Annotated in this window: 417 protein-coding genes, 11 tRNA genes, 3 rRNA genes, 6 pseudogenes and 1 riboswitch (1 of these 438 cut by a window edge); of the genes and pseudogenes, 250 read left to right on the top strand and 187 right to left on the bottom strand. The window is 58.5% G+C overall.

The window, feature by feature from the left end; translation table 11 throughout:
- From pqqD to ACA070_RS28390, 8 genes are all read right to left on the bottom strand, one after another.
- Positions 1 to 26, bottom strand: partial view of a pyrroloquinoline quinone biosynthesis peptide chaperone PqqD gene (gene pqqD / locus ACA070_RS28425; RefSeq protein WP_131060972.1) — the start only. 250 nt of this gene lie to the left of the window's left edge; 26 of the gene's 276 nt are visible here — the first part of the coding sequence; it begins with the start codon at positions 24 to 26; its stop codon lies beyond the left edge, outside the window.
- Complete coding sequence (gene pqqC / locus ACA070_RS28420; protein WP_497449197.1) at positions 23 to 775, bottom strand: pyrroloquinoline-quinone synthase PqqC; 753 nt, start codon at positions 773 to 775, stop codon at positions 23 to 25. The genes pqqD and pqqC overlap by 4 nt, the downstream gene beginning before the upstream one ends.
- A 137-nt stretch (positions 776 to 912) precedes the next feature.
- Positions 913 to 1,824 carry a pyrroloquinoline quinone biosynthesis protein PqqB gene (gene pqqB, locus ACA070_RS28415; protein WP_497449196.1) on the bottom strand — a complete coding sequence of 304 codons (912 nt, stop codon included), beginning with the start codon at positions 1,822 to 1,824 and terminating at the stop codon, positions 913 to 915.
- A 79-nt stretch (positions 1,825 to 1,903) separates the two neighbouring features.
- Positions 1,904 to 1,978, bottom strand: coding sequence for a pyrroloquinoline quinone precursor peptide PqqA (gene pqqA, locus ACA070_RS28410; protein ID WP_009045898.1), 75 nt, complete (start codon positions 1,976 to 1,978; stop codon positions 1,904 to 1,906).
- Between the two features lie 155 nt (positions 1,979 to 2,133).
- Positions 2,134 to 4,560 carry a pyrroloquinoline quinone biosynthesis protein PqqF gene (pqqF, locus tag ACA070_RS28405; protein WP_497449195.1) on the bottom strand — a complete coding sequence of 809 codons (2,427 nt, stop codon included), beginning with the start codon at positions 4,558 to 4,560 and terminating at the stop codon, positions 2,134 to 2,136.
- Between the two features lie 48 nt (positions 4,561 to 4,608).
- A complete protein-coding gene (locus ACA070_RS28400; RefSeq protein WP_497449194.1) occupies positions 4,609 to 5,403 on the bottom strand; it encodes a carbon-nitrogen hydrolase family protein in 795 nt (264 codons plus the stop codon).
- 12 nt (positions 5,404 to 5,415) lie between these two features.
- The gene (locus tag ACA070_RS28395; protein WP_461955998.1) at positions 5,416 to 7,098 is read right to left on the bottom strand and encodes a flavin monoamine oxidase family protein; all 1,683 of its coding nucleotides are present in this window, start codon (positions 7,096 to 7,098) and stop codon (positions 5,416 to 5,418) included.
- A 221-nt stretch (positions 7,099 to 7,319) separates the two neighbouring features.
- Positions 7,320 to 7,781: an Lrp/AsnC family transcriptional regulator gene (locus tag ACA070_RS28390; protein WP_427636629.1), complete on the bottom strand. Its 462-nt coding sequence runs from the start codon at positions 7,779 to 7,781 to the stop codon at positions 7,320 to 7,322.
- Positions 7,782 to 7,947: 166 nt separating this feature from the next.
- Here ACA070_RS28390 and ACA070_RS28385 point away from each other — a divergent pair, with 166 nt between their 5' ends.
- Positions 7,948 to 8,625 carry a peptidase M41 gene (locus ACA070_RS28385; protein ID WP_497449193.1) on the top strand — a complete coding sequence of 226 codons (678 nt, stop codon included), beginning with the start codon at positions 7,948 to 7,950 and terminating at the stop codon, positions 8,623 to 8,625.
- A gap of 84 nt (positions 8,626 to 8,709) precedes the next feature.
- Here ACA070_RS28385 and ACA070_RS28380 read toward each other — a convergent pair whose 3' ends face one another.
- From ACA070_RS28380 to rpsU, 6 genes are all read right to left on the bottom strand, one after another.
- Positions 8,710 to 9,018 carry a DUF3077 domain-containing protein gene (locus ACA070_RS28380; RefSeq protein ID WP_461955996.1) on the bottom strand — a complete coding sequence of 103 codons (309 nt, stop codon included), beginning with the start codon at positions 9,016 to 9,018 and terminating at the stop codon, positions 8,710 to 8,712.
- Positions 9,019 to 9,708: 690 nt separating this feature from the next.
- Positions 9,709 to 9,785, bottom strand: a tRNA-Ile gene (locus tag ACA070_RS28375).
- Positions 9,786 to 9,800: 15 nt separating this feature from the next.
- Positions 9,801 to 13,547, bottom strand: a complete 3,747-nt coding sequence (locus ACA070_RS28370) for an EAL domain-containing protein (protein WP_497449192.1) — start codon at positions 13,545 to 13,547, stop codon at positions 9,801 to 9,803.
- A gap of 122 nt (positions 13,548 to 13,669) precedes the next feature.
- Positions 13,670 to 15,520, bottom strand: a complete 1,851-nt coding sequence (rpoD, locus tag ACA070_RS28365) for an RNA polymerase sigma factor RpoD (protein WP_461955992.1) — start codon at positions 15,518 to 15,520, stop codon at positions 13,670 to 13,672.
- 67 nt (positions 15,521 to 15,587) lie between these two features.
- On the bottom strand, positions 15,588 to 17,567 hold the full coding sequence (gene dnaG, locus ACA070_RS28360) for a DNA primase (RefSeq protein ID WP_497449191.1): 1,980 nt from the start codon (positions 17,565 to 17,567) through the stop codon (positions 15,588 to 15,590).
- A gap of 482 nt (positions 17,568 to 18,049) precedes the next feature.
- The gene (rpsU, locus tag ACA070_RS28355) at positions 18,050 to 18,265 is read right to left on the bottom strand and encodes a 30S ribosomal protein S21 (protein ID WP_002551877.1); all 216 of its coding nucleotides are present in this window, start codon (positions 18,263 to 18,265) and stop codon (positions 18,050 to 18,052) included.
- A 199-nt stretch (positions 18,266 to 18,464) separates the two neighbouring features.
- On the opposite strand from rpsU, the gene tsaD reads away from it, so the two are divergent.
- A complete protein-coding gene (tsaD, locus tag ACA070_RS28350) occupies positions 18,465 to 19,490 on the top strand; it encodes a tRNA (adenosine(37)-N6)-threonylcarbamoyltransferase complex transferase subunit TsaD (RefSeq protein ID WP_497449190.1) in 1,026 nt (341 codons plus the stop codon).
- A 23-nt stretch (positions 19,491 to 19,513) separates the two neighbouring features.
- On the opposite strand, the gene plsY is transcribed toward tsaD, so the two are convergent.
- Complete coding sequence (gene plsY / locus ACA070_RS28345) at positions 19,514 to 20,083, bottom strand: glycerol-3-phosphate 1-O-acyltransferase PlsY (RefSeq protein ID WP_461977249.1); 570 nt, start codon at positions 20,081 to 20,083, stop codon at positions 19,514 to 19,516.
- A gap of 74 nt (positions 20,084 to 20,157) precedes the next feature.
- On the opposite strand from plsY, the gene folB reads away from it, so the two are divergent.
- Positions 20,158 to 20,514, top strand: coding sequence for a dihydroneopterin aldolase (gene folB / locus ACA070_RS28340; protein ID WP_008051601.1), 357 nt, complete (start codon positions 20,158 to 20,160; stop codon positions 20,512 to 20,514).
- Positions 20,505 to 21,023, top strand: a complete 519-nt coding sequence (gene folK / locus ACA070_RS28335; RefSeq protein ID WP_497449189.1) for a 2-amino-4-hydroxy-6-hydroxymethyldihydropteridine diphosphokinase — start codon at positions 20,505 to 20,507, stop codon at positions 21,021 to 21,023. Before folB ends, folK (ACA070_RS28335) begins: the two co-directional genes overlap by 10 nt.
- Before the next feature lie 97 nt (positions 21,024 to 21,120).
- Here folK (ACA070_RS28335) and ACA070_RS28330 read toward each other — a convergent pair whose 3' ends face one another.
- The 11 genes from ACA070_RS28330 to ACA070_RS28280 all read right to left on the bottom strand — a co-directional run bounded on the left by ACA070_RS28330 (position 21,121) and on the right by ACA070_RS28280 (position 35,312).
- Entirely contained in the window at positions 21,121 to 22,350 is a 1,230-nt protein-coding gene (locus ACA070_RS28330) for a multifunctional CCA addition/repair protein (protein ID WP_497449188.1), read from the bottom strand.
- Between the two features lie 63 nt (positions 22,351 to 22,413).
- On the bottom strand, positions 22,414 to 23,976 hold the full coding sequence (locus ACA070_RS28325; RefSeq protein WP_497449187.1) for a SpoVR family protein: 1,563 nt from the start codon (positions 23,974 to 23,976) through the stop codon (positions 22,414 to 22,416).
- Entirely contained in the window at positions 23,973 to 25,244 is a 1,272-nt protein-coding gene (locus tag ACA070_RS28320) for a YeaH/YhbH family protein (protein ID WP_010467159.1), read from the bottom strand. The genes ACA070_RS28325 and ACA070_RS28320 overlap by 4 nt, the downstream gene beginning before the upstream one ends.
- A gap of 204 nt (positions 25,245 to 25,448) precedes the next feature.
- Positions 25,449 to 27,371, bottom strand: a complete 1,923-nt coding sequence (locus tag ACA070_RS28315; protein ID WP_140671623.1) for a PrkA family serine protein kinase — start codon at positions 27,369 to 27,371, stop codon at positions 25,449 to 25,451.
- A gap of 296 nt (positions 27,372 to 27,667) precedes the next feature.
- On the bottom strand, positions 27,668 to 27,997 hold the full coding sequence (glpE, locus tag ACA070_RS28310; RefSeq protein ID WP_010467161.1) for a thiosulfate sulfurtransferase GlpE: 330 nt from the start codon (positions 27,995 to 27,997) through the stop codon (positions 27,668 to 27,670).
- 33 nt (positions 27,998 to 28,030) lie between these two features.
- On the bottom strand, positions 28,031 to 28,912 hold the full coding sequence (locus ACA070_RS28305) for a symmetrical bis(5'-nucleosyl)-tetraphosphatase (protein WP_497449186.1): 882 nt from the start codon (positions 28,910 to 28,912) through the stop codon (positions 28,031 to 28,033).
- Entirely contained in the window at positions 28,912 to 29,292 is a 381-nt protein-coding gene (apaG, locus tag ACA070_RS28300; RefSeq protein WP_497449185.1) for a Co2+/Mg2+ efflux facilitator ApaG/CorD, read from the bottom strand. Before apaG ends, ACA070_RS28305 begins: the two co-directional genes overlap by 1 nt.
- 123 nt (positions 29,293 to 29,415) lie before the next feature.
- On the bottom strand, positions 29,416 to 30,234 hold the full coding sequence (gene rsmA / locus ACA070_RS28295; protein ID WP_497449184.1) for a 16S rRNA (adenine(1518)-N(6)/adenine(1519)-N(6))-dimethyltransferase RsmA: 819 nt from the start codon (positions 30,232 to 30,234) through the stop codon (positions 29,416 to 29,418).
- Positions 30,231 to 31,220 (bottom strand): 4-hydroxythreonine-4-phosphate dehydrogenase PdxA, encoded by a 990-nt coding sequence (gene pdxA / locus ACA070_RS28290; RefSeq protein ID WP_497449183.1) that lies wholly within the window; start codon positions 31,218 to 31,220, stop codon positions 30,231 to 30,233. The genes rsmA and pdxA overlap by 4 nt, the downstream gene beginning before the upstream one ends.
- Entirely contained in the window at positions 31,217 to 32,533 is a 1,317-nt protein-coding gene (surA, locus tag ACA070_RS28285; protein WP_497449182.1) for a peptidylprolyl isomerase SurA, read from the bottom strand. Before surA ends, pdxA begins: the two co-directional genes overlap by 4 nt.
- Positions 32,514 to 35,312, bottom strand: a complete 2,799-nt coding sequence (locus ACA070_RS28280; protein WP_497449181.1) for an LPS-assembly protein LptD — start codon at positions 35,310 to 35,312, stop codon at positions 32,514 to 32,516. Before ACA070_RS28280 ends, surA begins: the two co-directional genes overlap by 20 nt.
- A gap of 130 nt (positions 35,313 to 35,442) precedes the next feature.
- Here ACA070_RS28280 and ACA070_RS28275 point away from each other — a divergent pair, with 130 nt between their 5' ends.
- The 3 genes from ACA070_RS28275 to ACA070_RS28265 are packed head-to-tail and all read left to right on the top strand — an operon-like array spanning position 35,443 to position 37,899.
- Entirely contained in the window at positions 35,443 to 36,462 is a 1,020-nt protein-coding gene (locus ACA070_RS28275; protein WP_497449180.1) for an aminoglycoside phosphotransferase family protein, read from the top strand.
- A complete protein-coding gene (gene murU / locus ACA070_RS28270; RefSeq protein WP_497449179.1) occupies positions 36,459 to 37,130 on the top strand; it encodes an N-acetylmuramate alpha-1-phosphate uridylyltransferase MurU in 672 nt (223 codons plus the stop codon). Before ACA070_RS28275 ends, murU begins: the two co-directional genes overlap by 4 nt.
- 1 nt (position 37,131) lies before the next feature.
- Positions 37,132 to 37,899, top strand: a complete 768-nt coding sequence (locus tag ACA070_RS28265) for a TerB family tellurite resistance protein (RefSeq protein ID WP_497449178.1) — start codon at positions 37,132 to 37,134, stop codon at positions 37,897 to 37,899.
- 141 nt (positions 37,900 to 38,040) lie between these two features.
- Here the strand turns inward: ACA070_RS28265 and ACA070_RS28260 are convergent, their stop codons facing one another.
- Positions 38,041 to 39,033, bottom strand: a complete 993-nt coding sequence (locus ACA070_RS28260; protein WP_497449177.1) for an alpha/beta hydrolase family protein — start codon at positions 39,031 to 39,033, stop codon at positions 38,041 to 38,043.
- Positions 39,034 to 39,106: 73 nt separating this feature from the next.
- Here ACA070_RS28260 and ACA070_RS28255 point away from each other — a divergent pair, with 73 nt between their 5' ends.
- The 10 genes from ACA070_RS28255 (at position 39,107) to trpE (ending at position 51,645) form a co-directional block, all read left to right on the top strand.
- On the top strand, positions 39,107 to 41,503 hold the full coding sequence (locus ACA070_RS28255; RefSeq protein ID WP_497449176.1) for a PAS domain-containing sensor histidine kinase: 2,397 nt from the start codon (positions 39,107 to 39,109) through the stop codon (positions 41,501 to 41,503).
- 139 nt (positions 41,504 to 41,642) lie between these two features.
- Positions 41,643 to 42,272 (top strand): response regulator, encoded by a 630-nt coding sequence (locus ACA070_RS28250; RefSeq protein ID WP_003210977.1) that lies wholly within the window; start codon positions 41,643 to 41,645, stop codon positions 42,270 to 42,272.
- Between the two features lie 342 nt (positions 42,273 to 42,614).
- Complete coding sequence (locus ACA070_RS28245) at positions 42,615 to 43,739, top strand: ABC transporter ATP-binding protein (RefSeq protein WP_497449175.1); 1,125 nt, start codon at positions 42,615 to 42,617, stop codon at positions 43,737 to 43,739.
- Between the two features lie 48 nt (positions 43,740 to 43,787).
- Positions 43,788 to 44,831: an ABC transporter substrate-binding protein gene (locus ACA070_RS28240; protein ID WP_497449174.1), complete on the top strand. Its 1,044-nt coding sequence runs from the start codon at positions 43,788 to 43,790 to the stop codon at positions 44,829 to 44,831.
- A 196-nt stretch (positions 44,832 to 45,027) separates the two neighbouring features.
- Entirely contained in the window at positions 45,028 to 46,275 is a 1,248-nt protein-coding gene (locus ACA070_RS28235; RefSeq protein WP_497449173.1) for an ABC transporter permease, read from the top strand.
- A 12-nt stretch (positions 46,276 to 46,287) separates the two neighbouring features.
- Positions 46,288 to 47,112, top strand: coding sequence for an ABC transporter permease (locus ACA070_RS28230; protein WP_497449172.1), 825 nt, complete (start codon positions 46,288 to 46,290; stop codon positions 47,110 to 47,112).
- A 225-nt stretch (positions 47,113 to 47,337) separates the two neighbouring features.
- Positions 47,338 to 48,486: an iron-containing alcohol dehydrogenase gene (locus ACA070_RS28225; protein WP_497449171.1), complete on the top strand. Its 1,149-nt coding sequence runs from the start codon at positions 47,338 to 47,340 to the stop codon at positions 48,484 to 48,486.
- Positions 48,487 to 48,602: 116 nt separating this feature from the next.
- Positions 48,603 to 49,277, top strand: coding sequence for a ribulose-phosphate 3-epimerase (rpe, locus tag ACA070_RS28220; protein WP_008035979.1), 675 nt, complete (start codon positions 48,603 to 48,605; stop codon positions 49,275 to 49,277).
- Positions 49,274 to 50,092, top strand: coding sequence for a phosphoglycolate phosphatase (locus ACA070_RS28215; RefSeq protein ID WP_497449170.1), 819 nt, complete (start codon positions 49,274 to 49,276; stop codon positions 50,090 to 50,092). The genes rpe and ACA070_RS28215 overlap by 4 nt, the downstream gene beginning before the upstream one ends.
- A gap of 71 nt (positions 50,093 to 50,163) precedes the next feature.
- A complete protein-coding gene (gene trpE / locus ACA070_RS28210) occupies positions 50,164 to 51,645 on the top strand; it encodes an anthranilate synthase component I (protein WP_497449169.1) in 1,482 nt (493 codons plus the stop codon).
- A gap of 79 nt (positions 51,646 to 51,724) precedes the next feature.
- Here the strand turns inward: trpE and estP are convergent, their stop codons facing one another.
- Entirely contained in the window at positions 51,725 to 53,632 is a 1,908-nt protein-coding gene (gene estP / locus ACA070_RS28205) for an esterase EstP (RefSeq protein WP_497449168.1), read from the bottom strand.
- A 406-nt stretch (positions 53,633 to 54,038) separates the two neighbouring features.
- Here estP and ACA070_RS28200 point away from each other — a divergent pair, with 406 nt between their 5' ends.
- From ACA070_RS28200 to ACA070_RS28185, 4 genes are all read left to right on the top strand, one after another.
- Positions 54,039 to 54,632: an aminodeoxychorismate/anthranilate synthase component II gene (locus ACA070_RS28200; protein ID WP_109635289.1), complete on the top strand. Its 594-nt coding sequence runs from the start codon at positions 54,039 to 54,041 to the stop codon at positions 54,630 to 54,632.
- 9 nt (positions 54,633 to 54,641) lie between these two features.
- Entirely contained in the window at positions 54,642 to 55,691 is a 1,050-nt protein-coding gene (gene trpD, locus ACA070_RS28195) for an anthranilate phosphoribosyltransferase (protein WP_497449167.1), read from the top strand.
- Positions 55,688 to 56,524, top strand: a complete 837-nt coding sequence (gene trpC, locus ACA070_RS28190; RefSeq protein WP_497449166.1) for an indole-3-glycerol phosphate synthase TrpC — start codon at positions 55,688 to 55,690, stop codon at positions 56,522 to 56,524. The genes trpD and trpC overlap by 4 nt, the downstream gene beginning before the upstream one ends.
- A 145-nt stretch (positions 56,525 to 56,669) precedes the next feature.
- Entirely contained in the window at positions 56,670 to 57,371 is a 702-nt protein-coding gene (locus ACA070_RS28185; protein ID WP_497449165.1) for a lipoate--protein ligase family protein, read from the top strand.
- 10 nt (positions 57,372 to 57,381) lie between these two features.
- On the opposite strand, the gene crp is transcribed toward ACA070_RS28185, so the two are convergent.
- Positions 57,382 to 58,026, bottom strand: coding sequence for a cAMP-activated global transcriptional regulator CRP (gene crp / locus ACA070_RS28180; protein WP_497449164.1), 645 nt, complete (start codon positions 58,024 to 58,026; stop codon positions 57,382 to 57,384).
- 234 nt (positions 58,027 to 58,260) lie between these two features.
- Here crp and ACA070_RS28175 point away from each other — a divergent pair, with 234 nt between their 5' ends.
- On the top strand, positions 58,261 to 58,683 hold the full coding sequence (locus ACA070_RS28175) for an OsmC family protein (RefSeq protein ID WP_007941657.1): 423 nt from the start codon (positions 58,261 to 58,263) through the stop codon (positions 58,681 to 58,683).
- A 238-nt stretch (positions 58,684 to 58,921) separates the two neighbouring features.
- Positions 58,922 to 59,716, top strand: coding sequence for an adenosylmethionine decarboxylase (gene speD / locus ACA070_RS28170; protein WP_462029801.1), 795 nt, complete (start codon positions 58,922 to 58,924; stop codon positions 59,714 to 59,716).
- 132 nt (positions 59,717 to 59,848) lie between these two features.
- Here speD and coq7 read toward each other — a convergent pair whose 3' ends face one another.
- From coq7 to hemJ, 6 genes are all read right to left on the bottom strand, one after another.
- Positions 59,849 to 60,496 (bottom strand): 2-polyprenyl-3-methyl-6-methoxy-1,4-benzoquinone monooxygenase, encoded by a 648-nt coding sequence (gene coq7 / locus ACA070_RS28165; protein WP_497449163.1) that lies wholly within the window; start codon positions 60,494 to 60,496, stop codon positions 59,849 to 59,851.
- A gap of 181 nt (positions 60,497 to 60,677) precedes the next feature.
- A complete protein-coding gene (locus ACA070_RS28160; RefSeq protein ID WP_094470373.1) occupies positions 60,678 to 61,016 on the bottom strand; it encodes a histidine triad nucleotide-binding protein in 339 nt (112 codons plus the stop codon).
- A gap of 81 nt (positions 61,017 to 61,097) precedes the next feature.
- Positions 61,098 to 61,886 carry an SDR family NAD(P)-dependent oxidoreductase gene (locus ACA070_RS28155; RefSeq protein WP_497449162.1) on the bottom strand — a complete coding sequence of 263 codons (789 nt, stop codon included), beginning with the start codon at positions 61,884 to 61,886 and terminating at the stop codon, positions 61,098 to 61,100.
- A 95-nt stretch (positions 61,887 to 61,981) separates the two neighbouring features.
- Entirely contained in the window at positions 61,982 to 62,926 is a 945-nt protein-coding gene (locus ACA070_RS28150) for a DUF805 domain-containing protein (protein ID WP_497449161.1), read from the bottom strand.
- A 92-nt stretch (positions 62,927 to 63,018) separates the two neighbouring features.
- Positions 63,019 to 63,987: an NAD(P)H-dependent flavin oxidoreductase gene (locus ACA070_RS28145; protein ID WP_497449160.1), complete on the bottom strand. Its 969-nt coding sequence runs from the start codon at positions 63,985 to 63,987 to the stop codon at positions 63,019 to 63,021.
- A gap of 33 nt (positions 63,988 to 64,020) precedes the next feature.
- Positions 64,021 to 64,449 carry a protoporphyrinogen oxidase HemJ gene (hemJ, locus tag ACA070_RS28140; RefSeq protein WP_497449159.1) on the bottom strand — a complete coding sequence of 143 codons (429 nt, stop codon included), beginning with the start codon at positions 64,447 to 64,449 and terminating at the stop codon, positions 64,021 to 64,023.
- Between the two features lie 134 nt (positions 64,450 to 64,583).
- On the opposite strand from hemJ, the gene argC reads away from it, so the two are divergent.
- Both argC and erpA read left to right on the top strand, forming a co-directional pair.
- A complete protein-coding gene (argC, locus tag ACA070_RS28135; RefSeq protein WP_461955955.1) occupies positions 64,584 to 65,618 on the top strand; it encodes an N-acetyl-gamma-glutamyl-phosphate reductase in 1,035 nt (344 codons plus the stop codon).
- Between the two features lie 169 nt (positions 65,619 to 65,787).
- Complete coding sequence (gene erpA / locus ACA070_RS28130; protein ID WP_007947969.1) at positions 65,788 to 66,138, top strand: iron-sulfur cluster insertion protein ErpA; 351 nt, start codon at positions 65,788 to 65,790, stop codon at positions 66,136 to 66,138.
- A gap of 78 nt (positions 66,139 to 66,216) precedes the next feature.
- Here erpA and ACA070_RS28125 read toward each other — a convergent pair whose 3' ends face one another.
- Entirely contained in the window at positions 66,217 to 67,308 is a 1,092-nt protein-coding gene (locus ACA070_RS28125; protein ID WP_497449158.1) for an anhydro-N-acetylmuramic acid kinase, read from the bottom strand.
- Between the two features lie 3 nt (positions 67,309 to 67,311).
- Entirely contained in the window at positions 67,312 to 68,739 is a 1,428-nt protein-coding gene (locus tag ACA070_RS28120) for a peptidoglycan DD-metalloendopeptidase family protein (protein ID WP_497449157.1), read from the bottom strand.
- A 212-nt stretch (positions 68,740 to 68,951) separates the two neighbouring features.
- Between ACA070_RS28120 and tyrS the strand changes: the two genes are divergently transcribed.
- From tyrS to bfr, 56 genes are all read left to right on the top strand, one after another.
- The gene (gene tyrS, locus ACA070_RS28115) at positions 68,952 to 70,151 is read left to right on the top strand and encodes a tyrosine--tRNA ligase (RefSeq protein WP_497449156.1); all 1,200 of its coding nucleotides are present in this window, start codon (positions 68,952 to 68,954) and stop codon (positions 70,149 to 70,151) included.
- Positions 70,152 to 70,231: 80 nt separating this feature from the next.
- On the top strand, positions 70,232 to 70,411 hold the full coding sequence (locus tag ACA070_RS28110) for a hypothetical protein (protein WP_497449155.1): 180 nt from the start codon (positions 70,232 to 70,234) through the stop codon (positions 70,409 to 70,411).
- Between the two features lie 292 nt (positions 70,412 to 70,703).
- Positions 70,704 to 72,242 (top strand): 16S ribosomal RNA (locus ACA070_RS28105).
- Between the two features lie 82 nt (positions 72,243 to 72,324).
- Positions 72,325 to 72,401: transfer RNA gene (locus ACA070_RS28100), tRNA-Ile, on the top strand.
- Between the two features lie 27 nt (positions 72,402 to 72,428).
- Positions 72,429 to 72,504, top strand: a tRNA-Ala gene (locus ACA070_RS28095).
- A gap of 249 nt (positions 72,505 to 72,753) precedes the next feature.
- Positions 72,754 to 75,645, top strand: a 23S ribosomal RNA gene (locus tag ACA070_RS28090).
- A gap of 174 nt (positions 75,646 to 75,819) precedes the next feature.
- Positions 75,820 to 75,935, top strand: a 5S ribosomal RNA gene (rrf, locus tag ACA070_RS28085).
- Together the 16S, 23S and 5S rRNA genes with 2 tRNA genes alongside form the textbook arrangement of a ribosomal RNA operon.
- A gap of 135 nt (positions 75,936 to 76,070) precedes the next feature.
- Entirely contained in the window at positions 76,071 to 77,030 is a 960-nt protein-coding gene (birA, locus tag ACA070_RS28080) for a bifunctional biotin--[acetyl-CoA-carboxylase] ligase/biotin operon repressor BirA (RefSeq protein ID WP_497449154.1), read from the top strand.
- Positions 77,020 to 77,769: a pantothenate kinase gene (locus ACA070_RS28075; RefSeq protein WP_497449153.1), complete on the top strand. Its 750-nt coding sequence runs from the start codon at positions 77,020 to 77,022 to the stop codon at positions 77,767 to 77,769. The genes birA and ACA070_RS28075 overlap by 11 nt, the downstream gene beginning before the upstream one ends.
- Before the next feature lie 7 nt (positions 77,770 to 77,776).
- Positions 77,777 to 78,217: a hypothetical protein gene (locus tag ACA070_RS28070; protein ID WP_497449152.1), complete on the top strand. Its 441-nt coding sequence runs from the start codon at positions 77,777 to 77,779 to the stop codon at positions 78,215 to 78,217.
- A 142-nt stretch (positions 78,218 to 78,359) separates the two neighbouring features.
- A tRNA-Tyr gene (locus ACA070_RS28065) sits at positions 78,360 to 78,444 on the top strand.
- A gap of 24 nt (positions 78,445 to 78,468) precedes the next feature.
- Positions 78,469 to 78,542: transfer RNA gene (locus tag ACA070_RS28060), tRNA-Gly, on the top strand.
- Between the two features lie 26 nt (positions 78,543 to 78,568).
- Positions 78,569 to 78,644, top strand: a tRNA-Thr gene (locus ACA070_RS28055).
- Between the two features lie 174 nt (positions 78,645 to 78,818).
- Positions 78,819 to 78,894, top strand: a tRNA-Trp gene (locus ACA070_RS28050).
- A 45-nt stretch (positions 78,895 to 78,939) separates the two neighbouring features.
- Positions 78,940 to 79,308, top strand: coding sequence for a preprotein translocase subunit SecE (secE, locus tag ACA070_RS28045; protein WP_090179217.1), 369 nt, complete (start codon positions 78,940 to 78,942; stop codon positions 79,306 to 79,308).
- 9 nt (positions 79,309 to 79,317) lie between these two features.
- On the top strand, positions 79,318 to 79,851 hold the full coding sequence (gene nusG / locus ACA070_RS28040) for a transcription termination/antitermination protein NusG (RefSeq protein ID WP_007896622.1): 534 nt from the start codon (positions 79,318 to 79,320) through the stop codon (positions 79,849 to 79,851).
- Positions 79,852 to 79,968: 117 nt separating this feature from the next.
- A complete protein-coding gene (gene rplK / locus ACA070_RS28035) occupies positions 79,969 to 80,400 on the top strand; it encodes a 50S ribosomal protein L11 (protein ID WP_003210097.1) in 432 nt (143 codons plus the stop codon).
- On the top strand, positions 80,400 to 81,095 hold the full coding sequence (gene rplA / locus ACA070_RS28030) for a 50S ribosomal protein L1 (protein ID WP_007896626.1): 696 nt from the start codon (positions 80,400 to 80,402) through the stop codon (positions 81,093 to 81,095). The genes rplK and rplA overlap by 1 nt, the downstream gene beginning before the upstream one ends.
- 198 nt (positions 81,096 to 81,293) lie before the next feature.
- Positions 81,294 to 81,794, top strand: a complete 501-nt coding sequence (rplJ, locus tag ACA070_RS28025) for a 50S ribosomal protein L10 (RefSeq protein WP_010467255.1) — start codon at positions 81,294 to 81,296, stop codon at positions 81,792 to 81,794.
- A gap of 80 nt (positions 81,795 to 81,874) precedes the next feature.
- Entirely contained in the window at positions 81,875 to 82,240 is a 366-nt protein-coding gene (gene rplL / locus ACA070_RS28020) for a 50S ribosomal protein L7/L12 (RefSeq protein ID WP_497449151.1), read from the top strand.
- A gap of 220 nt (positions 82,241 to 82,460) precedes the next feature.
- Positions 82,461 to 86,534, top strand: a complete 4,074-nt coding sequence (gene rpoB / locus ACA070_RS28015; RefSeq protein WP_497449150.1) for a DNA-directed RNA polymerase subunit beta — start codon at positions 82,461 to 82,463, stop codon at positions 86,532 to 86,534.
- A gap of 64 nt (positions 86,535 to 86,598) precedes the next feature.
- Entirely contained in the window at positions 86,599 to 90,798 is a 4,200-nt protein-coding gene (rpoC, locus tag ACA070_RS28010; RefSeq protein WP_007896632.1) for a DNA-directed RNA polymerase subunit beta', read from the top strand.
- 216 nt (positions 90,799 to 91,014) lie between these two features.
- On the top strand, positions 91,015 to 91,386 hold the full coding sequence (gene rpsL / locus ACA070_RS28005; RefSeq protein WP_002555494.1) for a 30S ribosomal protein S12: 372 nt from the start codon (positions 91,015 to 91,017) through the stop codon (positions 91,384 to 91,386).
- Between the two features lie 117 nt (positions 91,387 to 91,503).
- Positions 91,504 to 91,974, top strand: a complete 471-nt coding sequence (gene rpsG / locus ACA070_RS28000; RefSeq protein WP_002555493.1) for a 30S ribosomal protein S7 — start codon at positions 91,504 to 91,506, stop codon at positions 91,972 to 91,974.
- A 30-nt stretch (positions 91,975 to 92,004) separates the two neighbouring features.
- Positions 92,005 to 94,110, top strand: coding sequence for an elongation factor G (gene fusA, locus ACA070_RS27995; RefSeq protein ID WP_438662389.1), 2,106 nt, complete (start codon positions 92,005 to 92,007; stop codon positions 94,108 to 94,110).
- A gap of 31 nt (positions 94,111 to 94,141) precedes the next feature.
- On the top strand, positions 94,142 to 95,335 hold the full coding sequence (gene tuf, locus ACA070_RS27990; RefSeq protein ID WP_497449149.1) for an elongation factor Tu: 1,194 nt from the start codon (positions 94,142 to 94,144) through the stop codon (positions 95,333 to 95,335).
- 156 nt (positions 95,336 to 95,491) lie between these two features.
- On the top strand, positions 95,492 to 95,803 hold the full coding sequence (rpsJ, locus tag ACA070_RS27985) for a 30S ribosomal protein S10 (protein ID WP_003186070.1): 312 nt from the start codon (positions 95,492 to 95,494) through the stop codon (positions 95,801 to 95,803).
- A gap of 80 nt (positions 95,804 to 95,883) precedes the next feature.
- Complete coding sequence (rplC, locus tag ACA070_RS27980; protein WP_003186059.1) at positions 95,884 to 96,519, top strand: 50S ribosomal protein L3; 636 nt, start codon at positions 95,884 to 95,886, stop codon at positions 96,517 to 96,519.
- 12 nt (positions 96,520 to 96,531) lie between these two features.
- The gene (rplD, locus tag ACA070_RS27975; protein ID WP_007896707.1) at positions 96,532 to 97,134 is read left to right on the top strand and encodes a 50S ribosomal protein L4; all 603 of its coding nucleotides are present in this window, start codon (positions 96,532 to 96,534) and stop codon (positions 97,132 to 97,134) included.
- The gene (gene rplW, locus ACA070_RS27970; protein WP_002555488.1) at positions 97,131 to 97,430 is read left to right on the top strand and encodes a 50S ribosomal protein L23; all 300 of its coding nucleotides are present in this window, start codon (positions 97,131 to 97,133) and stop codon (positions 97,428 to 97,430) included. Before rplD ends, rplW begins: the two co-directional genes overlap by 4 nt.
- Before the next feature lie 14 nt (positions 97,431 to 97,444).
- Positions 97,445 to 98,269 (top strand): 50S ribosomal protein L2, encoded by an 825-nt coding sequence (gene rplB / locus ACA070_RS27965; protein WP_003176423.1) that lies wholly within the window; start codon positions 97,445 to 97,447, stop codon positions 98,267 to 98,269.
- 16 nt (positions 98,270 to 98,285) lie between these two features.
- Positions 98,286 to 98,561, top strand: coding sequence for a 30S ribosomal protein S19 (gene rpsS / locus ACA070_RS27960; RefSeq protein ID WP_002555486.1), 276 nt, complete (start codon positions 98,286 to 98,288; stop codon positions 98,559 to 98,561).
- Between the two features lie 13 nt (positions 98,562 to 98,574).
- On the top strand, positions 98,575 to 98,907 hold the full coding sequence (gene rplV / locus ACA070_RS27955; protein ID WP_003103908.1) for a 50S ribosomal protein L22: 333 nt from the start codon (positions 98,575 to 98,577) through the stop codon (positions 98,905 to 98,907).
- A 13-nt stretch (positions 98,908 to 98,920) separates the two neighbouring features.
- Positions 98,921 to 99,607, top strand: coding sequence for a 30S ribosomal protein S3 (gene rpsC, locus ACA070_RS27950; RefSeq protein ID WP_003176422.1), 687 nt, complete (start codon positions 98,921 to 98,923; stop codon positions 99,605 to 99,607).
- A 12-nt stretch (positions 99,608 to 99,619) separates the two neighbouring features.
- Positions 99,620 to 100,033 carry a 50S ribosomal protein L16 gene (rplP, locus tag ACA070_RS27945; protein WP_008145497.1) on the top strand — a complete coding sequence of 138 codons (414 nt, stop codon included), beginning with the start codon at positions 99,620 to 99,622 and terminating at the stop codon, positions 100,031 to 100,033.
- Complete coding sequence (gene rpmC / locus ACA070_RS27940) at positions 100,033 to 100,224, top strand: 50S ribosomal protein L29 (protein WP_002555481.1); 192 nt, start codon at positions 100,033 to 100,035, stop codon at positions 100,222 to 100,224. Before rplP ends, rpmC begins: the two co-directional genes overlap by 1 nt.
- 2 nt (positions 100,225 to 100,226) lie before the next feature.
- Positions 100,227 to 100,493, top strand: a complete 267-nt coding sequence (gene rpsQ, locus ACA070_RS27935; protein WP_003176419.1) for a 30S ribosomal protein S17 — start codon at positions 100,227 to 100,229, stop codon at positions 100,491 to 100,493.
- Between the two features lie 23 nt (positions 100,494 to 100,516).
- A complete protein-coding gene (gene rplN, locus ACA070_RS27930; protein WP_002555479.1) occupies positions 100,517 to 100,885 on the top strand; it encodes a 50S ribosomal protein L14 in 369 nt (122 codons plus the stop codon).
- An 11-nt stretch (positions 100,886 to 100,896) separates the two neighbouring features.
- Positions 100,897 to 101,211: a 50S ribosomal protein L24 gene (gene rplX, locus ACA070_RS27925; protein ID WP_003176416.1), complete on the top strand. Its 315-nt coding sequence runs from the start codon at positions 100,897 to 100,899 to the stop codon at positions 101,209 to 101,211.
- A gap of 20 nt (positions 101,212 to 101,231) precedes the next feature.
- Positions 101,232 to 101,771, top strand: a complete 540-nt coding sequence (gene rplE / locus ACA070_RS27920) for a 50S ribosomal protein L5 (RefSeq protein WP_003176415.1) — start codon at positions 101,232 to 101,234, stop codon at positions 101,769 to 101,771.
- Between the two features lie 13 nt (positions 101,772 to 101,784).
- Complete coding sequence (rpsN, locus tag ACA070_RS27915; RefSeq protein WP_003176414.1) at positions 101,785 to 102,090, top strand: 30S ribosomal protein S14; 306 nt, start codon at positions 101,785 to 101,787, stop codon at positions 102,088 to 102,090.
- A 209-nt stretch (positions 102,091 to 102,299) separates the two neighbouring features.
- The gene (gene rpsH, locus ACA070_RS27910; RefSeq protein ID WP_003186040.1) at positions 102,300 to 102,692 is read left to right on the top strand and encodes a 30S ribosomal protein S8; all 393 of its coding nucleotides are present in this window, start codon (positions 102,300 to 102,302) and stop codon (positions 102,690 to 102,692) included.
- Positions 102,693 to 102,704: 12 nt separating this feature from the next.
- Positions 102,705 to 103,238, top strand: coding sequence for a 50S ribosomal protein L6 (gene rplF, locus ACA070_RS27905; RefSeq protein ID WP_003176412.1), 534 nt, complete (start codon positions 102,705 to 102,707; stop codon positions 103,236 to 103,238).
- 10 nt (positions 103,239 to 103,248) lie between these two features.
- The gene (gene rplR, locus ACA070_RS27900; protein ID WP_003186037.1) at positions 103,249 to 103,599 is read left to right on the top strand and encodes a 50S ribosomal protein L18; all 351 of its coding nucleotides are present in this window, start codon (positions 103,249 to 103,251) and stop codon (positions 103,597 to 103,599) included.
- Between the two features lie 3 nt (positions 103,600 to 103,602).
- Entirely contained in the window at positions 103,603 to 104,103 is a 501-nt protein-coding gene (gene rpsE / locus ACA070_RS27895; RefSeq protein WP_007943782.1) for a 30S ribosomal protein S5, read from the top strand.
- Between the two features lie 2 nt (positions 104,104 to 104,105).
- The gene (gene rpmD / locus ACA070_RS27890) at positions 104,106 to 104,282 is read left to right on the top strand and encodes a 50S ribosomal protein L30 (RefSeq protein ID WP_003186033.1); all 177 of its coding nucleotides are present in this window, start codon (positions 104,106 to 104,108) and stop codon (positions 104,280 to 104,282) included.
- 3 nt (positions 104,283 to 104,285) lie between these two features.
- Positions 104,286 to 104,723 (top strand): 50S ribosomal protein L15, encoded by a 438-nt coding sequence (gene rplO, locus ACA070_RS27885; protein WP_007896782.1) that lies wholly within the window; start codon positions 104,286 to 104,288, stop codon positions 104,721 to 104,723.
- Positions 104,724 to 106,052 (top strand): preprotein translocase subunit SecY, encoded by a 1,329-nt coding sequence (secY, locus tag ACA070_RS27880; protein ID WP_008073883.1) that lies wholly within the window; start codon positions 104,724 to 104,726, stop codon positions 106,050 to 106,052.
- A 27-nt stretch (positions 106,053 to 106,079) separates the two neighbouring features.
- Entirely contained in the window at positions 106,080 to 106,196 is a 117-nt protein-coding gene (gene rpmJ / locus ACA070_RS27875) for a 50S ribosomal protein L36 (RefSeq protein ID WP_002555468.1), read from the top strand.
- A 130-nt stretch (positions 106,197 to 106,326) separates the two neighbouring features.
- A complete protein-coding gene (gene rpsM / locus ACA070_RS27870; RefSeq protein ID WP_003186020.1) occupies positions 106,327 to 106,683 on the top strand; it encodes a 30S ribosomal protein S13 in 357 nt (118 codons plus the stop codon).
- A 30-nt stretch (positions 106,684 to 106,713) separates the two neighbouring features.
- Complete coding sequence (gene rpsK / locus ACA070_RS27865) at positions 106,714 to 107,103, top strand: 30S ribosomal protein S11 (protein WP_002555466.1); 390 nt, start codon at positions 106,714 to 106,716, stop codon at positions 107,101 to 107,103.
- Between the two features lie 18 nt (positions 107,104 to 107,121).
- Complete coding sequence (gene rpsD / locus ACA070_RS27860; protein WP_003210056.1) at positions 107,122 to 107,742, top strand: 30S ribosomal protein S4; 621 nt, start codon at positions 107,122 to 107,124, stop codon at positions 107,740 to 107,742.
- 22 nt (positions 107,743 to 107,764) lie between these two features.
- Positions 107,765 to 108,766, top strand: a complete 1,002-nt coding sequence (locus tag ACA070_RS27855; protein ID WP_003186012.1) for a DNA-directed RNA polymerase subunit alpha — start codon at positions 107,765 to 107,767, stop codon at positions 108,764 to 108,766.
- A gap of 42 nt (positions 108,767 to 108,808) precedes the next feature.
- Positions 108,809 to 109,195, top strand: coding sequence for a 50S ribosomal protein L17 (gene rplQ, locus ACA070_RS27850; RefSeq protein WP_008145500.1), 387 nt, complete (start codon positions 108,809 to 108,811; stop codon positions 109,193 to 109,195).
- A gap of 212 nt (positions 109,196 to 109,407) precedes the next feature.
- Complete coding sequence (locus tag ACA070_RS27845; protein WP_497449148.1) at positions 109,408 to 110,862, top strand: catalase; 1,455 nt, start codon at positions 109,408 to 109,410, stop codon at positions 110,860 to 110,862.
- A 149-nt stretch (positions 110,863 to 111,011) separates the two neighbouring features.
- Positions 111,012 to 111,476 carry a bacterioferritin gene (gene bfr, locus ACA070_RS27840; RefSeq protein WP_497449147.1) on the top strand — a complete coding sequence of 155 codons (465 nt, stop codon included), beginning with the start codon at positions 111,012 to 111,014 and terminating at the stop codon, positions 111,474 to 111,476.
- Positions 111,477 to 111,541: 65 nt separating this feature from the next.
- Here the strand turns inward: bfr and uvrA are convergent, their stop codons facing one another.
- The gene (gene uvrA, locus ACA070_RS27835; protein WP_461955946.1) at positions 111,542 to 114,376 is read right to left on the bottom strand and encodes an excinuclease ABC subunit UvrA; all 2,835 of its coding nucleotides are present in this window, start codon (positions 114,374 to 114,376) and stop codon (positions 111,542 to 111,544) included.
- Positions 114,377 to 114,567: 191 nt separating this feature from the next.
- Between uvrA and ACA070_RS27830 the strand changes: the two genes are divergently transcribed.
- The 6 genes from ACA070_RS27830 (at position 114,568) to ACA070_RS27805 (ending at position 121,979) form a co-directional block, all read left to right on the top strand.
- On the top strand, positions 114,568 to 115,965 hold the full coding sequence (locus ACA070_RS27830; protein WP_497449146.1) for an MFS transporter: 1,398 nt from the start codon (positions 114,568 to 114,570) through the stop codon (positions 115,963 to 115,965).
- 9 nt (positions 115,966 to 115,974) lie between these two features.
- The gene (locus ACA070_RS27825) at positions 115,975 to 116,502 is read left to right on the top strand and encodes a single-stranded DNA-binding protein (RefSeq protein WP_016969466.1); all 528 of its coding nucleotides are present in this window, start codon (positions 115,975 to 115,977) and stop codon (positions 116,500 to 116,502) included.
- A gap of 367 nt (positions 116,503 to 116,869) precedes the next feature.
- Complete coding sequence (locus tag ACA070_RS27820; RefSeq protein ID WP_497449145.1) at positions 116,870 to 117,940, top strand: site-specific integrase; 1,071 nt, start codon at positions 116,870 to 116,872, stop codon at positions 117,938 to 117,940.
- A 1-nt stretch (position 117,941) separates the two neighbouring features.
- Positions 117,942 to 119,516 (top strand): site-specific integrase, encoded by a 1,575-nt coding sequence (locus ACA070_RS27815; protein ID WP_497449144.1) that lies wholly within the window; start codon positions 117,942 to 117,944, stop codon positions 119,514 to 119,516.
- Positions 119,513 to 121,501 (top strand): integrase, encoded by a 1,989-nt coding sequence (locus tag ACA070_RS27810; RefSeq protein ID WP_497449143.1) that lies wholly within the window; start codon positions 119,513 to 119,515, stop codon positions 121,499 to 121,501. The genes ACA070_RS27815 and ACA070_RS27810 overlap by 4 nt, the downstream gene beginning before the upstream one ends.
- Positions 121,488 to 121,979 (top strand): protein kinase, encoded by a 492-nt coding sequence (locus tag ACA070_RS27805; RefSeq protein WP_497449142.1) that lies wholly within the window; start codon positions 121,488 to 121,490, stop codon positions 121,977 to 121,979. The genes ACA070_RS27810 and ACA070_RS27805 overlap by 14 nt, the downstream gene beginning before the upstream one ends.
- A 372-nt stretch (positions 121,980 to 122,351) precedes the next feature.
- Here ACA070_RS27805 and ACA070_RS27800 read toward each other — a convergent pair whose 3' ends face one another.
- The gene (locus ACA070_RS27800; RefSeq protein WP_205893483.1) at positions 122,352 to 123,017 is read right to left on the bottom strand and encodes a DUF2076 domain-containing protein; all 666 of its coding nucleotides are present in this window, start codon (positions 123,015 to 123,017) and stop codon (positions 122,352 to 122,354) included.
- Positions 123,018 to 123,709: 692 nt separating this feature from the next.
- On the opposite strand from ACA070_RS27800, the gene ACA070_RS27795 reads away from it, so the two are divergent.
- The 4 genes from ACA070_RS27795 to ACA070_RS27780 all read left to right on the top strand — a co-directional run bounded on the left by ACA070_RS27795 (position 123,710) and on the right by ACA070_RS27780 (position 130,181).
- Positions 123,710 to 125,086, top strand: coding sequence for a hemolysin family protein (locus tag ACA070_RS27795; RefSeq protein ID WP_497449141.1), 1,377 nt, complete (start codon positions 123,710 to 123,712; stop codon positions 125,084 to 125,086).
- The gene (locus ACA070_RS27790) at positions 125,083 to 126,099 is read left to right on the top strand and encodes a CNNM domain-containing protein (RefSeq protein ID WP_497449140.1); all 1,017 of its coding nucleotides are present in this window, start codon (positions 125,083 to 125,085) and stop codon (positions 126,097 to 126,099) included. Before ACA070_RS27795 ends, ACA070_RS27790 begins: the two co-directional genes overlap by 4 nt.
- A 507-nt stretch (positions 126,100 to 126,606) precedes the next feature.
- A complete protein-coding gene (locus ACA070_RS27785; RefSeq protein ID WP_497449139.1) occupies positions 126,607 to 128,427 on the top strand; it encodes an ATP-dependent nuclease in 1,821 nt (606 codons plus the stop codon).
- Positions 128,409 to 130,181 (top strand): UvrD-helicase domain-containing protein, encoded by a 1,773-nt coding sequence (locus tag ACA070_RS27780; RefSeq protein ID WP_497449138.1) that lies wholly within the window; start codon positions 128,409 to 128,411, stop codon positions 130,179 to 130,181. Before ACA070_RS27785 ends, ACA070_RS27780 begins: the two co-directional genes overlap by 19 nt.
- Positions 130,182 to 130,287: 106 nt before the next feature.
- On the opposite strand, the gene ACA070_RS27775 is transcribed toward ACA070_RS27780, so the two are convergent.
- Together ACA070_RS27775 and ACA070_RS27770 are read right to left on the bottom strand one after the other, a co-directional pair.
- Positions 130,288 to 131,970: a hypothetical protein gene (locus ACA070_RS27775; protein WP_497449137.1), complete on the bottom strand. Its 1,683-nt coding sequence runs from the start codon at positions 131,968 to 131,970 to the stop codon at positions 130,288 to 130,290.
- A gap of 465 nt (positions 131,971 to 132,435) precedes the next feature.
- Complete coding sequence (locus tag ACA070_RS27770) at positions 132,436 to 132,744, bottom strand: helix-turn-helix domain-containing protein (RefSeq protein ID WP_497449136.1); 309 nt, start codon at positions 132,742 to 132,744, stop codon at positions 132,436 to 132,438.
- 93 nt (positions 132,745 to 132,837) lie between these two features.
- On the opposite strand from ACA070_RS27770, the gene ACA070_RS27765 reads away from it, so the two are divergent.
- Genes ACA070_RS27765 through ACA070_RS27755 form a run of 3 tightly spaced genes read left to right on the top strand, consistent with a single transcriptional unit; the run spans position 132,838 to position 134,343 of the window.
- Complete coding sequence (locus ACA070_RS27765; RefSeq protein WP_497449135.1) at positions 132,838 to 133,251, top strand: hypothetical protein; 414 nt, start codon at positions 132,838 to 132,840, stop codon at positions 133,249 to 133,251.
- Positions 133,244 to 133,840 (top strand): antitoxin Xre/MbcA/ParS toxin-binding domain-containing protein, encoded by a 597-nt coding sequence (locus ACA070_RS27760; protein WP_497449134.1) that lies wholly within the window; start codon positions 133,244 to 133,246, stop codon positions 133,838 to 133,840. Before ACA070_RS27765 ends, ACA070_RS27760 begins: the two co-directional genes overlap by 8 nt.
- Positions 133,841 to 133,845: 5 nt before the next feature.
- Entirely contained in the window at positions 133,846 to 134,343 is a 498-nt protein-coding gene (locus ACA070_RS27755; RefSeq protein ID WP_497449133.1) for a hypothetical protein, read from the top strand.
- A 60-nt stretch (positions 134,344 to 134,403) separates the two neighbouring features.
- Here ACA070_RS27755 and ACA070_RS27750 read toward each other — a convergent pair whose 3' ends face one another.
- Entirely contained in the window at positions 134,404 to 134,598 is a 195-nt protein-coding gene (locus ACA070_RS27750; RefSeq protein ID WP_497449132.1) for a hypothetical protein, read from the bottom strand.
- A gap of 343 nt (positions 134,599 to 134,941) precedes the next feature.
- Positions 134,942 to 135,003, top strand: a riboswitch (Fluoride riboswitch).
- A 142-nt stretch (positions 135,004 to 135,145) separates the two neighbouring features.
- Here ACA070_RS27750 and crcB point away from each other — a divergent pair.
- From crcB to ppa (ACA070_RS27735), 3 genes are read left to right on the top strand one after another with little or no spacing between them, the layout of a single operon-like run.
- Complete coding sequence (gene crcB / locus ACA070_RS27745) at positions 135,146 to 135,529, top strand: fluoride efflux transporter CrcB (protein ID WP_010924788.1); 384 nt, start codon at positions 135,146 to 135,148, stop codon at positions 135,527 to 135,529.
- Positions 135,530 to 135,539: 10 nt separating this feature from the next.
- A complete protein-coding gene (locus ACA070_RS27740) occupies positions 135,540 to 135,893 on the top strand; it encodes a DUF190 domain-containing protein (protein ID WP_048730555.1) in 354 nt (117 codons plus the stop codon).
- Between the two features lie 2 nt (positions 135,894 to 135,895).
- Positions 135,896 to 136,441: an inorganic diphosphatase gene (ppa, locus tag ACA070_RS27735; protein WP_497449131.1), complete on the top strand. Its 546-nt coding sequence runs from the start codon at positions 135,896 to 135,898 to the stop codon at positions 136,439 to 136,441.
- 13 nt (positions 136,442 to 136,454) lie between these two features.
- Here the strand turns inward: ppa (ACA070_RS27735) and tnpC are convergent.
- The 4 genes and pseudogenes from tnpC to tnpA all read right to left on the bottom strand — a co-directional run.
- A pseudogene (tnpC, locus tag ACA070_RS27730) lies at positions 136,455 to 137,234 on the bottom strand (IS66 family transposase); the annotation flags it as partial.
- Positions 137,125 to 137,421 (bottom strand): hypothetical protein, encoded by a 297-nt coding sequence (locus ACA070_RS27725; RefSeq protein ID WP_497449130.1) that lies wholly within the window; start codon positions 137,419 to 137,421, stop codon positions 137,125 to 137,127. The pseudogene tnpC and the gene ACA070_RS27725, both read right to left, overlap by 110 nt.
- A gap of 83 nt (positions 137,422 to 137,504) precedes the next feature.
- The gene (gene tnpB, locus ACA070_RS27720; protein ID WP_158273383.1) at positions 137,505 to 137,840 is read right to left on the bottom strand and encodes an IS66 family insertion sequence element accessory protein TnpB; all 336 of its coding nucleotides are present in this window, start codon (positions 137,838 to 137,840) and stop codon (positions 137,505 to 137,507) included.
- Complete coding sequence (gene tnpA, locus ACA070_RS27715; protein ID WP_497449129.1) at positions 137,837 to 138,169, bottom strand: IS66-like element accessory protein TnpA; 333 nt, start codon at positions 138,167 to 138,169, stop codon at positions 137,837 to 137,839. Before tnpA ends, tnpB begins: the two co-directional genes overlap by 4 nt.
- Before the next feature lie 402 nt (positions 138,170 to 138,571).
- Between tnpA and ACA070_RS27710 the strand changes: the two genes are divergently transcribed.
- Complete coding sequence (locus ACA070_RS27710) at positions 138,572 to 139,075, top strand: arsinothricin resistance N-acetyltransferase ArsN1 family A (RefSeq protein WP_497449128.1); 504 nt, start codon at positions 138,572 to 138,574, stop codon at positions 139,073 to 139,075.
- Between the two features lie 319 nt (positions 139,076 to 139,394).
- Here the strand turns inward: ACA070_RS27710 and ACA070_RS27705 are convergent, their stop codons facing one another.
- Together ACA070_RS27705 and ACA070_RS27700 are read right to left on the bottom strand one after the other, a co-directional pair.
- Positions 139,395 to 140,054, bottom strand: a complete 660-nt coding sequence (locus tag ACA070_RS27705; RefSeq protein WP_497449127.1) for a transmembrane anchor protein — start codon at positions 140,052 to 140,054, stop codon at positions 139,395 to 139,397.
- 12 nt (positions 140,055 to 140,066) lie between these two features.
- A complete protein-coding gene (locus ACA070_RS27700; RefSeq protein ID WP_109631470.1) occupies positions 140,067 to 140,804 on the bottom strand; it encodes a HupE/UreJ family protein in 738 nt (245 codons plus the stop codon).
- Positions 140,805 to 141,319: 515 nt separating this feature from the next.
- On the opposite strand from ACA070_RS27700, the gene ACA070_RS27695 reads away from it, so the two are divergent.
- The 3 genes and pseudogenes from ACA070_RS27695 to ACA070_RS27685 form a co-directional block, all read left to right on the top strand.
- Positions 141,320 to 141,625, top strand: coding sequence for a metal-sensing transcriptional repressor (locus tag ACA070_RS27695; RefSeq protein ID WP_497449126.1), 306 nt, complete (start codon positions 141,320 to 141,322; stop codon positions 141,623 to 141,625).
- Positions 141,626 to 141,632: 7 nt separating this feature from the next.
- Positions 141,633 to 142,769, top strand: a complete 1,137-nt coding sequence (locus ACA070_RS27690) for a nickel/cobalt efflux protein RcnA (protein WP_497449125.1) — start codon at positions 141,633 to 141,635, stop codon at positions 142,767 to 142,769.
- A gap of 12 nt (positions 142,770 to 142,781) precedes the next feature.
- Positions 142,782 to 143,087: pseudogene (locus ACA070_RS27685) on the top strand (YqaA family protein); the annotation flags it as partial.
- A gap of 310 nt (positions 143,088 to 143,397) precedes the next feature.
- On the opposite strand, the gene ACA070_RS27680 reads toward ACA070_RS27685, so the two are convergent.
- Complete coding sequence (locus ACA070_RS27680) at positions 143,398 to 145,602, bottom strand: OsmC domain/YcaO domain-containing protein (protein ID WP_497449124.1); 2,205 nt, start codon at positions 145,600 to 145,602, stop codon at positions 143,398 to 143,400.
- Positions 145,603 to 145,884: 282 nt separating this feature from the next.
- On the opposite strand from ACA070_RS27680, the gene ACA070_RS27675 reads away from it, so the two are divergent.
- On the top strand, positions 145,885 to 146,730 hold the full coding sequence (locus ACA070_RS27675; RefSeq protein WP_497449123.1) for a helix-turn-helix transcriptional regulator: 846 nt from the start codon (positions 145,885 to 145,887) through the stop codon (positions 146,728 to 146,730).
- A gap of 101 nt (positions 146,731 to 146,831) precedes the next feature.
- Here the strand turns inward: ACA070_RS27675 and ACA070_RS27670 are convergent, their stop codons facing one another.
- The 10 genes from ACA070_RS27670 to ACA070_RS27625 all read right to left on the bottom strand — a co-directional run bounded on the left by ACA070_RS27670 (position 146,832) and on the right by ACA070_RS27625 (position 154,495).
- Positions 146,832 to 147,332, bottom strand: a complete 501-nt coding sequence (locus ACA070_RS27670; RefSeq protein WP_497449122.1) for a YkgB family protein — start codon at positions 147,330 to 147,332, stop codon at positions 146,832 to 146,834.
- Between the two features lie 182 nt (positions 147,333 to 147,514).
- Positions 147,515 to 148,672 carry a glutathionylspermidine synthase family protein gene (locus tag ACA070_RS27665; protein WP_497449121.1) on the bottom strand — a complete coding sequence of 386 codons (1,158 nt, stop codon included), beginning with the start codon at positions 148,670 to 148,672 and terminating at the stop codon, positions 147,515 to 147,517.
- 12 nt (positions 148,673 to 148,684) lie between these two features.
- Positions 148,685 to 149,404 (bottom strand): DUF1190 domain-containing protein, encoded by a 720-nt coding sequence (locus tag ACA070_RS27660; RefSeq protein WP_497449120.1) that lies wholly within the window; start codon positions 149,402 to 149,404, stop codon positions 148,685 to 148,687.
- Positions 149,405 to 149,422: 18 nt separating this feature from the next.
- A complete protein-coding gene (locus tag ACA070_RS27655; protein WP_131062034.1) occupies positions 149,423 to 149,851 on the bottom strand; it encodes a DUF350 domain-containing protein in 429 nt (142 codons plus the stop codon).
- Positions 149,852 to 149,865: 14 nt separating this feature from the next.
- Positions 149,866 to 150,543: a DUF2491 family protein gene (locus tag ACA070_RS27650; RefSeq protein WP_497449119.1), complete on the bottom strand. Its 678-nt coding sequence runs from the start codon at positions 150,541 to 150,543 to the stop codon at positions 149,866 to 149,868.
- Entirely contained in the window at positions 150,530 to 151,564 is a 1,035-nt protein-coding gene (locus ACA070_RS27645; RefSeq protein ID WP_497449118.1) for an ion channel, read from the bottom strand. The genes ACA070_RS27650 and ACA070_RS27645 overlap by 14 nt, the downstream gene beginning before the upstream one ends.
- Before the next feature lie 70 nt (positions 151,565 to 151,634).
- A complete protein-coding gene (locus ACA070_RS27640; protein WP_497449117.1) occupies positions 151,635 to 152,198 on the bottom strand; it encodes a rhomboid family intramembrane serine protease in 564 nt (187 codons plus the stop codon).
- Between the two features lie 155 nt (positions 152,199 to 152,353).
- Positions 152,354 to 153,052, bottom strand: coding sequence for a PspA/IM30 family protein (locus ACA070_RS27635; protein WP_109635239.1), 699 nt, complete (start codon positions 153,050 to 153,052; stop codon positions 152,354 to 152,356).
- A gap of 24 nt (positions 153,053 to 153,076) precedes the next feature.
- Entirely contained in the window at positions 153,077 to 153,658 is a 582-nt protein-coding gene (locus tag ACA070_RS27630) for a YjfI family protein (RefSeq protein ID WP_497449116.1), read from the bottom strand.
- A 282-nt stretch (positions 153,659 to 153,940) separates the two neighbouring features.
- Positions 153,941 to 154,495: a cysteine hydrolase family protein gene (locus tag ACA070_RS27625; RefSeq protein WP_497449115.1), complete on the bottom strand. Its 555-nt coding sequence runs from the start codon at positions 154,493 to 154,495 to the stop codon at positions 153,941 to 153,943.
- A 104-nt stretch (positions 154,496 to 154,599) separates the two neighbouring features.
- Here ACA070_RS27625 and ACA070_RS27620 point away from each other — a divergent pair, with 104 nt between their 5' ends.
- The 3 genes from ACA070_RS27620 to ACA070_RS27610 all read left to right on the top strand — a co-directional run bounded on the left by ACA070_RS27620 (position 154,600) and on the right by ACA070_RS27610 (position 157,754).
- Positions 154,600 to 155,592 carry a GlxA family transcriptional regulator gene (locus ACA070_RS27620; protein ID WP_497449114.1) on the top strand — a complete coding sequence of 331 codons (993 nt, stop codon included), beginning with the start codon at positions 154,600 to 154,602 and terminating at the stop codon, positions 155,590 to 155,592.
- A 304-nt stretch (positions 155,593 to 155,896) separates the two neighbouring features.
- A complete protein-coding gene (locus tag ACA070_RS27615; protein WP_497449113.1) occupies positions 155,897 to 157,006 on the top strand; it encodes a DUF3182 family protein in 1,110 nt (369 codons plus the stop codon).
- Positions 156,996 to 157,754, top strand: coding sequence for an alpha/beta hydrolase family protein (locus ACA070_RS27610; protein ID WP_497449112.1), 759 nt, complete (start codon positions 156,996 to 156,998; stop codon positions 157,752 to 157,754). Before ACA070_RS27615 ends, ACA070_RS27610 begins: the two co-directional genes overlap by 11 nt.
- Before the next feature lie 126 nt (positions 157,755 to 157,880).
- On the opposite strand, the gene ACA070_RS27605 is transcribed toward ACA070_RS27610, so the two are convergent.
- From ACA070_RS27605 to ACA070_RS27585, 5 genes are all read right to left on the bottom strand, one after another.
- Entirely contained in the window at positions 157,881 to 158,882 is a 1,002-nt protein-coding gene (locus ACA070_RS27605) for a lysylphosphatidylglycerol synthase domain-containing protein (RefSeq protein ID WP_497449111.1), read from the bottom strand.
- On the bottom strand, positions 158,869 to 160,161 hold the full coding sequence (gene clsB, locus ACA070_RS27600) for a cardiolipin synthase ClsB (protein ID WP_497449110.1): 1,293 nt from the start codon (positions 160,159 to 160,161) through the stop codon (positions 158,869 to 158,871). Before clsB ends, ACA070_RS27605 begins: the two co-directional genes overlap by 14 nt.
- On the bottom strand, positions 160,158 to 160,955 hold the full coding sequence (locus ACA070_RS27595) for an endonuclease/exonuclease/phosphatase family protein (protein WP_497449109.1): 798 nt from the start codon (positions 160,953 to 160,955) through the stop codon (positions 160,158 to 160,160). Before ACA070_RS27595 ends, clsB begins: the two co-directional genes overlap by 4 nt.
- Entirely contained in the window at positions 160,952 to 161,878 is a 927-nt protein-coding gene (locus ACA070_RS27590) for a DUF72 domain-containing protein (protein WP_497449108.1), read from the bottom strand. The genes ACA070_RS27595 and ACA070_RS27590 overlap by 4 nt, the downstream gene beginning before the upstream one ends.
- Positions 161,879 to 162,089: 211 nt before the next feature.
- On the bottom strand, positions 162,090 to 163,301 hold the full coding sequence (locus tag ACA070_RS27585) for an MFS transporter (protein WP_497449107.1): 1,212 nt from the start codon (positions 163,299 to 163,301) through the stop codon (positions 162,090 to 162,092).
- A 313-nt stretch (positions 163,302 to 163,614) separates the two neighbouring features.
- Between ACA070_RS27585 and ACA070_RS27580 the strand changes: the two genes are divergently transcribed.
- Positions 163,615 to 165,732: a mechanosensitive ion channel domain-containing protein gene (locus ACA070_RS27580; protein ID WP_497449106.1), complete on the top strand. Its 2,118-nt coding sequence runs from the start codon at positions 163,615 to 163,617 to the stop codon at positions 165,730 to 165,732.
- Positions 165,733 to 165,844: 112 nt separating this feature from the next.
- On the opposite strand, the gene ACA070_RS27575 is transcribed toward ACA070_RS27580, so the two are convergent.
- Positions 165,845 to 166,780 carry an IS110 family transposase gene (locus ACA070_RS27575; protein ID WP_497447458.1) on the bottom strand — a complete coding sequence of 312 codons (936 nt, stop codon included), beginning with the start codon at positions 166,778 to 166,780 and terminating at the stop codon, positions 165,845 to 165,847.
- A gap of 237 nt (positions 166,781 to 167,017) precedes the next feature.
- Positions 167,018 to 171,334: an Lhr family helicase gene (locus ACA070_RS27570; RefSeq protein ID WP_497449105.1), complete on the bottom strand. Its 4,317-nt coding sequence runs from the start codon at positions 171,332 to 171,334 to the stop codon at positions 167,018 to 167,020.
- A 346-nt stretch (positions 171,335 to 171,680) separates the two neighbouring features.
- On the opposite strand from ACA070_RS27570, the gene ACA070_RS27565 reads away from it, so the two are divergent.
- Both ACA070_RS27565 and pgnE read left to right on the top strand, forming a co-directional pair.
- A complete protein-coding gene (locus tag ACA070_RS27565; RefSeq protein ID WP_497449104.1) occupies positions 171,681 to 172,565 on the top strand; it encodes a sugar nucleotide-binding protein in 885 nt (294 codons plus the stop codon).
- A complete protein-coding gene (gene pgnE, locus ACA070_RS27560) occupies positions 172,558 to 173,487 on the top strand; it encodes a UDP-N-acetylglucosamine epimerase PgnE (RefSeq protein ID WP_497449103.1) in 930 nt (309 codons plus the stop codon). Before ACA070_RS27565 ends, pgnE begins: the two co-directional genes overlap by 8 nt.
- 194 nt (positions 173,488 to 173,681) lie before the next feature.
- On the opposite strand, the gene ACA070_RS27555 is transcribed toward pgnE, so the two are convergent.
- The 5 genes from ACA070_RS27555 to ACA070_RS27535 form a co-directional block, all read right to left on the bottom strand.
- Complete coding sequence (locus tag ACA070_RS27555; RefSeq protein WP_497449102.1) at positions 173,682 to 174,380, bottom strand: OmpW/AlkL family protein; 699 nt, start codon at positions 174,378 to 174,380, stop codon at positions 173,682 to 173,684.
- Between the two features lie 222 nt (positions 174,381 to 174,602).
- Positions 174,603 to 175,121 (bottom strand): DUF3299 domain-containing protein, encoded by a 519-nt coding sequence (locus tag ACA070_RS27550; protein WP_497452034.1) that lies wholly within the window; start codon positions 175,119 to 175,121, stop codon positions 174,603 to 174,605.
- Between the two features lie 11 nt (positions 175,122 to 175,132).
- Positions 175,133 to 176,398 carry an ABC transporter permease gene (locus ACA070_RS27545; RefSeq protein WP_497449101.1) on the bottom strand — a complete coding sequence of 422 codons (1,266 nt, stop codon included), beginning with the start codon at positions 176,396 to 176,398 and terminating at the stop codon, positions 175,133 to 175,135.
- Between the two features lies 1 nt (position 176,399).
- Positions 176,400 to 177,110 (bottom strand): ABC transporter ATP-binding protein, encoded by a 711-nt coding sequence (locus tag ACA070_RS27540; RefSeq protein ID WP_497449100.1) that lies wholly within the window; start codon positions 177,108 to 177,110, stop codon positions 176,400 to 176,402.
- Positions 177,111 to 177,240: 130 nt separating this feature from the next.
- Positions 177,241 to 177,831 (bottom strand): DUF2796 domain-containing protein, encoded by a 591-nt coding sequence (locus ACA070_RS27535; protein WP_497449099.1) that lies wholly within the window; start codon positions 177,829 to 177,831, stop codon positions 177,241 to 177,243.
- A 135-nt stretch (positions 177,832 to 177,966) separates the two neighbouring features.
- Here ACA070_RS27535 and ACA070_RS27530 point away from each other — a divergent pair, with 135 nt between their 5' ends.
- Complete coding sequence (locus tag ACA070_RS27530) at positions 177,967 to 178,326, top strand: hypothetical protein (protein ID WP_497449098.1); 360 nt, start codon at positions 177,967 to 177,969, stop codon at positions 178,324 to 178,326.
- Between the two features lie 82 nt (positions 178,327 to 178,408).
- On the opposite strand, the gene trxA is transcribed toward ACA070_RS27530, so the two are convergent.
- From trxA to ACA070_RS27515, 3 genes are all read right to left on the bottom strand, one after another.
- Positions 178,409 to 179,281 (bottom strand): thioredoxin, encoded by an 873-nt coding sequence (gene trxA / locus ACA070_RS27525; RefSeq protein WP_497449097.1) that lies wholly within the window; start codon positions 179,279 to 179,281, stop codon positions 178,409 to 178,411.
- A 171-nt stretch (positions 179,282 to 179,452) separates the two neighbouring features.
- Positions 179,453 to 180,109 carry a class I SAM-dependent methyltransferase gene (locus ACA070_RS27520; RefSeq protein ID WP_497449096.1) on the bottom strand — a complete coding sequence of 219 codons (657 nt, stop codon included), beginning with the start codon at positions 180,107 to 180,109 and terminating at the stop codon, positions 179,453 to 179,455.
- A complete protein-coding gene (locus ACA070_RS27515) occupies positions 180,106 to 180,570 on the bottom strand; it encodes a YbaY family lipoprotein (RefSeq protein WP_497449095.1) in 465 nt (154 codons plus the stop codon). The genes ACA070_RS27520 and ACA070_RS27515 overlap by 4 nt, the downstream gene beginning before the upstream one ends.
- Before the next feature lie 127 nt (positions 180,571 to 180,697).
- Here ACA070_RS27515 and nrdR point away from each other — a divergent pair, with 127 nt between their 5' ends.
- The 12 genes from nrdR (at position 180,698) to ACA070_RS27455 (ending at position 189,715) form a co-directional block, all read left to right on the top strand.
- Complete coding sequence (nrdR, locus tag ACA070_RS27510; RefSeq protein WP_003228656.1) at positions 180,698 to 181,162, top strand: transcriptional regulator NrdR; 465 nt, start codon at positions 180,698 to 180,700, stop codon at positions 181,160 to 181,162.
- Complete coding sequence (gene ribD / locus ACA070_RS27505) at positions 181,159 to 182,292, top strand: bifunctional diaminohydroxyphosphoribosylaminopyrimidine deaminase/5-amino-6-(5-phosphoribosylamino)uracil reductase RibD (protein ID WP_497449094.1); 1,134 nt, start codon at positions 181,159 to 181,161, stop codon at positions 182,290 to 182,292. Before nrdR ends, ribD begins: the two co-directional genes overlap by 4 nt.
- A 46-nt stretch (positions 182,293 to 182,338) precedes the next feature.
- Positions 182,339 to 183,016, top strand: a complete 678-nt coding sequence (locus ACA070_RS27500; protein ID WP_497449093.1) for a riboflavin synthase — start codon at positions 182,339 to 182,341, stop codon at positions 183,014 to 183,016.
- A gap of 16 nt (positions 183,017 to 183,032) precedes the next feature.
- The gene (gene ribBA, locus ACA070_RS27495) at positions 183,033 to 184,124 is read left to right on the top strand and encodes a bifunctional 3,4-dihydroxy-2-butanone-4-phosphate synthase/GTP cyclohydrolase II (RefSeq protein WP_090179339.1); all 1,092 of its coding nucleotides are present in this window, start codon (positions 183,033 to 183,035) and stop codon (positions 184,122 to 184,124) included.
- A 91-nt stretch (positions 184,125 to 184,215) separates the two neighbouring features.
- On the top strand, positions 184,216 to 184,692 hold the full coding sequence (gene ribH, locus ACA070_RS27490; protein ID WP_003185938.1) for a 6,7-dimethyl-8-ribityllumazine synthase: 477 nt from the start codon (positions 184,216 to 184,218) through the stop codon (positions 184,690 to 184,692).
- Entirely contained in the window at positions 184,689 to 185,189 is a 501-nt protein-coding gene (gene nusB / locus ACA070_RS27485) for a transcription antitermination factor NusB (protein WP_034153728.1), read from the top strand. The genes ribH and nusB overlap by 4 nt, the downstream gene beginning before the upstream one ends.
- 178 nt (positions 185,190 to 185,367) lie before the next feature.
- A complete protein-coding gene (gene thiL / locus ACA070_RS27480) occupies positions 185,368 to 186,333 on the top strand; it encodes a thiamine-phosphate kinase (RefSeq protein WP_497449092.1) in 966 nt (321 codons plus the stop codon).
- Positions 186,330 to 186,833: a phosphatidylglycerophosphatase A family protein gene (locus tag ACA070_RS27475; protein ID WP_131062001.1), complete on the top strand. Its 504-nt coding sequence runs from the start codon at positions 186,330 to 186,332 to the stop codon at positions 186,831 to 186,833. Before thiL ends, ACA070_RS27475 begins: the two co-directional genes overlap by 4 nt.
- A gap of 22 nt (positions 186,834 to 186,855) precedes the next feature.
- Positions 186,856 to 187,593: a substrate-binding periplasmic protein gene (locus tag ACA070_RS27470; protein ID WP_497449091.1), complete on the top strand. Its 738-nt coding sequence runs from the start codon at positions 186,856 to 186,858 to the stop codon at positions 187,591 to 187,593.
- A 288-nt stretch (positions 187,594 to 187,881) separates the two neighbouring features.
- A complete protein-coding gene (ribA, locus tag ACA070_RS27465) occupies positions 187,882 to 188,499 on the top strand; it encodes a GTP cyclohydrolase II (RefSeq protein WP_438661313.1) in 618 nt (205 codons plus the stop codon).
- Positions 188,496 to 188,915 carry an MFS transporter gene (locus ACA070_RS27460; RefSeq protein WP_497449090.1) on the top strand — a complete coding sequence of 140 codons (420 nt, stop codon included), beginning with the start codon at positions 188,496 to 188,498 and terminating at the stop codon, positions 188,913 to 188,915. The genes ribA and ACA070_RS27460 overlap by 4 nt, the downstream gene beginning before the upstream one ends.
- Positions 188,915 to 189,715, top strand: coding sequence for a cobalamin-binding protein (locus tag ACA070_RS27455; RefSeq protein ID WP_497449089.1), 801 nt, complete (start codon positions 188,915 to 188,917; stop codon positions 189,713 to 189,715). Before ACA070_RS27460 ends, ACA070_RS27455 begins: the two co-directional genes overlap by 1 nt.
- Before the next feature lie 126 nt (positions 189,716 to 189,841).
- Here ACA070_RS27455 and ACA070_RS27450 read toward each other — a convergent pair whose 3' ends face one another.
- The 5 genes from ACA070_RS27450 to ACA070_RS27430 form a co-directional block, all read right to left on the bottom strand.
- Positions 189,842 to 191,725: a TonB-dependent receptor domain-containing protein gene (locus ACA070_RS27450; RefSeq protein ID WP_497449088.1), complete on the bottom strand. Its 1,884-nt coding sequence runs from the start codon at positions 191,723 to 191,725 to the stop codon at positions 189,842 to 189,844.
- A 156-nt stretch (positions 191,726 to 191,881) separates the two neighbouring features.
- Positions 191,882 to 193,780 (bottom strand): 1-deoxy-D-xylulose-5-phosphate synthase, encoded by a 1,899-nt coding sequence (gene dxs, locus ACA070_RS27445; RefSeq protein ID WP_497449087.1) that lies wholly within the window; start codon positions 193,778 to 193,780, stop codon positions 191,882 to 191,884.
- A 91-nt stretch (positions 193,781 to 193,871) separates the two neighbouring features.
- On the bottom strand, positions 193,872 to 194,759 hold the full coding sequence (gene ispA / locus ACA070_RS27440) for a (2E,6E)-farnesyl diphosphate synthase (RefSeq protein WP_497449086.1): 888 nt from the start codon (positions 194,757 to 194,759) through the stop codon (positions 193,872 to 193,874).
- Positions 194,756 to 194,998 carry an exodeoxyribonuclease VII small subunit gene (locus tag ACA070_RS27435; protein WP_007894317.1) on the bottom strand — a complete coding sequence of 81 codons (243 nt, stop codon included), beginning with the start codon at positions 194,996 to 194,998 and terminating at the stop codon, positions 194,756 to 194,758. The genes ispA and ACA070_RS27435 overlap by 4 nt, the downstream gene beginning before the upstream one ends.
- 260 nt (positions 194,999 to 195,258) lie before the next feature.
- Entirely contained in the window at positions 195,259 to 196,404 is a 1,146-nt protein-coding gene (locus ACA070_RS27430) for a Fic family protein (RefSeq protein ID WP_497449085.1), read from the bottom strand.
- 276 nt (positions 196,405 to 196,680) lie between these two features.
- On the opposite strand from ACA070_RS27430, the gene ACA070_RS27425 reads away from it, so the two are divergent.
- The 12 genes from ACA070_RS27425 (at position 196,681) to ACA070_RS27370 (ending at position 211,606) form a co-directional block, all read left to right on the top strand.
- Positions 196,681 to 197,472 carry a YfaP family protein gene (locus ACA070_RS27425; protein WP_497449084.1) on the top strand — a complete coding sequence of 264 codons (792 nt, stop codon included), beginning with the start codon at positions 196,681 to 196,683 and terminating at the stop codon, positions 197,470 to 197,472.
- 51 nt (positions 197,473 to 197,523) lie between these two features.
- Positions 197,524 to 199,236: a DUF2138 domain-containing protein gene (locus ACA070_RS27420; protein WP_497449083.1), complete on the top strand. Its 1,713-nt coding sequence runs from the start codon at positions 197,524 to 197,526 to the stop codon at positions 199,234 to 199,236.
- The gene (locus ACA070_RS27415) at positions 199,221 to 199,871 is read left to right on the top strand and encodes a DUF1175 domain-containing protein (RefSeq protein ID WP_497449082.1); all 651 of its coding nucleotides are present in this window, start codon (positions 199,221 to 199,223) and stop codon (positions 199,869 to 199,871) included. Before ACA070_RS27420 ends, ACA070_RS27415 begins: the two co-directional genes overlap by 16 nt.
- Entirely contained in the window at positions 199,868 to 204,433 is a 4,566-nt protein-coding gene (locus ACA070_RS27410) for an alpha-2-macroglobulin family protein (protein ID WP_497452033.1), read from the top strand. Before ACA070_RS27415 ends, ACA070_RS27410 begins: the two co-directional genes overlap by 4 nt.
- A 1-nt stretch (position 204,434) precedes the next feature.
- Positions 204,435 to 206,054 (top strand): DUF2300 domain-containing protein, encoded by a 1,620-nt coding sequence (locus ACA070_RS27405; protein ID WP_497449081.1) that lies wholly within the window; start codon positions 204,435 to 204,437, stop codon positions 206,052 to 206,054.
- A gap of 3 nt (positions 206,055 to 206,057) precedes the next feature.
- Complete coding sequence (locus tag ACA070_RS27400) at positions 206,058 to 206,873, top strand: YfaP family protein (protein WP_497449080.1); 816 nt, start codon at positions 206,058 to 206,060, stop codon at positions 206,871 to 206,873.
- A gap of 241 nt (positions 206,874 to 207,114) precedes the next feature.
- Positions 207,115 to 208,377, top strand: coding sequence for a tyrosine-type recombinase/integrase (locus ACA070_RS27395; protein ID WP_497449079.1), 1,263 nt, complete (start codon positions 207,115 to 207,117; stop codon positions 208,375 to 208,377).
- Positions 208,378 to 208,932: a hypothetical protein gene (locus ACA070_RS27390; protein ID WP_497449078.1), complete on the top strand. Its 555-nt coding sequence runs from the start codon at positions 208,378 to 208,380 to the stop codon at positions 208,930 to 208,932.
- A 97-nt stretch (positions 208,933 to 209,029) separates the two neighbouring features.
- Positions 209,030 to 209,230 carry a helix-turn-helix transcriptional regulator gene (locus ACA070_RS27385; RefSeq protein ID WP_497449077.1) on the top strand — a complete coding sequence of 67 codons (201 nt, stop codon included), beginning with the start codon at positions 209,030 to 209,032 and terminating at the stop codon, positions 209,228 to 209,230.
- The gene (locus ACA070_RS27380) at positions 209,230 to 209,451 is read left to right on the top strand and encodes a hypothetical protein (RefSeq protein WP_497449076.1); all 222 of its coding nucleotides are present in this window, start codon (positions 209,230 to 209,232) and stop codon (positions 209,449 to 209,451) included. The genes ACA070_RS27385 and ACA070_RS27380 overlap by 1 nt, the downstream gene beginning before the upstream one ends.
- 155 nt (positions 209,452 to 209,606) lie before the next feature.
- Positions 209,607 to 211,175: an AAA family ATPase gene (locus tag ACA070_RS27375; RefSeq protein ID WP_497449075.1), complete on the top strand. Its 1,569-nt coding sequence runs from the start codon at positions 209,607 to 209,609 to the stop codon at positions 211,173 to 211,175.
- A gap of 203 nt (positions 211,176 to 211,378) precedes the next feature.
- Positions 211,379 to 211,606 carry a ribbon-helix-helix domain-containing protein gene (locus ACA070_RS27370; protein WP_497449074.1) on the top strand — a complete coding sequence of 76 codons (228 nt, stop codon included), beginning with the start codon at positions 211,379 to 211,381 and terminating at the stop codon, positions 211,604 to 211,606.
- 296 nt (positions 211,607 to 211,902) lie between these two features.
- Here ACA070_RS27370 and ACA070_RS27365 read toward each other — a convergent pair whose 3' ends face one another.
- The gene (locus ACA070_RS27365; protein WP_497449073.1) at positions 211,903 to 212,211 is read right to left on the bottom strand and encodes a restriction endonuclease; all 309 of its coding nucleotides are present in this window, start codon (positions 212,209 to 212,211) and stop codon (positions 211,903 to 211,905) included.
- Entirely contained in the window at positions 212,208 to 212,822 is a 615-nt protein-coding gene (locus tag ACA070_RS27360) for a winged helix-turn-helix domain-containing protein (RefSeq protein ID WP_497449072.1), read from the bottom strand. Before ACA070_RS27360 ends, ACA070_RS27365 begins: the two co-directional genes overlap by 4 nt.
- A 424-nt stretch (positions 212,823 to 213,246) precedes the next feature.
- Here ACA070_RS27360 and ACA070_RS27355 point away from each other — a divergent pair, with 424 nt between their 5' ends.
- The 4 genes from ACA070_RS27355 to ACA070_RS27340 are packed head-to-tail and all read left to right on the top strand — an operon-like array spanning position 213,247 to position 220,369.
- On the top strand, positions 213,247 to 214,929 hold the full coding sequence (locus ACA070_RS27355) for a type I restriction-modification system subunit M (protein ID WP_497449071.1): 1,683 nt from the start codon (positions 213,247 to 213,249) through the stop codon (positions 214,927 to 214,929).
- Between the two features lie 3 nt (positions 214,930 to 214,932).
- Positions 214,933 to 216,207: a restriction endonuclease subunit S gene (locus ACA070_RS27350; protein WP_497449070.1), complete on the top strand. Its 1,275-nt coding sequence runs from the start codon at positions 214,933 to 214,935 to the stop codon at positions 216,205 to 216,207.
- On the top strand, positions 216,204 to 217,274 hold the full coding sequence (locus ACA070_RS27345; RefSeq protein ID WP_497449069.1) for an SIR2 family NAD-dependent protein deacylase: 1,071 nt from the start codon (positions 216,204 to 216,206) through the stop codon (positions 217,272 to 217,274). The genes ACA070_RS27350 and ACA070_RS27345 overlap by 4 nt, the downstream gene beginning before the upstream one ends.
- Positions 217,271 to 220,369, top strand: coding sequence for a type I restriction endonuclease subunit R (locus tag ACA070_RS27340; RefSeq protein ID WP_497449068.1), 3,099 nt, complete (start codon positions 217,271 to 217,273; stop codon positions 220,367 to 220,369). The genes ACA070_RS27345 and ACA070_RS27340 overlap by 4 nt, the downstream gene beginning before the upstream one ends.
- Positions 220,370 to 220,615: 246 nt before the next feature.
- Here the strand turns inward: ACA070_RS27340 and ACA070_RS27335 are convergent, their stop codons facing one another.
- The 11 genes from ACA070_RS27335 to exaC form a co-directional block, all read right to left on the bottom strand.
- Positions 220,616 to 222,943: a S8 family peptidase gene (locus tag ACA070_RS27335; protein ID WP_497449067.1), complete on the bottom strand. Its 2,328-nt coding sequence runs from the start codon at positions 222,941 to 222,943 to the stop codon at positions 220,616 to 220,618.
- Positions 222,944 to 223,131: 188 nt separating this feature from the next.
- Positions 223,132 to 224,115, bottom strand: a complete 984-nt coding sequence (locus ACA070_RS27330) for an AAA family ATPase (RefSeq protein ID WP_497449066.1) — start codon at positions 224,113 to 224,115, stop codon at positions 223,132 to 223,134.
- Between the two features lie 809 nt (positions 224,116 to 224,924).
- A complete protein-coding gene (locus ACA070_RS27325; protein ID WP_497449065.1) occupies positions 224,925 to 225,671 on the bottom strand; it encodes a S24 family peptidase in 747 nt (248 codons plus the stop codon).
- Positions 225,672 to 225,902: 231 nt separating this feature from the next.
- Positions 225,903 to 226,430 carry an inorganic diphosphatase gene (ppa, locus tag ACA070_RS27320; RefSeq protein WP_028620880.1) on the bottom strand — a complete coding sequence of 176 codons (528 nt, stop codon included), beginning with the start codon at positions 226,428 to 226,430 and terminating at the stop codon, positions 225,903 to 225,905.
- Between the two features lie 113 nt (positions 226,431 to 226,543).
- Entirely contained in the window at positions 226,544 to 227,356 is an 813-nt protein-coding gene (locus ACA070_RS27315) for a M90 family metallopeptidase (protein WP_497449064.1), read from the bottom strand.
- A gap of 6 nt (positions 227,357 to 227,362) precedes the next feature.
- Positions 227,363 to 228,019, bottom strand: a complete 657-nt coding sequence (locus tag ACA070_RS27310) for a DedA family protein (protein WP_461988750.1) — start codon at positions 228,017 to 228,019, stop codon at positions 227,363 to 227,365.
- Between the two features lie 240 nt (positions 228,020 to 228,259).
- Positions 228,260 to 228,718 carry a GNAT family N-acetyltransferase gene (locus tag ACA070_RS27305; RefSeq protein WP_438661326.1) on the bottom strand — a complete coding sequence of 153 codons (459 nt, stop codon included), beginning with the start codon at positions 228,716 to 228,718 and terminating at the stop codon, positions 228,260 to 228,262.
- Between the two features lie 120 nt (positions 228,719 to 228,838).
- The gene (gene eutC, locus ACA070_RS27300; protein WP_497449063.1) at positions 228,839 to 229,663 is read right to left on the bottom strand and encodes an ethanolamine ammonia-lyase subunit EutC; all 825 of its coding nucleotides are present in this window, start codon (positions 229,661 to 229,663) and stop codon (positions 228,839 to 228,841) included.
- A gap of 8 nt (positions 229,664 to 229,671) precedes the next feature.
- Entirely contained in the window at positions 229,672 to 231,066 is a 1,395-nt protein-coding gene (locus tag ACA070_RS27295) for an ethanolamine ammonia-lyase subunit EutB (RefSeq protein ID WP_497449062.1), read from the bottom strand.
- A 51-nt stretch (positions 231,067 to 231,117) separates the two neighbouring features.
- Positions 231,118 to 232,566, bottom strand: coding sequence for an ethanolamine permease (gene eat / locus ACA070_RS27290; RefSeq protein ID WP_497449061.1), 1,449 nt, complete (start codon positions 232,564 to 232,566; stop codon positions 231,118 to 231,120).
- A 116-nt stretch (positions 232,567 to 232,682) separates the two neighbouring features.
- Entirely contained in the window at positions 232,683 to 234,203 is a 1,521-nt protein-coding gene (gene exaC, locus ACA070_RS27285; protein WP_497449060.1) for an acetaldehyde dehydrogenase ExaC, read from the bottom strand.
- Positions 234,204 to 234,651: 448 nt separating this feature from the next.
- On the opposite strand from exaC, the gene ACA070_RS27280 reads away from it, so the two are divergent.
- The 4 genes from ACA070_RS27280 to ACA070_RS27265 all read left to right on the top strand — a co-directional run bounded on the left by ACA070_RS27280 (position 234,652) and on the right by ACA070_RS27265 (position 239,040).
- Positions 234,652 to 236,565 carry a sigma-54-dependent Fis family transcriptional regulator gene (locus tag ACA070_RS27280; RefSeq protein ID WP_497449059.1) on the top strand — a complete coding sequence of 638 codons (1,914 nt, stop codon included), beginning with the start codon at positions 234,652 to 234,654 and terminating at the stop codon, positions 236,563 to 236,565.
- A gap of 219 nt (positions 236,566 to 236,784) precedes the next feature.
- Positions 236,785 to 238,134, top strand: a complete 1,350-nt coding sequence (mpl, locus tag ACA070_RS27275; RefSeq protein ID WP_497449058.1) for a UDP-N-acetylmuramate:L-alanyl-gamma-D-glutamyl-meso-diaminopimelate ligase — start codon at positions 236,785 to 236,787, stop codon at positions 238,132 to 238,134.
- Positions 238,131 to 238,763, top strand: a complete 633-nt coding sequence (gene ubiX / locus ACA070_RS27270; protein WP_010467349.1) for a flavin prenyltransferase UbiX — start codon at positions 238,131 to 238,133, stop codon at positions 238,761 to 238,763. Before mpl ends, ubiX begins: the two co-directional genes overlap by 4 nt.
- The gene (locus tag ACA070_RS27265) at positions 238,756 to 239,040 is read left to right on the top strand and encodes a YceK/YidQ family lipoprotein (protein WP_497444002.1); all 285 of its coding nucleotides are present in this window, start codon (positions 238,756 to 238,758) and stop codon (positions 239,038 to 239,040) included. Before ubiX ends, ACA070_RS27265 begins: the two co-directional genes overlap by 8 nt.
- 133 nt (positions 239,041 to 239,173) lie before the next feature.
- Here the strand turns inward: ACA070_RS27265 and ACA070_RS27260 are convergent, their stop codons facing one another.
- The 3 genes from ACA070_RS27260 to ACA070_RS27250 all read right to left on the bottom strand — a co-directional run bounded on the left by ACA070_RS27260 (position 239,174) and on the right by ACA070_RS27250 (position 242,132).
- A complete protein-coding gene (locus ACA070_RS27260) occupies positions 239,174 to 239,815 on the bottom strand; it encodes an oxidoreductase (RefSeq protein WP_109635151.1) in 642 nt (213 codons plus the stop codon).
- Between the two features lie 27 nt (positions 239,816 to 239,842).
- Entirely contained in the window at positions 239,843 to 241,561 is a 1,719-nt protein-coding gene (locus tag ACA070_RS27255) for a C13 family peptidase (RefSeq protein ID WP_497449057.1), read from the bottom strand.
- A 115-nt stretch (positions 241,562 to 241,676) separates the two neighbouring features.
- Positions 241,677 to 242,132 (bottom strand): MaoC family dehydratase, encoded by a 456-nt coding sequence (locus tag ACA070_RS27250; RefSeq protein WP_010467353.1) that lies wholly within the window; start codon positions 242,130 to 242,132, stop codon positions 241,677 to 241,679.
- A gap of 197 nt (positions 242,133 to 242,329) precedes the next feature.
- On the opposite strand from ACA070_RS27250, the gene ACA070_RS27245 reads away from it, so the two are divergent.
- From ACA070_RS27245 to ACA070_RS27235, 3 genes are read left to right on the top strand one after another with little or no spacing between them, the layout of a single operon-like run.
- Positions 242,330 to 242,692: a CidA/LrgA family protein gene (locus ACA070_RS27245; RefSeq protein ID WP_497449056.1), complete on the top strand. Its 363-nt coding sequence runs from the start codon at positions 242,330 to 242,332 to the stop codon at positions 242,690 to 242,692.
- Positions 242,689 to 243,405 carry an LrgB family protein gene (locus ACA070_RS27240; protein WP_461955866.1) on the top strand — a complete coding sequence of 239 codons (717 nt, stop codon included), beginning with the start codon at positions 242,689 to 242,691 and terminating at the stop codon, positions 243,403 to 243,405. Before ACA070_RS27245 ends, ACA070_RS27240 begins: the two co-directional genes overlap by 4 nt.
- Before the next feature lie 10 nt (positions 243,406 to 243,415).
- Positions 243,416 to 244,006 carry an LON peptidase substrate-binding domain-containing protein gene (locus tag ACA070_RS27235; RefSeq protein ID WP_497449055.1) on the top strand — a complete coding sequence of 197 codons (591 nt, stop codon included), beginning with the start codon at positions 243,416 to 243,418 and terminating at the stop codon, positions 244,004 to 244,006.
- A gap of 67 nt (positions 244,007 to 244,073) precedes the next feature.
- Here the strand turns inward: ACA070_RS27235 and ACA070_RS27230 are convergent, their stop codons facing one another.
- From ACA070_RS27230 to ACA070_RS27220, 3 genes are all read right to left on the bottom strand, one after another.
- Positions 244,074 to 247,628, bottom strand: a complete 3,555-nt coding sequence (locus ACA070_RS27230) for a phage tail tape measure protein (protein WP_497449054.1) — start codon at positions 247,626 to 247,628, stop codon at positions 244,074 to 244,076.
- 525 nt (positions 247,629 to 248,153) lie between these two features.
- Positions 248,154 to 249,470 carry a bifunctional DedA family/phosphatase PAP2 family protein gene (locus ACA070_RS27225; RefSeq protein ID WP_497449053.1) on the bottom strand — a complete coding sequence of 439 codons (1,317 nt, stop codon included), beginning with the start codon at positions 249,468 to 249,470 and terminating at the stop codon, positions 248,154 to 248,156.
- A gap of 80 nt (positions 249,471 to 249,550) precedes the next feature.
- Positions 249,551 to 250,249, bottom strand: coding sequence for a DNA-3-methyladenine glycosylase (locus ACA070_RS27220; RefSeq protein ID WP_497449052.1), 699 nt, complete (start codon positions 250,247 to 250,249; stop codon positions 249,551 to 249,553).
- Positions 250,250 to 250,438: 189 nt separating this feature from the next.
- On the opposite strand from ACA070_RS27220, the gene ACA070_RS27215 reads away from it, so the two are divergent.
- The 13 genes from ACA070_RS27215 (at position 250,439) to ACA070_RS27155 (ending at position 263,011) form a co-directional block, all read left to right on the top strand.
- Positions 250,439 to 251,710: a glutamate-5-semialdehyde dehydrogenase gene (locus ACA070_RS27215; RefSeq protein WP_497449051.1), complete on the top strand. Its 1,272-nt coding sequence runs from the start codon at positions 250,439 to 250,441 to the stop codon at positions 251,708 to 251,710.
- Position 251,711: 1 nt separating this feature from the next.
- On the top strand, positions 251,712 to 252,401 hold the full coding sequence (gene nadD, locus ACA070_RS27210) for a nicotinate-nucleotide adenylyltransferase (RefSeq protein ID WP_497449050.1): 690 nt from the start codon (positions 251,712 to 251,714) through the stop codon (positions 252,399 to 252,401).
- A gap of 72 nt (positions 252,402 to 252,473) precedes the next feature.
- Positions 252,474 to 252,968, top strand: a complete 495-nt coding sequence (rsfS, locus tag ACA070_RS27205; RefSeq protein WP_201116118.1) for a ribosome silencing factor — start codon at positions 252,474 to 252,476, stop codon at positions 252,966 to 252,968.
- A gap of 9 nt (positions 252,969 to 252,977) precedes the next feature.
- Positions 252,978 to 253,445 (top strand): 23S rRNA (pseudouridine(1915)-N(3))-methyltransferase RlmH, encoded by a 468-nt coding sequence (gene rlmH, locus ACA070_RS27200; protein ID WP_007937439.1) that lies wholly within the window; start codon positions 252,978 to 252,980, stop codon positions 253,443 to 253,445.
- Between the two features lie 10 nt (positions 253,446 to 253,455).
- On the top strand, positions 253,456 to 255,351 hold the full coding sequence (mrdA, locus tag ACA070_RS27195; RefSeq protein ID WP_497449049.1) for a penicillin-binding protein 2: 1,896 nt from the start codon (positions 253,456 to 253,458) through the stop codon (positions 255,349 to 255,351).
- A 31-nt stretch (positions 255,352 to 255,382) separates the two neighbouring features.
- A complete protein-coding gene (rodA, locus tag ACA070_RS27190; RefSeq protein ID WP_497452032.1) occupies positions 255,383 to 256,486 on the top strand; it encodes a rod shape-determining protein RodA in 1,104 nt (367 codons plus the stop codon).
- Positions 256,487 to 256,503: 17 nt separating this feature from the next.
- The gene (mltB, locus tag ACA070_RS27185) at positions 256,504 to 257,514 is read left to right on the top strand and encodes a lytic murein transglycosylase B (RefSeq protein WP_497449048.1); all 1,011 of its coding nucleotides are present in this window, start codon (positions 256,504 to 256,506) and stop codon (positions 257,512 to 257,514) included.
- A complete protein-coding gene (locus ACA070_RS27180; RefSeq protein WP_497449047.1) occupies positions 257,514 to 258,527 on the top strand; it encodes a septal ring lytic transglycosylase RlpA family protein in 1,014 nt (337 codons plus the stop codon). Before mltB ends, ACA070_RS27180 begins: the two co-directional genes overlap by 1 nt.
- 183 nt (positions 258,528 to 258,710) lie before the next feature.
- Entirely contained in the window at positions 258,711 to 259,868 is a 1,158-nt protein-coding gene (locus tag ACA070_RS27175; protein WP_497449046.1) for a D-alanyl-D-alanine carboxypeptidase family protein, read from the top strand.
- 80 nt (positions 259,869 to 259,948) lie between these two features.
- A complete protein-coding gene (locus ACA070_RS27170) occupies positions 259,949 to 260,224 on the top strand; it encodes a DUF493 domain-containing protein (protein ID WP_347902201.1) in 276 nt (91 codons plus the stop codon).
- Positions 260,224 to 260,871 (top strand): lipoyl(octanoyl) transferase LipB, encoded by a 648-nt coding sequence (gene lipB / locus ACA070_RS27165; RefSeq protein WP_497449045.1) that lies wholly within the window; start codon positions 260,224 to 260,226, stop codon positions 260,869 to 260,871. Before ACA070_RS27170 ends, lipB begins: the two co-directional genes overlap by 1 nt.
- A gap of 1 nt (position 260,872) precedes the next feature.
- Positions 260,873 to 261,898 carry a lipoyl synthase gene (gene lipA, locus ACA070_RS27160; RefSeq protein ID WP_497449044.1) on the top strand — a complete coding sequence of 342 codons (1,026 nt, stop codon included), beginning with the start codon at positions 260,873 to 260,875 and terminating at the stop codon, positions 261,896 to 261,898.
- A gap of 162 nt (positions 261,899 to 262,060) precedes the next feature.
- Positions 262,061 to 263,011 carry a S66 peptidase family protein gene (locus tag ACA070_RS27155; RefSeq protein ID WP_497449043.1) on the top strand — a complete coding sequence of 317 codons (951 nt, stop codon included), beginning with the start codon at positions 262,061 to 262,063 and terminating at the stop codon, positions 263,009 to 263,011.
- 134 nt (positions 263,012 to 263,145) lie between these two features.
- On the opposite strand, the gene ACA070_RS27150 is transcribed toward ACA070_RS27155, so the two are convergent.
- The 5 genes from ACA070_RS27150 to leuS form a co-directional block, all read right to left on the bottom strand.
- Complete coding sequence (locus ACA070_RS27150; RefSeq protein ID WP_497449042.1) at positions 263,146 to 264,468, bottom strand: lytic murein transglycosylase; 1,323 nt, start codon at positions 264,466 to 264,468, stop codon at positions 263,146 to 263,148.
- 62 nt (positions 264,469 to 264,530) lie between these two features.
- On the bottom strand, positions 264,531 to 264,695 hold the full coding sequence (gene arfA, locus ACA070_RS27145; protein ID WP_497449041.1) for an alternative ribosome rescue factor ArfA: 165 nt from the start codon (positions 264,693 to 264,695) through the stop codon (positions 264,531 to 264,533).
- Positions 264,696 to 264,905: 210 nt separating this feature from the next.
- Positions 264,906 to 265,943 (bottom strand): DNA polymerase III subunit delta, encoded by a 1,038-nt coding sequence (holA, locus tag ACA070_RS27140; RefSeq protein WP_497449040.1) that lies wholly within the window; start codon positions 265,941 to 265,943, stop codon positions 264,906 to 264,908.
- 39 nt (positions 265,944 to 265,982) lie between these two features.
- Positions 265,983 to 266,588 (bottom strand): LPS-assembly lipoprotein LptE, encoded by a 606-nt coding sequence (locus tag ACA070_RS27135; RefSeq protein WP_497449039.1) that lies wholly within the window; start codon positions 266,586 to 266,588, stop codon positions 265,983 to 265,985.
- Positions 266,589 to 266,677: 89 nt separating this feature from the next.
- Positions 266,678 to 269,284 carry a leucine--tRNA ligase gene (leuS, locus tag ACA070_RS27130; RefSeq protein WP_497449038.1) on the bottom strand — a complete coding sequence of 869 codons (2,607 nt, stop codon included), beginning with the start codon at positions 269,282 to 269,284 and terminating at the stop codon, positions 266,678 to 266,680.
- Positions 269,285 to 269,541: 257 nt separating this feature from the next.
- Here leuS and ACA070_RS27125 point away from each other — a divergent pair, with 257 nt between their 5' ends.
- Both ACA070_RS27125 and ACA070_RS27120 read left to right on the top strand, forming a co-directional pair.
- On the top strand, positions 269,542 to 269,862 hold the full coding sequence (locus tag ACA070_RS27125) for a hypothetical protein (RefSeq protein ID WP_497449037.1): 321 nt from the start codon (positions 269,542 to 269,544) through the stop codon (positions 269,860 to 269,862).
- A 106-nt stretch (positions 269,863 to 269,968) separates the two neighbouring features.
- Complete coding sequence (locus tag ACA070_RS27120; protein ID WP_497449036.1) at positions 269,969 to 270,730, top strand: YdcF family protein; 762 nt, start codon at positions 269,969 to 269,971, stop codon at positions 270,728 to 270,730.
- A gap of 124 nt (positions 270,731 to 270,854) precedes the next feature.
- On the opposite strand, the gene lnt is transcribed toward ACA070_RS27120, so the two are convergent.
- The 5 genes from lnt to miaB all read right to left on the bottom strand — a co-directional run bounded on the left by lnt (position 270,855) and on the right by miaB (position 276,256).
- The gene (gene lnt / locus ACA070_RS27115; protein ID WP_497449035.1) at positions 270,855 to 272,378 is read right to left on the bottom strand and encodes an apolipoprotein N-acyltransferase; all 1,524 of its coding nucleotides are present in this window, start codon (positions 272,376 to 272,378) and stop codon (positions 270,855 to 270,857) included.
- Positions 272,379 to 272,393: 15 nt separating this feature from the next.
- Positions 272,394 to 273,233, bottom strand: a complete 840-nt coding sequence (locus tag ACA070_RS27110) for a CorC family transporter (protein WP_109635113.1) — start codon at positions 273,231 to 273,233, stop codon at positions 272,394 to 272,396.
- A 5-nt stretch (positions 273,234 to 273,238) separates the two neighbouring features.
- Positions 273,239 to 273,733 (bottom strand): rRNA maturation RNase YbeY, encoded by a 495-nt coding sequence (ybeY, locus tag ACA070_RS27105; RefSeq protein ID WP_497449034.1) that lies wholly within the window; start codon positions 273,731 to 273,733, stop codon positions 273,239 to 273,241.
- Positions 273,726 to 274,730 carry a PhoH family protein gene (locus tag ACA070_RS27100; RefSeq protein WP_497449033.1) on the bottom strand — a complete coding sequence of 335 codons (1,005 nt, stop codon included), beginning with the start codon at positions 274,728 to 274,730 and terminating at the stop codon, positions 273,726 to 273,728. The genes ybeY and ACA070_RS27100 overlap by 8 nt, the downstream gene beginning before the upstream one ends.
- 194 nt (positions 274,731 to 274,924) lie before the next feature.
- Positions 274,925 to 276,256 (bottom strand): tRNA (N6-isopentenyl adenosine(37)-C2)-methylthiotransferase MiaB, encoded by a 1,332-nt coding sequence (gene miaB / locus ACA070_RS27095; protein WP_497449032.1) that lies wholly within the window; start codon positions 276,254 to 276,256, stop codon positions 274,925 to 274,927.
- Between the two features lie 134 nt (positions 276,257 to 276,390).
- Between miaB and ACA070_RS27090 the strand changes: the two genes are divergently transcribed.
- Positions 276,391 to 276,720 (top strand): DUF1820 family protein, encoded by a 330-nt coding sequence (locus ACA070_RS27090; protein ID WP_007894425.1) that lies wholly within the window; start codon positions 276,391 to 276,393, stop codon positions 276,718 to 276,720.
- A gap of 164 nt (positions 276,721 to 276,884) precedes the next feature.
- On the opposite strand, the gene ACA070_RS27085 is transcribed toward ACA070_RS27090, so the two are convergent.
- The 4 genes from ACA070_RS27085 to ACA070_RS27070 all read right to left on the bottom strand — a co-directional run bounded on the left by ACA070_RS27085 (position 276,885) and on the right by ACA070_RS27070 (position 280,417).
- Positions 276,885 to 277,439, bottom strand: a complete 555-nt coding sequence (locus tag ACA070_RS27085; protein ID WP_497449031.1) for a tetratricopeptide repeat protein — start codon at positions 277,437 to 277,439, stop codon at positions 276,885 to 276,887.
- Between the two features lie 225 nt (positions 277,440 to 277,664).
- Positions 277,665 to 278,948, bottom strand: coding sequence for a glutamate-1-semialdehyde 2,1-aminomutase (hemL, locus tag ACA070_RS27080; RefSeq protein ID WP_462025261.1), 1,284 nt, complete (start codon positions 278,946 to 278,948; stop codon positions 277,665 to 277,667).
- 15 nt (positions 278,949 to 278,963) lie between these two features.
- Positions 278,964 to 279,587 (bottom strand): thiamine phosphate synthase, encoded by a 624-nt coding sequence (thiE, locus tag ACA070_RS27075; protein ID WP_497449030.1) that lies wholly within the window; start codon positions 279,585 to 279,587, stop codon positions 278,964 to 278,966.
- Positions 279,588 to 279,619: 32 nt separating this feature from the next.
- A complete protein-coding gene (locus ACA070_RS27070; RefSeq protein ID WP_403102581.1) occupies positions 279,620 to 280,417 on the bottom strand; it encodes a hydroxymethylpyrimidine/phosphomethylpyrimidine kinase in 798 nt (265 codons plus the stop codon).
- A 453-nt stretch (positions 280,418 to 280,870) separates the two neighbouring features.
- Between ACA070_RS27070 and ACA070_RS27065 the strand changes: the two genes are divergently transcribed.
- The 4 genes from ACA070_RS27065 (at position 280,871) to ACA070_RS27050 (ending at position 287,368) form a co-directional block, all read left to right on the top strand.
- On the top strand, positions 280,871 to 283,255 hold the full coding sequence (locus ACA070_RS27065) for a hybrid sensor histidine kinase/response regulator (RefSeq protein WP_497449029.1): 2,385 nt from the start codon (positions 280,871 to 280,873) through the stop codon (positions 283,253 to 283,255).
- 73 nt (positions 283,256 to 283,328) lie between these two features.
- Positions 283,329 to 284,978: an acyl-CoA dehydrogenase family protein gene (locus tag ACA070_RS27060; protein WP_497449028.1), complete on the top strand. Its 1,650-nt coding sequence runs from the start codon at positions 283,329 to 283,331 to the stop codon at positions 284,976 to 284,978.
- Between the two features lie 186 nt (positions 284,979 to 285,164).
- Entirely contained in the window at positions 285,165 to 286,664 is a 1,500-nt protein-coding gene (gene amn, locus ACA070_RS27055; RefSeq protein WP_169858286.1) for an AMP nucleosidase, read from the top strand.
- A 68-nt stretch (positions 286,665 to 286,732) separates the two neighbouring features.
- On the top strand, positions 286,733 to 287,368 hold the full coding sequence (locus ACA070_RS27050) for a pseudouridine synthase (protein WP_497449027.1): 636 nt from the start codon (positions 286,733 to 286,735) through the stop codon (positions 287,366 to 287,368).
- On the opposite strand, the gene ACA070_RS27045 is transcribed toward ACA070_RS27050, so the two are convergent.
- Both ACA070_RS27045 and ACA070_RS27040 read right to left on the bottom strand, forming a co-directional pair.
- A complete protein-coding gene (locus ACA070_RS27045) occupies positions 287,363 to 287,572 on the bottom strand; it encodes a DUF2788 domain-containing protein (RefSeq protein ID WP_109635094.1) in 210 nt (69 codons plus the stop codon). The genes ACA070_RS27050 and ACA070_RS27045 overlap by 6 nt on opposite strands.
- 122 nt (positions 287,573 to 287,694) lie before the next feature.
- Positions 287,695 to 288,174 (bottom strand): Lrp/AsnC family transcriptional regulator, encoded by a 480-nt coding sequence (locus tag ACA070_RS27040; protein WP_007894448.1) that lies wholly within the window; start codon positions 288,172 to 288,174, stop codon positions 287,695 to 287,697.
- Positions 288,175 to 288,610: 436 nt separating this feature from the next.
- Between ACA070_RS27040 and ACA070_RS27035 the strand changes: the two genes are divergently transcribed.
- Positions 288,611 to 289,648, top strand: coding sequence for a DUF6515 family protein (locus ACA070_RS27035; RefSeq protein WP_497449026.1), 1,038 nt, complete (start codon positions 288,611 to 288,613; stop codon positions 289,646 to 289,648).
- Here the strand turns inward: ACA070_RS27035 and ACA070_RS27030 are convergent.
- Positions 289,633 to 290,538 carry a cation diffusion facilitator family transporter gene (locus ACA070_RS27030; RefSeq protein ID WP_497449025.1) on the bottom strand — a complete coding sequence of 302 codons (906 nt, stop codon included), beginning with the start codon at positions 290,536 to 290,538 and terminating at the stop codon, positions 289,633 to 289,635. The genes ACA070_RS27035 and ACA070_RS27030 overlap by 16 nt on opposite strands.
- 29 nt (positions 290,539 to 290,567) lie before the next feature.
- Positions 290,568 to 290,987, bottom strand: a complete 420-nt coding sequence (pmcY, locus tag ACA070_RS27025; RefSeq protein WP_259156072.1) for a periplasmic Zn2+ metallochaperone PmcY — start codon at positions 290,985 to 290,987, stop codon at positions 290,568 to 290,570.
- Between the two features lie 110 nt (positions 290,988 to 291,097).
- On the opposite strand from pmcY, the pseudogene ACA070_RS27020 reads away from it, so the two are divergent.
- From ACA070_RS27020 to hrpB, 3 genes and pseudogenes are all read left to right on the top strand, one after another.
- Positions 291,098 to 291,178: pseudogene (locus tag ACA070_RS27020) on the top strand (DEAD/DEAH box helicase); the annotation flags it as partial.
- An 82-nt stretch (positions 291,179 to 291,260) separates the two neighbouring features.
- Positions 291,261 to 292,268: a hypothetical protein gene (locus tag ACA070_RS27015; protein WP_497449024.1), complete on the top strand. Its 1,008-nt coding sequence runs from the start codon at positions 291,261 to 291,263 to the stop codon at positions 292,266 to 292,268.
- Between the two features lie 385 nt (positions 292,269 to 292,653).
- Entirely contained in the window at positions 292,654 to 295,170 is a 2,517-nt protein-coding gene (gene hrpB, locus ACA070_RS27010; RefSeq protein ID WP_497449023.1) for an ATP-dependent helicase HrpB, read from the top strand.
- Positions 295,171 to 295,225: 55 nt separating this feature from the next.
- Here the strand turns inward: hrpB and ACA070_RS27005 are convergent.
- Positions 295,226 to 295,678: pseudogene (locus tag ACA070_RS27005) on the bottom strand (aromatic amino acid transporter AroP); the annotation flags it as partial.
- A gap of 280 nt (positions 295,679 to 295,958) precedes the next feature.
- On the opposite strand from ACA070_RS27005, the gene ACA070_RS27000 reads away from it, so the two are divergent.
- The 5 genes from ACA070_RS27000 to ACA070_RS26980 all read left to right on the top strand — a co-directional run bounded on the left by ACA070_RS27000 (position 295,959) and on the right by ACA070_RS26980 (position 298,886).
- Positions 295,959 to 296,699 (top strand): alanyl-tRNA editing protein, encoded by a 741-nt coding sequence (locus tag ACA070_RS27000; RefSeq protein WP_497449022.1) that lies wholly within the window; start codon positions 295,959 to 295,961, stop codon positions 296,697 to 296,699.
- 25 nt (positions 296,700 to 296,724) lie between these two features.
- Positions 296,725 to 297,624: a hypothetical protein gene (locus tag ACA070_RS26995; protein WP_497449021.1), complete on the top strand. Its 900-nt coding sequence runs from the start codon at positions 296,725 to 296,727 to the stop codon at positions 297,622 to 297,624.
- A 423-nt stretch (positions 297,625 to 298,047) separates the two neighbouring features.
- Positions 298,048 to 298,305, top strand: coding sequence for a hypothetical protein (locus ACA070_RS26990; protein ID WP_462048349.1), 258 nt, complete (start codon positions 298,048 to 298,050; stop codon positions 298,303 to 298,305).
- A 3-nt stretch (positions 298,306 to 298,308) separates the two neighbouring features.
- Positions 298,309 to 298,470 (top strand): hypothetical protein, encoded by a 162-nt coding sequence (locus tag ACA070_RS26985; RefSeq protein WP_497449020.1) that lies wholly within the window; start codon positions 298,309 to 298,311, stop codon positions 298,468 to 298,470.
- Between the two features lie 182 nt (positions 298,471 to 298,652).
- On the top strand, positions 298,653 to 298,886 hold the full coding sequence (locus ACA070_RS26980; protein ID WP_497449019.1) for a hypothetical protein: 234 nt from the start codon (positions 298,653 to 298,655) through the stop codon (positions 298,884 to 298,886).
- A 15-nt stretch (positions 298,887 to 298,901) separates the two neighbouring features.
- On the opposite strand, the gene ACA070_RS26975 is transcribed toward ACA070_RS26980, so the two are convergent.
- Positions 298,902 to 299,816: a LysR substrate-binding domain-containing protein gene (locus ACA070_RS26975; protein ID WP_497452031.1), complete on the bottom strand. Its 915-nt coding sequence runs from the start codon at positions 299,814 to 299,816 to the stop codon at positions 298,902 to 298,904.
- A 226-nt stretch (positions 299,817 to 300,042) separates the two neighbouring features.
- Here ACA070_RS26975 and ACA070_RS26970 point away from each other — a divergent pair, with 226 nt between their 5' ends.
- The 5 genes from ACA070_RS26970 to ACA070_RS26950 all read left to right on the top strand — a co-directional run bounded on the left by ACA070_RS26970 (position 300,043) and on the right by ACA070_RS26950 (position 305,958).
- Positions 300,043 to 301,536: an aldehyde dehydrogenase gene (locus ACA070_RS26970; protein ID WP_497452030.1), complete on the top strand. Its 1,494-nt coding sequence runs from the start codon at positions 300,043 to 300,045 to the stop codon at positions 301,534 to 301,536.
- Positions 301,537 to 301,567: 31 nt separating this feature from the next.
- Positions 301,568 to 302,938: an aspartate aminotransferase family protein gene (locus tag ACA070_RS26965; protein ID WP_497449018.1), complete on the top strand. Its 1,371-nt coding sequence runs from the start codon at positions 301,568 to 301,570 to the stop codon at positions 302,936 to 302,938.
- 396 nt (positions 302,939 to 303,334) lie between these two features.
- Positions 303,335 to 304,321 carry an ABC transporter substrate-binding protein gene (locus tag ACA070_RS26960; protein WP_497449017.1) on the top strand — a complete coding sequence of 329 codons (987 nt, stop codon included), beginning with the start codon at positions 303,335 to 303,337 and terminating at the stop codon, positions 304,319 to 304,321.
- Positions 304,322 to 304,330: 9 nt separating this feature from the next.
- Positions 304,331 to 305,134: an ABC transporter permease gene (locus ACA070_RS26955; protein WP_497449016.1), complete on the top strand. Its 804-nt coding sequence runs from the start codon at positions 304,331 to 304,333 to the stop codon at positions 305,132 to 305,134.
- On the top strand, positions 305,122 to 305,958 hold the full coding sequence (locus ACA070_RS26950; RefSeq protein ID WP_497449015.1) for an ABC transporter ATP-binding protein: 837 nt from the start codon (positions 305,122 to 305,124) through the stop codon (positions 305,956 to 305,958). The genes ACA070_RS26955 and ACA070_RS26950 overlap by 13 nt, the downstream gene beginning before the upstream one ends.
- A gap of 114 nt (positions 305,959 to 306,072) precedes the next feature.
- On the opposite strand, the gene ACA070_RS26945 is transcribed toward ACA070_RS26950, so the two are convergent.
- Positions 306,073 to 307,149: an endonuclease/exonuclease/phosphatase family protein gene (locus ACA070_RS26945; RefSeq protein ID WP_497449014.1), complete on the bottom strand. Its 1,077-nt coding sequence runs from the start codon at positions 307,147 to 307,149 to the stop codon at positions 306,073 to 306,075.
- 78 nt (positions 307,150 to 307,227) lie between these two features.
- A complete protein-coding gene (locus tag ACA070_RS26940; RefSeq protein ID WP_497449013.1) occupies positions 307,228 to 307,902 on the bottom strand; it encodes a YciC family protein in 675 nt (224 codons plus the stop codon).
- A 177-nt stretch (positions 307,903 to 308,079) separates the two neighbouring features.
- Between ACA070_RS26940 and ACA070_RS26935 the strand changes: the two genes are divergently transcribed.
- From ACA070_RS26935 to ACA070_RS26920, 4 genes are all read left to right on the top strand, one after another.
- Positions 308,080 to 308,835: a DUF2076 domain-containing protein gene (locus ACA070_RS26935; protein ID WP_497449012.1), complete on the top strand. Its 756-nt coding sequence runs from the start codon at positions 308,080 to 308,082 to the stop codon at positions 308,833 to 308,835.
- A gap of 141 nt (positions 308,836 to 308,976) precedes the next feature.
- Positions 308,977 to 309,456, top strand: coding sequence for a LabA-like NYN domain-containing protein (locus ACA070_RS26930; RefSeq protein WP_010467410.1), 480 nt, complete (start codon positions 308,977 to 308,979; stop codon positions 309,454 to 309,456).
- A 22-nt stretch (positions 309,457 to 309,478) separates the two neighbouring features.
- Positions 309,479 to 310,090 (top strand): 3'-5' exonuclease, encoded by a 612-nt coding sequence (locus ACA070_RS26925; RefSeq protein ID WP_497449011.1) that lies wholly within the window; start codon positions 309,479 to 309,481, stop codon positions 310,088 to 310,090.
- Between the two features lie 304 nt (positions 310,091 to 310,394).
- Positions 310,395 to 311,330 (top strand): IS110 family transposase, encoded by a 936-nt coding sequence (locus tag ACA070_RS26920; RefSeq protein ID WP_497447458.1) that lies wholly within the window; start codon positions 310,395 to 310,397, stop codon positions 311,328 to 311,330.
- A 60-nt stretch (positions 311,331 to 311,390) separates the two neighbouring features.
- On the opposite strand, the gene ACA070_RS26915 is transcribed toward ACA070_RS26920, so the two are convergent.
- A complete protein-coding gene (locus ACA070_RS26915) occupies positions 311,391 to 312,395 on the bottom strand; it encodes a hypothetical protein (RefSeq protein ID WP_497449010.1) in 1,005 nt (334 codons plus the stop codon).
- Positions 312,396 to 312,863: 468 nt separating this feature from the next.
- Here ACA070_RS26915 and ACA070_RS26910 point away from each other — a divergent pair, with 468 nt between their 5' ends.
- Positions 312,864 to 313,379: a BRO-N domain-containing protein gene (locus tag ACA070_RS26910; RefSeq protein ID WP_497449009.1), complete on the top strand. Its 516-nt coding sequence runs from the start codon at positions 312,864 to 312,866 to the stop codon at positions 313,377 to 313,379.
- Positions 313,380 to 313,625: 246 nt separating this feature from the next.
- Here the strand turns inward: ACA070_RS26910 and ACA070_RS26905 are convergent, their stop codons facing one another.
- Complete coding sequence (locus ACA070_RS26905; protein ID WP_497449008.1) at positions 313,626 to 314,081, bottom strand: Lrp/AsnC family transcriptional regulator; 456 nt, start codon at positions 314,079 to 314,081, stop codon at positions 313,626 to 313,628.
- 163 nt (positions 314,082 to 314,244) lie between these two features.
- Between ACA070_RS26905 and yedA the strand changes: the two genes are divergently transcribed.
- Positions 314,245 to 315,171: a drug/metabolite exporter YedA gene (gene yedA / locus ACA070_RS26900; RefSeq protein ID WP_497449007.1), complete on the top strand. Its 927-nt coding sequence runs from the start codon at positions 314,245 to 314,247 to the stop codon at positions 315,169 to 315,171.
- Positions 315,172 to 315,249: 78 nt separating this feature from the next.
- Positions 315,250 to 316,584, top strand: a complete 1,335-nt coding sequence (gene rhlE1 / locus ACA070_RS26895) for an RNA helicase RhlE1 (protein WP_497449006.1) — start codon at positions 315,250 to 315,252, stop codon at positions 316,582 to 316,584.
- 121 nt (positions 316,585 to 316,705) lie between these two features.
- Here rhlE1 and ACA070_RS26890 read toward each other — a convergent pair whose 3' ends face one another.
- Together ACA070_RS26890 and ACA070_RS26885 are read right to left on the bottom strand one after the other, a co-directional pair.
- Positions 316,706 to 317,947, bottom strand: coding sequence for a TIGR03862 family flavoprotein (locus ACA070_RS26890; protein ID WP_497449005.1), 1,242 nt, complete (start codon positions 317,945 to 317,947; stop codon positions 316,706 to 316,708).
- Positions 317,948 to 318,234: 287 nt separating this feature from the next.
- Complete coding sequence (locus ACA070_RS26885; RefSeq protein ID WP_497449004.1) at positions 318,235 to 319,155, bottom strand: histone deacetylase family protein; 921 nt, start codon at positions 319,153 to 319,155, stop codon at positions 318,235 to 318,237.
- Positions 319,156 to 319,229: 74 nt separating this feature from the next.
- Between ACA070_RS26885 and ACA070_RS26880 the strand changes: the two genes are divergently transcribed.
- From ACA070_RS26880 to ACA070_RS26870, 3 genes are all read left to right on the top strand, one after another.
- Positions 319,230 to 319,799 (top strand): GNAT family N-acetyltransferase, encoded by a 570-nt coding sequence (locus ACA070_RS26880; RefSeq protein ID WP_462025280.1) that lies wholly within the window; start codon positions 319,230 to 319,232, stop codon positions 319,797 to 319,799.
- 103 nt (positions 319,800 to 319,902) lie between these two features.
- Entirely contained in the window at positions 319,903 to 320,772 is an 870-nt protein-coding gene (gene tesB / locus ACA070_RS26875) for an acyl-CoA thioesterase II (protein ID WP_010467428.1), read from the top strand.
- A complete protein-coding gene (locus ACA070_RS26870; protein ID WP_497449003.1) occupies positions 320,769 to 321,362 on the top strand; it encodes an HAD family hydrolase in 594 nt (197 codons plus the stop codon). The genes tesB and ACA070_RS26870 overlap by 4 nt, the downstream gene beginning before the upstream one ends.
- A gap of 111 nt (positions 321,363 to 321,473) precedes the next feature.
- Here ACA070_RS26870 and ACA070_RS26865 read toward each other — a convergent pair whose 3' ends face one another.
- Positions 321,474 to 322,433 (bottom strand): alpha/beta hydrolase, encoded by a 960-nt coding sequence (locus tag ACA070_RS26865; protein WP_497449002.1) that lies wholly within the window; start codon positions 322,431 to 322,433, stop codon positions 321,474 to 321,476.
- On the bottom strand, positions 322,434 to 323,321 hold the full coding sequence (gene ypfJ, locus ACA070_RS26860) for a KPN_02809 family neutral zinc metallopeptidase (protein ID WP_497449001.1): 888 nt from the start codon (positions 323,319 to 323,321) through the stop codon (positions 322,434 to 322,436).
- Positions 323,322 to 323,574: 253 nt separating this feature from the next.
- Here ypfJ and ACA070_RS26855 point away from each other — a divergent pair, with 253 nt between their 5' ends.
- Entirely contained in the window at positions 323,575 to 324,351 is a 777-nt protein-coding gene (locus ACA070_RS26855; protein ID WP_497449000.1) for an IclR family transcriptional regulator, read from the top strand.
- Positions 324,352 to 324,595: 244 nt separating this feature from the next.
- Complete coding sequence (locus tag ACA070_RS26850; protein WP_497448999.1) at positions 324,596 to 325,474, top strand: DMT family transporter; 879 nt, start codon at positions 324,596 to 324,598, stop codon at positions 325,472 to 325,474.
- Between the two features lie 123 nt (positions 325,475 to 325,597).
- On the opposite strand, the gene ACA070_RS26845 is transcribed toward ACA070_RS26850, so the two are convergent.
- Positions 325,598 to 326,854 carry an MFS transporter gene (locus ACA070_RS26845; protein ID WP_497452029.1) on the bottom strand — a complete coding sequence of 419 codons (1,257 nt, stop codon included), beginning with the start codon at positions 326,852 to 326,854 and terminating at the stop codon, positions 325,598 to 325,600.
- A 497-nt stretch (positions 326,855 to 327,351) separates the two neighbouring features.
- On the opposite strand from ACA070_RS26845, the gene quiC reads away from it, so the two are divergent.
- Together quiC and ACA070_RS26835 are read left to right on the top strand one after the other, a co-directional pair.
- The gene (quiC, locus tag ACA070_RS26840; protein WP_497448998.1) at positions 327,352 to 329,253 is read left to right on the top strand and encodes a 3-dehydroshikimate dehydratase QuiC; all 1,902 of its coding nucleotides are present in this window, start codon (positions 327,352 to 327,354) and stop codon (positions 329,251 to 329,253) included.
- Between the two features lie 102 nt (positions 329,254 to 329,355).
- On the top strand, positions 329,356 to 330,033 hold the full coding sequence (locus ACA070_RS26835) for a TetR/AcrR family transcriptional regulator (protein WP_497448997.1): 678 nt from the start codon (positions 329,356 to 329,358) through the stop codon (positions 330,031 to 330,033).
- 101 nt (positions 330,034 to 330,134) lie between these two features.
- Here ACA070_RS26835 and ACA070_RS26830 read toward each other — a convergent pair whose 3' ends face one another.
- The 3 genes from ACA070_RS26830 to ACA070_RS26820 all read right to left on the bottom strand — a co-directional run bounded on the left by ACA070_RS26830 (position 330,135) and on the right by ACA070_RS26820 (position 332,487).
- Entirely contained in the window at positions 330,135 to 330,989 is an 855-nt protein-coding gene (locus ACA070_RS26830) for a shikimate dehydrogenase (protein ID WP_497448996.1), read from the bottom strand.
- 5 nt (positions 330,990 to 330,994) lie between these two features.
- Positions 330,995 to 331,435, bottom strand: coding sequence for a type II 3-dehydroquinate dehydratase (gene aroQ, locus ACA070_RS26825; protein ID WP_497448995.1), 441 nt, complete (start codon positions 331,433 to 331,435; stop codon positions 330,995 to 330,997).
- Positions 331,436 to 331,575: 140 nt separating this feature from the next.
- Positions 331,576 to 332,487 carry a LysR family transcriptional regulator gene (locus ACA070_RS26820; RefSeq protein WP_497448994.1) on the bottom strand — a complete coding sequence of 304 codons (912 nt, stop codon included), beginning with the start codon at positions 332,485 to 332,487 and terminating at the stop codon, positions 331,576 to 331,578.
- Positions 332,488 to 332,593: 106 nt separating this feature from the next.
- Between ACA070_RS26820 and ACA070_RS26815 the strand changes: the two genes are divergently transcribed.
- Positions 332,594 to 332,797 carry a tautomerase family protein gene (locus tag ACA070_RS26815; RefSeq protein ID WP_438658142.1) on the top strand — a complete coding sequence of 68 codons (204 nt, stop codon included), beginning with the start codon at positions 332,594 to 332,596 and terminating at the stop codon, positions 332,795 to 332,797.
- Between the two features lie 59 nt (positions 332,798 to 332,856).
- Here the strand turns inward: ACA070_RS26815 and trmA are convergent, their stop codons facing one another.
- Both trmA and ACA070_RS26805 read right to left on the bottom strand, forming a co-directional pair.
- Positions 332,857 to 333,936 carry a tRNA (uridine(54)-C5)-methyltransferase TrmA gene (gene trmA, locus ACA070_RS26810; protein WP_497448993.1) on the bottom strand — a complete coding sequence of 360 codons (1,080 nt, stop codon included), beginning with the start codon at positions 333,934 to 333,936 and terminating at the stop codon, positions 332,857 to 332,859.
- Entirely contained in the window at positions 333,933 to 335,228 is a 1,296-nt protein-coding gene (locus ACA070_RS26805) for an NCS2 family permease (protein ID WP_497448992.1), read from the bottom strand. The genes trmA and ACA070_RS26805 overlap by 4 nt, the downstream gene beginning before the upstream one ends.
- 214 nt (positions 335,229 to 335,442) lie before the next feature.
- Here ACA070_RS26805 and ACA070_RS26800 point away from each other — a divergent pair, with 214 nt between their 5' ends.
- Both ACA070_RS26800 and ACA070_RS26795 read left to right on the top strand, forming a co-directional pair.
- Complete coding sequence (locus tag ACA070_RS26800) at positions 335,443 to 335,901, top strand: DUF4879 domain-containing protein (protein WP_497448991.1); 459 nt, start codon at positions 335,443 to 335,445, stop codon at positions 335,899 to 335,901.
- A 67-nt stretch (positions 335,902 to 335,968) separates the two neighbouring features.
- Positions 335,969 to 336,520, top strand: coding sequence for a DJ-1 family glyoxalase III (locus ACA070_RS26795; RefSeq protein WP_497448990.1), 552 nt, complete (start codon positions 335,969 to 335,971; stop codon positions 336,518 to 336,520).
- A gap of 6 nt (positions 336,521 to 336,526) precedes the next feature.
- On the opposite strand, the pseudogene ACA070_RS26790 reads toward ACA070_RS26795, so the two are convergent.
- Positions 336,527 to 336,619: pseudogene (locus ACA070_RS26790) on the bottom strand (HigA family addiction module antitoxin); the annotation flags it as partial.
- A 106-nt stretch (positions 336,620 to 336,725) separates the two neighbouring features.
- Here ACA070_RS26790 and ACA070_RS26785 point away from each other — a divergent pair.
- The 3 genes from ACA070_RS26785 to ACA070_RS26775 are packed head-to-tail and all read left to right on the top strand — an operon-like array spanning position 336,726 to position 340,443.
- Complete coding sequence (locus ACA070_RS26785) at positions 336,726 to 337,259, top strand: (2Fe-2S)-binding protein (RefSeq protein ID WP_497448989.1); 534 nt, start codon at positions 336,726 to 336,728, stop codon at positions 337,257 to 337,259.
- On the top strand, positions 337,256 to 338,242 hold the full coding sequence (locus ACA070_RS26780; RefSeq protein ID WP_497448988.1) for an FAD binding domain-containing protein: 987 nt from the start codon (positions 337,256 to 337,258) through the stop codon (positions 338,240 to 338,242). The genes ACA070_RS26785 and ACA070_RS26780 overlap by 4 nt, the downstream gene beginning before the upstream one ends.
- A complete protein-coding gene (locus ACA070_RS26775) occupies positions 338,242 to 340,443 on the top strand; it encodes a xanthine dehydrogenase family protein molybdopterin-binding subunit (RefSeq protein WP_497448987.1) in 2,202 nt (733 codons plus the stop codon). Before ACA070_RS26780 ends, ACA070_RS26775 begins: the two co-directional genes overlap by 1 nt.
- On the opposite strand, the gene ACA070_RS26770 is transcribed toward ACA070_RS26775, so the two are convergent.
- Positions 340,440 to 341,678 (bottom strand): MFS transporter, encoded by a 1,239-nt coding sequence (locus tag ACA070_RS26770; protein ID WP_497448986.1) that lies wholly within the window; start codon positions 341,676 to 341,678, stop codon positions 340,440 to 340,442. The two genes, ACA070_RS26775 and ACA070_RS26770, sit on opposite strands and share 4 nt — an antisense overlap.
- Positions 341,679 to 342,162: 484 nt before the next feature.
- On the opposite strand from ACA070_RS26770, the gene ACA070_RS26765 reads away from it, so the two are divergent.
- The 3 genes from ACA070_RS26765 to ACA070_RS26755 are packed head-to-tail and all read left to right on the top strand — an operon-like array spanning position 342,163 to position 344,838.
- On the top strand, positions 342,163 to 343,602 hold the full coding sequence (locus ACA070_RS26765) for a cytochrome ubiquinol oxidase subunit I (protein ID WP_497448985.1): 1,440 nt from the start codon (positions 342,163 to 342,165) through the stop codon (positions 343,600 to 343,602).
- 3 nt (positions 343,603 to 343,605) lie between these two features.
- Positions 343,606 to 344,613: a cytochrome d ubiquinol oxidase subunit II gene (cydB, locus tag ACA070_RS26760; RefSeq protein ID WP_497448984.1), complete on the top strand. Its 1,008-nt coding sequence runs from the start codon at positions 343,606 to 343,608 to the stop codon at positions 344,611 to 344,613.
- Between the two features lie 57 nt (positions 344,614 to 344,670).
- On the top strand, positions 344,671 to 344,838 hold the full coding sequence (locus tag ACA070_RS26755; protein ID WP_497452028.1) for a DUF2474 domain-containing protein: 168 nt from the start codon (positions 344,671 to 344,673) through the stop codon (positions 344,836 to 344,838).
- 77 nt (positions 344,839 to 344,915) lie between these two features.
- Here ACA070_RS26755 and ACA070_RS26750 read toward each other — a convergent pair whose 3' ends face one another.
- The gene (locus tag ACA070_RS26750; protein ID WP_497448983.1) at positions 344,916 to 346,040 is read right to left on the bottom strand and encodes a methyltransferase; all 1,125 of its coding nucleotides are present in this window, start codon (positions 346,038 to 346,040) and stop codon (positions 344,916 to 344,918) included.
- Positions 346,041 to 346,228: 188 nt separating this feature from the next.
- The gene (locus tag ACA070_RS26745) at positions 346,229 to 346,939 is read right to left on the bottom strand and encodes a helix-turn-helix transcriptional regulator (protein ID WP_497448982.1); all 711 of its coding nucleotides are present in this window, start codon (positions 346,937 to 346,939) and stop codon (positions 346,229 to 346,231) included.
- Positions 346,940 to 347,281: 342 nt separating this feature from the next.
- On the opposite strand from ACA070_RS26745, the gene ACA070_RS26740 reads away from it, so the two are divergent.
- On the top strand, positions 347,282 to 348,058 hold the full coding sequence (locus ACA070_RS26740; RefSeq protein WP_497448981.1) for a ferredoxin--NADP reductase: 777 nt from the start codon (positions 347,282 to 347,284) through the stop codon (positions 348,056 to 348,058).
- Positions 348,059 to 348,104: 46 nt separating this feature from the next.
- Here the strand turns inward: ACA070_RS26740 and mscL are convergent, their stop codons facing one another.
- Positions 348,105 to 348,518 (bottom strand): large-conductance mechanosensitive channel protein MscL, encoded by a 414-nt coding sequence (gene mscL / locus ACA070_RS26735; RefSeq protein WP_497448980.1) that lies wholly within the window; start codon positions 348,516 to 348,518, stop codon positions 348,105 to 348,107.
- A 286-nt stretch (positions 348,519 to 348,804) separates the two neighbouring features.
- Here mscL and katB point away from each other — a divergent pair, with 286 nt between their 5' ends.
- The 3 genes from katB to radA are packed head-to-tail and all read left to right on the top strand — an operon-like array spanning position 348,805 to position 352,361.
- Complete coding sequence (gene katB, locus ACA070_RS26730) at positions 348,805 to 350,346, top strand: catalase KatB (RefSeq protein WP_497448979.1); 1,542 nt, start codon at positions 348,805 to 348,807, stop codon at positions 350,344 to 350,346.
- 59 nt (positions 350,347 to 350,405) lie between these two features.
- Positions 350,406 to 350,948 (top strand): ankyrin repeat domain-containing protein, encoded by a 543-nt coding sequence (locus ACA070_RS26725; protein ID WP_497448978.1) that lies wholly within the window; start codon positions 350,406 to 350,408, stop codon positions 350,946 to 350,948.
- A 45-nt stretch (positions 350,949 to 350,993) separates the two neighbouring features.
- Entirely contained in the window at positions 350,994 to 352,361 is a 1,368-nt protein-coding gene (radA, locus tag ACA070_RS26720) for a DNA repair protein RadA (RefSeq protein WP_497448977.1), read from the top strand.
- A 132-nt stretch (positions 352,362 to 352,493) separates the two neighbouring features.
- Here radA and ACA070_RS26715 read toward each other — a convergent pair whose 3' ends face one another.
- Positions 352,494 to 352,862: a PilZ domain-containing protein gene (locus ACA070_RS26715; protein WP_497448976.1), complete on the bottom strand. Its 369-nt coding sequence runs from the start codon at positions 352,860 to 352,862 to the stop codon at positions 352,494 to 352,496.
- A 159-nt stretch (positions 352,863 to 353,021) separates the two neighbouring features.
- Here ACA070_RS26715 and ACA070_RS26710 point away from each other — a divergent pair, with 159 nt between their 5' ends.
- The 3 genes from ACA070_RS26710 (at position 353,022) to yjiA (ending at position 356,432) form a co-directional block, all read left to right on the top strand.
- Positions 353,022 to 355,088, top strand: a complete 2,067-nt coding sequence (locus ACA070_RS26710) for a carbon starvation CstA family protein (protein ID WP_497448975.1) — start codon at positions 353,022 to 353,024, stop codon at positions 355,086 to 355,088.
- A gap of 14 nt (positions 355,089 to 355,102) precedes the next feature.
- Positions 355,103 to 355,300 (top strand): YbdD/YjiX family protein, encoded by a 198-nt coding sequence (locus ACA070_RS26705; RefSeq protein WP_007895266.1) that lies wholly within the window; start codon positions 355,103 to 355,105, stop codon positions 355,298 to 355,300.
- Between the two features lie 163 nt (positions 355,301 to 355,463).
- Positions 355,464 to 356,432, top strand: a complete 969-nt coding sequence (gene yjiA / locus ACA070_RS26700; protein WP_497448974.1) for a GTPase — start codon at positions 355,464 to 355,466, stop codon at positions 356,430 to 356,432.
- 99 nt (positions 356,433 to 356,531) lie between these two features.
- On the opposite strand, the gene ACA070_RS26695 is transcribed toward yjiA, so the two are convergent.
- From ACA070_RS26695 to ACA070_RS26675, 5 genes are all read right to left on the bottom strand, one after another.
- Positions 356,532 to 357,221 (bottom strand): GntR family transcriptional regulator, encoded by a 690-nt coding sequence (locus ACA070_RS26695; protein WP_497448973.1) that lies wholly within the window; start codon positions 357,219 to 357,221, stop codon positions 356,532 to 356,534.
- 25 nt (positions 357,222 to 357,246) lie between these two features.
- On the bottom strand, positions 357,247 to 357,951 hold the full coding sequence (locus ACA070_RS26690) for a FadR/GntR family transcriptional regulator (RefSeq protein WP_497448972.1): 705 nt from the start codon (positions 357,949 to 357,951) through the stop codon (positions 357,247 to 357,249).
- Between the two features lie 67 nt (positions 357,952 to 358,018).
- Positions 358,019 to 359,332, bottom strand: coding sequence for a C4-dicarboxylate transporter DctA (locus tag ACA070_RS26685; protein WP_010467502.1), 1,314 nt, complete (start codon positions 359,330 to 359,332; stop codon positions 358,019 to 358,021).
- Positions 359,333 to 359,658: 326 nt separating this feature from the next.
- The gene (gene glyA / locus ACA070_RS26680; RefSeq protein ID WP_497448971.1) at positions 359,659 to 360,912 is read right to left on the bottom strand and encodes a serine hydroxymethyltransferase; all 1,254 of its coding nucleotides are present in this window, start codon (positions 360,910 to 360,912) and stop codon (positions 359,659 to 359,661) included.
- 239 nt (positions 360,913 to 361,151) lie between these two features.
- Positions 361,152 to 365,000 carry a bifunctional diguanylate cyclase/phosphodiesterase gene (locus ACA070_RS26675; RefSeq protein ID WP_497448970.1) on the bottom strand — a complete coding sequence of 1,283 codons (3,849 nt, stop codon included), beginning with the start codon at positions 364,998 to 365,000 and terminating at the stop codon, positions 361,152 to 361,154.
- Positions 365,001 to 365,284: 284 nt separating this feature from the next.
- On the opposite strand from ACA070_RS26675, the gene ettA reads away from it, so the two are divergent.
- Positions 365,285 to 366,949 (top strand): energy-dependent translational throttle protein EttA, encoded by a 1,665-nt coding sequence (ettA, locus tag ACA070_RS26670; protein ID WP_461955792.1) that lies wholly within the window; start codon positions 365,285 to 365,287, stop codon positions 366,947 to 366,949.
- A 165-nt stretch (positions 366,950 to 367,114) separates the two neighbouring features.
- Here ettA and ACA070_RS26665 read toward each other — a convergent pair whose 3' ends face one another.
- The 4 genes from ACA070_RS26665 to ACA070_RS26650 all read right to left on the bottom strand — a co-directional run bounded on the left by ACA070_RS26665 (position 367,115) and on the right by ACA070_RS26650 (position 370,707).
- The gene (locus tag ACA070_RS26665) at positions 367,115 to 367,609 is read right to left on the bottom strand and encodes a GreA/GreB family elongation factor (RefSeq protein ID WP_497448969.1); all 495 of its coding nucleotides are present in this window, start codon (positions 367,607 to 367,609) and stop codon (positions 367,115 to 367,117) included.
- A 70-nt stretch (positions 367,610 to 367,679) separates the two neighbouring features.
- Positions 367,680 to 368,036: a hypothetical protein gene (locus tag ACA070_RS26660; RefSeq protein WP_497448968.1), complete on the bottom strand. Its 357-nt coding sequence runs from the start codon at positions 368,034 to 368,036 to the stop codon at positions 367,680 to 367,682.
- Positions 368,037 to 368,253: 217 nt separating this feature from the next.
- Positions 368,254 to 370,107 (bottom strand): Lnb N-terminal periplasmic domain-containing protein, encoded by a 1,854-nt coding sequence (locus ACA070_RS26655; protein WP_497448967.1) that lies wholly within the window; start codon positions 370,105 to 370,107, stop codon positions 368,254 to 368,256.
- A 111-nt stretch (positions 370,108 to 370,218) separates the two neighbouring features.
- Positions 370,219 to 370,707 carry a DUF3015 domain-containing protein gene (locus ACA070_RS26650; protein WP_461955788.1) on the bottom strand — a complete coding sequence of 163 codons (489 nt, stop codon included), beginning with the start codon at positions 370,705 to 370,707 and terminating at the stop codon, positions 370,219 to 370,221.
- Between the two features lie 276 nt (positions 370,708 to 370,983).
- Here ACA070_RS26650 and ACA070_RS26645 point away from each other — a divergent pair, with 276 nt between their 5' ends.
- Positions 370,984 to 373,422: a Lon protease family protein gene (locus ACA070_RS26645; RefSeq protein ID WP_497448966.1), complete on the top strand. Its 2,439-nt coding sequence runs from the start codon at positions 370,984 to 370,986 to the stop codon at positions 373,420 to 373,422.
- 293 nt (positions 373,423 to 373,715) lie between these two features.
- A pseudogene (locus tag ACA070_RS26640) lies at positions 373,716 to 374,055 on the top strand (PA4575 family protein).
- A gap of 5 nt (positions 374,056 to 374,060) precedes the next feature.
- Here ACA070_RS26640 and ACA070_RS26635 read toward each other — a convergent pair.
- Positions 374,061 to 375,890, bottom strand: coding sequence for a hypothetical protein (locus ACA070_RS26635; protein ID WP_497448965.1), 1,830 nt, complete (start codon positions 375,888 to 375,890; stop codon positions 374,061 to 374,063).
- A gap of 159 nt (positions 375,891 to 376,049) precedes the next feature.
- On the opposite strand from ACA070_RS26635, the gene ACA070_RS26630 reads away from it, so the two are divergent.
- The 3 genes from ACA070_RS26630 (at position 376,050) to bamJ (ending at position 377,839) form a co-directional block, all read left to right on the top strand.
- Positions 376,050 to 376,538 carry a TIGR00645 family protein gene (locus tag ACA070_RS26630; protein ID WP_030129464.1) on the top strand — a complete coding sequence of 163 codons (489 nt, stop codon included), beginning with the start codon at positions 376,050 to 376,052 and terminating at the stop codon, positions 376,536 to 376,538.
- Positions 376,539 to 376,788: 250 nt separating this feature from the next.
- Complete coding sequence (locus tag ACA070_RS26625) at positions 376,789 to 377,100, top strand: DUF6482 family protein (RefSeq protein ID WP_497448964.1); 312 nt, start codon at positions 376,789 to 376,791, stop codon at positions 377,098 to 377,100.
- 121 nt (positions 377,101 to 377,221) lie between these two features.
- The gene (gene bamJ / locus ACA070_RS26620; RefSeq protein WP_497448963.1) at positions 377,222 to 377,839 is read left to right on the top strand and encodes a BamJ family beta-barrel-assembly machinery protein; all 618 of its coding nucleotides are present in this window, start codon (positions 377,222 to 377,224) and stop codon (positions 377,837 to 377,839) included.
- 113 nt (positions 377,840 to 377,952) lie between these two features.
- Here bamJ and ACA070_RS26615 read toward each other — a convergent pair whose 3' ends face one another.
- The 3 genes from ACA070_RS26615 to ACA070_RS26605 form a co-directional block, all read right to left on the bottom strand.
- Entirely contained in the window at positions 377,953 to 378,210 is a 258-nt protein-coding gene (locus tag ACA070_RS26615; RefSeq protein WP_407014232.1) for a PA4570 family protein, read from the bottom strand.
- A 206-nt stretch (positions 378,211 to 378,416) separates the two neighbouring features.
- Entirely contained in the window at positions 378,417 to 378,758 is a 342-nt protein-coding gene (locus tag ACA070_RS26610; RefSeq protein WP_007943980.1) for a zinc ribbon domain-containing protein YjdM, read from the bottom strand.
- Positions 378,759 to 378,928: 170 nt separating this feature from the next.
- Complete coding sequence (locus ACA070_RS26605; RefSeq protein WP_497448962.1) at positions 378,929 to 379,897, bottom strand: polyprenyl synthetase family protein; 969 nt, start codon at positions 379,895 to 379,897, stop codon at positions 378,929 to 378,931.
- Between the two features lie 240 nt (positions 379,898 to 380,137).
- Here ACA070_RS26605 and rplU point away from each other — a divergent pair, with 240 nt between their 5' ends.
- The 5 genes from rplU to ACA070_RS26580 all read left to right on the top strand — a co-directional run bounded on the left by rplU (position 380,138) and on the right by ACA070_RS26580 (position 383,976).
- A complete protein-coding gene (gene rplU, locus ACA070_RS26600; RefSeq protein WP_003176051.1) occupies positions 380,138 to 380,452 on the top strand; it encodes a 50S ribosomal protein L21 in 315 nt (104 codons plus the stop codon).
- Positions 380,453 to 380,486: 34 nt separating this feature from the next.
- Complete coding sequence (rpmA, locus tag ACA070_RS26595; RefSeq protein ID WP_003215862.1) at positions 380,487 to 380,762, top strand: 50S ribosomal protein L27; 276 nt, start codon at positions 380,487 to 380,489, stop codon at positions 380,760 to 380,762.
- A gap of 193 nt (positions 380,763 to 380,955) precedes the next feature.
- Positions 380,956 to 382,179, top strand: coding sequence for an Obg family GTPase CgtA (gene cgtA, locus ACA070_RS26590; protein WP_497448961.1), 1,224 nt, complete (start codon positions 380,956 to 380,958; stop codon positions 382,177 to 382,179).
- Positions 382,180 to 382,380: 201 nt separating this feature from the next.
- Entirely contained in the window at positions 382,381 to 383,499 is a 1,119-nt protein-coding gene (gene proB / locus ACA070_RS26585) for a glutamate 5-kinase (protein WP_497452027.1), read from the top strand.
- A 12-nt stretch (positions 383,500 to 383,511) separates the two neighbouring features.
- Positions 383,512 to 383,976 carry a CreA family protein gene (locus ACA070_RS26580; RefSeq protein WP_497448960.1) on the top strand — a complete coding sequence of 155 codons (465 nt, stop codon included), beginning with the start codon at positions 383,512 to 383,514 and terminating at the stop codon, positions 383,974 to 383,976.
- 181 nt (positions 383,977 to 384,157) lie between these two features.
- Here ACA070_RS26580 and rpsT read toward each other — a convergent pair whose 3' ends face one another.
- Entirely contained in the window at positions 384,158 to 384,436 is a 279-nt protein-coding gene (gene rpsT, locus ACA070_RS26575; protein WP_008154937.1) for a 30S ribosomal protein S20, read from the bottom strand.
- A gap of 252 nt (positions 384,437 to 384,688) precedes the next feature.
- On the opposite strand from rpsT, the gene murJ reads away from it, so the two are divergent.
- From murJ to ispH, 6 genes are all read left to right on the top strand, one after another.
- Entirely contained in the window at positions 384,689 to 386,227 is a 1,539-nt protein-coding gene (gene murJ, locus ACA070_RS26570) for a murein biosynthesis integral membrane protein MurJ (protein WP_497448959.1), read from the top strand.
- A 129-nt stretch (positions 386,228 to 386,356) separates the two neighbouring features.
- Positions 386,357 to 387,307: a bifunctional riboflavin kinase/FAD synthetase gene (gene ribF / locus ACA070_RS26565; protein ID WP_497448958.1), complete on the top strand. Its 951-nt coding sequence runs from the start codon at positions 386,357 to 386,359 to the stop codon at positions 387,305 to 387,307.
- Positions 387,308 to 390,139, top strand: a complete 2,832-nt coding sequence (ileS, locus tag ACA070_RS26560) for an isoleucine--tRNA ligase (RefSeq protein WP_497448957.1) — start codon at positions 387,308 to 387,310, stop codon at positions 390,137 to 390,139.
- Complete coding sequence (gene lspA, locus ACA070_RS26555) at positions 390,132 to 390,644, top strand: signal peptidase II (RefSeq protein WP_461955778.1); 513 nt, start codon at positions 390,132 to 390,134, stop codon at positions 390,642 to 390,644. The genes ileS and lspA overlap by 8 nt, the downstream gene beginning before the upstream one ends.
- Before the next feature lie 7 nt (positions 390,645 to 390,651).
- Complete coding sequence (gene fkpB / locus ACA070_RS26550) at positions 390,652 to 391,089, top strand: FKBP-type peptidyl-prolyl cis-trans isomerase (protein ID WP_178082362.1); 438 nt, start codon at positions 390,652 to 390,654, stop codon at positions 391,087 to 391,089.
- Positions 391,090 to 391,230: 141 nt separating this feature from the next.
- Positions 391,231 to 392,178 (top strand): 4-hydroxy-3-methylbut-2-enyl diphosphate reductase, encoded by a 948-nt coding sequence (gene ispH / locus ACA070_RS26545; protein WP_461955777.1) that lies wholly within the window; start codon positions 391,231 to 391,233, stop codon positions 392,176 to 392,178.
- On the opposite strand, the gene ACA070_RS26540 is transcribed toward ispH, so the two are convergent.
- On the bottom strand, positions 392,147 to 392,704 hold the full coding sequence (locus ACA070_RS26540) for a GspH/FimT family pseudopilin (protein ID WP_497448956.1): 558 nt from the start codon (positions 392,702 to 392,704) through the stop codon (positions 392,147 to 392,149). The two genes, ispH and ACA070_RS26540, sit on opposite strands and share 32 nt — an antisense overlap.
- A gap of 131 nt (positions 392,705 to 392,835) precedes the next feature.
- On the opposite strand from ACA070_RS26540, the gene ACA070_RS26535 reads away from it, so the two are divergent.
- From ACA070_RS26535 to thiO, 7 genes are read left to right on the top strand one after another with little or no spacing between them, the layout of a single operon-like run.
- Positions 392,836 to 393,309 (top strand): GspH/FimT family pseudopilin, encoded by a 474-nt coding sequence (locus tag ACA070_RS26535; protein ID WP_497448955.1) that lies wholly within the window; start codon positions 392,836 to 392,838, stop codon positions 393,307 to 393,309.
- Positions 393,306 to 393,755, top strand: coding sequence for a type IV pilus modification protein PilV (gene pilV / locus ACA070_RS26530; protein WP_497448954.1), 450 nt, complete (start codon positions 393,306 to 393,308; stop codon positions 393,753 to 393,755). Before ACA070_RS26535 ends, pilV begins: the two co-directional genes overlap by 4 nt.
- Positions 393,752 to 394,465 carry a PilW family protein gene (locus tag ACA070_RS26525; protein WP_497448953.1) on the top strand — a complete coding sequence of 238 codons (714 nt, stop codon included), beginning with the start codon at positions 393,752 to 393,754 and terminating at the stop codon, positions 394,463 to 394,465. Before pilV ends, ACA070_RS26525 begins: the two co-directional genes overlap by 4 nt.
- Positions 394,462 to 394,932 (top strand): pilus assembly PilX family protein, encoded by a 471-nt coding sequence (locus tag ACA070_RS26520; RefSeq protein WP_497448952.1) that lies wholly within the window; start codon positions 394,462 to 394,464, stop codon positions 394,930 to 394,932. Before ACA070_RS26525 ends, ACA070_RS26520 begins: the two co-directional genes overlap by 4 nt.
- Positions 394,919 to 398,026 carry a pilus assembly protein gene (locus ACA070_RS26515; protein ID WP_497448951.1) on the top strand — a complete coding sequence of 1,036 codons (3,108 nt, stop codon included), beginning with the start codon at positions 394,919 to 394,921 and terminating at the stop codon, positions 398,024 to 398,026. The genes ACA070_RS26520 and ACA070_RS26515 overlap by 14 nt, the downstream gene beginning before the upstream one ends.
- 14 nt (positions 398,027 to 398,040) lie before the next feature.
- Positions 398,041 to 398,442 carry a type IV pilin protein gene (locus ACA070_RS26510; protein ID WP_497448950.1) on the top strand — a complete coding sequence of 134 codons (402 nt, stop codon included), beginning with the start codon at positions 398,041 to 398,043 and terminating at the stop codon, positions 398,440 to 398,442.
- A gap of 57 nt (positions 398,443 to 398,499) precedes the next feature.
- On the top strand, positions 398,500 to 399,600 hold the full coding sequence (thiO, locus tag ACA070_RS26505; RefSeq protein ID WP_497448949.1) for a glycine oxidase ThiO: 1,101 nt from the start codon (positions 398,500 to 398,502) through the stop codon (positions 399,598 to 399,600).
- Positions 399,601 to 399,759: 159 nt separating this feature from the next.
- Here the strand turns inward: thiO and ACA070_RS26500 are convergent, their stop codons facing one another.
- From ACA070_RS26500 to ACA070_RS26485, 4 genes are all read right to left on the bottom strand, one after another.
- Positions 399,760 to 401,100, bottom strand: coding sequence for a sigma-54-dependent transcriptional regulator (locus ACA070_RS26500; protein ID WP_497448948.1), 1,341 nt, complete (start codon positions 401,098 to 401,100; stop codon positions 399,760 to 399,762).
- A gap of 2 nt (positions 401,101 to 401,102) precedes the next feature.
- The gene (locus ACA070_RS26495; protein WP_497452026.1) at positions 401,103 to 402,692 is read right to left on the bottom strand and encodes a sensor histidine kinase; all 1,590 of its coding nucleotides are present in this window, start codon (positions 402,690 to 402,692) and stop codon (positions 401,103 to 401,105) included.
- On the bottom strand, positions 402,682 to 402,915 hold the full coding sequence (locus ACA070_RS26490) for a PP0621 family protein (RefSeq protein ID WP_497448947.1): 234 nt from the start codon (positions 402,913 to 402,915) through the stop codon (positions 402,682 to 402,684). The genes ACA070_RS26495 and ACA070_RS26490 overlap by 11 nt, the downstream gene beginning before the upstream one ends.
- A gap of 113 nt (positions 402,916 to 403,028) precedes the next feature.
- Positions 403,029 to 404,051, bottom strand: coding sequence for an outer membrane protein assembly factor BamD (locus ACA070_RS26485; protein ID WP_497448946.1), 1,023 nt, complete (start codon positions 404,049 to 404,051; stop codon positions 403,029 to 403,031).
- Positions 404,052 to 404,202: 151 nt separating this feature from the next.
- Between ACA070_RS26485 and rluD the strand changes: the two genes are divergently transcribed.
- The 8 genes from rluD to ACA070_RS26445 all read left to right on the top strand — a co-directional run bounded on the left by rluD (position 404,203) and on the right by ACA070_RS26445 (position 411,087).
- The gene (gene rluD, locus ACA070_RS26480) at positions 404,203 to 405,165 is read left to right on the top strand and encodes a 23S rRNA pseudouridine(1911/1915/1917) synthase RluD (protein WP_007942311.1); all 963 of its coding nucleotides are present in this window, start codon (positions 404,203 to 404,205) and stop codon (positions 405,163 to 405,165) included.
- Positions 405,162 to 405,887: a peptidoglycan editing factor PgeF gene (gene pgeF, locus ACA070_RS26475; RefSeq protein ID WP_497448945.1), complete on the top strand. Its 726-nt coding sequence runs from the start codon at positions 405,162 to 405,164 to the stop codon at positions 405,885 to 405,887. The genes rluD and pgeF overlap by 4 nt, the downstream gene beginning before the upstream one ends.
- 130 nt (positions 405,888 to 406,017) lie before the next feature.
- Complete coding sequence (clpB, locus tag ACA070_RS26470) at positions 406,018 to 408,582, top strand: ATP-dependent chaperone ClpB (protein WP_497448944.1); 2,565 nt, start codon at positions 406,018 to 406,020, stop codon at positions 408,580 to 408,582.
- A 298-nt stretch (positions 408,583 to 408,880) separates the two neighbouring features.
- A tRNA-Asn gene (locus tag ACA070_RS26465) sits at positions 408,881 to 408,956 on the top strand.
- Positions 408,957 to 408,965: 9 nt separating this feature from the next.
- A tRNA-Pro gene (locus ACA070_RS26460) sits at positions 408,966 to 409,042 on the top strand.
- A gap of 5 nt (positions 409,043 to 409,047) precedes the next feature.
- Positions 409,048 to 409,123, top strand: a tRNA-Lys gene (locus ACA070_RS26455).
- 96 nt (positions 409,124 to 409,219) lie between these two features.
- A tRNA-Pro gene (locus ACA070_RS26450) sits at positions 409,220 to 409,296 on the top strand.
- Between the two features lie 165 nt (positions 409,297 to 409,461).
- Positions 409,462 to 411,087 carry a methyl-accepting chemotaxis protein gene (locus ACA070_RS26445; protein WP_497448943.1) on the top strand — a complete coding sequence of 542 codons (1,626 nt, stop codon included), beginning with the start codon at positions 409,462 to 409,464 and terminating at the stop codon, positions 411,085 to 411,087.
- A 61-nt stretch (positions 411,088 to 411,148) separates the two neighbouring features.
- On the opposite strand, the gene ACA070_RS26440 is transcribed toward ACA070_RS26445, so the two are convergent.
- The 5 genes from ACA070_RS26440 to ACA070_RS26420 form a co-directional block, all read right to left on the bottom strand.
- Positions 411,149 to 411,547: an HvfA family oxazolone/thioamide-modified RiPP metallophore gene (locus ACA070_RS26440; protein WP_134422320.1), complete on the bottom strand. Its 399-nt coding sequence runs from the start codon at positions 411,545 to 411,547 to the stop codon at positions 411,149 to 411,151.
- Between the two features lie 385 nt (positions 411,548 to 411,932).
- Positions 411,933 to 413,231: an NAD(P)/FAD-dependent oxidoreductase gene (locus ACA070_RS26435; protein WP_497448942.1), complete on the bottom strand. Its 1,299-nt coding sequence runs from the start codon at positions 413,229 to 413,231 to the stop codon at positions 411,933 to 411,935.
- Between the two features lie 60 nt (positions 413,232 to 413,291).
- Complete coding sequence (locus tag ACA070_RS26430) at positions 413,292 to 413,465, bottom strand: DUF3094 domain-containing protein (RefSeq protein WP_008028730.1); 174 nt, start codon at positions 413,463 to 413,465, stop codon at positions 413,292 to 413,294.
- Between the two features lie 52 nt (positions 413,466 to 413,517).
- Positions 413,518 to 414,045, bottom strand: a complete 528-nt coding sequence (locus ACA070_RS26425; protein ID WP_497448941.1) for an MOSC domain-containing protein — start codon at positions 414,043 to 414,045, stop codon at positions 413,518 to 413,520.
- Entirely contained in the window at positions 414,042 to 414,668 is a 627-nt protein-coding gene (locus ACA070_RS26420) for a DUF1780 domain-containing protein (protein WP_109634930.1), read from the bottom strand. The genes ACA070_RS26425 and ACA070_RS26420 overlap by 4 nt, the downstream gene beginning before the upstream one ends.
- Positions 414,669 to 414,919: 251 nt before the next feature.
- Here ACA070_RS26420 and ACA070_RS26415 point away from each other — a divergent pair, with 251 nt between their 5' ends.
- Genes ACA070_RS26415 through ACA070_RS26405 form a run of 3 tightly spaced genes read left to right on the top strand, consistent with a single transcriptional unit; the run spans position 414,920 to position 418,787 of the window.
- Complete coding sequence (locus ACA070_RS26415) at positions 414,920 to 416,284, top strand: aromatic acid/H+ symport family MFS transporter (RefSeq protein WP_497448940.1); 1,365 nt, start codon at positions 414,920 to 414,922, stop codon at positions 416,282 to 416,284.
- A complete protein-coding gene (locus ACA070_RS26410) occupies positions 416,281 to 417,501 on the top strand; it encodes a benzoate/H(+) symporter BenE family transporter (RefSeq protein WP_497448939.1) in 1,221 nt (406 codons plus the stop codon). Before ACA070_RS26415 ends, ACA070_RS26410 begins: the two co-directional genes overlap by 4 nt.
- A gap of 17 nt (positions 417,502 to 417,518) precedes the next feature.
- Entirely contained in the window at positions 417,519 to 418,787 is a 1,269-nt protein-coding gene (locus ACA070_RS26405; RefSeq protein ID WP_497448938.1) for an OprD family porin, read from the top strand.
- Between the two features lie 8 nt (positions 418,788 to 418,795).
- On the opposite strand, the gene ACA070_RS26400 is transcribed toward ACA070_RS26405, so the two are convergent.
- A complete protein-coding gene (locus ACA070_RS26400) occupies positions 418,796 to 419,038 on the bottom strand; it encodes a DUF2790 domain-containing protein (RefSeq protein WP_462025347.1) in 243 nt (80 codons plus the stop codon).
- Positions 419,039 to 419,159: 121 nt separating this feature from the next.
- Between ACA070_RS26400 and ACA070_RS26395 the strand changes: the two genes are divergently transcribed.
- Positions 419,160 to 420,092, top strand: coding sequence for a LysR family transcriptional regulator (locus tag ACA070_RS26395; protein ID WP_497448937.1), 933 nt, complete (start codon positions 419,160 to 419,162; stop codon positions 420,090 to 420,092).
- 23 nt (positions 420,093 to 420,115) lie between these two features.
- Here the strand turns inward: ACA070_RS26395 and dctM are convergent, their stop codons facing one another.
- From dctM to ACA070_RS26380, 3 genes are all read right to left on the bottom strand, one after another.
- The gene (gene dctM, locus ACA070_RS26390) at positions 420,116 to 421,399 is read right to left on the bottom strand and encodes a C4-dicarboxylate TRAP transporter large permease protein DctM (RefSeq protein ID WP_497448936.1); all 1,284 of its coding nucleotides are present in this window, start codon (positions 421,397 to 421,399) and stop codon (positions 420,116 to 420,118) included.
- Positions 421,396 to 422,028, bottom strand: a complete 633-nt coding sequence (locus tag ACA070_RS26385) for a TRAP transporter small permease (RefSeq protein WP_497448935.1) — start codon at positions 422,026 to 422,028, stop codon at positions 421,396 to 421,398. The genes dctM and ACA070_RS26385 overlap by 4 nt, the downstream gene beginning before the upstream one ends.
- An 82-nt stretch (positions 422,029 to 422,110) precedes the next feature.
- The gene (locus ACA070_RS26380; RefSeq protein ID WP_497448934.1) at positions 422,111 to 423,106 is read right to left on the bottom strand and encodes a TRAP transporter substrate-binding protein; all 996 of its coding nucleotides are present in this window, start codon (positions 423,104 to 423,106) and stop codon (positions 422,111 to 422,113) included.
- 245 nt (positions 423,107 to 423,351) lie between these two features.
- On the opposite strand from ACA070_RS26380, the gene ACA070_RS26375 reads away from it, so the two are divergent.
- Together ACA070_RS26375 and ACA070_RS26370 are read left to right on the top strand one after the other, a co-directional pair.
- Complete coding sequence (locus ACA070_RS26375) at positions 423,352 to 424,041, top strand: energy-coupling factor ABC transporter permease (protein WP_497448933.1); 690 nt, start codon at positions 423,352 to 423,354, stop codon at positions 424,039 to 424,041.
- A gap of 63 nt (positions 424,042 to 424,104) precedes the next feature.
- A complete protein-coding gene (locus tag ACA070_RS26370) occupies positions 424,105 to 424,320 on the top strand; it encodes a hypothetical protein (protein WP_497448932.1) in 216 nt (71 codons plus the stop codon).
- 3 nt (positions 424,321 to 424,323) lie between these two features.
- On the opposite strand, the gene yacG is transcribed toward ACA070_RS26370, so the two are convergent.
- From yacG to pilB, 5 genes are read right to left on the bottom strand one after another with little or no spacing between them, the layout of a single operon-like run.
- Positions 424,324 to 424,524: a DNA gyrase inhibitor YacG gene (gene yacG, locus ACA070_RS26365; protein WP_461976848.1), complete on the bottom strand. Its 201-nt coding sequence runs from the start codon at positions 424,522 to 424,524 to the stop codon at positions 424,324 to 424,326.
- Entirely contained in the window at positions 424,521 to 425,144 is a 624-nt protein-coding gene (gene coaE, locus ACA070_RS26360; protein ID WP_497448931.1) for a dephospho-CoA kinase, read from the bottom strand. Before coaE ends, yacG begins: the two co-directional genes overlap by 4 nt.
- Complete coding sequence (locus ACA070_RS26355) at positions 425,141 to 426,013, bottom strand: prepilin peptidase (protein ID WP_497448930.1); 873 nt, start codon at positions 426,011 to 426,013, stop codon at positions 425,141 to 425,143. Before ACA070_RS26355 ends, coaE begins: the two co-directional genes overlap by 4 nt.
- Before the next feature lies 1 nt (position 426,014).
- The gene (locus ACA070_RS26350) at positions 426,015 to 427,232 is read right to left on the bottom strand and encodes a type II secretion system F family protein (RefSeq protein WP_497448929.1); all 1,218 of its coding nucleotides are present in this window, start codon (positions 427,230 to 427,232) and stop codon (positions 426,015 to 426,017) included.
- A 2-nt stretch (positions 427,233 to 427,234) separates the two neighbouring features.
- The gene (pilB, locus tag ACA070_RS26345) at positions 427,235 to 428,935 is read right to left on the bottom strand and encodes a type IV-A pilus assembly ATPase PilB (RefSeq protein ID WP_497448928.1); all 1,701 of its coding nucleotides are present in this window, start codon (positions 428,933 to 428,935) and stop codon (positions 427,235 to 427,237) included.
- A gap of 225 nt (positions 428,936 to 429,160) precedes the next feature.
- Between pilB and ACA070_RS26340 the strand changes: the two genes are divergently transcribed.
- Positions 429,161 to 429,574, top strand: coding sequence for a pilin (locus ACA070_RS26340; RefSeq protein WP_462025353.1), 414 nt, complete (start codon positions 429,161 to 429,163; stop codon positions 429,572 to 429,574).
- Between the two features lie 314 nt (positions 429,575 to 429,888).
- A complete protein-coding gene (locus ACA070_RS26335; protein ID WP_438659568.1) occupies positions 429,889 to 430,242 on the top strand; it encodes a BON domain-containing protein in 354 nt (117 codons plus the stop codon).
- Positions 430,243 to 430,527: 285 nt separating this feature from the next.
- On the opposite strand, the gene ACA070_RS26330 is transcribed toward ACA070_RS26335, so the two are convergent.
- The 15 genes from ACA070_RS26330 to dksA all read right to left on the bottom strand — a co-directional run bounded on the left by ACA070_RS26330 (position 430,528) and on the right by dksA (position 450,574).
- Positions 430,528 to 430,824 (bottom strand): DUF2845 domain-containing protein, encoded by a 297-nt coding sequence (locus ACA070_RS26330; RefSeq protein WP_497448927.1) that lies wholly within the window; start codon positions 430,822 to 430,824, stop codon positions 430,528 to 430,530.
- On the bottom strand, positions 430,824 to 433,775 hold the full coding sequence (locus ACA070_RS26325) for a DUF748 domain-containing protein (protein ID WP_497448926.1): 2,952 nt from the start codon (positions 433,773 to 433,775) through the stop codon (positions 430,824 to 430,826). Before ACA070_RS26325 ends, ACA070_RS26330 begins: the two co-directional genes overlap by 1 nt.
- A gap of 104 nt (positions 433,776 to 433,879) precedes the next feature.
- Positions 433,880 to 434,896 (bottom strand): class I SAM-dependent rRNA methyltransferase, encoded by a 1,017-nt coding sequence (locus tag ACA070_RS26320; RefSeq protein ID WP_497448925.1) that lies wholly within the window; start codon positions 434,894 to 434,896, stop codon positions 433,880 to 433,882.
- A gap of 142 nt (positions 434,897 to 435,038) precedes the next feature.
- The gene (gene acs / locus ACA070_RS26315) at positions 435,039 to 436,976 is read right to left on the bottom strand and encodes an acetate--CoA ligase (protein WP_497448924.1); all 1,938 of its coding nucleotides are present in this window, start codon (positions 436,974 to 436,976) and stop codon (positions 435,039 to 435,041) included.
- 169 nt (positions 436,977 to 437,145) lie between these two features.
- Positions 437,146 to 438,810: a glucose-6-phosphate isomerase gene (gene pgi, locus ACA070_RS26310; protein ID WP_497448923.1), complete on the bottom strand. Its 1,665-nt coding sequence runs from the start codon at positions 438,808 to 438,810 to the stop codon at positions 437,146 to 437,148.
- Positions 438,811 to 439,035: 225 nt separating this feature from the next.
- A complete protein-coding gene (gene panD, locus ACA070_RS26305; RefSeq protein ID WP_003228271.1) occupies positions 439,036 to 439,416 on the bottom strand; it encodes an aspartate 1-decarboxylase in 381 nt (126 codons plus the stop codon).
- Between the two features lie 187 nt (positions 439,417 to 439,603).
- The gene (gene panC, locus ACA070_RS26300; RefSeq protein ID WP_497448922.1) at positions 439,604 to 440,464 is read right to left on the bottom strand and encodes a pantoate--beta-alanine ligase; all 861 of its coding nucleotides are present in this window, start codon (positions 440,462 to 440,464) and stop codon (positions 439,604 to 439,606) included.
- The gene (gene panB, locus ACA070_RS26295; protein WP_497448921.1) at positions 440,461 to 441,261 is read right to left on the bottom strand and encodes a 3-methyl-2-oxobutanoate hydroxymethyltransferase; all 801 of its coding nucleotides are present in this window, start codon (positions 441,259 to 441,261) and stop codon (positions 440,461 to 440,463) included. The genes panC and panB overlap by 4 nt, the downstream gene beginning before the upstream one ends.
- A 367-nt stretch (positions 441,262 to 441,628) precedes the next feature.
- A complete protein-coding gene (folK, locus tag ACA070_RS26290) occupies positions 441,629 to 442,114 on the bottom strand; it encodes a 2-amino-4-hydroxy-6-hydroxymethyldihydropteridine diphosphokinase (RefSeq protein WP_497448920.1) in 486 nt (161 codons plus the stop codon).
- Between the two features lie 3 nt (positions 442,115 to 442,117).
- Complete coding sequence (locus ACA070_RS26285; RefSeq protein WP_497448919.1) at positions 442,118 to 443,518, bottom strand: polynucleotide adenylyltransferase PcnB; 1,401 nt, start codon at positions 443,516 to 443,518, stop codon at positions 442,118 to 442,120.
- A gap of 865 nt (positions 443,519 to 444,383) precedes the next feature.
- On the bottom strand, positions 444,384 to 445,820 hold the full coding sequence (locus ACA070_RS26280) for a sigma-54-dependent transcriptional regulator (protein ID WP_462025363.1): 1,437 nt from the start codon (positions 445,818 to 445,820) through the stop codon (positions 444,384 to 444,386).
- Positions 445,821 to 445,842: 22 nt separating this feature from the next.
- Positions 445,843 to 448,797: a sensor histidine kinase gene (locus ACA070_RS26275; protein WP_162556248.1), complete on the bottom strand. Its 2,955-nt coding sequence runs from the start codon at positions 448,795 to 448,797 to the stop codon at positions 445,843 to 445,845.
- Positions 448,781 to 448,957: a hypothetical protein gene (locus ACA070_RS26270; protein WP_003176118.1), complete on the bottom strand. Its 177-nt coding sequence runs from the start codon at positions 448,955 to 448,957 to the stop codon at positions 448,781 to 448,783. Before ACA070_RS26270 ends, ACA070_RS26275 begins: the two co-directional genes overlap by 17 nt.
- Before the next feature lie 77 nt (positions 448,958 to 449,034).
- On the bottom strand, positions 449,035 to 449,931 hold the full coding sequence (gene gluQRS / locus ACA070_RS26265; RefSeq protein ID WP_497448918.1) for a tRNA glutamyl-Q(34) synthetase GluQRS: 897 nt from the start codon (positions 449,929 to 449,931) through the stop codon (positions 449,035 to 449,037).
- A 202-nt stretch (positions 449,932 to 450,133) separates the two neighbouring features.
- Complete coding sequence (gene dksA, locus ACA070_RS26260) at positions 450,134 to 450,574, bottom strand: RNA polymerase-binding protein DksA (protein ID WP_131061781.1); 441 nt, start codon at positions 450,572 to 450,574, stop codon at positions 450,134 to 450,136.
- 334 nt (positions 450,575 to 450,908) lie between these two features.
- Between dksA and ACA070_RS26255 the strand changes: the two genes are divergently transcribed.
- Positions 450,909 to 452,081, top strand: coding sequence for a pyridoxal phosphate-dependent aminotransferase (locus tag ACA070_RS26255; RefSeq protein ID WP_497448917.1), 1,173 nt, complete (start codon positions 450,909 to 450,911; stop codon positions 452,079 to 452,081).
- Positions 452,081 to 452,794 (top strand): DNA/RNA nuclease SfsA, encoded by a 714-nt coding sequence (gene sfsA / locus ACA070_RS26250; RefSeq protein ID WP_497448916.1) that lies wholly within the window; start codon positions 452,081 to 452,083, stop codon positions 452,792 to 452,794. The genes ACA070_RS26255 and sfsA overlap by 1 nt, the downstream gene beginning before the upstream one ends.
- On the opposite strand, the gene ACA070_RS26245 is transcribed toward sfsA, so the two are convergent.
- Entirely contained in the window at positions 452,791 to 453,108 is a 318-nt protein-coding gene (locus ACA070_RS26245; RefSeq protein ID WP_497448915.1) for a Rieske (2Fe-2S) protein, read from the bottom strand. The two genes, sfsA and ACA070_RS26245, sit on opposite strands and share 4 nt — an antisense overlap.
- Positions 453,109 to 453,247 lie beyond the last annotated feature (139 nt).

Raw genomic sequence — 453,247 nt, 5'->3', positions numbered from 1 at the left:
GGGGTCTTGCTGCGATCAAAACTCATAAGGTGATTCCTTTATGCCAGACCCGTTGCTCGGTCACGCTGTGATACGGCGGGCGGTTCAATTCGTAGGCCATGCTCATGGCATCGAGCATGCTCCAAAGGATGTCCAGTTTGAACTGGAGAATTTCCAGCATGCGCTCCTGGCCGACCCGCGTCGTGTAGTGCTGCAACGTGATCGCCAGGCCGTGCTCCACATCCCGGCGTGCCTGGCCGAGGCGCGTACGGAAATACTCATAACCGGTGGGGTCGATCCACGGGTAATGCTGCGGCCAGCTGTCCAGGCGCGATTGGTGGATCTGCGGCGCGAACAACTCGGTCAGCGAGCTGCTGGCGGCCTCCTGCCAACTGGCCCGGCGGGCGAAGTTGACGTAGGCGTCCACGGCGAAACGTACGCCGGGCAATACCAATTCCTGCGAGCGCAGCTGATCCGGGTCGAGGCCGACCGCTTGGCCCAGACGCAGCCAGGCTTCGATGCCGCCGTCTTCTCCGGGGGCGCCGTCGTGATCCAGCAGACGCTGAATCCACTCGCGACGGATCTCGCGGTCAGGGCAATTGGCGAGGATGGCGGCGTCTTTCAGGGGGATGTTCACTTGATAGTAGAAGCGGTTGGCGACCCAACCCTGGATCTGCTCGCGGGTCGCCCGTCCTTCATACATCGCCACGTGGTACGGGTGATAGATGTGGTAATAGGCGCCCTTGGCGCGCAGGGCCGCTTCGAATTCGGCGGGGGACATTGGGGTGTCAGTCATTGCTGTTCTCCGGGTACGACCGGTGGATTTTGTGGTGTCTGGACCGGCCTCATCGCCAGCAGGCTGGCTCCCACAGTTGATCGCATCCCCTGTGGGGCCAGCCTGCTGGCGATAGACCGCGCAGCGGTCTCGATGCCCTACAACACAATACTCATGCCGTCATAAGCCACTTCAACATTGCGCCGAACCAACTCGGCACGCTCCGGCGAATCCTCATCAAGAATCGGGTTGGTGTTGTTGATGTGGATAAGCACCTTGCGCTGCTTGGGCAGTTGCTCCAGCACTTCGAGCATGCCGCCGGGGCCGTTTTGCGCCAGATGGCCCATTTCCCGTCCGGTACGCGTGCCGACGCCACGGCGCTGCATTTCGTCGTCATCCCACATCGTGCCGTCCACCAGCAAACAATCGCTGCCGGCCATGATTTCCAGCAGCGGCGCATCGACTTTGCCCAGGCCCGGCGCATAGAACAGTTTGCCGCCGGTGTTCAGGTCTTCGACGATCAGGCCGATGTTGTCGCCCGGGTGCGGGTCGAAGCGGTGCGGCGAGTACGGTGGCGCGGCGCTGCGCAGGGGCAGCGGGGTGAAGCGCAGACTCGGGCAGGCCGGGATGGTGAAGCTGCGGTCGAGTTCGATGCGGTTCCAGCTCAGCCCGCCGTTCCAGTGGGTCAGCATTTTGAACAGCGGAAAACCGCTGCTCAGGTCTTCGTGGACCATGTCGGTGCACCAGACCTGATGCGGGCAACCTTCGCGCAGGCTGAGCAGGCCGGTGGTGTGATCGATCTGGCTGTCCATCAGGATGATCGCGCTGATGCCGGTGTCGCGCAGGGCGCGGCCCGGTTGCATCGGGGCGTAGCTCTGGAGTTGCGCACGAATGTCCGGCGACGCGTTGCACAGAATCCAGTTCACGCCGTCATCGGAAATTGCGATGGACGACTGGGTCCGCGCCTTGGCGTTCAGGCTGCCGTTGCGAAAACCTGCGCAGTTGACGCAGTTGCAGTTCCACTGAGGGAAACCGCCGCCGGCGGCGGAACCTAGAATCTGGACAAACATGGGCGCTCCATCATTTCAACGCTGAAAATAAAAACGCCCCGGTAAACCGAGGCGTTGCACATCATTACAACGTCAGACCTTAGCGGCTTGCGAAGTACATGGTGACTTCAAAGCCGATACGCAGGTCGGTGTAAGCGGGTTTGGACCAGGACATGGGAGCGCTCCTTCAGGTGATGAGACAGTTGAGATCTATACATATAGTCCACCTCCAGCCGGAGATGTTCAGATAGTTAGGTGGCTATGTTACTCAAAATTTCCGAGCGATTGGCCGCGAATCTTTGAGAAAGCTAATTGCAGCGTCGGTAATGATCATTTTGCCGCTTGCCAAGGCGCCTTTGCGCAAACACTGCTGGCCAGGCAGCGCCAGCCACCTTCGGCTTGATTCAGTTGTCGGGCAGCGGCTTTTAACGTTTCGCGATCAATCATCAGGATCGCTTCAGGCAGACGCTCCAGATAATCCGACGAGTGGCCGGCCAGTTTGCTTTGCCAAAGCAGTTCAGCGGCCTGCGCGTAGGGCAGTGCGGTGCTTTGGAATTGATCGGCCAGGGCCTGGCGCTGGGCGATGAAAGTCGCGTCATCGATACCTTCGATCATTCCGGGCATTTCGCACAAGAAGCGTTCTATGTGCTCCAGCAGATCCTGAGGGGCAACGCTCGGGGATTGAACGCCGCACAGCAGCCCGGTCTGCCCATGAATCTGCCGCAGGCCGCTGAACACGGCATAACCTAATTGCAGCTCAACCCGCAGGCGCTGATAAAACGGCGTCTGACCCAAGTGGGCGAGCAAGCGCCAGGCGGCTTCGTCAGCGATGTCTGGCGAGGCCGTCGGACAAAACAGCAACAGCGCGTGTTCGCTGGAGCCGGTGTCGATAGCGCTCCAGAGATGCAGCGAGTTTATCGAGACGGGCGGCGACGACTGATCGTCCGCGACACCGGGCACGCGGCTCAGTGCCAGGCCCATCGCCGCTTGAGTCTGCGCCGACAGGCCTGTTGCCAGACCTTGCCAGCGCGCGCTCGCCCACAACTGCTGGACGTCATCAGTCTCAGCGGTGCGCTCGAGGCACTGCTCGGGCAGCGTCTTCAGCAGCTGTCTGATCGGCATCAACGGCACGCTTATCGGTTCTTTCTGTGGGAAACCGGTGTCGGGTTTTGTCAGTTCTTTCAGCGCATGTTCGAGGACAGTCGGCATCGGCTCCTGCAGTCCTGTCATCTTCAGCAGCCATTCATTGCCTGATGCACTGAAGGAAAAGTCGACGCCCGCCTGACGGGCATCTTCGCGCAAGGGTTGCAGGCGATTTTCCAGGCTCGATTGAAGACTAGGGTGAGGTTTGCCCAGTAGCCGCCAGCGCAGATAAATTGCGCCTTCGTCGGTGTTATCCGGCAATACTTGACTGAACTGCATCGGCGAGTTTTCGCGACGGCTGCGCGAGCGGTCCTGGGCAAATGTCCGCAGGCCCCGGTGTTTGCTGGTTTGGCCGCGAATTAATCCGGCACTGGCCGCAGGTGCTTCAGCGCGTAAAAACGGATTCGGTGTCGGCAATTGCCAATCGCCGGTGAAGTTATCCACAGCGCCGATTTTCTTCAGAATGTCTTTGAGCGCTACGACGCCTTGTTCGGATAAAACGTATTCAAGCTGTTCACTGTCCAGTCGCGCCAGTTGCAGGGCGCCGCTGACTTGTTGCTGACGGTCGAGCAGGGCGGCGTACTCTTTGCGCAATTCGGTCCAGTTCTGGTGAGAGGCGAAAAAGCCCAGCCAATCCACCAGCCGCTCGCGGATCACGTGCGCCGGTTGGGCCGTGGTGAATTCAATGTGCAGCAAGGCTTGCCCGGCGAACTGATACAACGGCGCAGCTTTCAGGCTTTCCGCCAACCCGCGTGTGCGCAATTCAGCCAGCAGACCACCAGGTTTCGCGGCGTTCAGCCAATGGCACAGAAACGCTAATGCTTCGTGCGATGAGTCGGGCAACGCTTCGAAAGCGAACAAAAAATCGAGCCGACGCTCGCCAGCCTGTTGATAACTTTTGTCGGAAGAATGCATCAGCGGTACAGGCGTTTGTTGCGCGACCTTTTCGCCTACGGCAATAGCAGCGCCAAAGCGTTGAGCCATTGCTCTCAACTCATCGAGACTTTGTGGGCCGACCAGGCTCAATGTCATCTGCCCGGTCTGATAGAACTGCTGATGGAAATCCTTCAACGCTTGCTGAAACTCCGGCTGCGGCACCGGCAGGCTATACCGGTTGCCCGCATGAAACGCCCGCAGCGGGTGAGCGGCGGAAAGCCCATCGAACAACCTGAACTGCTGCTGGGCCGTGGCATCCCGGGACCATGCGACAAATTCGGCATGCAGCACTTCCCGTTCCCGCCGCTGATCGTCCGGATTCATACGTGGATGAGCGAGCATGTCTGACAGACGCTCCAGCCCACCGGTGAATGCTGGCGGCGGCAGTTCGAAAAAGAAGTCGGTCGTGCGTTCGCTGGTGCGCGCATTAACCTGGCCGCCATGACCTTGCACGTAGGCCATCAGCCCTTCCCCTGCGGGAAAACGCTCCGTACCCAGAAACAGCAAATGCTCAAGAAAATGCGCGAGGCCGGGCCATGCCAGCGGCACGTCATGACTCCCCGCGAAAACCCGCAGTGCAGCCGCACAACGCTTCAAATCGGGAGCGTGACGCAGCGTCACCCGCAGGCCGTTGGCCAGGGTTTCAGTGTGGGGGCGAGGGTGATTCAGCGCAGGCATGAGCACTTCCAGAACAGAGAAGCGCTAATGCTAGCGGATTACAGGGACTCAGCGCTTGTTAAGGTCGCCGTAAAGCTCGGGACGGCGATCGATCAAATAGCGATTGGCGGCGCGTGAGTCGACCATCAACTGACGATCCAGCTCGCCGACAATCAGTGCTTCGTCCAGGCCCGCCTGGGCGATGCGGCTACCATCCGGCGCAGCGATGCTGCTCTGGCCGCAGTAATTGATCTCGCCTTCCTGTCCGCAGTAGTTGGCGTAAGCCACGTAACACTGGTTTTCGAAGGCACGGGCGCGGACGGTGACGTCGGCAACGAAGTCGAAGGGAATCATGTTCGCCGTCGGCACCAGGATCAGCTCGGCGCCGGCCAGGGCCAAGCGTCGGGCGTTTTCCGGGAATTCCAGGTCGTAGCAGATCAGGAAACCAAGCTTCCAGCCATTCAGATCCACCAACGGAAAATCATCCGTACCGGCGCTGAACATCGAGTGATCGAGGTCGCCGAACAGGTGAGTCTTGCGGTAGTTACACAGGCGCTCGCCATTGGCGTCGATCAATTGCACGGCGTTGTAGATTTGCCCGTCCTCGGTACGCTCGGGGTAGCCATATAAAATGGCGATCCCGGCCGTCTTGGCAATGCGCGCGATCTGCTGCGCCGATTCACCGTTGTGCACTTCTGCCAGCACGCTAACGGCATCGAGGCCGATGTTGTAGCCGGTCAAAAACATCTCCGGCAGCACCAGCAAATCCGCGCCTTTGGCCTCCAGCGCCAGTTGATGCAGGCGTTGCAGGTTGCCTGCGACATCCAGGGGCAGCGGTGGGCATTGGTAAAGGGCTACGCGCATTTGGGATTCCTCTTACTCGGGCAGGGCGATCGGACCGATCTCGTTGAACACATCACCTGGACCCGGGTTTTCGGCGTGAGTTTCGCCGCCAAAGTGTTTCATGATGCCCCACACCGCGTTGAGCGAGGTCTGCACCGCGCCTTCAACCCACGCCGGTGTCCACGAAACGTCGTCGCCGGCGATGAAGATCCCGCGTTGCTCGGCGGGCATGTCGTCCTGCATGAAGTGCGCGTACATGCGCTGGTTATAGCGGTAGTGGCCGGGCAGGGCGCCTTTGAAAGCACCGAGGAAATGCGGGTCGGCTTCCCACGACACGGTGATCGGGTCGCCAATGATTCGCGCGGCGATGTCGACTTTCGGGTAGATCTTTTTCAACGCATTCAACGCCAGTTCTACGCGTTTTTCCACCGGGTGCGGGAGCATTTTCAACGCATCGCTCATCCACGAGTACGACAGGCAAATCACCCCCGGCTTGTCGTCGCCGTTGTCGAAGAGGTAGGTGCCGCGGGTCAGGCGATCGGTGAGGGTCATGCTCATCAGGTCGCGGCCGGTTTCCGGATCCTTGTCCTTCCAGAATGGCCGGTCGACCATCACGAAGGTTTTCGACGATTGCATGTAGCGGGTGCGGTCCAGGGCCATCCACATCTTTTGCGAGAACAGGGTTTCGTCGCATTCGATCTGGGTGGTCAGCAGCCAGCTCTGGCAGGTGGTCAGTACTGCGGCGTACTCGCGGGTGTCGCCATTGTTATCGGTGACCGCAAAACGGCCGTCCGGGGCGTGAGCGATTTTCTTGACCCCGGAGCGTGGCGCGCCTCTGTGAAGCGACTTGAGGCTGGTGCCTTCAGGCCAGTGCACGCAACGTTCCGGCACGTGGCGCCAGATGCCTTGCGGCACTTGTTCGACGCCGCCGACCACCAGGTGCTGGTGATCGTCGCAGTTGGTCATCACGACACGGAAGATTTCCAGCATCGAGTTCGGGAAGTCCGAGTCCCAGCCGCCGGTGCCGAAACCGACTTGGCCGAATACTTCGCGGTGATGGAACGAGAGCTTGGCGAAGGCTTCGGAGGTGGCGACAAAGTCATAGAAGGTGCGGTCGTCCCACAGCGGAACCAGAGTGTTCCAAAGCTCTTTGAGACGCGGCACGTCACGGTCGCGGATCGCTTGCTGGATATCGGAGAACTGCGAGCCTGCCTCCAGCGCATCCGCCCACGCGTCAGCCACTTCCTGGAACAGTGCAGGAAGATCCGCCAGTTTCTGTGCGTAATGGGTTTTGCCTTCCAGGTCGATCACGGTGCTGCCAGAGGCTGGCGTCAGCGGATTGGGAAAAGGTTTGGTCTCGAGACCGAGCTTGTCGACGTAGTGGTAAAACGCTGTGGACGACACCGGGAAGCGCATGCCGCCCAGTTCGGCGACGATGCCATCGGTCCCGTTGAATGCCTGGGAGCGCAGGCGGCCACCCATTTTCGAGGCTTCGTAGACGACAGGTTTGAGGCCCAGTTTCATCAACTCATAAGCCGCCACCAGACCGGCGATACCCGCGCCGACAATCGCCACTTCGGCACCATGATTGTGCGCAGGAATGCTGCCCAGGCCAGCCGGGTGTTCGATCCAGTCGTCAAAGCCGAAAGGAAAGTCCGGGCCAAAAATGGTGACTGGTTTTTTACCGTCTGCAGGATGGCGATTGTTCTTGTTCATGACTGACCTTACTGGCGACCCGACGCGGAATGCGCATCTGAGTATAGGAAAAGATGGCAGCCATTCTAGAGAGCGTAGAACACGTTAATAAGACGCAATGTGTCGTCGTTTTGCCAATTAACTGATCAATATGACGACGTGAAGCTACACACCGTCAGTGTAGGAGCAAGGCTTGCCCGCGAAGAGGCCCGCCCGGATACCGCATCACTTGCGGCCAAAACTCAAACCGGCTGCCCCCGATCAATCTTGCTGCTCAAGATGATCGAAGTCGTCGTCTTCTCCACCCCATCCACACTGCCAATCTGATCCAGCAACTGATCCAGCTGCTCCGGCGATTCCGTGCGCAACCACGCCACATAATCAAATTCGCCACTCACCGCACACAACTGCTGCACCTGGGCCATGGCACTGAGCCGACGCAACACCTCCTTGCCCGACCGTGGTTGCACCGTGATCCCGACGTACGCCTGCAATCCACCGTCCACCACCCGTTGACCCAGACGCACGCCGTAACCGGTGATGACTTTGGCCTTCTCCAGCCGCGCCAGACGTGAAGTCACCGTGGTCCGTGCGATCCCCAATTGGCGAGCAAGCATGGCCACGCTTTCGCGGGCATTGAGCTGCAAGGCCGCGATCAATTGGCGGTCGATTTCGTCAAGAACGGGTGGGCGGGTGTCAGGCAAGGGTCGTCTCCGGCAACACAAATCAGTGGCTTGGCATGTTACAGCACGGCTGGCACGACGGATGTCTGTTCTGTTTTCAGAACGTCAGACGGCGCGCGGAAGAGAGGATGGACACCAGCAGTCAGTCATAGTCGAATGAGAGATCAAGGGATGCGAGGTGATCAAAATGACGAAGAACATGCCTCCCGCTGTCCGGGATCACGCAGTGCAGATTGCCAATCACGAAATGGGCCACTACGTCGTTGCCCGGGCCCTGGGGTTTGAAACGGGTGATGTGAGCCTGAAAGTGACCATGGACCTGCGGCATCAAGCGGGCGCTTCCATTACCTTGGCGCATTCAATTACGACGATTGAGGCAATGAAGGAGCATCTGCAAGCCCGGATCATGGTCCTCTTTGCGGGCGCCATGGCGCAGTCATTGGCTTCAAAGCGTTCACCCGGCAAACGCGTCGATAAGCCGAAAGCCGCCGCCATCCTGAGGGGAGAGCTTGGGGCGGAACAGGACTACGCAAAAATCAGGGAGTTACGGCACTTGCTGCGCAACATCACTTACCCCGATACGGATCCGGCTTTGCCTGACCGCATATCGGCCGAGCTGAAAGAGATTACGGATCGTCTGTGGGGCCGGACTCAAACAATCGTGGAGGCATTGGCCGATACGATTACCGGGTTGGGCGAGGCGTTGGTAGATGCCATGGGTATCGTCGAGCAATGGGGCAGGGCGGCGGATACGTATGAGGGGGTGTTGACGGGGGCGGTGCTTGAGCGGATGGGGTTGGTGCAGGGGATTCCTGTGTTGAGTGTCTGGTCTGGTAGTGGTGATGCCGATCCGCACAGTAAATAACGACATGCCCGGCGCGCATTGCGCGCTCGATCACGATTTGGAAGCCCCGAATAATCGGGGCGTATTTCAGGGGGATTTGCCGAGCTATTCCTCTGATTCCGTCGCGGTCCGAACCGGTCTCGGTGTCAGCACTTTCACCACATCATCAATCACCGCCTTACCCATCGCCGTCAGATAGTGCGCGGCCCAGGCGTGTCGGTCGGTGTCTCTTGCGTAGGCTGCGTCCTCGGCAAATGATTTGGCGAGGAACAGCAGATCGGAGGCTTGTGACAACGCATCAACGATGGGGACGCCGGCACGGACGTTAAACAACGCCTGATCCGAGCAGTAGATGAGTGGGGTGAAACCGATGGTTTTCAGGTCAGACGGTGCGGACGGATTTGCTTTGCTCATTGTTTCGCTCCTTAAAACGAGGAGCTGCCGCATTCGTTACCACACGAATAGGTGGCAGCTGTACGCAGGGTGGTAAACCGGGAAAGCAAAGAAACCGGCAGACCCGAAGGTCTCCCACGCACAGCCGCCATAACACAGGATTACAGGCGTAAAAACGCATGAAATCGTAATGGGGAGCGCTGTTGCACTTTGCCTAGCCGAGTTACCACACCCGATCGCTACATTTGCAGCGACGTCCGGAGAGTATCCCGTCGAAGAGAGCGCCAACAAGGCGGCAAAGTGCCAAAACGCACCCATTACGCAATTCTCGGAGTTTGCCTACAAGGTCCGCGGGCGTCATCTGATATTGCGACATTCTCAGCAAATAAAGCCTGAGCGTCAGGTACGAACTGCCAAACCATGCAGCCGCCCAGGTTGCTGGGCAAGATGGGCGTTGTGCTGCTGTGCAGTAAGGTCTACATGCGGTAGCCGAGCGCTACCAAACGCTAGGAGCAGAAACGAAAAAAGACGCCATAGGCGTCTTCTTCGATTTGATAAAGCAGATCCGGACACCACTTACGAACCGCCTTGCGCGGTTACGGCTTTCGCCGCTGGGGAGCGCTCAATCTCATCCGGTCAGTCGCTTCGACAACACTGTGCACGTCAATCATTAAATCTGAGAAAGCCGCGCATTAGCGCGGCTTTGCTATTTGGTGGGCCCACACGGATTTGAACCGTGGACCAAAGGATTATGAGTCCTCTGCTCTAACCAACTGAGCTATAGGCCCTCAGTAGGCCGCGGATTATAGCGATGGTTTCTCGGCTGTGCTATCCGAAAAATCCGATACGGCTATACGAAGAAACGTCGCGGCAAATTCGTCGGGGGGAAGAGGCAGGCTGACGATGTAGCCCTGGATCTGTTCACAGCCTTCTTCGGCAAGGAATTGCTGCTGCGCCAGGGTCTCGACGCCCTCTGCAATAATGGTGAATTGCATGCTGCTCCCCAGCGCGATGATGGCGCGAACAATGGCCGCATCGTGGGGATCGTCAGGCAGGCCGCGGACGAAGGACTGGTCGATCTTGAGGATGTCCAGCGGCAGGCGCTTGAGGTAGCTCAGGGACGAGTAGCCCGTACCGAAGTCGTCGATCGCCAATTGCACACCGAGGTGTTTGAGTTGGTGCAGCACCGCCAAGGCTTCTTCGGCCTGGCTCATGATGAAGTTTTCGGTAATTTCCAGTTGCAGAAAACCGGGCGCCAGGCCGTTGTCCTTGAGCAGTTGCTCGATCCGACTGAGCAGGTTCGGCTGGCGCAGTTGAGCGCCCGCGAGGTTGACCGACAGGGGGCCGAGGCACTCGTAGACCTGATTCCACTCGTACATCTGTCGGCAGGCCGTCTCAAGCACCCAGTCGCCGATTTGCAGGATCATGCCGTTTTCTTCTGCCAGGGGAATGAAGTGTTCCGGCGGCACCGCACCGAAGGTCGGGTGATGCCAGCGAATGAGCGCTTCGGCGCCGACCAGTCGATGGTCGGCGAGGCTGATTTTCGGTTGGTAGTAGAGAAACAACTCATTGCGCTCGATGGCGCGCCGCAGTTCATGTTCCAGCGCTACGCGCTCGCTGGCCTGGGCGGTGAGGTCGCGGGTGTAGCTTTCTACCCGGTTACGGCCCTTGGCCTTGGAGCGATACATCGCGGCATCGGCGTTCTTGACCAGCGTGGCGACGTCGCAGCCGTCCTTGGGATAAAGGCTGGTGCCGATGCTGGCGCTGATGAAAAACTCGTGCTCGCCGGCCTGGAAGGGGGCGGCGAAGCAATTGAGCAGCTTGGTGGCAATGTTGTCGGCATCGCTGGACTGTTGCAGGCCCGGCAGCAGGATGATGAATTCGTCGCCACCCAGGCGCGCAACGGTATCGATGTCGCGCAACTGCTCTTTCAGGCGCACGGCGATGCCTTTGAGCAGCAGGTCGCCCACCGGGTGGCCAAGGCTGTCGTTGATGTGTTTGAAGCGGTCCAGGTCGAGGAACAGCACCGCGCCCTGGCCACCGTTTTCCTGTTGGGTGTTGAGGGCTGTCTGCAGTCGGCTCTCGAACAGCGTGCGGTTTGGCAGGCCGGTCAGCGGGTCGTGGTGCGCCTGGTAGTCAAGTTTGGCCTGAGCGTGTTTGAGGCTGGAAATGTCCGCGAACACCGCCACGAAGTGGGTGATGAATTTTTCCCGGTTGCGCACGGCGCTGATGGTCAGCCAGCTCGGGTAGAGCTCGCCATTCTTGCGTCGGTTGGAAATCTCGCCTTGCCAGTGACCTTCGTCCGTCAGTTGATGCCACATCGCCGCATAGAACGCGCTGTCGTGGAGGCCCGAGGCGAGCAGGCGAGGGGTGTGGCCCAATGCTTCGCTCTCGCTGTAGCCGGTGATCTCGGTGAACGCACGGTTGACCGCGCTGATGTGCTGCTGGGTGTCGGTGATCAACACCCCCTCGGCGGTGCTCTCGAACACCGTGGCGGCCTGTTGCAGTTTCTCCTGCATCAGATGCCGCTCGGTAATGTCCCGAGCAATGGTCAGCATGCAGTCCTCATCGCCGATGGGCAGCGGACGGCTTGAAACCTCGCAGAGACGGATCTGCCCGTCGCTGCGGCGGATGTGGCAGCTGAAGTCGCGAACGAACCCGTCCCGGTGCAGCAAATCGAGCATTTGCTTGCGTTCGTTGAGGTTGACCCATATCCCCAGTTCCAGGGCGGAACGATCCACGGACATCGCACTGTTGAAGCCCGTGATGCGGCTGAAACCCTCGTTGACTTCCATCAGCAACCCGTCGCTCTGCCGGGACAGCAGCAAGCCGTCCGGGGACGCGTGGAAGGCCTTGGCGAATTTTTCTTCGGAGGTTTGCAGTTGTTGCTGGGTTTCCTTGAGCTGACTGATATCGCGCACGACGACGACCAGGGCAGGGGTCGTATCGAGGTCGAAGGGCTCGGCGGAAATCAGGCCGGTAAACACTTGGCCATTGTTGCGGCGAAAGGGCATCTCCAGGTTGCGGATACTGCCGGCCTGCAGGCGCTGCAGCAAACCCGGACCAACACCGGGGATGCCCCAGATGTTCAGGTTGGTGGCGGTCTGGCCAATGACGTCTTCGGCCTTGAGTCCAATTTGTTCTTCGAATGCCTTGTTGACTTCCATCAGGCAGCCATCGGAAAGCCGCGCGATCACCAGGATGTCCGGGCATTGCTGAAACACGGAGGCGAATTTTTGCTCGGAGAGGCTCAGCGCCTCTTCCGTGCGCTTGGCATCGCTGATGTCGATCATCAATCCGCGCATCACCGGCTCATGACCATGCTCGATCAGGCTGACGATATCGCGTACCCACAAACAGCGGCCATCGGCGGTGATCACCCGGTAATCGATACTGTGATCGCGCCCGGCCAGTACTTCGTGGTCGCAGAATGTCTGGGCCCGGGTCAGGTCCGCAGGGTGGATGATGTTGCGCCAGAACCCCGGAATCAGCCAGTGGGACAGGGGATAGCCAAGGAGTTCTTCGGCATGCGGTGAGACATAGCTGTAGGTGAAATCGCTGATCCGCGCTTCCCAGGCAATCGCGGAAAGACTCTCCACCAGCCCGCGGTAATGGTATTCGCTGCTGCGTAGCTCTTGTTCCAGATCGACCCGCCGGGCAATTTCCGAACTCAAACGGCGGTTAATGCGGATGACCACTGCCAGCATGATCATCAGAAACAGCAGCCCGGGCAGACCGTAAACCAGCAAATCCGACCAGAAGGTTCGATGATCCAGGACATTGCCGACCCAGTGTTCCTGGATCGCGTTGATTTCACTTGTGGACATGTCCGCCAGGACTTTGTCCAGGATACCGACCAGCATCTTGTTGTTCGGGGGCACGGCCATCGCCAGTTGATAGCGATAAGGCGTTTCACCGCTGACATACAGGCCGTCGAGCTTGAGCTGACGCAGGCTCCAGACACTGGAGGCGAGATCGCCCACGACCGCGTCCACTTCATCGGTGGCCAGCGCCTGCAAGGCCGAGCTGACATTGGGCATCGCTACCAGGTTCAGATCAGGGTGGTGCGTGCGCAGCAGTTCGTGGGGCGCATAGTTTTCCACCACGGCGATCTTCAGCCCGTAGAGCTCTTCGAGTTTGTGCGGCTGTGGGCCTCCGACATGGGCGAGGATGACAATCGGAAAGTCCAGGTAGGGGCGAGTGAACGACAGGTACGACTGGCGCTCCGGGGTCGACATGATGCCCGGCAGGATGTCCAGTTTGCCCTGTTTGGCCTGTTCCAGTACGACCGTCCAACTGACCGGCTCGATAGGCGTCAGTTTGGTGCCCAGCCGTTGACGGATCACGTTGATGTAATCCGCTGCCAGCCCCTGATATCGGCCCTGTTCATCACGAAATTCAAACGGCGGCCAGGACGCGTCGACACCCAGGCGCAAGTCCGGGTGAGCCGCCAGCCAGCTACGTTCTTCGTCGGTCAGAGTCAGCGCGCCAGCCGTTGCGGTCCAGGTCATCAGCGACAGCAAAAAAAGCACGGTCGGCAGTCTGGGCATAACGGTCTCGTTATGGCTCGGGGGAATGTTTCGAGTGTAGACGGGCAATTCGGCGGGGGGGAAGTGCGGGGGATTTTATCTGTAGAAAGCAAAACCCCCGGCCTGGGCCGGGGGTTTTGTGATCACTCGTCGAGGAAGGAGCGCAAATGCTCGCTTCTCGTCGGGTGGCGCAGCTTACGCAGCGCCTTGGCTTCGATCTGACGAATCCGTTCACGGGTCACGTCGAACTGCTTACCAACCTCCTCGAGGGTATGGTCGGTATTCATGTCGATACCGAAGCGCATGCGCAGAACCTTGGCTTCACGGGCAGTGAGGCCGGACAGAACTTCGCGAGTCGCTTCTTTAAGGCTCTCAACAGTGGCGACATCGATTGGCGACTGCATGGTCGAGTCTTCGATGAAGTCACCCAGATGGGAGTCTTCGTCATCACCGATCGGGGTTTCCATGGAGATCGGCTCTTTAGCGATCTTCAATACCTTGCGGATCTTGTCCTCAGGCATTTCCATGCGTTCGCCCAGCTCTTCCGGGGTCGGTTCGCGACCCATTTCCTGCAACATCTGCCGGGAAATACGGTTGAGCTTGTTGATCGTCTCGATCATGTGCACCGGAATACGGATGGTGCGGGCCTGGTCGGCGATCGAGCGAGTGATCGCCTGACGGATCCACCAGGTGGCATAAGTCGAGAATTTGTAGCCGCGGCGGTATTCGAACTTGTCTACCGCTTTCATCAAACCGATGTTGCCTTCCTGGATCAGATCGAGGAATTGCAAGCCACGGTTGGTGTACTTCTTGGCGATGGAGATCACCAGGCGCAAGTTCGCTTCAACCATCTCTTTCTTCGCGCGGCGGGCCTTGGCCTCACCGATCGACATGCGACGGTTGATGTCCTTGATCTCGGCGATCGTCAAACCGGTTTCGGTTTGCAGCGCGGTCAGCTTTTGCTGGCAACGAACGATGTCCGGTTGCAGGCGACCAATGGCTTCAGCGTATTTGCTTTTGCCTTTGGCCAGTGCATCGGTCCAGCTTTCGTCAACTTCGTTGCCCGGGAACTGGCGCAGGAAGTCGGCACGCGGCATGCGGGCATCACGAACGCAAAGTTGCATGATCGCGCGCTCTTGCTGACGCAGACGATCCAGGGCACTGCGAACACGCTCGACCAGGCCTTCGAATTGCTTCGGAACCAGTTTGATCGGCATGAACAGCTCAGCCAGAAGCACCAGCTCGGCAATTGCCAGCTTGTTGCCACGACCGTGCTTTTTCAGCGCCTTGCGGGTGATTTCCATCTGATCGGAGACAGCGCCAAAGCGCTGAGCTGCGATGACCGGATCCGGACCGCTTTCGGCTTCTTCTTCGTCATCAGTCGTCGCTTCGGCGTCATCGTCGTCGGTATCGTCGTCCGCTTTCACGGCTTTCGGATCGACAGGCGGCGGCACTTCTGCAGCAGGCGGCGCAATGCCATCGTCCGGGTCGATATAACCGCTCAGGACGTCGGACAGGCGGCCACCTTCGGTGGTGACGCGAGTGTACTCGGAGAGAATGTGGTCAACCGTGCCAGGGAAGTGCGCAATTGCGCCCATCACTTCACGGATACCCTCTTCAATACGTTTGGCGATTTCGATTTCGCCTTCACGTGTGAGGAGCTCTACCGTACCCATTTCACGCATGTACATGCGCACTGGGTCGGTGGTGCGACCAATGTCGGTCTCGACCGCTGCCAACGCTGCTGCTGCCTCTTCGGCCGCGGCTTCGTCGGTATCGGCGTCGGCCAGCATAAGGGAATCCTTATCTGGCGCAACCTCGAATACGTTGATCCCCATGTCATTGATCATGCGGATGATGTCTTCCACCTGTTCCGGATCTGAAATATCCTCCGGCAGGTGGTCGTTGACCTCCGCGTAAGTCAGGTAACCCTGCTCACGACCAAGTGTGATCAACTCTTTGATACGAGACTGCTGTTGCGCTTTTCCGGACATAACACCCTATCCACTGAAGGTCTTGGCGGGCAAAAAACAAGCCGAGGATTATACCTGAGCTATGACCTCACGCGCCAGTTGAGGTCGGGGTTGATACAGCCATATTGCGTTTTAATAGGTCGCGCATCTGATTTGCTATCTGATTTGCTTCCTCCGCGGTCAATCCTGGCTGCCTTGCTTTCCTGATAAGTACTTCCAGGCTATCCGTGTGTTGGCTTGCCGATAACCTAGTAATGGTGTCTAAAAACTGTTGTTCAAGGTTGTCGCCATCAATCAGCCATTCCTTTTCCGCCAAAGCCCTGAGCAATCGGCCTTGTTCAGTCCCGTGCCATCGGGCCATTAACTGAATAGAGTTTAGCTTAGGATTTTTCTGCACCGCCCCGATGAGGGCTACCAGCAGTTGCGCGTACGTGTTGCTCTCATTCGCGAAGTGATCGGCGGTTTCTACCTTGCCCGCCAGTTCCGGGTGATGAATAAGAGTGCGCAGCGCTATCAGCGTTGGTGCTTCGACAGCGATCGGTGTGCGTGGTGCGCTATGTTGATCGCGATCACCACCGCGTTTGCTGTTCTTGTCCCACGGCTTCTTGTCCCATTTCTTGCCGCCGGCGCCGGGTTTCTTCGGCGTCCATTCCTGCTGCGGCGCATATATCTCTTGCGCCTGCGGCTGATGGTAGTCGCTGTAATCCGGCATGGCGTCGTAATCGATGCCCGGGTCGTAGGCGGGTGGCGCATCCTGAGGAGCGCTTTGCACCAACTGGCTCACAGCTTCGCCGCTAAGTCCGGTAATTTCGGTCAAGCGTTGACGCATCAAGATGCGCAGGTTCGCGCCCGGGACCTTGTCGATCAGCGGCGCGGCGAGGGTGGCCATGTGGGCCTTGCCTTCGAGCGAGCGCGGGTCCGATTCTTCGGTCAACTGCTGAAAAAAATAATCCGCCAATGGCTGGGCGTGCTGGTTGATTCGCGCACGGAACGCGTCAGTGCCTTCGGAACGGACCAGCGTATCCGGGTCTTCGCCTTCGGGCAGGAACAGAAAACGCGCACGTCGCCCGTCTTGCAGGCATGGCAGTGCCGCTTCCAGTGCGCGCCACGCCGCGTTGCGGCCGGCCTGGTCGCCGTCGAAGCAGAACAGCACGTTGGGCACGACGCGAAACAGCCGCTTCAAGTGTTCTTCGCTGGTGGCGGTGCCCAGGGTCGCGACGGCATTGCGCAAGCCTTGCTGGGCGAGGGCGATGACGTCCATGTAGCCTTCGACGACGATGATTTCGTCAAGATTGCGGTTGTTCTTGCGTGCTTCATAAAGGCCGTAGAGTTCCTGGCCTTTATGGAATACCGGGGTTTCCGGTGAGTTCAGGTACTTCGGCTTGTCGTCGCCCAATACCCGGCCGCCGAAAGCAATGATGCGCCCGCGGCTGTCACGGATCGGGAACATCACGCGATCGCGAAAGCGGTCATAGCGTTTGCCGGTTTCGGCGTTCTCGATCAGTAGGCCGGCATCGACCATGGCTTTCTGTTGCAGGGTGTCGCTGCTCAAGTGCTTGAACAGATTGTCCCAGCCAGGTGGGGCGAAACCGAGGCCGAAATCCCGGGCAATTTCGCCGGTCAGCCCGCGACCTTTCAAGTAATCCACAGCCGCTTTGCGCGATGGATGACTTTTAAGGGCTTGGCGGTAAAAGTCGGCGGCCGCAGTCAGTAGCGGGTAAAGCGGCGAATCGGTCGGCTGCCGCGGTTTGTGCGGCCGGCCGCTTTCTTCGCGGGGGATTTCCATGCCGGCGGCTTTGGCCAGTTCTTCGACAGCCTGGACGAAATCCAGGTTGTCGTGGTCCATCATGAAGCCGAGGGCGTTGCCGCCAGCGCCGCAGCCGAAGCAGTAATAGAACTGCTTGTCGGGACTGACGCTGAAGGATGGGGTTTTCTCTTTGTGAAAAGGGCAGCAGGCGGTGTAGTTCTTGCCAGCCTTTTTCATTTGCAGGCGCGAGCTGACCACATCGACGATGTCGGTGCGGTTCAGAAGGTCGTCAATGAAGCTCTGGGGGATTAGCCCGGCCATGGCGTTCTCGTCATCTGCGCTTAAATGGACCCAAAACGAAGAGCGGCCGTACGCGGGTCATTGTTTGAGGCGCGCAAAATGTGCGGCTCGACCGGTGTCGTCTGCGTAATCGCTGTCGGGAAGTGTATCTGCCGAAAATCCACTGACGTTAGTACCAATCAGTATTCGACTATATGAAAGTGTTTCGCTGAATCCGGCTGCGGCCAGTCGAGGGCCTCGGATAGCTCATAAGCGGGCACGCAAGAAGGTGCCTTGGGCTGATCGTCGTGAGAGGAATCAGTAGGTGTGCTCGTCAGTAGCCTTGGAAGGCTCGTCAGAAAAGACGTGCACCGCTGGCAAAAGAGCCAGGTCTGACGCTGTGAAGCAGGTTTGTCTTGGTCGCGTCTGCGGCTTTGACGGTGAAGCATCAAGCGTTTTCCGCAAATGCCATTAGCCCGGCTGAGGGCCGGGCTTGGCAGAAGCTTGCTACGAACGTCTGTGTATTAGTACAGACGAACGGCGCGGCGCTGTTCGCGCTGTACTTTCTTGGCGTGACGCTTAACAGCGGCTGCTGCTTTACGTTTACGCTCAGAAGTAGGCTTCTCGTAGAATTCGCGGCTACGAACTTCAGCCAGTACACCGGCTTTTTCGCAGGAGCGCTTGAAACGACGCAGAGCTACGTCGAAGGGTTCGTTCTCTTTTACTTTGACGGCTGGCATCCAGAGCTACCTTCATTCATTACCGGGGTCAACATCCTCGTGGCAAAAGAGCACTTGAAGACGTCGGTTTTTAAGGGTTGCGGATGTTAACTCCTCATCGACCGGAATGCAAAGCCTCTGATCGAAAACCGCTAGTCGGGGCATCCCATGGCGACTATTATGCGCGCCTTCGAATTCAGCCTAAACAAGGCGCAAACCCATGCTAGTACTGGGATTAGAAACCTCCTGCGACGAAACCGGTGTCGCATTATATGACAGCGAACGCGGCCTGCTGGCCGACGCGCTGTTCAGCCAGATAGACCTGCATCGCGCCTATGGCGGCGTGGTGCCGGAGCTGGCTTCGCGCGACCACGTCAAACGCATGCTGCCCTTGATCCGTCAGGTCTTGGCCGAAGCTGACTGTGTGCCGACCGAGATCGACGCGATCGCTTATACCGCGGGTCCTGGCCTGGTCGGTGCCTTGCTGGTGGGCGCCTCCTGCGCTCAGGCGCTGGCCTTCGCCTGGGGCATTCCGGCGCTGGGTGTGCACCACATGGAAGGTCACTTGCTGGCGCCCATGCTGGAGGCGCAACCACCGCAATTCCCGTTCGTCGCTTTGTTGGTGTCGGGCGGTCATACGCAGCTGGTTCAGGTCGACGGGATCGGTCACTACACGCTCTTGGGCGAGACCCTCGACGATGCCGCCGGTGAAGCGTTCGACAAAACCGCGAAGATGATGGGCCTCAATTATCCGGGCGGTCCGGAAATCGCAAAACTCGCCGAGCGGGGCGTTGCAGGACGTTTTACCTTTCCGCGTCCGATGTGCGACCGCCCGGGCCTGGCTTTCAGCTTCAGTGGCTTGAAAACCTTCGCCCTGAACACCTGGCAACAGAGCGTCAGCGCCGGGGACGACAGCGAGCAAGCCCGTTGCGACATCTCGCTGGCGTTCCAGCAGGCCGTGGTGGAGACTTTGACCATCAAGTGCAAGCGCGCCCTGAAACAGGCGGGCATGAAGCGTCTGGTGATCGCTGGAGGCGTCAGTGCCAACAAGGCGCTGCGCACTTCCCTGGAAAAAATGCTCGGCGACATGAAAGGCGATGTGTTTTATGCCCGTCCTGAGTTCTGCACGGACAACGGCGCGATGATTGCGTTTGCCGGTTGCCAGCGCTTGCAGGCCGGTCAGCACGAAAGCCTGGCGATCAGCGTGCAGGCGCGTTGGCCGATGGAGCAACTGTCGGCGCTGTAATGAGCGGTACTCATGTCCGGTATTTAAAAATGCCGTTCGCGCCCGGCAAACAGGTCGCGTAGATTGCCGCGATGACGCCAGACGATCAGCCCTGTGAGTGCGCTCATGGGCAGCAGTGCTGCCGGTTCCTGCCAGGCCAGCAGCGGCAGGGTCAGCGGCGTGGCGATCAGCGCGGCGAGTGAGCTGGTGCGGGTCAGGTAGAACGTCAGCAGCCAGGCGCAGACCGCCAGCAGTGCGGCGGGCGGGTACAGGCCCAGCAGCATTCCGGCAGCGGTGGCGACACCCTTGCCACCGCGAAAGCGGAAGTACAACGGGAACAGGTGACCGATGACGGCACAGACGCCGATCCAGGCCTGTTCCTGCAGCGAAAGCCCCGCAAGGCCTGCGATCAGTACCGGCAGCAGGCCTTTGCAGAGGTCGCCGATCAAGGTCAGGATGGCGAGCTTCTTGCCGGCCAGGCGCAACATGTTGGTGGCGCCGGCATTGCCCGAGCCACTCATTCGCGGATCGGGGTTACCGGTCAGGCGGCTGAGCAAAATGGCGAAGGACAGAGAGCCGAGCAGGTAGGCGAGGGTCGCCAGTAACCAAAACATGCTAACTATTCCGGGCGAGGACGCCCTGATTCTAACGGCGCATTGCGCCCTTGTCGTGCAGCGGAGAAAAGTGCTTGGACAGAGTGTTTATCGAGGGCCTGGAAGTCGACACCGTGATTGGTGCCTACGACTGGGAGCGAGGCATCCGACAGTGCCTGCGACTTGATCTGAGCTTCGCTTGGGACAATCGCCCGGCCGCTGCAGGGGATGACCTGACCCTGGCGCTCGACTACGCGAGCGTTTCGTCACGTATCCAGGCGTTTGCCGAGCAGGCGCAGTTCCAGCTAGTCGAGACTTTTGCCGAGCGTCTGGTCGAAGTGTTGATGAGCGAATTCAAGATCACCTGGATGCGTCTCAAGCTGACCAAGCCTGGCGCCGTCCCGGCGGCCACCGGTGGCGTGGGCGTGGAGATCGAGCGCGGATGTCGCTGACTCAGGTGTATCTCGGGCTCGGTAGCAATATCGAGCGCGAAACCCATTTGCAGGCTGGCCTCGACGCCCTGGCAGGGTTTTTGGTGGATATTCATTGCTCGGCGGTGTTCGAAAGCCAGCCAGTGGGGATCAAGAGCGGCCCGTTCTTCAATTTCGTGGTCTCGGCATACACCGATCTGCCGCTGATGGAGCTGGACCGTCGATTGAAATTCATTGAGGCGGACAATGGCCGTTATGCGCCCGACCGCAAAGGCTTGCCGCTGGATATCGACGTGCTGCTGTTTGGCGATCTGGTGGGCAATTTCGACGGATTGATCCTGCCGCGGGCAGAAATTCTGAAAAATGCCTTCGTGCTGTGGCCGCTGTCGCTGATTGCACCGGACAGAGTGCACCCAGGCGTAGGCAAAAGCTTTGCGACGTTGTGGGGCGAGGCGCAGATTGATCAGGTGTTGGCGCCGGTGGCGTTCGAGTGGCGCGGAGAGCAGCTGACACCTTCGAATTTGTTGTGAGGCGGATGACGCCTTCGTCGGAACGCCGCCCGGAGCAAGCCCGCTCCCACAGGTTTTGCAGCGATCCTGTAGGAGCGAGGCTTGCCCGCGAAGCTTTTCAGCCAGACTCCGCCTCTTTGTAAACCTTCAGCGCCTTGAGCCGCTCACGTTTGATCGCCTCACCCAGCTCCGGCCCCTTGAATCCCTTCTCCAGCAACGGCTGTACCGCCACACTCCGGGCCGCAGTTGCCGCCCCGCGCAAATAGTGCGCCTGTGGATAACTTCTCTGCTCTAGACCTTTCCGGCCCCGCGCATCCATCTCACACGCCGCAATGAACTCTTCAAATCGCTGAGGCCGACGGTAAACGTCAAAACTCTGCAACAACTCCAGCAAAGTCGAGGGTTTCAACTCCAGGGCGCGGTGGCCATGGGTGTGATATTGGCCCACCAGCAAGGCCAGTTCCTGACAATCCTTCGGCGCCTTGAAGCGTTCATTGACCGCTTTGATCAGCTTCAGGCCCATGTGTTCATGGGCGATGTGGCGTGGCCATTCCTCCTCGGGGGTCAATCCTTTGCCCAGATCATGCAGCAGGCACGCCCAGCGCACTGTCAGCGGTTGTTTGTGCAACGCCGCTTGCTCGAGCACGCTCAAGGTGTGCACGCCAGTGTCGATCTCCGGGTGATGGACTTCCGGTTGTGGCACGCCAAACAGGGCGTCGACTTCCGGCATCAACACCTTGAGCGCGCCACATTCACGAAGCACTTCGATGAACACCTGTGGCTGATCTTCCATCAGCGCACGGGAAATCTCTTTCCAGCTGCGTTCCGCAGTCAACGCCTCCAGTTCGCCTGACTCGCTGAGTTGACGCATGAGCTCCAGTGTTTCAGGCGCGACAGTGAAACCCAACCCGGCATAGCGGGCAGCGAAGCGTGCAACGCGCAAAACACGGAGCGGATCTTCGGCGAACGCGGGGGAAACGTGACGAAGTACGCGAGCTTCAAGATCGCGCTGGCCGTGGTACGGATCGGTCAGGTTCTGTTGATCGTCTTCGGCCATGGCGTTGATCGTCAGGTCGCGACGGATCAGGTCTTCTTCGAGGGTGACTTCGGGGCTGGCGTGAAAGGTGAAGCCGCCGTAACCGCGGCCACTTTTGCGTTCGGTGCGGGCGAGGGCGTATTCCTCACCGCTCTTGGGATGAAGAAATACCGGGAAGTCAGCACCCACGGGGCGATAGCCCTTGGCGAGCATTTCTTCGGTGGTGGCACCGACCACGACCCAGTCGATATCGGTGACTGGCTTGCCCAGCAGGCGATCGCGTACCGCACCGCCAACTTTATAAATCCGCATAAAAAACCTCCGTTAGCCCGACAGAATAACCTTTGCGTCGAACTTCCGGAGGCAGAAACAGGATCAAAGATGGATGACGGCCAGGTCCAACCGGCCGTAATCCCCTTCGGCATGTTCACTTCTGGGGGGGACGTGATGGACTTTCATCACCTGGTCGCCTTGCAGGGTTTCCAGGTGAATGTCGAAGCCCCAGAGGCGATGCAGGTGTTTGAGCACCTCCTCGGTGGACTCGCCCAGCGGTTTGCGGTCATGTTGCTGATGACGCAGGGTCAGAGAGCGGTCGCCGCGCCGATCGATGCTGTAGATCTGCACGTTGGGTTCGCGATTGCCGAGGTTGTACTGGGCCGCCAGGGTTTCACGGATGATCCGGTAGCCCGGCTCATCGTGAATCGCCGGCACCAGCAGATCGTCCTTCTGGTCGTCATCGAGAATGCTGAACAGTTTCAGGTCGCGGATCACTTGGGGTGACAGGTATTGGAGGATGAAACTCTCATCCTTGAAGCTGCTCATGGCGAATTTGATGCTCGACAGCCAGTCGGTGCCAGCAATCTCGGGGAACCAGCGGTAGTCCTCTTCGGTTGGGTGTTCACACATGCGCCGGATGTCCCGGTACATGGCAAAACCCAGGGTGTAGGGGTTGATGCCGTTGTAGTAGGGGCTATCGAAGCCGGGTTGATAGACCACGCTGGTGTGGGATGTCAGAAACTCCATCATGAAGCCGTCGGTGACCAGCCCTTCGTCATACAGGTCGTTCATCAGCGTGTAGTGCCAGAACGTGGCCCAGCCTTCGTTCATCACCTGGGTCTGGCGTTGCGGGTAGAAATACTGGGCGATCTTGCGCACGATCCGGACGATTTCCCGCTGCCACGGTTCCAGCAGCGGGGCATGTTTTTCGATGAAGTACAGGATATTTTCCTGAGGTTCGGCGGGGAAGCGGGCGTTGTCCTTGTCGCTGTACTTGTCCGCGCCTTTTGGAATGGTCCGCCACAGATCGTTGATCTGTTTCTGCAAATGCTCTTCCCGATCCTTCTGCCGACGGCGTTCTTCTTCAGCCGATATAGGGTACGGGCGTTTGTAGCGATCGACCCCGTAGTTCATCAATGCGTGGCAGGAATCCAGCAGGTCTTCCACCGCATCGATACCGTGGCGCTCTTCGCACTGCATGATGTACTGCTTGGCGAAGACCAGGTAATCGATGATCGAACTAGCATCAGTCCAGGTGCGGAACAGGTAGTTGCCTTTGAAAAAGCTGTTGTGCCCGTAGCAGGCATGGGCGACGACCAGCGCCTGCATGCAAATGGTGTTTTCTTCCATCAAATAGGCGATGCACGGGTCGGAGTTGATCACGATCTCGTAGGCCAGCCCCATCTGCCCACGGCTGTAAGACTTCTCGGTGCTGAGGAAGTGTTTGCCGTAGGACCAATGGTGATAACCCAGCGGCATGCCGACGGAGGCGTAGGCGTCCATCATCTGCTCGGCGGTGATCACTTCAATCTGGTTGGGATAGGTATCCAGGGCATAACGAGCCGCCAGACGACTGATTTCTTTGTCGTAAGCCTGGATCAGCTCGAACGTCCACTCGGAACCGGTGGAAATGGGGTGGCGCTTCTGCTCTTTGGCGGTCATGTCACTAACCTGCGCTGGAAGAGTTCACGGAAGACCGGATAGATATCCCCGGCCGAGACCAGTTGCTGCTGGGCAAAAGTGTCAGAGAAGGCTTCGGCAATGCGCTCGTACTCGAACCACAAAGCCTGATGTTCGCGCGGGGTAATCTCAACGTAAGTGTAGTACTGCACGAACGGCATGATCTGGTTGATCAGAATATCGCGGCAGATCGGCGAGTCGTCGTTCCAGTTGTCGCCGTCGGACGCCTGGGCCGCGTAGATGTTCCACTCATTGCTCGGATAACGCTCGGCCATGATCTCCTGCATCAGTTTCAAGGCGCTGGAGACGATGGTGCCGCCGGTTTCCCGGGAGTAAAAGAACTCTTCCTCATCCACTTCGCGGGCGCTGGTGTGGTGGCGGATGAACACGACGTCGATCTTGTCGTAGTTACGCTTGAGAAACAGGTACAGCAGGATGAAGAAGCGCTTGGCGATGTCCTTGGTCGCCTGGGTCATGGAGCCGGACACGTCCATCAGGCAGAACATCACCGCTTTGGAGCTTGGGTTCGGCTGCTTGATGAGCAGGTTGTACTTGAGGTCAAAGGTATCGAGAAAAGGTACGCGGTGGATACGCGCACTGAGTTTTTCGATTTCAGCTTCGATTTCCTGAATATCGCCGAAGTTATCCGGTTCATCCCGCTTTAGTCGCAGCAGTTCCTCTTTGGCTTCGCGCAATTTTGCCCGGCTGCTGCCGGACAGTGCGATTCGCCGGGCATGGGCTGAGCGCAGAGTTCGGATGATGTTGATTCGCGACGGGTTGCCTTCGTTGCTGATCCCCGCGCGCACGGTCTTGAAGGTGTCGGTCCCGGTCAGGTTGCGCTTGACCAGGTTCGGCAGCTCGAGGTCCTCGAACATGAATTCGAGAAATTCTTCCTGGGTGATCTGGAAGACGAATTCGTCCATCCCTTCGCCCGAGTTGCCGGCCTTGCCCGGACCTCTGCCGCCGCCACCTCCAGGTGGGCGTGCGATGTGCTCGCCGCTGGTGAATTCCTTGTTGCCGGGGTGCACGACCGTCTGCTTGCCACCGCGTCCGTGGTGAAGCACCGGCTCGTCGATGTCGCGGCCAGGGATGCTGATCTGTTCGCCGTGTTCCATATCGGTAATGGAACGCCGACTGACCGCCTCTTCGACGGCTTTCTTGATGTGATCACGATATCGCCGCAGAAACCGCTGACGGTTCACCGTGCTCTTGTTCTTGCCATTGAGACGTCGGTCGATCACATAGCTCATGACTGCTCCTTAGAAGCTGTCCTGAAAGGGGCGAGCGGTTATGCAGCATCGTGCCGAGTGCCAAGGGATGTTCACGCTCCCCCAAGCGCTTTGGATGCTGCCTGAACCTCGCTTCCAACTTTCGAACACCTTCCAGAGGCCTGTGTAACAGAAAAAGCGCACACAGGTCTCTGGCTGACGACAACCGGTCTGACCGGCAGCGGGTTACTGTGATTTTCTGACCCGCAGGTACCACTCGGACAGCAGTCGTACCTGTTTGTCGGTGTAGCCCCGCTCGACCATCCGTGTGACGAAGTCGTTGTGCTTCTGCTGGTCCTCTTTGCTGGCCTTGGCATTGAAGCTGATGACCGGCAGGAGATCCTCGGTGTTGGAGAACATTTTCTTCTCGATGACCACCCGCAGTTTTTCGTAGCTGAGCCAGGTCGGGTTCTTGCCATTGTTGTTAGCCCGGGCGCGCAAGACGAAGTTGACGATTTCGTTGCGGAAATCCTTCGGATTACTGATGCCGGCCGGTTTTTCAATTTTCTCAAGCTCTTCGTTCAGCGCGACGCGGTTGAGGATTTCGCCGGTCTCTGGATCGCGGTACTCCTGATCCTGAATCCAGAAGTCGGCGTACAGCACGTAGCGATCGAAGATGTTCTGGCCGTACTCGCTGTAAGACTCGAGGTAGGCAGTCTGGATCTCCTTGCCGATGAATTCGATATAACGCGGTGCCAGGTACTCCTTGAGGAAGCGCAGATACCGTTCGCGGGTCTCGGCCTGGAATTGTTCCTGTTCGATCTGTTGTTCCAGCACGTAGAGCAAGTGCACCGGGTTGGCGGCGATCTCGTGCGGATCAAAGTTGAAGACCTTCGACAGGATCTTGAACGCAAACCGGGTCGACAGACCGTTCATGCCTTCGTCTACACCGGCGTTGTCGCGGTATTCCTGGATCGACTTGGCTTTCGGGTCGGTGTCCTTGAGGTTCTCGCCGTCATACACACGCATCTTGGAGTAGATGTTGGAGTTTTCCGGCTCCTTGAGGCGTGAGAGCACGGTGAACTGGGCGAGCATTTTCAGGGTGTCGGGCGCGCAGTGAGCCTTGGCCAGGGAGCTGTTGAACAGAAGCTTGTCATAGATCTTCACTTCGTCGCTGACCCGGAGGCAGTACGGCACTTTGACGATGTAGATCCGGTCGATGAAGGCTTCGTTGTTCTTGTTGTTACGGAAGGTGTGCCATTCCGATTCGTTGGAGTGAGCCAGCAGGATCCCGGTAAACGGAATCGCCCCGAGGCCTTCGGTACTGTTGTAGTTACCTTCCTGGGTGGCGGTCAGCAATGGGTGCAGCACCTTGATCGGCGCCTTGAACATTTCGACGAATTCCATCAAGCCCTGGTTGGCCCGGCACAGCGCGCCCGAATAGCTGTAGGCATCGGCGTCGTTCTGTGGGTATTCCTCCAGTTTGCGGATATCGACCTTACCCACCAGCGCCGAGATGTCCTGGTTGTTCTCATCGCCCGGTTCGGTCTTGGCCACCGCGATCTGATTGAGGATCGACGGATAGAGTTTCACCACGCGGAACTGGCTGATGTCGCCGCCGAATTCGGCCAGGCGCTTGGTGGCCCATGGCGACATGATGGTATTGAGGTAGCGCCGCGGAATACCGAAGTCTTCTTCGAGGATCGCGCCATCTTCAGTGGCGTTGAACAGACCCAGCGGCGACTCGAATACCGGCGAACCCTTGATGGCGTAGAAGGGCACTTTCTCGATCAGCTGTTTCAGCTTCTCGGCCAGGGACGATTTACCGCCACCGACGGGGCCGAGCAGATAGAGGATTTGTTTCTTCTCTTCCAGGCCCTGAGCGGCATGGCGGAAATACGACACGATCTGGTCAATGCATTCTTCCATCCCGTGGAAGTCTTCAAAGGCCGGATAGCGGCGGATTACCTTGTTGGAGAAGATTCGCGACAGTCTCGAGTTGGCCGAGGTGTCGAGCAGCTCCGGTTCTCCGATGGCCAGCAATAAACGCTCGGCGGCGGAGGCGTAGGCGCTGCGGTCCTGTTTGCACAGCTCAAGATACTCTTGCAGCGAGAGTTCTTCCTGGCGTGTGGACTCGAAGCGTTGTTGGAAGTGGCTAAAGATACTCATGACGTCACCTCGCTCGATACGTGGAGCCGACGCCGGATCATTCAGTCGATGCTGGCAGCAACCGGATATGCAGTTGCTGTTTACCCCCCAGAACTCTTTCGGAGCTGACTACCCCGAAAGCTACTCCCGATGACCCGCGCGCCGGTGTACCGGCTCTCCCCTGTTTTGGATGGCCTGCGCTTAAGGATAGTTGGGAATTCGGGAGGTAAAGGCGAGATACGTAATTAGTTGTGGCAGACCGTTCGTCTGCCACCGCGCGAGCCCGCGGGGGCCGGGGCTTGCACGTTACAAAAAAATTATTCGGACGTGCCTTGCGCCGTTTCCGCAGGATAAGTCGTACGCCACAGCTCAAAACCGCCATCCATGCTGTACACGTCGGAGAAGCCCTGGCTGATCAGGTAAGCGGCGGCGCCCTGGCTGGAATTGCCGTGATAGCAGACCACCACGGTGGGTGCATCCAGATCGGCAGCCTGAATGAAGGCATGCAGAGAATGATTGTCCAGGTGCTTCGAGCCGCTGATGTGCAGCGCGGCATAGGTAGCAGGATCGCGGACATCGACCACCACTGCGCCTTGTTCACGCAGGGCTTGTGCCTGTTCTGGGGGGATGCGTTTGAATTCGCTCATGGCGGGCTCCTGTGGCTCGGCTGAAAGCGCAGTCTAGCGCTGGGCGCTGGCTGACGTTTGTTCGGGGATGGAGGGGGCGACTGGCGGTAAGGTGTGGCCATGTTCGTCGCATTTGCACAGCAGGCGTTCACCGGTATCGACGTTCATCAGGGTCATGGAGCCGCCCCAGACACACCCGGTGTCGAGCGCGAAGACGCCTGGCTCATCACACTGGCCTTCAAGGGCCGCCCAATGACCGAAGATGATCCTCAGGCCCTTGGTCTTGCGATCCTTGTGCTTGAACCATGGCGCATAACCCGGCAGGGCGGTATCGATGCCTTCCTTGCCCTTGAGGTCGAGTTTGCCCTCGCTGGTACAGAAACGCATGCGGGTGAAATAGTTGGTGATCACGCGCAGACGGGTCACGCCTTTGAGGTCGTTATCCCATTTCACCGGTTCGTTGCCGTACATGCCGTCAAGGTAGGCCGGGAAGCGGTTGTCATCGCGCAGGGCTTCTTCGACTTCTGCTGCGCATTTCAAGGCTTTGCGCAGCGACCACTGTGGCGGGATGCCGGCGTGGACCAGGGCGATGTTGCGCTGTTCGTCGTAGTGCATGAGCTTTTGCTGACGCATCCACTCCAGCAGTTCCGGGCAATCGGGTGCGTCAAGAATCTCGCGCAGGGTGTCGGCTTTCTTCAGGCGTTCGATGTTCTGCCCGGCCGCCAGCAAGTGCAGGTCATGGTTGCCGAGCACGCACACCAGCGATTCGCGAATGCTATAGAGGAAGCGCAAGGTTGCAAGCGACTGCGGGCCACGGTTGACCAGATCGCCCACCAGCCACAGACGATCCTTTGCTGGGTCGAAGGCGACTTGTTTGAGCAGGCATTGCAGCGGCTCAAGGCAGCCTTGAAGGTCGCCGACGGCGTACGTCGCCATCAGTGCAGGGCTCCGGGCACCGCCAGGCGGAAGGGAGCGATGACGGCGTCAAAATGTTTGCCGTCGTCGGCGACCATCGCATAAGTGCCTTGCATCGTGCCGACCTTGGTGGTCATGACGGTGCCGCTGCTGTAGGTGTGGTTTTCACCGGCCTGGATCAATGGCTGCAAGCCCACGACACCTGCACCCTTGACCTCCTCGACATGCCCGTCACCATCGGTGATCACCCAGTGCCGCGACAGCAGTTTGGCCGGCAGCTCGCCATTGTTGTGCACGGTAATGGTGTAGGCGAAGGCAAAGCGGTTGTGCTCGGGTTGCGATTGTTCTGCCAGATAGCGGGTGACGACGCTGACGTCGACCTGATAACGAGGATCGGACATGCAAGAGGCCTTAAAAACGAAGCGGGACGCGGGGCGTAGCTGATTGAGTTCAGTCTAGGCCAAGTATCGGGTAGTAAACCAGACATGGGCGCTGGTGTCCTACCCGATCACGCTCGTCGCCTGTCAGTCGACGGCGGGTGTGTGCGGGACTTGTTCGCTGAGCTTGTCGGCCAGGCGCACGAAAGCGGCGAGGTCGAGCTGCTCTGGACGAAGGCTGCCGTCGACACCGGCGGCGGTGATTTCGTCATTGCTCAGCAGCAATTTGAGGGTGTTGCGCAGGGTCTTGCGGCGCTGGTTGAAGGCTTCGCGCACGACGCGTTCCAGCAGCTTGTGATCCTTGGCCGGGTGCGGCAGCACCGCGTGTGGCACCAGGCGCACGATGGCCGAATCGACTTTCGGAGGCGGATTGAACGCGCCCGGGCCAACGTTGAACAGATGCTCAACCCGGCAGTGATACTGAACCATGATCGACAGGCGACCCCAGTCACCGCCGCCAGGACCTGCCGCCATGCGCTCGACGACTTCCTTTTGCAGCATGAAGTGCATGTCGCGTATCAGGCTGGCGTTATGCAGCAAGTGAAAGATCAGCGGCGTAGAGATGTTGTACGGCAGGTTGCCTACAACCCGAAGGCTGCCGGGTGCTGCGTTCAGGCTGTTGAAGTCGAACTTCAGCGCGTCACCCTGATGCAGGTTGAAGTTGCTCTTGCCGGCGAACTGCTGATTGAGGATCGGGATCAGGTCTTTGTCCAGCTCCACCACGTCCAGCTGCGCGCCGCTGCCCAGCAGGCCTTGGGTCAATGCACCCTGGCCCGGGCCGATTTCCAGCAGGCGGTCTTCGGGCTTGGCGTGGATGGAGCGCAGGATGCGGTCGATAACGCCCGCATCGTGCAGAAAGTTCTGGCCGAAGCGCTTGCGCGCCCGGTGTTGGTAATGCTCGGTCATAAACGGGTCTCGGCCATCTGGTAGGCGGTTTCCAGGGCGACTTGCAGGCTGCCGGTGTCGATTTTGCCGCTGCCGGCCAGATCCAGGGCAGTGCCATGGTCGACCGACGTGCGGATGATCGGCAAGCCCAGGGTCACGTTGACTGCCGCGCCGAAGCCTTTGTATTTCAGCACAGGCAGGCCCTGGTCGTGGTACATCGCCAGCACCGCGTCGCAGTGCTCCAGATATTTGGGGGTAAACAGAGTGTCGGCGGGCAGGGGGCCACGAAGGTCCATGCCCTCACCGCGCAGGCGCTCTAATGTAGGTTCGATGATGTCGATTTCTTCATGGCCCAGGTGTCCGCCTTCACCGGCATGCGGGTTGAGCCCGCAAACCAGAATCCGTGGCTGGGCGATGCCGAACTTTTGTTGCAGGTCTGCGTGCAGAATACGTGTGACCCGTTCCAGACGCTCCGGCGTGATCGCGTCGGCAATCTCCCGAAGGGGCAGGTGGGTGGTGACCAGCGCCACGCGCAAGCCGCGGGTGGCAAGCATCATCACCACTTGCGCGGTATGGGTCAGGTCAGCGAGAAATTCGGTGTGCCCGGAGAAGGCAATTCCGGATTCATTGATCACGCCCTTGTGCACGGGTGCGGTGATCATGCCGGCGAAATGCCCGTCGAGGCAGCCTTGGCCCGCACGGGTCAGGGTTTCCAGAACGAAAGCCGCATTGGCCTTGTCCAGTTGCCCGGCGGTGACCGGTGCATTCAGCGGGGTATCCCAGACATACAGACTGTTGGCGGGTGCTGGAACATCCGGCCAGCTGTCGGGTGCAACCGGGAGCAAATCGACGACCACGCCCAGCTGCGCGGCCCGCTCGAGGAGCAGGTCACGGCTGGTAATGGCAATCAGGGGGTGTGGCTGGGCTTGCGAGGCGAGCAGCAGGCACAGGTCAGGACCTATGCCGGCTGGTTCGCCGGGTGTCAGCGCGAAACGCTTGGGTTTCACTGCGCTGCCTGGTCTGCACCAGGGAGTTTGATCTCTACGTACGCTTCGTCACGGATCTGACGCAGCCAGGTTTGCAGCTCTTCGTCGTATTTGCGGTTACGCAGTACGGTCATTGCTTGCTGCTCACGGGCCTGGTTGGTGCTGTCGGTGGCGCGACGGCCAAGGACTTCCAGAACGTGCCAGCCGTATTGGGTCTGGAACGGCTTGGACAGCTGACCTTGCGGGGTCTTGGCCATCACTTCGCGGAATTCGGGCACCAATGCGTTCGGGTCGATCCAGTTCAGGTCGCCACCGTTGAGGGCGGAACCCGGATCTTCCGAGAAGCTTTTCGCCAGTTCGCTGAAATCTTCGCCCGCTTCGATTCGGGTGTAGAGGGATTCAGCCAGGGCTTTGGTTTTTGCTTCGTCACGGATCGGGCTAGGTTTGACCAGGATATGACGCACGTGCACTTCGTCACGGGTCTGGGTCTCACCGCCACGCTTGTCGAGGATCTTCAGGATAATGAAGCCGCCCGGCGTGCGCATTGGCTGGGTAATGTCGCCAACGGTCATGGTGCTCAGCATGCGATCGAACGGAGGTGGCAGTTGAGCGGCTTTACGCCAGCCCATGTCGCCACCTTCCAGTGCGGTTTCGCTGGCGGATTTGGCGATTGCCAACTGACCGAAGTCAGCGCCTTGCTTGAGTTGCTGGTAGACCGCGTCCGCTTGTTTGGCAGCATTCTGAATCGCATCGGAGTTGGCGCTTTCCGGCGTAGGAATCAGGATGTTGGCCAGACGGAATTCTTCAGACAGCTGCATCTTGCCGAGGTCGGAAGCGAGGAAGTTCTTCACTTCCTGCTCGGAAACCTGGATGCGCTCGGCCACACGACGCTGGCGCACACGGCTGATGATCATTTCGCGGCGGATCTGCTCCCGGGCGTCCTCGTAAGAGAGGCCGTCGCGGGTCAGCGCAGCACGGAATTGTTCAATCGACATGTTATTGCGCTGGGCAATGGTGCCGACAGCCTGGTTCAGTTCTTCATCGGTAATACGGATGCCGGAACGCTCGCCGATCTGCAGTTGCAGGTTTTCGACGATCAGGCGCTCAAGCACCTGCTGATCCAGCACGCCGGCCGGCGGCACTGCAGCGCCGCGTTTGGCGATGGTTTGCTGAACTTCATGAACACGCTGGTCCAGTTGGCTCTGCATGACCACGTCGTTGTCGACAATGGCCACCACTTTATCGATGGACTGTACCGCGGCGTTGGCCGCGGTACCCAGGAACAGCGCGCCCAGCACTAGCGGGCGCAAACAATCAGAAAGCTTGGTCTTCACGTTCACGATAACCTTGGATGCCTTTGTCGAGGAAGCTCTCTACTTTGGCGCCGGTGAGGCCGCCGAGACCCTTCAGAACGATTTGTAGGAAGATGCCATGGTCGCCTTTTTCGTTTTCCGGGGCGTTCTGACTGAATTCGTCATACGAAACCCAGTAACGGTTGATCAGGCGCAGTTTCCAGCAGCAGTTGTCGTACTCGAAACCACCGAAGGCTTCCAGGGTACGGTTGCGGTTGTAGTCGTACTGCCAGCGGCTGATAGCGTTCCATTGCGGCACGATCGGCCAGATTACCGAGAAGTCGTGCTGTTGGATTTTGTAGTAATCCTTCACATAGCCAGGCTGACCCGGGGTGCCGTAGTCACCACCGCCAACGGACCACTTGCCGGTGTTCTGGTCGTAACGAACCTGGTCATTGCGATAGCGATAGCCGGCGTTGATGACCTTGTTCGGGTTGTCTTCAGGCTGGTAGTGGAACATCGCGCTGCCCGAGCGAGGGCTGCGGCTGTCCGGATCCCAGTTGTAGTCGGCCGTGGTGCGCCAGTCGCGGTTCCAGCGATACTCGTATTCCAGCGCATACGGTGAAACGTTGGAATGCGCGTCGTCGCGGGTTTTTGCATCGATACCCGGCAACTGGACTTCGCGGTCCTTGAAGTACAAGGCCTGGCCGACGCTGATACGTTGACGCTCGAAACCGTTGTCTTCGATCCAGCGGTTGGTTATGCCCAGCGACAGTTTGTTCTCGTCGCCAACGCGGTCGGAGCCGGAGAAACGATTGTCACGGAACAGCGACGCGTAGTTGAAGGTGTTTTCGCCGGTGTCGAAAACAGGAATGTCTTCCTGATCCTTCTCTGGGACATAGAGGTAGTACAGGCGCGGCTCAAGGGTCTGGCGATAGTTCTTGCCGAACCATTGGGTGTTGCGATCGAAATACAGGCCGCTGTCGATGCTTGCGATCGGCACGCCACGGCTCTGGTTGGTGCCGAAGGTACCGTTGAGCTTGTCTTGTTCCGCATTCTGCGAAGCAATGTCGGCTTTACCCTTGCTGTCCAGATCCAGTTGGTACTGTGTGTACTGGTACTTCAAGGATGGCTTCAGGAAACCATAGCTGGCATTCATCGGATAGCTGACAACCGGGGCGACATTCAGGCGATCACCGTTTGCGCGGGCCAACCCGAAAACGTTTGTGTCCAAGCGTGGAGACACAGTGCCGTCTTCATCAGTGAAGGTGCCGTTTTTCAGGTCACGATCAAACCGCACGACTTCTGTTTCGTAGTCGAAATTCAACCCGCCTGGGTGAGTAGGCAGTTGGCCGTTGAAAGTAATCTGCGGCAAACGGTCATATGGCGTGATGTTGGAAACGGTCGCCAGCTGAAGAGCCTGAGCGTTCAGGCGAGCGGTATAGCTATCACCGCGGTACGTAACGGAACCCTGCTGGTTAACGTAGTCAGCGCTTTTCACGCCGATCTGGTCAGTCTGCAGATCCTGAAAGTAATACGGATCGCTGATCTTGGTGTAGTCGACTTGCGTCAGTACCCGCGAATCCAGACCACCCTTGTGCTGCCAGTTATACATGTAGCGGTTTTTCTGGTAGTCGGTCTGCCCGCTGCGTTCGGTGTCCTCGTCGTTGAGGTACGCAGCACCGAGCTGACCTTCGCTGGACTTGGTCAGGTAGCGGAATTCGCCTTCCATCAGCAAGCCATGCTTGCTCATGTAACGCGGATACAACGTGGCGTCGTAATTCGGCGCCAGGTTGAAGTAATACGGTGTGACCAGCATGAAGCCGGTATCGCTGCCGGTGCCGATAGTCGGCGGCAGGAAGCCGGACTGGCGACGGTCATCGATCGGGAAATAGATGTACGGCGTGTACAGGACAGGAATGTCCTTGACCCGCAGAGTCACGTTGGTTGCGGTACCGAAGCCGGTCGCCGGGTTCAAGGTGATGTTGTTGCCCTTGAGCTGCCAGGCGTTGCTGTTCGGTTCGCACGTGGTGTACGTACCATCCTTGAGGCGGATGATCGCGTTTTCGGCACGTTTGGCGTACAGCGCGTTACCGCGGATACGGGATTTGTGCATCACGTATTCGGCGTTATCGACCTTGGCTTCACCGGTATCGAGCTGCACGTCGGCGTGGTCGCCCACGATCAGCGCGCCGTTGTCGCGAATGCGCACGTTACCGCTCAGTTCACCACGGCTCTCGGCCTGGTAAAGATTCGCTTCGTCGGCTTCGACCTGCATGCTGCCCTGGCGCATGACCACGTCACCGGCCAGGGTCGCGACTTGCTCTTCCTGCTTATAGCGGGAGGCTTTCGCGCCGATAAAGGTCGGGGCGTCACTTTTATCCGTCTTGTCATTCATGCCAGGACGAATCGGTTCGATATAGGAACCAGAGCAGTAAGGACCGGTCTCGGCCAGTTGCGCCGCCGTGAGGTTCTCGCGCGGAACCCAGTCGAGGTGACTGTAGTCTGCACTACGCGACTTCAGGCCGCGGCCTTTGGACTCGGTAACCAGCACAGGCTTGGCGCCGGTGTCTTCGCTGGTGCCACTCTCGGTCGCAGGTTCGCCGGTGGCGGAAACTGCGCTGCCGTCATGGACGGGACGCGGTGGCAATGCCGCCGCTGGCGCTTTTGGCGCACAGTCCCAGGCACCCGAAGCAGAGACTGAGCAGTCATACTGTTCCGCGGCGACCACGAATGAAGTGGCTAGAGGTTGCAGGGCCAGCAGACTGCCGGTAACCAACAACGGAAATTTTTTACGAAACGCGGGGGATTTCAATGCCATCTTATTAGTCCGGGCTTCCTGCGTGCCATCTGCCCGCGGTGTGGGCCGCACGCCTCTCGATGGTCTGAAAAAGATGCTGGATAATAAAGCATGCCCCGCTTGACGGCTAGCGCCGTCGGAGACCCTTGCAATGCCTGACCAAGATGTACGTTTGCAACACCTGAAAGTTTGGCTCGATGAGCAGTTGGCAACCCTCTTTGCAGAACAAGGCTGGGGCGCCGTACCCCCGGCCACGTTGACTGCGGCCAGTAGTGACGCGAGTTTTCGGCGCTATTTCCGATGGGAAGGCGAGGGCCGTAGCTTCGTCGTGATGGACGCGCCACCGCCCCAGGAAAACTGCAAACCCTTCGTGGATATCGCTTTTTTGCTGGCGAAATCCGGAATAAATGTGCCGAAAATTTATGCCGAAGACCTCGAACGCGGTTTTCTTTTGCTCAATGACCTGGGCAACAAGACTTATCTGGACGTGATCGACAGCAAAAACGCCGACGATTTGTTCAAGGATGCCCTGCAAGCCTTGCTGGCTTTTCAGCAATTGCCGATGGTCGCGCCGTTGCCGAGTTATGACGTGGCATTGCTGCGTCGCGAGCTGGAACTGTTCCCTGAGTGGTACGTGAAACGCGAGCTGGGCATCGAGTTCGACTCGGCGCAGCAAATGCTCTGGCAGAACGTAACCGAGCTGCTGATCGACAGCGCCCTGGCCCAGCCAAAAGTGCTGGTGCATCGCGACTACATGCCACGCAACCTGATGCTCAGCGAGCCGAATCCAGGCGTGCTGGATTTCCAGGACGCGGTCTATGGCCCGGTGACCTATGACGTGACCTGTCTGTTCAAGGACGCCTTCCTCAGTTGGCCCGAGGAGCGTGTGCGCGCCTGGCTGGAAGATTACTGGCAGCAAGCGGGTGCGCTCGGTATTCCGGTACAACCTGATATTGAAGATTTTCTGCGGGCCAGCGACCTGATGGGCGTGCAGCGTCATCTGAAAGTGATCGGCATTTTCGCCCGTATCTGCCATCGCGACGGCAAACCGCGTTATCTGGCCGATGTGCCGCGTTTCTTCGCTTATATAGAAGCGGTGGTCGCCCGCCGTCCTGAACTGGCCGAGCTGGATGTGTTGCTGCTGAGTCTGCGTGCTGGAGCCAATGCATGAAGGCGATGATTCTGGCCGCGGGCAAAGGCGAGCGCATGCGCCCGCTGACCCTGACCACTCCAAAACCGCTGGTCCGTGCCGGCGGCGTGCCTCTGATCGAGTACCACTTGAAAGCCCTGGCGATCGCCGGGTTTACCGAGATCGTGATCAATCACGCCTGGCTCGGTCAGCAGATCGAAAGTTACCTGGGTGACGGTTCGCAATACGGCCTGCGTATTCAGTACTCACCAGAAGGTGAGCCACTGGAAACCGGTGGCGGGATCTTCCGTGCGTTGCCGTTGCTGGGCGATGAGGCTTTCCTGGTGGTCAATGGTGACATCTGGACTGACTACGACTTCAGCGTGCTGCATCAACCCATTGCCGGGTTGGCGCATCTGGTGCTGGCGGCCAACCCGGCCCATCACCCGACCGGCGATTTCACGCTTGTCGACGGGCAAGTGCGCGATGGTCAGCCGGACACCGACACCTTGACCTACAGCGGCATTGCCGTGCTGCATCCGCAATTGTTCGACGGTTGCTCCGCGGGTGCCTTCAAACTGGCACCGTTGCTGCGCAAAGCCATGACCGATGGACAGGTCACCGGCGAACGTCTGAACGGGCACTGGGTGGATGTCGGTACGCACGAACGCCTGGCTGAAGTTGAAACTCTGATAGAAGCGAGACGCTGACATGCTGTGGCCAGGGACTCTGATTGGAGCCGGAGCGGGCTTTGCCATAGCCAGCATTCCGGGGGCCATGCTCGGCGCCTTGTTGGGACAGGCGCTGGATCGGCGTTTGCACCTGCAAAGCTGGGGGCATTTGCGTGAAAAGCTCGGCGGTCGTCCGATGCTGCGCAACGATGAACTGTTGTTCGTGTTGCTGGGACGGCTGGCCAAGAGCGATGGGCGAGTGGGGGAGGGGCATATCCAGCAGGCGCGTCAGGAAATGCACGCGCTGGAAATGACCGAGCCGGCAAAGCGTCGGGCGATTGCTGCATTCAATCGCGGCAAGTCAGGCAACGACCGGCTGCGCGGCTATCTGCGACGCCTGAGCGCTCAGCCACATGCAGCGGAAGGCGTGCTGCGCGCCTGTTGGCGAATGGTCTGGGCCGATGGCCGCGCGGGCAATGCCGAGCGTGAACTGATCGCGCAATGGGGCAAGTGGCTGGGTTGGACGCGACATCAGCTACAGGCGCTGGCGGCGGACTATGAGCCGCATCTGCGGCCGCCAGTCAGCAGTGCTTTGACTTATCAGGAGGCCTTGCGGCTTTTGGGGGTGTCGGCGACCAGCGAACCGGCGCAGATCAAGCGTGCTTACCGGCGCCTGCTCAGTCGCCATCACCCGGACAAGATTGCCGGCAGCGGAGCGACGGCGTTGCAGGTGCGTGAGGCGACTGACAAGACTCGTGAACTGCATACGGCTTACACGTTGATTCGTGAGCGGCGGGATTTTCGGTAGCAGGCAGTCATGTGTTGTCTGTAAGGCCGCCATCGCGAGCAGGCTCGCTCCCACAGTTGATCTCGGTCGAACACAAATTTTGTGTTCACTGGAAATCTACTGTGGGAGCGAGCCTGCTCGCGATGGGGGCGACGCGGTCTGTCAGTCCGCCGCATTCTGCGGATTCAACCACCCGCGCACCCGACGCACCAACTGCTCTTGCTCAGCCTTGGCATCACCGGGCAACGCCTTGAGCGATACCTGGCTGAACGCCGAAGTCTTCAACCGCTTGCTGGCCTGCATCCGTTCCAACGCTGCGTTGCGATCCAGCGGCTTATCCATATAGTAAATATCGACGGTCGGCAGCTTCAACGTTGGCGTCAATTGCGCCAGCTCGGGTTTCGCCGCAGCGGGTGTCTGCACCGCCACCATCACAAAACTCTCCACTTGCGATGGCTGCTTTTCGCTCAGATAACGCGCCGCCCAGTAAGCGCCGGTGCCATGCCCCAGCACGACGATGCTGCGAGCGCTTTGCTGTTCGGCATAGGCGATGGCCGCATCGATGCGAGCAAAGATGCGTTCGGCGTCGGCCTTTGATTGCTCCTCGGTGGTTTCGGCGATGGCCTTGTCGGCAACTTCCGCTTCACCACCCGCTGCTTGCTCGATGGGTGCTGCTGTGGTCGAGTCCTTGCTGCCGGTTTCCGGCGCCTTGAGCGTTGCCGGCATTTCCATGACGCGGGGCGCAATGGCATCGCTTTGCAGGTCGGGCAAGGTGATACTCAGGCTGCTCCACTTCGCGTCGGGCAATTTGTTACGCAACGGGCCGATTGCTTGCGGCCAGTCAACGGTTTCACCGGCGCCCGGGATGATAATCACCGCGCCTTTGGGCTCGGCGGTATTGGCCGGTTTCCACAACGCAAGAAAGGTGTCGGCACCGGCTTGCAGTTGTTGCTGCTCCTGCGCCGGGATTTTTCGCTCAAGTGCTGTCGCTTCTTCCTGACTACGCTCAAGCAGCGGCTGGCGTTCGACCGGTTTTTCTTCTGCGGGCTTTTCCGCAGCGGTAGGTGCCGGGTCGGCCGCCTCGACGGAAAAGGCGCAAGGCAGGATCAGCGACAGGCACAATGCTGGCAGTGCCAGGCGGTAGACAGGGGGCATCGGATATTCCAGGCCAGAAGTTATTCCGGCAGCCTAATGGGTTGGTCAGTATTTGTCAGTGTGTGAGACTTCGATGATGCGTTTTCGCTGCCTGTGGGTTATCGGCTGTTTGTGGTTTCCCTTGATGAGTTGGGCGGCGTCCGCGCCACCGGCACACGTCGCACCCTTGTCGCCCAAGCAACAACAGTGGCTGGCAGCGCATGGTGAATTGCGCGTGGGGCTGGTATTGCAGGCGCCTTTCGCGCAATACGATCGCCGCTTGCAGCGCCTGTCGGGGGTCAACGTCGAGTTGATGAAATGGCTGGCCAAGGCCCTCAAGGTCGAGCTGAGCTGGCGTAATTTCCCTGACCTTGCGCAACTGGAAGCCGCCGCGCGCAAGGGTGAAATCGACATCGCCCCCGGGCTGACCCAAACCCCCGCCGGCCTGCGGCTCTGGCAATTCTCCGACCCCTACATGCGGGTGCCGCAACTGGTGGTCAGCGACCAGAAAAGCACCGGTGCCGTGGAGCTGGAAAAACTCGACAGCCAAACCCGCGTCGCTGTGCGCATGCCCAGTGCGACGGCCGATTATCTGCGCGGCAACTATCCCCATCTGAACCTGCAAGGCGTACCGATCGAGCGTCAGGCTTTGCAGCTGTTGCTGAGCCAGCAGGCCGGTTACGCCGTGGTCGATGAAGCGCAGTTGGGACGTTTATCCGTCGAGCCTGAGTTCGCCGGGCTGGTCGTGGTTGGCGACATCGGCCTGCCGCAATTGCTGCGAGTGGCCACACGGCGGGACCAGCCGGAACTGGCCGGCATCGTCGAAAGCGCGTTGCGGGCAATCCCGGCCAAGGATCTGGAACATCTACACAACCAATGGCTGCAACCCAAGTACCCGCGGCTGACCGAGTCCCCGGGCTTCTGGCAAAACCTCTGCCTGCTGATGGCGGTGTTGATGCTCAGCAGCATGGCGATCGTGTTTTGGCAACGCCGCCAGCAGCACAGTCTGGAGCAACGGTTATTGGCGGCGCGCGAGGACATTGCCCTGCGCGAGGCCAGTGAAGAGGCGCTGCGCCTGACGCAATTTTCCATCGATCAGAGCACCGTCGGCATCCTCTGGGTCAACTGGGACAGCCACGTGCGCTACGCCAACCGCGCGGCTGAAACCATGCTTGGTTATCCGGCCGGTGGAATCATGGATCGGCCGTTGATCGACTTCGAACCGGGCCTGCACATGGACCGCTGGCTGAACCTGTGGAAGCGTGCCCGGGCCAGCGAAGAAGGGCCGCAAAGTTTCGAAACCAACTGTGTACGAGCGGATGGCAGCATCCTGCCGACTGATGTTTCGTTGAGTTTTCTGCGCTTTCGCGATGGCGAATACCTGGTGGTCTACCTCAATGACGTTACCGAGCGTCGTCGCGCCCTGGCCGCGTTGCAGGAAAGCGAAGCGCGGTTGCAGGGGATTGCCGCCAATGTCCCGGGATTGGTCTTTCGCCTGGAGCGGGCACCGGTGACAGGGCAGATCGACTTTGCCTACATCAGTGAAGGCAGCGAGAGTCTGGTGGGCTACTCGCCGGCGACCCTGGCCCATCGCGACAAAGGCCTGCGCAGCCTGGTGCATCCGGACGACAAGGCCAGCTATCACCAGACTCAGGACCATGCGCTGGATACAGACAGTGACTGGTCGTGGCAGGGGCGGATTCTCACGCGTTCGGGTGAGCAACGCTGGGCCGAGATCAAGGCCATCACCCGGCGGCTCGAAGACGGCGCGTATGTCTGGGACGGGATTGTCTGGGACATCAGCGAGAGCAAGCGCATCGAACTGGAACTGGCCAGTTCCCGCGAGCAACTGCGAGAGTTGTCCGCTCACCTGGAGAGCGTGCGTGAAGAGGAAAAAGCGCGCATCGCCCGGGAAGTTCACGACGAGTTGGGCCAGATGTTGACCGTGCTCAAGCTGGAAACCTCCATGTGCGAATTGGCCTACGCCCAGCTCGACCCTGGTCTGAATGAACGCTTGAACAGCATGAAACGCCTGATTGCGCAGCTGTTTCAGTTGGTGCGCGATGTGGCAACCGCGTTGCGACCGCCGATTCTCGATGCCGGGATCGCGTCCGCCATCGAGTGGCAGGCCCGGCGCTTCGAGGCGCGCACGCAAATTCCGTGTCTGGTGCAGGTGCCGGAGAATCTGCCCGTGCTCAGTGATGCCAAGGCCATTGGGCTGTTCCGTATCCTTCAAGAAGCCCTGACCAATGTCATGCGGCATGCCCAGGCGCATACTGTCGAACTGACATTGGCGCTGGAAGGCGACGAGTTGTGTCTGACGGTCAGCGATGATGGCGTAGGATTTGTCCCCGCCACGGGTCGGCCGACGTCGTTTGGCGTGGTGGGCATGCGTGAGCGGGTGTTGATCATGGGCGGGCAGTTGTTGCTTGAGAGTGAGCCGGGGGAGGGCACGACGTTGAGTGTGCGGGTGCCGGTGAGTGAAGCCTGAAACATGTGTGTTGTCTGTACTGACGCCATCGCGAGCAGGCTCGCTCCCACAGGGAATTTGTGATCGCCACAGATCCAATGTGGGAGCGAGCCTGCTCGCGATTGATCTTGGCTTTGACATAAGAAGAATGGAGAAGAACGTGATCCGTGTACTGGTAGCTGAAGACCACACCATCGTCCGTGAAGGCATCAAGCAATTGATTGGCCTGGCCAAGGACTTGCTGGTGGTGGGGGAGGCGAGCAATGGCGAGCAGTTGCTCGAGACCCTGCGGCATGTGCCCTGCGAAGTGGTGTTGCTGGACATTTCCATGCCGGGCGTCAATGGCCTGGAAGCGATCCCGCGGATTCGCGCGCTGAACAATCCGCCGGCCATCCTGGTGTTGTCGATGCACGACGAAGCGCAAATGGCCGCCCGGGCGCTGAAGGTCGGTGCTGCAGGTTACGCGACCAAGGACAGTGATCCGGCGCTGCTGCTAACGGCGATCCGCAAGGTCGCGGCGGGCGGTCGTTACATTGACCCGGACCTGGCTGACCGCATGGTGTTCGAAGTCGGCCTGACCGATTCGCGGCCGTTGCACTCATTGCTTTCGGAGCGTGAATTCTCGGTGTTCGAGCGCCTGGCCCAGGGCGCCAACGTCAACGACATCGCCCAGCAACTCGCCTTGAGCAGCAAAACCATCAGCACCCACAAGGCGCGGCTGATGCAGAAACTCAACATCACCTCCCTGGCGGAACTGGTGAAGTACGCCATGGAACACAAGCTCCTCTAAGACTCACCGCGAAACCTGTAGGAGCGAGCGGTGCGGCGATCCGACTTGCCCGCGAAGCTTTTAGTGCCAGTGAGATCGCCTTCGCGGGCAAGCCTCGCTCCTACGGGAATCTCGTCGTCATATCCATTTGCGACATTTCTCCAACATCGCTTTTGCCCGGTTTCGCGGGTCGCAGCTTGAAACTCGCCACTGCCCCTATCCATCCCCGCCATCCTTGTAGGGCAATCCCTACCCCCAACCTTCCATCCCGCTGAGGCGATTCTCTCCTGCGCCCCGATTTGCGTGGTCAGCAGCGTCCACTAGGCTTAGTCCACAGCAGTCATCAACAAAAAAGGTGTGGGTATGAGCCAGGTCGATTCAAACGCAGGGGCCAGCGATATTCTGGTCAGCTTTCGTGGAGTGCAAAAAAGCTACGACGGCGAGAACCTGATCGTCAAAGACCTCAACCTGGAGATTCGCAAAGGCGAATTCCTCACCTTGCTCGGGCCGTCCGGCTCCGGCAAGACCACCAGCCTGATGATGCTCGCCGGTTTCGAAACGCCGACCGCCGGCGAAATCCAGCTGGCCGGGCGCTCTATCAACAACGTGCCGCCGCACAAGCGCGACATCGGCATGGTGTTTCAGAACTATGCGTTGTTCCCGCACATGACCGTCGCAGAGAACCTGGCGTTTCCGCTGACCGTGCGCGGTTTGAACAAGAGCGACGTCAGCGACAAGGTCAAAAAAGTCCTGAGCATGGTCCAGCTGGACGCCTTCGCCCAGCGCTATCCGGCGCAACTGTCCGGCGGTCAGCAACAGCGTGTGGCCCTGGCCCGTGCGCTGGTGTTCGAACCGCAGCTGGTGCTGATGGACGAACCCCTTGGTGCACTGGACAAACAACTGCGCGAACACATGCAGATGGAAATCAAACACCTGCACCAGCGCCTCGGCGTGACCGTGGTCTACGTGACCCACGACCAGGGTGAAGCCCTGACCATGTCCGACCGTGTGGCGGTGTTCCACCAGGGCGAGATCCAGCAGATCGCTGCGCCGCGCACCCTCTATGAAGAGCCGAAAAACACCTTCGTCGCCAATTTCATCGGCGAGAACAACCGCCTCAATGGCCGCTTGCACAGTCAGACCGGCGACCGTTGCATCGTCGAACTCGGCCGCGGTGAAAAGGTTGAAGCCCTGGCGGTCAATGTCGGCAAGACCGGCGAACCCGTCACGCTGTCGATTCGCCCGGAACGCGTGAGCCTCAATGGTTCAAGTGAGTCCTGCGTCAACCGCTTCTCAGGGCGGGTGGCGGAATTCATCTATCTGGGCGACCACGTCCGGGTTCGCCTGGAAGTCTGTGGCAAGACCGACTTCTTCGTGAAGCAACCGATTGCCGAGCTCGATCCCGGGCTCGCCGTCGGCGATGTGGTACCGCTTGGCTGGCAGGTCGAACACGTTCGCGCGCTCGACCCACTTCTAGAGGCGCATTGATCGCCCCGGCTTCAACAACACCAACCCTGCACGTGGAGAGAACAATAAATGTTGAGATCCCTGAAATTCAGCGCCCTGGTCATGGGCATGATCGGTGCGGCACACGCGATGGCGGCGGGCCCGGATTTGACCGTGGTGTCCTTTGGCGGGGCGAACAAGGCGGCGCAGGTCAAAGCCTTCTACGCACCGTGGGAAGCGGCAGGCAACGGCAAGATCGTGGCGGGCGAATACAACGGTGAGATGGCCAAGGTCAAGGCCATGGTCGACACCAAGAGCGTGTCCTGGGACCTGGTGGAAGTTGAATCCCCGGAACTGTCTCGCGGTTGCGATGAAGACATGTTCGAGCAACTCGATCCTGCGCTGTTCGGCAAATCCGAAGATTACGTCAAAGGCGCGATCCAGCCCTGCGGCGTAGGTTTCTTCGTGTGGTCGACCGTGTTGGCTTACAACGCCGACAAGCTGGCCTCCGCACCGACCAGTTGGGTGGATTTCTGGGACACCAAGAAATTCCCGGGCAAGCGCGGCCTGCGTAAAGGCGCCAAGTACACCCTGGAATTCGCACTGATGGCCGACGGCGTTGCGCCGAAAGACGTCTACAAAGTGCTGGCCGGCAAGGACGGTCAGGACCGTGCGTTCAAGAAGCTTGATGAGCTCAAACCAAGCATTCAGTGGTGGGAAGCCGGCGCCCAACCGCCGCAATACCTCGCTTCCGGTGACGTGGTCATGAGCTCGGCCTACAACGGCCGGATCGCCGCCGTGCAGAAAGAAAGCAACCTGAAAGTCGTGTGGAACGGCGGCATCTACGACTTCGACGCATGGGCTATTCCAAAAGGTCTGGACGCCAAGCGCGCCGAAGCGGCGAAGAAATTCATCGCGTTCTCGGTGGCTCCGCAGCAGCAGAAGACCTACTCGGAAAACATCGCTTACGGCCCGGCCAACATTCAGGCCGTACCGTTGCTGTCCAAGGATGTCCTGAAAGACATGCCGACCACCCCGGAAAACATCGCCAACCAGGTGCAGATCGACGTCAGCTTCTGGGCTGACAACGGCGAGCAACTGGAGCAGCGCTTCAATTCCTGGGCTGCGAAGTAACCAGAGGGCTCGCCCTCCCGTGAGGGCGAGCTTTTGTGGCGAGGGAGCTTGCTCCCGCTTGAGTGCGCAGCACTCACAAAATTGGACGTTGTTAACAGAATTTTGGGGCCGCTTCGCAGCCCAGCGCGAGCAAGCTCGCTCGCCACAAAAGTTCGCTCCCACTTTAATGATCGTTTAAAGATTTCCGGAGTACGCCATGGCCACCGCCATTCCCCTGAACGCGGGCACTGACCCCACCTTGAAGCAGCGGCTCAAGCACGCCGAGCGGATCAACCGCTGGAAGGCTCAGGCCTTGATCGCGCCCCTGGTGCTGTTTCTGTTGCTGGTGTTCCTGGTGCCGATCGTGGCGCTGCTCTACAAAAGCGTCGGTAACCCGGAAGTAGTCGGCGGCATGCCGCGCACCGTGGCGGCCATCGCCAGTTGGGACGGCCGAGGCCTACCCGCAGAACCGGTTTACAAGGCGGCCAGCGAAGACCTCGCTGAAGCCCGCAAGAATCAGACCCTGGGCGATCTGTCCAAGCGCTTGAACATGGAGTTGGCCGGCTACCGCAGCCTGCTGACCAAAACCGCCCGCGCCTTGCCGTTCGCCACTGAACCGGCCTCCTATAAAGCAGCGCTGGAAGGTCTCGACGAGCGCTGGGGCGACCCGGCCTACTGGCAAGCCGTGCGCCGCAACACCAGTAGCATCACGCCGTATTACTTGCTGGCGGCGGTCGATCACCGCATCGACGACCTCGGCGAAGTCGCTCCGGCCACGCCCGATCAGGCGATCTACCTCGACATCTTCGCCCGCACGTTCTGGATGGGCCTGATCATCACCGTGATCTGCCTGTTGCTGGCGTATCCGTTGGCTTACTTGCTGGCGAACCTGCCGTCACGCCAAAGCAACCTGCTGATGATTCTGGTGCTGCTGCCGTTCTGGACGTCGATCCTGGTGCGGGTTGCCGCGTGGATCGTGTTGCTGCAGTCGGGCGGGCTTATAAACAGTGGCCTCATGGCGATGGGCATCATCGATAAACCGCTGGAGCTGGTGTTCAACCGCACCGGGGTTTACATCTCCATGGTGCACATCCTGCTGCCGTTCATGATTCTGCCGATCTACAGCGTGATGAAAGGCATTTCGCCAACCTACATGCGCGCCGCGATTTCCCTCGGCTGTCACCCGTTCGCCAGTTTCTGGCGGGTGTACTTCCCGCAGACCTATGCCGGTGTCGGCGCCGGTTGCCTGTTGGTGTTCATCCTCGCCATCGGCTACTACATCACCCCGGCGTTGCTGGGCAGCCCGAACGATCAGATGGTCAGCTACTTCGTCGCCTTCTACACCAACACCAGCATCAACTGGGGCATGGCGACCGCGCTCGGTGGACTGCTGCTGTTGGCGACCGTGGTGCTTTATCTGATTTACAGCTGGCTGGTGGGCGCCAGTCGCCTGCGCCTGAGCTAAGGGGAGAATGAAATGCTGAGTCCTTATATGTCGCCCGTCGAACGGGTGTGGTTCTACAGCTTGCGGATTCTCTGCGGCCTGATTCTGTTGTTCCTGATTCTGCCGGTGCTGGTGATCATTCCGCTGTCGTTCAACTCGGGCAGTTTCCTGGTGTACCCGCTGCAGGGCTTCTCGTTGCAGTGGTACCACGACTTTTTCGCCTCGGCGGAATGGATGCGCGCGTTGAGGAACAGCGTCATTGTTGCTCCGGCGGCGACTGTTTTGGCGATGATCTTCGGTACGCTGGCGGCAATCGGCCTGACGCGGGGCGACTTCCCCGGCAAGGCTCTGGTGATGGCCCTGGTGATTTCGCCGATGGTGGTGCCAGTGGTGATCATCGGTGTGGCGAGTTATCTGTTCTTTGCGCCGCTGGGCCTGGGCAACAGCTTCTTCTCGCTGATCGTGGTGCATGCGGTGTTGGGCGTACCGTTTGTGATCATTACCGTATCGGCCACCTTGCAGGGGTTTAACCACAACCTGGTACGTGCCGCTGCCAGTCTGGGGGCTTCGCCGCTGACGGCGTTCCGTCGGGTGACGTTGCCGCTGATTGCGCCGGGTGTGATCTCGGGGGCGCTGTTTGCCTTCGCGACGTCGTTCGATGAAGTGGTGGTGACGCTGTTCCTTGCCGGTCCCGAGCAAGCGACCTTGCCACGGCAGATGTTCAGCGGTATCCGCGAAAACCTCAGCCCGACGATTGCTGCCGCTGCGACGCTGCTGATTGCTTTCTCGGTGATCCTGTTGCTGACCCTGGAATGGTTGCGTGGCCGCAGCGAAAAACTGCGTACCGCCCAAGTCTAAAGGTACACACCGTCAAACTGTGGGAGCGGGCTTGCTCGCGAAAGCGGTCTTTCAGTCACATAGATGTTGGATGTGCTGACGCTTTCGCGAGCAAGCCCGCTCCCACAGTTGATTTGTTTCGACTCCGTCATGGATATGAGGTCATTCATGACCTGAATAGCAGACAAACCCCAATCCCCAGCTACTATTGTGCCCAGCTCCCCTACTTATAAGAGGCTGCGCACGATGAGTCTTTCCTCTTTCAAAATCGCTCACAAACTGATCACCGGCGCAGGTGCCATCGAGCAACTGGCCGCCGAACTCACCCGCCTGGATGTCGACAACCCGCTGATCGTCACCGACGCTGCTCTGGTCAAGTCCGGTACGGTCGAGCTGGCGCTGGCGCAGTTGGGCGATCGGACCTACGAGATTTTCGACCGTGTGCTGCCAGACCCGGAAATCGCCATCGTTGAAGACTGCATGCGGGTTTACCGCGAGGGCGGGCACGACGGTCTGATTGGCCTCGGCGGCGGCAGTGCCATCGACATCGCCAAAAGCGTCGCGGCTTACGCCGGTTATCACGGTGCGCTGGAGGATTTGTTCGGCGTCGATCAGGTGCCACGCAAAGGCCCGCCGCTGATTGCCATCCCGACCACGGCCGGCACCGGTTCGGAGGTGACCAACGTCGCCATCCTCTCCGACAAGGTCGCGCAACTGAAGAAGGGCATTGTCAGCGACTATCTATTGCCGGACGTGGCGCTGGTCAGTCCGCAAATGACCCTGACCTGCCCGCGCAGTGTCACCGCGGCCAGTGGCGTCGACGCGCTGGTGCATGCCATCGAATCCTATCTGTCGCTGAACGCCTCGCCGATCACCGATGCCCTAGCCATCGGCGCCATCAAGCTGATCGCCAACGCACTGCCCAAGGCCTACGCCAATCCGTCCAACCTGCAAGCCCGGGAAGACATGGCAACCGCCAGCCTGATGGCCGGCATGGCCTTCGGTAATGCCGGGGTCGGCGCGGTGCATGCGCTGGCGTATCCGCTGGGCGGGCGTTTCAACATAGCGCACGGCGTCAGCAACGCCTTGTTGCTGCCGTATGTCATGACCTGGAACAAGATGGCCTGCGTGGAGCGCATGCAGGATATCGCCGAAGCCATGGGGGTCAAGACCGCGCACCTGAGCGCCAATGAAGCGGCGGACAAAGCCGTGGAGGCAATGACCGCATTGTGCGCGGCGGTAGAGATCCCGCCAGGTCTGCACAGTTTCGGTGTTCCGGAGGACGCCATCCCGGCGATGGCCGTGGAAGCCGCGGGGATCGAGCGCCTGATGCGCAACAATCCACGCAAATTGAGCGCCATCGATATCGAGAAGATCTACCGAGCGGCGTACTAGAGCCTGCGGCGACTTATTGATCGAAGGCAGGCCCAATCATCGCGGTCACAGTGCGCGCGTCAAAGCATGAGGTATACAATGCGCGCCATCGTGATTCTGCTCAAAAAAGGTGCGTCATGCAGCCCTTCGTCATTGCTCCGTCGATTCTCTCCGCCGACTTCGCCCGCCTGGGTGAAGAAGTGGACAACGTCCTGGCCGCCGGCGCCGACTTCGTGCACTTCGATGTCATGGACAACCACTACGTACCGAACCTGACCATCGGCCCGATGGTCTGCGCCGCGCTGCGCAAGTACGGCGTGACCGCGCCGATTGACGCGCACCTGATGGTCAGCCCGGTGGACCGCATCGTCGGTGACTTCATCGAGGCCGGCGCGACCTACATCACTTTCCACCCGGAAGCTACGCAGCACGTCGACCGTTCCCTGCAACTGATCCGCGAGGGCGGTTGCAAGTCGGGCCTGGTGTTCAACCCGGCGACGCCGCTGGACGTGCTCAAGTACGTGATGGACAAGGTCGACATGATCTTGCTGATGAGCGTCAACCCGGGCTTCGGCGGGCAGAAGTTCATCCCTGGCACTCTCGACAAGCTGCGTGAAGCGCGCGCGCTGATCGATGCCTCCGGCCGGGACATCCGCCTGGAAATCGACGGTGGCGTCAACGTGAACAACATTCGTGAAATCGCTGCAGCGGGTGCGGACACCTTCGTCGCCGGTTCGGCGATCTTCAATGCACCGAACTACCAAGAGGTGATTGAAAAGATGCGTTCCGAACTGGCGTTGGCTCGTCCATGAGTGGCTTTGAGCAGCTGTTCCCGGGGCGTCTGCCGCGGCTGGTGATGTTCGATCTGGATGGCACGCTGGTCGATTCGGTCCCCGACCTCGCTGTGGCTGTGGATAACATGCTGCTCAAACTGGGGCGTGACCCTGCCGGCATCGAATCGGTGCGTGAGTGGGTCGGCAATGGCGCGCCGGTGCTGGTTCGCCGCGCGCTGGCCGGTGGCATCGACCATTCGACGGTCGACGACGGTGAAGCCGAGGGCGCGCTGGAGATTTTCATGGAGGCTTACGCCGAGAGCCATGATCTGACCGTGGTCTATCCCGGCGTGCGCGATACCCTGAAATGGCTGCACAAGCAGGGTGTCGAGATGGCGCTGATCACCAACAAGCCGGAGCGCTTCGTCGCGCCGTTGCTGGATCAGATGAAAATCGGCCGTTACTTCAAGTGGATCATCGGCGGCGATACCTTGCCGCAGAAGAAGCCTGACCCGGCCGCGCTGTTTTTCGTGATGAAAATGGCCAACATTCCGGCCTCGCAATCGCTGTTTGTCGGCGATTCGCGCAGCGACGTACTGGCGGCGAAAGCGGCGGGGGTCAAGTGCGTGGCGCTCAGCTATGGCTACAACCACGGCCGGCCGATTTCGGAAGAGTCGCCGGCGCTGGTGATCGACGATCTGCGCAAGCTAATTCCCGGTTGCCTGGATCCGGCCGCTGAGATAACGTTGCCCGACGTTGCTCAATCCCCTTCTGGAAACGCCATCGTGGTGGTCACTCGCAAACTCTGGATGAAAGTCATCAAGGCCCTGGCCCGCTGGCGTTGGCGCGCCTGACTCGATTCTGGCCGGCTTTCCGGCGCGTTTGCATACCTGACTGTTAGCACCTCAAGCCACGAGGCTACCCCATGATCCGCGAAGAATTCCTGCGTTTGGCCGCTGCCGGCTATAACCGTATCCCGTTGGCCTGCGAAACCCTGGCCGACTTCGACACGCCGCTGTCGATCTACCTGAAACTGGCCGATGAGCCGAACTCCTACCTGCTGGAATCGGTGCAGGGCGGGGAGAAGTGGGGCCGTTATTCGATCATCGGCCTGCCGTGCCGCACCGTGCTGCGGGTTCACGACCATCACGTCAGCGTGACCCACGATGGCGTCGAGATCGAAAGCCATGAGGCTGAAGATCCGCTGGCCTTCGTCGAAGAATTCAAGGCCCGCTACAACGTGCCGACCATCCCCGGCCTGCCACGCTTCAATGGCGGTTTGGTGGGTTACTTCGGTTACGACTGCGTGCGCTATGTGGAGAAACGTCTGGGCAAGTGCCCGAACCCGGATCCGCTGGGCGTGCCGGACATTCTGCTGATGGTGTCCGATGCGGTAGTGGTGTTCGACAACCTCGCCGGCAAGATGCACGCCATCGTGCTGGCCGATCCATCGCAGGCAGATGCTTTCGAACAAGGTCAGGCACGCCTGGAAGAGCTGCTGGAAAAACTCCGTCAGCCTATCACCCCGCGTCGCGGCCTGGATTTCAGCAAGCAACAGTCGGCTGATCCGGTATTCCGTTCGAGCTTCACCCAAGACGACTACGAAAAAGCCGTCGACACCATCAAGGAATACATCCTGGCCGGTGACTGCATGCAGGTCGTGCCGTCACAGCGCATGTCGATCGACTTCAAGGCTGCGCCGATCGATCTGTACCGGGCGCTGCGCTGCTTCAATCCGACGCCTTATATGTACTTCTTCAACTTCGGTGACTTCCACGTCGTCGGCAGTTCGCCGGAAGTGCTGGTGCGGGTCGAAGACAACTTGATCACCGTGCGCCCGATTGCCGGCACCCGTCCTCGCGGCGCCAACGAAGAGGCTGACCTGGCGCTGGAAAAAGACCTGCTGTCCGACGACAAGGAAATTGCCGAGCACTTGATGCTGATCGACCTGGGTCGTAACGACACCGGTCGGGTTTCGGAAATTGGTTCGGTGAAACTCACCGAGAAGATGGTCATCGAGCGTTATTCCAACGTGATGCACATCGTTTCCAACGTCACCGGTCAACTGAAGGCCGGGTTGACGGCGATGGACGCACTGCGCGCGATTCTGCCGGCGGGCACCTTGTCTGGCGCACCGAAAATCCGCGCGATGGAAATCATCGACGAACTGGAACCGGTCAAGCGTGGCGTCTACGGCGGCGCGGTCGGCTACTTCGCCTGGAACGGCAACATGGACACTGCGATCGCGATCCGCACCGCTGTGATCAAGAACGGCGAATTGCACGTGCAGGCCGGTGGCGGCATCGTTGCCGACTCGGTGCCGGCGCTGGAATGGGAAGAAACCCTGAACAAGCGCCGCGCGATGTTCCGCGCCGTAGCCCTGGCTGAACAAACCCCGGAAAGCTGAGTTCCCACAAAGACCTCACCACCAAAAAACGCGGCACCTGTAAGGGCGCCGCGTTTTTTTGTGCCTGCTGTTTGCCGGGTCAGAAATCCAGCGCAACACCAACGTTGATGCCTTGCTGGGTAAAGTCATCGTCCTTGCGGAACGTGTAACCGCCACGCAGCGCCAGATCAGCCGTCAACTTGTGGCTGACCCCCAGGCTCACGCGATTCAAGTGGCTTTGCGGCGTATAGCCATCCAGCTTGAAGTCGAGGGACGGCAGGCTGTTGAGGGCGATATTCACCTTCTGCACGTCATCTTCATACTCGCGCTCGTAGGCATATTCGCCGAACACTTGAGTCTGTGCCGTGATTTGGTATTTGCCCTGCAGCCCGGCGCCGAGGCGTTTTGAATCGCGTTTCTGGTCATCAAAGGTCAGCGCCGTGGAACGATTGCTGTTTTCCGAGTAGCCGTCGACGTCCACTTTCGCGTAATCGGCGCTGACAAACGGCGACAGGTGCCACGCGCTGCCCGGTTGCGCAATGTCGTAGCCAACGCGCGTGCTGAATGCCCAGAGATGACCATCGGTATCACCCTTCTCCACGCCTTCGCTGGCGCCCAGGTCGAATTTGCGTTTGAGGTTGTCATAATCCAGCTGGCCGCCGGTCAACGCGACATCGGCCCACCAGCGATTCTGCTGGAATTGGGCGAAGGCAGTGGCCAGGTAGCTATTGAGTTTGTAGTCCGAATCGTTACTGCCTGCTTCCAGATTCTGACGATAGAAGCCCGCCGCCACACCGACGCGCCAGGCGTCATTGAGACGATAGCTGCCGCCGATGTTCAGGTTGTAACCGTCGCCGTCGGCGCTGGCGCTGCTGCTTTGGCTATCGACATCCAGATGCTGGCCGCCACCGGCGACAATCGCGCGCCATTGGCCCACCGCCTGCCAATTCTCCCAGTCCGATTGCCATTGGCTGCGCAACTCATCCTGGTGTGCACGCAAGGTGGCGTGGGCCATTTCCGGCATCAATGTCAGCTCCCACGGCGCAGCGAGTAACGAGTAGGCGTAGTCGGAAATCAGTTTTTGCCCGGCTTCGGTCGGATGAACCCCATCGTTGTAAATCAGCTTGCTGGGGTCCGGGGTGGCACTGTTGATGCCATACGTAGCGTTTTCGGTACAGCTGTTACCGCTGAAGCAGGTCGCCGTCAGGTTCTGGCCTGTAGCAAAACCGAATCGAGCCGGATCGGCGAAGGTTTCCTGCAGCAGCAACGGAATATTCAGTGGGATGATTTCGGCATCGATCCCAGCGAGACGGGTGACCAGTTGCCGGTTGAAGGCAGAGCTCAGTAGTGAGGTGGGTGTCTGCTGGGGTGTGCCATTGATGGCCGGCGTCAAACCCAGGTCGGGCAGCAGCCAGACCATAATGTAGCGGGCGCCGGCGGTTCGTAGAATTTGAACGCTGTTGGCCAGTCGATCGGCAGCGGCATTCGCCTGAGCGGCACTTTGAACACGTCCCTGAAGAAAATCGTTACCACCCCCGGAGAGGTAATACAGCGCGTTCGGGTCGGCGCGCAAATTGTTTGCCGGCAGATAGCCCAAACGGACGCGTTCACCGGTGGCGGAGGCCGTGGTGATCGAGTCGAGGATCTGGTCGGTGCGGTAGCCGCCAACCGCCCAGTTATTGCCGTCCGGCAGTCCCTGGTTGGCACGCGCCGCCGAGGTCGAAGCGGCCGTCTGGTCTGGAGAAAACCCAAGTCTTGCGCCCAGCAGTTGCGTCGAGTTGGCGGAAAAGACTTCGCCACTGCCATCCAGATAGATCGGACCGGTCCGGTTAGTGAAGCGCAGGGTGGCACCGGCGGGGCCGCCCGTGTCGGTAAACTGCCCGGCATCGTTGAGGCTGTCACCGAAGACGATGAAGTTCGAGTAAGGGTTGGGTGCCGCGATCGCCTGGGTGCAGGCCATAGCGAGCAAGCAGCCGGCAAGCGGTACAAACAACGTCTGTTTGATCATGAGCAAGTCCGTTTATTTATTGTTGTAGTGAACGAAACGACAGTACCAAAAAATTTCCGGCCTTTTGCTATCGGTCGCGAACCCTTCAATTGTTTCGCGGCCAGTCGCGCCGGCCATATTGCACGCTCTGCCCAGCTAAGTTACTGTGCCAAGACGTATGAATGAGACCTTCCCCGTGTTGATCATCAGCAAACTTCTGGATCAAGTCATCAAGGCACACGCCCGCTGGCGTTGGCGCGCCTGAATTCTTTTGCCGGCCCCGCCGGACCTGTATCACTTTGCCTTCTTCACCCGTATGACATACCGCTTTGCTGGCGCACCCGGCGACTGACAAAGCGCAGGACACTGCGGGTAATCATTCGAAGGCTGTCTTAAAAGTCAGTGAATTCAAGAGGTTCCAAACGCCATGTTGCTGATGATCGATAACTACGACTCTTTTACCTACAACGTTGTGCAGTACCTTGGTGAGCTTGGCTCCCAGGTCAAAGTCGTGCGCAACGATGAACTTACCGTTGCCGAAATCGAAGCGCTCAACCCTGAGCGAATCGTCGTGTCCCCCGGTCCTTGCACCCCGACCGAAGCCGGTGTCTCGATCGACGTGATCAAGCATTTCGCCGGCAAGCTGCCGATTCTTGGCGTCTGCCTCGGCCACCAGTCCATCGGCCAGGCCTTTGGCGGTGATGTGGTCCGCGCCAGGCAAGTCATGCACGGTAAGACTAGCCCGGTATTCCACGAGGACAAGGGTGTATTCGAAGGTCTGAATCGTCCGCTGACGGTGACGCGCTATCACTCGCTGATCGTCAAGCGCGAAACCCTGCCGGATTGCCTGGAGCTGACCGCATGGACCCAGCTCGAAGACGGTTCGGTCGACGAAATCATGGGCCTGCGCCACAAGACATTGAACATCGAGGGTGTGCAGTTCCACCCCGAGTCTATCCTCACCGAGCAGGGCCACGAGCTGTTCGCTAACTTCCTCAAACAAACCGGCGGCACGCGCTAAGGACTTTTCATGAATATCAAGACAGCCCTGAGCCGTATCGTCGACCACCTCGACCTCAGCACCGATGAGATGCGCGATGTGATGCGCGAAATCATGACCGGGCAATGCTCGGATGCGCAGATCGGCGCGTTCATGATGGCCATGCGCATGAAGAGCGAAAGCATCGACGAGATCGTTGGCGCGGTGTCGGTCATGCGCGAGTTGGCGGACAAGGTCGAACTCAAAACCCTCGACGGCGTAGTCGATGTGGTTGGCACCGGCGGCGATGGTGCGAATATTTTCAACGTCTCGACGGCTTCTTCTTTCGTGGTGGCGGCAGCCGGTTGCACCGTGGCCAAACACGGTAACCGTGCGGTGTCGGGCAAAAGCGGCAGCGCCGATCTGCTGGAGGCGGCGGGTATCTACCTGAATCTGACGCCGGTCCAGGTGGCGCGCTGCATCGACAACGTCGGCATCGGTTTCATGTTTGCCCAGACCCATCACAGCGCCATGAAGTACGCCGCCGGCCCGCGCAAGGATCTGGGCCTGCGTACCCTGTTCAACATGCTTGGCCCGCTTACGAATCCGGCCGGTGTGAAACATCAGGTGGTGGGCGTGTTCAGTCAGGCGTTGTGCCGGCCATTGGCCGAAGTCCTGCAGCGTCTGGGCAGCAAGCATGTGTTGGTGGTGCACTCGAAGGATGGCCTGGACGAATTCAGTCTCGCGGCGCCAACCTTTGTCGCAGAACTGAAGAACGACCAGATCACCGAATATTGGGTCGAGCCGGAAGACCTGGGCATGAAAAGTCAGAGTCTGCACGGCCTGGCAGTGGAAAGCCCGGCGGCGTCCCTTGAGCTGATTCGCGATGCCCTGGGCAAGCGCAAGACAGAGAGCGGTCAGAAAGCCGCCGAGATGATCGTGCTCAATGCCGGTGCCGCGCTGTACGCAGCCGACCTGGCGACCAGTTTGAAAGAAGGCGTTGCCCTGGCGCACGATGCGCTGCACACAGGCCTCGCTCGGGAAAAACTTGAGGAGTTGGGTGCATTTACCGCGGTATTCAAAGTGGAGAATGAGGGATGAGTGTACCGACGGTTCTGGAAAACATTCTGGCCCGCAAAGTCCATGAAGTTGCCGAGCGTAGCGCCCGTGTGAGTCTGGCGGAGCTGGAAAGTCTGGCCAAGGCGGCCGATGCACCCCGTGGTTTCGCCAAGGCATTGATTGCCCAGGCCAAGCTGAAAGAGCCGGCAGTCATTGCCGAAATCAAGAAGGCTTCGCCGAGCAAAGGGGTGATCCGCGAGCACTTCGTTCCCGCCGACATCGCTAAAAGCTACGAGAAGGGCGGCGCGACGTGCTTGTCGGTGCTGACCGATATCGATTACTTCCAGGGCGCCGACGCGTATCTGCAACAGGCGCGGGCGGCGTGCAACCTGCCGGTGATCCGCAAGGACTTCATGATCGATCCGTACCAGATCGTCGAAGCCCGAGCCCTGGGCGCTGACTGCGTGCTGCTGATCGTCTCCGCACTGGATGACGTGAAAATGGCCGAGCTGGCGGCCGTGGCCAAAAGCGTCGGTCTCGATGTGCTGGTGGAAGTCCACGACGGCAACGAGCTGGAGCGGGCTTTGAAAACCCTCGACACGCCGCTGGTCGGCGTGAACAACCGCAACCTGCACACCTTTGACGTCAGCCTGGAAACCACGCTTGATCTGTTGCCACGGATCCCGCGTGATCGCTTGGTCATTACCGAAAGCGGCATCCTCAACCGGGCCGATGTGGAACTGATGGAAATCAGCGACGTGTACGCGTTCCTGGTTGGCGAGGCGTTCATGCGCGCCGAGAGCCCGGGCACCGAGTTGCAGCGTCTGTTCTTTCCTGAGCGTGGCGGTCCGGTCGGCGGTTCTACGCTCGACTGAACACCGCTTCGCGAGCAGGCTCACTCCCACAAGGGACCTTCAGTGAACACAAAGTTTGTGCTCACCATAGTTCAAATGTAGGAGCGAGCCTGCTCGCGATGGCGGCATAAGAAGCACCACAGACTTCAAGTCCTACGGAACCCTTATGACCTCACCCACTTCAATGACCGTCGAAGCCGGCCTGCTCGCCGAACAGGATCTGCTGGCCCATGTGTGCACCGGCGATTCGGACCTTGGCTTGTTGTTCTGGCAGCCCAATGACCGGGCGCTGGTCATGCCACGCCGCTTGAATCGCTTGCCGGGTTTCGACGCTGCATGTGAAGTTTCGGCGGCGGCGGGTTGGCCAGTGCTGTTGCGTGAAACCGGTGGTGAGCCAGTGCCGCAATCGGCCTCCACCATCAACATCGCCCTTGTCTACGCACCCCCGCGTAGCGAAGGTGATCAGAACCGCATCGAAACCGCTTATCGCCGCCTCTGCGACCCGATCTGTCAGTTACTCGATGAACTGGGCGGCGTCTCGTCCTTGGGCGAAGTCGACGGCGCATTCTGCGATGGCCGGTTCAACGTCAACCTCGACGGCCGCAAGATGGTCGGCACCGCTCAACGCTGGCGCCAGAGCAAGGGTGGCCAGCGCCCGGTAGGATTGGTGCACGGAGCTTTGTTGCTGGATAACGAGCGTGAATCGATGGTCGCCGCAGTCAACCGCTTCAATGAAGCGTGCGGTCTTGAACATCGGGTGCGCGCCGAAAGCCACATTGCCCTGCACGAGAAGTTTGCCGCGCCCGATGCGTTGCAACGGCTCGACACGCTTTATCGCCAGTTGCTGGCAGACATGCTGGCGGCTTGAGTTTTCGAGCTTAGCGCGTGCCGAAGACCACCATGGTCTTGCCTTTGACGTCCACCAGGTTGCGTTCTTCCAGATCCTTGAGCACGCGACCGACCATCTCACGTGAACAGCCGACAATCCGGCCGATCTCCTGGCGGGTCACTTTGATCTGCATGCCGTCCGGGTGGGTCATGGCATCCGGCTGTTTGCACAATTCCAGCAGACAGCGGGCGACGCGACCGGTGACGTCGAAAAAGGCCAGGTCACCGACCTTGCGCGTGGTATTGCGCAGACGTTGTGCGATTTGTCCGCTGAGCACGTAAAGAATGTCTGGATCTTGCTGGGACAGCTCGCGGAATTTTGCGTAGCTGATTTCCGCCACCTCACACTCGATCTTCGCACGCACCCAGGCGCTGCGCTCCTGTTCCAGGCCAGCCTGTTCGAACAGACCCAACTCACCGAAAAAGTCCCCGGAGTTCAGGTAGGCAATGATCATTTCGCGACCGTCGTCATCCTCGATCAGGATCGTGACCGAGCCTTTGATGATGAAGAACAGCGTTTCCGAGCGATCACCGGCACAAATGATGTTGCTCTTGGCCGTATAACGACGGCGCTGGCAATGCATCAACAGCTTGTCGAGGTTCTTTATTTTGGGGGATGGGGCAATAGCAACCATGGTTGAATCCCGAAAAGACTTCACGGTGTGTCTGGTTTTTTTATGAGTCGCAGACGACGGCTGGGCAAAGGCCGGCCAAGCGCCAGCGAATTGGCGCCAGCTTAACAGACACTTCCTGCAATATTCGAGCATTTACCTACGGCTCGGAAGGTTATGCCCTACAAATGCCGGGCACTGCCAATCCGGGGCCCTGTGCTAAGCTGGCGACCCTTTTTTATGCAGTGGAGTCTGGCGATGAAGGCACGCATCCAATGGGCTGGCGAAGCCATGTTCCTCGGTGAATCCGGCAGCGGTCACGTCGTGGTCATGGACGGTCCGCCCGATGCAGGCGGTCGCAACCTGGGTGTCCGGCCGATGGAAATGCTCCTGCTGGGTGTCGGTGGTTGCAGCAATTTCGACGTGGTCAGCATCCTCAAGAAGTCCCGTCAGGCTGTCGAAAGCTGTGAAGCCTTCCTCGAAGCCGAGCGTGCGACGGAGGATCCGAAAGTCTTCACCAAAATCCACATGCACTTCGTGGTCAAGGGTCGCGGGCTGAAAGAAGCGCAGGTCAAACGCGCTATCGAGCTGTCCGCCGAGAAGTATTGCTCGGCGTCGATCATGCTGGGCGCGGCGGGCGTAGCCATTACCCACGACTACGAGATCATCGAACTCGGTTGAATCGACATTCAACTATCATAAAAGCAGTGCAGACTCTGGCGATCCCAAGCTGACGTCTGCATAATGCGCCACTTTTTTCAGGGTCGTGGTCCGTCATCGACAGGCTGCGAGCCCGAACAGACAACCAAAATCGCCATCGCGAAGAGGTGTTAACCGTCCTACGCAGGTGCGTTGTACGCATCTGACGGGCATGCTTGATCACGCGGCCCGGGCCGCAATACATAGAGAGTTTTTAACGGTGAAAAGCAAACTCAAGCTCCACGGGTTCAATAACCTGACAAAGACCTTGAGCTTCAACATCTATGACATCTGCTACGCGGAAACCCCGCAAGACCAACAGGCATACGTTGAGTACATCAATAAAGAGTACAACGCGAAACGCCTGACGCAGATCCTCACAGAAGTTGTCGATATCATTGGTGCCAACATCCTGAACATTGCCAGTCAGGATTATGAACCCCAGGGCGCCAGCGTCACGATTCTGATCTCTGAAGAGCCGGTAACCCCGACCGACAGCCAGATCGAAGAGTCGCCGGGTCCGTTGCCCGAGATTATCCTGGCCCACCTCGACAAGAGCCACATCACGGTGCACACCTACCCGGAAATCCATCCGGACGACGGCATTGCGACATTCCGTGTGGACATCGACGTGTCGACATGTGGCGTCATTTCACCGCTTAAGGCGCTCAACTTCCTGATCCACCAGTTTGATTCGGACATCGTGACCGTGGATTATCGCGTGCGCGGCTTCACCCGTGACGTCGAAGGCAACAAGCACTTCATCGATCACGAGATCAACTCGATCCAGAACTACCTCTCCGACGACACCCGCGACGCGTACCAGATGACCGACGTGAACGTGTACCAGGAAAACCTGTTCCACACCAAAATGTTGTTGAAGAACTTCGAACTGGATAACTACCTGTTCGGTGACGCAACCAACAACCTGTCCCCTGAGCAGCGTGCTCAAGTGACTGATCGTGTGAAACACGAAATGCTCGAAATCTTCTACGCGCGCAACATGCCGACCTAAGATTTTCGGGTACAAAAAAGGCGACTACCTCACGGCAGTCGCCTTTTTTATGCCTGGAATACAGAACCCTGTGGGAGCGGGCTTGCTCCGGGCGGCGTTCCGACGAAGAGGCCCTATCCGACAACACAACCATCAGATCCGATAAGTACTCTTGGTCATCACCTTGGCCATCAAGCTCATCCCGAACTTCACCGGCGCCGGAAAGCGAAACCCCCCTGCATCCAGCGCACTCTCGGCATGATGTTCTTCATCAATCCGCATCTGCTCAAGAATCGCCCGGGACTTTTCGTCTTCCGCCGGCAATTGCTCAAGGTGCTCGTTCAAGTGTTTGCACACCTGATGCTCGGTGGCGGCCACGAAACCCAGGCTGACCTTGTCGCTGATCAATCCGGCCACGGCGCCAATCCCGAACGACATGCCGTAGAACAGCGGATTGAGAATGCTGGTATGGCTGCCCAACTGTTTGAGGCGTTGCTCGCACCAGACCAGGTGATCAATTTCTTCTTCCGCAGCATGTTCCATGGCGGCGCGCACGTGCGGCAGCTTGGCAGTCAGGGCCTGACCCTGATACAGCGCCTGGGCGCAGACTTCGCCGGTATGGTTGATGCGCATCAGGCCGGCGACGTGGCGGGTGTCTTCGTCACTCATTTGCGCATCCGGCTGCACGATGGCGGGCGACGGACGGTACGGTTGGCCACTGAAGGGCAGCAACGTACGCATCGCGGCATCGGCTTGCAGCAGAAGACGGTCAATCGGCGAGTAGTGACGCTGGGTAGTCATGCTGACCTCCGGGAAGAATCTCGGCGGCCAGTTTAACCCAATCGGCCGGGGGAAGGTTTGCGCTGGGTCATTGCGACGCAGGCAGAATTGTAGGAGCCGGCTTGCTGGCGATGGCGTCCGAAAGATCACTTTGACATCGTGAATCGCCATCGCCAGCAAGCCGGCTCCTACGGGAGTTGGATCAGCCCGGCGGCCAGTGCATCTGGCGCTGACCCAGCACATGCATATGAATGTGATAGACCGTCTGTCCACCCAGTTCATTGCAGTTCATGACCACACGGAAACCTTCTTCGCAACCCAGTTCCAGGGCCAGGCGCTGGGCAGTGAACAGAATATGCCCGGCCAATGCCTTGTCGTCCTCGGTGAGGTCGTTCAGGGTACGCACCGCTTTTTTCGGAATGACCAGAAAATGCACCGGTGCCTGTGGGGCGATGTCGTGGAAGGCCAGTACCTGGTCGTCCTCGTAGATGATCTTCGCCGGGATTTCCCGGTTGATGATCTTGGTGAACAGAGTATCCACAGCTGTTTTCTCCGTTGTTTGTGCTGGCCTGAGTGTACTCATGGGTTATCCCCGAGCCCAGCCTTTTACCTTCATGTCTGATCAGCGCGGGCAATAGGCCTTGTTGACCATGCCAGCGATTGTCCGGATCAACCAGCGAGAGCCGAGCCGCGGCAGCATGGCACGCCAGCGGTTCCCGCGACCGGGAATAATGATTGCGCGATTTTTCTCCAGGGCTCGCACGGTATACAGCGCCACTTCCTCGGGGCTCATCAGCAGCTTGCTGTCGGCCAGTTTGCCGGTGTCCAACTGGGCGGTGCGGAAGAAGCCGGTGCGGGTCGGGCCGGGGCAAAGCACCGAAACCTTGACCGCACATTTCTTCAGTTCGACGCGCAACCCTTCGGAAAAATGCAGCACATAGGCTTTGCTGGCGTAATACGTGCTCATCCATGGGCCGGGATGGAATGCCGCCATTGAAGCGACATTCAGAATCTGCCCGCCCCCCTGCAAGGCCATGCTGTTTCCGATGGCATGGCACAAGCGGGTGAGTGCCAGGATGTTCACTTCAATCAGGTCCTGCTCGGTCATCCAGTCCTGGGCCAGAAATGGTCCGCAGGTGCCGATGCCGGCGCAGTTGATCAGCAAATCGATTTGCCGGTCACCTTCTTCCAGTTCCAGCAGGAACCCGGACAGCCGCAGCGGCTCGCCGAGGTCACAGGCGCGGAACAAGACTTCTACGCCAAACCGTTGGGTCAGTTCGATTGCAATACTTTCCAGCTGATCACGCTGTCGGGCCACCAGAATCAGGCTGCGGCCCCGGCGGGCCAGCGCTTCGGCCATCGCCAGGCCGATGCCGCTGGAGGCACCAGTGATCAGAGCGTAACGGGTCATGCAGTTCTCCATCGCAACAGCTCCGCGCCGGCGACGCGGGTGTCACGGGCGGGGAGCGCTGTTCATTCTTTCGCAGAGTCTACAGGGGACGGGGCTTATTCGGCTTCTTCGTCTGCGGAATCGGGTGCCTGCTCAGCCTCAGCGGCCGGCTCGACTTCCACATCGTCGGTGGTGATCGAGCTGCTGTCATAACTGGTTTCGGCAGCGGTTTCGTACTCTTCCTGAATCGCCGTAAGGCCTCCGGCCAGTGCGCCAATCAAAACCAGGGCGATTAACACCACCCACAATGAAGACAGCACCTTGACCGCTGTGGTGTTAGGCGGAGGCGGTGCGCCGTAGCGATTGGCGATGTTGGTGCCCGGGGCGATCATGATCACGAACGGGAAGAAGCTGCCTACGAACGGCACAAGGTTCAGCAACCAGAGCCAACCGGACCAGCCGATGTCGTGCAGACGCTGAACGCTGATCTGAATGCTGACGACCGCGGCTGCAATGCACAGGATGAACACTAACAGGCCTCCAAGAATAAGGCCTGCGGTCGAATCGGCACTGATGGTGGCGAAGGCGAAAATGGCCACAACGGAGCCGACCGCCAGCATGATCAGCGTCAGAACCATCGTCCACGCCAGATAACGCAAACGACCGATGCGGCCTTCAACACTGAATGGCTTGAGCGGGGCATACGCAGGCAGGCTTTCGCCGACAGTGGCCTGGGGAGGTGCATAAGGGGATGCGGGGTCGGCGAATACAGGTTGGCTGCCGACAGGCTTGTGTTCGTGAGCGTCGGCCAGGTTCAGCTCAATGGACGATTCACTTTCGATGCGAGCATCGATGCCTGTTTTCTTCAGCGCCTGAACGTAGGTTTGCGCGTCAACCTGCGACAGGTCTTGTTTGAGCGTAACTGTCTTGCCAGTGAACAGTCGTTCAACTGCAGCGACTTCGCTTTTGTATAGCTCGGCCAGCTTCTGTTTGGCGGTGGTGAGGTCAACGCCTGGCAGCAGAGCGCCGTCGAACACGATCTTGAAACGGGTGTCGCTCATTGCGAGGCTTCCTTGTCGCGAGTTTTTGAATGAGGAAATGTTACAGGCTTGGAGTGTAAGGCCAGCCGGGGCGGGCTGGCCAAACTTTCATCTCAGCGCGGCCAGCGTTTGGGTAGTTCGGTCGCCAGCTCCAGTGCCTTGCGGTATTCCGCGTCCAGCCGGGCGACCAATTGATCGACACTCGGCAAATCATCGATTTCCCCGACACCCTGGCCCGCAGACCAAACGGTTTTCCAGGCTTTTGCTTCATCGCTAATGGGCTTGAGTTTGGAGCCGAAGTCGACCTCGCCCTTGCCTTGCAGTGCCGCCATGTCGAAACCGGCAGCTTCGAGGCTTTGACGCATGAAACTCGCCGGTACGCCCGAGACCGCCGGAGTGTGGACGATGTCCGCGGCTCTGGACGTCAGCAACATCTCTTTGTAGGCGTCAGGCGCATGACTTTCAGTGGTGCCGATAAATCGCGTACCGAAGTAGGCCAGATCCGCGCCAAGCAATTGCGCAGCAAGAATCTCATGGCCGTGGTTCAGGCAGCCTGCCAGCAGCAGGGTTTTGTCGAAGAACTGGCGGATCTCGGCAATGAGCGAGAACGGGCTCCAGGTACCGGCGTGTCCACCGGCGCCTGCGGCCACGGCGATCAAACCATCCACACCGGCCTCGGCGGCTTTCTCGGCATGGCGACGCGTCGTCACGTCATGGAACACCAGGCCGCCATAGCTGTGGACCGCATCGACCAGTTCTTTCACGGCACCGAGGCTGGTGATCACGATCGGCACTTTATGCTCGACACAGATCGCAAGGTCCGCTTGCAGTCGCGGGTTGCTGTTGTGGACGATCAGGTTCACCGCGTAAGGCGCCGGGTTCTCCAGCGTCGCCAACCCTGCTTCGATCTCTTCCAGCCAGGCCTTGAAGCCGCTGCTCTCACGCTGGTTGAGCGCGGGAAAGCTGCCGACCACGCCGTTACGGCAGCAGGCGAGCACCAGTTGCGGATTGGAAATCAGAAACATCGGTGCTGCCACCACGGGCAGGCGCAAACGTTGTTCGAGCAAAGCGGGCAGCGACATTGGAAGTACCCCGGTGAGTTGTGCCTATTGGAGTTAGAACGGCCGAACGACGACCAGAATTACGATAGCCAGCAATATCAGAACCGGCACTTCATTGAACCAGCGATAAAAGACATGGCTACGGGTGTTTTCGCCACGGGCAAAACGCTTCACCTGTGCGCCGCACATGTGGTGGTAGCCGATCAGGATCACCACCAGGGTCAGTTTGGCGTGAATCCAGGCACCTTGACTGAAAATGCTTGGGTTAAGCCAGATCAACGCGATACCGAAAACCAGGGTGGCGATCATCGCCGGGCCCATGATGCCGCGGTACAGCTTGCGCTCCATGAGGCTGAAGCGTTCCTTGCTGACGGTGTCTTCGCTTTGGGCGTGATAAACGAACAGGCGCGGCAGGTAAAACAGGCCGGCAAACCAGCAGACCATGCTGATGATGTGAAGCGCTTTGAGCCACAGATAAAGCATTTTTAGTTATTCCCAGGTTCACGGTAGCCCGAATAGTAGAGGCTTGAGCCGCCGCACGTCACCTAAGCGGTTGTCGCAGGGCCGCGCGGCCCCTATTATCGACGGCTTTCCAGTGGTTCGTTGAGGGCAGGTTTATGGTCAAAGTCGGTATCGTCGGCGGCACGGGTTACACCGGTGTCGAACTGCTGCGTCTGTTGGCACAGCATCCGCAAGCTGAAGTGGTTGTGATCACTTCCCGATCCGAGGCCGGTCTGGCCGTGGCTGATATGTACCCGAACCTGCGAGGCCACTACGACGGTCTGGCCTTCAGCGTTCCGGATATCAAGACGCTGGGCGCCTGTGATGTGGTGTTCTTCGCCACGCCTCACGGTGTTGCCCATGCGCTGGCCGGCGAACTGCTGGCGGCCGGGACCAAGGTCATCGACCTGTCGGCAGACTTCCGTCTGCAAGATCCTGTCGAATGGGCCAAGTGGTACGGCCAGCCGCACGGTGCGCCGGAACTGCTGGAAGAAGCTGTCTACGGTTTGCCGGAAGTCAATCGCGAGCAGATCAAGGACGCTCGCCTGATCGCCGTGCCGGGTTGCTATCCAACGGCTACGCAATTGGGTTTCCTGCCGTTGCTCGAAGCCGGCCTGGCCGATACCACCCGTTTGATCGCTGACTGCAAATCCGGTGTCAGCGGTGCCGGCCGTGGCGCTTCTGTGGGTTCGCTGTACTCCGAGACGTCGGAAAGCATGAAAGCCTACTCCGTCAAAGGTCACCGTCACTTGCCGGAAATCCGCCAAGGCCTGCGTCGTGCGGCGGGCAAGGACGTCGGGCTGACCTTCGTTCCACACCTGACGCCTATGATTCGCGGCATTCACTCGACGCTGTACGCGACCGTCGTGGATCGCTCGGTGGATCTGCAGGCGCTGTTTGAAAAGCGTTATGCCAATGAACCGTTCGTCGACGTGATGCCGGCGGGCAGCCATCCGGAAACCCGTAGCGTGCGCGGTGCCAACGTCTGCCGTATCGCCGTGCATCGTCCGCAGGACGGTGATCTGGTGGTGGTGCTGTCGGTGATCGATAACCTGGTCAAAGGTGCGTCGGGTCAGGCGGTGCAGAACCTGAACATCCTGTTTGGTCTGGATGAACGTCTGGGCCTGTCCCACGCCGGCATGCTGCCGTAAGGTTTTATTCCGCTCAGCAAAAAGGCCCGTCTAACGGGCCTTTTTTGCGTTTCGAGCCGGCAATCGGGTTTATTGATATACCGTAACAATAGTTGACCAATTTTCTAGGAGAAGCGGATAATGCGCGTCATCACGCATTATGGCGGCGTAACGCCGGGAGATAGTCAGCATGAGCGTCGAATCCTTCACCCCCACCGCTTTGCAATTCACCCACGGTGCCGCGCACAAGGTGAAGAGCCTGGTCGATGAAGAGGGGAATGATCGCTTGAAGCTGCGCGTATTCGTTACGGGCGGCGGTTGTTCAGGTTTTCAGTACGGCTTCACCTTCGATGAAGAAGTGGCCGATGACGACACCATCGTCGAGCGCGAAGGTGTGAGTCTGGTCGTAGACCCGATGAGCTTCCAGTACCTGGCCGGTGCCGAGGTGGATTATCAGGAAGGTCTGGAAGGTTCGCGCTTCGTGATCAAGAACCCGAATGCCAGCACCACCTGTGGCTGCGGTTCTTCGTTCTCGATCTGATCGCGCTTCACCGCATTATCAAGCGCCGCATGGCTTCAGGGCTTTGCGGCGTTTTGTTGTGTGGGATTTGATGGATAGTCAGGCCGGGTAGATCGCGCCGAGTACGCGCAGGCCGCGGGCTCCGGTGACGCTCGGGCGATTGGCGGCGATGCCTTCCAGGCAGCAATGGGCCAGCCAGGCGAAGGCCATGGCTTCGACCCAGTCAGGGTCCACACCATAAGTGGCAGTGCTGCTGACTGTTGCGTTCGGCAACAGGCTGGCCAAGCGCTTCATCAGTGTGGCGTTGTGCGCGCCGCCACCGCAGACCAGCAATTCCTGAGTGTCCGACTGGGCGTGCTGCAGTGACTCGACGATGGTCAGTGCGGTCAGCTCAAGCAGGGTTGCTTGCACGTTTTCGGCAGCGAAGGTCGGCAGTTTCGATAGATGCTGAGTCAGCCATGGCAGGTTGAACACTTCGCGACCGGTGCTCTTTGGGCCTTTGGTGACGAAGAACGGATCACTCAGCAATTCATTCAGCAGCACCGGTTCAACCTTGCCGCTGGCAGCCCATTGGCCGTCACGATCAAAATTGTCGCCGTGTTGCTGATGAATCCAGGCATCCAGCAGGACGTTCCCCGGGCCGCAGTCGAAACCGGCGACAGGCTTGCCGGGTTCGATCAGGCTGAGGTTGCTGAATCCGCCAACATTCAATACCGCGCGATTGCCGGCACGTTCTTCAAACAAAGCTTCGTGAAAGGCTGGAACCAGAGGTGCACCTTGCCCGCCAGCGGCGACATCACGGCTGCGGAAGTCGCTGACTACGGTAATACCGGTCAACTCTGTGAGTAAGGCAGGGTTTCCGATTTGCACCGTGAAGCCGCGTGCCGGCTCATGGCGAATGGTCTGGCCGTGGCTGCCAATCGCGCGAATGTCTTCGGGCTTCAGGTTGTGTTGATGGAGGAGGGTGTTAATGCCCTGCGCTGCCAGCTTCACCCAGTTCTGCTGGGCGATGGCGGAACGGGCAATCTCGTCCAGGCCGCTGGCGCACAAACCAAGCAGCTCGGCGCGCAGGGAATCAGGCATTGGGGTGTAGTGCGTGGCGATCAGGTTGATCGCCGGGGTCAGTTCGATCAGCGCAATGTCCAGGCCATCGAGGCTGGTCCCGGACATCACACCTATATAGAGCGTCATGAATTAGCGCTTCGAAGCCAGCATGGTGGCTTTCTCTTGGTCCATGCGCGACATCAGCGGTTGGCTTTGCGCGAGGAAGCGTGCGCGTTCCGCTTTGGAGATTGGGTCGGCCATGGCAACCTTCTGGCCCAGTGGGTCCACGTGCACGCCATTGACCTGGAACTCGTAGTGCAAGTGCGGGCCGGTGGAGAGGCCGGTAGTACCGATGTAGCCAATTACCTGGCCTTGCTTGACGCTGCCGCCAGTCTTGACGCCTTTGGCAAAGCCTTGCATATGGCCGTACAGCGTACGGTAGGTGTTGCCGTGCTGGATGATCACGGTATTGCCGTACCCGCCGCGGCGACCGGCCAACAACACTTTGCCGTCACCGGCCGCTTTAATAGGCGTGCCGCGTGGTGCTGCGTAATCCACACCTTTGTGGGCGCGGATCTTGTTCAGGATCGGGTGTTTGCGGCCCATGGAGAACTTCGAGCTGATGCGGGCGAAGTCGACCGGAGTACGGATAAACGCTTTGCGCATGCTGTTGCCATCAGCGGTGTAGTAGCTGCTGTTGCCTTGCTTGTTGGTGTAGCGCACGGCGGTGTAGGTCTTGCCGCGGCTGGTGAAGCGTGCAGAAAGGATCGGACCGTTGCCGACAGCCTTGCCGTTGACAACTTTCTGCTCATAGATCACATCAAACTCGTCACCCTGGCGAATATCCTGGGCAAAGTCGACGTCATAGCCAAACACACTGGCCATGTCCATGGTCAGGCTGTGGGACAGGCCGGCACGCGCGGCAGACTGCGACAGCGAGCTGTTGATCACGCCATGTGCGTAGGCAGAACGCACAGTTGGCTTGGCGGTAATGCGGTTGAACGTATAACCCTTGTCATTCTTGGTCAGGCTGATGCTTTCGAGGTCGCTGACCTTGCTGTGCAAATTGGTCAGCTGGCCGTCGGGAGCCAGTTCGAATTCGAGTTTCTGGCCGTGTTTCAGTTGGCTGAACTGCTTGGCCTGCTTATCGCTGGCCAGTACTTCATGTACCGAAGTGGCTGGAAGGCCGACTTTCTCAAACAGCGTGGACAGCGTATCGCCTTTGGAAACGATCACTTCCCTGTGGCCTGGTGCCTTCTTTTCTTCGGCGACAGGCGCGGGCGCGGGCGCTGGTACGGCCAGGGCGGTTTCCTGAGGTTCTTCGGCGCTGTCTTCGATCTGCGCGAAAGGCGAGGCTGCCGGCTCATTTGTGGCTTGAACGGCTTCGGCGGCGTCTTGATCTTGTGTCAGTTGTTCAGCAGGGCTTTCCAGTTCAAGACTCAGTGTCGTCTTTTTGGCTTCAACATCACTGGAAGGGAATACCAGAAGCGCCAGGCTAAGAAGAGCGGCGATACCACTTGCTGCGAGCAGGTGGGTCTTCGGGTAAAGCGGTGGCGCTTTAGACGATTCTTTGGTCATAGGTAATTTTTGACTTTGAAAAAGATGAATTGGAAAAGATGAATGACATGATGAAGATGAAATAACTGTATAAAATATAACCAAATCATCTCTGAAGCAAGTCCGTGGCCACTCTGCCAGCGGATTGGCGTCATTGCGCCGGCCAAACTTTGTATTTGACGCGTGATCTTGTATGGTTGGTCCCCTTTGAATTCGAGCCTTGCGGGTCTGTTATGAAGTCGGTTGAAGAGCAGCTAGCGCTGATAAAACGTGGTGCGGAAGAACTGTTGGTCGAGTCCGAGCTGATCGAAAAGCTCAAGCGTGGCCAGCCGCTACGTATTAAGGCAGGCTTCGATCCGACTGCGCCGGATTTGCACCTGGGCCATACCGTGCTTATTAATAAGCTGCGCCAGTTCCAGGAGCTGGGTCATCAGGTGATCTTCCTTATAGGTGACTTCACCGGGATGATCGGTGATCCGAGTGGCAAGAGCGCGACACGTCCTCCGCTCACTCGTGAGCAGGTTCTCGAGAATGCCGAGACCTACAAGACTCAGGTCTTCAAGATTCTTGATCCTGCCAAGACCGAGGTGGCGTTCAACTCCACCTGGATGGATCAAATGGGGCCGGCGGACTTCATCCGTCTGACTTCGCAGTACACCGTGGCTCGCATGCTTGAGCGCGACGACTTCGACAAGCGCTACACGACCAACCAGCCAATCGCTATTCACGAGTTCCTTTATCCGTTGGTTCAAGGTTATGACTCGGTCGCGTTGCGCGCGGATGTCGAGTTGGGCGGTACCGATCAAAAATTCAACCTGCTGATGGGGCGTGAGCTGCAGCGCGGTTATGGTCAGGAGGCTCAATGCATTCTGACGATGCCGTTGCTCGAAGGTCTGGATGGCGTTAAGAAGATGTCCAAGTCGTTGGGCAACTACGTCGGTATCCAGGAGGCGCCGGGCGTCATGTACGGCAAGCTGGTCTCTATTCCAGATGCGTTGATGTGGCGCTACTTCGAATTGCTCAGTTTCCGTTCCATGGATGAGGTCAATGCATTCCGTGCAGATGTCGAGGCGGGTGCCAATCCGCGGGATATCAAGATCAAGCTGGCCGAAGAGATCGTGGCGCGTTTCCATGGTGAAGAAGCTGCGGCCAATGCTCACCGTGCGGCGGGCAACCGTATGAAGGAAGGCGAGTTGCCGGACGATCTGCCAGAGATCGAGTTGACCGCAACTGAAGATATGCCGATCGCTGCCGTCCTTAATAAGGCGGGTCTGGTAAAGAACTCGGCCGTCGCACGAGATCTGCTGGGCTCCGGTGGTGTGCGTGTAGATGGTGAGGTTGTCGATCGCACCTTTATATACGTACTGGGCGCGACCCATGTTTGCCAGGCAGGAAAGAAGGCATTTGCGCGTATTACGCTCAAATCCGAATAAAGCTGAAATTAGGGGTTGACGGCAGATTCTGGAAGTCTATAATTCGCCCCACTTCCGGCGCAGTCGAAACGGAAAACTCCTTGAAAAACAAAGAGTTACGCAGTTTTCGACAGCGAGTTGCTTCAGTTCATCGAAGCCCAGAAGGAGTTGATCAGGCAGGGTTGTTTGGCGTGATTGACGGTTCGATCTTCTCGGTCGAAAGCGGAGAAAAAGAGGTGTTGACAGCAGCGAGTAACGCTGTAGAATTCGCCTCCCGCTAACGAGAGATCGGAAGCGCAAGTGGTTGAAGTTGCAAAGGAAACTTTGAAAACTTCTGAAAATAACCGCTTGACAGCAACAGAGGCTGCTGTAGAATGCGCGCCTCGGTTGAGACGAAAGATCTTAACCAACCGCTCTTTAACAACTGAATCAAGCAATTCGTGTGGGTGCTTGTGGAGTCAGACTGATAGTCAACAAGATTATCAGCATCACAAGTTACTCCGCGAGAAATCAAAGATGTAACCAACGATTGCTGAGCCAAGTTTAGGGTTTCTTAAAAACCCAAAGATGTTTGAACTGAAGAGTTTGATCATGGCTCAGATTGAACGCTGGCGGCAGGCCTAACACATGCAAGTCGAGCGGCAGCACGGGTACTTGTACCTGGTGGCGAGCGGCGGACGGGTGAGTAATGCCTAGGAATCTGCCTGGTAGTGGGGGATAACGCTCGGAAACGGACGCTAATACCGCATACGTCCTACGGGAGAAAGCAGGGGACCTTCGGGCCTTGCGCTATCAGATGAGCCTAGGTCGGATTAGCTAGTTGGTGAGGTAATGGCTCACCAAGGCGACGATCCGTAACTGGTCTGAGAGGATGATCAGTCACACTGGAACTGAGACACGGTCCAGACTCCTACGGGAGGCAGCAGTGGGGAATATTGGACAATGGGCGAAAGCCTGATCCAGCCATGCCGCGTGTGTGAAGAAGGTCTTCGGATTGTAAAGCACTTTAAGTTGGGAGGAAGGGCATTAACCTAATACGTTAGTGTTTTGACGTTACCGACAGAATAAGCACCGGCTAACTCTGTGCCAGCAGCCGCGGTAATACAGAGGGTGCAAGCGTTAATCGGAATTACTGGGCGTAAAGCGCGCGTAGGTGGTTTGTTAAGTTGGATGTGAAATCCCCGGGCTCAACCTGGGAACTGCATTCAAAACTGACAAGCTAGAGTATGGTAGAGGGTGGTGGAATTTCCTGTGTAGCGGTGAAATGCGTAGATATAGGAAGGAACACCAGTGGCGAAGGCGACCACCTGGACTGATACTGACACTGAGGTGCGAAAGCGTGGGGAGCAAACAGGATTAGATACCCTGGTAGTCCACGCCGTAAACGATGTCAACTAGCCGTTGGGAGCCTTGAGCTCTTAGTGGCGCAGCTAACGCATTAAGTTGACCGCCTGGGGAGTACGGCCGCAAGGTTAAAACTCAAATGAATTGACGGGGGCCCGCACAAGCGGTGGAGCATGTGGTTTAATTCGAAGCAACGCGAAGAACCTTACCAGGCCTTGACATCCAATGAACTTTCCAGAGATGGATTGGTGCCTTCGGGAACATTGAGACAGGTGCTGCATGGCTGTCGTCAGCTCGTGTCGTGAGATGTTGGGTTAAGTCCCGTAACGAGCGCAACCCTTGTCCTTAGTTACCAGCACGTAATGGTGGGCACTCTAAGGAGACTGCCGGTGACAAACCGGAGGAAGGTGGGGATGACGTCAAGTCATCATGGCCCTTACGGCCTGGGCTACACACGTGCTACAATGGTCGGTACAGAGGGTTGCCAAGCCGCGAGGTGGAGCTAATCCCAGAAAACCGATCGTAGTCCGGATCGCAGTCTGCAACTCGACTGCGTGAAGTCGGAATCGCTAGTAATCGCGAATCAGAATGTCGCGGTGAATACGTTCCCGGGCCTTGTACACACCGCCCGTCACACCATGGGAGTGGGTTGCACCAGAAGTAGCTAGTCTAACCTTCGGGAGGACGGTTACCACGGTGTGATTCATGACTGGGGTGAAGTCGTAACAAGGTAGCCGTAGGGGAACCTGCGGCTGGATCACCTCCTTAATCGACGACATCAGCTGCTCCATAAGTTCCCACACGAATTGCTTGATTCATTGAAGAAGACGATAAGAAGCAGCCCGAAATTGGGTCTGTAGCTCAGTTGGTTAGAGCGCACCCCTGATAAGGGTGAGGTCGGCAGTTCGAATCTGCCCAGACCCACCAATTTTGTGTGGGAACCTGTAGAAATACGGGGCCATAGCTCAGCTGGGAGAGCGCCTGCCTTGCACGCAGGAGGTCAACGGTTCGATCCCGTTTGGCTCCACCACTACTGCTTCTGTTTGTTGAAAGCTTAGAAATGAGCATTCCACCAAGACGGTGATGAATGTTGATTTCTAGTCTTTGATTAGATCGTTCTTTAAAAATTTGGGTATGTGATAGAAAGATAGACTGAGCGTTACTTTCACTGGTAACGGATCAGGCTAAGGTAAAATTTGTGAGTTGCTCTTAATTGAGTATTATCGAATTTTCGGCGAATGTCGTCTTCACAGTATAACCAGATTGCTTGGGGTTATATGGTCAAGTGAAGAAGCGCATACGGTGGATGCCTTGGCAGTCAGAGGCGATGAAAGACGTGGTAGCCTGCGAAAAGCTTCGGGGAGTCGGCAAACAGACTTTGATCCGGAGATGTCTGAATGGGGGAACCCAGCCATCATAAGATGGTTATCTTAAGCTGAATACATAGGCTTAAGAGGCGAACCAGGGGAACTGAAACATCTAAGTACCCTGAGGAAAAGAAATCAACCGAGATTCCCTTAGTAGTGGCGAGCGAACGGGGACTAGCCCTTAAGTGGCTTTGAGATTAGCGGAACGCTCTGGAAAGTGCGGCCATAGTGGGTGATAGCCCTGTACGCGAAAATCTCTTAGTCATGAAATCGAGTAGGACGGAGCACGAGAAACTTTGTCTGAATATGGGGGGACCATCCTCCAAGGCTAAATACTACTGACTGACCGATAGTGAACTAGTACCGTGAGGGAAAGGCGAAAAGAACCCCGGAGAGGGGAGTGAAATAGATCCTGAAACCGTATGCGTACAAGCAGTGGGAGCCCACTTTGTTGGGTGACTGCGTACCTTTTGTATAATGGGTCAGCGACTTATTTTCAGTGGCGAGCTTAACCGAATAGGGGAGGCGTAGCGAAAGCGAGTCTTAATAGGGCGTCTAGTCGCTGGGAATAGACCCGAAACCGGGCGATCTATCCATGGGCAGGTTGAAGGTTGGGTAACACTAACTGGAGGACCGAACCGACTACCGTTGAAAAGTTAGCGGATGACCTGTGGATCGGAGTGAAAGGCTAATCAAGCTCGGAGATAGCTGGTTCTCCTCGAAAGCTATTTAGGTAGCGCCTCATGTATCACTGTAGGGGGTAGAGCACTGTTTCGGCTAGGGGGTCATCCCGACTTACCAAACCGATGCAAACTCCGAATACCTACAAGTGCCGAGCATGGGAGACACACGGCGGGTGCTAACGTCCGTCGTGAAAAGGGAAACAACCCAGACCGTCAGCTAAGGTCCCAAAGTTATGGTTAAGTGGGAAACGATGTGGGAAGGCTTAGACAGCTAGGAGGTTGGCTTAGAAGCAGCCACCCTTTAAAGAAAGCGTAATAGCTCACTAGTCGAGTCGGCCTGCGCGGAAGATGTAACGGGGCTCAAACCATACACCGAAGCTACGGGTATCACTTAGGTGATGCGGTAGAGGAGCGTTCTGTAAGCCTGTGAAGGTGAGTTGAGAAGCTTGCTGGAGGTATCAGAAGTGCGAATGCTGACATGAGTAACGACAATGGGTGTGAAAAACACCCACGCCGAAAGACCAAGGTTTCCTGCGCAACGTTAATCGACGCAGGGTTAGTCGGTCCCTAAGGCGAGGCTGAAAAGCGTAGTCGATGGAAAACAGGTTAATATTCCTGTACTTCTGGTTATTGCGATGGAGGGACGGAGAAGGCTAGGCCAGCTTGGCGTTGGTTGTCCAAGTTTAAGGTGGTAGGCTGGAATCTTAGGTAAATCCGGGATTCTAAGGCCGAGAGCTGATGACGAGTGTTCTTTTAGAACACGAAGTGGTTGATGCCATGCTTCCAAGAAAAGCTTCTAAGCTTCAGGTAACCAGGAACCGTACCCCAAACCGACACAGGTGGTTGGGTAGAGAATACCAAGGCGCTTGAGAGAACTCGGGTGAAGGAACTAGGCAAAATGGCACCGTAACTTCGGGAGAAGGTGCGCCGGTGAGGGTGAAGCATTTACTGCGTAAGCCCATGCCGGTCGAAGATACCAGGCCGCTGCGACTGTTTATTAAAAACACAGCACTCTGCAAACACGAAAGTGGACGTATAGGGTGTGACGCCTGCCCGGTGCCGGAAGGTTAATTGATGGGGTTAGCTAACGCGAAGCTCTTGATCGAAGCCCCGGTAAACGGCGGCCGTAACTATAACGGTCCTAAGGTAGCGAAATTCCTTGTCGGGTAAGTTCCGACCTGCACGAATGGCGTAACGATGGCGGCGCTGTCTCCACCCGAGACTCAGTGAAATTGAAATCGCTGTGAAGATGCAGTGTATCCGCGGCTAGACGGAAAGACCCCGTGAACCTTTACTATAGCTTTGCACTGGACTTTGAATTTGCTTGTGTAGGATAGGTGGGAGGCTTTGAAGCGTGGACGCCAGTTCGCGTGGAGCCAACCTTGAAATACCACCCTGGCAACTTTGAGGTTCTAACTCAGGTCCGTTATCCGGATCGAGGACAGTGTATGGTGGGTAGTTTGACTGGGGCGGTCTCCTCCTAAAGAGTAACGGAGGAGTACGAAGGTGCGCTCAGACCGGTCGGAAATCGGTCGTAGAGTATAAAGGCAAAAGCGCGCTTGACTGCGAGACAGACACGTCGAGCAGGTACGAAAGTAGGTCTTAGTGATCCGGTGGTTCTGTATGGAAGGGCCATCGCTCAACGGATAAAAGGTACTCCGGGGATAACAGGCTGATACCGCCCAAGAGTTCATATCGACGGCGGTGTTTGGCACCTCGATGTCGGCTCATCACATCCTGGGGCTGAAGCCGGTCCCAAGGGTATGGCTGTTCGCCATTTAAAGTGGTACGCGAGCTGGGTTTAGAACGTCGTGAGACAGTTCGGTCCCTATCTGCCGTGGACGTTTGAGATTTGAGAGGGGCTGCTCCTAGTACGAGAGGACCGGAGTGGACGAACCTCTGGTGTTCCGGTTGTCACGCCAGTGGCATTGCCGGGTAGCTATGTTCGGAATAGATAACCGCTGAAAGCATCTAAGCGGGAAACTAGCCTCAAGATGAGATCTCACTGGGACCTTGAGTCCCCTGAAGGGCCGTCGAAGACTACGACGTTGATAGGTTGGGTGTGTAAGCGCTGTGAGGCGTTGAGCTAACCAATACTAATTGCCCGTGAGGCTTGACCATATAACACCCAAGCAATTTGTTGGCCTGAAAGGGCACCAGATTGCGGTGTGTGAAGACGAAACGAACCGAAAGTTCGACTGTACTCACAAAAGCAGCACAAAACACCGAAAGCTGTCACATACCCATTCGCTGGAGCGTGAACCTGCAAAGGCCCACGACCTGGCTACCGAATTTCTTGACGACCATAGAGCATTGGAACCACCTGATCCCATCCCGAACTCAGCAGTGAAACGATGCATCGCCGATGGTAGTGTGGGGTTTCCCCATGTGAGAGTAGGTCATCGTCAAGATTAAATTCCGAAACCCCAATTGCGAAAGCAGTTGGGGTTTTGTTTTGTCCGCAGGAAAGTACTGGCTCTCGGGTTTTCTATGCAACGGCTCGGGGCATGGCTATCATGCGGGCCTCATTGTGAGGCGATACTTGCATGCTGACGTTGTTAAAGCTTCTTAAGGATGGCAAGTTCCATTCGGGTCAGGCCCTAGGCATCGCCTTGGGTATCAGTCGTAGCGCGGTATGGAAGCAGCTGCAGCATTTAGAGGCTGAGCTCGGCTTGTCCATCCACAAGGTGCGCGGTCGCGGCTATCAAATGGCTGCGCCATTGACGCTGCTTGATCCTGTCGACATAGAAGAGCAGGCGCCCTCGTGTGACTGGCCTATTCTGGTCTTCGATTCAATTGACTCCACTAACGCTGAAGCCTTGCGCGCAATCGAGCGTGGCCAGGCTGCGCCATTTTTGGTGCTCTCTGAGCGGCAGACTGCGGGGCGTGGCCGACGTGGCCGTAATTGGGCCAGTCCTTTCGCGGAAAACATCTATTACAGCCTCGTATTGCGCATCGAGGGCGGAATGCGTCAGCTCGAGGGCTTGAGCCTTGTGGTTGGGCTTGCCGTCATGCAGGCTTTGCGAGATCTCGGTATTCCAGGCGCGGGCTTAAAGTGGCCCAACGATGTTTTGGTTGGCCAGAAAAAGATTGCCGGAATATTGCTCGAGTTGGTGGGGGATCCTGCTGATGTGTGTCACGTGGTGTTGGGTGTTGGAATTAATGTGAACATGCAGTCGACCGACGAGATTGATCAGCAATGGACATCCATGCGGCTCGAGTCGGGAAGGGTGTTTGATCGCAATCACCTCGTTGCGCAATTAGGGTTAATGCTTCAGAAATATCTGGCTCGTCATCAGATCGATGGGTTTTCCGCCATCCAGGGGGAATGGGAGCAGAACCATCTTTGGCAGGGGCGGGCAGTCTCATTGATTGCTGGCGTTAACCAAATAGATGGTGAGGTGTTGGGTATCGACAGTCAGGGTGCCTTGCGCTTGAAGGTAAATGGTGTGGAAAAAGTCTTTAGTGGTGGTGAGCTCAGTTTGAGGTTGCGTGATGATTCTTGAGCTCGACTGCGGAAACAGTTTTATAAAATGGCGCGTTCTCCATGCAGATGCCAAGCGGGTGTTTGGTGAGGGCGTGGTGGATTCGGATCATGCATTGCTGGAAAGCCTGGATGAACTTGAAGGGCTGACCCTCAAGCGGTGCCGGTTGGTCAGTGTCAGAACGACCGAAGAGACCGGCGCGTTGACTTCTCTGCTGATGCAAGCATTCTCTGTGTCCGCTGTATGCGCTGCGCCGGCGCGAGAAATGGCGGGCGTTCGAAATGGGTACGAGGAGTTCGAGCGGTTAGGGCTTGATCGCTGGCTCGCGATGCTCGGTGGGTTTCATCTGGCCGCAGGAGCCTGCCTCGTACTCGATTTCGGAACTGCAGTGACTGCAGATTTTATTGCGGGGGATGGAGAGCATCTTGGCGGGTTTATCTGTCCAGGGATGCCTTTGATGCGCAACCAGTTACGAACCCATACCCGCAAGATTCGCTACGGCGATATTGCTGCCGAGCGCGCCCTGGAAAGCCTCGTGCCTGGCCGCACAACTGTCGAAGCGGTTGAGCGAGGATGTTCGCTTATGCTGAGGGGCTTCGTCCTGACCCAGCTTGAAATGGCGCATAGTTATTGGGGGGAGGATTTTGCTGTATTCCTCACGGGAGGTGATGCGGCGCTTGTCTCTGAAATCGTGCCTGATGCCAGGCTGATTCCCGACCTGGTATTTGTAGGTCTGGCGATGGCATGTCCTTTGTCTTGAGGTTTTTATGCGTTGGTTGTTCCTGCTGCTGCTTGTTCTCAATGTCTTCTATTACATTTGGCATCAACAAGAAGCTCCGCTGCGTGCCAAAGACGTCACGCCATTGAGTTTGTATCGAGGATCGCAGCAGGATATCCGCCTGCTGAGCGAGGCGACTGATACGGCTCGTGAGAAAGGAAAGCCTGCGTCGACGGACAGTGGGTGTCTCTATTTGGGTGGCTTCACTCGTCAGGAGATCGCACTGGCAGCTGAGCGACGATTGGGCGGGATGGATATCAAATTTCAGTCTTTGCCAAAAGACTCCTCTGCTTCTGCTGGTTACTGGGTCCGCATAGCGCCCGAAAGCCGGCGTTTGGTGGATGATCTTCAGCTGTTAAACCTTTCCAGAGAATTCAACGAGTTAAAACATAAAATAATGCCGTGCGAGGGGGTTGCGCCTGCGGAATAGTTTGCATAGAATGGCGCCCGCTTCGCAGTGAAGACCTTTAAAGGTCGACGGTGCAAAGCGGTGTCAACGCAGCTAACCTCAGGTTTTTAATGAGAAAATGCTTGACAGAAGGTCGGCATGATATAGAATGCCGGCTCGCTTAGGAGGGGTTCCCGAGCGGCCAAAGGGATCAGACTGTAAATCTGACGTCTACGACTTCGAAGGTTCGAATCCTTCCCCCTCCACCATTTTTAGCGAGAGCTGCAAGCTCCGCGGGTATAGTTTAGTGGTAGAACCTCAGCCTTCCAAGCTGATGATGCGGGTTCGATTCCCGCTACCCGCTCCAAGTTTGCAGGTCCTGCAAAGCGTTACGCTCTTGTAGCTCAGTTGGTAGAGCACACCCTTGGTAAGGGTGAGGTCAGCGGTTCAAATCCGCTCAAGAGCTCCATATAACAAGGCAGATATGAAAATATCTGCCTTTGTTTTAATGGTCGCGGTCGCATCTTGCTGTGTTTTTGCTGGGTGATCGTGCGGGTGGTTTTGATGATGAAATCAAGGCTGTCGAGTAAATTGTTGTAATGTCTTTTTCGGGTCGGCATAATGGTCGGCCTGATTTTGTTTTAGGTCAGTAGCTCAATTGGCAGAGCGACGGTCTCCAAAACCGTAGGTTGGGGGTTCGATTCCCTCCTGACCTGCCAGATTCACTTGGTGTGTCTGGCTTTCTTTTCACAGGATCTTCATAGATGACTCCTAAAGCTGAAGTTCAAGGCTCTCGCTTCGATCTGCTCAAGTGGCTTGTAGTAGTCGCCTTGGTGGTTGTTGGCGTTGTTGGCAATCAGTATTACTCAGCATCGCCGATCCTGTATCGCGTACTTGCATTGCTCGCCATTGCTGCTGTAGCTGCCTTTGTAGGCCTGCAGACAGTCAAGGGCAAGTCTTTCTTCGTACTGGTTAAGGAAGCTCGCACCGAAATTCGTAAAGTCGTATGGCCAACTCGCCAAGAAACCACGCAGACCACGCTGATTGTTGTGGCTGTTGTCCTGGTTATGGCGTTGCTGTTGTGGGGGCTAGATTCCCTGCTCGGCTGGCTTGTTTCCTTGATTGTCGGCTAAGGGTGTCCCGTGGCTAAGCGTTGGTACGTTGTGCATGCTTACTCCGGTTACGAGAAGCATGTCATGCGCTCGTTAGTAGAGCGCGTAAAGCTGGCTGGCATGGAAGATGGCTTTGGCGAAATTCTGGTTCCCACTGAAGAAGTGGTTGAAATGCGTAATGGCCAGAAACGCAAAAGCGAGCGCAAGTTCTTCCCAGGTTATGTGCTGGTTCAGATGGACATGAACGAGGGTACTTGGCACTTGGTCAAGGATACTCCTCGTGTGATGGGTTTCATTGGCGGTACCGCTGATAAGCCTGCACCGATCACAGATAAAGAGGCAGAAGCGATTCTGCGTCGCGTTGCTGATGGTAGCGACAAGCCGAAGCCGAAGACGTTGTTCGAGCCGGGTGAGTCGGTACGTGTCAATGACGGTCCGTTTGCCGATTTCACTGGCACGGTCGAAGAAGTTAACTACGAAAAGAGCCGGATCCAAGTGGCAGTGCTCATTTTCGGTCGCTCTACTCCGGTAGAGTTAGAGTTCAGTCAGGTCGAAAAGGTCTAGCTGAACAAGCATCCCAACCCCGCAGCCCTAGGCTGTGGGGTTTTGTCGTCACTGGGATAAACGCGCAAGTAACCGGGGAGCCTTTCGAGGCGTTCGAACCCGTAATTGGAGTGCCTCATGGCCAAGAAGATTACCGCTTACATCAAGCTGCAAGTGAAGGCCGCTCAGGCTAACCCAAGCCCACCTGTTGGTCCTGCTTTGGGTCAGCACGGCGTGAACATCATGGAATTCTGCAAGGCTTTCAACGCCCGTACTCAGGGTATTGAGCCAGGCCTGCCGACTCCAGTGATCATCACTGTCTACAGCGACCGTAGCTTCACTTTCGAAACCAAATCCACCCCTGCTTCGGTTCTGCTGAAGAAGGCTGCTGGTCTGACTAGCGGTTCCGCTCGTCCGAACACCGTTAAGGTTGGCACCGTGACCCGTGCTCAGCTGGAAGAAATCGCGAAAACCAAAAACGCGGATCTGACTGCAGCTGATATGGACGCAGCCGTGCGTACTATCGCCGGTTCTGCTCGTAGCATGGGCCTTAACGTGGAGGGTGTGTAATGGCTAAGTTGACCAAGCGTCAAAAGGCTATCGCCGGCAAAATCGAAGCAGGCAAGTCCTACAACTTTGTAGACGCTGCTGCTCTGCTGGCTGAGCTGTCGACTGTCAAGTTCAGCGAGTCGTTCGACGTTGCTGTAAACCTGGGTGTTGACCCGCGTAAATCTGACCAGGTTGTTCGTAGCGCTACTGTGCTGCCACACGGCACTGGCAAGACCGTTCGCGTAGCTGTGTTCACCCAGGGTCCAGCTGCTGAGGCCGCTTTGGCTGCCGGCGCTGACCGTGTAGGTATGGACGACCTGGCTGCCGAAATGAAAGGCGGCGACCTGAACTATGACGTAGTTATCGCATCCCCGGATGCCATGCGCGTTGTTGGTCAGTTGGGTCAGATCCTGGGCCCGCGCGGCCTGATGCCTAACCCTAAAGTCGGCACTGTAACTCCAGACGTAGCTACCGCGGTTAAAAACGCCAAGGCTGGTCAGGTTCGTTATCGCACCGACAAAAACGGCATCATTCACACCTCCGTTGGCAAAGTCGGCTTTGATGCCGTCAAGCTGAAGGAAAACGTTGAAGCCCTGATCGCTGATCTGAAGCGTATCAAGCCAGCTTCTTCGAAAGGTATTTACGTCAAGCGCGTTACCCTGAGCACCACCATGGGTCCAGGTCTGGTCATCGACCAAGGCTCGCTCGACGCGTAAGACAAAGATTGGCGCAAGCGATTGCGCCAATTAAAAGATTGGGGTCCCTGCCTGGCGGGGGCTATCCAAGACCGTAGGCGACGCAAGTCTTAAACCTCAAGCCTACGCAGATGGTGCTCCCGGTTCCTTACCGAATCAGACACCAAAACGACATCTGGCCTCGGTTGGATGAAACGGTAACAAGCAGGAGTTTTTCCCGTGGCAATTAAACTTGAAGACAAGAAAGCCATCGTCGCTGAAGTCAACAAGGCTGCCCAAGTTGCTCTGTCCGCTGTCGTGGCTGATGCCCGTGGCGTAACAGTAGGCGCTATGACCGGACTCCGTAAAGAGGCTCGTGAAGCTGGCGTTTACGTACGTGTTGTACGTAACACCCTGCTCAAGCGCGCCGTTGCTGGCACTCAATATGACGTGCTCAACGACGTGTTCACTGGCCCGACCTTGATTGCATTCTCCAAAGAACATCCGGGTGCTGCTGCCCGTATCTTCAAAGAGTTCGCAAAAGGTCAGGATAAGTTCGAGATCAAGGCAGCTGCGTTCGAGGGCAAGTTCCTCGCAGCTAATCAGATCGACGTACTGGCAAGCCTGCCGACCCGTGACGAAGCAATTTCTCAGCTGATGAGCGTGATTCAAGGCGCAACCAGCAAATTGGCTCGTACTCTGGCGGCTCTTCGCGACCAGAAAGAAGCTGCTGCAGCCTAAGGCTGAGCGACTCCTTTCAGCGTTTATTGTTTATTTCGATGGCCGCGTAGGCTGTCACCCCAATACAGGAATTTATAGTCATGTCTCTGACTAACGACCAAATCATCGAAGCAATCGGCGAAAAATCCGTTCTGGAAATCGTTGAGCTGATCAAGTCCATGGAAGAGAAGTTCGGCGTTTCCGCTGCCGCTGCTTCCGCTGGTCCAGCTGCTGTCGCTGCTGTTGTTGAAGAACAAACTGAATTCAACGTCATGCTGCTGGAAGCTGGCGAGAAGAAAGTTAACGTGATCAAGGCAGTACGTGAACTGACCGGTCTGGGCTTGAAAGAAGCCAAGGCTGTAGTTGACGGCGCTCCTGGCATGGTTCTGGAAGCTGTTTCGAAAGACGCAGCTGACAAAGCCAAAGCCACTCTGGAAGAAGCAGGCGCTAAAGTCGAGCTGAAGTAAGCATCGACTTTGCTCCTCCAGCCCGAGCGTTAAGCGAAAGGCTGATGGCTGGTGGCTCTTGCCACCGGCCTTTTTCCGTTATTGGCAGCCGACTGGGTCGGTGCTGGTAACGAGCTGTAACCACCCGATGCGGTGGCGCAAACCATGGGGTTTGCACGATTTTCTGGCTGCTCCCGTCGGGAGGGGCCAAACAAGCAGGTGACCAAGCTGGGGAACGCTGATGGCTTACTCATATACTGAGAAAAAACGTATCCGCAAGGACTTTAGCAAGTTGCCGGACGTCATGGATGTGCCTTACCTCCTGGCCATCCAGCTGGATTCGTATCGTGAATTCTTGCAAGCGGGAGCGACTAAAGATCAGTTCCGCGACGTGGGCCTGCATGCGGCCTTCAAATCCGTTTTCCCGATCATCAGCTACTCCGGCAATGCTGCGCTGGAGTACGTCGGTTATCGCCTGGGCGAACCGGCATTTGATGTCAAAGAATGCGTATTGCGCGGTGTAACTTACGCCGTACCTTTGCGGGTAAAAGTGCGCCTGATCATTTTCGACAAAGAATCGTCGAACAAAGCGATCAAGGACATTAAAGAGCAAGAAGTCTACATGGGTGAAATCCCCCTGATGACTGAGAACGGTACCTTCGTAATCAACGGTACCGAGCGTGTAATCGTTTCCCAGCTGCACCGTTCCCCGGGCGTGTTCTTCGACCACGACCGTGGCAAGACGCACAGCTCCGGTAAACTGCTGTACTCCGCGCGCATCATTCCTTACCGCGGTTCGTGGCTGGACTTCGAGTTCGACCCGAAAGACTGCGTGTTCGTGCGTATCGACCGTCGTCGCAAGCTGCCTGCATCGGTATTGCTGCGCGCGCTCGGCTATACCACTGAAGAAGTGCTCGACGCGTTCTACACCACCAACGTTTTCCATCTGAGCGGCGAAACCCTCAGTCTGGAACTGATTGCTTCGCGTCTGCGTGGTGAAATTGCTGTTCTGGATATTCAGGACGAGAAGGGCAAGGTCATCGTTGAGGCTGGTCGTCGTATTACTGCGCGCCACATCAACCAGATCGAAAAAGCTGGTCTCAAGACCCTGGAAGTGCCACTGGACTACGTCCTGGGTCGCACTACCGCCAAGGCCATCGTGCATCCGGCAACCGGTGAAATCCTGGCAGAGTGCAACACCGAGCTGAACACCGAGATCCTGGCCAAAATTGCCAAGGCTCAGGTTGTTCGCATCGAAACTCTGTACACCAACGATATTGACTGCGGTCCGTTCGTCTCCGACACACTGAAGATCGACTCCACCAGCAACCAATTGGAAGCGCTGGTCGAGATCTATCGCATGATGCGTCCAGGCGAGCCGCCAACCAAAGACGCTGCCGAGACTCTGTTCAACAACCTGTTCTTCAGCCCTGAGCGCTATGACCTGTCTGCGGTCGGCCGGATGAAGTTCAACCGTCGTATCGGTCGTACCGAGATCGAAGGTTCGGGCGTGTTGTGCAAAGAAGACATCGTCGCGGTACTGAAGACTCTGGTCGACATCCGTAACGGTAAAGGCATCGTCGATGACATCGACCACCTGGGTAACCGTCGTGTTCGCTGCGTAGGCGAAATGGCCGAGAACCAGTTCCGCGTTGGCCTGGTACGTGTAGAGCGTGCGGTCAAAGAGCGTCTGTCGATGGCTGAAAGCGAAGGCCTGATGCCGCAAGACCTGATCAACGCCAAGCCAGTAGCTGCGGCGGTGAAAGAGTTCTTCGGTTCCAGCCAGCTTTCCCAGTTCATGGACCAGAACAACCCGCTGTCCGAGATCACCCACAAGCGTCGTGTTTCTGCACTCGGCCCTGGCGGTTTGACTCGTGAGCGTGCTGGCTTCGAAGTTCGTGACGTACACCCGACTCACTACGGTCGTGTATGCCCGATTGAAACGCCGGAAGGTCCGAACATCGGTCTGATCAACTCCCTGGCTGCCTATGCGCGCACCAACCAGTACGGCTTCCTCGAAAGCCCGTACCGTGTGGTGAAAGACGCTCTGGTCACCGACGAGATCGTGTTCCTGTCCGCCATCGAAGAAGCTGATCACGTGATCGCTCAGGCTTCGGCCACGATGAACGACAAGAAAATGCTGATCGACGAGCTGGTAGCTGTTCGTCACTTGAACGAGTTCACCGTCAAGGCGCCGGAAGACGTCACCTTGATGGACGTTTCACCGAAGCAGGTAGTTTCGGTTGCAGCGTCGCTGATCCCGTTCCTCGAGCACGATGACGCCAACCGTGCGTTGATGGGTTCGAACATGCAGCGTCAAGCTGTACCAACCCTGCGCGCTGACAAGCCGCTGGTCGGTACTGGCATGGAGCGTAACGTAGCTCGTGACTCCGGCGTTTGCGTCGTGGCTCGTCGTGGCGGCGTAATCGACTCCGTTGACGCCAGCCGTATCGTGGTTCGTGTTGCTGATGATGAAGTTGAAACCGGCGAAGCTGGTGTCGACATCTACAACCTGACCAAATACACCCGCTCCAACCAGAACACCTGCATCAACCAGCGTCCGCTGGTGCGTAAAGGTGATCGGGTTCAGCGTAGCGACATCATGGCTGACGGCCCGTCCACCGACATGGGTGAACTGGCGCTGGGTCAGAACATGCGCATCGCGTTCATGGCCTGGAACGGTTACAACTTCGAAGACTCCATCTGCCTGTCGGAACGAGTTGTTCAAGAAGATCGATTCACCACGATCCACATTCAGGAACTGACCTGTGTGGCACGTGACACCAAGCTTGGGCCAGAGGAAATCACTGCAGACATCCCTAACGTGGGTGAAGCTGCACTGAACAAGCTGGACGAAGCCGGTATCGTTTACGTAGGTGCTGAAGTAGGCGCAGGCGACATTCTGGTAGGTAAGGTCACTCCGAAAGGCGAGACCCAACTGACCCCGGAAGAAAAACTGCTGCGTGCCATCTTCGGTGAGAAAGCCAGCGACGTTAAAGACACCTCTCTGCGTGTGCCTACCGGCACCAAGGGTACCGTCATCGACGTACAGGTCTTCACCCGCGACGGTGTTGAGCGTGACGCTCGTGCACTGTCGATCGAGAAGACTCAGCTCGACGAGATCCGCAAGGACCTGAACGAAGAGTTCCGTATCGTTGAAGGCGCCACTTTCGAACGTCTGCGTTCCGCTCTGGTCGGCCACAAAGCCGAAGGCGGCGCCGGTCTGAAGAAAGGTCAGGAAATCACCGACGAAGTTCTCGACGGTCTTGAGCATGGTCAGTGGTTCAAACTGCGCATGGCTGAAGATGCTCTGAACGAGCAACTCGAGAAGGCTCAGGCCTACATCGTTGATCGCCGCCGTCTGCTGGACGACAAGTTCGAAGACAAGAAGCGCAAACTGCAGCAGGGCGATGACCTGGCTCCAGGCGTGCTGAAAATCGTCAAGGTTTACCTGGCAATCCGTCGCCGCATCCAGCCGGGCGACAAGATGGCCGGTCGTCACGGTAACAAAGGTGTGGTCTCCGTGATCATGCCGGTTGAAGACATGCCGCACGATGCCAATGGCACCCCGGTCGACGTCGTCCTCAACCCGTTGGGCGTACCTTCGCGTATGAACGTTGGTCAGATCCTTGAAACCCACCTCGGCCTCGCGGCTAAAGGTCTGGGCGAGAAGATCAACCGGATGATCGAAGAGCAGCGCAAAGTCGCTGAGCTTCGTAAATTCCTCGACGAGATCTACAACCAGATCGGCGGTCGTAACGAAGATCTGGATAGCTTCTCCGACCAGGAAATCCTGGATCTGGCGAAGAACCTGCGTGGCGGCGTTCCAATGGCCACTCCAGTGTTCGACGGCGCCAAGGAAAGCGAAATCAAGGCCATGCTGAAACTGGCAGACCTGCCAGAAAGCGGCCAGATGCAGCTGACTGACGGCCGTACCGGCAACAAGTTCGAGCGCCCGGTTACTGTTGGCTACATGTACATGCTGAAGCTGAACCACTTGGTAGACGACAAGATGCACGCTCGTTCTACCGGTTCGTACAGCCTGGTTACCCAGCAGCCGCTGGGTGGTAAGGCGCAGTTCGGTGGTCAGCGTTTCGGGGAGATGGAGGTCTGGGCACTGGAAGCATACGGTGCTGCTTACACTCTGCAAGAAATGCTCACAGTGAAGTCGGACGATGTGAACGGCCGTACCAAGATGTACAAAAACATCGTGGATGGCGATCACCGTATGGAGCCGGGCATGCCCGAGTCCTTCAACGTGTTGATCAAGGAAATTCGTTCCCTCGGCATCGATATCGATCTGGAAACCGAATAACACGTGACGCGAATCGAGAGCGGGGCAGGATTGCCCGCTCTCTGCTCCGCCAGGAGGAAAGGCCTTGAAAGACCTACTGAATTTGCTGAAAAACCAGGGTCAAGTCGAAGAGTTCGACGCCATCCGTATTGGATTGGCATCGCCTGAGATGATCCGTTCGTGGTCGTTCGGTGAAGTTAAAAAGCCGGAAACCATCAACTACCGTACGTTCAAACCTGAGCGTGACGGCCTGTTCTGCGCCAAGATCTTTGGCCCGGTAAAGGATTACGAGTGCCTGTGCGGTAAGTACAAGCGCTTGAAGCACCGTGGTGTGATCTGCGAGAAGTGCGGCGTTGAAGTCGCGCTGGCTAAAGTTCGTCGTGAGCGCATGGCGCACATCGAACTGGCCTCGCCAGTTGCCCACATCTGGTTCCTGAAATCGCTGCCGTCGCGTATCGGCTTGCTGATGGACATGACCCTGCGTGATATCGAACGCGTTCTCTACTTCGAGAGCTATGTCGTTATCGATCCAGGCATGACCACCCTTGAAAAAGGTCAGCTGCTGAACGACGAGCAGTACTTCGAAGCGCTGGAAGAGTTCGGCGACGATTTCGATGCCCGCATGGGTGCCGAAGCTGTCCGTGAACTGCTGCACGCTATCGACCTGGAACACGAGATTGGCCGTCTGCGCGAAGAAATTCCGCAAACCAACTCCGAAACCAAGATCAAGAAGCTGTCCAAGCGTCTGAAGTTGATGGAAGCCTTCCAGGGTTCCGGCAACCTTCCAGAATGGATGGTGCTGACCGTTCTGCCGGTTCTGCCGCCAGATCTGCGTCCACTGGTCCCGCTGGATGGCGGTCGCTTCGCGACTTCCGACCTCAACGATCTGTATCGTCGAGTGATCAACCGTAACAACCGCTTGAAGCGCCTGCTTGATCTGTCCGCTCCGGACATCATCGTGCGCAACGAAAAGCGTATGTTGCAGGAAGCTGTCGATGCACTGCTCGACAACGGTCGTCGTGGTCGCGCTATCACCGGTTCGAACAAGCGTCCTCTGAAATCCCTGGCTGACATGATCAAGGGTAAGCAAGGTCGTTTCCGTCAGAACTTGCTCGGTAAGCGTGTTGACTACTCGGGTCGTTCGGTAATTACCGTAGGTCCGACCCTGCGTCTGCACCAGTGCGGTCTGCCGAAGAAAATGGCTCTCGAGCTGTTCAAACCGTTCATTTTCGGCAAGCTGGAAATGCGTGGTCTCGCGACCACCATCAAAGCTGCCAAGAAGATGGTCGAGCGTGAGCTGCCGGAAGTTTGGGACGTTCTCGCTGAAGTTATCCGCGAACACCCGGTTCTCCTCAACCGTGCACCGACCCTTCACCGTCTGGGTATCCAGGCGTTTGAACCGGTACTGATCGAAGGTAAGGCTATCCAGCTGCACCCTCTGGTCTGTGCTGCGTACAACGCCGACTTCGACGGCGACCAAATGGCCGTGCACGTACCGCTGACACTGGAAGCCCAGTTGGAAGCGCGTGCGTTGATGATGTCGACCAACAACATTCTGTCGCCAGCCAACGGTGAGCCAATCATCGTTCCGTCGCAGGACGTTGTATTGGGTCTGTACTACATGACTCGTGAAGCGATCAACGCCAAGGGCGAAGGTCGTGTGTTCGCGGATCTGCAGGAAGTTGACCGTGTGTTCCGTGCCGGCGAAGCCGCACTGCACGCTAAAGTCAAAGTGCGGATCAACGAAACCGTCAACGATCGTGATGGTGGCAGCGTCAAGAACACCCGTATTGTCGACACCACTGTCGGTCGTGCGCTGTTGTTCCAGGTTGTTCCACCTGGCCTGTCGTACGACGTCGTCAACCAGCCGATGAAGAAAAAGGCGATCTCCAAGCTGATCAACCAGTGCTACCGCGTGGTTGGTTTGAAAGAGACCGTGATCTTCGCTGACCAGTTGATGTACACCGGTTTTGCCTATTCGACCATTTCCGGCGTTTCCATCGGTGTTAACGACTTCGTTATCCCGGATGAAAAAGCCCGCATCATCGGTGCTGCTACCGACGAAGTGAAAGAGATCGAAAGTCAGTACGCCTCCGGCCTGGTAACCCAGGGCGAGAAGTACAACAAAGTGATCGACCTTTGGTCCAAGGCGAACGACGAAGTTTCCAAGGCGATGATGGCCAACCTCTCGAAAGAGAAAGTCATCGATCGTCATGGCGTCGAAGTCGACCAAGAGTCCTTCAACTCGATGTACATGATGGCCGACTCGGGCGCACGGGGTTCTGCTGCGCAGATCCGTCAGCTCGCCGGTATGCGTGGCCTGATGGCCAAGCCGGACGGTTCCATCATCGAAACGCCGATTACTGCGAACTTCCGTGAAGGTTTGAGCGTACTTCAGTACTTCATCTCTACTCACGGTGCTCGTAAAGGTTTGGCGGATACCGCGTTGAAAACTGCGAACTCCGGTTACCTGACTCGTCGTCTGGTAGACGTGGCGCAGGATCTGGTTGTGACCGAGATCGATTGCGGCACCGAACATGGCCTGGTAATGACTCCGCACATTGAAGGCGGTGACGTTGTTGAGCCGTTGGGTGAGCGCGTATTGGGTCGTGTCATTGCCCGTGACGTGTTCAAGCCGGGTACCGAAGAAATCATCGTTCCTGCCGGTACGCTGGTAGACGAGAAGTGGGTCGAGTTCATCGAGCTGAACAGCATCGACGAAGTGATCGTGCGTTCGCCGATCAGCTGCGAAACCCGCTATGGCATTTGCGCCAAGTGCTACGGCCGTGACTTGGCTCGTGGTCACCAGGTGAACATCGGTGAAGCGGTCGGCGTTATCGCTGCCCAGTCCATCGGTGAGCCGGGTACCCAGCTGACCATGCGTACGTTCCACATCGGTGGTGCGGCAAGCCGGACCTCCGCAGCTGATAGCGTTCAGGTGAAGAATGGCGGTACCGTCCGTCTGCATAACCTGAAGCACGTTGAGCGAGTGGATGGTTGCCTGGTTGCTGTGTCCCGTTCCGGTGAGCTGGCGATCGCTGATGACTTCGGTCGTGAGCGCGAGCGTTACAAGCTGCCGTACGGTGCTGTGATTTCGGTTAAAGAAGGTGACAAGGTCGACGCTGGCGCAATCGTGGCCAAGTGGGATCCGCACACTCACCCAATCGTTACCGAAATGAAAGGTACCGTGACCTACGTGGGCATGGAAGAAGGCATCACGATCAAGCGTCAGACTGACGAATTGACCGGTATGACCAACATCGAAGTACTCGACGCCAAAGACCGTCCAGCTGCCGGTAAAGATATCCGTCCTGCTGTGAAGATGGTTGATGACAACGGCAAGGATCTCTTGCTGCCGGGTACCGACGTAATTGCTCAGTACTTCCTGCCTGCCAACGCCCTGGTCGGTGTGGCGGACGGTGCGAAAATCGCGATCGGTGATGTTATCGCTCGTATTCCGCAAGAGACTTCGAAGACCCGTGACATCACCGGTGGTCTGCCGCGTGTTGCCGACTTGTTCGAAGCTCGTCGTCCGAAAGAAGCCTCGATTCTGGCTGAAGTCAGCGGCACCATCGCGTTCGGTAAAGAGACCAAAGGCAAGCGCCGTCTGGTTATCACCCCGAACGACGGTAGCGATCCGTACGAAGAGCTGATTCCGAAGTGGCGTCACCTGAACGTCTTCGAAGGCGAACAGGTAAACCGCGGCGAAGTTATCTCCGACGGCCCGAGCGATCCACACGACATCCTGCGTCTGTTGGGTGTGAGTGCGCTGGCCAAGTACATCGTGAACGAGATCCAGGACGTTTATCGCCTGCAAGGCGTGAAGATCAACGACAAGCACATCGAGACCATCCTGCGTCAGATGCTGCGTAAAGTTGAAATCGCTGAATCCGGCGATTCCAGTTTCATCAAGGGCGACCAGATGGAATTGACTCACGTTCTGGTAGAGAACGAGCGTCTGGCTGGCGACGAGAAATTCGTTTCCAAGTTCACTCGCGTGCTGTTGGGTATCACCAAGGCGTCGTTGTCCACCGAATCGTTCATCTCGGCGGCTTCCTTCCAGGAAACCACTCGCGTACTGACCGAGGCGGCGGTAACCGGCAAGCGCGATTACCTGCGCGGCCTGAAAGAAAACGTAGTCGTGGGTCGTCTGATCCCGGCAGGTACCGGTCTGGCTTATCACAGCGAGCGCAAGCGCCGCCGTGATGCTGACAAACCGTTGCGCGTAAGCGCCAGTGAAGTGGAAGCTGCACTGACCGAAGCGCTGAACTCGAGCGGTAACTGAGTTCTGCGATAAATGAGCGTAAGGCCCTGATCGTTCCGTTTATCGAATCAAGACAATTTGTCGAGGTTGGATGAGCGGGAAGGTCGGGGCCTTGCCTTGACTGGGGACAAGATCCTCTTTAGACTCTTGTACCCCTAAATTTGGCGGGAATTCGTTCCTGCCATTTTGCTTTTCTTGCAAGACAATAGCGTCGCAAGACAACAGTGGAGCTAGTAGATGGCAACTATCAACCAGCTGGTACGTCAGCCGCGTAAGCGTATCGTCGAGAAATCCGACGTACCTGCGCTGCAGAACTGCCCGCAACGTCGTGGCGTATGCACCCGTGTGTATACCACCACGCCGAAAAAACCTAACTCGGCACTGCGTAAAGTATGCCGTGTGCGTCTGACCAACGGTTTCGAGGTTTCCTCGTACATCGGCGGTGAAGGCCATAACCTGCAAGAGCACAGCGTCGTACTGATCCGTGGCGGCCGTGTAAAAGACTTGCCAGGTGTTCGTTACCACACCGTTCGCGGCTCTTTGGATACTTCCGGCGTTAAAGGTCGTAACCAAGGTCGTTCGAAGTACGGTACCAAGAAGCCTAAGTAGTAGTGGCTTTTTGTAAAACTGATTTTCTATTTTTCTGAGTCGATAAGAGTAAGGTCGGAGGCGTCCCGAAAGGGCACCGATTCCGAGCGAACCTGAAGACCGTTTGAGGGCTTATCCATGCCAAGAAGACGCGTAGCAGCCAAGCGCGAAGTGCTTGACGATCCAAAATACGGCAGCCAGATCCTGGCCAAGTTCATGAACCACGTGATGGAAAGCGGCAAGAAAGCCGTTGCCGAGCGTATCGTTTATGGCGCGCTGGAAAAGGTTAAAGAACGCAAGAACAGCGACCCCCTGGAAATCTTCGAGAAAGCTCTCGACGCCATCGCTCCGCTGGTCGAAGTAAAGTCGCGCCGTGTAGGCGGTGCTACTTACCAGGTTCCGGTCGAAGTTCGTCCGTCCCGTCGTAACGCTCTGGCAATGCGCTGGTTGGTAGACTTCGCCCGTAAGCGCGGCGAGAAGTCTATGGCTCTGCGTTTGGCTGGCGAACTGCTGGACGCCGCTGAAGGTAAAGGTGCTGCAGTTAAGAAGCGTGAAGACGTGCACCGTATGGCTGAAGCCAACAAGGCTTTCTCGCACTACCGCTTCTAATTTTAGCGTCACTAATTTTGCGAGGGCTTTATGGCTCGTACAACACCGATTAACCGCTACCGTAACATTGGTATCGTTGCTCACGTGGATGCTGGTAAAACCACCACCACCGAGCGCGTCCTTTTTTACACTGGCAAAAGTCACAAAATGGGCGAGGTGCATGACGGCGCCGCGACCACAGACTGGATGGTTCAGGAGCAGGAGCGTGGTATTACCATTACTTCTGCTGCCATTACCGCCTTCTGGCAGGGTTCCGAGAAGCAGCATAAGGACCAATACCGCTTCAACGTCATCGACACCCCGGGCCACGTTGACTTCACTATTGAAGTTGAGCGTTCCCTGCGTGTTCTCGACGGCGCGGTCGTTGTGTTCTGCGGCACCTCGGGTGTTGAGCCTCAGTCGGAAACCGTATGGCGTCAAGCCAACAAATACGGCGTTCCACGTCTTGTTTACGTAAACAAGATGGACCGTGCTGGTGCGAACTTCCTGCGCGTGATCGGTCAGATCAAGCAGCGCCTGGGTCACACCCCGGTTCCAATCCAGTTGGCTATCGGTTCCGAAGACAACTTCCAGGGTCAGATCGACCTGATGTCCATGGAAGCTGTTTACTGGAATGACGCTGACAAAGGTATGGTTCCAGTTCGCAAGCCTATCCCTGCTGAACTGCAGGAATTGGCTGACGAGTGGCGCGGCAACATGGTTGAGGCTGCGGCCGAAGCCAGCGAAGAGCTGATGAACAAGTACCTCGAAGGTGAAGAACTCACCAACGCGGAAATCAAGGCCGCTCTGCGTCAGCGTACTATCGCTGGCGAGATCGTTCTGGCTGTTTGCGGTTCTTCCTTCAAGAACAAGGGTGTTCCCCTGGTTCTCGACGCCGTTATCGATTACCTGCCTGCGCCTGTTGATATTCCTGCCATCAAGGGTACTGACCCGGATGACGAGACTATCGATCTGGAGCGTCATGCAGACGACAACGAACCGTTCTCCGCTCTGGCTTTCAAAATTGCCACCGACCCATTCGTGGGTACCTTGACCTTTGTTCGAGTTTACTCGGGCGTGTTGGCCTCCGGCGACGGCGTGATCAACTCGGTTAAAGGCAAGAAAGAGCGCGTGGGTCGTATGGTGCAAATGCACGCAAACGCCCGTGAAGAAATCAAGGAAGTACGCGCTGGTGACATCGCGGCCTTGATCGGCATGAAGGACGTCACCACGGGTGAAACTTTGTGCAACGCTGACAAGCCAATCATCCTGGTTCGCATGGACTTCCCGGAGCCGGTTATCTCGGTTGCCGTAGAGCCTAAGACCAAGGATGACCAGGAAAAAATGGGTATCGCTCTGGGCAAACTTGCTCAGGAAGACCCATCTTTCCGCGTCAAGACTGATGAAGAGACTGGTCAAACGATCATCTCCGGCATGGGCGAGTTGCACCTGGACATCCTGGTTGACCGGATGCGCCGCGAGTTCAACGTCGAAGCCAACATCGGTAAGCCTCAAGTTTCGTACCGTGAGCGCATCACGAAGAGTTGCGAAATCGAAGGCAAGTTCGTTCGTCAGTCCGGCGGTCGTGGCCAGTTCGGTCATTGCTGGATTCGTTTTGCTCCTGCTGACGAAGGTCAGGAAGGTCTGCAATTCCTGAACGAAGTAGTGGGTGGTGTGGTTCCTAAGGAATACATCCCGGCTATCCAGAAGGGTATCGAAGAGCAGATGAAGAACGGCGTTGTTGCCGGCTATCCGCTGATCGGCCTGAAGGCTACCGTGTTTGATGGTTCCTACCATGACGTCGACTCCAACGAGATGGCGTTTAAGGTGGCTGCTTCCATGGCGACCAAGCAACTGGCCCAGAAGGGCGGTGGTGAGTTGCTCGAGCCGATCATGGCGGTAGAGGTTGTTACACCTGAAGACTATATGGGTGACGTGATGGGCGACCTTAACCGTCGTCGCGGCATGATCCTGGGTATGGAAGACACGGTCTCCGGCAAAGTAATTCGTGCCGAAGTTCCGTTGGGCGAGATGTTCGGTTATGCAACTGACGTCCGTTCCATGTCCCAAGGTCGCGCAAGCTACTCTATGGAATTCAAAAAATACAATACGGCTCCGTCGCACATCGTCGAAACCGTTACCAAAAAACAAGGCTGATTCAGCCCCTTTAGGCTAGGAGTTAATTGTCGTGGCTAAAGAAAAATTTGTACGTGACCTCCCGCACGTTAACGTTGGCACCATCGGTCACGTTGACCATGGTAAAACCACGCTGACCGCTGCTCTGACTCGCGTCTGCTCCGAAGTTTTCGGTTCGGCCGTTGTTGCTTTCGACAAGATCGACAGCGCTCCGGAAGAAAAGGCTCGTGGTATCACCATCAACACCGCGCACGTTGAATACAACTCGCTGATCCGTCACTACGCTCACGTTGACTGCCCAGGTCACGCTGACTACGTGAAGAACATGATCACTGGTGCTGCTCAGATGGACGGCGCTATCCTGGTTTGCTCGGCCGCTGATGGTCCGATGCCACAAACCCGTGAGCACATCCTGCTGTCCCGTCAGGTTGGCGTTCCGTACATCGTTGTCTTCCTGAACAAGGCTGACATGGTAGACGACGCTGAGTTGCTGGAGCTGGTTGAGATGGAAGTGCGCGATCTGCTGAGCACTTACGACTTCCCGGGCGACGACACTCCGATCATCATCGGTTCGGCTCTGATGGCTCTGAACGGCCAAGACGACAACGAAATGGGCACCACTGCCGTTCGTAAACTGGTTGAGACTCTGGACAGCTACATTCCAGATCCAGTCCGTGTTATCGACAAGCCGTTCCTGATGCCAATCGAAGACGTATTCTCGATCTCCGGTCGCGGTACTGTTGTAACTGGCCGTATCGAGCGCGGTATCGTCAAGGTTCAGGATGCACTGGAAATCGTTGGTCTGCGTGACACTACCGTCACCACCTGCACCGGTGTTGAAATGTTCCGTAAGCTGCTCGACGAAGGTCGTGCTGGCGAGAACTGCGGCGTTCTGCTGCGTGGTACCAAGCGTGACGACGTTGAGCGTGGCCAGGTTCTGGTTAAGCCGGGTTCGGTTAAGCCGCACACCAAGTTCGAAGCTGAAGTCTACGTTCTGAGCAAGGAAGAAGGCGGTCGTCACACTCCGTTCTTCAAAGGCTACCGTCCACAGTTCTACTTCCGTACTACTGACGTGACTGGTAACTGCGAACTGCCGGAAGGCGTTGAAATGGTAATGCCAGGCGACAACATCAAAATGGTTGTCACCCTGATCAAGACCATCGCAATGGAAGACGGTCTGCGTTTCGCTATCCGTGAAGGCGGTCGTACCGTCGGCGCTGGCGTCGTAGCCAAAATCATCGAGTAAGCTCTTTTTGAGCAAGCTTTGATGAAATGAAAAAGCCCCCGCTTAGCGGGGGCTTTTTTATTGGGTTGACACCCATATGGGGCGTCTATAGAATTGCGCCTCCTTTTAACGGGCGTATTGCGCTCGGTGGGAATAGCAGCCGGAGTCTGAAATCCAATGCAAAATCAGCAAATCCGTATCAGGTTGAAGGCTTTTGACCATCGCCTGATCGACCAATCCACCCAGGAAATCGTGGAAACCGCGAAACGTACTGGTGCTCAAGTGCGTGGTCCAATTCCACTGCCTACCCGTAAAGAACGGTTCACCGTTCTGGTCTCCCCGCACGTCAACAAAGACGCGCGTGACCAGTACGAGATCCGTACTCATAAGCGCGTTCTGGACATCGTCCAGCCAACGGATAAAACCGTTGATGCTCTTATGAAGCTTGATCTTGCGGCCGGTGTGGAAGTACAGATCAGCCTCGGCTAAGACTCGGTCTTAGTCGTGTAACGCTCTGAAATGGGCGGCCATAGCGGGTGAAAGCCCCGTACACTCATGAGGTTTACAACATGACTATTGGTGTAGTCGGTCGTAAATGCGGTATGACCCGTATTTTCACCGAAGAAGGTGTCTCCATTCCGGTCACGGTCATTGAGATCGAGCCGAATCGCGTCACCCAGTTCAAAACTGAAGAGACCGATGGCTATCGTGCAGTGCAAGTCACTGTAGGCGAGCGTCGTGCTTCGCGTGTTACAGCTGCTCAAGCTGGCCACTTCGCTAAAGCGAACGTTGCCGCTGGTCGTACCGTAATGGAATTCCGCCTTGAAGAAGGCGAGTACCAGGCCGGCGATCTGATCAACGCTGAAATCTTCGCCGCTGGTCAACTGGTTGATGTAACCGGTCAGTCCAAGGGTAAAGGCTTCCAGGGTACGATCAAGCGTTGGAACTTCCGCGGGCAAGATAATACCCACGGTAACTCCGTGTCCCACCGCGTTCCAGGCTCTATCGGCCAGTGCCAGACTCCTGGTCGTGTATTCAAGGGCAAAAAAATGTCCGGTCATATGGGCGCTGAGCGCGTGACCGTGCAGTCCCTCGAAGTAGTGCGCGTGGACGCTGAACGCAATCTGTTGTTGGTCAAGGGCGCTGTTCCTGGCGCTACTGGCGGCAACTTGGTTGTACGTCCAGCAGCCAAGGCTCGCGGTTAAGGGGAAGCTGACATGCAATTAAATGTAAATGACGCTCAAGCGATCGAAGTTTCCGAACTGACATTTGGCGGCGAATTCAACGAGACGCTGGTTCACCAAGCAGTCGTGGCCTACATGGCCGGCGGCCGTCAAGGTAGCAAGCAGCAAAAGACCCGTTCCGACGTTCGTGGTGGCGGTAAGCGCCCATGGCGTCAGAAAGGTACTGGCCGTGCTCGTGCCGGTACTATCCGTAGCCCAATCTGGCGTGGCGGCGGTACCACTTTCGCAGCTCGTCCTCAGGATCACACCCAGAAGCTGAACAAGAAGATGTATCGCGCAGCAATGCGTTCCATCCTTGCTGAGCTGGTGCGTACTGATCGTCTGGTTGTGGTTCAGGACTTCGCTGTTGATGCACCGAAGACCAAAGATCTGCTGAACAAACTGACCGGCATGGGCCTGACTGACGTCTTGATCGTGTCTGAAGTAGTTGATCAGAACCTGTACCTGGCTGCTCGCAACCTGCCACACGTTGATGTACGTGACGTGCAAGGTTCCGATCCAGTTAGTCTGATCGCATACGACAAGGTGTTGATCACCGTGTCGGCCGTGAAGAAATTCGAGGAGCTGCTGGGATGAACCAGGAACGCGTATTTAAAGTTCTGCTTGGCCCGCACGTTTCCGAGAAGGCTACGGTTCTGGCTGACAAGAAAGGCCAGTTCGTTTTCAAGGTTGCAACTGACGCAACCAAGCTGGAAATCAAGAAGGCCGTCGAAAGCCTGTTCAGCGTGAAAGTAGAGCGTGTTACTACCCTGAATGTTCTGGGTAAGAGCAAGCGCACTGCTCGCGGTCTGGGCAAGCGTAATGACTGGAAGAAGGCAGTTATCTCCCTTCAGCCAGGCCAAGATCTCGATTTCAGCAGCAGTGCTGAGTAAGGAAGGGGTGCATCATGGCAATCGTTAAATGCAAACCGACTTCCCCTGGCCGCCGTTTTGTGGTCAAGGTGGTCAACCAGGAGCTGCATAAAGGCGCTCCTCACGCACCGCTGCTCGAGAAAAAATCGAAGACTGGTGGTCGTAACAACAATGGTCGCATTACCACTCGTCACATCGGTGGTGGCCATAAGCAGCATTATCGTCTGGTCGATTTCCGTCGCAACGACAAAGATGGCATCTCTGCCACTGTCGAGCGTATTGAATACGATCCAAACCGTACTGCTCACATCGCTCTGCTGCTGTACGCAGATGGCGAGCGTCGCTACATCATCGCCCCTAAAGGCGTGAGTGCTGGTGACCAGCTGATCGCAGGTGCCTTGGCGCCGATCAAGCCGGGCAACGCTCTGCAACTGCGTAACATTCCAGTTGGTAGCACCGTACACGGCATCGAATTGAAGCCAGGTAAAGGCGCGCAAATCGCTCGTTCCGCTGGTGCTTCGGCTCAGCTGATCGCTCGTGAAGGTGTCTACGTGACCCTGCGTCTGCGTTCTGGTGAGATGCGTAAAGTGCTGGCTGAATGCCGCGCGACCCTGGGTGAAGTCTCGAACTCCGAGCACAGCCTGCGTTCGCTGGGTAAAGCTGGTGCCAAACGCTGGCGTGGCGTTCGCCCAACCGTTCGTGGTGTTGCCATGAACCCGGTTGACCACCCACATGGTGGTGGTGAAGGTCGTACCTCTGGTGGTCGTCATCCGGTATCGCCATGGGGCTTCCCGACTAAGGGCGCGAAGACTCGTGGTAATAAGCGTACCGACAAAATGATCGTCCGTCGTCGCAAGTAAATAGAGGGATACGACAGTGCCACGTTCTCTGAAAAAAGGTCCTTTTATTGATCTTCACCTACTGAAGAAGATCGAAGTGGCGGCGGAAAAGAACGATCGCAAACCAGTGAAAACCTGGTCGCGTCGTTCGATGATCCTGCCACAAATGGTCGGTTTGACCATTGCTGTGCATAACGGTCGTCAACATGTCCCAGTTCTCGTGAACGAAGACATGGTCGGCCACAAACTAGGCGAGTTTGCCGGTACCCGCACATATCGTGGGCACGTGGCAGACAAGAAAGCCAAGCGTTAAGGGGTAAGGAACGATGGAAGTAGCCGCTAAGTTGTCGGGCGCTCGAATCTCCGCCCAGAAAGCCCGCTTGGTCGCCGACCAGATCCGCGGGAAGAAGGTGGGCGAAGCGCTCAACCTGTTGGCTTTCAGCAGTAAGAAAGCCGCCGAGATCATGAAGAAAGTGCTGGAGTCGGCCGTAGCCAACGCCGAGCATAACGAAGGCGCAGACGTTGATGACCTTAAAGTCAGCACCGTTTTCGTCAACGAAGGGCGTTCGCTGAAGCGAATCATGCCACGTGCCAAAGGCCGTGCTGATCGCATCGTCAAGCGGTCTTGCCATATCACTGTCAAGGTTGCTGACAAGTAACGGAGTCGAAGAGATGGGTCAGAAAGTACATCCCATTGGCATTCGCCTGGGAATCGTCAAGGAGCACACCTCCGTCTGGTACGCAGACGGTCGGACTTATGCGGACTATTTGTTCGCTGATCTGAAGGTGCGCGAGTATCTCCAAGACAAACTAAAAAGCGCGTCCGTAAGCCGTATCGATATCCATCGTCCGGCTCAAACTGCACGTATCACCATCCACACCGCTCGTCCAGGTATCGTTATCGGGAAGAAAGGTGAAGATGTTGAGAAACTGCGTCAGGACCTGACCAAGCAAATGGGTGTGCCTGTGCACATCAATATCGAAGAGATCCGCAAGCCGGAGCTTGACGGTATGCTGGTTGCGCAGAGCGTAGCTCAGCAGCTGGAGCGTCGCGTAATGTTCCGTCGCGCTATGAAGCGCGCTGTTCAGAACGCCATGCGCATTGGTGCCAAAGGCATCAAAATCCAAGTGAGCGGTCGTCTCGGCGGTGCTGAAATCGCACGTACTGAATGGTATCGCGAAGGTCGTGTGCCACTGCACACCCTGCGTGCCGACATCGACTATGCCAACTACGAAGCTCACACCACTTACGGTGTGATCGGTGTAAAGGTTTGGATCTTCAAAGGCGAAGTAATTGGTGGTCGCCAAGAAGAACTGAAACCACAAGCACCAGCGCCTCGTAAAAAAGCTGCTAAGTAAGGGGTACGCCAAATGTTGCAACCAAAGCGTACGAAGTTCCGCAAGCAGATGACAGGCCACAACCGTGGTCTGGCTCAGCGCGGTAGCAAAGTCAGCTTCGGCGAGTTCGCGCTGAAGTCTGTAGCTCGTGGTCGTCTCACCGCTCGTCAGATCGAGTCAGCGCGTCGTGCTCTGACCCGTCACGTTAAACGTGGCGGCAAGATCTGGATCCGTGTATTCCCGGACAAGCCTATTTCCAAAAAGCCACTCGAAGTTCGGATGGGTAAAGGTAAGGGTAGTGTGGAGTACTGGGTTGCCCAGATTCAGCCAGGCAAAGTCCTGTATGAAATCGAGGGTGTTACTGAAGAGCTGGCGCGTGAGGCTTTTGCCCTGGCTGCTGCAAAGCTGCCGCTCGCCACCGCCTTTGTTAAACGGACGGTGATGTGATGAAAGCGAATGAACTTCGTGAAAAATCCGCACAGCAGCTGAACGAGCAACTGCTCGGCTTGCTGCGCGACCAGTTCAATCTGCGTATGCAGAAAGCAACTGGCCAGTTGGGGCAGTCTCATCTGCTCTCGCAAGTTAAGCGTGACATCGCTCGCGTGAAGACTGTGCTCAACCAGCAGGCAGGTAAGTAATCATGGCTGAAGCCGAAAAAACTGTCCGTACGCTGACTGGCCGTGTTGTCAGCGACAAGATGGACAAAACCATCACCGTTCTGATCGAGCGTCGCGTTAAGCACCCGATCTACGGTAAATACGTTAAGCGTTCGACTAAGCTGCACGCGCACGACGAAACCAATCAGTGCCACATCGGCGACAAAGTCACTATTCGTGAAACTCGTCCTTTGGCCAAGACCAAGTCTTGGGCGCTGGTTGATGTTCTCGAACGCGCTGTGGAAGTCTAAGGACTAGGGGTCGGAGAAATTATATGATTCAGACTCAATCCATGCTCGATGTGGCCGATAACAGCGGCGCTCGCCGCGTTATGTGCATCAAGGTGCTGGGTGGCTCCCATCGTCGTTACGCTGGTATCGGTGACATCATCAAAGTTACCGTGAAGGAAGCAATTCCTCGCGGTAAAGTGAAAAAAGGCCAAGTGATGACTGCTGTTGTAGTCCGCACTCGTCACGGCGTACGTCGTGCTGATGGCTCCATTATCCGCTTTGATGGCAACGCTGCTGTTCTTCTGAACAACAAGCAAGAGCCGATCGGCACCCGTATCTTTGGGCCAGTGACCCGTGAACTTCGTACTGAGAAGTTCATGAAGATCGTCTCGCTCGCCCCAGAAGTGCTGTAAGGAGATCCGACATGCAAAAGATTCGTCGTGACGACGAGATCATCGTGATCGCCGGCAAAGACAAAGGTAAGCGCGGTAAGGTGCTTAAGGTTCTCGCTAATAACCGTCTGGTTATTGGTGGTCTGAACCTGGTTAAGCGTCATACCAAGCCTAACCCGATGTCGGGCGTACAAGGCGGTATCGTCGAAAAAGAAGCTCCACTGGACGCTTCTAACGTCGCCATTTTCAACGGCGAAACCAACAAGGCTGATCGCGTTGGTTTCAAAGTAGAAGACGGCAAGAAAATTCGTGTCTTCAAGTCGACCCAAAAAGCGGTTGATGCTTGAACACTGCTAGGTAGAAGACCATGGCACGACTAAAAGAGATTTACTGGAAGGAAATCGCACCGAAGCTTAAGGAAGAACTTAAGCTTTCGAACGTGATGGAAGTTCCACGCGTTACAAAAATCACCCTGAACATGGGTCTGGGCGAAGCGGTCGGTGACAAGAAAGTCATCGAGCACGCTGTTGCCGACCTGGAAAAGATCACCGGTCAGAAAGTCGTTGTGACTTACGCTCGGAAATCCATCGCTGGCTTTAAAGTCCGTGAAGGTTGGCCGATCGGCGTCAAAGTGACTCTGCGCCGTGAGCGTATGTACGAATTCCTGGATCGTCTGCTGTCGATCTCCCTGCCTCGGGTTCGCGACTTCCGCGGCCTGAATGCCAAGTCCTTCGATGGTCGTGGTAACTACAGCATGGGCGTTAAAGAGCAGATCATCTTCCCGGAAATCGACTACGACAAGATCGATGCTCTCCGCGGTCTGGACATTACCCTGACCACCACTGCCAAGAACGATGATGAAGGTCGCGCGCTGCTGCGTGCTTTCAAATTCCCGTTCCGCAACTGATTGGAGTAGGAAAATGGCCAAGATGAGCATGAAAAACCGCGAGCTGAAGCGTCAGCTCACGGTTGCCAAGTACGCCAAAAAGCGTGCAGCACTGAAAGCTATCATCGTTGATCTGAACGCAAGTCCAGAAGCGCGTTGGGAAGCTACAGTAGCTCTGCAGAAGCAGCCACGTGACGCAAGCGCTTCGCGCATGCGTAACCGCTGCCGCCTGACCGGTCGTCCACACGGCGTTTACCGCAAGTTCGGTCTCGGCCGTAACAAACTGCGTGAAGCTGCAATGCGTGGTGACGTACCTGGTCTGGTTAAAGCCAGCTGGTAAGCACTATCAAAGTCTCGGTGCTCGGGATCGCAAGATCCTGACCATCGGTGACCTTGAACTTGAATCAAGCCCCTTTTGGGGCTTGATTCATTTGTGGGGTGTGTCTAGAATACCCGGCTCGCCTGAGCCCGTGCTTTTTCCGCATGGATGTCCTCGGCGACAAGTAGTAGCCGCAAGGCTAATTTTTTTGTATTAGGAGCGTCTAGCCCATGAGTATGCAGGACCCGTTAGCGGACATGCTAACTCGAATCCGTAATGCCCAGATGGCTGAAAAGTCCGTCGTAAGCATGCCATCTTCTACTTTGAAGGTAGCTGTTGCCAAAGTCCTGAAGGACGAAGGTTACATTGCGGGTTATCAGATCAGCAGCGAAATCAAACCACTGCTGTCCATCGAGCTGAAGTACTTCGAAGGCCGTCCGGTCATCGAGGAAGTGAAGCGCGTTAGCCGTCCAGGCCTGCGTCAGTACAAGTCCGTCGATGATCTGCCAAAAGTTCGTGGCGGTCTCGGTGTGTCTATCGTCTCCACCAACAAAGGTGTGATGACGGATCGTGCTGCGCGCGCTGCCGGTGTCGGCGGCGAAGTTCTTTGCACTGTGTTCTAAGGGGGGATAAGCATGTCACGCGTCGCTAAGAACCCCGTTAAGCTGCCAGCCGGTGTCGAAGTAAAATTCGCAGGCCAACAGCTTTCGGTGAAGGGTGCCAAGGGCACTCTCGAACTGAACATCCATTCGTCCGTTGAGATCGTTGAAGAAGCTGGTGAGCTGCGTTTCGCTGCTCGCAATGGCGATCAACAAACTCGGGCAATGGCTGGTACCACTCGTGCGTTGGTAAACAACATGGTCCAAGGCGTAAGCCAAGGCTTCGAGCGCAAGCTCCAGCTGGTCGGTGTTGGTTACAAAGCGCAAGCAAAAGGCACAGTGCTGAACCTGGCTCTTGGCTTCTCGCACCCAGTGGATTATGAACTGCCGGAAGGCATCACCGCTGAGACTCCTAGCCAGACCGATATCCTGATCAAGGGCATCGATAAGCAGCTGGTAGGTCAAGTGGCCGCCGAGATCCGCGACTTCCGTCCACCAGAGCCGTACAAAGGCAAAGGTGTGCGCTACGCGGACGAAGTCGTCCGTCGTAAAGAAGCCAAGAAGAAGTAGGGCATAGCAAATGACCGACAAAAAAGTTACTCGACTGCGTCGCGCTCGCAAAGCACGCCTGAAAATGCACGAACTCGAAGTCGTGCGTCTCTGCGTGTTCCGCTCGTCGCAGCACATCTACGCCCAGGTCATTTCGGCCGACGGCAACAAAGTCCTGGCATCTGCCTCGACTTTGGATAAAGAACTGCGTGATGGCGCCACTGGCAACATCGACGCGGCCACTAAGGTTGGCCAGCTGGTCGCTACGCGTGCTAAAGCCGCTGGCGTCTCGCAGGTGGCTTTCGACCGCTCTGGCTTCAAGTACCATGGCCGCGTCAAGGCGCTGGCTGATGCTGCTCGTGAAGCTGGGCTGGAGTTCTAAGTTATGTCAAATAACGACCAAAAGCGCGACGAAGGCTACATTGAGAAGCTGGTTCAAGTTAACCGCGTAGCCAAAACCGTTAAAGGCGGCCGTATCTTCACTTTCACCGCGTTGACCGTGGTTGGTGATGGTAAAGGGCGTGTTGGCTTCGGCCGTGGCAAGTCACGTGAAGTGCCTGCTGCGATCCAGAAGGCAATGGAAGCTGCTCGTCGCAACATGATCCAAGTTGATCTGAACGGCACCACGCTGCAGTACGCAATGAAGTCCGGTCACGGCGCTTCGAAGGTGTACATGCAGCCTGCTTCTGAAGGTACCGGTATCATCGCTGGCGGCGCTATGCGTGCTGTCCTCGAGGTTGCTGGCGTTCAGAACGTTCTGGCCAAGTGCTACGGCTCGACTAACCCGGTAAACGTGGTTCACGCCACTTTCAAAGGTTTGAAAGCTATGCAATCTCCTGAATCCATTGCCGCCAAGCGTGGCAAAAGCGTCAAGGAGATCTTCTGATCATGGCTACCGTTAAAGTTACGCTGATCAAAAGCATGACCGGCCGCATCCCTAACCACAAGCTGTGCGTTAAGGGTCTGGGTCTGCGTCGCATCGGTCACACTGTAGAAGTACTTGATACTCCCGAGAATCGCGGGATGATCAACAAGGCTTACTACATGCTGCGTGTCGAGGGTTAATCGATGAAACTCAATGATCTGAGTCCAGCGCCGGGTTCCCGTCGCGAAAAGCATCGTCCGGGCCGTGGTATCGGTAGTGGTTTGGGCAAGACCGGTGGCCGTGGCCACAAAGGTCAGTCCTCCCGCTCCGGTGGCACCATTGCTCCAGGCTTTGAAGGCGGTCAACAGCCGCTGCATCGTCGCCTGCCGAAATTCGGTTTCGTTTCCCTGAAAGCCATGGACCGCGCAGAAGTGCGTTTGTCCGAGCTGGCTAAAGTGGAAGGCGACATCGTCACCGTGCAGTCCCTGAAAGATGCCAACGTGATCAACGTCAACGTACAGCGTGTGAAAATCATGCTGTCCGGCGAAGTTACTCGCGCTGTGACCATCGGAAAGGGAATCGGCGCCACCAAAGGTGCGCGTGCGGCTATCGAAGCAGCTGGCGGCAAGTTCGAGGAATAAATGGCTAAGCAAGGTGCTCTCTCTGCGCTCGGCAAAGGCGGTATGTCTGAACTCTGGGCTCGTCTGCGTTTTCTGTTCCTGGCGATTATCGTCTACCGAATAGGCGCACACATCCCGGTTCCAGGTATCAACCCGGACCGACTCGCGGACCTGTTTCGACAGAATGAGGGGACCATTCTTAGCTTGTTCAACATGTTTTCCGGCGGCGCGCTGGAACGGATGAGCATCTTTGCACTGGGGATCATGCCGTACATCTCGGCATCGATCATCATGCAGCTGATGACCGCCGTCAGCCCGCAGTTGGAGCAGTTGAAGAAGGAAGGTGAAGCTGGGCGTCGCAAGATTGCCCAGTACACCCGCTACGGCACTGTCGTCCTCGCTCTCGTTCAGGCAATTGGCATGTCCATTGGTCTGGCGGGGCAGGGCGTATCGTTCACTGGTGACTTTGGCTTCCATTTCGTCGCGGTATCCACTTTTGTGGCTGGTGCGATGTTCATGATGTGGCTGGGTGAGCAGATTACTGAGCGTGGTGTTGGCAACGGTATCTCGATGTTGATTTTCGCAGGTATCGTCGCCGGTCTTCCGAGAGCGATCGGGCAGTCTTTCGAGTCTGCGCGTCAGGGTGACATCAACATTTTCGCCCTGGTTGCGATCGGTTTGCTGGCAGTAGCGATTATCGGTTTTGTGGTGTTCATTGAGCGTGGTCAGCGTCGTATTGCTGTTCACTACGCCAAGCGTCAGCAGGGCCGCAAGGTCTTCGCTGCGCAGACTAGCCACTTGCCGCTGAAGGTGAACATGGCCGGTGTTATTCCGGCTATTTTCGCGAGCAGCATTTTGCTGTTCCCGGCTTCGTTGGGTACCTGGTTCGGCCAGTCTGAAGGTATGGGCTGGTTGCAGGACATCTCGCAGTCGATCGCTCCTGGTCAGCCGTTGAATATTCTGCTGTTTAGTGCAGGGATTATTTTCTTCTGCTTCTTCTATACGGCGTTGATGTTCAATCCGAAAGACGTAGCGGAAAACCTGAAGAAGTCCGGTGCCTTTATTCCGGGCATCCGTCCAGGCGAGCAGTCGGCGCGCTACATTGATGGCGTTCTGACCCGTTTGACCCTGTTCGGTGCTCTATATATGACGGCCGTGTGTCTGTTGCCCCAGTTCCTGGTGGTTGCGGCAAACGTACCGTTCTACCTTGGCGGGACCTCGTTGCTGATCGTCGTCGTGGTTGTGATGGACTTCATGTCCCAAGTACAATCGCACCTCGTTTCGCACCAGTACGAATCCCTGATGAAGAAAGCCAACCTGAAGGGTTACGGCAGCGGCATGTTGCGCTGAGTACCCATAAGGTTCGAGGAGTTGGTGATGAAAGTTCGTGCATCGGTGAAAAAGCTGTGCCGTAACTGCAAAATTATTCGCCGCGAAGGTGTTGTTCGAGTAATTTGCAGCGCGGAACCGCGTCACAAACAGCGCCAAGGCTGAGTGTGATTGTGCTTCAAGCCCGGTAGCTAGTGCGCTACCGGGTTGATTATTTGTTATTACAGCGATATTATCTCGCGCCCTATTTCTTGGCTTCCGGGGCGTAGGTAGCTGTCAATTGGAGTCCCACTGAATGGCCCGTATTGCAGGCGTTAACATTCCAGATAACAAGCATACTGTTATCTCGCTGACCTACATCTATGGTGTTGGTCGCACTACTGCGCAGAAGATCTGTGCAGTGACTGGGGTAAACCCAGCCGCAAAGATCAAGGATCTGAGCGACGAGCAGATTGAACAGCTGCGTGGCGAAGTGGCGAAGTTCACCACTGAAGGTGACCTGCGTCGCGAAATCAACATGAAAATCAAGCGTTTGATGGACCTCGGTTGCTATCGCGGTCTGCGTCATCGTCGTGGTCTTCCAGTACGCGGTCAGCGTACCAAGACTAACGCGCGTACCCGTAAAGGTCCGCGTAAGCCGATCCGCAAGTAATCGCCCCAGCGAATCGACAGGAAATTAATCATGGCTAAACCTGCTGCTCGTCCTCGTAAAAAAGTTAAAAAGACAGTGGTTGATGGCATTGCCCACATCCATGCTTCTTTTAACAACACAATCGTGACCATCACCGACCGTCAAGGCAACGCTCTTTCCTGGGCTACCTCCGGTGGTTCGGGTTTCCGCGGTTCCCGCAAGTCCACCCCGTTTGCTGCTCAAGTAGCTGCTGAACGTGCTGGTCAAGCTGCGCTGGAATACGGTCTGAAAAACCTCGACGTTAACGTCAAAGGTCCAGGCCCAGGTCGTGAATCTGCAGTCCGCGCTTTGAACGGCTGTGGCTACAAGATCGCCAGCATCACCGACGTGACGCCAATCCCGCACAACGGGTGCCGTCCGCCGAAGAAGCGCCGCGTGTAATCCAGGAGATTGTAAAGAATGGCTCGTTACATTGGTCCAAAATGCAAACTCGCTCGTCGCGAAGGCACCGATCTCTTTCTGAAGAGCGGCGTGCGCGCGATCGAATCGAAGTGCAACATCGAAGCAGCACCTGGTATCCACGGCCAACGCCGCGGTCGCCAGTCCGATTACGGCACCCAACTGCGTGAAAAGCAGAAGGTCCGTCGTATCTACGGCGTTCTCGAGCGTCAATTCAGCGGCTACTACAAAGAAGCTGCTGGCAAGAAAGGTGCAACCGGTGAAAACCTGCTGCAACTGCTCGAATGCCGTCTGGACAACGTTGTATACCGTATGGGTTTTGGCTCTACTCGTGCCGAATCCCGTCAGCTGGTATCGCACAAATCCGTCAGCGTTAACGGCCAGACCGTAAACGTACCGTCCTACCAGGTTCGTGCTGGTGACGTGGTCGCGATTCGCGAGAAAGCAAAGAACCAACTTCGCATTGTCCAAGCTCTCGATCTGTGTGCCCAACGTGGCCGCGTAGAATGGGTAGAAGTAGACACTGAGAAGAAGTCGGGCGTTTTCAAGAACGTTCCTGCTCGCAGTGATCTGTCCGCCGACATCAACGAAAGCCTGATTGTCGAGCTCTACTCCAAGTAAGGGCTAGAAAATAGGTGCATCCATGCAGATTTCGGTAAATGAGTTCCTGACACCCCGCCATATTGATGTGCAGGTTGTCAGTCCAACCCGCGCCAAGATCACTCTCGAGCCTCTCGAGCGTGGTTTCGGCCACACCCTGGGCAACGCGCTGCGACGCATCCTGTTGTCCTCAATGCCCGGCTGTGCAGTAGTCGAGGCCGAGATTGACGGTGTGCTCCATGAGTACAGCGCCATCGAAGGCGTACAGGAAGACGTAATTGAAATCCTGTTGAACCTTAAAGGTCTGGCTATCAAGCTGCACGGTCGTGACGAAGTTACGCTGACCTTGTCGAAGAAGGGTTCGGGGGTGGTTACCGCTGCCGATATTCAGCTGGATCATGATGTCGAGATCGTTAACCCCGATCACGTAATCGCTAACCTGGCGTCTAACGGCGCCCTGAACATGAAGCTCACCGTAGCTCGTGGTCGTGGTTATGAACCGGCAGACTCGCGTCAGAGCGATGAAGACGAAAGCCGCAGCATCGGTCGCTTGCAGCTTGACTCTTCGTTCAGCCCGGTTCGCCGTATCGCATACGTGGTGGAAAACGCCCGTGTCGAGCAGCGTACTAACCTGGACAAGCTGGTTATTGATCTGGAAACCAACGGTACCCTGGATCCTGAAGAGGCTATCCGCCGTGCTGCAACCATTCTGCAACAGCAGTTGGCTGCGTTCGTCGACCTCAAAGGTGACAGTGAGCCAGTGGTTGTTGAGCAGGAAGACGAGATCGATCCGATCCTGCTTCGCCCGGTTGACGATCTGGAACTGACTGTACGTTCGGCTAACTGCCTTAAGGCGGAAAACATCTACTACATCGGTGACCTGATTCAGCGCACCGAAGTAGAGCTGTTGAAGACTCCGAACCTTGGCAAGAAATCCTTGACTGAAATCAAGGACGTTCTGGCCTCCCGCGGTCTGTCCCTCGGCATGCGCCTCGACAACTGGCCGCCTGCAAGTCTTAAGAAGGACGACAAGGCGACTGCCTGATCGTCGTAATCACCGAACGTTGTGTTTGGTAAGGAATGAACCATGCGTCATCGTAAAAGTGGTCGTCACCTGAGCCGCACTAGCTCGCACCGCAAGGCCATGTTTCAAAACATGGCAGTGTCGCTGTTCGAGCACGAGCTGATCAAAACTACACTGCCGAAAGCTAAAGAACTGCGTCGCGTTGCTGAGCCGCTGATCACTTTGGCCAAGACAGACAGCCTGGCTAACCGCCGTCTGGCTTTCGACCGTACTCGTTCGAAAGCTATCGTTGGTAAGCTCTTCAACGACCTGGGCAAGCGTTACGCTACCCGTGAGGGTGGCTACCTGCGCATCCTCAAGTGCGGTTTCCGCACTGGCGACAACGCGCCTATGGCGTACGTCGAGTTGGTTGATCGTCCTGCCGGTGGTGAAGCTGTATCCGCTGAGTAAGACGTCAGTCTGAAACGAAGAACCGGGCCTAGTGCCCGGTTTTTTGTGCCTGAAATAAACCTATGTCTGATTTTCATTCGTGCGGGAGGGGTTGTTAGTAATTTTCTATTGATGATCGCGAGTTAATGAATTAGTCAGTGTAACGTTCGTGATCAATACTCCCTCTCAGCCGATTAGCCGGCAGTTAAAGACTGACAGAGGAAGTAGAACGCATGAGCCAAAATAAAACGCTTACCACCGCCAGTGGCGCTCCTGTCGCCGACAACCAGAATTCCCGTTCCGCCGGCCCTCGTGGCCCACTGCTGCTCGACGACTTCCACCTGATCGAGAAGCTTGCCCACTTCAATCGTGAGAACATCCCTGAGCGTCGTGTACATGCCAAAGGCTCGGGTGCTTACGGCACGTTTACCGTTACCCGCGATATCACCGAATACACCAGTGCCAAACTGTTTGAATCGGTCGGCAAGCAAACCCCGACTTTCCTGCGGTTTTCCACGGTCGGCGGCGAACGTGGTTCGGCCGATACCGAGCGCGATCCACGTGGCTTTGCCCTGAAGTTCTACACCGAAGAAGGTAACTGGGACATCGTCGGCAACAACACGCCAGTGTTCTTCATTCGTGATCCGCTGAAATTCCCGGACTTCATCCACACCCAAAAGCGTCTGCCGCAAAGCAATCTGAAAAGCGCGCAGATGATGTGGGATTTCTGGTCGCACTCGCCTGAGGCGCTACACCAGGTCACCATTCTGTTCTCCGACCGCGGCATTCCTGACGGCTATCGCCACATGCACGGCTTCGGCAGCCACACCTACAGCCTGATCAACGCCAATGGCGATCGGCACTGGGTGAAGTGGCACTACAAGACCCAGCAAGGGATCAAGAACCTGGCGCCTGCAGACGCGGCACGATTGGCCGGTACCGATCCGGATTACGCGCAGCGTGACCTGTTCGGGGCGATTGAGCGCGGTGACTTCCCGAAATGGCGTGTGTGCATCCAGATCATGACCGAGGCCCAAGCTGCGGCGCACTACGAGAACCCGTTCGATGTGACGAAAACCTGGTCGCAGAAAGAGTTTCCGCTGATCGAGGTGGGCGAACTCGAGCTCAACCGCAATCCGCAGAACTACTTCGCTGAAGTCGAACAAGCGGCATTCGGTCCGAGCAACATGGTCCCGGGTGTTGGTCTGTCGCCGGATCGCATGCTCCAGGGCCGCGTGTTTGCTTACGCCGACGCTCACCGCTACCGCATTGGCACCAACCATCAACAACTGCCGGTGAATGCGCCTCGCAGTCCGGTGAATAGCTATCAGCGCGATGGTTCGATGGCGTTCGGTAGCAATGGCGGTGCGGCACCTAACTATGAGCCGAACAGCTACGTCGAGTCGCCGAAACAAGCGCCTCGCTACGCTGAGCCACCTTTGGCATTGAGCGGCGCAGCTGATCGTTACGATCATCGTGAAGACACCGACTACTACAGCCACGCCGGGGCTCTGTTTCGCCTCATGAATGACGAGCAGAAAACCCTGTTGGTCAATAATATTGCCGGCGCGATGGCTGGTGTTTCCAGTGATGTGGTTGATCGCCAGTTGCAGCATTTCTTCAAGGCCGACCCGGCGTATGGAGAAGCAATCGCAAAGGCACTCAACGTACAGCTTAACGAAGTCTAAACGAGAAGCAGAACCGCCCTCACTTGGGCGGTTTTTGCGTTATTTAAACCACTTTTCTCAGAATATCTTTGCTTTTATCGCGCAAACGAAGTGACCAAACAGTCGCCTTGGTTCAAACTACAGACTTTCAAGCAGGGAGATGTAGGGCGATGCAAGGCCACCCAGACGTAATCGATTACCTCAACACGTTGCTGACCGGCGAACTGGCCGCGCGTGATCAATATTTCGTTCACTCGCGGATGTATGAGGACTGGGGATTCACCAAGCTCTACGAACGAATCAACCACGAGATGGAAGAGGAAGCCGGGCACGCTGATGCCCTGATGCGCCGTATCCTGATGCTGGAAGGCACGCCGCGTATGCGTCCAGACGATCTCGATGTCGGCACCACAGTGCCTGAAATGCTCGCCGCCGACCTGCGCCTGGAATACAAAGTCCGCGCCGCACTCTGCAGGGGTATCCAGCTCTGCGAACAGCACAAGGACTATGTCAGCCGCGAGATGCTGCGGGTTCAATTGCATGACACCGAAGAAGACCACACCTACTGGCTTGAAAAGCAGATGGGTCTGATCAAGTTGATCGGTCTTGAGAACTACCTGCAATCCCACGCCTGATTGCTCCCAATACAAAAAAGCCCCTGGCACTGATGAAGTGACAGGGGCTTTTTCATGGGCCTGAATCAGTCCCTGTCGCGAGCCAGTAGCGGCTTGAGGTAGAAGCCAGTGTGAGACTGCTTCATCTCGGAGACTTCTTCCGGCGTACCGACAGCAATGATCTGTCCGCCCTTGGAACCGCCCTCCGGCCCCAGGTCCACCAGCCAGTCGGCCGTCTTGATCACATCCAGGTTGTGCTCGATGACCACCACGGTGTTGCCGTGATCGCGCAGTCGATGCAGGACGTCGAGCAGTTGCTGAATATCCGCGAAGTGCAGGCCGGTTGTCGGCTCGTCGAGGATGTACAGCGTCTTGCCGGTATCGCGCTTGGACAACTCGCGAGACAGCTTCACCCGCTGAGCTTCGCCCCCCGACAGGGTCGTCGCCGATTGCCCCAGCTTGATGTAGGACAGACCCACATCCATCAACGTCTGAAGCTTGCGTGCCAGCGCTGGAACCGCATCGAAGAACACCCGCGCTTCCTCGATGGTCATCTCGAGGGTTTCGTGAATGCTCTTGCCCTTGTACTTGATCTCAAGGGTTTCGCGGTTGTAGCGCTTGCTCTTGCAGACGTCGCACGGGACATAGATGTCCGGCAGAAAGTGCATTTCCACCTTGATCAGGCCGTCGCCCTGGCACGCTTCGCAGCGTCCACCCTTCACGTTGAAGGAGAAGCGCCCCGGGCCGTAACCGCGTGAACGGGACTCCGGTACACCGGCGAACAATTCACGAATCGGCGTGAACAGCCCGGTGTAGGTTGCCGGGTTGGAGCGCGGCGTACGGCCGATCGGGCTTTGGTCGATATCGACGACCTTGTCCAGATGCTCCAGGCCCTTGATGCTGTCGTGAGCGGCCGCCTCAAGCGTCGTGGCACCGTTGAGTGCCGTAGCGCTCAAAGGAAACAGTGTGTTGTTGATCAGCGTCGATTTGCCCGAGCCAGATACACCGGTCACGCACGTCAACAGACCAATCGGAATGTCCAGGTCGACATTGCGCAAGTTGTTGCCGCGAGCGCCCTTGAGGGACAGCGACAGCTTTTTGTTACGCGGTGTGCGTTTGGCTGGGACGGCAATCTTCACCCGACCTGACAGGTATTTACCGGTCAACGAATCAGGGTGAGCCATGACCTCGGCCGGCGTACCTTCAGCGACAATATGCCCACCGTGGACGCCCGCGCCCGGCCCGATATCCACGACATAATCCGCCAGGCGAATCGCATCTTCGTCGTGCTCGACCACAATCACCGTGTTGCCGATGTCGCGCAGGTGCTTGAGCGTGCCGAGCAGCCGATCGTTATCACGTTGATGCAGACCAATCGACGGCTCGTCGAGGATGTACAGAACCCCCACCAGACCGGCGCCAATCTGACTGGCCAAGCGAATCCGCTGAGCTTCACCACCGGACAATGTGTCGGCACTGCGATCCAGCGAAAGATAGTCGAGCCCCACGTTGACCAGAAACTGCAGGCGCTCGCGAATTTCCTTGAGAATCTTGTCGGCAATTTCGCCGCGGCGCCCCGTGAGCTTCAGCACGCCGAAATACTCACAAGCATCGCCTATCGGCAGATTGGTCACCGCCGGCAGCGTCTTTTCACCTACCCAAACGTGCCGCGCCTCACGACGCAGACGAGTACCCCGGCAATCCGGGCAAGGCTGTGTACTGAGGAACTTGGCCAGCTCTTCACGCACCGAAGCCGACTCGGTTTCGCGGTAGCGGCGTTCCAGGTTCGGCACGATACCTTCGAACGGGTGCGAGCGTTTGACGATATCGCCACGGTCATTCAGGTATTTGAAGTCGACGTTCTGCGAACCGCTGCCGTGCAGGATGTATTTCTGCTGATCGGCCGGCAGGTCGTTGAACGGCACTTCGAGGCTGAACTTGTAGTGCGAAGCCAGCGAGCCAAGCATCTGGAAGTAATAGACATTGCGCCGGTCCCACCCGCGAATTGCACCCTCGGCCAACGTTAGCTCGCCGTTCACAAGACGCTTGATGTCGAAGAACTGCTTCACCCCCAGCCCATCACACGTCGGGCAAGCGCCGGCCGGATTGTTGAAGGAGAACAGCTTGGGTTCCAGTTCGCTGATGGCATGGCCGCAAATCGGGCAAGCGAAGCGCGCGGAGAAGATGATCTCTTCGCCGGGCTCGTCGTCCATCGGGGCGACCAGGGCAATGCCGTCCGCCAGCTTCAGCGCGGTCTCGAACGACTCGGCCAGGCGCTGTTGCAGATCGGCGCGGACCTTGAAGCGGTCGACCACCACATCGATCGAGTGCTTCTTCTGTTTATCCAGCTTCGGCAACTCGTCGAGTTCGCAGAGCCGGCCATTGACTCGGGCTCGCACAAATCCCTGGGCGCGCAGCTCTTCGAAGACCGACAGGTGTTCGCCTTTGCGCTCGCGAATCACCGGGGCCAGCAGCATAAGTTTGCTGCCCTCTGGCTGGGCGAGGACCAGGTCGACCATCTGGCTGACGGTCTGCGCTTCCAGCGGAATGTCGTGATCCGGGCAGCGTGGAATACCAACGCGTGCGTATAGCAGGCGCAGGTAGTCGTAGATTTCGGTGATGGTGCCGACTGTCGAGCGCGGGTTGTGCGAGGTCGACTTCTGTTCGATGGAAATGGCTGGCGACAAACCTTCGATGGTGTCGACGTCAGGTTTTTCCATCATCGACAAAAACTGCCGGGCATAAGCCGACAGTGATTCAACGTAGCGGCGCTGGCCTTCGGCGTACAGCGTGTCGAACGCCAGGGACGATTTGCCGGATCCGGACAGGCCGGTGATGACGATCAGTTTGTCCCGTGGCAGGGTCAGGTCGATGTTCTTCAGGTTGTGGGTTCGGGCCCCACGAATCAGGATCTTGTCCAAAGTGGCCTCGCTTGGCGGGCGTCGAAAACGTAGGAGTATACGGCCAAATACTGGATGGATGCACACTATCAAACGAGCGGATTTGTGTCTTACATGAAGAGTCTGTCAGCGGAGCGCGTCAAAGCGTCGCGATATACCCCGTCAATCGATGGGACTGGTAGAATCGCCGCCGGTTCACATGAGGTTTTTCCATGCACGATCCCCACAGCGAACGCATGAGTGGCAGTGAGACACGCGCAGCAAGCGGTCTGGCCCTGGTGTTCGCCTTCCGTATGCTTGGCATGTTCATGGTGTTGCCGGTACTGGCGACCTATGGGATGGATCTGGCAGGGGCGACCCCGGCCCTCATCGGGCTGGCGATCGGCGCTTACGGCCTGACCCAGGCGATCTTCCAGATTCCTTTCGGTTTCATTTCCGACCGCATCGGCCGCCGTCCGGTAATCTACCTCGGGCTGATCATCTTCGCCCTCGGCAGCGTGCTGGCAGCCAATGCCGATTCGATCTGGGGCGTTATCGCCGGACGCATCCTGCAAGGCGCCGGGGCAATTTCCGCGGCGGTGATGGCTCTGTTGTCAGATTTGACCCGGGAGCAGCATCGAACCAAAGCCATGGCCATGATCGGCATGACGATTGGTCTGTCGTTCGCTGTCGCCATGGTTGTAGGACCGTTGCTGACCCGCGCCTTCGGCCTTTCCGGGTTGTTCCTCGCCACGGGCGGCATGGCGCTGTTCGGCATCGTGATCGTGATGTTCATGGTGCCGCGTTCCACCGGTCCGTTGCAGCACCGTGAATCCGGCGTCGCGCGTTCGGCGCTGATCCCGACGCTCAAGCATCCGGACCTGCTGCGCCTGGACCTGGGCATTTTTGTGTTGCACGCGATGTTGATGTCGAGCTTCGTTGCATTGCCCCTGGCCCTGGTCGAAAAAGCCGGGCTGCCCAAAGAGCAGCACTGGTGGGTCTACCTCACAGCGCTGTTGATCTCCTTCTTCGCCATGATCCCGTTCATTATCTACGGCGAGAAAAAACGCAAAATGAAACGAGTTTTGTTGGGCGCGGTGCTAACGCTGATGCTCACTGAGCTATTCTTCTGGCAGTTCGGCGATAGCCTGCGGGCTCTGGTGATCGGGACGGTGGTGTTCTTTACCGCGTTCAATCTGCTGGAAGCTTCGTTGCCATCTCTGATCAGCAAGGTTTCACCGGCAGGCGGCAAAGGCACGGCGATGGGGGTTTATTCCACCAGCCAGTTCCTCGGTTCGGCGCTGGGCGGGATCCTCGGCGGCTGGATGTTCCAGCACGGCGGTTTGTCGGTTGTATTCCTCGGATGCGCCGGCCTGGCTGCCCTCTGGCTGGTCTTTGCTGTTACCATGCGCGAACCACCTTATGTCACGAGCCTGCGCTTGCCGTTGTCGCCCGAGGCGATCCGCGAAGCGGGTCTGGTTGAGCGCCTGAAGGCCGTCGTAGGGGTAACAGATGCGGTAGTCGTTGCTGATGAAGCGGCGATTTACATCAAATTGGACACAGAACTATTGGATCGCACCACCCTTGAGCGCCTGGTGAACAACCCGGCCGGGGAAGCGTGCGTAGCCTAGGAGAACGTTATGGCCCGTGGGGTTAACAAAGTCATATTGGTCGGCACTTGCGGCCAGGATCCCGAAGTTCGCTACTTGCCTAACGGTAACGCCGTGACCAACCTGAGTCTGGCGACCAGCGAACAGTGGACCGACAAGCAAACCGGTCAGAAGGTCGAGAAGACCGAATGGCACCGTGTGTCGATGTTCGGCAAGGTTGCCGAGATCGCCGGTGAATACCTGCGTAAAGGTTCGCAGGTCTACATCGAAGGCAAGCTGCAGACCCGCGAGTGGGAAAAAGACGGTATCAAGCGTTACACCACTGAAATCGTGGTCGACATGCAAGGCACCATGCAACTGCTCGGCGGCCGTCCACAGCAGGGCGACCAACAAGGCGGGGGCAATAACTACCAGCAGTCCGCCCCGGCTCCACGCCAGCAGGCGCCGCGTCCGCAGCAGTCGGCACCGCAACAGTCGCGTCAGGCTCCGGCTCCACAGCAGGCCGCTCCGCAGCCAGCACCGGATTTCGACAGCTTTGATGACGATATCCCGTTCTGAACCTCATAAGTTCGGAATGTAAAGATCTTTAGTAGAGATAAATGCTACAAAGCCCCGTAAATTAAAGACTTTATAATGAATAAGACGGCCCCGCCTCTGTAAAGAGAGCGGGGCTTTTTCTTTACATCAAAAAAGACATCAAAAAAGTAGACATAAAAGGAAAATGTAAAGTAAAAGGTTCTCATAAGGTGCAGTGTAAAGGTGGAGCATGAAGCTTGAGGTAATCCAACACCCTACGGGGGAGCGAATTCCAATTATTCTGGACGGTCAGGGGTTCCCAGTCCCGGCTCCGAATGAGTGGATTCTTTCGCGAAGGGCCCTAAGTGGAAATACCCTTACTCGTAATGGGAGGGAGTTGCTCCTATTGATGGAATGGCTGGATGACTCCGGAATCGATTTAGAGTCTCGCCTTCGGTCGGACCGGATGTTCACCGAGGCCGAGCTGAATGGCGGCCTGATAGAAAGGCTGCGTCACTCAGTCAAGAAGGCAGTTCCGGGCAAAGCTCCTGTAGCACAAAACCTGACACGCATTGGGTCAGGAACCGAAAAGACTCCAGTGGGTGAAGAAACGTTTAACCAGCGCCTTCTTACGGTGAGAAATTTTTTGGTTTGGGCGTTTGGGGTCGAGTTGGGGCGCTTGAGTAGTCGAGACCCAATGTACACTCGTATGACAATGCATCAACAGCATGTTGAACGTATCATAGACAAGGCTTTTATCGCATACGCTTCCCCAGTTTCATCATTAAGAAAGTCTTTTACACGTAAAGGACTTGAATTTTTCAATAGGGCAATACATTACAAGTATCCCGCAGCTATCGGAGTTAATGAGTCAGTAAAATTCAGAAACTATATCTGCGCGATGATTATGCTCATGTATGGTCTGAGGATGGGCGAGCTTCTAAGTTTGAGGGTTCAGGATATTGTCTTCGGTAGCATTTCTGAATTGCGAGTTGTACGTCGCCCTGTCGATCCAGACGATCATAGGCGGCCTCCACCCAGAGTTAAGCGTCTCGCTAGACAATTGCCTTTAGATAATGACGTGTTTGCGCGTGAGCTATCTGAATATATTGAAATACACCGTGAAGCGATGATGGATAACGGAGATGTCGATGACCATGAATATTTGATTGTGAGCGATGAGGGTGAGCCGTTACATTTGAATACTCTGGGCCAATATTTTCGACAGCTTCGTATTGCATTCTGCGACAGTCTGCCGCCAAACCTAACGTCAAAAATGCTACGTCACACATTCTCGATGTCTCTTGAAAGGCGGCTCCGGGAGGCGGGCTTTGATGAAGAGCACCGTCCTCAAACGTTGGCCGGGATACGCGGTGACAGCCGGCTTGAGTCGCAGGATACTTATATCCGTGCGGGAATAGTCGAATCTGCTAATGAAGTGTTAAAACAATATCACGCTGACCTGATACCGGAATTTTGATATGAGTGCCGCCCTTGCTGTTCAAGAACTTTTTGAGGTCCATCAGTGGGAGTCGATTCCCGCTGAAGTAACTACAGCTGAAGGTTACGTCCTTTCCACAGTCGGCCCAGATTGGTATTTTCCGTATACTTTATCTTCCGGTAGTACAGGGCATTTCTCCAAGATCGTAAGCTTTCACGCAAAATTGGCGTTGCAACTATACTGCGTAGATCGCGTGAGAACGGTTTCTACACATGCGGGAATGGTTATGTTTCAAGACGTTTGGCAGGTAGTTTTGAGCCGTCCTGAAGCAGTTAGCATTTCCAACGGGAATTTTAAAAATTCGCTAATCAGTGTATTTCAAAACGCCCTCAAGACTGCCCGCTCTGAGCAGCAGCTTTGGCGCATGTACCGTCCTATCCGCTGGTACATCTGGTGCTCTGAAAACTATGCCGAGCTAGGCTTCTGTGAGGCGTATGCTCTAGAGCTTGATAGCATAATCCTACCAGGGAACCCCAAAGGTGAGGCTGTAAGAAACGAGCATGTTGATAAAGGCCCTCTGAACAGGGGCTTGGAGTTGCAACAGTTGATCAATGCGATGGAACGACCCACTGATCGCTCTCTGAAGCAGTTGCAAGAGCGGGCAGCGCTTGCACTTTTCATCGCTCATGGGCGAAATCCAGGCAATCTTTCTCTTTTGTTGGAGGAGGACCTAGTGAATCTCACACCCGAATCCGAGATTCCAACGTGGGTTATAAATTATCCTAGGATCAAGAAAAGGCTAAAAAATCCTCGCGCAGATATGAAAGTTGTGCCGATTCCTACACAGTATGCTGAATACATTCTTGAACTCATTGCAGCGGGCCAGTCGATAGACTGCTCGGCGCAAGTCGACGGTAAAAGGGTATTTCTACCTCGTCCAATGTTCATAAATACCTCGCAAAACACATCTGCACTCAATGCGGGGCGCCTTGATCAGTTGTTTCATTATGCTACATATAGTGTTACCGATCTCCTTAGGTCTTTTGTCCGCCGCCACCAAATTATGTCTCCTTTGACTCGGCGGTTACTGATTATAAGTGCCAGAAGGTTGCGATACACACTTGCCACTAACCTCGTCTTGGATGGAGTAAGCAGGAGAGAACTTGCCGAGCTTTTGGACCATTCGGATCTTCAGCATGTTGAGGTTTACTTCGAGCTTGCTGAGGGAATTGTTGAGCATTTGGATAAAGCTCTTGTCGGTTTTTATGCGGAATTTTTAAAGTATTTTCAAGGGAGAGTTGTCCACCCTGGGGATGTAGTCAAAAACGTAGATGATCCCAGTAAGCTGATCCCGTGCATGGACGTCAATGAGGACATTGGTGTCTGCGGCAAAGACAGTTTGTGTGGTCTGTATCCACCTTATTCTTGCTACAAGTGCCCGAAATTCCAAGCTTACGCGGAGGCTGATCACCAAGCTGTCTACGAGTTTTTGTTCCAGAGAAGGACGCGAGTCTTGGAGGCAGGTAATTCGCGGATTGCAGTCCAGTTAGACGAAATTTTGTACGCGGTTAAACAGGTCGTATTGCTGTGTGAGTCGGAAACCGTAAAAGCATGAAGCGAATTTCTAAAGTTACGCCATTCGTCTCTTCGTTGGAGACTGATAGAAAGCAAAATTTAGCCATGCTAGTGGCGCGTGCAAAACGTCTCTCAATGCTTGGCTTCGAGACGATTGAGTGGGGGGCTGTCACATGGGTTATATCGGACGGTAAGCTTTCAGCCAGCCCGGGGAAAAGGAAGGGTGACGCTTCCATTAACTTTATGACCGCGCCGAAATTGGGAGGCGCCGCACTCGAAGGGTCGTGGGCTGAGGCGGCTAAGTCGCTCATGTGCCTGCGGTTTCACAGAAAATCTTCTTCAATGTCTAGTCAGCGTAACTTTGTAACTGCGCTCGGCTATGTTGCCCATATCGCTGGGTCTACTGAGGTTTGGGAGCTTAAGCGTGAGGTGTTAGATAGGGCTTGTGCCCTGATTGCTTCACACTATTCTGAAACTACGGCTTATAACCTTTATAAGGCATTGCACGAATTTACTGATTATTGCGATGCGAATTTTTTGTGCAACGTGAGCCTTCGATATCGCTATCACGCGTTCAGTCGACCAAGTGCTGTCAACTCACGGGAACAGACGCGGCTGGACGATGCGCAAAATGAGACCACCAAGGCCGAAAAAATGGTTAGCCCAGAGGTTCTCCAAGCCCTAGGTGTTTTGTTTCTCGATGTGCCCAAAGATCATAATCTTCGTATTTATGTTGTGATGCTCACATTTTTGGCTTTCATGGGGCGCCGTTTTAGTGAGCTTGCAATGATGCCATTTCAATTGGTTGGGTCGGTGACCAATGGCGAGCGCTACATTTACACGTTTCCCGGTAAAGCTAAAAGCGGGGATGATCCAAGTGTTAAAAGACGTGTGTTTATTCCTACCAAAGCAGAAGAAGTTATTGAACAATGTGTCCAGGAGTTTTCAGATTTAAGTCACAGTGCCAGGGAAACGGCTAAAGAAATGCGGAGATGTGAAGGTCCGGATGTGCGCTTTATTCCTAAAGTTTCTGAGGATTACAGATTTTACAGTCTTGAATTAAGCGAGCTTGGAATTCCTAATTTAGTTGGGGTAAATGGATGGGCAAGGAAGAATGGACTGGCATTTCCTGATTTCAATAAACTCACTCTACAGGGTATAAGGCCAGCGAATCCGTCTCACTATGTCACTCGCTCGGGGATCGTTGCGTATTGCCAGTCTCTTTACAGTCCTAGACAGATTGAGTGGCTGATCAAGGATTCGGAGGGTATTACTTACTTTCCTGAGAATCTTTTGCTTCTGCGTTTTATGGGGTTGTCATCAGGTATGTATTCTCGCTCCATTGCGCAACCCATAAGTCATGCAATGTTGCAAAGATTTATAAAGGTGGACATCCATACTCTGGTGGAGAAATTTGTTGCGTCTGATTTGCGGCTTAAGTTTACCAGTCATCAATTTAGGCACACGCTAAACACTTTGTTGGATGAAGGTGGGCTATCTGAGCTTATGCAAACTCGTTGGTTTAACCGTACCAATCCACGAGATACCAAGGCATATCAGCATTCCAGCCCAGCGAAGAAGGCGCTTATGTATCGTGAGATGATCAAACTTGGTGAGGTCGGAGGCCCAATTGCAGATACTTACCACCAACTCCCGGTCGCGCAGAAAGACGCATTCCTGATAGCTAAGGTTAGGGCTATCCATGATCTGGGGCCAGGATTTTGTACGCATTCCTTCGCGCAGAGCCCTTGTCCGAAAGGACTCGAATGCCAAGCGGAGTGCAACGAGTTTTCTTGGGTAAAGGCCAGTGAAGACGGTAGGGCTGAAACCATTCGGCTGTTTAAAACTCAAGTGGTGCAGGTTGAGGCTGCTGCTTCGAAATACTCATCAAAACGTAAGGGGGAAAGCGAACAGTGGCTAGCGCACGCGACTAAGAAGCTTGGCGTGATGGAAAGGCAGCTTCTTGATTATGGTGTGGATCCGCACCTTTTGAAACAGGAGGCATTGACCAGTGAACAAGAATAGTGAAAGTCGTTCTCGACGTATGACGGACACTGATATACGTCGAATTGTCAGAGACCTAGACCTCTGGGCATTGGGGGAAAAAAACGGGGAACTGTCTTGGGCCGCTGTTGAGGAAATGTCGGGATTTACGCGTCAGGCTCTCAATGCACGCCCTGAGATCAAGGCAGCCTTTGGCGTTGCTAAGGCAGCGTTACGGACCGGTGGGGCTGGCAAAGCAAAGCAAGAGGCGCTCGGTGATAATGCGTTGTTGCTCAACGAGAACGCACGCCTCAAGGCTGAGATCGAGTCGTACGCAGCGAGGGAAACAGCGTGGAAGGCGCGCTGGCAAAGAATCGCGTTCAACCTTAGGTTGAATAATCTTCAAGTCAGCCATATTGATCGGCCTGCACCCGATAGCGCGAAGTTGCCTTCTGAGCGCGAGACAGATTCAATTTTAAGACCATTTGACAAGGAGATACCCTCGTCCGGTCGAACGTAGTCGGGGCCACGTTTTGCCAGATTAGCGGGATCAGTGTCATATCCCTTAGCTTTCTGCGAACAAGATCCGAGCGACCAAATTGCTGAGTGGGTAATTGCACTCCACCTGACCACCCATTTGCATTGCACTTGCCCACTCATTTGCATTCGACTTGACCAGTCGTTCGCATCGGATTTGACCAGCACACTGAGTGGCCCTGACTGGCAGAAGTCGACCCAAAGCGGACCTTCAGATGGCAGTTCCAACCATGTACTCATGGGTCACATCTTTAACAGGCGTTCCCAGCTTCAATTTGACGAACCTTGGAAACGTTTGGACGAGTAAAAAACATGCCGGTCATTAAGACCGGCATCTTTAGCTCATTTTGCGAAATCAAACAAACTCGTCGTCCTCCCCGCCACCGAAGAAGCCCTCGTCAGCATAGTAGTCATCTGCTGCGGGTTCCTCCTGTGCCACTGGTGGCTCTTCTACAGGTGCTTGGCTAGCAAGTTGATCAGCACCATCGTCTTGGAACATACCCATCAACATGTTACCAAGCACCATCCCTCCAGCAACACCGGCGGCCGTTTGCAAGGCGCCCGAAAGGAAGCCGCCACCTTGCGCCGGCGCCCCGCGTTGGACGAACCCTGGCTGCTGTCCTGCACCTGGTTGTTGTCCGAAACGCCCACTGGCAAGTGAGCTTTGTGCACCGGTATTGCCAGCCTGGGAACTGGCCGGCCGGTTCTCAACTGGGTGAGCCTGGCTACGACCGCCAAACAGGCCTGCCAAGAAACCGCCACTGTTCTGCTGTGAAGCGTTCTGAGCACCCTTGAGAGCTTCAATCTCCGCTGCCTGTTCTTTAATGCGAGCGTCCAACTGCTCGATAGCATTTTCCTGCACGATGATGGCCTGCGCCATGAAATAGGGGGCTGCGGGCTGACGAGCAACGTGCTCCCTTATCAATGCGTCGGCCTGGGGCTCTCGCGGTGCGGATTGCCCCTCAACAGCATGCAGGCGGGCAAAAAGTCCATCAATCAGGTTCTTCTCTTCAGGTTGCATAGTGTCTACTCAATGCCTTATGGCAGGTGCACGCATCATCAGAAGCGGCTTCAGCGATGTCAAAAAACAGCTATTTCAAGAGGTTTCAACACGCGATCAAGCGTTGGATGGATATTTTCAGTGACATTATTTTTTCAGAACATGACGGCCTCAGAAGAGTGCAGGAGCACTTCTGACCACAGGGGAAATGACTTCCCAGCCAAGCTACCGCCGCCCTCAAGAGTCTATTGAAGGCGGCTGTAGCTCAAAGCAAGTTCGAAACCACGCGGAGTCAGCGACTCACTGCTGGATGGTTTCGTCACTTATGGCCGATTTCTGCCTGTCGCGACCGGCAGCTTCACGTCCTGAGGAAGTCAGTAAACCTAAATCGAGGTTCTTCAGGAGCGGTGAACCGCGCTTCCTCAAGGCATTCAAATAGGTGGGTTCATCGTAGAGGGTCACAGCTCAATTTCATGACGATGTTTGCGTGATATGAATGCGATTGTGCTGGTGGCAGCCAGCTGCGCTTTTCCAGTTTCTAGACCATAGGTCGATTGGAGTCGGCATTCACAAACGGAAAAGGTTCTCTAGCTAGACGACATGGAGCAAACGCCCGTATGCTCTCGATTCCTTATCTGCATGGAATCCTTCGTGGACCCCAGCCCCGCAACTCACATCCGCTGTCCAGATTCTGAATTTGGTCGTGCCACCAAATGATCGAAACTATCCCTACCCTCATTCTCGGCATCCTGGTCATCCTTGCGATCATCGCTGTAAACGGCTATTTCGTTGCGCAAGAATTTGCCTACATGGCGGTTGACCGTACCAGGCTCTCAGCATTGGCTGCTGCCGGTGATACATCGGCAAAGCGCGCATTAGCCGTCACGAACCGCACCAGCTTTATGCTGTCGGGTGCCCAGCTTGGCATTACCGTTACAGGCTTACTTGTTGGTTATGTCGCTGAGCCTTTGGTTGGTGAGCCATTAGGCTTTCTGCTCGCAGGAACCGGTATTCCGCCCGACGCCAGGGTGGCCGTTGGGACAGGTCTAGCCCTAGTTGCTGCTACGATTATCCAGATGATCGTGGGTGAGCTTTATCCGAAGAATCTTGCCATTGCCAACCCTGAGCCCCTGTCTCTCGGGCTTGCCCGCTCCACGCTCTTCTATATGTCGTCCTTCGGCTGGCTAATCAGTTTCTTCGACAAATCTGCCAATCTTCTTCTGAAGTTACTGCGTATTGAGCCGATTCATGACCTCGATGTGAGCGCCTCGGCTACGGATCTACCGCACATAATCGCGAACTCGCGTGACAGTGGCGACCTACCACGTGAGCTTTCACTCATGATGGATCGCATCCTCGACTTCCCACAACGCAACGTCGAGCACGCTATGGTGCCCAGATCACAAGTCGACTGGGTTGAGCCAGATACGACGCTCGAAGAGCTGCGAGGGCTAATGGCGCGTGCTCACACCCGATACCCGGTGATTGACGATGATGATTCCCCTGTAGGTGTTGTACATCTTGCCGACGTGCTTGCACGTCTTTCCACGGGAAACAGTGATGAGACCGTTGCGTCGCTGATGAGGCCTGCCATGGTGCTGCCGACGCTGATGCTGCTGCCAGATGCTCTTGATCAGTTGGTTCACACAACCGATCAGTTAGCTTGTGTTATCGACGAGTATGGTGGTTTCGCTGGAGTTCTTACGATTGAAGATCTCGCCATGGAAATTGTCGGTGAAATTACCGATGAGCATGACGCAGAAGTCGGGGATGCCATCGTGTCTGAAGGGGAAAACACTTGGACAATGGAGGGCGACGTTCACCTCGACGAGGTCAGGCGCATTATTGGTCACGACCTGCCGCGCGTTGATGTTGAGACAGTGGCAGGTATGCTGATCGCGGAGCTTGGCGCCCTGCCAAGAGAAGGCGACACAGTCACCATTGATCTACCTATCGATGCTGCCGAGCTGGTCTCCGAAGAGCCGTTGAGATATCGACTCGAAGTTGATGTGCTGCGTATTGAACGACATGTTCCGACTGACGTTCGCGTACGGCTGGTCAAAGTGTCTATGGCGGAGGAAGACCAATGAATGATCCGCTGATAGTCACGATAGCAACGGTCGCGCTCATCGCGCTGAGTGGCTTGTTTGTTGTAATCGAGTTCGCGTTGCTCGGCGCTCGCCGGCACCGCCTTGAAGAGCTGGCCGTCAACAGTCTGTCCGCTCGTGCTGCGCTGCGCGGCATGAATGATTTGACGTTGATGCTTGCCGGTGCTCAGTTGGGCATCACGCTGTGTACCTTTGCCCTAGGTGCGGTAACGAAACCTGCGGTCGACTTATGGCTCGGCCCAGTGTTCATCGCGTGGGGCTTGCCTGAGTGGGCTGCTGGTGGCGCAGCTTTCGGCTTCGCGCTTTTCCTGGTGACGTTCTTGCACCTGGTTGTCGGTGAGATGGCGCCCAAGTCCTGGGCCATTGCACACCCGGAAAGATCCGCTCTGGCAATTGGCATCGTCTCGCGCATCTATACCTGGCCGCTACGTCCGCTGTTGCGCTGGGTGAATCGAATCGCCAATCGTCTCGTAAAAGCCTCAGGTGTTGAGCCAGTTGAAAGCGCCGCAGTGGGTGGTCAGGATATTGAGACCATAAGGCAACTCGTTGAGCATTCGGCGAAGGTGGGCGCGCTACAGCCGCAGATGCAGCAGCAGATTTCTGGCCTGATCGACCTGGGCACCCTACCCGTCGAAGCTCTGCTAATCGAGGGGGAGGCGCTGGTTCACGTTACGCGGGATGCGACGGTGGCGGATGTCCGCACTGCGGCCATTCAGTCCGGGCACCTGCGCATCCTCGTGCTGGGAACCGAGGGCATACAACCCTCGGTGGTTCACGTACGCGACACCTTGCTTGAGCCAGAGACTCGGTTTGCGCATGAGCTTGCACGAGAAGCTTTTGTGCTTGATGCGAAAACCCCCGTCTATGAAGCACTTGCGCGCATGCGTAAATCGAGCATTCAGCTTGCTTTAGTCGTGAGCGCGGATCGCTTGCTGGGCGTTGTTACGTTGGCCGACATCCTCAAACGAGTGCTTCCTGCTGCCTCCAATACCTAACGGTCGCATGTATGTCATAAATGTTCGGGTGTGCCCGTAACCACTTGGCAGTTACATCTTGCTTGGTATAGACAGTTTTCAGCCTTAGCTTCGTTGCTGATCAAGCTCATGACCCTATGCGGCTGAGCACGTATTGAAGCTGCTCACTGGTTATCTTTGGTTTAGGGCTGAATGACTTGTACGGCTGCATCTGGCCGTTTTTTGCCGGTCAAGGCCACTCAGTATTCTGGTCAAATCCGATGCAAACGACTGGTCAAGTCGAATGCAAATGGGTGGTCAAGTCCACGCAACTACGCAGCTGAGACTTGTCTCCAAAGAATGTTGCGCTTCATCCAGTCCGCTCATCGGAAAAATCGTGTTCATCAATCCGAAGGATTCTGCTGCGATCTTTGGGATTTCCTGTAGCTGCGCCATGATTGAATGAGCTAGCCAAAATGAATGGGGTGACCATAGAATCATTTTGATGCCATGATCAAAAGATCATAGGGTTTGTGCTGAAGGAACAGTATGAAAGTCGTCAGACTCACCATTCAAAATTTTCGTGGCATCCGGCTCGCGAACCTAATTTTTGATGGCCATACCCTTATGGTCGGAACCAACAACGTTGGCAAGAGTACGATTTGCGAAGCTTTGGATCTTGTATTAGGCCCTGACAGATTAAATCGCTTTCCGCCCATAGATGAGTTCGACTTTTACAACGGTATTTATTTATTCCCTGCCATAGCGGAGGGGGCCGAGCCGCAACCGGTACAACTGCGCATTGAAGCGGTTGTGATTGAGCTTAACGGCGAGGTTGGCAACAAATGCGGCGGCAACATCGAGTTTTGGCACCTGGTTGAAAATCGAATTCTCGGTCCAGGAGAGATCGAGGCAGCGAATCCCCCCGAGGTAGTCCCGTGTTTGCGAATTGAAACGGTGGGTAAATACGACGCTGAAGAGGATGAGTTTGTCGCTAAAAGCTATTTTTCGCACAGCCCAGATGCCCCACTTGGAGAGCTGACATCAGTTCCCAAGGCGATCAAACGCCAGTTTGGATTTCTTTATCTCAGAACCCTCAGGACAGGTTCGCGAGCGCTCAGTCTTGAACGTGGATCGATGCTAGACATCATCTTGCGTACCAAAGGCGTAAGGACAAGCTTGTGGGAAAAGACCATCTCCCGTTTGAAAAATCTCGACATCGAAGCTGACGCCGCTGAAATTGCTCCAGTTCTTCGATCTGTAGAGAAGCGTCTTGCTCGATACATTGCGCTGGAGTCTAACGGCAATGCCACGAAGCTGCATGTGTCAGAACTGACCCGCGAGCATCTACGCAAAACCATGACCTTTTTCCTGGCGTTAGCGCCTGATCAGGGGCACGTGCCATTCGCTCACGCTGGCACCGGCACTATTAATACCCTGGTATTGGCACTGCTGTCGTTCATCGCAGACCTTAAGCCTGATACGGTTATCTTTGCTATGGAGGAACCTGAAATTGCAGTCCCGCCCCATACTCAGCGCCGCATCGCTGAGTATTTAACAACGAAGACGACGCAGGCTTTTGTTACCTCACACTCACCATTTGTAATTGAAAAGTTTGAGCCAAGCAAAACGCTTCTCCTTGCTCGCGATGGAGGTATTGTCACTGCGAGAAAGGTGTCCGACGCTACGGGCCTGAAAGACAACGATTACAAGCGTTTTTCCCGTTCCGGACTTTCAGAATGCATGCTTGGTAGGGCGGCGATAGTTGTCGAGGGGATCACTGAATTTCACGCATTGCCAATTGTTGCTCGCCGTATGGAGGAAAGCGACCCAACCCTCCAACCGCTTGATATCGCAGGGGTGGCTTTCTTCGATGCAGACGGCGAATCGAACATGCCGAAATTCGGTAAATTTTTTAAGACTTTGGGGCTTCGCACATTCGGATTTTATGACTTCGACTACAAGCACATACGTAAAGCCGAGCAGGCGAAAGCACTCGCTGATAATTATGAGATCAACGTAGAGCATGCCTACAAAGGATTCGAAGGCCTACTTTCTACAGAGGTGCCTGCGGATCGCTTGTGGTCATTTCTGACCACGTTGAAGGCCAACAACGAGAATGGTAATGCCGCGATTCCTGACCAGCGTCCCAGCGACGAGATGGTAAGAGGTTTAGCAAGAGACGTTTTGGGAAGTAACAAAGGAGCTGGTTGGTCCGCTCGCCTCCTTGATGAATGTGCGATTCACGAGCTGCCGGAAACGGTAACTAAATTTTTAACTTCGATTTATGCGCTCTTTCCTTTGCCACCCCCGATCAATGACGGTCCGGAGCAGGAGGTAGGGGACGATGCATGGCCGCCGAAGATATGAACGACGCCTGCGGACTGCGCGATAGCGTATTAGCATGTGAGGGCCACATTCTTGTAATGGGCGGCCCAGGTAGCGGCAAGACAACGGTGGCCCTTCGAAAAGCCGTACAACGCATTAAGCGTGGTATGCAGCCAGGACAGTCGGTGCTGTTTCTCAGCTTTTCCCGCGCAGCAGTTGCTCGGATACTCGACGCCGCCAAGCTTGAATCCTCCAGCGAGCAGCGAGAGCAACTGTCCATCCAGACATTTCATTCATTCTTCTGGAGCATCTTGAAAGCGCATGGCTATCTACTTGGTGTGCCATACAAGCTTTCAATCCTATTACCCCAGGATGAGAAAGCTATTTCTGGTGGAATCGATGAGCGAGATGAAGGTTGGGCTGACTGGCAGGCGGAGCGAGAACAACTCTTCCGAGTAGACGGTAGGGTTGCTTTCGATCTATTTGCGCAAAACGTTGTGAGGTTACTCAGTCTCAGTAAACATCTGCTGTCTTCCCTTGCAAGCCGGCACCCACTCATAATCGTGGATGAAGCCCAGGATACCGGGGATCAGGCTTGGCAGTGTATAGGGATGCTTGCTCCATATACGCAGATCTTATGCCTCGCAGATCTCGAACAGCAGATATTCGACTTCCTTCCGGGCGTTGGACCTGAACGCATCATCGCAATTCGGGACGTACTTCATCCCCATGAGGTTGATCTTGGGGCTCAAAATCACCGGAGTCCTGATTCTGAAATTCTAGCTTTTGGCAATGACATCCTAAGTGGCAAAGTGCGTGGTGCTTCCTACAAGGGTGTCTCGACGCTGTCTTACAGGCCTGAGAAGCCGCCTCCAAATTGGAACCATCTACTGCGTCGCGCTCTGTCGCAACTTTACGATGCTACTAAGGCTCAGACGGGCTCATTCCTAGAGTCGATTGCTATCTTGGTTTCTAACAATAGAAGTGCATTAAAAATGTCTAATGCGCTGAACGCTCTTGGCTCAAATGTGGGCAAGGTCATAAATCACAAGCTGCTTTTCGATGAAGCAGAATCGTTGTTGTCTGCACGGTTTGCTGCATTTCTATTGGAGCCGAAGAACCTGGAGCAAATGGAAGCTCACGTCGCTACCGGTATGGAGTTAATCGCTGCCGCCCGCAGTGCGACGGGCCAAGCAAGAAAAGATGTAGCAAAATTGAAAGAACAGGCTCTGAAGATCAGGAGTGGAAAAGCGTTAAATATTAATATCGCAAAATCATTGCGTATCCTGATCTCCGACTTAAACCTTAGATTCACGGGTGATCCAGCTGCGGATTGGTTGGAGGTGAAACGTAGTCTTCGATCTACCAACCAAGCTGAACTCGTTCGGGTTGCTTTACAGCTGGATTTTTTGGTGGCCTTCAGGCGCGGACATCGCATTGCTTCCGCATTTTCTTCAGAGTGGCTGCGCGATGGCGCTTACACAAATGCTCGTTTGGCACTTGATCAAGCGTTGGCGCAAGAACAGATATTGGATGGATCTGAGGATTCACCCTTCTTGCAAGTTATGAACATCCACAAGGCGAAGGGAAAGCAATTCGATGGCGTAATTTTGGTACGGGAGGCAAGACGGAGCGGGGCGGTTGTGGAGTCATCGTTCATTTGGCGCGACGATCTTCCACCTTACCCTAAAAGTCGCAAAGTGCTTCGGGTTGCGCTGACGCGGGCGCGAACCCATGTGGTTATCCTAGATCCCCAATGGCCACCTTGTCCTCTGCTTAAAGGCCATCGGTTATAAGCAAGCGTTCATGGATACTGTCCGGTCTGGCTCTGATCAGCGTAGCCGGTAGTCAGGTTGACGTTCGGCCTCCGAAGACTGCGATGGGCCTGCTTTTAATGCAACGCTAGTTCACTGAATCGCCCAAATAGCCTGTATAGGTCTCAGGTGTCGAAAGAGTTGGTAACGGTGGAGGCGTTGCTTCTGTTAGAGGAACTTCCTTCACTTTTGCTCGACTCGCCGCTCTCTCCGCCTTTCTTTTTGCTCGCTTTTGCGCTTCCTCAAACTCTTGCATGGGATTTTTGATGAAGTGCTGCTCGTACGTCCTCAAAAGCCCTGTGTCTTTGCTAGCGACCGCTTGTGCTAATACATATTCCGCATCACGAAGCTGAACTAGGAATTTATGGCTCTCAGTCTGCCTGGCGCTTACCAGAGATAAGGCTCGTTCAGAGAAGCGGCCACTGGTCCAAAGTTCAAACCTCAGATCCATTCCAGCCCACTCCGAATGTGTCTTAGCGAACGCCCTAAGCACAGGAATCCTTTTATCGAGCCATTTGTTTATTTCGTCATCATCAAGCGTGGTGAATGGATGAATTCCTTTGCATTCGATGAAGACGACTTCATGATTTCTTCGGACTGCCAATACGTCAATTTCGGCTTTATCGCCCAGCAAGTTTTTGACGATTCGGTTCATTTCCTGCTCATAACCAGGAAGGGTAAATTTAGCAATCTGGGCAACGGCGAACTCAAAAAGGCTACCTCTCAAGGTAGAGGCGGCACCTTCAATGCGAGAAAGGTCATCGAAAATTTTCTCCAATGCCTCGGGGTTTTGGGTCAGTTTTGCTGTATCCGTCAGTATCGCGCATAGGTTTTTTAAGGCTTTGGCTACGTCTCGGCCAAACAGGCTTTCAGTTGTAGCCGGAATAATCCCCTCTTTTTTGAGTAAAGCAAAAGCCTCTGCTTCGTACTCTTCCGCCACGAATATCTGAAGGCACTTACTCACTTTCGGCAGGCTTCTGAGTGTTATGCACTTGCGAACAAACGCGCCAATGTGTTCGAGAGAGACTCTGCCATTCAACGCTAAATCACAAACCAGAAAGCCAGGCTTTACACCGACAACTGCTTGTCCTCGCATTGGGAATAAATACGACGGCCCTGCCAAATCCCAGTTAAACGTTCCGACCTTAGGCAAGGTCGTGGTGTCTTCATCTTCTCGGGTCTCGACTGAGTCATAGCTGACCATGCCCAGATTCCGGGACCAGTCTTTAACTGCCAATAACGTGATTTTTTCCGCGATGAGTCGGCTCTTCATTTTTGCCCAGAGCGACGTTGCGTCCAGGATGTGTTCAACGTCGCATCGTACGATGCAGGTCTCTCCACCGGGAGCCTTGATTTCTTTCACAAGGGTCGCTTTGATCAGTCTCTCAAGCAGGCTCTCGGATGAGATGTGTTTTTTCTGGGCTACCGGTGCTCCGCAGGCAATCAGAAAGTGGCCGCGAGGCATGATGTTGTCGCGCAACTCCAATGCATTGAGAGCAGTGAAGTATGAGCTTCCAGTTTTTTTGAGTGCGACCATCAAGTTTTGAAAGAAAAAGGGGGAGCCGTAATTTTTCTCCAAATACAGGAATCGGGCTCGGTGCGGAAAAATGATATGGCTCAGCTTGCTCATTCCCTCGCAGCCTCGTTCAACCCGTTTCCGGGCAGCGGTCGCATTCAGACCGTGCCGTTGCTCAAGTAGCTTCGACAATTCGCTGCTTAACATTGGGCCATCGCGTTTGAGGATTTCTGCGATTGAGTTCGCTGCCATCATGATTCTCCTGGATGTCACACTGCGCTATTTATATCCCTTGTAAACAAGGTGCAGTAGCTGTTTCGCGGCATTGCTCATGTACAGAGGTAAAATAAGGCTTTCAAGCCTGGTCGATTCTGATTTTTGCCTGAAATGTCACAATGCGAAATCTCAGTCACCCTAGGCGATAAAACGGGGGCGACTTACATCGCGTAGACACCTGCTACTTTTTTCCCAATCAGAGCGTATTTCGATGTAGGCATCAAGAGCCTGGAGTAGAAGCCATGTGGGCTCATTCGGCGAAGTCGGTTTAATGAAAACAACGAAGATCAGGCCGGCTTGATACCCCATTCGCTGGGAGGAAGAGTTAACAACGCAGAAAGTGTACGGGGCGAAGCATACGTTTCCCGTCGAATGCTTCGTTTCAACTGCCAAAACCAGGGCTGCCCGTGAGAGTGCAGCAGTGAAAAGCATCAGGTGTATCTCTTAGTCCACATCCTCATCTTTGTCAGGGATCATTTCTACCCTTACATCGCGAACCGCTTTTGCAAGAAGGGCCTCGAAACTCGTGCTTGGATCCCGATGCAGATAGCACTGGAGCACAAGTGACAGCGGGGAGATACCCATGATTTCAGCTAGATCGTCTATCACCTTCAGGCTAGGGGAGCGAAGTCCACGCTCCAGTAGGCTGATGTACTCCCTGCTAACCCTCGGTGGGAAGTCGCTCTGGGCCAAATTGGCCTGATGCCGCATATCCCTCAGAGCCAGCGCAAATGCGTCGTTTAGCTCGCGCATGCGGCTACTCCTGAAAAAGGAGTATGTAGCCACATTGAGCTAGCGTTCGCAGCGTACTATAGTACGCCGATAGTGAACGCTTGGAGAGATAATATGTTCGAAACCCACGCGCAAGCGCGATTGCAGAATCCGCTTTTCGCTTTGGAGGAAGGAACGCATCGTTGGGCCTACATCTCACAGACAGCGAATCATGAGTGGTTTTTTTTGACCTACGAAACGTTCGACGGGGAGGTTTCCTCGCAGCAGCAATTCATGATCCCTGCCGTCCGCCACCTATTGGGTTTGGCCTATAGGGATACACCCGAGGAATTTATTCGGGAAATTCAGCTTGTGTCCCCGCCATGGTTGAACGAGAAATGCAGGTGGTTGATGGAGCCGATTCGAGCGATCCATTCGGTCGGTGAGCAGTACTGCTACGAGCTGATGGATGGACAGATTTACCCGTCCGCGCTACTTCGGCATCCCAGAGAAACGTTGTGGTCCAAGGTAGATAGGGTAAATGAATAATTTCATTGAAAGACGTCTCGCTACTAATCACCGAACCCTTCTTTTTCAGCGAGACGTCTCTGAGACGGAAATGTTCGGGTTTGAATGCCTCGACGGTTGGTCGGATCTGATCGAAGGCAGTCTGCTGCTAATCCAGCGATATGCAGAGTTGAGAGCGCTCGACGTGAATATTTCACAAGTGAAAGAAAAGTTCGGTCAGCTCCGGATTTATCAACGTGGGGGCGACGCTGGCGTCGGTATGGCTCTAGAAATCACCGAACTGGTTTCGGGTTGCGTATGCGAGCTGTGCAGCATGCCTGGAGAAGTGATGGCGCTTGAAGGTTGGCTTCTTGCTCGGTGTGAGAAACATCGCGGGACACAGGCTGTAGAACAAATAGAGCCTAGGATCGCTGACCAACATTACGTTGCCAGCTATGCACGAACCGTGGCGTTAATTTTGTCATTCTTGGGAGCGAGCGCCGTACATTGGGTGCAACAGCCAAGCATTGCTTTTGCCGGTCGGCGGCCTTACGAAATGCTCAATACGAACGAGGGGTGCGAGGCTGTCTACACGCTGCTGAAACGGCTCGAATATGGCGTTGGGGTGTAATCCTTATGAATGTTATCGCCAACTCAAGAATAGTGATGGCTGATCACCCAAATCTCAAAGAACACCTGCGTCGCGAACTGGCGTGGGAGTTTGGTCAAGGGCTAGTCGACTTGAAACACGTACGGAGTCTCGTATCGTCTCCCCTGCTGATGTCGTTTTGCGTAAGAGCCTTCACTCATCCAATGCTTGCAAGCGCCGGGGACACGTATTTGGATACGCGAACGATGCTCGCGGATTGGCCTCTGAAAACGCGTGCGATATCGTTATGCGAATTTACCCGGTTGGAGGGGATGTTGGCGTTTGTCGATGAATACAGCCTCAGCGATGCATCATTGATAAAGCTCCAAGTCTGGCCATATAACCCGCAAAGCCTTGATGGTTTCGCGATGGCCATCGCTGTGGCACTCAGCTACACGCCTTCCGAATTGATGCAGGAATCGAGAATTTCGCTGGCGATAGATGAGTTGGTCGGTGAATGGGGCTATTTCACTGACGGGTTCTGAAGGCATTCTGTCCAGCCACAAACTCTTGCATGCGGTTGGCTAATGGCGCGGCCCTACACGTCAGGATTCACGCCCAACCGGCGCCATTTTTTCCCATGCCTCATCTATATTGTTCTCCGGAGTTTCTGCCAACAGGGTTTCAAGCGAAAGCTTTGTGCCTTGTGACGGACAATCAGAAGAAACCTCTTGCGCGACGACCAGAGGTTGCTCTGCCAATGCATCTTCAATGGGGGTTAACTGCTCTTTTCGTGTCATTTTTTTCTCCAAGACTCGTAAGATTTTAGCGCCTGAGCGGAGGGGAGGGAGTCAGGGTGATGGGAGGCTGAATCCGCCTAAATCACCAGTAAGTGTTGCAGTCGACTTCCCGTGTTTAACACCGGGCCTAAGCACATCTCACATACTCTTTTTGAATCATCGGCGTAAGCGTCTGCCGAACCCGTCTTGAACAACTGGATTGGAATTCCGATGTACCTATTTTCGAACTTCCATTGAGGTCGCTGGGTAGGCTCAGGTCACTATGACAGTAGAGACAGCGTCCCTATAGGCCGCACTGATTTCGGGGCGTGGAGGTTGAAGTTATCGGTACTGTTGCTATAGGATCTGCTCAGGAGATGGCATTCCTCCTTGAAACCGCCTCGTGCTGATGATGCCTACGTAAACCCTGGACAGGGTGCGTAGGTGTGCCTCCCTGTCCTCTAATTTAGGACAGGATCTTGATTCCAAATCTCATATCAGCTCTCTTTCGTAATCTGCGATTATCAGCACCTCCTTGGCTCTACCAGCCCAGAGGAGAGTTGCAGCCATGCTGAAATCACTATTAGTTATCGCCATCGGTGCATCACTTGGTGCTTGGTTGCGCTGGCTTCTGGGCATGAAGCTCAACGCGCTGTTCCCGACAATTCCCCCAGGCACTGTGGTGGCGAACATGGTCGGGGGGTACATCATCGGCCTAGCCATCGCGTTCTTGGCCGCATCTCCCTCCTTAAGCCCCGAATGGCGCCTGCTAATCATCACGGGTTTTTGTGGGGGACTTACCACCTTTTCCACCTTTTCAGCCGAAACAGTTGCCCTAATCCAAGAAGGGAGATTGCTGTGGGCGCTCGGCTCAATTTCATTGCACGTCGTAGGTTCGTTAGCGATGACCGCTGCCGGACTACTGTCCTACCAAATGATTGGTACTCGCTGAGGAGATTAAAATGAAAGGTTATATGGTCGTTTTCTTCACCCAACAAAACCGTCGTTATCAAGGAAAGATGCTTGGCGAATGGATCGTCGACGTAGCTAAGGAAATGGGGCTGCGCGGTGCCACGCTATGTACTGGAATCGAAGGTTTTGGACACACTGGAAAACTACACTCATCGCACTTTTTTGAGCTGGCTGATCAACCCACGGAGATTCGCTTGGCAATCACGGAGGATGAGGCAGAGCGGTTATTCAAGCGACTGGACTGTGAGGAAATATCGGTGTTTTTCACCAAGACGCCTATCGAGATGGGCACACTTGGAAAAACGCCTTCCAGCGCAGCCCCTTCCAAAGCTTCGGAGCTATGAACATGAGCTATACGGACATTCCAGCTGGTAACGCGATCCCCGATGACTTTTTCACCGTTATCGAGATTCCTGCAAACCACTCTCCGATCAAATACGAAGTGGACAAGCCAAGTGGACAGCTCTTCGTCGACCGCTTCCTCAGCACACCGATGTTCTATCCGGCCAACTACGGGTTTATACCGAACACGCTAAGCGATGATGGCGATCCACTGGACGTACTGGTGGTCTGCCCCTATCCGGTCTCTCCTGGCGTTGTCATTCGCAGTCGTCCGGTTGGCGTGATGTACATGACAGACGAAGCAGGCGCCGATGCCAAAGTAATCGCTGTTCCTCATGACAAACTCAGCTCGATGTACAGCGATATCAAGGAGTGCGAAGACCTTCCCGCACTTCTGCTTGCGCAGATCCAGCATTTCTTTGAGAACTACAAGGCGTTGGAACCAGGTAAGTGGCTGAAGATGGGGCGCTGGGGTAGCGCAGATGAGGCTAGGGAAGAAATCCGCAGGTCAGTAGCAGCCTACGTTCCAAAAAGTCTGGTGTCTCACTAGAAAATCTGGACTGTTAAATGTGACCCCACTTATGCGGGAGTAGCTCAGTAATCTCACTCGCCCGCTGTGTCGGCAGGCGGGTGAGGACGTCCTTCAGGTACGCATATGGATCATGCCCATTGAGCCGTGCCGTCTGAATCAAACTCATGATTGCAGCCGCACGTTTACCGCTGCGTAACGAGCCCGCGAACAGCCAGTTCGAGCGCCCAAGAGCCCACGGTCGGATTTGATTCTCGCACCAGTTGTTATCGATGGGCACAGCACCGTCATTGAGATAGCGCGTCAGCGCTATCCACCGCTTTAGGCTGTAATCCAACGCCTTGGCGATGGCCGATCCCTCAGGCACAAGCTGCCTCTGGGCGATCATCCAGGTATGAAGTGCATCGATGATCGGCGTTGCTTTCTCTCGCCGTATTCGCTGCCGGTCACCTGATCCCAGTTCGCGAACCTCTCGCTCCACTTCGTACAAAGCTGCAATGTAGTGCAGCGCTTTTTCGGCAATCTGGCTTTTGTTGGTCGCGTGCAAGTCGAAGAACTTGCGGCGTGCATGGGCCATGCAGCCGATCTCCGTGACGCCCAGTTCAAAGCCTGCCTTGTAGCCAGCGAAGTCGTCGCAGACCAGCTTACCGCTCCAGTGGCCAAGGAAGGCTCGGGCATGTTCGCCAGCACGGCTCGGACTGAAGTCATAAACGACCGCCGCCAGATCGGAGAACTGGCTGGTGGCATAAGCCCAGACATAAGCGCGATGAGTTTTCTTCGCGCCAGGTGTCAGCATTTGTACCGGGGTCTCGTCTTATCTGCTCGCTGCGCTTGGCAAACTTGAAGCGTTTGAGCAGCGCGATTTCGTGGGCCAGCTTCTCGTTGACCGACTTGTGATGGGTGATTTGCTTGTCCATCGTCTCGACGCACTGGATCAACTGCGCCGCCAAGGCACGCAGTTCTTCAGGGTTTAATTGATCGAGATTAGGATGCGAAGTCATGCCGCCGATTTTGCCAGAGAGGGCAAGTAGCGGCGATAGACTAATGGGCCAATTGCGCTGGCAAGCGCGCCATAGCAGACGAGTTAGAGCACCGTGATGGCTCCTCCGGAACCGACGCGTTGCCAAGGTAAGCCGAGCACTAAGGCTTGAAGTTGCTCTGCATCCAACTCAACTTCAGAACCGTGCCGCACGCCTGGCCAAAAGAAACGACCTTGATTCAAGCGCCGGGCAGCCAACCAAATCCCCACACCGTCATGCACCAGCACTTTCATACGATTGGCGCGGCGGTTGGCGAAAAGATAAGCACAGTGCGGCTTCGCCGCACCGAAGACTGCCACGACTCGCGCCAGAGCGGTTTCAGTGCCGGCGCGCATGTCCATGGGCTCGATGGCGAGCCAGATGGTGTCGATGCGGATCATCGCAGCAGGTCTCGCAGGAAAGCGGAACATGTCGCTGCATTTTCTGCTGGCCAGCTCACCACGACTACGCCTTTTGAATGAGGCACTTCGATTCGAATCGTGGCCGGAAGAACTTGAGGGGCCGCTGTCGAAGACAATGTCTTGACCGGAATAAAAGCAGTTTGCAGTGCCAGGTTTTTCTGCCCATGCACCCGAATCCATTTATGGACGAGGTTGGCATTGAGGTTGTGGGTCAAGGCGACATTGGCAATCGAGGTGTCAGCCTTCGCACACTCGGCGATGACCTGGGCCTTAAAGGAGTTGGAATAGGAACGGCGTTCTGGTGGCATGGGCATCCGCTTAAAAAGTCTAAAAATGGTGTCCACTTAAATTTAGGTGGACACCATCGCCTTAAGCGACGGCATCAGGAAGGTGTGTTGCCCGGACGGTTACTCATCGGCAACCGCCAGGTAGCCATGAAGCAAAGCAACAGATGCCTGCACATCGCGCCAGGTCGTACCGAGGCTCTGAACCTTTCCAAAAAATAAGCTGAGCCGATGGGGCCGAACGCCTGGGCGTCAAGGACAGGCCTTGCGAGCAGTTCCATTGCTCAGGCAGATTACGCGGGCCACAGAGATTCGCTGCGGACTTGTAAGCGAGTGCTCTAAAGAGCAAGGATTGAAAGGGAAAACCTTTTTTAACAGTAATGCAGTTACTACCAACCGGATGGGGCTCCAACAATGCTAACGCTAATGCGAATTCGTTTAGCTGAACGCTTAGACGCTACCAGAATGGCAGCCATCTACAATCAAGGTATCGAAGATCGTAGCTCTACGTTTGCAACGTCTCCTATAGACACATCGGACATGTTTGATCGCATCAACGCAGTGGAACGCTATCCGGTCGTGGTAATGGTTGATGTGGCTAATCAAGTTGTTGGATGGGCTGGACTCAGTAGATATCGCGACGGAGCCTGTTACGAAGGCGTTGCAGATTTCTCCATTTATCTGGATCGCGGTGTTCGCGGCTACGGGTTCGGCAAGCAGTTGCTTAAGGTACTGCTGGAAGAAGCAGAAGCTCGCGGATTCTGGAAGATTCTTTCACGTATTTTTACCGTCAATCACGCCGGTCTTGCACTGTGTGAAGCCTGCGGATTTCGTCAGGTAGGGGTGTATGAAAAGCACGCCTGTCTGGAAGGCCGCTGGCTTGACTGTACGATTGTCGAGCGCCTGTTTCCGGTCAATCAGCCAGTCTAAAAAGTAATGGATCTGGACGATTAGGCGTGGCGGGCAGTGGAGGTGAAAACTAATAACAACAAGGCCGCAATCGCGGCCTTGTTGTTTTCCAGGGTGTTACTCGTGTGAATGTCCGTGCTCAGCGCTCTCGGAGGTTGCTCCTTTCTCACCGCCGCCGCATGCCGTCATTAGGCCAAGGAAACAGATCAGGAGCATCGAACGGATCAGTGTTGTTGAGGTTTTCATGGGAAGACTCTTCAAAAAAAAGGATGAAATAAATGGTCTGTGGTGAGGCTGAGCGCCGCATTTTCGGCAGCTGAGAAGCCATCGTCGCTTCGGATTACTGTTTTACGCTCAAGTAATCGCCGGTCGTTTTCAGTGCGATGGTCACGTCGTTGTTGCTGCGATTACGCCAAAACCAACCGTGGGTGCCGTCAAAAATGGCGGTGAATTCGCCTTTATCACTTTTGACCTGCTTGCCCTTGTTGTAGCTGTGGAAGTAACCCTTTTCACCGTTGTAGGGCTCGCCATGCGTGTCGTAGTTCACGGGCCCACCAACCGCCGTCCATTCATAGCTGACAGTCTTGTTTTTCAGCACTTCCAGTTTGATTTCTGTCCCTTCACCTGGCTTGAGCGTGACGCTCATTTGATTGGTCTTCAGGGCGGGGGTAGGTGTCGCCACTGGTTGAGCAACAGGTTCCGCAACAGGTTGGACTTGCTCAACCTGCGGAGCTGGAGCTGGAGCTGGAGCTGGAGCTGGAGCTGCTGGTTGAGGTGGCGCGGCATCCGCCAAAGCTTCCTGGGCAAGGATGATCTTCAGTTCGCCCATCTGGGTCAGCCCCAGTGCTCGGCCCACACCCGTAGGGTCAACGGCGTATTCCGAAGGCATGACAACGGTCACCAGCAGGCCGACCGCAGTCAGCAGGGCAATGACAGTCGACCGCACCAGTTTGCGAGTGCTAGGCAATTCATTAACAGTTGGAAGCGGAGTATTGAACATGGTCAGAATTCCTTACGCAGAGACAAACAGGCCGGTGATCTGGTAACCCATCAGCAGGAAACCGGCACTCATCATGGCGACGTTGGCGGTATAGGCGTGGCGCCAGAAACTGCCGGTGCGCCGCCAATACCCCATCAAAATGAGAATCGCGCTAAGGGCCAGCAATTGGCCGATCTCAACGCCAACGTTGAAGGCGATCAGGTTCGGAATCAGGCCATCAGGCGAGATCTCGTACTCCTGAATCTTTGTCGCCAGGCCGAAGCCGTGGAGCAGGCCGAAGATCAGCGTGGCCACTTTGGTGTTGGGTTGGAAACCGAACCAGCGCTGGAACGCACCCAGGTTATCGAGCGCCTTGTACACCACCGAGAAACCGATGATGGCGTCAATGATGTAGGAGCTGATGCTGACCTCTGTCAGCACGCCAAGCAGCAGTGTGACCGAGTGGCCTACAGCGAATAGCGTGACGTAGAGCCCCACGTCCTTCAGGCGATAGAGGAAGAAGATCACCCCGAACAGAAACAGGAGGTGGTCGTAGCCCGTCATCATGTGCTTGGCGCCCATGTAGATGAAGGGCAGCAACATGACGCCGGAACTTTCCTGGATGAAGCCCTTGTCACCTTCCGCGACGGCGTGAGCCATCGCCTCGGGCATCCCGAGGAACAGTGCGGCGACAAGTAAAAACAACAGCAGTAGCGGGCGGTGCGATGGCGCAGTGAATGCGACAACGCCGCTCATCGAGTGCGAATGCATAGATCAATCCTACGTTGCAGGGATCAAAGGCCGCAGTGCGGCCATGGTCAGGAAGCGAACGAAGGACGTGGTGGACGCTCGATCAAGAAAATCGGCGGACGAGGAACGGAATATCGGTGGGCATCGATTCGTATGGACAGCTTCGGCTGTGCAGCCAAACTCAACGCGGACGTGAGCTGGGGCGTTTCGTGCTGGTGGTCAGGGGTCAAAGACGAGTGGTAATGATCGGCGCAACTCGCGCACGACATCTCTGCCTGCTCCTCATGAGAGTGATAGGCGTCCTGTGCGATTTCCCAGGCAGGCGGTTTCGTCTTTACCGACAACGTATAGGCATGCCCAGCCCAGGCCACAAACATGGCGAGTACAAGTGCGAATACCACTGTCGTTGTCAGGGATCTGCTGAGCATAGTGTCCGGAGTTTCTAACTCGGTTGTTGTGGTCGCCATACGTTTGACCACATCCCCCTAGGGGGGATAGGATGCCAGCGTAATTCATTGAGGCCTGAGGCTCAAGTCATGAGTGAGCACGATCACGAACACAGCCATCCCCATACCCATACCCACCAAAGTCACGAGGCAATCATCAAGCGCCTCAAGCGGGCGGATGGCCATTTACGCGGCATCATCACCATGATTGAAGAAGGTCGTCAGTGTGTGGACATTGCTCAGCAACTGCATGCCGTTGAAAAAGCGGTGTGCCAAGCCAAGCGCACGCTCATCCAGGATCACATCGATCACTGTCTGGAGGACACCGTATCGGCACTCAACAACGGCGAACGTGCTCCGCTAGAAGCCTTCAAACAAATCACCAAGTACCTCTAGGTCTGAAATGCCCAACTTCGCAGAACTGCTGCAACAAGGCGGGGTTCACGCCTGGCTATATTTTCCGAGCGCTATCTTGCTCGGCGCCTTACATGGCCTAGAACCTGGCCATTCAAAAACCATGATGGCGGCCTTCATCGTGGCCATCCGTGGCTCCGTAAAACAGGCTGTACTGTTGGGCTTGGCCGCGACACTGTCGCACACCGCCGTGGTGTGGCTGGTCGCCATCGGCGGCATGTACCTGGGCAAAGGCCTCGATGCTCAAACCACTGAACCGTACTTCCAGCTCGCATCCTCTGCATTAATCATAGTGATTGCGCTTTGGATGCTATGGCGTACCTGGCGTGGCGAACAGATGTTCAAGTTCGAGCAAGGTAATGATCACCATCACGGCGAGCATGACCATGGCCATCATGATGAGACCCACCGAATCGATACTGGTCATGGCCGTGTTGAGCTGTCGATCTTCGAAGAAGGCGTGCCACCGCACTGGCGCCTGAAGACGTTGACCGGACACGACTGGACAGCCTCAGATGTTCGTCTGACGACTACCCGACCGGACGGTCGCACCCAGATATTTTCATTTGTCGAGCGCTTAGGCTTCCTGGAGTCGGCGGTTGATATCCCGGAACCGCACGAATTTAGTGCTCGCTTGAGTCTGGGGCATGCTGGTCACTCCCATGATTACGATCTCCAATATCGGGAGCACGATCACGAGCATGCGCATTCCGAATTGGAAGGTCTGGAGTTGTCGATTGATGGTTATCAGGATGCGCATGAACGTGCGCATGCCAACGATATCCGTAAACGCTTCACCAACCGCGAAGTCACCACGGGCCAGATCGTCATGTTCGGTTTGACGGGTGGTCTGATTCCTTGCCCAGCCGCGATTACCGTCCTGCTGTTGTGCCTTCAGGTTAAAGAAGTCGCACTGGGCGGTATGCTCGTCTTGTGCTTCAGCATCGGTTTGGCGATCACCTTGGTGGCTGTGGGTGCTGCTGCGGCTATTGGCGCTAAACAAGCCTCTAACCGTTGGCCTTGGTTGGGCACCGTGGCACGTCGTGCACCGTACCTGTCCAGTGTCTTGATCATCGGTGTTGGTCTGTACGTCGGCTTCCATGGCTGGATCGGCCTGAACGCATAAGGTGACGTCTGAGTGTTCGAACTCACCAGCTACCTAGGTCTTTTCCTGGCGGCATTCGGTGCCGCCACGTTATTGCCAATGCAGTCTGAAGCCGTGCTGGTCGGGATGTTGCTCTCCGACCGGTACGCCGTTTCTACGCTTTTGGCGGTTGCCACCTTCGGCAACGTTCTTGGCTCCGCACTGAACTGGCTTCTGGGCCGTTCTGTTGAGAAATTCCGCCACAAGCGCTGGTTCCCCGTGAGCGAGAGCAAGCTCGAAAAAGCCCAGCAGTCCTATCTGCGCTACGGGCGCTGGTCACTGTTGCTGAGCTGGGTGCCTAGGCATGGGCACCTTTCTTGAGAGCTATGAGCCATCCGAAATTGCTCAAGGTACGCGGTGTGTAAAGCACGATCTTTACACCAAGTCTCTGCATGCTTTCCGTCTCCAGATTTTTGCGGAGAAGATGTGCTGTTCTTTACATTTTTCCTCGTTATCGTTGTTTTTTTGCGGGTATGCCTAATAAAATAAGGCTATACAGAGATTGATAGATTCCTCTTATGTGAACTACCATTCTAGGATATAGCTGCTCGATAAGTGACAACAAAAAAAGCGAAGCCATTGATCCGGCTTCGCTTTTTTGTGGGCGTTGTTAACTGGATAACGTCGTCACGTTTGCCCGCGCCGTGTGCAGTTTCTTGTAGCTGTCGATCAAGCGCAGGTGTCTATCGAGCCCTTCCAGTTTCATGCTCGTAGGCGTCAAGCCAAAGAAGCGCACGCTGCCGTCCACTGAGCCGATCGCTGCATCCGTCCGCTCGCTGCCAAACATCCGGCGGAAATTGGCCTCGTAGTCTTCCAGTTCCAGGTCTTCGTCCAGCTTCATCTCCAGCACCACATTGACGGCCTGATAGAACAAGCCGCGCTCAGCCGTGTTGTCGTTGTACTGCAAGAACATTTCCACTGCCTCTTTCGCCTCTTCATATTGTTGCAAGGCGAGATAAATCAGCAGCTTCAACTCCAGGATCGTCAGCTGGCCCCAGGCCGTATTGTCGTCAAACTCGATGCCGATCAAGCTGGTGATGTCGGTGTAGTCGTCCAGCTCGCTTTCCACCAGACGTTCAACCAGCGCTTGCAGTTCCTCTTCGTCCAGGCGATGCAGGTTCAGGATATCGGCGCGGAAGAACAGCGCTTTGTTGGTGTTATCCCAGATCAGATCGTCTGCGGGATAGATTTCCGAATAGTCCGGAACCAGGATGCGGCAGGCCGTCGCGCCGATATGCTCGTAGACCGCCATGTACACTTCTTTGCCCATACCTTTGAGGATGCCGAACAAGGTCGCGGCTTCGTCGGTATTCGAGTTTTCACCCTGGCCGGAGAAGTCCCACTCCACGAATTCGTAATCCGACTTCGAGCTGAAAAAACGCCACGACACCACGCCGCTGGAGTCGATAAAGTGCTCGACGAAGTTATTCGGCTCGGTCACCGCATGACCTTCAAACGTCGGCTGGGGCAAGTCGTTGAGGCCTTCGAAGCTGCGGCCCTGGAGCAATTCGGTGAGGCTGCGTTCCAGCGCCACTTCCAGGCTCGGGTGCGCGCCGAACGAGGCGAACACACCGCCGGTACGCGGGTTCATCAACGTGACGCACATCACCGGGAATTCACCGCCCAGGGACGCATCCTTTACCAGCACGGGGAACCCTTGCTCTTCCAGCGCCTGAATACCGGCCAGTATTCCGGGGTACTTTGCCAGCACTTCGGCCGGTACATCCGGCAGGGCAAATTCACCTTCGATGATTTCGCGTTTGACCGCGCGCTCGAAGATCTCCGACAGGCACTGCACCTGGGCTTCGGCCAGCGTGTTACCGGCACTCATGCCGTTGCTCAGGAACAGGTTTTCAATCAGGTTGGACGGGAAGTACACCACCTCGCCGTCCGACTGGCGCACGTACGGCAGCGAACAGATGCCGCGCTCTTCATTGCCCGAATTGGTATCGATCAGATGGGAGCCGCGCAGCTCGCCGTCGCGGTTGTAAATCTTCAGGCAGTACGCGTCGAGAATTTCGGTCGGCAGTGCATCTTTACGGCCAGGCTTGAACCAGCGTTCGTCCGGGTAGTGCACAAACGCTGCGTTGGCGATGTCTTCGCCCCAGAACTGGTCGTTGTAGAAGAAGTTACAGTTCAGTCGCTCGATAAACTCGCCCAACGCCGACGCCAAAGCGCCTTCCTTGGTCGCACCCTTGCCGTTGGTGAAGCACATTGGCGAGTGCGCGTCGCGGATGTGCAGCGACCACACGTTGGGCACGATATTGCGCCACGAGGCGATTTCAATCTTCATGCCCAGGTCCGCCAGAATGGCCGACATATTGGCGATGGTTTGCTCCAGCGGCAGATCCTTGCCCGCTATATAAGTGCTCGCCTCTGAACTGGAAGCAGGCATCAACAATGCCTGGGCGTCGGCGTCGAGGTTTTCCACCTCTTCGATCACAAACTCAGGCCCGGCTTGCACCACTTTTTTCACGGTGCAACGGTCGATGGAACGCAGAATGCCCTGGCGGTCCTTGTCGGAGATGTCCGCCGGCAACTCGACCTGGATCTTGAAAATCTGGTTGTAGCGGTTTTCCGGGTCAACAATGTTGTTCTGCGACAGGCGGATGTTATCCGTGGGGATGTTGCGGGTGCTGCAGTACAACTTCACAAAATACGCCGCACACAATGCCGACGAAGCCAGGAAGTAGTCGAACGGACCCGGTGCCGAGCCATCGCCCTTGTAGCGGATTGGTTGATCGGCCACCACCGTGAAGTCATCGAACTTGGCTTCAAGCCGAAGGTTGTCGAGAAAGTTGACCTTGATTTCCATGGGGGATTACCAGAATAACGGGCTAGACGATTTGGCTGCCATTATCCGGCTTTTCAGCGGTAAGTCTTGTGCTTGTCTGGTCCTGGAGCAGGTTTACGCCTGTTTTCCCCCGAGGCCCGATACACGGCACCGGACCTTTTTATGAACGATGAATGGCTCGGCCGAGTATCAAATGCAGCAAAAACCGGCTCGGATCCCTGATGGCGAATACCTGCGTAAAGTTGGCGTCTGAACTGACGGTGATATTATGCGATTCGTTCAAATCTGCCTGCGGGTGACTCGATGGACCGGCTGTCTATGTTGCTGTCCCAGTTCGGCGTCCGTGCGAACTTGTTCTACAGTGGCAAGCTCTGTGGAATATCGTCCTACGATGGTGCGGACCTGCGCGGTCATGTTCACCTCCTGCAGGCAGGCACGGTCATCTTGAAAGGTCCCGGGGCGAGTGACAGGTTGCTGGACCGACCCAGTCTGATTTTTCTTCCGCGCCCCAGCCGGCATCAACTGATCGCAGATGAGGTGGACGGTGCGCAGCTATTGTGTGCGCAACTGGCGTTCGACGGTGGCGCCAGTAACCCGATCTCCGCTTCGCTCCCCGACCTTCTGGTGCTGCCGCTCGATGAGCTGCCGCTGTTGGCCGACACGCTGAAATGGTTGTTCAGTGAGGCAGCGGGGGGACATTGCGGCAGGGAAGCAGTGCTTGATCGCCTGTTCGAACTGCTGATCATCCTGCTGTTCCGGCACTTGCTCGACCACCATCAGTTGAGCACCGGGCTGATGGCCGGTCTGGCCGATGTGCGGCTGGCGCGCTCGCTGTTACAAATGCACGACGCTCCTCAACGTGCCTGGTCAGTGGCGGAGCTGGCCAGTCAATCAAACATGTCCCGCGCCGCTTATGCGGTGCATTTTCGATCTGTCCTGGGACAAACCCCCGCCGATTATCTACTGAGTTGGCGGATCAGTCTGGCGCAGAAACGGCTGCGAGAAGGTCGGCCGATTACACTGATTGCTGACGAGGTTGGGTATGAAAGTCCATCAGCGCTTGCCCGAGCGTTCCGTCGCAAGACGGGATTCAGCCCGCGGGACTGGATGAAATCCGTGATGGGAGAGGGCGCGGAACTGCCTCACTAAGCGTCGCAATCAGTTTGTTGATTCAACCCCAATGACACGAAACGAAAATGGCCTGAAAACAGTGGACTGTTTCAGGCCATTTTTGCTGTAAACGTGTCAGCTCAAGGCGTTTCCAGCTTGCTCAGGGAATGGCCCGCGATGAAGACAGAGGCGGCCAGCAGCCCGATATCTTTGAGAAGAAACTGGCCAGGCGCAACGGTGATGGCCGGGAAGCCGAGGCCGGGCTCAATCACTCCGGGCGTCGAGAACATAAAGCTCAACGTCGTGACGAACAATCCCGCAGACAACGCGCCGCCGATCAACGACAACTTGGGTGAAAGCAGGCGACCTGCGATCAGCGCGCCAATCGAGACTTCGAGCACACCCAGCAGGGCGGAAAACAGATCCACATTGAAAATCTCGTAGACCCAGCCCAGTAGCGGACTGTTGCTCACCAACGGTACCAATCCCTCTGCTTCATAGTGGGTGAATTTCATCCCGCCGAACCAGAAGTAGATAACGGCAAGTGCGAAGTAGATGCCGTAGGTTCCAAGCGCCATAGTGCTGGCGCCGAGCGATATTTTTTTCGACAGGCTGTTGGTGCTGGTATCGAGTGTGTTCATGGTCAGGCTTCCAGAGCGGTATTTCCCCCGCGGTTTGCGGTGGGAGTGGAAGCAGTGTCGTCTCTGGCTTGACTCTTCAGGGTTCTGGCGGTCTCGCGTTCAGTGCAGATCGTCCAGATTCACGGGCAGAAAAAAGCCCATGGCGTGTGAGGCCATGGGCTTTTTCATGGGCGACGGGTCGCTCAGTCGAGTATCAAATGCGGCAAAAACCGGCTCGAATCCTTGGTGATCAAGCTGTTGTCCTCACGCACGCCGATACCAGCTGCCTGATCGCCGATCACCCAGGAGCCAATCAGCGTGTAGCTGTCGCCAAAACGCGGCAGCGGCGCGAATTCCTGAAGGATAAACGGCGCATCGGTGTAGGGGCCGTCCTCTTTCACGATCAGACCGTCAGCCGTTTGCAGCTCGATGTTGGCGCCTTCCCGCGAGAAGAACGGCTTGCGCACCCAACCCTTGGGCACTGCTTTGCCCGGATTGGTATCCAGGTGGGCCGCGAGCAGGTTCGGGTGACCTTTGTTGAACTCCCACAACAGCGGCAGGATGCCTTTGTTGGAGATGATGGATTTCCAGGCCGGCTCGAAAAACTGCGTATCACTCTGGGCAATCGCTGCACCAAAGGGCTCGTGGAAGATGAACTCCCAGGCGTGCAGCTTGAACAGGTGCGGAATCCAGCGATCTTCGAGGTCGACGAAACGTCCGTCACTGGTCAGGCCGATGTCTTCGATATCGATGTGGCGTGATTCGATGCCGACCTTTTCCGCCACCAGCCGCAGGTAATCGGTGGTGCCCTTGTCTTCGACCGAGTCTTTCATCGACGCGAAGTAGAAGGGCTGTTTGAGTTGCAATTGAGCGAAGGCCTGATGCAGTTTGGTGTCGATGCTGTTGAACTGGTCGGCATGCTTGGGCAGCACGCCGCGTTCGATGCATTGCTCCAGCCAGCCCCACTGAAACGCCGCGGCCTCATACAGGCTGGTCGGCGTGTCGTAGTTGAGTTCCAGCAACTTGGCATGACCGGTGCCGTTGTAGGAGAAGTCCATGCGCCCGTACAGGTGCGGGTGACCTTCGAGCCATGAGGTGCGAACCATGTCGAAGAATGGCGCGGGGATGCTCAAGCGCTCAAGCAACTCCTCGCTCTGAACCACGCGGGCCACCAGGTCCATGCACATCTCATGAATTTCGGTGGTCGGGTCCTCGAGATCGTTCTCGATCTGCTTGAGCGAGAACTGGTAATACGCGCTCTCGTCCCAGTAGGGTTCGTCGTCGATGGTATGGAACAGAAAGCCGAGACCCTCGGCCGTCTGTTTCCAGTCAGGACGCTCTGCGCAATGGATTTTCTTCATGGTCCGGTCCCCTTAACTGCTCGACCCGCCGCCGCCGCCCCAGCCGCTGCGTGCGCTGGCCTTGCTGCCGAAGCCGCCACGAGAGGTGGACGAGGCAACGGAAACAGGTTTGCTTGCGGAAGAACGGACCGAGTCGGCGTAGTTGCTGCTGCCGTACCTCGCCTGATTGGACTTGTTAAACGTCGAGCCCTTCGACATCCGCTGGCTGAGCGTCGAGTTCGAATAGCTGCCGCGATCATCGCGATAGCGGTATACCGGCTCGGAGTAGTAGCTGTTGCGGTTGCTGCTCAGCATGTTGCCGATCAGCAGGCCGGTCAGCAGGCTGCCGGTGGAAAAGCCCGAGCCGCCAGTGTTCGCTTCCGAGGCGGGTAATTGCGCCTTGGCCGCGTCCACCTGGGATTGCGTCACCTGACCATCGGCGGTCAGTTCGAAACCGCCCAGCTTGGGGATGAATTTGCCGGCGGAATCCTGCTGGCACCAGTCGGCGACAAAGTCGGCATCGCAATCGGCCTGGTTGTCGTACACCGGCGCAATGCGGCGATGCTCGGCCATGGCGCTCATGTAGGCGTCCGAGCAGACGTCCACCGGAAGCTTTTCATCGGCACATTGCTGAACGGACTGGAAGTTGTATTTCTTCTGCACCGGGTAAGTTTTTTCCGTCGGCCCGCAACCTGATATCGCCATGGCGACCGAGGCTGCCAGCGACAGTTGAACGTACTTGCTTCGTTTCATCGGGAGCTCCGTGCGCAATCAGTTCGGGGTAGGGGTCATGCAGGCGGCGTTCAACATGCCAACGCTGATGGCCACGGCCGCGACATAGACACCCGCCGCGATTTCGCCTTTCTTGATCCGTTCAGAAGTGCCTTTCAACACCAGGCTGGTCACCAGGAACGCCAGCAGTTGCACGACTGCTGCGATCAGCGACCAGACGACGAAGTCGAGCAGGCTGATCGAGTAGGCAATCACATTGCTGGCCGGAATCGCGAAACCGATGAGGGCGCCGCCCAGAGCGATTGCGGCGGCGACGTTGCCCGAGCGGATCAGTTCGAATTCCTTGTGCGGGGTGATTCGGGTGTAGATGAACTGGAACAGCGCGAACAGCACAGCGGCGCCGAGGATGTACGCGACAAACCCGAACACGGCGGCTTTGTTCAGGGAGATGGAAAGTGCTTCTAGCATGGACTTCTTCCTTTTTAGAACGTATTCAGGTCGGTTGTGTACAGCGAGATGCCCAGCGACGTGCTCAAGCTGATGGTGCCTTCGGCGTCCTCTTCGACGGAAAACAGCAGGAACTCCCGGCGATCGGTCAGGCCTGTTTCGCGGGCGTACAGCATCGAACGGTGCTCGATGCCGTAGGACTCTTCCGGATTTTTCAGCTGCTCGCTCAGCGCCACCAATTCTGTCTGGCCATTCTCGGTGCCCCATTCGCGGGTGTATTCGACGCCGTTATGGGTGTAGGTCGGCAGCCCGATCAGGCTTTGCGGACCGGCCAGCCGACGCAGCTCCGCTTCACTGCTGATGGTGATGTAACTGAGGTAGTTGAACAAAATCACCGACTCGACCTGCCCGGCAATTTCGCCGGTAGTGTGCACTTGCAGCCAGTAGTCTTCGTCGTTCATGTAATAGCGCGACAGCCAGGTCGACTGCCCGAGATCGACAGTGCCGTTGCTCCAGATCTGCTGGGAACCCGGGATGGTCACCGTGGTGTTGCCGTCGAGCAACAATCTCAGGGAGGTGTCGAACATCACGCCTTTGCCCAATCCCAGGCCCAGTGGGCCGGTGGCCGGCGGCGGGGTTTCGTTGGCGGTCCATTTCGACTCGGTCGTCGTGTTCGGGGCCTCAAGCCCCATCAACTGTTTAAACCATCCCATTGGAGATTTCCTTGAGGCGAGTGGAGGCGATGTAGAAGAGTTCGCCGCCCTCAACGCGCGTGGCGCTGGGCGGGTTGATCGACGGTTGTTGGGCACCTTTGGCGCGATAGCCGATGAGCGTGGCGTTGTGGTGTTCTTTCATCCGTGTGTACAGATCGCCGAACGTGGCTTCGAAGGCCTCGGGCAGTTTCATCAGGTATTGGGTGGCGCCTTGACCCACGCACAGCAGTTCATTGATGACCACTGACGAACCCGGATCCTGAGAGGCGCGCACCAGCATCTCGATGGCCATGCTTGAGGTGCATTCCAGGCTAGGGGCGTAGGCGCTGGCGAGCGCCGCGACTTCACTGTCATTGAAATGGGCGACCACATGCCCGACAGGTTTCAGTTGATTGACCGCCAGCACGGTGGCCAGGGTCAGGTCGTCTGAATGGGTTCGCACCAGGACGCGTTCGGCACCAGGAACACCGGCGCGCAGCAACAGCGCCACGGAGGACAGGCTTTCACCTTTGATGAAGGTCGCTTTGCCCGGCATCGGGTTTTCTTCAAGGGTGCAGTCGCAAATGACGATCAGGTTGTCGTTCGAGGTTTCGTCCTGAAGCAACAATTCAATGACCCGTTCGCTGGACGCGCCTTCCCAGCCGATGAGAACCGTATGGCCGACCTTGCCGGTGAAATCGCCTTTGCCCTTCATGCCTTTTCTCCATGCATCGATGACGCTGCTGGTGGTTTTGCCGATAGCTGCCGTCAGCAGCGCAATGCCCCCGAGCATGACCCAGGTAGCCACGAAAATTCGCCCCGCCGGTGTCTGCGGCGCGAGATCGCCATAGCCAACGGTGAGTGTGGTGGTCAGATAGAAGTAAGTAAACGTGGCGGGGGCGGTGAGGTGTTGTTCGCCCAGAAGCACCAGGCCCAGATACGCCGTGATCAGGTGTACGCCCAAGGCAATGACCAGACCGGCCCAGCCGAAGCGGTGGAAGAGGGACGAGGCGTACATGCGCAACAAAAGGAAAATCGACATTTCGTCCCTGACTCCGTGGGTACTCGTTCCGGCGAAGTAATCGCCCCGACTTCTGAGCGCTTAAGTGCGGTTACCGGGCGGCATTAAACCTGCTGCGCGACGCGGAGAAAAGTACCTTGGCTGCAATAAATCCGGCGAGCGCACCAAACAGATGACCTTCGAAGGAAACACCCTGGCGAGGAAGGAAGCCAAATATCAGGCCGCCATAGAGCAGGGCCACGACGCCGGCCGTTATCAGGTTGCCCCAGCTCCTGTGAAACCAGGCGCGGGACAAGAGGTATGCCCATAGCCCGAATACCCAGCCGCTGGCGCCGATGTGTACGCCTGCAAAGCCGAACAGCCAGACCAGCGCGCCGCCCAGCAGAATAATAATCGCGCTGACGGCAATGAAGCGGTTGAGTCCTTCGATGATGACCAGGGTGCCCAGAATCAAAAAGGCAATCAGGTTCGCGCTCAGGTGCGCAAAGGAAGCGTGCAGAAAAGGCGAGGTGATGATGCCGAGCAGACCGTGCACGGTTCTCGGGATCAGGCCGAAGGCCATGAGGCTGTAGCCGGTTGCAACGTTGAGCAGTTGCAGCGCGACCATGAAGAGTGCCAGGCCTGCGATTGTCTTGAAACCCTTCAGGGCATCCATCCTTGACCTCGATTCACTGAAAACTGAAGCGCAACCCATTGTGGGAGCGAGCCTGCATGCGAAAAGGGAGTGTCAGTCGACATCAATGTTGTCTGACAAACCGCAATCGCTAGCAGGCTAGCTCCCACAGGTTATGCGTTCGACTCGAGAGTCGGTTATTCGGCCGATTTTTTCTTCAGGCGTTCCAGGATCGCATTGGCGCTGCCTTCGTTCGGCGTGATGCCGGCGTCGCGCAACTTGCGTTCAAGGTCAGTACCGGTCGATGCATCAGCCAGTTGGTCCTGAGCTTCCAGTTCAGCCGCGCGTTGCTGCTGCTTGGCTTGCAGGCGATTCAGCGTGCCGACGGCGGTTTCCAGCTTGCCGTTGGCGCCGCCACTGGCAATCGAAGCGCTGACTTGGGCTTTCTGTACGCTTTCGCGAGCCTTGGCCATGTCCACTTGCTGGCGCAGGCTTTTGATGCGGTTTTCGGCCTTGGTGATGTCTTTGCGCATGTTTTCAGCGTAACCGCCGAATTCAGTGGCCTGCTTTTGCTCGACGTCCAGTTCGTTGGTCAGGGTCGAAATGGCTTCGGCCACTTCCAGCGCCAGGTCTTCACGGTTGGCCTGAATCGCAGCCAGGGCCTTGGATTCCAGGTCTTTGATCTTGGCGTTGTACTCGCTGACGCGGTCAGCCGACAGTTTGTGCTTGGCCATGATGGTGACCAGCTCACGCTTGGCGTTGGCCAGGGCGCTGTCAGCATCGCGAATTTCCTGGTCGAGGATGCGCAGGGCCTGTTGGTCGACGATCGATTCGCCAACTTCAGTGGCACCGCCACGCAGCGCGGTGAACAATTTGCTCCAGATGGACTGAGTCATTGGATATTTCCTGTTACCGAATAATTAATTGAAGAAACGTTCGAAGGCTTCGCTGGCGCGCTGGACGTTGTCGACCAGGGTTTTAACCTCGGTCACGATATTCGTCAGGCTGGAGTCGGAGCTCAGGGCGCCGAACATGTTGTAGACAATCTGCCCGTTCGGCATGGACTCGATACCGATCGAGGACAGCGGGAACATCTCCCGGCTGCGCAACACGGCGTCATTGAAGGCCGGTACGTCGTTGATGGACTCGACGTCGACCAGAACGGTATCGACGATGATCTGATCGCCCACCACCGCGATGTAAATCGGCAAGCCACCGAAATCGTTCATTTCCAGCTTGATGCTGGACTCGGAGCCTTGAACGAGAGAAAGCGTGATGTCGTTCGAAACCACCTCATCCAGGGCCTGAAGGGCGCTGAAGAGGCGATCGATGTTCCAGTTTGTACCTGCGCTCATGTAATTCTCCGACATGAATGAGCCAGCCAGAATCGGTTGGCGAAGCTGTTTCTCCATCTGCTTGAGCAGGCTTCGGTTTTCGGGAAGCACCCAAGTCTCGTGTTTCACATAACCGGCGGCACCCAGGCCCGCGCGCATCTGCTTCATGTAAAAGCTCGATGGTTTTTTCGCGGACGGTTTCGAGCGCTCTCCCTTGCGGCTTGCTGGATCGGTATCGGGCCCGTCTGGGGAGCTCGATGGAGAGCTGCTTTTCATGGGGCTGACCTCGTTGTGAAAAACTCACGCGTGGGAAACACTACAGGCAATTTTTGCCACTCTCAATAGCTCACGCGTGAGATTTTTTGTATTACTTTTTCCGACCCACGAAAAAGGCCCGCAGCGCGTAAACGCGGCGGGCACTTTTCGGAATTTGATCAATACGTTAAGACGTTAGTGGCTGGCCGCCAGGAATTCGTCAGTGGAGATCACGCTCGCATAGGCAAAACCAAGGGCCGACATGAAGGCAGCGTGAACGTGTGCGGCGGGCACTGTGACGCCGTTGAATTCCAGGTCGCGTGAGGCGCAGGCATCGTGGATCACGGTGACGGTGTAGCCGAAATCGGCAGCGGCGCGGGTGATGCCATCGACGCACATGTGGCTCATGCTGCCGACAACCACCAGTTCCTTGATGCCTTGCTCGTCGAGGATCGATTTAAGATCGGTTTCACGGAACGAGTTGACGAAGTGCTTGAGCACCACCGGCTCATCGGCGCGGTTCAGGACTTTGGGGTGCAACTTCGCGCCTTCCGAACCCGGGGTGAAGAATGGGGCTTCTTCGGAGGTGAATTCGTGTCGGATGTGCACCACCGAATCACCGGCATCGCGAAAGGCTTTGAGCAGACGGACGGCGTTGTCAGCTGCAGCGTCGGCGCCGACCAGCGGCCACTTGCCTTGGGGGAAGTAGTCGTTTTGGATATCGACTACGATGAGTGCTTGCTTGGCCATGACTGTTTCCTCGAAATGTGTGCGTTGGGTGTGGAATGAAGTATTGGCCCTGGCAGGCCGACCGGGGATTGGCCGCCCCGACAATAGAAAGGGGAAAACTGACAATGGATGCACAAAGGGCAATCGCCGAACTCGGCGTGCTGATTTATCCCGGCGCGCAGATGGCGGCGGTGCACGGATTGACCGACCTCTTCGGCGTGGCCAACCGGATTGCCGACGAGCATCAGTCTGCGCAGTTGCCGCTGCTGCGGGTCAGCCATTGGCAAGTTGATGGAGAGCAGGCACCCGAGCGGGTTTACGACAGTCATCCGGGTCCCGACCGCCCATTGGTGGCGGTGTTGATTCCGCCGTCGATCGCAGGGTTTTCCGAAGGCCAGGCACCGCAGGCGTTGGTCCGCTGGCTGCGTCAGCAACATGCGCAGGGCGCGACCCTCGGCGGCGTCTGCGTGGGTTCGATTCTGCTGGCAGAAAGTGGCTTGCTCGATGGCCGTAGCGCCACCACCCACTGGACCTCGGCCAAAACCTTCGCCCAGCGTTATCCGGCGATCAAGCTCAAGGCCGATACGCCCATTGTCGACGACGGCGACCTGATCACCACCGCCGGGCTGATGGCCTGGTCCGAGTTGGGTTTGCGCCTCGTAGACCGCCTGCTCGGCCCGAGTATCGCCACCGGCACCGCGCGTTTCCTGGTGGTGGAACACAGCGACAGCGCGAGTGAATGCGGCAGCAATTTTTCACCGATTCTCAGCCACGGCGACGCGTCGATTCTCAAGGTTCAGCATTGGCTGCAAAGCACCGGGGCGACCGATGTGTCGTTGACGACAATGGCCGAGCGGGCGGGGCTGGAAGAGCGCACGTTCCTGCGCCGCTTCCGCGCGGCGACCGGGTTGAAACCCACCGAATACTGCCAGCACCTGCGGGTCGGCAAGGCGCGTGAAATGCTCGAGTTCACCAATGGCACCATCGATCACATCGCGTGGACCGTGGGGTATCAGGATCCGGGGGCGTTCCGGGCTACGTTCAAGAAAATCACCGGGCTGGCGCCGAGTGATTACCGGTCACGGTTTGGCGTGACGCCCTCAACCGTAGCTCGATAGCCAGAACACAGCAGATCCAAATGTGGGAGCGAGCCTGCTCGCGATGGGGCCATAACATCCAATATTGATGGTGCATAACAGGCCGCTATCGCGAGCAGGCTCGCTCCCACATGGGTTCTGTGGAAGGCCTTGATCGTGCAAAATGCCGGAGTCGCCACTGGGTGTCGTGCAGAATCGAGCAGGCGTCGTGCTATCACGATTCTTGCAACTGTCTGATTTGAAAACCGTTTCACTCCAACCTCCCTTGGCTTGATCTCTGCACCCCTTCAACTACATTCATCAAAAGCAGATTGAAGGGGGACGCATGACCCCAACAAATCGCAAGAAACTGGTGGTCGCCCACTCGGTCCGCCCCGAGGCACCCCAGCACGAAGTCGAGACAAATCGTGCGCTGGCCCGTTGGCTGGCGCAAATCCTCGGCCTCAAGTTCGGCGGAAGTTACGACCCCGAACTTCATAACGGCCGGGATCTCTATCTTTTGCCGACCCAAACCCTGGTCGGCGTCACTGCCGCCCGGGCATTGGGAGTCACGGGGCCGGAGGATATGTGGGGCGGCTACGTTGACCACGATTTCATCTGCACCAAAGCCATCAGCCACGGATTGCGCAACAAAAATGCGCACGCTCCGGAAGGCTGGTCTGCGCTGTTTTCCCAACGGGTGCGCAACGTCGTACTCGATGGCCTCAGCGTGTTCTCGTTCGACGATGCGCGGCCAGCGGCGGAGCATTTGCTCTACGCCGGCCCTATTCGCATCAAGCCGATTCATGCCTGCGCCGGACGTGGACAGGAAGTGATCAAAAGCCTCGACCAGTTCGACGCCGTTCTGGCTCGCCCCGATGCCAAGGCACTGTTCACCGAAGGCGTGGTGCTCGAACAGGATCTCGACAAAGTAATCACCCACAGCGTCGGCCAGAGCTTTATCGGCGGCAAGGTGCTGAGTTATTGCGGTGATCAATACTTGACCGAAGACGGTCGAGGCGAGCAGGTTTATGGAGGTTCCAATCTACTGGTGGTGCAGGGGTATTACGAAGATCTCCTGGAACTGGACCTGCCTGACGATGTGTGTCTGGCGATCCAGCAAGCGCAAGTGTTCGACAGCGCAGCGGACGAGGCCTATCCCGGTTTCTACGCCTCGCGCCGCAACTACGACATCGCCCAAGGCCTGGACAGCAACGGCCAACAGCGCAGCGGCGTGCTTGAACAGTCCTGGCGCATGGGCGGTGCCAGCAGTGCCGAAGTGGCCGCGTTGCAGAGCTTCGTCAACGACCCGCAGATGCGCGCGATTCGCGTGTCTTCGGTAGAAACCTACATCGATCAACCGCTGCCGGTGGACGCCATCGAGGTGTACCGCGGGCCGGCGGAAAACAGTGACTTTCTTCTCAAGTACGTAACGGTCAAATCCTATGACGGCTAGAAGCGAAACCATTCAGATCGACATCGACGATGAACAGATGAGCGGGACTTTTCTGAGCCCCAAATCGAAAGTCCCCGGCGTGTTGTTTGTGCACGGTTGGGGCGGCAGCCAGGAGCGGGACCTGGAACGGGCCAAAGGCATCGCCGGTCTGGGGTGCGTGTGCCTGACGTTCGACTTGCGCGGGCACACCGGCGGCACCGGCATCCCGCTCACTCGCGTTACGCGTGAAGACAACCTGCGTGACCTGCTGGCGGCGTATGACCGCTTGCTCGCCCACCCGGCGCTCGACACTTCCGCCATTGCGGTGGTCGGCACCAGTTACGGCGGCTATCTGGCCTCGATCCTGACTTCGTTGCGCCCTGTGCGCTGGCTGGCGCTGCGGGTGCCGGCGCTCTATCGCGACGATGAATGGCACACGCCCAAACGTGAACTGGACAAGGCTGATTTGCGCGATTACCGAAATACGCTGGTGCGCGCCGACAGCAATCGCGCGTTGCATGCCTGCTCGCAATTCACCGGGGATGTGCTGCTGGTGGAGTCCGAAACCGACGACTACGTGCCTCACGCAACGATCATGAGCTACCGCGCCGCGTGCCAGCAGACGCATTCGCTGACGCACCGGATTATCGATGGCGCCGATCACGCGTTGAGCGAACCGGTTTCGCAACAGGCGTACACCTCGATGCTGGTGGACTGGATTACCGAGATGGTCGTGGGTGAGCGGTTGAGCATTATTCAATCGAAGTGAGATACGTGGTGTTCTTGCGATCATCGCGAGCAGGTCGGATCGCCGCACCGTCGCTCCCACAGTTGATCGCGGTCCCCTGTGGGAGCGAGCCTGCTCGCGATAGCGGCGTCCGTATCACCACAAACCTCAGGAAGGTTTCTTGGCAATCCGCAGCGACTTGGCCTTCGCCTCCACCACCAAATACATCACCAACGTAATCAACAACGGCAAAATAAAATAGATCGCCCGATACGCCAGCAACCCCGCCACCAGACTCCCCCGCGACGCTTCATGCTGCAGCAGCGCCACAAACACCGCCTCCAAGACCCCAAGCCCCGCAGGAATATGGGTAATCACCCCGGCAATCGCACTGATCAGCAACACCCCGAGCACCAACGGATAATCCAGCTTGCTCGGCAGCAGCGTGAAGATCACCGCCGCCATCAGCGACCAGTTGAGCGCTCCGAGGGCCAGTTGCAGCACCGCCATGCGCAGGGATGGCAGGTTGATTTCCACCCCGCGAATCGACCATTCCCGACGTTTGGAAAACCGGCACGCCGCCAGATATCCCGCGCTCACCAGCAGCAACAACACGCCCACACCTTGCAATGCACCGCTGCTCAACTTCCAGCCCGGGGGCATTCTGACCAGTCCGCTGCTGAACACCGCGCCGGCAATCACCATGTAGCCGAACCAGTTTGTCGCCAGGCTCAACCCGAGGATTTTCGCGATGTTGCTTTTGCTCACCCCGAGCCGCGAATACAGGCGATAACGCATGGCAATGCCGCCGACCCAGGCACTCAGGTTGAGGTTAAAGGCGTAGCTGATGATCCCCACCGGCAGGATCTGTTTCCAGGTCAGGTCCTGGCGAATGTAGGTGCGACCGATCAGGTCGAAGCAGGCGTAGACCAGAAAACTCACCAGCGTCAGGCAGGACGCGATGATCAGCGTGCGCACCTTGAAATCGGCCAGGGTGTCGAAGACTTCGTTCCATTCAATGCGCTGGGCGAGCATGGTGAACAGCACGATCAGCGCCAGGAAAAACAGCATCGTCAGCGGTTTTTTCCAGCGGCTCCAACGTGTTTTTTTTACCGGGGCGGGTGTTGCGCTGTCGGCGTGAGGCGACGAGTGCGCTTCAACGTGGCTCATGGTGGTCGCTCCCGGCTGGATGGGTGAAGGGTTTCAGGCGGGGTTTATGCGCCGGCAGCCAACCGGCCCATGCCGGGAAGTGACGCAGGAAGTGAAACACCAGAAAGCCGACGGTCATGTGCCAGATTCGTCCGCGCGGTGACTTTTCCACTGACATGGCTTTGCAGTGGTTGTTGCTCAGTACCTCAAGCCGTTCGAACAGGTCGTGGTTGAAGGCGCGGTCGCGGATCAACACGTTGGCTTCCAGGTTCATGGACAGGCTCAAGGGATCGAGATTGCTCGACCCGACAGTGCTCCAGTCCTCATCCACCAGCGCGACTTTGCCGTGCAGCGGACGTTCGCAATATTCAAAGATCTGTACGCCGGACTTGAGCAGGTAGTCGTAGGTCATGCGCGCGGCCAATTTGGCCACCATCATGTCTGGTTGGCCTTGCAGGATCAGGCGTACGTCCACACCACGGCGAGCGGCGTTGCGGATCTCTCGCAGCAAGCGGTAGCCCGGAAAGAAGTAGGCATTAGCGATCACAACCCGGCGCTGGGCACTGCGCAGCACCTGCCGGTAAACCTCCTCGATATCCGTCTTATGGTCGCCGTTGTCGCGGTACACCAGGCGAACCTGGCCGTCGTGATCGCTGAATGCCAGTTCCGAACGTCGCTGCCGACGGCGTTGCCACCAGTATTTGGCGCGACCGGGGCGCCCACTTTGCAGCAGCGCGAAGTGGTGAATGTCGGCCACTGCGGGGCCTTGCACTTCAACCGAGTAATCCTGCTTGGCCTCGGGGCCGAAGTCGGCCAGATGGTCGGCGGAAAAGTTGATCCCGCCGATGAACGCAATCGTGCCGTCCACCACCACGATCTTGCGGTGCAGGCGGCGGAACCAGTTGGTGCGGATGCCCAAATGCTTGGGCGCCGGATCAAATATTTGCAGGCGCACGCCGGCCTGGCTCAACGCATTGAGATACCCGGTCGTCAACTCGCCACAGCCAAATCCATCGAGGCTGGCCGTGACCCGTACACCGCGTTGGGCGGCTTCGATCAGCACCTGCTGCAGCTCATTGCCAACCTTGTCCTCGAACACAATGAAGGTTTCCAGGAGGATTTCAGTCTTGGCCTGGCGCATGGCCTCGAATACCCGCGGGAAATAGTCTTCGCCGTTTTCCAGCATTTCCACGAGGTTGTTGCCCTGCCAGCCGTATTCAACGTCGACCACGCCGGGTTCACGCACCGGTGGAGTGGCGGGTATGTGATCAACGGTTTTTTCCATCGGTGCGCTGCTCATAGTTCGATCTCCACCGATAGCGGTGCGTGGTCGGAAAGGTGTGACCAGGGGCGCGCCGCCAGCACTTGCGGACGGCTGGCCTTGAGGTTGCGCACATAGATGCGGTCCAGGCGTAACGCCGGCAACCGCGCTGGAAAACTGCGCGCCGGTTTGCCGTGATGCTCGGCAAACACCTCGCGCAGACCACAGGGCTTGAGCAACGCATCGGCACGCTGGCGCCAATCGTTGAAGTCGCCGGCGACGATCACCGGCGCATCATCTGGAAGGTCTTCAAGGCGTCGCGCCAGCAACTTGAGTTGCTCCGTCCGGTGGGTTTCACGCAGCCCCAGATGCACGCAAATGGCGTGCACTTCCCGGTCGTCTCCAGGCAGGCGCAGCACGCAATGGAGGATGCCGCGGTTCTCATGGCCGCTGATCGAGACGTCGAGGTTGTCATGGCGAATGATCTGGAATTTCGACAGCAGCGCATTGCCGTGATCACCCGCCGGATACACGGCGTTGCGGCCGTAGGCAAACTGCGGCCACAGGCTGTCGGCGAGGAATTCGTACTGCGGCATCGTCGGCCAGTTGGTGTAGCGCTGCGGATGATGCTCGTGGGTGCCGTGGACTTCCTGCAAAAACACCACGTCGGCGGAGACGCTGCGCACCGCTTCGCGTAATTCCGGCAAGATGAAGCGCCGGTTGAGCGCGGTGAAACCCTTGTGGGTATTGACCGTCAGCACGGTGAAACTGCGTACGGCGGTGATGATGGATTGCTGCTCGTCGGTGGTGCCTACCGGCTCGGACATACTCATGACAGCACTCCTTCGGCGACCGGTTCACCTGGACGGGTGGCGAGGTCTTTGTCGAGATGGAAATGCTCAAGCAAGCGCCGTGCATCGAAGGGCGCGCGGACTTTGATGTCGTTGTCGAAATAGCAAAACACTTCGCGGGACTTGCGCGCTTTCGGTTTCTGCCGAGGTGCGATCAGGTGCGGATCCGTCGGTTGCTGCCCGTGATTCCACGCGTCGATCCGCTCGCCCCAGCGTTCCAGCGCCTCAGGGGTGTAACCGCTGGCGTAAAGCTCTTCGGCACCGTGCAGGCGCAGATAAACGAAATCACTGGTGACGTCTTCGCGGTACGGCCATTTGCCGGCGGTGTCAGCGATGACCAAGGCAACGTTGTAGCGTTTGAGCAGGCGCACGAACGACGGATCAACAAAGGTCTCGTTCCTGATTTCAACGGCGTGGCGCAGCGGCTTTTTCTTGTAAGCCTTCAGGCTGGCGGGGCCGTGCAGGTGCGAATCATGCTGGCGGGCGAGGGCGGCCGCCTGTTGGGTGTCGTGGGGCAATTGCTCGAGAAAGCTTTCGAACAGCTCGACGTCGAATTTGAAATTGGGCGGGAACTGCCAGAGGATCGGGCCGAGCTTTTCTTTGAGCTCCAGGATCCCGGAGGCAAAGAAATTCGCCAGCGGTTTATGAATGTCCCGCAGGCGTTTGATATGGGTGATGAAGCGTGGTGCTTTGACGCTGAACACGAAGTCCGCCGGGGTTTCGGCGTACCACTGGGCATAACGTTCAGGCCGTTGCAAGGCGTAAAACGATCCATTGATTTCGATGCTGTTGACCGCCCGTGACGCGAATTGCAATTCGCGCTTCTGGGTCAACCCCTTCGGGTAGAAGCCTCCCCGCCAAGGCGTGTAGCGCCAGCCTGAAATACCAATGTGAATCGCAGCCATGTCGCCTCCCGTCTAATGGTCCCCGGTTGCCCCTGTCTTTTGATGACCGTGGGGCAAGCGAGAAAGTTTCGACGGGAGTACGGACGGTGCACAGCTTGAATAGATGCACGGACCTGTAGGAGCCGGCTTGCTGGCGATAGCGATGGCACATTCAACATCTATGTGACTGACACACCGCTATCGCCAGCAAGGCGGCTCCTACAAGGGGGAGTTAGTGGCTGGCGACGATGCGGGCTGAACCCTCAACCGGCTCGGCGTAGGCCGGGCCAAGTCGATCAAGACGCCCACTCCAAGCCGTCAGCGCCAACGCAACCAACACCACCAGTCCGCCAATCCACGCCGTGTGGATCAAGCCCATTTGCGCAACAATCAAACCACCGCCCCACGCGCCACCGGCGATGCCAAGGTTGAAGGCCGCGATGTTCAGCCCCGACGCCACGTCCACCGCATGCGGCGTGTGATGCTCGGCCTGGCGCACTACATACACTTGCAGCCCCGGCACGTTACCGAACGCCACCGCGCCCCAGACCAGCACAGTGGCCAGCGCCAGCCATGGGTTACCGGCGGTAAAGGTCAGCACGAACAGCACGGCAGCGAGCAAGGCAAAGATGATCTTCAGCGCGCTGATCGGGCCGCGCTTGTCTGCCAGTTTGCCACCCCAGATGTTGCCGACCGCCACCGAGATGCCGTAGACCAGCAGCACCAGGCTGACGGTGCCGGCGCTGAAGCCGGAAATGTCCTGAAGAATCGGCGCCAGAAAGGTGAAGGCGATGAACGAGCCGCCGTAACCGACCGCAGTCATGGCGTACACCAGCAGCAGCCGCGGTTGCTTGAGCACCTGCAATTGCTGCAACAGCGAAGCGGGTTTGCTGTGGGCGATGTTTTTCGGTACGTAAAGCAGGCTGCCGGTAAAGGCGATCACACCCAATGCAGACACGGCGAGGAAGGTTTCACGCCAGCCGAAATGCTGACCGATGAACGTCCCCAGCGGTACGCCTGTGACTAGCGCCACGGTCAGGCCGGTGAACATGATCGCAATGGCACTGGCGGCTTTTTCCTTCGGCACCAGGCTGGTGGCGATGGTCGAGCCAATCGAGAAAAACACCCCGTGAGCCAGGCCGGTGACGATCCGCGCGAGGATCAACGATTCATAACTGGGTGCTTTCCACGCCAGCAGGTTGCCGAGGGTGAACAGCACCATCAGCGACAACAGCAGCAATTTACGCGGGACTTTGCCGGTGAGGGCGGTAAGCACCGGGGCGCCAATGGCAACGCCCAGGGCGTAAAGGCTGACCAACAGGCCGGCGGACGGCAGGCTGACGCCGAGGTCGGCGCCGATGGTGGGTAACAGGCCAACGATGACGAACTCGGTCGTCCCGATGGCGAAGGCGCTGAGGGTCAGCGCGAGCAAGGCAATGGGCATGACTGCAACTCCGGTGGGTTTGATTGATGGAGCGCAGTGTCGGGGTTTGGGTTGTGCGGAAAAATAGAGGGGTGGGCATTTGATATTTGCGCTGAGGTCAAATATCAACGGTGCGACACAGTTCAATGTGGGAGCGAGCCTGCTCGCGATAGCGGCGACACATTCAGCATTAATGTGTCTGAACCACCGCTATCGCGAGCAGGCTCGCTCCCACAGGGGAAACTGCGGCGTTGGTTATCTCACGGTGAAAACCGAACTTGCCCGCCATTTGCCGATCAGTTCCTTACAGACCCTTCCCAAGGAGCTTCCCGTTTTGCTCAAGTTCAAGACCGCGATACTACTGGGGGCGTTGCTGTTTCTGGGCAGCAACGAGCTGGAAGCCGCCACGCTGCCGGGGGTTCCGGCCGCTGCCGAGGAACCGGCAAAGCCTGAACCGCTGGTCCAGGGCGGTCTGCTCGGGGCGATCAGTTCCAGCATCGACGACGTTCAGGACAAGCTCGACCTCAACGAAGACCTGGTCGACGCCTGGCGCCTGCGGGCCGATCGGGCGGCGGATGAAGTGGACAAACTGGTCAATCGACCCTCGAGCCGTTCAGGCTGGAGCGTGATCGGCGACTTCCTGATGTTGTCCGGCGTCTGGCTCGGCAGCTTTGCCTTGCTCACCGTACTCGGCGGGATCCTCGCCAAACGCTTGAACCAGGGCCGCTGGCTGCGCACCCGCCAGCGCAGTCAGGACTTGCTCAATTATGTGCTGCCTTACACGCTGCCGGCCGTGATCTGTCTGCCGTTGACCCTCTACGTCAGCCATTTCCTGCCCGCGTCGGTGGGCCGCGCGTTGGCGTTGTGTTTCGCCTACGCCACCAGCAGCGGTATTTTCTCGACGTCGATGCTGCTCTGCGTGATCGTCATGTTCAACACCGGCCACAAGCGCACGGCGGTGCAGATCATCCGCGATTTCTGCCCACGACCGCTGTTCCTGATCGGCTTCCTCGCCGCGCTCAGCGACGCGCTGACCAGCCCGCAAATCGCCCGGCAACTGGGCGGCAACATCACCAGCAGCGCAGCAGTGCTCACCGGTTTTTTCGTCTCGATCATTTTCGGATTACTGGTGATTCGTTTGCGCCGCCCAGTGGCGCACCTGATCCGTAACCGGCCGCTGGCCCAGCGCCTAAAACAGCCGTCACTGCAAGAATCCCTGCGGATTTTTTCCGGGCTCTGGTATTGGCCGATCCTGCTGATGGTGATGGTCTCGGCGATCAACCTGCTCGGCGTTGGCGACGACAATCAGAAGGCCCTGCGCTGTGCGTTGTTCACCACCATCCTGCTGATCGCCACGGTATTTCTCAGCACGATTTTCCAGCACATGTTCAAGTCGCGTCAGGTCACAGCGATCCAGCACAGCAGCGCCTACAAGGAGCGTTTTCTCAGTCTGCTGCACGCGTTGCTGCGGATTGTCATGGCCGTTGCCTTCATCGAAATCCTCGGGCGTATCTGGGGCGTGTCGCTGTTCGAATTCGCCGAGCAAAACTCGGTAGGTCGGGCGATCAGTGAGTCGTTGAGCAGTATGGGCCTGATCTTTCTAGTGACCTGGTTGCTGTGGGTGGTGCTTGATACGGCGATCCAGGAAGCGCTGAAACCGCCGCTCAACAAACGCACGACGCAGCCCAGCACGCGGGTCAAAACCATCCTGCCCCTGCTGCGCAACGCGATCAAAATCATCCTGGTGGTGATTTGCGCGATTACCACCATGGCCAACCTCGGGATCAATGTCGCGCCGTTGTTGGCCGGTGCCGGGGTGGTCGGCCTGGCCATCGGTTTCGGCTCGCAGCAATTGGTGCAGGACGTGATCACCGGGTTGTTCATCATCATCGAAGACACCCTGTCGATCGGCGACTGGGTGGTGCTCGACTCCGGCCACGCCGGCACCGTCGAGGGCCTGACCATCCGCACCTTGCGCCTGCGTGACGGCAAGGGCTTTGTGCACTCGGTGCCGTTCGGTCAGATCAAGGCCGTGACCAACCAATCGCGGCAGTTCGCTTATGCGTTTTTCTCGGTGCAGTTCACCTACGACACCGATGTCGACAAGGCGATCGAGTTGATCCGTGAGGCGGGGGATTCGATCCGTGAGGACGCGTTTCTCAAGTACAACCTGCAAGGGCCGCTGGACGTGTTTGGCGTCGACAAAATGGACCTCAACGGCGTGGTACTGACGGCACAGTTCCGCACGGTGTCGGGTGGGCAATATGCGGTGAGCCGGGCGTTTAACCAGCGCTTGAAAAAGCTTGTGGATAACAGCCCGTGGGTGCATTTCGCGCAGACTTATCCACAGCAGGTTTTGATGCCGAAACATGCGATGGCCGGGCAGGAAGAGGAAGGCCCAGCGCCGGAAAATTCGCCGGTGTTGTTGCCGGATCAGCCTCGCACCCAATGATTCTGTGGTGTCGCTGATGGCCTCATCGCGAGCAGGCTCGCTCCTACAGGGGACCTGCGGTGTACGCAAATCCAATGTGGGAGATTCTATGTTGCCCGGCAACCCTGAATTCTCAGGCTGACAGGTATTCGCTCTGATTTTTCATCAGGGCAAATGCCACCCGACAGAGCTTTCGGGCCAAGGCGACCAAAGCCTGGGTTTTCGAGAAGCCTCTAGCCAGGTATGCCTCGTAAAACGGCTTCCATTTAGACGAGCGACACGCCGCCATTGCGGCGTTGTAAGCCAAACGACGAACCTCCGGATCTCCTTTTTTGGTCAGGTACCGCCGCCCATTCTTCTTGCCGGAATCGTCGACTGCCAAGTCCATTCCCAGGAATGCGATGAACGCATCGCTGTTCGCAAAATCGCCCCGCATAAAAGTCGTCGCTAACCCCGTTGCGGTCAGCTCCCCAACGCCTTCTATGGCTTTGCAGCGATCAATATTCGCCTCAATCCCTGCCTCTTTGCTGACCTTGCGCAGCAGTTTCTGAATAGCCTGATCCGCTTGCTTGAATGCCTTCTGCTGAGCGGCCTGCACTTTCTTCAACAAGGGTTCATTGGCCCAACTCAACATCAGCCCAGCATGGTTCTGGATCAGCGTTGCACGTCTATGGAGAAGGCTTTTCAGTGAGCTGTAGGCCTTGGGTGGCGGGCTCCAGACCCGCAGTTTGGTTTGTTCATTCTCCAAGTAACGCGCCAGCAAACGCGCATCGCAGGGATCATTCTTGGCTCGTTGTCCGACGCCACGGCGGTAATGACTTACCCGATAAGCGTCCACCACGTAGACCTGATGACCCATTTCATGAGCCAACTCAACCGTGTCCAGGTGGTAAATGTTGGTGGCTTCAACGGCGATAGCGCTTTGGGCGGGCAGGGTTTTAAGCCAACGTTTAAGGGTGGTTCGATCGTTCTTGATGTCTTGAATGATTTGCAGGTCGGTGCGATAGACAGCAATTTGGGCCTTGGCGATATCGATACCAACAACCGTCTGCGAAGTAAGGATTGTCATGACAAATCCTCGGAGCTAGGGTTTAAGTGCTTGTTGGGGTCTACCGTTGCGCTGGCTTGTCTCTATCGTCGGTTTACCGATGAATTCCTTATCGGCGCTTTGGGTAGAAGGGGCGGGACGAGAAGTCTCCCACGGTCTGTACTGGTCAGAGTCAGAATCGAGTCTGTAGTCCCGCCCACCCCTTCAAGTCTAAACATACAAGCGAGCCTGCTCGCGATGAGGACAGTCCAGACACCATCAATGCCGGATCAGTTTGTTGTGTAATTCAGCAGTCGATTGCTGATCCAGCTCCACCCAAAAAACCTGCTTGCCGGCAATCTCGGCCGCCACCGGCAACCCATCCCGATACACCAACCGATTACTCGCCAACGCCGGCACCTTCGCCCCGGGCAATAACGTCCCGGCAAGGTTCAACGGATCGACCCCGCACACCGCAATCAGACTCCCGTCATGCGGCCGGCGCCGCACTTCGCGCAGCAACGGTATCGCCTCAGGTAACGCAAACTGCTCCCCGGCCAATCCACTGACAAACCGGCCACCGCGAATCTCCCCACGCGCCTCCAGCCGATGGAACGTGCGCAGCAATTCTCGCCAGCTGGGCAACCAATCCGCTTCCCGTTCCAGCAAGCGCCAGAACACCACGCCGTAGCGCCGGAGCAAGGTCATGGCGATGTGTTCCAGGGTGTCGCCCGGCGTCGGGGCCGGTCGTTTGTTATCCACAACCGGCGCGGCAGGACCCCGTCGCAGCAAGGCCCAGCGCCCGGCATCGTCCATCCCGCCGACAAACGCCCCACGCCCACGTCGACTGCTGCGATTCTGGCGTTTGCTGGCCGGGGTGATCAGCGCTCGCAGGCCGGCAAAACTGTCGGCGTTCACCAGCCCGGCACCGACCAATTCCTGCAAGGCAATTTCCAGCTCCGCGCGCAGCAGATGCGCCTCGTGAATCAGCTCATCGAAAAACAGTGCGCCGTGTTGGCTGAGTGCTTCGTAAACCTTTTGCGTCTTGGGCGACAGTTCGCTGACCGGGGTCTGCTCGGTCAGGCTGCTCCACAACCCGACCTGACTGCGCGGCAGCAGCAGAATCGGCGTGCTGCGCAACGCCGTGCTGGCGCTCTTGTTGCGCGCAGTGAGACGAGTCCACACCAGTTTGCCGCTGCGACACAGGTCGTCCAGCCAACTCGCCGAATAGCCTTTGATCCGCATCGGCAGAATGTCGCTGTCCCAGGCTGAAGCGGCGGCGGGGTAGCCTTCGAACTGAGCGACGATGGCTGGCAGTACCGCATTGCCCTGGCCTTGAGTCGCGGCGGACAGATGCTGCCAGTCGAACAAAAACCGCATGAAATCCTGCAACGCCACCGGCTCGATTTCCCGCCGCAGACGCTTGACCGTGTAGCGGTGAATCCGCGCCAGCAGATGCCGTTCGCACCATTCATCCTCACCGGCGCCCGGGGTGAATTGGCCGCGCAGCACATAACCTTCGCGCTCCAGTCGCGCCAGCGCTTGGGTGATTGCAATGGCCGGCAACCCCAACGATTCGGCAATCGCTTGCAACGGCAGTGGACCAAACCCGCTGAGCCGCGCGCGAATCACTTCCAGCAGCGCTTCATCCAGCTCCCCGACTTCATCGAACCCTGGCAGCGCCTCCAGCGGTGGATGCAAAGTCGCCTGTGGATAAACCGCGCGCAGGCAGGTCAAGCGCTCCAGCGCCAGCCACAGCGATTGCTCGGCATTGATCTGCAAACGGCTGGCGCGGCCGCTATCAGCAAGGGCGTTCAGCCAGTCCAGCCAATGCGCATTGGCCTGCGCCTCGACTTCGGAGATGCACGCCAGGCTCATCAAGGCCTCGTGCATTTCATCGACGCTTGTGGGGGCTGGCCAAGCTTCGTCGCGCACCGCTTGAATCGCGTCGGCATCCAGCGCGCCGAGGTCGTCGGTGGACTGCGGGTCGGTCCAGCGCCGGTTGAGCACTGCTTGCGTGCGGCGTTCTTCCAGCGGCGCATCGTCGAGAAAGGTGTAGGGCCGGGCGCTGAGGATTTCCGCTGCCAGTGGCGAGGGCGCCGGCAAATCGCGGCTGATCAGCCGAACATCGCCGCTTTCCATGCGTCGCAACAATGCCAGCCAGCCTTCGCAATCCATGGCCTCGTGCAGGCAATCGTCGAGGGTTTGTTCCACCAGCGGATGCTCGGGCACTTCACGTTCGCCGGCAAGGTTTTCCACGCAGGCGATCTGATCGGGAAACACGCAGGCGATCAGGTCTTCGCTTTTCATGCGCTGGATTTGCGGAGCGACTTTGCGCCCGCCCGTGTAACGCGGCAACGCCAGCGCGACCCCGGCGTTCCAGCGCCAGCGCACGCCGAACAGCGGCGCATCGAGTATTGCCTGGATCAGCAAGTGTTCGGCGGTGTTGCTGTGTACATAGCGCCACACGTCTTCGAGTTCGAAACTGTGGCTGGTGGACAGCGACAGCACGATCCCGTCTTCGCTGGCGGCGGCCTGTAATTCGAAGTTGAAAGTGCGGCAGAAACGCTTGCGCAAGGCCAGGCCCCAGGCGCGGTTGATGCGGCTGCCGAACGGCGTGTGGATGATCAGTTGTGTGCCGCCGGACTCGTCGAAAAACCGCTCCATCAGCAGTGTGTCCTGGGACGGCAGCGCGCCGAGCGTCAGGCGCGCCCGGGCCAGGTAATCCACCAGTTGCTCGGCGCTGGCCAGGTTCAGGTTAAGGGTGTCGGTCAGCCAGTCGATGGCCGGCTGCAAGTTGCCCGGTGTGGCGCCGAGCAATTCGTCGAGCTGCGCTTGCAGGCGCGCCACGGCGAATGACAATTCTGCGCTGCGCCCAGGCGCTTCACCGAGCCAGAACGGAATGGTCGGCGGCTGGCCCTGAGCGTCTTCGACCCGGACCTTGCCGGTTTCGACGCGCAGGATTCGATACGACGTATTGCCCAACTGGAAGATATCCCCGGCGATGCTTTCCACCGCAAAGTCTTCGTTGACGCTGCCGATGTTCAGCCCTTGAGGTTCGAGCAGCACGCTGTAATCGGCGTTGTCCGGAATCGTTCCGCCGCTGGTCACGGCCGTCAGTTTGCTGCCCCGACGACCGCGCAATGTGCGGGTCACGGCGTCGCGGTGCAGGTATGCGCTACGGATACCCTGCCGACCGTTGTAACCCTCGGCGAGCATGTGCAGCAGCGCTTGGTAATGTTTTTCGTCGAGTTCGGCGTAGGGCGAGGCTTTGCGGAACATCTCCAGTAGCGCCTGCTCCTGCCATTCCTGGCAGCTGACTTCGGCGATGATCTGCTGAGCCAAAACATCCAGCGGCGCCTTGGGAATCTGCAAGGTGTCGAGTTCGCCACGGCGTACACAGTCGAGCAGGGCGGCGCACTCGATCAAGTCATCGCGGGTGGTGGCGAACAAGCGGCCCTTGGGCGTGCCGCCGACCTGGTGCCCGGAGCGGCCGACCCGTTGCAGAAAACCGGCAATCGAGCGCGGCGAGGCGATCTGGCACACCAGGTCGACGTCGCCGATGTCGATCCCCAGCTCCAGCGAGGCCGTGGCGATCAACACTTGCAGGTCGCCGCGCTTGAGCCGCTGTTCGGCGTCGAGGCGAAACTCCTTGGCGAGGCTGCCGTGGTGCGCGGCAACGGCCTCTTTGCCGAGGCGTTCGCTCAAATGCCGGCTCAGGCGCTCGGCCAGACGTCGGGTGTTGACGAAAACCAGCGTGGTGCGGTGTTCGCGGGCGAGGGCGGCGAGGCGGTCGTAGACCAGCTCCCAGACATCGTTGGCCATCACCGCCGACAACGGCACTGGCGGCACTTCGATGTCCAGATCCCGCGGGCGGGCGTGGCCGATGTCGATGATTTCGCACTCGCGATCACGGCCAACAAGGAAGCGCGAGACCGCTTCGATAGGTTTTTGCGTGGCGGACAGGCCGATGCGCATCAGCGGGGCGGCGCACAGCGCCTGCAATCGTTCGAGGCTCAGCGCCAAATGGCTGCCGCGTTTGCTGGCGGCGATGGCGTGGATTTCGTCGACGATCACCGTGCGCGTGGTGCCGAGCATCTGCCGGCCGGAGTCGGAGCCGAGCAGCACATAAAGGGATTCCGGGGTGGTCACCAGAATGTGCGGCGCATTTCGACGCATGGCCGAGCGCTCTTTTTGCGGCGTATCGCCGGTGCGCACGGCGGTGTTGATCTGCAATTCGGACAGGCCCATGACGCGCAATTGCTCGGTGATGCCGGCCAGCGGGGTTTGCAGGTTGATCTGGATGTCGTTGGACAGGGCTTTGAGCGGTGAGACGTAGACCACCAGGGTTTCGTCGGGCAACCCACCTTCATTTTCCAGTCCGCGGTGGACCAGGTCGTCGATGACTGCGAGAAATGCCGTGAGGGTTTTGCCGGATCCGGTGGGCGCGGCGATCAGGGTCGAGCGGTGCTGGCGGATCAACGGCCACGCCAGGGCCTGGGCGGCGGTGACCGTCGGGAACGTGTTGCTGAACCAGGCGCTGACGGCGGGGTGGAAGCCTGCCAGGGCCGCGTCCGTGGGGATGGGCAGATTCATGGGGTAATTTATGCGGGTGGGGGACTGAAGATGCAAGTACCGCTCGGTTTATCGCCGTCCCTGTGGCGAGGGAGCTTGCTCCCGCTGGGTTGCGCAGCAGCCCCTAATCCTGCGTCCCGGTTTCTTCAGATGTACTGCGATTCCAGGTTTTACGACTGCTGCGCAGCCGAACGGGAGCAAGCTCCCTCGCCACAGGGGACGCAGTGAACCAAGGTATCTACACTTTACGGATGACGGTTGCGCACTAAACCCGCAAAATGCAACGATTCCGGCAACTATCAACGACATCGCCCGTGGGCGTTGTCGATAAAGCCATCGTTCCAATCAGACTGGGCCTGCTGACTCTATGCGAATGCGCCTTATGTTACTGGGCGGCGGAAATGCCCTTGGGCAGGCGCTGATTCGCCTCGGTGCGGAGGAAGACATCGGCTTCCTCGCCCCCCGCCCACCGCAAGACGGCTGGGATGCCGCGAGCCTGACGCAACTGCTCGACGACACCCGCCCGGACGCGCTGATCAATCTCGCCTACTACTTCGACTGGTTCCAGGCGGAGACGGTCAGCGAGCAGCGTCTGGCCGGGCAGGAGCGGGCGATCGAGCGTCTGGCCGAACTGTGCCAGCATCACAACATCGTTCTTTTGCAACCGTCGAGCTATCGCGTGTTTGACGGCTCCCGGGCGACCGCTTACAGCGAAAAAGACGAACCGGTGCCGCTGGGCTTGCGCGGTCAGGCCTTGTGGCGGATCGAACAAAGCGTGCGCGCCACCTGCCCGCAACACGTGCTGCTGCGATTCGGCTGGCTGCTCGATGACAGCCCCGACGGCACCCTAGGGCGCTTCCTCGATCGCGCCGAACACCCTGAAGAGCTGCTGATGGCCGACGACCGCCGGGGCAACCCGACACCGGTCGACGACGCGGCGCGGGTAATCATTTCGGTGCTCAAGCAACTTGATTGCGCGGCGCCGCTGTGGGGCACCTATCATTACGCCGGACATGAGGCGACAACGCCGCTGGCGCTGGGTCAGGCGATCCTGACCGAAGCACGCAGCCTGCATCCGCTGGCCATCGAAGCGCCGACCGCCCAGGCTCACGCCGCGCGCCCGGACGCCGCCGAAGAGCCGCAACACGCGGTGCTGGCCTGCAAGAAAATTCTACACACGTTCGGGATCAAGCCCCGCGCTTGGCGTGCGGCACTCCCGGGCTTACTGGATAGGTTCTATCGCCATGGCTGACGGCCCTGTTTTAATCACCGGCGGCGCCGGTTTCATCGGTTCGCACCTGACCGATGCCTTGCTCGCCAAGGGGCATTCGGTGCGTATTCTCGATGACCTGTCTACCGGCAAACGCAGCAACTTGCCGCTGGATAACCCCAAGGTCGAACTCATCGTAGGCGACGTCGCCGACGCTGCGCTGGTGGCCCAGGCCATGCTCGGTTGCAGTGCCGTGGCGCACCTGGCGGCGGTGGCTTCGGTGCAGGCCTCGGTAGACGATCCGGTGAAAACTCACCGAAGCAATTTCATCGGCTCGCTGAATGTCTGCGAAGCCATGCGCCAGGCCGGCGTCAAGCGAGTGTTGTACGCCTCCAGCGCGGCGGTCTACGGCAACAATGGCGAAGGCGAGTCGATCGATGAAGACACGCCCAAGGCGCCGTTGACGCCGTACGCGTCGGACAAGTTGGCCAGCGAGTATTACTTCGATTTCTACCGTCGCCAGCATGACCTGGAACCGGTGATTTTCCGCTTTTTCAACATTTTCGGCCCGCGTCAGGACCCGTCCTCGCCGTATTCCGGTGTGATCAGTATTTTCAGCGAGCGCGCGCAGAAAGGCTTGCCGATCACCGTGTTTGGCGATGGCGAGCAGACGCGCGATTTCGTGTACGTCGAGGACCTGGTGGACTTGCTGGTGCAAGCCATCGAGAAACCGCAGGTAGAACTCGGCGCGGTCAACGTCGGCTGGAACCAGGCGACATCCCTCAAGCAGATGCTTGAAGCGTTGCAGGCGGTGGTCGGTCAATTGCCACCCGTGAGCTATGGCCCGGCGCGTTCTGGTGACATTCGTCACTCGCGCGCGAACAACCAGCGATTGCTGGAGCGTTTTACCTACCCGGAGCAGACACCGATGAGTGTCGGGCTGGCGCGGTTGTTGGGACGCTGAGGTTCACGCAGTCATGAAAAAGGCGCCTTCGACGGCGCCTTTTTTGTAGCAGAAATGTTTCTTTGGCCAATGCAATACCTGTGGCGAGGGAGCTTGCTCCCGTTCGACTGCGAAGCGGTCGCCATCCATCCAGGGTCTGCTTCGCAGCCCAGCGGGAGCAAGCTCCCTCGCCACAAAAGCCATTCAAATGCTTCTTAGAACTTGTAACCAAGCCCAACCATGTAGATGAACGGATCAACATCCACATTGACCTTGGCCCGAGTACCCGGCGCAACCGCGTTGTTCTCAACGGTCGCACGGGTATCGATGTCGATGTAGCGCACTTGGGCGTTGATCATCACGTTGTCGGTCAGCATGTAGTCGGCGCCTACCTGGAACGCCATGCCCCAGGAATTTTTTGCCTTGAAGTTGCTGAAGCCGTTGGCCTGCGCTTCGCTGCCGACGTGCTCGTCGTAGATCCAGGTGTAGTTGATGCCGGCGCCGACATACGGCTGGAACGCGGACTTCCCGTCCAGCGGGTAGTACACAACGCTCAAGGTCGGCGGCAGGTGCTTCAGGGTACCGAGTTTGCCGTTGGCTGCACCCAGAGCGGTGCCTTTGAGCTTCACGTCATGTTCGAACGGCGAGGCGGCGAGCAGCTCGATCCCCCAGTGGCTGTCGATCATGTAAGCGAAGTTCAGGCCCAACTGCGTGTCGCTGCTCATGGTGGCCTTTCCACCCAGATCGGCGCCGGCCAGCGGGCCTTGATCGACCTTGACGCTGGAGCTGTCGGCTTTCGGGTTGACGGTGATTGCACCGGCACGAACGATGATGTCGCCGGCATCGTGGGCATAGGCGAGCGGGGCTGCAAGCGCGAGGGCGAGCAGCGAAGCGCAGAGCGCGGACTTGTGCATGGGGGCTCCAAAGGACGTTAAAAATGTTCGATGTCCAATGGTACGGAGGCGTCTGATACGGTCTTTTGATGCAGCTCAATGAAACAGTGATGGCTCTGATTTTGTGGGTGTTTTTGCTGGCCCCATCGCTAGCAGGCTAGCTCCCACAGAGGTATGCATTCCAAATGTGGGAGCTAGCCTGCTAGCGATGACTATCGATCAAACACCACATGACTGCCGGATTCACTCAGGCAGTTCATACACATAAATCTTGTCCGCCTCCATCTGATACCCCGCATCCGCCAGCTCGCTGCTCGACGCTTTAACTTGAAGCGCCCCCTCGATCCAGTACGGCTGATACAGCTCATCGAGCTTCACGCCCACTTCGCTTTTCACATGCACGATCTGGTTCGACGGCGGTGGCGGCACGTGGATGCAAGCGCCGAAATACGGCACCAGCAAAAACTCCGTGGCGCGGCCTTCCTCGCTTACTTCCAGCGGCACGATGTAGCCCGGTAAACGAATGTTCTGCCCGTCGAGGCTGTTCACCACCGGCGCATTGGGCATGTCTTGCTTGGCGGCCGGCGCAGATTCCGCGGCCAACGCGTCGCTCATCTGCGACAGGTCGTGCAGCGGTGTCATGTTCGGCACTTCCGGTGCGGCGTCCGGCGGGATCATTTCCGACCAGGTCAGGTCTTTCGGCTCGGCCGCCCACAGCGGCAGGGCGACCAGCATCAACAGCGCAAGCAGAGCGCGTGGCATCATTAACGTCCTCATAGTCGGATCGACAGGCCATCGGCCAAAGATTGGCGATACGCACGCCAGGCCGGCACGCTGCCCATCAGCAACGCGGCAATCAGGATGCCACCGAGCAGCGTCCATTCATATTCACTGGGCCAGGCGAGTGGCAGATACAAGCCGTAATTGGACTGCACATACCCTTGGGCCAAGGCGATGCCCACGTACAAAAGTCCCAGCCCGGCAATCACGCCGGACAGCGCCAAGGCGAAGGCCTCCAGCACCAGCAACGTCGCGATGTGCCACGGCCGGGCACCCACCGAGCGCAGAATCGCCATCTCGCGGCGTCGTTCGTTGAGGCTGGTGAGGATCGCCGTGAGCATGCCGATCAAACCGGTCAGCACCACAAACAGCGAGACTACGAACAAGGCTTTTTCCGCCGTGCTCATCAAACTCCACAACTCTTGCAGCGCCACGCCGGGCAGGATCGCCAGCATCGGCTCGCCACGGAATTCGTTGATTTCACGCTGCACGGCGAAGGTTGAAATCTTGCTGTTGAGGCCGAGCATGAACGCGGTGATCGCTTGCGGCGTCAGGTCCATGTTGCGCGCCTGGTCGGCGCTGATCCGGCCTTTGCCCTGAGCCGGCACGCCGTTGTGCCAGTCGACGTGAATCGCTTCCATGCCACCGAGGCTGATGTGCAACGTGCGGTCCACCGGAGTGCCGGTGCGCTTGAGAATGCCGACCACGGTGAACGGTTTGTCGTCATGTTTGACCAGGCTGATCACCGCCACACCATGGGCCAGCACCAGTTTGTCGCCGAGTTTGTAGTGCAGCGCATCCGCCACTTCGGCGCCGAGCACCACTTCGAACGGATCGCTGGCAAAGGCGCGACCATCGGCCAGTTCCAAGTGTTGTTGATGACCGTACTGGTAGTGCTCGAAGTACGCTTCGGTGGTGCCCATCACCCGATAACCACGATGGGAATCGCCGAGCGACATCGGGATCGCCCACTTCACTTTCGGGTTGTTGGCGAAGTGTTCGAAACTGTCCCAGCGGATGTTGTTGGTGGCGTTGCCAATGCGGAACACCGAGTACAGCAACAGGTTCACCGAACCGGAACGGGCGCCGACGATCAGGTCAGTGCCGCTGATGGTGCTGGCGAAACTGGCCTTGGCTTCGGTGCGCACCCGTTCCACGGCCAACAGCAGGCAGACCGACAGGGCGATGGCGAACGCGGTGAGGATCGCGGTAAAGCGACGGTTAGCCAGGCTGGCCATGGCTAGACGAAACAAATACATCTCAGACCTCGGACGGGGTGGCGGCGCGATTGAGATCGGCCAGCGACAGGTGGCGATCGAACAGCGGCGCGAGGCTTTGGTCGTGGCTGACGAACAACAGGCTCGAGCCGGCTTCGCGGCATTCGGCGAACAACAGGCGGATGAAGTTTTCGCGAGCGTCGTAGTCCAGCGCTGAAGTCGGTTCGTCGGCGATCACCAGTTCCGGCTGACCGATCAACGCGCGCGCGGCGGCAACCCGTTGCTGTTGGCCGATGGACAGCGAATCGGCGCGGCGGCTGAGGATGCTTTCATCCTTCAGGCCCAGGTGGGCGAGCAGGGTGGCGGCGGCCTGGTCGACGCTGCCGTGACGCTGTTTCGCCCGTTCGGCCCGCAGTTTGGAGAAGTGGCAAGGCAACTCAACGTTCTCGCGCACCGAAAGAAACGGTAGCAAGTTGAACTGCTGGAAGATGTAGCCGGTGTGATCGACGCGAAAGCGGTCACGCGCGCCGGCGCCGAGTTCGGTCAGTTCCTGGCCCAGCAGGCGAATGCTGCCGCGATCGGGCTTCTGCACCCCGCCCAGCAGGCCGAGCAGCGTGGTCTTACCACTGCCGCTGGGGCCTTTGAGGAACAGGGTTTCACCGGGCATCAGGCGAAACGCCGGGATATCAAGCAGCGGCGGGTGACCGGGCCAGCTGAAGCCCAGGTCGGACAGTTCGATGAGTGCTTGGGTCATGGCGCCGGTTTCATGGGTGATGATTTCCTGTAGGAGCCGGCTTGCTGGCGATGAATGCGCCGCGGTCCATGAATGAAACCGCGTTATCGTTCATCGCCAGCAAGCCGGCTCCTACAGGATCATGGTGGATTTAGAATTTGAGGGCGGCAGCCTTGGCCGTTACTTCAACCCCTTGCTGCCCGCTCGGGCTGATCAGTTGTACCTGAATCTTCTGGGTGGCCGGGAAGGTGTTGAAGATGTTCGCCAGATCGAGGGTTTTCAGTGCTCCCGGGGCCGCGCAGGTGAATTGATAGTGGGCGTGGATTTCGCTGTGGTCGTGGTGATGTTCGTCTTTGGCCTCTTCATCATGATCGTCATCAGCGTTTGGCTTGTCACCGAATAACGGGCTTTCCAGTTCCTGGGTCGCCACCACGCAACCGGCGGCTTTCGGCAGGTTGAACAGCGCCAGCGGTTTTTCGAGCTGCGCACGGGCAGCGGCGACTTTGGCTTTGTCAGCATCGGAGGTGGCAACGTGTTCGAAGCCCACCAGGTTCATCGCCGGGCTTTCCAGCTCCAGCTCCAGGGTCTGACCGTCCAGCGCCGCGTTCAGGCGACCGACGCCATGTTCGTGGGCACCGAGGCTGCCGTGTTCATGGTCGTGGTCATGATCATGTTCATCAGCGGCGTGGGCGACGGCCAGCGGCAACAGGGCAAATGGCAGAGCGAGGAGCAGACGGCGCATGGCGGGTCTCCGAAAGTAAAATGAAGAGTTTGTTATGTAATCTTATAACGAAAGTGCGGGGAGTTTGACCGCCTGCTTGGCGTTGCGCAAGTCGCATGGGAGCATGCAAGTCAGAAATGTGCAGGAGCAGGACCTATGTTGCGAATTCGCGGAAGCATCGGCGACTGGCCGGTGGATTTGACGTTGGAGATGGATGACGGCGATTGGGCGCGGCTTGGCGCGCAGTTGCAAGTGGTCAAGCCTGAGGCCGGTGAGGCCAGTGCTGCCCCGGCCAAGCCGATGAATCAGGATGATGCGTTATGGCAGATCGCCAAAGACCTGCTGCGCAAGGCCGGGCAAATGAGCGGGCCGGATTTGCTGGATCAGCTGGAAGGACTGACCGGCAGCGCGTCGTCGGGCAAACGCCTGCTGGTGCGTTTACGCCATTGCGCTGATGTGAAGGTGACGAGCGGCGGGGATACGCCGCTCTACAGCTGGATCGCACCAAATCCGTAGGCGCTGAGTTTGCTCCGGCGGCGATCCGACGATGGCGATCTCCGGGACGCCTTCGCCGGCAAGCCGAGCTCCTACAGGGTGATCAATACAGCGCGGCAAATAGTTTGCGGCGATAGGTGGTCACCAACGGGTGATCATTGCCCAGCAGTTCGAACACCTGCAGCAAGGTCTTGTGCGGCAAGCCTTCGCTGTAGCTGCGATTGCGCACAAACAGTTTCAGCAACGCATCCAGCGCGGCGTCGTACTGTTGGCGGGCCAACTGCTGGATTGCCAGTTGATACACCGCTTCATCGTCCTGCGGGTTTTTCGCCAGGCGCGCTTTCAGGTCTGCGGCATCCGGCAAATCCTTGGCCTGGCCAAGGAACTGGATCTGCGCCTTGGCGCCGGCCAGCGCGGCTTTGTGCTCGTCGCTTTTCACCGCGTCGAGTACGGTTTGCGCTTCGCCCAGTTCGCCCCGTTCAGTCAGGCAACGGGCGTAGAGGATCAATGCGCCGGCGTTGGTGTTGTCTTCGCCCAGCAACACTTTGAGCGCGGCTTCGGCGTCGGCGAAACGACTGTCATCGAACAGGGCCTGGGCCTGTTCGAACGGATCAGCGGCCGCGGGTGGCGGCATTTGTACGTGAGGCTCAAGCATCGTCCGCACGGCGGATTCCGGCTGTGCACCGGCAAAACCGTCCACCGGCTGACCGTCCTTGAACAACACCACCGTCGGCAGGCTGCGAATGCCGAAACGGGCGACGATGTCCTGTTCTAGATCGCAGTTGACCTTGGCCAGCAGCAACTCGCCCTGATAGCTCTCGGCGATGGTCTGCAGCATCGGCATCAGCACTTTGCAGGGCGCACACCATTCGGCCCAGAAATCCACCAGCACCGGTTTGTGGAAAGAGTTCTCGATCACCGACTGGTCGAAATCGGCAGTCGTGGCGTCGAAGATGTACGGCGTTTCCTGACTCATGGGGGATCTCGTAAAAGCGTGAATGGGTCAACTATACGGCTTGGCAGGGTGTCGCTGAAAGTGTGGGCAGTCTGACAGGTCGCCTTCGCGGGCAAGCCTCGCTCCTACAGGTCCGCGCCGATTTGAAGACCGACGCCGGACCTGTAGGAGCGAAGCTTGCTCGCGAAGCTTTTAGCCGCGCCGAGCATGGTAAAGGCTCACATGCCGAAACTCTTCAGGCTCGGCCAGGTCCGGCAGCGTCATCGCTTCCAGCATTTCGATACGTTGATACAACGGATGCCTGAAATCCCTCACCCGCGAATCCGCCACCAACGCCTCCCGTCCCCGGCTCAAAAACTCATCAAGCAACGGCAAGTTCGCCCGGTCATACAGCACATCTGCAACGAGAATCAGATCAAACCGATCCGCCTCGGCGAAAAAGTCCGTCGAGTAACTAAGCTGTACATCATTGAGTTCCGCATTCGCCCGACACGCGGCAATCGCCAGCGGATCCAGGTCACAGGCCACCACCTCCAGCGCGCCGGCCTTGACTGCCGCGATCCCCGCCACCCCCGAACCGGCGCCAAAATCCAGCACCCGCTTGCCTTTGACCCATTCAGGGAAGTCGGCGAGATAACGGGCAACCGCCAGACCGCTGGCCCAGCAGAAACTCCAGTACGGCGGTTCATGCAGAATCCGCCGGGTTTCTTCCGGGCTGAACGCGCGGTCCATGTTGTCGCCGTCGATCAGCCAGAGTTTCAGCTCAGTATCGGGCAATGCGACAGGCACAAGCTGCGCATCACCGAGCAATTCACCCAACGCCTGTTGCAGGTCAAGCGGTGCAATCATGGCGCTTTGACGAATTGCAACTGACCCAAAGCCTGGGTTGTCGGCTGGGTAATGACCTGCGACGGCAGGTGCAAAATCAACTGGCCAGACTGGCTGGCACGGCCACGCAGTTCAACGCGAACGCCCGCCGGGAACGATTCCGGGTTGAAGCGCAGGTGAAACGGCAACACTTGATTGGTGCCGATCAGGCTGGAACTGGCGAGCAATTGTTGCGGGCGGTCCTTGTCGTCGATCACCAGCAACGCCAGTTCGACTTCGGCACCGGCCGGCACGCCTTGCAGGGTGCCGCTCAGTTCACGCTGATAGGCGGGCAGCGGGCCGAAGTTGGCCGACTCCTTGGCTTTTTTCTGCGCCGCCTGCGGGGCGGGCCCTGGCGTCGGCGGCTGGGGCTTGGGCGCATCGCTGCTGCAGGCCACCAGCAGGCTGAAAAGACTGAGCAAGACGAGCGGTCTTAGGGACATTTGCGGCTCCAGCAAGGTGAAATCCATGAATCAGGCATATAGCCCGTCTGTATACCGTAAACCCTATGGCTTGTCTTGCCACGGGGATGCGCTACCATGGCCCTCCCTTTTTTTGTTGCCTGCCACCATGCACTGTCCCTTCTGCGGTGCCAACGACACCAAGGTCATCGACTCGCGTCTGGTCGCCGAGGGCGAACAGGTGCGCCGCCGGCGTGAATGCCTGGCCTGCGGCGAGCGTTTCACGACGTTCGAGACTGCCGAACTGGTGTTGCCGCGCCTGATCAAAACCGACGGTAGCCGTCAGCCCTTCGACGAAGAAAAACTGCGCGCGGGTATGCAGCGTGCGCTGGAGAAGCGCCCGGTGAGTGTCGAGCGCCTCGAATCGTCGCTGGTGCACATCAAACACAAACTGCGCGCCACCGGCGAGCGCGAGGTCAAATCCCTCGTGGTCGGTGAATTGGTGATGGCCGAGCTGCAAAAGCTCGACGAAGTCGCCTACATTCGTTTCGCCTCCGTGTATCGGCGCTTCCAGGACCTCAACGAGTTCCGCGAAGAGATCGATCGCCTGGCCCGTGAGCCGGTGAAAGAATGACCACCTCCGCAGAACTTGCCATCCTCGACGCCCATTACATGGCCCGTGCCCTGGAACTGGCGCGCAAAGGTCATTACACGACGCACCCCAACCCGCGTGTTGGCTGTGTGATTGTGAAGGGTGGGCAGATTGTCGGCGAAGGCTGGCATGTGCGTACCGGCGAACCCCACGCCGAAGTCCACGCCCTGCGTGCCGCCGGCGACAAGGCCCGTGGCGCCACCGCTTACGTGACCCTCGAACCGTGCAGCCACCACGGCCGCACGCCGCCCTGCGCCGATGCGCTGGTGAATGCCGGCCTCGCACGCGTCGTCGCGGCGATGCAGGACCCGAATCCGGCAGTGGCCGGTCGCGGCATGCAGCGCCTGGCCCAGGCTGGCATCGCCACCGAAAGCGGCGTGCTGGAAGGCGAAGCGCGCAAGCTCAACGAAGGCTTCCTCAAACGCATGGAACACGGCTTGCCGTTTGTGCGGGTGAAGTTGGCCATGAGCCTGGACGGTCGCACGGCGATGGAAAGCGGCGAAAGCCAATGGATCACCGGTACAGCGGCGCGTTCGGCGGTACAACGCCTGCGCGCGCAGGCCAGCGTGGTGCTGACCGGCGCCGATACGGTGCTGGCGGACAACGCCCGGCTGACCGTGCGTGCCGATGAACTGGGCCTGGACGCCGAGCAAACGGCCCTGGCCATGAGCCGTCCGCCGCTGCGTGTGCTGATTGACGGCCGTTTGCGCGTGCCGCTTGATGCACCGTTCTTCAAGGCCGGTCCTGCGTTGGTCGCCACGTGCATGGCGGTCGAAGAGCAATACGCCAACGGTCCGGAATGCCTGATCGTGGCCGGTGACGATGGCTTGGTCGACCTGCGCAAACTGCTGGTCGAACTCGCCGCCCGTGGCGTCAACGAAGTGTTGGTCGAAGCGGGGCCGCGTCTTGCGGGGGCGTTTGCCCAGCAAGGTCTGGTGGACGAATTCCAGATTTTCATCGCTGGCAAGTTCCTTGGCTCCTCGGCACGGCCGTTGCTGGACTGGCCGCTCGCGCAAATGAAGGATGCGCCCGAGCTCAAAATCACCGAAATTCGCGCGGTTGGCGATGACTGGCGAGTCATCGCCATTCCTGCGCCAGCGGCGAGCGTATAATTCCCGGCCTGCGCCAAGCGACGGCTTCGTTCTCGAGGAGGACTCCATGTTTACCGGCATCATCGAATCCATCGGCAGTATTCGTGCATTGACCCCAAAAGGCGGAGATGTGCGAGTACACGTAGAAACCGGCAAGCTCGATCTGAGCGACGTCAAACTGGGCGACAGCATCGCGGTCAACGGCGTGTGTCTGACCGCCGTTGAATTGCCGGGCAATGGCTTTGCGGCGGACGTCAGTCGCGAAACCCTCGACTGCACCGCGATGAATGACTTGAAAAGCGGCAGCCCGGTGAACCTGGAAAAAGCCCTGACCCCGACCACTCGCCTCGGCGGGCATCTGGTCAGCGGGCACGTCGATGGCGTGGGCGAAGTGGTTGCCCGTACCGAAAATGCTCGTGCTGTTGAATTCCGTATCCGTGCACCGAAAGAACTGGCCAAGTACATCGCCCATAAAGGCTCGATCACCGTCGACGGCACCAGCCTGACCGTGAACGCGGTCGATGGCGCCGAGTTCCTGCTGACGATCATTCCGCACACCCTGAGCGAAACCATCATGGCGTCGTACCAGCCAGGTCGCCGGGTGAACCTCGAAGTCGACTTGCTGGCACGTTATCTGGAGCGCCTGCTGTTGGGCGACAAGGCCGCAGAGCCCAGCTCCAAAAATAGAGAGCCGGGGAACATTACCGAAGGCTTTCTCGCCGAAAACGGCTACCTCAAATCCTGACCCAAGGGGGTGCCTTGTGGCGCTCAATAGCATCGAAGAACTGGTTGAAGACATCCGCCAAGGCAAGATGGTCATCCTCATGGATGACGAAGACCGCGAGAACGAAGGCGACCTGATCATGGCCGCCGAGTGCTGCAAGGCCGAACACATCAACTTCATGGCCAAGCACGCCCGTGGCCTGATCTGCATGCCGATGAGCCGCGAGCGCTGCGAACTGCTCAAGCTGCCCCTGATGGCACCGCGCAACGGTTCCGGCTTCGGCACCAAGTTCACCGTGTCCATCGAAGCGGCCGAAGGTGTGACCACCGGCATCTCCGCTGCTGACCGCGCGCGCACCGTGCAAGCGGCCGCGGCGAAAGACGCCAAGGCTGAAGACATCGTCAGCCCCGGTCACATCTTCCCGCTGATGGCTCAGGCCGGCGGCACCCTGGCGCGCGCTGGCCACACCGAAGCGGCGTGCGACCTGGCGCGCATGGCGGGTTTCGAGCCGAGCGGTGTGATCTGCGAAGTGATGAACGACGACGGCACCATGTCCCGTCGCACCGAACTCGAAGCCTTCGCGGCCGAACACAACATCAAGATCGGCACCATCGCCGACCTGATTCACTATCGGATGATCCACGAACGTACCGTTCAGCGGATTGCCGAGCAGCCTTTGGACAGCGAACTGGGCCAGTTCAACCTGGTGACCTATCGTGATTCCGTGGAAGGCGACGTGCACATGGCCCTGACCCTGGGCACCGTGTGCGCCGACGAGCCGACCCTGGTTCGAGTGCATAACATGGACCCGCTGCGCGACCTGTTGATGGTCAAGCAACCGGGCCGCTGGAGCCTGCGCGCCGCCATGGCCGCGGTGGCCGAGGCCGGCAGCGGCGTGGTGCTGTTGCTCGGTCACCCGCTCGATGGCGACGTGTTGCTGGCGCACATCCGTGAAACCGCGGACCAGACCGCCGTGAAAAAACCGACCACCTACAGCATCGTCGGTGCCGGTTCGCAGATCCTTCGGGACTTGGGCGTACGCAAAATGCGCTTGATGTCGGCGCCAATGAAATTTAATGCGATATCCGGTTTCGATCTGGAAGTTGTAGAATACGTGCCCTCCGAATAATGACCGGTTGTTTCCAGTCCTTGATTCGCGGCTAACACATCACCGAGGGACGCGTAGAAAACGCGTCCCGGCTCTTTAAGAGATCTAACGAATGACCCTGAAGACCATCGAAGGTACCTTCATCGCCCCTAAAGGCCGCTACGCTTTGGTAGTGGGCCGTTTCAACAGCTTCGTCGTTGAAAGCCTGGTCAGCGGTGCAGTTGATGCCCTGGTTCGCCACGGCGTAAGCGAAAGCGACATCACCATCATCCGCGCGCCTGGCGCCTTCGAAATCCCGCTGGTTGCGCAGAAAGTCGCTCAGAAGGGCGAATACGCGGCAATCATCGCCCTGGGCGCGGTCATTCGTGGCGGTACTCCGCACTTCGAATACGTGGCGGGCGAATGCACCAAGGGCCTGGCCCAGGTGTCCATGGAGTTCGGCGTTCCGGTCGCTTTCGGCGTCCTGACCGTTGATTCCATCGAGCAAGCCATCGAACGTTCCGGCACCAAGGCCGGTAACAAAGGTGCCGAAGCTGCCCTGTCCGCTCTGGAAATGGTCAGCCTGCTGGCGCAGTTGGAGGCCAAGTGATTAGCGACGAAAGCGATCGTTTCAACCCGCGCGAACCGCGTCCAACGGACGCCGGCAAGCCTTCGAAAAGTGAAAAGCGCCGCGCTGCCCGTCAGTTGGCGACTCAAGCGTTGTATCAGCGCCACATGGCCAGTACTTCGCTGAACGAAATCGAAGCGCAGTTTCGCGTCGACAACGATTTCACCTTCGCCGATGCCAGCTACTTCCACGACATCCTGCACGGTGTCCCGGCCAGTCTGACCGAGATCGACACTGCGTTGGCACCGTGCCTGGACCTGACCATCGAAGAGCTGGATCCGGTTGAACTGTGCGTACTGCGCCTGTCCACCTGGGAACTGCTCAAGCGCGTCGACGTGCCGTACCGCGTTGTGATCAACGAAGGGATCGAACTGGCGAAAGTCTACGGTTCCACCGACGGCCACAAATTCGTCAACGGTGTACTCGACAAGCTGGCCCCGCGTCTGCGTGAAGCTGAAGTGAAGGCGTTCAAGCGCTAATCGGCGCTTGAAGCCAGTGTCCTGTCTCGCCGATGCGTTCCTTTTTTGGCGAGTGGCTGTTGTTGTCAGACAAGGCGCCGCGACGAGTCATAGCTGGCTATGGCGAGGAGCGGCAACGCAGTCTGGCGACAACAGACGCCGCTAAAAAAGGAACAGCATTGGTGAGACAGGATACCTGATGGGTGAGTTTGAGCTGATCCGCAACTTCTTCGCCGCCGCGCCTTGTGCGCAGGGCGGTGAAGGCGTTGCCCTCGGGATCGGCGATGACTGCGCCTTGCTCGCTGTTCCCGCAGGGGAGCAGCTGGCCATTTCCACCGACACGCTGGTTGCCGGCGTGCACTTCGCAAATCCTTGCGACCCGTTTCTGCTTGGTCAGCGTTCGCTGGCTGTAGCCATCAGCGATCTGGCTGCCATGGGCGCCACCCCCGTTGCCTTTACCCTTGCCCTGACCTTGCCGACGGTGACCGCCGATTGGCTGGATGCCTATGCCCGTGGTTTGAACCTCATGGCCCAGAGCTGTGGTGTGGCGCTGGTGGGCGGCGATACCACGCGGGGACCGCTGAGCCTGACAATGACTGTGTTCGGTCGAGTGCCGGCCGGCAAGGCGTTGACCCGCAGCGGTGCGCAACCCGGCGATTTGCTCTGCGTGGGCGGTGAGTTGGGCAATGCGGCGGGTGCCTTGCCGCTGGTATTGGGTCAGCGCACGGCTGAAGCCGCCATCGCCAATCCATTGCTGGCCCATTACTGGTCGCCGCAGCCGCAACTGGCGTTGGGTCAGGCACTGCGTGGCAAAGCCACCTCGGCGATGGATATCTCCGACGGCCTCCTCGCCGACTGCGGGCATATCGCCTTGGCGTCGAAGGTTGGCATTCAAGTTGAACGGGACCGACTGCCGCTGTCGAACGCTTTAGTGGCCTTCCTCGGTCAATCGGCCGCCGAAGAGGCAGCGCTGAGTGGCGGGGACGATTACGTGCTGGCCTTCACCCTACCGTCCGTCGAGTTGCCTGCATTGCTGGCCGACGGTTGGCCGATCCACGTGGTCGGCAGGGTAGAGGCCGGGCAGGGCGTGACGCTGCTGGATGCCGCAGGGCAAGACATCACCCCGCAAACCCGGGGCTATCAACATTTTCGGGAGACACCGTGACAGATCATCCCAAACAGGTCCCGGCGGAATTCGTACCGCCTTCAGTCTGGCGCAATCCCTGGCACTTCCTGGCGTTCGGCTTCGGCTCGGGCACCTTGCCAAAAGCACCGGGCACCTGGGGTTCGTTAGTTGCGCTACCCTTTATTCCGTTGTGGCAGATGTTGCCCGACTGGGGTTACTGGCTGATGCTCGGCATCACCATGCTGTTCGGCTTCTGGCTGTGCGGCAAGGTTGCCGACGATTTGCGGGTACACGACCACGAAGGCATCGTCTGGGACGAAATGGTCGGGATGTGGATCACCCTGTGGCTAGTGCCGGAAGGTTGGTACTGGTTGCTGGCGGGGTTTGTGGTATTCCGCTTCTTCGACATTCTCAAGCCTTGGCCGATCCACTGGATCGACCGGCATGTGCACGGCGGCGTCGGGATCATGCTCGATGACGTATTGGCAGGCGTGTTTGCGTGGTTGGCGATGCAAGGGCTGGTATGGATTTTCGCCTGACAGGCGAGACAGGGGACTAGGGATGGCTCGACGCTGGTTGGCTGCGATGGTTTTCGCCCTGTTTTGCCCGTTCACCCAAGCGGGCGATGCCGCGCCGATGCCGTCCGTGATTCATCTGGCCAGCGAAGACTGGGAAGACTACACCGCCGCTGACGGCCATGGCCTGGGGTGGGACGTGCTGCGGGAAGTGTTCGAGCCGGCCGGCGTCAAACTGGACATTCGCACCGAGCCTTACACGCGCTCCGTGGGGCTGGCCCAGCGTCGTGAAGTGGACGCCTGTGTCGGCTCCTACCATGACGAGAACAGCGATCTGCTTTATCCGCGCTGGAACTTCGATACCGATCACATCTATGCCCTGGGGCTGGCGAGCAACCCGGCACCGACTCCGCAGACGCTGGGCAACTATCGACTGGCCTGGGTCCACGGCTACGACTATCAGGATTACCTGCCCAATGTGCGGCGCTACAACGAAGTCATTCGGCGCACCGGCATTTTGTCGATGCTGACCCGCAACCGCGCCGACTATTACATCGACGCGTTGACCGAAGTCGACTATGTCCTGAAGTGGGCCAAGGATCCTTCGCAGTTTCGTCGCACTCATATTGCGGAATTGCCGCTGTACTTGTGCTTTGCCGATACGCCCAAAGCCCGCACGTTGATGGCGCTGTTCGACCAGCGCATGGAGGTGCTGGTGAAAAGCGGCCGGTTGAAACCGATCTTCGAACGCTGGAAGCAACCGTATCCGTTCAGCCCGAACTGAACACAGGTCCTGTAGCAGCTGGCGAAGCCTGCGTTCGGCGGCGAAGCCGTCGTAAATTCAGGCGCCAAGGTGTATCCGGCTGACCGAGTCGTCAGGTTTCACGACGGCTTCGCCGCCGAACGCAGGCTTCGCCAGCTGCTACAGAGTGCGCGCAGGCCGGGCCTCAGGCGCTTGAGATCTAACTTTTGGATCGTTATGCCCCATAATTCAGCCTAAGCGTCTGCAGGAACCTGCTGTTACAATGCCGCCTCTGCGAATCTCCAGTACTTATTGATCAGGAGCACACCGGTGCCTGTCGTTTTTGTCGCCGCTTCCAAGCTGCCAACGCCTTTTGCGCAATTCACCATGCACGGCTTTCTCGATGAAGAAAGCGGGCGCGAGCATGTGGTGCTGAGCCTGGGTGAGTTCGCCGACGGTGCCCCGGTACTCGGCCGGTTGCACTCCGAATGCCTGACGGGCGATGCCTTGTTTAGCCAGCGTTGCGACTGCGGCTCGCAACTTGAGGCCGCCTTGCAGGCCATCGCCCGTGAAGGCCGTGGCGTGTTGCTCTACTTGCGTCAGGAAGGCCGTGGTATTGGCCTGCTGAACAAGATCCGCGCCTATGAATTGCAGGATGGCGGCGCCGACACCGTTGAAGCCAACGAACGTCTGGGCTTTGCCGCCGACCAGCGTGACTACGCCATGTGCCTGCCGATGCTCGAACACCTGGGTGTGAAATCCCTGCGACTGATGACCAACAATCCGCGCAAGGTCAAAGCGTTGACCGACATGGGTATCGTGGTCGCTGAACGCGTGCCGCTGCACACCGGCCATAATCCGCACAACAAACTCTACCTCGCCACCAAGGCCAGCAAGCTCGACCACATGATGGGCAACGAGCATCAGGGCGAGGCAGACCGGGCGTGACGCGCGGTCAAGTACGGCGGCGATTGTCATTCAACTGGTGGCAATACCTGGCCCTGGCCTTGCTGCCGCTGTTCGTGATCAATGGCGTGTTCGGCCAGAGCGAGGCGATTTTGCCGGTGCTGGCGATGCCGTTGTTCATTGTCGGTGTCGCCTCGATGTTTGTCAGCCTGAAGTTTTTCGGCGGCTACAAGCACGCACTGATCGCCACCCAGAAAGCTCTCGACACCCCTGAAGAACCCGCCGCCTGGATCACCCTGGCCGCCAAGCGTCGCACGGCGTTGCTGGTCGCGAGCCTGCCGGCCTGGATCGGTGCGTTGGCGGTGTTCGTCGGCCTCGAAGCGGTGCCGTTGGTGCTGCTGGCGCTGTCGACCACGGTGCTGTTTTACCTTTACCGTATCCCGCGTCAGCTCGGCTGATGTTTCGCGTCTGGCTGGCGGTGTTGCTGCTGGCCATCAGCGGCTCGGCGGCTGCGGTCGAGCGCGTTGTCAGCCTCGCGCCGTCTCTGTCTGAAATCGTTGTCGAGTTGGGCTCCGCAGACCTGTTGGTCGGCGTGCTGGATGCCGGTGAGCGTCCTGCCGAACTTAAAGGTCTTCCATCGGTTGGCCGCTACGGCCAGTTGGACATGGAACGGTTGCTCAGCCTCAAACCCGATTTGCTGCTGCTCTGGCCTGGCAGCGTTGGCCCGGCCCAGCGTGAGCAGCTTAAGCGACTGAACATCCCCACGTATGTCGCCGAACCTCACTCCCTCGAACAACTGGCTGTGCAGATCGAAGCGATCGCCACGCAACTCGGTCGGCCCGAGCGTGGCGTTTCATTGGCTGCGCAATTACGCCTGCGACTGGACGCGCTGCGCCAGCGCTATCGCCGGGATGAACCGTTGCGGGTGTTTTATCAGGTGTGGGATCGACCGCTGTACACCGTGGGCGGCGGGCAGATCATCAGTGATGCGCTGGAAGTGTGTGGCGCGCGGAATGTGTTTGCCGACCTGACATTGCCGGCGCCGCAGGTCAGTGTCGAGGCGGTGTTGCAGCGTAATCCCGAGGCGATTCTGGCCGGTGATCAGGCGCAACTGGATGCGTGGAAAGCGTGGCCGCAGGTGGCGGCGGTGGCGCAGGGGCGGTTGTTGTTGGTGACGGATAAGGGGCTGGAGCGACCGAGTGGGCAGATGATCGAGGCGACGGCCAAACTTTGCCAAGTGATTGCGCCGGACCGGTGAGACCGAGGTGTGGCTTTCGCGGGCAAGTCGGGTCGCCGCATCGCTCGCTCCTACAGGTCCGGTGTGACCCTTGTAGGAGCGAGGCTTGCCCGCGAAGAGGCCCGCTCGAACACCAGATATTTCAGATCAAAGTTCCGGTGTCCAGGTCACCCCAAACATCCACGCCCGACCTTCCTCGCGATACCCATACTGACTGCCGTCATGGCTGTACAACGCCCGGCTGTACCCCTTGTCCAGCAAGTTATCGACCTTCAGCTCAAGCTTGATCTCGCGATTCAATTCCCAGCTGCTACGCAACCCCAGCAACGCATACCCGCCTAATGGCTGCTGATTGTTCTCATCGTCATAGCTGCTGCTCACCGCTTGCCAGCTGGCGCCGAGGCCGAGCCGATCGAACTGTCGATCAAGATCCAGGCTCAAGGTCCGCCGTGCCCGACGCGCCAGGGTGTGGCCGCTGTCGCGATCCCTTGGGTCGATGATCGCCACGCCGAGGTTGCTCTGCCAGCCAAACAGTTCCTGTTTCAATGCCGCTTCGAATCCGTTGATGCGTGCCGAGGCGACGTTCTGTGGCCGTGAGTTGCTGCCGAAAATAATCGCGTCTTCAAGGTCGGTGCGATACAGCGAAGTTTCGAGGCGACTGGTCTCGGTCAACTGGCTGCGCCATTGCAGCTCGTAGCTTTTCGAGGTTTCGGGCTTCAGGTCAGGATTGCTGAAATCCGGGTAATACAAGTCATTGAAGGTCGGTGCGCGGAAGCCTTCGCTGTAAGTCAGCAGCACGTCGTTGTCCGGGTTCAGCGGCAGCGTAAAAGTGCCGCTCCAGCTGTTCTGGCCACCGAACTGCTGGTTCTGGTCCCGGCGCAAACCCAGTTCCGTGGAGAAGCTGTCCGCCTGGTAGCGATGCTGGATAAACGCCGCGCGGTTCCAGCGGCTGTCCTCGTCGAACGGGGTGCTGCTGTTGATCCGGTCTTCGTACCAGTCGCCGCCGATAATCAGGCTGTTGCGCTCATTCAGCGTCAGGTCGTTTTGCCAGTTCACCGAATCACGGTACGTATTGAACACGCTGCGCTCATCGCTGAGCTTGTCCAGGGTCTTCTCGCGGTTTTCGCTGTGACCGAATTCGACGCGGGTTTTCCAGAGGTCATTGGCCCGTGCATCGACGTAACTGCTGATGCTGCTCACGGCAAAATCGCTGTAAGGCTGCTGCTGGAGCGATTCAAAGGTTGTCGTGTCAAAGCGGCCGAATGGGTTGTCGAACTCGCTTTTGCCGCGGTTATCCAGCACGTTGGCGCCGATTTCGATGTCGTCGGTGAGGGCATGGCTCAGGCTAAAACTCACTGACTTGTTACGGTACTCATCGTGATCGCCGTCGCTGGGATAGGACGTGTGAGTACGATTTATTCCGGCTGTTTCATCGAGGCTGGCGCCGAGGTTGAAGCGGGTTTTCTCATCGCCACCGGACAGTCCGAGGCTACGTTCCCAGGTCTGGTGGCTACCGAAGCCGACGTGTAGGCGGGGTTGCAGGCCTTGTTCGCCGCCACGCCGGGTGAAAATCTGAATCACCCCGCCAATTGCATCACTGCCGTAAATCACCGAACGGGAGCCGCGCAGCACTTCCACGCGCTCGACCTGTTCGATGTTGATGTGCTGCAGGTTGCTGTCGCCGGAGGTCGAGTTGCCGATGCGTTGACCATCCACCAGCACCAGACTCTGCGCCGACTTGGTCCCGCGAATGTAAATCCCCGGCAGGCTGCCACGCCCGCCGGTTTGCCCGACCTGCACGCCCGGCACCCGACTCAGCAAGTCCGTGACGCTGCTCGGTTGCAGGCGATCGATGTCTTCGCGGGTGAACACGGTGTTGGCAGCGCTGCTGTCGTTACGTGCTTCGACCTGGCGGTTGGCGCTGATCAACACTTCGGGGAGTTTCAGGGCTTGATCGCGCTCGAAGGTGTCAGCCAGGAGTTGACCGGCCGGCAGCAGGGTCAGCGTCAGGGCGAGGGGGGAGAGTTTCATCGGCAGTCCGTTGGGGCTTTAAAGCGAAGACAATTTTTGAAAGTCACAGAAACCACTGTGGGAGCGAGCCTGCTCGCGATGAGGGTGTGTCAGTCAAAGAATAGGTGACTGTCAGACCGATATCGCGAGCAGGCTCGCTCCCACAGGGTGATGCGTTTAAATATTTAGCAATTGCAGACGCTCGCGAATCGAAGCTTCGATCCCGGCCTCATCCAGCCCGCACTCGGCCAGCATTTGCGCAGGCTTCGCATGCTCGACGTAACTGTCCGGCAAGCCCAGGTGCAGAATCGACTTGAGGATGTTTTCCCGCGCAAGGAACTCGCTGACCGCGCCACCGGCGCCGCCCATGATCGCGTTTTCTTCAATGGTCACCAGCAACTCGTGGCTGCCAGCGATTTCGCGTACCAGTTCCTCATCCAGCGGTTTGACGAAACGCATGTCGACCACGGTCGCATCCAGCTTCTCGGCGACTTTCAGCGCCTCGGCCAGTTGCACGCCGAACACCAGCAGAGCGACTTTGCTGCCCTGGCGACGAACCACACCTTTGCCGATTTCGATCGGTTGCAGGTCTTTCTCGATCGTTGCGTTCGGGCCACTGCCGCGCGGGTAGCGCACCGCCGCCGGGCCGTTGAACAGGTGACCGGTGGTGAGCATTTTGCGCAACTCGTTTTCGTCGCTCGGGGTCATCACCAGCATGCCGGGGATGCAACGCAGGAACGACAGGTCAAAGCTGCCCGCATGCGTCGGGCCGTCTTCGCCCACCAGGCCTGCGCGGTCGATGGCGAACAGCACGTCGAGGTTTTGCACCGCGACGTCATGAATCAGTTGGTCGTAACCGCGTTGCAGGAATGTCGAATAAATCGCCACCACCGGTTTCGCGCCTTCGCAGGCCATGCCGGCGGCGAGGGTCACCGCATGTTGCTCGGCAATCGCCACGTCGAAGTAACGCAGCGGAAAACGCTCGCTGAACGCCACCAGGTCGGAGCCTTCTTTCATCGCCGGGGTGATGCCCACCAACCGCGGATCAGACGCGGCCATGTCGCACAGCCATTCTCCAAACACGCCGGAATACTTCGGGCCGCCGGATTTTTTCGGCGCAGCGGCCGGAGCATCAACGGGTTCAAGTTTGGTGATGGCGTGGTAACCGATCGGGTCGACTTCCGCCGGGGCGAAGCCTTTTCCTTTCTTGGTGACGACGTGCAGGAACTGCGGGCCTTTCAGATCGCGCATGTTGCGCAGGGTGGCGATCAGGGTCGGCAGGTCGTGGCCATCGATCGGGCCAATGTAGTTCCAGCCCAGCTCTTCGAACAGCGTGCCGGGAACCAGCATGCCTTTTGCGTATTCTTCGGTGCGACGGGCGATTTCCCAGGCGCCGGGCAGGCGAGACAGGACCTTTTTGCTGCCTTCACGCATGCTCGCGTAAGTGCGGCTGGAGAGGATTTTCGCCAGATAATTCGACAGCCCGCCGACGTTGCGCGAGATCGACATATCGTTGTCGTTGAGGATCACCAACATGTTGGCGTTGACTTCCGGCGCATGGTTCAGCGCCTCGAACGCCATGCCCGCGGTCAGTGCGCCGTCGCCGATCACGGCAATCGCCTTGCGATCACTGTTTTGCAGGCGGGCGGCAATCGCCATGCCCAGCGCTGCGCTGATCGAGGTGCTGGAGTGGCCGACGCCAAAGGTGTCGTACTCGCTCTCGGAACGACGCGGGAAAGCCGCGACGCCGTCCTTCTGGCGCAGGGTGCCCATGCGCTCGCGACGGCCGGTGAGGATTTTGTGCGGATAGGCCTGATGACCCACGTCCCACACCAGCCGGTCGTCCGGGGTGTCGAAGACGTAATGCAACGCGATGGTCAGCTCGATGACGCCCAGGCCGGCACCGAAATGCCCGCCGGTCTGTCCGACCGTGTAGAGCAATTCCAGGCGCAACTCATCGGCCAGGGTTTCCAGCTCTGCTTCGCCTAACCGGCGCAGGCCGTCCGGCGTGTTGGCACGGTCGAGCAGGGGCGTGGTCGGGCGCTTGCGGGGAATCTCATGAAACGTCGTGGGCATCAGGCGAATCGTTATAGGTATAAAAGATGCGGCAGTTTACCTGATGCATCGCCCCCTGCCCACGCGTTGCTCTTTTTTGGCGGATACGCTGTCAACTGCGCCGTTCGACGATATAACGGGCCAGATCGCGCAGTGGCTCGGCGGCCGCGTCAAACGGTCGCAGCGCATGCAGGGCCTGATCGCGCAGTTCCAGGGCGTAAGCCTTGGCCGCGTCGAGGCCGAGCAGGGCCGGGTAGGTCGGTTTGTCACGAGCGATGTCGGCGCCCTGGCGTTTGCCGAGGGTTTCGGTATCGCTTTCGACGTCGAGAATGTCGTCCTGCACCTGGAACGCGAGGCCAATGGCTTGTGCATAGGTCTGCAAGGACTTCAGTTCGTCCTTCTCGGCGCGGCCGCTGGCCAGGGCGCCGAGTTTGACGCTGACTTCGATCAATGCACCGGTTTTGTGTCGGTGCATGGTTTCGAGGGCTTTTTGATCGAGCTTCAGACCGACCGAACCGAGGTCGATGGCCTGACCGCCGACCATGCCTGCCGGGCCTGCCGCCAACGCCAAGGCGCTGACCATTTGTAGATGGGTCTCAGCGTCCGAGGTGCTCAGGCGCGGGTCGAGCAGGGCGCTGAACGCCAGGCTCTGCAAGCCGTCACCGGCCAGGATCGCGCAGGCTTCGTCGAATTTCTTGTGCGTAGTCGGCTGGCCACGACGCAGATCGTCGTCGTCCATGGCCGGCAAATCGTCGTGCACCAGGGAATAGGCGTGAATCAGCTCCACCGCGCAGGCTGCGCCGTTGGCTTGCTCAGCCTTGCCGCCCAGCGCTTCGCACGCCGCGTAGGCCAGCAGCGGACGCACCCGTTTGCCGCCATTCATCACGCTGTAACGCATGGCTTCGTACAACCGCGCAAGCTCAGGGCTCGGCGCGTTGAAGAGGGTTTCCAGCGCCGCGTTGACGCGGGCCTGGCTGGTCGCCGAATACGCTGCAATCATTCTGGCTGATCCGCGTCGAAGGGTTCCTCGGCCAGCTCGCCATCACGCTCGAGCAGCACTTGAACCTTCTGCTCGGCCTGGGCCAGTGCCGCCTGGCAATCGCGAGTCAGACCGATGCCCTGTTCGAAAGCCGTCAGCGAGTCTTCCAGCGACAATTCGCCGTTCTCCAGTCGCTCCACCAGCGTTTGCAGGTCAGCGAGGGATTGTTCGAAATCCAGTGCAGCTTTTTTGCGGGCCATGGCGGCTATTTCCGGTTGACGTTAAACCGGCGCGACACTAGCAGACATGGGGGTTATGGGCAAATGAGAGGGGTGTTTTGAGCTGCACTGTCGGGCTGAAAACAAACCCTGTGGCGAGGGAGCTTGCTCCCGCTGGGTCGCGCAGCGGCCCCAAAACCATTCGCCCAGGTTTTTTCAGGAATACCGCATTCAGCAATTTACGACTGCTGCGCAGCCGAGCGGGAGCAAGCTCCCTCGCCACAGGACAGAGTTGATCCTGATTAATCAGTGGAGGCATCGGGGTAGCTGATCTGGTATCGAGTATTGCGCCCGCCGCCTGGCAGACGCTTCAAATAGCCTTTCTCGAGCAGTTCGCTCAGATGACGAGTGGCAGTGGCCTTCGAAACCTTCGCCACTGCCTGATACTGCGCCGCACTGATGCCCTTTTCGAAACCGCGTTCCCCGCCATCCAGCAAACGATTCAGTACTTTGGTCTGTTCCGCCGTCAACGCCGACGCCTGATGTGCCTGCCAGAAACGCGCCTTGCCGAGCACTGATTCGATCCGCGCCATGGCCTGTTGCAGGCTGCGCAAAAGAGTCTTCAGGAACCATTCCAGCCAATCAGTAATATCCGTCGTCGCCTTCTGGCTGGTTTCCAGTACCCGGTAGTAGCCGGAGCGGTCCTCGAGAATGCTCGCTGACATCGCATAAAAACGAATGGCCTGTGCTTCGCCCTGAGCCAGCGCCAGATCGGTGAGGGTGCGTGTCAAACGACCATTGCCGTCGTCAAAGGGATGCAAGGTGACGAACCAGAAGTGCGCAATACCCGCCCGCAGCAATGGATCGAGCCCATCCTGACTCCGGCTGGCTTCAAACCAGGCAAGGAACGTATCGAGGTGTTGCTCAAGGCCTCGGCGGGGCGGTGCTTCGAAGTGGATGATCGGCCTGTCGAGGCGCCCTGAAACTACCTGCATTGGCTCATCACCACGCAATGCGCCGACATGGATCGATCTAGCAGCGAGGTCAGTGTCCTTATCCGGAAACAGCCATCTATGCCATTCCAGTAAGCGCTCCAATGTCAGCGGTTTCTCAAAGTGTTGAGTGGCATCGAGCATCAACTGCGCCAGCCCTTCGCTGCGCTGGCTGACGTGATCGCCATCGATCTGTTCCAAACCCAAACGCCTCGCCAGCGAAGAGCGGACCGAGCCAACATTCAGCTGTTCACCTTCGATAGCCGAAGACGTCACGATGTTCTGCGATAACGCATCCAGTTCGCTCTGCGCGCTGAGTGATCTACTCACGGAACTGGCCATGCCCATCAGCCGACCTTGCGCCTGTACGCACTCGCGCAGCAGCGGTGTCAGGCGCTCGGCTTGCCAGCTGAAATTCGGCCAGTCGGGCTGCTGCCAGATCCAGTGAGGTGCCATGAGTTCAGTGCTCTGAGGTCAATGAGCCGAATAATAGTCGTATTCGGCTCATTTTGTGAGCCGAATAACCTCGCTAATCGGCTCACGGACTCAAATGTGCGTGATTCCTACCGCAAATGTAGATGTATCCGATTGTTAAAAAACTGCCGAATGGCTAACCTTCGCGCCTTCTACGACCCAATAGTCACGGGTCTTTCTGACGAAACGCAGTTTTTGGATCTGTAACGCGCCGAGGATCGGGCGCAGGGTTTCGTTATGCATGGCAGGAGGCGTCACATGCGTTCATTACTTCTAGTGCTGATGGCGTTGGTCTGCGCGACCGCTGCCTGGGCCGAACCGACGGCTGAGTTGTCGGAACCGGTCGGCGGCTGGCGTTTCAACGGCCTGCTGGACCGCAGTGAATACCCTCAAGTTGCCTATCCGACACCGCCTATCGATCGGGGCGTGCAGCGCAATCGCACGATGATTCAGGGCCAGCTCAAGGCCATCGGCACGCAACGCGGGCCGCACACGCTGGCCGTCAACGGCAACCCCCTGAATCTGTACACCGACGACCAAGGGCGTTTCGCCCGGCCGTATGCGTTCGGCGCGGGCTCCAACAGCGTCGAAGTGCGCAGTGCCGAAGGCAAATCCCTCAAGCGCGTTCAATTCTTTGAGGCCAACAACCTGCGCACCCCGGCGCGGATTCGCGTGGTGCTGGGGTGGGACGATCCGAAAGCCGAACTCGATCTGCACATCATTACCCCCGACGGCCAGCATGCGTTCTGGGCTCGCCCGGCGATGAGCAACGGTGGCGGTCTGGACCCGGACGGCGTCGATGGCCCCGGCCCGGAAATGTTCACCATGACCGCGCCGATGCATGGCACCTATCTGGTTTACGTGAACTATTGGGGCAACTTCGGCAGCGGCGGCTATAACTTCGATGAGACCAGCAACCAGAACGAGGTCATCACCTCGCAAATCAACCTGGTGCTCAACGAAAACACCGTCGACGAAAAACGCGAGACCTTCATCGTGCCCCTGCGCGCGATCGGTGACCTGCTGCTGGTCAAGACTTTCAACTATTAAGCATCCCGCTCCACGGATGAATTGCCGAGCTTTGGGAACATGAGCGTGAACATGAGTGATAACACTGTTTCTCCGGCCGCTGACGCGCCTGCAGCAAAAGCTCCTCGCCGTTGGCCAGCCGTGCTGATCGGGCTGTGCCTGGTGGCGGGTGTCGCGGCCGGACTTGGCTGGTTCATGCACAAACCCAAGGCGCCAGCGGCAGAATTGGCCAGCGACAAACTGGGCATGAGCCGCCCGGATGGTCTGCTCGAAACCCATTCCCTGAGCCAGTTGCCCAAGGACTTGCTGGCGGTGCCGTTCCTCAAGGAAACCCTGACCGAAGATTTCGTCTTCTATTACGAAGCCCATGCTGATCGCCTTGGGTTGATTGGCAGCCTGCGGCGGATCATTTACGAGCACGACCTGAAGTTGCAGGACAGCCTGATCGAGCAGCTCTTCGATCAACCGGCGGATGTGGCGCTGTGGCGCGGGGCGGACGGTCGCCTGAAAGACTTTCTGTTGGTGATGGATCGCGGCGGCCTGGCCAAGGTGCTGGAGCCGTTGGCCAAGGTCGCGCTGGATGATACGCAGCTGACCCAGCTCGGTGACATCAAGGTCGCCGGCGATACGGTGCCCCTGTATCAGCTCGCCTACAACAACAGCAAAGCGCTGCTGTTTGCCTCTCATGGCGACAAGCTGGTGGTGCTGTCCAATCCTTCGAAACTGTACGACAACAGTAATGGCCCGATCGATGAGCCTGGAATGGTTTCGACTCAATCGCTGGAAGCGTTGCTCGGCGGTCAGAAACTCTTCCCTGAAGCCTTCGGCCTGCCGCCGCGCGCGCCCGAAGTGAAACAACGCCTCTCGGTCAATTCCAGCGTTCTGGCCATGGGGTATCAGCGTTTAATCCCGAACTTCGCCGGCCTGCGTTTCGACATGGACGACAAGGGCTGGCACAGCTTCCTCGCCATGGATGAACTGGAAAACCAGCCGGACTTCGATTTCAAACCGATCTGGCAAGCCATGCCGATGGGCGCCAGCGCCTGCGTCGCCTTGCCGCTGGCCGCCGAGCAACAAAAACCGTTGCTGGTGAAACTCGGCGCCGAAGAGTCGGTGGCCCAGGCCCTGACCGAACACATGGCCGGTGCCGCCGGCCTGTGCTGGTACGCCGATTCGCGGTTGTACACGCCGTTGCTGGTGGCCAGCCTGAATGATGATGACAGCGCAAAACTCGACGGTGATCTGGGCAATTTGTTCGGCTCGATGGTCGGCGCCTACGAAGGCAACGTCGAAGAACACGCGTTCCCGGTCGTGGAAAAACAGGAAGGCGAAACCCATCAGTGGCAGCGCCAGGTCAGCTCCAACTTCGGTCCTTACAAAGCCAAGGATGCCGAGAACCCGGACGCGATCACCGGCAAGGCGTTCATGAAGGTGAGCCTGGCGCGCCACGGTTCAACGCTGCTGTTCTCCCTCGATGACAAACTGGTCGACAAGGCCCTCGGCACCCTCGACAAGCGCTTCCCGCCAATGGCCGACGTGGTGCCGAAAGACCTGCTGATGCCGGTCTACTTCGGCCCGGATTCCATGGCGCAACTGATGCAACAGGAAACCCTCGACAGCTTGCCGCAGGACATGGAACCGGTGTTTTACAACGCCGCGCAAACCTACCTGATTCCCAAACTGCGCAAGCTCGGCGGTTACGGCAAATACGCCCTGACCTTGCCCGAAGGCAGCGAGCCTGACGGCCATTGGCAGTGGCTGCCGCTGGAATGGAAAGCCCTGTGACCGCACTCATCCGAGGCCTCGGCCTGCTGGCGATGTTGCTGGGCAGCCGCGCATTTGCCACCGAAGCCGCAGCGCTGGATCCGCAGCAATCCCAAGTGTTTCGCGCCTGGTTCGTGCGCATCGCCCAGGAACAACTGACCCAAGGCCCGAGCCCGCGCTGGTATCAGCAGGACTGCGCCGGGCTGGTGCGTTTCGCTGCCAACGAAGCGCTGAAAGTCCATGACGATAAATGGCTGCGCAGCAATGGCCTGTCCAACCGCTACCTGCCGCCCGAGTTGCAATTGAGCGAAGCCCAGCGCGGCCTCGCCCAGCAATGGCAGCAGGGCGGCGGCAAGGTCGGGCCGTACGTCAACGCGATCAAACTGATTCAGTTCAACAGCCATCTGGTCGGTCGGGATCTGGCGCAAGCCCGGCCTGGCGACCTGATGTTTTTCGATCAGGGCGACGACCAGCACCTGATGATCTGGATGGGTCGCTACATCGCCTATCACACCGGCACCACCACCCCCACTGACAACGGCATGCGTTCCGCGAGCCTGCAGCAACTCATGACATGGAAGGACACCCGATGGATACCCGACGCAGCCAACCCCAACTTCATCGGCGTCTATCGACTGAACTTCCTCTCCCAATGATCGGTGCCCGCATGTTGCGTTTTCTGCCTCTGCTGTTGGTCTTAGGGCTGCCTTTTTCGGCGGTCAACGCCGAAGACACCGTCGAGCCGAGCGGCTACACGCCGGTGGCCGGTGAAAGCTTTTTTCTGCTGGCTGACAGCAGTTTCGCCAGCGACGAACAGGCGATGGTGCGCCTCGAAGCGCCGGGCCGCGACTATCGCCGGTTCCGCATGGAGCCTTACGGCGGCGCCGACATTCGGGTGTATCGCATCGACAAGCCGCTGGATTTCCTCAAGCGCCAGAAGAACCTGCACCGCGTGGTCAGTGACGGCCAGTTCAAGGGCGAAGGCCTGTCGAACACCCTCGCGTACCTGTGGGACAACTGGTACCGCAAATCCCGTCGCGTGATGCAGCGGGCGTTTTCCTACGAGTCGCGTAAACAAGTCACCGAGGAAGTGCCTGAGCTGAAGATGGGCAGTGCGATTGCTGCGCCAACGCCTTACGACGCACAGCCGCAATTCGCACTGATTCCGGGCCTGCCGGTGGTCAGTCAGTTCCGTTATCCGCTGTGGCAAGCCAAACCGATCCAACCGCCTACGGGGGTGAATCTGGCCGGCTCTTCCAGCGAGTTCGTCAGCGTTGCACCGGGCAACGTGTACATCCCGTTGGGCAACTTGAAACCCGGCCTGTATCTGGTGGAAGCGCTGATCGGCAAGTACCGCGCGACCACCATGGTCTTCGTTTCCAACACCGTCGCCGTGAGCAAGATTGCAGGTGATGAACTGGTGGTCTGGGCTGCGCGCAAACACGAAGGCAGTTCGGTGCCAAAAGTGAATGTGCTGTGGACCGATGGCCTCGGCGTGATGAGCAGCGGCGCCACTGATGCCGATGGTTTGCTGCGCCTGAAACACGTCAGTCCGGAGCGTTCGTTCGTGATCGGCGAGGACGAAGAGGGCGGGGTGTTTGTCTCCGAGAACTTCTATTACGACAGCGAAATCTACGACACCAAACTCTATGCCTTCACCGACCGGCCTCTGTATCGGCCGGGGGATTGGGTGTCGCTGAAAATCGTCGGCCGCGAGTTCAAGAACGCGCGCGATTCGGTGTTGCCGACTGCGGCAGACGTCAACGTGACCGTGCTCGATGCCACTGGCACTGCGCTGCAATCGTTGGCGCTGAAACTCGATTCAAAAGCGGGCACCCAAGGCCGTTTCCAGTTGCCGGACAACGCCGTGGCGGGTGGTTATGAACTGCGTTTCAGCTACAAGGATCAGGCCTACAGCAGCGCTTTCCGCGTCGCCGAATACATCAAGCCGCACTTCGAAATCTCGCTGAACCTGGCCAAGCAGGATTACCGCACCGGCGAACCGGTCAAGGGCAATCTGGTGCTGCTGTACCCGGACGGCAAACCGGTGGCCGACGCCAAGTTGACCCTGAGCCTGCGCGCCCAGCAACTGTCGATGGTCGACAACGAACTGCAATACCTCGGGCAATTCCCGGTGGAATTGACCAGCGCCGAACTGACCACCGATTCGAAGGGCAACGCGACCCTTGACCTGCCGGCCGCCGAGAAACCGAGCCGCTACATGCTCACCGTGTTTGCCAGCGATGGCGCGGCGTATCGGGTCAAGACCACCAAGGAAATCCTCATCGACCGTGGTGCGGCGAGTTTCAGCCTGCGTGCGCCGCAGCGCTTTAGTGCGGTGGGCGACAAGGTTGCGTTCGGCTATTTGAATGAAGGTGGTAGCGAGCAAAGCAAAACCGTCACGCCGAGCAGCTACAGCTGGATGCGTCTGGAAGACCAGAGCACGGGCGAGGGCAAACTCGCCGCAACGGATAAAAGCTTCACCTTGGCCTTCGAGCGTCCGGGCACCTACAACCTGACGTTGAAGGATGACCATGGCCGAGTCGTCGGCGCCACCGGCCATTCGGTCACTGGCGATGGCGTCAAAGCGGTGCCCGGCACCGTAGAAATCGTCCTCGACAAACCCGAGTACAAAGCGGGCGATGAAGCCCTGGCGTTGATCACGTTCCCGGAACCGATCAGCGATGCCTTGCTGTCGCTGGAGCGCGACAAGGTCGAGGCCACGGCGTTGCTGTCCAAGGGCGGCGACTGGCTGAAGATGGAAAAACTCAGCGACACCCAATACCGCGCGCGGATCCCGGTGAAGGATAATTTCGCGCCGAACCTCACCTTCTCCGTGCTTTATACCAAGGGTGGTCAGTACAGCTTCCAGAACGCCGGCATCAAGGTAATTGCGCCGCAAATCGATGTGGCCATCGCCACCGATAAAGAGGCGTATCAGCCGGGCGATACCGTATCGGTTGACTTGACCACCCAGTTCGCTGGCAAGCCGATCCCGGCGCACCTGACGGTCAGCGTGGTGGACGAAATGGTCTACGCGCTGCAACCCGAAGTCGCACCGACCATCGACCAGTTCTTCTACCACCCGCGCCGCAACAACGTGCGCACCAGCGCCAGTCTGTCGTTCATCAGCTACGACGTTGCGTTGCCGGGCAGCCCTGGCGCTCCCGGCAAAGCCAACCGCAGCGAGCGGGGCGTGAAAGTGCTGGAGCGGCCACGTCGTGAAGACGTCGACACCGCCGCGTGGCAGCCGGAACTGGTGACCGACGCCAACGGTAAAACCCGCTTTACGTTCAAGATGCCGGACTCGCTGACCCGCTGGCGCATCACTGCGCGGGCCATCGCCGATGACGGTCAGGTCGGGCAGAAGAAGCAATTCGTGCGCTCGGAAAAACCGCTGTACCTGAAGTGGAGCGGCCCGACCCAATTCCGCAATGGCGACAGACCGGACCTCGGTGTGTTCGCGTTCAGCCAGGCCGAAAAACCGGTCAAGGCTGAGCTGGTGATTCATTACGGCGGCGCCGAACAGCGCGTGCCGGTGACGCTGAATAACGGCATCAATTACATCGCGCTGCCCGCGTTCGCACTGGCCTCTGGCGAGTGGACCGCCGAGCTTGTGCAGGACGGCAAAACCGCCGACGCCCTGGCCGTGCGCCTGACCGCGACCGGCGAAGGCTGGCAGGTCACGCAAAGCCAAAGCCTGGACGTGGCCAGTGGTGACACACCGCTGACCCTGCCAACGGACGCCAGCGATATTCGCCTGCGTCTGGATGACAGTCCGCAAGCGCTGTTCCGTTCGGCGCTCGATGATTTGCTGAGCTATCCGTACGGTGGCGTTGAACAAACCGCTAGCCGATTGCTGCCGCTGAGCATCGCGTATCCGGCCTTGTCGTCTAACCCGCAAATTCGCGATCGCTTGCGCCTGATCATGCAAAACAGCCGTCTGCGCCTGGTGCAAATGGCCGGGCCTTCCGCGAGTTTCACCTGGTGGGGCATGGACGGTGAGCCGGATGCGTTCCTTACGGCCTATGCCTATTACGCCGACTGGCACGCCAGCAAAGCGCTGGAACTGAGCCTGCCGCCGGAGCATTGGCAGCGGGTGCTGGAGGTCTATTCGAAGCAGGCGAAAAACACGCCGTTGTTGCAGCGAGCGCTGATTCTGTCGTTCGCCAAGCAGATGCAATTGCCGGTCAACACGCTGCTCAGTGGGTTGATGGATGATCTGGCGAAAGCAGGCGAGGGTAACGCGGCGAACCTGATGGAGGATGGCGAGGACAGCCTTGTCATGAGCGATCCGGATTCGGCGCTTGGCTTGGCGGCGGCGCGTGCGTTGACCGCTTCCCTTGCGCATCAGTCCAAGGTGGTTTTGCCCGATGCATTCAGTCGTCAACTGCCGGATGCGCAACAGCGTCTGGCCGTCAGTTCTCAGCCATTTGCCGAAGCCTTGAACCTGTCGCTGCAACCCTTCGATCAGGCTCACGCTCAAGCGTTGTTGCAACGTTTGCTGCCACAGCAATCGACCCTGGAACGCGCGTTGGCGCTGACCTGGTTGCAGCGCAGCATCGAGCAAGCGTCGCCGACGATTGCACTGGCACCGGGTGAAGGCTGGAAGAAAGAACACGGTGATACAGGTGAGATGTACTGGACGTGGCAGGGTGCTTCGCCCGTGCCGGCCGTGTTGTCGCTGACCGGGACGCAAGAACGTCCGTTGCGGGCTGCGTTGAGCTTCCAGACCAAGCAACCGCCGGTTGATCCGATGGCTGTGACCATCACTCGTCGCCTGTCTCGATTGGTGCCCGGTGACGAAGCGTTCCAATTCAAGCTCGAAGCGGTGGGCAACAAACCGTTGTCCAGTGACGCGCTGTATCTGGACGAAGTGATCATCACCAGCAAAGCTGCCACGCCGTTGCGCTACGGGATGATTGAAGTGCCGCTGCCGCCGGGTGCCGATGTCGAGCGCACGACCTGGGGCATCAAGCTCATGGGCAAGGCGGGCACCGAACCGACCGCGCTGGAGAAAGCGCGTTTCGAGCCGGGGCAAATGGCCTATGCGATTCCGGTGGATGCCTTGAGCGGCGAACTGCGCCTGCGTCACTTGGTGCGCTTCTCGCAGAAAGGCCAGTTCAACCTGCCGCCGGTGCGTTTCACTCAGGTCTACGCGCCACAACATCAGGCCCAGGAACAAAAACCGGTCCTCGGCCAGGTCACGGTCAACTGACATGACCCGACCGCTGGTCTGGTGGCTGCTGTGTTTGATTCCTGCGCTGGCAACAGCGCAGGACGAGCCGCTGCGACTGGGCTTCAAGGGTGAATTGATTTCGTTGAGCCCGACTCAGGTGATTTTCCGCGAGCCGTTGCCCGCTGATTTGCAGGCGCCGTTGGGCAGTCTCTGGAAATTGTTTGTGTACGGCTGGCTGGTGGATACCGGCGCTCGTGAGCCGGCGTATGAGTGTCGCGGGCAGTCGAAAGAAGAAGTTTATTGCTGCACCGCGGGCGGAAAAATTGAGCGCGATCAGGCGTTGGTGAAGTCGTGCGGTTTGTACTTTGAGCCTGCGCGATTGGGTATTTCTGATGCTGGCTGGAGGGAGTATTGGCAGGCGCGGCAGGCACCGGAGTGGTTGCTGAACTTGCCCTCGTTGCAGCCTTCTACGCGGGTGTCAGTGGCGGAATTGCTGAAGGTGCTTGCCGTGATGCCGGCGCAGGATCAGGCGCGACGGGTGTTGCTCGATGTGGTGCTCAATGCGGCTGACGGCAACGTCGTCGGCGAACTCGGCGGTCGATTGCGAGTGAAAACCTGGAGCTGGTTGGGCGATCAGGATCCTTCGTCGCGTCAGGGCGGGTTTGCCGGTTGGACGACGGATGGAACACCGATCTGGGCGGGTGGGCGCGGGACCAGTCAGATGGTGCTTCGTCATTACGGGGCTGCGTTGGCTTCGGTGTTGCCCGTGGATTGGCCCGTGGATGTGGGACGTTGCGTTGAAGTCGGTCTGTTTTCACGCTATCCGATCGGGCGCGTTCTTGCGGGGGATCGCGTTGTTTCTTCCGGGCCTCTGCAGGGCGACTATCGCGTTGAATTCGCCAATGGCAATCAGCTGGATATCCACAGCGATGGTGAACTGTTTCTGTTGAAGGACAAGCTCGTCGCCCGGCTGGACCGTGAAGAATACGTCGCCCGCGTCCTCCAGCGCGAAGCCAAACCCGAACCTGCTGAAGCCGCTAAAGCACTGGCCATTGCGATAAGAACCTACCTGCTGCAAAACGCCACCCGCAACGGCGATTGCCTGAGCATTGACGACAGCAGCAGCCGACAACGCGTCGCCCCCCGCCCGGCCACCCCCGAATCACGCAACATCGCCGCCTGGACCAGCGACCTGGTTCTCGCCGGCAGCACCGTCACCTACCACTCCGACCAAACCGGCCCGGACAAACTCTCATGGCAGCAAGCCGTCGAACAAGCCAACGCCGGCCAACGCTACGACGCCATCCTGCTGCACGCTTACCCGCGCGCGAGCCTCAGCCGCTGGGACAACCCCGTCGCTTCCTGCGAATCACTGCCCGCCGCGCAAGACTGGCTACAAAAGCAACGCCGCGGTTGGCGTCCACGGTTGGAAAGCGAGGTCGGCTACAACGACGTCAGCACCTTCGCCGTCTGCCGCCTGGCCTTCGGCCGCCCCTATGTCGACCGCGAACGCCAGCGCATCTACGTGCGCGGCGTGCTGTCGCTGCAGGATCGCCTCGACCTGACCCACGAATACCTGCACCTGGCCTTCGAAGCACACCCCAACGGCCAGGATGAAACCTACATCGAAGGGCTCGCCCGCCACCTCTTGCTGGAATAGGCCATGAAACTCCGTTATCCACAGGTCTTCCTGTTCCTTTGTACTTTTTGCGTATTGCCGACGGTGTTTGCGGCTGAGAGCGGCGTGAAACTTGATACGCCCGTTGGCGGCTGGCGCACCGGCGCGTCCGAAGGTGAAGGTGAAAGCTTTCGTCAGACCGTTAACTACCCGGCCTCATCGGTGAATACGCCGGTGGGCCAGGCCAATACGGCGCGTATCACGGGGCAGATCAAAGCCGCGCCCAAGTCCGGAGAACCGGGACGGTTGATCGTCAACGGCGTCAGCATGCCGCTGAAGATTGACCCGGCTGGACGCTTTGATCGACCGTTCTCGTTTCCCAATGGCAGTAATAGCGTTGAAGTCCGCAGCCCGGATGGGCAGCAACGGCATCGGACGCAGTTTCTCAATGCCAGTGGCGGCGCCACACCGGCTAAATTGCGGGTGCTGTTGGCCTGGGATAGCGATGGCACGGATCTGGACTTGCACCTCATCACGCCCGACGGTGCGCATATCTGGTACGGCGATCGGGTTGCGCCCAATGGCGCGGCGCTGGATGTCGACGTGACGACGGGGTATGGCCCGGAAATCTTTGCCATGCCGGCGCCGATCAAGGGGCAGTATCTGGTGTATGTGAATTACTTCGGGGGTGGGTATCGGAGTGATGAGGAAGGGCAGGAGGAGGCGGTTCAGCCGCTGACGACGGCGCAGGTGACGGTGATTACGGAGGAAGGGACGCCGAATGAGAAGATGGAGACGTTCCTGGTGCCGATGCGGGCGGTGGGGGAGTTGACGTTGGTTAAGGGGTTTAGTTATCCGTGACGCTGGCGACTGGCAATTTGTGCAGCAGCTTGCTGCACAATTCACTTTTCTGCAGGCATTAAAAAGCCGGCTTGTGGCCGGCATTTATAGCTTCTACGTACTTCTGCCGATTTCCAGTTTTGCATAGAAAACATGGGAGTTGCAGGCTATCATCGCTCCAGTGAGCTCCACTAATATCAGTCGATAGCCAGTGATATAAGTGTGGGTCAGGGTGTGGGTCGGTAGCGTGTAGGGAGGCGGAATGCCAAAGCTGACGGTAAAAACTATAGATAGCCTTGTGAAGGCGGCGGCGCCGGGACTGACTGGTGATGGCGAGGGGCTGTACTTCCAGATAAGTCGGACTGGAGGAACCAGTTGGGTATTCCGCTTCAAAATCGCTGGAAAGGCTCGCACGATGGGGTTAGGACGATATCCGGAGACTACCCTTGCGGATGCGCGCCAAAAGGCCGCAGACGCGCGAAAACTAAGCAAATCAGGCGTTGATCCGCTCGCGGTCCGTGACGAAGAACGCGCCCGTCAACAGGATGTCCTACGCCAACTGGAGGCTAAGAAGCGCACCTTTGAAATGGTCGCTGTCGAGTATAGAGACGCCCATGGTGCGGGCTGGTCGCCCAAGTGGCGGAAGGGTTGGCTACGTAAGCTTGAACTATACGCGTTCCCAGTGATTGGCGACCTCCCTGTCGGCGCAGTCGACCTGGAGCATGTACTCAAGGTGCTTCAACCCATCTGGGCATTAAAAACCCGTACCGCAGACGAAGTGCGAGGGCAAGTTGAGCAAGTGTTAGACGCCGCCAGGGCTCGGGGGTTGCGCGTCGGCGAGAATCCAGCACGTTGGCGTGGGCACCTGGATAACCTGCTGAGCAAGGCCGAAAAGAAAAAGGCGAGGAAACGTCAACACTTCTCGGCGATGAAATGGAAAGACGTGCCGGCTCTGATGTTCAAATTAAAACAGAGTGATGTCCGTGACGCGTTTGCGGCCCGTTTGCTGATCCTGACAGGCGCACGCTCGCAAATGATTCGCTTTGCTGCTTGGAACGAATTCGACCTAACGACCGGTGTGTGGTCGTTGCCTGCCGAGCGCATGAAAATGCGGCAAGCCTTCGATATTCCTTTGGCACCAGAAGTTGTCGAATTGCTCCAGACCTTGCCACGAGTTGAAGGCAGTCCGTATCTATTCGCAGGTCAGGGTAAGAGCGGCGTTATGCATGCAAACGCGATACGTACTCTCCTGCACGGTCTGGGGCATGACAACATTACCCGCCACGGTTTTCGCAGTTCCTTTCGGGATTGGTCAGGCGAATGCACTCAATATCCACGTGAAGTCTGTGAGTTGGCTCTTGCCCACGATGAGCGTGATCAGACAGAAAGCGCGTATTCGCGATCTGATTTCATCGAGAAGCGTCGGACGCTGATGGCCGATTGGGCGAAGTTCATTACAAATCCTGCTGCGCCCATCGTCACATCCGCTGATTTTCAAGCGCGCTTGAGCGCCAGGAGCTTTTAGATGACAAAGCACTCACACATGGAGAAAGCTCGGCCGACGCGTGAAAAAATGTCAGCTTTGCCGGATGTTCCGCCTTACCTTGAAAATGAATCCGACATGGCAATAAAAGCTTGTCGGTCATTTCTTGAGGAGTACAAAGTTCAGCCCCTGAAATGGGGGCTGACGTCGTTTGAAGAAGCTGCTCGTCCTTATTTAGCACGTATGAATCTAGCTGACTCAAGAATCCAAGATTACCTTCAATCGACACGACAGCATTTCACGTCAGGCTTGGTTTCTCTTGTTTTAGAGGAGTACAGGGACGTCATTTTGTCGGAACAGCAAAGCAGAATCGCTAAGCATGTCAAAGGTTCAAAACGACCAAGTGAAGATGGCTCCAATTGGGACAGCAAGCGTATAGCAGAAGCTGCTCGCACCGCAGGCTACAGCGAGAGCCCAGACAAAAAAAGCATAGTTTCCAGCATTGCCGCTCGATCTCAGAAAAGTGAAACCATAGTAAGGCGTGCTTTACGAGAGCATGGGTTATCCAAGGCATACAGCAAAAAGAAGCCACGCTGAAAATATCCCAAATTGTCGTAGCCGGTGACGACAATTTCGGCCTTTATCTTCCATAGCCATTCCACCAAGCGCTAGTGAGCGCAAAGGAGATTTGGCTATGTCTACCACCCCACAAAACCGCCGCATCATGCGGTTGCCAGAAGTTAAAGCTTCTACTGGTTTCGGCCGCGCATGGATTTACCAATTGATGAGCGAGGGGAAGTTCCCCAAGGCTCGCCGCATCGGTGCGCGTGCTGTGGGCTGGCCAAGCGACGAAATCGAGCAGTGGGTAAATGATCGTATGGAGGGCCGTTCGTAATGAAAAACGATCACTCCCTGATGTTTCTTGCTGATCTGCAAGCCGTCTTTGGCCCACTTGATTGCCTTCCAATTCTTGATGGCAAAATCCATCGCTTCCACGTCCCCGGTGATAAGCCTGGCAGCCTGGGCGGCTGGTATCTGCTGTATGCCGAACCCAGCGTTACGGGCTGCTTCGGTAGCCTGAAGGCTGGTGGCGTTTACATTGGCGAGGTGCTCTAAATGAAAAAGAGCCGCCCCCCATACCAGCAGAGCAGCCCGTCGCGTGGCCAGTTTATCACCCTCATCCGCGCCTTGTCGGTCCTTGAGTGCGCCCTCCGCCTGCCTGTGCTGCTGACGTTTGTAGCACTTCTGTATCGGCTGATCATGGAGGCAGCATGAACAAAACCGCCATCCACAACCACGGTGAACCACTCAGCGTGGTGGTTTCGCGTATGAAAGGTGTCAAGCAACACGGCGACAGCTTCATGGCTGTATGCCCCGCACATCAAGACAAGTCTCCATCCCTGAGCCTGTCGCGGGCCGGGGATGGCCGCGCACTGGTTCACTGCTTTGCCGGCTGCGATCCCCGTGACGTACTGGGCGCGGTTGGCTTGGAGATGCGAGACCTGTTCCCTGAGAACATGAGCCAAGACCAGCGCCGGGAGTTCCGGCGCATCAAGCTGGAACACGAACGCGATTCTGAGCGCTTGATTATCGAGATTGCAAAGGCAGAGGCTGAGGCCGGCGCCTTGAGTGAAGAGAGCACCGCACGGCTGGCACTGGCACGCGAGCGAGTCTACCAGTTGGATCATCAGCTCGTAGAGCTGGGGAGCGTCGCAACACCGCCACGCCTTGCGTTGCTGGAGGTGAAGTTGGACGACGTTATGAGCGCCAGCCCGGATGTTGTGCGCTATGCCGTGAAACCGTTGATGCCTCGCCGTCATGTGACTCTGTTCGGGGGGCATGGCGGTATCGGTAAGTCGAGCCTCGCATTGGCTATCAGCGCGCATGTTGCATGCGGTTTTCCCTTCGCAGGTCAGGAAGTCGAACAATCCCCCGTGCTGTTCGTAAGCTTGGAGGATGAAGCCAGCATCGTGCGTCTGCGCTTGCGCAGTATCATTGAGGCATACGGGCTGCCCGCAGAGCGCGTGCTTGCCTCCCTTCGCCTGTTGGACGGCACGCAAACCATCACCGCTCTTATGACAGAGGGCGATGGCTTCAGCGCGCAACCCGTTTTCACCCAGGCATATCGGGAGCTTGAAGCGGGGGCTTATGGTACGGGGTTGATCGTGATCGACAACGCTTCTGATGCGTTCGATGCGAACGAAAACAGCCGCCGTATGGTACGTGCTTTTGTGCGTGGCTTGGCTGACATTGCCCGCAAACACAATGCTGCTGTGGTTCTGCTGGCGCATATCGATAAGAGCGCTGCCAAGGATGGCGCACGCGGCAACAACTACAGCGGTTCGACTGCCTGGCACAACAGCGCTCGCTCGCGTTTGGCGCTGATGGAGCAGGATGGGCGCATTCTTCTCGTACATGAGAAGGCCAACCTTAGCGCGCGGGCTGAGCCTCTGTCCTTCATCTTCGTGGATGGGGTTCCCGTGCCTGAGGCTGGTTCTCAAGCAGAGGGTCTGACGACTGAGAACTTCGATCTCGCCGAAATCATTCGCGTCTTTATGGCAGCAAATGACGCAGGTATCAAAGTGCCGGCCATTCTGACCCCCGGCGCGCACTCGGCAATGAAGGCGCTGGAATCACTGCCAGAATACAACCGGGTCTTCCGGGGCAAACCAGGAGGTAAGCGCGCCGCACTTGCCATTACTTCGTTGATCCGCATCGGGCGTGTACGGCGCATCAAATACAAGACCCCTCACCGTAAAATTCGCGAGCTCTTTGAGCTGGTCGAACTGCCAGAGACGCCCGCAGTTCCGCTCGAAAATGTGCCAGTTTCGAGTGTTTAAAGTGCGCCGCGCCACCCCCTATAACCCCCTTAGCGCATCGGCGCAGCGCATGGGGATGCTTGCGGCAGTGCGCCAATCATCAACGGCGCAGCGCGGAACACCATCGGCGCAACGGCGCAAAGTAAAACCCACCCAAGATACCGCCTGATTTTCGGATTATGCGGCCGTGGGGGATGTGAAAAGTTAAGACCGAGGAATAAGCGATGAGCAAAAACCGCCTCTTCAAGAATCAGCCCAAAATCCGCCTGATTGTGTCCGTTGAGGGCGATACCGTGGAAATCATTGATGAGCTTATTGGTTATCCACTTGGCGGCGGGCATCCGGCTAAGGGCAACCGTTCGGAGTTCGTGCGTCTGGCTATCGAAGAGAAGCTGGAGCGTGACATGGTTCGGTTTCAGAACCGTGCTTCGGCTGTCCCTAAGCGTATTTGAGTCGGATGGATGATTTTCGTAGGCCATTGACTGTGTAAACTTTGATGATTTTTGTAGCAGTACGCGCGTACGCGCGCGTAGACCATCACCAAGCGACCTGTCTAGGGCATAGCCAATTGGGGGTGGGCGATCACCATCCAGTTGATTTGATGCTGACGCCGTTTCACCTGGATTGTCCGCTGCACGTCGAAGTAGCGACGGCAGCGATCAGCCATTAGCGGACGCTCACGGTGCGAGCACTTAACCCGCTACCGATGATGGACACACAGCTGAAGCCTAGGACCAATTCGGTAGCCTCATTCCTCATCGAAGTAGTCGCTATCCAGTTTCGGCAACTTGAGCAGCCGCAACGTTACTCCGACTTCGTGATCCATCATCAGGTTAACAAGCCGATTTCCATCAACCAGCACCATACCCTCCACCGAACGGGCAAATTCGATACCTTGGGCAGTGAATCCAGAGGTGGTAATAAATACTCCACGCTTGGCCTTTTGCCCGGCAAGTGCGCCATAGAAGGCTTGCAGATCGGGCCGGCCAACAGTGCCTTGCCAGCGTTTGGCTTGGACGTAGACCTTTTCCAGTCCGAGTTTGTCGAGCGAGATCACCCCATCGATCCGCCATCTCCGCTGCCGCCCACACGCTGCAAGTCGTTGCGGCTAGCGCCGTAGCCTAGGCTGTGCAATACATCCAGCACTATGACTTCGAAGCGGTTAGGGCTGACTTGCAAAAGGCTGTCCAGTAAGTTGACGGCAGTCGCCTCACGTAGCTCGCGCAGGGCCTGCTCCAGCCGGTCATCTGGGCTGACAGTGGCTGAGCTTGCTGTCTGATCAACCAGCTCTTGTCCGTCGAGCGGGATGGCGTCGGGGGCGCCTTTGAGCTTTACATCCATAAAGCCGATGGCGAGCTGTTCCACCTTATCTGCAGTAAGGGGATAGGGATGCTGCGCGGCATAGCTGATACCTGTATCAGTTAGCTTCCAATAACCGCGTTTAGCGCTGGTGGAAAGGCCGGCGCGTTTGAGGCGGTCATGGGCCCAGCCTGCACGGTTCTTATATGTTGCCTGGCCGCTCGCAATCAGCTCTTGCCGTTGTGCTTCCGACAGGTCTAACGCCCCAGCAGCAGCTTCATGGACGTCACGAGCTGTCGCTCCTTCAGGTGTAGCTGCAAGGTAGCGCAGTATTGGCTCAATGAACTGGTCGTATGTAGGGACGGACATTGCAACTCCAGGCACAAAGTTGATGGCGTGGGCGAAGGTTGAAGGTTGTGTATTGTTTTATATTTGGTGTGTCGACCCCGGTTCAGATACCAGAACTAGCATCACCTTGCCATTTTTAATGAAAACTGGCGCGTAGTGCCCTCATCTGACCAGCTAATCGCAGGGGAGCAAATCAAAACGGGTCGGGTTTGACTGATCGGACCAGCCAAAATGACAGGCAGCGCTCCGCAGGTTATGCTCGCCGCTAATTCAATTTCCATCGTTTGGCTGGGCAATCCATTGGCTTAAGTTGATCGCTTTGCTCACTCCAAGCGTCCACAAGCTGCGCTTTGGTCATCCCTTAGCTAAACATTAAATTTTCCGGCCAGCGCTCAAGAAAGTTGAGCGGACGCGGCACTATGAAAGAAACCAAAACGGAGCACTGATGGCGAGTACTGAAGCAAACACCAGCGACCTGAACTACGCAGATACGCTCTGGAAGGCTGCTGACTCCCTACGCGGACAGGTCGATGCAGCTGAATACAAGCACATCGTACTGGGCTTGCTGTTCCTCAAGTACATCTCGGATAGTTTCGAGAACCGTCGCGACGAACTACGATCAGAACTGACGAACGACGGTATCAAGGGCGAGCAGCTCGAACGCCTGCTTGAATCGCGCGATGAATACACTGCGGAGCGCGTGTTCTGGGTGCCGCCCGAAGCGCGCTGGTCGAACCTGCAGAGTCAGGCGACGCGACCCGATATCGCCACGCTGATCGACGATGCGATCCTCGCCGTTGAACGTGACAATCCAAATCTTAAAGGCAAGCTCCCCCGCGATTACGCCCGCCGGGGCATCGACCCAGTCAAGTTGAAGGGGCTTACCGATTTGATCGCCGGCGTCGGCTTCAAGGGTAGTCGCGGCCAGGCCCGCGACACGCTTGGCCGCGTCTACGAGTACTTTCTCGGCAAATTTGCTGCCGCAGAGGGTAAGCTGGGCGGCGAGTTCTATACGCCGCGCAGCGTGGTGCGTGTGCTGGTCGAGATGCTAGAGCCTTATGAGGGTCGCATCTATGACCCCGCTTGCGGCAGCGGTGGAATGTTCGTCCAGTCGGAAAAGTTCGTCGAGGCGCACGGCGGCCGACGCACCGACGTCTCGATCTTCGGGCAGGAGAGCAACCCCACCACGTGGCGCCTCGCGCACATGAACCTCGCCATTCACGGCATCGAGGCCAAGCTAGGCGACCAGCCCGCCGACACGTTCTTGCGCGACCAGCACCCTGACCTCAAGGCCGACTTCGTCCTCGCCAACCCGCCGTTCAACGTGAGTGACTGGTCTGGCCAACTGCTGCGCGGCGACAAGCGCTGGGCCTACGGCGACCCGCCCGTTGGCAATGCCAACTACGCCTGGATTCAGCACTTCATCCACCATCTCGCCTATCCCAACGGTAAGGGCGGCGGCATGGCCGGATTTGTGATGGCGAATGGCAGCTTGTCGAGTAATGCCGGTGGCGAGGGCGAGATCCGCCGCAAGATCGTCGAAGCAGACCTCGTCGACTGTATCGTTGCCCTGCCTGCGCAGCTTTTCTTCACCACCGGCATTCCTGTGTGCCTCTGGTTCCTTACGCGCGACAAGACCGGCCGGAACATCCGCCGCGGTACGCCAAACCGCCCTAATGGCCGCGCGGGCGAAACGCTTTTCATCGACGCACGCAAGTTCGGCACGATGCAGACCCGTGTGCTGAGAGTGTTAACAGGGGTCGAGGCCGCCGAGTGCATCGAGGGCACGGGCGACCCGCTGCCCGCGTCTGACGTCGGCCGGATCGTCTACGCTTATCGCCGTTGGCGTGGCGAGCCTGCCCCGGAATGGTGGAACGAGGCCGAGCATGGCCCTTGGGCGTTCGATCCGACCCCCGGTTTCGCCAGGCCCGCGACGCTCGACGAAATCGCCAAACATGGCCACGTCCTTACCCCTGGGCGCTACGTCGGCGCGGAGGATCAGGCCGACGATGCCGAACCGTTCGCCGAGAAGTACCCGCGGCTAGTGGCGGAGTTGGAGGAGCAATTGTCGGAAGGCGGGCGGTTGGCCGCTCTTGTGCGCGAATGTCTAGCGAGCGTGGAGGACTGAGGTATGACCACGCTACCACTCGAAGAGTGCATGTCGGCGATCATCGACTACCGGGGCAAGACGCCGCGGAAGACGAGTTCGGGCGTGCCGTTAATTACCGCGAAAGTCGTCAAGGGTGGCCGTCTTGAGACGCCAGACGAGTTCATTGATCCTGACGAGTATGACGAGTGGATGCGACGCGGCTTGCCTCAGGTCGGAGATGTCGTCATTACTACCGAAGCTCCGCTCGGGGAAGTCGCTCAGCTTTCTGACTCTCGGATTGCGCTGGCGCAGCGACTCATCCTTCTCCGTGGGAAGAAGGGACTACTCGACAACACATACTTGAAGTACCTTCTGATGTCCGACGAGATGCAGGGGCAGCTTGCATCTCGAGCGTCTGGCACTACTGTTGTCGGGATAAAGCAAAGCGAGCTGCGCAAGCTCACTCTTTCACTTCCCAAGATCGATGAACAAGAAGCCATCGCCGCCGTCCTCGGTGCATTGGATGACAAGATCGAGCAGAACCGACGGACAGGTCGGGCGTTGGAGGGGCTAGCACGGGCGACGTTTAAGGCGTGGTTCGTGGACTTCGAGCCGGTCAAAGCTAAGGCCGCCGGGCATGTGAGTTTCCCCGGCATGCCCGGTACTGCCTTCACCGCACTACCCAACCATCTGACGGACTCGCCACACGGGGCGGTACCGCAGGGATGGGAGGTACGAACACTCGCTGAAGTGTTCGACATTAACCCGCCGCGACGCTTATCAAAGGGACAAGACGCCCCGTACCTCGACATGAAGAATATGCCGACTGACGGTCACGCGCCTAACGCATGGGAGAGACGGCCACATGGCTCCGGAATGCGGTTCATCAACGGTGACACGCTCGTAGCCCGCATCACGCCTTGCTTGGAGAACGGAAAGACGGCTTACGTAGATTTCCTGGGTGACGGCGAGGTAGCTTGGGGCTCGACTGAATACATTGTGCTCCGCCCAAAGCCGCCGCTGCCGGGGGTCTATGCGTATTGTCTTGCCCGAACACCAGAGTTCCGCGACTTTGCCATTCAGAATATGACTGGCACGAGTGGCCGGCAGCGAGTTGCTGCATCATCCTTGAACCATTACCACGTCGCAGTTCCAGACGCGGTGACCGCTGCTGCTTTTGGTGACCTAGTTCTTCCGCTGTTCAATTGCATTCGAGTCGGTAAGGCCGAATCGTTGAAGCTCGCGGCGCTACGCGACTACCTCCTGCCGCGGCTGTTGTCCGGAGCTCTGCGCGTGACATCAAAGGCGGCGTCATGAAGGCGATTTATGCGCTCTTCGAGGATGAACTGACGGCCAGCATCAATGCGGATGGAAACATCGAATTTCCCTTTGGCGGGACGCCTCTGACGCCAGTTGCTGTTCTTGGAACTGACAACACGGCGTATCAGGCCGAGTTTCGCGCGTGGCTAAATGACGTTTGGCTAGACGACCACCGGAGACGGCTTGACCGACTTCTTAAGCTGCATGGTAACAGCGGCCGATTCCACGCACTTGTCGATGCCTTCCGAGCTGATCACGTCATTCCCGCAGTCGGATCTGGAATGTCAAAGGCATCTGGGTTCCCACTTTGGCGAGACTTTATTCATCAGCTTCGCAGCTTCACCGCGGTATCTGAGGCAGACATCAACATCATGCTCGACGCCGGTCAATATGAAGAGGCCGTGGATCGGATCGAGGCAGAAGCCGGGAGTCACTTATTTGATGAGCGGATCGAGCAATCGCTTCGAGTGATCGATCCGGGCAGCCTCGACGGGCCGGTCCGTCTATTACCAGCACTGTTTCCCAAACTCGCGCTCAGCACAAATCTCGACGACGTACTGGAACACGCATACGCGGCTGTTGACCAGCGCTTCGATGAGGTCCTCATCGGCCCTCGGATTGAGCAATATCGAAAGCTCACAACTTCCAACAAGCGATTGTTATTGAAAATCCACGGTGATTGTCGCGATGCAGAAGGCAGAGTGCTTGGTGTAGCGGAATACGACACGGCATATGCCCCAAACGCACCAACGCGGGAATCTCTTGCATTGATCTGCCGCTCTCATGTCCTTCTCTGGATGGGGTGCAGCCTTGGTGTTGATCGGACGGTCGCGTTGATGAAGGACGTTGTGGCAGGTGATGCTGCTGCGCCGAGGCACTACGCATTCCTTAGACTTCCGAATGACGACGCTTATCGAGTGAGTCGTGAGAAGTTGCTCGCCGAGCGTAAAGTCTTCCCCATTTGGTATGACGATTTGGAAGACGAGGATCTTTCGATCCTATCTTTACTCGTCGGTTTGCTAGACAAGAGCGGTAAGCTCGCGCAATTGGGAGGTGGCAATTGAGCAAAGGCGTACTTACGGAAGCAGCTGTGGAGCAGTTCGCTGTCGAAGCCCTCTTAAGAGATGGTTTTAAGGCGGGAGAAGCTAGCGAAGTCGCGGCCGATTGTTCATGGCAGGGATTTTTTAGCCCATTTATCGAACAGCGATTGCATTTCGCAATCGAGCGCCTGAACCAGTCGATGCAAGGGACAGTTGTCGCCGACGCGATTCGATCTGTGCGATCGCTCCCGTTCGTTTCATTAATTGAAAACAACCGTTATTTTCACGATTTGCTCACCAGCGGTGTGCCGGTCGAATACAAGGATGCCGCCACCGGCGAGACGCGGGGCGGACGGGCGCGGTTGATCGATTTTGACAACCCCACTAACAACGATTTCCTTGTCGTGCGGCAGCTCACTGTCGCTGGAGTAAACGGCAAAAACATCCGACCGGACTTGGTGCTGTACGTCAACGGCTTGCCGCTAGTCGTGATCGAGTTGAAGGACCCGTCCAACACGACGGCGACGCTGGATGTCGCGATCGATCAGCTCGGTCGCTATAAGACCATCGCACCCGATTTGTTCGTGCCAAACATGCTGTTGGTTACCAGTGACGGGCTGCTTACACGGGTAGGTAGCATCACCAGCGGCCGACAGCGCTTCACGCCGTGGCGACCTGCTCGTGGTGGCGAGCCGACGCTGGAAGCGTTGATCCGTGAGTTGCTGAACCCCGCCGCGCTGTTGGACTACTTACTTTCCTGCGTGGTGTTCGAGGAGGACGAGCGGGGGAACATCATCAAGAAGGTGGCGGGTTATCACCAGTTCCGGGCCGTACGCAAGGCGCGGGCGAGCGTAATTGGCGCGATTAAGGCGCCGGAGCGAAGTACCAATGAGGAGGCTGGAAAGGGCGGCGTGATCTGGCACACGCAGGGCAGCGGCAAGAGTCTGACGATGCTGATGCTGGCGGGCGCGCTGGTGCGTGCTGCAGAGATGGCCAACCCGACGGTGGTGATCGTGACAGACCGCAACGACCTGGACGACCAGCTCTTCGACACCTTCGCGATGGGGCGCGCATTGCTGCGGCAAGACCCTGTGCAGGCAGACAGCCGCGAGCACCTGCGGCTTTTGCTCGACCGAGCAAGCGGCGGTGTAGTGTTTACGACGATCCACAAGTTCACCGAGGCGCATGGCACGATCAGTGAGCGGGCGAACGTCGTCGTGATGGCGGACGAAGCGCACCGCAGCCAATACGGCTTTGTCGAAGGCGGGGCGCGGTGGATGCGTGAGGCGCTGCCGAATGCAACATTCGTCGGCTTCACCGGTACTCCCTTGACTGCGGGCGATCGCGTCACTCGGAATGTGTTCGGGGAGTACGCCGACGTGTATGACATCCGGCAGGCAGTAGCCGACGGCGCGACGGTGCCCATCTACTACGAGTCGCGCATCGTGAAGCTTTCGATCGACGAAGCAGGCGTTCAGCAGGCAGAGGAAAGTATTGCGCAGTACGCGACCCGCGACGAGAACGGGCAGGAGATGCCGGAGAACGTTCGCATTCCTCTGGAGGAGTTGTACGGCGCACCGGAGCGACTGGAGCGCGTGGCGAAGTTTGTGGTCGAGCATTGGGAAGCGCGCCGCGCGGCGATGGAGGGCAAGGCGATGCTCGTGACCATGAGTCGCGACATTGCTGCACGGCTGTACGAAGAGATTTGTAAGCTACGCCCAGCGTGGCACGACGTCGATGAAGCGAAGGGTATGGTAAAGGTCATCATGACCGGCGGCCCGGACGATCCCGAGCATATGGCGCGGCATGCGCGGAATAAGGCGCAACGCAAATCATTGGCGGACAGGTTCAAGGACCCGGCCGACGATTTCCGACTGGCGATCGTCGTGGACATGTGGCTCACGGGATTCGATGTGCCCAGCGCGCACACGATGTATCTGGACAAGCCGCTCGCCGGACACAGTCTGATGCAGGCTATTGCTCGGGTGAATCGTGTATACGGAGATAAGCCTGGTGGGTTGATTGTCGACCTGATCGGGTTGGCCGACCCGTTAGCCGACGCGCTGGTGACGTATGCAAGCGCGACCGGTGAAACAGACAAGCCGGTCAAAAAATTGCAGGATGAAGCGATTCCCGCCATGCAATCGGCGTTCGAGCAACTGGTCAGCTTCTTCCACGATTTCAACTATGCAGCGGCGTTAGAAATTGATCCATCGAAGGTGTTGCGTGTGTACTTGGGTGCGATCGACCACGTGCTGGACGTGAAACACACCATAGGCGACGAAACAGGATGGCAGCGCTTCGGCGGCATGGTGAAGCGGCTGGCAACGGCCTTCGCGCTGGCCGTGCCGCGGGAGGAGGCGCGGAACATCGCCCCGCATCTAGCGTTCTTCCAACGTGTGGCCGCAATGATTCGCAAGCGGCTCGCCGACGAGCAAGGACCGACAGGGGGTAGAAATAATGGTTCCGCCGACATCGACGCCGCAGTGCGGCAGGTAATCGGTGGTGCGGTGGATGCGGGCGAGGTGATTGACCTGTTCGCCGCCGCCGGGCTCGACGCTGCACGGTTGGACATTCTCAGCGACGACTTTCTGGAACGAGTGTCTGCACTGGAGCAGAAGAATCTTGCCCTGGAGACGCTGCGCAAGCTGCTTGCCGACCAGATCAAGTTCAGTGAGCGGTCTAATCTCGTGCAAGCGCAGAAGTTCCGCGATGCGCTGGAAAAGGCGATGCTCGATTACACGAACAAGCAGATCAACACGGCTCAGATGATCGCGCAATTGATTGAATTGGCGAAGTGGGTGCGCGAGGCGAAGCAACATGGGCAAGACCTCGGGCTGAGCGATGAGGAAACAGCGTTCTACGATGCCTTGACAGAGAACGGTTCGGCCAAGGAGGTCATGAAGTCCGACCAGCTTCGCTTAATGGCTCGCGAGCTGGCGGAAATGGTTAAGAAGATGCCAAGGCTAGACTGGTCCCAGCGGGAGAGCGTGCGGGCAGACCTGCGACGCAAGGTGCGTCGATTGCTGGTTATGTACGGCTACCCACCGGATCTATCCGAGGAAGCAACGCAGCTCGTCTTGCGCCAGGCCGAGTTGTCGACGGAGAACTCGGATTAGCAAAATGACTGGGTCGATGGCGAGAGTCCTAACCACAGCATGCAGCGGACGGAGATGGCGCCACCGCTGATGCTGAACGGTATTGTCTGTTTTAGGGCGATAGCAGTCCTTAGCGACCGGTTGCTTTCGGTCCAAAGTGAAGGTTGCGAAAGGTGAGGTCGAAACGCCCCCTTAAATGCATCCTATTGTGGCGTGGCCCAATTATGTCGGCTTGGCCGAACACGATTGGGCAGCGTCCGAGTTGATTTACACTGGGTTCACAATCGCTGTTTTAGCCACGATTACGTTCTGGATCGCTGCATAGAGATCGATGGCGGTTTGCTCTGTCTTGATTGAGACAACGAGGCTGTACCGGACACGATCATTGTAGCGCTCCTGCTTCAGCAGGGTCTTCCACCAGCCGAGGGCAGGGTAGATGCCAATCATGCTGCGGTCTGCCAGTTCGGCGGCTGTACCGCGCCAGATATCTGAGTGCAGGGAACCTCGGTGCCGCGTCTGGGTCCCCAGCAACCAGTTCGGATCTGCACCACCGCCCTGATAGATACCGTCTTCTTCGTCGCGTGCACGTTTGTTGATACGCTGCCGGAACTGAGCCTTTTCTTCCGTTGGGCGGCTGACATCGAACCTAAGGCCGTGAGATTCGTACCTGTAACGACCTTTGATGCCGCGTTCGACAACTCCAGGGTTGGGCTCAACAAAGTAGGAAAGCGTCACCCGCAACTCTACGTTGGTGTTGCCAAGATCGAGTAGTTCTTGTTTCGGCCATGGCAGATCATGAAGATGCATATCGCGAGCAGTGGGATTGCCCTTGATAGGCTTCATGAACGGTTGCAGCTCGTCCTCAACGATCAAGGTGAGTGAGTCGCCGGCGCTCCACAGTGCTCGCCCTAAGTCGGGCACCCCAAAGCCGCAGGTTTTCACTAGCCGCTCGTAATCGCCTTTCGACCCAGCGCCCAGGAAGTCGTCCCTCATGCGTTCGGTCCACTCAGCAGAGTGGACCATTAGCGCTCGAACAGTCTCTGGCCAGAAGTCCGGGTATCTGGACAAAATCTGTACAGCCATGCGAGCTGCCAACGCAGAGGCCGCGCTGGTGGCCCTAGTGAGGTCGAACAGCCGTACAGTAGGAGTGTGGCAGGTTGTCAGTAGGGAGACCGAGGGATAGTTGTAGGCGGCCAACTGATCCTTAACCAGATTGCCGCCCTCGAACATCACATCAGGCTTAAGTGGCCAGGCGGTGCGCTGCCAGGTCAACGACGTAGTGCTGTAAGGGCTCAGGCTTCCTGCAGGAGCCACTGGCTGCAGCGTGGTATTGGGCGGATCGATAGTGACTTTTTGTGTGTACGCCCCTACGCATAGAGCGTTCCAGGATTGGCCAGGGTCATGGATACCGTCGGTCGCATTGCTGTTGGGGTAGTCCAGCGCCTGATTCTGATCTGCGTTACCGGCCGAAACCACAATCAGTCGTGGATTCGCCCGCTCGCCGAGAGCATCGGAAGCCAATCCATCAACTGCTGCGGACCAAGCAGACGGGCGACCGCGGTCACGAGCATCGGTGCTAGTAATGGCCATGCTGAAGACCCGATCCACGTTCGGCTGGGCGATTTCCGGCAAGGCAACTGCCGACATGGTGAGAGCACCATAGGGTTCTTTTTGGTTACCTATAGCGGCTTGCAGAAGTTTCACTGACTCGACCCGGTGCTGGATTGTGATGGGGCTTTGTGACGACAGTGGGTCAACGAGATCGCCATAAATGGCGAGCCCGGCCAGACCAGTACCGTGGCCCACGTCGTCCTGGACACCCCACGCTGAATCGACGCTGTACAGGTCGTTAAGGCCAACATGCGAGGCTAGAAGCGGGTGTCCTGGGTTCACTCCGGTGTCGAGGAGGCAGAGGCGCACGCAGTCTTCGTGGCCAGCAGTGGTCCGCCCGAGTAACTCATCGACCCATGCGTGCTGCTCGGTTGCGGGCATAGCGTCGAAGAACTCTGCGGTTTCCTTTGCCCTTCGAATTTCCGCGACTTCATTGAGGAGCAGAATCGATCGGGTAATTGCCGCTTTCGATGCGAAGACGTTCAGCACCGTGCGTTCAGGGAAGTGGAGAGTCTTCTCTGAAGTGATGAAACCAGAGGCTTCTGCAATGGCTCGGAATCGATTGAGTACGGCCTCGCGATCTTGCCGGACCGGCAACCAGAATTCCCACCATATCGTGTCGGTATCGTTCGCAGGAAGTACCGAGGGATCATCGGTCCAGAGTGCATTGAACGCGGCAAACCGGATCTCCTGAATCGGGTTGAGCAGCGGTGCATTGCGTGGTTGCCCCTTGGACGTATTCGCCTCCAGGTACTGGCTAATGAGGCTCTCAAAAGCCTTAAGCTGGCCATCGGGAACGAAAACCGTTGCCATGTCGGTGTGGTTTTCTCGGTCTCGGCGCACGTTTAGTAACTCAATGCGCTGCGCTCCACGAGCAAGACCCTCGAAGGCCAATTCGAATCCGGGGAAGCTTTTGAATTCGATCTGCAGGCCAAACCCGCTATCTCGACCTGATTGGCGCTGAAGATTGATGGCCTCGGTCATCTGAGAGCCAACGGATCGCAATTGGCCAAGCAACGCCGCACCGTGTCTGGCTCGGTCCTGCGGCGGAAAACGCGGGTCCCTGGATGCGGATGCTGTGGAGCGAAACCTTTCTGGTTGCCCCGTTCCATGAAAGTAAAAATGTGGTCGCTGTCCTGCCTTTGGTTCCGTCATCTAGAGGCTCTACCAACTTACGAACGTTGTCTCCCATGGAAAGCCTTTCGTTCCTCAAGATGCTTTTCCACGTCCTTGATGTCGACCTGTGGGCGGTCATTAATGATCGCATCCTTGATCGCATCATCTGCTGCCTTTGCAAGCTCTGCGTAGCTGAGGCCCTCTGCCACCTTGCAGAGTTTTTCCCAGCTGCGAATCGACTTCGAGTAATTAACGAGCCGACTCTTCAGCGCAGCTTTTGTTTGTTCCTGATTAGGGAGCCCATATTCGATAACATCATCGAAGCGGCGGAACAAGGCGTAGTCAAGAATTTCCGGATGGTTCGTGGCCGCGATGATCAGGCTATTGGACTGATCCTGCTCAATCATCTGCAGGAAGCTGTTCAGGACGCGACGGATCTCGCCCACGTCGTTGGACAGGCCGCGTTGTGAGCCGATAGCGTCGAACTCGTCAAAAAAGTAGATGCCACGTGTATCGCGGATGGCATCAAAGATCTGGCGAAGCTTTGATGCAGTCTCGCCCATGAACTTGGTGATAAGGCTATCTAGGCGAACGGCGTATAAAGGAATGCCTAGTTCGCCAGCAAGTGCGGAGGCCGTCATTGTCTTGCCGGTGCCGGGTGGGCCAACAAGTAGGAGCTTGCGACGTGGTGATAGGCCGTGAGCGCGTATTTTCTCGAAGTTACGCTGCTCATTGATGATCCGGGCCAAGCGATTGTGCGTGGCCTCATCCAGGATCATTTCCGAAAATCGAGTGCGAGGTAGAACAGCAGAGACCAGATTACCCAGCTCGCCTCGTGGCTGACCGATCGGAACCGGAGAGGTCAATGGCATGCGGTTTTTCTTGGCCGAGTCAATGAGAGCTCGCAAATCTTCCGCGAGCTTGCCATGCCCCTGCTTTGCTTCATGTGCCGCCAGCTGCATAGCGACGGACAAGAAGTGGGCATCATCCCCCTTGATGTGTGAGCGCAGAAGCGCTTTCAGATGTTCGCTGCTAGCCATAGTGTTCAACCTTTCGAAGCCAGTAGTGTAACCGCTTAGAGGTGAATAGACCTTGATAGGATCAATATTCCTATTGCGTGGCAGCGGTCCGGTGCCGGAATGCCATTCGTAGAAGTCCGTTCTGAAAAAGCAGTTATCTAATAGTTGCCCAACGACTACTCCAGGCCGACTTTGCATATCGCCGCCGGCAGCTATGGGTCGAGCACCGGCCGCTACCTTGGTGCGTACAGCTCAAGCCGCGAGCAAGTAGGTGGTCAATATAAGTGAGCTTGGTGGTCACGCTGATATGACGACGGATCGAGTGTGTCAACGTAATAGAGTCAATGGTTCAGTGGCTAACCCAGCGCTTCGGTGTGGGTCAAAGTGTGGGTCAAAGATGGCGTTTCGTATCCGGCCCTTATTCTGCGCGGCTTTCAGGCATTAAAAAGCCGGCTTGTGGCCGGCTTCTCGGGGACTGGCTTGGTTCATTTTTGGTAAACCGCGCCAGCCTTCAAAACGTACACCCGGATCTTGCGTCCGGCTGTGGGACTCGGCGAGAAAATCATCTGCCTGGTCGGTGCGATCAGCGCCGCGGGGCGGGGTGATGCGCAAATGTGGGGCGCAGCATACTGATTTTTTTTGGGGATTCCCAGCGTGGTGTGCAGGATAGAGCGATTGCGGTGACCTGTAGCAGCTGGCGAAGCCTGCGTTCGGCTGCGAAGCAGTCGTAAATCCCGCATCCGCGGTGCACATGAAACACCGCGATGAATGGTTTTACGACTGCTGCGCAGCCGAACGCAGGCTTCGCCAGCTGCTACAGGGGGGCGTTCTCAGAGAAACGGCACCGCCGGCCTCCGTTTGTTCAGCGTCGACCACCAGAACACCCATCCCAACACCCTGATGTTCTGCTTCTCAATCTGCTCGGCATTGAAGATCTCATCCGGGTGCTCGGCTTTGTTGTAGCTGCGCAACCGCAGCGCATTGCCCGGCATCCTGTGCAGGTATTTGATGCGCAGCATCCCATCGTGCTCGATCGCGTAGATTTCCCCATCAATCACCTTGGTCAGTCCCCGGTCGATGGCGAGCGTGGACCCGTCTTCAATCCTCGCGCCCATGCCGTTGCCGAGCATGTGGACGCAGAACACATCCGCATGGTTGATTTCCAGGGAGTCGAGGTGGCTTTTGGGCAGGCGGATGAATTGGCCGGGGTCTTCGATGACGTGGGTTTTACAGGACCCCGGGGCAATGGGCATTTCTTTGTAGACGGGCAGCTCGACATCGGTGGGTTCGATCACCGTGTAGATCCCGCGGATAGCCTGGGCGTCGAAGGTGTTGCCTGACTCGTCGAGCAGGCGCAGGTGTTTTGAGCTTTGTGGACCTTCGCCGGTCTTGAGCCAGTCGCTGTTTACCGACAGTAGTCTGGAGACCTCTTCCATGCGGTAGGCGGGCACGCCGCGGGTGTACCAGTTATGGATATTTTGCGGCTCCGTGTCGAAGAAAGCGGCAAATCCTGTCGTCGTTATTTTCGCTTCTTCGAGGAGCGTCTTAAACCGTGGGCCGCTAGTGTTCTTTTTCATAAACACGAGTCTACGGGCGCTGGGCCGGGCTTTGAATAAACGAACCGTTCAAATTTCGAGGGAAATTTACGACCGGATGTAAGACGTATTTGGATCAAATTAAACAAGAAAAAACTGAAGCGACCGCTTGGTAAACGCGGTGTTTAAAAGTCGCTTTATGAGCGCCCATAAAAAACCCCGGATCAACCGGGGTTTTCTTCAAGTCGTCACAGGCGCGAGCCCCATGGCGTCTTAGCCTTTATAGGCAGCAACCGACTTCATGATCTCGGTGCGAGCGGCTTCTGCGTCGCCCCAACCTTCGATCTTCACCCATTTGCCTTTTTCGAGGTCTTTGTAGTTCTCGAAGAAGTGCTTGATCTGTTCCAGCAGCAGCGGAGGCAGATCGGTGTATTCCTTCACGTCGACGTACAGCTGGGACAGTTTGTCGTGCGGGACTGCGATGACTTTGGCATCGCCGCCGCCGTCGTCGGTCATGTGCAGAATGCCCACAGGACGAGCGCGGATGACCGAGCCTGGCGCAACCGGGTAAGGGGTTACGACCAGCACGTCGAGGGGGTCACCGTCGTCGGCCAGGGTGTTCGGGATGAAACCGTAGTTGGCCGGGTAGAACATCGGGGTGGCCATGAAACGGTCAACGAACAGGCAATCGCTGTCTTTGTCGATTTCGTATTTGATCGGCGCGTGGTTGGCCGGAATCTCGATCGCGACGTAGATGTCGTTCGGCAGGTCTTTGCCAGCCGGAATCTTGCTGTAGCTCATTGGGCGGTGCCCCCGTTAGTTGACCAAAAACACTTGGCCGGATTGACCAAAAAGTGGCGGCGATTATAGGCATATTCCTGCGCCGACGCCACGTACCAGAGGTCGTAGAGACCTTAGTCGTGTGCCTGATAGACCGGGTCTTCGGCCAGAAGTTGCCGCAACCGGGTCAGCGGGTCCTGGCGGTAAAACAGCTTCAACTGCTCATAGACCTGAGGATACGCCTCGTGCAGCAAATCCGGGGCACTGAAGAAGTATTCGCTGGTGACCGCGAAGAACTCGGCGGGGTTTTCCGCCGCGTACGGGTCGATGGCCGTTTCGGCGTCCGGATTGCGGTCAAGGTGTCGGTTAAGGTCATCGTAGGCGTGCTGCATGACCTTGGCCCAGTCGCTGACCCGCATGTCGGGGTGCAGCGGCGGCAGGCCGTTGGCGTCGCCATTGAGCATGTCGAGTTTGTGCGCAAGTTCGTGGATCACCAGGTTGTAGCCTTCCCAGCCGCCGCTGGCCATCACGCCGGGCCAGGCGAGGATGATCGGGCCTTGCTGCCAGGCTTCGCCGCTGTGTTCGCCGTCCCACTCGTGTTCGACGCCGCTGGCATCGCGATGCCGTTGGGGGCTGAGGAAATCGTCGGGGTAGAGGACGATTTCGTGGAAACCCTGATACCAGTTCAGATCGCCCAGGTTCAGCAGTGGCAATTGCGCTTGAGCGGCGAGCAGCAGGCGTTGCTCCTGATGGAGTTCCACGCCGGGCAGGGCGGTCAGGTGTTTATCTTCCAGGAACAGCACGCAGGCTTCGCGCAGCCATTGGTCTTCGGCGGCGCTCAGGCCATCGAGAAAACTCAAGTGCTGGCGCACTCGTTGCCACAAGTCGTCGGCAACGGGGTGTCTGGCCAGGATGCGCCGGCGACGCCAGGCGCTCAGGGACCACATCGCGAGTCAGCGCGATTGGGCTTTGGACGCGCTGTTGCCGAAGCGGCTGCGGACGACACCGATGATCATCGGCACCAGCGACAGCAGGATGATGCCCACCACCAGCAGCGAAAGATTGGACTTGATGAACGGTACGTTGCCGAAGAAGTAACCGAGGGTCACCAGGCCGCCGACCCACAAAATGGTGCCGAGGACACTGAAGGCAAAGAAACGCAGGTACGGCATCTTGGCCACGCCGGCGACGAACGGTGCAAACGTGCGGATGATTGGTAGGAAACGCGCCAGGGTCACGGTTTTGCCACCGTGCTTGTCATAGAAGTCGTGTGTCTGTTGCAGATAGTCGCGACGGAAGATTTTCGAGTTCGGGTTGCTGAACAAGCGTTCGCCCGCCGTTCGGCCGATGACGTAGTTGGTGCTGTCGCCGAGGATCGCCGCCAGCATCAGCAGGCCGCCCAGCAACACCGGGTCCATGCCGCCGCCGGCCGCTACGGCACCCGCGATGAACAGCAGGGAGTCGCCCGGCAGGAATGGCATCACCACCAGGCCGGTTTCGCAGAAGATCACCAGAAACAGGATGGCGTAGATCCATGGCCCGTAGTTGTTCACCAGCAAGTCGAGGTAAACATCGAGATGCAGGATAAGGTCGATCGGGTTGAAATCCATGGAGAGCACCTGTGGTGACGGCCGGACTCAGCAGGCCTGTGCGGATGACTTCGCGAAAGCCTACAGATGAGTGTAGTTTTTCTTACAAGCCGAAAAGGCCGGCATTATACGGGCTGAGTTGTGAAACGCGCGTCGAGATTGTAGCGGGGGATGTCTATGGCGCGATCGGAAGTCTGGTGACAATAAATAACCCTTCTGTGATGAGGGCGCATGATCCCTCATCACAGAAGCCGGCAAGCATCAGAGCTCGTCGCTGATCGGCAACACGTAGTTCTTGAACTCGGTGTCTTCCTTGAACCCGATGGACTCATAGGTCTTCTGCGCGATTTCGTTGTCGCTGCTGGTGGATACGCGCATGCGCACGGCATTGGTTTCCTTGGCCATTTTTTTCGCGGTGCGCATCAGGTTGTCCGCGACTAACTGACGGCGGGCATCTTCGGCGACGTAGATGTCGTTGAGGATCCACACGCGTTTGAGCGAAAGGGACGAAAAGCTCGGGTACAACTGACAGAAACCCATCAGTTTGTCGTCGGAGTCGGCCAGCGCCAGGTAAATCACCGATTCCTTGCGTCGCAGGCGTTTTTCAAGGAACGCCCGGGAGGAGTCTGGATAGGCCAGTGAGCCATAAAACTCGCGATATTTGACGAACAACGGGGTCAGCAGGTCCAGGTGTTCGAGGGTCGCTTGGATAATCCGCATGGATAGGTCTCGTCTTCAAGTGGCTGTCTTCACGTGCTCTGACGGCGAACGGTTCTTCACTCGGGCAGCCGTGCATCGATCCTGCCTGAAATCGGAACAGAAACGCAATGCGGAAACGGTTCAGGCATTCGGCGGGCTCAGTAGGAAATTACCTTTCATGTCCGCACCGGCGTCCGACTCCAGCGTCTGAACCTGGGCCTCGTCCTTCAAATTGACCCCAGACAACTGCCGACGACAGGCCTCGCGCATCAGGTACAACAAGCGGTGTGCCGCCATTCCGTAGCTCAGGCCCTCGAGCCGGACATTGGAGATGCAGTTGCGGTAGGCATCTGTCAGCCCGACCTTTGGATTGTAGGTGAAATATAAACCCAGACTGTCCGGGGAACTGAGGCCGGGGCGTTCACCGATCAGGATCACCACCATTTTCGCGCCGAGCAGTTCTCCAATCTCGTCGGCCACGGCGACCCGGCCTTGCTCCACCAGCACCACCGGCGACACGGACCAGCCCTCACCCTCAATCTGCTCTTGCATCCGCGCCAGAAACGGCAAGGTATGACGATGAACGGCCAGCGCCGACAAGCCATCGGCAACTACGATCACCAGGTCCACCCCGCCAGGTTTGGCCAGCGCGTATTCGCGCAGGGTCTGGGCCGATTCATCACTTAACTTTCGCCCCAGATCGGGGCGCTGCAAGTAACTGTCCCGGTTCGGGGCTGCACTGTGCAGCAGCAAACTCTCGCGCCCGGCTTCGGCCAATTGGGAGCTGAGCCCGGCATGGTCGAACGGCAAATGCACCGCGTCCCGGGCTTGTGCATGGGCGTACTGGAAATCCAGTTGTGCACTGGTCGGCATGCTGGTGCCGGCGCGGCCCAGGGCAATTCGCGCCGGGGTCAGGCGACGCAGTTCCAGCAACGGATTCGCTGGATCAGCAGGTGATTTATCCATTTCAACACTCATCCCAGTTGCGCCATCGCTTGGCGGAAGGCAGGCGGCAGGTTGTCGCCGAAGTGAATCTTGCCGTCTGCCTGAGTGAGAATGCCCATTTTTGCCAGCCATTGTTCGTACTCCGGCGCCGGTTTCAGGCCCAGCGTCTGACGGGCGTAAAGGGCGTCGTGGAACGATGTGGTCTGGTAGTTGAGCATGATGTCATCGGAGCCCGGGATGCCCATGATGAAGTTGATCCCGGCCACGCCCAGCAGGGTCAGCAGGGTGTCCATGTCGTCCTGATCGGCTTCGGCGTGGTTGGTGTAGCAGATGTCGCAGCCCATCGGCACGCCCAGCAGCTTGCCGCAGAAGTGGTCTTCGAGGCCGGCGCGAATGATCTGTTTGCCGTTGTAGAGGTACTCCGGGCCGATAAATCCTACAACGGTGTTGACCAGGAACGGTTTGAAATGGCGCGCCACGGCGTAGGCGCGAGTTTCGCAGGTCTGTTGATCGATGCCGTGGTGGGCGTTGGCTGACAGCGCGCTGCCCTGGCCTGTCTCGAAATACATCAGATTCTGGCCCAGAGTGCCGCGATTCAGGCTCAGGCCAGCGTCATAACCTTCCTGCAGGACATTCAGGTTGATGCCGAAACTGGCGTTGGCCGCTTCCGTGCCGGCGATCGACTGGAACACCAGGTCCAGCGGAACACCGCGATTGATCGCTTCGATGGACGTGGTGACGTGGGTTAAAACGCAAGCCTGTGTAGGAATCTCGTAGCGCTGGATGATCGCGTCGAGCATTTCCAGCATGGCGCAGATCGACGCGATGCTGTCGGTGGCCGGATTGATCCCGATCATCGCGTCGCCGTTGCCGTACAGCAGGCCGTCGAGAATGCTCGCCGCAATGCCGGCTGGCTCGTCGGTGGGGTGGTTGGGTTGCAGGCGTGTGGATAACCGCCCGCGCAACCCCATCGTGCCGCGGAATTTCGTGATCACGCGGATTTTTTGCGCCACGAGTACCAGATCCTGCACGCGCATGATCTTTGACACGGCGGCGACCATTTCCGGGGTCAGGCCGGGCGCCAGGGCACGCAGGCTTTGTTCGTCGGCCGCATCGCTCAGCAGCCAGTCACGAAAACCACCGACGGTGAGGTGGCTGACGACTGCGAAAGCCTGTTTGTCGTGCGTGTCGATGATCAGTCGGGTGACTTCATCGGCCTCGTAAGGAATCAGTACTTCCTGCAGGAAGTGAGTCAGCGGAATGTCAGCCAGGGCCATTTGCGCAGCCACGCGTTCGCCATCGTTGAGGGCAGCGACGCCGGCCAGAAAGTCTCCGGACCGCGCCGGGCTGGCCTTGGCCATGACGTCTTTGAGGCTGGCGAAGCGGTGGGTCTGGGCGCCGACCGTGTGAGCAAAACTTGCCATACAGATTCTCCGTGACGGCGCAGGCTGGGTCTGCGCCGTGATTTCTGGCCGTTAGAGCAGGGCTTTTTCAGCGTTCTGAATGGCCGCGAATTCTTCTTCGGGCGTGCCTGCTACCAAGTGATGCCGACTGTAGAAAGCAAAGTAAGCAATTAACACTCCATAGATGATCGCAGCGCCAATCACGACCCGTGGGTCTACCAGAAAACCCGCCACCACGGCGATGCACGCCAGCACCAACGCTACGCCTGAGGTGAAGATACCGCCCGGTGTGCGATATGGCCGATCCATTTTGGGACGTCGAATGCGCAGTGTGATGTGCGCCGCCATCATCAGGACGTAGGAAATGGTCGCGCCGAACACCGCTACCAGAATCAGCAAGTCGCCCTGACCGGTCAGCGACAAGCCGAATCCGATGATGCCGGGAATAATCAGTGCCAGTACGGGGGCCTTGCTCTTGTTGGTTTCTGACAGTTTGCGCGGCAGGTAGCCGGCGCGGGACAGCGCGAAGATCTGCCGCGAGTAGGCGTAGATGATCGAGAAGAAACTGGCAATCAACCCGGCCAAGCCAACCAAGTTGACGAAGTGGCCCATCCAGGTCGAGCCGCCATACGCCTTGCTCAATGCTTCGACCAGCGGATTCCCCGAGGTCAGCAATGCATTGGCGCCCGCACCGCCTGGGCCGATGACCAGAATCAGCAGGGCAAAGCTCACCAGCACCAGCATGGCGCCGATCAATCCGCGGGGCAGGTCGCGTTTCGGATTTTTGGTTTCTTCTGCTGCCAACGGCACGCCTTCGACAGCGAGGAAGAACCAGATCGCGTAGGGAATTGCCGCCCACACGCCGACATAGCCGAAGGGCAGGAAGCTGCTGGCGCCCTTGGCGTCAGTCACCGGGATATCGAGCAGATTGGCGACGTTGAAGTGCGGCACCATCGCCACCAGAAACACGCCCAGTGCCAGAGCGGCGACGGCGGTGATGACGAACATCAGTTTCAGGGCTTCGCCGACACCGAAAATGTGGATGGCGATAAAAATGATGTAGAACGCCAGGTAAATCATCCAGCCACCGATACCGAACAGTGACTCGCAATAGGCGCCGATAAACACCGCGATCGCCGCTGGGGCGATGGCGTATTCGATCAGGATCGCGGTTCCGGTCAGAAACCCGCCCCACGGCCCGAATGCGCTACGGGCAAAGCCGTAGCCACCACCCGCGGTAGGGATCATTGACGACAGTTCCGCCAAGGAAAAGCACATGCACAGGTACATGGTCGCCATCAGCAACGTGGCGAGAAACATGCCGCCCCAGCCACCCTGAGCCAGTCCGAAGTTCCATCCCGCATAATCGCCGGAGATGACGTAGGCCACGCCCAGACCCACCAGCAGGACCCAGCCTGCTGCACCTTTTTTCAGTTCCCGTTGCTGGAAATAGTCGGAGCCGATTTTTTCAAAGTCGACCGAGGAGGTAGCCGGCTGCACGCTGGCTTGATCGCTAGGCATAGGGGTTCACCTGTTCTTATTGTTTTTGACCGGCGTGATTGCCGGGTTGGCGCGAAGGCCCGATGTGCAGGCAAGCTCACTCCCACAAGGAGAGTGACTTGCCTGCGACAGACGGTTTAGAAGAAGCCCAACGGATTAATGTCGTAGCTCACCAGCAGGTTTTTGGTCTGCTGATAATGATCGAGCATCATTTTGTGAGTTTCACGCCCGACGCCGGACTTTTTGTAACCACCGAACGCGGCATGCGCCGGGTACAGGTGGTAGCAGTTGGTCCACACACGACCGGCCTTGATGGCGCGGCCCATGCGATAGGCGCGGTTGATGTCGCGGGTCCAGAGGCCGGCTCCGAGGCCGAACTCGGTGTCGTTGGCGATGGCCAGGGCTTCGGCTTCGTCCTTGAACGTGGTGATGCTCACCACCGGACCAAAGATTTCTTCCTGGAACACACGCATTTTATTGGTGCCCTTGAGCAGGGTCGGCTGGATGTAATACCCGGTCGCCAGGTTGCCCTCGAGTTTTTCAATCTTGCCGCCGGTCAGCAGCTCGGCGCCTTCGCCCTTGGCGATTTCCAGGTACGAAAGGATTTTGTCGAATTGCTGCTCGGACGCCTGGGCGCCGACCATGGTGTCGGTGTCCAGCGGGTCGCCACGTTTGATCGACAGGACTTTCTTCATCACCACTTTCATGAAGTCGTCGTAGATCGACTCTTGAACCAGTGCGCGAGACGGGCAGGTGCAGACTTCACCCTGGTTGAAGAACGCCAGCACCAGGCCTTCGGCGGCTTTTTCGATGAAGGTTTCTTCGGCTTGCATAATATCGGCGAAGAAGATGTTCGGCGACTTGCCACCCAGCTCCACGGTGGACGGAATGATGTTTTCAGCGGCGCATTTCATGATGTGCGAGCCGACCGGGGTCGAGCCAGTGAAGGCGATCTTGGCGATGCGTTTGCTGGTGGCCAGGGCTTCGCCGGCTTCTTTGCCGTAGCCTTGCACCACGTTCAGCACGCCTGGCGGCAGCAGGTCGCCGATCAGCTCCATGAGTACGGTAATGCCCAGCGGTGTTTGCTCGGCAGGCTTGAGCACCACGCAGTTACCGGCAGCGAGGGCCGGGGCGAGTTTCCAGGCGGCCATCAGGATCGGGAAGTTCCACGGGATGATCTGCCCGACCACGCCCAGTGGTTCATGGATGTGATACGCCACGGTGTTGCCATCGATTTCGGCAGCGCTGCCTTCCTGAGCGCGGATGCAACCGGCGAAATAGCGGAAATGGTCCGCAGCCAGCGGTATGTCGGCGTTGAGGGTTTCACGCACGGCTTTGCCGTTGTCCCAGGATTCGGTGATTGCCAAGACTTCCAGGTTCTGTTCGATGCGGTCGGCAATTTTCAGCAGCACCAGCGAGCGCGCCTGGACGGACGTGGCGCCCCAGGCATCGGCAGCGGCGTGGGCAGCGTCCAGGGCTTTGTCGATGTCTTCGGCCGTGGAGCGCGGGAATTCGGCAATCGGTTGGCCATTCACTGGCGAGGTATTGGTGAAGTACTGACCTTTGACAGGCGCGACGAACTCGCCGCCGATGTAGTTACCGTATTTGCTCTTGAACGAAACGATAGCGCCTTCAGTACCGGGGTGAGCGTAACGCATAGTGATTTCTCCTTGGCTTTTGTGCTTATAAGGGAGAGCGCATGTGCGCTTGTTATAAGCGTAGAGCAAAGGTCGGGCCACTGCCTTGCAGGTCAGGCAAATCAAGGCCTTGCGTGGTTTTTGTCGGACGGGCGGATGATGTCTGTGACGCTTTCGGTACAGACCTCGTGACAGTTTGTACCGCTTGTGGCACAGCCTGTGACTGCTCGGTCTTGCCAGCATTGCAATGCGCCGATGGCTAGAGGATGCTGAGCCACAATTGCTGGACCTGTATTTCTCTGTGGCGAGGGAGCTTGCTCCCGCTGGGTTGCGAAGCAGCCCCAAAATGTCTGCCGATTATGGTTTTTGGCGAGCGCTTCGCACTCGAACGGGAGCAAGCTCCCTCGCCACAAGATGTGTGTCAGTCCTTGATGGGGTTGAGCACAGCTCTCGGGGAGAATAATAAGAAATGCACGACAACCATTTGAGTCGCCATGCCCAGCAAGTCTTGACCGTCACCCAGGGCAAGTCCCACCTGCACGGTCCCGGCAGCGATCCGTCCATTGCCCGTTCCTGGCTGCGTTGTCTCGAGGATTATCACCTCGACCCGGCCCTGACCATGGCGCCCACGGTGCTGGAGCATGGCCGCGTACTGGAAAGCCGCGAGCGCTTGCAGCAAGTGCTGCACATCGCCGGCAGCGAAATGACCAGCCTTCATCAGCAACTCTCCGGCGCCGGTCATGCGGTCTTGTTGACCGACGCCCGCGGCGTGATCCTCAATTGCGTCACCGCACCGGCCGAACGGAAGATTTTCGAGCGCGCCGGCCTCTGGCTCGGCGCTGACTGGAGTGAAGCCTGTGAAGGCACCAACGGCATCGGCACCTGTCTGGTGGAGCGTCAGTCCCTGACCATCCACCAGGACGAGCACTTTCGCGGCCGTCACACCGGGCTGACCTGCTCGGCGAGCCCGGTGTTCGACCCCCACGGCGAACTGCTGGCGGTGCTCGACGTGTCCTCGGCGCGTCACGAAGTCTCGCGGCAGAGCCAGTTCCACACCATGGCCCTGGTCAATCTGTCGGCGAAGATGATCGAGAGCTGCTATTTCCTGCGCTACTTCGACAATCAATGGCTGCTGCGCTTTCATCTGCAGGCGGAGTCCGTCGGGCTGTTCAGCGAAGGATTGCTGGCGTTCGACGGGGAAGGGCGCATCAGCGCGGTTAATCAAAGCGCGCTGAATCTGCTGGGGCATATTCGCGGCGGGCTGCTGGGGAAACCGGTAGAGGCGTTTTTCGATTGCTCGCTGGATGAGTTGCTCGGTCGCGCAAGCGTCAATGCCAGCGCCAGTTGGCCGTTGCGTACACGCGACGGACGGAGTCTGTTTGCCGTGTTGCGGGGCCAGCCTCGCAGCATCCCGGTACCGGTGGTGCAAAGTCCGGTGATTGCCGAGCGGCCGCGCCTGTCCGGAATCTGTCTGGGCGACACGGGTTTGCAGGAAGATTTCCGCAAGTCCCTGCGGGTTTTCGAGCGAGACGTGCCGCTGCTGATCAACGGCGAAACCGGATCCGGCAAAGAGGCTTTCGCCAAAGCGGTGCACCAGGCCAGTCAACGCGCAGAAAAAGCCTTTGTTGCGCTGAACTGCGCGGCCATCCCTGAAAGCCTGATCGAGAGCGAACTCTTTGGCTATCGCGGCGGCAGCTTTACCGGCGCACGCAAGGAAGGCATGCGCGGCAAGTTGCAGCAGGCTGATGGCGGGACCTTGTTCCTCGATGAAATCGGCGACATGCCCCTGGCCTTGCAGACCCGGCTATTAAGGGTGCTGGAGGATCGCCAGGTGGTGCCGATTGGTGGTGAGCCGGAGTCGGTCAATGTGCGGATCATCAGCGCCACTCACCGTAATTTGCTGGACCGGGTGCAGAACGGCAGCTTCCGTGAGGATTTGTATTACCGGCTCAATGGGCTGGAGATTGCGTTGCCAGCGTTACGTGAACGCAGTGATAAATCGCAGTTGCTTGATTTTCTGCTGGCCGAAGAAGCGGGCGGGGAAAGCGTATTGATCGACGCCCCGGCACGCCAGGCGTTACTGGGTTTCGCGTGGCCGGGGAATGTGCGGCAGTTGCGCAATGTGCTGCGCACCTTGGCAGCGTTGTGTGACGGCGGGCGGATCGGGCTGGAGGATCTACCTGTGATGATTCGACAGGCTCGGCCGGTGCCGGTTGTTGCGGTTGAAGCGTCATCGGAGCATCCGCTGGATGATGCCGAGCGGCTGGCGTTGCTCAATGCGCTGGAGCAGACGCGTTGGCATATGACCCATACGGCCGAACAGCTCGGTGTCAGCCGTAACACCCTCTATCGAAAACTGCGCAAACACGGCATCGCCCGCTAGAGGCTTTTGTGGCGAGGGAGCTTGCTCCCGCTGGGCTGCGAAGCGGCCCCAAAACCTGCAACTACGGTGTATCAGGTATATCGCGAACTCAGGTTTTACGACTGCTGCGCAGCCGGACGGGAGCAAGCTCCCTCGCCACAGAGACCGGGTTCCATCACCTAAAGAGTGCGATTTTCCCCTCCCTACGCTAACCTGCGGCCATGTTTTACGAGGTCGACTATGCACATTCATATTCTTGGTATCTGCGGCACTTTCATGGGTTCGATGGCGGTTCTGGCCAAAGAGCTGGGCCATCACGTGACGGGCTCCGATGCCAACGTCTATCCGCCGATGAGCACTCAGCTTGAAGCGCAGGGCATTGAGTTGACCCAAGGCTACGATCCCGCCCAACTCGATCCGGCGCCGGATCTGGTGGTGGTCGGCAACGCCATGTCCCGCGGCAACCCGGCCGTCGAATACGTGCTGAACAAAGGCCTGCCTTACGTCTCCGGTCCGCAATGGCTGGCCGACCACGTGCTGCAAGGACGCTGGGTCCTGGCCGTCGCCGGCACCCATGGTAAAACCACCACCAGCAGCATGCTCGCCTGGGTCCTGGAGCACGCGGGCATGAGCCCGGGCTTCCTGATCGGTGGCGTGCCGCAAAACTTCTCGGTGTCGGCGCGTCTGGGCGGCACGCCGTTCTTCGTCATCGAAGCCGACGAGTACGACAGCGCGTTCTTCGACAAGCGCTCCAAGTTCGTTCACTACCGCCCGCGCACGGCGATCCTGAACAACCTGGAATACGATCACGCCGACATCTTCCCCGATCTGCCCGCCATCGAGCGCCAGTTCCACCATTTGGTGCGGACCATCCCGAGTGAAGGCCTGGTGATCCACCCGACCACCGAGCCGGCATTGCAGCGGGTTATCGAGATGGGCTGCTGGACCCCAGTGCAAACAACCGGTGCCGGCGGTCAATGGCAGGTCAAACTGCTCAGCGAAGACGGTTCGAAGTTCGAAGTGATGTTCGAAGGCGTCGCCCAAGGCGCCGTCGATTGGGACATGACCGGCCAGCACAACGTGGCTAACGCCTTGGCCACATTGGCGGCGGCTCGCCATGTTGGCGTGGTGCCTGCGATGGGCATCGCTGCGTTGAGCGCCTTTAAAAGTGTGAAACGCCGGATGGAGAAAGTCGCCGAAGTACGCGGCATCACCATCTATGACGACTTCGCTCACCACCCGACGGCGATTGCGACGACCCTCGACGGCCTGCGCAAACGCATCGGTGATGCGCCGTTGATCGCGATCATCGAGCCGCGTTCCAACTCCATGAAGCTCGGCGCTCACCGCGACGGCTTGCCGGAAAGCGTGGTCGATGCCGATCAAGTGATCTGGTACGCACCTGCCAACCTCGGTTGGGACCTGGGCGCGACCGCGGCGTTGTGCACGGTGCCATCGATTGTCAGCGATTCGCTGGAAGGCATCATCGAGCGCGTGAAGAGCCAGGCCCAGCCCGGCACTCACGTGGTGATCATGAGCAACGGCGGCTTCGGCGGCCTGCACGGCAAACTCGCCGAGGCGTTGCAATGAACAACGGCCCGGAACGCATCACCCTCGCGATGACCGGCGCTTCGGGCGCCCAGTACGGTTTACGCCTGCTCGATTGCCTGATCCGCGAAGACCGCGAGGTGCATTTTCTGATCTCCAAGGCTGCGCAACTGGTGATGGCCACCGAGACTGACGTCACGCTGCCGGCCAAGCCGCAGACGATGCAGGCCTTCCTCACTGAATACACCGGCGCGGCCGCCGGGCAAATCAAGGTGTACGGCAAGGAAGACTGGATGTCGCCGGTGGCCTCGGGCTCCGGTGCGCCTGCGGCGATGGTGGTGGTGCCTTGCTCCACCGGGACCTTGTCGGCGATTGCGACCGGTGCCTGCAACAACCTGATCGAGCGGGCTGCGGATGTGACGTTGAAAGAGCGTCGTCAGCTGATTCTGGTGCCGCGCGAGGCGCCGTATTCGAGCATTCATCTGGAGCACATGCTCAAGTTGTCGAACATGGGCGTGACGATTTTGCCGGCCTCGCCGGGCTTCTATCATCAGCCGCAGACGATCGATGACTTGATCGACTTTGTGGTGGCGCGGATTCTCAACCTGTTGAACATTCCGCAAGACATGCTGCCGCGCTGGGGCGAACACCATTTGAGCAGCGATGAATAAGCTGCTGATTATTCTGCTGGCGCTGCAACTGACGGGCTGCGCCACGGCGCGTACTCTGGACGCCGCCAAACCGGGGGCGCCAGTGGTGTATTCGGGGACGCGTCTGGATTTGTACGCCATGAACGGTGGGTGCTGCGCGATGGACCGGTTCGGCGCCGAAGCGCCGAGCTACCCCGGTGTCGACCTGCCGGCCAGCGCATTGCTCGACACGCTGTTATTGCCGTTGTCGTTGCTGACGGTGATTGGGGTCAGTTTTCAGGCGACTGGCGGGTTGTAGCGTTCGGCTTTGAATCGGTGTCGCGCCCTTCGCGAGCAAGCCCGCTCCCACATTTGACCGAGTGATACGAGCAAACACGGTCAAATGTGGGAGCGGGCTTGCTCGCGAAGGCGCCTCTTCAGACGCCACAGGTTTATTTGCCTAACTTACGCAATTCATCCGACTCAACAATCCGCACCCCATCCTGCTCTTCCAGCGCCAGCCTCCACATCGCGCGGGCCAGTTGGCAGGCTTCGATGCCGCGATATTTGCCGGGAATCAAGCGCGACAACGGCCCGACGAATTGCTCGGCCGTGCGCGGTTCGAGTCGCTCGCCCAGCAACACCGAAGGTCGGCAAATGGTCAGCTGCGGCCAGTCCTGCGCACGCAATGCGTATTCCATCTCGCCTTTGACCCGGTTGTAGAAAACCGAAGACCTGCGATCAGCGCCCAAGGCACTGATCACGATCAGGTGCCGTGCCCCCATCTCCCGCGCGCGTTTGGCGAACGCCACCACCATGTCCAGGTCGACCGCACGAAAGGCTTGTTCGGAACCGGCCTGCTTGATCGTGGTGCCGAGGCAGCAGTAAGCGATGTCGACGCGACCGTTCAGTTGCGGCAGGAACACCGCCGGATCACCAACCGGGTTTTCCAGATGGGGATGCTCGGCCAAAGGCCGGCGTGAGGGGGCTAAAACCCTTGAAATCGTTGGCTCATTGAGCAAACGATCAAGCAGATGTTCACCGGTTAACCCGGTAGCTCCGGCAAGCAATACATGCTGAGGCGTCAAGTACATAGTGTGTCCCCCTTGATACTCTTCAGCTTAGTTGCTCTTTGCATCCTTGTTGCTGATAGAGACACTTTGTAGTGCTTTTCGTGCCTGCTGCTTGCGTAACAGCTGCCAGTGCGAGAGAACGGTTTTCGGCGCCCAGATCTGCGGTTCAGAGGCTTCGAAGCCGTCGGCCAGTTCACGCTCCGCCACTGTGGCCTTGGCCAGCTTGAAGGCTTGCTCCAGATCGTCGGTCTGGTTCAGCGCCTGGGCGAACAGCGCGTCGCCGAAATAGGTGAAGTTGGCTTCTTCCGAGCAACCGAAGGACACGCGATCGGCGCGCGAGGCGGTCATGATCAGCGTGCGTTCATCCTTGAGCGCGGGGATGAAGCCGCCGGAATAGCAGGATGAAATCACAATGATCTTGTCGCGATTCTTCAGCGGTGCGAGGACCGCAGCGAGTTCATCGGCCGGCAGGTCGGCCAACTCCATGCGCGGCTGGTCGAGCACCAGTTCATGTTCGCTGCTGCCGTGGCTGGTCAGGTAGATGAAGATCAAGTCTTCCGGGCCACTGCGTTCGGCCAGGGTCATTGCGGCGCGACGCAGGTTTTCCCGGGTGGCCATAGGCCGGTCGACCAAGTGATCACGATGGTTAACGAGGCGGATCTGGCCGAAAGCGCCGAAGCGGCTGCTGAGCATATTGCTGACGTAATCGGACTCGCGCAGGAACACGCTCTGCTTGCCGTCACCGCCCAGGGTCAAGGTGTACAACTCGACCGCCGGGGTCGAGGCCGGCACGCTGGACAGGGCGTCATCGAGTAAGCGGCCCTGGGCCAGCAATCCGAGTTCCAGGGTGTCGGGCAGCAACTTGCCATCGGCATCGCGAACACGTTGGCCGTTGATCCATGTACCGCTTTGCACCGTGCCGTCGGTGAGCACCAGGGTGCCGCGCCCCGAGTAGCTGTCACCGTCGAACTGGCCGATGTAGAAGCTGCCGTCGGGCAGGTTCAATCGACCCTGGCCGCTAAAGCGCCAGTCACTGAACTGGCCGATGTAATGGCTGCCGTCAGCGCCGATCAACTCGCCCTTGCCGTTCAGCGAGCCTTCCTTGAATTGACCCAGCCAGACATCGCCGTCGGCGTTCTCGTAGCGGCCCTTGCCGTGCAGTTGATTGTTCTTGAAACCACCGACATAGATGTCGCCGTCGGCGCTGTTGAAGGTCCCGTTGCCTTCCAGCTGACCGTCTTTGAAGTGCCCGGTGAACTGATTGCCACTGCCATCACCGCGCTGGCCTTCGCCATTGGGTTTGCCGTGGGCGAACTGGCCCTGGTAGGAGCTGCCGTCGTCGAGTTCGAGACGACCGAGCCCTGAATATTGATCGGCCTTGAATTCACCGCGATAGGTCATCGCGTTTTCTTTGAGCGTGCCTTCACCGTCGCGGCGGCCGAGTTTGAACCCGCCGGTGTAGCTGCTGCCGGGGGTGGTCAGCGTGCCTTGGCCGTCGAACAAGCCTTGATTGAATTGTCCGCGATAGACCTCGCCGTTGCTGCCATGCCATTCGCCCTGGCCATGCCATTGCCCTTTGTCGAACTCGCCGGCGTACCAACTGCCGTTCGGATAGTCGATGCGGCCCTGGCCTTGCAGCAAGCCGTTGACCAGATCACCGCGATAGCGCCCGCCGTCCGGCAAGCGGGCATCGGGGGGCAGCAGCGATTCGCCATCGCCGCAAGCGGTGAGCAACAGGGTCAAGGCGAGGAGTGCAAGTGAGCGCATAGCGGGATCCGGGCAATTATGCGACGGAGTATGCCGCAGCTATGTGTCGCATTTATAGAGACACGGCAGAGACACAGCGCGAAACAGCGTGAGCTGTTTCGCAATCAGGCATGTGTCAGACGAAACAGAGGGACAGCGGCTCGGCGATATAGGCCGGTTTGTCCGACCCTTCGATTTCAAGCGTGGCGGTGGCTTTGAGCAGCCATTGGCCGGGTTTCTTCTCGATGACTTCGTTCATGTCGACCTTGAGCCGAACCCTGGAGTTGACCTTCACTGGCTGGATGAAACGCACGCTGTCCAGACCATAGTTGACCACCATCTTCGCCCCTTGAGGGAGGATCAGGATGTCTTCCATCAGTTTCGGGATCAGCGACAGCGACAGGAATCCGTGTGCAATGGTGCTGCCAAATGGCGTTTGCGCGGCTTTGACCGGGTCGACGTGAATGAACTGATAATCGCCTGTGGCTTCTGCGAACAGGTTGATGCGCTCCTGATCGATGGTGAGCCATTCGGAACGTCCGAGTTCCTTGCCGACATAATCTTTGAGCTCTGCAACGGGGACATAGGGCATTGAGACTCTCCTTGGGTTTCATCGGATTTATAGTTTTTCGAGTGGGGGGATTTGACCTCCCTGTGAACCACTTTAGATCAACATGGCAAATTGCTCCGGTCAACTGACCATGCTTTTGGCGAATGCCGATCCATAGCGTTGACGTGCTTATAATGCCCGGCCCCTTTTTGGTGGGGAGTGCGTGCGGGAGATGCTGGATGTTGTTACGTGGCCTGACCTGGCTGGTGCTGTTCCAATTGCTGGGCACAGCCATCAACCATTTGTTTTTGCCGGTGCTGCCGGGGCCGATTGTCGGCCTGCTGCTGTTGCTGGTGTACCTGATTTCACGCGGGCAAGTCGGCGAGCCTTTGTACCTGGCGGCCAGCAGTCTGCTGCGATACTTGCCCTTGCTTCTGGTGCCGCCGGCCGTGGGCGTGATGGTTTATGCCAAGGACATCGCTGCGGACTTCTGGGCCATCGTCGGTGCGCTGGTGTTGTCGCTGGTGCTGTCCATGGCGTTTGCCGGGGTGCTGATGCAACGCATGGTCAAGCGGCACGCCCATTGCGGAGATCGCCAATGATCCTCGACTGGCATGGCGCGCTGGATTCGGTGATCCATCACCCGTTGTTCGGCATCGGCATTACGCTGGGCGCTTATCAGCTTGTGCTGGCGGCCTTCGAGAAAACCCGCTGGATTTTTCTGCAACCGGTGCTGGTTTCCATGCTGTTGGTGATCGGCGTGCTGGTGGCTTGCGGGATCAACTTTGCCGAGTACCGCAAGAGCACCGAGATCCTCAGCATCTTGCTCGGGCCGGCGACCGTTGCACTGGCCGTGCCGCTGTACCTCAATCTGCGACGAATCCGGCAGTTGTTCTGGCCGATATTTACTACGCTGGTGATAGGCGGCGTGGTTGCCACGGGCATGGGCGTGTTGCTGGGCTGGTGGTTTGGCGCTGAACACATGATCCTGATGACCATGGCGCCGAAGTCGGTGACGTCGCCGATTGCCATGTTGGTGGCCGAACAGATCGGTGGTGTCGCGGCGCTTGCGGCGGTGTTCGTGTTGATCACCGGCGTGATCGGTGCGATCTTCGGGCCGAGTCTTCTGACCCGGTTGGGTGTGCACAGCCCTGAAGCCCGCGGTATGGCACTGGGCATGACCGCCCACGCGGTCGGCACCTCGGTGGCCTTGCAGGAAAGTGAAGAATGCGGCGCCTTCGCGGCGCTGGCGATGAGTCTGATGGGCGTGGCCACGGCGGTGTTCCTGCCGTTGGCGGTGTCGATGGTGGTGTAAGGAAATGTCTATGAGCTTGCCGCTTTTTCCGCTGAACACGGTGCTGTTTCCAGGCTGCATCCTCGACTTGCAGATCTTCGAGGCGCGCTACCTGGACATGATCAGCCGCTGCATGAAACAGGGCGGCGGTTTTGGCGTGGTGTGCATTCTCGACGGCGAAGAAGTGGGCATCGCGCCGGCGGGCTATGCACTGGTTGGCTGCGAAGCGTTGATCACCGATTTCAAGCAGCAGGACAACGGCCTGCTGGGCATTCGCGTGCAGGGCGGACGGCGTTTTCATGTACTGCGCACCGAGGTGCAGCGCGATCAATTGACCATCGCTGACGTCGAATGGCTGGAAGATGAGCCTGAGCAACCGCTGCAGGATGAGGACGCCGATCTGGTCGCACTGCTCAAGGCCTTGGCCGAACACCCGATGGTCGAAGCGTTGAACATGGGCACCGAAGCCACCGGGCAACAGTCCCTGGCCAATCAGCTGGCGTACCTGCTGCCGTTTGCCGAACTGGACAAGATCGACCTGCTGCAACTCGATGATCCCCAGCAGCGACTGGATGCGATTCAGGCGCTGCTGGATGAGTTGCAGGGTGAGTTGTTTGCTTGAGGGGCGTTACTCGTGAGACCGGAGCGGCAGGAAGACAGGCATCCCGCCGCACCCGAGCAGAGGCTATTTAAGGATCAATCGTTTTTATCGGTTCAATGACAAAATCTTCGGGTTCGATGCGAAGGGTGAGATCCCTGTCGACGCCCCAATAGTCATTCGTTGAGTTGTAATAAACCGTGCCATCAAAGAGGGGCCCGGAGGACATGTTCTTAACAAAAACATTGACGGCTAACTCGTCGCGTTCCTGATGGTTGCGGATATCAGTCAGCAGGGCGTCGACACTGGAGTAGTCTTGTGCGTCAATGACGTAAAGTTGTAATACTTCAAAAATCAGTTCTACTTTATAAATATTGCCCGACGAAGTTTCCACGCTGATTGCGTCAATCGGTCCATCATTATCCAGACTGGGTAGCTGGACAATCACACTGCCAATGCTCAGGTTTTCGCCGTCCAGGTATATCTCATTGCGCGTTACGGTTTCTGTCAGTTTTTTGCTGAAGATTGTCCAGGTCGATGCGTTGGAGATTTGTGCAATGGCGCCCGGTGTTGAAAGGCTAAACGTAGTGTTGCTGACAGGATACACATCATAGAAGGAAGCCTGGCCTTGTAATGCAAAGATGCCGAAGTGGGGAGCAGGCGGAAAGTTAACCTCCTGAGGGGTGGCTGCGAGCAAAACAGGTTTAATGTTTTCGGGTCGGATAAATCTGTAATTGCCATGTCGAGGGATCAGGCACTCGTTGGCAACGCGTTGTTTGTCGCCCGGATTGGCCGCATCCTCATGATAGGGAATATTAGGGGGCGACAATCGATAGGACTTACCATCTTGCATGATGAAAACGATGTCATGTGCGCAAACAATACTGGCTGTTTTAATATTTGGAAAATTTTTCGTTGAGGTTTTTTCCGCTTGGTTATCGCGGATGACACCGGTGATGTTGAGTATTTTGGATGGGAGTTCAACCCATACGTTGAAATTACTGTAACTCAGATACGTATAGCCCGAAACGCCGGTGCTTGCTTGCACTTCGTAATTGACTTTGATCGAAGAGATCTCTGCAAATTTGTAATCCAGGTGAATGATTTTTGTTGTTTCAGGTGTGTCGGCATTCGCGACAAGGTAGACATGGCGGGGTACGCGGGAAACAAATGTGTGCGTCGGCCCCTTCTCGGCAATCACCACGGTTCCACTGTTGACAATCTGCAGAGCTGGCGCGGGGTCACCGATGACGGTGACTAAACATTCAACGTCGTGATCCAGTGAGTCGGCCAGATGAACAGGCAAGATGGGCATCAGTTCATACCGGTCTCGTGTTTTAAATCGCAATTGATTGTTTTTTACCTGACGCTGACCATCGATATGTTCATAGACATTTTCGATGGTCAACACGTGTTCTGGAAGCTCGCCATCCTTGCCTCGCAACGAACGGACGACTAGCGAAGTGTCAACGATTTGCCATTGTTGAATTCTTGCCATTGGCCAGTCGAATTCGATGAGGCTCCATTGTTCGCCGTCTTCGACAATTGTCGCTCGAACAGAGGTGTCCGCGATGAGATAGCGATCCTGTCCGGGGCCGCCATCAATCCGTGTGACCGCTCCGCGGATGGAGACCGTGTCGTCACCTGATCCCGCTGTGATTTGGTCGTTACCGTTGGCCGAAATTCGATCGGCCTTTTCGCTCCCGGTAATCCGACTTTCACCGCGTCGCAAGGTCGAGACGTTTTCGATGGATTTGATCTGTGCGACTGTGATCTCGTCCAGCGCAGAGTCGCGGCTACGCAAGGCTACCTTGCCGCTTTGCAAGTTGACGTCGTAACCGATATGGACGGCGTCCACGGACTCGCGGATTTTGCGCAGATCCGGGGTCGGGCGGGAGCCCTCGAATACCAGCGTGTCGGAACCCTCTCCCCCGTCAATAATACTGGTCCGAGCGGGACTCACTGTCCGATTGAATTCCGCTTCGCTTGTTTCGAAATAAAACTCGTCATCCTTTTCGCCGCCGGTCAGTGTCTTGGCACCCTCCCGATAGCTGAAGAGATTGGACTTGTCCTTGACGCCATATACCTGGTCGTTGCCATCACCGAGTCGCCATAAGACACCTTTGTTTTCGCCCGGGCTGCCCTTGAAGTTGTTTTTGAGGTCCTGCGGCAACCCGTCCCGGGCATCAATGGTGTCATCGCTACTAACGATTACCGGTTCGTTATCCAGTTTGAATGGCTGTTCACCGCTCACCTCGTCCCATTGGTAATGCCAGATTTGCACGGGCTTCAACTCGACGTTGAAACTGCCATCGACAATGTATTCCACGTAATCTTTATACGGGCCTTGAAGCAATTCCTTGGCGGAAGTTTCGAGTTGTTTGCTGTGGTCACTGAAGGTCTTGGCAATCTTGTGGCGATCCTTGACGTCCTGATCCAGCTCCTGCCGGGTGAACGCGAACCAGCCGGAGCGCAAACGCTCATGTGCGGTAAGCTCGATGTAGTCATCGATGTCGTCCACGACCCGTGCGGCCCGGTAGATTTCCGCTCCGACGATAAGCACGGCCGCAGCCGCCAGGCCAATGGGGCCAGCGATACTTCCGAAACCGGCCAAGGCCGCCACACCCAACACCAGACTGACTGTTGCGCCGGCCACGCTCAGGCCCCCGCTGACATAATGGTCTTGCGCTTCCTTGCCCTCTGAGGCGGCGGCGGCGTTAAAGGAATTGACGGCGCTGATAATGTCGAACGGCAAAGTGATCGCGCTGGCAAATAACCCGGCACCCCGACTCATTACACTGCCTACCGACGTGGCGGAAAACCGGCTGAACACGACCGAGCCGTTCCTGATCATCGCTTCGCCCCCTTTGCTAAGGCCTCGCTCGATGATCAATGACCCGAACTCACTTGCAATCGGTCCGCCGTTTAATGCTGCTTCGCCCTTGTCACCCACTTTGAGGGCTTCCATGATTCCCATGAATCCGCTGTAGATTCCATAGGCCTGCATTCCTACGCCAGTGCCGCTCAGCAAGTAACTTTTGCTCTTGTTGACCCAAGCTGGATGGTTTTCAAAAGACTCGACTCGAAAAATGCCCAACTTTTGTGCCGCATTGCCAAGTTTGTTGAGGCGATCCATCGAGCTGCTGACCGTAAGCGGATCGGCCGCGACGAACATCGGCGGGGCACCAATTGAGCGCTTGCAGGCGATTTCATAGAGCAGGGTGGCCACGGTGCCACTGTCTGGAATTTCCACTGATTTCACCCGGGCCTCGACACTGGCGGGATCGAAACTCAGTCCGTCGATAAACGCCTGGTCGGGCGATTTGAGGTTCGAATTTTCTGCGCGTATGGAGCGACCATTCACCTTGGCGCCCATGGCCTTGAGTTCTACACGCGTGACGTCGAAGTTGCCGAAGCGCAAAGGTCCGAGGCGCTTGTCGAGGGATTTGAGTGAGCGGCGAGAGGGAAGGTCGGGGATTTCGGCATTCGGTTCTGGTGTTGACACAGGTGTCAGCGGTGGCGCGCTGGGGGTTATGTCAATCACGCCGGCGGACGGTGCGTGGCTATTGGTCGAGGAACTGATGTTCGTTACTTCTACGGCAAGATCATTGGAAGTTTGAGCGGCGGGTTCGATCAGTTGTGCCATTGTTCAGTCCTTTAAATAATGGGCGTTATAAGATGCCGATGTCCGTATCGGTAGGTGAACGCATGTTTTCGCGATGGGTAGCGAATATTTGGAGTGTTTTTGGTGTTGATGATTGTGGAACGTTTTTAGAGGTGTTGAATTATTTCAGGTTTATTCAATATGTTCTGTTTGCCTGCCATGCTTTTTGGTGTGTGAAAGTTGTAGGTGTTAATGTGTGAATTTTGTGAGCGGGTTCATGTTAATTGGCTTTTAGTGCGCGGTAAAGTTTTCTGCAAGTCACTCCTTGGTGAATGTCTGATGGGTAAAGTTTGTGTGGCAGTTGTCGTTTTAATGTAAATGATTTTTCAAGCAGGGCAAGGTACAGATATTCGAAGTTGTAGATATATATGTAGTTTCGAATTGTTGAAGGGAATCATGGCACTGGATAGGTCGAGCAGGCGCAAGTAAGCGCCACCCTCGCAGGAAAAATCCTTTAAGGGTGGAGGGAGTCTGATTGGTTCAGGTGATACGAGGCGAGCGGGTATTTCAGTAGGCGTAGCGCAACATCACATGGGGCAGATGGCGAAAGACGAAAAGACTGAACGTTGCCAACAATGTCGGCAGGATCAGCCACCACACCTTGAACGGCATGGCGTTGAGCGGCGCCTGGCGCTGGCTCAGCCACAAAATCGCCGCACACACGCAGGCAGCCAGCATGGCCCCGGCCAGTACATCGGTGGGCCAGTGCGCGCCCAGATAAACCCGGGACAAGGCGATCGACAGCGCTGGTAGGCAGGCCAGCAGCAGCCAGGTCAAACGCATCCGCGGCGGCTGCCCGCGCCCAGCGAGTACGGCCAAGGTCAGAAACAAGGCGAACGCCCCCGAGGCATGGCCGCTGGGCATGCTGTAGCTGGTCAACGGATCGGTCAGCACCTCCGGGCGTACTCGGGCGAAGAAGGTCTTGGTCGCTGTATTCGCCAAGGCCGTGCAGAGCAGGGTGCCGCCAGCGAAAATCGCCTGGCGCCACTGTCGCGTGAGCAGCAGCAAGGCGGTCAGCAGAGCGCTGAACATCAGCATGTTGCGAAACTCGCCGATCAGCGTGAAGGTGACGGCCACTTCATCGAGCATCGGGCTGCGGTGTTCCTGCACCAGGGTCATCACGCCTTGGTCGAGCGCGGTCAGGTGCGGGTAGCCGATGAACAGTCCCGCCAGAATCAACAGGCCGAGGCCGGCTATATAGGCGGTGGCATGGCGATGGCGGCGCAGGCTGCTGGTCACGCTCAAGCCGATCATTACCGCAATGCTGCCGGCGACGATCGCTGCTTCAGGCCAGAAACCGTCGGGTAATGGCAAGCGAATCGCCGCGCCCGTGGCCCAGCCGGGCAATAGGTACGCGACGCTCCAGCCCGCGGCGGCCAGCAAGCTGACTGCGGCGAAACGCGGGAACGGCATGTCGAACATCCCGGCGACCATTGGCAGCATCGGGCGCAGCGGGCCGATGAAGCGTCCGACCAGCAGGCTGGCGATGCCATAGCGCTGGAAATACGCCTCGGCGCTGGCAATCCATTCCGGATGATGGCGCAACCCCGGCAGGCGCCGGATATTCTGGTGGAAGTGTCGGCCAATGAAGTACGAAACGATGTCGCCCAGCACGCCGGCGACGAACCCCAGCAACAGCGTTTCGCTCAATGACAGCGCGCCGCTGCCGGCCAGTACCGCCACGGCGAACAGCAACACTGTGCCGGGCACGATCAACCCGGCAATCGCCAGGCACTCCACAAATGCCACTATGAACACCGCCGCGGCCAGCCATTGCGGGTTAGCCGCCAACCAACCGGTCACGCTATCGAGCCATGGGCCCATAAAAACAACTCCATCTGATGTTCATTGGTCCCTTGGGACACGCGCAATCTTCAAAACACTACAGGGGGGATTTTCATTATTCAGGACAGCAAAAAATAATCGCGACCTTCGACCTGCCCCCGTCGCAGCGGGTTCCGTGTGCAATACGGCGCGTAAGCCGCATCGACGAAGCGGTACATCAAATGCTCATCACGCCCATGGGGAATGCCCAAGCGCGTGGTTTGAATGATGTGAGCAGGCGCCGGGCCGACGTCTTCGACCAGCAGCACCTCATGGTCAAAACGCTTGGCATCCCAGACCGGCACCTTCAAACCCAGCGACTTGCAGAGCAACGTCTGCCCGGCGCAGAGTTTTTGCGAAGGGCGAGGGCGGCCTTGTGCGTCGGGATTGTTCAACAACATCTGCGCCAGGCTCGCGGGCCCGCTCAACTCATCGACCCATGGATAGGCGGATTTGATCAGCACTGCGTTGCCCGGCCCCTGGGCGCTGAAGTTCAGGGAATCACCGCCGCGGGCGTAATACATATAGATATGCCCGCCATCCAGAAACAAAGCCTTACGCTTTTCTGTATAGCCGAGGGACGCATGGCTGCCTTTTTCTTCGCAGTAATAGGCCTCGGTCTCAATAATCCGGGCGCTGAGCCACAGATCGCCGACCCGATGACGGATGACCTTGCCGAGTAAATCCCGGGCCAGGGTTTGGGCGTCTCGGTCGAAAAACGCGTCCGGGAGCCCCGTGGGCAGGCTTGCAGCGGACGCTCGAACAGTCAGGTTGGACATGATGAACGGTGTTAATCAAGGCTGATTGAGTCGTGATGATAACAATTTGCAGCTTAATCCCGGCTGAACGTCGGCAAATTGCCCTCCATTTCGACCATCCGCCCGTCACCGCTGTTAGTCCCGGGACGCGACAGCTATAATCTGCCGCTTTACTCTTTACCAAGACCTTAGCAAAGACCACCACAGACAATGACTGAGTCCGTTCTTGACTACATGACCCGCTTGGGTCGCGCCGCCCGCGAGGCTTCTCGCGTCATTCGCCGTGCCAGCACTGCGCAGAAAAACCGCGCGTTGCAGGCTGCTGCCAATGCGCTGGACGCTGCACGCGCCGAGCTGACGGCTGCCAATGAACTGGATTTGGCCGCGGGTCGCGCCAACGGTCTTGAGCCAGCATTGCTTGAGCGTCTGGCGCTGACCCCGGAACGCATCGACGGCATGATCGTCGGTTTGCGTCAGGTGGCGGCATTGCCGGACCCGGTCGGCGCGATCCGCGATATGAGCTTCCGGCCATCGGGTATTCAGGTCGGCAAGATGCGTGTGCCGTTGGGCGTGATCGGGATCATCTACGAATCCCGGCCGAACGTGACCATCGATGCCGCGAGCCTGTGCCTGAAGTCCGGCAACGCGACGATCCTGCGTGGCGGTTCCGAGGCAATTAATTCCAATCGCGCCATCGCCGCCTGCATTCAACGTGGTCTGGCCGAGGCAGAATTGCCCGCCGCCGTGGTGCAAGTGGTCGAAACCACCGATCGTGCGGCCGTTGGCGCGTTGATCACCATGCCGGAATACGTCGACGTCATCGTGCCTCGTGGTGGCCGTGGCCTGATCGAACGGGTCAGTCGCGATGCCCGCGTGCCGGTGATCAAGCACCTGGACGGCATTTGCCACGTCTACGTCAGCGCCCACGCTGATCTGCCGAAAGCCCAGCGCATCGCCTTCAATGCCAAGACTTACCGTTATGGCATCTGTGGCGCGATGGAAACGCTGTTGGTGGATCAAGCCGTGGCCAATGATTTCCTGCCGTCGATGGCTGCACAGTTCCGCGAAAAAGGCGTCGACCTGCGCGGTTGCGAACGCACCCGGTCGATCATCGAGGCTGTTGCGGCCACTGAAGAAGACTGGAACACCGAATACCTGGCGCCGATTCTCTCGATCCGCGTCGTCGACGGGCTGGACCAGGCCATCGAACACATCAATCAGTACGGCTCGCATCACACCGACTCGATTGTCAGCGAAAACCTCGCCGACACACGGCGTTTTGTGGCGGAAGTCGATTCGTCGTCGGTGATGATCAACACACCGACCTGCTTCGCCGATGGCTTCGAATACGGATTGGGTGCCGAGATTGGCATTTCTACTGATAAGCTGCACGCCCGCGGCCCGGTCGGCCTCGAAGGGCTGACCTGCGAGAAGTACATCGTGGTCGGTGATGGCCAGTTGCGCGGCCAGGCGTCGGTCTGACTTGGGCGACCTCAAAGCGTCAGCCCCGCACACCGCCAGCGAGCCTGCGCCTCGACGCATTGGCGTCCTGGGCGGGACGTTCGACCCGGTGCACATCGGCCATTTGCGCGGTGCACTGGAAGTCGCCGAATCGCTGACGCTTGATGAATTACGCCTGACACCCAGTGCCAGGCCGCCACATCGCGGTACGCCGCAGGTGTCGGCAAAGGACCGTCTGGCGATGGTCGAGTGCGCGGTGGCCGGTGTGGCGCCGTTGGTGGTGGACGCCCGCGAATTGCAGCGGGACAAACCGTCCTACACCATCGACACCCTGGAACTGATGCGCGCCGAACTGGCCGCCTCCGACCAGGTTTTTCTACTTTTGGGCTGGGACGCATTTTGCGGCCTGCCCACTTGGCACCGCTGGGAAGAGTTGCTCCAGCATTGCCACATCCTGGTGCTGCAACGCCCGGATGCCGACAGCGAACCGCCGGATGCCTTGCGCAATCTGTTGGCGGCACGCTCGGTGAGCGACCCGCTGGCCCTCAAAGGGCCGAGCGGACAGATTGCATTCGTCTGGCAGACGCCGCTCGCGGTATCCGCCACCCAGATCCGTCAACTGCTGGCCAGCGGTAAGTCGGTACGTTTCCTGGTGCCCGACGCGGTCCTGGCCTACATCGATGCGCACGGACTCTACCGTGCGTCGAACTGAAAAAGGGAGCGCTTCAAAACACGTGAACGCGTGTACCGAAGCGCCCGAACATACGAGCAAAACGAGTTTTATATGACGAACAAAGACGTAACTAAAGTAAAGCGCAAAGGCACGTTCAAGAGCGCTCCGCTGCCTGAGCCGGTTCTCAGCACCGAGCCCCTGAAGGGTGATGAGCTGGTCAAGGTTGCCGTAGCCGCCCTGGAAGACGTCAAGGGCCAGGATATCCAGGTCATCGACGTTCGTGAAAAGCAGAGCATCACTGACTACATGATCATCGCCACCGGTACTTCGAACCGTCAGATCGGCGCGATGCTGGACAAGGTTCGCGAGGCCGTCAAAGCCCTGGGCGTCAAGCCGTTGGGTGAAGAAGGCAAGGGCGACAGCGATTGGGTACTGCTGGACATGGATGACGTCATCGTTCACATGATGACTGCCTCGGCTCGTCAGTTTTACGACCTCGAGCGTCTGTGGTCCGGTGCGGAACAGAGCCGTGCTCTGAACGCGGCTCACCACAGCCCGGAAAACACCCATGAGCATTTCATCAAGCTCAACAAAGACCAGCAATAAGGGACCGCTGTGCGACTGCGACTGATCGCCGTCGGTTCACGCATGCCCAAGTGGGTGGAAGAAGGCTGGCATGAATATGCCAAGCGTCTTCCGTCCGAGCTGGCGCTGGAACTGGTGGAAATACCGCTCAACACCCGTGGCAAGAACGCCGACGTGGCGCGCTTCATCCGTCAGGAAGGCGAAGCCATGCTGGCGAAGGTCGGGCCGAATGAGCGTGTTGTGACCCTCGAAGTCCACGGCAAGCCCTGGAGCACCGAGCAGTTGGCGGTCGAGCTCGATCGCTGGCGGCTGGACTCGCGCACGGTGAATTTCATGGTCGGCGGCCCCGAAGGGCTGGCGCCGGAAGTGTGTGCGCGGGCCGATCAGCGCTGGTCGTTGTCGCCGTTGACGTTGCCGCACCCACTGGTGCGGATTCTGATCGGCGAACAGCTGTACCGTGCCTGGACAGTCTTGTCCGGCCACCCTTACCACAAGTAGTTCTGCCCTCATGCCCCAGCCGATCCGCATCAAGGACCACGAAAAAGACGCCCGTCTGGTGCGTGGCCGCGTCGTGTTCGGGGCAATTGCGGTGGTGCTGCTGATCTGTGTGCTGATCGCGCGGCTGTATTTCCTCCAGGTGATCCAGTACGAGTACCACTCGACCCTGTCGGAAAACAACCGCGTCCATGTGCAGCCGATTCCGCCAACGCGCGGGCTGATCTTCGACCGCAATGGCGTGGTGGTGGCGGATAATCGGCCCAGCTTCAGCCTGAGCATGACCCGCGAACGGTCTGGCGACTGGCAGCAAGTGCTCGACGTGATCGTCGAAGTGCTGGAGCTGACGCCCGAAGATCGGGTGATCTTCGAGAAGCGCATGCGTCAGGGGCGCCGGCCTTTCGAGCCGGTGCCGATCCTTTTCGAGCTGACTGAAGAGCAGATCGCCCGGATCGCGGTGAATCAGTTCCGTCTGCCGGGGGTGGAAGTGGTCGCGCAGTTGGTGCGTCACTACCCGCAGGGTCCGCACTTTGCGCACTCGGTGGGTTACATGGGGCGGATCAACGAGAAAGAGCTGAAGTCCCTCGATCCGGTCAATTACAGCGGCACCCACCACATCGGCAAAACCGGCATCGAGCGTTTCTACGAGCCCGAGCTGCACGGCCAGGTGGGTTACGAAGAAGTCGAGACCAACGCTCGGGGCCGCGTATTGCGCGTACTCAAGCGTACCGATCCGATTCCCGGCAAGGACATCGTCCTGAGCCTGGACATCAAACTGCAGGAAGCTGCCGAAGCGGCACTCGGCGGTCGTCGTGGTGCGGTGGTGGCGCTGGACCCGAAAACCGGCGAAGTGCTGGCGATGGTCAGTGCGCCGAGTTTCGACCCGAACCTGTTCGTCACCGGCATCGGCTTCAAGGCCTATGCCGAGCTGCGCGATTCCATCGACCGGCCACTGTTCAACCGCGTGCTGCGCGGCCTGTACCCGCCGGGCTCGACCATCAAACCGGCGGTGGCAATTGCTGGCCTGGATGCTGGCGTTGTGACCGCGTCGAGTCGGGTGTATGACCCAGGCTATTACCAGTTGCCCAACTACGATCACAAATACCGTAACTGGAACCGTACCGGTGACGGCTACGTCGATCTCGACACGGCGATCATGCGGTCCAACGACACCTACTTCTACGACCTGGCCCACAAGCTGGGAATCGATCGCTTGTCGGCGTACATGACCAAGTTCGGCATCGGCCAGAAGGTCTCGCTGGACATGTTCGAAGAGTCACCGGGGCTGATGCCGACACGGGAATGGAAGCGTGCAACCCGACGTCAGGCCTGGTACCCGGGAGAAACACTGATTCTGGGGATCGGTCAGGGCTACATGCAGTCCACGCCGCTGCAACTGGCCCAGGCCACGGCGCTGGTCGCGAACAAGGGAGTCTGGAACCGTCCGCACCTGGCCAAGACCGTCGAAGGCGAGCGGCCCAAGGATGAAAACCCGATTCCGGACATCGTCCTGCGCGACCCGTCCGACTGGACCAAGGTCAACCACGGCATGCAGCAGGTGATGCACGGTGCCCGGGGTACGGCGCGCAAAGCGGCGATCGGTTCGCAATACCGCATCGCGGGCAAAAGTGGTACGGCCCAGGTGGTCGCGATCAAGCAGGGCGAGAAGTACGACCGCTCCAAGGTTCAGGAACGCCACCGCGACCACGCCTTGTTCGTCGGCTTCGCACCCGCCGACAACCCGCAAATCGTGGTGTCGGTGATGGTCGAGAACGGCGAGTCCGGATCCGGCGTTGCCGCGCCGGTGGTGCGTCAAATCATGGACGCCTGGCTTCTGGACCAGGACGGTCGGTTGAAGGCCGAATACGCCAGCCCTATCAGTGCGGAGGCTACGGCCCGTGAAGAGTAATTTCGATCGCATCCTCTCCAGCGAGGATGTGATGCGTCGCCGCGCGACGCTGTTGCAACGCATGCACATCGACGGCCCGTTGCTGATCCTGCTGCTGACCCTCGCCGCCGGTAGCCTGTTCGTGCTGTATTCGGCCAGCGGCAAAAGCTGGGATCTGCTGGCCAAGCAAGCCACTTCGTTCGGCATCGGCCTGGTGTCGATGATCGTTATCGCCCAGTTCGAGCCACGCTTCATGGCGCGCTGGGTGCCGGTCGGTTATGTGATCGGCGTGCTGTTGCTGGTGGTGGTGGACGTCATGGGCCACAACGCCATGGGCGCCACGCGCTGGATCAACATTCCGGGCGTGATCCGCTTCCAGCCTTCGGAATTCATGAAAATCCTGATGCCGGCGACCATCGCCTGGTACTTGTCCAAGCGCACCTTGCCGCCGCAGCTCAAGCATGTGGGCGTCAGCCTGTTCCTGATTGGCTTGCCCTTCATTCTGATCGTGCGTCAACCTGACCTTGGTACTTCGTTGCTGATCCTCGCGGGCGGCGCATTTGTTTTGTTCATGGGTGGCCTGCGCTGGCGCTGGATTCTCACCGTGTTGGCCGCGGCAGTACCGGTGGCCGTGGCAATGTGGTTCTTCATCATGCACGACTACCAGAAGCAGCGAATCCTGACCTTCCTTGACCCGGAGAGCGATCCGCTCGGCACCGGCTGGAACATCATTCAATCGAAAGCTGCTATCGGTTCCGGCGGCGTATTCGGCAAAGGCTGGCTGCTTGGCACCCAGTCGCACCTGGACTTCCTGCCGGAAAGCCACACCGACTTCATTATTGCGGTGATGGGCGAAGAATTCGGCTTGGTCGGCATCTGTGCGCTGCTGCTGATTTACCTGTTGTTGATCGGCCGTGGGCTGGTGATTACCGCCCAGGCTCAGACATTGTTCGGCAAATTGCTCGCGGGCAGCCTGACCATGACGTTTTTTGTTTACGTTTTCGTCAACATCGGTATGGTCAGTGGCCTGTTACCGGTCGTGGGGGTGCCGTTGCCGTTCATTAGCTACGGAGGAACTTCGCTGGTAACGCTGCTGTCAGCGTTTGGGGTTTTGATGTCGATCCATACCCATCGTAAGTGGATCGCACAGGTTTGAATAAGGTGAAGATGTCAATGCAAGTAATGCGTGGCTGGGCGACTCGATACGCGCCATGGGTCGGCCTGGTAAGCATCCTTGGCACAGCGCAGGACGCGTTGGCCGGCGATTACGAAGGCTCACCCCAGGTGGCCGAATTCGTCGGTGAAATGACCCGCGACTACGGTTTTGCCGGTGAACAGCTGATGGGCGTGTTCCGCGAAGCCGAGCGCAAGCAGTCGATTCTGGACGCGATCTCGAAGCCTGCCGAACGGGTCAAGCAATGGAACGAATATCGCCCGATGTTCATCACCGACGCGCGTATCGCCCGTGGTGTGGACTTCTGGCGTCAGCACGAGGCAGTTCTGGCCCGTGCCGAGCAGGAATATGGCGTGCCGGCGCAGGTAATCGTTTCGATCATCGGCGTTGAGACCTTTTTCGGCCGCAATACCGGCAATTTCCGGGTGATCGACGCCTTGTCGACCCTGGGTTTCGACTATCCTCCCCGTGCCGAATTCTTCCGCAAGGAATTGCGTGAATTCTTGCTGCTGGCCCGTGAGGAACAGGTCGATCCGCTGACCCTCAAAGGCTCATACGCTGGCGCGATGGGCTTGCCGCAGTTCATGCCGAGCAGTTTTCGCGCCTACGCGGTGGACTTCGACGGTGACGGCCACATTAATATCTGGACCAACCCGGACGATGCCATTGGCAGCGTCGCCAGTTATTTCAAGCGTCACGGTTGGGTCGCCGGCGAGCCGGTGGTCAGCCGCGCCGATGTGCGTGGCGAGCAGGTGGACGAAGGTTTGACGACGGGCATCGAGCCGACTAAAACGGTCGGGGAGTTGCGAGCCTTGGGCTGGTCGAGTCATGATGCGCTGCGCGATGATATGCCGGTCACGGCTTTCCGCCTGGAAGGTGACAATGGCCCTGAATACTGGATGGGCCTGAAGAATTTTTACGCAATCACGCGTTATAACCGCAGCGTGATGTACGCCATGGCGGTACATCAACTGTCTGAACAGCTGGTCCAAGCACGGGGCGTCAAGTAATGCGGGCATTGCCTATGAATAAACCCCTGAAGCTGATGGCATTTGCCGCGTTGGCGATGCTGGTCGCCAGTTGTTCGACCAGCCGCGCGCCGGCTCAGAAATCTTCATCCACCGCCGTGCGCTCGACGCCGGGGCTGGACATCAACCGTGCGCACAAAGATGGCGCACCGTGGTGGGACGTCGACGTATCGCGCATCCCGGATGCCACGCCGACCCTGCACTCGGGCCCTTATAAAGCCAACCCGTACACCGTGCTGGGCAAGACCTACTTCCCGCTGCAAGAATCCAAGACCTATGTCGCTTCGGGCACGGCGTCCTGGTACGGCACCAAGTTCCACGGGCAGAACACCGCCAATGGCGAGGTTTATGACCTTTACGGCATGAGTGCCGCTCACAAGACATTGCCACTGCCAAGTTACGTTCGGGTGACCAACCTGGACAACAACAAGAGTGTGATCCTGCGGGTCAACGATCGCGGGCCGTTCTACTCGGACCGCATCATCGACTTGTCCTATGCCGCCGCGAAAAAGCTCGGTTATGCCGAAACCGGCACGGCGCGGGTCAAGGTTGAAGGCATCGATCCGCAGCAGTGGTGGGCACAAAAGGGCCGTCCGGCGCCTTTGATGCTCAACGAGCCGCAAGTAGCGCAAAATGCCGCGCCGACGATTACCGCTTCGGCCGGCACCGTCGAGCAATGGACGCCACCGCCGCAGCAACACGCGGCGGCCGTAGTGCCCGTGCAGATTGATGCAAAAAAAAACGCTTCTGTACCAGCCTCTGGCCAGTATCTGCAGGTGGGCGCGTTCGCCAACCCGGACGCTGCAGAACTCCTGAGATCGAAGCTCAGCGGGATGGTGAGCGCTCCGGTGTTCATCAGCTCGATCGTGCGCAATCAACAGACCCTGCACCGGGTGCGCTTGGGGCCGATCGGTTCGCCGGGTGAAATCCAGCAAGTGCAGAACAGCGTGCGCCTGGCCAATCTCGGTTCGCCGAGCCTGGTCACTGCCGAGTAATACGTAGTACTTGATTGACGGTTCGCTTGCGGTTTGGGGGGTGGACCTGGTTGTTGGCTCGTTGAAGAACAAAAGCCCGGCAAGGGTTCTGAGTGAACAACTGAACACGCGACAGCTCGTTAGAAAGCTGTCTGATTAGTTTTGCCCCTTAGGGCAGTTTCCATTAGCGATTTCGAGAGACGGATGAACATCACCACCTTTGCCAAACGCCTGTGTCTGCTAGTCCCGCTGCTCATCTCGCCTGCCGCGTTCGCGGTCGAGATGATGCCGTCGCCACCACAACTGGCCGCTAAATCCTACGTGCTCATGGACGCCAGCAGCGGCAACGTGCTGGTAGAGAACAACGGTGACCAGCGTCTGCCGCCGGCCAGCCTGACCAAGCTGATGACCGCGTACATCGCGACCCTGGAAATCCGTCGTGGCCAGATCGGCGAAAACGATCCGGTGACCGTCAGCGAAAACGCCTGGCGTACCGGCGGTTCGCGGATGTTCATCAAGGTCGGCTCGCAAGTCACTGTCAGCGACCTGCTGCACGGCATCATCATTCAGTCGGGTAACGACGCCAGTGTTGCGCTCTCCGAGCACATCGCCGGCAGCGAAGACGCATTCGCCGACATGATGAACAAAACCGTGGCCGACCTGGGCATGACCAACAGCCACTTCATGAACCCGACCGGTCTGCCGAACCCTGAGCACTACTCGTCGGCTCACGACATGGCCGTGCTGGCTCGCGCAATCATCCACGAAGACCCGGCTCACTATGCGATCTACTCGCAGAAAGAGTTCTTCTGGAACGGCATCAAGCAACCGAACCGCAACCTGCTGCTGTGGCGTGACAAGACCGTCGACGGTCTGAAAACCGGTCACACCGACGAAGCCGGCTACTGCATGGTGTCTTCGGCCGTACGTGATGGCATGCGCCTGATCGCCGTGGTGTTCGGCACCAACAGCGAAGTGGCACGTGCCTCTGAAACCCAGAAGCTGCTGACCTACGGTTTCCGCTTCTTCGAAACCCAGACCTTCTATCAGAAAGGCGCCGAGCTGGCTCAGTCTCCTGTCTGGAAAGGCAGCACCAATCAAGTCAAGGCCGGCCTGGCTGAAGACCTGACCATGACCCTGCCAAAAGGCCAGCTGAAAAAGCTCGCCGCCAGCATGACCATGAACCCGCAACTGGTTGCGCCAATCGCCAAGGGCGACGTGATCGGTAAAGTCGAAGTGAAACTGGACGACAAGGTTGTGCACAGCGCCGACCTGATCGCCCTGGACGCTGTCGAGGAGGGTGGTATCTTCCGCCGCATGTGGGATAGCATCCGTCTATTCTTCTACGGCTTGTTCAACTGAATTAGTGTGGACTTGCATGGCCCCGTTCCAATCCGGAGCGGGGCCATGTCCGTTGCCACGGCTTACGAGGCCGTTACGCCATGACAGATACCGAAGTAAAGGCGCCAAAGATCGAATTCCCCTGCGCGGATTACCCAATCAAGGTGATCGGCGATACCGGCGTGGGTTTCAAGGACACGATCATTGCGATCCTTGAGAAACACGCGACCGTTGACCACAAGACCCTGGCCGAGCGCCAGAGCACCAACGGCAAGTACACCACCATCCAGTTGCACATCATCGCCACCGGTCAAGAACAGCTGTACGACATCAACAGCGAGTTGCGGGCTACCGGTTTCGTGCACATGGTGCTGTGATGTCTGGCACGCTGGGCTTTCGCGAGCTCGGCCAGATGGCTTACGAGCCGGTCTGGCATGCCATGCAACGCTTCACCAACGAACGCGGCAGCGATGCCGCGGACGAGATCTGGCTGGTCGAACATCCGCCGGTGTTCACTCAAGGCCAGGCCGGCAAGGCCGAGCACTTGTTGCTTCCGGGGGATATCCCGGTGGTGCAGGTCGATCGCGGTGGTCAGGTGACTTACCACGGTCCCGGCCAATTGGTGGCCTATTTGCTGCTCGACGTGCGCAAGCTCGGATTCGGTGTGCGTGACCTGGTCACCCGCATGGAACACTGCCTGATCGAGCTGCTGGCCAGCTACGGCGTGACCGCGGCAGCCAAGCCTGATGCGCCAGGTGTCTACGTCAACGGGGCGAAAATCGCGTCTCTGGGTCTGCGGATCCGCCACGGCTGCTCCTTTCATGGCCTGGCCCTGAACGTGGACATGAACCTGGAACCGTTTCAACGGATTAATCCCTGCGGTTACGCCGGGCTGGCGATGACCCAGCTGAGCGATCACGCAGGATCGATTGAATTTGCCGAGGTAAGTGCCCGGCTGCGCGCGCAGCTCGTCAAACACCTCGACTATGCTGAGCAGACGACCCTAACGGGCGGAATCGACTGATATGACTACTGATGCAGTGCAAACCATGATCCCGACGCTCGATGTAACCGAGCGTCCGGCCCCGCGTGCCAAGGTTGAAGCCGGCGTCAAGCTGCGCGGCGCCGAGAAGGTTGCACGCATCCCGGTAAAGATCATTCCGACGACCGAACTGCCCAAGAAACCTGACTGGATCCGCGTGCGTATCCCGGTTTCGCCAGAAGTCGACCGCATCAAGGCCCTGCTGCGCAAACACAAGCTGCACAGCGTTTGCGAAGAAGCGTCCTGCCCGAACCTGGGTGAATGCTTCTCCGGCGGCACCGCGACCTTCATGATCATGGGCGACATCTGCACCCGTCGCTGCCCGTTCTGCGACGTGGGCCACGGTCGTCCGAAGCCACTGGACACCAACGAGCCGGAAAGCCTGGCCATCGCGATCGCCGACCTGAAACTCAAGTACGTGGTGATCACCTCGGTAGACCGCGACGACCTGCGTGACGGCGGTGCTCAGCACTTTGCCGACTGCATCCGCGAGATTCGCAAGCTGTCGCCGAACGTGCAGCTCGAAACCCTGGTCCCGGATTACCGTGGCCGCATGGACGTCGCGCTGGAAATCACCGCGGCCGAGCCGCCGGATGTGTTCAACCACAACCTGGAAACCGTGCCGCGCCTGTACAAGGCCGCGCGTCCGGGCTCGGACTACCAATGGTCGCTGACCCTGCTGCAACGCTTCAAGCAGATGATGCCGCACATTCCGACCAAGTCCGGCCTGATGCTGGGTCTGGGCGAGACCGACGAAGAAGTCATCGAAGTCATGAAGCGCATGCGCGAACACGACATCGACATGCTGACCCTGGGCCAGTACCTGCAACCGTCCCGCAGCCACTTGCCGGTGCAGCGTTTCGTGCACCCGGACACCTTCGCCTGGTTCGCCGAGGAAGGTTACAAGATGGGCTTCAAAAACGTCGCTTCCGGTCCGCTGGTACGTTCCTCGTACCACGCCGACGAACAGGCGAAGCTGGTTAAAGCTGAATTGATGTCGTCTCTGTAAAAAAGCGCCCGCAAGGTTTTTCAGCCTTGCGGGCGTTTTTGTTGGCCGTGCCTACGTTCGCTACCGTCTTTTCCTGCAACCTGCGGGGCGATTGATCCTCTTCTGTTTGTCCCCGTTCCTGACTACTGTGTGCTGAAGCTTTTCGCGCAGGGAGATTCATGGATGACCGTTCGACCGACTCACACGCTGTTTCCTCACTCACCCGTTCCGGCCTTGCCCTCGGAAGGGTTGATCGGCGTTATTGCGCCCGCCGGTCCTGCCGGGCTAGACACCGATAAAGCCGTAGCCTGGATGCGCGCTCGTGGTTATGCGTTGCGGATATTCCCCGGGGTGTACGAACAGGATGGCTACCTGGCCGGTAGCGACGATATGCGGCTCAATGACTTGCATGCGGCGTTCGCCGACACCGAAGTCGACGCGATCATTTGTCTGCGTGGCGGTTACGGTACCCCGCGGTTGCTCGATCGCATCGATTTCGAGTTGCTGCAAAACAACGCCAAGCCGTTCATCGGCTACAGCGACATCACGGCGCTGCACGTGGCGATCAGCCGTTACGCCGGTTTCGTGACCTTTCATGGTCCGCTGCTCAATGCCGATTTGCTGGGCGAGAAGCAAAAGCCGACCGAGTCTTCGTTTTTCAATATGCTCAGAGGGCATATGAAGGCGGGCAGCGTGATTTCGCACCCTGTGGCTTATCCGCTGACCACAATCGAGCCCGGTATAGCTCACGGGCGTTTGCTGGGGGGCAATCTGTCGATGATAGCCGCGACCATGGGCACGCCTTATGAGATGGATGCCGAGGGCGTGATTCTGCTGATCGAGGACATCAACGAGCCGTTGTATCGCATTGATCGGTTGCTGACCCATCTGCGTCTGGCCGGCACGCTGGGCAAGTTGCGTGGGGTGCTGGTGGGGGATGTGGCCGGGGTTGATGTGTCTGGGCTGGAGCGTTTGCTCAAGCAGACATTTGAGCCGTTTCGGATTCCGGTGCTGGCTGGGTGGCGCAGCGGGCATTGCGATCCGAACCTGACGTTGCCGATGGGCGCGTTGGTTCGATTGGATGCGGGGAAGAGGGAGCTGGTGTTGGAGCAGGATGTGGTGGTCAAGCGTTAGATCTTTAACGCCTGATAGTCAGTCTTCGTCGGAACGCCGCCCGGAGCAAGCTCGCTCCCACATTGGATTTGTGAACGACACAAAACCTGTGGGAGCGAGCCTGCTCGCGATGGCGGCAGTCGCCATTCAGCTAACTATCGGCTGCGCAGGCCTTCAAGCAGCTTGTGCGTCGGATACCCGTCCGCTGGCCACCCAAACGACTGCTGTGCACTGCGGATTGCTTTGCGGGTGTTGGCGCCGATAATCCCGTCAGCCGTGCCCGCATCGTAATTCTGCGCGCTCAACAGGCTTTGCAGTTCGATCCGCTCGGTGCGGCTCAACGGCAAATCATCTTTTGGCCACGTTCCGCTGATCAGGCCACCACCATTGAAACGCTCGGACAACAGGCTCACCGCCAATGCATAAGACGACGAGTTGTTGTACTTGAGGATCGCGCGGAAGTTGTCGAGGACCAGGAACGCCGGGCCACTATAACCGGCCGGAAGCAGCAGGGCGGCAGACAGATGTTCGGAACCTGCCGGAACCTGGGCGCCATTGGGCAGCGAGACACCTAACTGTTGCCATTCAGCGACGCTTTTGCGAATCGTGCCGTCGGCCAGAACGTAGTTGAAGCTACCCGGCAACTGCACTTCGAAGCCCCATGGCTGGCCTCTCTGCCAGCCGGAGCTTTGCAGGTAGTGCGCTGTCGACGCCAGAGCATCGGCGGGGCTGTTCCAGATGTCGCGGCGGCCGTCACCGTCGAAGTCCACGGCGTGGGTGTTGTAGGTGGTCGGGATGAACTGGGTCTGGCCCATGGCGCCGGCCCAGGAGCCGAGCATTTTCTCTGGCTCGATATCGCCTTGCTGCAGGATTTGCAGGGCAGCGATCAGTTGCGCATGAGCAAAGCCTGGTCGCCGGCCTTCGTAGGCCAGGGTCGCCAGGGAGTTGATCACGGACTTGCTGCCCTGGAACTGACCGAAGTTACTCTCCATGCCCCACACCGACACCAATGCCTGGCGATCGACGCCGTAGCGCTGTTCGATGCTTTGCAGAATGTCGGCGTATTGGCTGACCAGCGCCTGACCTTTGCGTACCCGCAGTGGCGAGAGTGCGCCATCAAGGTATTCCCATACCGGACGGGAGAATTCGGGCTGGCTGCGATCGGCGCGGATCACGCTGTTGTCCAGGCTGACATTGGCGAAGGCGCGGTCGAACAGATCGGCGCGGATGCCGGCGGCCAGCGCATCCTTGCGGAAACCCGCCTGCCATTCGGCGAAGGTCTGGGTGGGCTGGATGTCGAGGTTTTCACCGGTCGGCACCACGGGCGGAATGACCGCAGGGGCTGTCGCGACGGGAAGGGTCTGAAGCGGCTGGGCGTCGGCGGCGGTCGGTTTTTCCGCGCAGGCGACAAGCAAAATGAGGCTGGAGGCAGCGATCAGTTGGCGCAGGGGCCAACGATGGGAAAGACAAAGGGGCATGCACAGGTCCAGGGAGTACGAATCAGGTGCAGACCTTAACATGTTGAGCGGACGCTTGCCTTTCAGGCCGCCAGAAAGTAAGAAGCCTCCCAGCTATAAGACTGGAAGGCTTCGCGGCGGTAGCTGCCTTTGCCCTTGCCGGCTCGTTCCTGACGGCTGCGGAACAGTGGCTGGGCGATGATGGATTTGGCCTTGTTCGGGCCATGCTTGGATGGCTTTTTGCTCATGATCAGATCTCTCGATTGAGTGGGTTTTGCGGGGGAAATAATCTGCCGAAGTTGGGGTTCTGTCTAGACCCCACATGGCGTAGGACCTTTCGGACGCCTTCGCGGGCAAGCCTCGCTCCTACAGGTTGGAGTCGTACACATAATTGCGGGTCGACTCAGGCCTGTAGGAGCGAGGCTTGCCCGCGAATGGCCGTTATGCGGTCAAAAATATTACTCGGCGGGTAGCGACAATCTCTGGCCCGCCATCAACAACGACAACCGACTCAAACTCATCCACGGCGACCCGGCCGCCTGACCCTTGATCTGTGCGTCGATGCGCTGCGCTTCCAGCAACAACTGCGCCCAGCGTTGCGCCGGGTAGCGTTGCAGGGCTTTGCTCATCAGCGGTTTGCGCTTGTCCCAGACCGGCGGACGAGCCTGGCTGAAGGCTTTGTCCAGTGGCACACCCTGGCTGTACTGCAGCGAAAGGTTGGCCAGCAGACGCAGTTCCCGCGCCAGCGCCCAGAGAATCACGGGTGGTTCGACGCCTTCACCGCGCAGCCCTTCAAGGATGCGCAGGGCATGGGCGGCTTCACCGTTGAGAATCGCGTCGGTCAGGCCAAAGACATCGAAGCGCGCACTGTCGGCCACCGCCGCTTGCACGGTTTCGACGGTGATCTGGCCACCTTCGGCCATCAGCTTGAGCTTTTCGATTTCCTGGGCAGCGGCCAGCAGGTTGCCTTCGACCCGCGCGGCAATCAGTTCCACGGCGTCCTGGCTGGCAGAAAGCCCGGCCTGGGACAACCGTTGACGAATCCAGCTCGGCAACTGGTTGGCATCCACCGGCCAGATCTGCACGAACTGCGTCTGCTGCCCTTCGACCAGCGCCTTGCCCCACTTGGTTTTCTGTGCGCTGCCATCCAGCTTGGGCAGGCTGATCAGCAGCACCGTGTCTTCGGCCGGTCGCGAGCAGTACTCGATGAACGCGGCGGCACCTTTGTCACCGGGTTTGCCGGACGGCAGACGCAGTTCCAGCAGACGCTTTTCGGCGAACAGCGACATGCTCGCGCCGGCTTGCAGCAACGTACCCCAGTCGAAACTGGCGTCGGCGGCGAAGACCTGGCGTTCGTCGAATCCCTGTTGGCGAGCGGCGGTACGAATGGCGTCAGCGGCTTCCTGGCACAGCAACGGGTCATCGCCACTGATGACGTAGACCGGCGCGAGGGCACCCTGCAGGTGCTTGGCGAGTTGGGCGGGGGCGAGTTTCATAAGAGAGGGCGAACGGGGCGCCTGGGCGCCCCGTAAGTCTTATTGCTGCGGGATTTCGATGGGCGACTGACGCGGGGTTTCCGCTTCAGCCTTCTGCGCTGCTTCCAGTGCCTGGGCTTCGGCTTTTGCCTTGGCGTCGGCGGTCTGTTGCAGCTGGTCCAACTGAGTCGGAGTGAGCTGTGACAGGCGCAGCATCATGCGTTGAACCAGTTCGCGACGGGTTTCTACGCGAGCTGTACTGGCTTCCTGGTCGGAACCCACCAGGTTGTTGCCGTCGTGGATAAAGATCTTCTGCACTTCGAGCTTGTCGCTCAGCAGCGGCAGGTTTTGCGCTCCACGGATGTCGTAGCTCAGCACGGTGCTCACCTGATACTCGCCAGTGCGACCGGCACCGGCGTAGCTGAGGATGCGCTGGCTTTCTTGCTCATCAGCCAGATAAAGCTTGTAAGGTGCGCCGCTGTAGACTTTGACGCCGCTGCTTTCCAGTACCTGGCGCAATTGCGTCACGGTTTCGCCGTAAGCGTTGCGGGCGCTCAGGTCGAGTTCCTTGATCGCCATTTCATTGGTGCCGGTGCCGCGCAGCTGGAAACCGCAGGCGCTCAACAGGACTGCAAGGCCCATCACCAGCAGATTGCGTTTGATCATCTTGTTGCTCCCCTTGAAACCATGTGGGCCGACCGTACGGCCCGAAAGGTTTTACTCGGCGCCAGGCTCACCTGGCGCCTGATCCAATTTTAGCTGGCGACGATATTGACCAGTTTCCCGGGCACTACAATCACTTTACGAATAGTCAGGCCGTCGACGAAGCGCAGCACGTTCTCGTTGACACGGGCAGCGGCTTCGACTTCTTCGCGAGTCGCGGTGGCCGGCATTTCGATCTGGCCGCGTAGCTTGCCGTTGACCTGAATGACCAGCGTCAGGCTGTCCTGCACCAGCGCGGTTTCGTCCACCACCGGCCAGCCGGCGTCGATCACTGGGCCAGTGTGACCCAATTGATTCCACAGCTCGTGGCTGATGTGCGGGGTGATCGGAGCCAGCAGCAACGTCACGGCTTCCAGACCATCGTGAACCAGTGCACGATCCTGTTCGGTGCCTTGCGCGGCTTTTTCCAGCACGTTCATCAGCGTCATCACCTGAGCGATGGCGGTGTTGAATTTGTGGTTCTGGCCGACGTCGTGGCTGGCCTGCTTGATGGCCAGGTGGATCGAACGGCGAATGGCTTTTTGCTCGTCGTTCAGGCTGGCGACGTCCAGTTTGCCCGGCAGGCCCTGAGTGACGTGCGCTTGAGCGAGACGCCAGACGCGCTTGAGGAAGCGGTGCGACCCTTCGACTCCGGAGTCGGACCATTCCGCGCTCATGTCGGGTGGCGAGGCGAACATCATGAACAGGCGGCAGGTGTCTGCACCGAACTGGTCAATCATCGACTGAGGGTCGACGCCGTTGTTCTTCGACTTGGCCATCTTCTCGGTGCCGCCGATTTCCACCGGCAGGCCGTCTGCGATCAGCTTGGCGCTGATAACCTTGGCCTTGCTATCGCGTTCGAGTTCGACGTCCGCCGGGTTGAACCAGGTGTAGGCACCGTTGGCTTCGCGACGATAGTAGGTCTCGGCGATCACCATGCCCTGGGTCAGCAGGTTCTTGAATGGCTCGTTGGAGCTCACCAGGCCTTCGTCGCGCATCAGCTTGTGGAAGAAACGCGCGTAGAGCAGGTGAAGAATGGCGTGTTCGATACCGCCGATGTACTGATCCACCGGCAACCAATGGTCGGCCGCGGATTTTTCCACCAGACCGCCTTCATAGTGCGGCGAGGCGTAACGGGCGTAGTACCACGACGACTCGACGAAGGTGTCCATGGTGTCGGTTTCACGCTTGGCCGGTGCGCCGCATTTCGGGCAAGCGCACTCGTAGAACTCAGGCATGCGCGCCAGAGGCGAACCCGCGCCGTCCGGCACCACGTCTTCCGGCAGCACCACAGGCAATTGATCTTCCGGGACCGGCACATCACCGCAGGTGGTGCAGTGAATGATCGGGATCGGACAGCCCCAGTAGCGCTGACGGCTGATGCCCCAGTCGCGCAGGCGGAACTGGGTACGCGAGGCGCCGAGGCTCTTCTTGATCAGCGCAACTTCGATGGCGTCGAATGCGCCCGCGAAGTCCAGACCGTCGAATTCACCGGAGTTGATCAGCGTGCCGTGCTCGCCGTAGGCGTCTTGCCACGGGGCCGGGTTGGTGTCGCCGGAGCTGGTGCGCACTACGGATTTGATTGGCAGGTTGTACTTGGTGGCGAACTCGAAATCGCGTTCGTCGTGAGCCGGTACAGCCATGACCGCGCCGTCGCCGTAGTGCATCAGCACATAGTTGGCGACCCACACCGGGAGTTTCTCTCCGGTCAGCGGGTGCTCGACGAACAGCGAGGTCGGCAGGCCTTTCTTCTCTTGTGTGGCGACGTCGGCTTCGGCAACGCTGCCGCCCTTGCATTCGGCGATGAACGCTTGCAGCTCAGGGTTGTTCTGCGCGGCCAGGGTGGCCAAAGGGTGTTCGGCGGCCACGGCAACGTAAGTTGCGCCCATCAGGGTGTCCGGACGGGTGGTGAACACCTTCAGCGCGCCGGTTTCGCCGATGGAGTCGACGTTGTACGGGAACTGCACTTCCATGCCGCGGGATTTGCCGATCCAGTTGCGCTGCATGGTCTTGACCTGTTCAGGCCAGCCAGTCAGTTCGTCGAGGCTCTCCAGCAGCTCATCCGCGTAGGCGGTGATCTTGAAGTAGTACATCGGGATTTCGCGCTTTTCGATCAGCGCGCCGGAACGCCAGCCGCGACCGTCGATCACCTGTTCGTTGGCCAGAACGGTCTGGTCGACAGGGTCCCAGTTCACGGTGCCGCTTTTTTTGTAAATCACGCCTTTTTCGAACAGGCGAGTGAACAGCCATTGTTCCCAGCGGTAGTAATCAGGCTTGCAGGTGGTCACCTCGCGGGACCAGTCCACCGCCAGGCCCAAGCTGCGCAGCTGGGTTTTCATGTAGGCGATGTTTTCGTAGGTCCATTTGGCGGGCGCTACGTTGTTCTTCATCGCGGCGTTTTCCGCCGGCATGCCGAAGGCATCCCAACCCATGGGTTGCAGGACGTTCTTGCCTTGCATGCGCTGATAGCGGGAGATCACGTCGCCGATGGTGTAGTTGCGCACGTGCCCCATGTGTAGCTTGCCGCTGGGGTAAGGGAACATCGACAGGCAGTAGAAAGTCTCCTTGCCTGGCTGTTCACTGACTTCAAAGGACTTTTGCTCGTCCCAGAACGACTGGGCGGCGGCTTCGATTTCACGGGGCTGATATTGTTCGTGCATGGCTACTTTTGAACTGAATAGGGGTGGCCTAATCCTCTTCAATGCAACGCTGGACGGTGACGACGCCAAATTGGCGTTTCGGTGCCCAGACGAGCTGGAAGTGGAGTTACAGGAAGCGCCGTAGCATACATGACCGCGCTCTACCGAGGGAAACCCTGATTGCACCCCGAGGGCCGTTGGTCGCGGCACTCAGCCGGTTTGTTCATGGAAGCTAAGCTCTAAATGGGGAGCGATTCTTATCTTCAATGAGGTGAGGGATGGTTGAGTCACAGCAAAAAGTCACGAAACCGGTGCTGTACGAAAGACTGATCGATCGTCTGGGGATGGCCCTGGACGCTGCAAAAACCGCTGACCGGCTACGCGATGAGCGTCCCTTGGAGCTGGAACTGCGTGGGTTGAGCCCCGCAGAGTTTGCACTGGTCAAAGCCTATCTGGATCGCAGTGAACGTGAAACACACGGATGCTTGTCCGCAGCAGTGAAGCAACTCGACGCACCACGTTCGGCCAAGATCATCTGGCTCAAGGACAAGGCACGTGGCAGGGACTCGGAAAAGGTCCGGTCTCTGCAATTCAAGTAACGGCTGCAAGCCATGACCCATGGTTTATTCAAAGCATAATCCTTCCGCATTTGTTGTCGCATTGCGTCAACCCACTTAGGCTTCGGGCATCTTATGGAGATGCTCGATGCCTTTTCGCTATTTCGTGAAACAACTTCTGTTGCCCCCCGGCATTCTTTTGCTGTTGCTGGCTCTTGCGTGGTGGTTGCGCCGCTCAAGGCCGAGGCTTGCGGGCGTGTGCTTTGCCTTGGGTTTTGGCGGCTTCTTATTTATGAGTTTGCCGGTGGTGGTGCAGTGGGGCGCCAAGGCCCTGGAAAGTGAGCCGCCACTGGCACGCGAGGAGTGGGCCACTCTGGGTCAGCGCGCGGATGCGATTGTGCTGCTGGGTTCCGGGCGTGAGCGGGGCGATATTGCCTGGGGGGCTGATCAGCCGACGGGTATTGGTCTGGAGCGTGAACGATATGCGGCGCGCCTGGCCAAGGCTTCCGGGTTGCCCATTCTCACCAGCGGCGGCCTGCATTACGGCACGCCGCCCACTGAAGCAAAGTTGATGGCAGATTCGCTGCTCGATGATTTTGGCGTGACCGTACGTTGGCAGGAAGGACGCAGCCGCACGACCTGGGAGAACGCGCAGTTCAGCGCTGAGGTGTTGCTCCCACAGGGAATCAAGCGGGTGGTGGTGGTCACTCAAGCCTGGCACATGCCGCGATCGGTCTGGAGCTTTAAGCAAGCAGGATTTGAAGTGGTGCCGGCGCCGGTGGGGTTTTTAGGCGTGGACAATGCCCGACCGCTGGGTGGCTGGATGCCGGAATTCAAGTCGATCTGGCAGAGCGGGCAGTTGTTGAATGAGGCGGTGGGGCAGATCGGTTACTCGATGTTTTACCGATAGTTATATCGAGCGAAAACCTGTGGCGAGGGAGCTTGCTCCCGCTGGACTGCGCAGCAGTCCTATTTTTGGGGGCGCTGCGCGACCCAGCGGGAGCAAGCTCCCTCGCCACAAAAGCTCGCCAGTCTCAGACAGTCTTGGCCATCCGGTTCGCCACCAATGCCCAGCCAAACAACAACACGCAAACGATGATCAGCGGCCACGAACGCCATTCCAGATAAGGCGTGAGGTTGTGCATTGGCACGACTTCGCCGTACAGGATGCCGCGTTCGAACTGCGGAATCTGCACGGTGATCTGACCGAACGGGTTGATCAGGCCGGTCACGCCGTTGTTGGTGGCGCGGATCATCCAGCGGCCCGCCTCAAGCGCGCGCATCTGCGCCATCTGCAAATGTTGCAACGGGCCGATGGAGGTGCCAAACCAGGTGTCGTTGCTGATGGTCAGCAGCAAATCACTGCGAGCCGCCAGGCTGGCGGCGAACTCCGGGTAGACCACTTCGTAGCAGATGAACGGTGCGATCTGATAGCCCTTGGCTTGCAGCATGGCCTGGTCAGCCGGGCCGCGGGCAAAGTCGGACATCGGCAGGTCGAAAAACGCGATCAGCCCGCGCAACACATCCTGCAACGGAACGTATTCGCCAAACGGCACCAGCTTCTGCTTGAGATAGGTGCCATCGCCTTCACCAAGGACGGTAATGCCGTTGAAGAAGCGTTTCTCGTGTCGGACTTCCTGGCGGATCGGTACGCCGGTAATCAGCGCAGATTTACGCTCTGCGGCGAAATTTCCCATCATGTTCAGGTAGCCCTCGGCGGACTCCTTGAGCACCGGGACGGCCGTTTCCGGCCAGATCAGCAGGTCGACTGGTTTGGAGCTGAAGCTCATGTCGCGGTACAGCGCCAGCTGCGCGTTGAGCTGCGCCGGGTCCCACTTCATGCTTTGTTCGATATTGCCCTGAATGGCGGCGACGCTCAGCGCCGGGCCCGCCGGGCTGGTCCATGCGTGTTCTTTCAACGCCATGCCAGCCACCCAAGGGCCGGCCAGCAGCAACACGCCCGCGGCGATGAAACCTTTACGGCCCGTGCGTACCAGGCGTAAAGCGTTGTAGATCAACGCAGCCGTCAGTGCCAGCGTGAAGGAAATCAGCCACATTCCACCGACAGGCGCGAGCCCGGCCAACGGGCCGTCGAGCTGGCTGTAGCCGGAGTAGAGCCACGGGAAACCGGTGAGAAACCAGCCACGAAACGCTTCCTGGCCGACCCACAGCGCCGCGAACGCCAAGGCATCCGCCAACGGCGCTTCGTTACGACGCAGCCAGCGCGCCCAAATCCAGGCGGGCAGGGCGAAGAACCAGGCAATCGCCGCCGTGAAGATCAGCATCAGGAAACCGGCCAGCAGCACTGAAGCGCCGCCGAAGTGGTGGATGCTGTAATAGATCCAGCTGGTGCCGGCGCCAAACAGGCCGAAACCGAAACACCAGCCACGGCCCAGGGCCTGACGGGGACTCAGTTCACGCAAGCCGGCGTAGAAGAAGCCGACCGCCAGCAATGCCAACGGCCAGATATCGAACGGCGCCAGGGCCAGGGTGGTGAGTGCACCGGCCGCCACGGCCAGCAGGTTACCGGGCCAGCCGGGGCGGGTTATCCAGCGCATTTCTATCCTTAGTTTTTACCGAGCAATAGGCGTCAGGCGAAGCAAGTGAATCCGACGGCTGTCGGCGTTCAGGATGCGGAAGCGATAAGGGCCGATTTCAGTGATTTCGTTGCGTTTTGGCAAGTGGCCGAACGCGCTCATCACCAGACCGCCAACGGTGTCGAACTCGTCGTTGGAGAATTCGCTGTCGAAGAACTCGTTGAAGTTCTCGATCGGCGTCAGGGCCTTGATCAGGAAGTCACCGCTTGGGAGAGGCTTGATGTAGCTGTCTTCTTCGACGTCGTGCTCGTCTTCGATGTCGCCGACGATTTGTTCCAGTACGTCTTCGATGGTCACCAGGCCTGCCACGCCGCCGTATTCGTCAATGACGATGGCCATGTGGTTATGGTTGGCGCGGAATTCACGCAGCAGCACGTTCAGACGCTTGGACTCGGGCACGAAGGTGGCCGGACGCAGCAGATCCTTGATGTTGAAGCTGTCGCCATTCTCCTTGAGGATCAATGGCAGCAAGTCCTTGGCCAGCAACACGCCCATCACGTCATCGTGGCTTTCGCCGATGACCGGGTAGCGGGAGTGGGCCGAGTCGACCACGGCAGGCAGAAACTCGCGAGGTGTCTGGGTCGCCTTGATGCTGATCATCTGCGAGCGCGGGACCATGATGTCCCGTACTTGCAGGTCCGCAACCTGGATGGCGCCTTCGACGATGGCCAGCGCTTCGCTGTCCAGCAACTTGTTCTGATGTGCATCGCGCAGCAGCTCCAGCAGCTCCTGGCGGTTCTTCGGCTCGTGGGCAAAAGCCTGGGTGAGCTTACCCAGCCAAGACTTTTGCCCGTTGCTCGATCGATCTTCGCTCATAGCGATTACTCTGAATCCTTTGTTGTCACGGTAGGGGTTGTGTCTGTTTCGTCGTCCGCATACGGGTCGGGAAAGCCCAACTCAGCAAGCAACGTTCGTTCCAGTGCTTCCATCTCTTCGGCTTCGTCGTCATCTATATGGTCGTAACCCAGCAGATGCAAGCAGCCGTGAATCACCAGATGCGCCCAATGGGCCTTTAGTTCCTTGCCTTGTTCGGCAGCTTCGCGCTCGACCACGGCCACGCAGATCACCAGATCGCCCAGCAGCGGGATGTCGAGAAACTCGTCAGGCACATCGGCAGGAAACGACAGGACGTTAGTGGCGTAATCCTTCTGCCGCCAGGTGTGGTTCAGTTCGCGGGCCTCTTCTTCATCGACCAGGCGAATGGTCATTTCAGAGTCGGCGGTGCGCTGGCGCAGGGCCAGTTCGCACCATTGGCGGAACTCGGCTTCGCTGGGGGCAGGCGCTTGGGTAGCCAGTTGCAGATCAAGCTCAAGCATCGCGGCGACTGTCCTTTGGCGTTTCGTCTGCCACGCGATTCTCGAAGCGCTCGTAGGCTTCGACGATGCGTTGCACCAGTGGATGGCGCACAACGTCCTTGGACTCGAAATGGGTGAAGCTGATGCCCGGCACGTCCTTGAGCACTTCAATCACATGGTGCAGCCCGGATTTGGTGCCTTTCGGCAGGTCGACCTGGGTGATGTCACCGGTGATGACGGCCGTGGAGCCGAAGCCGATCCGGGTCAGGAACATCTTCATCTGTTCGACGGTGGTGTTCTGGCTTTCATCGAGGATGATGAAACTGTTGTTGAGCGTGCGACCGCGCATGTAGGCCAGTGGCGCCACTTCAATGACCTGGCGCTCGATCAGTTTGGCGACGTGTTCGAAGCCAAGCATCTCGTAGAGTGCGTCGTAGAGCGGGCGCAGGTACGGGTCGATCTTTTGCGACAGGTCGCCCGGCAGGAAGCCGAGCTTTTCGCCCGCTTCAACCGCCGGGCGGACCAGCAGAATGCGGCGAATCTGCTCGCGTTCCAGCGCGTCTACCGCGCAGGCAACGGCCAGATAGGTCTTGCCGGTACCGGCCGGGCCGATGCCGAAATTGATGTCGTTACCGAGGATTTCCTTCACATAGCGCAGTTGATTCAAGCCGCGAGGGCGAATCATGCCTTTTTTGGTGCGCAGGGCGACGGAGGGTTCGGACGGGGAGACGTTGTCCAGCTCTTCAACGGCCGATTCCTGCAGGAACAGGTGAACCATGTCCGGCGACAGCTCGGTACCCTTGGTTTCCCGGTACAGACGGCGCAGGAGGTTTTCCGCGGAGGTGGTGTGTTTTGGATCGCCGATCAGCTCGAACTGGTTTCCGCGGTTGCGGATCTCGATGGTCAGGCGCTGTTCGATCAAGCGCAGATGCTCGTCGAACTGCCCGCACAGATTGGCGAAGCGACGGGCCTCAAAGGGCTCGAGGATAAAACGATGTGGTTCTATGGGTGCGTTCAAGGTCGTATTTAGCCGCCCTGGGGCAATTAAGATGAAATCAAGGATAACGCCAGTGGGCTGGGTGCGAAAGCTCTTAAATAAATCGACCTGACACTCCCCGATTCTGTAGGAGCCGGCTTGCTGGCGATGCGCGCACCGCGGTGCATCAGGATGACCGAGTTATCGTTCATCGCCAGCAAGCCGGCTCCTACAAGTTACGCAGTGATCAGCGAGCCCCGCAGCGAGTGCGGCTGTGCGGCATCGATGTGCACATCGGCGAACTGGCCAATCAAGGTCGGATTGTCGCAGCGGAAGTTGACGATCCGGTTATTCTCGGTCCGGCCTTGCAGCTCGCCAGGGTCTTTTTTCGAGTAATCGGTCACCAGGATCCGCTGGATCGACCCGACCATTTGTCGGCTGATCTCGAAGCCTTGCTGGTTCAGGCGATGTTGCAGTGCATTCAGGCGTTCTTTTTTCAGTTCTTCCGGTGTCTCGTCGGCCAGGTCCGCCGCTGGAGTACCCGGGCGCTGGCTATAAACGAACGAGTAGGAGAAGTCGAAACCGACGTCTTCGATCAGCTTCATGGTTTGTTCGAAGTCTTTCTCGGTCTCGCCCGGGAAGCCGACGATAAAGTCCGAGCTGATGCAGATCCCCGGCACGGCGGCGCGCAGTTTGCGCAGTTTGGATTTGTATTCCAGCGCGGTGTGGTTGCGTTTCATCGCCGAGAGAATGCGGTCCGAACCCGATTGCACCGGCAAGTGCAGGTGTTTCACCAGTTCCGGCACATCGGCGTGGGCCTGGATCAGGCTGTCGGAGAATTCCAGGGGGTGCGAGGTGGTATAGCGAATCCGGTCGATGCCATCGACAGCGGCTACAACGCGAATCAGCTCGGCGAGATCCGCCAGGCGTCCGTCGTGAGTCTTCCCGCGATAGCCGTTAACGTTCTGGCCCAGCAGCGTCACTTCCCGCACGCCGTTTTCCGCCAGGTGAATGATCTCGGCGATCACGTCATCAAACGGCCGGCTGACCTCTTCGCCGCGGGTATAAGGCACCACGCAGAACGTGCAGTACTTGCTGCAACCTTCCATGACCGACACATAAGCGCTCGGGCCATCGATGCGAGGCTCGGGCAAATGGTCGAATTTTTCGATTTCCGGGAACGAGACGTCGACTTGCGGCAACTTGGTGGCGCGCGCGGCGTCGATCATTTCCGGCAGGCGGTGCAGGGTCTGCGGGCCGAAGACCACATCAACATAGGGTGCGCGATCGCGGATGGCCGCGCCTTCCTGGCTGGCCACGCAACCGCCGACGGCGATCACCATGTCCGGGTTGGCCAGTTTCAGTTCGCGCCAGCGGCCGAGCTGGGAATACACCCGGTCCTGGGCGCGTTCACGAATGGAGCAGGTGTTGAGCAGGATCACGTCGGCGTCTTCAGCGCGAGCGGTAACTTCCAGGGCCTGATGTTCACCCAGCAGATCGACCATGCGCGAGCTGTCGTACTCGTTCATCTGGCAACCGTGGGTTTCGATGTAAAGCTTCTTGGCCATGGATACAGTCATCACGTGATTCAAAGAACCGCGCATTATAGGGAACATGTCCCCAGGTTCCTACCGCTGTGCGTCCGGCGGCTATGCTATAGTTCGCGCCCTCATTTTTATCCCCGATGTGTTGCCCGCCCACCATGACCAAACGTGAAGCCCCAATCTACAAGGTGATTTTCCTCAACCAGGGCCAGGTGTACGAAATGTATGCCAAGCAGATCTATCAAAGTGATCTGTGGGGCTTCCTGGAAGTGGAAGAGTTCGTCTTTGGCGAGCGCACGCAAGTGGTCGTCGACCCGAGCGAAGAGAAGTTGAAAGCTCAGTTCGAGGGCGTGGTGCGCAGTTTCGTGCCGATGCATTCGATTGTGCGCATCGACGAAGTGGAACGACTGGGCACACCGAAAATCAGCGAAGCCCGCGGCGCGGTCGGCAATGTCATGCCGTTTCCGATGCCGATGCCTGAGAAGTAGGCCTCTGTGGCGAGGGAGCTTGCTCCCGCTCGGCTGCGAAGCAGTCGTAGAACCTAAGAATGCAGTGTGCCAGACAGTCTGTGATTGCAGGATTCAGGGCCGCTTCGCGCCCCAGCGGGAGCAAGCTCCCTCGCCACAAAAGCCCGCCAGCCTGTCAGCAGAATTCAGGGAAGTGGCGAGAAAGGCGTACGCCCATCGGCGCTCTGCAATTCCATCAGGTATTTGCGAAAGATTTGCCCGAGCACTTGAGTCGCCACCTCAAGATCTTCGCGCGGCATCTTCTCGGCCACTTCGTCGGCCGTATCCAGCGCATCTTCAGCGCCGTTGACTGCGGCCATTTTCAGCACGATATACGCCTGAACGTTATTGGCCGGCACGCCTTCGCCGTGAAAGAACATGGTGCCGAGTTTGAATTGCGCCTGGGCGTGGCCTTGCAGCGAGGCCTTTTCGAAATAGCCCAGGGCTATTTTGAGATCGCGCGGGGTGCTTTTACCGTCGTAGTAGAACTCACCCAACTCGTATTGCGCTTGCGCATCCCCTTCATCCGACGCTTTCTGGCAGGCGGCGAGCGCTTGCGTCAGGTCTTGCGGCTGAGTATTGAGGGTGCAGCGACCCATCGCTGGGATTAACAACGAGTTGCCGCCTGCTTGTGCGAGCGCGAGCAGGGGCTGAAGGAGCAACAGGCAGCCCAGTGCAAGGGCGCGGCCGGTGCGGTTCATGGGAATCGACTTACCTCTGAAGGGCGCGCGGACCCATCGAGGGGATCCAATAAGCGCGCATTATGAAATAAGCAGGGCCAACCTTACAAAGTCTTTACTCGTTTTTCTGCTGCGCGGGGAATATATCGCCCCATTTGCGGGAGATTATTAGCAGAAGCACAGGAATAAGAGTGCAAATCCAGGTGAAAGCTGACGCTGGCAATCGCCAACGTCAGCGGCACAACGTTATTTCAATGCAGCGAATGCACGCTCGGCGGCATCCAGCGTCAGTTTCAGCTCGGTGTCGCCATGGGCAATCGAGGTGAAACCGGCTTCGAAAGCACTCGGCGCCAGGTACACGCCGCCTTCGAGCATCAAGTGGAAGAAGCGACCGAACAGTGCTGCGTCGCTGGCCATCACGTCATCGAAGGTGACGATGTCGTCGGCACCGCTGAAGTACAGACCAAACATACCGCCGGCCTGAGTCGTCACGAACGGAATGCCCGCGGCATCGGCGCGCTGTTGCAGACCATCGAGCAGGCGGCTGGTGTAGTCGCTCAGTTCGTCGTGGAAGCCAGGACGGCTGATCAGACGCAACGTCGTCAGGCCCGCAGCCATCGCCAGCGGGTTACCGGACAAGGTGCCAGCCTGGTAGACCGGACCCAGTGGCGCGATGTGCGACATGATTTCGCGCTTGCCGCCGAAGCAACCGACCGGCATGCCCCCGCCGATAATCTTGCCGAAAGTGCTCAGGTCCGGCGTCACGCCGAAGTGCGCTTGGGCACCGCCGAGGGCGACACGGAAACCGGTCATCACTTCGTCGAAAATCAGCACCACGCCGTGCTTGTCGCACAGGGTCCGCAAGCCTTCGAGGAAACCTGGCGCCGGCGGTACGCAGTTCATGTTGCCAGCAACCGGCTCGACGATGATGCAGGCCACGTCCTGGCCGACGTCGGCGAGCATGGTTTCGACCGCGTCGATGTCGTTGAACGGCAAGGTCAGGGTGTGCTTGGCGAAATCCGCCGGCACACCGGCCGAGCTCGGCACGCCTTGGGTCAGAGCGCCGGAACCGGCCTTGACCAGCAGGCTGTCGGAGTGACCGTGGTAGCAACCTTCAAACTTGATGATGTTGTCGCGGCCGGTGAAACCACGGGCCAGACGGATGGCGCTCATGGTCGCTTCGGTGCCGGAGCTGACCATGCGCACCATTTCCATCGACGGCACGATCGAGCAGACCAGGTCCGCCATCTCTGTTTCCATCGCGGTCGGGGCGCCGTAGGACAGGCCGTGTTCCAGCTGTTTACGCACAGCGTCCAGTACGTCCGGGTGGCTGTGGCCGAGAATCATCGGGCCCCAGGAACCGACGTAGTCAACGTAGCGCTTGTCGTCTTCGTCGGTGACGTAGGCGCCTTCCGCGTGTTTGAAAAACAACGGCGTGCCGCCCACGCTTTTGAATGCGCGAACAGGCGAGTTCACGCCACCGGGGATGTGTTTCTGGGCATTGGCAAACAGGGTTTCGGAACGAGACATGATCGGGCTCTCAAATCAGATTTTCAGTAATTCATTAAAGGCGCGGGCACGGCGGGTCACTTCAGCCGTGCTGTCGGCGCCAAACAGACCATGAACCACCGCCAGCAAGTCGACCCCGTGGGCCACCAGCGGCGCGGCGTTGTCCAGGGTGATGCCGCCAATCGCGCAGATCGGCAGGTGCAGTTTGCTGCGGGCCTGGTCGAGCAGTTCAAGACTGCACGTCGGTGCGCCGGGTTTGGTATTTGAATTGAAGAAGCGACCGAAGGCGACATAGCTCGCGCCTTCCTTGGCCGCTTGTTCGGCGAGTTCGAGTTGCGCGTGGCAGGTTGAACCGATGATCGCCTTGGAGCCGAGCAGGGCGCGGGTCGGAGACAACGGGCCATCGGTCTGGCCCAGGTGTACGCCAACGTTCAAGCGAGCGGCCAGTTCGGCGTCGTCGTTGATGATCAGCTGAGTCTTGTAGCGGTCGCACAGATCGCGCAGGGCTTCGGCCTCTCGCAAACGCCGGGCCTCGTCGCTGCTCTTGTCGCGGTATTGCAGCAGGGTGACGCCGCCTTCCAGCGCCGCCTCCACGTACGAAAGAAATTTACCGGCCAGCAACTGGCTGTCGGTAATGGCGTACAGGCCACGTAGTTTCATCGGACAAGCCTCACCGCAGTGCGAATAGAAAGTTACGAACAGAAATCCAGCGGCAAGCGACGCGGCACGAACTGGCCTTTGCCCAGCTGCTCTGCATCACGCAGGGTACGCCAAGTGTAGTTAAGCGCGGTCTGCACGGCGCTGGCGAGGTTTTCACCCTGAGCCAGGCGGCCGGCGAGGGCGCTGGCCAAGGTGCAACCGGAACCGTGATAACTGCCGGGCAGGCGTTGGCAGGTAAAGGTTTCGCGGTGGCCGTCGCGGCTGTACAGGCGATTGTGGATTTCGTGTTCGTCGCCATGGCCGCCGGTGATCAGCAGGTGTTTGACGAACGGCAGGAGTTTTTCAGCGCACTCGTCCGCGGTGCCTTCTGGCAGTTCGGCGAGGATGCGAGCTTCGGGAAGGTTAGGTGTGGCGATGATGGACAGGGGCAGCAGGCGTTCGCGCATGGCGTAGCCGACTTCATCCTTGCCCAGTCGTCCGCCGCCACCGGCGCGCAGCACCGGGTCGCAGACCACCGGCAAATGCGGGTGCGCCGAAAGCAGTTCGACCACGGTGTCGACCATCTCCAGGGAACCGAGCATGCCCAGTTTCACGGCAGCGACTTCGGAGTCGTTGAGCACGGCATTGGCCTGGGCCAGCACCCACTCGCGGTCGAGCACGCGAAAGTCAGTGACGTTGACCGTGTCTTGCACGGTCAGGGCGGTGACGGCCGGGGCCGCATGACAACCCTGGGCGAGCAGGGCTTCGATATCTGCCTGCAAGCCGGCGCCACCACTTGGGTCGTGGCCGGAGAGACAGAGGACAACGGGGCGAGAGCTGTAGATATTCATGGTGCGCGAGCTTACCACCAGTCGACCAGCGAGTCATGAGAGGGACTTGTAGCAGCTGTCGAGCAGCGCGAGGCTGCGTTCGGCGGCGAAGCCGTCGTGAAATCAGGCGATGCGGTCTGTCAGATAGACCGCGTATTCAGGGTTTACGACTGCTTCGTCCGAACGCGGCCCGCACCGAACGCAGCCTCGCGCTGCTCGGCAGCTGCTACAGGATTCGCGTTGCCCGCCGATGCAGAGTCAGGGGACTGATCGAGGCAGCTTGTCTAGCGCAATTGGTGTCTCTGGAACGCCCGTACTAGAGCCTTTGCAGGAAATATTTCAATGGTGCTCAATGGCCATCAACGGCTATGCTAGAGTGGATCCAAACCAATAACAGGTAATACCGGTTTTACGTCTACTCAAAGGGAATGAGGGGCTTCCTGAGATAACCGGACAGGCCACGCTGGGGCTTAAATGCGCTATTTGCTGATATTGCTGTTGTGCTTGCCCCTCATGGCGAGCGCCGTCGAATTCGATGAATTCACCCAGAGCCTTCCCTTGGGCCGGGCCCTGCAGGTGTATGAAGACGCGGGCGGTCAAGCGACCATCGCCGATGTTCGTGCGCAGGCCGCGGCCGGAAACTTCAAGCCCCACGATAAAGCCACCCTCAACGCCGGTTATTCGCGTTCGGCGTTCTGGCTGAAAATCGATCTGCATTACCGTCCGAGCAACCCGGCGGCACAACGGACCTGGCTGCTGGAACTGGCCTATCCGCCTCTTGATCACCTCGATCTTTATTTGCCCGATGCTGGCGGTGACTTTCGTTTGGCCCGGCAAACAGGCGATGCGTTGCCGTTCGCCAGTCGCGAGCTGCGCCAGAACAACTACCTGTTCGATCTGAATTTCACGCCTGACCAGGCGCAAACGGTGTACCTGCGCCTGCAAAGCGAAGGGTCGGTCCAGGCGCCAGTCACCTTGTGGTCGAGCACCGCTTACCTCGAAGAACAGCCGGTCCGCCTTTATGTGCTGGGGCTGATCTATGGCGTGTTGTTGGGGATGCTGGTCTACAACCTGTTCATCTACCTCAGCGTGCGCGACACCAGCTACCTCTATTACATCTTCTACATCGCTTCATTCGGCCTCTATCAGCTGTCGGTAAACGGCGCAGCGGTGGAATATTTCTGGCCCGACAATCCATGGTGGGCCAACGCCGCGACGCCGTTTTTCATCGGTTGCGCAGGACTGTTCGGCAGCCAGTTTGCCCGCAGCTTCTTGCAGACGGCCAGCCACGGTCGCTGGCTCGACCGTTCACTGCTGGCGTTAATTGCATTTAGTGCGGTGGTGATCGGGTTGTCATTGATGGCCAGCTACGCCCTGGCCTTGCGTCTGGCGACAGCCTTGGCGCTGGTCTTCACCGTGGTGATTTTCATCGCCGGGCTGTGCGCCTGGTTGCGTGGCCTGCGGGTGGCGCGGTATTTCATCATCGCCTGGTCGGCGTTCCTGCTCGGCGGCGTCGTCAACACGATGATGGTGTTGGGTTACCTGCCGAACGTGTTCCTGACGATGTATTCCAGCCAGATCGGTTCGGCCATCGAAGTGGCGTTGCTCTCGCTGGCCCTCGCCGATCGCATCAACGCCATGCGCGAGCAGCAGGCGCAGACGCTGTTCGATGCCGGTCAAAAGCTCGAAGTGCTGAACCAGCAATTGGCCCACAGTAACAAGCTCAAGGACGAATTCCTCGCCACCCTGACCCACGAATTGCGCACGCCCATGAACGGTGTGATCGGTTCACTTGAATTGATGCAGACCGTCGAGATGGACCCGGAACTGGAGCAATACCAGCAAACCGCCGCCGGTTCCGCGCGGGACATGATGCGCATGGTCAACGGCATCCTGACCCTGACCGAATTGCAGGCCGGCAAGCTCAAGGTCAGTCCGGCAACCTTCAGTTTGCGTGGCGTGGTCGAAACCTTGCGCGCGCAGTTCGAGGGCAATGCTTCAAGCAAGTCGCTGGACTTCAAAGTCGAAGTGACGCCGGGCCTGCCGGATCGCTTGAACGGCGACAGCGCCAAGCTGGCGCAATGCCTGGAATGCTTGCTGGACAACGCCATCAAGTTCACCCGGGTCGGCGGGCTGGCACTGCGCGTGACGGGCAAACCGGTGGAAAACGGTCGCGTGTCGTTGTCGTTTGCGGTGATCGACACCGGTATCGGTTTCACCGATCTGGGGGAGGCGACGATGTATCAGCGCTTCTTCCAGCTCGACGGTTCCATGACCCGCGAATACGGGGGGCTAGGTGTTGGCCTGGCAATCTGCCGGCAACTGGTCGAATTGCTCGGCGGGCGCCTGACCCATCGCTCCGAACCCGGCAGCGGTAGCCGTTTCCAACTGGACGTCGAGTTCGAACTGCCCGTGGTCGAACGGCCGGCAGTGCCCTTGATGACCCGCGAGTTTGCGCGCCTTCGATTGCCCCAGGACTGCACGGTGCTGCTGGTGGATGACAACAGCATCAATCAATTGGTGATGCGTGGCATGTTGCTCAAGCTCGGCTTCCGGGTGCGCGCCACCGACAGCGGCGCTGCCGCGCTTGATCTCTTGCAGCGAGAAACCTTCGACGCGGTGCTGCTCGATTGTCAGTCGCCGACGCGGGACGGCACCTCACTTTGCTGCCAGATCCGCGCCTTGCCGGGCTGCGCCGAGTTGCCTGTGTTCGTGGTTGCCATGAGCGCCGATCGGGAGCGCTGCCCGACCGGCGCCTTGATCGATTACCTGAGCAAACCGGTGAAATTCGAGGATTTGCAAGCGGCGCTCTATCGGCGGGTACTGTGTTCGGGGCAAGGCGAATGCGCCGACATTTAGGCGGGTATGACACTTTGTTCGGTCAGGGGGCGGTGCTTAACTGAATGCCTTGGCTGATCAAAGGAGCCCCGTCATGAACCTGCATCAGTTCGCCGAAACCCACGAAGTCACTAACCAGCCACCGTCGCTGGACGGCACCAACCTCTATCGCATCGACCTGCCCTTGCAGGAGTGGTCGCGGCGTTTTGGTGCCGGTTGGGCCGAGTCGCGGATCGACGCGTATGGCGCATTGGCCGGCGGGCCGCTGATGGACGCAGGGTTCCTGGCCAATCAGAACAAACCGGTGTTCGTCAGCCATGACCGTTATGGTCATCGCATCGACCTGGTGGAATTTCACCCGGCCTATCACGAGTTAATGCGCACGGCGGTCGAACACGGTCTGACCTCGTTGCCCTGGGCGCATCCGCAACCCGGCGCCCATGTGGCTCGCGCGTCCATGACCTATCTGCACAGCCAGGCCGAAGCCGGCAGTGGCTGCCCGCTGACCATGACCTTCGCCAGCGTCCCGGCGATGCGCCTGCAACCGGATCTGGCCAGGCAGTGGCTGCCGAAAATCCTCTCGACCGAATACGACCCGCGCAATGTCAGCATGGCCCACAAGGCCGGCGTCACCATCGGCATGGCGATGACCGAGAAACAGGGCGGCACCGACGTGCGGGCCAACACCACCAAGGCGTATCCGGTTGGCGCCAGTGGCCCGGGCCAGGCCTATGAGTTGGTGGGTCACAAGTGGTTCTGTTCCGCGCCGATGTGCGATGCCTTTCTGACGTTGGCGCAGACCGACAAGGGTTTGACCTGCTTCCTGCTGCCACGCCATCGCCCGGACGACACCCGCAATCAGTTCTACATCCAGCGCCTGAAGAACAAGCTCGGCAATTGCTCCAATGCCTCCAGCGAGGTGGAGTTCCGCGGTGCGCTGGCGTGGATGGTCGGCGAAGAAGGGCGCGGCGTTCCGACCATCATTGAAATGGTCGCCATGACTCGCTTCGATTGCATGGTCGGTTCAAGCGCCTTGATGCGTCAGGCGCTGACCCAGGCCAGCCATCACTGCGCCCACCGGATGGTTGGCGGCAAATTGCTCAGCGAACAGCCGTTGATGCAGAACGTACTGGCCGATCTGGCGCTGGAAAGCGAAGCGGCCCTGGCCTTGAGCCTGCGCATGGGCAAGGCGCTGGATCATCTGGATGACAGCCATGAAGCGAAATTCGCCCGACTGGTGACGGCGGTGGGCAAGTACTGGATCTGCAAACGCGCGCCCGCAATGATCAACGAATCCGCCGAATGCATGGGCGGTGCCGGTTATGTCGAAGAAAGCATCTTGCCGCGTCTGTACCGTGAGGCGCCGGTCAACTCGACGTGGGAAGGCTCCGGCAACGTGCAATGCCTGGACGTGCTGCGAGCGCTGTCGAAAGAGCCGGGTGTGCTCGATGTGTTGTTCAGCGAATTGGGCGATGGCCACGGAGATAAACGTCTGGCCGCGCACATCAGCCAATTGCAGTCGGCGTTCAAGGACACCAGCGATATTCAGTACCGCGCGCGGCAGCTCACCGAAGACATTGCGTTGGGGCTGCAGGCCAAACTGTTGCTGGAGGCCGGCAACTCGGCTGTCAGCGATGCGTTCATCGCCAGCCGTCTCGGTTCGTCCGGCCGGGTGTATGGCGCGTTGCCGCGTGGACTTGAGGTGGAAGCGATCGTCGCCCGCTCGACCCCGCAAGGATTCTGACCGCGTTCGCATGAACGATACAGATCCACTGTAGGAGCGAGCCTGCTCGCGAATGCGGCGGGACATTCAACATTAATGTGTCTGAACCACCGCTATCGCGAGCAGGCTCGCTCCCACAATGGATCTGCGCTGGACTTGGTATTTGTGTAGTAACCGCTGTTCCCGTGAAGCGATGATGCAGGCAAGATGAAGCTCTGCAAGTCAGAACACAGGATGCTGATCGTGACCGAAGCTTTTATTGTCGTTCAAACCGCCGAGCAAGCCGTGGACCGGCTTGCGCTCTTGCACAACCGTGCAACCACCGCGCTGAACCAGGCGCTCAAGCGTTATCTCAAGGATCGAGTTGAACCGGACGCCGAACAGCGTGCGATGTTTCGTTATCCCGAACTGCGTCTGACCTATCACTGCCAGGGCGAAGTCCCGCAGACCACGCGCGCCTATGCCAAGGTTCAGTTGCCCGGAACCTACAGCGTCACCGTCACCCATCCGGCGGCCTTCCGCAAATACCTGCTGGAACAACTCGTGCCGTTGATGCACGACTTCACCGTGACCGTGGAAGTCGGCATCAGCCAGCAAAACATTCCTTATCCGTACGTGGTCGAGCAGGGCGATGAGCTGGCCGGTTCCGGCGTCACCGCTGCCGTGTTGGCGCGGGTGTTCCCGAGTACCGACCTGTCGGCCGCGACCGACGGTATCGCCGATGGTTTGTACGATTGGGAAAATACCGATCCGCTGCCACTGGCCCTGTTCGATGCCGCGCGGGTGGATTTCTCGCTGCGCCGTCTGGTGCATTACACCGGCAGCGACTGGCGTCATGTGCAACCGTGGATTCTGCTGACCAACTATCACCGTTACGTCGACCAGTTCATCGTCCATGGCCTGGAACAATTGCGCAGCGACCCGCGTTTCGTGCGCATGGTATTGCCGGGCAACGTGATCATCGAAAAGAGCATGGACCACGGCGAAGCCTCGGCGATTGCCGCCGGTGTGGTGTGGCACCGCTATCAGATGCCGGCCTATCACCTGATTGCCAGCGATGGCCATGGCGTGACCCTGGTGAATATCGGCGTCGGCCCGTCCAACGCCAAGAACATCACCGACCATTTGGCGGTGCTGCGTCCACATTGCTGGCTGATGATCGGCCACTGCGGCGGCTTGCGTCAGTCGCAGACCATTGGCGACTACGTTCTGGCTCACGCTTATATGCGCCGCGACGGGATTCTTGATCGCGTGGTGCCGCCGAACATTCCAATCCCGGCCTTGGCCGAAGTGCAGATGGCCTTGCAGCAAGCGGCGGCCAACATCACCGGCGAGAAGGGCGACGAACTGAAGAAACGCCTGCGCACCGGCACCGTACTGACTTACGACGACCGTAACTGGGAATTGCGCTGGGCTCAGGAACGTCCGCTGATCAACCTGTCCCGCGCCGTGGCGGTGGACATGGAAAGCGGCACAATCGCGGCCCAAGGCTATCGCTTGCGGGTGCCGTACGGCACGTTGCTCTGTGTGTCGGACAAGCCGCTGCACAGCGAAATCAAGCTGCCGGGCTCGGCCAACGCCTTCTATGAGCGAGCGGTCAGCCAGCACTTGAAGATCGGGATCGAGGCGGTGGACCTGTTGCGCACCGAACTCAACTCGCTGCACTCACGCAAATTGCGCAGCTTCGACGAACCGCCGTTCCGCTAACAATCATGGCCATTTAGCGGTCGGGGCACTAGCATTAGCAGCCCTGACCGTTAGATGTTCCTTTTCCCATGTCGCGTCCTCAACGTCCCGTTTCCCGCCGCCCTGGCGCGAACACTTCTCCATCAGCCCCACGCCGTGTCGCCAAAGCGCCACCGGCCGAGCCGAAACTGATTCTGTTCAACAAACCGTTCGATGTGCTGACGCAGTTCAGCGACGGTGAAGGGCGGGCGACGCTCAAGGATTACATCGAGATTCCGGGGATTTACCCTGCCGGAAGGCTGGACCGCGACAGCGAAGGTTTGCTGCTGCTGACCAACGATGGCCAGCTTCAAGCGCGAATCGCCGACCCGAAACACAAATTGGCGAAGACCTATTGGGTACAAGTGGAGGGCGAGCCGAGCGCTGAGCAGTTGCAGCGTTTGCGTGACGGTGTCGAGTTGAATGACGGCATGACCTTGCCGGCCGAGGCGCGGCAGCTTGAAGAGCCCGAGCTGTGGCCACGCAACCCGCCGGTGCGCTTTCGCAAAAGCGTGCCGACCCGTTGGCTGGAATTGGTGATTCGCGAGGGGCGCAACCGTCAGGTGCGGCGCATGACGGCGGCGGTCGGCTTGCCGACGTTGCGTCTGGTACGGGTCAGAATCGGCAACTGGACGATCGAAGGGCTCGATCAGGGCCAGTGGAAGGAAGTGCCGGCGCGCTTATAACGCGCCGGATTCGATCAGGCCGATCACCACGCTTTTGATTACGAACGCGGCCACGCCCAGACCCAGTACGGAGAACAGGATGACCGAGCCAAAGCGTCCGGCTTTGGATTTCTTCGCCAGATCCCAGACGATGAAACCCATGAAAATGATCAGGATGCTGACCAGTCCAGTCATCATCCACTCTTCGAATACGGCAGGATCCATTGAGTATCTCCAGCGCGGGCGGGGCTAAAAGGCGCTGGAGTATACGGCATGGAGGAGTGGTGGAGGATTGACCTGCGGCAGTGTGTCGCAGCTATTCATCGCCTGTGCCCGCGAAGGCGCCCTCAGCTACGCAGATGAGTCAGAGGCAACTCAGTGCTGTTGAGCACCTGATTCAACACAAAACTCGAACGAACGCTGGTCACCCCTTCAATCCGGGTCAAATGCCCCAGCAGCAATTTCTGATAGTGATCCATGTCCGGCACGACGACTTTCAGCTGATAGTCCGCATCCATCCCCGTCACCAAGCTGCATTCCAGCACCTGTGGCAACGTGCGAATCGCAGCTTCAAAGTTCTCGAAACGCTCCGGCGTATGTCGGTCCATGCCGATCAGCACGTAAGCCGTGAGGCTCAATCCGAGCATCTTGCGGTCCAGCAGCGCCACCTGGCGGGTGATGTAGCCGTCGTCTTCCAGTTGCTTGACCCGGCGCGAGCAAGGCGAAGGCGACAGGCCGATGCGTTCGGCCAGCTCCTGGTTGGAGATGCGCGCGTCACGCTGCAATTCCGCCAAAATGCTCAAGTCGTATCGGTCGAGTTTGCTCATCAATCAGGCCTTTGTCATAACTATTGCGGTAGATTATCTATCCAGGGTTAAAAATTGCGCAAGTGATGTTTAATTGAGCAATCTTCGCAATCCTCTGTCGGCGCCTGCGGCCTATTCTTATCACCAGAATCACTGCTCGGACAAACAGTCCACAGCCGCTCGCCGAATCAGGCCAGCGGCGGCCGCCACCCCCCACAGGGGATGTGCCGGCCCCCGAGCTACACACTGTTCAGAAGACGGCGTGAGGTGAGCCGACGTCATAAGCGTCGAGCACGGACGAAGTTCTCAAAGGGAGGCCGACGGGTCTCCCTTTTCTTTTGCCTGGAATTTGAGAGCTGCCCTCAATAAATAAGTTGCGCGACTGATAACCTGTTGCAGAACCGCCCTGTACTTTCCCAGTCTTACGTACAGGCCCTAACCCGCAGTGAGGAAAAGGATGAAGTCGCGCATCTGGCGTTTGGCCGGTGTTGGTTTGCTGTGTGTAAGTGTCACTGCGCAATCGCTGGCCGATGATCAGCAAAACCGTGGCCCCGAAGGCGGGCAACGTGGATCGGATGGCCATCAGGGCAACAATCAGGGGCATGGCGGCAATAATCAGCCGCGCCCGCAGAACAACGACATCATTCGTGGCGACAACAGCCGCCAGTTCGAGCACAACGGCCAGAATCAGAACAACCAGAATCAGAACAACGGCCAGTGGCAGAACCGTCAGCAGCCGAACTACAACAATCCTGTTCGCTCACCGCCGCCACCGCCGCAGCTACCGGCCAATGACCTGCCGATCCAGGGGCGGCCCGACACCGTGCGCCAGACCCAGGAGCCGCAGCGTGGTTATTATCAGGACGTTCCGCGACGCAACGATTACAACCAGCACTGGCAGAACAACGGTCCGCGTCCCGATGATCGCCGTTGGGCCGGTCGTCCGGACGGGCACGGTAACGGCTGGGGCCCCGGCCCGCAGTATCGCCCGGGTCATGTGATCGACCGCTTCCCGGACCGTGACTACCGCGTGCCTTATGGTGGTCGGGATTATTTCTATTCCGGCGGCTACTGGTATCGCCCGCAAGGCCCGCGTTATGTGGTGGTTCAACCGCCTCGCGGAATTCGGGTCAGCTACTTGCCTGACTACGCACGTGAAGTATGGATCGGTGGGTCGCTGCTGTTCCTGGCGGCGGGTTCGTATTACGCCTATCAGGAAAGCTCTCAGGATTACGTGGTGGTCGAGCCGCCGATGCAGTCGCAACCGCAGCCGCAACCGGTCAACAACAGTTACGACGTGGAGGCCTATCCCGCCAACGGCCAGTCCCCGGAACAGGTCAACCAGGATGGTTTCGAGTGTTATCAATACGCGGTGCAGCAGAGTGGCTTCAATCCGCGGACTGCCACCTATCAGCCAGACCCGGCGGTGGTACAAGCCTACCGTCAGGCTCAGGGTAACTGCCTGAGCAGTCGCGGTTATCAGGTTTCCTTCTGAGTCCTTGCCGCCAGTACTACTTCCTGCGGGTCGGCGTGCACCAGCACTTCGGCTCGCGGGTAAGCGGCGTGAATCGCATCGGCGGCTTGGTCGCTGATGCCGTGAGCGACTGACAACGTCAGGTCGCCCGGCAATTCCAAGTGCAACTGCACGAACCACTGGCTGCCGGAAATCCGCGTGCGCAGGTCATGCGCCCCCAAAACCCCCGGAACGCCGCAGGCGAGTTCGAGCATGTGCTGGCTCACGTCCGTCGGCAGCTCCTCATCCATCAGCACCGTAAAACTTTCCCGGGCGATCTGAATCGCGCTCCAGAAAATGTACGCTGCGATTGCCAGACCGAACCAGGGGTCGACCTGATGCCAACCAAACCCGGCCAACACCAGCGCCACCAGAATGCTGCCATTTAGCAGCATGTCCGAGCGGTAGTGCAGGGAGTCGGCGCGCACCGCATTCGAGCCGGTGGCCTTGACCACCCGATGTTGCAACATCAGCAACGCCAGGGTCAGCGCCAGGGAGAACACAATCACCCCGATGCTGATCCACGGCGCGCCCACCGGCTCCGGATGTTTCAGCCGCTCGATCGCCTGCAAGGCAATCAGCACCGCACTGCCGCCAATGAACAACGCTTGAGCCATGCCCGCCAGCGACTCGGCCTTGCCATGCCCGTAACGGTGATCGTCATCTGCCGGACGCAAGGCGTAATGCACCGCCAGCAAGTTGAGCAAGGAGGTGACGCCGTCGAGCGCCGAGTCGGTCAGCCCGGCGAGCATGCTCACCGAACCGCTCAACCACCAAGCGATGGCTTTGGCGACGATCAGCGTACACGCCACCGCCACTGAGGCACGGGTCGCAAGCCGCAGGAGGCGGGCGTGTTCGGAGCTGGAGATCATAGGTGCGGCTATTCCTTCAAGTGCACGGATTAAGCGGCGGGTTGCAGGCCGAACATGGCCAGTTGCTGAGCGCTGCCCTTGTGTTGAATCAGACGCGGGTCATCCAGTGGAAAGCTGCGGCCCAGCTCGGTTTCGAGAATGGTCTGCAACTTGTGGTTATCGACCTTGCCGTCGGCACCGATCGCTTCCTTGAGTTTTTCCGGAGCCACCTGGGCCGTGTGGCCAGGCTCGAAGTAAATCGCGCCAGTGGCGAAGTCGACCGCAAAAGCGATCAGGCCGGGGATGATGTAGAACAGCAGACCCACGGCATCCAGCGCCGCGATCGCCGGGTCGATCTTGCCGTCAATCTGCCCACGGCGATCGGGGTAGAAAATCGATCCGCAAGCGGTCACCTGGGTGAGCAGGGTGGCGACCAAAACACCGCCAATCAGGCGAAAGGGAACACGCATAGGAAATCTCCTGGGTCATCTGGTAAACGAAGGGGCGTCTATATGAATTAGGACCGCGACGAACGCCCGGCAGTTCGCCGTTATACTCGTGGCTCTGTTTTGGAGCCAGCATGATTTCTTTGCCGATTGATGAAGTTTTACCCGCCCAGCGTGAAGCCTTGGCGACACGCCACGAAGCCGTGCTCGAAGCACGCTGAATCTGAACGCTGGTAACGCAATTGTTGAACAGTAACATTGCGCCTGTTACTGTGCTGAAAACGTGTTATCAGGCGCATGAGTGTGAAGACCGGCAGGCAAGACATTCAAGACTACTTCGAATCGATTTTCGGGATTAAACCCGAGATCAAGCGCTGGGGGAAAACCAAAGGTTTACCTTTTTATCTCTTGGACGAATACGCCTTCGACATCGTGAGGCTCTACGACCGGCAATGCCTCGTATTGCTTGCTCACGAGCCTTTCGAAAACGTTGCGACGATCCGCAAGCACATCGAAGTTCTGCAAAAAATGGTGGATCACCCGATCCTCTATGCAACCGGCGCACTCAAATCATATGAAAGAAAACGCCTCATCGAGTCTGGGGTTCAGTTTGTAGTGCCTGGCAATCAACTCTTCGCTCCACAGCTTGGAATGGATCTGCGCGAGTTTTTTCGCAGCAGGCAAGTCGATAAACAAGTCATGGGCCCGGCGAGCCAGGTATTGCTTATCGCAGCCATCATCCGAGGGTGGGATCAGGGTTTTACCTTTCGAGGTGGAGACCTGGTGGGGAGCGAGGCGTACTCGAAAATGACAATGTCCAGGGCGATGAAAGAATTTCAATCGTTTGGACTGATAGAGCCGGCCACGAATGACAAACCACCTCGCTGGCGCTTTGTTGCGACGCCTGAAGTCATCTGGGAAAAAGCCCTTCCAGCGTTGCAAAACCCGGTGAAACGGGTGACGTACTCTGATTGGTCCCCTTTGGTGCAGAGAGCGGCTGGTCTGTCTGCGCTCAGCAAAGCGTCGATGCTCGGGGAGCCCCCGATACCGATCATCGCGTTTTCCAAAGAAGAGTGGGACCTGGAGGTCAGGGGGGCTGACCGCAAAGAAGTCGATCGATTTGATGATCCCGTTTTTGAGGTCGAAATATGGAGTTACTCTCCCGACCACATTCCTGGCAAAACCTGTGTTCCAGTGTCGAGCGAAAGTGTGGACCCCCTGTCTCTCTACCTCAGCTTAAAGGATGACGCAGACGACAGAGTCCAGATCAGTCTCGATGAAATGATGGAGAAGATAGAGTGGTAAAAGGACTGGATACCCTATATCGGTGTAGATCGACTGATCCCGCTTAAAGCACAGGCATGGACTAACCTCAGTCGCCCGGAATGCGCAGAGCCGAATGCGGGCCGAAAGAGCAGTAAACACCTGAAGGACATTGTTGTGCTGTCCCGCCTGCTTTCTGCGGATTCCGAGTTTGATTTGCCCGCAAGTATCGCAAAAGATTTGCGGCAGTTTCTGGACGTCATGCCTTCACTAAACGTAGACATGAAAGCCCTCGGGCTTCGCGGAGTTACGATTGCTGAAGTCGCGGAGCGCATCGGGACAGCATTCAAAATCTAGATTCTGAACGCCCGGTTGCAGTGGGCTGGGAGCTTCGCCGTTATACTTCCCGGCTTGTCTGGGAGCCAGCATGATTTCTTTGCCGATTGATGAAGTTTTACCCGCCCTGCGTGAAGCCTTGGCTACACGCCACGAAGCCGTGCTCGAAGCACCGCCCGGCGCCGGTAAAACTACCCGTGTTCCGCTGGCCTTGCTCAACGAGCCGTGGCTGGCCGGGCAGACCATTCTGATGCTTGAACCGCGCCGTCTGGCGGCGCGGGCGGCGGCGGAGCGGCTGGCCAGTGAGCTGGGGGAGAAGGTTGGTGAAACCGTCGGTTACCGCATTCGGCTGGACAGTAAAGTCGGCCCCAAGACCCGTATCGAAGTGGTCACCGAAGGTATTCTCACTCGCCGCTTGCAGGATGACCCTGCACTCGAAGGCGTTGGCCTGCTGATCTTCGACGAATTCCACGAGCGCAGCCTCGACGCGGATCTTGCGTTGGCCCTGAGCCTGAATGGCCGCGAGCTGTTTCGTGACGATCAGCCGCTGAAAATCCTTTTGATGTCCGCAACCCTGGAGGGTGAACGCCTTGCCGGGCTGCTCGACGACGCGCCGATCCTGCGCAGTGAAGGCCGCATGTACCCGGTGGCAATGCGCTGGGGTCGGCCGTTCCAGCCCGGTGAATTCATCGAGCCGCGTCTGGTGCAGACGATCCTCGAAGCCTTGAATGATGAGACCGGCAGCGTGCTGGTGTTCCTGCCGGGGCAGGCGGAAATCCGGCGTGTTCATCAGCAGTTGGCGGATGCGCTGGGCGAGAGCACACAGGTTTTGCTTTGCCCGTTGCACGGTGAATTGGACCTGTCGGCTCAACGCGCCGCCATCGATCCGGCCCCGGCGGGCATGCGCAAAGTAGTGTTGGCGACCAACATCGCCGAGACCAGCCTGACCATCAACGGCGTGCGCGTGGTGATCGATGCCGGACTGGCGCGGGTGCCGCGTTTTGATCCCGGCAGCGGCATGACCCGGCTCGACACCCAGCGAATTTCCAAAGCCAGTGCCACTCAACGCGCCGGCCGGGCCGGGCGTCTGGAACCGGGCGTGTGTTATCGCTTGTGGTCGCAGGATCAGCACGAGCAACTGGCGGCCTATGCCAGCGCGGAAATTCTCTCGGCGGACCTCGCCGGTCTGGCCTTGCAGCTCGGGCGCTGGGGCGTGACACCGACGCAATTGGTGTGGCTCGACGTGCCGCCCGCCGCCGCTTACGCACAGGCTCAGGACTTGCTTGATCGCTTGGGCGCATTGGACGGCGAAGCACTGACCCGTCACGGCCAGGCCATGGCCGAACTGCCGGCGCATCCGCGCATCGCGCACTTGTTGTTGCGCGGACAGGCACTCGGGTTGGCCGACATGGCCTGCAATGTCGCGGCATTGCTTGGCGAGCGGGATATTTCGCGTGGCGCCGGAGCGGATCTGCACAGCCGATTGGTGTTGTTGTCCGGCGAAGAACGCGCCGCTCGCGGTGCTCAGGGCGGCGTGCAACGTGCCCGACAACTGGCGCGGCAGTATCGCGGTTACCTGCGCGGCAAAGCCTCGGAGCCGGTCAGCGATCCCGATCATCCGCGCTGGCTCGGCGCTCTGTTGGCGTTGGCCTATCCCGACCGCGTCGCTCAGCAACGTCGGGCCGGTGGTGCGGAATATCGCTTGGCCAACGGCCGTGCGGCGTTGTTCGCTGAAGCGGACAGTTTGATGAAGCAGTCATGGTTGGTGATTGCAGATCTGGGCAGCCGTCAGGGCCAGCGTGAGGAACGGATTTATCTGGCGACGGATTTCGATCCGTCGTTGTTCGATTCGGTGTTGGCCGAGCAAGTGCGCGTGGTTGATCAACTGGACTGGGATGAACGCGAAGGCGTGTTGCGCGCCGAGCGTCAGCGCAAGGTCGGTGAATTGATCCTCAGCCGCGAACCGCTGACCGGACTTGATGAAACCGCTCGCAGCCAGGCGCTGGTCAATCTGGTACGCCGCAAGGGGCTGGAGCTGTTGCCGTGGACCCCGGAGCTGCGTCAGTGGCAGGCGCGGGTGGCGTTGTTGCGCCAGCTGGATCTTGCCAGCAAGGCCGAAAGCGAATGGCCGGATGTCAGCGACGCCGCGCTGCTCAAAAGCCTTGAACTTTGGCTGATGCCGTATCTGGGGAAAGTCTCGCGGCTCAGTCATTTCGCCAATCTGGACCTGTCGAGCATCGTCCACAACCTGCTGCCATGGCCGCTACCGCAACGTCTGGATGAGCTTGCGCCGCATCATCTGAGCGTGCCGTCGGGTTCTTCGATTCGTCTGGATTACAGCGAGCAGCCGCCGATTCTGGCGGTGCGGTTACAGGAGTTGTTCGGCTTGGCAGAAACCCCGCGGATTGCCGGGGGCCGGCAAGTGGTGAAGCTGCATCTGCTGTCCCCTGCGCGGCGGCCGGTGCAGGTGACTCAGGATTTGGCGAACTTCTGGCGCAGCACGTATGCCGAAGTGAAGAAGGATTTGAAGGGGCGGTATCCGAAGCATTACTGGCCGGATGATCCGTTGGTGGCCGAGGCGACTGCGCGGATCAAACCCCGCAAGTAAGGACGTCCGTGCCCGGCCTCAGCCGGGCGACGGGGCGTCCGCGATTTGCAATCGTTCAGGCCTCCCCGTAGAGCGCCTGCGAAACACTGCGTTTGTGCTTGATGCCATGGCAGATCCACATCAACGCAATCCATATCGGTATCGCATACACCGCCATCTGATAGATGGGATCCAGCAGCATGACGCCCAATATGAACACCACGAATGCCAGGCAAACATAGTTGCTGTAGGGGTACCACAGAGCCTTGAACCGCGATGTCTGTCGGGTGTTGTTCATGTGCTGGCGAAATTTGATGTGGGACACGCTGATCATCGCCCAATTGATCACCAGCGTCGCAACCACCAGAGACAGCAGCAATTCCAGGGCATGCTGCGGGATCATGTAGTTCATCAGCACCGCGATCAGGGTCACGGCCGTCGACGCTAGGATGGAACGCACGGGGACGCCGCGCCTGTCGATCCTTACCAGGCTTTGCGGGGCGTCACCTTGCTCGGCCAGGCCCAGCAATGGTGATTGCAGCTTTTCCATGGTCATACGGTCTTCGAAGACTTAACTTATTTTCACAATATATCAATCAGTTGGGTTGTCCTTCGGCTCGACATGCAGCGAGGTCGCGTGCGTAGCTTGGAAACATCTTGCGGAAGAAACATATTTCTATCTGTTGAGTTTATGGGTGTGGGTGGTATTCAATGCATCGCAGGCGGGAGATGCCAACGACTCCATGGAAGCCCTCGATGATTCGCGAGGGTTTCCAGCGCACCCCGGTGAGACTTTACTCGAGGTAAACATGAGCGAAACACAGCCTTTATTTCACGAAAAGCCGTATCTGAAGCAACTGGAATGTCGAGTCGACTCGCTTGACCGCGACGACGCGGGTCTTCCTTTTGCGCTCTTTGGCGAGACAGTTTTCTACCCGCAAGGAGGCGGACAGCTCGGAGATCGAGGCGTGTTGAAAATCCCGAGCCCAGGGAAGGATGAGGCACTGCGAGCATTGGAGATTGTGTCGACCAAGAAAAGGGATGATCAGATCAGGCATTACTTGAGCGTTGACGATGAGGTGTTCTCGCTGCTGAGCGCGCACGCGATTGGCCAGCAGGCTACGGCAACGCTTGATTGGCCATTGCGATATCATCAGATGCGTCTTCATTCGGCCATGCATTTGATGCACTGCATGCTGGAGCAGACGCTTGGTCGGGCCATTCCACACCCGATACGTTCTCCGTTGAGTGACGACGGAGGGGAGAATCAATACGAGTTTGTCGGAGAGTTCGACGAAGACAGTTTGAGGCGGGCGACGGATACCTTGAACGAGTTTTGCTCTGCAAAGCATGAGATTCGTACGGAAGCGGATACGAGCAAAGGACATGGATTTCGTTGGTGGCAATGCGAAGACTGGTCAATTCCCTGTGGGGGAGTTCATGTGCGTAATACGCAGGAAATAGGCGTGGTAACTTCCAGTATGAAAATCAAGAAAAACACGACCAGAGTGGTTGTCACTCTGTCGGCAGAGGCTGAAGAGCTTGGATAGTAAACGAGCGTTTGGTGCGTTTCTCATGCAGTTGCGGATCGAAAAAGGGCATCTGAAGGTTTCAACGTTTCTCGAAGAGGTCAATATTCCATTTTCGGCCAATTACTATCGTGACGTTGAGGCCGGAAGGAAACACCTGAGTATTGATGCCGCAGTGGAGTTGCATGACCATCTTGGTATCGACGCCTCAAGTAAAGTCAGTTTTGATTATTTTTGGCATTACTTCAGAGACTTGCTGCCCGCTAACGTCCACGAGATGCTGTTTGGCAAAGGTGTCGAAGTCACGGATCTTTCTTCCAGGCTTGAGCTGAGAGAGCATGATTCGAAAATTTTACGTCGGGCGCTGAGTTTAAGTCGGTATGAGCGTGAGTTCATCATCACCGAAGAGGTGATTGCAGCCTTCGAAGCGAACTTTGAACTGCTCCCATTGATGACTTATCTCTATATGGTGGACAGTGCCTCCGTTGCTGAGGTCCAGTGGGTGTGCCAGCAAATTGGCCTTGCCTACGATCAACATACAGAAGCGTTCTTGAACCTTGTCTCCAAAGAACGAACAGCACCTGAAGATCCCTTTGTTCGTCATGCACCAACGTTGAGGATGCCCAGAACAGTTGATGCGCTGAGGTTGAAGGATCAGTTTCTGCGCAATGAAGTGGAACGGTCGCTGCTAAAGCCTGAAAAAAGTGAATACTTTGATGTTGCAGGCACTTTCAAATACAGCTCGATGGTGACACTGAAAGACGCGGAAATAGAGCAGATTCAGGACCGTCTTGTGGATCTTTTCTCTCTCATTGAAGTGCATAACAAGTCAGGGCGTCAGCTTGAGGACTCAGGCGCCCAACCCTATTTCTTTGGATTAATTGTGTCTGGCCGTCAGGAGTATGATGGGCGAGCGGCTCGAAAGACCAAAAGTACCGAGGAATGAACAGGCAGGAGGCGGGTGTCATCGCCTTCTTTGTTCGTTGATTCGCGACCGTCGACCGCTCACAGGAGTGCGCGGTGATCTGGCAAGATAAAAAGAAACCTGGCAGTGATTAGTCAGAACAGGGATGAGACTAATGAATACTCTGGTTGTTGAAAAACTCCTTCAGCTGTTTAGCGAACGTTTAACAGTGCTCCGGATCTCGACTTGATGGCCTGGGTCGCGATGACAACTCCTCGCCCGCCGAAGAGCCCTGTATGTGCAGCCATACTTTAGTTAGCGCTGTGGTCGCATAAATATCGAATGAATTTTGAGCTATTGTCCTTGCGCGCGGGCTCAGCAGTCAAGAAATACTAGAAATATCAATTTCAATTAAAAGCTAGTTTTCGCATCGTCATAACCTAAACGTTTTTAAGGAGTTAATCCGTGAATCGCTATCAGCCTCTTAAAGCTAACGCATCCAACACCCCAACTTTCTACATAGACTCGCATGCCGCACCCAGCCTGTTGTTTGAAGATGCCTGTTTCAGAATACGCGCCGCCACCAGACTTTTAGAGGCGCTCACATCTGTAACCGTGAAACATACTGTTGATGCAGACTTCTTCCGACTGATACTTCCAGCCTATTTGTTGTTACAGGATGGTGTCGACGCGCTGGATCAAATAACGTTTAAAGGACAGTGAGTCATGACTGAGCCAGCAACCATTGAAATGATCAAAGCAGCAATGATGAAAGCAATTGAAACGGGGCTTGTTCCTCGTCACCCTCACCTTGATGGCTATATCAGAAGTTGGGAAAGCCTGGCGCTCGTCATCCAGGCTGCGCTTGAGGCAACACCCGAAAACTGATGAGTCTCGCACGCTCTTTTACGAAGGTCTGAAGTCTCCACCGATTTTGATGTCCTCACTTCTTGAGGCTCAAAAAAATAAGTCGAGGGTGTAATTAGTAGAAAATCCAATGATCGAGCGCAAAACCCAGGCGCACCACGCGAGTCAAGCCTGATCCTGAACTGGGTAAACGGGCCGACAGTATGCTGGCCCGTTACAAAAAGTCCGAAGATCTCTTCGGACGGCCATCGCGACAGAGCTGCGCCCTTGCAGCGGTGCTCGGACTGCTGGCTGTCGCGCAAGAGCTCAGCTTCATGTCTTTCCTGTTGGGATTTGCCGCCTGCGTGACCGCAGCCGTGGGGGCATCGGTATCGATTGCCTTGAAGCGGCCACTCATCGGCATCGAAATCGAGCACAGGTCACCTCAGGTTTCCTGAAGGGGGCCGGGGCATTCAAGCACCGGCCTTGGCCGTCAACTGCTCCCGACAATAATCAGCAAACAACTGCGCCGGCTTGGTCAGTTGCCCACGCTTGAGCCACGCCGCCACCAGCCCTGATCCGGTGACATCTTCAACAATGTCCACGCACACCACCTTCTTGCCGTCGTAAGTGCATTCCGAATGCGGCCGCGTCACCAGGATCGAGAAGCCGAACCCTTGTCCGACCATCCCTCGCACCATCTCGATCGACGGTGAGCTGAAGGCAATGTTCGGCGACAGGTTCAGTTCTTCGAACAGGCTGACGAAGTAGGTCCGGCTCGGTTGCACGTCCAGCAGAATCATCGGCTCCAGGCACAGGTCGCGCAGTGACACTTGCTTGAGCTGGGCGAAGCGATGGTCCGCCGGCAGCAACGCATAAGGTCGCTGCGCCGGCATCAGCGGTTCGGTTTCGATGGTGGCGTCGAGGTCGTGCTCATAGAGTATCGCCAGGTCGAAAGTGCCCGAGGTCAGGCCTTGCACCAGCTCTTGCTGCTCGCCGTCGCGGATGCGGATTTTCACCCCCGGGTACAGCGCCGAGAAGCCGGCAATCAATTGCGGCAGGTACAGCGGCGCGACCGTTTCGAAGCAGCCGATATCGATTTGCCCGGCCACCACGTCGTTGTCGGCCAGGGCGTTCTGTTCGAACTCCTTGGCCATGCGCAGCAGTTCCTGGGCCTTGCGATAGAAGCGCGCGCCGCTGGGGGTCAAGGACACGCCCTGGGCATGATGACGGATCAGCAGTTGCACGCCGAAGCTGTCCTCCAGGCCTTTGATCGCCGTGGAGATCGCCGGCTGGGCGATGTACAGCTTGCGCGACGCCTCGGCGACGCTGCCGCATTCGACGGTGGTGATGAAGTACTTCAATTGACGCAGGTTGTAGGCAGCCACGGCAAACCTCGGGGTGGATGGACTCGACATCCAGGCAATTTTTGCGCCGACTGCATCCGTTCTGACGACGGTGTTGTTGTGTTTGAACAATAACCACATCCAGCACAACCGGGGAGATTGGCTGCCCAGTTTTTTCATGGTCTGCGAAGACATTTTTACTATTTTTACTGGACTCGGGCCTGGGCCACCATCCAAAACACAAGAAAAGCCCATGGAGCATCTGAACGTGTTCGAGCTTGCATATTGGCAAAACAAAGCCGCCGCACTGCGGTTTCCCGATCTGGCCGTGATCGACGGCAAACACCGTCCGGCGCAGTCGGGCCAGACTTTCACAGCGATCAACCCGGCCACCGGCCAGTGCCTGGCGAAGGTGACTGCGTGCGGCGATGAAGAAGTGAACGCCGCGGTAAGCAATGCGCGGCAGGTGTTCGAGGCCGGTACCTGGTCGGCGCGATCGCCGGGTGAGCGCAAGCAAGTGCTGCTGCGCCTCGCCGACCTGATCATGACCCACCGCGAAGAACTGGCGCTGCTCGACTCGCTGAACATGGGCAAACCGGTGATGGACGCCTACAACATCGACGTGCCGGGCGCCGCCGGGGTATTTCGCTGGTACGCCGAAAGCCTCGACAAACTCTACGACCAGATCGCTCCCAGTGCGCAAAACGTGCTGGCGACCATTACCCGCGAAGCGCTGGGCGTGGTCGCGGCCGTGGTGCCGTGGAATTTCCCGTTGGACATGGCCGCGTGGAAACTCGCGCCAGCGTTGGCGGCGGGCAATTCGGTGATTCTCAAGCCCGCCGAGCAATCACCTTTCTCCGCGTTGCGTCTGGCCGAGCTGGCGCTGGAAGCCGGGCTGCCGCCAGGCGTGCTGAACGTGCTGCCGGGTCTCGGCGAGCAGACCGGCAAGGCACTCGGTTTGCACCCGGACGTCGACTGCCTGGTGTTCACTGGCTCCACCGAAGTCGGCAAATACTTCATGCAGTATTCCGCGCAATCGAACCTGAAACAGGTGTGGCTGGAGTGCGGCGGCAAGAGCGCCAATCTGGTGTTCGCCGATTGCCAGGACCTTGATCTGGCCGCCGAGAAAGCGGCGTTCGGCATCTTCTTCAATCAGGGCGAAGTCTGCTCGGCCAACTCACGGTTGCTGGTGCAGCGTTCGATTCATGACGAGTTCGTCGAGCGCCTCAACGTGCAGGCCGAGCGCTGGCAACCGGGGGATCCGCTGGACCCGGCAAGCAGCGCCGGGGCGATTGTCGACAGCCGTCAGACCGCGCGCATCATGAAGTTCATCCAGCAGGCCGAACGCCTCGGCGCGACCAAGGTGTGCGGCGGTCGGCAGTCGATTTTCAACGGCTCCGACAACTTCATTCAGCCGACGATTTTTACCGGCGTGAGCCCGGACATGCCGCTGTTTCGCGATGAAGTGTTCGGCCCGGTGCTGGCGGTCACGGCGTTCGACGACGAGGCCCACGCCTTGCAACTGGCCAACGACAGTGTCTACGGATTGGCGGCCTCGCTGTGGACCGACGACCTCAATCGCGCCCATCGCGTGGCGCGGCAATTGCGAGCGGGCACGGTGTCGGTCAACAGCGTCGATGCGCTAGACGTGACCGTGCCTTTCGGCGGCGGCAAACAGTCCGGTTTCGGCCGCGACCTGTCGCTGCACTCGTTCGATAAATACACCCAGTTGAAGACCACCTGGTTTCAGCTGCGCTCATAACAGCCGCTTATAACAAAACGGAGAACTGGCGATGACCACACCACGTGAAACCCGCGACTACCAGGCCGCCGACGCAGCGCACCACATCCACGCATTCGTCGATCAAAAGGCACTCAACGATGAAGGACCCCGGGTGATGGTCCGTGGTGAGCGCCTGCACCTGTGGGACAACGATGGCCGGCGTTACCTCGACGGCATGTCCGGGTTGTGGTGCACCAACCTCGGTTACGGGCGCAAGGATCTGGCCGCTGCGGCGACCCGGCAGCTCGAGCAGTTGCCGTACTACAACATGTTTTTCCACACCACCCACCCGCAGGTCATCGAGCTCTCGGAGCTGCTGTTCAGCCTGTTGCCGGGGCACTACAGCCACGCGATCTACACCAACTCTGGCTCCGAAGCCAATGAGGTGCTGATCCGTACCGTGCGGCGTTACTGGACGATCCTCGGCCAGCCCGAGAAGAAAATCATGATCGGTCGCTGGAACGGTTACCACGGCTCGACCCTGGCGGCGACGGCGCTCGGCGGCATGAAATTCATGCACGAAATGGGCGGCATGCTCCCCGACATCGAACACATCGACGAGCCGTACTTTTTCGCCCACGAGGGCAACCTGACCCCGGCCGAATTCGGCCTGCGGGCGGCGCAGCAACTGGAAGCGAAGATTCTCGAACTGGGTGCGGACAAGGTCGCCGGGTTTATCGCCGAACCGTTCCAGGGCGCGGGCGGGATGATCTTCCCTCCAGAAAGTTACTGGCTGGAAATTCAGCGGATCTGCCGCAAATACGACGTGCTGCTGTGCGCCGACGAAGTGATTGGCGGCTTCGGTCGCACCGGCGAATGGTTCGCCCACGAGCACTTCGGTTTTGAGCCGGATACGCTGTCGATCGCCAAGGGTTTGACCTCGGGCTACATCCCCATGGGCGGTCTGATTCTGTCGAAGAAAATGGCGCAGGTGCTGGTGGAGCAGGGCGGGGTGTTTGCTCACGGCCTGACCTACTCCGGGCACCCGGTGGCTGCGGCGGTGGCCATCGCCAACCTCACGGCGTTGCGCGATGAAGGGGTGGTGACGCGGGTAAAGGACGACATCGGCCCGTACATGCAACAGTGCTTGCGCGAGGTGTTCGGCAATCACCCGTTGGTGGGCGATATTCAGGGTGTCGGCATGGTGGCGGCGTTGCAATTGGCGGAGGACAAAAGCAGTCGCAAGCGCTTTGCCAATGAGAACGACATTGCCTGGCGTTGCCGCACGATTGGGTTTGAGGAAGGGGTGATCATTCGCTCGACGCTGGGGCGGATGATCATGGCGCCGGCGTTGATTGCGAGTCGTGAGGAGGTTGATGAACTTGTCGGGAAAACCCTGAAGGCGGTTGATCGTACGGCTCAGGAATACGGCCGACTTTAAAATTGCCGGAAGGTCCTTCGGACCTTATCGCGAGCAGGCTCACTCCCACAGGGGTTCTGTGTTGACCTCGGTAGAGAGGGCAACTCAGAACCCCTGTGGGAGTGAGCCTGCTCGCGATTGCTTTTGCCCATTCAACACATATCTCAGCTTTGCACCCACCCAGGGCACACCGCCCAACCCCGCCCTTTAGCAGTGCGCGCTACCCAGTTTTTTCATCACTCCCAACGACATATTTCCTGATTTTCCTATTCCCGCCCCTGGTCCAACATCGACCTCGCCAGTCAGCCGAATGCTGACCACCGAAAGGTTCAACAGAGACCACCGGTGGCAACTGCTCCTAGGCCACTGGCCGTACTGCCCATGACAAAACTAAATCAACAGCTTTGGGAGTGCTCCATGATCAAGTCCTTGCTTAACCGCGTCGCTCATCCACTGGCGGTCACCGCCATCGCCGCGACGGTCGCCACCAGCGCCCAGGCCGGCACCCTGTCCATCGGCCACACCACGTGGGTCGGATATGGCACGCTCTACCTGGCCCGGGATCTGGGCTACTTCAAGGAAAACGGTCTGACTGTCGAATTGCCTGTCGTCGAAGAAGCCTCGATGTACATGGCCGCCCAGGCCTCGGGCGAGTTGTCGGGCTCGGCGTCGACCATCGACGAAGTGCTCAAGTACCGTCCGCAATTCTGTTTCAAGGCGGTGGCCGCACTCGATGACAGCCATGGTGGCGACGGTGTTTTGGTCGGCAAGGACGTCAAGAGTCTGCAGGAGCTGAAGGGCAAAGCCGTGGCGGTGAACGAAGGTTCGACCTCGCAATTCTGGCTGTCGTACTTGCTGAAAAAACACGGCATGAAAATGAGCGACATCACCGTGCAGAACATGACCGCCGACGATGCCGCCACCGCGTTCATCGCCGGTCGTGTGCCGGCCGCCGTGACCTGGGAGCCGCACCTGTCGATGGTCCGCAACAAGCAACAAGGCAAAGTGTTGATCGACAGCAGCAGCACGCCGGGGGTGATTGTCGACGTGGTCGCGCTCAACTGCACGGTCATCGAGAAGCAGCCGGAGGACGTCAAGGCGTTGGTCGCCGGTCTCTACAAAGCGGTGCAGTACACCAAGGATCATCCTGAAGAAGCCTACAAAATCATGGCCAAAGGCGTCGGCGGTTACCTCGCCGATCCGAAGGAGCTGGCCGCCGCTGCGCAAGGCGTGCGCTTTTACGATCAGGCCATGAGCGAAAAACTCCTGGGCTCGCCGGGCAAGCCGGGCGACAGCGAACCGCTGATCAAACTGGCCAACGAAACCGCCAGCGAATTGCAGGGCAAACCCTACAACGTCAGCAATGACGACCTGATCGACAACCGCTTCGTCAGCCCGCTGTAGGAGGTCCGCATGTTCAAGCGCAATTCATGGCTGAGCCGCTGCATCACGCCCAAGACCGGTTTGCCGGTGCAAGTCATCTGGAGCGCGAGCGGCCTGGCCTGGGCGTTGTTGATCGGCCTGTGGGCCGGGTTGTCTTACGGCGGCGTGGTGCCGGGCATGTTCCTGCCGACACCGGGCGCGGTGGTTGAAGCCGCCGTGCGCCTGAGCCGCGACGGCACCCTCGGTTTGCACGTGTGGGCCAGTCTCGAAGTGGTGATGGTCGGTTTCATTATCTCGTCCCTGGTGGCGGTGCCGCTGGGGTTACTGATGGGCAGCTTCCGCATCGTCCAGGCGTTCCTTGAGCCGATGGTCAATTTCATCCGCTACCTGCCGGTGACCTCGTTCGTGCCGCTGTTCATTCTGTGGATCGGCATCGGTCTGGAGCAGCGGGTGTCGGTGATCATCTTCGGCGTGTTCTTCCAGCAACTGGTGATGATCGCGGACGTGTCCAAAGGCATCTCCAAGGACTTGATCAACGCGTCTTACACCTTGGGTTCAAACCGCCGCGATGCGGTGCTGCATGTGATCGCCCCGGCGTCGTTGCCGGGTGTGCTCGATACCTTGCGTGTGACCATGGGCTGGGCCTGGACTTACCTCGTAGTCGCCGAGCTGGTCGCCGCATCCAGTGGCCTGGGTTACTTGAGCCTTAAAGCCATGCGCGGCTTTCAAGTGGATGTGATTTTCCTGGCAATCGCGATCATCGGCCTGCTGGGTCTGGTCACCGATCAACTGTTCCGTTTTCTCCGTTTGAGGATTGCCGCATGGGCTCAGTAAGCGCCGTCAACCCGCGTTTCGTCACACCCACGGCCGCCCCGGTGCAGGCTGCGCCACGGCTGCAAGTGGACAAGGTCAGCCTGCACTATCAGAAACCGGACGGCGGCATGTTCACAGCGCTGGAGCAGGTGTCGTTCGAAGTGCCGGATCAACAATTCGCCGTGCTGGTGGGGCCGTCGGGCTGCGGCAAGTCGAGTTTGCTGTACCTCACGGCCGGTCTGAATGAACCCACGGAAGGCGAGATCTATGTCGGCGGCCAGCAAGTGCAAGGGCCGGGCGCGGATCGCGGCATGGTGTTCCAGAGCTATACGTTGTTCCCGTGGCTGACGGTGCGGCAGAACGTCGAGTTCGGCCTTAAGCGGCGCGGCATGGCGACCGCACAGCGCAAGGAGATCGTCGATTACTACGTCAATGAAGTGGGCCTCACCGGGTTCGCCGACAACTACGCCAAGCAGTTGTCCGGCGGCATGATGCAGCGTGTGGCGATTGCCCGGGCGCTGGCCAATGACCCGCAAATCCTGCTGATGGACGAACCCTTCGGCGCGCTCGACAGCCAGACACGCCTGCAAATGCAGCAGCTGTTGTTGCGGGTCTGGGGCAACAGCAAGAAGACCGTGCTGTTCGTGACCCACGATATCGACGAGGCGATTCTGTTGGGGGATCGGGTCTACGTGATGGGTGCGCGGCCGGGACGGATCAAGCAGATTCTGGACGTGCCAATCGAACGCCCACGGACCCTGGACATGGTCATGGAGCGCTCGTTTATCGACATGAAGCGCAGGATTTTCGGGCTGTTACATGACGACTTGGAGGAAGTGCATTGACCGCACGATCTCCTGTAGGAGCCGGCTTGCTGGCGATAGCGGTGTATCAGTCGACATCAATATTGAATGACGAACCGCAATCGCCAGCAAGCCGGCTCCTACAGGTTATGCGTGTCAGTTAGCAGGCAGGAGAAACCGCGCAATCACCGGTAAGTGATCGGAGATGCGCAAGGTATCGTCCTGCCTCACCATGGCCTCGACCCGTTTGATCCGCGGGCTGTAGAAGATGTAATCAACCGTACGGTCCGGGCCGTTCAAGCCTGGATCATTCGGGTAGTGGGTCAGCCACCGTGCTCGATCGACCCCGCTGGCTTCGTTGTTGGTCGGGATCATCGGGTATTTGTCCCACAGCACATGCAGTGCGCTGTCGACGGAGTAGGGCGTGCGTTGTTCGTCGGGCAGGCGTCGATACTGGCCCAGCGGCAACAGGTTGAAGTCGCCACCGATCAACCACGGGGTGCCACGGCTTTCAAGCTTGTCGAGCACTTTGGCCACTGCGGTCACTTGGGCTTGCAGAGTCTCGTCGGGCTGGATGACGCGGTCCAGATGGGTATTGAGCACGGCGATCTGCCCACCGTCACTCAACGGCAGGTACGTCACCAGCAAAGCGTTTTTCGGTTTGAACTGACGGCTGATGAGGTTGGCCGACGCGACCGGCAATTGCAGGCGTTCGGCGTGTTCGATCTGGAAACGGCTGAGGGTGGCCAGTTGCCGGCCGACGCTGCCGAAGATGTGCGGCAGCGGCACGAAATCGGCTTTCCAGTCGAAGGCGTGAGCGCTGCACGGATAAAGGTCGGCGACCCGCTCCTGGAGCAACTTGAACTGGTTCTGGTAATTGCTGGCCTTGGCGCCGTCATCCAGTTCCTGCAACAGCACAATGTCCGGCTGCTCGTCGCGAATCACCCGCGCCACTTCATCGAGGCTGAAGGCCATGTCTTCAGGGGTGGGGCTGTCGTCGTCACCTTCGGCCTGGTCATTCCAGAAAACGTAGCGTTTACCCGCAAGGTATTGAACGTTCCAGGTCATCACTTTCAGCGCCTGGCCGGGTACCAGCGTGGGTGCCTGGGTGCTGCAGCCAACCGGCAATGCTTCCTTGGCTTCGGGGCGCCAGGTCAGGTTGTAGATCAGCAAGGCAATCAGGCCTGCCGCGATCAGCAGGCCCAGCAGGGTGTAGCGCAGTAGACGGGTCATGGCTCGGCTTATAGCGTTACAAAAGATGAGCTCGAGCATAACCGAGCGCCGGGCTTAAGCCCAAGGGGATCGCGTTCTTCAAAGTGGTCGATCAATTTTCTCGGGCGCATCGGCAATCAGCATGAACAACCGGAATACCACCACGCTGGTGAACAGTTGCAAAAAGCTGTGCGCGCTGTCGATCAGCAGCGAAATCACCGGGTTCTGCGGCTCCGGGTAAATCGCGAGGGTCGCGCCCTTGAGTACCCACAACGGGCCCATCACACACAGGATGCACGCCAGGATGCGCAGGAAATGGCCGCGGGTCAGGCGCAGGCTTTCCTTCATCGCCGCCAGCGGTGCCAGGCCGCGTAGCACCAGCAGGTACTCGCCAAACGCCAGGGTCACCATCAGCCAGATGCCCGGCAGGAAATACAGCGACAGGCCGATCAGAATCAGCAAGGTATTGAGGGCGGTGAGCAGGGCGAAGCGCGGCCACAGGTAGGCCGACCGCGACAGCAGTTCGCGGTTGCTCGGCGATTCGCCTCGGCTGCGGGCATCGAGAAACAGGATCAGCGCGGCGGTGTACAGCGGATACACCAGCAAGCCGACCATCACGCTGATACCGGGAAAACTGTCAGGCTCGGTGGAGCGATCGACCACTTGTTGCAGCAGCGCTTCGAAGATCACCAGCGGCAGGCACAGCCGCACAATCTGGCCCAGATTGCGCTTGAAGAAATACAGAGAGTCACGCAGCACATCGAACGAATTCATCAGTCGGTATCGCAGGTTGAAAGCAGTGGCCCACTTTAACCGATGAAGCGCTTTGGGGCGCAAACGTAAACGTTCGGTAAAGGTCATTGAAACATCCTGTATCAGCCCCATTACTGGAGAGCACCTTATCCACAGTGGATGAGGGCGACGATATTCCCGGCAATCTACGAGGTCGCCATGAACAGCGAAGAACAAACCCTGATCGATGGACTGTTTTCCCGGCTGCAACAGGCCGAAACGGACTCAGCCCCACGCGACGCCCAGGCTGAGGCGCGGATCAAGGAGCATCTGACTCGCCAACCTGCGGCAGGCTATTTCATGACCCAGGCGATCCTGGTTCAAGAAGCCGCCATCAAAAGCCTCGACGCACAGAACAAGCAACTCGCTCAGCAAGTGCAGCAATTGCAGGCCGAACTGCAATCGGCCAAGACTCAGACGTCGGCGCCCGCCAGCGGTGGTTTCCTGTCGAGCATCTTCGGTGGCGGTTCCCGTGATCCGCAGCCAGCACCGACGCAAAGCGCACCGCCCTCCAATGGCGGATGGCGTGAGCCGGGGCGGCCGTCGTTCAATTCGCAGCCGCCACAGCAAAACTTCGGTGCTGCGCCGCCTCAGCAGAATTACGCACAACCACAACAGCCCGTTGGCAACGGCTTCCTCGGCGGTGCGCTGAAAACCGCGGCTGGCGTGGCCGGTGGCGTGATGCTGGCGCAAGGCATCAGCAGCCTGTTCCAGCACAATCAGCAGCCGGAAGTGGTGGAAGTCATCAAGGAAGAGCCGGCTCAGGTCAATGATCAGAGCGACAGCGGCAACGGCTGGGGCGACGATCAGCGCGTGGCGGACAACAACGCCAACGATCAGGGCGGCTTCACCGATGCCGACTACAGCGATGACAGTTCATCGTTCTTTGGCGGCGACGACGATTCCTTCGTCTGATTCACCGGTGGCGAGGGAGCAGGCTCCCTCGCCACATGGCCGATTATTCGCGGAACAATCCTTCAGGCTGGCATACTGGGCCACTTTTCGGGCCTGGTGCCTGACCCAGCCTGCGCGCGACTGCGCCAAAGAGGATTCACGGTGAAAAAAATCGCAGTGTTCGCCGATGTCCAGAACCTCTATTACACCGTGCGTCAGGCCTATGGTTGCCACTTCAACTACGCCGCACTGTGGGCTGATATCAGCAAGCAGGGCGAGATCGTCGAGGCCTATGCCTACGCGATCGATCGCGGCGACAGCAAGCAGCAGCAATTTCAGCAGATCCTGCGCAACCTCGGCTTCATCGTGAAGCTAAAACCCTACATCCAGCGCAGTGATGGCTCAGCCAAAGGCGACTGGGACGTGGGCATCACCCTCGACATCATGGACGCCGCCGATCATGTCGACGAAGTGGTATTGGCTTCCGGTGACGGTGATTTCGACATGCTGCTGGAGCGCATCATCACCAAGCACGGCGTGCAGGCAGTGGCCTACGGCGTGCCGGGCCTGACGGCCAACTCGCTGATCCGCGCCGCCAGCCGCTACGTGCCGATCGAAGGCGCGTTGCTGCTCAAGAATTGATTTTTACGGAGTTGAAACAGGTTTGGAACGCATAGCAGTCATCGACTTTGAAACCACCGGGATCTCCCCGAGCAGCAGCTGTCGGGCCACGGAAATTGCCGTGGTGATCCTTGAACAGGGACGCATCGTCGAGCGTTACCAGAGCCTGATGAACGCTGGCGTGCGCGTCCCGGCCTTCATCGAACAACTCACCGGCATCAGCAATGCCATGCTGCGCACCGCGCCATCGGCGGAGCAGGTGATGAACGAAGTCAACGAATTCGTCGGCATCACGCCGCTGCTGGCGCACAACGCCGCGTTCGACCAGAAGTTCTGGGACTTTGAGCTGGGGCGGATCAAACGCACACGCTTGCAGAACTTCGCCTGCTCGCTGCTACTCGCCCGCCGCCTGATGCCCGCCGCGCCGAACCACAAACTCGGCACCCTCACCACCTTCGCCAGCCTGCCCAACACCGGCAAGGCTCACCGGGCCATGGCCGATGCCGAGATGGCGGCCAACCTGACGGCGCATCTGGTTCAGGAACTGCATCAGAAGCACGGGCTGCGCGAGTTGTCCCATGATCTGCTGGTCAGCTTGCAGAAAGTGCCGGCGGCGAAGATCAACGAACACCTCAAGCGCCATCGCGGGTTCTGACCGACACACCGCAAATCCCCTGTAGGAGCGAGCCTGCTCGCGATAGCGGAGTGTCAGTCGGCATCAATGTTGACTGACACTCCGTCATCGCGAGCAGGCTCGCTTGTATGTTTAGACTTGAAGGGGTGGGCGGGACTACAGACTCGATTCTGACTCTGACCAGTACAGACCGTGGGAGACTTCTCGTCCCGCCCCTTCTACCCAAAGCGCCGATAAGGAATTCATCGGTAAACCGACGATAGAGACAAGCCAGCGCAACGGTAGACCCCAACAAGCACTTAAACCCTAGCTCCGAGGATTTGTCATGACAATCCTTACTTCGCAGACGGTTGTTGGTATCGATATCGCCAAGGCCCAAATTGCTGTCTATCGCACCGACCTGCAAATCATTCAAGACATCAAGAACGATCGAACCACCCTTAAACGTTGGCTTAAAACCCTGCCCGCCCAAAGCGCTATCGCCGTTGAAGCCACCAACATTTACCACCTGGACACGGTTGAGTTGGCTCATGAAATGGGTCATCAGGTCTACGTGGTGGACGCTTATCGGGTAAGTCATTACCGCCGTGGCGTCGGACAACGAGCCAAGAATGATCCCTGCGATGCGCGTTTGCTGGCGCGTTACTTGGAGAATGAACAAACCAAACTGCGGGTCTGGAGCCCGCCACCCAAGGCCTACAGCTCACTGAAAAGCCTTCTCCATAGACGTGCAACGCTGATCCAGAACCATGCTGGGCTGATGTTGAGTTGGGCCAATGAACCCTTGTTGAAGAAAGTGCAGGCCGCTCAGCAGAAGGCATTCAAGCAAGCGGATCAGGCTATTCAGAAACTGCTGCGCAAGGTCAGCAAAGAGGCAGGGATTGAGGCGAATATTGATCGCTGCAAAGCCATAGAAGGCGTTGGGGAGCTGACCGCAACGGGGTTAGCGACGACTTTTATGCGGGGCGATTTTGCGAACAGCGATGCGTTCATCGCATTCCTGGGAATGGACTTGGCAGTCGACGATTCCGGCAAGAAGAATGGGCGGCGGTACCTGACCAAAAAAGGAGATCCGGAGGTTCGTCGTTTGGCTTACAACGCCGCAATGGCGGCGTGTCGCTCGTCTAAATGGAAGCCGTTTTACGAGGCATACCTGGCTAGAGGCTTCTCGAAAACCCAGGCTTTGGTCGCCTTGGCCCGAAAGCTCTGTCGGGTGGCATTTGCCCTGATGAAAAATCAGAGCGAATACCTGTCAGCCTGAGAATTCAGGGTTGCCGGGCAACATAGAATCTCCCACATTGGTTCTGCGACGGTTCTTTGATTACGCAGGATTCGCGAAATCTCGGCTACTAACCCTGCTCACGGGCATGAAACCTGTTGTCTTCTTGAAATTCATCGTATGCACGAAGTTCTTCATTGAGTCTGATGGATCGATGCTCTGCATGTTCAGCCTGAATAGCGTCTCACGCGAGATTGCTACGCTCAGGATTGGCTGTTCTTCCAGATGGCCGGTCCCAGAGTTGAGCAAGGTATCGACGGCTGTAACGATAACTAAATCGTCCGGCAGAATGCTCAGCAACTCCTGCCCGACCCGCAAAACGCAGCTACACACGTAATCTTGCAGCAATTCATTGAATTTGCTGGTCGGCATTTTTTTAACGGAAAGTTTGCCGCTCTGTAGTAGTGCTTTTATTTCTTGAGGGATTACTTTTTCGCCGTGAACCGAGAGCGTGCATTCAAGAATGCCGTCGCCAGCGATAGAGACGACTATGGCGGTGCCGATATGCGAAATATCTGTGAAAGGGTCTATCCGCTTGATGGCTTCAATTTTGGACTGGCCGTTACCCTTCAGTATTCCTTGAGCAAGCTCGAACTCTTCTGTCCAGTCGTTATTTTTTGATTCCCACTCTGCTAACGCTTGGTCCAACTGCTGTTTGTCTTTGATTACTGCGGTTTGAACCGCATCTGCCAACTTGCGACGCTTTCTCGTCTCCAGCTTCAACGCGCGAGCGAAGAAGCCAGGCTTGTAGCTTGTTTCGTTCTTTCTGGCTTGGTTTTCTAAGCTGTTGAGCGCGACAGGTTTGAGTGGTGCAGGTCGTTGCACGAACTCGTTCCAATCGATTTCCTCTCCAGAATCCTTATGCATCGATAACAGCAGTTCGATGTGATTTTCATAGACTTCAACTTCGTAGGCTGCTTGCTCACGAGCTTCCATCTTTGCGTATTCTTTTTCCTGCACTTGAAGCTCGCGTTGACGACGCTTCGAGTTACGTTCAGCCCGTCGAGCTGACGCTTGCATCGAGCGCAAAGTTCCTTTCCATGTCATCTCAGAGATCCTCTCATTCAAATTGCTTTTTGTTTTCGGGGGAGGGCGCTTGGCCGTCACTCAAACGACAGTATCTGTTGCGTTTCCTGGCGTCCATCGTGTGATGGCGGTTTCGCGTTTGCACAGTGAGTTGATGTGTTTAACGACGCCTCCGGGTTGATGATCGGTCCTACCGAATTTTAGGGAATGTCTGTCTTGCCCCTCATCTGGGGCATCGATAACCTCTGGGATGTCGCTGCCAATTCAGCGACCGGGACTGCAAGCCCGCCGATAGTTTGGTAGACGCCTAACGGCACACCTATAATCGCGTCGCTTTATTTGCGACCATCGATTTATGGTAGCTGTGTGCGGGAGACCTTCGGGTCTGCCGGGGTTGTCTACTGACTCGGTCTTGCAGACCCGCACATAGCTGCCACCCATCATCTGCAAGTGATGCTGGCGGCTCCAACTTTCAGTAGGAAATTCGCCATGATTAAAGTTACCCCCAATCCCCCCGAAGACTCTGCGCAATCAGCTACGAGCGCAGCTCACTTCACCCCCAAAACATTCATCCGTCATCACATCCAGCTGCGCGCATTGTTGCTGCACGCAGAGCCCTGGTTCTGCGCCCACGATATAGGTCGATTGATGGGTGTGGACATAAATGGAAGGCAAGTGCTCAAGCTTGATGCGGATCAGAAGCAACTGATGTGTCTGTCCGGAAATGATGGTCTCCGAGAGACCTTGATGCTGAGTGAATCGGGCGTGTACGCGATGTTGGTCTACCACTACTGCCCGGAAAACCGCCATTTACGACGTTGGCTGACCCACGACGTGGTGCAGGTGTTGCGGGAGGAAGTCGGGTCCATTTCGAATCAAGCGCCGCATATGCGGGCGATGGAATGGGCGGGCGGAACGCTGCGGCTGCTGCATTGGCGCAAGGAACCTTGGGTGCGTCTACGGGATATGCCGGGTTTGTTGCCTGCAAGTTACAGCAGCGTCTGACAGATCGCTTCGCGGGCAAGTCGAATCGTCGCACCGCCGCTCCCACAGGAATGAGGTAACACCTGTGGGAACGGGTTGTTGGCCAGGCTCACCGGGTCATGGCCGATGCCATCGCGGATTCTGATAACGATGCAAATCCCCCTGTGGGAGTGAGCCTGCTCGCGATGGCGGTTTATCATTCAACGTTGATGTCGACTGATACTCCGCTTTCGCGAGCAGGCTCGCTCCTACAGGGACTGCGCCGTTTCAGATTCTGCCATTCCCTTCCAATTGCCCCAACGGCACGCGCTTTTCGATGGCGCTCGACAACACAATCGAGGTCTTGCTGAACCCGAACTTGGCAATCCGGTTGATCAACTCCTCCAACTCCGGCATCGATCCCACCGCCGCTTGCATGATCACGCACGGATCGCCCGTCACCCGATGGCACTCCGTCAGTTGTGGGATTTTGATCAGGTCGTCGTAGGCCTTCTGGTTGCCATGCTGGTTTAGGCGCAGTTCGATAACGCACTGGATCGGCAACCCGAGTTTGGCCATGTCGACTTTCGCCTGGTAACCGGTGATCACCCCGCAAGCCTCGAGTTTGGCCACGCGTTCGGCCACGGCCGGGGCGGACAGGTTCACCTTGCGCGCCAGGTCGGCGTAGGACGCACGACCGTTTTCCAGCAGGGCGCCGAGGAGCATGCGGTCGTATTTATCCATGGTCGTCTTCCTGAAAAATGATTGACTTACGAAAACACGGCATATAGCGCCGATCTCCGTGTTTTGAAAAGTGTACCGGCGCTATAAACAGGTTTTGTAACTTATTTTACGCCGCTGGCCTTTCTAGAATAGCGGTTCACATTGTCTTGTCATCGAGCTGCCCATGCCTGGCTTACGTCGTTTTCCCTTACCGTTGATCGCTGCCTTTTTCGCGTTGTACGTGATTTGGGGTTCGACCTACCTGGTCATTCGTATCGGCGTGCAGTATTGGCCGCCGTTGATGCTCGGCGGGATTCGCTTTGTGATTGCCGGGACGCTGATGTACGCGTTCCTGCGCTGGCGCGGGGCACCGGCACCGACCTGGGCGCAGTGGAAAGCCGCCGGGATCATCGGGATCTTGCTGCTGACGTGCGGTAACGGCGCGGTCAGCGTGGCTGAACACACGGGCGTCGCTTCGGGTGTGGCTGCGTTGGCGGTGGCGACGGTGCCGTTGTTTACCTTGCTCTGCGGCTATTTCTGGGGCGCGCGTAATACTCGTCTCGAATGGGCCGGGATTGTGCTCGGGCTGATCGGCATCGCCATGCTCAACCTCGGTTCCAACCTGCAATCGAGTCCGCTGGGCGCTGCATTGCTGATATTCGCGGCCGCTTCCTGGGCCTTCGGTTCGGTATGGAGCAAACACTTGCCGTTGCCCCAGGGCGCCATGGCCAGTGCCGTGGAAATGCTGGTGGGCGGCGTGGCGTTGTTGATCGGCAGCGCCGTGAGTGGCGAGCATCTGGAAAGCCTGCCGCCGATTGAAGGCTGGGCAGCCTTGGCTTACCTGACTGTCTTCGGTTCGATCATCGCTTTCAACGCCTACATGTACCTGTTGAAAAACGTGCGTCCGGCGGCGGCGACCAGTTATGCCTACGTCAACCCGGCGGTGGCGGTGTTGTTGGGGATCGTGTTCGTCGGCGAAACCATCGGCATCGAAGAAGCGCTGGCGATGCTGGTGATCATCAGCGCTGTGGTGCTGATCGGTTTGCCGCAGTGGCGACGTGCGCCGGTTCGACCGGCTGCCGTGGTGCAGACAGAATCGAGCGTGAATTAGGGTAAACTGCGCGCCATTGCATCTTGTTTTGCACACTTGTTTTGAAAAACCCGCGCTGAATTTTCCTACGGTAATCCCATGACTTTCGCCACCCTTGGCCTGATCGAACCCTTGCTGCGCTCTCTCGAGACGCTCGGCTACCAGACCCCGACGCCGGTTCAGGCGCAAGCCATTCCGGCGGTGCTGGCTGGTCGCGACCTGATGGCCGCGGCCCAGACCGGCACCGGCAAGACCGCCGGTTTCGCGCTGCCGCTGCTGCAGTTGCTGGCCATGGAAGGGCCGAAAGTGGCCTCCAACTCGGTGCGCGCCCTGATCCTGGTACCGACTCGCGAACTGGCCGAACAGGTGCACGAAGCCGTGCGTCAGTACGCCGAGAACCTGCCGTTGAGCACTTATGCGGTGTACGGCGGCGTCAGCATCAACCCGCAAATGATGAAGCTGCGCAAAGGTGTCGACGTGCTGGTGGCGACCCCGGGTCGTTTGCTCGACCTGTATCGCCAGAAGGCCCTCAAGTTCAATCAGCTGCAAACCCTGATTCTTGATGAAGCCGACCGCATGCTGGATCTGGGTTTTTCCGAGGAGCTGGGGAATATTTACCGCGTGCTGCCGAAGCAACGTCAGACGCTGTTGTTCTCCGCGACCTTCTCCGACGCCATCCGTTTGCTGGCCGGGCAAATGCTCAACGATCCGCTGAGCATCGAAGTCAGCCCGCGCAATGTCGCCGCCAGCACCGTCAAGCAATGGGTTGTGGTGGTGGACAAGAAGCGCAAGCCGGAGCTGTTCATCCATTTGCTGCGCAAGGGCAAGTGGAAGCAGGTGCTGGTGTTCGCCAAGACCCGCAATGGCGTGGACGCGTTGGTGGAAAAGCTTCAGGGCCTGGGCGTCAACGCCGACGGTATCCACGGCGACAAACCGCAGGCGACTCGTCAGCGTGCGCTGGACCGGTTCAAGGCCAGTGAAGTGCAGATTCTTGTCGCCACTGACGTTGCGGCCCGTGGTCTGGATATCGAAGATTTGCCATTGGTGGTCAACTTCGACCTGCCGATCGTGGCAGAGGACTACATCCATCGGATCGGTCGTACCGGCCGTGCGGGCGCAACCGGGCAGGCCATTTCTCTGGTCTGCGCCGATGAAGTGAATTTGCTGTCGGCCATCGAGACGTTGACCCGTCAGACGTTGCCTCGGCAGATGGAACATGACTTCGAGCCTGAGCATCGGGTGCCGGATACCGATGCCAGCGGTCAGGTGGTGAAGAAGCCGAAAAAACCGAAGAAACCGAAGACGTCCGGTGGCGGTAAGCGCAACCTGGGTAAGTGGGTTGAGAGCGGGGATAATTCGGCGCCTGAGCCTTCGATCAAGCCTGTGCGCAAGGTGCCGGTGTTTAATACCGGGCCCCGTAAGAAGAAGCCTTAAAATGTGCGGCGTTAGTTAAGCCGCTATCGCGAGCAGGCTCGCTCCCACATTGACCGCATTCTTTCTGAAAGACCCGGTCACCTGTGGGAGCGAGCTTGCTCGCGATGGGCGCGCTTCGGTTTCAGTCCTTGCGCTTCAACCACTCCACCATCCCCAACCCCGCCGCTCGCCCACTGGCAAAACACGCCGTCAGCAAATACCCTCCAGTCGGCGCTTCCCAATCCAGCATTTCCCCCGCGCAAAACACGCCAGGCAATTGCTTGAGCATCAGCCGTTCATCCATCGACTCAAACATCACCCCACCGGCGCTGCTGATGGCCTCGTCCAGTGGACGGGTTTTCACTAACGTCAGGGGCAACGCCTTGATCGCTTTGGCCAGCAACGCCGGATCAGCGAAGCATTCGGCCGGCGTGAGTTCGCGCAGCAACGCCGCTTTCACGCCGTCGATCCCAAGCTGGCTGTGCAAATGTTTGGACATGGAGCGCGACCCGCGCGGTTTGCTCAGCGCAGCCTGAACTTTATCCACAGGTCGGCCCGGCAGCAGGTCGAGGTGAATGGTCGCAGAGCCGTGCTGGTTGATGGCTTCGCGGATCGGTGCTGACAGCGCGTAGATCAGACTGCCTTCAATCCCGGTCGCGGTGATCACACATTCACCCAAGCGCGGCACGTCGTCATTGAGGCCGATGGCGATGTTTTTCAGCGGCGAACCGGCGAATTTGCTGACCATCAAGTCGCTCCAGGCCTGCACCTCGAAGCCGCAGTTACTCGGTTGCAGCGGCATCAGTCCTACGCCGCGCTGTTCCAGTGGCAGCATCCACGCGCCGTCCGAACCGAGGCGTGACCAGCTGCCACCGCCGAGGGCCAGCAAGGTGGCGTCGGGTTTGATGATCTTTTCGCCCTCGGGGCTGTCGATGCGCAACCCACCGTTGTCATCCCAGCCGAGCCAACGGTGGCGGGTGTGGATAACCACGCCGGCATCTCGCAGGCGTTTGAGCCAGGCACGCAACAGGGGCGCGGCTTTCATGTCGGTCGGAAACACCCGGCCGGAGCTGCCGACGAACGTTTCGATGCCCAGGTCATGAATCCATTGGCATAGCGCATCAGCACCGAATGAGCGCAGCAACGGCGCAATCTGCGGTGCGCGTTCGGCGTAGCGCGAGAGAAACGCCGGGTAGGCCTCGGAATGGGTGATGTTCATGCCGCCGACACCGGCCAACAGGAATTTTCGCCCCACTGATGGCATGCCGTCGTACAGGTCGACCTTGATCCCGGCCTGGCTCAACACTTCGGCCGCCATCAGACCGGCGGGGCCGCCGCCGATGATGGCGACTTGTGAAGGGGAGGATGTCGAGGGCTGAGTCATGGAATGCGCTGCGGTATGGCGGAATAAGCCGGGCATTCTATCAGCACTGATTCATGTGGGAGTGAGCCTGCTCGCGATGGCGCCGGGTCAGTCGACATCGATGTTGGATGTGAAGGCCCCATCGCCGGCAAGCCGGTCTCACTCCTACAGGGGATTTGTTGGTGTTTTTGAGAGGTGGTTAAAAAACAACCACCGACTTGCAGCCTATGTTCCGCATGGCCTGCAGACCCTTTCACTCAGGTTATCCACAGGCAGTTCCACAGGCATTGTGGGTAAAGGCTCACGCCTCAATGACAACCTGATGACTGCCAGACCCGCTGCGCGCTGTGATGCAGGATGCCGTGGCGGCGCGCCAGGGCCTTGCGATCCTTGCTGTAGCCGCCGCCAATCACCCCGACCACCGGAATATCCCGCCCCAGGCAATGACGCATCACGCTTTCATCGCGAGCGGCGACGCCTTCGTCTGTCAGCTTCAGGTAACCGAGTGCGTCGTCCTTATGCACATCGACGCCGGCGTCATACAACACCAGGTCCGGTTGGTAGAGCGGCAGCAAATAATTCAGCGCGTCGTCCACCACCTTCAGGTAATCGGCATCGCCCATGCCTTTGGGCAACGGGATGTCCCAGTCACTTTCGGCCTTGCGTGCAGGAAAATTCTTTTCGCAGTGCAGGGAAACGGTTATCGCGTCCGGGGTGTTGTGCAGTATTCGTGCAGTCCCGTCGCCCTGGTGCACGTCGCAATCGAAGATCAGCACCCGATTCACACGGCCGCTTTCCAGCAGAAAATGGCTGATCACCGCCAGGTCATTGAAGATGCAGAAACCCGCTGGATAGTCGTAATGCGCGTGATGGGTGCCACCGGCCAAATGACAGGCCAGCCCGTGTTCCAGCGCCTGTTCCGCCGCCAGTAACGACCCGCCGACCGCCCGCACCGTGCGCCGGGCCAGCGCTTCGCTCCAGGGCAGGCCGAGACGCCGCTGGTCTTCGCGGGACAACTCGCCACTCATGTAGCGTTCGATATAGGCAGCGTCATGCGCGAGGGCAAGAATCTCCGGGGGGCAGAGTTCCGGGCGCAGCAGGTCGGCGTGCCGGGTCAGGCCGCTGTCCACCAGGTGATCGCGCAGCAGGCGAAACTTGTCCATGGGGAAGCGGTGATCCGCCGGGAACTCGGGGCTGTAGTCTTCGTGGTAGATCAGCGGCAGTGGCATAACGAATTCAGGCAGGAATGAGTGAAGGATCCTACCAGCGTTGTAGACTTGCGGCATGGAAAGGGGAGGACACGATGGAGCCGATACTGGAACTCGAGAGCGCGCGACTGCTGTTGCGGCAGTGGCGCGATGAGGATTTGCCGGAGTTTGCGGCGATGTGCGCCGATCCACAGGTCATGCGATATTTTCCGGCACCCTTGAGTCGTCTCGAAAGTGCTTCGCTGATCGGACGGGTCCGCGGGCATTTTGCCGAGCATGGCTTCGGCCTCTGGGCGCTGGAGCGTAAGGACACCGGGGCATTCATCGGTTTTACCGGCCTGGGCGTGGTCGGTTTCGATGCACCGTTTACCCCGGCCACAGAAATCGGCTGGCGCCTGGCGCGCGAGCATTGGGGGCTGGGTTATGCCAGTGAAGCGGCGTGGACCGCTCTGCGCTGCGGGTTTGACCGGATGCCGCTGAAAGAAGTCGTGTCGTTCACCACAGAAACCAACATGCCATCGCAGAAAGTCATGCAGGCAATCGGCATGCACCATGATTCAGCCGATGATTTTGAACATCCCAAGCTCGCGGTCGATCATCCCCTGCGTCACCATGTGTTGTATCGCATCACCCGTGAACAATGGCTGCAAACCTTGCATGGATAAGCAGGCACGGACGTTTACAATGGCTCCCATGGGCCCTGGCCATAAACTGAATCGACCGTCGCAGCCAAGACTGCGCGGCATGCTTTGTGTGAGGAGAGTCTGAATGAGCCAAGTGTTGGATGATCTGGTCGACTTGCTGACCCTGGAACCGATCGAAGAAAACCTGTTCCGTGGCCGCAGTCAGGACTTGGGTTTTCGTCAGTTGTTCGGCGGTCAGGTGATCGGTCAGTCCTTGTCGGCGGCCAGTCAGACGGTCGAAGAAGCGCGCCATGTGCATTCGATGCACGGCTATTTCCTGCGTCCGGGCGATTCCGCGTTGCCCGTGGTGTATCAGGTTGACCGGGTGCGTGATGGCGGCAGTTTCAGCACCCGTCGAGTGACGGCGATCCAGAAGGGCAATCCGATCTTCACCTGCAGCGCCTCGTTCCAGTACGACGAAAAAGGCTTCGAGCACCAGGCCGAGATGCCGACCGTGGTCGGCCCGGAAAATCTGCCCTCGGAACTGGAACTCACCCAACAGCGTGCGCACCTGATTCCCGAGCACATGCGCGAAAAATTCCTGTGCCCCAAACCGATCGAATTCCGACCGATCACCGAGAAAGATCCCTACAACCCGCAACCGTCCGATCCGGTCAAGTACGTCTGGTTTCGCGCCGACGGTGCCTTGGCCGACTCTCCGGCGCTGCACAAATACCTGCTGGCCTACGCCTCGGACTTCGGCCTGCTGACCACTTCGATGCAGCCCCATGGCAAATCGGTCTGGCAGAAAGACATGCAGGTTGCCAGCCTCGATCACGCGCTGTGGTTCCATGCGGATCTGCGCGCCGATGACTGGTTGCTGTACGCGATGGACAGCCCATGGGCCGGCAATTCTCGCGGGTTCACCCGTGGCAGCGTGTTCAATCGTGCCGGGCAACTGGTGGCTTCGGTCACTCAGGAAGGCTTGATCCGTCACCGCAAGGATTGGGCATGAGCCTGGCTGAGGTGCGGCACTGGGTGTTCGACATGGACGGCACCCTGACGGTGGCCGTGCATGACTTCGCGGCGATTCGCGTGGCGTTGGCGATCCCGGCCGAAGACGACATCCTGACCCACCTCGCAGCGCTGCCGGCCGAAGAAGCGGCCGCCAAACATGCGTGGCTGCTGGAACACGAACGAGACCTGGCGCTGGGTTCGAAAGCGGCGCCGGGCGCGGTGGAGCTGGTGCGTGAGTTGGCCGGGCGCGGTTATCGCCTGGGCATTCTTACGCGCAATGCCCGGGAGCTGGCGCACGTCACACTGGAGGCGATCGGCCTGGCTGACTGCTTTGCCATGGAGGATGTGCTGGGGCGTGATGAAGCGCCGCCTAAACCGCATCCGGGTGGTTTGCTGAAGTTGGCCGAGGCGTGGAACGTGCCGGCGAGCGAGTTAGTCATGGTCGGGGATTACCGCTTTGATCTGGATTGCGGTCGAGCGGCGGGGGCGCGGACGGTGTTGGTGAATTTACCGGATAACCCTTGGCCTGAACTGACGGATTGGCATGCGGCGGATTGTGGGGTATTGCGGGAAATGCTCTCGGCTTGAAGGCCCCTTCGCGGGCAAGTCGGATCGCCGCACCGCTCGCTCCTTGGTTTGCGCACGTCCTTGTAGGAGCGAGGCTTGCCCGCGAAGACGTCAGATCAGACAATAAAAAACTCACTGACCAAACAAAACCTTCTGCCCCTCCGGCGACGTCAACATCTCATCCCCGTTATGCCCGACCCCCGGCACTTCGACCAGTCGCTGATTGACCCCTTTCGGGTTGCGACGCAGCAGGTAATCGAAATAATTGCGCCCGCGAACCAAACGATAAGCACCTTGCGCTTTGGCCTCACAACTTTTGTCGAGTGCCGGATGCTTCGGGTCGGTGTCTTGCTGCCCAAGCAGATAAGTCACATCCCGTTTGACGTAACTGCCTTCAATTTGCGGTGCCGTTTGCCCACTGGCATAAACGGGTAAATCCGTCAGCCCGTACTTCCAGCGATTGAAACCGGGACACGCCGCATGGTTGAACGCCACCGGCCGCTGCTCATTGAAGTACGCGTAGGACGAAGGGTTGGCGACGACGTAGCGAAGCTTCACGCCGGCGGCCTTCAGGGCGGGTTGCTCACGCGCCAGCAGCGCATAGCGCTGAACCACTTGAGCGCCACCGGAGTGCCCGGCGATGATGATTTGCTTCACGTCCGGAAACTGCCGACGGTCGCTGACTCTCTCGATGATTTGATCGAGGGCCGCGTAGGAGCTCAACGCAAAAGGAGCGGTGGATAAACCGCCTGCCATCCAGTCATTGCCCTGCCAGCGCAACACTGTGTCCGCCACCGGATGCAGCGCGATGTCGGTTTCGTTGAGGAACTGCGGGGCGATCACCAGGGTGCTTGCACTTTGCCCGGCCAGCTCCGCCGAGTGCTCGGCGCTCTGGCGATAGGTTTCAGCGTTGCGTAGACGACCATGGATGATGATCAGCACGCGTTCGATTTTTGCTGGCGCCGAGCCGAGGCTCACCGCCATCTCGCCTTCTTTCAACAACAATCGCCCGGGGCTGAGCTCCTTGACGCCATGCTCCGCAGCCTGGGTGCTTGCGCACGCGAACAACACAATCAACAACCAAATTTTCATTTACAGAGTTTTCGCCGCAAAGGTATCGCACTGGCCCACCTGGCCTTGCGCAAATCCGGTTTTGAACCAGCGCACCCTTTGCGCCGATGTGCCATGGGTAAACGAGTCCGGTACCACGCGGCCCTGACCTTTCTGTTGCAAACGGTCGTCGCCAATGGCGTTGGCCGCGTTCAGGGCTTCTTCGATGTCACCCGGCTCCAGCCAGTTCAGACGCTGCTGCGCATTGTTGGCCCAGACACCGGCCAGGCAATCGGCCTGCAACTCCTGGCGCACCAACAGTCCGCCATCACCTTCCATCTGCCGACCTTGCTGACGGGCTGCCTGAATTTTCGCGGAAACGCCGAGTAACGTCTGAACGTGGTGTCCGACTTCGTGAGCGATCACGTAGGCCTGCGCGAAGTCACCTGCGGCGGAAAAGCGTTGCGACATTTCCTGGAAAAAAGCCGTGTCCAGGTAGACCTTCTGGTCGGCCGGGCAATAGAACGGCCCGGTCGCCGATGTCGCCAGGCCGCACGCCGAGTTCACCTGGTTGCTGAACAGTACCAGCGTCGGGTTTTTATACTGTCGACCGGCCTGCTGGAAAATCTGGCCCCAGGTGTCTTCGGTATCGCCGAGGATCGAGCGCACGAATTCGGCGCCTTCATCGGTGGCCGGCGGTGCCTTGCGGCTCTGGTTGGTGGCCGGGGCCGATTGCTCGGTCATTTGCCCGGTCAGTTGTCCGAGGATTTGCATCGGGTCCTGGCCGGTGATCCAGCCGATCCCGACAATCAGGATGATCGCGGTCAGGCTCAGGCCTTTGCCGCCACCAAAGCGCATCCCGCCGCCACCGCCGCCATCACCACGGGCGTCGACCACGTTGTCGCTGCGTCGGCCTTTTTTCCATAGCATGTGGGAATCCTCTGATTGTCCGTGGTGATGAGTGTTGCTGGTGTGTGGGGGCGGCGCCAGTCCGGCTGTCCGGCTTTTTCGCGCTGGCCGGGAGCCTTGCTGACTGTAGGAACATGGATCACCCATCGAATTCCGTCAGAGGGTAGGTTTTTATCTAACAGACAAGCCACAGTGTGTATCGAACATCGGGTTCCAGATTTCGCATTACACGGTTCATCTTCTAGAATCAGGCAAATTGTATGTGGAACCTCCCATGGCCGGCAGTCAGATCAAACGTGTCTTCAGCGTGCTCGAAAGCCTCACCAGTGACCCTCGCGGTCTGCCGATGCAGATGCTCGCGGAGCAACTGGACATCCCTAAAAGCGCAACCCATCGTCTGCTCGCGGAGCTGATTCGCCTGGGCTATGTGCGGCAGAATCCGGAGAACCTGCGGTATCACTTATCCACCAAACTGGTGGCGATGGGGTTTCGTTACCTGTCGGGCAGTGGCGCCGATATCGTTCAGCCTGTGCTGGATCGTCTGGCCCAGGAAACCGGGGAGCTGGTGCGTCTTGGGGTGATTGAAGGCGAGCGGCAGGTCTGGATCGCCAAATCCCAGGGGGCCCGTTCCGGCCTGCGTTATGACCCGGAAATGGGCCGCGATGCGCCGTTGTTCTATACCGCGTCGGGCCATGCGTGGCTGGCGTGCATGAGCGATGCCGAGGCGTTGTCGCTGGTGGAGCGCCAGGGCGGCGAGCGGCCTAAAGACCTTGGGCCGAATGCACCGCGTTCCAACATCGAATTGCTGGAACGCCTGCGTCTGGCGCGGGAGCAGGGCTACGCCTGGGTCGAGGAAAGCTCGGCGGTGGGCACCTCGGCGATCGCGGCGGTGGTGCGGCACCCGAGCGAGGGGCGGGTGATCGGTGTGCTGAGTATCGCCGGGCCGAGTGCGCGGATGCCGGGCGCGCGGTTGCATGAGTTGGCGCCGGCGTTATTGAGGTATGCCGAGGAATTGTCGGCGGCGAGTCTGGCGTCGGAGTTGTTCAGTTAATTTATTCAGCACAGATCCATTGTAGGAGCGAGCCTGCTCGCGATGACGGACTGACATTCAACATCTGAGCTGTTTGAAAGTCCGCTATCGCGAGCAGGCTCGCTCCCACATTTGATTTTTGTCGACCATAAAACCGTGCGGTGTTCGAACACTTTCGGCCTATGCTTGTGTTGGAATCTGGAACCAGGTTCTAAATTATTGGAATTCGCCGCCAGCGACACGTTTCACTTCGCAAGGGATACCCATGACAGCAAGCACACCGCTCTCCGGCGTAAACCAACCCTTCAAAGGGATTTTGCTGATCGTCGTCGCCACCTTCCTGTTTTCCAGTCATGACGCCTTTTCGAAATACCTTTCGGGGTTCTATCCGATCGTGATGGTGGTCTGGGCCCGCTATGTGGTTCACACCTTGTTGATGGCCGGGATTTTTCTGCCGCAATCCGGGCTGCGCGTCCTACGGACCAAACGGCCGATGCTGCAGTTGGTGAGGGCGTTGTGCCTGTTGGGCACCAGTCTGTTTTTTACCACCGGCTTACAGTACATCCCGTTGGCCGAAGCCACGGCGGTCAACTTTCTTGCGCCGGTCCTGGTGACCGCGCTGTCGGTGCCGCTGCTGGGTGAGCGTGTCACCAGAGGCCAATGGATCGCAGTGATTTGCGGATTTATCGGCGTGTTGATCATCGTTCATCCCGGTGGCGATCTGTTCACGCCAGCGGTGTTGCTGCCGCTCTGTTCCGCGCTGTTTTTTTGCTTCTATCAGCTGCTCACTCGCAAGCTCAGCAACATCGACAGTCCGACCACCAGCAACTTTTTTGCCGGCCTGTGTAACACCCTGGTGATGAGCGCACTGGTGCCGTTCTTCTGGCAAGTGCCGAGCGTTGGGCATGGCTTCATGATGGTGGCGCTGGGCGCGTGCGGAATGACGGCACACTTGTTTCTGACCCAGGCATTCCGCTACGCCGCTCCTGCGCTGTTGGCGCCGTTCGGCTATTGCCAGATTGTCTTCGCCGGTTTGCTGGGCTGGCTGCTGTTTTCCCACACACCGACCTTGACCACGGTGGTCGGGATCGCGGTGATTTGCTGCAGCGGATTGGCGGCGGCGTGGCAACAGAGTCGTCGGTAAAATGGTGAACGAACTGTGGGAGCGAGCCTGCTCGCGAATGCGGATAGTCATTCAACATTGCATTGACTGATCTACCGCTTTCGCGAGCAGGCTCGCTCCCACAAGGGTTATTGCGTCAGAGCTTTACTCGGTAACGGTAGGAATCTTGCGCGGCGCCATGAAGTACATCCAGATCAGCGCGATGAAGTACATCGCCGGAATCATGGTGAAGAGCACGGTGTAGTTGTTGTTGGTGATGGTCAGGATGTGGCCGACCAACTGGGTCATGAACATCCCGCCGATCGCTGCGCACATGCCGCCAAAGCCGAACACCGTACTCATCATGTGTTTAGGCGTGTAGTCCATCACCAAGCTCCAGATGTTCGCGGTCCAGGCCTGGTGTGCACCGATGGCCAGGGAGATGGCGAACACCGCGACCCACAGACTGCTGGAACCCGCCGCCATGATCACTCCGACGATGCAGCAGGCGAACAGGAACATGGACAGCAGTCGCGCCTTGATCGGGTTCATGCCGCGGCCGATCATGAACGAAGAGAGGATCCCGCCGCCGACGCTGCCGAAGTCAGCGGTCAGGTAGATGATGATCAGCGGGATACCCATCTGGGTCACGTTGATCCCCAGGTTGTATTGCTGATTGAGGAACGGCGGCAGCCAGTACAGGTAAAACCAGAACACCGGCGCGGTCATGGAGTAGGCGAGGGCGAAGGCCCAGGTGCCACGCATGCGCAGGATTTTCGAGAACGGTACGCGGGCCTGTTCCGGTTCGACTTCCTTCTGGATGTAGTCCAGCTCCGATTGTTTGACGCTCGGATGCTCTTCCGGGTGGTAGTACTTCAAACCCCAGAACAGCAACCAGATCCCGCCCAGTGACGCCATGCACAGGAACGCGGCTTGCCAGCCCCACACGTGCAGGATCAGCGGCAGCAGCATTGGCGTGAACATCGCGCCGACGTTGGTGCCGGCGTTGAAGATGCCGGTAGCCACGGCGCGTTCGCCCGCCGGGAACCACAACCGCGTGGTTTTCACGCAGGCCGGGTAGTTGGCGGCTTCGGTCAGACCGAGGATGAATCGGCAGACCATGAAGCCGACCGCCGAAGTGGCCAGGCCGTGGGCGCCGGTCGCCAGGCTCCAGAGCAGCACCGCGCAGAAGAACACGCGCTTCACGCCGACCCGATCGATCAGCCGGCCTTGCAGCACAAAACCGATGGCGTAGCCGACCTGAAACCAGAAGTTGATGTTGGCGTAGTCCATCGCCGTCCAGCTCATTTCCTTGGCGAGGATGGGCTGCATGACACCCAGTGCGGCGCGGTCGATGTAGTTAAGCGTGGTGGCGAAAAACACCAGCGCCAGCATGCCCCAACGGGTTTTGCCGACCGCCATGGCGCCGCGGATCTTGTCGCCGATGCCGCCTGTGGCTGGAGTCAAGGAGGAACGCTCCACGGGAGAGCTTTGAGAAGGAGTCATGTGGGCCACCGATTATTTTTATGTGGTGTTCTGGGTCTTTGGTCACCGAGGCCGATGTGTGCGACCGGACTCAATGTGTCGTCGATGTTGGGCAGTGGACGAAAAATCGTCAATTCGCCAATCGGCATTGTGTTCGATAATCGCACGCAAAACTAACCGGATAGTACACTTTGAATTGCTGTGAGAGATCTTCCAGCCAATAATTTACTTCAAGAAAACGCGGTCCCTGTAGCAGCTGGCGAAGCCTGCGTTCGGCTGCGAAGCAGTCGTAAACCCAGCACACGCGGTTTTCCTGCAAGACCGCATCGCCTTATTTCACGACTGCTACGCAGCCGAACGCAGGCTTCGCCAGCTGCTACATAAAAGGGGGCGATGCCTCTAACAAGATTGTCCCCACCACCGGGAGTCGAAACATGCAGCGTTCCATTGCCACCGTTTCCTTGAGCGGTACCCTGCCGGAAAAACTCGAAGCCATTGCCGCCGCCGGTTTTGACGGGGTGGAGATTTTCGAAAACGACCTTCTCTACTACGACGGCAGCCCGCGGGAAATTAAGCAGATGTGCGCCGATCTCGGGATCGCGATCACGCTGTTTCAACCGTTCCGCGACTTCGAAGGCTGCCGCCGCGACCGGCTGTCGCGCAATCTGGAACGGGCCGAGCGCAAGTTCGACCTGATGCAGGAACTGGGCACCGACCTGGTGCTGGTGTGCAGTAACGCCTCGGCCGACTCCATCGGTGATGAACAGATTTTAGTCGATGACTTGCGGCTGCTGGCCGAACACGCCGGCGCACGCGGGCTGCGGATTGGCTACGAAGCACTGGCCTGGGGCCGGCACGTGAACACTTGGCAACAGGTGTGGAACATCGTCCGTCAGGCCGATCACCCAAGCCTTGGTGTGTTGCTGGACAGCTTTCACACGCTGTCGCTCAAGGGTGATCCGAGTGCGATCGCCGAAATTCCCGGTGACAAGATCTTCTTCGTACAAATGGCCGACGCGCCGATTCTGGCGATGGACGTGCTGGAGTGGAGTCGGCATTTTCGCTGCTTCCCGGGCCAGGGTGAATTCGATTTGCCGGGCTTCCTTGCCCCGATCATCAAGAGTGGTTACACCGGGCCGCTGTCGCTGGAAATCTTCAACGACGGTTTCCGCGCCGCGCCGCCTCGTGCCAACGCCGCCGACGGTTTGCGTTCGTTGCTGTACCTCGAGGAGAAAACCCGCCAGCGTCTGGCGCAGGAAGCGACACCGGCAGCCAGTCTCGACATTCTGTTCGAGACGCCCAAGGCCAGCGAATACAACGGCATCGAGTTTCTCGAGTTCGCAGTGGACGAAAGCCTTGGCGCCAAGCTCTCCCATTGGCTGGAGCGACTGGGTTTCGTCAAGGCCGGGCAACATCGCTCCAAGAGCGTCAGCCTGTTGCGTCAGGGCGATATCAACCTGATCCTCAATTCCGAGCCTTACTCGTTCGCCCACAGTTTTTTCGAAGCTCACGGTCCTTCACTGTGCGCCACCGCCGTGCGGGTCAAGGACAGTGCCAGTGCGCTGGCCCGGGCCGTGGCCTATAAAGGTCAGCCGTATCGCGGGCTGGTTGGCCCCAACGAGCTGGAACTCGCGGCAGTACGCGCGCCGGATGGCAGTCTGATCTACCTGGTGGATCAGGAAGCCGACGTCTACGGCACCGACTTCAATCTGCAACCGGCCGCTGCGGCCAGTGGCGGCCTCAAACGCATCGATCACATGGCGATGGCATTGCCCGCCGACAGCCTCGACAGTTGGGTGCTGTTCTATAAGAGCTTGCTGGATTTTGAAGCCGACGACGAAGTGGTGTTGCCCGATCCGTACGGCCTGGTGAAGAGCCGGGCGTTGCGCAGTCGTGACAGTTCGATTCGCTTGCCGCTGAACATTTCCGAGAACCGCAACACCGCAATCTCACACGCGCTGTCGAGTTATCGCGGCTCCGGCGTGCATCACATCGCGTTTGACTGCGATGACATCTTTGCCGAAGTCAGTCGTGCCAAGGAGGCGGGCGTGCCGCTGCTGGACATCCCGCTCAATTACTACGATGACCTCGCTGCCCGGTTCGATTTCGACGATGAATTCCTCAGCGAGCTGGCGTATTTCAACGTTCTTTATGACCGTGATGCCCAGGGTGGTGAGCTGTTTCATGTGTACACCGAACCGTTCGAAGGACGATTCTTCTTTGAAATCATCCAGCGTAAAAATGGCTACGTCGGTTACGGCGCGGCCAACGTGGCGGTGCGCCTGGCGGCCATGGCCAAATCCCGAAGCGGTGCCGTACGTCAGGCAAAGTTGTAGGAAAATCGTAAACACGGCGACAAACCGCTGCCCCGCGGCTTCCTTCACTGTGCGGCGCGGCCCATAATCGCCAGCCTGTGCAGTGATGGCCGTGAGCCCGCAATGACGATAACTTCAGAACTCTCCGCAGCGCCCGCCGAACCCAGCGCCGGGCCGCGCAAGAGTCGCAAGAACAACCCGGAAAAGACCCGCGAGAACATCCTTCAAGAGGCGATTGTCGAGTTCGTCCAGCAGGGGCTTTCCGGTGCTCGCGTCGATGCGATCGCCGAACGCATCCACACCTCCAAACGCATGATCTATTACTACTTCGGCAGTAAAGAACAGCTCTACGTCGAGGTGCTGGAGAAACTCTACGGTGACATCCGCAATACGGAAAACCATCTGCACCTGGCCGAACTGGCACCGGTGGAGGCGATTCGGCGGCTGGTGGAGTTCACCTTCGATCACCACGATCGCAACGTCGATTTCGTGCGCATCGTCAGCATCGAGAACATTCACAACGCTGAATACGTGAAGCGCTCCGACGCGATCAAGGCGATGAACAACACCATCCTCGATTCACTGGGCGTGATTTTGCGTCGCGGTGCCGAAGAAGGCGTGTTCCGCGCTGGGCTTGAGCCGCTGGATGTACATCTGCTGATCAGCTCGTTCTGCTTTTATCGCGTGTCGAACCGCCATACCTTCAGTGAGATCTTTCAGATCGACTTGCCGGACGAAAGCATCAAGCAGCGTCATCGGGAGATGATCTGCGAGTCGGTTTTGCGTTATTTGCAGGCTTGACGCCTTCGTCGGAATGCCGCCCAGACCAAGCCTCGCTCCTACAGGAATGTGGTGACCCGTAGGAGCGAGGCTTGGTCTGGGCGGCATTCCGACGAAGCTTTTCAGCCATTCATGCTCTGAAAATGTTCCAGCATCCGCTGCACATCCGGCACCACACCGCTAAACAACTCAAACGCTTTCACCGCCTGAAACACCGCCATGTTGCCGCCATCCAGCGTCCGGCAACCCAGGGCGCGGGCGTTGCGTAGCAGTTCGGTTTCCAGCGGAAAATAAACAATCTCCGCCACCCACAACTCAGCCCGAAGCAACTCCACCGGCACCGGCATGCCCGGCAGTTTTTTCATGCCCATCGGCGTGGTGTTCACCAATCCATCCGCCTGGCCCAACGTGCTCGGCAAATCATGCCCCGCCACGGCCCGGCCAGCGCCGAAGTGTTGATTGAGATTGTCCGCCAGCACCTGCGCGCGGCTGATCTCCACGTCGAAAATACTCAGCAGCTGTACGCCTTCACTCAGCAACGCGTGGGCCACCGCCGCACCTGCGCCGCCAGCGCCCATCTGGACCACACACTTGCGGGCAACGTCCTTCAATCCCCGACGAAAACCTTCGGAAAAACCCAGGCAGTCGGTGTTGTGGCCGATGCGCTTGCCGTCCTTCAGCACCACCGTGTTCACCGCCCCGATGCCGCGAGCTTCTGCCGACAATTCGTCGAGCAGCGGGATGATCGCCTGCTTGCACGGAAAGGTGATATTCAGGCCGGTGAAGTTCATGCGCTCGGCGGCCATCAACAGATCGGGGAGGGCGCTGCTGTCGAGTTTCAACTGATCAAGGTCGATCAAGCGATAGAGGTAGCGCAAACCCAGGGCATCACCTTCATGCTCATGCAGCGCCGGGGTGCGGGAAGCCTGGATGCCGGCGCCGATCAGCCCGGCCAATACCGCGTTGTTCTGAGTCACGGTGTTCACCCCTTCAAACGTTGGCTGAAATAATCCAGCGCCAGGCGATAACCGTGGCTGCCGAAACCGGCCATTACCGCAGTGGCGATGGCTGAAACGAAGGAGTGATGCCGGAAGGGCTCGCGGGCGTGAACGTTGGACAGGTGGACTTCGACCACCGGCAATTCGCTGGCGATCAAGGCATCGCGGATCGCGACTGAAGTGTGTGTCCAGGCCGCCGGGTTAATGACGATTCCGGCGCAACGGCCACGGGCCGCGTGAATCCAGTCGAGCAATTCGCCTTCGTGGTTGGTCTGGCGAAATTCCACCGCCAGGCCGAATTCTTCGGCAGCGCGTCCGCACAGCGCCGAGATGTCTGCCAAAGTTTCGTGACCGTAAGTCGCCGGTTCGCGAGTGCAGAGCAGGTTCAGATTCGGGCCGTTGAGCACCAGAACGATAGGGGACATCGAAGTCTCTCCACTTATTATTTTTGGAATGGGCTGGGGGGTTCAGCCTGTGGAGATAAATTGTACTAGCTGGTTAGTTCGGTCAATTGGAGAGCGCTTTCATTGAGGTTTTGTGTGCGGTGATCGGACAGTCTCAATGCTTATCGCGGCAGATGCTCGACCAGAAAATCGATAAATGCCCGCAGTCTCAGCGGCATATGGCGGCTTTGTGGATAGAGCAGGGTGAACGGCCGGGAGCGTCCGCCATAAGATTTGAGCACTTCCACCAACGAGCCATTGGCCAGTTCGTTTTCGACGATGAAGCGATAGGTTTGAAACAGTCCCGCCCCATGTTTGGCCAACGTTACGCCACCGAGCACATCGTCAGAACAACTGAAGCTGCCCTCGGCCAGAATCTCCCGCGGTGCGCCGTTGTCGTTGAACAGCCAGGCAATGCGTCGACCGCTGCTGGGCAGTTCGTACTGAATGCATTCGTGCTGTGCAAGGTCGTCGAGGTTTTGTGGGACACGCGCGCGCTTCAGGTAATCGGGGCTGGCAATCATCACCAGCGCGGCGTCCTCAAGGTGCCGGGCGATGAGGCCGGAATCCGGAATCGCCCGCACGCGTATCGCCATGTCATAACCTTCACCGACGAAATCGATGTTGCGATTGCTGATGTGCGACTCGACTTTCACGTCTGGAAAGCGCGCCCGAAACGCCGGCAGCAACGGCAAGATCCGATGATGCGCATAGGTCGTGGGAATACTGATGCGCAGTGTGCCGGACGGTTGCTGTTGCTGGCCCATGACCTCGCGCTGAGCCTCGACCAACTGAGCCAGTGCCTGACGACATTCCTCGTAATAGCGGCGGCCACTGTCGGTCAGCTTGACGCTGCGGGTAGTGCGCGCAAACAGCCGAACGCCCAGGCGTTCTTCCATGCGCGACACCGAACGACTCACGGCGGCCGGTGTTACGCCGGCCACCAGTGCGGCCGCGGTAAAGCTGCCGGCCTCGGCCGCGAGGCAAAACAGTTCGATGCTGCCCAACTGAAGGTCGTCGAATACTCGCTGCATGATTGATGACACCGGGGATCAAATGAGGGACTGCGTCACTGTAGATGAAATCATCGGAGCAGTGCTTTACTTGGCCGGCGTCTCATTTGATCACAGGAGCAGCATCATGCCTTTCGTCAGCGTACGAATCACCCGTGACGGCGTCACCCGGGAGCAGAAAGCCCAGGTCATCGCCGAAATCACCGACACCTTGAAACGCGTTCTCGGCAAGCCACCGGAACTGACCCACATCGTGATCGAGGAAGTCGATACCGATAACTGGGGTTATGCGGGCATCACCACCACTGAGTATCGGAAGCAGCCGAAGTGAATTTTCGGAGCTACAAAAAAGCCGTCGTATGACGGCTTTTTTATAGCTGCAACTGCCACTCAACGACGAGTCAACAACACCCCGGATTCCATGTGATGCGTCCACGGAAACTGGTCGAACATCGCGCACTGGGTGATGCGATGGGTGTCGTGCAACTGGGCGATGTTGGCCGCCAGGGTTTCCGGGTTGCAGGAAATGTAGAGGATGTTGTCGAAGCGCCGGGTCAGTTCGCAGGTGTCCGGGTCCATGCCGGCACGAGGCGGGTCGACGAAGACGCTACCGAACTCGTAGCTCTTCAGGTCGATGCCGTGCAAGCGACGGAACGGGCGGACTTCGTTCAAGGCTTCGGTCAGCTCTTCGGCGGACAAACGCACCAGGGTGACGTTATCCACAGCGTTTTCGCTGAGATTGCTCAGTGCGGCGTTCACCGAAGTCTTGCTGATTTCGGTGGCCAGCACTTTGCGCACGCGGGTCGCCAGCGGCAGGGTGAAGTTGCCGTTGCCGCAATACAGCTCCAGCAAATCGTACGGGCGATCGCCGAGGGCGTCGTAAGCCCAGTTGAGCATCTTCTGGTTCACGGTGCCGTTGGGCTGAGTGAATGCGCCTTCGGGCTGGCGGTAGCTGAATGTGCGGCCCCCGACGTCCAGTTTCTCGACCACGTAATCCTGGCCAATCACTTCGCGTTTGCCTTTCGAGCGACCGATAACGCTGACGTTCAGGTCGGCGGCCAGTTTCGATGCCGCCGTGTGCCAGTGTTCGTCCAGCGGGCGGTGATAGCACAGGGTGATCATCGCATCGCCGGCCAGGGTCGTCAGGAACTCCACCTGAAACAGCTTGTGGCTCAGCGCCGCACTGGCTTTCCATGCTGCCTTGAGCTGCGGCATCAGCTCATTGATGCGCAGGCTGGCAATCGGGAACTCTTCGATCAGGATCGGCGTGCGTTTGTCTTCCTGGGAAAACATCGCGTAATGACGATCGCCGCCTTCGCGCCACAGGCGGAATTCGGCACGCAGACGGAAATTTTTCAGCGGCGAGTCAAACACCGCAGGTTCCGGTGCATCGAACGGGGCCAGCAGGTCGCGCAGGCGCGTGACCTTTTCTTCGAGCTGAGCGGCGTAGGCCTGGGAATCAAAAGTCATGCGTTGAACCAACCCAACTTGATCACAAACAGAATCGACAGAATCACCAGCGCCGGGTTCAGCTCACGGCCGCGTCCGGACAGCAGTTTGATCGCGGTCCAGGAGATGAAACCGAAGGCGATGCCGTTGGCGATGGAATACGTGAACGGCATGGCCAGCGCGGTGATCACGACCGGTGCGGCAACGGTGATGTCATCCCAGTCTATTTCGGCCAGGCCGGATGTCATCAACACCGCGACGAACAGCAGCGCCGGTGCGGTAGCGAATGCCGGGACGCTGGCGGCCAATGGCGAGAAGAACAGCGCCAGTAGAAACAGAATCGCTACCACGACGGCGGTCAGGCCGGTGCGGCCACCGGCACTCACGCCGGCGGCGGATTCGATGTAGCTGGTGGTGGTCGAAGTGCCGAGCAGCGAACCGGCCATAGCCGCGGTGCTGTCGGCGATCAGGGCGCGCCCCATTTTCGGCATGTGGCCGTCCTTGCCCATCAGGCCGGCACGCTTGGCGACGCCGATCAGGGTGCCGGAGTTGTCGAACAGGTCGACGAACAGGAAGGCGAAAATCACGCTGACCAGACCGATGTCCAGCGCACCCTTGATGTCCAGTTGCAGGAAGGTCGGCGCCAGGGACGGCGGCATCGACATCACGCCGCCGAACGGGGTGAAGCCCAATGCGATGGACGCGATGGTCACCACCAGAATGCCGATCAGCACCGCGCCGCGTATGGCGAGCGCTTCGAGGGCGACGATCAGGGCGAAGCCAAGGGTGGCGAGGATCGGAGCGGGTTGTTTCAGGTCACCGAGGCCGACCATGGTCGCTGGGTTGCTGACCACGATGCCGGCGTTATGCAGGGCGATCAGCGCCAGGAACAGGCCGATACCGGCGGCAATCGCCGAGCGCAGTGGCAACGGGATGCTGTTGATGATCCATTCGCGGATGCGGAAGATCGACAGCAGAAAGAACAGCACCGCCGAGATAAACACCGCACCCAGCGCCACTTGCCAGGTATGGCCCATGTGCAGGACCACGGTGTAGGTGAAGAAGGCGTTCAGGCCCATGCCCGGCGCGAGCGCGATCGGGTAGTTGGCGATCAGGCCCATTACGGTGGAGCCGATGGCCGCTGCCAGACAGGTCGCGACAAACACCGCGCCCTTGTCCATGCCGGTCTCCCCGAGAATGCTCGGGTTGACGAACAGAATGTAGGCCATGGCCAAGAAGGTCGTGATGCCCGCCAGAATCTCGGTACGCACGTTGGTGTTGTGTGCCTTGAGTTGAAACAGCCTTTCCAGCATGTCTGCTCCCCGTGGCGCGCCCGGCGCCGTGAATGTATCGACCTCAACAGCAAAGCACAGGCCGTTGAAGGCGCCTGGTAATTTTCTGCAGGTCGGAAAAAGCCGCGCATCATACCAGCAGCGTGGGGCTGTGGCTGCTTATGGCTGCGATCGTCGCCGATGTTTTGCCGTAAAGCGAACTGAGCCATACTGCGCGCTGGTTTTGGGGGGCGTTATGGATTGCATTAAAAAGTGTGGGGCAGCGGTTATTGGCGTCGCGATGGCGTTGTTGCTGGGGGCGCAAACTGCCTCGGCGGCGATGGCTCCACGATTGAGTCAGTTGAAAGTGGTCAAGGTTGAATCGCCGGCCTGTGGTTTTGAAAACATTGCCGAAGGGCAGACCCAGACGAGTTGCGACCACAGAGGTCCGGGCATCAAGGTCTATGTGCTGGAAGTCGGCTACGGTAGTCCTAGTCCGCATGTCGCGCTGGATGGTTTTGAAGTGGACGGCACCCGGACGCCGGTGTGTGCCTTTCAAACCGGCAACCTGACCGAGTGCACGCCTGGGGCAAAAACCGTCGGTTATCTGTATATCTTCAATCTTGGGGGCAAGCAGGACGGGATTTTCACGTTCAGCAACACCTCGATCAATGCACCGAGCGATAAGCTGTCCACCCAGCTTTACATCAAGTAACGCCTGCGCTCGAACAAGGGTCGGGAAAGCTGACTACGCTTTGAAGATCATCCTGTGGACCGTGCCCATGACCTTTAGAGCTTTGATTACCCTCGCCGAGGGCATCGATGACCTGCAAACCGTCACCCTGATCGATGTGCTGCGCCGCGCCAAGGTTGAAGTGGTAGTGGCGAGCATCGAGGGCCGACGCATGATCACTTGTGCCCGTGGTTCCCGCTTGACCGCCGACGCGATGCTGGTGGATTTGCTGGCCCAGCCGTTCGACCTGATCGCTTTGCCCGGCGGTGAAGTGGGCTCACAACACCTCGCCGCCCATCAACCCCTGCAACAGTTGGTCAAGGACCAGGCCTCCGCCGGGCGTCTGTTCGCCGGCATCGGTGAATCCCCGGCGCTGGCGTTGCAAGCCTTTGGCGTATTACGTCAGCGGCGCATGACCTGCCTGCCTTCGGCCAGCCATCAATTGTCGGGCTGCAATTTTGTTGACCAGCCTGTGGTGGTCGACGGCAACTGCATCACCGCGCAGGGATCGGGTGCGGCACTGCAGTTTGCCCTGTCGCTGGTGGAGCAACTCTGTGGCAAAACCACGCGCACTGCAGTGGCGGGGGAATTGGTGGTTTGAAAAACCTCAGGCGTGAATGGCGATGGGCTCGATAAACGGTTGCTCACGATGCTCCGCTTGCCAGAGGTCGTAGTCGGCCTGAATTCCTGACCAGACTTTCTACGCCCATCAATTCCCTTGAACGCTCACCCCAAGGTGAAGTCGTACCCCTTATGACGGTGGTTGACCAAAACGCCGCGAATGTACGACCTACCGTGAGGTGTTTATGAGCGTGACCACTCCCGACGCTGCGCAGCCTTCCTATGCCCTTCATCCGCTCCACCTGACCCTCAATGGTCAGGAGCGGCAGCTTGAGGTCCTGCCCTGGACCACGCTGCTGGATCTTTTGCGAGAGCAACTGGACCTGATCGGCACTAAAAAAGGCTGCGACCACGGCCAATGCGGTGCTTGCACGGTATTGCTCAATGGCAAACGGGTGAATGCCTGCCTGACACTCGCGGTGATGTGCAACGACGCCGAGTTGACGACGATTGAAGGGTTGGCGAACGGCGACGAATTGCACCCGATGCAGCAGTCATTCATCAAGCACGATGCTTTTCAATGCGGCTATTGCACTCCGGGGCAGATCTGCTCGGCGGTGGGGCTGGTTAATGAAGGACGGGCGCAGACCACTGAACAGATTCAGGAACTGATGAGCGGCAACCTTTGCCGTTGCGGCGCCTACAGCAACATCCGCGATGCCATCGAAGAGGCACTACCCGCGTGCCGTCAGCGGAACGTTCAGGGAGATGGCCAATGAACCCTTTCCATTACAGCAAGCCGGATTCGGTGCAAGACGCCGTGCATCTCGCCGGTCCGGCATCGCGCTTCATTGCCGGCGGTACGAATCTGCTGGATTTGATGAAAGAGAACCTCACTCGCCCCGAACATTTGATCGACATCACCGGGTTGCCTTTGCGCGACGTGAGGGAAACGGCCAGCGGTGGTGTGATGATTGGCGCCCTGGTCAGCAATGCCGACCTTGCCTGGCACCCGCTGATTGAACAGCGCTACCCTTTATTGTCCCAAGCGATCCTGGCAGGTGCATCGCCGCAGTTGCGCAACATGGCCAGCACCGGCGGCAATCTTCTGCAACGCACTCGCTGCTATTACTTCTACGACGCCAGCGTGCCGTGCAATAAACGTGAACCCGGTAGCGGCTGCCCGGCGCGGGACGGTCTCAACCGTATCCACGCAATCCTGGGCGCCAGTGCGCAGTGCGTTGCGACTCATCCTTCGGACATGTGTGTGGCGTTGGCTGCGCTGGAAGCTGTGGTCCACGTACAAGGTCGCAACGGCACGAGAACCCTCGCGTTCGCCGATTTCCACCGGTTGCCGGGCGATACGCCGGAGCGCGATAACCAACTGGCCGACGACGAACTCATTACCGCGATCGAATTACCTGCCACCGGTTTTGCCGAGTACAGCCATTACCTGAAAATTCGTGATCGTGCGTCCTATGCCTTTGCCCTTGTTTCGGTGGCTGCAGCGCTGGACATACAAGGTTCAATCATCCGCGAGGCGCGACTGGTGCTCGGTGGTGTGGCCCATAAACCCTGGCGTGACACTGCCGTCGAACACTTTCTGGCAGGCAAAACCGCCAACCCTGAAACCTTCGCCGAAGCGGCGGACAGGCTGCTGCAAAACGCCGAACCGCTCGAACACAACGCCTTCAAAGTCAAACTCGCACACCGGGCAATCGTCCGCGCCCTGAGCGATGCCGCACGGGGAGGACAAGTCTGATGAACACATTCACTTTGCCCGTGGGCCAGCCACTGGATCGGGTCGACGGTCATCTCAAAGTCACCGGTCAGGCCCGCTATGCCGGGGAGTTCTCTGAAGACGGCTTGCTTCACGGCAGCGTCGTTTCCGCCACTATCGCTTGTGGACGGGTGCTCAGCATTGATGCGTCCGAGGCGCTGGCTTTGCCCGGTGTCGTCGCAGTGATTGATCACCTCCATCGCCCGGAAATCGCCAGCTACGACAAGTCTTATGAAGACGCCGACTCGGCTGACGGTTCGCCGTTTCGTCCGTTGTACAACGACCGGGTCCTGTACAGCGGCCAGCCGCTGGCATTGATTGTCGCGGATAACCTGGAGCTGGCGCGACATGCCGGTTCGTTGGTAAAGATCGAATACGGCACAGAGCCCCATCAAACCGATCTGCTAAACCTGCAAGGCGAAGCCAAACCTGCACCCGCCGAACTGCCCAAGCCTCGTGGGAATTTTCAGGCCGGGTTTGCCGGCGCGGCCATCAGCCTTGATCTGAACTACAGCACGCCGATCGAACACCACAACCCGATGGAACCCCATGCCAGCACGGTGCTGTATCAGGCCGATGGCAGTCTGCACATCCATGACAAGACACAAGGACCGCAGAACTGTCAGTCCTATGTGCAAAAGGTATTCGGGCTGGAGAAAGAGCAGGTCAGGATTTTCGCCGCTTATGTCGGCGGGGCGTTCGGTTCCGGCCTGCGTCCGCAATATCAGCTGCCGCTGGCGGTCATGGCGGCGCTGCATCTCAAGCGTTCGGTGCGCGTTACGTTGACGCGTCAGCAGATGTTCACCTTCGGCTATCGGCCGCGCACCTTGCAACGTTTGCAATTGGGTGCGGCGGCCAACGGTCGCCTGCTCGCGGTCGCCCACTGCGCTATCGGCCAGACCTCGCGTTTCGAAGATTTCACCGAGCACGTGGTGGAGTGGAGCGGCATGCTCTACCACTGCGACAACGTGCAGCTGACCTACAAACTGGTGCCGCTGGACGTGTTCACGCCGCTGGACATGCGTGCTCCGGGCGCCGCGCTAGGTTTGATTGGCCTCGAATGTGCGATGGACGAACTGGCCTGCGCATTGGCAATCGATCCGGTGCAGTTGCGCCTGATCAACTACGCCGAGCGCAATCAGAACGAAGACAAACCGTATTCAAGTAAAGAGCTGCGCGAGTGTTACGCCCAGGGCGCGCAACGTTTTGGCTGGGACAAGCGCAATGCCGAACCGCGCAATATGCGCCGGGGCCGGCAACTGGTGGGTTGGGGCATGGCTGGCGGTGTCTGGGAAGCGATGCAACAAAAGGCCAGCGCCAAGGCATCACTTGATCACCGCGGCAAACTGACGGTCAGCAGTGCGACCACGGATATCGGCACCGGCACTTATACGGTGATGACGCAAATCGCTGCTCAGGCGTCAGGCGTTTCCGTGAGGGATGTCACCTTTGTCCTCGGCGACTCTTCATTACCGACCGCACCGTTGCAGGGCGGATCGTTCACTGTGTCGTCGGTAGGTACCGCCGTTCAGCAGGCCTGCGAGGCGTTAAAGGAAAAATTGCTCGCGGTGGCGCGACAGACACATCCGGCGTTCAGCAGTGTGACCACGGAGCAAGCGGTTTTCGAAGAAGGGCAATTGTCCTTCGGTGAGGCACGTGTGAGTTTGGCCGATCTGGCGCGGGACAGTGGCGAAGACACCCTCGACGTCCAGGTCGACGCCGAGCCGGACAAGAAGCGCGATGCCTATGCTACCGCGACCCATTCGGCGGTGTTCGTCGAAGTGCTGGTCGATGAGGATTTGGGCACGGTGAGGGTCAACCGAGTGGTCAGCGCGATTGCTGCAGGTCGAGTGGTCAACCCGAAGATGGCCCGCAGCCAGATTCTCGGTGGTGTGGTGTGGGGCATCGGGATGGCATTGCACGAGGAGACGCAAACCGACCATGCATTGGGTCGTCACATGAATCATAGCCTGGCCGAGTACCACATCCCGGTAAACGCAGATATCGGCGACATTGATGTGCTGTTTGTCGAAGAGCATGACGAGATCGTCAACGCTCTCGGTTCCAAGGGCGTCGGCGAAATAGGGATCGTCGGGGTCGCGGCGGCGGTAGCCAATGCGATCTATCACGCCACCGGGAAGCGGGTGCGGGACTTTCCCATCACCCTCGACAAACTGCTTTAGACCCTGGCCTCCTCCACCGGCACATGCATGCGGTCGCGGTTGGCCAGGGTCGGGAACAGTTTGATCCACGCCCCAGTCACCACCAGCGTGCCAATCCCACCCATCACCACCGCCGGCACGGTGCCGAACCAATGGGCAGTGACGCCGGATTCGAATTCGCCCAGCTGGTTCGAAGCACCGATGAACAAACCATTCACGGCGCTGACCCGGCCGCGCATTTCGTCCGGGGTTTCCAGTTGCACGAAGGAGGCGCGGATCACCATGCTGATCATGTCCGCCGCGCCCAACACCACCAGCACGGCCAGGGAAAACCAGAACGAGGTCGAGAGGCCGAACGCGATGGTCGCGACGCCGAACACACCGACGGCCGTGAACATCACCCGCCCGACCTTGCGCTCCACGGCAAAACGCGCGAGGTACAGCGACATCAGCAACGCACCGACTGCCGGGGCCGAGCGCAACAGGCCCAGGCCCCATGGGCCGGTCAACAGGATGTCCTTGGCGAACACCGGCAGCAGCGCCGTCGCACCACCGAGCAGTACCGCAAACAGATCCAGGGAAATCGCCCCGAGAATGTCCGGGCGACTGCGAATGAAGCGGATACCCGCGAGCAATGAATCCAGGGTCGCCTTGCCCTTGTTCAGCGGCGTTTGCCGGGCCGGCAGGTTGAGCATCAACAGGCAGGCAATGATGTAGAGAATCACCGTCGGGCCGTACACCCAGACACTGCCGAAGGCATAAAGCAAACCGCCCAGGGCCGGGGCGACGATGGTGGCTGATTGTTGAGCCGACTGCGCGGCGGCGACGGCGCGGGGGAACAGCGCGCTGGGCACGATGCTCGGCAGCAAGGCCTGGGTGGTCGGCATCTCGAAGGAGCGCGCGGCGCCTAGCAGGAACGCGAGGATGAAGATCATCTCCCGGGTGACATGATCGGTCGCGCTGCCGATGGCCAGGGCCAATGCGATCAACGCTTGCAAGGACTGACAGATCGCCGCGACCTTGCGCCGGTCATAGCGGTCTGCGACATGCCCGGTGTGCAGCATGAACAGCACCCGCGGGGCAAACTCCACCAGCCCCACCAAACCCAGGTCGAGCACATTGCCGGTCAGTTGATACAGATTCCAGCCGATGGCCACGGTGAGCATCTGAAAACCGCTGGCGGTAAACACCCGAGCCAACCAGAACGCGATAAAAGGACGGTGATGACGTAACAGCAAGGGCGCTTGGCTGGGCATCTGGGGGAAAGTCTTGAGCGAGGGGAGGGGCGAGATTATCACCAACCTGTAACCAGAAGTTGCAGGCTGGAAAATTTAGTTAGCTAGACACCGATCCCTAAAAAACGCAGAAAACACCTGTGGGAGCGAGCCTGCTCGCGATGACGGCGTATCAGTCGATACTTCTGCCGCCTGACACACCGCTTCGCGAGCAGGCTCGCTCCCACAGGTAATGTGTTTCAGGTCATGAGCACAGCTATGAGGCAACCTGTCACGCGTCAAAAGACCACACCGTCCATCGTCAAAAATGGGACTACTCTTTTAACCATTGCTTGATCCAGATCAAGACCCTTGTGGAAATGATCCGGCGGCCAGATGGCCAGACTCCCTACGTTGTGATGTTTGTAAAAAAAGAACGAATTCAAATTCGCCACACTCCATATCCGTGGGGGCAGTGGGTGCAGGCCGCAAGCCTTCAGCCGATATTACTGACAGAGGAAGACTTATGTTCGGTTTGGAGGCGCTTGATCTCGCCCGAATTCAGTTTGCGTTCACCATCTCGTTCCACATCCTGTTCCCGGCCATCACCATTGGCCTGGCGAGTTACTTGGCGGTACTCGAAGGCCTGTGGCTGAAGACGAACAACGACACTTACCGCGATCTGTACCATTTCTGGTCGAAGATCTTTGCCGTCAACTTCGGCATGGGCGTGGTTTCCGGGTTGGTCATGGCCTATCAGTTCGGCACCAACTGGAGCCGCTTCTCGGACTTCGCCGGTTCCGTGACCGGGCCGTTGCTGACGTACGAAGTCCTGACAGCGTTCTTCCTTGAGGCCGGTTTCCTTGGCGTCATGCTGTTCGGCTGGAACAAGGTCGGGCGCAACCTGCACTTCTTCGCCACGGTCATGGTCGCCATCGGTACGCTGATCTCGACTTTCTGGATTCTCGCCTCCAACAGCTGGATGCAAACCCCGCAGGGGTTCGAAATCATCAATGGCCAGGTCATTCCAACCGACTGGTTTGCAGTGATTTTCAACCCGTCATTCCCCTACCGCCTGATGCACATGGCAACCGCCGCGTTCGTCGCGACTGCCTTCTTCGTCGGTTCTTCGGCGGCCTGGCACTTGCTGCGTGGCAAGGACAACCCGGCGATTCGCACCATGCTTTCGATGGCCATGTGGATGGCCTTGATCGTGGCGCCGATTCAGGCCGTCATCGGTGACTTTCACGGTCTCAACACACTCAAGCATCAACCGGCGAAAATCGCCGCGATCGAAGGGCACTGGGAAAATCACGGCGATGAGCCGACCCCGCTGATTCTGTTCGGCTGGCCGGACATGAAAGAAGAACGGACCAAATTTGCCGTGGAAATTCCGTACCTGGGCAGCCTGATCCTGACGCATTCCCTAGACAAACAGGTGCCGGCGCTCAAGGATTTCCCGCCTGAAGACCGGCCGAATTCGACCATCGTTTTCTGGTCGTTCCGGATCATGGTGGGCCTGGGCATGCTGATGATCTTCACCGGTCTGTGGAGCTTGTGGCTGCGCAAGAGTGACAAGCTGTACACCTCGCGACCGTTCCTCTACCTGGCGTTGTGGATGGGCCCGTCCGGCTTGATCGCGATCCTCGCCGGTTGGTTCACCACTGAAATCGGCCGTCAGCCGTGGGTGGTCTACGGCCTGATGCGCACGGCGGACGCGTCCTCCAATCACAGCTTCATGCAGATGAGCATCACGCTGATCCTGTTCGTGGTGGTGTATTTCGCACTGTTCGGTGCCGGTCTGGGCTACATGATGCGCCTGGTGCGCAAAGGGCCGAAGATCGACGAAGGCGCGGAAACGCCCGAGGGTGGTCCAGGCAAGAAACGCACGCCGGCCCGTCCGCTGTCCGCAGCCGACGATTCCGCCGACGACGACCACGATCCCAGCCTGACCAAGGAGATTTGAGTCATGGGTATTGATCTTCCGCTGATCTGGGCCGTGATCATCATCTTCGGCATCATGATGTACGTGGTCATGGACGGCTTCGACCTGGGGATCGGGATTCTCTTCCCGTTCATCCCGGGCAAGACCGACCGTGATGTGATGATGAACACCGTCGCCCCGGTCTGGGACGGCAACGAAACCTGGCTGGTACTGGGCGGCGCGGCGTTGTTCGGCGCGTTCCCGCTGGCCTATTCGGTAGTGCTCTCGGCGCTGTACCTGCCGCTGATTTTCATGCTGATCGGGCTGATTTTCCGTGGCGTGGCGTTCGAGTTCCGCTTCAAGGCCAAGGACGACAAGCGCCATCTATGGGACAAGGCATTCATCGGTGGTTCGATTGCCGCCACCTTCTTCCAGGGTGTGGCGCTGGGTGCATTCATCGATGGATTGCCGGTGGTCAACCGCCAGTTCGCCGGTGGTTCACTGGACTGGCTGACGCCGTTCACAATGTTCTGCGGTGCGGCGCTGGTGGTGGCCTATGCGCTGCTGGGCTGCACCTGGCTGATCATGAAAACCGAAGGCAAATTGCAGGAACAGATGCATGATCTGGCGCGGCCGTTGGCGTTTGTATTGTTGGCGGTGATCGGCATCGTCAGTATCTGGACCCCGCTGGCCCATGCCGAGATCGCGGCGCGCTGGTTCACGCTGCCGAATCTTTTCTGGTTCCTGCCGGTGCCGATTCTGGTGCTGGTGACCCTGTACGGTCTGATCCGCGCCGTGGCTCGCAATGCGAACTACACGCCGTTCCTGCTGACACTGGTGTTGATTTTCCTTGGCTACAGCGGTCTGGGCATCAGCCTGTGGCCCAACATCGTGCCGCCGTCGATCTCGATCTGGGACGCCGCTGCACCGCCGCAAAGCCAGGGTTTCATGCTGGTCGGTACGCTGTTCATCATCCCGTTCATCCTGGGTTACACCTTCTGGAGCTACTACGTATTCCGCGGCAAGGTGACCCACGAAGACGGTTATCACTAGTACACACGATAACGGCGCAGGGCCGAATCCTGCGCCGTTTCAGAGGAGGTCACGATGATGGCTGGCAAACATTCCCTTGAGGAAATCAAGGCAGCAGAGAAGAAACCGCTTTTGCAGCGGCTCGGTTGGTTGGCCTTGATCTGGGTCGGTAGCGTGGGCGCCCTGTTTATCGTGGCGAGCCTGATGCGCATGTTCATGAATGCCGCAGGTCTGTCCACGCACTGAAACACCCGCATTCCCATCCCGTTGCCTTGCGGCACGGATTCAAACCCTCCTGTCATGAGGGTTTTTTTTATCTGCGATTATTTGCGTGCTTTGAGAATGACGAATTTCGGCGTGGCCGCCACTTGCTCTACGCCACGGAACAGCCGCGCGAGCTTGCTGTGGTAACCCAGGTGGCGGTTGCCGACGATGTACAGCGCACCGCCTGTCACCAAGGCTTCACGCGCCTGCTGGAACATCCGCCAGGCGAGAAAATCGCCGACGACTTGTTGCTGGTGAAACGGTGGATTGCACAGCACCACGTCCAGCGATTGCGCCTCTTGCCCGGCCAGGCCATCGCCGGCGCGCACGATTACGTCGCGATCACCGAGCGCAGCGCGCCAGTTTTCGGCGGCCGATTGCACTGCCATGAACGACTCGTCCACCAGCGTGTAATGGGCATCTGGGTTTTGCAGAGCGCTGGCGATTGCCAATACGCCGTTACCGCAACCGAGGTCGGCGACGCGCGCTGTGCCGAGGTTCTGTGGCAAGTGTGGGAGAAATGCTCGTGTGCCGATGTCCAGCCCTTCGCGGCAGAACACATTGGCGTGGTTCAGCAGTTCGATCGCCGGTGTGTCGAGTTGATAGCGTGAAGGGTAGGGGGACACGGCTGGGGTTTTGGCTTCAGGCGTTGCGATCAGCAGCCGGGCTTTTTTGACCGCCAACGAGGCTTGCACCGGGCCGATGTAACGTTCCAGAAGATCACCCGCGGCGCGCGGCAGATGCTTGACCATCGCTGCCGCAATCACCTGAGCGCCCGGAGCCAGTTGGCTTTGCAGACGAATCAGTTGCTCTTCCAGCAAGGCCAGGGTTTTCGGCACCCGGATCAACACACGGTCAAACGGGCCGGTGAATGCTTCGTTCGCCGGAACAACCGGCACCGCATCAAATGCCTGGCCGTTGCGGATCAGATTCTTTTCCAGACCCTGGAAGGCCAGGAACGAGTCACCGCTGCTGGTCACCAGGACTTTTCCCGCAAGGCTCGCTGCCAATGCGCCGAAGCTATCGTTGAGCACCAGTACTCGGGTGTCCGCGCCCGGCTGCTGCTCGGCCAGATGATTGAGCAGGTATTCGTCTGCGGCATCGAAAGCTTGCAGCGGTTCGTTCTGCTGTTCTGGCTGACGGATCAGATCGAGTTGGGCAAAGGGTGTTTCGAGCAGGGGCATGAGGCGGGGCTCTGGGTAGTCAACGGGTGTGGTGTCCCGCTACCTGAGGCGTTGTAGCGGGCGGGGCCGTCCGAGCGGACTGCGACGTGATGTTTCACTCGTCATCACTCTGGAGGAACCGCAAATGGTACGTTTTTTTCTTTTGGAATACTCGCGGGTTTTTCGTCCTCGGTTTTCAGGCGTGCTGCTCAGATCATGTTGGCCCTGGCGGCTTTTATGACGGCGGCGAGCTTGTTGTTGACGCCCAATTTCTTCATCGCGGTGCCGACATGGAAACTTATAGTGCGCTCCGAGACGTTGAGGATTGTGGCGATTTCCCACGCCGTCTTGCCATCGGCCGACAGTTTCAGTACCTCGATCTCGCGTGCCGTTAAATGGGGTTCGCGGGGATCCTCCATGCGTGCAGGCAGCTTTTCAGCGATGAATTGATGCAGTTGGTGGATGATGAAGATCGTGTAACCTAATTTTTCATACAATTCACAGGGGGTGATGGGGCAGTTGCGTCTGGCCAGGCTGAGCATGCTGCGCAGCCCATTGTTGCCATGAATCGACTGCGACCAGCCATACTGCAAACCGACTTGTTTTTGTATTTGCCACAGCGTTTGTGCCTTCGAGTACTCCTTCTCTTCCCATACAATGGGCAATGTTGAACGATTGCAATGGGCCAGTATCGGATCTACATCGCTGAAGTGGTTTTCATCATATTTCTCGTTCAAGACGGTTGGGTAGTTGTTAAGATTCACTCTGTCGAAGTGCGGGCCTCGTGAGTGAGATGTTATTGAAAAGGCACAAAAATTAAAGCCAAGGTTCTTAACGAGGTTAAGTGACATCTCGAAGGCCGCCGAAATATCCCTCGCGTTAGATATCTTGTGAAATTGTGATTCCTTCCACATATCCATTGGTGTAACTCCATGTGGGCATCCTGGGGGTGCAAATTGGATCCGAAATCCAGCACGCCACGAGTGTAGGAGTATTCCTACACATGCGTTGCAATTTTTTCGCTCTTGAAACCACTGAAAAATAAATAACTAGTTCTTAGCCCGGAGGAGGCAGGTTTCATGACGTACACCATTCAATTATTTAAACTTGTTTTGTACCTTCTGGTTAATGTTTAGCGACGCCCAATATCAAACGCAGTAATGACCGTAAAAAGGCGCGCTGCGCAAAGCCACTACAAATCACCGGTGTTTACATTCCCCACTTTGCGGGACACTGGGGGCATCTGTTGAATGGAGCAGCCCATGACTGCCAGTGCCGAAAAATTCACTCGCCAGACCCTGACCGACGTTCATCCATTGACCCCCAACCTGTTCACGTTGCGGGCCACCAGAGATGTCGGCTTTCGTTTTCGCGCAGGGCAATTCGCCCGGCTTGGCGTGACCCGAAGCGATGGCAGCACAGTGTGGCGTGCCTACTCAATGGTGTCCTCGCCCCATGACGAATTTCTCGAGTTCTTTTCCATCGTCGTGCCTGGCGGGGAGTTCACCAGTGAACTGAGTCGGCTGGAGGTCGGCGATACGCTGCTGGTCGACCGTCAGGCCTTTGGTTACCTGACGCTGGATCGTTTCGTCGATGGCCGCGATCTCTGGTTGTTATCCACAGGCACGGGCGTGGCACCGTTTCTGTCGATCCTGCAGGACTTCGAAGTGTGGGAGAAGTTTGAGCGGATCATCCTCGTCTACAGCGTACGCGAGTCTCGCGAGCTGGCTTATCAGGAGCTGATAGCGGGGTTGGCACAGCGCGACTATCTGGCCGAGTACGCGCACAAGTTGCAGTTCATCGCCACCGTTACGCGCGAGCAGCACCCCGGCGCCTTGAACGGGCGAATCACTACGCTGATAGAAAATGGCGAACTGGAGCGGGTGGCAGGGGTGGCGCTGACGGCCGAGCACTCGCGAGTCATGCTTTGCGGCAACCCGCAGATGATCGATGACACGCGCAAGTTGCTCAAGCAACGCGACATGCACTTGAGCCTCAGCCGACGACCTGGCCAGGTAGCGGTGGAAAACTTCTGGTAAAAAAAAACGGCGCCCCGAAGGCGCCGTTTCTGCATGCAGCCAGCCTTCAGGGCTGATTGTTCTGGGCTTTGAGCAGATCACGGATCTCGCTCAACAGCTCTTCTTCCTTGGTTGGAACCGGCGGCAGGGTTGGCGCAACGGCCTCTTCGCGTTTCAGACGGTTGATGGCTTTGACGCCCATGAAGATTGCGAACGCAACGATGATGAAGTCGATCAGGCTCTGGATGAACTTACCGTAGGCCAGCATCACCGCCGGGACCTCCCCGTTGGCTGCCTTGAGCGTAACGGCCAGGTCACTGAAGTCCACCCCACCGATCAGCAGGCCGATTGGCGGCATCACCACGTCCCCGACAAACGATGAAACGATCTTGCCGAACGCGGCGCCGATGATGATACCGACGGCCATGTCGACCACATTACCTTTGACCGCGAAGGCCTTGAACTCACTTATCACGCCCATAGGTTATTTCCTTGTTACAGATGAGGTTGGTGGATCGCAGTGTAATTCAGCAGGACGGCTCTTGCTCGAAACACCGTCTTACAATGCTCGTGTTTATCGACACATTTGCCGCCAATTAGTTTTCAAAGTGCCACCATTCGCGCGGGAACTACGCGCTAACAAGCTGATTAGCCACACAATTTTCTGAATCATCGCATTACGTTCTTTCTATTTATGTTCTGCGGTCCGGGCCTCTAGCCTCTGGGCAGCGCACTTGGAGTGCGCCTTGAAAACAGAGGAACCTGATATGACTTCAACCATTGGCCTCGGGGCTTTTCCCCATCGGAGTACCCTTGGCGTGTTAACCGCCAGCCTGCTGTCCTTCTCCGTCCATGCTGCGCCACTGACCCGCGATAACGGTGCTGCCGTCGGCGACAACCAGAACTCGCAGACCGCCGGCGCCAACGGCCCGGTGCTGCTACAGGACGTGCAGTTGATCCAGAAGCTCCAACGCTTTGACCGTGAACGAATTCCCGAGCGCGTCGTGCATGCCCGCGGCACCGGTGCCCACGGCACCTTCACCGTGACGGAGGACCTGAGTGACCTGACCAAGGCCAAGGTGTTCGCTGGTGGGCAGAGCACGCCGGTATTTGTGCGTTTCTCGGCGGTGGTCCACGGCAACCATTCGCCAGAAACCCTGCGTGATCCCCGGGGCTTTGCTACCAAGTTCTACACGGCGGACGGCAACTGGGACCTGGTCGGCAACAATTTCCCGACCTTCTTCATTCGTGATGCCATCAAATTCCCGGACATGGTCCACGCCTTCAAGCCGGACCCGCGTACCAACCTGGACGATGATGCCCGCCGCTTCGATTTCTTCTCTCATGTACCAGAGGCTACCCGCACCCTGACGGAGTTATATTCCAATTCCGGCACACCGGCCAGTTATCGGGAAATGGACGGTAATGGTGTTCATGCTTACAAGTTGGTTAATGCCAAGGGTGAAGTGCACTATGTGAAGTTCCACTGGAAAAGTCTGCAGGGGATTAATAATCTCGATCCAAAAGCAGTCACCAAAGTTCAAGGTCAAGACTACAGTCATATGACCAATGACCTGGTGAGTCATATTAACAAGGGTAACTTTCCGAAATGGGACTTGTACGTCCAGGTGTTAAATCCTCAAGACTTGTACAAGTTTGATTTTGATCCATTGGACGCAACCAAAATATGGCCCGGAGTTCCTGAGCGAAAAGTTGGACAAATGGTGTTGAACCGTAATCCGGCAAATGTCTTCCAGGAAACGGAACAAGTTGCCATGGCACCGGCCAATCTTGTTCCAGGTATCGAGCCTTCAGAAGATCGCTTGTTGCAGGGCCGGGTGTTCTCTTATGCCGATACTCAACTGTATCGCCTGGGCGCCAATGCACTGCAATTGCCGATCAATGCACCCAAGGTCGCCGTGAACAACGGTAATCAGGATGGCGCGATGAACATCGGCCACAGCAGCAGCGGTGTTAATTATCAGCCGAGCCGTTTGCTGCCGCGTGACGAGCCGCAAGCCGCGCGGTACAGCCAGTTGGCCCTGTCGGGCAGCACGCAGCAGGCGAAGATCCAGCGTGAGCAGAACTTCAAGCAGGCCGGCGATCTGTATCGCTCGTTCAGCAAGAAAGAGCGCAAGGACTTGATCGAGAGCTTCGGCGGTTCACTGGCCACCACCGATGAAGAGAGCAAGCACATCATCCTGTCCTTCCTTTATAAGGCCGACCCGGAATACGGGAGCGGGGTGACCAAGGTGGCCAAGGGGGATCTGAGCCGGGTCAAGGCACTGGCGGCCAAGCTGGCTGATTGATCACGTTTGCCTGAAAAGCGGGGCCTCTAACGAGGTCCCGTCAGACCAAGGAGCTTGCCATGCGTTTTTGTCTATCGTTGTTAATGGCGTGCGTTTCGTTCAGCGTCTTCGGCGGGCCGGCCGAAGATCCAGCAGCGCTGAAGGTTCAACTGCAGGATTACTACTTCGACGCCGCCCGCCGTGGCGATGTGCCGATGCTCGATACCTTCATCGAGGCCGGTTACTCCCTCGATACCCGCGACGGCAAGGGATACACCGCGCTGATACTTGCCGCCTATCACGGCCAGGCAGCCACCGTGGACCGTTTGCTCGCGGCTGGGGCCGACGCTTGCGCGCAGGATCAACGCGGCAACACCGCCCTGATGGGCGCCATTTTCAAGGGCGAAATCCAGATTGCCAAAACCCTGTTGGCCGCTCATTGCAGCCCCGACCAACGTAACGGCGCCGGCCAGACTGCCGCGATGTATGCCGGATTGTTCAAACGGGTCGAATTGCTGGATGAGCTCAAGGCCAAGGGTGCCGACCTGAATGCCGAAGATCCGTTGGGCAACAGCGCCGCGCGTCTGGCCAAGGGTGAAATCCGCACAGCAGCGCCGCGCTGATCCGCTTCAGCTGAGCTATCATCGCGGTTTTTGCCGGGAGTTCAGATGGCCAAGGCCAAGCGCATGTACGGCTGCACCGAGTGCGGCTCAACCTTCCCCAAGTGGGCCGGCCAGTGCGGCGAGTGCGGGGCCTGGAACACGCTGACCGAAACCATGGTCGAGAGCGGCGGTGCCGCACCACCCAGCGGTCGCACCGGTTGGACCGGCCAACAGGCACAGATCAGGACCCTGGCCGAAGTCAGCGTCGAAGAGATTCCGCGTTTCTCCACCGCGTCCAGCGAGCTCGATCGGGTGTTGGGTGGCGGCCTGGTGGATGGTTCGGTGGTGTTGATCGGCGGTGATCCGGGCATCGGCAAGTCGACCATTCTCCTGCAAACCTTGTGCAACCTCGCCAAAGTCATGCCGGCGCTGTACGTCACCGGCGAAGAATCCCAGCAGCAAGTGGCCATGCGCGCCCGCCGTCTCGGCTTGCCTCAGGATCAGCTGCGGGTGATGACCGAAACCTGCATCGAAACAATCATTGCCACCGCCCGGGTTGAAAAGCCCAAGGTCATGGTGATCGACTCCATTCAGACGATCTTCACCGAACAATTGCAATCGGCACCGGGTGGCGTGTCGCAGGTTCGGGAAAGTGCGGCGTTGCTGGTGCGTTATGCCAAGCAGAGTGGCACCGCGATTTTCCTGGTCGGCCACGTGACGAAAGAAGGCGCATTGGCCGGGCCGCGCGTGCTGGAGCACATGGTCGATACGGTGCTGTATTTCGAAGGCGAATCCGATGGGCGCCTGCGATTGCTGCGTGCGGTGAAAAACCGTTTCGGTGCCGTCAATGAATTGGGCGTGTTCGGCATGACCGACAAGGGGCTGAAAGAAGTCTCCAACCCGTCGGCGATTTTTCTGACTCGTGCGCAGGAAGAAGTGCCGGGCAGCGTGGTCATGGCGACGTGGGAAGGGACGCGGCCGATGCTGGTGGAAGTTCAGGCGCTGGTGGATGACAGCCACTTGGCGAACCCGCGTCGGGTCACGCTGGGGCTGGATCAGAATCGCCTGGCGATGTTGCTGGCGGTGCTGCATCGTCACGGCGGGATTCCGACTCACGATCAGGACGTATTTCTCAACGTGGTCGGTGGGGTGAAGGTGTTGGAAACGGCCTCCGACCTGGCGTTGATGGCGGCCGTCATGTCCAGTTTGCGCAACCGGCCTTTGCCGCATGATTTGCTGGTGTTCGGTGAAGTCGGGCTGTCGGGAGAAGTGCGCCCGGTACCGAGTGGCCAGGAACGTTTGAAGGAAGCCGCCAAGCACGGCTTCAAACGCGCGATCGTGCCCAAGGGCAATGCGCCCAAGGAAGCGCCGCCGGGGTTGCAGATTATTGCCGTGACCCGTCTGGAACAGGCCCTCGACGCCTTGTTCGAATAACCTTCCAGATAGAACACAAACCCTGTGGGAGTGAGCCTGCTCGCGATAGCGGTATGCCAGTCGACATAAATGGTGAATGTCAGATCGCTATCGCGAGCAGGCTCGCTCCCACATTGGATTAGTGTCGGGCCGTCAGATTTCGATCAGGGCGCCCAATTCGCGCTCCAGTTCCTGGGGATCCCCCAGGTTGAATTCGATCAATCGCCGCAGGCGCTCGATGGATTCCAGGCTGATGTGTTTGCAGACAAAGCCGAGCTGGCCATGATCATCGTGGGTCAACATCACATCCATCTTGATCTCGACATCCTCGGTAAGGTGAATATCGACCAGGAAATGCCAATCTGGATTACCCAGCCACGGCTCGGGTTTCTCGATCAACAGCCCCTTGAGTGACAGGTCGATCAGCTTCACCGGCCAGATGAATTCCCCCTGGCTCAGCTCGGTTCGGGCATCGAACGCAATACGTTTGAAGCGGCGGCGTTCGGCAGGGTGCTCGCTCATGGCGCAATCCTCTGGTTGTCCGCTGACTATAGACCCGCATGGTTAAAGCCTGCCAGTCAGGACAGTTCTCTAGACCAATGTCGGGGTATGGCCTTTGTCGTCAGGCGAGCTAAACTCGGGGTGGCTGTCTTTCTTGTCCACCCTGGCTGGAATCATAAAATGAAAAATAATAATAGCCTGCTACGCCATCTACCCTGGCTGCTGCTGGCAATCGTGGGAGCGTGCGCCCTTGGTGTCGTGGCATTGCGCCGAGGTGAGGCGATCAACGCCTTGTGGATTGTGGTCGCTGCCGTGGCCATTTATCTGGTTGCCTACCGCTATTACAGTCTGTTCATCGCTAATAATGTGATGCAACTCGACCCGCGACGGGCCACCCCCGCCGTGATCAACAATGATGGCCTGGACTACGTCCCGACCAACAAACACATCCTCTTCGGTCACCACTTCGCGGCCATCGCTGGCGCGGGGCCGCTGGTCGGTCCGGTATTGGCGGCGCAGATGGGCTATCTGCCCGGCACGCTGTGGCTGATTGCCGGTGTGGTGCTGGCCGGTGCCGTTCAGGACTTCATGGTCCTGTTCATGTCCACCCGCCGCAACGGCCGCTCTCTGGGCGACATGGTCCGTGAAGAAATGGGCCGCATCCCCGGCACCATCGCGCTGTTTGGCTGCTTCCTGATCATGATCATCATCCTCGCGGTGCTGGCGCTGATCGTGGTCAAGGCGTTGGCTGAGAGCCCGTGGGGCATTTTCACGGTGATGGCGACCATCCCGATCGCGATGTTCATGGGCATTTACATGCGCTACATCCGCCCGGGCCGCATCGGTGAAATCTCCGTGGTCGGCGTGTTGCTGCTGCTCGGTTCGATCTGGCTGGGCGGGCAGATTGCCGCCGATCCGGTCTGGGCCAAGGCGTTCACCTTCACTGGCGTGCAGATTACGTGGATGCTGGTCGGTTACGGTTTCGTGGCCGCCTCGTTACCGGTCTGGCTGATACTGGCGCCGCGTGACTACCTGTCGACGTTCCTGAAAATCGGCACCATCGTGGCCTTGGCGATCGGTATTCTGGTCACCATGCCCGAGCTGAAAATGCCAGCATTGACCCAGTTCATCGACGGTACTGGCCCTGTGTGGAAGGGCGGTCTGTTCCCGTTCCTGTTCATCACCATCGCCTGTGGTGCGGTTTCCGGTTTCCACGCGCTGATCTCCTCCGGCACCACGCCGAAACTGCTGGATAACGAAGTCAACGCCCGTTACATCGGTTACGGCGGCATGTTGATGGAATCCTTCGTCGCCATCATGGCGATGGTCGCGGCTTCGGTGATCGAACCGGGCGTGTATTTCGCCATGAACAGCCCGGCGGCAGTCGTCGGCGGTGACGTGGTGACAGTGGCTCAAACGGTCACCAGCTGGGGTTTTGCAATCACCCCGGAAGCGCTGCAAGCGGTGGCCAAGGACATTGGTGAAACCACGATCCTGGCCCGTGCCGGCGGTGCGCCGACCCTGGCGGTCGGTATCGCGCAGATCCTGCACAGTGTCCTGCCGGGTGAAAACACCATGGCATTCTGGTACCACTTCGCGATCCTGTTCGAAGCGTTGTTCATCCTGACCGCAGTAGACGCCGGTACCCGTGCCGGACGGTTCATGTTGCAGGATTTGCTCGGCTCGTTCGTGCCGGCGCTGAAACGCACCGAATCCTGGACCGCCAACCTGATCGCAACCGCTGGCTGCGTGGCGATGTGGGGTTGGTTGCTGTACCAGGGCGTGATCGATCCACTGGGCGGCATCAACACCTTGTGGCCGTTGTTCGGTATCTCCAACCAGATGCTGGCCGGTATCGCGCTGATGCTCGGCACCGTTGTGCTGATCAAAATGAAACGCCAGCGCTACGTCTGGGTGACCATGCTGCCAGCGGTCTGGCTGCTGATCTGCACCACCACCGCAGGCTTCATCAAGCTGTTCGACGCCAACCCGGCGATCGGCTTCCTGTCGCTGGCGAAGAAATACAGCGATGCCCTGGCCAACGGTCAGATCCTCGCCCCGGCCAAGGACATCACTCAGATGCAGCACGTGATCTTCAACGCTTACACCAACGCTACGCTCACCGCGCTGTTCCTGTTCGTGGTCTTCAGTATCCTGTTCTATGCGCTCAAGGTCGGTATTTCCGCCTGGGGCAGCAAAGAGCGTACGGATAAAGAAGCACCGTTCCAGGCGCTGCCGGATGCGTAATCGAGGAATGCACGATGTTCAATGACCTGAGTCGCCTCGGTAAATACCTCGGTCAGGCCGCGCGCCTGATGGTCGGCATGCCCGACTACGACAACTACGTCGAGCATATGCAGACCAAACACCCGGACAAACCGGTGATGAGTTACGAGATGTTCTTCCGGGAACGCCAGGAAGCTCGTTACGGTGGCAAGGGTGGGCCGAAGTGTTGTTGACCCGGTTGTCGGGTTAACAGCAATTCCTGTGGGAGCTAGCCTGCTGGCGATGACGGCTGAACATTCAACATCACTGTTGATTGACAGTCCGCCATCGCTAGCAGGCTAGCTCCCACATTTATTTTGTGTTGATACTTTAATTTTGTGAAACAGGAGACTCCAGTTGTCCTCTCCCATCCCAGTCACGATCCTCAGCGGCTTTCTCGGCGCGGGCAAGACCACGCTGCTGCGCCACCTGCTTAAAGCCGAGCACGGCCTGAAAATCGCGGTGATCGAGAACGAATTCAGCGACGCCGGTATCGACACCCAGCTGTTGGGTGACGAACCCGTGCAAGTGATGACGCTGTCCAACGGCTGCGTCTGCTGCACCATCCACACCGACCTGACCAAGGCCTTGTACCTGCTGCTCGAACGCCTGGACAGCGGCGAAATCGCCTTCGACCGGCTGGTGATCGAATGCACCGGCCTGGCCGACCCGGCACCGGTGGCACAAACCTTTTTCATCGATGAAGAGCTGCGCGAGCGTTACATTCTCGACGGCATCATTACCCTGGTCGACGCGGCGCACGCCGACACTCACCTGACCCAGACCATCGCCCAGGCGCAAATCGGTTTTGCCGACCGCTTGCTGGTGAGCAAACGGGATCTGGTGGACGAATCGACGTTTACCGCGTTGAGCGAGCGCCTGACCCGCATCAACCGTCGCGCGCCGATTCGCGTGGTCGAACACGGCAAGATCGACCTGGCCGAGCTGCTCGACGTGCGCGGCTTCAACCTGAATGCCGACCTCGGCGGCGTCAGCCTGCGCCCGGTAGGCAAGGCGCCCTCCATCGACCGGATTTCCAGCCTGGTGCTGCGCACCGACAAGCCGCTGGATCTCGACAGGCTCAGTGAGTTCATGAACGAGCTGCTGGAAGACCATGGCAAGCAATTGCTGCGCTACAAAGGTGTGTTGAACATCGTTGGCGAGCCGCGGCGCATGGTGTTTCAGGGGGTGCTGAAGCTTTACGGATTCGACTGGGACACGGAGTGGGCGGACGACGAGGCGCGGGAAAGCGTGATCGTGTTTATTGCCGATGATTTGCCGGAAGAGAAAATCCGTGAGGGGTTTGCGCGGGTGGCGGCGGATTGAACCATTGTGTCCGTCAGTGATGACGCCTTCGCGGGCAAGCCTCGCTCCTACAAGGGCTATGAATTACCTGTAGGAGCGAGGCTTGCCCGCGAAGGCGATTTAACCGGCAGCACGATCTTGACTGGATCTCGATCCAGCGTTCAGCAATGTCTCTTCCAGATGATCAAGATGCCGATTCAGCGAAGCCACTGCCATTTCGGCATCCCCACGCTCAATCGCATCCAGAATCCCCGCATGCACCCGCCACCCGCAATATCCCTCCACCTGCGCATCAAACTGCGCAATCGCCAGCGACGTCAGCGGCACCAGACTGCCGAGAAAATGCGCCAACGGCGCATTCCCCGCCATTTCCGCCAACTGCAAATGAAACTCCCCCGACAACCGAATCGCCGGGCCCCGCGCGGTACAGCGGCGCTCGCTTTCGATCAGGGCACGCAGGCGATTCAAGTCTTGCGCACGAGGTTGCCGGCAGGCCAGTCGCACCAACGTGATCTCGGTCAGCCGCCGTGCATGCAGCGTCTGCCGGGTCTGTTCGGCATCGAGCGCGGCAACGCGGGGCCGATGATTCGCTCGAAGGACGATGATCTGCTGATGAGACAGGCGCGTCAGCACGCCACGAATGTCACTGCGTCGAACGCTGAACGTCTGCGCCAGGCTTTCTTCGGTAAAGCGGCTGGACGCAGTGAGGCGCTGTTCGAGAATGGCGTCGAAGATCCGCGAATAGAGATCATCCACCCGCGATGGAAAGGGCAGGGCAGTGAGTGTTTTCGGTGAAGCGAAGCTATTCATGGCCTGTCTCCAGTTCGAAGCAGTTTCAGCTGCCGAGGTTGTCGTCCGGGATATTCAACTCAATGCCCATCCGCTGGCCTTCCCGGAGGATGTGCCGACGCATCTCGGCGCTGGCCTGGGCGCTGTTTTTGCTGCGGATCGCGCGCACCACGGCTTCGTTCTCCTCAAGGCGTTCGGCCAGATGCTCTGGCGAATTGCGCAGCACTTCGGCGCTTTGCTTGAGGGCATTGCTGGTCTGCTGCACCACGCTCTGGAAGATCGGGTTCGAGGTCAGCGTGAACAGTTCTTCGTGGAAGGCGATGTAGGCGTTCGCTCCGGCTTCGCTGTCGTTGGCTTCCAGCGCTTCGCGCATGTCCATGAGGGTCAGGCGCAGTTGCCCGACTTCCTTGCTGCTGATCGATTGCGCGACCAGGCCGACGATAAAGGGCTCGAGGGTGTAGCGCAGTTGCAGCACGTCTTCCAGGCTGGCGCCGGCCACCGCGCTGTCGTGGCTTTGGCTGTCGCTGAGATGGGCGTCCAGCACCACCACGCCTTTGCCGGGCATCGAGCGCACCAGGCCAAGGGTTTCCAGCACGATCACCGCTTCACGCAGGCTCGGGCGGCTGATGCCCAGTTGTTCGGCCAACTCACGTTGCCCCGGCAGCATTTCGCCGGAGCGCCACTGACCACGGGCCAAAGCGGCCCGAAGTTTTTCTACGACTGAGTTCACAACGGTCGACGAGGTAATCACTGTTCGCTCCATGAGCATCCAAAACGGTTGATGACCGTGCCTGCCCGCAGGCAGGCACGGCGATTATTCAAAATTCCTGCTGATGTGCCGGGGCGACGGGTTTTCTTGGCTGGAAGGTATAACCCACCTGGCCGGAAAGCACTTTGTTCGCCCGTTGAATATCGATGTCCTTCTCCCAACGGGCGATGGCCACGGTAGCGACGCAGTTGCCGATCAGGTTGGTCAGCGCCCGGCCGATGCCCATGAACCAGTCCACCGCCAGCACCAGCACCAGGCCCACCACCGGAATCGCCGGGATCGCCGTGAGTGTTGCCGCCAGAATCACCAGCGCCGAACCGGGAATCCCGTGGGCACCTTTGGAGGTGATCAACGATACCAACAGAATCGTCAGCAGATCAGTCATGGCCAGCGGCGTGCCGGTGGCATTGGCAATGAAGACGATGGCGAGGGTCAGGTAGATCGAAAAACCGTCGAGGTTGAACGAATAACCCGTAGGAATCACCAATCCGACTGTCGAACTGCCGATGCCCAGATGCTCAAGCTTGCGCATGATTTGTGGCAGCACGGCGTCGGAAGAAGCGGTGCCCATGACGATCAGCAGTTCTTCGCGCAGGTACTTGAGCAGTGGCCACATCTTCAGGCCCGAAAGACGCATCACCAGGCCGAGAATCAAGGTCACAAACGCCACACAGGTCAGGTAAAACAGGCCGACCAGGCTGCCCAGGTGCTGCAGCGAATCCAGGCCATATTTGCTGGTGGTAAAAGCGATGGCGCCGAACACGCCGATCGGCGCCAGGCGCACGATCATGCCCATGATGCGGAAGATCACGTGGCTCAGCTCATTGATCAGCCGGGAAATCCCTGAAGCCGCTTCACCCACCAGGTTCAGCGCACTGCCGAACAGCACCGAAAACAGCAGCACTTGCAGAATGTTGTTCTCCGCGAAGGCGCCGATCACCGAGGTCGGGATCAGGTTCATCAGGAACTGGGAGGTGGTTTGCATGTGCTGGCCGCGCTGGGCAATGTCGCCCATGTCGGCAGCGGAAAGCTGATCCAGATGAATGTTCGCGCCGCTGCCGATCCCGGTGGTGAAAGCGAACACCAGACCAATCACCAGGGCGATGGTGGTCAGGATCTCAAAGTAGATCACCGACTTCAGGCCGATGCGGCCGACCTTCTTCAAGTCGCCGGCACCGCTGATACCGCTGACCACGACGCAGAACACGATCAGGCCGATGAGCATCTTGATCAGTTTGATGAAGCCGTCGCCGAGCGGTTTGAGCTGGGCAGAGTATTCAGGAAGGGTCAGCCCGCAGACGATGCCGAGCACCAGTCCGAGAACCACTTGGAGGAAGATTGAACGCGAGCACCATCTGAGCATGGGAGGAATCCTGGTCGGTGTCCTGGCTGCCGACGCTAGGCGCATCAGATTCAGGACTTAATTATTGTGGTCTTACCGGTATGTCCAGTGCAGGCGCAGTCTAGGCGTTGTTTTTGGGTGATCGCAAGTGGAAATTGTGTAATTGGCATGACCGGTCTGACCAGTGGTGCTGGTCCTGTAGGAGCCGGCTTGCTGGCGATGGCGGCCAAAAGATCATTGCAAGGTTCAAGGACGTATCGCCAGCAAGCCGGCTCCTACAAATCCAGGACGAAAAAAAACCGGCCATCACGTGGCCGGTTTTTCAGTGCTGCGGTTCAGCGGTGCAATTAAGCGCCGTACACCGGCAGCTTCTTGCAGATGGCCTTGACCTTCTCACGAACGGCATCGATCACCGCTTCGTTGTTCAGGTCCGCCAGGATGTCGCAGATCCAGCCGGCCAGCTCTTTGCACTCTGCTTCCTTGAAGCCGCGAGTGGTCACAGCCGGAGTACCGAAGCGCAGGCCGGAGGTGACGAACGGGGAGCGTGGATCGTTTGGCACGGAGTTCTTGTTCACGGTGATGAACGCTTTGCCCAGAGCAGCGTCGGCGTCTTTACCGGAGATTTCCTGCTTGATCAGCGACAGCAGGAACAGGTGGTTTTCAGTACCGCCCGATACCACGTCGAAACCGCGCTCGATGAACACGCCGGCCATGGCCTTGGCGTTCTTCACTACTTGTTGCTGGTAAGTCTTGAACTCAGGCTGCAGCGCTTCCTTGAAGCAGATCGCTTTGGCGGCGATAACGTGCTCCAGCGGGCCACCCTGGGCGCCCGGGAATACGGCGGAGTTCAGCTTCTTCTCGATGTCGGCGTTGGCGCGAGCCAGGATCAGGCCGCCACGTGGACCGCGCAGGGTCTTGTGCGTGGTGGTGGTCACGACGTCAGCGAATGGAACCGGGTTCGGGTAGACGCCAGCGGCGACCAGACCGGCCACGTGGGCCATGTCAACGAACAGGTAGGCGCCGACTTTGTCAGCTATTTCGCGGAAGCGCGGGAAGTCGAGGATCTGCGAGTAGGCAGAGAAACCGGCCACGATCATTTTCGGCTTGTGTTCAACGGCCAGGCGCTCGACTTCGTCGTAGTCGATCAGGCCATTGGTGTCGATGCCGTACTGAACGGCGTTGTACAGCTTGCCGGAGGAGGAAACGCTGGCGCCGTGGGTCAGGTGACCGCCATGGGCCAGGCTCATGCCCAGGATGGTGTCGCCCGCTTGCAGCAGAGCCAGGTAAACGGCGCTGTTGGCTTGGGAACCGGCGTGCGGCTGAACGTTGGCGTAATCGGCGCCGAACAGTTCCTTGGCGCGGTCGATGGCCAGCTGCTCAACCACGTCGACGAACTCGCAACCACCGTAGTAGCGCTTGCCCGGGTAGCCTTCGGCGTACTTGTTGGTCAGTACCGAGCCTTGAGCTTCCATCACCGCTGGGCTGGTGTAGTTTTCCGAAGCGATCAGCTCGATGTGTTCTTCCTGGCGCTGAGCTTCTTGCTCCATGGCGGCAAAAAGATCGGCGTCGTACTTGGCAATAGTCAAATCACGGCTGAACATGGCGGTCCTCAAGGATCGGGGGCAGAAAAGGGGGGCATTCTAACCCAATGGGTTTTAGATGGCATATGAAAGGACATCATGTCGCAGACAAGTGGCGTTCATGCTGGGATCAGCGGTGATTGTGCCGGCCCAATCGCCAGCAGGCTGGCTCCCACAGTAATCGCGATAGCTGCAAATTCCCTGACCGACATAAATTCTTGTGGGAGCCAGCCTGCTGGCGATGGCCTCTCCACAAAATTTCAGTCGAACATGAAGAGCGCATCATTGCTGAACTGCGCTTCAAACCGGCTCGCCGGCATCGGCCGCCCGAACAGATACCCCTGAACCTCATCGCACCCATGCTCACGCAGGAAGTCGAGTTGCTCATGGGTTTCCACTCCCTCGGCAATCACAGCCAGATTGAGGCTGTGGGCCATGGCGATGATCGCCCGGGCAATCTGCGCATCCTGTTCTCCCGACGGCAGGCCATCAACAAAGGTGCGGTCGATTTTCAGCACGTCGATGGGGAATTGCTTGAGGTAGTTGAGCGATGAATAACCGGTGCCGAAGTCATCGACCGCAATGCTCAGGCCGAGGTTTTTCAACCCGGCGAGGATCTGCATCGCTTCGCTGACTTCGCGCATCAGGATACTTTCGGTCAGTTCCAGCTCCAGGCACGCCGGCGGCAGGCCGGTTTCCTTGAGAATGGTGGCGATCCGCGTGCCGAGCTGGCCGTCGGAGAACTGCCGGGCCGAGATGTTCACCGACACCTTCGGTACGCGCACCTTGGCCTGGTGCCAGGTCTTGAGCTGACGGCAGGCTTCGCTGATCACCCAGTCGCCGACATCCACCACCAGCCCGAGCTCTTCGAGCACCGGAATGAAATCCCCCGGCGGCACCAGGCCGCGACGTGGATGACGCCAGCGCAGCAGTGCTTCGGCACCGGTCAGGCGTTTACCATCGCCGCTGAACTGCGGCTGGTAGTACAGAACGAATTCGTCTTGTTCCAGGGCATGCCGCAAGTCGCTTTCCAGTTCCAGGCGCTCCAGGGCGCTGGCGTTCATGTCCGCCTGATAGAACTGGAAGTTGTTCTTGCCGCGCTCCTTGGCGTGGTACATCGCGGTGTCGGCGTTCTTCATCAGCTGGCTGAGCTCGTTGCCATCCTGCGGGCTCAAAGCGATACCGATACTGGCGGTGACGAAGAATTCGCGGCCTTCCAGCACGAACGGTTTCACCAGGCTGGCGAGGATTTGCTCGGCCACATGAATCGCCCGGTTCAAGGCCACTTCACGGTTGACCCGCGGTTGCAGGAGCAAGGTGAATTCATCGCCACCCATGCGCGCCACGGTGTCGTCATCGTCGACGCAACCGAGCAGGCGCGTGGCCATTTCCTTGAGCATGCGGTCGCCGGCGGCGTGGCCGAGGGAATCGTTGATCGGCTTGAAACGGTCGAGGTCGAGAAACATCAGCACCACCCAGGACTTCTGCCGCTCGGCTGATTGCAGCGCGGTGTGCAGACGGTCCTGGAACAGCGTGCGGTTGGGCAGGTGGGTCAGGGCGTCGTAGTAGGCGAGGCGGTGAATCCGCTGCTCGCTGGCCTTGCGCTCGCTGATGTCGCTGAAGAAGCACACGTAACTGGCCAGATCACCTTCATCGTCGAGCACCGCCGTGATGCCGACCCAGGCCGGGTAATGCTCGCCGTTGCGCCGCTTGAGCCAGACTTCGCCTTCCCAGGTGCTGTTCTGATGCAGTTGCTTGAGCACATAACGCAGGTGGGCTTCCTGCTGCTCGTCGACGGTCAGCATGTTCGGCAGCTGGTCCAGCACCTGCTCCACGGCATAACCGCTGACGCGACTGAACGCTTCGTTGGCCTGGACGATGTAGCCGGCCGGGTCGGTGATCAGGATCGCCGAGGTCGAATGCTCGAATACCGTGGCGGCCATGCGCAGGTCTTTCTCGGCCCGGCGTTGCTGGCTTATGTCGCGACCGACGCCCAGCACGCCTTCGAAGGCGCCGTGTTCGTCCCAGACCAGCACCAACCGCAGTTCGATCGGGATCTTGCGCCCATCGGCCCGCAGGCAATCAAACAGGAACAGCTGGGTCTGCACCTGACTGCGCAACAGCGCCAGTTGCTCGGGTTTATCCAGCGCTTTGCTGACCCGGTCCATCAGGCCGTAAATGCCGGTCAGTTGTTGCGGGTTGGCGATGGTCGATTGCCAGCCGTTCTGGAAGATCCACTCGGCGTCGTAGCCCAGTACGGCATGCACCGACGGGCTGACGTAGTTGAGCTTCATTTTGCTGTCGGTGGAGAAAATCACGTCGCTGATGCTTTCGGCAAGCATCCGGTAGCGCTGCTCGCTGTCACGCAGGGATTCACTGGCTTCGATCTGATCGGTGATGTCCTTGGCCACGCCGATGATCCGCGTGACCTGATCGTGTTTGTCCCGCGCCAAAGCCTGTTCGCGAATCTCGAAACGCCGCCACTTGCCGTCGCGATGACGGAACCGCAGCTGGCATTGCAGCAACTGGGTGTAACCGGCGTGGCGCTGGGTCTGGCGCGAGCGGTGGTAGTAATCGGCATCTTCGGGGTGCAGGAGGATTTCCCAGAAGTACTCGCCCATCTGGTGCAGCTCGGTGCGGTTGTAACCGAGGGTCTGGCCCAAGTGGTGGTTGCTGAAAATCATCCGCTGGCTGATCACGTCTTGCACGTACAGGTGATCCGGCACAGTGCGCACCACATCGGACCAGAAGCCTTCACGTTCCAGCAGCGACAGCTCGATCAGCTTGCGGCTGGTGATGTCGGTGATGCTCAGGATCACCGCCTTATAGTCGGCGTGATCTTCCGGCAGTCGCAGCACCAGCCACAGGTGCTGGTCACGGCCATTGGCATCTTTAAGCTGGATTTCCAGCTCAAGCTGTTTCTGCTGGTTGAGCACGGTTTCGAGCACTTGGTGGCCAATGGCGGTGCCGTCCAGCGGGGAGCCTTCAATCAACAGTTTCCAGGCCTGATCGCATGAATTGACGTTAAGCAGTTGCAGGGCGACCAGGTTGACCTCGGTGATACGCAGTTCCGAAAGCAGCTGGCGGCGCTGCTCCGGTGTTTCGAGCCAGGCCTTGAGTTGCTCGCTGTTGTGCAGGTGGGCCTTGTCGAAGAAAGCCTTTAGCCCCGAGACGTCAAGGACGCAAAGGGCAACGCCGGTGCCTTCGAAAATATCGTGATAGCGCCGGCGGCCTTCATGCAGTTGGCGTTGACGGCGGCGAATATTCAGCAGCGCGATGAACGGCAGCAGGGAGAAGGCCAGGCCCAACAGGCATTTGCCGATGAACGCCGGCAACAGTTGTTCGAGCACTTGCTGGCGATCGAACAGCCCACGCAGCTGCCAATCACTGCTGCTCAGGGGCACCGTCAGCACGCTGTTGGCCATATCGTCCGGGGACAGCGCGCTCGGTTTGACCGAAGGCGACGCTTCATCGCGGCTGATGATCTGGTGATTGACCCGGTTTTCCACCAGCCACAGCGGACGAATGCCGGCTTCGTTTTGCTTGGTCAGTGACGAGAAAAAGGTCGGCGTCAGGCGCAAGGCCCAGTAACCACGGCTGCTGCCGCTGGCTTGATGCAAAAGCAGGTGCACCACTGAGCCGTCATCGGCATTGCTGAAATAGTGGACCTGGGCGCGGCTGCGCCGGACCAGATCGCTGAGGTAGTCGGCGTCCTGGCTGTCGGCGGCGCTGTCGCTGAGGACTTTGCCGGAAGGACTGAGCAACGCCAGGCTGCGCAGTTCAGGCAGCGACTGTTGCAACTTGCGCAGCAACGCCTGCTGTTCGTCGGCAGTTTGCGGTTGTTCGACGATTGGTAGCAGGTTGAGGGCGATCTGGGCGTTGAGCGCCATGTTCAGGCTGACTTGCGCGGCCAGGTCGGCGGTGTAGTCGATGGTGTATTGGCGCTGGTGTTTCTGGGTTTCGCGAAGCTGATCCAGCAACTGCCAGAACAGCAGCGCGAGCAGCAACAGCACGAGCATCGCCAACGCACCCTTCAAGGATCCGCGCAGGGGCGAGCCAGTCGCAGCATTGGGTGCGCTCACGGACGAAGGCGGAGAGACATTAGACAAACTGTAATCCTGCGGTTTGGCTGGACTGGCGCGACGTGCACTATAAGCCGGACGCCCGAAGGGCGGCTAGCATGCCTTGAGTTGTGGCGAAGTGCCAGCCCTTCGCGGCTGGACTGCCATCTGTCATTCAGGTAGCTTTGCCGGTTACGCGGGAGCGTTCCAGCTCCTAGACTCAGGCTTTTCTCACGCGCACGTATTGATAACGATCAATCGCTGGCAGCGTGCAAGGCCTGGCCGGGCACCGCCTGCGCTCCAAATCATCTGTCACTGACCCAAGGTTCTCCATGGCTCAATACGTATTCACCATGCATCGGCTGGGCAAAGTTGTTCCGCCGAAGCGGGAAATCCTGAAAAACATTTCTCTGTCGTTCTTCCCCGGCGCCAAGATCGGCGTGCTCGGCCTCAACGGTTCGGGTAAGTCCACGCTGCTGAAAATCATGGCGGGCGTCGACACCGAGTTCGAGGGCGAAGCCCGTCCGATGCCGGAGCTGAACATCGGCTACCTGCCACAGGAACCAATCCTGGACCCGACCAAGACCGTGCGTGAAGTGGTCGAGGAAGCGGTCAGCGTGATCAAAAACGCCCAGGCGCGCCTGGACGAGGTCTACGCGGCTTATGCTGAGGAAGATGCCGACTTCGACAAACTGGCCGCCGAACAGGCCAAGCTCGAAGCCATCCTGCAAGCCAGCGATGGTCACAACCTGGATCGCCAACTGGAAGTCGCCGCCGATGCGCTGCGTCTGCCGGCCTGGGATGCCAAGGTCGAATTCCTGTCCGGTGGTGAAAAGCGTCGTGTGGCCCTGTGCCGCCTGCTGCTGTCCGCCCCCGACATGCTGCTGCTCGACGAACCGACCAACCACCTGGACGCCGATTCCGTCGCCTGGCTGGAGCACTTTCTGCACGATTTCCCGGGTACCGTGGTAGCGATCACGCACGACCGTTACTTCCTGGACAACGTTGCCGGCTGGATCCTCGAGCTCGACCGCGGCGCCGGTATCCCGTACGAGGGCAACTATTCGGGTTGGCTTGAAGCCAAGTCCGATCGTCTGGCGGCTGAATCCAAGTCGCAGTCGGCTCACGAAAAAGCCATGAAGGAAGAACTGGAGTGGGTGCGCAAAGGCGCCAAGGCCCGCCAGTCCAAATCCAAGGCTCGTCTGCAACGCTTCGAAGAAATGCAATCGCAGGAATTCCAGAAGCGCAGCGAAACCAACGAGATCTACATCCCGGCCGGTCCGCGCCTGGGTGACAAGGTCATCGAGTTCAAGAACGTCTCCAAAGGCTATGGCGATCGCGTGTTGATCGACAACCTGTCGTTCTCCATGCCTAAAGGCGCCATCGTTGGCGTGATCGGCGGTAACGGCGCCGGTAAATCGACTCTGTTCCGCATGCTGATGGGCAAGGAAACACCGGATTCGGGCAGCATCGAAGTCGGCGAAACCGTGCAACTGGCCTGCGTCGACCAGAGCCGCGAAGACCTGGATGGCAGCAAGACTGTGTTCCAGCAAATCTCCGACGGTTCTGATCAGATCCGCATCGGCAACTACGAGATTCCGTCGCGTACGTACGTTGGTCGCTTCAACTTCAAGGGCGGCGATCAGCAGAAGTTCGTCAAGGACCTGTCCGGTGGTGAGCGCGGTCGCTTGCACCTGGCCCTGACCCTGAAAGAGGGCGGCAACGTCTTGCTGCTCGACGAACCGTCCAACGACCTCGACGTTGAAACCCTGCGTTCCCTGGAAGAAGCCCTGCTGGACTTCCCGGGCGCCGCCATTGTGATCTCTCACGATCGGTGGTTCCTTGACCGCGTCGCGACCCACATCCTGGCGTACGAAGACGACTCGCAAGCGGTGTTCTTCGAAGGCAACTACACCGAGTACGAAGCCGATCGCCGAAAGCGTCTCGGCGAAGCGGCTACCCAGCCGCATCGTGTACGGCACAAGAAACTGGCCTGATATCGGGTTGGGTGCATGAAAAACGGAGCCTTCGGGGCTCCGTTTTTTTATGGGCTTCCGTTACACCGTGGTGCGGCCATCGCTAGCAGGCTAGCTCCCACAGGCGTATGCGATCGACACAAATCCAGTGTGGGAGCTAGCCTGCTAGCGATGGCGGCCTAAAGATCACCCAATCTCTATATGCAGAACCTCAATCACCAAATCCCCCACCGGCCGTTTCCACACCACTTCATCCCCGACCTGCGCGCCCAGCAACGCCCGCCCCAGTGGCGAACCCCAGTTAATCAGCCCGCTCGCAGCCTCCGCCTGATCCTCGCCCACCAACTGCACGCGTTGTTCGTTGCCCTGTTCATCGGCAAAGGTCACCCAGGCGCCCATCTGCACTTTGTTGGTTGAGGAGGCCGGCACGACCAACTGAGCGCTTTGCAGGCGTTGATTGAAGTACCGCCAGTCACGCTCAAGGTCGGCCTGGCGCTGTTTGTCCGCCAGTTCACCCTTCGAACTCTGTTCATTGAGCAGGTTTTGCACCTCGGCGACTTTCGCCTGAAGCTGCGCGCGCCCGGCGGGCGTGACGTAATTGGGCTGCGCGCTGACCTGCCGTTCGACTGGCTGATCGGCTTGCGCGGCGGCGTTATCTTCATTGACGAAAGCGCGACTCATGGTTTTCTCCCGTTATAGGGTTTGGGCCATGGTTACAGGCTTTTAGTTTCGACGGATGTCTGTCAGCGACTCATTGCGAGCGATAGGCACGGGCGGCGTCCTGGTCCTTCTGTTGCTGCCAGGCTTTGTCCCGGTCGTCCCAATGGTGGCTGCGATAGTCTTCACGATCTTCATTTTCGCGCATGGCCTGGCACTGACGAAACCCGTCGCTCCAGCCCTCGGCGTACTGCTTGTCCTTGAGATAACGCGGGACGTTCTTGCGAAACTCCCCGGTAATTGCCCCGGCGGCTTGCCGGCCACTGCTGCAACCGTCATCGAAACCATCGGCGAACGCCGGTGGATAACCTTTGGCGATCAAATCTTCGTGGGTTGACTGGCAACCCGCGATCAACATCAACAACCCCAGCACACCTGCGCAACGCCACATTTCGTACTCCCGGCCGTTGAACGGCCTACGGGTGAAGTCTAGGAGTGGAATCGTGAGGGGGATGTGAAAGGCGTGTGATCAATCTGTTGGCCACCACAAATCCCCTGTGGGAGCGAGCCTGCTCGCGATGGCGGTATGTCAGTCAGCAATGATGTCTACTGACGCACCGCCATCGCGAGCAGGCTCGCTCCCACATTGGTTTTGCGGTGGATTCGGATCAGTAGTGATACCACTTCACCTCAAGCATCACTTCGTTCTCGGGCGAGGCGAGGTGGCTGAATTCGCGCTGGGCGCTCAGGCGCAGCCCCAGGTTGCGCGACACTTCCCATTGCTGGTTCAGGCTCACACTGCGGCGCACTTCGCCATTGGTGAAGAAATCGCCCTTGGTTTCCAGACTGAAGTTGCCCAGCGGATTTTTCCACAGCAGGCCACTGTTGAAACCTGCCGCCGGTGCGATAAAGCCCGCGAAGTCGTTGTTGTGCTCGACGCGCACGGTGCCCAGCGCAAAGCCGAGCATGTCTTCGCCCAGTTGCCAGGTGCCGCCACCACCACCGTTGACGTGGCTGACCAACGTTTCGTCGTCATGCTTGCCCGGCACGCGCTCCAGACCGCCCGTGACTTGCCACGAAAGCGGCTGCAACAGCTCATTGCGCGGCGTCAGGGAGCGGATAGTCGCCAGGTCCAGTTGCTGGAACTGCCAGTGATTGCCTTCGTACTGGCGCAGTTTCATCTGCAGGATTTCGATCTGCGCACCGAGCGGGAAGCTCTCGGCGTTATCGTTGAGATCGTGATAAGCCATGCGCAGGCCATATTCGCCGAACGCCTTGTCGCCGCGGGTGCCGATACCGGCCTGCCAAGTGCGGGATTCGTGACCGTCCTCTGGCAAGCCGGGTCGCGCAATGTCCAGCTCAGGCGGGGGGTTCTGGTTGATCGCCCGCAGCAGTTCGAAACTTCGTTGCGCCTGCTCCGGATCGCGTTCCTGGCCATTGGCCCGGTAACGCTCCAGTCGATAGGCCGCATCGATGATCAGCGCCTGGCGCTCGCGGGGCTGGGCCTTGAATGCAGGTGTCTGCAATTGCTTCTGGTCGGCGCTGACTTTCAGTACCCAGTCCTGCTCGTCGCGGGTCAACGGCTCGGCGCGGCTCAGCAGTTCACGTTCACGGGACGGGCGATACTGAATCGATTCCACCAGCCCGGCTTCTTTCACCGCTTTGACGGTGTCGGTGGGAATCGCGGTCAGCGGGAACTGTTCGGTCAGGCGCAGGCCAGGCCGCGCCACTTGCAGCAGCTCAAGCAAGCGATAGGAGCAGTTTTCGTCGAAAAAGAAATAGTCGAACTGGATCTGCTTCAACTCCCAGACGTGTTCGACCATGCGCTCGGTTTCTGCCTGCGTCAGGTTCAGCCGGTACTCCCACAGGTCCCGGTTCTCGAGGCTGCGGTATTCAGAGAGTTTTTCCTGGTACGGCACCAGCGCAAACAGACCCGGATAGCCACCCATCAAGCCTTTCCAGGCGTAGAGGATGCTGTTGTCCGAGCCTTCGATGTAGGCGCCGAAGTTGATCGCATAACTGAGCAGGGCGGTTTGATCGCTCTGCACATTGGCCTGGTCGATGCGCAGCAAGGTATGGCCGAACATCGATGACGGACTGTTCAGATAAGCCGCCGGGAAAATCATCACCGCGCTATGGGGCGAGACATCCTTGAACCATTGCTTGAACTCCGTGCAATCGAGCGTCGGCAAATCTGTCAGGTTGAGTTGCGCTCTCAGCCAGCGGGTACGGGCCGGATAGACGCATTGCGCATGCTTTTCGCCGGCACTGGCCGGGGCGTACAGCGCCTGCACGGTGGCCGCCAGTTCGCGGTCGGGGTGTTCGTTGCCATCGGGTGTGAGAAAGAACTTCCTGTCGCTGACATAGCTGCGCCAGCCGCCCAACTTGGCGGTTTCGTAGTGGCCCAGGGAAATCCAGAAGGGGTCGTTGGCCAGTTGCTGCAAACGTTGATTGTCGACATGTGGCGCGGCGGACAGCGGGGCGCAGACACAGAGCGCCAGCCAGGCAAGGCGTTTGAGCATAGTGGGCAACTTAAGTCGAAAAAAAACAAAGACCCAAAGAGGGCAGGTCAAAAAGGGCCAGGTCCAAAAAAACAAAACCCGCTCCCCCGAAAAGGAGCGGGCGGGTCGAGCTTAAGCTTGAGTAGCGTACTTGGCCAGACGCGGATCGCTCTTCAGAACGGCCAGGGTGTTGGTATGCACGTCGTCAGCGGTCACGTCAGCCTTGCTGAAGATCTGCTGGAAGTGCTCGTGAGTCACGGCAGCGAAGTGCGCACGGTCTTCCGGCGCCACGCCCAGTACCACAGCGTAGGTCGTCAGCGCTTCGCCGTTACCTTTGGCCATGTCTTCGGACAGCTCGTTCATCATGCCATTCATGGCAATCCAGGATTTGCCGCCATAGGTCAGCGACGCATTAGTCGAGCAACCGTTGGTACCGGAGGTCATACCGAAGGTCGCGTTGCCGGAAGTGCCGTTGGTGGTGGATGCCAGGAAGTGAGCCGGGGTGCCACGCTGACCTTCGAACAGCATGTTGCCCCAACCGCAATCCGGGCCGCCTGGCGCTTGCGCCATGGCGTTGATGGATACAGCGGTGAAGAGAGTACCGAGAAGAATCCGTTTCATAGCTATGTTCTCTTTATGTGCATACCAATGGACAAGGGGTCTGGCCCAATCCGGCGCCAGTGGGCCAGTTATTAATCCAGCCGCGCAGTTTGGAGTTTAGGCACGTTCCCGTGGTTCCGTGATTTTTTGCAAAACATTCGTTGAAATCATTGATTTGCCCCCGGCCTGCCTGGCGATGACGGTTTGTCTATGCTTTGGCTGGAGGCGCGCCTTGCAAGTGAGGTATGGGCAGCGCCAGAATGCCGCTATCTGCCCCGCCTGATGTAAGGAAGCCCGATGCCTGATCCTGTTGCTGCCAGCTTGCGTCTAGCGCCTGAAGCGCTGACCCGTCCGTTTTCCGCTGAACAGTTCAGCTTCTCTACCACCAATGATCTGGAGCCTTTCCGCGGTGTGCTTGGCCAGGAACGCGCGGTCGAAGCATTGCAGTTCGGCGTGGCCATGCCGCGCCCCGGTTACAACGTATTTGTCATGGGTGAGCCCGGCACCGGCCGGTTTTCGTTCGTTAAACGCTACCTGAAAGCCGAAGGCAAACGCCTGCAAACCCCGGCGGACTGGGTCTACGTCAATAATTACGATGAACCTCGCGAGCCTCGCGCACTGGAGTTGCCATCGGGCACCGCCGGCGCCTTCATCGCTGACATCAACGGTTTGATCGACAACCTGCTGGCGACCTTTCCGGCCGTCTTCGAACACCCGTCCTACCAGCAAAAGAAAAGCGCCATTGACCGCGCCTTCAACCAGCGCTACGACAAGGCGCTGGATGTGATCGAGCGCCTGGCGCTGGAGAAGGAAGTCGCGCTGTATCGCGACGCCAGCAACATTGCCTTCACGCCGATGAGCGAAGGCAAGGCCCTGGACGAAGCGGAATTCGCCCAGCTGCCGGAAGCCGATCGTGAGCGTTTCCACGACGATATTTCCGGTCTTGAGGAGCGACTGAACGAGGAGCTCGCCAGCCTGCCGCAATGGAAGCGCGAGTCGAGCAATCAACTGCGCCACCTCAACGAAGAAACCATCACCCTGGCCTTGCAGCCGTTGCTGTCGCCGTTGTCGGAGAAATACGCAGAGAACGCAGCCGTGTGCGGTTACCTGCAAGCCATGCAGGTCTATCTGCTCAAGACCGTGGTCGAGCAACTGGTGGACGACAGCAAGACAGACGCCATCGCCCGCAAGCTACTGGAAGAGCAATATGCCCCGAGTCTGGTGGTGGGGCATTCGTCCAGCGGCGGTGCGCCGGTGGTCTTCGAGCCGCACCCGACTTATGAAAACCTGTTTGGCCGCATTGAATACAGCACCGATCAGGGCGCGCTCTACACCACGTATCGGCAGCTGCGTCCCGGTGCCTTGCACCGCGCAAACGGCGGATTCCTGATCCTTGAAGCGGAAAAAATGCTCAGCGAGCCGTTCGTGTGGGATGCGCTCAAGCGCGCCCTGCAATCGCGCAAACTGAAAATGGAGTCGCCGCTGGGTGAACTGGGCCGTCTGGCCACGGTGACCCTGACGCCGCAACACATTCCGTTGCAGGTCAAAGTCGTCATCATTGGCGCGCGTCAGCTGTATTACACGCTGCAAGACCTCGATCCGGACTTCCAGGAGATGTTCCGCGTCCTGGTGGACTTCGACGAAGACATCCCGATGGTCGACGAAAGCCTGGAGCAGTTCGCCCAGTTGCTCAAAACCCGCACCTCGGAAGAAGGCATGGCTCCGTTGACGGCCGATGCCGTGGCGCGCCTGGCGACGTACAGCGCGCGCCTGGCCGAACACCAGGGGCGTTTGTCGGCGCGTATCGGTGATCTGTTCCAACTGGTCAGCGAGGCGGACTTCATCCGTCACCTGGCGGGCGACGAGATGACCGATGCCGGGCATATCGAACGGGCGCTCAAGGCCAAGGCCACCCGCACCGGGCGCGTCTCGGCGCGGATTCTCGATGACATGCTGGCCGGGATCATCCTGATCGATACGGACGGCGCCGCCGTCGGCAAGTGCAACGGGCTGACCGTGCTGGAAGTCGGCGACTCGGCGTTCGGTGTGCCGGCGCGGATTTCCGCCACGGTTTACCCGGGTGGTAGCGGCATCGTCGACATCGAGCGCGAGGTCAACCTCGGCCAGCCGATTCACTCCAAAGGCGTGATGATTCTCACCGGGTATCTGGGCAGCCGTTACGCCCAGGAATTCCCGCTGGCGATTTCCGCGAGTATCGCGCTGGAGCAATCCTACGGTTACGTCGATGGTGACAGTGCGTCGCTGGGCGAGGCGTGTACGCTGATCTCGGCGCTGTCGAAAACGCCACTCAAGCAGTGCTTTGCGATCACCGGCTCGATCAACCAGTTCGGTGAAGTGCAGGCGGTGGGCGGGGTCAACGAGAAGATCGAAGGCTTCTTCCGACTCTGCGAGGCCCGCGGGCTGACCGGCGAGCAGGGGGCGATCATCCCGCAGGCCAACGTGGCCACGCTGATGCTCGACGAGAAGGTGTTGTCGGCAGTGCGTGCGGGGCAGTTCCATGTCTACGCCGTGCGCCAGGCCGACGAGGCGTTGAGCCTGTTGGTCGGCGAGCCGGCCGGTGCGCCGGATGCCGATGGCCAGTTCCCTGAAGGCAGCGTCAATGCGCGGGTGGTGGAACGCTTGCGCGTGATCGCGGAAATGATCAGCGAGGAAGACCTCAAGGAAGCCGAGAAAGAAGCGGCGCTGGAAGCACTGGTCGAGGCCAAACCGGCCTGACTGTGATGATCGTTCCCACGCTCTGCGTGGGAATGCCTCCGGTGACGCTCTGCGTCACGCTTTCAGGGACGCGGAGCGTCCCGGCTGCATTCCCACGCAGAGCGTGGGGAACGATCAGTGTCATCAGTCTGGCGTCAATGTTCGCACAATGACCATTCGGCGCCTTCTGGTCTCACTTGACGTGCTAGTCAGACTTTTCTTCTATTCTCAGCTCAAGGATATCGACAGTAATCACTGGATCGAGACAGCCTTCCTGTGGGGGCTGAATACCGGATCTACTGAGGGTCGCCGCCATGTCGCGCAACCTCTGCCTCACCCGTCAATGTTTGGGCCTTGTGACCCGTATCGAGTGCGCCATCCGCCCATTGGCGGGGGATACGGGCATGTGGACCTTGCTTTTTGCCGCCGGAATGGCTGGCGAACAACCTTCCGCCATTAAGGCGCAAGGCCCGTTTCATGGCCCTTTCGTGGCTGAATCAATTCTCGACACGATTGTTGAAAGCCTGACCCTGCATGGCTACGAGCTGGCCGATGACCCACAAATCTGGTGCCTGCACCTGCAAGCCCAACTGCGGGAAATCAACGGCGGCCGTGGCCGCAACCTCGGTGGCTGAGTGTCGGCCCGAGCACTGAACCGGCTATTGCTCAAGGTGGGACAGATCAGCCTTGGCCAGTTTGACCTCGAAACCATACTGGACCGTGGTGAGGTCGGTTCGCTGATAACTTTCCAGACGCGTGGGCTGGCCATAGAAGTAATGCACGGCAAATAACGCCGGGCCTTCTGCGGTCGCGTCGTGAGTGACGGAAAGAATCTCTTTCAGATAGTTTCCAGAGTCGTCCTTGGCGAAAAATCGCCAGTCCTGGGCAGGAAACAGCTTCAAATCAACCACCAACGCGTTGCCTTTGAGTTCCAGGCCCTTGGGCAGCGCATGGGCGTCGAGCGATTGTTTGGCGATCGTCGCCAGGAACAGCGGCATGGAGCCCACTGCGTAGGCCGGCGTTTCCGGAAACAGGTTCAAGTCATAGGTGATGGCGCCGCGCAGCGGGTCGACCTCATAAGCCTCTGGTGGCAGCTCGATCGGCTCATCGCGTTTGCCGCTGCCATCCTCCGTAAAGAACGTGACCGGGCTATCGCCAGGGCTGAACGACGTGCCAAGTAGCTCATCATTGAAGCTTTTGGGGTGATCGAACTCAATGCGCGCGGCACTGGGGTCGTCCACCGATTGGCTGACGAGAATGCCCTTCTTCAGTTGTTCCTCGCTCAATGTCGCGCCCTTGAGCCAGATTTGGGCCCGATCGTCATACACCACCACTGGCAAGGTCAGTGGCTGGATGGCTTTTTCCGTGGTGTGCGAGTCGAAGCGGCGCACCGGCAGGTTCAGATCCTTGCGGGTGACCGTGGCGGCCGAGAAGTCCAGCACGCTGACCTCAACGATTTCGACCGGGCCGTTGAAATACACTTTGCTGTATTGATTTTTCTGTTGCGCCTCGAAGGCGCGCTGTTCTTCATCGATCTGTTTACCGAACGTCTCGCTCCAGACCTTCTGCTGCTGAATTTTCGCCAGTTGTTTTTGATAAAAGGCAATTTGCTCGGCGGTTTCATTGATCGAACCCGAGCGCGAGAGAAATTGCCCTGTGGTGTCCCTGGCCTGGACGATCAGTGGATTCAACGGTGTTTCGCTGACTTCCGGCGGCAGCGGCGCGCTGTTGTTGAATTCGATTTCGGCGTAGTTGTTGCCAAGTTTCAGCAGGGTGACGCTGAGGTTGTCGTTGGTGCGGGTCTGGCCAACGTCTTTTTTCGTCAGGTCGAAGGTGTAGAGCTTGCGCGGGGCAATGACCTCGACCTTGCCTTGCAGGCTTACCGGTTGGGGCTGGCTCTTGTTGTCCACGTCCAGGCCGTCGATGAACGGATAGGTCACCGTCAGATCGTCGGGATTGGTCAGGTTGGAACTCGAGGGGCTCAGTTGAATGCCGGGATCGGTTTCCGACCATTCCGGCTGGAACGCGATGACGCGCTTGTTGCTCAGAGTCACCGATTGCCATTCCAGGCCATGGGGAAAGAGAAATGCATCCGGAATGTTGAAATTGAAGGGGAACACCGGTTGCAGATCGGTCAGGTAGTCGGAGCTGGAGTCTTTGTGCAAGACGAACAAACCGTTGATGTAGGTATCGACCAGGGCCTGTGGCGTGGGGTAGTGCTTGAGCACGGCGAGAACGTCTTCGCCGTATTCGGTTTCCACGGGTTTGCTGTCGAGCTTGAGTTGCGCACGCTCGAGCAACAACAGCGAACCGCCAAGTTCGGCTACGGCATCCTTGAGTTTCGGGTCCTGAATCGCATCCAGAGACTTCTCGAATTGCGCAGTCTTTTCCTCGAGGCTGGTCTGGCGCTTCTCTTCACTGGGCGAGCAGCCGCTCAGCAGCAGAGCCAGGCAAATGCCGGCACTCGTTAGTGGCAATCGCACATCCATTTCCAGTCTTCCTGTCCGATGTCGCTGAGCTGTCAATAGTCTGGACACTAGCAGAAAAATTTTGTGACACACGCGCAGGTCGCGGATTTCCCGACGGTTTCTGCCTGTAACAGCTGACTGTTATACTCGCGGCCATTTTCAGCCCAGGTGTGAGATTCAATGGAACGCTTTATCGAAAATGCGATGTACGCCTCCCGCTGGCTGCTGGCGCCGATCTACTTCGGTCTGTCCCTTGGGCTACTGGCGCTGGCGCTGAAATTCTTCCAGGAAGTTTTCCACGTCATCCCTAACGTGTTCTCGATGGCCGAGTCCGACCTGATCCTGGTACTGCTGTCGCTGATCGACATGGCGCTGGTGGGCGGTTTGCTGGTGATGGTGATGATTTCCGGTTACGAGAACTTTGTTTCTCAACTGGATATCGACGACAGCAAGGAAAAGCTCAACTGGCTGGGCACCATGGATTCGTCTTCGCTGAAGATGAAAGTGGCGGCCTCCATCGTGGCGATCTCATCCATCCACCTGCTGCGGGTTTTCATGGACGCCAAGAACGTCGATCCCGAGCATTTGAAGTGGTACGTGATCATTCACATGACCTTTGTGGTGTCGGCGTTTGCCATGGGTTATCTGGATAAGCTGACCAAGCACTGATCCTGCCAGGAACGCTCCCTGTGGCGAGGGAGCTTGCTCCTGTTGGGCTGCGAATCGCCCCCGCTTTATCTCCAGTTGTTTCCCTTGCAGCATTGACGACTGCTGCGCAGCCGAGCTCGAGCTCGAGCAAGCTCGCTCGCCACAGGTTCTTCGTCAAACCAGACGGGCGGTGTCGCTCGTGGCTTGTACTTTGATGCATCAAGGCATATGCCTGTAAGTATCTTGGCTCGACACCGTATGAGGTGCCTTCATGAATGTTGAAGAGTTACGTGCTTACGCCATCGCCGGGAAAGTCGATGAGCTGAACCTGATTTCCATGGAGGGCGGGATCTATCTGCTGGAGGCACGCATGCATGGCGCTGCGTATCCGTTAAGTGATGCCCACGGTCAAATGTTTCATTTGCGCTCGGTCGAACATGCACGTGATGTGATCAAGTCCTTTCCTGTATTGCCATTCAACCTTGTGCACACCTCGGTGCATGATGAAATGTGCGGGCTGAGTGCGAGTGACGAGGAAAGCCTGAAGCTGCCGATGGCTTGCCGTTCGTTCTGGGCACACTGACACCGCTCATCAGCGCAACGACATCTGTGCTAGTCTGCTGGCCCTTTTGGTTCCGGGCGCTCCGGGACGCGCTGTGCACGCACGGCAAGTTCCAGGGCCGTCCGCACAGCGGAGCAGTGTCATGTCCGAAGTAAATCTGTCCACCGACGAAACCCGCGTCAGCTACGGTATCGGCCGTCAGCTGGGCGACCAACTGCGCGACAACCCGCCACCGGGCGTTAGCCTGGACGCGATCCTGGCTGGCTTGACCGACGCGTTCGCCGGTAAGCCTAGCCGTGTGGGTCAGGAAGAAATGTCCGCAAGCTTCAAGGTGATCCGCGAAATCATGCAAGCCGAAGCAGCTGCAAAAGCTGAAGCGGCCGCTGGCGAAGGCCTGGTTTTCCTGGCTGAAAACGCCAAGCGTGACGGCATCACCACCCTGGCTTCCGGCCTGCAATTCGAAGTACTGACTCAAGGCGAAGGCGCCAAGCCAACCCGTGAAGATCAAGTGCGCACTCACTACCACGGCACCCTGATCGACGGCACTGTGTTCGACAGCTCCTACGATCGTGGCCAGCCTGCAGAATTCCCGGTCGGCGGCGTGATCGCTGGCTGGACCGAAGCCCTGCAACTGATGAATGCCGGCAGCAAATGGCGTCTGTACGTGCCGAGCGAACTGGCTTACGGCGCTCAAGGCGTTGGCAGCATTCCGCCGCACAGCGTTCTGGTGTTCGACGTCGAGCTGCTCGACGTTCTGTAAGCCTGATTACCTTGTAGGAGCGGGCTTGCTGGCGATAGCATCACCGCGGTGTTCCTGAAACACCGCGGCGCCTGGATCGCCAGCAAGCCAGCTCCTACAAGGTTTTGTGTTCCTCATATTTCGATCTTGTGCTGCAATTCACTGGTCGGGCGCAACGCCCGGGCATAGCAGAACAGAAACAGATTACGCACCAGTTCCTTGAGCACCACCGGCTCGCTGGAACTCAAGCCGTTGACGTCCAGATCACCCTGATCCTGCAGCTCGTTCAAGGCTTCTTCTTCAAGCACTGCACACACTTCCCCGGTTTCCCGATGCAGGATCCTGAGGTACGGGTGTGGGCGGTCCAGCCAGGCATCGATCAAATAAGTCATGGGTCTCATCTCCATTGATGGGTTTCAATGAGAATAATTCTTATTCATCAAATAGCAAGGACCTATTGGCGGTTTGTGATTTTTTCCGGGTAAAGATTGCGTAAGGTCAAAACGACTGGCGTTTGGCTACTGCGAGGGATGCCTGGGCGAAGCGGGGGAGGGTGAAGCACCATCCCGCGCGGGGCGCGGGATGGAAGACAGCCGATTCAGACTTTTCTGACGAACTCGGATTTGAGCTTCATCGGGCCGATGCCGTCGATCTTGCAGTCGATGTCGTGATCGCCATCGCACAGGCGTATGTTCTTGACCTTGGTGCCGACCTTGACCACCAGCGACGTGCCTTTGACCTTCAGGTCCTTGATCACGGTGATGGTGTCGCCGTCCTGCAGGACGTTGCCGACCGAATCCTTTTTCACGGTGTCATCGGAAGCCGTTTCGGCTTCGCCACTGGCGGACCACTCGTGGGCGCACTCAGGGCAGATCAGCTGCGCGCCGTCTTCATAGGTGTATTCGGAATTGCATTTTGGGCAGGGTGGCAACGTGCTCACTAAAGCTCCTTGGATTCAGGACCGCTAAAAAGCGCACATTATATAGGGTTTTAGACAGGGGAGGGTGTACGACCTGTAGGAGCCGGCTTGCTGGCGATGTATACGCCTCGGTGTGTCAGGAGCACCGAGGTGATGCAATCGCCAGCAAGCCGGCTCCTACAAGGGGTCGATCAGTGCGTGCGGGCTACCGCGAACTCACTCAATTCAACCAATGCATCGCGGTATTCGCTGGCTGGCAGCGCATCGAGGCATTTGATCGCACGGGCCACGTAATCACGGGCCAGATTTGCGGTGTAATCCAGCGAACCGGACGCTTCCACGGCTTCGCGGATGCTTTCCAGGTCTTCGATGCCGCCTTTCTGGATCGCTCTGCGCACCAGTGCTGCCTGCTCCGGCGTGCCTTCGCGCATGGTGTAGATCAGCGGCAGGGTCGGTTTGCCTTCGGCCAGATCGTCACCGACGTTCTTGCCCAGGGTTTCCGCATCGCCACGGTAGTCCAGCAGGTCGTCGACCAGTTGGAACGCCACGCCCAGGTGATCACCGAAGGTTCGCAACGCTTCGCTCTGTTCCGGTGTGGCACCGGCCAGGGCCGCCGCACTGTGGGTCGAGGCTTCGAAGAGCATCGCGGTTTTGCCGCGGATGACTTCCATGTAGGTTTCTTCGGTGGTGCTGGCGTCCCGAACCTTGGACAGCTGCAACACTTCGCCTTCGGCGATGATGCGCGTGGCTTGCGAAAGGATTTTCATCACTGGCATGGAGCCCAGTTCGACCATCATTTCGAAAGAACGCGAATACAGGAAGTCGCCGACCAGCACGCTCGGAGCATTGCCCCACATGGCGTTGGCGGTCGAGCGGCCACGGCGCATGCCGGACATGTCAACCACGTCGTCGTGCAGCAGGGTGGCGGTGTGCAGGAACTCGATGGTCGCGGCCAGCAGGCGCAGGTCATCGCCTTCGCGACCCAAGGCCTTGCCACACAGCAACACTAATAGAGGACGCAGGCGTTTACCGCCAGCCGAGGTAATGTAATCGCCGATTTTCGATACCAGCGGCACTCGGGAAGTCAGCTGCTTCTTGATGATGCCGTCGACGGCGCTAAAATCGTCCGCCACCGCGCGGTAGAAAGCTTGGGGTTGCATCAGCGACAGTTGCTCCAGAAGGGTTGCGCGGCATGCTAGGACCCACGTCGGCGGGTGTCAAGGCACGATGGACGGCCTCTTGCATCGCCCCGGCAGCTTGCGTACAATCGCGCACCCTGAACTTCCTGGGCAGCACCTGCCTTACGCAATTGCAAACAGGCCTTCCAGCCTTATGCAGCCATGCCAGCCAATACCTCTTCTTATAAAGAGCTGGGTGAGCAGGATTATCGGAGAAATACCATGTCGTACGCAGTAATTGTTACTGGTGGCAAGCAATACAAGGTCGCCCCAGGTGAATACCTGAAGATCGAAAAACTGGAAATCGCTACCGGCGAATCCGTTACTTTTGATCGCGTTCTGTTGGTCGCCAATGGCGATGACGTGAACATCGGCGCTCCAGTTGTTGCCGGCGCTACCGTTGTGGCTGAAGTGATCTCCCAAGGTCGTCACGATAAAGTCCGCATCATCAAGTTCCGTCGTCGTAAGCACCACATGAAGCGTATGGGCCACCGCCAGTGGTACACCGAGATCAAAATCACCGGTATTCAGGCTTAATTTCAGCCTAATTCCTCACTAGGAGAATTGACTCATGGCACACAAAAAAGCTGGTGGTAGTACCCGTAACGGTCGCGACTCAGAAGCCAAACGCCTTGGCGTGAAGATGTATGGCGGCCAGGTTATCATTCCGGGCAACATCATCGTGCGTCAGCGCGGCACCCAATTCCACGCCGGTTACGGTGTTGGCATGGGCAAAGATCACACTCTGTTCGCTAAAATCGACGGCGTGATCAAGTTCGAAGTAAAAGGCGCTTTCAACCGCCGTTACGTGAGCATTGTCCCGAAGACTGAAGTCGTCGCGGCATAATTACGTAGTTGCTGGAAAAGCCCTGTCTCGCGACGGGGCTTTTTCGTTTGTGGGGTGAGTCTCTTGCAAAGCTGTTTGTGATGGGCTCCAGCGCTGTATTTGCGGTCGTTGATTGAGGTCGCTGCGCTCATTTTTGCAAGAGTCTTATGTCTGGATTTTTTCGGCTCGTCCGTATGACGAGAGGCGTTTTGTTATGAAGTTTGTTGATGAAGTATCGATTCGAGTAAAGGCCGGTGACGGCGGCAACGGTTGCATGAGCTTCCGTCGCGAGAAATTTATTGAAAACGGCGGCCCGAACGGCGGTGACGGTGGTGATGGCGGCTCGGTCTACATGATCGCCGACGAAAACCTCAACACCCTGGTGGACTACCGTTACACCCGGCATTTCGATGCCGAGCGTGGCTCCAACGGCGGCAGCACCGACTGCACCGGCAAGAAAGGTGAAGAGCTGGTGCTGCGTGTTCCGGTCGGCACCACCGTCATCGATTCCGCGACTCAGGAAGTAATCGGCGACCTGACCAAGGCTGGCCAGAAGCTGCTCGTAGCTCATGGCGGCTGGCACGGTCTGGGTAATACCCGTTTCAAATCCAGTACCAACCGTGCTCCGCGTCAAACCACTCCGGGTAAGCCGGGTGAGGCGCGTGATCTCAAGCTGGAAATGAAAGTGTTGGCTGACGTCGGCCTGCTGGGCTTGCCGAACGCCGGTAAAAGTACCTTCATTCGCTCGGTATCGGCCGCCAAGCCGAAAGTCGCCGACTACCCGTTCACCACGCTGGTGCCGAACCTGGGTGTGGTCAGTGTCGATCGCTGGAAGAGCTTCGTGGTCGCGGACATTCCGGGCCTGATCGAAGGCGCTTCCGATGGCGCGGGCCTGGGGATTCGCTTCCTCAAGCACTTGTCGCGTACCCGTTTGCTGCTGCACCTCGTCGACATGGCGCCGCTGGATGACGCCAGCGCCCCGGATGCTGCTGAAGTGATCGTCAGCGAGCTGACCAAGTTCAGCCCGTCCCTGGCTGAGCGTGATCGCTGGCTGGTGCTGAACAAGTGCGACCAGATCCTTGAAGAAGAGCATGACGCTCGCGTCAAGGAAATCGTTGAGCGCCTGGAATGGACTGGTCCGGTTTACGTGATCTCGGCCATTTCCAAGCTCGGTACCGAGCGTCTGTGCCACGACATCATGCGTTACATGGAAGATCGTGCAGACCGTCTGGCGAACGACCCGGTCTACAAAGAAGAATTGACCGAGCTCGATCAGCGCATCGAAGACGAAGCCCGTGCTCAGCTGCAAGCGCTGGATGATCAGCGTGCTCTGCGTCGCAGCGGCGTGAAGTCGGTCCATGACATCGGCGACGATGATTGGGACGAAGAAGATGTGGATGACGAAGACGGTCCGGAAATCATTTACGTGCGTGACTGATTCTGTAGGAGCGAGGCTTGCCCGCGAAGGCGGTCTATCTGTCTGATCTCGGTGTTATCATCGCTGGCAAGCCGGCACTTTAAGCGCCGCTCAATCGAGCGGCGTTTTAGTATCTGGAAATCGATAGTTGGTCACGAATAACCACGAATAACGTCACGGGCAGTGCCAGGTCGCGCTGTCCTCAAGCTAAGGTTGAAGATGATGCGGAGCAAGGTGACAGGTGCGCAGCGTTGGGTCGTGAAGATCGGCAGCGCTTTGCTGACGGCGGACGGCAAGGGCCTGGATCGCGCGGCAATGGGTGTCTGGGTCGAGCAGATGGTGGCTTTGCATGAGGCTGGCGTCGAACTGGTGCTGGTGTCCTCCGGGGCGGTAGCGGCGGGGATGAGCCGTTTAGGCTGGAGCGTACGACCCAGTGCGATGCACGAGCTGCAGGCTGCTGCCGCCATCGGTCAGATGGGCCTGGTGCAAGCCTGGGAGTCGAGCTTTGCCGAGCATGGCCGGCATACCGCGCAGATTCTCCTGACTCACGACGACTTGTCCGACCGCAAGCGCTACCTGAATGCCCGTAGCACCTTGCGTGCGCTGGTCGAGCTGAAAGTAATCCCGGTGATCAACGAAAACGACACCGTGGTTACCGACGAGATCCGTTTCGGTGACAACGACACCCTGGCGGCGCTGGTGGCCAACCTGGTCGAAGCGGACTTGCTGGTGATCCTCACTGATCGCGACGGCATGTTCGACGCCGATCCGCGCAACAACCCCAACGCAAACCTGATTTACGAAGCGCGCGCCGATGATCCGGCGCTGGACGCCGTCGCTGGCGGTACCGGTGGTGCATTGGGTCGTGGCGGTATGCAGACCAAATTGCGTGCTGCGCGACTGGCGGCGCGCTCCGGTGCGCACACCATCATCGTCGGCGGGCGCATTGAGCGCGTGCTGGATCGTCTGAAGGCCGGCGAGCGCATTGGCACCCTGTTGTCGCCTGAGCGCGGCATGCTGGCGGCGCGCAAGCAATGGCTGGCCGGTCACCTGCAAACCCGTGGCACGCTGGTGCTGGATGCGGGCGCAGTGACGGCGCTGTCTCAGGGCAATAAAAGTTTGTTGCCGGTCGGCGTCAAGCTGGTCCAGGGCAGTTTCCGTCGCGGCGAAATGGTGGTGTGCGTGGCGCCGGACGGTCGTGAGATCGCCCGTGGCCTGGCCAACTACAGCGCGCTGGAAGCACAAAAAATTATCGGTCAGTCGTCTGAGGCGATTGTCGGTCTGTTGGGTTACATGGCGGAGCCGGAACTGGTTCACCGCGATAACCTGATTCTGGTCTGAAGGAATATTTGAATGCGTGTGGCAAAAGGATTGTTGGGTCTGCTGTTGGCGATGCCGCTGCTGGTCTCGGCCGAGGAGATTGGTCAGGTGTCGACGGTGTTCAAGTTCGTCGGTCCGAACGACCGTATCGTCGTTGAGGCGTTTGATGATCCAAAGGTCGAGGGCGTGACCTGCTACCTGTCACGAGCCAAGACTGGCGGCGTGAAGGGTGGCTTGGGCTTGGCTGAGGATCGCGCTGAAGCGTCTATCGCGTGCCGTCAGGTCGGTCCGATCAGCTTCAAGGGTGAGTTGAAGGATGGCGACGAGGTGTTCAAGGAGCGCACGTCGCTGGTGTTCAAGACCATGCAGGTGGTGCGATTCCTCGACAAGAAGCGCAATACGCTGGTGTACCTGGTCTATAGCGATCGTGTGATCGAAGGCAGTCCGCAGAATGCGGTGACGGCCATCCCAATCCTGCCGTGGGCGAGCGCCCAGTAATCTGACGCAAATCGAAATGTGGGAGTGAGCCTGCTCGCGATAGCTGTTTAACATTCAACACCTATGTCGACTGTTATACCGCTATCGCGAGCAGGCTCACTCCCACTTTTTTTTGTGTGTCTGCCAAATCGCAGGTAATAAAAAACCGACCCTGGGGTCGGTTTTTTAACAAGCTTATCGCTTATGCGGCAACAGCAAGGTTCAGAGCCTTGACGTGACCGTTCAGGCGGCTCTTATGACGAGCTGCCTTGTTCTTGTGGATGATGCCTTTATCGGCCATACGGTCGATAACTGGCACAGCCAGAACGTAAGCTGCTTGAGCTTTTTCAGCGTCTTTTGCGTCGATGGCCTTAACTACATTCTTGATGTAGGTACGAACCATGGAACGCAGGCTGGCGTTGTGGCTGCGACGCTTCTCAGCCTGTTTTGCACGTTTTTTGGCGGAAGGTGTGTTGGCCACCGTCGAGCTCCTCGAAAGACTTTTTAGGAAATAGCAAACAAAATAGGCCGCGAATCATGCCGATGAGTTGATGTCTTGTCAAGGGCGGTTGAGACGTTCCGCTAAGTGGTAGGTAGAAAGAGGCGGGATATTTATTTCCGGCGCTTGACCTGTAAACTCGCGAGCTTTGGCTCTGTGCTGCTGCGGCGCGGAGTATCGCATAAGTAGGCGCTTTGTTCGCCTGCTGTTTATCGACAGGCACAAACTCTTTCAATGAATCTGCTCAAATCGTTGGCCGCCGTCAGCTCTATCACGATGCTTTCCCGGGTTCTGGGGTTCGTTCGTGACACCCTCATCGCGCGCACATTTGGCGCCGGGATGGCGACTGACGCCTTCTTCATCGCCTTCAAACTGCCCAATCTGTTGCGACGAATCTTCGCCGAAGGGGCTTTTTCCCAGGCATTCGTGCCGATTCTTGCGGAATATAAAAGCCAGAAGGGCGAGGAGGCGACGCGAACCTTCATTGCTTACGTTTCCGGCCTGCTGACGCTGGTGCTGGCTTTGGTCACCGCGCTCGGCATGCTCGCCGCGCCGTGGGTCATCTGGGCGACCGCGCCTGGTTTTACCAATACCCCGGAAAAATTCGAGCTGACCTCCAATCTGTTGCGGGTGACTTTTCCTTATATATTGCTGATCTCCCTGTCTTCATTGGCCGGTGCGATCCTCAATACGTACAACCGCTTTTCGGTGCCGGCCTTCGTGCCGACCTTGCTCAACGTCAGCATGATCGTCTTTTCGGTGTTCCTGACACCGTACTTCGATCCTCCGGTCATGGCCTTGGGCTGGGCGGTGCTGGTGGGTGGCCTGGCGCAGTTGCTCTATCAGCTGCCGCACCTGAAAAAGATCGGCATGCTGGTGCTGCCACGCCTTAACCTGCGTGACAGCGGCGTCTGGCGGGTCCTGAAGCAAATGTTGCCAGCGATTCTCGGCGTTTCCGTGAGTCAGATTTCGCTGATCATCAACACCATTTTCGCCTCGTTCCTGGTCGCGGGCTCCGTGTCGTGGATGTATTACGCCGACCGCCTGATGGAGTTGCCATCCGGGGTGCTGGGCGTGGCATTGGGCACAATTCTGCTGCCGACTCTGGCCAAGACCTACGCCAGCAAGGATCGCCAGGAGTACTCGCGCATCCTCGATTGGGGTCTGCGCCTGTGCTTCGTACTGGTGTTGCCATGTTCTCTGGCGCTGGGGATCCTGGCTGAGCCGCTGACGGTCTCGCTGTTCCAGTACGGCCAATTCAGTGCATTTGATGCCTCCATGACCCAGCGGGCGCTGATCGCCTATTCGGTCGGGTTGCTCGGAATTATCGTGATCAAAGTGCTGGCGCCGGGCTTTTATGCGCAACAAAACATCCGCACCCCGGTAAAAATCGCGATTTTCACCCTGATCGTTACCCAGTTGTTCAACCTGGTGCTGATCGGCCCGCTGGCTCACGCCGGTCTGGCCTTGGCCATCAGCGTCGGTGCCTGCATCAACGCCGGGCTATTGTTCTATCAACTGCGCAAGCAGCAGATGTATCAACCGCAACCGGGTTGGGCGAAGTTCGGCCTGAAGCTTGTGATTGCCGTGCTGGTGATGTCTGCTGTGCTGCTGGTCGGGATGCACTTCATGCCGGCCTGGGATCAGGGGCATATGCTGGAGCGATTCCTGCGTCTGGGCGCGTTGGTCGGTGCCGGCGTGGTCAGTTATTTCGGCATGCTGCTGTTGATGGGCTTTCGTTTGCGCGACTTCAATCGCAAGGCGCTGAGCTGAGGCTCTGGCCTCGATAAACATGGGCGAACCGGCGGTTTTGTCGGCTCGATTACTTTGGGATACGGTGTTGCCTGTCGTCGGCCGCCGGGTGTGGTTATAATCGACCACTTTATGAGCAAGAAGCGCGTTATGCAGCTGGTTCGAGGCCTCCAAAACCTGCGCCCCCAGCATCGGGGCTGTGTCGCCACTATTGGCAACTTTGACGGTGTACACCGCGGCCACCAGGCTATCCTGGCGAGGCTGCGTGAGCGTGCGCTCGAGTTGGGCGTGCCAAGCTGCGTGGTGATTTTCGAGCCACAGCCGCGAGAATTCTTCGCCCCGGACACGGCCCCGGCCCGTCTGGCCCGGCTGCGGGACAAACTGCAGCTGCTGGCCGACGAAGGTGTCGACCGGGTTCTGTGCCTGGCCTTCAACCATCGTCTGAGCAAGCTAAGCGCCAGTGAGTTCGTCGATACCATTTTGGTCGACGGCCTCGGCGTCCAGCACCTGGAGGTTGGTGACGACTTCCGGTTCGGCTGTGACCGGGTAGGGGATTTCGATTTCCTGCAACAGGCCGGCATCGTTCAGGGCTTTACCGTTGAAGCAGCGCAAACCGTTGAACTGGATGGCATTCGTGTCAGCAGCACCCAGGTCCGCAACGCCCTGGCCGCTGCCGATTTTGCCTTGGCCGAGCGGCTGCTCGGGCGTCCGTTCCAGATCACCGGACGGGTCCTGCATGGCCAGAAGCTGGCGCGCCAACTGGGTACGCCAACCGCCAACATTCAACTCAAGCGTCGTCGCGTGCCGCTGACCGGGGTTTACCTGGTCGACGTCGACATCGACGGCAAGACCTGGCCAGGCGTCGCCAACATTGGCGTGCGGCCCACGGTACAAGGTGATGGCAAAGCCCACCTCGAAGTACACCTTTTAGATTTTGCCGGCGATCTGTATGACCGGCGTTTGACGGTGGTTTTCCACCACAAGCTGCGTGAAGAGCAGCGTTTCGCCTCTCTGGAGGCGCTCAAGACGGCGATCAATGCGGATGTTGCCTCCGCCCGTGCCCTGTCGCACCTAGCGCCAATCGCTAATGAAGAGCCTTAAATGACCGACTATAAAGCCACGCTAAACCTTCCGGACACCGCCTTCCCAATGAAGGCCGGCCTGCCTCAGCGCGAACCGCAGATTCTGCAGCGCTGGGACAGCATTGGCCTGTACGGTAAGTTGCGCGAGATTGGCAAGGATCGTCCGAAGTTCGTGCTTCACGACGGTCCTCCGTACGCCAACGGCTCGATTCACATCGGTCATGCGCTAAACAAGATTCTCAAGGACATGATCATCCGCTCGAAAACCCTGTCGGGTTTCGACGCGCCTTATGTTCCGGGCTGGGACTGCCACGGTCTGCCGATCGAGCACAAAGTCGAAGTCACCCACGGCAAAAACCTGGGCGCGGACAAAACCCGCGAACTGTGCCGTGCCTACGCCACCGAGCAGATCGAAGGCCAGAAATCCGAATTCATCCGTCTGGGCGTGTTGGGCGACTTCGCCAACCCGTACAAGACCATGGACTTCAAGAACGAGGCCGGTGAAATCCGCGCCCTCGCCGAAATCGTCAAGGGCGGTTTCGTGTTCAAGGGCCTCAAGCCTGTGAACTGGTGCTTTGACTGCGGTTCGGCCCTGGCTGAAGCGGAAGTCGAGTACGAGAACAAAAAGTCCTCGACCATCGACGTTGCCTTCCCGATTGCCGACGAAGCCAAACTGGCTGCCGCTTTCGGCCTGCCGTCGCTGGGCAAACCTGCTTCGATCGTGATCTGGACCACCACCCCGTGGACCATCCCGGCCAACCAGGCGCTGAACGTTCACCCGGAATTCAACTACGCCCTGGTCGACGTCGGCGACAAATTGCTGGTGCTGGCTGAAGAGCTGGTCGAGTCGTGCCTGGCCCGTTACAGCCTGGAAGGTTCGGTCATCGCGACCACCACCGGTAAAGAACTGGAGCTGATCAACTTCCGTCACCCGTTCTACGATCGCCTGTCGCCGGTTTACCTGGCCGATTACGTAGAACTGGGCGCTGGCACCGGCGTGGTTCACTCCGCTCCGGCCTACGGCGTGGACGACTTCGTGACCTGCAAGAAATACGGCATGGTCAACGACGACATCCTCAATCCGGTGCAAAGCAACGGCGTTTACGTGACATCGCTGGAGTTCTTCGGCGGCCAGTTCATCTGGAAGGCCAACCCGGCCATCGTCGACAAGCTGACCGAAGTCGGTGCGCTGCTGCACACCACCATCATCGAACACAGCTACATGCACTGCTGGCGTCACAAGACACCGCTGATCTACCGCGCCACCGCGCAGTGGTTCATCGGCATGGACAAAGAGCCTGTCAGCGGCGACACCCTGCGCAAACGCGCGCTCAAAGCCATCGAAGAGACTCAGTTCGTCCCGGCCTGGGGCCAGGCGCGCCTGCACTCGATGATCGCCAACCGTCCGGACTGGTGCATTTCCCGTCAGCGTAACTGGGGCGTGCCGATCCCGTTCTTCCTGAACAAGGAAAGCGGCGAGCTGCACCCACGTACCGCCGAACTGATGGAAGAAGTCGCCAAGCGCGTTGAAGTCGAAGGCATCGAAGCCTGGTTCAAGATGGACGCCGCCGAGTTGCTCGGTGACGAAGCGCCGCTGTACGACAAGATCAGCGACACCCTGGACGTCTGGTTCGATTCGGGCACCACGCACTGGCACGTCCTGCGCGGTTCGCACCCGATGGGCCACGAGACCGGCCCACGCGCCGACTTGTACCTGGAAGGCTCGGACCAACACCGTGGCTGGTTCCACTCGTCCTTGTTGACCGGTTGCGCCATCGACAATCACGCGCCGTACCGCGAGCTGCTGACTCACGGCTTCACCGTCGACGAGTCCGGCCGCAAGATGTCCAAGTCCCTGGGCAACGTGATCGCCCCGCAAAAAGTCAACGACACCCTGGGCGCCGACATCATGCGTCTGTGGGTGGCTTCCACCGATTACTCCGGTGAAATGGCGGTTTCCGAGCAGATCCTGCAACGCAGTGCGGACGCCTACCGGCGTATCCGTAACACCGCGCGCTTCCTGCTCTCCAACCTGACCGGTTTCAACCCGGCCACCGACATCCTGCCGGCCGAAGAAATGCTCGCGCTGGACCGTTGGGCCGTGGACCGCACCCTGCTGCTGCAACGCGAGTTGCAAGAGCACTACGGTGAATACCGCTTCTGGAACGTCTACTCCAAGATCCACAACTTCTGCGTGCAGGAGCTGGGCGGTTTCTACCTCGACATCATCAAGGACCGTCAGTACACCACTGGCGCCAACAGCAAGGCCCGCCGTTCGGCGCAAACCGCGCTGTACCACATCTCCGAGGCGCTGGTGCGCTGGATCGCGCCGATCCTCGCCTTCACCGCCGACGAACTGTGGGAATACCTGCCGGGCGAGCGTAACGAATCGGTGATGCTCAACACCTGGTACGAAGGTCTGACCGAACTGCCGGAAAACGTCGAACTGGGCCGCGCCTACTGGGAGCGGATCATGGCGGTGAAGGTCGCGGTCAACAAGGAAATGGAAATCCAGCGCGCGGCCAAGGCCGTCGGTGGCAACCTGCAAGCCGAAGTGACGCTGTTCGCCGAAGACGCGCTGAGCGCCGACCTGGCCAAGCTGAGCAACGAACTGCGCTTTGTACTGATCACCTCGACCGCCAGCGTTGCTCCATTGGTGCAGGCTCCGGCCGATGCCGTGGTCACCGAAGTCAGCGGCCTGAAGCTGAAAATCGTCAAGTCGGCCTTCGCCAAGTGCGCCCGTTGCTGGCACTGCCGTGAAGACGTCGGCGTGAACCCGGAGCATCCGGAAATCTGCGGTCGTTGCGTCGACAACATCAGCGGCGCAGGCGAGGTTCGTCACTATGCCTAATGCTGCTGGCCGTTTCGGACGGTTGAGCTGGCTCTGGTTGAGCTTGCTGGTCCTGGTCATCGACCAGGCCAGCAAGTTTTACTTCGAAGACAAGCTCGAGATGTACCAGCAGATTGTGGTGATACCCGATCTGTTCAGCTGGACACTGGCCTACAACACCGGCGCGGCGTTCAGTTTCCTGGCCGACAGCTCTGGTTGGCAGCGCTGGTTGTTTGCCCTGATCGCTGTGGTGGTCAGTGCCGTGCTGGTGGTCTGGCTCAAGCGCCTGGGGCGCAATGAAACCTGGCTGGCCGTTGCGCTGGCCCTGGTGCTCGGCGGCGCGCTGGGCAATCTGTATGACCGCATTGCCTATGGCCATGTGATCGATTTCATTCTGGTGCATTGGCAGAACCGCTGGTATTTCCCGGCGTTCAACTTTGCTGACAGCGCAATTACTGTCGGTGCCGTGATGCTTGCACTGGACATGTTCAAAAGTAAGAAGACCGGAGAAGCCGTTCATGACTGAACAGGTATTGGCTGAGCAACGCATCCGCCAGAACACGGAAGTCACCTTGCACTTTGCATTGCGCCTGGAGAACGGCGACACCGTCGACAGCACCTTCGACAAAGCCCCGGCGACCTTCAAAGTCGGCGATGGCAACCTGTTGCCAGGTTTCGAAGCGGCTCTGTTCGGCTTCAAGGCGGGCGACAAGCGCACGCTGACGATTCAACCGGAAAACGCATTCGGCCAGCCGAACCCGCAAAACGTGCAGATCATCCCGCGCTCGCAGTTCAAGGACATGGACCTGTCGCCGGGCTTGCTGGTGATCTTTAACGATGCGGCCAATACTGAGTTGCCTGGCGTTGTGAAAGAATTCGATGACGAGCAAGTGACCATCGACTTCAACCACCCGCTGGCCGGCAAGACATTGACCTTTGACGTCGAGATCATCAGCGTTAAATCGTTGTAACTTGTGGGAGCGAGCCTGCTCGCGATGGCGTCATCACATTCAACATCAATGTTGACTGACGCACCGCTTTCGCGAGCAGGCTCGCTCCCACAGTAAGTTTTCGTTTTCGCTATTTCTTGCGCGCAAGACACGAGGCACAGCATGCAAATCAAACTCGCCAACCCCCGTGGCTTCTGCGCCGGTGTGGACCGGGCGATCGAAATCGTCAACCGCGCCCTGGAAGTCTTCGGGCCGCCGATCTATGTGCGCCACGAAGTGGTTCACAACAAATTCGTCGTCGAAGACCTGCGTGCTCGCGGGGCGATCTTCGTCGAGGAGCTGGATCAGGTGCCGGACGACGTCATCGTGATCTTCAGTGCCCACGGCGTTTCCCAGGCTGTGCGTACCGAAGCCGCTGGCCGTGGCCTGAAAGTGTTCGACGCAACCTGCCCGCTGGTGACCAAGGTGCACATCGAAGTCGCGCGTTACAGCCGCGACGGCCGTGAATGCATCCTCATTGGCCACGCCGGTCACCCGGAAGTCGAAGGCACTATGGGCCAGTACGATGGCAGCAATGGTGGTGCGATCTATCTGGTGGAAGACGAGAAAGACGTCGCCTCGTTGCAGGTGGTCAATCCCGAAAAACTGGCGTTCGTGACCCAGACCACCCTGTCCATGGACGACACCAGTCGCGTGATCGACGCTCTGCGTGCTCGTTTCCCTGCGATTGGTGGTCCGCGCAAGGACGACATCTGCTACGCCACGCAAAACCGTCAGGACGCCGTGAAGCAACTGGCCGACGAATGCGACGTGGTATTGGTGGTCGGAAGCCCGAACAGCTCCAACTCCAACCGCTTGCGTGAACTCGCCGAACGCATGGCCACCCCGGCTTACCTGATCGACGGCGCCGAAGACCTGCAAAAGAGCTGGTTCGACGGTGTCGAGCGTATCGGCATCACCGCTGGCGCCTCCGCTCCGGAAGTGCTGGTGCGTGGCGTGATCCAGCAGTTGCAGGCGTGGGGCGCCACCGGTGCCGATGAATTGGCCGGTCGCGAGGAGAACATCACGTTCTCCATGCCTAAAGAATTGCGCGTGCGCTCCCTGCTTTAACTGTTTTCCCTCCCGGACACAGCGCCTGCTCAGCCTTATCGCTGCGCAGGCTGACGCGACCGGTCGCGGCCAGCACCACCTGGAGCTGGCTGACCGGTTCGCGGGCTGCACAAATGTGCAGCGTCCCCGCTTGAAAGGCCCGCCCAGGCATCTGTGGTTCGCCGATACGGCTGAAACGCACGTATCGCTTGACTGGCCAATTACCGACAACGGGCACCCCAGCGCTACTCGCGTGTTCAACAAGCAGCGGATTGCTGCTGTCCTCCGGCCCTTTGCCGCTGATATCCAGAATGATTCGCCAGCCCTGACCCCAGTCGTCGTTGATGCCATGAATGACGGTGGTCTGATTGCGCGCGAGAGCTTCGCTTCTGGCGCTGCGAATACCGCTGGCAAGAGACTTCGCTGCCTCCTCGCGATGATTCGATTCTGTCAGTGATGCGAACGCCGGACTGACCAACAGCAGAACAATCCCGGCAATTGTCAGTCCCATGAGCAGTTCGATCAGGCTGAAACCTCGTTGATGCATGTCATCTCCCTCCGTGGAGTGCTGCAGCCCGCGCAATCCGTGCGCGAGTAATGGCAAATCAACCGTACACCGGTCGGTCGAATGTTCTAGCGTGTAGAAGCAGGTATAGCCGACGGCAACGGAGGGCAACGATGGATCATCGTACAAAAGGTTTCACGCTGATCGAGCTTCTGGTTTCGCTCGCGGTATTTTTGATCCTGATCACCCTGGCCGTGCCTGCGTTTACCCGGTCTGTGCAGGGCACCAAGGCCGACACCGAAATCGGCGACCTGCAACGCGGACTCAATTTCGCACGACTTGAGGCCATCAACCGGGGCGTCGCCACTCGGGTCCGTCCGACGGCAGGTGGCAGCGTCTGGACCGGTGAATTGACGGTCTATGACGGTACTGGCAATCCGGCCAATGTATTGCGGGTTGTTCCAGCGATGAGCAGCGGGGCGACTCTGACGCTAACCTCAGGAGTGACCTCCATCGATTTCAACAATCTCGGTGGTTTGTCGGCGCCGTCCACCCCCGTGGTGATCAGCTACGTGCTGGGGGCGCAAAGCAGGACGCTGAATGTGTGTTTGAACGGACGAATTCTATTGGGTGGAAGTTGCGGATGAGGGAACGGAGTCAACATGCACAGGAGGGCATGACGCTGATCGAGGTCCTGGTCGCGTTGGTGATTCTGACCGTGGGGCTGCTGGGCGCGGCGGCAATCCAGCTTAATGCGCTGAAATACACCGACAGCTCGCGGATGACCAGCCAGGCGAGTTTTATCGCCTACGACATGATGGACCGTATTCGCGCCAACTCCGGCGCCGATTACACCGTGACGCCACCGACGTCAGGCAACCTGAACGTCGCCCGCGACCAGGACCTCTACGACTTCACCACCAACATCGTCAATTTCGGCGGTGCGACAGCCACCGGCACCGTTGCGTTGAACCAGCGGGTGTACACCATCACCATCACCTGGGATGACTCGCGCGCCGCGAATACTGCCAACTCGCGCCGCAGTTTTGTCCTGGTCAGTCGTGCCACTGTCGACCCGGTGGCTACACCATGAGGCGCTACAGCAGAGGTTTCGGGCTGATCGAGTTGTTGATCGCCCTCGCGTTGAGCCTGGTTGTCGTGCTGGGCGTGGCGCAGATTTTCATCGCCGCCAAAAACACCTACATCAGCCAGAACACCGCCGCCGCCATGCAGGAAGACGCGCGATTCGTGCTGAGCAAGATGATTCAGGAAATCCGCATGGTCGGCATGTTTGGCTGCCTGGGGACGATCACCGACTCAAGTACTGCCGGCGATTTCAAAACCAGCCAGATAACGCCCATCAGTTGGGATAACGCCAACCTCAAGTTGACGCTGGTAACCGCCGATGTCGGAAGCAGTGGCGGGGTGCCGGCCTGGACGGTGATCTCCGACTGCCGAAACACGGCGACGGCCTTCACTGGCGCGCGAGTTCCGGCCTCGGGGTTTCTTGCGTTTCCGATCCGGCGGCTGATCTACAGCTTCAGCAATAACAAAATCATGATGGGCTCCGGTACCGGCACGCCGGCCCAGTTCGTGCTGGTCGATAACGTCAGTGCCTTCAGCGTGAGCTTTGGCCTCGCCAGCTCCGCCACCGATGTAGCGGCTACCAGTTACAGCCCTAATCCGTCCGATCCCGCACGCATTCGCAGCGTACGCCTGACCTTGACCCTTACCGACCCGAACAACCGGGTGCGCAATCAAACCTTCAACGTGGTTGCCGCCTTGCGCAACAGGTTGCCATGAGGAAGTCTTCCATGACTGTTCACACCCAGCGGGGCATGGCGCTGCTGGTCAGCCTGGTGTTTCTGCTGTTGCTGACCTTGATCGGCCTTTCATCGATGCAGAACGCAACCCTGCAGGAAAAAATGGCCGGCAGCGTAAGTTTGCGCAACCAGTCGTTCCAGGGCGCCGAAGCGGCGTTACGCGTGGGGGAAAGCGCGGTGCAACTGGACAGCTATTCATTGCCGGTCTGCAGCCAGTGTGCACCACCGTCCGACGCGTCGACGATCACCGCCGCCGGCGCCAGTTCCACCTCCGGGGTAACCTGGATTGCCTCCGGCAGGGGGTTTTACGGGGTGCAGAATATCGGCACCACGGTCAACGCCGTGAATGTGCCGAGCAACACCTCGGCGACGCTTTACCGGGTGACTGCCGTTGGCATCGCGGGTAACTCGCGCAGCGTCGTGGAGAGTATTTATGCGAAATACTGAAAGGCGCGGTGGCGTATGGCAGCTGATTTGCGGCGTGGTATTGGGGCTTTACCTGTCGGCTCCCGCATACGCTTTCACGCCCTCGGATTCTCCGCTGTTGAGCGCCGCGGCCGTCGCTCCGAACGTTATGTTGCTGATCGACGACTCGGGGAGCATGAACAACATCATCTGGGCGCCGGGTTTCGATCCGACTGTCAGTCGCGCGCAAATTGCGAACTGCAATTCTAACGGCTCATGTTTGAACGGACAGAACCTGGACATGGACGATACCAATATCGCCTTGTCGAGCCTTAACCGCGGCAACTGCTCCAACAACGGCAACTGGTACGGTTTTTATCGGGGTTTTTTAGGATTGTCATCGATATGCCTGAAGCTTCCCGACCCTGTGGGTAATGAAAATACGCGTTATACGGCTAACTATCTGTCTTATCTGGTGAGCCTGGCCAATGGTTCGAACAGGGATTTCACCACGGGCACCGATGCCATCCCCAACGATTACCGCATGAACGTAGCAAAGGATGTTTCTACGAATCTGGTCACCAGTAATCGCGACCTGCGTATCGGGCTTGCGACATTCAACCCGCCCACGGGCAATAATTCCGGCCCCGGCGGGTTTATCCCCCGCCCTGTCAGTGATCTATCTGCTGGCGGGAGCATCACCCAGGGGCAGGCGCAAACCAACTTCAACAACCTGATTTCATCGATCGATGGTTTGAGTGCAATCGCCAATACCCCGTTGGCAGAAACCTATTACGAGATCACGCGGTACATGCGCGGCATGGCGCCGTACTACAACTCGACGCCAACCACTTACACCAGCCCGATCCAGTATCGCTGTCAGAAAAACTATGGCGTCGTGATCACCGATGGCTTGCCGACCTATGACCGGACGTTTCCGACTACCGATCCCTTGGGTGGTACTCGCTTGCCCAACTGGGATGGCGTGAACAACGATGGTGACAACCTGAGCGGTGACGGAGAAGGCGACACGCTGTATCTGGACGATATCGCCAAGTTTTCCTTCGACATCGACATGCGCTCCACTGGCAACGATCTGGCAGGAAAAAGCTGGAACGCTGCGGATTTTCCCAAGCAGAACATGAACACTTACACCGTGGGTTTTACCGCAGCGAATCAGATGTTGTCGGATGCGGCCAGCTACGGACAGGGCAAGTACTATCAGGCGACCGACAGCGCAGGACTCAACAGCGCTTTGTCCTCAGCGCTGAGTGACATCACCTCGAAGGCCGGTTCCGGTGGTAGCGGCGTCACCAGCGGCACCACCCTGGCCAGCAATTCAAGTTACTTCCAGACCAGTTATGACCCGAAGGACTGGCGCGGCACGATCAAATCCTTTGGCTTCACCTCGGCGGGTATCGTGAACACCGCCGCAGCGCTGTGGACCACTGACACCACCATCGTCCCCGGTGCCACAGCGCCGACTTACCAGTCCTGGAACACCTTGACCAACGCCGCCGTCACCTTGGCGTATGCCAGTTTCTCCCCGGCGCAGCAGACCTCCCTCAGCCAAGGCCTGCCCACCGGCATCACCGGCAGCGATCTGGTGGAGTGGAGCAAAGGCACCAACAAAACCGGGCTCAAGGTGCGCAGCGTGCTGCTTGGCGACATCATCAACTCGCCCCTCGTACTGGCTTCGCCCACGGATAAAACCGCGTCCGACTTGGTGGGCGACACCACCTACAGCACTTACCTGACCACCAAATCCACCACCATGAGTTCCAGCCTGGTGGTTAATGCCAACGACGGGTTCGTGAATGTCATCAACTCGGCCAATGGCGTCCGGCGTTATGCCTATATGCCTTCCAGCGTGCTGCCATCGCTGCGCTACATCGCCGACCCGACCTACATCAACGGTGTGAGCCACAAGTTTCTGGTCGACGGTCAGGTCGGGGTGTTCGACGCCCAATTCAGCGGCGCCTGGAAAACCCTGGCCATTGGCGGAACCGGGGCCGGCGGCAGGACTTTTTATGCGTTGCAGTTGTTCGATGCGTCAGCGGGTAACGTGTTCAAGGCGCTGTGGGAAATCAGCGCGCCGGCTACCGCCAGTACCGCGAACGTTTTCAATGATCTGGGTTATGCCTATGCACGACCGGAAGTGGCACGCTTGGCCGACGGTCGATGGGCCGCGTTCATTTCCAACGGTTATGGCAGCAACTCCGGGGTGGCGGCGTTGTACGTGGTGGACATTCGTGACGGCTCGTTGATCAAGAAAATCGTGGTCGACAGCACCGACACCACCAATGGACTGTCGTCGGTGAAGCTCAGGGTCAACTCGCAGAATGTGGTGCAGGCCGCCTATGGTGGCGACTTGAAAGGACGGTTATGGAAGTTCGATTTGAGCGCTACCGCCCCTGATACCTGGGGCGTGGCATTTTCCGGCAAGCCGCTGTTTACCACCGCGGGCGGCGGCGCCCAGCCCATTACCGTGCAGCCATTGCTGGCGGACAATTCACTGGGTGGCAAGGAAGTGTTTTTCGGCACCGGAAAATTCAACGAGACTGCCGACAAGACCAACAAGGACTTGCAGGCGTTCTACGCCGTGTGGGATGCGGAAGGCGGAGCCGGTCAGATCACCGTGTCCAGTTTGCAGGCGCAAGCGGTGACCGGTGTGTTCTCGGGCAGCTCCGGGCAATTCATCACCACCAGTCAGAACGAAGTGACCTATCCGGCGGAGAAGGGCTGGTACTTGCCGCTGGTGTACAACAACGTGCTGACAGGGGAGCGGGTGATCAATCAGGCCAATCTGGTGCTTGGGCGGATCATCTTTACTACGGCGAGTGTGGACACCACCGACCCGTGTGCCAGCTTCGGCACCGGCAAACTGGTCGAACTGGATGCGTTCAGCGGTAAGATGCTCAACTACGCGGTGCTCGACACCAACAACGACGGGACGGTCGACAGCACGGACACAGTGTCCAGCGGAGTGATATTCACCGGCGGCATCCCGACCCTGAACGCCATCGTCAACGGCGCGACCCGCAAGATCGTGAACGATTCCAGTGGCGGCATCAGCACCCTGGTGGAAAAATCCGGCGGCGGCAGCCGTCGCATCATGTGGCGACAAATACAGTAAGTGAGAGTTGAGGAATGCACAGATCCAACCGAGGTTTCACCCTGATCGAAATCATGATCGTGATTGCGATCATCGGGATCGTCATGACCATTGCCGCCCCGAGCCTTACCGAGTACGTGAAAAAGGGCCGCCGCACCGAAGTGGCCGGGCTGCTTTCCGAGCAGGCGCAGATCCTTGAGCGGTTCTACTCGAAAAACAATGTCTATACCGCTGCCACCGGACTGAGCGCCGGCAATGACTTTTACACCATCACCCCGACCCTGACCGACCAGACCTTCCTGCTGACGGCCGCGCGCAAGACCGGCACTGCGATGGCCACCGACAAGTGTGGGGATTTCACCCTCACCAACACCGGCGTCAGAAGCATGGTCAATGCAACGTCGGGGCTTGCCACCAAAGATTGCTGGGGTCGCTGAGTTCCTTTTTCGGGCGCCTTATTGCGCCCCCTGTCTATTTATCGGTTGGATCAGAACATGAGCAGGCAACAGCAAGTGGTGATTGTCGGCGGCGGCGTGATTGGGCTGCTGACGGCATTCAATCTCGCGTCCGAAGTGCAAAGTGTTGTGTTGCTGGATCGTTCGAACGTCGGCAAGGAATCGTCATGGGCCGGTGGCGGGATTGTTTCGCCGCTCTATCCGTGGCGCTACAGCCCGGCAGTCACCGCGCTGGCGCATTGGTCCCAGGATTTTTATCCACAGCTCGGTGAGCGACTGTTTGCAGCGACCGGGGTTGATCCTGAAGTGCACACCACCGGCCTGTACTGGCTGGATCTGGATGACGAGGCCGAGGCGCTGGCCTGGGCCGATCGGGAAAACCGTCCGCTGCGGGCGGTGGATATCTCGGCGGCACACGACGCCGTTCCCGTGCTGGGTGGCGGGTTTTCCCGGGCGATCTACATGGCCGACGTGGCCAACGTGCGCAATCCGCGGCTGGTGAAATCCCTCAAGGCTGCGTTGCTGGCGCTGCCGAACGTGACGATCCGGGAGCAGTGCGAAGTCAGCGGGTTCATTCGTGAAGGCAATACGATTGTCGGCGTGCAGACCTCTGCGGGCCCTGTTCTCGCTGATCAGGTGGTCCTGACGGCGGGCGCCTGGAGTGGTGACTTGCTCAAGAGTCTGGACCTGGAGCTGCCGGTCGAGCCGGTCAAAGGGCAGATGATTCTGTACAAGTGCGAGGCGGACTTCCTGCCGAGCATGGTGCTGGCCAAGGGCCGATATGCGATTCCCCGACGCGACGGGCACATTCTGATTGGCAGTACGCTGGAGCATGAAGGCTACGACAAGACGCCGACCGACTCGGCGCTGGAGAGTCTGAAGGCATCGGCGGTGGAGTTGATTCCTGCGCTGGCGGATGCCGAAGTCGTGGGGCATTGGGCCGGATTGCGCCCGGGTTCGCCGGAGGGGATTCCCTATATTGGCCGAGTGCCGGGGTTCGACGGGCTTTGGCTCAATTGCGGGCATTACCGTAATGGGCTGGTGCTGGCGCCAGCGTCGTGTCAGTTGTTTGTGGATGTGATGCTGGGGAGGGCGCCGATTATTGATCCGGCGCCGTATGCGCCGACCGGGCGGATCTGACTGCACGATTTTTTATCGCCTGCCAGATCGCTTTCGCGGGCAAGTCGGATCGCCGCACCGCTCGCTCCTACAGATTTGAGTCGATCAATACATTTGCGAACGACACAACCCCTGTAGGAGCGAGCGGTGCGGCGATCCGACTTGCCCGCGAAGAGGCCCTCAATCCAGCCCCAACTTCTTGAGCCTGTAGCGCATCGATCTGAACGAAAGATTCAACCGCTGAGCCGCCGCCGTGCGGTTCCAGCGGGTTTCCTCCAACGCCTGGAGGATGAGTTTGCGTTCGACGTTTTCCAGATAGTCTTCCAGGTTGTCGATTTGCGTCAGGTCCGCCACGCCGTTCTCTGCCGTACAGTTCCCTTCGGCCAGCCGCAGGTCGCTGGCCTCAATCTGTTTGTTCTCGCACAGGGTGTAAGCCCGTTCCAGCACGTTCTCCAGTTCCCGCACGTTGCCCGGAAAACGGTAGCTTTTCAGCGCGTCGAGGGCGAGCGGGTGGAGTTTTGCGGCGGGTTGTCCGCTACCGGCTGCCAGACGCTTGAGTACATGGCTGGCCAGCGGTTCGATGTCGTCGCGGCGCTCGCGCAAAGGGGGAACGCGTAGCTCGATCACGTTCAACCGGTAGTACAAATCCTGGCGAAAGCGTTCGGCGGTGACTTCAGCGTCGAGGTCTTTGTGGGTGGCGCACAGGATGCGGACATCGACTACCATTTCTTGCTGCCCACCGACGCTGCGAACGGCTTTTTCCTGAATGGCCCGGAGCAGTTTGACCTGCATCGCCAATGGCAAATCAGCCACTTCGTCGAGAAACAGTGTGCCGCCGTGGGCCGCCTGAAACAGCCCGGGTTTGTCTTCGATGGCGCCGCTGAAACTGCCTTTGCGATGACCGAAGAATTCGCTTTCCATCAATTCCGAGGGAATTGCCCCGCAGTTGACCGGGATGAACGGCTGATTCGCTCGCGGACTCTGTTCGTGAATTAGCCGGGCGACCAATTCCTTGCCGCTGCCGGATTCGCCGCTGATGTACACCGGCGCCTGGCTGCGAGCGAGTTTGTCGATGTGTTTGCGCAGGTTGCGCATGGGCAGTGAATCGCCCAACAACCGGCGATCAATGGCGGTACTGGTGCCGCCCGGTGCCGGCAAGCGCAGGGCGCTGGTGACCAGTTCGCGCAGGCGTGTCAGGTCGACCGGTTTGGTCAGGAAGTCGAAGGCGCCTGCCTTGAGGGCGTTGATCGCCGTTTCGAGGCTGCCATAAGCGGTGATCATCGCCACCGGCACTTGGGGGTAACGCTGCTGGATGTACTGCACCAGCTCAAGGCCGGTGCCGTCGGGCAGGCGCATGTCGGTCAGGCACAAGTCGAATGTCTCCCGCGTTAACAAGGCCTGGGCTTCGCCAAGGTTGCGGGCACTGTAGGTATCGAGTTTCATCCGTCCCAGGGTGATTTCCAGGAGTTCGCGGATATCCGGTTCGTCGTCGACGATCAGGACTTTTGGCCGTGGGCTCATGTTCAACTTTGTTTCCGTCCGTGAGCAAAAGTGATGCGAAAGCAGCCGCCGCCTTGGCGTGGTTTGAAGTCTAGGCGGGCCTGGTTGCTTTCGCACAGCTCACGGGACAGATAAAGCCCCAGGCCTGTGCCCTGGCTACTGGTGGTGAAGAAGGGTTCGAATAAATGCGTCTGTTGGTCCAGCGCCACGCCGGGGCCGTTGTCCAGGACTTCGAGGGTCGCCAACTGGCTGTCGGGGTCGACAAACAACTCGAGCCAGACCTGTGCCAGGTCGTGATTCAGGGCGCTATGGCGCCAGGCATTGCGCAACAGATTGTCGAGAATCTGGGTCAGTTGATTGGGGTCCATCAGGGTTTTGAAGTCCCCCGAGCCGATGCGCAGGTGAATCTGCTGGCGCTCGGTCGCCCCTTCGCGGGTTTCTGCGACGAAGTGCTCCAGCCACGGCTTCAGATCGAGCCGTTGCGGCACGGTTTGCTGACGGCGGGACAGTTGCAGGACGTTTTCGATAACCCGATTCATTCGTTGAGAGTGGTCTTGGATAATCTGGGTCAGACGCCGATCCGCGCCGTTCAGTTCCTCGGATTCCTGCAATAGCTGCGCGGCATGACTAATGGCGCCCAGTGGATTACGGATTTCATGGGAGATACCGGCCGTCAGTCGACCGAGTGCGGCGAGTTTCAGTTGCTGCGCTTGTTGAGCGATCTGGGCCAGGTCCTCGAGAAACACCAGAGTCTGGTGATTCGGGCTTTGGTCCAGGGTAATGAAGCTGGGTTGCAGTTCCAGGCCACTGCTGGCGATTTTCAGGCTTTGCGGGCGCAGCGACGGATTGTTCAACCACAGTTGAAGGCGTTCGACCAATGTCGGCGAATAATCGTCGATCAACCGACCGTCGAGGTTTTTCTGCCCCAGCAAAATCAAGGCGCTGTGATTGGCCAGTTGCACCCGCCGCTGATCGTCCAACACCAGAATGCCCGTACGCATGCGATGCAGGATCAACGCGTTGAGCGCTTCCAGGCCAACCACTTCACTGGCCCGCTGTTGGGCGAGGCTTTCGCTGACTTCCAGGCGCCTGATCAGGCCTTGCACCAGTAACGCCGCGGCAAAACACAGCGCGCCGAGGGTGCCGACTTGCAGGTAATCGCTGGGACTGATCGGGTGACTAAAGCTCAGGAGGAAACTGAAGCCGACGATGCCAAGGGCGGCGACTGCCGCTATCAACAGGCCGATACGCCCGCGCAACAAGGTGTTGCTGATGGCCACGGACACGATCAGCAGGTTGCCGATGGCGCTGGCCACACCGCCAGCAGCGTAGAACAGGCCGCACAGCAGCAGGACGTCGATCAATGCGAGGCTGAAAAGCTGCGCCGGCCGTCGGGTGTTCTCCCAGAAGACCACCAGCAAGATATTCAGCACCAGGTACAACCAGCTGCCACTGCGCAGCAGGTCGTCCTTGGCGAAGGCCAGCAACTGGTTGTCCATGTTGCTGGAGATCAACAGCACCAGGGTGATGCCGACGCTTAAACGGTAGAGATGATAAAGGCGCAGCAGGCGCAGGGCCTGTTTACCGCCGGGACTGGACGTCTCAGCGATCACTTGAGCCTGGGCCTTGCTCAAGGTGAGCCTGGCTGCAATACCACTGTTGTTGAAGGCTCAGCGCGCGGTCGCGGGGCAGGTGAACGCCGCAATGAGCACAGCGGACCATGGGCGCCGCATCCAGTTCGGCGGAGGATTTTGGAACGGAAGTCGAAGCCTTGTACTTGCGCCAGAACCAAACCGCAGCGGCAATCAGGGCAATCCAGAACAATAAACGAAGCATGGTGAGCGGCTTTATTAGCTAATGATCAGGCAGTTTAGCCAAGGACCTGACCCGCGCACAGCGCAATAAAAAAGGGAGACTCAAGAGTCTCCCTTTTTGCACAACCCGATGTGTCAGTCGAACACGCCGAAGGTCATGTAGCTGAACCACGAACGGTCGCTGTTGTTGCCTTCCGCTTCGTGTTCCTCTTCTTCGATCACGTCGCCATCTGCATCTTTAGGCTTGAGATCGTTCGGAATCGCGTCCTTGGCATCCTGGAATTGCTTCTGCACGTCCTGGTTGGCGCGGGTTTCGCCTGGCGGCAGCGGCGGACGGGATTCGATCAGGCCCAAAGTAGCCTTGCTCAGCCACGAACGGTTGTCGGCTTCGTCGACCGAAGGCTTGAACTGACCGTCCACCAGGGTTGGGTGGTTCGGGTAGTTGAGCTTCAGGGTTTCGAGGCTGGTGGCTGCCAGGTCGTCCAGGTGCAGACGCTGGTAGGCTTCGGTCATCACCGCCAGGCCGTCACCGACCGAAGGGGTTTCCTGGAAGTTTTCCACCACGTAACGACCACGGTTCGCGGCGGCGACATAGGCCTGACGGGTCAGGTAGTAGTCGGCAACGTGAATCTCGTAGGCCGCCAGCAGGTTGCGCAGGTAGATCATGCGCTGCTTGGCGTCCGGCGAGTAGCGGCTGTTCGGGAAGCGGCTGGTCAGCTGGGCGAACTCGTTGTACGAGTCGCGGGCAGCACCCGGGTCACGCTTGGTCATGTCCAACGGCAGGAAGCGCGACAGCAGGCCGACGTCCTGGTCGAAGGAGGTCAGACCCTTGAGGTAATACGCGTAGTCCACGTTCGGATGCTGTGGGTGCAAACGAATGAAACGCTCGGCAGCAGACTTGGCAGCTTCAGGCTCGGTGTTCTTGTAGTTGGCGTAGATGAGCTCGAGTTGAGCCTGATCGGCGTAGCGACCGAACGGATAACGCGACTCCAGCGCCTTCAGCTTGGCTGTGGCGGCGGTGTAGCTATTGTTGTCCAGATCGTGCTGAGCCTGCTGGTACAGCTCGACTTCGCTCAGGTTTTCGTCTACGACTTCCTTCGATGAGCAAGCAGCGGTCAATGCGAGGATGGCGATCAGCAGCAGGTGTTTCACTTGCATGGCGGCTTGCGTCCCTATGACGGCCGCTGTCTTGGGCGGGGCCGTCCTGTTATGATGAGCGCCCCGTTGAATAGCCTCGGGGCAAAAGACGCCGTATTTAACCACAAGCGCGCAGCCGAAACCAAAGGCTGTGCCGACGCCTAGTCTGAGCATGTCCGATAAAATTGAACTTCGCGCAGAGGTGCCGTCCGAATTGGGCGGCCAACGCCTCGATCAAGTCGCCGCACAATTATTCGCTGAGCACTCGCGCTCGCGCCTTTCCGCCTGGATCAAAGACGGCCGCCTGACTGTGGATGGGGCGGTTATCCGCCCGCGAGACATCGTTCATGGTGGCGCCATTCTTGAGCTGACTGCCGAGCAGGAAGCTCAGGGCGAATGGATCGCTCAAGACATCGAGCTGGACATCGTCTATGAAGACGACGACATCCTGGTGATCAACAAACCTGCGGGCCTGGTGGTGCATCCTGCCGCCGGTCACGCGGATGGCACCTTGCTCAACGCCTTGCTGCACCACGTGCCGGACATTATCAATGTGCCCCGCGCCGGTATCGTGCATCGCCTGGACAAGGACACCACCGGTCTGATGGTGGTGGCCAAGACCATTCAGGCGCAGACACAGCTTGTCACGCAATTGCAGAGCCGCAGCGTAAGCCGGATCTACGAATGCATCGTGATCGGTGTGGTGACTGCCGGCGGCAAGATCAACGCGCCGATCGGTCGTCACGGCCAGCAACGCCAGCGCATGGCTGTGATGGAAGGTGGCAAGCAAGCCGTCAGCCATTACCGCGTGCTCGAGCGTTTCCGCTCCCACACTCACGTGCGGGTGAAGCTGGAAACCGGTCGTACGCACCAGATTCGTGTGCACATGGCTCACATCAACTACCCGCTGGTCGGAGATCCTGCCTACGGCGGTCGCTTCCGCATTCCGCCGGCAGCCAGTGTGACCATGGTCGAATCGTTGAAGGCGTTCCCGCGTCAGGCGCTGCATGCGCGGTTCCTGGAGCTGGATCATCCGACCACCGGTAAACGCATGAGCTGGGAATCGCCGCTGCCGGACGACTTCGTCTGGTTGCTGACCCTGCTCAAGCAAGACCGTGAGGCGTTCATCGGATGAGTGACTGGCTGATTCCCGACTGGCCTGCGCCTGCCGGGGTGAAAGCCTGTGTGACCACCCGTGCGGGCGGCGTCAGTCTGGCGCCGTTCGACAGCCTCAACCTCGGCGATCACGTCGACGACAGCCCCGAAGCTGTTGCCGAAAACCGCCGTCGCCTCACCGATCACTTCTCTATGCAACCAGCCTGGTTAAAGCAGGTTCACGGCATTGCCGTGGCTCATGCTGACCCAAGCCTGGTCGTCACCGCTGACGCCAGCTGGACGGCAACCCCCGGGATTGCCTGCGCGGCAATGACCGCCGATTGCCTGCCAGCCTTGTTTTGCGACCGTGCCGGTACTCGCGTTGCGGCGGCCCATGCCGGATGGCGTGGATTGGCGGCGGGTGTACTCGAAGCCACCCTCGACAGTCTCGATGTGCCGCCAGAAGAAGTGCTGGTGTGGCTCGGCCCGGCCATTGGCCCGCAAGCCTTTGAAGTCGGCCCCGAAGTGCGCGAGACCTTCGTCGAGCAACTGCCCGAAGCGGCCAAAGCCTTTGTGCCAAGTGCAAATGCCGGCAAGTTCATGGCTGATATCTACGAGCTGGCGCGTCTACGTCTGGCCGCTCGCGGTGTCACCGCTGTTTATGGTGGCGGTTTCTGCACCGTGACCGATCCTCGCTTCTTTTCTTACCGCCGCAGTCCTCGCACCGGTCGGTTTGCCTCCCTGATCTGGCTTGAAAGCTAGACTTCTCTGATCTGCATCAACTGATCGACGCTTGAAACTCCCAGAATCGACCGCATCTATAACGGTATCTGGCAGGTTTCTTCATTCAGGATGTTTTATAGGTCCGGCCTGCTCAAAAGGAAGGTGACCCATGCGTATAGATCGTTTAACCAGCAAATTGCAGTTAGCTCTATCCGACGCCCAATCGCTGGCCGTCGGCCTTGACCACCCCGGCATTGAGCCGGCGCACTTGATGCAGGCCATGCTTGAACAGCAGAGTGGTTCGATCAAACCCCTGTTGATGCAGGTCGGTTTCGACGTCAACAGCTTGCGTAAAGAGCTGACCAAAGAGCTCGACCAGCTACCGAAAATCCAGAACCCGACCGGCGACGTGAACATGTCGCAGGACTTGGCGCGCCTGCTCAACCAGGCCGATCGCCTGGCCCAGCAGAAGGGCGATCAGTTCATCTCCAGCGAATTGGTGCTGCTCGCCGCGATGGACGAGAACAGCAAGCTCGGTAAATTGCTGCTCGGCCAGGGTGTCAGCAAAAAAGCCCTGGAAAACGCCATCAACAACCTGCGCGGTGGTGAGGCCGTCAACGACGCCAACCACGAAGAGTCGCGCCAGGCGCTGGATAAATACACCGTCGACCTGACCAAGCGTGCCGAAGAAGGCAAGCTCGATCCGGTGATCGGCCGTGACGACGAAATTCGCCGAACCATTCAGGTCCTGCAACGCCGCACCAAGAATAACCCGGTGCTGATCGGTGAACCTGGCGTAGGTAAAACCGCCATTGCCGAAGGCTTGGCCCAGCGCATCATCAACGGTGAAGTGCCGGATGGTCTCAAGGGCAAGCGCCTGTTGTCCCTGGACATGGGGTCGCTGATTGCCGGTGCCAAGTACCGCGGTGAGTTCGAAGAGCGCTTGAAGTCGCTGCTCAATGAGCTGTCGAAGCAGGAAGGGCAGATCATTCTGTTCATCGACGAACTGCACACCATGGTCGGCGCTGGTAAAGGCGAAGGCTCGATGGATGCGGGCAACATGCTCAAACCTGCGTTGGCTCGCGGCGAGCTGCACTGCGTTGGCGCGACTACGCTCAACGAGTACCGCCAATATATAGAGAAGGATGCGGCCCTCGAACGTCGCTTCCAGAAAGTCCTGGTGGACGAGCCGAGCGAAGAAGACACCATCGCGATTCTGCGTGGCCTCAAAGAGCGTTATGAGGTTCACCACAAAGTGGCGATCACCGACGGCGCCATCATCGCCGCGGCCAAGCTCAGCCATCGCTACATCACAGACCGTCAATTGCCGGACAAGGCCATCGACCTGATCGACGAAGCGGCCAGCCGTATCCGCATGGAAATCGACTCCAAGCCGGAAGTGCTGGATCGTCTGGAGCGCCGTCTGATTCAGCTGAAGGTGGAATCCCAGGCGCTGAAGAAAGAAAGCGACGAAGCTGCGATCAAACGCCTGGAAAAACTCCAGGAAGAAATCGTTCGTCTTGAGCGTGAATACTCGGACCTCGAAGAAATCTGGAACTCGGAAAAAGCCGAAGTCCAGGGTTCTGCGCAGATCCAGCAGAAAATCGAACAGTCCCGTCAGGAACTGGAAGCCGCACGCCGTAAAGGCGACCTGAACCGCATGGCCGAGTTGCAATACGGGGTCATCCCGGATCTGGAACGCAGCCTGCAAATGGTCGATCAGCACGGCAAAAGCGAGAACCAGTTACTGCGCAGCAAGGTGACTGAGGAAGAAATCGCCGAAGTCGTCTCGAAGTGGACCGGCATTCCTGTGTCGAAAATGCTCGAAGGCGAGCGCGACAAGCTGATGAAGATGGAAAGCCTGTTACACCAACGCGTGATCGGCCAGGACGAAGCGGTGATCGCGGTTTCCAACGCGGTGCGGCGTTCCCGGGCCGGGTTGTCCGACCCGAATCGCCCGAGCGGTTCGTTCATGTTCCTCGGCCCGACCGGTGTCGGTAAAACCGAGCTGTGCAAGGCGCTGGCCGAATTCCTCTTTGATACCGAAGAGGCAATGGTACGGATCGACATGTCCGAGTTCATGGAGAAACATTCCGTGGCCCGACTGATCGGCGCGCCACCAGGCTACGTGGGCTATGAAGAGGGCGGTTACCTGACCGAGGCGGTGCGTCGCAAGCCTTACTCGGTGATCCTCCTGGACGAGGTCGAGAAGGCCCACCCGGATGTGTTCAACATCTTGCTGCAAGTGCTGGAAGATGGTCGCTTGACCGACAGCCATGGCCGTACGGTGGATTTCAAGAACACCGTGATCGTCATGACCTCCAACCTGGGCTCGGTGCAGATCCAGGAACTGGTCGGTGATCGCGAGGCGCAACGAGCGGCGGTGATGGATGCGATTTCCACGCACTTCCGGCCGGAGTTCATCAACCGGGTCGACGAAGTGGTGATCTTCGAGCCATTGGCGCGGGATCAGATCGCGGGCATTACCGAGATCCAGTTGGGTCGTCTGCGCAGTCGCCTGACTGAGCGCGAGCTGAAACTGGAGCTCAGCCCAGAGGCCATGGACAAGCTGATCGCGGTGGGTTACGACCCGGTGTACGGCGCACGGCCGCTCAAACGAGCGATTCAGCGCTGGATCGAGAACCCGCTGGCGCAGCTGATTCTGTCCGGTCGTTTCATGCCCGGCGACACGGCTGTCGGCACGGTGGAAAACGACGAAATCGTATTTGCCTGACCCGCAACTGCAGTGAAATAAACAAGGCCTCGCATCGCGAGGCCTTTTTTTCTTCAGGTTGTTGAACTGAAAGGAAAAGGCTTGTAAAGTGCGCCCCGCAGTAAGTCACCCGGAAGGGTTTCTGCTCCCCAAGCAGAAATCTGAAATAAGTTGCAAATCATTAACTTGAATGCAATTTAAGGGGTTGACAGAGGTGCTTAAGATTGTAGAATAGCGCGCCTCAGACACACGAACGCAGCGATGCGAACGGGTCGAAGAGGTGAAGCAAGCTTCACAGTTGTAAATTGAAATATGTAGTTCCGTGATAGCTCAGTCGGTAGAGCAAATGACTGTTAATCATTGGGTCCCAGGTTCGAGTCCTGGTCACGGAGCCAATTTCAAACCGGGGTATAGCGCAGTCCGGTAGCGCGCCTGCTTTGGGAGCAGGATGTCAGGAGTTCGAATCCCCTTACCCCGACCATTTTTGGGTCGTTAGCTCAGTTGGTAGAGCAGTTGGCTTTTAACCAATTGGTCGTAGGTTCGAATCCCACACGACCCACCATTTTTGAAACCAGTTAACGCTGGGATCAGATCTTAAGATCAGAGGCCAAAAGCACTGATCGAAGAAGGCGACTTGTGAAGGTCGCCTTTTTTTTACCGGGGTATAGCGCAGTCCGGTAGCGCGCCTGCTTTGGGAGCAGGATGTCAGGAGTTCGAATCCCCTTACCCCGACCATATTAAAAATCCTCGTATCGAAAGATACGGGGATTTTTTTGTCTTCGATTTTTTGTCTTCGAAAATAACACTTCAGTCATCGTACAACTTGCCGATAACGAGGCGACGGGGTACTGCCGAAACAACGCCCCTTTTCCAGGCCACTACAAGAATAGGGCGTTCGTTATGTTACTTCGTCAGTTGAATATTGCTCCTCGGGCCGCCTTGGGGTTTGCCCTGATTGCTGTGTTGGTCGCCTTGCTCGGGATTTTCGCTCTGGGGCAGATGTCGAGCATTCGCGACAGCGAGGTGGCCGTGGAGAAACAATGGCTGCCGAGTATCCGCGGCGGTGACGAGATCCGCGAGATCATGCTGCGCATCCGCACCATTTCCCTGCGCATGGCCCTCGACCAGGACCCGAAGAACATTCCTGTGTATCGCGGCCAGATGGACACCCGCGACAAAGAGCTGAGCGAAAAGATTGCAGCCTACGACCAGTTGGTCAACACCGTCGAAGGCAAGGCGTTGTATGACCAGTTCAAAACCACCTTCGCTGCGTATCGCGCCGGCATCTCCCAATCGTTCTCCCTGGCCGAACAGGGACGCCGTGACGAACTGACCAAGCTGCTGCTGATAGACATGAAAACCGTGGTCGATGGCTCCGGTAAACAGCTCAATGACCTGGCGGACCTGTTCGCCAAGCAGGTCGCCGCCGAAAGCCAGAAATCCGAAGCCCACTACGAAACATCGAGAATGATCGTCAGCCTGTTCATCGCATTGGCAGCGCTGGCCACCGTTGGCCTTGCTATGTTGCTCACGCGCAGCATCGTCAAACCCCTGGGCGAAGCCTTGCACGCCGCAGAAAACGTAGCCCGAGGCGATCTGACTCGCCCCATCGAAACCCATGGCAACGACGAAGTCAGCCGCTTGCTCAAGGCCCTCGCGACTATGCAGCAGAACCTGCGGGAAACCCTGCAAGGTATCAGCGGGTCGGCGGCGCAATTGGCCACGGCAGCGGATGAGCTGAACGCGGTCACGCTCGACAGCACGCAGAACCTGCAACAACAGAACAACGAAATCGAACAAGCCGCCACCGCCGTCACTGAAATGACCACCGCAGTGGAGGAGGTTGCGCGCAACGCGGTGTCGACCTCCGACGCCACGCGCCAGTCCAGTGAGTCCGCACACGTTGGCCAGGATCGCGTCAGCGAAACGGTCACCGCCATCGGCGCACTCGCCAGCGATGTGCAGATTACCGGCGGGTTGGTGCAATCCCTGGCCAACCAGTCGCAGGACATCGGCAAGGTGCTGGATGTGATTCGGGCGATTGCCGAGCAAACCAACCTGCTGGCGCTCAACGCGGCCATCGAAGCAGCGCGGGCCGGGGAAAGCGGTCGAGGTTTTGCGGTGGTGGCCGACGAAGTACGTGCGCTGGCGTATCGCACGCAGCAATCGACCCAGGAAATCGAGCAAATGGTGCAGGGCATGCGCAGTGGCTCAACCCAGGCGCTGGAGTCCATGCAGGCGAGCTCGACCCGCGCAGCCAGCACCTTGGCCCTGGCCGAGCGTGCGGGCGAGGCGTTGCAGACCATCACGGCGTCGGTCCACCAGATTCACGAACGAAACCTGGTGATCGCCAGCGCGGCTGAAGAACAGGCGCAAGTGGCGCGGGAAGTTGATCGCAACCTGGTGAACATCCGCGACCTGTCGGTGCGCTCCGCTGCCGGTGCTGATCAGACCAGCGCCTCCAGCCATGAACTTTCGCAGCTGGCCAATTCGTTGCGCACCATGGTGCAGCGCTTCCAGGTGTAAATCCGCCAGACGAAAAAAACCGCGCCTCCCGAAGGAAAAGCGCGGTTTTGTTCTTGAAGGCTTAGGCGCCGTCTTGGTCTTTCAGGTGCTCGAACAGGCCTTTTGGCATTTTTTTGCCGTTGGCTTCGAAGTTGGCTTTCACGTTGTCGTAAGCCTCTTGCTCATCGATGAAGCCGTCATGGTTGGTGTCGATCTTGTCGAAGTTGGACTTCGGCGCGACTTTCTGGAATTCGGCGCGGGAGACTTTGCCGTCGCCATCGGTATCGGTTTTCGCCATCGACGCATCGCCACACTTGCCTTCGCCACACTTGCCTTCAGGGGTTTTCACCACTTGTTCAGCCGAGGCCAGCAGGTAGCCCTGAGTCAATGGCTGCGAAGCGAATACGGAACCGGACAACATCATGCCACCCGCCAGAACAGCGCCGAGCAGACCAATAGTGTTTTTGGTAGTACGGGACATTTCAATACTCCTGGGTTGCACGACACAACCGTTCGATAAAGGACGCCACGTGAGTGCGGCGATAACCGTAGCGGGCGAGTTGCCTTGCTCGGATGTGGCCATTTAAAGGGCGGGGTGTATCGCTACTGTGTCGCGCAAGGGGGGAGTTTGTAAGCGAAGGGGAGAATTCGTGGCGGGAGATACAGTGAGACACAGAAGTGAAGACCGAGGCGCCTGCATCGCGGGCAAGCCACGCTCCCACAGGTTATGTGTCGGACTCGGATTTCATGGTCAACATATAACCTGTGGGAGCGAGGCTGCTCGCGATGGCGGTGTGTCAGGCGACATTAATGTCGACTGTACTGACGCTATCGCGAGCAGGCTCGCTCCCACAGGGGATGCGATTTTAGTGCAGCTTCAGCCGCGGCTCGGTACCCCGCCCGATCTTGCTGCCCAGCATCAGCATCGCCGTGCGAAACGCGCCATACAGCGCCATCTGGTGCATGCGATACAGCGACACGTAAAACATCCGCGCCAGCCAACCCTCCAGCATCACGCTGCCGGTCAGGTTGCCCATCAAGTTACCCACAGCCGAAAAACGCGACAGCGAGATCAGCGAGCCGTAGTCGGTGTATTTGTATTCCGGCAAGGCCTTGCCTTCGATCCGCAGTTTCAGCGATTTGGCCAGCAACGAAGCCTGCTGATGCGCTGCCTGCGCGCGCGGCGGCACGTTGCGATCGGTGCCCGGTTGCGGGCACGCCGCGCAGTCACCGAAGGCGAAGATGTTTTCGTCGCGGGTGGTTTGCAGGGTCGGCAGCACTTGCAGTTGGTTGATGCGGTTGGTTTCCAGGCCATCGATGTCCTTGAGGAAACCCGGCGCACGAATGCCGGCGGCCCAGACTTTCAGGCTCGCGTTGATCACTTTTCCGTCGGCGGTGATCAAACTGTCGGCGGTCACTTCGCTGACCGCCGAGTTGGTCATGACGTTGACCCCGAGTTTCTCCAGGGTTTTATGCACAGGCCCGCCGATGCGTTCCGGCAGGGCTGGCAGCACCCGGGGGCCGGCTTCGATCAGGGTGATGTGCATGTTTTCCGGTTTGATCCGGTCAAGACCATAGGCCGCCAGCTCATGCGCGGCGTTGTGCAGTTCAGCGGCCAGCTCAACCCCGGTGGCACCCGCGCCGACGATGGCGACGCTGATCTGCTCGACCTTGTCGGTCTGTCCGGCATGGGCGCGCAGGTAGTGATTGAGCAATTGCTGATGGAAACGCTCGGCCTGTTTGCGGGTGTCGAGGAACAGGCAATGCTGCGCCGCGCCCTGAGTGCCGAAATCGTTGGTGGTGCTGCCGACGGCAATCACCAGCGAGTCGTAAGCCACTTCACGCGCCGGGACCAGTTCCAGGCCGGCTTCGTCATAGGTGGCGGCCAGCTGGATTTTCTTCTGTGCGCGATCGAGCCCGCTCATGCGCCCCAGCTGGAACTCGAAGTGGTTCCATTTCGCTTGGGCAACATAGTTGAGTTCGTCTTCGGAAGAGTTCAGCGACCCGGCTGCCACTTCGTGCAACAACGGCTTCCAGATGTGGGTCAGGTTCGCGTCGACCAGCATCACACTGGCCGTGCCACGTTTGCCCAGAGTCTTACCCAGACGGGTAGCCAACTCCAGACCGCCGGCGCCGCCGCCAACGATGACAATACGATGAGTCATAGGGATATCTCGCAAGGCTAAAAGAAATCGGTGCAGTCAACCGAGCGAGCGCGAAGCAGCTCATAGCGTCAGGTAACTGATAAATCGGCTCAACAGGCCTAAACCAATGGTCACTGCCAACACCACCACCAGGAGCATCCACGGCCGGAAAGGCCGGCGCTCGACTCGGTGCTGGGACAGGTGCAGGTACTCTTCGACATGCTTCTGGTCGTCGGGGTTCAGGCGGCTGGTCATATTGGGCCTCGTCAGGTAGACGTTGCTGAATGTGTAGAAGCTACAGGCTGATTTAACGAACGTTGAACGGAGCATAGCCGCTGGCTGGAACAGGCTCGACGCTCACCGTATCGTCCAGGCGAATGATTCCACCTTGTAACACTCGGGCCGTGATTCCGCCATGTCCGCGAACGGCCTGAAACGTCCCGGGGCCGAGGTTGTTTTGCAGGCGTGCGCATGGCTGGCACCAGCCGGTAGTTTCGAAAATCGCCTGGCCGATGCGGAAGCGACGACCCTTGAGGCTGAACAGGTTGATACCGCTGATAACAAGGTTGCGCCGCAAATCATTAGGCAAGACCGGTTTATCGTCCGCGCGGCCCATCAGCGAACTGATCACCGCCAGATGCTCCCATTGAATCAACGTCACCTGCCGCGCATTACGCACACCGGGGCGGGCTCGATCGCCGGTCAGGCCGGCTTCAAGTCGCGCCTCCACGGCGTCCAGTTCGATCATCGGCACATGGGGTTCCGGGCGCACGCCGATCCAGCGCACGCGGCCCTTTTGCGGAACTTCGGCGATTAATTCCTGCAACGGGCTCACAGGCTGATCCCGACGTCGAAGACGATGCTGCGGCCCAGGTTGTTGCGCAGGAAGTCCGGAGCGTCCGGGTGGGCGAACAGCACCCGTGCGAACGTCGGGCCGACCAGCGACAACGAACGCCAGCCCTGACGCAAGTATTCGGTCGGTGGCGGAAAATGGCTGTTGAGGTCCAGCACCTCACGCTTGAGGCTGGCGAACGCGATGATGTCGAGTTCCCCCAGGTCCATGCCGCGTTCTTTGTAGTTGTGCGCTTTTTTACGCAAGGTCGGCGCCAGTCTCAGCAGAAACTCGTTGGCCGGAATGCGCCGGGGCTTGGCTTCACGACGCACGAGCTGGCTCAGGGAAAACGCGCTGCGCCGGCGTTGCAGCTCATCGCGCCATTCGTCGTTGAGGCGCCGGCCTTCGTCGAGGACGAAGAACACCTCGAAACTGGCGTCACGAAACAGCACGTCCGGCGGCTCCCCTGCGGGGGCGAACTCGTCGGCGCGATAGGGAATGTTCAGGCCTTGCAGCAGGCGTTGGCAGACCCAACGCTCACGCTCCCATTTGCGGGCATTGGACAAGAACGCGTTGGCTTGCTCGGCCGCGATGGTCAGCAGGCGTAAATAATCTGAGTCATCCATAGGCCCAAGCTTAGCGTTCAAATGCGATCGCAAAGAAGTCAGTTTATCGGAGAAGGTCAGATCTGCCGGATCTGCGGCGCGCCAAGCCCGCGCCAATTCTCATCCCGCGCCCGGTTCAGGGCAACGCACAAAACGGATAGCGATCTGCGCAAAGCGGATATTGCGCCGTGCCTGGCGCCTCTACCCTCGGCTGTACGGACGTTCGCCGCGTTACCGACGCTCTAAAAAAACAACAACAAGAGATAAATGCCATGCGCAAGATTGACGTACATGAGGTTATCGACAACGCACGATTCAACCGCTTTCACTGGATGGTGCTGTTCTGGTGTGCCCTGATCATCATCTTCGACGGTTACGATTTGGTGATCTACGGCGTGGTGCTGCCGATGCTGATGAAAGAGTGGGGGCTCAGTCCCCTGCAAGCGGGCGCACTGGGCAGTTACGCACTGTTCGGCATGATGTTTGGCGCGCTGTTTTTCGGTCCGCTGTCGGACAAGATCGGTCGCAAAAAAGCCATCACGATCTGCGTGATGCTGTTCAGCGGTTTCACCGTGCTCAATGGTTTTGCCCGTAACCCCACCGAGTTTGGCATTTGCCGGTTCATTGCTGGCCTGGGCATTGGTGGGGTGATGCCCAATGTCGTGGCGCTGATGAACGAGTACGCGCCGAAGAAAATCCGCAGCACGCTGGTGGCGATCATGTTCAGCGGCTACTCGGTGGGCGGCATGCTCTCGGCGGGGCTTGGCATCGTGCTGATCCCCAGTTTTGGCTGGCAGTCGGTGTTTTACGTAGCGGTGCTGCCGTTGCTGTTGTTGCCGCTGATCATGTACTTCCTGCCCGAGTCGGTGGGTTTCATGCTGCGTCAGGGGCGCAATGAAGAGGCGCGCCACATTCTGGAACGGATTGATCCGGCTTACGTCGCCCACGCGAGCGATCTGTTGCACATGAGCGAAGTGAAGGGCACCGGCACCCCGGTCCTGCAATTGTTCCGCGAGGGTCGTGCGCTGCGCACGCTGATGCTGTGGCTGGCGTTCTTCTGCTGCCTGCTGATGGTCTACGCCTTGAGTTCCTGGCTGCCAAAACTGATGGCCAACGCCGGTTACAGCCTGGGCTCGAGTTTGTCGTTCCTGCTGGTGCTGAACTTCGGTGCCATTTTCGGCGCAGTCGGCGGCGGTGTGCTGGGGGACAAACTCAACCTGCCGCGGGTGTTGGCGGTGTTCTTCGCCATGGCTGCTGTGTCGATCACGTTGCTGGGGTTCAACAGCCCGATGCCGCTGTTGTACCTGCTGATCGCCATTGCCGGCGCCACCACCATTGGCTCGCAGATTCTGTTGTACGCCTGCGCCGCGCAGTTTTACTCCATGACCATTCGCTCCACCGGTCTGGGCTGGGCCTCGGGCATCGGGCGCAACGGCGCCATCGTCGGACCGCTGCTGGGCGGTGCGTTACTCGGGATCAGCCTGCCGCTGCAACTGAACTTCATGGCCTTTGCCTTGCCCGGTGCGGTGGCCGCGATTGCCATGACGGTGTTCGCCATCAGCAGCCGGCGCAGTGCCCGGCAAACGTTACCGGGTTTGCACGAATCGCCTGACGGGGCTGTCGGCGAGGCTTCATGAAAAGGTTATTCCAGGACTTTTCCCTGTCAGCGGCCGTCGCCGGTTTCATCGCCACGGTGATTTCCTACGCCGGGCCGTTGGTGATCATCTTTCAGGCGGCCGAGGCGGCGCATCTCTCGCGGGAGGTGTTGTCGTCCTGGGTCTGGGCGATTTCGATCGGCAGCGCCGTGCTTGGCATCGGTCTGAGCCTGCGTTACCGCGTCCCGGTGATCATCGCGTGGTCGGCGCCGGGCTCGGCGTTGCTAGTGGCGCTGTTGCCGGGGATCTCCATGTCGGAGGCGGTGGGTGCTTATCTGGTCAGCAGCCTGATTATTTTCCTGGTCGGGGTGTCGGGTGCCTTTGACCGGATCATCGGCAAGCTGCCCGCAGCCATTGCGGCGGCGATGCTGGCGGGGGTTTTGTTCAGCTTCGGCACCGGGTTGTTTGTGTCGTTGCAGGGCAAACCGTTGCTGGTGCTGGCGATGTTTGCCACGTACCTGATCTGCAAACGGCTGATGCCGCGTTATGCGGTGGTGATGGTGCTGCTGGTGGGCTGCTCGATGGCTTTTCTTTCCGGTGATTTGCACAGCGAAGCGCTGGTGATCGGTTTGGCCACGCCGGTATGGATCACCCCCACGTTCAGCCTGAGCGCGACGCTGAATATCGCCTTGCCGCTGGTGATGGTGGCGCTGACCGGCCAGTTTGTCCCCGGCATGACGGTGCTGCGCGCCAGTGGTTACGCCACGCCGGCCGGCCCGATCATCGCCAGCAGTGCGTTGGGCACAGCGCTGCTGGCACCGTTCGGTTGTCACGGGCTGAATCTGGCGGCAATCACCGCAGCGATTTGTACCGGGCGCGAGGCCCATGAAGATCCCGGCAAACGCTATGTGGCCGGGGTTGTGGGCGGGCTGTGCTACCTGGTGCTGGGGATCTTCGGCGCCACCCTCGTTTCACTGTTTTCGGCATTCCCCGAAGAACTGATCGCGGCCCTGGCCGGGCTGGCGCTGTTCGCCGCGATTGCCGGGGCTTTGGCCGGCGCAATGGCCGTGCCGAGTGATCGCGAAGCCGCGTTGGTGACCTTTCTGACCACCGCATCGGGCATGTCGTTGTTGGGTTTGTCCGCCGCTTTTTGGGGGCTGATTTTCGGCATGGTCACGCACCTGTTGTTAAACGCCCGGCGTCCCGTTCCCCGCCGCGAATCCGCTGCGGCTGAAGCACTTCAACCTGTCGATCAATAAAAATAAGAGAAGAAACGATGAAACAGATTTTTCCAACAACCGGTTCAGCGTTGTCCATGGCTGTCGTCTCGAGTTTCTCTGGCGGTGCGATGGCGGCCGAGGGCGGCTTCATCGAAGACACCACGGCGACCTTGCAAGCGCGCAACTACTACTTCAGCCGGGACTTCTCCGACATCGTCGGGGCCAACCAGCAATCGAAGGCCGAAGAGTGGGCGCAGGGCTTCATCCTCAACGTCAAATCCGGTTATACCCAGGGCCCCGTCGGTTTTGGTGTGGATGTCATTGGCCTGCTCGGCCTCAAACTCGACAGCAGCCCGGACCGGGTCAATACCGGATTGCTGCCGGTGCAGGATAACGGTCGTGCCGCGAATGATTACAGCCGATTGGAGGGCGCGTTGAAGGTACGTTTCTCCAAAACCGAATTGAAGGTGGGTGAGCTGCAACCCAATCTGCCGGTACTGGCCTTCAGTGATATCCGCTTGCTGCCGCCCAGCTATCAGGGCGCGAGCATCAGCTCGAACGAGGTCAATGGCTTGACGGTGCAAGGGGGGCACTTGAATTCGACCAGCCTGCGCAACGAGGCTGGCGACGAAAAAATGCAAGCCATGCTCGGCCATGTGCCGCAACGACAGGTCAGCAGTGATGGCTTCAACTTTGCCGGCGCCGATTACGCTTTCAACGATAAACGCAGCTCGGTCAGTGCCTGGTTCGGGCAACTGGAAGATATCTACAACCAGCGCTTTCTCGGCCTCAAGCACAGCCAGCCGTTGGGTAACTGGACCCTGGGCGTCAACCTCGGCTATTACGATTCGCGCGAAGACGGCAAGAAGCTGCTGGGCAACATCGACAACCAGGCGTTCTTCTCCTTGCTGTCGGCCAAGCGCGGCGGGCACACGTTCTATGTCGGCTATCAGGGCATGTTCGGCGACAGCGCCTTCCCGCGCGTCTTTGCCAACATCTCACCGCTGGGCAATGAAGTGCCGACCTACGAGTTTGCCTACACCGACGAGCGCTCCTGGCAGGCGCGTTACGACTACGATTTCGCGGCCCTCGGCATTCCGGGGCTGACCAGCACCGTGCGCTACATCACTGGCAACAATGTCGATACCGGGCAAGGGTTCGAGGGCAAGGACCGCGAGCGTGATCTCGATCTTGGCTATGTGTTGCAGAGCGGCAGCCTCAAAGGCCTCGGGATTCGCGTGCGCAACGTGATGGCGCGCTCCAATTACCGCAGCGATATCGACGAGAACCGTCTGATCCTCAGCTATACGTGGACGCTGCTATGAGGCGCGAATCACAGGCTGCTGACGCAGTTACCCATCACTTGATACGTCACGCGATGAGTCTGGCCCTGGTGATCGATGTAGACCATGGTCGCTGGCACGACGTCGCAGGCGGTGGCGGTGTCTGTCACTGAAACCACTTCGGCGATGTCCAGCGGCTGTGCCGGGTTGTAACGGGTGGCCGCTGGTTCGTTGCCGGCGGCCATGGCCGAGGTGGCGACAACGGTCAGAAACAGGCTGATCAGGGTTTTCATTGTTTCGTGCTCCGTGTTGATTCCGATACCTGAATTCTAGTCGTTGCCCGCGACCGATAAAGGGGCCAGCGCCTGATGCAGCCTTACATGAAACGTAACAGTCACCGCCCCTGGAGGGCCTATGGATTTGCTCAATAACTTGCGGGTATTCGTCCGCGTGGTGGACTGCGCCAGTTTTACCGCCGCCGCCGATGCGCTGGACCTGTCGACCGCGCAAGTGTCGCGACTGGTGGCGGATCTGGAGCAGCATGTGCAAGCACGCTTGCTGCAACGCACCACCCGGCGATTGAGCCTGACCGAGGCCGGCGAACGCTTCCTGCTGCGCAGTCGGCAAATACTCGAATCAATGGAGGAGGCGACGGCAGAGGCACGCGGCGCCCATCTCAAGCCAAGTGGACGGCTGCGGGTGCACAGCATGAACGGGCTGGGCGTGCTGATCACGCCGTTGATCGCCCGTTACAGCGAGCTTTACCCTGATGTGGTGTTCGAGCTGACCCTGTCGCAGCGCAATCCCGATCCACTGGAAGACGGGCACGATGTGGTGATTTCGATTGCCCATGAACTGGCCGATTCGCAATTGGTCGCCCAGGTGATCGGGCAGATTTACAGCGTGCCCTGCGCCTCCCCGGAGTACCTGCAACGGCGGGGTGTGCCGCGCACACCGACGGCGCTGAACGATCATCAATGCCTGCGCATGCTCGACCCGTTGTACAGCGATGAATGGGTGTTCCAGGACGAAGAAGGCGAGCATGCCGTCAGCCCGGCCAAAACCTTTCAGTGCAACGTCGCCGAGTCGATGGTCAAGGCATCGGAGGCTGGCATGGGGATCAGCCTGATTCCGTTCTACACCGCAACGCGCCCCTTGATCGATGGCACCTTGTTGCGCTTGCTGCCGGCCTGGCGTCCCCGTGAACGCAATGTGTATGCGCTGTACCCGTCGCGGCGATTTCTCGATGCCAAGGTCCGGACCTGGGTGGACTTTCTCAAGGCCGAGTTACCCAAGCTCTTCGCGGAGCACGAGGCGGTGATGAACGATCCACGGCATTGGGCCTGACGGCCCGGAACGACTCATCCCGTTTACGTCATCCCCAGCCAGTTCGGCAGGACCAGAGAAATCCACGGTACGTAGGTAATCAATATCAGGAACAGCAACAGGATAATCAGCCAAGGCATGGCTGCACGGATGGTGGCAGTCAACGACATCCCGGTCACCGCCGAGGTGACGAACAGATTCAGCCCCACGGGCGGGGTAATCAGGCCAATCTCCAGGTTCACCACCATGATGATGCCCAGGTGGATCGGGTCGATCCCCAACTGCATGGCGATCGGGAACAGGATTGGCGCCAGGATCAGGATGATTGCCGAGGGTTCCATGAACGCCCCCGCCACCAACAACACGATGTTTACCACGAGCAGGAATGTCACCGGCGTCAGGCCCGCCCCGATGACCCAGGCGGTGATTTGTTGGGGTAATTGCTCGGTGGTCAATACATGGGCGAAGAGCATGGCATTGGCGATGATAAACATCAGCATGATGCTCAGCTTGGCGGATTCGAGCAGCACCTTGGGCGTTTCACGGAATGTCATGTCCTTGTAGACGAACAGCGCAACGAATGCCGAGTACACCGCCGCCACTGCCGCCGCCTCGGTCGGGGTGAACATCCCGGAGTAGATGCCGCCCAGGATGATCACCATGAGCAACAGGCCCCAGATGGCCTTGCGTGCTGCCGTCAACCATTCACGGACAGTCGCCCGCGGCATGGCGGGCAGGTTTTTCCTGACGGCGACGATGTAGATGGCAATCATCAAGAAAGTACCCAGCAACAGGCCCGGCACCACGCCGGCCATGAACAGCTTGCCGACCGAGGTTTCGGTTGCCGCGGCATACACCACCATCACGATGGACGGAGGGATGAGAATGCCCAACGTGCCGGCGTTGCACACAATACCGGCACCGAACGCCTGTGGATAACCGGAGCGGACCATGCCCGCGATGGCGATGGAGCCCACGGCGGCTACTGTGGCAGGGCTTGAGCCGGACAGCGCAGCGAACAGCATGCACGCCAATACCGCCGCGATGGCCAGGCCGCCGCGAATATGACCGACGCAAGCGTTGGCAAAATCGATCAAGCGCCGTGCCACACCGCCCGTGGTCATGAAGGCGCCGGCCAGCAAAAAGAACGGGATCGCCAACAACGTGTAGTGCTCGGACGTCTCGAACAACTTGATGGCCAGTGAACGCACGGAGTCAGGGCTGAAAAGGATGATCGTCAGCGAACCGGCCAAGCCAAGGGAAATGGCGATCGGTACGCCGATAAACATCAGCACGAACAGAGCAACAAAGAGGAAAAGAATGGTCATTTCTTGTCGTCCTCATGCTCGGTGAGTTTCAACACATCCGCGGCCTCATCGGCCAGGCCCAGGCCCGTTTGGCGGTTTTGCACGATGCGTACCAGGATTTCGGCAAAACGGATGAATACCAAGGCAAAGCCCACGGGCACTATCAGCCCGATGTGCCATTGCTTGACGCCGTAATGGCCGAGGTCTTCGGCGCCGATTTCGGCGATGAACAAGGTTTGAATCCATTCGAAACTGGCGACGCCGAGCAGGCCTGCATAGGCCAGGCTGCAAAGGCAGGCAATGATGCCGATGATTCGCTGGGCCGGTTTGCTGGCCAGTTTCACCAAGGCATCGACACCGATATGCCCGGCCGTTCGCACCCCATAGGACAAGCCAAAAAAGATCAGCCAGGCAAACAGGGCTTTGGTCAGCGAAATGCTCCACGTCATCGCCTGGGCCATCCCCATGACGCTGTCGCCAATCGCGAATAACGGTTCACTGGCGCTCGGCCAAGCGTCGGCAAAGCTGTAGAAAACGCTATAGAGGTTGTTCAGGATGACGTAAACGAACGTCACCAGCGTCATCGCCGCCAGCAGGAAAACAATGAAGCCTTCTTCAAAGTGGTCCCAGATGCGCCGCAAGGCATTCATGAGTGGCATCTCCTGATCGAGTGACGACTATGAAACAGGGCCGCCTTCTCGGGCAGCGCCCCTTGGCAGCCCCCTTGGCAGACTACTGAGCCTGGTTTGAGGCGTCGGCAGCCTTGATCAGGTCGGCACCGATAGCACCTTCGAACTTCGTCCAGACCGGCTTCATTGCGTCTCGCCACTTGCCACGTTGTTCCGGGGTCAGCGTGATGATTTCGGTGGTTTTGGCGTCGATGATGCGCTGTTTGTCATCCTGGTTCAGTTTCTCTGCCTTTTGGTTCACCTGGGTGGTGACCTCGACAATGATTTTGTCCAGTTCGGCTTTCACATCCGGCGGCAGACCAGTCCAGAACTTGGTGTTGGTGATCAACATGTAATCCAGCAAGCCATGGTCGGACTCGGTAATGAACTTTTGCACTTCGTACATTTTCTGGCTGTAAATGTTCGAGTAAGGGTTTTCCGCGCCATTGACGACACCGGTCTGCAAGCTCTGGTACACCTCGGCGAAGCTCAACTTGCGAGGGTTGGCTTTCACTGCCTTGAATTGCTCTTCGAGCACGGCCGAGGCCTGCACACGGAATTTCAAACCGCGGGCATCGCCCGGTTCACGCAGCGCCTTGTTGGCGGACAGCTGCTTCATGCCGTTATGCCAATAGGCAAGTCCGGTGATGTTTTTGCTTTCCATGGACTTGAGAAGTTCCTGGCCTTCAGGGCTTCGCTGGAAGCGGTCAACTGCCGAGATGTCGTTGAACAGGAAGGGCAAATCAAATAGCTGTAACTTGGGTGTGTACTGTTCGAATTTGGCCAGCGACGGCGCAATCATCTGCACATCGCCTAACAGCAGCGCCTCCATTTCCTTGCCATCGCCAAACAGCGCAGAGTTCGGATAAACCTCTACCTTGACCTTGCCCGCCAGACGTTCTTCAACCAGCGTCTTGAACAGCAGGGCGCCTTGGCCTTTGGGCGTCTGTTCGGCGACGACATGGGAAAACTTGATAATGATTGGATCAGCTGCCAGCGCGAGGTTCGACACGCCCAGCGCGAGTGTGCAGGCAACTGCGTTCCACAATGACTTGAGCATTCAGATGTTCCCCTTGTTGTTATTACGTGCAGTTGATGTCTGAACTGCATCTGCACGATGGACAAAAGGAGTCTAGGCAATAAATCACCATTGGTCGTCGGGACGGGTATTTGCGAGCGATATGGGCAGTCAGAACCGCCGGTGTAGACTGAGGGAGGTCAGGAGGGGAGCAGCGTGAAATATAGAACAGTGTTATCGCCCGATCTTGCGCTTACAGGGGCCCAGGGACTGGCGAAGGTTCACCCATGATCGGCGCCGAGTTACTGTCGCCTGAAACCCTCGTTGCGGGCTGGTTGATCTATGTTCCGGTGCTGATCTGGGCCGTTGCCCGAGCACCGTGGGTCGAACTGTTCAGCGACAGACGCCGCCAGCATCTGTTGTTCGGCACGGTGTTCGCGTTGTTCATGCTCTGGCTGGTGCGACGCGACTTCGATACCGGCGTGTCCTACCACTTTCTCGGCATGACCGCCGTGACCCTGCTGCTCGACTGGCCGCTGGCGATTGTCGGCGGGCTGGTCGCGCAAGCGGGGTTGGTGCTGCTCGGGCGCCAGGATCTGGTGGCAATGGGGGTCAACGGCGCACTGTTTATCCTGCTGCCGGTGCTGGTCACCGAGTGCTGCGCGATCCTGGTAGAGCGAGCGCAGCCGCGTAATCCCTTTGTGTACATCTTTGTTTCCGGTTTCTTTGCCGCGGCCCTCTCGGCGTTGTTGTGCCTGGTGTTGGCGCTGACGTTGCTCTGGTTTGACGAACGTTTTGCCATGCCCTATTGGCTTGAGGATTTTGTCGGTTATCTGTGGCTGATCATTTTTCCGGAGGCGTTCATCAACGGAATGATTGTCAGCGCGCTGGTGGTGTTCAGTCCGGAATGGCTGGAGACCTTCAATCGCACACGCTACCTTTCGGCGCCCTGGAAGGACGACGATCCCAACTCTTGATCCACATCAAATGCAAAAACCGCTCACGAATCCATGCTCGGGAAAACCTACAGGAGCATCGAAATGAGTGTCTACGAATGGGCAAGGCAGGAGTTGCGTCAGAGTCTGGATGGCGCGCAGGAAGTGGGGTTTGATCCGGGGTTGAGCTTGCGCGCCTTGCTGAGCGCGGTGGTGCAGCAGAGCAAGGCTGTGCGCAGTGCCGAAGACCTGGCCGACGAGTTGCGTTTTCTCGCGCAAAACCTCGATGAAGGCCAGGACTACGGCTTTATGCGGCCCTGAGTGTCAGTGTCGCGGTTCGAAGTCTTCGCTGAACAGGTCGTCTTCGGCATCCGGGCTGACCGGAATCTTGTGTTCTTCCGACGCCCAGGCGCCCAGGTCGATCAGTTTGCAACGGTCCGAACAGAACGGCCGGAATGTGCTCTCCGGGCTAAATTCAACGGGGGCGCCGCAAGTTGGGCATTCGACGGTTGGGATCTGGCTCATGACTGGCCTCCACGCAAAGTAAGGTAAAAGTGATGCAGGCGTTCGACCTCGCTGTGCAGCCAGGCGAGGTCGCGGTCGTTGACCACCACATCGTCGGCGTGGCTCACGCGGTCCTGGCGGCTGGATTGCGCCTTGAGGATCGCCTGGACCTGTTGCTCGCTGGTCTGGTCACGCTGCAAGGTGCGTTCGATCTGTAGCTGTTCCGGAGCATCGATCACCAGGACCCGCTGGGTCATGGCGTACTGGCCGGACTCGATCAACAGCGGCGAAACCAGAATCGCGTAAGGCGATTGTGCCTTGGCCAGATGATCGGTGATTTCCTTGGCGATCAGCGGATGCAGCAACGCTTCGAGCCAGCGGCGTTCCTCCGGCACTTCGAAGATCAGCTGTCGTAGCGCTGCGCGATCCAGTTGCCCGTCGGCGTGCAACACGCCGGGGCCGAAATGTTCGGCGATCGTTGCCAGCGCAGGGCGCCCGGGCTCCACCACCCAGCGCGCCGCATGATCGGCGTCCACTGCGTGCACACCGAGGTCGATGAAATGCTGGGCCGCCGCGCTTTTGCCGCTGCCGATGCCGCCGGTCAGGCCGAGAATCCAGGGTTTTTCCACAGGGGTATTCATTTCAAACCGACAAACTGCCAATAGAAGCCGGTTATTTGACCACCCCAGAGCAAGGCAATCCAGCCGGCAATTGCCAGAAAGGGTCCGAAGGGGATCGGTGTCGAGGTTTTCGCGTTGCGCAGGCGCAGCAAAATCACCCCGATGATCGCCCCCACGAGCGATGACAAGAGGATTGTCAGCGGCAACATTTGCCAGCCGCCCCAGGCCCCGAGCATGGCCAGCAGCTTGAAATCGCCGTGGCCGATGCCGTCCTTGCCGGTGAGCAGCTTGAACAGCCAGAACACCGACCACAACGTCATGTAACCGGCCACTGCGCCCCACAGCGCGTCATGCAATGACACGAACAGCCCGAAACTGTTGGCGATCAACCCCAGCCACAGCAGCGGCAGCACCAGCACATCCGGCAGCAGTTGGTGCTCGGCGTCGATCAGACTCATCGCCAGCAAACCCCAGGTCAGCATCAGCACCAGGCAGGCTTGCCAGCCGAAACCGAAATGCCAGGCGATAAACGCCGAGAGCAGACCACAGGCCAGCTCGGTCAGCGGATAGCGCTTGCTGATGGGCGCGGCGCAGTTGGAGCATCGCCCCCGTAAAAACAGATAACTGAGCAGCGGAATGTTTTCCCAGGCGCGGATTCGATGGTCGCAATGCGGGCACTGGGAGTGAGGCAGCATCAGGTTGTAGGCCGGGCCCGGCGCTTCGGGCGGTACGCCCAGCACGTCATGGGCTTGCAGCCGCCATTCACGGTGGAGCATTTTCGGCAGGCGCCAGACCACCACGTTGAGAAAACTGCCGATTAGCAGGCCGACCGCCAATGCGATGACCACGAAGACCAGCGGATAGAGGGTCAAGATGTCGTTCAAGGGCATGTCAGATCGCTGCGCCGAGTTGGAAGATGGGCAGGTACATCGCCACCACCAGGCCACCGACAATAACACCCAGCACCACCATGATGAACGGCTCCATCAGGCTGGTGAGGTTGTCGACCATATTGTCCACTTCATCTTCGTAGAAACTCGCGACCTTATCGAGCATGTCGTCCAGTGCACCGGATTCTTCACCAATGGCTGTCAGCTGAATCGCCATGCTGGGAAAGATGCCGGAGGTGCGCATGGAGAAATTCAACTGCATACCGGTCGACACGTCCTGCTTGATGCGCAACACCGCACGTTTGAACACGATGTTGCCGGTTGCGCCAGCCACCGATTCCAGGGCCTCGACCAGTGGCACGCCGGCGGCGAACGTGGTCGACAGGGTTCGGGCGTAACGAGCCACGGCGGACTTGTACATCAGCGTGCCGATCAGCGGCAGTTTCAGCAGCCAGGTGTCCATCCGGTCCCGAAAAGCCTGGGATGTTTTGAAGGCGTGGCGCGCACCGAAGATGGCAGCGATCAACACGCCAAGCATCATCCACCACCACGCCTGCATGAACTCTGACAAGCCGATGACCATCACGGTGAAGGCCGGCAATTCGGCGCCGAACCCCTTGAATACCGACTCGAACTGCGGCACCACTTTGACCAGCAGAATCCCGGTGACAATGATCGCCACGAAGACGACGGCCAGCGGGTAGGTCATGGCTTTCTTGATCTTGGCCTTGAGGCTTTCGCTCTTTTCCTTATAGGTCGCCACCCGTTCGAGCAGGGTGTCCAGAGCGCCGGCCTGCTCACCCGCGTCCACCAGGTTGCAGTACAGCTCATCGAAATACTGCGGCTTTTTACGCAAGGACGCGGCGAAGCTGTTGCCCGCCGCGACTTCCTGTTTCACCTCGTCCACCAGTTTGCGCATGGCCGGGTTATCGAAGCCTTCGCCGATGATGTCGAACGACTGCAACAGTGGCACACCGGCTTTCATCATCGTCGCCATCTGCCGGGTAAACAGGGCGATTTCCTGAGCCTTGATCCGTTTGCCGAAGCTGAAAATCGAGGCGGACTTCTTGCGCACCTTGCCGGGGTTGACCCCCTGTTTGCGCAATTGGGCCTTGATCAGCGCCGGGTTGAGGCCGCTCAACTCGCCGGTCATCTTTGTGCCTTTCCTGTCCGTGCCTTCCCAGGCGTAGACGCTGATTTTTGCTGCTTTGACCGCCATGTTCAGTCCTTGGTAACCCGGTTGATTTCTTCAAGGCTCGTGACGCCTTGCATGGCCTTGATCAAGCCCGAGGTGCGCAAGTCATTGAAACCGTCCTTGCGCATCTGGATATCGATTTCCAGTGAATTGCCCTCGGCCATGATCAGCCGCTGCAGGTCCGGCGTGTTCTTCACCACTTCATAAATCCCCACTCGCCCTTTGTACCCGACGTTGCATTGATCGCAACCGACCGGCTCATAGATCGTGAACGAGCCGATGCGTTCCTCGGGGAAGCCTTCCTTGATCAGCGCTTCGCGGGGAATCTCGATGGGCTTCTTGCAGTGGTTGCACAACTTGCGCGCCAGGCGCTGGGCAATGATCAGGGTGACCGACGTCGCGATGTTGAAGCCCTGAATACCCATATTGTGCAAGCGGGTCAGGGTTTCCGCGGCGCTGTTGGTGTGCAGGGTGGAAAGCACCATGTGCCCGGTCTGGGCGGCCTTGATGGCGATTTCGGCGGTTTCGAGGTCGCGGATTTCGCCGACCATGATCACGTCCGGGTCCTGACGCAGAAACGAGCGCAACGCCTGGGCGAAATCCAGCCCTTGCTTGGGATTGACGTTGACCTGGTTGATGCCTTCCATATTGATTTCCACCGGGTCTTCGGCGGTGGAAATGTTGATGTCCACGGTGTTGAGGATATTCAGCCCGGTGTAGAGCGACACGGTCTTGCCCGAACCGGTGGGCCCGGTGACCAGGATCATTCCCTGTGGCTGCTTCAGCGCGGCCATGTACAAGTCTTTCTGTTCAGGCTCGTAGCCGAGGGCGTCGATGCCCATTTGCGCGCTGGACGGGTCGAGGATACGGATCACTACTTTTTCGCCCCACAGGGTCGGCAGGGTGTTGACCCGAAAGTCGATGGACTTGGTCTTGGACAGGCGCATCTTGATCCGCCCGTCCTGAGGTTTGCGCCGCTCGGAGATGTCGAGGCTGGCCATGACTTTCAGCCGCGCCGCGATGCGGTTGGCCAGTTGGCTCGGTGGCTTGGCGACTTCTCGCAGCATGCCGTCGGTGCGCATCCGCACCCGGTAGGTTTTCTCGTAGGGCTCGAAATGCAGGTCGGACGAACCGCTTTTGATCGCGTCGAGCAACATCTTGTGAACGAAGCGCACCACTGGCGCGTCATCGGCGTCCTGGCCGGCGATGGAGTCCTTTTTGTTGTCATCGACCGACTCGATGTCCAGCCCGTCGAGGTCAACATCAGCCATGTCTTCCAGGCCGGTGGAATGGCTGTCGAAGAATTTCTCGATGGCGTCGCTGAGTTTGTCGTCCTCCACCAGAATAGCTTCGGTGTTCAGCCCGGTGCTGAACTGGATGTCGTTGATGGCTTGGTGATTGGTCGGGTCGCTAATCCCCACGAACAGCTTGTTGCCGCGTCGCCAGAGGGGCAGGACGTGGTGCTGACGAATCAGTTTCTCGCTGACCAGCCCTCGGGGTTGGGTGTCCTTGTCCAGGCAACTGAGGTCAAGCAGCGCCATGCCGAAATGCTCCGAAGCAATCTCGGCAACCTGTCGGCTCTTCACCAGTTTGTTCTGCACCAGGTAACTGACCAGGGAGATTTTACTGCGTTGGGCTTGCTGATACGCCTGTTGCGCGCTTTGGTCAGTGAGCAGTTCGGCCAGGACCAATTGCTTGGCCAGACCGCTAAGGGCGATGTCATTCATTGGGATACCGGACGCAGACAGTTCATGACTTATAGCCTAGTCAAGGAGCTGAGCCAAACCAGCGGCCGTGAGGTGACAAATAGTGTCAGATAGTGCGGATCCTGGGGGTAGGAAAGGTCTGTGCCTTGGCTTCGCACCCCGCCAACAGGGGCCGGGGCGCTTGGCACGGGCTGTGCTGAAGCTATCTCAGATCATGAGATTTCGACTCATGCATGGAGCCTGTCTATGAATACTCAAAAAGGTTTTACCCTGATCGAACTGTTGATCGTGGTGGCGATCATCGGGATTCTGGCGACGTTTGCGTTGCCGGCTTACTCGAAGTATCAGGCGCGAGCCAAGGTAACAGCCGGTCTGGCAGAGATCACAGCGTTGAAAGTCCCGTTTGAGGACCTTATGAACTCCGGCACCAATCCGGATCTGACGAAGGTCGGCGGAACCGCCACAACCTCCAACTGCACAACCACGGCAGCGGGTGTCGCGACCGATGGTACCGGCTCTATCGGTTGCACGATTCTCAATGCGCCCGGTCCGGTATTGAGTAAAACAATCACCCTGTCGCGTACGTTGACTGGCTGGACATGCGCCACCACGGTTGCGCCTGATTACGCGCCGAAAGGTTGTAACGCCACCGGGACGTAGTTTCTCGACGGTTTAATGAGTGCCCTGTCTGCAGAGACGGGGCATTTTTTTGCCGGTCAGAAAGTAAAACCAGGCCAAAGAAAGAAAACCCCGACAATTCATGGCCTTAGGCCCACGTCAAAACCTGCAACTTGCATGTAGAGAATCTCGAAGTCTTGCATTTTGCATGATTCCGAAAATCGACGTTTTTACTAAGATACTGATTTATAACGATTTATTATCTGTCTCAAAGTTGGCACAGCGTTCGCAATATACCCAGTAACCCTGCTGACAAGACACGCAGCAGACTTTCTAGAAAAACAGGAGTTACTCGTATGAAGAAGTTCGCTATCGCTGCCGCTACTGCTACCGCGCTGACCCTGACCATGGCCAACGCTGCATTCGCACAAACCCAGGCGACCCAGGCTCCAATGGTCCTGGCTGCCGGTGAAGTCACCGAAGCAAAAGCAGATGTCTCCGATACCTGGATCACCACCAAAGTCAAAGCAGACCTGGTTACCGAGAAAGGCATTCCTGGCACTGACATCAAAGTTGAAACCAACAAAGGTGTTGTTTCCCTGTCTTCCACCACTGCCGTGACTGAATCTCAGAAAGACGTCGCAGTGGCTATCGCAAAGAAAATCAAAGGCGTTAAAGACGTATCCGCTGCCGGCCTGAAAGCCGAGTAAGGCAAGACTTCTCGCCTGGACTGGGAGAAGGCGCGACAAGCGGGCTGAGCAATACGCTTGTCGTCTCTGGAGAGTTCATGCGAAAGGCCACAAGGATGTGGCCATTACAGGCCTCCGACATTCGTGTCGGGGGCCTGTTCTATTGTGGGCACCACAAAAACCAATGCGGGAGTGAGCCTGCTCGCGATAGCGGTGTGTCAGCAACCTCAATGCTGAATGACACACCGCTATCCAGAGCAGGCTCACTCCCACATTTTTTGAATGTGCCCACTTTGGATCGTGGGTTCAGTTACCGCGCTTGCTGGTGATCTGTTTCAGCCGATTACCCTCAAACCGCAAATACTGATACATCCCGCCATTGGGCCCGTAGGTCCATTCCTCGACCTGGAACTCTTCCCGTCGGTTGGCGCTGCGTTTGTACCCAAGCAGATCGCGGCTGACCGGTTCACCGCACTTCTGCTGCACTTCGCTGGAGCGGTCGCCGACGCTGACCAATTGACTGCCGCAACGCAGGGTATCAGCCGCCGAGGCCTGACTGGACGCGAGTGCCAGAGTCAGGCTGATCAGCAATCGTCTGATCATCACTCGGCATCCAGGTGCATCGGTGTCACCACTCGACCGTCACCTTCCGCCTCGCCCAGTTGGGCGTCGATGAAGTAGACACGGTCGTCGGCCATCTGCGTCTTGTCCACCAGGTAATCCTTGATGCTGCTGGCGCGTTCCTGACCGAGCTGGCGCAACAGCACATCGCTGGAACTCCAGAACTTGATCACGTCTGCGCGCATTTTTGCGGTGCGTTCTTCCTTGCCCAGATCCTTCCATTCAGCAGGTGGCTGATTCTTCAGGCGCGTGCGGTAGATCCCTTCCAGCAGCGGACCTTTCTCACCGTCCGGCACTTGCAGCAATGAAGCCTGGGCCGGAACCTTGTCACCGCGCCGCTGGAGCATTTTGTAGTAGTTGTACTGATATTCGCGTTCAAGCCGTTGCTCGGCAATCAGCGGGCCGTCGCTGCTGGCGGCCGCCGTGCCTTCGATTTCCAGGCGCAGGGCAGGACGTTCCTTGAGCGCCTGGGACAGTTTGATCAACGAACCCTCGGCGTCCTTGCTCAGCTCGCTTGAACCTGGTGCAAACGAGACAGTGCCCAAATCTTGCGAACCACCGCCACTGATCAGCCCGCCAATCATTTTGAACGGTGCGGCCGCGGCTTTGACGATCAGGTTGCGCAGGGTTTGCCAGACAATCGGCATGACGCTGAACTGCGGGTTGTTCAAGTCGCCGGTTACCGGCAGTTCGATGGAAATCTTGCCGTCGACGTCCTTGAGCAAAGCGATCGCCAGTTTAAGCGGCAGGCTTACAGCGTCCGGGCTGTCGACTTTTTCACCCAGCTGCAGTTGCTCGACCACCACTTTGTTTTCGGCCCTGAGCTGGCCCTTGGTGATGATGTAATGCAGGTCGAGATTGAGCCGACCCTTGCGGATGCGGTAACCGGCGAACTTGCCGGAGTAGGGCGTCAGCGTGGTCAGTTCCACGCGTTTGAAACTGGTGGCGATGTCGAGGCTGGACATCGGGTCGAACGGGTTGACCGATCCCTTGATGGTCACTGGCGCGTAGCGGTCGACTTTACCTTTGATATCGACAGTGGCCGGTTTCGCCTGACGGCTATCGATGGTGCCGATCTGCCCGTTGAGCTGTTGCACGGCCGTGGCGAAGTTCGGGGTCAGGCTGAAGTCGGCGAAGTTCGCCGAACCGTCATTGATGGCAACGCCGCCAACGTGGATGCCCAGCGGTTTTTCCTTGCTGGCGGGTTTGGCCGCCGCTGTCTTGGTGCCGGAGTCGGCCGGTTGCGGGATCAGCAGGTCATCGATGTTGGTGGTGCGGTCATCGTTGATCATGAAACGCACGTAAGGCTGGAACAGGTTGACCTTGTCGATCGACAAGCTGTCGCCGTGTTGGTAGTTCAGGCCTTCGAGCACCAACTGCTGCCACTTGAGGAAGTCGCGGGTCTTGAGGGTGTCGAGGGTATGCAGTTGATCGACCTGCGCTTTACCGGTGACGCTGAACGCCAATGGCTCGGTGCTTTTCAGATCGACCGCCAGATTACTGCCGAGCATGCCGCTGCGCAGTTCCAGGCGAATGAACGGGTTGATGTAGGACTGGGCGACACGCAGGTCGATGTCCTTGGTCTGCACATTCAATTTGGCACTGACCGGTGCCAGATTGACCACGCCGTCAGCCATGAGCTTGCCTTGTTTGCCCACGCCGGTGTCGAGCTTGAGGTTGAAAGGCGAGCCGTTCAGGCTGTCGAAATTCTGCAAGTCTAGGTTCAGAGGGCCGATGTCCAACGCCACGGCTGGTTGCGCTTTGCGATCGGCAAGATGCACTTGGTAATCGCGCAGTTGCACGTCCTTGAGCAGCACTTGCCAGGGTTTGCTTGGCGGGGCCGGTTCAGCTTTTGGTGAGTCAGCGGCTGCCGGCGTGTTGGTCGGTTCGGCTTTAGCCTTCACGGCGGCTTTGGACGGTTGGCTGGCAAACAGCTTTTGCCAGTCGAGTTGCCCATCGGCTTCGAGGGCAGCCCAGGTTTCTAGCTTTTGGCTGCGGATCTTGCCGACTATCACTTGCTGCTTGGCCAGGTCCACGGTGGTGTCGCTGATGTCCAGTCGCGCAAGCTTTGCCAGTGGACGACCGTCCGGTGTGTTGACGGCGAATGGCGCGATGCTGACCGCGACATTGCTCAGCAGCAGTTCGGTTTCTTTGGATAAGTTGAGTTTGTAGTCGGTGCTGAGGTTGATGACGCCTTCTTTGAGCGCCAGTGGCAACGCGTCACGCACATAGGGCCAAAAGGCTTTCATCTTGCCGTCGGTGATCTTCAACTTACCTTCGGAGGCAATCGGGATCAGGCTGAAATTGCCGGTCCAGTCGATCTGCCCGCCTGCCGGGCCGACGGCCACCAACGTCATGTCGGCACTGTCTTCGGGCAGGGTGCTGAGGTTCTTCAGTTCAAAATCCAGCTTGTCGTAGAGGAACTCAATGGGTTCGCTGGGGCGCGCATCCAGGAAATGCACATTACCGCCCGCCAGTTTGATCCGGTCCACGCGCAACGGAAACGGTTTGGCGTCCGGGTCGGCCGGGGTCGGTGCACTGGCGGGGATTTTGAACAGGCCAAGCAGATTAAGTTTGCCGTCCTTGCCAAACAGGATTTCGGTCTTGGGTTTGTCTATTTCGATATCGGACAGGTGCAGCGCCTTGGTCCACAGGCTGTCGAGCTGCAAGTTGGCGTACAGGCGTTCAAAACCGACCTGCTCCTTGCCCGGTTCGCCGATGATCAGGCCCCAGAGGGTCACTTCCAGGCTAAAAGGGTTGAGTTCGATCCGCGAAATCGTGGCGGGCATCGTGGCGTAATTGGCCAATTGCTGGTTGGCGACCCGCAACGCGATGCCCGGTAAAATCAGAAACCCCAGCAGGCTGTAAAGGGCCAGAGCAGTCAACAATGCGCCAATAGCGCGAATCAATCCTTTGGGCATGTGCGGCTTCATCTGTCTGAATCGGAGTGCGTTGGAGTATGGCACGCGAATCCGGTTCCGAAGTGATCGCACTGTTCTGCTTTTTCAGAAAACAGCGTAGGAAATTTCCTGCGTGATCAGAGTTGCAGAATCAACGTTTTCAGCGGCGGCTGTTGATCCAGCGACGGGAAATCGCCACCCGGTTTCATCACGGTCCACTCACGCACCGGTCGCCCGGCCTTCTCCGCGCAACGCAAAACCTGTTCGCGCCAATCGTCCATGCTGACCTTTGCCAGGTTGTTGCAGCAGATCAGCACGCCGTTGTCGGCGGTGGTCAGCAACGCGGGTTTGAGCAGGCTCTGGTAGTCGCGCAGCAGGTCCACCGTGCCAAACGCGCTCTTGGCCCAGGCCGGCGGATCGAGCAGCACCAGGTCGTACTGACGCTGTTCAAGACGTGGGTAACTCGGCAGTTTCTGCCCGCGCCGCTGACTGATCGGCAGGCCCGCCAGTTGGCGGATGGCAGGGAAGTAATCGGACTGGATGAAATGCATGGCTGGCAGCTGCGGATTGAGCAGGCCATTCTCGCGGCCGACTGCCAGATTGCCCTCGGCGAAATCCAGGTTGCACACCTCGCTCGCCCCGCCGGCTGCAGCGCTTAAACCGACGCCACAGGTGTAGGCGAACAGGTTGAGCACGCTTTTGTTTTTGCTGTGTTCCTTGACCCAGCCGCGGGTGTTACGCAGGTCGAGGAACAGCAGCGGGTCCTGACCGGCGTGGCGTCCGCGAACCCGGTAGTTCAGGCCCCATTCGTGGCCGACCAGATCCTGCAGGGCAGCCTCGTCGGCACGGTAAACGGTGTCTTCGCGATCGATGCGCGAGTTGCCCCGGGAGCGGTCGTTGTAGACCAGCAGCGTTTCGAGGCCCAGGTGTTGATTGATGGTTTCGTGCAGTTGCAGCAGCGCATCACGCTCCAGCGCCTGGTGGAAGCTTTGCACCAGCAGTTGCGGGCCGTAGCGGTCGATGGTCAGGCCGCCGGCGCCTTCCTGGCTGCCGTGGAACAGGCGATAGCAATCGGTGCCTTGCTGATGCAGCTCGGCGAGCAGGTCTTGGCGATGATCGAGGGCGGCGCGCAGCGCCTGATTCAAGGAAGACATGCTGGGCGCCTTGCAGGAGGTAATTTGGCGCGGGAGTTTAACAGCTTGGCAGGGAACCGAGGTGCTCTGTCACTGATCGTTCCCACGCGGAGTGTAGGAATGATCAGTGGGAGTGAGCCTGCTCGCGATGCTGTTAAGCGTGTTACTGGTTCAGGCGTTTATCGACCAACTCTTGCACCACGCTTGGATCTGCCAGGGTCGAGGTGTCCCCCAGACTGTCCAGTTCGTTGCAGGCGATCTTGCGCAGGATGCGCCGCATGATCTTGCCCGAACGGGTTTTCGGCAAGGCCGGGGCCCACTGGATCAGGTCCGGTTTGGCGAAGCTGCCGATTTCCTTGCTGACGTGGGCCAGCAATTCTTTCTTCAGTTCGTCATTGGCCTCAGTGCCGTTCATGGGTGTGACGAAGGCATAGATGCCCTGGCCTTTGACGTCGTGGGGATAACCGACCACCGCTGCTTCGGCGATGCTGTCGTGCAGCACCAGCGAACTTTCTACTTCCGCAGTACCGATGCGATGCCCGGAGACATTGATCACGTCGTCGATGCGCCCGGTGATCCAGTAATCGCCATCCTCGTCGCGCCGCGCGCCGTCGCCGGTGAAGTAATAGCCGGGGTAGGGCTTGAAGTAGGTGTCGACCATGCGTTGCGGGTCGCCATAGACGCTGCGGATCTGCGCCGGCCAGCTGGATTTGATCGCCAGTACGCCGCTACCGGCGCCTTTTATTTCCTTGCCCGTTTCATCCAGCAACACCGGTTGCACGCCGAACATCGGTTGGGTGGCGCAGCCGGGTTTGATCCGTTGCGCGCTGACCAGCGGGCTGAGCATGATGCCGCCGGTTTCGGTCTGCCACCAGGTATCGACAATCGGGCAACGCTGCTCGCCGACGACGTTGAAGTACCAATCCCACGCTTCCGGGTTGATCGGCTCACCGACGCTGCCGAGCAATCTGAGGCTCTGGCGCGACGTTTCCTTCAACGGTTCCGGGCCTTCACGCATCAGCGAGCGCAGTGCAGTCGGGGCGGTGTAGAAAATGTTGACGTGGTGTTTGTCGATCACCTGCCAGAAGCGCGAACTGCTCGGGTAGCTCGGCACGCCTTCGAAGATCAGCGTGGTCGCGCCGTTGGCCAGCGGGCCGTAGACGATGTAACTGTGGCCGGTGACCCAGCCGACGTCGGCGGTGCACCAGAAAACTTCGCCATCGCGGTAGTCGAGCACGTACTTGAAGGTCATTGCCGCTTGCAGCAGATAGCCGCCGGTGGTGTGCAGCACGCCCTTGGGTTTACCGGTGCTGCCGGAGGTGTAGAGGATGAACAGCGGGTCTTCGGCGTCCATGGGTTCTGGCGGGCAATCGTCGCTGACGTCGCGCAGCGCCTGGTGATACCAGAGGTCGCGACCTTCAACCCAGTCCACTTCGCCCTTAGTGCGCTCGACGACGATGACGGTGCTGACGTTCGGGCAACTTTTCAGCGCCTCGTCGACTTTCTGTTTGAGCGGCACAAATTTTCCGCCACGCACACCTTCGTCGGCGGTGATCACCGTGCGGCAGTCGGCGTCGAGAATCCGGTCGCGCACAGAGTCTGGAGAGAAGCCACCGAACACCACCGAATGCACTGCACCAATCCGAGTGCAGGCGAGCATGGCGTAGGCCGCTTCGGGAATCATCGGCATGTAGATGCACACGCGGTCGCCCTTTTTCACGCCACGGCTTTTGAGCACGTTGGCCAGGCGACAGACGTTGTGATGAAGTTTTTTGTAGGTGATCTGTGTGGATTCGGCGGGGTCGTCGCCTTCCCAGAGGATTGCGACCTGATCGCCGCGTGTATTCAGGTGACGGTCGATGCAGTTGTAACTGACGTTCAGTTTGCCGCCGGCAAACCAGCTGGCTTCGCCGGTTTTCAGGTTATAGCGCTGGACGGTTTCCCATGGCGTGCTCCAGTCGAGAAAGCGGGTGGCTTGCTCGGCCCAGAAGGTACTGGGGTGGTCGATGGATTGACGGTAGAGGCGGTGGTAGTCGTCTTGACTTAGGTTTGCAGCCCGGCGGACGGCATCGGCTTTGGGGAATGTGCTGATATCGAACATGACGGTTCCTTATTCTTGTTTTGCGACAAGAGGGGAGCTGCGCGACCCTCGTAGGAGCCGGCTTGCTGGCGATAGCGGCGTGTCAGTCAACATTTTCATCGACTGAAACACCGCCATCGCCAGCAAGCCGGCTCCTACAAGGTTAGTACCCCGCAGGAACGGCGTCAGGTTACCCGCGGTGACGGCCGCGGAAGTAGTTGATCAGGCCTTGGGTTGAAGCATCGTCAGCCGGGGTTTCTTCGCTGCCGACCAAGCGGTTGTAGACGCCTTTGCCCAATTCTTTACCCAGCTCCACGCCCCACTGGTCGAAGGCATTGATGCCCCAGACCACGCTTTGCACGAAGACTTTGTGTTCGTACATCGCCACCAGCGCACCGAGACGACGCGGGCTGATGCGCTCGACCACCAGGGTGTTGCTCGGACGGTTGCCCGGGATCACCTTGTGCGGCGCGAGTTTATGCACCTCTTCTTCGCTCATGCCTTTGTCACGCAGCTCGGTTTCGGCTTCGGCAAGGGTCTTGCCGAGCATCAACGCCTGGCTTTGCGACAGGCAGTTGGCGTACAGCCACTGGTGGTGGTCGGAGACCGGGTTGAAGCTGACAATCGGCACGATGAAGTCGGCCGGAATCAGTTGGGTGCCCTGGTGCAGCAACTGGTGATACGCGTGCTGACCGTTGCAACCCACGCCACCCCAGATTACCGGGCCCGTGTCGGTGGACACAGGCGTGCCGTCGTGGCGCACGCTCTTGCCGTTGGATTCCATGTCCAGCTGTTGCAAGTGCTTGGTGATGTTACGCAGGTAGTGGTCGTACGGCAGGATCGCGTGGCTTTGAGCGCCCCAGAAGTTGCCGTACCAGACACCGAGCAACGCCAGCAGCACCGGCATGTTCTGGTCGAATGGCGCGCTCTGGAAGTGCTGGTCCATGGTGTAGGCACCGGACAGCAGTTCCTTGAAGTTCGACATGCCGATGGCCAGGGCGATTGGCAAGCCGATGGCCGACCACAGCGAATAACGGCCGCCAACCCAATCCCACATCGGGAAGATGTTTTCTTCGCGGATACCGAACGCCACGGCCGCCGCATTGTTGCTGGAAACGGCGATGAAGTGACGATACAGCTCGGCTTCCGAACCACCCTGAGCCAGGTACCAGGCACGAGCAGCCTGAGCATTTTTCAGGGTTTCAAGGGTATTGAAGGATTTCGACGAAACGATGAACAGCGTGGTTTCGGCACGCAGCTTCATGGTCAGTTCGTGGAACTCACTGCCGTCGATGTTCGCCAGGTAATGGCAACGCACGCCTTTGTGGGCGTAGGACAGCAGCGCTTCAGACACCAGCTCCGGGCCGAGGAACGAGCCACCGATGCCGATGTTCACCACGTCAGTGATCGGCTTCTCGGTGTAACCGCGCCACAAACCGTCGTGGATGCGGCCAACGAGGTCAGTGATCTGGTTCAGCACTTTGTGCACTTCAGGCATCACGTTGACGCCATTGACCGACAGCTTGTCGCCTACCGGGCGGCGCAGAGCGGTGTGCAAGGCCGGACGACCTTCGGAAGCGTTGACGATTTCGCCTTCGAACAGCGACTTGATCGCGCCCTTGAGGTCAACTTCATTGGCCAGGTCCACCAGCAGATTGCGGGTCTCGGCGTTGATCAGGTTCTTCGAGTAGTCGAGAAACAGGCCGCAGCTGCTGAGAGTGAATTGAGTAAAGCGCTGCGGATCGGCATTGAAGGCTTCGCGCATGCTGAAATCCTGCATGGCTTGGCGGTGGTCATTCAGCGCTTGCCAGGCGGGCAGAGCGGTAACGTCATGAGGAGTGCGGTAGTACGCCATCGCTGCGGGTTTCCTTTTTACTTGAACGGCTTTTTTGAACACTGAAAATACCGGAGCGCCGTAGGCTGGCATCCGGTCAACTGCGTCGACACGATTTCAATGACACAGGGCGAATACAGTAAACCTCGCGCTGCGATCTGTCTTGACTTTGTCTAACACGTTCCCGGTACTTTTTTATACATAAAGCAGGGAACGTTTCGACAAACGGGAGGGGCGTCGGTTCGATCAGGCGACCTGAACCGGAATGGCATTGCTGGTGTGGCTCAGTTCATTGCCCGGCGCCATGTAGAGCATGCGTGGCTTGAAGTTGAGCAGCTCGGCTTCGCTGTAATGCGCGTAAGCGCAGATGATCACCCGATCACCGACCTTGGCCTTGTGCGCGGCAGCGCCGTTGACCGAAATCATGCGCGAGCCTTCTTCGCCACGAATCGCGTAGGTGGTGAAGCGTTCGCCGTTGTCGACGTTATAAATCTGGATCTGTTCGTATTCACGTATGCCGGACAAGTCCAGCCATTCGCCGTCGATGGCGCAAGAACCTTCGTAATCGAGTACTGCGTGAGTGACTTCGGCGCGATGCAGCTTGGCTTTGAGCATGATGGCGTGCATGAGTGTTTTCCCAGGTCGGAATCGAACGGCGGGCAGTTTGCCCGAAGGCTTTGGGGGCGGCAATACAAGGCGCGAGGGAGCAGCCCTCTGTAGGAGCCGGCTTGCTGGCGATGGCATCACCTCGGTCCGGCAGATGCACCGCGGTGAGGCCATCGCCAGCAAGCCGGCTCCTACAGGGGATTTGTGTTCAGGCGGAAGCGTCGAGGTTCAGGTGCAGGTTGTCGATCAACCGCGTAGTGCCCAGGAACGCCGCCACCAGAATCACCAGGTCCCGATCCTCCGGGGTCGCCGGGCGCAAGGTTTGCGCGTGACGAATCTCCAGGTAATCGGTGCGCAAACCCGCCGCTTCGAGCTGCTTGATCTGTGCGTCGATCAACCCCGGGAAATCCCGTTCACCCTGTTTGATCGCCTCGGCCATCTGGCTCAGGACGCGATACACCACTGGTGCCACGGCCCGTTGCTCTTCGCTGAGGAAACCGTTGCGCGACGACAGCGCCAGGCCATCGGCCGCACGCACGGTCGGTTCGCCAATGATCTGGACCGGCATGTTCAGGTCATGGACCAGGGATTTGATCACCGCCAGTTGCTGGAAGTCTTTCTGGCCGAAGATCGCCAGGTCAGGCTGGACCATGTTGAACAGCTTGCTGACCACCGTCGCCACCCCTTCGAAATGCCCGGGACGGCTGGCGCCGCACAGGCCTTCGGAGAGTTGCGGGACGCTGACGCGGGTCTGGCCGGCCATGCCGTCGGGGTACATTTCTTCGACGGTTGGGGCGAACAGCAAGTGGCAACCGGCCTCGAGCAGTTTCTCCTGGTCAGCGGCCAGGGTGCGCGGGTATTTGTCAAGATCTTCGCCGGCGCCGAATTGCAGCGGGTTGACGAAAATGCTCGCGACCACGAAATCCACCCGTTGGGTCGCTTTGGTAATCAGCGCGACATGACCGCTGTGCAGGTTGCCCATGGTCGGCACGAAGCCGATGCGCTTGCCTTCGCTGCGGGCACGGGCCACGGCGGCCCGCAGCTCGCGTACGGTTTTTACGGTGTTCATGCAGAGAATCCGTGTTCGATCCCAGGGAAAGTTGCTGCTTTGACTTCAGTGACGTAGGCGCTCAGTGCAGCGTGAATGCTGGTCTGGCCGTTCATGAAGTTCTTTACGAATTTTGGCACGCGGCCGGTAATGGACAGGCCCAGCATGTCGTGCAGAACCAGGACCTGGCCATCAGTGCCACTGCCGGCGCCGATGCCGATCACCGGAATGCCCACTGCCTGGGTGATTTCCTGAGCCAGTTCGCTTGGTACGCACTCGAGCAGCAACATGGATGCACCGGCCTGCTCCAGGGCGATGGCGTCGGCACGCATCTGTCGTGCCTGGTTCTCGCTGCGGCCCTGGACTTTGTAACCGCCCAGAATGTTCACCGATTGCGGCGTCAGCCCCATGTGCGCGCACACCGGGACGCCACGTTCGGCCAGCAGGCGGATCGAGTCGGCGAGCCACAATGCCCCTTCAACCTTGACCATGTGCGCACCGGCCTGCATCAACAGGGCGCTGTTGGCCATGGCTTGTTCGGTGGTGGCGTAGGCCATGAAGGGCAGGTCGGCGAGGATCAGCGCATCGGCATTGCCGCGTTTGACGGCTGCGACGTGGTAAGCCATTTCCGCGGTGGTCACCGGCAAGGTGCTGTCGTGACCCTGCAAAACCATGCCGAGGGAGTCGCCCACCAGCAGCACTTCGACGCCAGCCTGATTGCAGGCATGGGCGAAGGTCGCGTCATAGCAGGTCAGCATGGTGATCTTTTCACCTTTTTGCTTGAGACCTTGCAGAGTGGTCAGGGTGATGGCTGGCATGAAAAGTTCCTCATTCAGGCGCTTGGAAACTACTGCGAGTAACGCGCGTGATTCTTCGTTAAATACAGGCGCACGCTCTGGTGTCGTGCTTTTAAGGCCTGGATTGCGCCCTTCAACGCCGTGTTGGCGGCAGCGGGACGCCTATAGTCGTGAGGAGAACTCGGGAAGTCAATTGCATGTGTTACCGCATTGTTACGCGGTCGGTGTTACCGGGGTAACTGATGCGTTTCAGCATGCCGCAGATCTTGCACGCAACACAAAATCCCTGTGGGAGCGAGCCTGCTCGCGATAGCGGCGGATCAGCCAGCATCAATGCTGAATGACACACCGCTATCGCGAGCAGGCTCGCTCCTACAGGGGTTTTGGGTCAATTTTGAGGGAGGCGTTCCAGGCCGACGAACGGGCAGGCGGCGAGTAATTCCGTCAGGCTGCGGCCATCAGGTAGACGCAGATCCGCAGGCGCCAGTTCGGCCAGTGGATACAGCACGAAGGCCCGTTCCTGCAGATGGTAGTGAGGCACCTTGAGGCGCGGTTCGTCGATCAGCCGATCGCCAAGCAGCACGATGTCGAGGTCCAGCGTGCGTGGGCCCCAACGCTCAAGACGCTCGCGGCCTTGTTCGTTCTCGATGGCTTGCAGCGCATCGAGCAGGTCCAGCGGCGCGAGCGTGCTGTCGAGTGCGGCAATGGCGTTGGTGTAACGCGGTTGGCCCGGCAGGAGTGAGTCGCTTTGATAAAACCGGGACACCCCGACCAGTTCGGTCTGCGGCAACTGCGCCAGCGCCTCGACGGCGCTGCGCAATTGTTCGGCGGGGTCAGCCAGATTGCTGCCCATGCCGATGTAGATGCGTTCCATGGATTACTCGCCCGTGGCACTCGGTGCGCCAGCCGCGCGTTTGCGCTTGGCGCCACCGCTGCGGCGACGTTTGCGTGGAGCGCCGGTGCCTTCATCCTTGCCGCTGAGATCGCGGATCATGTCGCGACGTTCACTGTCGTTGGCGTCCTGATAGTCGGTCCACCATTCGCCCAGGCCATCGGTCTGCTCGCCAGCGCTTTCACGCAGCAGCAGGAAGTCGTAACCGGCGCGGAACCGCGGGTTGTCCAGCAACAGGTCGGCACGTTTGCCGCTGCGCCGTGGCAGACGCTCCTGCATGTCCCAGATCTCGCGAATCGGCATGGTGAAGCGTTTTGGAATCGCGATCCGCTGGCACTGCTCGGCAATCAGTTCGTGAGCCGCTTCCTGCATCGCCGGAATCGGCGGCATGCCACGTTCTTGCAGACGCAGCACGCGGGCCGGCAGGGCAGGCCACAGCAGGGCTGCAAACAGGAACGCCGGGGTCACCGGTTTGTTCTGTTTGATCCGCAGGTCGGTGTTGATCAGCGCTTCGCTGATCAAGGTGTGGGTGTACGTCGGGTTGTATTCCAGCGCCTCGGCACTGGCCGGGAACAGCGGGTCGAACAGCTGCAAGTCGACCAGCATCTCGAAGGTGTCCGCGGCATGGCCGGATAGGAACAGCTTGAGCACTTCTTCGAACAGACGGGCTGACGGAATCTCGCGCAGCATCGGCGCCAGATCGCGGATCGGCTGGGCGCTGTGCTTTTCGATGCCGAAATTCAGTTTGGCGGCGAAGCGCACGGCCCGCAGCATCCGCACCGGGTCTTCCTGGTAGCGTTGCTTCGGATCGCCGATCAGGCGGATCAGGTGATTGCGGATGTCGTGTACGCCGCTGGCGTAGTCGAGGATGCGTTCACTGACCGGATCGTAATACAGGGCGTTGATGGTGAAGTCGCGGCGTTGCGCGTCTTCTTCCAGCGTGCCGTAGACGTTATCGCGCAGGATGCGTCCGCTCTCGTTACGGGAAGACTGGTTGCTGTCTTCTTCCTCGTCATTTTGCGGATGATTGGCGCGGAAGGTCGCGACTTCGATGATTTCGCGGCCAAAGTGGATATGCACCAGTTTGAAGCGGCGACCGATGATCCGCGCGTTGCGGAATTCGGCGCGAACCTGTTCAGGTGTGGCGCTGGTGGCGACGTCGAAATCTTTCGGCGTGATGCCCAGGAGCATGTCACGCACACAGCCGCCAACCAGGTAAGCCTGGTAACCGGCGCTCTGCAGGCGTTCGACGATGTTCACCGCATAACGGCTGAATTGGGCCTTTTGCAGCGAATGTTGGCCGCTGTTGAGCACTTCAGGCGTACTGCGAATGTGTTGCGTATGACGCTTGGGAGAACGGAATGACTGGAACAACTTCTTCAGCATGGGATGCACTGTTTGAAGGAATGTTCGGCCATAACGAAGAATGACCGCATGATGGGCGGGGATTCTAGCATTTAGTCAGGGGATGGTGTAGGAAGCTGCGCAAGCGCTTGAAGGGCGTGTCTGGTATACGCAATCTGTAGCAGCTGCCGAGCCTGTGAGGCTGCGTTCGGCTGCGAAGCAGTCGTAAATCCAGGGATTGCGGTATGTCAGAAAAAACCAGATGCCTGTGATGGCGGCTGCTGCGCAACCGAACGCAGCCTCGCGCTGCTCGGCAGCTGCTACAAAGCCAAACGCCAGAAACTACAAGGGGAGCCGAAGCTCCCCAAGAAAGTAGTTGCATGCTCTATTTTTATTTTTGATTCGGGCTTTTTGTTTTTGTTAAGTGCCCTCGTCATGAAGTTTTTCCTTCATGACCCTCCCAATCGGGAGCCAAGAGCAAACGGATTGCTTTGGTCGCTGTGTTGCAGTGATCTTTCGATCCAACCAGTTCAGGCACTGTCTTAGGACAGTTTTTTATTATTCTCGGCCTGGTCGTGGGGCAAGCCCCAAATACAACGCCTCTCCAAAAGAATCAGTTAGCTGCGCCTCTCGCCGTCTTGTTTTTATTGTGCGTGAGTCGATTCGTCTTATTTTTATTGTCTTGTGCATTGCTTGTTATTGTTCTTGTACTGAACATATAGCAGGGTGCGTGCCAACTTTTGCGAGGGCCAGTAAAACAAGGGGTTAGGCTGGTAGGTGGGGTTTTTCGAGGCCAAAAAAAACCGGGGTTTCGTTACCGTAAGCCCCGGCTTCTGTTACGTGAAATAGGTGAGGTAACAGTTTTTTCACAAAGTCACGTGTTACCCACACATCAGACAGGCGCGGTTCAGCTCTCGCTGGCTACACCGGTCTTGCGCCGCGGAATACCCAGGCGCTGACGACGTTCCCACAGGCATTTGCGACTCACCCCCAGCTTGCGGGCCAGTTCGGTTTCCGTCATGTGGTCCTGATGCTCAAGCACGAAGTGCTGGAAGTAGTCTTCCAGTGACAGGTCTTCGGTCGGCTCATGATTGTTGTTGCTGGTACTGTTGCCCTGTTGCGGGGGCAGGCCGATGAAGTCGTCGTCTTCCAGATCGCTCAGTTCGATGTCGATCCCCAGCAGCTCGGCGGAAATCTCCGGGCTCTCGCACAGGATGACGGCGCGTTCTACCGCGTTTTCCAGTTCACGCACATTACCCGGCCAGGAGTAATGACGAATCGCCTGTTCGGCATCCGCGGCGAACTTCAGGTCGGTGCGGTTGACCCGCGCGCTCTGTCGCGCCAGGAAGGCATTGGCGATTTCGTTGACGTCGGCACCGCGCTCACGCAGGGCTGGCAGTTTCAGGGCGATCACGTGCAGGCGGTAATACAAGTCTTCACGGAACTGGCCGATCTTCGCCAGGCTCTTGAGGTCCCGGTGAGTCGCGGCGATCAGGCGCACATCGACTTTCTGTGACTGGACCGACCCGACCCGGCGAATTTCGCCTTCCTGCAACACGCGCAGCAAGCGGGCCTGGGCTTCCAGCGGCAGTTCGCCGATTTCGTCGAGGAACAAAGTGCCGCCATCCGCCGCTTCCACCAGACCGGCACGCCCGGCGCTGGCGCCGGTGAACGCGCCTTTTTCGTGGCCGAACAGTTCGGACTCGATCAGGCTTTCCGGAATGGCTGCGCAGTTCACCGAAATCATCGGCGCCTTGGCGCGTTTGGACAAGTTGTGCAGGGCGCGGGCCACCAGTTCTTTACCGGTACCGGATTCACCCTGGATCAGGACATTGGAATCGGTCGGCGCGACTTTGCGGATCTTGCTGTACAGGTCCTGCATCGGTGGGCACGAGCCGATGATGCCGATTTCGCCGTTGCTGTTATCGACACCCGGTTTCGCCGCGCCATTGCCGGCTTTGCCGGTGACCGGTTCGCCGCTGGCTGGCAGAGATTGGCGGTCACGGAGGATACGGGCGACGGCCTGGAGCATTTCGTCGTGATCGAAAGGCTTGGCGATGTAGTCCACCGCGCCCATCTTCATAGAGTCAACGGCTGAACGCAGGCTGGCGTAGCTGGTCATGATCAGCACCGGAGTGCCCTGGCCGAGTTTGATCAACTCGGTGCCCGGAGCGCCCGGCAGACGCAAGTCGCTGACGATCAGGTCGAACGTGGGAATAGTGAAGCGTTCTTGTGCTTCCTGCACTGAACCGGCTTCGCTGACCTGGTACTGGTTACGTTCCAGCAGGCGGCGCAAGGCGGAGCGGATAATTGTTTCGTCTTCGACGATCAAAATGTGCGGCATTGATTCGATACTCTCGACGGTCTCAGTTCACAGCGGACGTCGCTTCGACATGACGCGGCAAGGTCACCCGGATACGGGTGCCGCGTTGGCTTTGTACATCAGCCGGGCTGTCGATGGTGATTTGTCCATAATGCTCTTCAACGATGGAATAGACCAGTGCAAGGCCCAGACCGGTGCCTTCGCCAGGATCCTTGGTGGTGAAGAAAGGTTCGAACAATCTATCCATGATGTTCTTCGGAATACCGCTGCCTTCGTCTTCCACGATCAAGTCGACCGTGTGTTCGCCGGCTTCGCTTTTGACCCGCACCGCACTGCCGGGAGGCGAGGCGTCACGGGCATTTGAGAGCAAGTTGATCAACACCTGGGCGAGGCGCTGCGGATCGCCTTCGACCCAGTGATCGGGGTCGCACAGATTATAGAACTGCACTTCGAAATTGCGTCGGTTCAGGGCCAGCAAACCGATGGCATCTTGAGCCACTTCGGCCAGACAGACGGGCTCGTCGCTGTGCTGATGGCTGCCGGCGTGAGCGAAACTCATCAGCGACTGAACAATGCGTGACACGCGTTTGGTCTGCTCCAGGATCTGCCCACTGATTTCCTTCAGCTCGCCATCGTCTTCACGCTCTTCGCGCAGATTCTGCGCCAGGCAAGCAATGCCGGTGATCGGGTTGCCGATTTCATGGGCGACGCCGGCGGCGAGTCGCCCGATGCTGGCCAGGCGCTCGGAGTGCACCAGTTTGTCTTCGAGCATCTGGGTTTCGGTCAGGTCTTCCACCAGCAACACCAATCCACTGTTACCCGGCGCGAGCGGTTCATCGATCGCCGCTTTGTGCAGATTCAGCCAGCGGGTCTGGCCATCAAGGGCCAGGTGCTGCTTGTGCAAATGCTCGTCCGGGAGATTGATGAAGCCTTGCAGCAGTTCTTTCCACGGATCGGCGATGGTGCTCAGGCGCGAGCCGACCACCCGTTGCGCGGCAATCCCGGTCAGCTCCTCCATGGCTTTGTTCCACATGAGGATTTCCTGATCCTTGGCCAGCGAGCAAACGCCCATCGGCAATTCCTGCAAGGTCTGGCGGTGATAGCGGCGCAGGGCATCGAGTTCGGCAGCAAGGCCGGTGAGGCGCGAGTGGTAGTCCTCTAGGCGGCTTTCGATGAAGTGGATGTCTTCGGTGACGTAGTTTTCGCCGCCGGCCTTGTACGGCAGGAAGGTCTCGACCATGTCCTGAGCCACGCTTGGCCCCATAAGGCCGGAGAGGTTGGCTTCTATGCGGTCACGCAAGCGGCGCAAGGCATAAGGGCGGCGCTCGTCGAACGGCAGATAGAGATCGCGCAAGGCTTGCTCGACTTCCTTCTGCGCGGCCTTGGCGCCCAAGGGTTTAGCCAGTTGCGTGGCGAATTCCTGGGGCGAGGCGGCATGCAATTCACGGCGTTGCGGGCGACGTACGTTGTCCACGGCGCAGGCTTCGGCAGCGCTGGCCTCCTCGGGGCTGGCGTTGGTGAACAGCGAGATCAGGGTGAACATCAGCACGTTGGCGGCCAGCGATGCGATCGCGGCCATGTGCCAACTGGTGTCGTCCAGAACGTAGATCATGTTCAGCAGTGGAATGTAGAAGCCCTGCAGATTGCCGACCAGCGGCAACAGCATGGTCACCAGCCAAACCAGAATCCCCGCCAGCAAACCCGCGATGAAGCCGCGACGGTTGGCGGTCGGCCAATACAGGACCGACAGGACGCCCGGAAGAAATTGCAGGGTGGCAACGAACGCGACGATGCCGAGGTTGGCCAGATCCTGTTCGGCGCCCAGGAGCAGGTAGAAGCCGTAACCGGCCATGATGATCGCGACGATCAGCGCCCGGCGGGTCCACTTCAGCCAGCGATAGATGTTGCCTTCGGCCGGTGGTTGATAGAGCGGCAGCACCAAATGGTTCAGCGCCATCCCGGACAACGCCAGGGTGGTGACGATGATCAGGCCGCTGGCTGCCGACAAGCCGCCAATATAGGCCAATAGCGCCAGGGCTTTACTGTTGGCGGCGATTCCGATGCCCAGCGTGAAGTATTCCGGATTAGTCGTGGCGCCAAGTTTCAGACCGGCCCAGAGAATCAGCGGCACCGCCAGGCTCATCAGCAGCAGGAACAATGGCAAGCCCCAGCTCGCACTGACCAGCGAGCGCGGGTTGAGGTTCTCGGTAAAAGTCATGTGGTACATGTGCGGCATCACGATCGCCGAGGCAAAGAACACCAGCAGCAGCGTCCGCCACGGACCTTCCTGCAGCGGCGTGTGCAAAGCGGCGAGGGCGGTCTGGTTTTGCAGCAGCCACAGTTCCAGCTGTTGCGGGCCGTCGAACACGCCATAAAGGGCATAGAGGCCGACCCCGCCGATGGCGATCAGCTTGATCACCGACTCGAAGGCAATCGCGAACACCAGGCCTTCATGTTTCTCGCGGGTAGCGATGTGGCGAGAACCAAAGAAAATCGTGAACAGCGTAATCAGGGCGCAGAAGCTCAGGGCTACGCGATGTTGCACTGGCTCGCGGGTCAGGATGCCGATGGAGTCGGCCACCGCCTGAATCTGCAACGCCAGCAACGGCAGCACGCCGATCAGCATAAAAATGGTGGTCAGCGCCCCGGCCCACGTACTGCGGAAACGGAAGGCAAACAGGTCGGCAAGGGACGACAGTTGATACGTGCGGGTAATTTTCAGGATCGGGTACAGCAACACCGGCGCCAGCAAAAATGCCCCAGAGACCCCGAGGTAACTGGACAGAAACCCGTAGCCGTACTGATAGGCCAGGCCCACCGTGCCGTAAAACGCCCAGGCACTGGCATACACGCCCAGCGACAGGGTGTACGTCAGCGGGTGGCGAATGATCGCCCGGGGGATCATGCCCCGTTCGCTGATCCAGGCGACGCCGAACAGCACCGCCAGGTACGCGGCGCTGATCAGGATCATCTGGGTCAGGCTAAAGCTCATCGGCATCTTTTTGGCTCTGCAGGATGAAGGTCACGACGATCAGAATCAGCCAGAGCAGATAAGGGCGATACCAGGCGCCAGTGGCGTCGATCCACCAATCCATGATGGCCGGGGAGAACAGATAAATCCCCACTACCAGGAGCAGGACCAAGCGATAGATGTACATCCCGGCCTCTCTTTTTTATGCGCGTGCCCGAAAACGTGCGGCGATGGTAACGGATGGGCGCGCCACTGCAAGTGTGATCACTGTAGTTGCGCTTCGGGCAGGGTCAGTGTGCGAGGGATTAATAACGCATCCCAGTGGGCAATTCCCCAATCCAGCACTTCCCGCGGTGTCGCATAGGCCAGTTCCTTGCCCGGGTTTTGCCCCAGTGCACGCAACGCACGCAGTAACAAAGGCGTGGCCTGGTCTTCGGTCAGCGGCGGCGAGCGGTAGGATTTTCCGAGCTTGTTACCATCGGGCTGGGTAATCAGCGGGATGTGCAGGTAGCGCGGTTGCCGCAGGCCAAGCAGTTCTTGCAGGTAGAGCTGGCGCGGCGTGGAGTCCAGCAGATCAGCGCCACGCACGATATCGGTGATGCCTTGCCAGGCATCGTCCAGCACCACCGCCAGTTGATAGGCATAGAGCCCGTCGCGGCGGCGGATCACGAAATCGCCGACGTCCCGGCCCAGATGCTGGCGGAACTCGCCTTGCACGCGGTCGATGAAGTGGTAGTCCAGCTCGGGCACACGCAGTCGAATCGCAGCGTCCTCAGTGCCATGGCCGGCATTTCGGCACAGGCCCGGGTAAATGCCGTGGTACGGCTCCAATTGTTTGCGCGAGCAGGTGCAGGCGTAAGCGAGGCCTTGATTGAACAGGCGATTGAGAACTTCGGCGTACGCCTCGTGGCGGTCGCTCTGACGGACCATTTCACCGTCCCACTCGAAACCGTAGCTTTCCAGGGCTTTCAAGATAGCTGCCTGAGCGCCAGGTTCTTCCCGTGGCGGATCGAGATCCTCCATGCGCATCAACCAGCGGCCGCCCACGGCACGGGCGTCGAGGTACGAGGCCAGCGCTGCGACCAGCGAGCCGAAATGCAAGTGGCCACTGGGCGTGGGGGCGAAGCGTCCGATGTAGGTGGGGGAGGCGATGGCGGTCATGGGGGCGATGTTACTTGTCTGGGCTTACGCGAGTCACCCTGTGGGAGCGGGCTTGCTCGCGAATGCGGGCTGTCAAACAACATCAATGTTGAATGTCAGACCGCATTCGCGAGCAGGCCCGCTCCCACAGGTTTTCTATCGAGGCAAATATCAGAAACAAAAACGGAGCGTTCGCACGCTCCGTTTTTCGTTCAAGGCGACATTACTTGCCGACTTGCTTTTCCTTGATTTCCGCCAATGTCTTGCAGTCAACGCACATGTCGGCGGTAGGGCGGGCTTCCAGTCGCTTGACGCCGATCTCGACGCCGCAGGACTCGCACCAGCCATATTCTTCGTCTTCGATCAGCTGCAGCGTTTTGTCGATCTTTTTGATCAACTTACGCTCGCGGTCGCGGGCACGCAGTTCAAGGCTGAACTCTTCTTCCTGGCTGGCACGGTCTGCCGGGTCAGGGAAGTTGGCCGCTTCGTCTTTCATGTGATCAACCGTACGGTCGACTTCCTGCATCAAGTCCTGTTTCCACTTATTCAGGATCTTGGTGAAGTGAGCGCGCATGGGCTTGCCCATGTACTCCTCTCCCTTTACAGCCTGGTAGGGTTCGAAGCCGCTGATCGACGTATTTTGCTGCTTTGCTTGGGTGGGCATGAAATGGACCGCCTCTACTCTTGTAATCCATTGCGCAGGATTGCTCCATCACCGACACCTGCCGGCCCTGCGGCTGCAAGCGGGCGAACTTACCAGATCAAATCGGACCGCGCTACTCCCGGATGTCGAGGTAGTGGCCCAAGGTGCTTGCAAATGATTGCAAAGCCTTGTCTGGCGGCGTTGGAGGCCTGATCAATTATTGATTTTAGTCAAACCTGGGGTACACGCTTGAGTCGTTTGTGGCCAGGGATATAACGGCTCTGACCGCTTTAGGTTCTCGCTCGTTCCGGCGCTTGGGTAGAATCGATTCTTTTCTCCGTTGTAAGGAAGGCTAATGGCTCAGTCCTACAGTGCCCGCAGTCGCGCGATCGAACCTTTCCATGTCATGGCGCTGCTGGCGCGGGCCAATGAATTGCAGGCCGCGGGTCACGATGTGATCCACCTGGAAATCGGCGAGCCGGACTTCACCACCGCCGAGCCGATCATCCAGGCCGGCCAGGCGGCACTGACGGCGGGGAAGACCCGTTATACCGCTGCGCGCGGCATCCCTGAGTTACGCGAAGCGATCTCGAATTTCTATCAACAGCGTTACAGTTTGAACATCGATCCGCAGCGAATCCTCATCACGCCCGGCGGTTCCGGCGCGCTATTGCTGGCCAGCGCCTTGCTCGTCGACCCGGGCAAACACTGGCTGCTGGCGGACCCGGGTTACCCGTGCAATCGGCATTTCCTGCGGTTGGTCGAAGGCGCCGCGCAACTGGTGCCGGTCGGCCCGGACGTGCGTTATCAGTTGACGCCGGATCTGGTCGCGCGCCATTGGGATCAAGACAGCGTCGGCGCTTTAGTGGCCTCGCCAGCCAACCCGACCGGGACGATTCTGACCCGCGACGAACTGGCGGGCTTGTCGGCTGCGATCAAGGAGCGCCACGGTCATCTGGTGGTGGACGAGATCTACCATGGCCTGACTTACGGCACCGATGCCGCCAGTGTGCTGGAAGTCGATGACAGCGCCTTCGTCCTGAATAGTTTTTCCAAGTATTTCGGAATGACCGGATGGCGGTTGGGATGGCTGGTCGCGCCAGAAGCAGCAGTCGGTGAACTGGAAAAACTCGCGCAAAACCTCTACATCAGCGCCCCGAGCATGGCCCAGCACGCCGCACTGGCTTGCTTCGAACCGGCCACGATCAGCATTCTGGAAGAGCGTCGTGCCGAATTCGGTCGTCGTCGGGATTTCCTGTTGCCGGCCCTTAGAGCGCTGGGTTTCGGCATTGCCGTCGAGCCGGAAGGCGCGTTCTACTTGTATGCTGATATCAGCAAGTTCGGCGGCGATGCCTTCGCGTTCTGCCGACATTTCCTCGAAACCGAGCACGTAGCAATTACTCCGGGCCTGGACTTCGGGCGGTATCAAGCCGGGCATCACGTGCGTTTTGCGTACACCCAAAGCCTGCCGCGCCTGGAAGAAGCGGTCGAGCGGATCGCTCGTGGATTACGGAGCTGGCAAGGCTGATGCGTTTCCATCCTCCCCTCGAAGAAGGTCGCCTGATCCGCCGCTACAAGCGTTTTCTCGCCGATATTGAAACCGTTACCGGCGAATTGCTGACCATTCATTGCCCGAACACCGGCTCGATGCTCAATTGTCAGGTAGAAGGCGGGCAAGTCTGGTTCAGCCGCTCCAATGACCCGAAACGCAAATTGCCCGGCACCTGGGAAATCGGTGAAACCCCACAGGGCCGGCTGTTTTGCGTGAACACCGGGCGCGCCAACGGGTTGATCGAAGAGGCGTTGCGGGCGGGCGTGATTACCGAACTGAACGGCTTTACCGAGTTGAAACGCGAAGTGGCCTACGGGCAGGAAAGCAGCCGCATCGATTTCCGTCTCGATTACCCGAGCGGGCCGGCGTATGTGGAAGTCAAAAGCGTGACCCTGGGTTTCGACGGTTCACCGGTGGCGGCGTTTCCCGACGCGGTGACGCAACGGGGTGCCAAGCATTTGCGGGAGCTGGCTCATCTGGCTCGGGACGGAATTCGTGCGGTGCAGTTGTATTGCGTCAACCTCACAGGGATCGACGCCGTGCGTCCGGCAGAAGAAATCGATTCGGCCTACGCGGCGGCCTTGCGTGAGGCGGTGGCGTGCGGAGTCGAGGTGCTGGCCTATGGCGTGCGATTGACTCACGAAGAGATGCTGGTCGATCGACGTCTGGATGTGCTGCTGAACGGCTAAAGGCTGATCCAGATCCCTTGTTCGTCTTCGCGGCTGGCAACGGTGGTCAGGGATTGCCCGGCGCATGGGCCGGCGACGCACTCACCGTCTTCGATCAGGAACAGTGCTCCGTGGGTGGCGCACTGGATCAGGCTGTTGCTGGGGTCGAGAAACTGGTCAGGCTTCCATTCCAGCCCGACACCCCGGTGCGGGCAGCGATTGATGTAGACATAAACTTGGCCACCCCGGCGCACGGCGAACAGTTTCTGACTGTCGACGTCGAATCCGCGACTGCTGTTGTCAGCCAATTCGGCACCTGTGCAAAGCAACTTCATGTCTATCCTCAATGCCGGCGGCTCGTGACGGGATGTGTCCGAGCTTGACGTTCAAATGCAAACAATTATCAAATGGCCGCTTCGCCCGTCGGGTGCAGGTGCCGGATGCCGAGGATACTTGGCCTGTCATCTCGATGCC

It is taken from the genome of Pseudomonas sp. LBUM1678, assembly GCF_059695575.1.
The sequence above is the reverse complement of the archived record's forward strand: the minus strand, read 5'-3'. Positions and strand labels throughout refer to the sequence as shown.

What these genes read in the sequence shown, in the direction of transcription:
- pqqC (WP_497449197.1), bottom strand. Translation starts at nt 775, where the DNA reads ATGACTGACACCCCAATGTCCCCCGCCGAATTCGAAGCGGCCCTGCGC.
- pqqB (WP_497449196.1), bottom strand. Translation starts at nt 1,824, where the DNA reads ATGTTTGTCCAGATTCTAGGTTCCGCCGCCGGCGGCGGTTTCCCTCAG.
- pqqF (WP_497449195.1), bottom strand. Translation starts at nt 4,560, where the DNA reads ATGCCTGCGCTGAATCACCCTCGCCCCCACACTGAAACCCTGGCCAAC.
- ACA070_RS28400 (WP_497449194.1), bottom strand. Translation starts at nt 5,403, where the DNA reads ATGCGCGTAGCCCTTTACCAATGCCCACCGCTGCCCCTGGATGTCGCA.
- ACA070_RS28395 (WP_461955998.1), bottom strand. Translation starts at nt 7,098, where the DNA reads ATGAACAAGAACAATCGCCATCCTGCAGACGGTAAAAAACCAGTCACC.
- ACA070_RS28385 (WP_497449193.1), top strand. Translation starts at nt 7,948, where the DNA reads ATGACGAAGAACATGCCTCCCGCTGTCCGGGATCACGCAGTGCAGATT.
- ACA070_RS28380 (WP_461955996.1), bottom strand. Translation starts at nt 9,018, where the DNA reads ATGAGCAAAGCAAATCCGTCCGCACCGTCTGACCTGAAAACCATCGGT.
- ACA070_RS28370 (WP_497449192.1), bottom strand. Translation starts at nt 13,547, where the DNA reads ATGCCCAGACTGCCGACCGTGCTTTTTTTGCTGTCGCTGATGACCTGG.
- rpoD (WP_461955992.1), bottom strand. Translation starts at nt 15,520, where the DNA reads ATGTCCGGAAAAGCGCAACAGCAGTCTCGTATCAAAGAGTTGATCACA.
- dnaG (WP_497449191.1), bottom strand. Translation starts at nt 17,567, where the DNA reads ATGGCCGGGCTAATCCCCCAGAGCTTCATTGACGACCTTCTGAACCGC.
- rpsU (WP_002551877.1), bottom strand. Translation starts at nt 18,265, where the DNA reads ATGCCAGCCGTCAAAGTAAAAGAGAACGAACCCTTCGACGTAGCTCTG.
- tsaD (WP_497449190.1), top strand. Translation starts at nt 18,465, where the DNA reads ATGCTAGTACTGGGATTAGAAACCTCCTGCGACGAAACCGGTGTCGCA.
- plsY (WP_461977249.1), bottom strand. Translation starts at nt 20,083, where the DNA reads ATGTTTTGGTTACTGGCGACCCTCGCCTACCTGCTCGGCTCTCTGTCC.
- folK (WP_497449189.1), top strand. Translation starts at nt 20,505, where the DNA reads ATGTCGCTGACTCAGGTGTATCTCGGGCTCGGTAGCAATATCGAGCGC.
- ACA070_RS28330 (WP_497449188.1), bottom strand. Translation starts at nt 22,350, where the DNA reads ATGCGGATTTATAAAGTTGGCGGTGCGGTACGCGATCGCCTGCTGGGC.
- ACA070_RS28325 (WP_497449187.1), bottom strand. Translation starts at nt 23,976, where the DNA reads ATGACCGCCAAAGAGCAGAAGCGCCACCCCATTTCCACCGGTTCCGAG.
- ACA070_RS28320 (WP_010467159.1), bottom strand. Translation starts at nt 25,244, where the DNA reads ATGAGCTATGTGATCGACCGACGTCTCAATGGCAAGAACAAGAGCACG.
- ACA070_RS28315 (WP_140671623.1), bottom strand. Translation starts at nt 27,371, where the DNA reads ATGAGTATCTTTAGCCACTTCCAACAACGCTTCGAGTCCACACGCCAG.
- glpE (WP_010467161.1), bottom strand. Translation starts at nt 27,997, where the DNA reads ATGAGCGAATTCAAACGCATCCCCCCAGAACAGGCACAAGCCCTGCGT.
- ACA070_RS28305 (WP_497449186.1), bottom strand. Translation starts at nt 28,912, where the DNA reads ATGGCGACGTACGCCGTCGGCGACCTTCAAGGCTGCCTTGAGCCGCTG.
- apaG (WP_497449185.1), bottom strand. Translation starts at nt 29,292, where the DNA reads ATGTCCGATCCTCGTTATCAGGTCGACGTCAGCGTCGTCACCCGCTAT.
- rsmA (WP_497449184.1), bottom strand. Translation starts at nt 30,234, where the DNA reads ATGACCGAGCATTACCAACACCGGGCGCGCAAGCGCTTCGGCCAGAAC.
- ACA070_RS28280 (WP_497449181.1), bottom strand. Translation starts at nt 35,312, where the DNA reads ATGGCATTGAAATCCCCCGCGTTTCGTAAAAAATTTCCGTTGTTGGTT.
- ACA070_RS28275 (WP_497449180.1), top strand. Translation starts at nt 35,443, where the DNA reads ATGCCTGACCAAGATGTACGTTTGCAACACCTGAAAGTTTGGCTCGAT.
- murU (WP_497449179.1), top strand. Translation starts at nt 36,459, where the DNA reads ATGAAGGCGATGATTCTGGCCGCGGGCAAAGGCGAGCGCATGCGCCCG.
- ACA070_RS28265 (WP_497449178.1), top strand. Translation starts at nt 37,132, where the DNA reads ATGCTGTGGCCAGGGACTCTGATTGGAGCCGGAGCGGGCTTTGCCATA.
- ACA070_RS28260 (WP_497449177.1), bottom strand. Translation starts at nt 39,033, where the DNA reads ATGCCCCCTGTCTACCGCCTGGCACTGCCAGCATTGTGCCTGTCGCTG.
- ACA070_RS28255 (WP_497449176.1), top strand. Translation starts at nt 39,107, where the DNA reads ATGATGCGTTTTCGCTGCCTGTGGGTTATCGGCTGTTTGTGGTTTCCC.
- ACA070_RS28245 (WP_497449175.1), top strand. Translation starts at nt 42,615, where the DNA reads ATGAGCCAGGTCGATTCAAACGCAGGGGCCAGCGATATTCTGGTCAGC.
- ACA070_RS28240 (WP_497449174.1), top strand. Translation starts at nt 43,788, where the DNA reads ATGTTGAGATCCCTGAAATTCAGCGCCCTGGTCATGGGCATGATCGGT.
- ACA070_RS28235 (WP_497449173.1), top strand. Translation starts at nt 45,028, where the DNA reads ATGGCCACCGCCATTCCCCTGAACGCGGGCACTGACCCCACCTTGAAG.
- ACA070_RS28230 (WP_497449172.1), top strand. Translation starts at nt 46,288, where the DNA reads ATGCTGAGTCCTTATATGTCGCCCGTCGAACGGGTGTGGTTCTACAGC.
- ACA070_RS28225 (WP_497449171.1), top strand. Translation starts at nt 47,338, where the DNA reads ATGAGTCTTTCCTCTTTCAAAATCGCTCACAAACTGATCACCGGCGCA.
- rpe (WP_008035979.1), top strand. Translation starts at nt 48,603, where the DNA reads ATGCAGCCCTTCGTCATTGCTCCGTCGATTCTCTCCGCCGACTTCGCC.
- ACA070_RS28215 (WP_497449170.1), top strand. Translation starts at nt 49,274, where the DNA reads ATGAGTGGCTTTGAGCAGCTGTTCCCGGGGCGTCTGCCGCGGCTGGTG.
- trpE (WP_497449169.1), top strand. Translation starts at nt 50,164, where the DNA reads ATGATCCGCGAAGAATTCCTGCGTTTGGCCGCTGCCGGCTATAACCGT.
- estP (WP_497449168.1), bottom strand. Translation starts at nt 53,632, where the DNA reads ATGATCAAACAGACGTTGTTTGTACCGCTTGCCGGCTGCTTGCTCGCT.
- ACA070_RS28200 (WP_109635289.1), top strand. Translation starts at nt 54,039, where the DNA reads ATGTTGCTGATGATCGATAACTACGACTCTTTTACCTACAACGTTGTG.
- trpD (WP_497449167.1), top strand. Translation starts at nt 54,642, where the DNA reads ATGAATATCAAGACAGCCCTGAGCCGTATCGTCGACCACCTCGACCTC.
- trpC (WP_497449166.1), top strand. Translation starts at nt 55,688, where the DNA reads ATGAGTGTACCGACGGTTCTGGAAAACATTCTGGCCCGCAAAGTCCAT.
- ACA070_RS28185 (WP_497449165.1), top strand. Translation starts at nt 56,670, where the DNA reads ATGACCTCACCCACTTCAATGACCGTCGAAGCCGGCCTGCTCGCCGAA.
- crp (WP_497449164.1), bottom strand. Translation starts at nt 58,026, where the DNA reads ATGGTTGCTATTGCCCCATCCCCCAAAATAAAGAACCTCGACAAGCTG.
- ACA070_RS28175 (WP_007941657.1), top strand. Translation starts at nt 58,261, where the DNA reads ATGAAGGCACGCATCCAATGGGCTGGCGAAGCCATGTTCCTCGGTGAA.
- coq7 (WP_497449163.1), bottom strand. Translation starts at nt 60,496, where the DNA reads ATGACTACCCAGCGTCACTACTCGCCGATTGACCGTCTTCTGCTGCAA.
- ACA070_RS28155 (WP_497449162.1), bottom strand. Translation starts at nt 61,886, where the DNA reads ATGACCCGTTACGCTCTGATCACTGGTGCCTCCAGCGGCATCGGCCTG.
- ACA070_RS28150 (WP_497449161.1), bottom strand. Translation starts at nt 62,926, where the DNA reads ATGAGCGACACCCGTTTCAAGATCGTGTTCGACGGCGCTCTGCTGCCA.
- ACA070_RS28145 (WP_497449160.1), bottom strand. Translation starts at nt 63,987, where the DNA reads ATGTCGCTGCCCGCTTTGCTCGAACAACGTTTGCGCCTGCCCGTGGTG.
- hemJ (WP_497449159.1), bottom strand. Translation starts at nt 64,449, where the DNA reads ATGCTTTATCTGTGGCTCAAAGCGCTTCACATCATCAGCATGGTCTGC.
- argC (WP_461955955.1), top strand. Translation starts at nt 64,584, where the DNA reads ATGGTCAAAGTCGGTATCGTCGGCGGCACGGGTTACACCGGTGTCGAA.
- erpA (WP_007947969.1), top strand. Translation starts at nt 65,788, where the DNA reads ATGAGCGTCGAATCCTTCACCCCCACCGCTTTGCAATTCACCCACGGT.
- ACA070_RS28125 (WP_497449158.1), bottom strand. Translation starts at nt 67,308, where the DNA reads ATGACGCTCTATATAGGTGTGATGTCCGGGACCAGCCTCGATGGCCTG.
- ACA070_RS28120 (WP_497449157.1), bottom strand. Translation starts at nt 68,739, where the DNA reads ATGACCAAAGAATCGTCTAAAGCGCCACCGCTTTACCCGAAGACCCAC.
- tyrS (WP_497449156.1), top strand. Translation starts at nt 68,952, where the DNA reads ATGAAGTCGGTTGAAGAGCAGCTAGCGCTGATAAAACGTGGTGCGGAA.
- birA (WP_497449154.1), top strand. Translation starts at nt 76,071, where the DNA reads ATGCTGACGTTGTTAAAGCTTCTTAAGGATGGCAAGTTCCATTCGGGT.
- ACA070_RS28075 (WP_497449153.1), top strand. Translation starts at nt 77,020, where the DNA reads ATGATTCTTGAGCTCGACTGCGGAAACAGTTTTATAAAATGGCGCGTT.
- ACA070_RS28070 (WP_497449152.1), top strand. Translation starts at nt 77,777, where the DNA reads ATGCGTTGGTTGTTCCTGCTGCTGCTTGTTCTCAATGTCTTCTATTAC.
- secE (WP_090179217.1), top strand. Translation starts at nt 78,940, where the DNA reads ATGACTCCTAAAGCTGAAGTTCAAGGCTCTCGCTTCGATCTGCTCAAG.
- rplK (WP_003210097.1), top strand. Translation starts at nt 79,969, where the DNA reads ATGGCCAAGAAGATTACCGCTTACATCAAGCTGCAAGTGAAGGCCGCT.
- rplA (WP_007896626.1), top strand. Translation starts at nt 80,400, where the DNA reads ATGGCTAAGTTGACCAAGCGTCAAAAGGCTATCGCCGGCAAAATCGAA.
- rplL (WP_497449151.1), top strand. Translation starts at nt 81,875, where the DNA reads ATGTCTCTGACTAACGACCAAATCATCGAAGCAATCGGCGAAAAATCC.
- rpoB (WP_497449150.1), top strand. Translation starts at nt 82,461, where the DNA reads ATGGCTTACTCATATACTGAGAAAAAACGTATCCGCAAGGACTTTAGC.
- rpsL (WP_002555494.1), top strand. Translation starts at nt 91,015, where the DNA reads ATGGCAACTATCAACCAGCTGGTACGTCAGCCGCGTAAGCGTATCGTC.
- rpsG (WP_002555493.1), top strand. Translation starts at nt 91,504, where the DNA reads ATGCCAAGAAGACGCGTAGCAGCCAAGCGCGAAGTGCTTGACGATCCA.
- fusA (WP_438662389.1), top strand. Translation starts at nt 92,005, where the DNA reads ATGGCTCGTACAACACCGATTAACCGCTACCGTAACATTGGTATCGTT.
- rpsJ (WP_003186070.1), top strand. Translation starts at nt 95,492, where the DNA reads ATGCAAAATCAGCAAATCCGTATCAGGTTGAAGGCTTTTGACCATCGC.
- rplC (WP_003186059.1), top strand. Translation starts at nt 95,884, where the DNA reads ATGACTATTGGTGTAGTCGGTCGTAAATGCGGTATGACCCGTATTTTC.
- rplD (WP_007896707.1), top strand. Translation starts at nt 96,532, where the DNA reads ATGCAATTAAATGTAAATGACGCTCAAGCGATCGAAGTTTCCGAACTG.
- rplW (WP_002555488.1), top strand. Translation starts at nt 97,131, where the DNA reads ATGAACCAGGAACGCGTATTTAAAGTTCTGCTTGGCCCGCACGTTTCC.
- rplB (WP_003176423.1), top strand. Translation starts at nt 97,445, where the DNA reads ATGGCAATCGTTAAATGCAAACCGACTTCCCCTGGCCGCCGTTTTGTG.
- rplV (WP_003103908.1), top strand. Translation starts at nt 98,575, where the DNA reads ATGGAAGTAGCCGCTAAGTTGTCGGGCGCTCGAATCTCCGCCCAGAAA.
- rpsC (WP_003176422.1), top strand. Translation starts at nt 98,921, where the DNA reads ATGGGTCAGAAAGTACATCCCATTGGCATTCGCCTGGGAATCGTCAAG.
- rplP (WP_008145497.1), top strand. Translation starts at nt 99,620, where the DNA reads ATGTTGCAACCAAAGCGTACGAAGTTCCGCAAGCAGATGACAGGCCAC.
- rpmC (WP_002555481.1), top strand. Translation starts at nt 100,033, where the DNA reads ATGAAAGCGAATGAACTTCGTGAAAAATCCGCACAGCAGCTGAACGAG.
- rpsQ (WP_003176419.1), top strand. Translation starts at nt 100,227, where the DNA reads ATGGCTGAAGCCGAAAAAACTGTCCGTACGCTGACTGGCCGTGTTGTC.
- rplN (WP_002555479.1), top strand. Translation starts at nt 100,517, where the DNA reads ATGATTCAGACTCAATCCATGCTCGATGTGGCCGATAACAGCGGCGCT.
- rplX (WP_003176416.1), top strand. Translation starts at nt 100,897, where the DNA reads ATGCAAAAGATTCGTCGTGACGACGAGATCATCGTGATCGCCGGCAAA.
- rplE (WP_003176415.1), top strand. Translation starts at nt 101,232, where the DNA reads ATGGCACGACTAAAAGAGATTTACTGGAAGGAAATCGCACCGAAGCTT.
- rpsN (WP_003176414.1), top strand. Translation starts at nt 101,785, where the DNA reads ATGGCCAAGATGAGCATGAAAAACCGCGAGCTGAAGCGTCAGCTCACG.
- rpsH (WP_003186040.1), top strand. Translation starts at nt 102,300, where the DNA reads ATGAGTATGCAGGACCCGTTAGCGGACATGCTAACTCGAATCCGTAAT.
- rplF (WP_003176412.1), top strand. Translation starts at nt 102,705, where the DNA reads ATGTCACGCGTCGCTAAGAACCCCGTTAAGCTGCCAGCCGGTGTCGAA.
- rplR (WP_003186037.1), top strand. Translation starts at nt 103,249, where the DNA reads ATGACCGACAAAAAAGTTACTCGACTGCGTCGCGCTCGCAAAGCACGC.
- rpsE (WP_007943782.1), top strand. Translation starts at nt 103,603, where the DNA reads ATGTCAAATAACGACCAAAAGCGCGACGAAGGCTACATTGAGAAGCTG.
- rpmD (WP_003186033.1), top strand. Translation starts at nt 104,106, where the DNA reads ATGGCTACCGTTAAAGTTACGCTGATCAAAAGCATGACCGGCCGCATC.
- rplO (WP_007896782.1), top strand. Translation starts at nt 104,286, where the DNA reads ATGAAACTCAATGATCTGAGTCCAGCGCCGGGTTCCCGTCGCGAAAAG.
- secY (WP_008073883.1), top strand. Translation starts at nt 104,724, where the DNA reads ATGGCTAAGCAAGGTGCTCTCTCTGCGCTCGGCAAAGGCGGTATGTCT.
- rpmJ (WP_002555468.1), top strand. Translation starts at nt 106,080, where the DNA reads ATGAAAGTTCGTGCATCGGTGAAAAAGCTGTGCCGTAACTGCAAAATT.
- rpsM (WP_003186020.1), top strand. Translation starts at nt 106,327, where the DNA reads ATGGCCCGTATTGCAGGCGTTAACATTCCAGATAACAAGCATACTGTT.
- rpsK (WP_002555466.1), top strand. Translation starts at nt 106,714, where the DNA reads ATGGCTAAACCTGCTGCTCGTCCTCGTAAAAAAGTTAAAAAGACAGTG.
- rpsD (WP_003210056.1), top strand. Translation starts at nt 107,122, where the DNA reads ATGGCTCGTTACATTGGTCCAAAATGCAAACTCGCTCGTCGCGAAGGC.
- ACA070_RS27855 (WP_003186012.1), top strand. Translation starts at nt 107,765, where the DNA reads ATGCAGATTTCGGTAAATGAGTTCCTGACACCCCGCCATATTGATGTG.
- rplQ (WP_008145500.1), top strand. Translation starts at nt 108,809, where the DNA reads ATGCGTCATCGTAAAAGTGGTCGTCACCTGAGCCGCACTAGCTCGCAC.
- ACA070_RS27845 (WP_497449148.1), top strand. Translation starts at nt 109,408, where the DNA reads ATGAGCCAAAATAAAACGCTTACCACCGCCAGTGGCGCTCCTGTCGCC.
- bfr (WP_497449147.1), top strand. Translation starts at nt 111,012, where the DNA reads ATGCAAGGCCACCCAGACGTAATCGATTACCTCAACACGTTGCTGACC.
- ACA070_RS27830 (WP_497449146.1), top strand. Translation starts at nt 114,568, where the DNA reads ATGCACGATCCCCACAGCGAACGCATGAGTGGCAGTGAGACACGCGCA.
- ACA070_RS27825 (WP_016969466.1), top strand. Translation starts at nt 115,975, where the DNA reads ATGGCCCGTGGGGTTAACAAAGTCATATTGGTCGGCACTTGCGGCCAG.
- ACA070_RS27820 (WP_497449145.1), top strand. Translation starts at nt 116,870, where the DNA reads ATGGAATGGCTGGATGACTCCGGAATCGATTTAGAGTCTCGCCTTCGG.
- ACA070_RS27815 (WP_497449144.1), top strand. Translation starts at nt 117,942, where the DNA reads ATGAGTGCCGCCCTTGCTGTTCAAGAACTTTTTGAGGTCCATCAGTGG.
- ACA070_RS27810 (WP_497449143.1), top strand. Translation starts at nt 119,513, where the DNA reads ATGAAGCGAATTTCTAAAGTTACGCCATTCGTCTCTTCGTTGGAGACT.
- ACA070_RS27800 (WP_205893483.1), bottom strand. Translation starts at nt 123,017, where the DNA reads ATGCAACCTGAAGAGAAGAACCTGATTGATGGACTTTTTGCCCGCCTG.
- ACA070_RS27795 (WP_497449141.1), top strand. Translation starts at nt 123,710, where the DNA reads ATGATCGAAACTATCCCTACCCTCATTCTCGGCATCCTGGTCATCCTT.
- ACA070_RS27790 (WP_497449140.1), top strand. Translation starts at nt 125,083, where the DNA reads ATGAATGATCCGCTGATAGTCACGATAGCAACGGTCGCGCTCATCGCG.
- ACA070_RS27785 (WP_497449139.1), top strand. Translation starts at nt 126,607, where the DNA reads ATGAAAGTCGTCAGACTCACCATTCAAAATTTTCGTGGCATCCGGCTC.
- ACA070_RS27780 (WP_497449138.1), top strand. Translation starts at nt 128,409, where the DNA reads ATGGCCGCCGAAGATATGAACGACGCCTGCGGACTGCGCGATAGCGTA.
- ACA070_RS27775 (WP_497449137.1), bottom strand. Translation starts at nt 131,970, where the DNA reads ATGATGGCAGCGAACTCAATCGCAGAAATCCTCAAACGCGATGGCCCA.
- ACA070_RS27770 (WP_497449136.1), bottom strand. Translation starts at nt 132,744, where the DNA reads ATGCGCGAGCTAAACGACGCATTTGCGCTGGCTCTGAGGGATATGCGG.
- ACA070_RS27765 (WP_497449135.1), top strand. Translation starts at nt 132,838, where the DNA reads ATGTTCGAAACCCACGCGCAAGCGCGATTGCAGAATCCGCTTTTCGCT.
- ACA070_RS27760 (WP_497449134.1), top strand. Translation starts at nt 133,244, where the DNA reads ATGAATAATTTCATTGAAAGACGTCTCGCTACTAATCACCGAACCCTT.
- ACA070_RS27755 (WP_497449133.1), top strand. Translation starts at nt 133,846, where the DNA reads ATGAATGTTATCGCCAACTCAAGAATAGTGATGGCTGATCACCCAAAT.
- ACA070_RS27750 (WP_497449132.1), bottom strand. Translation starts at nt 134,598, where the DNA reads ATGACACGAAAAGAGCAGTTAACCCCCATTGAAGATGCATTGGCAGAG.
- crcB (WP_010924788.1), top strand. Translation starts at nt 135,146, where the DNA reads ATGCTGAAATCACTATTAGTTATCGCCATCGGTGCATCACTTGGTGCT.
- ACA070_RS27740 (WP_048730555.1), top strand. Translation starts at nt 135,540, where the DNA reads ATGAAAGGTTATATGGTCGTTTTCTTCACCCAACAAAACCGTCGTTAT.
- ppa (WP_497449131.1), top strand. Translation starts at nt 135,896, where the DNA reads ATGAGCTATACGGACATTCCAGCTGGTAACGCGATCCCCGATGACTTT.
- ACA070_RS27725 (WP_497449130.1), bottom strand. Translation starts at nt 137,421, where the DNA reads ATGACTTCGCATCCTAATCTCGATCAATTAAACCCTGAAGAACTGCGT.
- tnpB (WP_158273383.1), bottom strand. Translation starts at nt 137,840, where the DNA reads ATGATCCGCATCGACACCATCTGGCTCGCCATCGAGCCCATGGACATG.
- tnpA (WP_497449129.1), bottom strand. Translation starts at nt 138,169, where the DNA reads ATGCCACCAGAACGCCGTTCCTATTCCAACTCCTTTAAGGCCCAGGTC.
- ACA070_RS27710 (WP_497449128.1), top strand. Translation starts at nt 138,572, where the DNA reads ATGCGAATTCGTTTAGCTGAACGCTTAGACGCTACCAGAATGGCAGCC.
- ACA070_RS27705 (WP_497449127.1), bottom strand. Translation starts at nt 140,054, where the DNA reads ATGTTCAATACTCCGCTTCCAACTGTTAATGAATTGCCTAGCACTCGC.
- ACA070_RS27700 (WP_109631470.1), bottom strand. Translation starts at nt 140,804, where the DNA reads ATGCATTCGCACTCGATGAGCGGCGTTGTCGCATTCACTGCGCCATCG.
- ACA070_RS27695 (WP_497449126.1), top strand. Translation starts at nt 141,320, where the DNA reads ATGAGTGAGCACGATCACGAACACAGCCATCCCCATACCCATACCCAC.
- ACA070_RS27690 (WP_497449125.1), top strand. Translation starts at nt 141,633, where the DNA reads ATGCCCAACTTCGCAGAACTGCTGCAACAAGGCGGGGTTCACGCCTGG.
- ACA070_RS27680 (WP_497449124.1), bottom strand. Translation starts at nt 145,602, where the DNA reads ATGGAAATCAAGGTCAACTTTCTCGACAACCTTCGGCTTGAAGCCAAG.
- ACA070_RS27675 (WP_497449123.1), top strand. Translation starts at nt 145,885, where the DNA reads ATGGACCGGCTGTCTATGTTGCTGTCCCAGTTCGGCGTCCGTGCGAAC.
- ACA070_RS27670 (WP_497449122.1), bottom strand. Translation starts at nt 147,332, where the DNA reads ATGAACACACTCGATACCAGCACCAACAGCCTGTCGAAAAAAATATCG.
- ACA070_RS27665 (WP_497449121.1), bottom strand. Translation starts at nt 148,672, where the DNA reads ATGAAGAAAATCCATTGCGCAGAGCGTCCTGACTGGAAACAGACGGCC.
- ACA070_RS27660 (WP_497449120.1), bottom strand. Translation starts at nt 149,404, where the DNA reads ATGAAACGAAGCAAGTACGTTCAACTGTCGCTGGCAGCCTCGGTCGCC.
- ACA070_RS27655 (WP_131062034.1), bottom strand. Translation starts at nt 149,851, where the DNA reads ATGCTAGAAGCACTTTCCATCTCCCTGAACAAAGCCGCCGTGTTCGGG.
- ACA070_RS27650 (WP_497449119.1), bottom strand. Translation starts at nt 150,543, where the DNA reads ATGGGATGGTTTAAACAGTTGATGGGGCTTGAGGCCCCGAACACGACG.
- ACA070_RS27645 (WP_497449118.1), bottom strand. Translation starts at nt 151,564, where the DNA reads ATGTCGATTTTCCTTTTGTTGCGCATGTACGCCTCGTCCCTCTTCCAC.
- ACA070_RS27640 (WP_497449117.1), bottom strand. Translation starts at nt 152,198, where the DNA reads ATGGATGCCCTGAAGGGTTTCAAGACAATCGCAGGCCTGGCACTCTTC.
- ACA070_RS27635 (WP_109635239.1), bottom strand. Translation starts at nt 153,052, where the DNA reads ATGACTCAGTCCATCTGGAGCAAATTGTTCACCGCGCTGCGTGGCGGT.
- ACA070_RS27630 (WP_497449116.1), bottom strand. Translation starts at nt 153,658, where the DNA reads ATGAAGCAGATGCGCGCGGGCCTGGGTGCCGCCGGTTATGTGAAACAC.
- ACA070_RS27625 (WP_497449115.1), bottom strand. Translation starts at nt 154,495, where the DNA reads ATGGCCAAGCAAGCACTCATCGTAGTCGATATCCAAAACGACTACTTC.
- ACA070_RS27620 (WP_497449114.1), top strand. Translation starts at nt 154,600, where the DNA reads ATGGATGCACAAAGGGCAATCGCCGAACTCGGCGTGCTGATTTATCCC.
- ACA070_RS27615 (WP_497449113.1), top strand. Translation starts at nt 155,897, where the DNA reads ATGACCCCAACAAATCGCAAGAAACTGGTGGTCGCCCACTCGGTCCGC.
- ACA070_RS27610 (WP_497449112.1), top strand. Translation starts at nt 156,996, where the DNA reads ATGACGGCTAGAAGCGAAACCATTCAGATCGACATCGACGATGAACAG.
- ACA070_RS27605 (WP_497449111.1), bottom strand. Translation starts at nt 158,882, where the DNA reads ATGAGCCACGTTGAAGCGCACTCGTCGCCTCACGCCGACAGCGCAACA.
- clsB (WP_497449110.1), bottom strand. Translation starts at nt 160,161, where the DNA reads ATGAGCAGCGCACCGATGGAAAAAACCGTTGATCACATACCCGCCACT.
- ACA070_RS27595 (WP_497449109.1), bottom strand. Translation starts at nt 160,955, where the DNA reads ATGAGTATGTCCGAGCCGGTAGGCACCACCGACGAGCAGCAATCCATC.
- ACA070_RS27590 (WP_497449108.1), bottom strand. Translation starts at nt 161,878, where the DNA reads ATGGCTGCGATTCACATTGGTATTTCAGGCTGGCGCTACACGCCTTGG.
- ACA070_RS27585 (WP_497449107.1), bottom strand. Translation starts at nt 163,301, where the DNA reads ATGCCCATTGCCTTGCTCGCGCTGACCCTCAGCGCCTTCGCCATCGGG.
- ACA070_RS27575 (WP_497447458.1), bottom strand. Translation starts at nt 166,780, where the DNA reads ATGACAATCCTTACTTCGCAGACGGTTGTTGGTATCGATATCGCCAAG.
- ACA070_RS27570 (WP_497449105.1), bottom strand. Translation starts at nt 171,334, where the DNA reads ATGAATCTGCCCATCCCCACGGACGCGGCCCTGGCAGGCTTCCACCCC.
- ACA070_RS27565 (WP_497449104.1), top strand. Translation starts at nt 171,681, where the DNA reads ATGCGAATGCGCCTTATGTTACTGGGCGGCGGAAATGCCCTTGGGCAG.
- pgnE (WP_497449103.1), top strand. Translation starts at nt 172,558, where the DNA reads ATGGCTGACGGCCCTGTTTTAATCACCGGCGGCGCCGGTTTCATCGGT.
- ACA070_RS27555 (WP_497449102.1), bottom strand. Translation starts at nt 174,380, where the DNA reads ATGCACAAGTCCGCGCTCTGCGCTTCGCTGCTCGCCCTCGCGCTTGCA.
- ACA070_RS27550 (WP_497452034.1), bottom strand. Translation starts at nt 175,121, where the DNA reads ATGCCACGCGCTCTGCTTGCGCTGTTGATGCTGGTCGCCCTGCCGCTG.
- ACA070_RS27545 (WP_497449101.1), bottom strand. Translation starts at nt 176,398, where the DNA reads ATGTATTTGTTTCGTCTAGCCATGGCCAGCCTGGCTAACCGTCGCTTT.
- ACA070_RS27540 (WP_497449100.1), bottom strand. Translation starts at nt 177,110, where the DNA reads ATGACCCAAGCACTCATCGAACTGTCCGACCTGGGCTTCAGCTGGCCC.
- ACA070_RS27535 (WP_497449099.1), bottom strand. Translation starts at nt 177,831, where the DNA reads ATGCGCCGTCTGCTCCTCGCTCTGCCATTTGCCCTGTTGCCGCTGGCC.
- ACA070_RS27530 (WP_497449098.1), top strand. Translation starts at nt 177,967, where the DNA reads ATGTTGCGAATTCGCGGAAGCATCGGCGACTGGCCGGTGGATTTGACG.
- trxA (WP_497449097.1), bottom strand. Translation starts at nt 179,281, where the DNA reads ATGAGTCAGGAAACGCCGTACATCTTCGACGCCACGACTGCCGATTTC.
- ACA070_RS27520 (WP_497449096.1), bottom strand. Translation starts at nt 180,109, where the DNA reads ATGATTGCACCGCTTGACCTGCAACAGGCGTTGGGTGAATTGCTCGGT.
- ACA070_RS27515 (WP_497449095.1), bottom strand. Translation starts at nt 180,570, where the DNA reads ATGTCCCTAAGACCGCTCGTCTTGCTCAGTCTTTTCAGCCTGCTGGTG.
- nrdR (WP_003228656.1), top strand. Translation starts at nt 180,698, where the DNA reads ATGCACTGTCCCTTCTGCGGTGCCAACGACACCAAGGTCATCGACTCG.
- ribD (WP_497449094.1), top strand. Translation starts at nt 181,159, where the DNA reads ATGACCACCTCCGCAGAACTTGCCATCCTCGACGCCCATTACATGGCC.
- ACA070_RS27500 (WP_497449093.1), top strand. Translation starts at nt 182,339, where the DNA reads ATGTTTACCGGCATCATCGAATCCATCGGCAGTATTCGTGCATTGACC.
- ribH (WP_003185938.1), top strand. Translation starts at nt 184,216, where the DNA reads ATGACCCTGAAGACCATCGAAGGTACCTTCATCGCCCCTAAAGGCCGC.
- thiL (WP_497449092.1), top strand. Translation starts at nt 185,368, where the DNA reads ATGGGTGAGTTTGAGCTGATCCGCAACTTCTTCGCCGCCGCGCCTTGT.
- ACA070_RS27470 (WP_497449091.1), top strand. Translation starts at nt 186,856, where the DNA reads ATGGCTCGACGCTGGTTGGCTGCGATGGTTTTCGCCCTGTTTTGCCCG.
- ACA070_RS27455 (WP_497449089.1), top strand. Translation starts at nt 188,915, where the DNA reads ATGTTTCGCGTCTGGCTGGCGGTGTTGCTGCTGGCCATCAGCGGCTCG.
- ACA070_RS27450 (WP_497449088.1), bottom strand. Translation starts at nt 191,725, where the DNA reads ATGAAACTCTCCCCCCTCGCCCTGACGCTGACCCTGCTGCCGGCCGGT.
- dxs (WP_497449087.1), bottom strand. Translation starts at nt 193,780, where the DNA reads ATGCCCACGACGTTTCATGAGATTCCCCGCAAGCGCCCGACCACGCCC.
- ispA (WP_497449086.1), bottom strand. Translation starts at nt 194,759, where the DNA reads ATGATTGCAGCGTATTCGGCGACCAGCCAGGCCCGCGTCAACGCGGCG.
- ACA070_RS27435 (WP_007894317.1), bottom strand. Translation starts at nt 194,998, where the DNA reads ATGGCCCGCAAAAAAGCTGCACTGGATTTCGAACAATCCCTCGCTGAC.
- ACA070_RS27430 (WP_497449085.1), bottom strand. Translation starts at nt 196,404, where the DNA reads ATGGCACCTCACTGGATCTGGCAGCAGCCCGACTGGCCGAATTTCAGC.
- ACA070_RS27425 (WP_497449084.1), top strand. Translation starts at nt 196,681, where the DNA reads ATGCGTTCATTACTTCTAGTGCTGATGGCGTTGGTCTGCGCGACCGCT.
- ACA070_RS27420 (WP_497449083.1), top strand. Translation starts at nt 197,524, where the DNA reads ATGAGTGATAACACTGTTTCTCCGGCCGCTGACGCGCCTGCAGCAAAA.
- ACA070_RS27415 (WP_497449082.1), top strand. Translation starts at nt 199,221, where the DNA reads ATGGAAAGCCCTGTGACCGCACTCATCCGAGGCCTCGGCCTGCTGGCG.
- ACA070_RS27410 (WP_497452033.1), top strand. Translation starts at nt 199,868, where the DNA reads ATGATCGGTGCCCGCATGTTGCGTTTTCTGCCTCTGCTGTTGGTCTTA.
- ACA070_RS27405 (WP_497449081.1), top strand. Translation starts at nt 204,435, where the DNA reads ATGACCCGACCGCTGGTCTGGTGGCTGCTGTGTTTGATTCCTGCGCTG.
- ACA070_RS27400 (WP_497449080.1), top strand. Translation starts at nt 206,058, where the DNA reads ATGAAACTCCGTTATCCACAGGTCTTCCTGTTCCTTTGTACTTTTTGC.
- ACA070_RS27395 (WP_497449079.1), top strand. Translation starts at nt 207,115, where the DNA reads ATGCCAAAGCTGACGGTAAAAACTATAGATAGCCTTGTGAAGGCGGCG.
- ACA070_RS27390 (WP_497449078.1), top strand. Translation starts at nt 208,378, where the DNA reads ATGACAAAGCACTCACACATGGAGAAAGCTCGGCCGACGCGTGAAAAA.
- ACA070_RS27385 (WP_497449077.1), top strand. Translation starts at nt 209,030, where the DNA reads ATGTCTACCACCCCACAAAACCGCCGCATCATGCGGTTGCCAGAAGTT.
- ACA070_RS27380 (WP_497449076.1), top strand. Translation starts at nt 209,230, where the DNA reads ATGAAAAACGATCACTCCCTGATGTTTCTTGCTGATCTGCAAGCCGTC.
- ACA070_RS27375 (WP_497449075.1), top strand. Translation starts at nt 209,607, where the DNA reads ATGAACAAAACCGCCATCCACAACCACGGTGAACCACTCAGCGTGGTG.
- ACA070_RS27370 (WP_497449074.1), top strand. Translation starts at nt 211,379, where the DNA reads ATGAGCAAAAACCGCCTCTTCAAGAATCAGCCCAAAATCCGCCTGATT.
- ACA070_RS27360 (WP_497449072.1), bottom strand. Translation starts at nt 212,822, where the DNA reads ATGTCCGTCCCTACATACGACCAGTTCATTGAGCCAATACTGCGCTAC.
- ACA070_RS27355 (WP_497449071.1), top strand. Translation starts at nt 213,247, where the DNA reads ATGGCGAGTACTGAAGCAAACACCAGCGACCTGAACTACGCAGATACG.
- ACA070_RS27350 (WP_497449070.1), top strand. Translation starts at nt 214,933, where the DNA reads ATGACCACGCTACCACTCGAAGAGTGCATGTCGGCGATCATCGACTAC.
- ACA070_RS27345 (WP_497449069.1), top strand. Translation starts at nt 216,204, where the DNA reads ATGAAGGCGATTTATGCGCTCTTCGAGGATGAACTGACGGCCAGCATC.
- ACA070_RS27335 (WP_497449067.1), bottom strand. Translation starts at nt 222,943, where the DNA reads ATGACCGAGGCCATCAATCTTCAGCGCCAATCAGGTCGAGATAGCGGG.
- ACA070_RS27330 (WP_497449066.1), bottom strand. Translation starts at nt 224,115, where the DNA reads ATGGCTAGCAGCGAACATCTGAAAGCGCTTCTGCGCTCACACATCAAG.
- ACA070_RS27325 (WP_497449065.1), bottom strand. Translation starts at nt 225,671, where the DNA reads ATGAAAAAGAACACTAGCGGCCCACGGTTTAAGACGCTCCTCGAAGAA.
- ppa (WP_028620880.1), bottom strand. Translation starts at nt 226,430, where the DNA reads ATGAGCTACAGCAAGATTCCGGCTGGCAAAGACCTGCCGAACGACATC.
- ACA070_RS27315 (WP_497449064.1), bottom strand. Translation starts at nt 227,356, where the DNA reads ATGTGGTCCCTGAGCGCCTGGCGTCGCCGGCGCATCCTGGCCAGACAC.
- ACA070_RS27310 (WP_461988750.1), bottom strand. Translation starts at nt 228,019, where the DNA reads ATGGATTTCAACCCGATCGACCTTATCCTGCATCTCGATGTTTACCTC.
- ACA070_RS27305 (WP_438661326.1), bottom strand. Translation starts at nt 228,718, where the DNA reads ATGCGGATTATCCAAGCGACCCTCGAACACCTGGACCTGCTGACCCCG.
- eutC (WP_497449063.1), bottom strand. Translation starts at nt 229,663, where the DNA reads ATGGATAAATCACCTGCTGATCCAGCGAATCCGTTGCTGGAACTGCGT.
- ACA070_RS27295 (WP_497449062.1), bottom strand. Translation starts at nt 231,066, where the DNA reads ATGGCAAGTTTTGCTCACACGGTCGGCGCCCAGACCCACCGCTTCGCC.
- eat (WP_497449061.1), bottom strand. Translation starts at nt 232,566, where the DNA reads ATGCCTAGCGATCAAGCCAGCGTGCAGCCGGCTACCTCCTCGGTCGAC.
- exaC (WP_497449060.1), bottom strand. Translation starts at nt 234,203, where the DNA reads ATGCGTTACGCTCACCCCGGTACTGAAGGCGCTATCGTTTCGTTCAAG.
- ACA070_RS27280 (WP_497449059.1), top strand. Translation starts at nt 234,652, where the DNA reads ATGCACGACAACCATTTGAGTCGCCATGCCCAGCAAGTCTTGACCGTC.
- mpl (WP_497449058.1), top strand. Translation starts at nt 236,785, where the DNA reads ATGCACATTCATATTCTTGGTATCTGCGGCACTTTCATGGGTTCGATG.
- ubiX (WP_010467349.1), top strand. Translation starts at nt 238,131, where the DNA reads ATGAACAACGGCCCGGAACGCATCACCCTCGCGATGACCGGCGCTTCG.
- ACA070_RS27265 (WP_497444002.1), top strand. Translation starts at nt 238,756, where the DNA reads ATGAATAAGCTGCTGATTATTCTGCTGGCGCTGCAACTGACGGGCTGC.
- ACA070_RS27260 (WP_109635151.1), bottom strand. Translation starts at nt 239,815, where the DNA reads ATGTACTTGACGCCTCAGCATGTATTGCTTGCCGGAGCTACCGGGTTA.
- ACA070_RS27255 (WP_497449057.1), bottom strand. Translation starts at nt 241,561, where the DNA reads ATGCGCTCACTTGCACTCCTCGCCTTGACCCTGTTGCTCACCGCTTGC.
- ACA070_RS27250 (WP_010467353.1), bottom strand. Translation starts at nt 242,132, where the DNA reads ATGCCCTATGTCCCCGTTGCAGAGCTCAAAGATTATGTCGGCAAGGAA.
- ACA070_RS27245 (WP_497449056.1), top strand. Translation starts at nt 242,330, where the DNA reads ATGTTGTTACGTGGCCTGACCTGGCTGGTGCTGTTCCAATTGCTGGGC.
- ACA070_RS27240 (WP_461955866.1), top strand. Translation starts at nt 242,689, where the DNA reads ATGATCCTCGACTGGCATGGCGCGCTGGATTCGGTGATCCATCACCCG.
- ACA070_RS27235 (WP_497449055.1), top strand. Translation starts at nt 243,416, where the DNA reads ATGAGCTTGCCGCTTTTTCCGCTGAACACGGTGCTGTTTCCAGGCTGC.
- ACA070_RS27230 (WP_497449054.1), bottom strand. Translation starts at nt 247,628, where the DNA reads ATGGCACAACTGATCGAACCCGCCGCTCAAACTTCCAATGATCTTGCC.
- ACA070_RS27225 (WP_497449053.1), bottom strand. Translation starts at nt 249,470, where the DNA reads ATGGGCCCATGGCTCGATAGCGTGACCGGTTGGTTGGCGGCTAACCCG.
- ACA070_RS27220 (WP_497449052.1), bottom strand. Translation starts at nt 250,249, where the DNA reads ATGTCCAACCTGACTGTTCGAGCGTCCGCTGCAAGCCTGCCCACGGGG.
- ACA070_RS27215 (WP_497449051.1), top strand. Translation starts at nt 250,439, where the DNA reads ATGACTGAGTCCGTTCTTGACTACATGACCCGCTTGGGTCGCGCCGCC.
- rsfS (WP_201116118.1), top strand. Translation starts at nt 252,474, where the DNA reads ATGACGAACAAAGACGTAACTAAAGTAAAGCGCAAAGGCACGTTCAAG.
- mrdA (WP_497449049.1), top strand. Translation starts at nt 253,456, where the DNA reads ATGCCCCAGCCGATCCGCATCAAGGACCACGAAAAAGACGCCCGTCTG.
- rodA (WP_497452032.1), top strand. Translation starts at nt 255,383, where the DNA reads ATGCGTCGCCGCGCGACGCTGTTGCAACGCATGCACATCGACGGCCCG.
- mltB (WP_497449048.1), top strand. Translation starts at nt 256,504, where the DNA reads ATGCAAGTAATGCGTGGCTGGGCGACTCGATACGCGCCATGGGTCGGC.
- ACA070_RS27180 (WP_497449047.1), top strand. Translation starts at nt 257,514, where the DNA reads ATGCGGGCATTGCCTATGAATAAACCCCTGAAGCTGATGGCATTTGCC.
- ACA070_RS27175 (WP_497449046.1), top strand. Translation starts at nt 258,711, where the DNA reads ATGAACATCACCACCTTTGCCAAACGCCTGTGTCTGCTAGTCCCGCTG.
- ACA070_RS27170 (WP_347902201.1), top strand. Translation starts at nt 259,949, where the DNA reads ATGACAGATACCGAAGTAAAGGCGCCAAAGATCGAATTCCCCTGCGCG.
- lipB (WP_497449045.1), top strand. Translation starts at nt 260,224, where the DNA reads ATGTCTGGCACGCTGGGCTTTCGCGAGCTCGGCCAGATGGCTTACGAG.
- lipA (WP_497449044.1), top strand. Translation starts at nt 260,873, where the DNA reads ATGACTACTGATGCAGTGCAAACCATGATCCCGACGCTCGATGTAACC.
- ACA070_RS27155 (WP_497449043.1), top strand. Translation starts at nt 262,061, where the DNA reads ATGACCGTTCGACCGACTCACACGCTGTTTCCTCACTCACCCGTTCCG.
- ACA070_RS27150 (WP_497449042.1), bottom strand. Translation starts at nt 264,468, where the DNA reads ATGCCCCTTTGTCTTTCCCATCGTTGGCCCCTGCGCCAACTGATCGCT.
- arfA (WP_497449041.1), bottom strand. Translation starts at nt 264,695, where the DNA reads ATGAGCAAAAAGCCATCCAAGCATGGCCCGAACAAGGCCAAATCCATC.
- holA (WP_497449040.1), bottom strand. Translation starts at nt 265,943, where the DNA reads ATGAAACTCGCCCCCGCCCAACTCGCCAAGCACCTGCAGGGTGCCCTC.
- ACA070_RS27135 (WP_497449039.1), bottom strand. Translation starts at nt 266,588, where the DNA reads ATGATCAAACGCAATCTGCTGGTGATGGGCCTTGCAGTCCTGTTGAGC.
- leuS (WP_497449038.1), bottom strand. Translation starts at nt 269,284, where the DNA reads ATGCACGAACAATATCAGCCCCGTGAAATCGAAGCCGCCGCCCAGTCG.
- ACA070_RS27125 (WP_497449037.1), top strand. Translation starts at nt 269,542, where the DNA reads ATGGTTGAGTCACAGCAAAAAGTCACGAAACCGGTGCTGTACGAAAGA.
- ACA070_RS27120 (WP_497449036.1), top strand. Translation starts at nt 269,969, where the DNA reads ATGCCTTTTCGCTATTTCGTGAAACAACTTCTGTTGCCCCCCGGCATT.
- lnt (WP_497449035.1), bottom strand. Translation starts at nt 272,378, where the DNA reads ATGCGCTGGATAACCCGCCCCGGCTGGCCCGGTAACCTGCTGGCCGTG.
- ACA070_RS27110 (WP_109635113.1), bottom strand. Translation starts at nt 273,233, where the DNA reads ATGAGCGAAGATCGATCGAGCAACGGGCAAAAGTCTTGGCTGGGTAAG.
- ybeY (WP_497449034.1), bottom strand. Translation starts at nt 273,733, where the DNA reads ATGCTTGAGCTTGATCTGCAACTGGCTACCCAAGCGCCTGCCCCCAGC.
- miaB (WP_497449032.1), bottom strand. Translation starts at nt 276,256, where the DNA reads ATGGCCAAGAAGCTTTACATCGAAACCCACGGTTGCCAGATGAACGAG.
- ACA070_RS27090 (WP_007894425.1), top strand. Translation starts at nt 276,391, where the DNA reads ATGACCAAACGTGAAGCCCCAATCTACAAGGTGATTTTCCTCAACCAG.
- ACA070_RS27085 (WP_497449031.1), bottom strand. Translation starts at nt 277,439, where the DNA reads ATGAACCGCACCGGCCGCGCCCTTGCACTGGGCTGCCTGTTGCTCCTT.
- hemL (WP_462025261.1), bottom strand. Translation starts at nt 278,948, where the DNA reads ATGTCTCGTTCCGAAACCCTGTTTGCCAATGCCCAGAAACACATCCCC.
- thiE (WP_497449030.1), bottom strand. Translation starts at nt 279,587, where the DNA reads ATGAAACTACGTGGCCTGTACGCCATTACCGACAGCCAGTTGCTGGCC.
- ACA070_RS27070 (WP_403102581.1), bottom strand. Translation starts at nt 280,417, where the DNA reads ATGAATATCTACAGCTCTCGCCCCGTTGTCCTCTGTCTCTCCGGCCAC.
- ACA070_RS27065 (WP_497449029.1), top strand. Translation starts at nt 280,871, where the DNA reads ATGCGCTATTTGCTGATATTGCTGTTGTGCTTGCCCCTCATGGCGAGC.
- ACA070_RS27060 (WP_497449028.1), top strand. Translation starts at nt 283,329, where the DNA reads ATGAACCTGCATCAGTTCGCCGAAACCCACGAAGTCACTAACCAGCCA.
- amn (WP_169858286.1), top strand. Translation starts at nt 285,165, where the DNA reads ATGAAGCTCTGCAAGTCAGAACACAGGATGCTGATCGTGACCGAAGCT.
- ACA070_RS27050 (WP_497449027.1), top strand. Translation starts at nt 286,733, where the DNA reads ATGTCGCGTCCTCAACGTCCCGTTTCCCGCCGCCCTGGCGCGAACACT.
- ACA070_RS27045 (WP_109635094.1), bottom strand. Translation starts at nt 287,572, where the DNA reads ATGGATCCTGCCGTATTCGAAGAGTGGATGATGACTGGACTGGTCAGC.
- ACA070_RS27040 (WP_007894448.1), bottom strand. Translation starts at nt 288,174, where the DNA reads ATGAGCAAACTCGACCGATACGACTTGAGCATTTTGGCGGAATTGCAG.
- ACA070_RS27035 (WP_497449026.1), top strand. Translation starts at nt 288,611, where the DNA reads ATGAAGTCGCGCATCTGGCGTTTGGCCGGTGTTGGTTTGCTGTGTGTA.
- ACA070_RS27030 (WP_497449025.1), bottom strand. Translation starts at nt 290,538, where the DNA reads ATGATCTCCAGCTCCGAACACGCCCGCCTCCTGCGGCTTGCGACCCGT.
- pmcY (WP_259156072.1), bottom strand. Translation starts at nt 290,987, where the DNA reads ATGCGTGTTCCCTTTCGCCTGATTGGCGGTGTTTTGGTCGCCACCCTG.
- ACA070_RS27015 (WP_497449024.1), top strand. Translation starts at nt 291,261, where the DNA reads ATGAGTGTGAAGACCGGCAGGCAAGACATTCAAGACTACTTCGAATCG.
- hrpB (WP_497449023.1), top strand. Translation starts at nt 292,654, where the DNA reads ATGATTTCTTTGCCGATTGATGAAGTTTTACCCGCCCTGCGTGAAGCC.
- ACA070_RS27000 (WP_497449022.1), top strand. Translation starts at nt 295,959, where the DNA reads ATGAGCGAAACACAGCCTTTATTTCACGAAAAGCCGTATCTGAAGCAA.
- ACA070_RS26995 (WP_497449021.1), top strand. Translation starts at nt 296,725, where the DNA reads ATGCAGTTGCGGATCGAAAAAGGGCATCTGAAGGTTTCAACGTTTCTC.
- ACA070_RS26985 (WP_497449020.1), top strand. Translation starts at nt 298,309, where the DNA reads ATGACTGAGCCAGCAACCATTGAAATGATCAAAGCAGCAATGATGAAA.
- ACA070_RS26980 (WP_497449019.1), top strand. Translation starts at nt 298,653, where the DNA reads ATGCTGGCCCGTTACAAAAAGTCCGAAGATCTCTTCGGACGGCCATCG.
- ACA070_RS26965 (WP_497449018.1), top strand. Translation starts at nt 301,568, where the DNA reads ATGACCACACCACGTGAAACCCGCGACTACCAGGCCGCCGACGCAGCG.
- ACA070_RS26960 (WP_497449017.1), top strand. Translation starts at nt 303,335, where the DNA reads ATGATCAAGTCCTTGCTTAACCGCGTCGCTCATCCACTGGCGGTCACC.
- ACA070_RS26955 (WP_497449016.1), top strand. Translation starts at nt 304,331, where the DNA reads ATGTTCAAGCGCAATTCATGGCTGAGCCGCTGCATCACGCCCAAGACC.
- ACA070_RS26950 (WP_497449015.1), top strand. Translation starts at nt 305,122, where the DNA reads ATGGGCTCAGTAAGCGCCGTCAACCCGCGTTTCGTCACACCCACGGCC.
- ACA070_RS26945 (WP_497449014.1), bottom strand. Translation starts at nt 307,149, where the DNA reads ATGACCCGTCTACTGCGCTACACCCTGCTGGGCCTGCTGATCGCGGCA.
- ACA070_RS26940 (WP_497449013.1), bottom strand. Translation starts at nt 307,902, where the DNA reads ATGAATTCGTTCGATGTGCTGCGTGACTCTCTGTATTTCTTCAAGCGC.
- ACA070_RS26935 (WP_497449012.1), top strand. Translation starts at nt 308,080, where the DNA reads ATGAACAGCGAAGAACAAACCCTGATCGATGGACTGTTTTCCCGGCTG.
- ACA070_RS26920 (WP_497447458.1), top strand. Translation starts at nt 310,395, where the DNA reads ATGACAATCCTTACTTCGCAGACGGTTGTTGGTATCGATATCGCCAAG.
- ACA070_RS26915 (WP_497449010.1), bottom strand. Translation starts at nt 312,395, where the DNA reads ATGACATGGAAAGGAACTTTGCGCTCGATGCAAGCGTCAGCTCGACGG.
- ACA070_RS26910 (WP_497449009.1), top strand. Translation starts at nt 312,864, where the DNA reads ATGATTAAAGTTACCCCCAATCCCCCCGAAGACTCTGCGCAATCAGCT.
- ACA070_RS26905 (WP_497449008.1), bottom strand. Translation starts at nt 314,081, where the DNA reads ATGGATAAATACGACCGCATGCTCCTCGGCGCCCTGCTGGAAAACGGT.
- yedA (WP_497449007.1), top strand. Translation starts at nt 314,245, where the DNA reads ATGCCTGGCTTACGTCGTTTTCCCTTACCGTTGATCGCTGCCTTTTTC.
- rhlE1 (WP_497449006.1), top strand. Translation starts at nt 315,250, where the DNA reads ATGACTTTCGCCACCCTTGGCCTGATCGAACCCTTGCTGCGCTCTCTC.
- ACA070_RS26890 (WP_497449005.1), bottom strand. Translation starts at nt 317,947, where the DNA reads ATGACTCAGCCCTCGACATCCTCCCCTTCACAAGTCGCCATCATCGGC.
- ACA070_RS26885 (WP_497449004.1), bottom strand. Translation starts at nt 319,155, where the DNA reads ATGCCACTGCCGCTGATCTACCACGAAGACTACAGCCCCGAGTTCCCG.
- ACA070_RS26880 (WP_462025280.1), top strand. Translation starts at nt 319,230, where the DNA reads ATGGAGCCGATACTGGAACTCGAGAGCGCGCGACTGCTGTTGCGGCAG.
- tesB (WP_010467428.1), top strand. Translation starts at nt 319,903, where the DNA reads ATGAGCCAAGTGTTGGATGATCTGGTCGACTTGCTGACCCTGGAACCG.
- ACA070_RS26870 (WP_497449003.1), top strand. Translation starts at nt 320,769, where the DNA reads ATGAGCCTGGCTGAGGTGCGGCACTGGGTGTTCGACATGGACGGCACC.
- ACA070_RS26865 (WP_497449002.1), bottom strand. Translation starts at nt 322,433, where the DNA reads ATGAAAATTTGGTTGTTGATTGTGTTGTTCGCGTGCGCAAGCACCCAG.
- ypfJ (WP_497449001.1), bottom strand. Translation starts at nt 323,321, where the DNA reads ATGCTATGGAAAAAAGGCCGACGCAGCGACAACGTGGTCGACGCCCGT.
- ACA070_RS26855 (WP_497449000.1), top strand. Translation starts at nt 323,575, where the DNA reads ATGGCCGGCAGTCAGATCAAACGTGTCTTCAGCGTGCTCGAAAGCCTC.
- ACA070_RS26850 (WP_497448999.1), top strand. Translation starts at nt 324,596, where the DNA reads ATGACAGCAAGCACACCGCTCTCCGGCGTAAACCAACCCTTCAAAGGG.
- ACA070_RS26845 (WP_497452029.1), bottom strand. Translation starts at nt 326,854, where the DNA reads ATGGCGGTCGGCAAAACCCGTTGGGGCATGCTGGCGCTGGTGTTTTTC.
- quiC (WP_497448998.1), top strand. Translation starts at nt 327,352, where the DNA reads ATGCAGCGTTCCATTGCCACCGTTTCCTTGAGCGGTACCCTGCCGGAA.
- ACA070_RS26835 (WP_497448997.1), top strand. Translation starts at nt 329,356, where the DNA reads ATGACGATAACTTCAGAACTCTCCGCAGCGCCCGCCGAACCCAGCGCC.
- aroQ (WP_497448995.1), bottom strand. Translation starts at nt 331,435, where the DNA reads ATGTCCCCTATCGTTCTGGTGCTCAACGGCCCGAATCTGAACCTGCTC.
- ACA070_RS26820 (WP_497448994.1), bottom strand. Translation starts at nt 332,487, where the DNA reads ATGCAGCGAGTATTCGACGACCTTCAGTTGGGCAGCATCGAACTGTTT.
- ACA070_RS26815 (WP_438658142.1), top strand. Translation starts at nt 332,594, where the DNA reads ATGCCTTTCGTCAGCGTACGAATCACCCGTGACGGCGTCACCCGGGAG.
- trmA (WP_497448993.1), bottom strand. Translation starts at nt 333,936, where the DNA reads ATGACTTTTGATTCCCAGGCCTACGCCGCTCAGCTCGAAGAAAAGGTC.
- ACA070_RS26805 (WP_497448992.1), bottom strand. Translation starts at nt 335,228, where the DNA reads ATGCTGGAAAGGCTGTTTCAACTCAAGGCACACAACACCAACGTGCGT.
- ACA070_RS26800 (WP_497448991.1), top strand. Translation starts at nt 335,443, where the DNA reads ATGGATTGCATTAAAAAGTGTGGGGCAGCGGTTATTGGCGTCGCGATG.
- ACA070_RS26795 (WP_497448990.1), top strand. Translation starts at nt 335,969, where the DNA reads ATGACCTTTAGAGCTTTGATTACCCTCGCCGAGGGCATCGATGACCTG.
- ACA070_RS26785 (WP_497448989.1), top strand. Translation starts at nt 336,726, where the DNA reads ATGAGCGTGACCACTCCCGACGCTGCGCAGCCTTCCTATGCCCTTCAT.
- ACA070_RS26780 (WP_497448988.1), top strand. Translation starts at nt 337,256, where the DNA reads ATGAACCCTTTCCATTACAGCAAGCCGGATTCGGTGCAAGACGCCGTG.
- ACA070_RS26775 (WP_497448987.1), top strand. Translation starts at nt 338,242, where the DNA reads ATGAACACATTCACTTTGCCCGTGGGCCAGCCACTGGATCGGGTCGAC.
- ACA070_RS26770 (WP_497448986.1), bottom strand. Translation starts at nt 341,678, where the DNA reads ATGCCCAGCCAAGCGCCCTTGCTGTTACGTCATCACCGTCCTTTTATC.
- ACA070_RS26765 (WP_497448985.1), top strand. Translation starts at nt 342,163, where the DNA reads ATGTTCGGTTTGGAGGCGCTTGATCTCGCCCGAATTCAGTTTGCGTTC.
- cydB (WP_497448984.1), top strand. Translation starts at nt 343,606, where the DNA reads ATGGGTATTGATCTTCCGCTGATCTGGGCCGTGATCATCATCTTCGGC.
- ACA070_RS26755 (WP_497452028.1), top strand. Translation starts at nt 344,671, where the DNA reads ATGGCTGGCAAACATTCCCTTGAGGAAATCAAGGCAGCAGAGAAGAAA.
- ACA070_RS26750 (WP_497448983.1), bottom strand. Translation starts at nt 346,040, where the DNA reads ATGCCCCTGCTCGAAACACCCTTTGCCCAACTCGATCTGATCCGTCAG.
- ACA070_RS26745 (WP_497448982.1), bottom strand. Translation starts at nt 346,939, where the DNA reads ATGGATATGTGGAAGGAATCACAATTTCACAAGATATCTAACGCGAGG.
- ACA070_RS26740 (WP_497448981.1), top strand. Translation starts at nt 347,282, where the DNA reads ATGACTGCCAGTGCCGAAAAATTCACTCGCCAGACCCTGACCGACGTT.
- mscL (WP_497448980.1), bottom strand. Translation starts at nt 348,518, where the DNA reads ATGGGCGTGATAAGTGAGTTCAAGGCCTTCGCGGTCAAAGGTAATGTG.
- katB (WP_497448979.1), top strand. Translation starts at nt 348,805, where the DNA reads ATGACTTCAACCATTGGCCTCGGGGCTTTTCCCCATCGGAGTACCCTT.
- ACA070_RS26725 (WP_497448978.1), top strand. Translation starts at nt 350,406, where the DNA reads ATGCGTTTTTGTCTATCGTTGTTAATGGCGTGCGTTTCGTTCAGCGTC.
- radA (WP_497448977.1), top strand. Translation starts at nt 350,994, where the DNA reads ATGGCCAAGGCCAAGCGCATGTACGGCTGCACCGAGTGCGGCTCAACC.
- ACA070_RS26715 (WP_497448976.1), bottom strand. Translation starts at nt 352,862, where the DNA reads ATGAGCGAGCACCCTGCCGAACGCCGCCGCTTCAAACGTATTGCGTTC.
- ACA070_RS26710 (WP_497448975.1), top strand. Translation starts at nt 353,022, where the DNA reads ATGAAAAATAATAATAGCCTGCTACGCCATCTACCCTGGCTGCTGCTG.
- ACA070_RS26705 (WP_007895266.1), top strand. Translation starts at nt 355,103, where the DNA reads ATGTTCAATGACCTGAGTCGCCTCGGTAAATACCTCGGTCAGGCCGCG.
- ACA070_RS26695 (WP_497448973.1), bottom strand. Translation starts at nt 357,221, where the DNA reads ATGAATAGCTTCGCTTCACCGAAAACACTCACTGCCCTGCCCTTTCCA.
- ACA070_RS26685 (WP_010467502.1), bottom strand. Translation starts at nt 359,332, where the DNA reads ATGCTCAGATGGTGCTCGCGTTCAATCTTCCTCCAAGTGGTTCTCGGA.
- glyA (WP_497448971.1), bottom strand. Translation starts at nt 360,912, where the DNA reads ATGTTCAGCCGTGATTTGACTATTGCCAAGTACGACGCCGATCTTTTT.
- ettA (WP_461955792.1), top strand. Translation starts at nt 365,285, where the DNA reads ATGGCTCAATACGTATTCACCATGCATCGGCTGGGCAAAGTTGTTCCG.
- ACA070_RS26665 (WP_497448969.1), bottom strand. Translation starts at nt 367,609, where the DNA reads ATGAGTCGCGCTTTCGTCAATGAAGATAACGCCGCCGCGCAAGCCGAT.
- ACA070_RS26660 (WP_497448968.1), bottom strand. Translation starts at nt 368,036, where the DNA reads ATGTGGCGTTGCGCAGGTGTGCTGGGGTTGTTGATGTTGATCGCGGGT.
- ACA070_RS26655 (WP_497448967.1), bottom strand. Translation starts at nt 370,107, where the DNA reads ATGCTCAAACGCCTTGCCTGGCTGGCGCTCTGTGTCTGCGCCCCGCTG.
- ACA070_RS26650 (WP_461955788.1), bottom strand. Translation starts at nt 370,707, where the DNA reads ATGAAACGGATTCTTCTCGGTACTCTCTTCACCGCTGTATCCATCAAC.
- ACA070_RS26645 (WP_497448966.1), top strand. Translation starts at nt 370,984, where the DNA reads ATGCCTGATCCTGTTGCTGCCAGCTTGCGTCTAGCGCCTGAAGCGCTG.
- ACA070_RS26635 (WP_497448965.1), bottom strand. Translation starts at nt 375,890, where the DNA reads ATGGATGTGCGATTGCCACTAACGAGTGCCGGCATTTGCCTGGCTCTG.
- ACA070_RS26630 (WP_030129464.1), top strand. Translation starts at nt 376,050, where the DNA reads ATGGAACGCTTTATCGAAAATGCGATGTACGCCTCCCGCTGGCTGCTG.
- ACA070_RS26625 (WP_497448964.1), top strand. Translation starts at nt 376,789, where the DNA reads ATGAATGTTGAAGAGTTACGTGCTTACGCCATCGCCGGGAAAGTCGAT.
- bamJ (WP_497448963.1), top strand. Translation starts at nt 377,222, where the DNA reads ATGTCCGAAGTAAATCTGTCCACCGACGAAACCCGCGTCAGCTACGGT.
- ACA070_RS26615 (WP_407014232.1), bottom strand. Translation starts at nt 378,210, where the DNA reads ATGACTTATTTGATCGATGCCTGGCTGGACCGCCCACACCCGTACCTC.
- ACA070_RS26605 (WP_497448962.1), bottom strand. Translation starts at nt 379,897, where the DNA reads ATGCAACCCCAAGCTTTCTACCGCGCGGTGGCGGACGATTTTAGCGCC.
- rplU (WP_003176051.1), top strand. Translation starts at nt 380,138, where the DNA reads ATGTCGTACGCAGTAATTGTTACTGGTGGCAAGCAATACAAGGTCGCC.
- rpmA (WP_003215862.1), top strand. Translation starts at nt 380,487, where the DNA reads ATGGCACACAAAAAAGCTGGTGGTAGTACCCGTAACGGTCGCGACTCA.
- cgtA (WP_497448961.1), top strand. Translation starts at nt 380,956, where the DNA reads ATGAAGTTTGTTGATGAAGTATCGATTCGAGTAAAGGCCGGTGACGGC.
- proB (WP_497452027.1), top strand. Translation starts at nt 382,381, where the DNA reads ATGCGGAGCAAGGTGACAGGTGCGCAGCGTTGGGTCGTGAAGATCGGC.
- ACA070_RS26580 (WP_497448960.1), top strand. Translation starts at nt 383,512, where the DNA reads ATGCGTGTGGCAAAAGGATTGTTGGGTCTGCTGTTGGCGATGCCGCTG.
- murJ (WP_497448959.1), top strand. Translation starts at nt 384,689, where the DNA reads ATGAATCTGCTCAAATCGTTGGCCGCCGTCAGCTCTATCACGATGCTT.
- ribF (WP_497448958.1), top strand. Translation starts at nt 386,357, where the DNA reads ATGCAGCTGGTTCGAGGCCTCCAAAACCTGCGCCCCCAGCATCGGGGC.
- ileS (WP_497448957.1), top strand. Translation starts at nt 387,308, where the DNA reads ATGACCGACTATAAAGCCACGCTAAACCTTCCGGACACCGCCTTCCCA.
- lspA (WP_461955778.1), top strand. Translation starts at nt 390,132, where the DNA reads ATGCCTAATGCTGCTGGCCGTTTCGGACGGTTGAGCTGGCTCTGGTTG.
- ispH (WP_461955777.1), top strand. Translation starts at nt 391,231, where the DNA reads ATGCAAATCAAACTCGCCAACCCCCGTGGCTTCTGCGCCGGTGTGGAC.
- ACA070_RS26540 (WP_497448956.1), bottom strand. Translation starts at nt 392,704, where the DNA reads ATGCATCAACGAGGTTTCAGCCTGATCGAACTGCTCATGGGACTGACA.
- ACA070_RS26535 (WP_497448955.1), top strand. Translation starts at nt 392,836, where the DNA reads ATGGATCATCGTACAAAAGGTTTCACGCTGATCGAGCTTCTGGTTTCG.
- pilV (WP_497448954.1), top strand. Translation starts at nt 393,306, where the DNA reads ATGAGGGAACGGAGTCAACATGCACAGGAGGGCATGACGCTGATCGAG.
- ACA070_RS26525 (WP_497448953.1), top strand. Translation starts at nt 393,752, where the DNA reads ATGAGGCGCTACAGCAGAGGTTTCGGGCTGATCGAGTTGTTGATCGCC.
- ACA070_RS26520 (WP_497448952.1), top strand. Translation starts at nt 394,462, where the DNA reads ATGAGGAAGTCTTCCATGACTGTTCACACCCAGCGGGGCATGGCGCTG.
- ACA070_RS26515 (WP_497448951.1), top strand. Translation starts at nt 394,919, where the DNA reads ATGCGAAATACTGAAAGGCGCGGTGGCGTATGGCAGCTGATTTGCGGC.
- ACA070_RS26510 (WP_497448950.1), top strand. Translation starts at nt 398,041, where the DNA reads ATGCACAGATCCAACCGAGGTTTCACCCTGATCGAAATCATGATCGTG.
- thiO (WP_497448949.1), top strand. Translation starts at nt 398,500, where the DNA reads ATGAGCAGGCAACAGCAAGTGGTGATTGTCGGCGGCGGCGTGATTGGG.
- ACA070_RS26500 (WP_497448948.1), bottom strand. Translation starts at nt 401,100, where the DNA reads ATGAGCCCACGGCCAAAAGTCCTGATCGTCGACGACGAACCGGATATC.
- ACA070_RS26490 (WP_497448947.1), bottom strand. Translation starts at nt 402,915, where the DNA reads ATGCTTCGTTTATTGTTCTGGATTGCCCTGATTGCCGCTGCGGTTTGG.
- ACA070_RS26485 (WP_497448946.1), bottom strand. Translation starts at nt 404,051, where the DNA reads ATGCAAGTGAAACACCTGCTGCTGATCGCCATCCTCGCATTGACCGCT.
- rluD (WP_007942311.1), top strand. Translation starts at nt 404,203, where the DNA reads ATGTCCGATAAAATTGAACTTCGCGCAGAGGTGCCGTCCGAATTGGGC.
- pgeF (WP_497448945.1), top strand. Translation starts at nt 405,162, where the DNA reads ATGAGTGACTGGCTGATTCCCGACTGGCCTGCGCCTGCCGGGGTGAAA.
- clpB (WP_497448944.1), top strand. Translation starts at nt 406,018, where the DNA reads ATGCGTATAGATCGTTTAACCAGCAAATTGCAGTTAGCTCTATCCGAC.
- ACA070_RS26445 (WP_497448943.1), top strand. Translation starts at nt 409,462, where the DNA reads ATGTTACTTCGTCAGTTGAATATTGCTCCTCGGGCCGCCTTGGGGTTT.
- ACA070_RS26440 (WP_134422320.1), bottom strand. Translation starts at nt 411,547, where the DNA reads ATGTCCCGTACTACCAAAAACACTATTGGTCTGCTCGGCGCTGTTCTG.
- ACA070_RS26435 (WP_497448942.1), bottom strand. Translation starts at nt 413,231, where the DNA reads ATGACTCATCGTATTGTCATCGTTGGCGGCGGCGCCGGCGGTCTGGAG.
- ACA070_RS26430 (WP_008028730.1), bottom strand. Translation starts at nt 413,465, where the DNA reads ATGACCAGCCGCCTGAACCCCGACGACCAGAAGCATGTCGAAGAGTAC.
- ACA070_RS26420 (WP_109634930.1), bottom strand. Translation starts at nt 414,668, where the DNA reads ATGGATGACTCAGATTATTTACGCCTGCTGACCATCGCGGCCGAGCAA.
- ACA070_RS26415 (WP_497448940.1), top strand. Translation starts at nt 414,920, where the DNA reads ATGCGCAAGATTGACGTACATGAGGTTATCGACAACGCACGATTCAAC.
- ACA070_RS26410 (WP_497448939.1), top strand. Translation starts at nt 416,281, where the DNA reads ATGAAAAGGTTATTCCAGGACTTTTCCCTGTCAGCGGCCGTCGCCGGT.
- ACA070_RS26405 (WP_497448938.1), top strand. Translation starts at nt 417,519, where the DNA reads ATGAAACAGATTTTTCCAACAACCGGTTCAGCGTTGTCCATGGCTGTC.
- ACA070_RS26400 (WP_462025347.1), bottom strand. Translation starts at nt 419,038, where the DNA reads ATGAAAACCCTGATCAGCCTGTTTCTGACCGTTGTCGCCACCTCGGCC.
- ACA070_RS26395 (WP_497448937.1), top strand. Translation starts at nt 419,160, where the DNA reads ATGGATTTGCTCAATAACTTGCGGGTATTCGTCCGCGTGGTGGACTGC.
- dctM (WP_497448936.1), bottom strand. Translation starts at nt 421,399, where the DNA reads ATGACCATTCTTTTCCTCTTTGTTGCTCTGTTCGTGCTGATGTTTATC.
- ACA070_RS26385 (WP_497448935.1), bottom strand. Translation starts at nt 422,028, where the DNA reads ATGAATGCCTTGCGGCGCATCTGGGACCACTTTGAAGAAGGCTTCATT.
- ACA070_RS26380 (WP_497448934.1), bottom strand. Translation starts at nt 423,106, where the DNA reads ATGCTCAAGTCATTGTGGAACGCAGTTGCCTGCACACTCGCGCTGGGC.
- ACA070_RS26375 (WP_497448933.1), top strand. Translation starts at nt 423,352, where the DNA reads ATGATCGGCGCCGAGTTACTGTCGCCTGAAACCCTCGTTGCGGGCTGG.
- ACA070_RS26370 (WP_497448932.1), top strand. Translation starts at nt 424,105, where the DNA reads ATGAGTGTCTACGAATGGGCAAGGCAGGAGTTGCGTCAGAGTCTGGAT.
- yacG (WP_461976848.1), bottom strand. Translation starts at nt 424,524, where the DNA reads ATGAGCCAGATCCCAACCGTCGAATGCCCAACTTGCGGCGCCCCCGTT.
- coaE (WP_497448931.1), bottom strand. Translation starts at nt 425,144, where the DNA reads ATGAATACCCCTGTGGAAAAACCCTGGATTCTCGGCCTGACCGGCGGC.
- ACA070_RS26355 (WP_497448930.1), bottom strand. Translation starts at nt 426,013, where the DNA reads ATGCCCTTGAACGACATCTTGACCCTCTATCCGCTGGTCTTCGTGGTC.
- ACA070_RS26350 (WP_497448929.1), bottom strand. Translation starts at nt 427,232, where the DNA reads ATGGCGGTCAAAGCAGCAAAAATCAGCGTCTACGCCTGGGAAGGCACG.
- pilB (WP_497448928.1), bottom strand. Translation starts at nt 428,935, where the DNA reads ATGAATGACATCGCCCTTAGCGGTCTGGCCAAGCAATTGGTCCTGGCC.
- ACA070_RS26340 (WP_462025353.1), top strand. Translation starts at nt 429,161, where the DNA reads ATGAATACTCAAAAAGGTTTTACCCTGATCGAACTGTTGATCGTGGTG.
- ACA070_RS26335 (WP_438659568.1), top strand. Translation starts at nt 429,889, where the DNA reads ATGAAGAAGTTCGCTATCGCTGCCGCTACTGCTACCGCGCTGACCCTG.
- ACA070_RS26330 (WP_497448927.1), bottom strand. Translation starts at nt 430,824, where the DNA reads ATGATCAGACGATTGCTGATCAGCCTGACTCTGGCACTCGCGTCCAGT.
- ACA070_RS26325 (WP_497448926.1), bottom strand. Translation starts at nt 433,775, where the DNA reads ATGAAGCCGCACATGCCCAAAGGATTGATTCGCGCTATTGGCGCATTG.
- ACA070_RS26320 (WP_497448925.1), bottom strand. Translation starts at nt 434,896, where the DNA reads ATGTCTTCCTTGAATCAGGCGCTGCGCGCCGCCCTCGATCATCGCCAA.
- acs (WP_497448924.1), bottom strand. Translation starts at nt 436,976, where the DNA reads ATGTTCGATATCAGCACATTCCCCAAAGCCGATGCCGTCCGCCGGGCT.
- pgi (WP_497448923.1), bottom strand. Translation starts at nt 438,810, where the DNA reads ATGGCGTACTACCGCACTCCTCATGACGTTACCGCTCTGCCCGCCTGG.
- panD (WP_003228271.1), bottom strand. Translation starts at nt 439,416, where the DNA reads ATGCACGCCATCATGCTCAAAGCCAAGCTGCATCGCGCCGAAGTCACT.
- panC (WP_497448922.1), bottom strand. Translation starts at nt 440,464, where the DNA reads ATGAACACCGTAAAAACCGTACGCGAGCTGCGGGCCGCCGTGGCCCGT.
- panB (WP_497448921.1), bottom strand. Translation starts at nt 441,261, where the DNA reads ATGCCAGCCATCACCCTGACCACTCTGCAAGGTCTCAAGCAAAAAGGT.
- folK (WP_497448920.1), bottom strand. Translation starts at nt 442,114, where the DNA reads ATGGAACGCATCTACATCGGCATGGGCAGCAATCTGGCTGACCCCGCC.
- ACA070_RS26285 (WP_497448919.1), bottom strand. Translation starts at nt 443,518, where the DNA reads ATGCTGAAGAAGTTGTTCCAGTCATTCCGTTCTCCCAAGCGTCATACG.
- ACA070_RS26280 (WP_462025363.1), bottom strand. Translation starts at nt 445,820, where the DNA reads ATGCCGCACATTTTGATCGTCGAAGACGAAACAATTATCCGCTCCGCC.
- ACA070_RS26275 (WP_162556248.1), bottom strand. Translation starts at nt 448,797, where the DNA reads ATGCCGATGAGCTTTAGCCTGACCCAGATGATCCTGATCAGCGCCGCG.
- ACA070_RS26270 (WP_003176118.1), bottom strand. Translation starts at nt 448,957, where the DNA reads ATGTACATCTATCGCTTGGTCCTGCTCCTGGTAGTGGGGATTTATCTG.
- gluQRS (WP_497448918.1), bottom strand. Translation starts at nt 449,931, where the DNA reads ATGACCGCCATCGCCTCCCCCACCTACATCGGACGCTTCGCCCCCACG.
- dksA (WP_131061781.1), bottom strand. Translation starts at nt 450,574, where the DNA reads ATGCCCACCCAAGCAAAGCAGCAAAATACGTCGATCAGCGGCTTCGAA.
- ACA070_RS26255 (WP_497448917.1), top strand. Translation starts at nt 450,909, where the DNA reads ATGGCTCAGTCCTACAGTGCCCGCAGTCGCGCGATCGAACCTTTCCAT.
- sfsA (WP_497448916.1), top strand. Translation starts at nt 452,081, where the DNA reads ATGCGTTTCCATCCTCCCCTCGAAGAAGGTCGCCTGATCCGCCGCTAC.
- ACA070_RS26245 (WP_497448915.1), bottom strand. Translation starts at nt 453,108, where the DNA reads ATGAAGTTGCTTTGCACAGGTGCCGAATTGGCTGACAACAGCAGTCGC.